This is a genomic window from Duganella sp. 1411, assembly GCF_017833525.1.
Classification (GTDB): domain Bacteria; phylum Pseudomonadota; class Gammaproteobacteria; order Burkholderiales; family Burkholderiaceae_D; genus Rugamonas.
The window spans coordinates 574,926-1,036,298 of sequence record NZ_JAFICD010000001.1; the positions used below are offsets into that span (position 1 = coordinate 574,926).

Annotated in this window: 353 protein-coding genes, 3 pseudogenes and 3 riboswitches (1 of these 359 cut by a window edge); of the genes and pseudogenes, 172 read left to right on the forward strand and 184 right to left on the reverse strand. The window is 66.8% G+C overall.

The window, feature by feature from the left end:
- Nucleotides 1-189 precede the first annotated feature (189 nt).
- A complete protein-coding gene (locus JOD97_RS02270) occupies nucleotides 190-2,430 on the forward strand; it encodes a hypothetical protein (RefSeq protein WP_209712998.1) in 2,241 nt (746 codons plus the stop codon).
- Between the two features lie 31 nt (nucleotides 2,431-2,461).
- Here the strand turns inward: JOD97_RS02270 and JOD97_RS02275 are convergent, their stop codons facing one another.
- From JOD97_RS02275 to JOD97_RS02320, 10 genes are all read right to left on the reverse strand, one after another.
- Nucleotides 2,462-3,820: an ATP-binding protein gene (locus tag JOD97_RS02275; RefSeq protein WP_209712999.1), complete on the reverse strand. Its 1,359-nt coding sequence runs from the start codon at nucleotides 3,818-3,820 to the stop codon at nucleotides 2,462-2,464.
- 1 nt (nucleotide 3,821) lies between these two features.
- Nucleotides 3,822-4,490 (reverse strand): winged helix-turn-helix domain-containing protein, encoded by a 669-nt coding sequence (locus tag JOD97_RS02280; protein WP_209713000.1) that lies wholly within the window; start codon nucleotides 4,488-4,490, stop codon nucleotides 3,822-3,824.
- A gap of 26 nt (nucleotides 4,491-4,516) precedes the next feature.
- Complete coding sequence (locus JOD97_RS02285) at nucleotides 4,517-5,245, reverse strand: cytochrome b/b6 domain-containing protein (protein ID WP_373999771.1); 729 nt, start codon at nucleotides 5,243-5,245, stop codon at nucleotides 4,517-4,519.
- Nucleotides 5,246-5,343: 98 nt separating this feature from the next.
- Complete coding sequence (locus tag JOD97_RS02290; protein WP_209713001.1) at nucleotides 5,344-6,234, reverse strand: DNA-binding protein; 891 nt, start codon at nucleotides 6,232-6,234, stop codon at nucleotides 5,344-5,346.
- A gap of 85 nt (nucleotides 6,235-6,319) precedes the next feature.
- Complete coding sequence (locus JOD97_RS02295; RefSeq protein ID WP_209713002.1) at nucleotides 6,320-7,363, reverse strand: methyltransferase; 1,044 nt, start codon at nucleotides 7,361-7,363, stop codon at nucleotides 6,320-6,322.
- Nucleotides 7,356-11,438: a non-ribosomal peptide synthetase gene (locus JOD97_RS02300; protein ID WP_209713003.1), complete on the reverse strand. Its 4,083-nt coding sequence runs from the start codon at nucleotides 11,436-11,438 to the stop codon at nucleotides 7,356-7,358. Before JOD97_RS02300 ends, JOD97_RS02295 begins: the two co-directional genes overlap by 8 nt.
- A gap of 15 nt (nucleotides 11,439-11,453) precedes the next feature.
- A complete protein-coding gene (locus JOD97_RS02305) occupies nucleotides 11,454-12,581 on the reverse strand; it encodes a zinc-binding dehydrogenase (protein ID WP_209713004.1) in 1,128 nt (375 codons plus the stop codon).
- A 2-nt stretch (nucleotides 12,582-12,583) separates the two neighbouring features.
- Complete coding sequence (locus JOD97_RS02310; RefSeq protein WP_209713005.1) at nucleotides 12,584-18,103, reverse strand: type I polyketide synthase; 5,520 nt, start codon at nucleotides 18,101-18,103, stop codon at nucleotides 12,584-12,586.
- Between the two features lie 15 nt (nucleotides 18,104-18,118).
- Nucleotides 18,119-23,251 (reverse strand): non-ribosomal peptide synthetase, encoded by a 5,133-nt coding sequence (locus JOD97_RS02315; protein WP_209713006.1) that lies wholly within the window; start codon nucleotides 23,249-23,251, stop codon nucleotides 18,119-18,121.
- A 54-nt stretch (nucleotides 23,252-23,305) separates the two neighbouring features.
- Entirely contained in the window at nucleotides 23,306-23,617 is a 312-nt protein-coding gene (locus tag JOD97_RS02320; RefSeq protein ID WP_209713007.1) for a hypothetical protein, read from the reverse strand.
- Nucleotides 23,618-23,898: 281 nt separating this feature from the next.
- Here JOD97_RS02320 and JOD97_RS02325 point away from each other — a divergent pair, with 281 nt between their 5' ends.
- Nucleotides 23,899-24,822: a cyclopropane-fatty-acyl-phospholipid synthase family protein gene (locus tag JOD97_RS02325; RefSeq protein WP_209713008.1), complete on the forward strand. Its 924-nt coding sequence runs from the start codon at nucleotides 23,899-23,901 to the stop codon at nucleotides 24,820-24,822.
- Between the two features lie 26 nt (nucleotides 24,823-24,848).
- Here the strand turns inward: JOD97_RS02325 and JOD97_RS32520 are convergent, their stop codons facing one another.
- Nucleotides 24,849-25,475 (reverse strand): PEP-CTERM sorting domain-containing protein, encoded by a 627-nt coding sequence (locus JOD97_RS32520; protein ID WP_229264153.1) that lies wholly within the window; start codon nucleotides 25,473-25,475, stop codon nucleotides 24,849-24,851.
- A gap of 87 nt (nucleotides 25,476-25,562) precedes the next feature.
- Here JOD97_RS32520 and kefC point away from each other — a divergent pair, with 87 nt between their 5' ends.
- Entirely contained in the window at nucleotides 25,563-27,410 is a 1,848-nt protein-coding gene (gene kefC / locus JOD97_RS02335) for a glutathione-regulated potassium-efflux system protein KefC (protein ID WP_209713009.1), read from the forward strand.
- 155 nt (nucleotides 27,411-27,565) lie between these two features.
- Here the strand turns inward: kefC and JOD97_RS02340 are convergent, their stop codons facing one another.
- From JOD97_RS02340 to JOD97_RS02355, 4 genes are all read right to left on the reverse strand, one after another.
- Complete coding sequence (locus JOD97_RS02340; protein ID WP_209713010.1) at nucleotides 27,566-29,851, reverse strand: bifunctional diguanylate cyclase/phosphodiesterase; 2,286 nt, start codon at nucleotides 29,849-29,851, stop codon at nucleotides 27,566-27,568.
- Nucleotides 29,852-29,960: 109 nt separating this feature from the next.
- A complete protein-coding gene (locus tag JOD97_RS02345) occupies nucleotides 29,961-30,311 on the reverse strand; it encodes a hypothetical protein (RefSeq protein ID WP_209713011.1) in 351 nt (116 codons plus the stop codon).
- On the reverse strand, nucleotides 30,312-30,587 hold the full coding sequence (locus tag JOD97_RS02350; RefSeq protein WP_209713012.1) for a hypothetical protein: 276 nt from the start codon (nucleotides 30,585-30,587) through the stop codon (nucleotides 30,312-30,314).
- 13 nt (nucleotides 30,588-30,600) lie between these two features.
- Complete coding sequence (locus JOD97_RS02355; protein ID WP_209713013.1) at nucleotides 30,601-31,803, reverse strand: matrixin family metalloprotease; 1,203 nt, start codon at nucleotides 31,801-31,803, stop codon at nucleotides 30,601-30,603.
- A gap of 259 nt (nucleotides 31,804-32,062) precedes the next feature.
- Between JOD97_RS02355 and JOD97_RS02360 the strand changes: the two genes are divergently transcribed.
- The 5 genes from JOD97_RS02360 to JOD97_RS02380 all read left to right on the forward strand — a co-directional run bounded on the left by JOD97_RS02360 (nucleotide 32,063) and on the right by JOD97_RS02380 (nucleotide 38,829).
- On the forward strand, nucleotides 32,063-33,577 hold the full coding sequence (locus tag JOD97_RS02360; protein ID WP_209713014.1) for a CitMHS family transporter: 1,515 nt from the start codon (nucleotides 32,063-32,065) through the stop codon (nucleotides 33,575-33,577).
- A 73-nt stretch (nucleotides 33,578-33,650) separates the two neighbouring features.
- Nucleotides 33,651-34,331, forward strand: coding sequence for a hypothetical protein (locus JOD97_RS02365; protein WP_209713015.1), 681 nt, complete (start codon nucleotides 33,651-33,653; stop codon nucleotides 34,329-34,331).
- A 142-nt stretch (nucleotides 34,332-34,473) separates the two neighbouring features.
- Nucleotides 34,474-34,974: a hypothetical protein gene (locus JOD97_RS02370; RefSeq protein ID WP_209713016.1), complete on the forward strand. Its 501-nt coding sequence runs from the start codon at nucleotides 34,474-34,476 to the stop codon at nucleotides 34,972-34,974.
- A 146-nt stretch (nucleotides 34,975-35,120) separates the two neighbouring features.
- Entirely contained in the window at nucleotides 35,121-35,555 is a 435-nt protein-coding gene (locus tag JOD97_RS02375) for a hypothetical protein (RefSeq protein ID WP_209713017.1), read from the forward strand.
- Nucleotides 35,556-35,571: 16 nt separating this feature from the next.
- Entirely contained in the window at nucleotides 35,572-38,829 is a 3,258-nt protein-coding gene (locus JOD97_RS02380; RefSeq protein ID WP_209713018.1) for a trypsin-like peptidase domain-containing protein, read from the forward strand.
- A 157-nt stretch (nucleotides 38,830-38,986) separates the two neighbouring features.
- Here the strand turns inward: JOD97_RS02380 and JOD97_RS02385 are convergent, their stop codons facing one another.
- From JOD97_RS02385 to JOD97_RS02405, 5 genes are all read right to left on the reverse strand, one after another.
- On the reverse strand, nucleotides 38,987-39,283 hold the full coding sequence (locus JOD97_RS02385) for a YciI family protein (RefSeq protein ID WP_209713019.1): 297 nt from the start codon (nucleotides 39,281-39,283) through the stop codon (nucleotides 38,987-38,989).
- Between the two features lie 32 nt (nucleotides 39,284-39,315).
- A complete protein-coding gene (locus tag JOD97_RS02390; protein ID WP_229264154.1) occupies nucleotides 39,316-39,933 on the reverse strand; it encodes a TetR/AcrR family transcriptional regulator in 618 nt (205 codons plus the stop codon).
- Nucleotides 39,934-40,215: 282 nt separating this feature from the next.
- A complete protein-coding gene (locus tag JOD97_RS02395; protein ID WP_209713020.1) occupies nucleotides 40,216-41,664 on the reverse strand; it encodes an efflux transporter outer membrane subunit in 1,449 nt (482 codons plus the stop codon).
- The gene (locus tag JOD97_RS02400) at nucleotides 41,661-44,780 is read right to left on the reverse strand and encodes an efflux RND transporter permease subunit (RefSeq protein ID WP_209713021.1); all 3,120 of its coding nucleotides are present in this window, start codon (nucleotides 44,778-44,780) and stop codon (nucleotides 41,661-41,663) included. The genes JOD97_RS02395 and JOD97_RS02400 overlap by 4 nt, the downstream gene beginning before the upstream one ends.
- Nucleotides 44,773-45,924 carry an efflux RND transporter periplasmic adaptor subunit gene (locus JOD97_RS02405; protein WP_209713022.1) on the reverse strand — a complete coding sequence of 384 codons (1,152 nt, stop codon included), beginning with the start codon at nucleotides 45,922-45,924 and terminating at the stop codon, nucleotides 44,773-44,775. The genes JOD97_RS02400 and JOD97_RS02405 overlap by 8 nt, the downstream gene beginning before the upstream one ends.
- A gap of 138 nt (nucleotides 45,925-46,062) precedes the next feature.
- Between JOD97_RS02405 and JOD97_RS02410 the strand changes: the two genes are divergently transcribed.
- Entirely contained in the window at nucleotides 46,063-46,746 is a 684-nt protein-coding gene (locus JOD97_RS02410) for a response regulator transcription factor (RefSeq protein ID WP_209713023.1), read from the forward strand.
- Complete coding sequence (locus JOD97_RS02415; protein ID WP_209713024.1) at nucleotides 46,739-48,190, forward strand: cell wall metabolism sensor histidine kinase WalK; 1,452 nt, start codon at nucleotides 46,739-46,741, stop codon at nucleotides 48,188-48,190. Before JOD97_RS02410 ends, JOD97_RS02415 begins: the two co-directional genes overlap by 8 nt.
- On the opposite strand, the gene JOD97_RS02420 is transcribed toward JOD97_RS02415, so the two are convergent.
- The 6 genes from JOD97_RS02420 to JOD97_RS02445 all read right to left on the reverse strand — a co-directional run bounded on the left by JOD97_RS02420 (nucleotide 48,142) and on the right by JOD97_RS02445 (nucleotide 55,654).
- A complete protein-coding gene (locus JOD97_RS02420; protein WP_209713025.1) occupies nucleotides 48,142-48,447 on the reverse strand; it encodes a hypothetical protein in 306 nt (101 codons plus the stop codon). The two genes, JOD97_RS02415 and JOD97_RS02420, sit on opposite strands and share 49 nt — an antisense overlap.
- Nucleotides 48,448-48,593: 146 nt before the next feature.
- Nucleotides 48,594-51,128 carry an EAL domain-containing protein gene (locus JOD97_RS02425; protein ID WP_209713026.1) on the reverse strand — a complete coding sequence of 845 codons (2,535 nt, stop codon included), beginning with the start codon at nucleotides 51,126-51,128 and terminating at the stop codon, nucleotides 48,594-48,596.
- A complete protein-coding gene (locus JOD97_RS02430) occupies nucleotides 51,125-51,502 on the reverse strand; it encodes a response regulator (RefSeq protein WP_209713027.1) in 378 nt (125 codons plus the stop codon). Before JOD97_RS02430 ends, JOD97_RS02425 begins: the two co-directional genes overlap by 4 nt.
- Nucleotides 51,503-51,514: 12 nt before the next feature.
- Nucleotides 51,515-52,843, reverse strand: coding sequence for a HAMP domain-containing sensor histidine kinase (locus tag JOD97_RS02435; protein ID WP_229264155.1), 1,329 nt, complete (start codon nucleotides 52,841-52,843; stop codon nucleotides 51,515-51,517).
- Nucleotides 52,844-53,078: 235 nt separating this feature from the next.
- On the reverse strand, nucleotides 53,079-54,404 hold the full coding sequence (locus JOD97_RS02440) for a carbohydrate porin (protein ID WP_209713028.1): 1,326 nt from the start codon (nucleotides 54,402-54,404) through the stop codon (nucleotides 53,079-53,081).
- A gap of 281 nt (nucleotides 54,405-54,685) precedes the next feature.
- The gene (locus tag JOD97_RS02445) at nucleotides 54,686-55,654 is read right to left on the reverse strand and encodes a PfkB family carbohydrate kinase (protein ID WP_209713029.1); all 969 of its coding nucleotides are present in this window, start codon (nucleotides 55,652-55,654) and stop codon (nucleotides 54,686-54,688) included.
- 211 nt (nucleotides 55,655-55,865) lie between these two features.
- On the opposite strand from JOD97_RS02445, the gene JOD97_RS02450 reads away from it, so the two are divergent.
- The 5 genes from JOD97_RS02450 to JOD97_RS02470 all read left to right on the forward strand — a co-directional run bounded on the left by JOD97_RS02450 (nucleotide 55,866) and on the right by JOD97_RS02470 (nucleotide 60,429).
- Nucleotides 55,866-56,846: a sugar ABC transporter substrate-binding protein gene (locus JOD97_RS02450; RefSeq protein WP_209713030.1), complete on the forward strand. Its 981-nt coding sequence runs from the start codon at nucleotides 55,866-55,868 to the stop codon at nucleotides 56,844-56,846.
- A gap of 108 nt (nucleotides 56,847-56,954) precedes the next feature.
- Nucleotides 56,955-57,914, forward strand: coding sequence for an ABC transporter permease (locus JOD97_RS02455; RefSeq protein WP_209717082.1), 960 nt, complete (start codon nucleotides 56,955-56,957; stop codon nucleotides 57,912-57,914).
- A 5-nt stretch (nucleotides 57,915-57,919) separates the two neighbouring features.
- Nucleotides 57,920-58,726 (forward strand): ATP-binding cassette domain-containing protein, encoded by an 807-nt coding sequence (locus tag JOD97_RS02460; protein WP_209713031.1) that lies wholly within the window; start codon nucleotides 57,920-57,922, stop codon nucleotides 58,724-58,726.
- The gene (locus tag JOD97_RS02465; protein ID WP_209713032.1) at nucleotides 58,719-59,171 is read left to right on the forward strand and encodes an RbsD/FucU family protein; all 453 of its coding nucleotides are present in this window, start codon (nucleotides 58,719-58,721) and stop codon (nucleotides 59,169-59,171) included. The genes JOD97_RS02460 and JOD97_RS02465 overlap by 8 nt, the downstream gene beginning before the upstream one ends.
- A 46-nt stretch (nucleotides 59,172-59,217) precedes the next feature.
- Nucleotides 59,218-60,429 carry an ROK family transcriptional regulator gene (locus JOD97_RS02470; protein WP_229264156.1) on the forward strand — a complete coding sequence of 404 codons (1,212 nt, stop codon included), beginning with the start codon at nucleotides 59,218-59,220 and terminating at the stop codon, nucleotides 60,427-60,429.
- Nucleotides 60,430-60,480: 51 nt separating this feature from the next.
- Here the strand turns inward: JOD97_RS02470 and JOD97_RS02475 are convergent, their stop codons facing one another.
- The 5 genes from JOD97_RS02475 to JOD97_RS02495 all read right to left on the reverse strand — a co-directional run bounded on the left by JOD97_RS02475 (nucleotide 60,481) and on the right by JOD97_RS02495 (nucleotide 64,128).
- Entirely contained in the window at nucleotides 60,481-61,620 is a 1,140-nt protein-coding gene (locus JOD97_RS02475) for a cellulase family glycosylhydrolase (protein WP_209713034.1), read from the reverse strand.
- Between the two features lie 306 nt (nucleotides 61,621-61,926).
- Nucleotides 61,927-62,328: a VOC family protein gene (locus tag JOD97_RS02480; protein WP_209713035.1), complete on the reverse strand. Its 402-nt coding sequence runs from the start codon at nucleotides 62,326-62,328 to the stop codon at nucleotides 61,927-61,929.
- Nucleotides 62,329-62,420: 92 nt separating this feature from the next.
- A complete protein-coding gene (locus JOD97_RS02485; protein WP_209713036.1) occupies nucleotides 62,421-62,798 on the reverse strand; it encodes a type II toxin-antitoxin system VapC family toxin in 378 nt (125 codons plus the stop codon).
- Nucleotides 62,798-63,034, reverse strand: coding sequence for a type II toxin-antitoxin system Phd/YefM family antitoxin (locus JOD97_RS02490; RefSeq protein WP_209713037.1), 237 nt, complete (start codon nucleotides 63,032-63,034; stop codon nucleotides 62,798-62,800). The genes JOD97_RS02485 and JOD97_RS02490 overlap by 1 nt, the downstream gene beginning before the upstream one ends.
- Nucleotides 63,035-63,120: 86 nt before the next feature.
- Nucleotides 63,121-64,128, reverse strand: coding sequence for a dienelactone hydrolase family protein (locus tag JOD97_RS02495; protein ID WP_209713038.1), 1,008 nt, complete (start codon nucleotides 64,126-64,128; stop codon nucleotides 63,121-63,123).
- Between the two features lie 111 nt (nucleotides 64,129-64,239).
- Here JOD97_RS02495 and JOD97_RS02500 point away from each other — a divergent pair, with 111 nt between their 5' ends.
- Nucleotides 64,240-64,974 (forward strand): choice-of-anchor J domain-containing protein, encoded by a 735-nt coding sequence (locus JOD97_RS02500; RefSeq protein ID WP_209713039.1) that lies wholly within the window; start codon nucleotides 64,240-64,242, stop codon nucleotides 64,972-64,974.
- On the opposite strand, the gene JOD97_RS02505 is transcribed toward JOD97_RS02500, so the two are convergent.
- The 6 genes from JOD97_RS02505 to JOD97_RS02530 form a co-directional block, all read right to left on the reverse strand.
- Nucleotides 64,869-65,534, reverse strand: a complete 666-nt coding sequence (locus tag JOD97_RS02505) for a PEP-CTERM sorting domain-containing protein (RefSeq protein WP_209713040.1) — start codon at nucleotides 65,532-65,534, stop codon at nucleotides 64,869-64,871. The genes JOD97_RS02500 and JOD97_RS02505 overlap by 106 nt on opposite strands.
- A gap of 145 nt (nucleotides 65,535-65,679) precedes the next feature.
- Nucleotides 65,680-66,075, reverse strand: a complete 396-nt coding sequence (locus JOD97_RS02510; protein WP_209713041.1) for a hypothetical protein — start codon at nucleotides 66,073-66,075, stop codon at nucleotides 65,680-65,682.
- A gap of 120 nt (nucleotides 66,076-66,195) precedes the next feature.
- The gene (locus JOD97_RS02515) at nucleotides 66,196-69,171 is read right to left on the reverse strand and encodes a diguanylate cyclase (RefSeq protein WP_209713042.1); all 2,976 of its coding nucleotides are present in this window, start codon (nucleotides 69,169-69,171) and stop codon (nucleotides 66,196-66,198) included.
- Nucleotides 69,168-74,468: a two-component regulator propeller domain-containing protein gene (locus JOD97_RS02520; RefSeq protein ID WP_209713043.1), complete on the reverse strand. Its 5,301-nt coding sequence runs from the start codon at nucleotides 74,466-74,468 to the stop codon at nucleotides 69,168-69,170. The genes JOD97_RS02515 and JOD97_RS02520 overlap by 4 nt, the downstream gene beginning before the upstream one ends.
- Nucleotides 74,465-75,631, reverse strand: a complete 1,167-nt coding sequence (locus tag JOD97_RS02525; RefSeq protein ID WP_209713044.1) for a response regulator — start codon at nucleotides 75,629-75,631, stop codon at nucleotides 74,465-74,467. Before JOD97_RS02525 ends, JOD97_RS02520 begins: the two co-directional genes overlap by 4 nt.
- Nucleotides 75,632-75,821: 190 nt before the next feature.
- Complete coding sequence (locus tag JOD97_RS02530; RefSeq protein ID WP_209713045.1) at nucleotides 75,822-76,454, reverse strand: response regulator transcription factor; 633 nt, start codon at nucleotides 76,452-76,454, stop codon at nucleotides 75,822-75,824.
- Nucleotides 76,455-76,773: 319 nt separating this feature from the next.
- On the opposite strand from JOD97_RS02530, the pseudogene JOD97_RS33220 reads away from it, so the two are divergent.
- From JOD97_RS33220 to JOD97_RS02575, 10 genes and pseudogenes are all read left to right on the forward strand, one after another.
- Nucleotides 76,774-77,217 (forward strand): annotated as a pseudogene (locus tag JOD97_RS33220) (trypsin-like serine protease); the annotation flags it as partial.
- A gap of 486 nt (nucleotides 77,218-77,703) precedes the next feature.
- Nucleotides 77,704-77,802 (forward strand): annotated as a pseudogene (locus JOD97_RS33225) (PEP-CTERM sorting domain-containing protein); the annotation flags it as partial.
- A gap of 436 nt (nucleotides 77,803-78,238) precedes the next feature.
- Nucleotides 78,239-78,982: a GntR family transcriptional regulator gene (locus JOD97_RS02540; RefSeq protein ID WP_209713046.1), complete on the forward strand. Its 744-nt coding sequence runs from the start codon at nucleotides 78,239-78,241 to the stop codon at nucleotides 78,980-78,982.
- Nucleotides 78,983-79,013: 31 nt separating this feature from the next.
- Complete coding sequence (locus JOD97_RS02545) at nucleotides 79,014-80,762, forward strand: fumarate reductase/succinate dehydrogenase flavoprotein subunit (protein WP_209713047.1); 1,749 nt, start codon at nucleotides 79,014-79,016, stop codon at nucleotides 80,760-80,762.
- A 10-nt stretch (nucleotides 80,763-80,772) separates the two neighbouring features.
- Nucleotides 80,773-81,006, forward strand: a complete 234-nt coding sequence (locus JOD97_RS02550) for a ferredoxin family protein (protein ID WP_090318490.1) — start codon at nucleotides 80,773-80,775, stop codon at nucleotides 81,004-81,006.
- 17 nt (nucleotides 81,007-81,023) lie between these two features.
- Complete coding sequence (locus JOD97_RS02555) at nucleotides 81,024-82,442, forward strand: ABC transporter substrate-binding protein (protein ID WP_209713048.1); 1,419 nt, start codon at nucleotides 81,024-81,026, stop codon at nucleotides 82,440-82,442.
- A gap of 11 nt (nucleotides 82,443-82,453) precedes the next feature.
- Entirely contained in the window at nucleotides 82,454-83,308 is an 855-nt protein-coding gene (locus tag JOD97_RS02560) for an ABC transporter permease (RefSeq protein ID WP_209713049.1), read from the forward strand.
- Nucleotides 83,305-84,123, forward strand: a complete 819-nt coding sequence (locus JOD97_RS02565; protein WP_209713050.1) for an ABC transporter ATP-binding protein — start codon at nucleotides 83,305-83,307, stop codon at nucleotides 84,121-84,123. Before JOD97_RS02560 ends, JOD97_RS02565 begins: the two co-directional genes overlap by 4 nt.
- 154 nt (nucleotides 84,124-84,277) lie before the next feature.
- Entirely contained in the window at nucleotides 84,278-85,258 is a 981-nt protein-coding gene (locus tag JOD97_RS02570; RefSeq protein WP_209713051.1) for a HEAT repeat domain-containing protein, read from the forward strand.
- Nucleotides 85,258-85,563, forward strand: a complete 306-nt coding sequence (locus JOD97_RS02575; RefSeq protein ID WP_209713052.1) for a DUF971 domain-containing protein — start codon at nucleotides 85,258-85,260, stop codon at nucleotides 85,561-85,563. The genes JOD97_RS02570 and JOD97_RS02575 overlap by 1 nt, the downstream gene beginning before the upstream one ends.
- Nucleotides 85,564-85,641: 78 nt before the next feature.
- On the opposite strand, the gene JOD97_RS02580 is transcribed toward JOD97_RS02575, so the two are convergent.
- On the reverse strand, nucleotides 85,642-87,753 hold the full coding sequence (locus tag JOD97_RS02580) for a TonB-dependent siderophore receptor (RefSeq protein ID WP_209713053.1): 2,112 nt from the start codon (nucleotides 87,751-87,753) through the stop codon (nucleotides 85,642-85,644).
- Between the two features lie 111 nt (nucleotides 87,754-87,864).
- Nucleotides 87,865-88,083, reverse strand: a riboswitch (cobalamin riboswitch).
- A 649-nt stretch (nucleotides 88,084-88,732) separates the two neighbouring features.
- Here JOD97_RS02580 and JOD97_RS02585 point away from each other — a divergent pair.
- Genes JOD97_RS02585 through JOD97_RS02595 form a run of 3 tightly spaced genes read left to right on the forward strand, consistent with a single transcriptional unit; the run spans nucleotide 88,733 to nucleotide 93,941 of the window.
- A complete protein-coding gene (locus JOD97_RS02585; RefSeq protein ID WP_209713054.1) occupies nucleotides 88,733-91,843 on the forward strand; it encodes a glycoside hydrolase family 48 protein in 3,111 nt (1,036 codons plus the stop codon).
- Nucleotides 91,844-91,901: 58 nt separating this feature from the next.
- Entirely contained in the window at nucleotides 91,902-92,462 is a 561-nt protein-coding gene (locus tag JOD97_RS02590; protein WP_209713055.1) for a LemA family protein, read from the forward strand.
- Between the two features lie 48 nt (nucleotides 92,463-92,510).
- On the forward strand, nucleotides 92,511-93,941 hold the full coding sequence (locus JOD97_RS02595; protein WP_209713056.1) for a glycoside hydrolase family 5 protein: 1,431 nt from the start codon (nucleotides 92,511-92,513) through the stop codon (nucleotides 93,939-93,941).
- A 29-nt stretch (nucleotides 93,942-93,970) separates the two neighbouring features.
- Here the strand turns inward: JOD97_RS02595 and JOD97_RS02600 are convergent, their stop codons facing one another.
- Nucleotides 93,971-95,122 carry a hypothetical protein gene (locus tag JOD97_RS02600; RefSeq protein ID WP_209713057.1) on the reverse strand — a complete coding sequence of 384 codons (1,152 nt, stop codon included), beginning with the start codon at nucleotides 95,120-95,122 and terminating at the stop codon, nucleotides 93,971-93,973.
- Nucleotides 95,123-95,209: 87 nt separating this feature from the next.
- Nucleotides 95,210-96,127, reverse strand: coding sequence for an AraC family transcriptional regulator (locus JOD97_RS02605; RefSeq protein WP_209713058.1), 918 nt, complete (start codon nucleotides 96,125-96,127; stop codon nucleotides 95,210-95,212).
- A gap of 98 nt (nucleotides 96,128-96,225) precedes the next feature.
- Between JOD97_RS02605 and JOD97_RS02610 the strand changes: the two genes are divergently transcribed.
- Nucleotides 96,226-96,981 carry an SDR family oxidoreductase gene (locus JOD97_RS02610; protein WP_209713059.1) on the forward strand — a complete coding sequence of 252 codons (756 nt, stop codon included), beginning with the start codon at nucleotides 96,226-96,228 and terminating at the stop codon, nucleotides 96,979-96,981.
- Here the strand turns inward: JOD97_RS02610 and JOD97_RS02615 are convergent, their stop codons facing one another.
- Both JOD97_RS02615 and JOD97_RS02620 read right to left on the reverse strand, forming a co-directional pair.
- Complete coding sequence (locus JOD97_RS02615) at nucleotides 96,982-99,279, reverse strand: TonB-dependent receptor (RefSeq protein ID WP_209713060.1); 2,298 nt, start codon at nucleotides 99,277-99,279, stop codon at nucleotides 96,982-96,984. It lies immediately after the preceding gene.
- Nucleotides 99,280-99,437: 158 nt separating this feature from the next.
- Nucleotides 99,438-99,824, reverse strand: coding sequence for a DUF2946 domain-containing protein (locus JOD97_RS02620; protein ID WP_209713061.1), 387 nt, complete (start codon nucleotides 99,822-99,824; stop codon nucleotides 99,438-99,440).
- Nucleotides 99,825-100,059: 235 nt separating this feature from the next.
- Between JOD97_RS02620 and JOD97_RS02625 the strand changes: the two genes are divergently transcribed.
- Complete coding sequence (locus JOD97_RS02625) at nucleotides 100,060-100,581, forward strand: hypothetical protein (protein ID WP_209713062.1); 522 nt, start codon at nucleotides 100,060-100,062, stop codon at nucleotides 100,579-100,581.
- 5 nt (nucleotides 100,582-100,586) lie between these two features.
- Here JOD97_RS02625 and JOD97_RS02630 read toward each other — a convergent pair whose 3' ends face one another.
- Nucleotides 100,587-102,887 carry a PAS domain S-box protein gene (locus tag JOD97_RS02630; protein WP_229264158.1) on the reverse strand — a complete coding sequence of 767 codons (2,301 nt, stop codon included), beginning with the start codon at nucleotides 102,885-102,887 and terminating at the stop codon, nucleotides 100,587-100,589.
- 218 nt (nucleotides 102,888-103,105) lie between these two features.
- Between JOD97_RS02630 and JOD97_RS02635 the strand changes: the two genes are divergently transcribed.
- From JOD97_RS02635 to JOD97_RS02710, 16 genes are all read left to right on the forward strand, one after another.
- Nucleotides 103,106-105,868, forward strand: a complete 2,763-nt coding sequence (locus tag JOD97_RS02635; protein ID WP_229264159.1) for an HAD-IC family P-type ATPase — start codon at nucleotides 103,106-103,108, stop codon at nucleotides 105,866-105,868.
- A gap of 66 nt (nucleotides 105,869-105,934) precedes the next feature.
- Nucleotides 105,935-109,795 carry a beta-galactosidase gene (locus JOD97_RS02640; protein WP_209713063.1) on the forward strand — a complete coding sequence of 1,287 codons (3,861 nt, stop codon included), beginning with the start codon at nucleotides 105,935-105,937 and terminating at the stop codon, nucleotides 109,793-109,795.
- The gene (locus tag JOD97_RS02645; protein WP_209713064.1) at nucleotides 109,792-112,278 is read left to right on the forward strand and encodes a glycosyl hydrolase 115 family protein; all 2,487 of its coding nucleotides are present in this window, start codon (nucleotides 109,792-109,794) and stop codon (nucleotides 112,276-112,278) included. Before JOD97_RS02640 ends, JOD97_RS02645 begins: the two co-directional genes overlap by 4 nt.
- A 239-nt stretch (nucleotides 112,279-112,517) precedes the next feature.
- Nucleotides 112,518-112,736: a thiocillin family RiPP gene (locus JOD97_RS02650; RefSeq protein ID WP_209713065.1), complete on the forward strand. Its 219-nt coding sequence runs from the start codon at nucleotides 112,518-112,520 to the stop codon at nucleotides 112,734-112,736.
- Between the two features lie 91 nt (nucleotides 112,737-112,827).
- On the forward strand, nucleotides 112,828-113,769 hold the full coding sequence (locus JOD97_RS02655; RefSeq protein WP_209713066.1) for an ABC transporter ATP-binding protein: 942 nt from the start codon (nucleotides 112,828-112,830) through the stop codon (nucleotides 113,767-113,769).
- Between the two features lie 13 nt (nucleotides 113,770-113,782).
- Complete coding sequence (locus JOD97_RS02660) at nucleotides 113,783-114,835, forward strand: ABC transporter permease (protein ID WP_209713067.1); 1,053 nt, start codon at nucleotides 113,783-113,785, stop codon at nucleotides 114,833-114,835.
- Nucleotides 114,836-114,838: 3 nt separating this feature from the next.
- Nucleotides 114,839-115,699: a hypothetical protein gene (locus tag JOD97_RS02665; protein WP_209713068.1), complete on the forward strand. Its 861-nt coding sequence runs from the start codon at nucleotides 114,839-114,841 to the stop codon at nucleotides 115,697-115,699.
- Nucleotides 115,689-117,008, forward strand: a complete 1,320-nt coding sequence (locus JOD97_RS02670) for a YcaO-like family protein (RefSeq protein ID WP_209713069.1) — start codon at nucleotides 115,689-115,691, stop codon at nucleotides 117,006-117,008. The genes JOD97_RS02665 and JOD97_RS02670 overlap by 11 nt, the downstream gene beginning before the upstream one ends.
- Nucleotide 117,009: 1 nt before the next feature.
- Complete coding sequence (locus JOD97_RS02675) at nucleotides 117,010-117,627, forward strand: hypothetical protein (protein WP_209713070.1); 618 nt, start codon at nucleotides 117,010-117,012, stop codon at nucleotides 117,625-117,627.
- Nucleotides 117,615-119,771: a hypothetical protein gene (locus JOD97_RS02680; RefSeq protein ID WP_209713071.1), complete on the forward strand. Its 2,157-nt coding sequence runs from the start codon at nucleotides 117,615-117,617 to the stop codon at nucleotides 119,769-119,771. Before JOD97_RS02675 ends, JOD97_RS02680 begins: the two co-directional genes overlap by 13 nt.
- Nucleotides 119,759-120,379, forward strand: coding sequence for a site-2 protease family protein (locus JOD97_RS02685; protein WP_209713072.1), 621 nt, complete (start codon nucleotides 119,759-119,761; stop codon nucleotides 120,377-120,379). The genes JOD97_RS02680 and JOD97_RS02685 overlap by 13 nt, the downstream gene beginning before the upstream one ends.
- Nucleotides 120,380-120,390: 11 nt before the next feature.
- Nucleotides 120,391-121,449 (forward strand): efflux RND transporter periplasmic adaptor subunit, encoded by a 1,059-nt coding sequence (locus JOD97_RS02690; RefSeq protein WP_209713073.1) that lies wholly within the window; start codon nucleotides 120,391-120,393, stop codon nucleotides 121,447-121,449.
- A gap of 4 nt (nucleotides 121,450-121,453) precedes the next feature.
- Nucleotides 121,454-122,179, forward strand: a complete 726-nt coding sequence (locus JOD97_RS02695; RefSeq protein ID WP_209713074.1) for an ABC transporter ATP-binding protein — start codon at nucleotides 121,454-121,456, stop codon at nucleotides 122,177-122,179.
- Nucleotides 122,176-123,303 carry a hypothetical protein gene (locus tag JOD97_RS02700; protein ID WP_209713075.1) on the forward strand — a complete coding sequence of 376 codons (1,128 nt, stop codon included), beginning with the start codon at nucleotides 122,176-122,178 and terminating at the stop codon, nucleotides 123,301-123,303. The genes JOD97_RS02695 and JOD97_RS02700 overlap by 4 nt, the downstream gene beginning before the upstream one ends.
- Before the next feature lie 26 nt (nucleotides 123,304-123,329).
- Entirely contained in the window at nucleotides 123,330-124,499 is a 1,170-nt protein-coding gene (locus tag JOD97_RS02705; protein ID WP_209713076.1) for an ABC transporter permease, read from the forward strand.
- Nucleotides 124,500-124,510: 11 nt separating this feature from the next.
- Entirely contained in the window at nucleotides 124,511-124,756 is a 246-nt protein-coding gene (locus tag JOD97_RS02710; protein ID WP_209713077.1) for a hypothetical protein, read from the forward strand.
- An 11-nt stretch (nucleotides 124,757-124,767) separates the two neighbouring features.
- Here the strand turns inward: JOD97_RS02710 and JOD97_RS02715 are convergent, their stop codons facing one another.
- From JOD97_RS02715 to paoA, 7 genes are all read right to left on the reverse strand, one after another.
- Complete coding sequence (locus JOD97_RS02715; RefSeq protein ID WP_209713078.1) at nucleotides 124,768-125,367, reverse strand: hypothetical protein; 600 nt, start codon at nucleotides 125,365-125,367, stop codon at nucleotides 124,768-124,770.
- Between the two features lie 89 nt (nucleotides 125,368-125,456).
- Nucleotides 125,457-127,823 (reverse strand): WD40/YVTN/BNR-like repeat-containing protein, encoded by a 2,367-nt coding sequence (locus JOD97_RS02720; protein WP_373999772.1) that lies wholly within the window; start codon nucleotides 127,821-127,823, stop codon nucleotides 125,457-125,459.
- Between the two features lie 139 nt (nucleotides 127,824-127,962).
- The gene (locus tag JOD97_RS02725; protein WP_209713080.1) at nucleotides 127,963-129,519 is read right to left on the reverse strand and encodes a TerC family protein; all 1,557 of its coding nucleotides are present in this window, start codon (nucleotides 129,517-129,519) and stop codon (nucleotides 127,963-127,965) included.
- A gap of 79 nt (nucleotides 129,520-129,598) precedes the next feature.
- Nucleotides 129,599-131,002 (reverse strand): glycoside hydrolase family 28 protein, encoded by a 1,404-nt coding sequence (locus JOD97_RS02730; RefSeq protein ID WP_209713081.1) that lies wholly within the window; start codon nucleotides 131,000-131,002, stop codon nucleotides 129,599-129,601.
- 245 nt (nucleotides 131,003-131,247) lie between these two features.
- The gene (gene paoC, locus JOD97_RS02735) at nucleotides 131,248-133,449 is read right to left on the reverse strand and encodes an aldehyde oxidoreductase molybdenum-binding subunit PaoC (RefSeq protein ID WP_209713082.1); all 2,202 of its coding nucleotides are present in this window, start codon (nucleotides 133,447-133,449) and stop codon (nucleotides 131,248-131,250) included.
- A 4-nt stretch (nucleotides 133,450-133,453) separates the two neighbouring features.
- Nucleotides 133,454-134,407: a xanthine dehydrogenase family protein subunit M gene (locus JOD97_RS02740; RefSeq protein WP_209713083.1), complete on the reverse strand. Its 954-nt coding sequence runs from the start codon at nucleotides 134,405-134,407 to the stop codon at nucleotides 133,454-133,456.
- Entirely contained in the window at nucleotides 134,404-135,063 is a 660-nt protein-coding gene (gene paoA / locus JOD97_RS02745; protein WP_209713084.1) for an aldehyde dehydrogenase iron-sulfur subunit PaoA, read from the reverse strand. The genes JOD97_RS02740 and paoA overlap by 4 nt, the downstream gene beginning before the upstream one ends.
- A gap of 365 nt (nucleotides 135,064-135,428) precedes the next feature.
- Here paoA and JOD97_RS02750 point away from each other — a divergent pair, with 365 nt between their 5' ends.
- Nucleotides 135,429-139,103: a hypothetical protein gene (locus JOD97_RS02750; RefSeq protein WP_209713085.1), complete on the forward strand. Its 3,675-nt coding sequence runs from the start codon at nucleotides 135,429-135,431 to the stop codon at nucleotides 139,101-139,103.
- On the opposite strand, the gene JOD97_RS02755 is transcribed toward JOD97_RS02750, so the two are convergent.
- The 4 genes from JOD97_RS02755 to JOD97_RS02770 form a co-directional block, all read right to left on the reverse strand.
- The gene (locus JOD97_RS02755; RefSeq protein ID WP_209713086.1) at nucleotides 139,072-139,890 is read right to left on the reverse strand and encodes a ferritin-like domain-containing protein; all 819 of its coding nucleotides are present in this window, start codon (nucleotides 139,888-139,890) and stop codon (nucleotides 139,072-139,074) included. The genes JOD97_RS02750 and JOD97_RS02755 overlap by 32 nt on opposite strands.
- A 228-nt stretch (nucleotides 139,891-140,118) precedes the next feature.
- A complete protein-coding gene (locus tag JOD97_RS02760) occupies nucleotides 140,119-141,171 on the reverse strand; it encodes an LD-carboxypeptidase (protein WP_209713087.1) in 1,053 nt (350 codons plus the stop codon).
- Nucleotides 141,171-143,936, reverse strand: coding sequence for a TonB-dependent receptor (locus tag JOD97_RS02765; RefSeq protein WP_373999773.1), 2,766 nt, complete (start codon nucleotides 143,934-143,936; stop codon nucleotides 141,171-141,173). The genes JOD97_RS02760 and JOD97_RS02765 overlap by 1 nt, the downstream gene beginning before the upstream one ends.
- 113 nt (nucleotides 143,937-144,049) lie before the next feature.
- Nucleotides 144,050-144,937 (reverse strand): N-acetylmuramic acid 6-phosphate etherase, encoded by an 888-nt coding sequence (locus tag JOD97_RS02770; protein ID WP_209713088.1) that lies wholly within the window; start codon nucleotides 144,935-144,937, stop codon nucleotides 144,050-144,052.
- A gap of 222 nt (nucleotides 144,938-145,159) precedes the next feature.
- Here JOD97_RS02770 and JOD97_RS02775 point away from each other — a divergent pair, with 222 nt between their 5' ends.
- The 11 genes from JOD97_RS02775 to JOD97_RS02825 all read left to right on the forward strand — a co-directional run bounded on the left by JOD97_RS02775 (nucleotide 145,160) and on the right by JOD97_RS02825 (nucleotide 157,505).
- Nucleotides 145,160-146,362, forward strand: a complete 1,203-nt coding sequence (locus JOD97_RS02775) for a D-amino acid dehydrogenase (RefSeq protein ID WP_209713089.1) — start codon at nucleotides 145,160-145,162, stop codon at nucleotides 146,360-146,362.
- 255 nt (nucleotides 146,363-146,617) lie between these two features.
- Nucleotides 146,618-147,145 carry a PRC-barrel domain-containing protein gene (locus JOD97_RS02780; RefSeq protein WP_209713090.1) on the forward strand — a complete coding sequence of 176 codons (528 nt, stop codon included), beginning with the start codon at nucleotides 146,618-146,620 and terminating at the stop codon, nucleotides 147,143-147,145.
- A 201-nt stretch (nucleotides 147,146-147,346) separates the two neighbouring features.
- Entirely contained in the window at nucleotides 147,347-148,777 is a 1,431-nt protein-coding gene (locus JOD97_RS02785; protein WP_209713091.1) for a circularly permuted type 2 ATP-grasp protein, read from the forward strand.
- 19 nt (nucleotides 148,778-148,796) lie between these two features.
- The gene (locus JOD97_RS02790; RefSeq protein ID WP_209713092.1) at nucleotides 148,797-149,750 is read left to right on the forward strand and encodes an alpha-E domain-containing protein; all 954 of its coding nucleotides are present in this window, start codon (nucleotides 148,797-148,799) and stop codon (nucleotides 149,748-149,750) included.
- 13 nt (nucleotides 149,751-149,763) lie between these two features.
- Nucleotides 149,764-150,567, forward strand: coding sequence for a transglutaminase family protein (locus tag JOD97_RS02795; protein WP_209713093.1), 804 nt, complete (start codon nucleotides 149,764-149,766; stop codon nucleotides 150,565-150,567).
- Between the two features lie 46 nt (nucleotides 150,568-150,613).
- On the forward strand, nucleotides 150,614-151,486 hold the full coding sequence (locus JOD97_RS02800) for a proteasome-type protease (protein WP_209713094.1): 873 nt from the start codon (nucleotides 150,614-150,616) through the stop codon (nucleotides 151,484-151,486).
- A gap of 107 nt (nucleotides 151,487-151,593) precedes the next feature.
- Complete coding sequence (locus tag JOD97_RS02805) at nucleotides 151,594-151,983, forward strand: Hpt domain-containing protein (protein WP_209713095.1); 390 nt, start codon at nucleotides 151,594-151,596, stop codon at nucleotides 151,981-151,983.
- A 432-nt stretch (nucleotides 151,984-152,415) separates the two neighbouring features.
- Nucleotides 152,416-152,841, forward strand: coding sequence for a hypothetical protein (locus tag JOD97_RS02810; protein WP_209713096.1), 426 nt, complete (start codon nucleotides 152,416-152,418; stop codon nucleotides 152,839-152,841).
- Nucleotides 152,842-153,031: 190 nt separating this feature from the next.
- Complete coding sequence (locus JOD97_RS02815) at nucleotides 153,032-154,981, forward strand: serine protein kinase (RefSeq protein ID WP_209713097.1); 1,950 nt, start codon at nucleotides 153,032-153,034, stop codon at nucleotides 154,979-154,981.
- Between the two features lie 2 nt (nucleotides 154,982-154,983).
- Nucleotides 154,984-156,117 carry a DUF444 family protein gene (locus tag JOD97_RS02820; protein ID WP_209713098.1) on the forward strand — a complete coding sequence of 378 codons (1,134 nt, stop codon included), beginning with the start codon at nucleotides 154,984-154,986 and terminating at the stop codon, nucleotides 156,115-156,117.
- Nucleotides 156,114-157,505 carry a SpoVR family protein gene (locus JOD97_RS02825; RefSeq protein WP_209713099.1) on the forward strand — a complete coding sequence of 464 codons (1,392 nt, stop codon included), beginning with the start codon at nucleotides 156,114-156,116 and terminating at the stop codon, nucleotides 157,503-157,505. Before JOD97_RS02820 ends, JOD97_RS02825 begins: the two co-directional genes overlap by 4 nt.
- A gap of 96 nt (nucleotides 157,506-157,601) precedes the next feature.
- Here JOD97_RS02825 and JOD97_RS02830 read toward each other — a convergent pair whose 3' ends face one another.
- Together JOD97_RS02830 and JOD97_RS02835 are read right to left on the reverse strand one after the other, a co-directional pair.
- Complete coding sequence (locus tag JOD97_RS02830; RefSeq protein WP_209713100.1) at nucleotides 157,602-158,687, reverse strand: SDR family oxidoreductase; 1,086 nt, start codon at nucleotides 158,685-158,687, stop codon at nucleotides 157,602-157,604.
- Nucleotides 158,687-159,967, reverse strand: a complete 1,281-nt coding sequence (locus JOD97_RS02835) for a nucleotide sugar dehydrogenase (RefSeq protein ID WP_209713101.1) — start codon at nucleotides 159,965-159,967, stop codon at nucleotides 158,687-158,689. The genes JOD97_RS02830 and JOD97_RS02835 overlap by 1 nt, the downstream gene beginning before the upstream one ends.
- 194 nt (nucleotides 159,968-160,161) lie before the next feature.
- Here JOD97_RS02835 and prsT point away from each other — a divergent pair, with 194 nt between their 5' ends.
- Nucleotides 160,162-162,852: an XrtA/PEP-CTERM system TPR-repeat protein PrsT gene (gene prsT, locus JOD97_RS02840; protein ID WP_209713102.1), complete on the forward strand. Its 2,691-nt coding sequence runs from the start codon at nucleotides 160,162-160,164 to the stop codon at nucleotides 162,850-162,852.
- Here prsT and JOD97_RS02845 read toward each other — a convergent pair.
- Nucleotides 162,836-163,588, reverse strand: a complete 753-nt coding sequence (locus tag JOD97_RS02845; RefSeq protein ID WP_209713103.1) for a long-chain N-acyl amino acid synthase — start codon at nucleotides 163,586-163,588, stop codon at nucleotides 162,836-162,838. The two genes, prsT and JOD97_RS02845, sit on opposite strands and share 17 nt — an antisense overlap.
- 204 nt (nucleotides 163,589-163,792) lie before the next feature.
- Here JOD97_RS02845 and JOD97_RS02850 point away from each other — a divergent pair, with 204 nt between their 5' ends.
- From JOD97_RS02850 to JOD97_RS02900, 11 genes are all read left to right on the forward strand, one after another.
- Nucleotides 163,793-165,316 carry an XrtA system polysaccharide chain length determinant gene (locus tag JOD97_RS02850; protein ID WP_209713104.1) on the forward strand — a complete coding sequence of 508 codons (1,524 nt, stop codon included), beginning with the start codon at nucleotides 163,793-163,795 and terminating at the stop codon, nucleotides 165,314-165,316.
- 16 nt (nucleotides 165,317-165,332) lie between these two features.
- Nucleotides 165,333-166,103 carry an XrtA-associated tyrosine autokinase gene (locus JOD97_RS02855; protein ID WP_229264312.1) on the forward strand — a complete coding sequence of 257 codons (771 nt, stop codon included), beginning with the start codon at nucleotides 165,333-165,335 and terminating at the stop codon, nucleotides 166,101-166,103.
- A gap of 92 nt (nucleotides 166,104-166,195) precedes the next feature.
- Nucleotides 166,196-167,356, forward strand: coding sequence for a non-hydrolyzing UDP-N-acetylglucosamine 2-epimerase (gene wecB / locus JOD97_RS02860; protein ID WP_209713106.1), 1,161 nt, complete (start codon nucleotides 166,196-166,198; stop codon nucleotides 167,354-167,356).
- The gene (locus tag JOD97_RS02865) at nucleotides 167,353-168,210 is read left to right on the forward strand and encodes an XrtA system polysaccharide deacetylase (RefSeq protein WP_209713107.1); all 858 of its coding nucleotides are present in this window, start codon (nucleotides 167,353-167,355) and stop codon (nucleotides 168,208-168,210) included. Before wecB ends, JOD97_RS02865 begins: the two co-directional genes overlap by 4 nt.
- Entirely contained in the window at nucleotides 168,207-169,262 is a 1,056-nt protein-coding gene (locus tag JOD97_RS02870; protein WP_229264160.1) for a FemAB family XrtA/PEP-CTERM system-associated protein, read from the forward strand. Before JOD97_RS02865 ends, JOD97_RS02870 begins: the two co-directional genes overlap by 4 nt.
- Nucleotides 169,263-169,266: 4 nt before the next feature.
- A complete protein-coding gene (locus tag JOD97_RS02875; protein WP_209713108.1) occupies nucleotides 169,267-170,598 on the forward strand; it encodes a TIGR03087 family PEP-CTERM/XrtA system glycosyltransferase in 1,332 nt (443 codons plus the stop codon).
- Nucleotides 170,595-172,199, forward strand: a complete 1,605-nt coding sequence (gene xrtA, locus JOD97_RS02880) for an exosortase A (RefSeq protein WP_209713109.1) — start codon at nucleotides 170,595-170,597, stop codon at nucleotides 172,197-172,199. Before JOD97_RS02875 ends, xrtA begins: the two co-directional genes overlap by 4 nt.
- Nucleotides 172,186-173,355 carry a TIGR03088 family PEP-CTERM/XrtA system glycosyltransferase gene (locus JOD97_RS02885; protein WP_209713110.1) on the forward strand — a complete coding sequence of 390 codons (1,170 nt, stop codon included), beginning with the start codon at nucleotides 172,186-172,188 and terminating at the stop codon, nucleotides 173,353-173,355. Before xrtA ends, JOD97_RS02885 begins: the two co-directional genes overlap by 14 nt.
- A gap of 2 nt (nucleotides 173,356-173,357) precedes the next feature.
- The gene (locus JOD97_RS02890; RefSeq protein ID WP_209713111.1) at nucleotides 173,358-175,283 is read left to right on the forward strand and encodes an XrtA/PEP-CTERM system amidotransferase; all 1,926 of its coding nucleotides are present in this window, start codon (nucleotides 173,358-173,360) and stop codon (nucleotides 175,281-175,283) included.
- A 2-nt stretch (nucleotides 175,284-175,285) separates the two neighbouring features.
- The gene (locus JOD97_RS02895) at nucleotides 175,286-176,506 is read left to right on the forward strand and encodes a TIGR04063 family PEP-CTERM/XrtA system glycosyltransferase (protein ID WP_209717100.1); all 1,221 of its coding nucleotides are present in this window, start codon (nucleotides 175,286-175,288) and stop codon (nucleotides 176,504-176,506) included.
- Complete coding sequence (locus JOD97_RS02900) at nucleotides 176,503-178,983, forward strand: glycosyltransferase (RefSeq protein ID WP_209713112.1); 2,481 nt, start codon at nucleotides 176,503-176,505, stop codon at nucleotides 178,981-178,983. Before JOD97_RS02895 ends, JOD97_RS02900 begins: the two co-directional genes overlap by 4 nt.
- Here the strand turns inward: JOD97_RS02900 and JOD97_RS02905 are convergent.
- From JOD97_RS02905 to JOD97_RS02920, 4 genes are all read right to left on the reverse strand, one after another.
- Nucleotides 178,980-180,173: a hypothetical protein gene (locus tag JOD97_RS02905; protein WP_209713113.1), complete on the reverse strand. Its 1,194-nt coding sequence runs from the start codon at nucleotides 180,171-180,173 to the stop codon at nucleotides 178,980-178,982. The two genes, JOD97_RS02900 and JOD97_RS02905, sit on opposite strands and share 4 nt — an antisense overlap.
- A gap of 2 nt (nucleotides 180,174-180,175) precedes the next feature.
- Nucleotides 180,176-181,675, reverse strand: coding sequence for an MBOAT family protein (locus JOD97_RS02910; protein WP_209713114.1), 1,500 nt, complete (start codon nucleotides 181,673-181,675; stop codon nucleotides 180,176-180,178).
- The gene (locus tag JOD97_RS02915; protein WP_229264161.1) at nucleotides 181,665-182,738 is read right to left on the reverse strand and encodes a glycosyltransferase family 4 protein; all 1,074 of its coding nucleotides are present in this window, start codon (nucleotides 182,736-182,738) and stop codon (nucleotides 181,665-181,667) included. Before JOD97_RS02915 ends, JOD97_RS02910 begins: the two co-directional genes overlap by 11 nt.
- 134 nt (nucleotides 182,739-182,872) lie before the next feature.
- The gene (locus JOD97_RS02920) at nucleotides 182,873-184,192 is read right to left on the reverse strand and encodes a glycosyltransferase family 4 protein (protein WP_209713115.1); all 1,320 of its coding nucleotides are present in this window, start codon (nucleotides 184,190-184,192) and stop codon (nucleotides 182,873-182,875) included.
- 113 nt (nucleotides 184,193-184,305) lie between these two features.
- Between JOD97_RS02920 and JOD97_RS02925 the strand changes: the two genes are divergently transcribed.
- Nucleotides 184,306-185,607 carry a putative O-glycosylation ligase, exosortase A system-associated gene (locus JOD97_RS02925; protein ID WP_209713116.1) on the forward strand — a complete coding sequence of 434 codons (1,302 nt, stop codon included), beginning with the start codon at nucleotides 184,306-184,308 and terminating at the stop codon, nucleotides 185,605-185,607.
- A complete protein-coding gene (locus JOD97_RS02930; RefSeq protein ID WP_209713117.1) occupies nucleotides 185,604-186,545 on the forward strand; it encodes a polysaccharide deacetylase family protein in 942 nt (313 codons plus the stop codon). Before JOD97_RS02925 ends, JOD97_RS02930 begins: the two co-directional genes overlap by 4 nt.
- Here JOD97_RS02930 and JOD97_RS02935 read toward each other — a convergent pair.
- Nucleotides 186,505-188,388, reverse strand: a complete 1,884-nt coding sequence (locus tag JOD97_RS02935) for an asparagine synthetase B (RefSeq protein ID WP_209713118.1) — start codon at nucleotides 188,386-188,388, stop codon at nucleotides 186,505-186,507. The genes JOD97_RS02930 and JOD97_RS02935 overlap by 41 nt on opposite strands.
- Nucleotides 188,385-189,629, reverse strand: a complete 1,245-nt coding sequence (locus JOD97_RS02940) for a pyridoxal-dependent decarboxylase, exosortase A system-associated (protein ID WP_209713119.1) — start codon at nucleotides 189,627-189,629, stop codon at nucleotides 188,385-188,387. Before JOD97_RS02940 ends, JOD97_RS02935 begins: the two co-directional genes overlap by 4 nt.
- Before the next feature lie 190 nt (nucleotides 189,630-189,819).
- On the opposite strand from JOD97_RS02940, the gene JOD97_RS02945 reads away from it, so the two are divergent.
- Genes JOD97_RS02945 through JOD97_RS02955 form a run of 3 tightly spaced genes read left to right on the forward strand, consistent with a single transcriptional unit; the run spans nucleotide 189,820 to nucleotide 191,425 of the window.
- Nucleotides 189,820-190,563 (forward strand): GNAT family N-acetyltransferase, encoded by a 744-nt coding sequence (locus JOD97_RS02945; RefSeq protein ID WP_209713120.1) that lies wholly within the window; start codon nucleotides 189,820-189,822, stop codon nucleotides 190,561-190,563.
- Nucleotides 190,530-190,793: an acyl carrier protein gene (locus JOD97_RS02950; protein ID WP_209713122.1), complete on the forward strand. Its 264-nt coding sequence runs from the start codon at nucleotides 190,530-190,532 to the stop codon at nucleotides 190,791-190,793. Before JOD97_RS02945 ends, JOD97_RS02950 begins: the two co-directional genes overlap by 34 nt.
- Nucleotides 190,790-191,425: a tetratricopeptide repeat protein gene (locus tag JOD97_RS02955; protein ID WP_209713124.1), complete on the forward strand. Its 636-nt coding sequence runs from the start codon at nucleotides 190,790-190,792 to the stop codon at nucleotides 191,423-191,425. Before JOD97_RS02950 ends, JOD97_RS02955 begins: the two co-directional genes overlap by 4 nt.
- Before the next feature lie 2 nt (nucleotides 191,426-191,427).
- Here the strand turns inward: JOD97_RS02955 and prsR are convergent, their stop codons facing one another.
- The 3 genes from prsR to JOD97_RS02970 are packed head-to-tail and all read right to left on the reverse strand — an operon-like array spanning nucleotide 191,428 to nucleotide 196,218.
- Entirely contained in the window at nucleotides 191,428-192,774 is a 1,347-nt protein-coding gene (gene prsR / locus JOD97_RS02960) for a PEP-CTERM-box response regulator transcription factor (RefSeq protein ID WP_209713126.1), read from the reverse strand.
- Nucleotides 192,761-194,836: an XrtA/PEP-CTERM system histidine kinase PrsK gene (prsK, locus tag JOD97_RS02965; RefSeq protein ID WP_209713128.1), complete on the reverse strand. Its 2,076-nt coding sequence runs from the start codon at nucleotides 194,834-194,836 to the stop codon at nucleotides 192,761-192,763. The genes prsR and prsK overlap by 14 nt, the downstream gene beginning before the upstream one ends.
- Nucleotides 194,836-196,218 carry a TIGR03013 family XrtA/PEP-CTERM system glycosyltransferase gene (locus JOD97_RS02970; protein ID WP_209713130.1) on the reverse strand — a complete coding sequence of 461 codons (1,383 nt, stop codon included), beginning with the start codon at nucleotides 196,216-196,218 and terminating at the stop codon, nucleotides 194,836-194,838. The genes prsK and JOD97_RS02970 overlap by 1 nt, the downstream gene beginning before the upstream one ends.
- Nucleotides 196,219-196,414: 196 nt before the next feature.
- Between JOD97_RS02970 and nadB the strand changes: the two genes are divergently transcribed.
- Both nadB and JOD97_RS02980 read left to right on the forward strand, forming a co-directional pair.
- Nucleotides 196,415-198,028: an L-aspartate oxidase gene (gene nadB / locus JOD97_RS02975; RefSeq protein WP_209713132.1), complete on the forward strand. Its 1,614-nt coding sequence runs from the start codon at nucleotides 196,415-196,417 to the stop codon at nucleotides 198,026-198,028.
- A gap of 11 nt (nucleotides 198,029-198,039) precedes the next feature.
- Nucleotides 198,040-198,582, forward strand: a complete 543-nt coding sequence (locus JOD97_RS02980; RefSeq protein WP_209713134.1) for a GNAT family N-acetyltransferase — start codon at nucleotides 198,040-198,042, stop codon at nucleotides 198,580-198,582.
- A gap of 75 nt (nucleotides 198,583-198,657) precedes the next feature.
- Here the strand turns inward: JOD97_RS02980 and JOD97_RS32525 are convergent, their stop codons facing one another.
- The 4 genes from JOD97_RS32525 to JOD97_RS03000 form a co-directional block, all read right to left on the reverse strand.
- Nucleotides 198,658-199,446 (reverse strand): PEP-CTERM sorting domain-containing protein, encoded by a 789-nt coding sequence (locus JOD97_RS32525; RefSeq protein WP_229264162.1) that lies wholly within the window; start codon nucleotides 199,444-199,446, stop codon nucleotides 198,658-198,660.
- 90 nt (nucleotides 199,447-199,536) lie between these two features.
- Nucleotides 199,537-200,403: a carboxylating nicotinate-nucleotide diphosphorylase gene (nadC, locus tag JOD97_RS02990; protein WP_209717109.1), complete on the reverse strand. Its 867-nt coding sequence runs from the start codon at nucleotides 200,401-200,403 to the stop codon at nucleotides 199,537-199,539.
- Complete coding sequence (gene nadA, locus JOD97_RS02995; protein WP_209713136.1) at nucleotides 200,403-201,548, reverse strand: quinolinate synthase NadA; 1,146 nt, start codon at nucleotides 201,546-201,548, stop codon at nucleotides 200,403-200,405. Before nadA ends, nadC begins: the two co-directional genes overlap by 1 nt.
- A 42-nt stretch (nucleotides 201,549-201,590) precedes the next feature.
- Entirely contained in the window at nucleotides 201,591-203,192 is a 1,602-nt protein-coding gene (locus JOD97_RS03000) for an ABC-F family ATPase (protein WP_209713138.1), read from the reverse strand.
- A gap of 150 nt (nucleotides 203,193-203,342) precedes the next feature.
- On the opposite strand from JOD97_RS03000, the gene JOD97_RS03005 reads away from it, so the two are divergent.
- The 3 genes from JOD97_RS03005 (at nucleotide 203,343) to JOD97_RS03015 (ending at nucleotide 208,338) form a co-directional block, all read left to right on the forward strand.
- Nucleotides 203,343-203,681 (forward strand): hypothetical protein, encoded by a 339-nt coding sequence (locus tag JOD97_RS03005; protein WP_209713140.1) that lies wholly within the window; start codon nucleotides 203,343-203,345, stop codon nucleotides 203,679-203,681.
- A gap of 319 nt (nucleotides 203,682-204,000) precedes the next feature.
- Nucleotides 204,001-207,696 carry a TonB-dependent receptor gene (locus tag JOD97_RS03010; RefSeq protein WP_209713142.1) on the forward strand — a complete coding sequence of 1,232 codons (3,696 nt, stop codon included), beginning with the start codon at nucleotides 204,001-204,003 and terminating at the stop codon, nucleotides 207,694-207,696.
- A 126-nt stretch (nucleotides 207,697-207,822) separates the two neighbouring features.
- Complete coding sequence (locus JOD97_RS03015) at nucleotides 207,823-208,338, forward strand: hypothetical protein (protein ID WP_209713143.1); 516 nt, start codon at nucleotides 207,823-207,825, stop codon at nucleotides 208,336-208,338.
- Here JOD97_RS03015 and JOD97_RS03020 read toward each other — a convergent pair whose 3' ends face one another.
- The 5 genes from JOD97_RS03020 to queE form a co-directional block, all read right to left on the reverse strand.
- A complete protein-coding gene (locus JOD97_RS03020; protein ID WP_209713145.1) occupies nucleotides 208,339-209,259 on the reverse strand; it encodes an LD-carboxypeptidase in 921 nt (306 codons plus the stop codon).
- 13 nt (nucleotides 209,260-209,272) lie between these two features.
- Nucleotides 209,273-210,226 carry an alpha/beta fold hydrolase gene (locus JOD97_RS03025; protein WP_209713147.1) on the reverse strand — a complete coding sequence of 318 codons (954 nt, stop codon included), beginning with the start codon at nucleotides 210,224-210,226 and terminating at the stop codon, nucleotides 209,273-209,275.
- 110 nt (nucleotides 210,227-210,336) lie between these two features.
- Nucleotides 210,337-210,828 carry a tRNA adenosine(34) deaminase TadA gene (tadA, locus tag JOD97_RS03030; protein ID WP_209713149.1) on the reverse strand — a complete coding sequence of 164 codons (492 nt, stop codon included), beginning with the start codon at nucleotides 210,826-210,828 and terminating at the stop codon, nucleotides 210,337-210,339.
- Entirely contained in the window at nucleotides 210,821-211,267 is a 447-nt protein-coding gene (gene queD / locus JOD97_RS03035; protein ID WP_209713151.1) for a 6-carboxytetrahydropterin synthase QueD, read from the reverse strand. Before queD ends, tadA begins: the two co-directional genes overlap by 8 nt.
- Before the next feature lie 11 nt (nucleotides 211,268-211,278).
- Nucleotides 211,279-211,914 carry a 7-carboxy-7-deazaguanine synthase gene (gene queE / locus JOD97_RS03040; RefSeq protein ID WP_209713152.1) on the reverse strand — a complete coding sequence of 212 codons (636 nt, stop codon included), beginning with the start codon at nucleotides 211,912-211,914 and terminating at the stop codon, nucleotides 211,279-211,281.
- A 185-nt stretch (nucleotides 211,915-212,099) separates the two neighbouring features.
- On the opposite strand from queE, the gene JOD97_RS03045 reads away from it, so the two are divergent.
- Together JOD97_RS03045 and JOD97_RS03050 are read left to right on the forward strand one after the other, a co-directional pair.
- A complete protein-coding gene (locus JOD97_RS03045; protein WP_209713154.1) occupies nucleotides 212,100-212,942 on the forward strand; it encodes a sensor histidine kinase in 843 nt (280 codons plus the stop codon).
- 58 nt (nucleotides 212,943-213,000) lie between these two features.
- Nucleotides 213,001-214,035, forward strand: coding sequence for a diguanylate cyclase (locus JOD97_RS03050; RefSeq protein ID WP_209713157.1), 1,035 nt, complete (start codon nucleotides 213,001-213,003; stop codon nucleotides 214,033-214,035).
- Between the two features lie 14 nt (nucleotides 214,036-214,049).
- Here JOD97_RS03050 and JOD97_RS03055 read toward each other — a convergent pair whose 3' ends face one another.
- The 4 genes from JOD97_RS03055 to JOD97_RS03070 form a co-directional block, all read right to left on the reverse strand.
- Nucleotides 214,050-214,298 (reverse strand): hypothetical protein, encoded by a 249-nt coding sequence (locus JOD97_RS03055; protein WP_209713159.1) that lies wholly within the window; start codon nucleotides 214,296-214,298, stop codon nucleotides 214,050-214,052.
- Nucleotides 214,295-215,101 carry a DNA/RNA non-specific endonuclease gene (locus JOD97_RS03060; RefSeq protein WP_209713161.1) on the reverse strand — a complete coding sequence of 269 codons (807 nt, stop codon included), beginning with the start codon at nucleotides 215,099-215,101 and terminating at the stop codon, nucleotides 214,295-214,297. The genes JOD97_RS03055 and JOD97_RS03060 overlap by 4 nt, the downstream gene beginning before the upstream one ends.
- 209 nt (nucleotides 215,102-215,310) lie before the next feature.
- Nucleotides 215,311-215,526 (reverse strand): hypothetical protein, encoded by a 216-nt coding sequence (locus JOD97_RS03065; RefSeq protein WP_209713163.1) that lies wholly within the window; start codon nucleotides 215,524-215,526, stop codon nucleotides 215,311-215,313.
- Nucleotides 215,527-215,623: 97 nt separating this feature from the next.
- On the reverse strand, nucleotides 215,624-216,289 hold the full coding sequence (locus JOD97_RS03070; RefSeq protein WP_209713165.1) for an HAD family phosphatase: 666 nt from the start codon (nucleotides 216,287-216,289) through the stop codon (nucleotides 215,624-215,626).
- Nucleotides 216,290-216,414: 125 nt separating this feature from the next.
- On the opposite strand from JOD97_RS03070, the gene JOD97_RS03075 reads away from it, so the two are divergent.
- On the forward strand, nucleotides 216,415-218,805 hold the full coding sequence (locus JOD97_RS03075) for a diguanylate cyclase domain-containing protein (protein WP_229264164.1): 2,391 nt from the start codon (nucleotides 216,415-216,417) through the stop codon (nucleotides 218,803-218,805).
- On the opposite strand, the gene JOD97_RS03080 is transcribed toward JOD97_RS03075, so the two are convergent.
- Complete coding sequence (locus JOD97_RS03080) at nucleotides 218,757-219,746, reverse strand: MBL fold metallo-hydrolase (protein WP_209713167.1); 990 nt, start codon at nucleotides 219,744-219,746, stop codon at nucleotides 218,757-218,759. The two genes, JOD97_RS03075 and JOD97_RS03080, sit on opposite strands and share 49 nt — an antisense overlap.
- Nucleotides 219,747-219,926: 180 nt before the next feature.
- Here JOD97_RS03080 and JOD97_RS03085 point away from each other — a divergent pair, with 180 nt between their 5' ends.
- The 3 genes from JOD97_RS03085 to JOD97_RS03095 all read left to right on the forward strand — a co-directional run bounded on the left by JOD97_RS03085 (nucleotide 219,927) and on the right by JOD97_RS03095 (nucleotide 223,244).
- Nucleotides 219,927-221,216: an NCS2 family permease gene (locus JOD97_RS03085; RefSeq protein ID WP_209713169.1), complete on the forward strand. Its 1,290-nt coding sequence runs from the start codon at nucleotides 219,927-219,929 to the stop codon at nucleotides 221,214-221,216.
- 378 nt (nucleotides 221,217-221,594) lie between these two features.
- Nucleotides 221,595-222,053, forward strand: a complete 459-nt coding sequence (locus JOD97_RS03090; RefSeq protein WP_209713171.1) for an Lrp/AsnC family transcriptional regulator — start codon at nucleotides 221,595-221,597, stop codon at nucleotides 222,051-222,053.
- A gap of 141 nt (nucleotides 222,054-222,194) precedes the next feature.
- Complete coding sequence (locus tag JOD97_RS03095) at nucleotides 222,195-223,244, forward strand: diguanylate cyclase (protein WP_209713173.1); 1,050 nt, start codon at nucleotides 222,195-222,197, stop codon at nucleotides 223,242-223,244.
- Here the strand turns inward: JOD97_RS03095 and JOD97_RS03100 are convergent.
- On the reverse strand, nucleotides 223,226-224,224 hold the full coding sequence (locus tag JOD97_RS03100) for an NAD(P)H-binding protein (RefSeq protein WP_209713175.1): 999 nt from the start codon (nucleotides 224,222-224,224) through the stop codon (nucleotides 223,226-223,228). The two genes, JOD97_RS03095 and JOD97_RS03100, sit on opposite strands and share 19 nt — an antisense overlap.
- A 94-nt stretch (nucleotides 224,225-224,318) precedes the next feature.
- On the opposite strand from JOD97_RS03100, the gene JOD97_RS03105 reads away from it, so the two are divergent.
- Nucleotides 224,319-225,239, forward strand: coding sequence for a LysR family transcriptional regulator (locus tag JOD97_RS03105; protein ID WP_209713177.1), 921 nt, complete (start codon nucleotides 224,319-224,321; stop codon nucleotides 225,237-225,239).
- 22 nt (nucleotides 225,240-225,261) lie between these two features.
- Here the strand turns inward: JOD97_RS03105 and JOD97_RS03110 are convergent, their stop codons facing one another.
- The gene (locus JOD97_RS03110; RefSeq protein WP_209713179.1) at nucleotides 225,262-225,672 is read right to left on the reverse strand and encodes a DUF4124 domain-containing protein; all 411 of its coding nucleotides are present in this window, start codon (nucleotides 225,670-225,672) and stop codon (nucleotides 225,262-225,264) included.
- A 158-nt stretch (nucleotides 225,673-225,830) separates the two neighbouring features.
- On the opposite strand from JOD97_RS03110, the gene JOD97_RS03115 reads away from it, so the two are divergent.
- Both JOD97_RS03115 and purT read left to right on the forward strand, forming a co-directional pair.
- Nucleotides 225,831-226,580 (forward strand): YdiY family protein, encoded by a 750-nt coding sequence (locus JOD97_RS03115; protein ID WP_209717115.1) that lies wholly within the window; start codon nucleotides 225,831-225,833, stop codon nucleotides 226,578-226,580.
- Between the two features lie 28 nt (nucleotides 226,581-226,608).
- Nucleotides 226,609-227,820: a formate-dependent phosphoribosylglycinamide formyltransferase gene (gene purT, locus JOD97_RS03120; RefSeq protein WP_209713181.1), complete on the forward strand. Its 1,212-nt coding sequence runs from the start codon at nucleotides 226,609-226,611 to the stop codon at nucleotides 227,818-227,820.
- Nucleotides 227,821-227,974: 154 nt separating this feature from the next.
- Here the strand turns inward: purT and JOD97_RS03125 are convergent, their stop codons facing one another.
- Genes JOD97_RS03125 through JOD97_RS03140 form a run of 4 tightly spaced genes read right to left on the reverse strand, consistent with a single transcriptional unit; the run spans nucleotide 227,975 to nucleotide 231,879 of the window.
- Nucleotides 227,975-228,829, reverse strand: a complete 855-nt coding sequence (locus JOD97_RS03125; RefSeq protein ID WP_209713183.1) for a LytTR family DNA-binding domain-containing protein — start codon at nucleotides 228,827-228,829, stop codon at nucleotides 227,975-227,977.
- Nucleotides 228,757-229,926, reverse strand: a complete 1,170-nt coding sequence (locus JOD97_RS03130) for a sensor histidine kinase (protein ID WP_209713185.1) — start codon at nucleotides 229,924-229,926, stop codon at nucleotides 228,757-228,759. The genes JOD97_RS03125 and JOD97_RS03130 overlap by 73 nt, the downstream gene beginning before the upstream one ends.
- Nucleotides 229,927-229,959: 33 nt before the next feature.
- On the reverse strand, nucleotides 229,960-231,450 hold the full coding sequence (locus JOD97_RS03135) for a carotenoid oxygenase family protein (RefSeq protein WP_209713187.1): 1,491 nt from the start codon (nucleotides 231,448-231,450) through the stop codon (nucleotides 229,960-229,962).
- 12 nt (nucleotides 231,451-231,462) lie between these two features.
- Nucleotides 231,463-231,879, reverse strand: a complete 417-nt coding sequence (locus JOD97_RS03140) for a DUF2141 domain-containing protein (RefSeq protein WP_209713189.1) — start codon at nucleotides 231,877-231,879, stop codon at nucleotides 231,463-231,465.
- Between the two features lie 278 nt (nucleotides 231,880-232,157).
- Between JOD97_RS03140 and JOD97_RS03145 the strand changes: the two genes are divergently transcribed.
- The 3 genes from JOD97_RS03145 (at nucleotide 232,158) to JOD97_RS03155 (ending at nucleotide 237,755) form a co-directional block, all read left to right on the forward strand.
- Nucleotides 232,158-235,829 carry a CHASE domain-containing protein gene (locus tag JOD97_RS03145; protein ID WP_209713191.1) on the forward strand — a complete coding sequence of 1,224 codons (3,672 nt, stop codon included), beginning with the start codon at nucleotides 232,158-232,160 and terminating at the stop codon, nucleotides 235,827-235,829.
- 263 nt (nucleotides 235,830-236,092) lie between these two features.
- Nucleotides 236,093-237,334 carry a porin gene (locus JOD97_RS03150; protein ID WP_229264165.1) on the forward strand — a complete coding sequence of 414 codons (1,242 nt, stop codon included), beginning with the start codon at nucleotides 236,093-236,095 and terminating at the stop codon, nucleotides 237,332-237,334.
- Between the two features lie 10 nt (nucleotides 237,335-237,344).
- Nucleotides 237,345-237,755, forward strand: coding sequence for a hypothetical protein (locus JOD97_RS03155; protein ID WP_209713193.1), 411 nt, complete (start codon nucleotides 237,345-237,347; stop codon nucleotides 237,753-237,755).
- A gap of 42 nt (nucleotides 237,756-237,797) precedes the next feature.
- Here the strand turns inward: JOD97_RS03155 and JOD97_RS03160 are convergent, their stop codons facing one another.
- The 3 genes from JOD97_RS03160 to JOD97_RS03170 all read right to left on the reverse strand — a co-directional run bounded on the left by JOD97_RS03160 (nucleotide 237,798) and on the right by JOD97_RS03170 (nucleotide 241,873).
- A complete protein-coding gene (locus JOD97_RS03160; RefSeq protein ID WP_209713195.1) occupies nucleotides 237,798-239,180 on the reverse strand; it encodes an MATE family efflux transporter in 1,383 nt (460 codons plus the stop codon).
- A gap of 40 nt (nucleotides 239,181-239,220) precedes the next feature.
- Nucleotides 239,221-240,819: a methyl-accepting chemotaxis protein gene (locus JOD97_RS03165; RefSeq protein WP_209713197.1), complete on the reverse strand. Its 1,599-nt coding sequence runs from the start codon at nucleotides 240,817-240,819 to the stop codon at nucleotides 239,221-239,223.
- A gap of 103 nt (nucleotides 240,820-240,922) precedes the next feature.
- Nucleotides 240,923-241,873, reverse strand: coding sequence for a 2-hydroxyacid dehydrogenase (locus JOD97_RS03170; RefSeq protein WP_209713199.1), 951 nt, complete (start codon nucleotides 241,871-241,873; stop codon nucleotides 240,923-240,925).
- Nucleotides 241,874-242,016: 143 nt separating this feature from the next.
- Between JOD97_RS03170 and JOD97_RS03175 the strand changes: the two genes are divergently transcribed.
- Both JOD97_RS03175 and JOD97_RS03180 read left to right on the forward strand, forming a co-directional pair.
- Nucleotides 242,017-247,098 (forward strand): two-component regulator propeller domain-containing protein, encoded by a 5,082-nt coding sequence (locus tag JOD97_RS03175; RefSeq protein ID WP_229264166.1) that lies wholly within the window; start codon nucleotides 242,017-242,019, stop codon nucleotides 247,096-247,098.
- Between the two features lie 104 nt (nucleotides 247,099-247,202).
- Entirely contained in the window at nucleotides 247,203-247,457 is a 255-nt protein-coding gene (locus tag JOD97_RS03180) for an NHLP-related RiPP peptide (protein ID WP_209713203.1), read from the forward strand.
- Nucleotides 247,458-247,560: 103 nt separating this feature from the next.
- Here JOD97_RS03180 and JOD97_RS03185 read toward each other — a convergent pair whose 3' ends face one another.
- From JOD97_RS03185 to JOD97_RS03195, 3 genes are all read right to left on the reverse strand, one after another.
- Nucleotides 247,561-248,709, reverse strand: coding sequence for a putative peptide maturation dehydrogenase (locus JOD97_RS03185; RefSeq protein WP_209713205.1), 1,149 nt, complete (start codon nucleotides 248,707-248,709; stop codon nucleotides 247,561-247,563).
- A gap of 125 nt (nucleotides 248,710-248,834) precedes the next feature.
- On the reverse strand, nucleotides 248,835-249,125 hold the full coding sequence (locus JOD97_RS03190) for a type II toxin-antitoxin system RelE/ParE family toxin (RefSeq protein ID WP_209713207.1): 291 nt from the start codon (nucleotides 249,123-249,125) through the stop codon (nucleotides 248,835-248,837).
- A gap of 1 nt (nucleotide 249,126) precedes the next feature.
- Nucleotides 249,127-249,348, reverse strand: a complete 222-nt coding sequence (locus JOD97_RS03195; RefSeq protein ID WP_209713209.1) for a hypothetical protein — start codon at nucleotides 249,346-249,348, stop codon at nucleotides 249,127-249,129.
- 76 nt (nucleotides 249,349-249,424) lie between these two features.
- Between JOD97_RS03195 and JOD97_RS03200 the strand changes: the two genes are divergently transcribed.
- Nucleotides 249,425-249,796, forward strand: coding sequence for a DNA-binding transcriptional regulator (locus tag JOD97_RS03200; RefSeq protein ID WP_229264167.1), 372 nt, complete (start codon nucleotides 249,425-249,427; stop codon nucleotides 249,794-249,796).
- On the opposite strand, the gene thpR is transcribed toward JOD97_RS03200, so the two are convergent.
- From thpR to cyoA, 8 genes are all read right to left on the reverse strand, one after another.
- Nucleotides 249,789-250,379: an RNA 2',3'-cyclic phosphodiesterase gene (thpR, locus tag JOD97_RS03205; RefSeq protein WP_209713211.1), complete on the reverse strand. Its 591-nt coding sequence runs from the start codon at nucleotides 250,377-250,379 to the stop codon at nucleotides 249,789-249,791. The two genes, JOD97_RS03200 and thpR, sit on opposite strands and share 8 nt — an antisense overlap.
- A gap of 17 nt (nucleotides 250,380-250,396) precedes the next feature.
- The gene (locus JOD97_RS03210; RefSeq protein ID WP_209713214.1) at nucleotides 250,397-250,933 is read right to left on the reverse strand and encodes a response regulator transcription factor; all 537 of its coding nucleotides are present in this window, start codon (nucleotides 250,931-250,933) and stop codon (nucleotides 250,397-250,399) included.
- Nucleotides 250,923-252,299: an ATP-binding protein gene (locus JOD97_RS03215; RefSeq protein WP_209713216.1), complete on the reverse strand. Its 1,377-nt coding sequence runs from the start codon at nucleotides 252,297-252,299 to the stop codon at nucleotides 250,923-250,925. The genes JOD97_RS03210 and JOD97_RS03215 overlap by 11 nt, the downstream gene beginning before the upstream one ends.
- A gap of 219 nt (nucleotides 252,300-252,518) precedes the next feature.
- Complete coding sequence (locus tag JOD97_RS03220) at nucleotides 252,519-253,304, reverse strand: SURF1 family protein (protein ID WP_209713218.1); 786 nt, start codon at nucleotides 253,302-253,304, stop codon at nucleotides 252,519-252,521.
- Nucleotides 253,301-253,708: a cytochrome o ubiquinol oxidase subunit IV gene (gene cyoD / locus JOD97_RS03225; RefSeq protein WP_209713220.1), complete on the reverse strand. Its 408-nt coding sequence runs from the start codon at nucleotides 253,706-253,708 to the stop codon at nucleotides 253,301-253,303. The genes JOD97_RS03220 and cyoD overlap by 4 nt, the downstream gene beginning before the upstream one ends.
- Nucleotides 253,705-254,334 (reverse strand): cytochrome o ubiquinol oxidase subunit III, encoded by a 630-nt coding sequence (gene cyoC / locus JOD97_RS03230; RefSeq protein ID WP_209713222.1) that lies wholly within the window; start codon nucleotides 254,332-254,334, stop codon nucleotides 253,705-253,707. Before cyoC ends, cyoD begins: the two co-directional genes overlap by 4 nt.
- On the reverse strand, nucleotides 254,327-256,339 hold the full coding sequence (gene cyoB, locus JOD97_RS03235; protein WP_373999774.1) for a cytochrome o ubiquinol oxidase subunit I: 2,013 nt from the start codon (nucleotides 256,337-256,339) through the stop codon (nucleotides 254,327-254,329). Before cyoB ends, cyoC begins: the two co-directional genes overlap by 8 nt.
- A complete protein-coding gene (gene cyoA / locus JOD97_RS03240; protein ID WP_209713226.1) occupies nucleotides 256,336-257,328 on the reverse strand; it encodes a ubiquinol oxidase subunit II in 993 nt (330 codons plus the stop codon). The genes cyoB and cyoA overlap by 4 nt, the downstream gene beginning before the upstream one ends.
- Before the next feature lie 135 nt (nucleotides 257,329-257,463).
- Between cyoA and JOD97_RS03245 the strand changes: the two genes are divergently transcribed.
- Nucleotides 257,464-258,813, forward strand: a complete 1,350-nt coding sequence (locus tag JOD97_RS03245; RefSeq protein ID WP_209713228.1) for an MFS transporter — start codon at nucleotides 257,464-257,466, stop codon at nucleotides 258,811-258,813.
- An 88-nt stretch (nucleotides 258,814-258,901) separates the two neighbouring features.
- A complete protein-coding gene (locus tag JOD97_RS03250) occupies nucleotides 258,902-259,882 on the forward strand; it encodes a 2-dehydropantoate 2-reductase (RefSeq protein WP_209713230.1) in 981 nt (326 codons plus the stop codon).
- A 62-nt stretch (nucleotides 259,883-259,944) separates the two neighbouring features.
- On the opposite strand, the gene JOD97_RS03255 is transcribed toward JOD97_RS03250, so the two are convergent.
- A complete protein-coding gene (locus JOD97_RS03255; RefSeq protein WP_209713232.1) occupies nucleotides 259,945-260,364 on the reverse strand; it encodes a hypothetical protein in 420 nt (139 codons plus the stop codon).
- A 296-nt stretch (nucleotides 260,365-260,660) separates the two neighbouring features.
- Between JOD97_RS03255 and ppk2 the strand changes: the two genes are divergently transcribed.
- Both ppk2 and JOD97_RS03265 read left to right on the forward strand, forming a co-directional pair.
- Nucleotides 260,661-261,506, forward strand: coding sequence for a polyphosphate kinase 2 (ppk2, locus tag JOD97_RS03260; protein ID WP_373999827.1), 846 nt, complete (start codon nucleotides 260,661-260,663; stop codon nucleotides 261,504-261,506).
- Between the two features lie 30 nt (nucleotides 261,507-261,536).
- Nucleotides 261,537-261,917, forward strand: a complete 381-nt coding sequence (locus tag JOD97_RS03265) for a glyoxalase superfamily protein (protein ID WP_209713234.1) — start codon at nucleotides 261,537-261,539, stop codon at nucleotides 261,915-261,917.
- Nucleotides 261,918-261,932: 15 nt separating this feature from the next.
- Here the strand turns inward: JOD97_RS03265 and JOD97_RS03270 are convergent, their stop codons facing one another.
- The 5 genes from JOD97_RS03270 to JOD97_RS03290 form a co-directional block, all read right to left on the reverse strand.
- Complete coding sequence (locus JOD97_RS03270) at nucleotides 261,933-262,406, reverse strand: hypothetical protein (RefSeq protein WP_209713236.1); 474 nt, start codon at nucleotides 262,404-262,406, stop codon at nucleotides 261,933-261,935.
- A 76-nt stretch (nucleotides 262,407-262,482) separates the two neighbouring features.
- Nucleotides 262,483-262,908, reverse strand: a complete 426-nt coding sequence (locus JOD97_RS03275) for a hypothetical protein (RefSeq protein ID WP_209713238.1) — start codon at nucleotides 262,906-262,908, stop codon at nucleotides 262,483-262,485.
- A gap of 251 nt (nucleotides 262,909-263,159) precedes the next feature.
- The gene (locus JOD97_RS03280; protein WP_209713240.1) at nucleotides 263,160-263,582 is read right to left on the reverse strand and encodes a hypothetical protein; all 423 of its coding nucleotides are present in this window, start codon (nucleotides 263,580-263,582) and stop codon (nucleotides 263,160-263,162) included.
- 145 nt (nucleotides 263,583-263,727) lie between these two features.
- Nucleotides 263,728-266,061, reverse strand: coding sequence for a GH92 family glycosyl hydrolase (locus tag JOD97_RS03285; RefSeq protein ID WP_209713241.1), 2,334 nt, complete (start codon nucleotides 266,059-266,061; stop codon nucleotides 263,728-263,730).
- 10 nt (nucleotides 266,062-266,071) lie between these two features.
- Nucleotides 266,072-267,352: a cyanophycinase gene (locus tag JOD97_RS03290; protein WP_229264168.1), complete on the reverse strand. Its 1,281-nt coding sequence runs from the start codon at nucleotides 267,350-267,352 to the stop codon at nucleotides 266,072-266,074.
- 107 nt (nucleotides 267,353-267,459) lie between these two features.
- On the opposite strand from JOD97_RS03290, the gene JOD97_RS03295 reads away from it, so the two are divergent.
- The 3 genes from JOD97_RS03295 to JOD97_RS03305 all read left to right on the forward strand — a co-directional run bounded on the left by JOD97_RS03295 (nucleotide 267,460) and on the right by JOD97_RS03305 (nucleotide 270,461).
- Nucleotides 267,460-268,815: an amino acid permease gene (locus JOD97_RS03295; RefSeq protein ID WP_373999775.1), complete on the forward strand. Its 1,356-nt coding sequence runs from the start codon at nucleotides 267,460-267,462 to the stop codon at nucleotides 268,813-268,815.
- 217 nt (nucleotides 268,816-269,032) lie between these two features.
- Nucleotides 269,033-269,947: a manganese catalase family protein gene (locus JOD97_RS03300; protein ID WP_209713245.1), complete on the forward strand. Its 915-nt coding sequence runs from the start codon at nucleotides 269,033-269,035 to the stop codon at nucleotides 269,945-269,947.
- A gap of 298 nt (nucleotides 269,948-270,245) precedes the next feature.
- Nucleotides 270,246-270,461 carry a hypothetical protein gene (locus JOD97_RS03305; protein WP_209713247.1) on the forward strand — a complete coding sequence of 72 codons (216 nt, stop codon included), beginning with the start codon at nucleotides 270,246-270,248 and terminating at the stop codon, nucleotides 270,459-270,461.
- Between the two features lie 17 nt (nucleotides 270,462-270,478).
- Here the strand turns inward: JOD97_RS03305 and JOD97_RS03310 are convergent, their stop codons facing one another.
- The 5 genes from JOD97_RS03310 to JOD97_RS03330 form a co-directional block, all read right to left on the reverse strand.
- Entirely contained in the window at nucleotides 270,479-272,707 is a 2,229-nt protein-coding gene (locus JOD97_RS03310; RefSeq protein ID WP_373999776.1) for a putative bifunctional diguanylate cyclase/phosphodiesterase, read from the reverse strand.
- A gap of 54 nt (nucleotides 272,708-272,761) precedes the next feature.
- Nucleotides 272,762-273,127: a hypothetical protein gene (locus tag JOD97_RS03315; protein WP_209713249.1), complete on the reverse strand. Its 366-nt coding sequence runs from the start codon at nucleotides 273,125-273,127 to the stop codon at nucleotides 272,762-272,764.
- 233 nt (nucleotides 273,128-273,360) lie between these two features.
- Nucleotides 273,361-273,630, reverse strand: coding sequence for a GlsB/YeaQ/YmgE family stress response membrane protein (locus tag JOD97_RS03320; protein ID WP_209713251.1), 270 nt, complete (start codon nucleotides 273,628-273,630; stop codon nucleotides 273,361-273,363).
- 109 nt (nucleotides 273,631-273,739) lie between these two features.
- Nucleotides 273,740-274,945 carry a sensor histidine kinase KdpD gene (locus JOD97_RS03325; protein WP_209713253.1) on the reverse strand — a complete coding sequence of 402 codons (1,206 nt, stop codon included), beginning with the start codon at nucleotides 274,943-274,945 and terminating at the stop codon, nucleotides 273,740-273,742.
- A gap of 84 nt (nucleotides 274,946-275,029) precedes the next feature.
- Complete coding sequence (locus JOD97_RS03330; RefSeq protein WP_209713255.1) at nucleotides 275,030-276,823, reverse strand: glycoside hydrolase family 2 protein; 1,794 nt, start codon at nucleotides 276,821-276,823, stop codon at nucleotides 275,030-275,032.
- Between the two features lie 200 nt (nucleotides 276,824-277,023).
- Between JOD97_RS03330 and JOD97_RS03335 the strand changes: the two genes are divergently transcribed.
- The 5 genes from JOD97_RS03335 (at nucleotide 277,024) to JOD97_RS03355 (ending at nucleotide 282,337) form a co-directional block, all read left to right on the forward strand.
- Nucleotides 277,024-279,642 carry an NAD(P)-binding protein gene (locus JOD97_RS03335; protein WP_209713257.1) on the forward strand — a complete coding sequence of 873 codons (2,619 nt, stop codon included), beginning with the start codon at nucleotides 277,024-277,026 and terminating at the stop codon, nucleotides 279,640-279,642.
- 83 nt (nucleotides 279,643-279,725) lie between these two features.
- Nucleotides 279,726-280,175 (forward strand): hypothetical protein, encoded by a 450-nt coding sequence (locus JOD97_RS03340; RefSeq protein WP_209713259.1) that lies wholly within the window; start codon nucleotides 279,726-279,728, stop codon nucleotides 280,173-280,175.
- A gap of 47 nt (nucleotides 280,176-280,222) precedes the next feature.
- Complete coding sequence (locus tag JOD97_RS03345) at nucleotides 280,223-280,732, forward strand: TspO/MBR family protein (protein WP_209713261.1); 510 nt, start codon at nucleotides 280,223-280,225, stop codon at nucleotides 280,730-280,732.
- A gap of 188 nt (nucleotides 280,733-280,920) precedes the next feature.
- Nucleotides 280,921-281,415, forward strand: coding sequence for a transposase (locus JOD97_RS03350; RefSeq protein WP_209713263.1), 495 nt, complete (start codon nucleotides 280,921-280,923; stop codon nucleotides 281,413-281,415).
- Nucleotides 281,416-281,527: 112 nt separating this feature from the next.
- Entirely contained in the window at nucleotides 281,528-282,337 is an 810-nt protein-coding gene (locus tag JOD97_RS03355) for a hypothetical protein (RefSeq protein ID WP_209713265.1), read from the forward strand.
- 4 nt (nucleotides 282,338-282,341) lie between these two features.
- On the opposite strand, the gene JOD97_RS03360 is transcribed toward JOD97_RS03355, so the two are convergent.
- The 5 genes from JOD97_RS03360 to JOD97_RS03380 form a co-directional block, all read right to left on the reverse strand.
- Complete coding sequence (locus JOD97_RS03360; protein ID WP_209713267.1) at nucleotides 282,342-285,704, reverse strand: DUF6250 domain-containing protein; 3,363 nt, start codon at nucleotides 285,702-285,704, stop codon at nucleotides 282,342-282,344.
- Nucleotides 285,705-285,720: 16 nt separating this feature from the next.
- Complete coding sequence (locus JOD97_RS03365) at nucleotides 285,721-288,063, reverse strand: TonB-dependent receptor (protein ID WP_209713269.1); 2,343 nt, start codon at nucleotides 288,061-288,063, stop codon at nucleotides 285,721-285,723.
- A gap of 127 nt (nucleotides 288,064-288,190) precedes the next feature.
- The gene (locus JOD97_RS03370) at nucleotides 288,191-290,788 is read right to left on the reverse strand and encodes a hybrid sensor histidine kinase/response regulator (RefSeq protein WP_229264169.1); all 2,598 of its coding nucleotides are present in this window, start codon (nucleotides 290,786-290,788) and stop codon (nucleotides 288,191-288,193) included.
- A 134-nt stretch (nucleotides 290,789-290,922) separates the two neighbouring features.
- A complete protein-coding gene (locus JOD97_RS03375; RefSeq protein ID WP_209713273.1) occupies nucleotides 290,923-292,068 on the reverse strand; it encodes a glycerate kinase in 1,146 nt (381 codons plus the stop codon).
- Nucleotides 292,069-292,080: 12 nt separating this feature from the next.
- On the reverse strand, nucleotides 292,081-293,403 hold the full coding sequence (locus JOD97_RS03380; RefSeq protein ID WP_209713275.1) for an MFS transporter: 1,323 nt from the start codon (nucleotides 293,401-293,403) through the stop codon (nucleotides 292,081-292,083).
- A gap of 182 nt (nucleotides 293,404-293,585) precedes the next feature.
- On the opposite strand from JOD97_RS03380, the gene JOD97_RS03385 reads away from it, so the two are divergent.
- Both JOD97_RS03385 and JOD97_RS03390 read left to right on the forward strand, forming a co-directional pair.
- A complete protein-coding gene (locus JOD97_RS03385; RefSeq protein WP_209713277.1) occupies nucleotides 293,586-294,749 on the forward strand; it encodes a sugar diacid recognition domain-containing protein in 1,164 nt (387 codons plus the stop codon).
- 145 nt (nucleotides 294,750-294,894) lie between these two features.
- Nucleotides 294,895-296,286 (forward strand): amino acid permease, encoded by a 1,392-nt coding sequence (locus tag JOD97_RS03390; RefSeq protein WP_304511206.1) that lies wholly within the window; start codon nucleotides 294,895-294,897, stop codon nucleotides 296,284-296,286.
- Nucleotides 296,287-296,426: 140 nt separating this feature from the next.
- Here JOD97_RS03390 and JOD97_RS03395 read toward each other — a convergent pair whose 3' ends face one another.
- From JOD97_RS03395 to JOD97_RS03405, 3 genes are all read right to left on the reverse strand, one after another.
- Nucleotides 296,427-297,896 carry a polysaccharide lyase family 1 protein gene (locus JOD97_RS03395; RefSeq protein ID WP_209713281.1) on the reverse strand — a complete coding sequence of 490 codons (1,470 nt, stop codon included), beginning with the start codon at nucleotides 297,894-297,896 and terminating at the stop codon, nucleotides 296,427-296,429.
- Nucleotides 297,897-298,063: 167 nt separating this feature from the next.
- Nucleotides 298,064-299,227, reverse strand: a complete 1,164-nt coding sequence (locus JOD97_RS03400) for a polysaccharide lyase family 1 protein (protein ID WP_209713283.1) — start codon at nucleotides 299,225-299,227, stop codon at nucleotides 298,064-298,066.
- A 454-nt stretch (nucleotides 299,228-299,681) separates the two neighbouring features.
- The gene (locus JOD97_RS03405; RefSeq protein WP_209713285.1) at nucleotides 299,682-300,365 is read right to left on the reverse strand and encodes a pentapeptide repeat-containing protein; all 684 of its coding nucleotides are present in this window, start codon (nucleotides 300,363-300,365) and stop codon (nucleotides 299,682-299,684) included.
- A gap of 190 nt (nucleotides 300,366-300,555) precedes the next feature.
- On the opposite strand from JOD97_RS03405, the gene JOD97_RS03410 reads away from it, so the two are divergent.
- From JOD97_RS03410 to JOD97_RS03455, 10 genes are all read left to right on the forward strand, one after another.
- Nucleotides 300,556-301,836 carry a DUF445 domain-containing protein gene (locus JOD97_RS03410; RefSeq protein ID WP_209713287.1) on the forward strand — a complete coding sequence of 427 codons (1,281 nt, stop codon included), beginning with the start codon at nucleotides 300,556-300,558 and terminating at the stop codon, nucleotides 301,834-301,836.
- 171 nt (nucleotides 301,837-302,007) lie between these two features.
- Nucleotides 302,008-302,931 carry an ROK family protein gene (locus JOD97_RS03415; protein ID WP_209713289.1) on the forward strand — a complete coding sequence of 308 codons (924 nt, stop codon included), beginning with the start codon at nucleotides 302,008-302,010 and terminating at the stop codon, nucleotides 302,929-302,931.
- Entirely contained in the window at nucleotides 302,928-303,680 is a 753-nt protein-coding gene (locus JOD97_RS03420; protein ID WP_209713291.1) for a copper homeostasis protein CutC, read from the forward strand. The genes JOD97_RS03415 and JOD97_RS03420 overlap by 4 nt, the downstream gene beginning before the upstream one ends.
- A gap of 75 nt (nucleotides 303,681-303,755) precedes the next feature.
- Nucleotides 303,756-304,427, forward strand: a complete 672-nt coding sequence (locus tag JOD97_RS03425; RefSeq protein WP_209713293.1) for an amino acid ABC transporter permease — start codon at nucleotides 303,756-303,758, stop codon at nucleotides 304,425-304,427.
- Entirely contained in the window at nucleotides 304,427-305,098 is a 672-nt protein-coding gene (locus JOD97_RS03430; protein WP_209713295.1) for an amino acid ABC transporter permease, read from the forward strand. The genes JOD97_RS03425 and JOD97_RS03430 overlap by 1 nt, the downstream gene beginning before the upstream one ends.
- Nucleotide 305,099: 1 nt before the next feature.
- Nucleotides 305,100-305,840, forward strand: a complete 741-nt coding sequence (locus JOD97_RS03435; protein WP_209713297.1) for an amino acid ABC transporter ATP-binding protein — start codon at nucleotides 305,100-305,102, stop codon at nucleotides 305,838-305,840.
- On the forward strand, nucleotides 305,837-306,757 hold the full coding sequence (locus tag JOD97_RS03440) for an isoaspartyl peptidase/L-asparaginase (protein WP_209713299.1): 921 nt from the start codon (nucleotides 305,837-305,839) through the stop codon (nucleotides 306,755-306,757). Before JOD97_RS03435 ends, JOD97_RS03440 begins: the two co-directional genes overlap by 4 nt.
- A gap of 19 nt (nucleotides 306,758-306,776) precedes the next feature.
- The gene (locus JOD97_RS03445; protein WP_209713301.1) at nucleotides 306,777-307,562 is read left to right on the forward strand and encodes a transporter substrate-binding domain-containing protein; all 786 of its coding nucleotides are present in this window, start codon (nucleotides 306,777-306,779) and stop codon (nucleotides 307,560-307,562) included.
- 195 nt (nucleotides 307,563-307,757) lie between these two features.
- On the forward strand, nucleotides 307,758-308,315 hold the full coding sequence (locus JOD97_RS03450; protein ID WP_209713303.1) for a flavin reductase family protein: 558 nt from the start codon (nucleotides 307,758-307,760) through the stop codon (nucleotides 308,313-308,315).
- A 37-nt stretch (nucleotides 308,316-308,352) separates the two neighbouring features.
- Nucleotides 308,353-309,654, forward strand: a complete 1,302-nt coding sequence (locus JOD97_RS03455) for a sodium:proton antiporter (protein ID WP_209713305.1) — start codon at nucleotides 308,353-308,355, stop codon at nucleotides 309,652-309,654.
- A gap of 10 nt (nucleotides 309,655-309,664) precedes the next feature.
- Here JOD97_RS03455 and JOD97_RS03460 read toward each other — a convergent pair whose 3' ends face one another.
- On the reverse strand, nucleotides 309,665-310,120 hold the full coding sequence (locus tag JOD97_RS03460) for a MarR family winged helix-turn-helix transcriptional regulator (protein ID WP_209713307.1): 456 nt from the start codon (nucleotides 310,118-310,120) through the stop codon (nucleotides 309,665-309,667).
- Nucleotides 310,121-310,226: 106 nt separating this feature from the next.
- Between JOD97_RS03460 and JOD97_RS03465 the strand changes: the two genes are divergently transcribed.
- From JOD97_RS03465 to JOD97_RS03510, 10 genes are all read left to right on the forward strand, one after another.
- Entirely contained in the window at nucleotides 310,227-311,060 is an 834-nt protein-coding gene (locus JOD97_RS03465; protein WP_090318045.1) for a p-hydroxycinnamoyl CoA hydratase/lyase, read from the forward strand.
- Between the two features lie 30 nt (nucleotides 311,061-311,090).
- A complete protein-coding gene (locus tag JOD97_RS03470; protein ID WP_209713309.1) occupies nucleotides 311,091-312,536 on the forward strand; it encodes an aldehyde dehydrogenase in 1,446 nt (481 codons plus the stop codon).
- A gap of 12 nt (nucleotides 312,537-312,548) precedes the next feature.
- On the forward strand, nucleotides 312,549-314,417 hold the full coding sequence (locus JOD97_RS03475) for a feruloyl-CoA synthase (RefSeq protein WP_209713311.1): 1,869 nt from the start codon (nucleotides 312,549-312,551) through the stop codon (nucleotides 314,415-314,417).
- Nucleotides 314,418-314,440: 23 nt separating this feature from the next.
- Complete coding sequence (locus JOD97_RS03480; RefSeq protein ID WP_209713313.1) at nucleotides 314,441-315,613, forward strand: ABC transporter substrate-binding protein; 1,173 nt, start codon at nucleotides 314,441-314,443, stop codon at nucleotides 315,611-315,613.
- Nucleotides 315,614-315,814: 201 nt separating this feature from the next.
- Complete coding sequence (locus tag JOD97_RS03485; protein WP_209713315.1) at nucleotides 315,815-317,536, forward strand: tannase/feruloyl esterase family alpha/beta hydrolase; 1,722 nt, start codon at nucleotides 315,815-315,817, stop codon at nucleotides 317,534-317,536.
- A gap of 69 nt (nucleotides 317,537-317,605) precedes the next feature.
- Nucleotides 317,606-318,214 (forward strand): LemA family protein, encoded by a 609-nt coding sequence (locus JOD97_RS03490; RefSeq protein ID WP_209713317.1) that lies wholly within the window; start codon nucleotides 317,606-317,608, stop codon nucleotides 318,212-318,214.
- Nucleotide 318,215: 1 nt separating this feature from the next.
- Nucleotides 318,216-319,151, forward strand: coding sequence for a TPM domain-containing protein (locus tag JOD97_RS03495; protein ID WP_209713319.1), 936 nt, complete (start codon nucleotides 318,216-318,218; stop codon nucleotides 319,149-319,151).
- A gap of 2 nt (nucleotides 319,152-319,153) precedes the next feature.
- Nucleotides 319,154-319,651, forward strand: a complete 498-nt coding sequence (locus JOD97_RS03500) for a TPM domain-containing protein (protein ID WP_209713321.1) — start codon at nucleotides 319,154-319,156, stop codon at nucleotides 319,649-319,651.
- A gap of 135 nt (nucleotides 319,652-319,786) precedes the next feature.
- Nucleotides 319,787-320,905, forward strand: coding sequence for an HAF repeat-containing protein (locus JOD97_RS03505; protein WP_209713323.1), 1,119 nt, complete (start codon nucleotides 319,787-319,789; stop codon nucleotides 320,903-320,905).
- Between the two features lie 29 nt (nucleotides 320,906-320,934).
- The gene (locus JOD97_RS03510) at nucleotides 320,935-321,954 is read left to right on the forward strand and encodes an HAF repeat-containing protein (RefSeq protein ID WP_209713325.1); all 1,020 of its coding nucleotides are present in this window, start codon (nucleotides 320,935-320,937) and stop codon (nucleotides 321,952-321,954) included.
- A gap of 5 nt (nucleotides 321,955-321,959) precedes the next feature.
- Here the strand turns inward: JOD97_RS03510 and JOD97_RS03515 are convergent, their stop codons facing one another.
- Nucleotides 321,960-324,578 carry an excinuclease ABC subunit UvrA gene (locus JOD97_RS03515; RefSeq protein ID WP_209713326.1) on the reverse strand — a complete coding sequence of 873 codons (2,619 nt, stop codon included), beginning with the start codon at nucleotides 324,576-324,578 and terminating at the stop codon, nucleotides 321,960-321,962.
- Nucleotides 324,579-324,836: 258 nt separating this feature from the next.
- On the opposite strand from JOD97_RS03515, the gene JOD97_RS03520 reads away from it, so the two are divergent.
- Nucleotides 324,837-326,552 carry a thiamine pyrophosphate-dependent enzyme gene (locus JOD97_RS03520; RefSeq protein ID WP_209713328.1) on the forward strand — a complete coding sequence of 572 codons (1,716 nt, stop codon included), beginning with the start codon at nucleotides 324,837-324,839 and terminating at the stop codon, nucleotides 326,550-326,552.
- Between the two features lie 235 nt (nucleotides 326,553-326,787).
- Complete coding sequence (locus tag JOD97_RS03525; RefSeq protein WP_209713330.1) at nucleotides 326,788-328,437, forward strand: DUF5597 domain-containing protein; 1,650 nt, start codon at nucleotides 326,788-326,790, stop codon at nucleotides 328,435-328,437.
- Between the two features lie 143 nt (nucleotides 328,438-328,580).
- On the opposite strand, the gene JOD97_RS03530 is transcribed toward JOD97_RS03525, so the two are convergent.
- From JOD97_RS03530 to JOD97_RS03550, 5 genes are all read right to left on the reverse strand, one after another.
- Nucleotides 328,581-330,965: a glycoside hydrolase family 3 N-terminal domain-containing protein gene (locus tag JOD97_RS03530; RefSeq protein ID WP_209713332.1), complete on the reverse strand. Its 2,385-nt coding sequence runs from the start codon at nucleotides 330,963-330,965 to the stop codon at nucleotides 328,581-328,583.
- A 53-nt stretch (nucleotides 330,966-331,018) separates the two neighbouring features.
- Nucleotides 331,019-331,891, reverse strand: coding sequence for an SMP-30/gluconolactonase/LRE family protein (locus JOD97_RS03535; RefSeq protein ID WP_209713334.1), 873 nt, complete (start codon nucleotides 331,889-331,891; stop codon nucleotides 331,019-331,021).
- Nucleotides 331,888-332,655: an SDR family NAD(P)-dependent oxidoreductase gene (locus JOD97_RS03540; protein ID WP_209717133.1), complete on the reverse strand. Its 768-nt coding sequence runs from the start codon at nucleotides 332,653-332,655 to the stop codon at nucleotides 331,888-331,890. The genes JOD97_RS03535 and JOD97_RS03540 overlap by 4 nt, the downstream gene beginning before the upstream one ends.
- 78 nt (nucleotides 332,656-332,733) lie before the next feature.
- Nucleotides 332,734-333,936, reverse strand: coding sequence for a fumarylacetoacetate hydrolase family protein (locus tag JOD97_RS03545; protein ID WP_209713336.1), 1,203 nt, complete (start codon nucleotides 333,934-333,936; stop codon nucleotides 332,734-332,736).
- A complete protein-coding gene (locus JOD97_RS03550) occupies nucleotides 333,933-335,330 on the reverse strand; it encodes an enolase C-terminal domain-like protein (RefSeq protein ID WP_209713338.1) in 1,398 nt (465 codons plus the stop codon). The genes JOD97_RS03545 and JOD97_RS03550 overlap by 4 nt, the downstream gene beginning before the upstream one ends.
- 51 nt (nucleotides 335,331-335,381) lie before the next feature.
- Between JOD97_RS03550 and JOD97_RS03555 the strand changes: the two genes are divergently transcribed.
- The 4 genes from JOD97_RS03555 (at nucleotide 335,382) to JOD97_RS03570 (ending at nucleotide 343,041) form a co-directional block, all read left to right on the forward strand.
- On the forward strand, nucleotides 335,382-336,695 hold the full coding sequence (locus JOD97_RS03555; RefSeq protein WP_209713340.1) for an SGNH/GDSL hydrolase family protein: 1,314 nt from the start codon (nucleotides 335,382-335,384) through the stop codon (nucleotides 336,693-336,695).
- Between the two features lie 91 nt (nucleotides 336,696-336,786).
- Nucleotides 336,787-339,657: a glycosyl hydrolase 115 family protein gene (locus tag JOD97_RS03560; protein WP_209713342.1), complete on the forward strand. Its 2,871-nt coding sequence runs from the start codon at nucleotides 336,787-336,789 to the stop codon at nucleotides 339,655-339,657.
- Between the two features lie 28 nt (nucleotides 339,658-339,685).
- Nucleotides 339,686-341,875 carry an alpha-glucuronidase family glycosyl hydrolase gene (locus JOD97_RS03565; protein WP_209713344.1) on the forward strand — a complete coding sequence of 730 codons (2,190 nt, stop codon included), beginning with the start codon at nucleotides 339,686-339,688 and terminating at the stop codon, nucleotides 341,873-341,875.
- 68 nt (nucleotides 341,876-341,943) lie between these two features.
- Complete coding sequence (locus JOD97_RS03570; protein WP_308937222.1) at nucleotides 341,944-343,041, forward strand: LacI family DNA-binding transcriptional regulator; 1,098 nt, start codon at nucleotides 341,944-341,946, stop codon at nucleotides 343,039-343,041.
- A 72-nt stretch (nucleotides 343,042-343,113) separates the two neighbouring features.
- On the opposite strand, the gene JOD97_RS03575 is transcribed toward JOD97_RS03570, so the two are convergent.
- Complete coding sequence (locus JOD97_RS03575) at nucleotides 343,114-346,914, reverse strand: ATP-binding protein (protein ID WP_209713346.1); 3,801 nt, start codon at nucleotides 346,912-346,914, stop codon at nucleotides 343,114-343,116.
- Between the two features lie 191 nt (nucleotides 346,915-347,105).
- Between JOD97_RS03575 and JOD97_RS03580 the strand changes: the two genes are divergently transcribed.
- A complete protein-coding gene (locus JOD97_RS03580; protein ID WP_209713348.1) occupies nucleotides 347,106-347,363 on the forward strand; it encodes a hypothetical protein in 258 nt (85 codons plus the stop codon).
- Between the two features lie 168 nt (nucleotides 347,364-347,531).
- Nucleotides 347,532-348,227, forward strand: coding sequence for a hypothetical protein (locus JOD97_RS03585; protein ID WP_209713350.1), 696 nt, complete (start codon nucleotides 347,532-347,534; stop codon nucleotides 348,225-348,227).
- A 2-nt stretch (nucleotides 348,228-348,229) separates the two neighbouring features.
- On the opposite strand, the gene JOD97_RS03590 is transcribed toward JOD97_RS03585, so the two are convergent.
- The 16 genes from JOD97_RS03590 to JOD97_RS03665 all read right to left on the reverse strand — a co-directional run bounded on the left by JOD97_RS03590 (nucleotide 348,230) and on the right by JOD97_RS03665 (nucleotide 367,184).
- Nucleotides 348,230-349,858 (reverse strand): DUF4394 domain-containing protein, encoded by a 1,629-nt coding sequence (locus tag JOD97_RS03590; RefSeq protein WP_209713352.1) that lies wholly within the window; start codon nucleotides 349,856-349,858, stop codon nucleotides 348,230-348,232.
- A 97-nt stretch (nucleotides 349,859-349,955) separates the two neighbouring features.
- Entirely contained in the window at nucleotides 349,956-350,522 is a 567-nt protein-coding gene (locus JOD97_RS03595) for a HupE/UreJ family protein (RefSeq protein ID WP_209713354.1), read from the reverse strand.
- Nucleotides 350,523-350,552: 30 nt separating this feature from the next.
- Complete coding sequence (locus JOD97_RS03600; protein WP_209713356.1) at nucleotides 350,553-351,674, reverse strand: GTP-binding protein; 1,122 nt, start codon at nucleotides 351,672-351,674, stop codon at nucleotides 350,553-350,555.
- The gene (cobJ, locus tag JOD97_RS03605) at nucleotides 351,671-353,215 is read right to left on the reverse strand and encodes a precorrin-3B C(17)-methyltransferase (RefSeq protein WP_209713358.1); all 1,545 of its coding nucleotides are present in this window, start codon (nucleotides 353,213-353,215) and stop codon (nucleotides 351,671-351,673) included. Before cobJ ends, JOD97_RS03600 begins: the two co-directional genes overlap by 4 nt.
- Nucleotides 353,215-353,979 carry a cobalamin biosynthesis protein gene (locus JOD97_RS03610; protein WP_209713360.1) on the reverse strand — a complete coding sequence of 255 codons (765 nt, stop codon included), beginning with the start codon at nucleotides 353,977-353,979 and terminating at the stop codon, nucleotides 353,215-353,217. The genes cobJ and JOD97_RS03610 overlap by 1 nt, the downstream gene beginning before the upstream one ends.
- The gene (cobM, locus tag JOD97_RS03615) at nucleotides 353,976-354,749 is read right to left on the reverse strand and encodes a precorrin-4 C(11)-methyltransferase (protein WP_209713362.1); all 774 of its coding nucleotides are present in this window, start codon (nucleotides 354,747-354,749) and stop codon (nucleotides 353,976-353,978) included. The genes JOD97_RS03610 and cobM overlap by 4 nt, the downstream gene beginning before the upstream one ends.
- 1 nt (nucleotide 354,750) lies before the next feature.
- Nucleotides 354,751-355,485, reverse strand: coding sequence for a precorrin-2 C(20)-methyltransferase (gene cobI, locus JOD97_RS03620; protein ID WP_209713364.1), 735 nt, complete (start codon nucleotides 355,483-355,485; stop codon nucleotides 354,751-354,753).
- Nucleotides 355,482-356,666: a cobalt-precorrin-5B (C(1))-methyltransferase CbiD gene (cbiD, locus tag JOD97_RS03625; protein ID WP_229264170.1), complete on the reverse strand. Its 1,185-nt coding sequence runs from the start codon at nucleotides 356,664-356,666 to the stop codon at nucleotides 355,482-355,484. The genes cobI and cbiD overlap by 4 nt, the downstream gene beginning before the upstream one ends.
- Entirely contained in the window at nucleotides 356,617-358,200 is a 1,584-nt protein-coding gene (locus tag JOD97_RS03630) for a precorrin-8X methylmutase (RefSeq protein ID WP_209713366.1), read from the reverse strand. The genes cbiD and JOD97_RS03630 overlap by 50 nt, the downstream gene beginning before the upstream one ends.
- Nucleotides 358,197-358,901 carry a cobalt-precorrin-7 (C(5))-methyltransferase gene (locus tag JOD97_RS03635; RefSeq protein ID WP_209713368.1) on the reverse strand — a complete coding sequence of 235 codons (705 nt, stop codon included), beginning with the start codon at nucleotides 358,899-358,901 and terminating at the stop codon, nucleotides 358,197-358,199. Before JOD97_RS03635 ends, JOD97_RS03630 begins: the two co-directional genes overlap by 4 nt.
- A 24-nt stretch (nucleotides 358,902-358,925) precedes the next feature.
- Nucleotides 358,926-360,830, reverse strand: coding sequence for a putative cobaltochelatase (locus JOD97_RS03640; protein WP_373999777.1), 1,905 nt, complete (start codon nucleotides 360,828-360,830; stop codon nucleotides 358,926-358,928).
- A 10-nt stretch (nucleotides 360,831-360,840) separates the two neighbouring features.
- Nucleotides 360,841-364,911: a cobaltochelatase subunit CobN gene (locus JOD97_RS03645; RefSeq protein ID WP_209713372.1), complete on the reverse strand. Its 4,071-nt coding sequence runs from the start codon at nucleotides 364,909-364,911 to the stop codon at nucleotides 360,841-360,843.
- Nucleotides 364,904-365,242, reverse strand: a complete 339-nt coding sequence (locus JOD97_RS03650) for a ferredoxin (RefSeq protein WP_209713374.1) — start codon at nucleotides 365,240-365,242, stop codon at nucleotides 364,904-364,906. The genes JOD97_RS03645 and JOD97_RS03650 overlap by 8 nt, the downstream gene beginning before the upstream one ends.
- The gene (locus JOD97_RS03655) at nucleotides 365,239-365,967 is read right to left on the reverse strand and encodes a CbtA family protein (RefSeq protein WP_209713376.1); all 729 of its coding nucleotides are present in this window, start codon (nucleotides 365,965-365,967) and stop codon (nucleotides 365,239-365,241) included. Before JOD97_RS03655 ends, JOD97_RS03650 begins: the two co-directional genes overlap by 4 nt.
- A 41-nt stretch (nucleotides 365,968-366,008) precedes the next feature.
- Nucleotides 366,009-366,206 carry a CbtB domain-containing protein gene (locus JOD97_RS03660; RefSeq protein ID WP_209713378.1) on the reverse strand — a complete coding sequence of 66 codons (198 nt, stop codon included), beginning with the start codon at nucleotides 366,204-366,206 and terminating at the stop codon, nucleotides 366,009-366,011.
- A gap of 159 nt (nucleotides 366,207-366,365) precedes the next feature.
- A riboswitch (cobalamin riboswitch) is annotated at nucleotides 366,366-366,596 on the reverse strand.
- Nucleotides 366,597-366,662: 66 nt separating this feature from the next.
- Nucleotides 366,663-367,184 carry a GNAT family N-acetyltransferase gene (locus tag JOD97_RS03665; protein ID WP_209713380.1) on the reverse strand — a complete coding sequence of 174 codons (522 nt, stop codon included), beginning with the start codon at nucleotides 367,182-367,184 and terminating at the stop codon, nucleotides 366,663-366,665.
- Between the two features lie 216 nt (nucleotides 367,185-367,400).
- Here JOD97_RS03665 and JOD97_RS03670 point away from each other — a divergent pair, with 216 nt between their 5' ends.
- Nucleotides 367,401-368,951 carry a sensor domain-containing diguanylate cyclase gene (locus JOD97_RS03670; protein ID WP_209713382.1) on the forward strand — a complete coding sequence of 517 codons (1,551 nt, stop codon included), beginning with the start codon at nucleotides 367,401-367,403 and terminating at the stop codon, nucleotides 368,949-368,951.
- A 55-nt stretch (nucleotides 368,952-369,006) separates the two neighbouring features.
- Here the strand turns inward: JOD97_RS03670 and JOD97_RS03675 are convergent, their stop codons facing one another.
- On the reverse strand, nucleotides 369,007-369,999 hold the full coding sequence (locus tag JOD97_RS03675; protein ID WP_209713385.1) for a ribonuclease I: 993 nt from the start codon (nucleotides 369,997-369,999) through the stop codon (nucleotides 369,007-369,009).
- A gap of 233 nt (nucleotides 370,000-370,232) precedes the next feature.
- Between JOD97_RS03675 and JOD97_RS03680 the strand changes: the two genes are divergently transcribed.
- The 20 genes from JOD97_RS03680 (at nucleotide 370,233) to JOD97_RS03775 (ending at nucleotide 400,223) form a co-directional block, all read left to right on the forward strand.
- Nucleotides 370,233-370,805: a DUF4255 domain-containing protein gene (locus tag JOD97_RS03680; protein WP_209713387.1), complete on the forward strand. Its 573-nt coding sequence runs from the start codon at nucleotides 370,233-370,235 to the stop codon at nucleotides 370,803-370,805.
- Between the two features lie 3 nt (nucleotides 370,806-370,808).
- Nucleotides 370,809-371,717, forward strand: coding sequence for a hypothetical protein (locus tag JOD97_RS03685; protein WP_209713389.1), 909 nt, complete (start codon nucleotides 370,809-370,811; stop codon nucleotides 371,715-371,717).
- 40 nt (nucleotides 371,718-371,757) lie between these two features.
- Nucleotides 371,758-373,743: a phage tail sheath C-terminal domain-containing protein gene (locus JOD97_RS03690; RefSeq protein WP_209713391.1), complete on the forward strand. Its 1,986-nt coding sequence runs from the start codon at nucleotides 371,758-371,760 to the stop codon at nucleotides 373,741-373,743.
- A 51-nt stretch (nucleotides 373,744-373,794) separates the two neighbouring features.
- Entirely contained in the window at nucleotides 373,795-374,256 is a 462-nt protein-coding gene (locus JOD97_RS03695) for a phage tail protein (RefSeq protein WP_229210421.1), read from the forward strand.
- Between the two features lie 12 nt (nucleotides 374,257-374,268).
- Nucleotides 374,269-374,745, forward strand: a complete 477-nt coding sequence (locus JOD97_RS03700; protein WP_229264171.1) for a phage tail protein — start codon at nucleotides 374,269-374,271, stop codon at nucleotides 374,743-374,745.
- Between the two features lie 21 nt (nucleotides 374,746-374,766).
- Nucleotides 374,767-374,955: a DUF5908 family protein gene (locus JOD97_RS03705; protein WP_209713393.1), complete on the forward strand. Its 189-nt coding sequence runs from the start codon at nucleotides 374,767-374,769 to the stop codon at nucleotides 374,953-374,955.
- The gene (locus tag JOD97_RS03710) at nucleotides 374,956-375,639 is read left to right on the forward strand and encodes a peptidoglycan-binding protein (RefSeq protein ID WP_209713395.1); all 684 of its coding nucleotides are present in this window, start codon (nucleotides 374,956-374,958) and stop codon (nucleotides 375,637-375,639) included.
- Nucleotides 375,640-375,647: 8 nt separating this feature from the next.
- Complete coding sequence (gene vgrG / locus JOD97_RS03715) at nucleotides 375,648-377,444, forward strand: type VI secretion system tip protein VgrG (protein ID WP_209713397.1); 1,797 nt, start codon at nucleotides 375,648-375,650, stop codon at nucleotides 377,442-377,444.
- A gap of 46 nt (nucleotides 377,445-377,490) precedes the next feature.
- Nucleotides 377,491-377,790 (forward strand): PAAR domain-containing protein, encoded by a 300-nt coding sequence (locus tag JOD97_RS03720; protein WP_209713399.1) that lies wholly within the window; start codon nucleotides 377,491-377,493, stop codon nucleotides 377,788-377,790.
- Between the two features lie 4 nt (nucleotides 377,791-377,794).
- A complete protein-coding gene (locus tag JOD97_RS03725; RefSeq protein WP_209713401.1) occupies nucleotides 377,795-378,217 on the forward strand; it encodes a GPW/gp25 family protein in 423 nt (140 codons plus the stop codon).
- Nucleotides 378,204-381,980 carry a baseplate J/gp47 family protein gene (locus JOD97_RS03730; protein ID WP_209713403.1) on the forward strand — a complete coding sequence of 1,259 codons (3,777 nt, stop codon included), beginning with the start codon at nucleotides 378,204-378,206 and terminating at the stop codon, nucleotides 381,978-381,980. The genes JOD97_RS03725 and JOD97_RS03730 overlap by 14 nt, the downstream gene beginning before the upstream one ends.
- On the forward strand, nucleotides 381,961-382,800 hold the full coding sequence (locus JOD97_RS03735; protein ID WP_209713405.1) for a hypothetical protein: 840 nt from the start codon (nucleotides 381,961-381,963) through the stop codon (nucleotides 382,798-382,800). Before JOD97_RS03730 ends, JOD97_RS03735 begins: the two co-directional genes overlap by 20 nt.
- Complete coding sequence (locus tag JOD97_RS03740; RefSeq protein WP_209713407.1) at nucleotides 382,797-383,072, forward strand: hypothetical protein; 276 nt, start codon at nucleotides 382,797-382,799, stop codon at nucleotides 383,070-383,072. Before JOD97_RS03735 ends, JOD97_RS03740 begins: the two co-directional genes overlap by 4 nt.
- Nucleotides 383,069-385,441 (forward strand): hypothetical protein, encoded by a 2,373-nt coding sequence (locus JOD97_RS03745; RefSeq protein WP_209713409.1) that lies wholly within the window; start codon nucleotides 383,069-383,071, stop codon nucleotides 385,439-385,441. Before JOD97_RS03740 ends, JOD97_RS03745 begins: the two co-directional genes overlap by 4 nt.
- A gap of 3 nt (nucleotides 385,442-385,444) precedes the next feature.
- The gene (locus JOD97_RS03750; protein ID WP_209713411.1) at nucleotides 385,445-390,460 is read left to right on the forward strand and encodes a contractile injection system tape measure protein; all 5,016 of its coding nucleotides are present in this window, start codon (nucleotides 385,445-385,447) and stop codon (nucleotides 390,458-390,460) included.
- Entirely contained in the window at nucleotides 390,444-391,829 is a 1,386-nt protein-coding gene (locus JOD97_RS03755; RefSeq protein WP_209713413.1) for an ATP-binding protein, read from the forward strand. The genes JOD97_RS03750 and JOD97_RS03755 overlap by 17 nt, the downstream gene beginning before the upstream one ends.
- 8 nt (nucleotides 391,830-391,837) lie before the next feature.
- Complete coding sequence (locus tag JOD97_RS03760) at nucleotides 391,838-394,501, forward strand: hypothetical protein (protein ID WP_209713415.1); 2,664 nt, start codon at nucleotides 391,838-391,840, stop codon at nucleotides 394,499-394,501.
- A gap of 36 nt (nucleotides 394,502-394,537) precedes the next feature.
- On the forward strand, nucleotides 394,538-396,109 hold the full coding sequence (locus tag JOD97_RS03765) for a DUF4157 domain-containing protein (protein ID WP_209713417.1): 1,572 nt from the start codon (nucleotides 394,538-394,540) through the stop codon (nucleotides 396,107-396,109).
- Between the two features lie 188 nt (nucleotides 396,110-396,297).
- Nucleotides 396,298-397,728, forward strand: coding sequence for a DUF4157 domain-containing protein (locus tag JOD97_RS03770; RefSeq protein WP_229264172.1), 1,431 nt, complete (start codon nucleotides 396,298-396,300; stop codon nucleotides 397,726-397,728).
- A gap of 38 nt (nucleotides 397,729-397,766) precedes the next feature.
- A complete protein-coding gene (locus tag JOD97_RS03775; RefSeq protein ID WP_209713419.1) occupies nucleotides 397,767-400,223 on the forward strand; it encodes a hypothetical protein in 2,457 nt (818 codons plus the stop codon).
- Between the two features lie 127 nt (nucleotides 400,224-400,350).
- Here JOD97_RS03775 and JOD97_RS32530 read toward each other — a convergent pair whose 3' ends face one another.
- The 7 genes and pseudogenes from JOD97_RS32530 to JOD97_RS03805 form a co-directional block, all read right to left on the reverse strand.
- The gene (locus tag JOD97_RS32530; protein ID WP_308937231.1) at nucleotides 400,351-401,307 is read right to left on the reverse strand and encodes a purine nucleoside permease; all 957 of its coding nucleotides are present in this window, start codon (nucleotides 401,305-401,307) and stop codon (nucleotides 400,351-400,353) included.
- Nucleotides 401,296-402,327: pseudogene (locus JOD97_RS32535) on the reverse strand (purine nucleoside permease); the annotation flags it as partial. The pseudogene JOD97_RS32535 and the gene JOD97_RS32530, both read right to left, overlap by 12 nt.
- A 143-nt stretch (nucleotides 402,328-402,470) precedes the next feature.
- Complete coding sequence (locus JOD97_RS03785; protein ID WP_209713423.1) at nucleotides 402,471-403,826, reverse strand: MFS transporter; 1,356 nt, start codon at nucleotides 403,824-403,826, stop codon at nucleotides 402,471-402,473.
- Nucleotides 403,827-403,862: 36 nt separating this feature from the next.
- The gene (locus JOD97_RS03790; protein ID WP_209713425.1) at nucleotides 403,863-404,990 is read right to left on the reverse strand and encodes a porin; all 1,128 of its coding nucleotides are present in this window, start codon (nucleotides 404,988-404,990) and stop codon (nucleotides 403,863-403,865) included.
- 63 nt (nucleotides 404,991-405,053) lie between these two features.
- Nucleotides 405,054-405,941 carry a sugar phosphate isomerase/epimerase gene (locus tag JOD97_RS03795; RefSeq protein ID WP_209713427.1) on the reverse strand — a complete coding sequence of 296 codons (888 nt, stop codon included), beginning with the start codon at nucleotides 405,939-405,941 and terminating at the stop codon, nucleotides 405,054-405,056.
- Entirely contained in the window at nucleotides 405,938-406,783 is an 846-nt protein-coding gene (locus tag JOD97_RS03800; protein WP_209713429.1) for a shikimate dehydrogenase, read from the reverse strand. Before JOD97_RS03800 ends, JOD97_RS03795 begins: the two co-directional genes overlap by 4 nt.
- Complete coding sequence (locus JOD97_RS03805; protein ID WP_209713431.1) at nucleotides 406,776-407,660, reverse strand: 4-hydroxyphenylpyruvate dioxygenase; 885 nt, start codon at nucleotides 407,658-407,660, stop codon at nucleotides 406,776-406,778. The genes JOD97_RS03800 and JOD97_RS03805 overlap by 8 nt, the downstream gene beginning before the upstream one ends.
- 126 nt (nucleotides 407,661-407,786) lie before the next feature.
- Between JOD97_RS03805 and JOD97_RS03810 the strand changes: the two genes are divergently transcribed.
- Nucleotides 407,787-408,569 (forward strand): IclR family transcriptional regulator C-terminal domain-containing protein, encoded by a 783-nt coding sequence (locus tag JOD97_RS03810; protein WP_209713434.1) that lies wholly within the window; start codon nucleotides 407,787-407,789, stop codon nucleotides 408,567-408,569.
- 54 nt (nucleotides 408,570-408,623) lie between these two features.
- A complete protein-coding gene (locus tag JOD97_RS03815; RefSeq protein WP_373999778.1) occupies nucleotides 408,624-409,052 on the forward strand; it encodes a DUF1801 domain-containing protein in 429 nt (142 codons plus the stop codon).
- Nucleotides 409,053-409,059: 7 nt separating this feature from the next.
- Here the strand turns inward: JOD97_RS03815 and JOD97_RS03820 are convergent, their stop codons facing one another.
- A complete protein-coding gene (locus JOD97_RS03820) occupies nucleotides 409,060-410,331 on the reverse strand; it encodes a D-amino acid dehydrogenase (protein ID WP_209713436.1) in 1,272 nt (423 codons plus the stop codon).
- A gap of 160 nt (nucleotides 410,332-410,491) precedes the next feature.
- A riboswitch (glycine riboswitch) is annotated at nucleotides 410,492-410,591 on the reverse strand.
- A 191-nt stretch (nucleotides 410,592-410,782) separates the two neighbouring features.
- On the opposite strand from JOD97_RS03820, the gene JOD97_RS03825 reads away from it, so the two are divergent.
- A complete protein-coding gene (locus tag JOD97_RS03825; protein ID WP_209713438.1) occupies nucleotides 410,783-411,310 on the forward strand; it encodes a flavodoxin in 528 nt (175 codons plus the stop codon).
- 27 nt (nucleotides 411,311-411,337) lie between these two features.
- Nucleotides 411,338-412,177 (forward strand): universal stress protein, encoded by an 840-nt coding sequence (locus JOD97_RS03830; RefSeq protein ID WP_209713440.1) that lies wholly within the window; start codon nucleotides 411,338-411,340, stop codon nucleotides 412,175-412,177.
- 217 nt (nucleotides 412,178-412,394) lie between these two features.
- Here the strand turns inward: JOD97_RS03830 and JOD97_RS03835 are convergent, their stop codons facing one another.
- Together JOD97_RS03835 and JOD97_RS03840 are read right to left on the reverse strand one after the other, a co-directional pair.
- Nucleotides 412,395-412,832, reverse strand: a complete 438-nt coding sequence (locus tag JOD97_RS03835) for a universal stress protein (RefSeq protein WP_209713442.1) — start codon at nucleotides 412,830-412,832, stop codon at nucleotides 412,395-412,397.
- Nucleotides 412,833-412,849: 17 nt separating this feature from the next.
- Nucleotides 412,850-413,608, reverse strand: coding sequence for a lipid-binding SYLF domain-containing protein (locus JOD97_RS03840; protein WP_209713445.1), 759 nt, complete (start codon nucleotides 413,606-413,608; stop codon nucleotides 412,850-412,852).
- A 240-nt stretch (nucleotides 413,609-413,848) separates the two neighbouring features.
- Between JOD97_RS03840 and JOD97_RS03845 the strand changes: the two genes are divergently transcribed.
- Genes JOD97_RS03845 through JOD97_RS03855 form a run of 3 tightly spaced genes read left to right on the forward strand, consistent with a single transcriptional unit; the run spans nucleotide 413,849 to nucleotide 415,483 of the window.
- Entirely contained in the window at nucleotides 413,849-414,187 is a 339-nt protein-coding gene (locus JOD97_RS03845) for a DUF5335 domain-containing protein (RefSeq protein WP_209713448.1), read from the forward strand.
- A gap of 22 nt (nucleotides 414,188-414,209) precedes the next feature.
- On the forward strand, nucleotides 414,210-414,947 hold the full coding sequence (locus JOD97_RS03850) for a phosphoribosyltransferase (protein ID WP_229264173.1): 738 nt from the start codon (nucleotides 414,210-414,212) through the stop codon (nucleotides 414,945-414,947).
- Nucleotides 414,948-414,955: 8 nt separating this feature from the next.
- Nucleotides 414,956-415,483, forward strand: a complete 528-nt coding sequence (locus tag JOD97_RS03855; protein WP_209713450.1) for an ankyrin repeat domain-containing protein — start codon at nucleotides 414,956-414,958, stop codon at nucleotides 415,481-415,483.
- 9 nt (nucleotides 415,484-415,492) lie between these two features.
- Here the strand turns inward: JOD97_RS03855 and JOD97_RS03860 are convergent, their stop codons facing one another.
- Nucleotides 415,493-416,851: a 3-oxoacyl-ACP reductase gene (locus JOD97_RS03860; RefSeq protein ID WP_209713452.1), complete on the reverse strand. Its 1,359-nt coding sequence runs from the start codon at nucleotides 416,849-416,851 to the stop codon at nucleotides 415,493-415,495.
- A gap of 87 nt (nucleotides 416,852-416,938) precedes the next feature.
- A complete protein-coding gene (locus tag JOD97_RS03865; protein WP_209713455.1) occupies nucleotides 416,939-418,147 on the reverse strand; it encodes an NnrS family protein in 1,209 nt (402 codons plus the stop codon).
- A gap of 196 nt (nucleotides 418,148-418,343) precedes the next feature.
- Here JOD97_RS03865 and JOD97_RS03870 point away from each other — a divergent pair, with 196 nt between their 5' ends.
- Nucleotides 418,344-418,619, forward strand: a complete 276-nt coding sequence (locus JOD97_RS03870) for a heavy-metal-associated domain-containing protein (RefSeq protein WP_209713457.1) — start codon at nucleotides 418,344-418,346, stop codon at nucleotides 418,617-418,619.
- A 22-nt stretch (nucleotides 418,620-418,641) separates the two neighbouring features.
- Here JOD97_RS03870 and JOD97_RS03875 read toward each other — a convergent pair whose 3' ends face one another.
- The 5 genes from JOD97_RS03875 to JOD97_RS03895 form a co-directional block, all read right to left on the reverse strand.
- Nucleotides 418,642-419,313: a response regulator gene (locus tag JOD97_RS03875; RefSeq protein WP_209713460.1), complete on the reverse strand. Its 672-nt coding sequence runs from the start codon at nucleotides 419,311-419,313 to the stop codon at nucleotides 418,642-418,644.
- A 35-nt stretch (nucleotides 419,314-419,348) separates the two neighbouring features.
- Nucleotides 419,349-421,313 (reverse strand): type IV pili methyl-accepting chemotaxis transducer N-terminal domain-containing protein, encoded by a 1,965-nt coding sequence (locus JOD97_RS03880; protein WP_229264174.1) that lies wholly within the window; start codon nucleotides 421,311-421,313, stop codon nucleotides 419,349-419,351.
- Nucleotides 421,314-421,395: 82 nt separating this feature from the next.
- On the reverse strand, nucleotides 421,396-422,370 hold the full coding sequence (gene moaA, locus JOD97_RS03885; protein WP_209713462.1) for a GTP 3',8-cyclase MoaA: 975 nt from the start codon (nucleotides 422,368-422,370) through the stop codon (nucleotides 421,396-421,398).
- Between the two features lie 93 nt (nucleotides 422,371-422,463).
- On the reverse strand, nucleotides 422,464-423,171 hold the full coding sequence (locus JOD97_RS03890; protein ID WP_209713465.1) for a response regulator transcription factor: 708 nt from the start codon (nucleotides 423,169-423,171) through the stop codon (nucleotides 422,464-422,466).
- 11 nt (nucleotides 423,172-423,182) lie between these two features.
- A complete protein-coding gene (locus tag JOD97_RS03895; RefSeq protein WP_209713467.1) occupies nucleotides 423,183-425,075 on the reverse strand; it encodes an ATP-binding protein in 1,893 nt (630 codons plus the stop codon).
- 241 nt (nucleotides 425,076-425,316) lie between these two features.
- On the opposite strand from JOD97_RS03895, the gene JOD97_RS03900 reads away from it, so the two are divergent.
- The 3 genes from JOD97_RS03900 to JOD97_RS03910 are packed head-to-tail and all read left to right on the forward strand — an operon-like array spanning nucleotide 425,317 to nucleotide 428,507.
- Entirely contained in the window at nucleotides 425,317-426,195 is an 879-nt protein-coding gene (locus JOD97_RS03900; protein ID WP_209713470.1) for a DUF3365 domain-containing protein, read from the forward strand.
- A gap of 15 nt (nucleotides 426,196-426,210) precedes the next feature.
- Nucleotides 426,211-427,689 carry a serine/threonine-protein kinase gene (locus tag JOD97_RS03905; RefSeq protein ID WP_209713472.1) on the forward strand — a complete coding sequence of 493 codons (1,479 nt, stop codon included), beginning with the start codon at nucleotides 426,211-426,213 and terminating at the stop codon, nucleotides 427,687-427,689.
- On the forward strand, nucleotides 427,686-428,507 hold the full coding sequence (locus tag JOD97_RS03910; RefSeq protein WP_209713474.1) for a PP2C family serine/threonine-protein phosphatase: 822 nt from the start codon (nucleotides 427,686-427,688) through the stop codon (nucleotides 428,505-428,507). Before JOD97_RS03905 ends, JOD97_RS03910 begins: the two co-directional genes overlap by 4 nt.
- A gap of 29 nt (nucleotides 428,508-428,536) precedes the next feature.
- Here JOD97_RS03910 and tagF read toward each other — a convergent pair whose 3' ends face one another.
- Nucleotides 428,537-429,277: a type VI secretion system-associated protein TagF gene (gene tagF, locus JOD97_RS03915; RefSeq protein ID WP_209713476.1), complete on the reverse strand. Its 741-nt coding sequence runs from the start codon at nucleotides 429,275-429,277 to the stop codon at nucleotides 428,537-428,539.
- Between the two features lie 88 nt (nucleotides 429,278-429,365).
- On the opposite strand from tagF, the gene JOD97_RS03920 reads away from it, so the two are divergent.
- Entirely contained in the window at nucleotides 429,366-430,418 is a 1,053-nt protein-coding gene (locus JOD97_RS03920) for a serine/threonine-protein kinase (RefSeq protein WP_209713478.1), read from the forward strand.
- Nucleotides 430,415-431,596: a GAF domain-containing protein gene (locus JOD97_RS03925; RefSeq protein ID WP_209713480.1), complete on the forward strand. Its 1,182-nt coding sequence runs from the start codon at nucleotides 430,415-430,417 to the stop codon at nucleotides 431,594-431,596. Before JOD97_RS03920 ends, JOD97_RS03925 begins: the two co-directional genes overlap by 4 nt.
- Nucleotides 431,597-431,699: 103 nt before the next feature.
- Here the strand turns inward: JOD97_RS03925 and tssM are convergent, their stop codons facing one another.
- The 22 genes from tssM to JOD97_RS04035 form a co-directional block, all read right to left on the reverse strand.
- The gene (gene tssM, locus JOD97_RS03930) at nucleotides 431,700-435,260 is read right to left on the reverse strand and encodes a type VI secretion system membrane subunit TssM (RefSeq protein ID WP_209713482.1); all 3,561 of its coding nucleotides are present in this window, start codon (nucleotides 435,258-435,260) and stop codon (nucleotides 431,700-431,702) included.
- Nucleotides 435,261-435,306: 46 nt separating this feature from the next.
- Nucleotides 435,307-436,638 (reverse strand): type IVB secretion system protein IcmH/DotU, encoded by a 1,332-nt coding sequence (gene icmH, locus JOD97_RS03935; protein WP_373999779.1) that lies wholly within the window; start codon nucleotides 436,636-436,638, stop codon nucleotides 435,307-435,309.
- A 6-nt stretch (nucleotides 436,639-436,644) separates the two neighbouring features.
- Complete coding sequence (tssK, locus tag JOD97_RS03940; RefSeq protein WP_209713484.1) at nucleotides 436,645-437,976, reverse strand: type VI secretion system baseplate subunit TssK; 1,332 nt, start codon at nucleotides 437,974-437,976, stop codon at nucleotides 436,645-436,647.
- A 39-nt stretch (nucleotides 437,977-438,015) separates the two neighbouring features.
- On the reverse strand, nucleotides 438,016-439,509 hold the full coding sequence (tagH, locus tag JOD97_RS03945; RefSeq protein ID WP_209713486.1) for a type VI secretion system-associated FHA domain protein TagH: 1,494 nt from the start codon (nucleotides 439,507-439,509) through the stop codon (nucleotides 438,016-438,018).
- Nucleotides 439,510-439,532: 23 nt separating this feature from the next.
- Nucleotides 439,533-441,518, reverse strand: coding sequence for a type VI secretion system tip protein VgrG (locus JOD97_RS03950; RefSeq protein WP_209713488.1), 1,986 nt, complete (start codon nucleotides 441,516-441,518; stop codon nucleotides 439,533-439,535).
- 54 nt (nucleotides 441,519-441,572) lie between these two features.
- A complete protein-coding gene (locus tag JOD97_RS03955) occupies nucleotides 441,573-441,962 on the reverse strand; it encodes a DUF4280 domain-containing protein (RefSeq protein ID WP_209713490.1) in 390 nt (129 codons plus the stop codon).
- Nucleotides 441,963-442,196: 234 nt separating this feature from the next.
- The gene (locus tag JOD97_RS03960; protein ID WP_209713492.1) at nucleotides 442,197-443,024 is read right to left on the reverse strand and encodes a hypothetical protein; all 828 of its coding nucleotides are present in this window, start codon (nucleotides 443,022-443,024) and stop codon (nucleotides 442,197-442,199) included.
- A gap of 97 nt (nucleotides 443,025-443,121) precedes the next feature.
- A complete protein-coding gene (locus tag JOD97_RS03965) occupies nucleotides 443,122-444,024 on the reverse strand; it encodes a hypothetical protein (protein ID WP_209713493.1) in 903 nt (300 codons plus the stop codon).
- 34 nt (nucleotides 444,025-444,058) lie between these two features.
- Entirely contained in the window at nucleotides 444,059-446,788 is a 2,730-nt protein-coding gene (gene tssH, locus JOD97_RS03970) for a type VI secretion system ATPase TssH (RefSeq protein WP_209713495.1), read from the reverse strand.
- Between the two features lie 9 nt (nucleotides 446,789-446,797).
- Nucleotides 446,798-447,808 (reverse strand): type VI secretion system baseplate subunit TssG, encoded by a 1,011-nt coding sequence (gene tssG / locus JOD97_RS03975; RefSeq protein ID WP_209713497.1) that lies wholly within the window; start codon nucleotides 447,806-447,808, stop codon nucleotides 446,798-446,800.
- On the reverse strand, nucleotides 447,793-449,670 hold the full coding sequence (gene tssF / locus JOD97_RS03980) for a type VI secretion system baseplate subunit TssF (RefSeq protein ID WP_209713499.1): 1,878 nt from the start codon (nucleotides 449,668-449,670) through the stop codon (nucleotides 447,793-447,795). Before tssF ends, tssG begins: the two co-directional genes overlap by 16 nt.
- A complete protein-coding gene (gene tssE, locus JOD97_RS03985) occupies nucleotides 449,667-450,179 on the reverse strand; it encodes a type VI secretion system baseplate subunit TssE (protein ID WP_209713501.1) in 513 nt (170 codons plus the stop codon). Before tssE ends, tssF begins: the two co-directional genes overlap by 4 nt.
- Nucleotides 450,172-451,011, reverse strand: coding sequence for a type VI secretion system accessory protein TagJ (locus tag JOD97_RS03990; protein ID WP_209713503.1), 840 nt, complete (start codon nucleotides 451,009-451,011; stop codon nucleotides 450,172-450,174). Before JOD97_RS03990 ends, tssE begins: the two co-directional genes overlap by 8 nt.
- 138 nt (nucleotides 451,012-451,149) lie before the next feature.
- Nucleotides 451,150-451,656 carry a type VI secretion system tube protein Hcp gene (locus JOD97_RS03995; protein ID WP_209713505.1) on the reverse strand — a complete coding sequence of 169 codons (507 nt, stop codon included), beginning with the start codon at nucleotides 451,654-451,656 and terminating at the stop codon, nucleotides 451,150-451,152.
- A gap of 55 nt (nucleotides 451,657-451,711) precedes the next feature.
- Nucleotides 451,712-453,202, reverse strand: a complete 1,491-nt coding sequence (gene tssC / locus JOD97_RS04000) for a type VI secretion system contractile sheath large subunit (protein ID WP_209713507.1) — start codon at nucleotides 453,200-453,202, stop codon at nucleotides 451,712-451,714.
- Between the two features lie 25 nt (nucleotides 453,203-453,227).
- Entirely contained in the window at nucleotides 453,228-453,731 is a 504-nt protein-coding gene (tssB, locus tag JOD97_RS04005) for a type VI secretion system contractile sheath small subunit (RefSeq protein ID WP_209717157.1), read from the reverse strand.
- Nucleotides 453,732-453,802: 71 nt separating this feature from the next.
- Entirely contained in the window at nucleotides 453,803-454,840 is a 1,038-nt protein-coding gene (gene tssA, locus JOD97_RS04010; protein ID WP_209713509.1) for a type VI secretion system protein TssA, read from the reverse strand.
- Nucleotides 454,841-455,122: 282 nt separating this feature from the next.
- Nucleotides 455,123-455,869, reverse strand: coding sequence for a peptidylprolyl isomerase (locus JOD97_RS04015; RefSeq protein ID WP_209713511.1), 747 nt, complete (start codon nucleotides 455,867-455,869; stop codon nucleotides 455,123-455,125).
- Nucleotides 455,870-455,882: 13 nt separating this feature from the next.
- Nucleotides 455,883-456,566: a respiratory nitrate reductase subunit gamma gene (narI, locus tag JOD97_RS04020; protein ID WP_209713513.1), complete on the reverse strand. Its 684-nt coding sequence runs from the start codon at nucleotides 456,564-456,566 to the stop codon at nucleotides 455,883-455,885.
- 11 nt (nucleotides 456,567-456,577) lie between these two features.
- Nucleotides 456,578-457,261: a nitrate reductase molybdenum cofactor assembly chaperone gene (gene narJ / locus JOD97_RS04025; RefSeq protein ID WP_209713515.1), complete on the reverse strand. Its 684-nt coding sequence runs from the start codon at nucleotides 457,259-457,261 to the stop codon at nucleotides 456,578-456,580.
- On the reverse strand, nucleotides 457,254-458,810 hold the full coding sequence (gene narH, locus JOD97_RS04030; RefSeq protein WP_209713517.1) for a nitrate reductase subunit beta: 1,557 nt from the start codon (nucleotides 458,808-458,810) through the stop codon (nucleotides 457,254-457,256). The genes narJ and narH overlap by 8 nt, the downstream gene beginning before the upstream one ends.
- Nucleotides 458,807-461,373 carry the 3' portion of a nitrate reductase subunit alpha gene (locus JOD97_RS04035; protein WP_209713519.1) on the reverse strand. Its footprint extends 1,141 nt past the window's final position, so 2,567 of the gene's 3,708 nt are visible here — the last part of the coding sequence; its start codon lies off the right edge, out of view; its stop codon occupies nucleotides 458,807-458,809. The genes narH and JOD97_RS04035 overlap by 4 nt, the downstream gene beginning before the upstream one ends.

Consider the following 461,373-nt stretch of genomic DNA (forward strand, 5'->3'; position numbering starts at 1 on the left):
CCTATCCGCCGCACCGGCATCCCCGCCCCGCCCCGCGCCCTCCCCAATTTTCACTCACTAAGCCGTCAACAGATTGCCCGGCGTCGCCGCCGGGCCCCGTATTCCGCCACCAATGGCCGGAATGACCATGCGCGCCCGTCGCCGTCCGGACAGGCGCGCCTATCACCAACAATAATGGAGGAGCGCTACATGACAAATAAAATTGCTTGCTCGATCGCGAAGGGGACCGCGAGGATACCGCTGCGCCGCTTCGTCGCCGCGTCCGCGCTGGCGCTGGCAGGGCTGGCGGCCACGTCGGCCGGGGCCGCCAGCTACAGCTGGAACAATGTGAAGATCGTCGCCGGCGGCTACGTCGACGGCATCGTCGCCCACCCGGCGCAACAGGGCTTGTTCTACGCCCGCACCGACATCGGCGGCGCCTACCGTTACAACAGCGGCACCAGCACCTGGGTGCCGCTCAACGACTGGACCACCTCGGCCAACTGGCACCAGATGGGCATCGAGACGATCGCCGTCGATCCCCGCAACACCAACATGCTGTATATGGTTGCCGGCATGTACACCCAGAACTGGAACGGCAACGCGGCGGTGCTGGTGTCGTCCAACCAGGGTGCCAGCTTCAACTCGTATCCGCTCAGCTTCCGCACCGGCGGCAACGTCGACGGCCGCAACACCGGCGAGAAACTGCAGGTCGACCCCAACCTCGGCTCCGTGCTGGTGTACGGCACCTTCAACGATTCCGCCCAGGGCGCCACCAACGGCCTGTGGAAAAGCGTCAACAGCGGCCAGACCTGGACCCGGCTGAGCGGCTTCACGGCGCTGAGCAACGACGGCAGCGGCGCCGGCGTGGCCTTCGTCACCTTCCACCAGCCGTCGGCCAACGCCGGCAGCGCGACGCCGACGATCTTCGCCGGCGTCTCGACCGCCAGCGCCGCCTCGTCCGGCACCACGCTCTACAAGAGCACCGACGGCGGCGCCCACTGGTCGGCCGTCGCGGGCGGGCCCAGCGGCCAATACCCGAACCACGGACAAATCGGCAAGGACGGCAACCTCTACATCACCTACGGCAACGCCATCGGCCCCAACGGCATGACCTCGGGCCAGGTGTGGAAGTACAGCGTCGGCCAAAACACGTGGCAGAACATCACGCCGCCCAACCCGAACAACTACTCGTTCGGCTACGGCGGCCTGGCGGTCGACACCAAGCAGTCGGGCGCGCTGGTGGTCATGACGATGGACCGCTGGTGGCCGACCGACACCATGTTCCGCAGCACCAACGGCGGTAGCACCTGGACCGACGTCGGCGCCACGGCCACGCGCGACGCCAGCTTGTCGCCATGGGTGAAGTTCGGCGCGGCGGCGGCGGGCTTCGGCAACTGGGGACAGGTGGCGATCGATCCGTTCAACTCCGCCCACGCCTTCTACGCCACCGGCCAGACCATCTGGGCCACCAACAACCTGACGGCAGCCGACGCCGGCCAGGCCACCAACTGGGCCATCGGCGCCAACGGCGTCGAGGAAACCGCGACCCTGGCGCTGCTCTCGCCGAGCTCCGGCGCGCCATTGATCAGCGGCCTGGGCGACATCTGCGGCTTCACCCACACCAGCCTGACGGCCTCGCCGCCGGCCGGCATGGTAAGCAACCCGATCTGCGGCAACGGCACCGGTCTCGACTACGCCAAGGCGCTGCCGTCGAAGATCGTGCGGGTCGGCACCGGTTCGTCGGTGTACGGCGCCGTCTCCACCAACGGCGGCACCAGCTGGACGCCGTTCGCCAACCAGGCCGGCTCGACCAAGGGTGAAGGCACCGTGGCGATCTCGGCCGATGGCGGCACCATCGTCTGGGGACCGAAGGACGTGGCGCCGGCATACTCGACCAACAACGGCGCCAGCTGGACCTCGACCGGGCTGCCGGTCAGCCAGTCGTGGCAGATCGTCTCGGACGGCCTTAACGGCAACCTGTTCTATGCGTTTGACGCCGCCACCGGCATCTTCTACGCCAGCGCCAACAAAGGCGTGAACTGGTACACGGCCTCCTCCGGCCTGGCCCAGTGGGGCAAGGCGACGGCGGTGACCGGCAACCAGGGCGACGTGTGGATGGCCGGTTCGTCCGGCCTGTACCGCAGCACCAGCTCCGGCTCGGGCTGGAGCCAGATTTCGTCGGGCGTGGTGACGGCGGCCACCTCGGTCGGCTTCGGCAAGGCGGCCAGCGGCGCTTCCTATCCGACCATCTACCTGGCCGGAACGGTGAGCGGTGTGACGGGCTTGTTCCGCTCGACCAATAGCGGCGGCAGCTGGGTGCGTATCAACGACGACGCCCACCAATGGGGCGGCTTCAGCCTGGTGGTGGGCGATCCGAAGACGTTCGGCACCGTGTACGTGGCGCCTAACAGCGGCCGCGGCATCATCTACGGCACGTCGTCGAACTAAGCCCGTTTCATCGTCCACGGCGAGCGGCTCTTCAAATGGAGGTTTTTTCCAGGGGGCCGCTTATCCTGACTTCCAGGCCGCCGAGGCGCGTGGACGGTTCGGCGTGCAGCTCGAACCCGTGGGGCGCGGCGATGCGCCGCGTAATGGACCAACCCAGGCCACTGCCGCACGCGCCGTTTCCGGGCACCCGGAAAAATCGTTCGCCCAACCTGGGCAGGTCCGCGCTGCCCATCCCCGGACCGCTGTCGTCAATGCTCACTACGAAATGGTCACGTTCACGCCTGAGCCTCACGGCAATTCGCGCCGACTGCGGGCTGTACCGAATCGCATTGTCGATCAGATTGCGGAACATCACCGTCAGCAGCATCTCGTTGCCTCTGACCGGACATTCCGTGTCGGCGTCCAAGCCCAGCTCTTGATGTTTTAGCGCGGATTGGAGCGCCAGCTCGGTCACCACCTGCCGTAACAGTTCCCGCAAGTCCAGGCGGCGTTGATCCGCGACGCCGTTCACTTCCAGCCGCGACAGCGTGAGCAACTGCTCAACCAGGCGTGTCGCGCGATCGCAGCCGTTGATGGTGGCGTCGAGCGCGTGCCGTCGGGAAGCGGCGTCCACGGCGGCAGCGGCCACCTGCGCCTGCATGCGGATGGCGGCGATCGGCGTCCTCAGCTCATGGGCGGCATCGGCCGTGAACCGCCGCTCCGAATCGAGCAGGAGAGCGATCCGCTGGAACAGGCCGTTCATCGACAGCAGCAGCGGCTGGAGTTCCCGCGTGATCTCCGGCACGACGATGGCTTCGAGCGCGTGCGGCTGGCGCGACACCACAGCCCGGCCCAGTGCGCGGATCGGTGCCGTCCCCCGCCGCACCACCCACCAGGTCGCCGCCGCCAGCAGCGGCAACGCCACGGCCAGCGGCCACAGGCTGCTGCGCAATACCGCCCACAAGATATCCTGGCGCGACGCCAACCGCTCGGCGACGATGACTTCCATCGCCCGTGTCCGGTCCGGCGCCTTGTAGGCGCGCCAGCGCACCCCGTCCAGCATCACCGTGGTGTACGCCGCGGCGGGCGCCGCACCGGCCACCATGGGCCGCGACGGCGCGTCGGCCGATTTCAACATCAGCGCGCCAGATTGGTAGACCTGGAACATTACCCTCGAAGCATATTGCTCCCCGCTAGCGGGCGGCGGCACGATATCGTCGCCGTCGAAATCGCCGAATCTCTGGATCAACAGCAGCGACGCCGCTTGCGCGAGATGGGCGTCGAGTAGCTCATCGAGCTCGTGCCGGGCGTCGAACCAGATGGCGCCGGCGGCAACCGACCATATCAAGCCGACGACGGCCAGCACCGACCGGATCAGCTGTCCCTGCAGCGAGGGCGGATGGGGCCGCATGCTAGGGCGCCGCCCGCAACAGCATGTAGCCGACGCCGCGCACCGTCTGGATCAGCGCCGCGCCCAGTTTGCGCCGCAGATTGTGGATGTGGACCTCGATCGCGTTGCTGTCGACCTCCCTGCCCCAGCTGTACAAATATTGTTCCAGCTGCTCTCGCGAAAGCACTTTGTCGGCGTTGAGCATCAGCGCCTGCAGCAAGTCGAATTCGCGGGTTGAGAGCGGCACCGGCGCCCCGTTCTTGCGCACCAGGCGGGCGGCGACTTCGAGCTCGACATCCTGCGCCCGCAGGCATGGCTGGACCTGGCCGTGTGCGCGTCGAACCAGCGCACGCAGGCGCGCGGCCAGTTCATACAGGTCGACCGGTTTGACGACGTAGTCATCGGCGCCCAGATCGAGTCCCCGGATACGATCGGGGATGGCGTCGCGCGCGGTGAGCACCAGCACCGGCACCGTCACGCCGGCCCGCCGAATCTCATCCAGGACGCTCATGCCGTCCTTCAAGGGCAGACCAAGGTCGAGTACCGCCGCCGCGTAGGGCGGCGATACCCGCAGTTCGCGCGCGGCGGCGGCGCCGTCCAATACCCAGTCGACCTGAAAGCCAAGCTGGCGCAAGCCGGCCTGAAGGCCATCGCCCAGCAGCGTATCGTCTTCGGCAAGGAGAATGTGCATGCTTCGATTATCCCACGAATGCAAGCTTAGTCGTCATCGCCGCCGTGGCCGTCGTGCGGCGCGGCAGCGGGCGTGGCGCCAAGTGCCGGCGTCTGCGCGCTCGACCCTTGCCACCACCAGAACGCCAGGACCGCCAGCAACAGCACCAGCGCGGTGCCGGCGCGCAGGCCCTGTTGCGGGGCACCGGACGCCGCCTGTTTGCGGCCCGTGATCATCGCCTTGGCCAGATTCTCGCGGTGCATCAGGCTGGCGGCAAGCACGCCGCCAATGTGGATCAGCACCACGACCAGCATCAGGTTGGCGATCAGTTCATGGACGTCCTCCATCCATTGGCCGGTCCGCTCGGTGTATAACAACCAGCCGGAACCGGCCAAGGCGATGGCGATCGCCAACATCAGCACGATCGCGACGGCACCGGCCGGATTATGTCCGGTGAAATGTTGGGGACGTCCACTGAACATCGACCGCAGATAGCTTAGCGTCGCCCGCGGTCCCCGTACGAAGCTGGAAAACCTGGCGTAATCGGTGCCGGCAAACCCCCATACGATGCGGAAGCAGACCAGCGCCGCCATCGTGTAGCCGAGCGTGACGTGGACCTGGCGCCACGCGTCCATCTCCGCCGTCAGGTAGGCGCCGGCAAAGCAGAAGGCCATAAGCCAATGAAAAAGTCGGACGGGCAGATCCCAGACCCGAATCCGGGATGGCGCGCAACCGGGGGGCTTGCCCTCCGCTGGGCGGGCGTGCATGTGGTTCATTTGGAGCTCCTGTGTGTGGATTGGCATGGGTGCATAGTCGCCGCCCCACATTAAGGAATTCTGAGCACGGCAGTCGGGCCGGCAGAAATGCTCGATGGCTATCGTGTTCGTTTGGCCGACGAACCGGCCGTCATCTTGTCGAGATAAGCCTGCAACTGTTCGCCGATCTGCTCTTGCGCCTGGATCTTCGCGTTGGCTTGCGCCAGCAACAGCTCGAATTCACGCGACCTCGCCTTGGCCGGTTCGAGTTGCGCCTCGGCGGCCTTCAACTGTTCACCTAGCAGCTCGGCTTGCGCGATTCTGGCGACAAGCTGGCGCTCGAGATCGCCGGTATGGCGCTGCGCGGACTGAAGCTGCTCGACCTTGTGCTCCAGCTCGCGCACCTTGGTCAGTTGCTCGTAAAGCGACTGCTTGGTGTGCGACTGTTCCAGCCCCAACCGCGCTGCCTCCTGGTTGAGTTTGGCGACTTCGTTTTGCTTCTCCCTCAACGCCAGTTGCCGCTGACGCAACTCGGCCTTCATCTGCTCATTCTGCTGTGTGGCCGCGCGGCGCGCCCCGGTTTCGGTCTGGAGGGCCTCACGGGTCTTGGCGTGGTCGGCGATTTCGGCCCGCAAGCGCTGCTCCAGCGTCTCGGCCGATTCCCGCGCGGCGCGCAAGTGAGCTTCGATTTGCTGATGCGCTTGCAGATGGGCCTGCTCCTTGCGGCTGAACTCCAGCGCGGCCTGCTCGACGCGGGCGTCGGCTTCTTCCACCAGTCGTGCCGCCAGACGTTCCACCAAATCCTGCAGCGCCGCGCTGATGGATGACTTGTCGCTGGCGCCGCTACCCTCCTCTTCCTCCAGCTCCCGGAGATACTTATGGATGGTGGTCTTGGACCCTGTATTGCCCAGCGCCACGCGCACAGCGTCCACGGAAGGGTAAAGTGACTGCGCAACAAGGCTGTCGCGCGCCTTTTTTACGTCCGATTTAAACAATCCGGTTCTCGCCATGCTTCCTCCGATGGATTTCATACTATTACATACCACGTAATTATGTACTATTTCCTGCCGAAGTAAAACATGTTGCGGCGGGTTTTTACCTTGGACGGGTCCCCGGCTTGAATTCGAGTACGGAAAACGCGGTGGAAGTCGGGATCACGCGCAACATCGTCAACCCGGCCTCTCCGCCGAGCCCGCGCAACTCCTCCACCGTCCGCAACCGTCCACCGTGGCTGCAGGCCAGCAGCAGCAAGTCGCGGAACGCGTCCTCCGCCGCATAATCGGCATCGGCGATGACGCCCTCGATGACGATCAGCCGGGCATCCTCTTCCATCGCCACCCGGATGTTGCGCAGGATGCGTACGCAATGTTCGTCGTCCCAATTGTTCAGCACCTTGCTGAGGATGTACAACCCGGCCCCCGCAGGCACCGTTTTCAACATGTCGCCGGCCGCCACGGCGTAGCGGCCTTGCAAGCCGTGCTCGGCCAGGTAGCGCACCGCGCGCTCCGTCGTCGCCTGCATGTCGTACAGCGTGCCGCTGGCGTTCGGGTAGCGCGCCAATATGCCCGCTAGCACGTGGCCGATGCCGCCGCCGACATCGATCAACGTGGCATAGGACGAAAAATCATACGCCTCCAGCAGCGCCGGCAGACCCAGTCCGGAGTACACGGCCATCGCGCCGTCCATCAAGCGCGCGCGTTCCGGATACTGGTTGTACCAGCCCGTGCGTGGGTTCTGGGGCAGCGTCGGTTGGCCCGATTGGACACAGGTGCTGAGCTTTGCCAGCGGCAACAGCACGCTGTCGTCGAGCAGGTAGCGCGCCAACGGCAGCATCGACCGAGGCCCCGGCAACAGCGTGGCGCCGAACGGCGTGACGCGGTAGCGCTCGCCTTCCCGGCGCAGCACGCCCAGCGCCGCCAGCGACGTAAGCAGCCGCCCCAGCGCGCCCGCGTCGACGCCGAGGCGGGTGGCCAACGCCGGCGTGCCGGCGTGCTTGCCCTCCTCCAGTATCGGTAGCATCTCCAGCGCCAGGGCGGCCTTGACGGCCAGCGGGAAGATCATCGACCCCAGCGCCTTCATCATGGCCGCCTCGGGCGACGGAATGGCGGCGCGCTCGTCGTCGGGGTTATGCTTATCCATGCGTGCGGTCTCCATTCTGTGGCAGGTAGGCGGCCAGGCTTGCGGCCAGTACGTTCACATGCGGCGGCCGCATCATGGTGACGTGGTCGCCCGGCACGGCGACCACCTCCACCGGCTGTGCCGCGTATTGCTGCCAACCGAGATCGGCGGCGCGCGATTTCTTCGCGCCGACCGGCATCGCGTACTGCGCTCGCAGCAGCAACACCTTGCCCGCGTAGACCTGTGGCCGGTAATCCAGCGCGATGCGGTTATGTAGCAGCATGGTGTCGAGGTAGCCGCGAAACTGCCGCACATCCGTCCCCTCGGGGATCAGTTGATGGGCTTTGAACAGCGAGAAAAACTGTGTGGTGCGCTGCTGGTCGTCGGCGTCGCGCAGCGTGGCTTCCGACAGCTCGAAATCCCGCCCCGCGAACATCGCCGCCTTTTGCGCGAACAGCAGCAGGCGCTGGATGTCGTCCATCGCTTGTTCGCTGTGCTGTCCCGGTGCCGGCTGATCGAGGATGATGACGGTGGGCGCGATGCCGCGCTCGCGCCGGTAAATCTGCGCCATCTCAAACGCCACCAACGCGCCCATCGACCAGCCTCCAAGCACCGGCGCGCCGGAGCCGAATGCCGTGAACGCGGCGTCGGCGTAGACGCGCGCCAGCCCGGCGATCGAGGCCTCACCCCGCGCCGTCGTCGCTTGCGCGGCGATGAGGGGGAAGTCCGACCCCAGCGCGCGTGACAGCGGCATGTAGCACAACACGTCGCCGCCGGCCGGGTGGCACAGCAGCAGCGGCGTGCGGGTCCCCAGCGGCTGGATCGTCACCAGCGGCGTTTGCGCAATCGGTGCGCCGCTCGCGCGCAGCAGCGCCGCCATCTGCTCCACGCTGCCATGCGTGAACAGGTTGGCCAGCGGCAGCCGCACGCCCCAGGCGTCATAGACCCTGGCCATCAACTGCACCGCAAGCAGCGAGTGGCCGCCCACGTCGAAGAAGTTGTCCTGCACGCCGATGGCCTCGACGCCGGTCAGCTCGCGCCAGATCCGCAACAGCGCCGCTTCGCAGTCGTCGCGTGGCGGGCGCGCCGCCACCGTCCGCGATGAAGGCGACGGCGCCATTAAGCGCGCGTAGTCGATTTTGCCGTTTGCCGTCAGCGGTATCTGGTCCAGCACCACGATGGTGGCGGGTACCATCTGCGGCGGCAGGCGTTGGGCGACAAAGGTTTTGATGTCGGCCGGCGTCGCCTCGGTTCCGGCACGGAGGTGGACAAAAGCCGCCAGTTGGCCGCTCGCGTCGTCCGCCACCGGCGCCCGCGCCACCGCCTGGGCCACGGCCGGATGTGCGGTCAGCGCCGCCTCGATCTCGCCCGGCTCGATGCGGAAGCCGCGCAGCTTGATCTGGCCGTCGCGCCGGCCGATGAATTCGAGCGTGCCATCGGCGCGGTACTTGCCGATATCGCCGCTGCGGTACAACCGGTCGCCGGGCACGAAGGGATTGGGGATGAAGCGCTGCGCCGTCAGCTCCGGCCGATTCCAATAGCCGCGCGCGACGTTGTTGCCGCCGATGTAGATCTCGCCTTCGACCCCGGTCGCCACCGGCTCCAGCGCCGCGTCCAGCAAATAAATACGCGTGCCGGCCAGCGGAAAGCCCAGCGGCAGCTGGCGTCCGGCCAGGGCGGACATGGGCGGCACCGGGTAGGTCATCACGCCGATCGTCGTTTCGGTGGGGCCGTAGTGGCCCAGCAGCGCGCAATCCGGCGCCAGCGCGCGCACCTGCTCCACCAGCTCGACGGGGCACGCCTCTCCGCCCAGCACCAGGCAGCGTTGCGGCAGCACGTGCGCGGCGTCCCTGGCCGACAGCAGCGCAAGCAGATGCGATGGCACGATCTTCAACGCCTGCACCGGCGTGGCGGCGAAAAAGGCCGCCAGTCCAACCGCGTCGGTGGCCAGCGCGGCGTCCACCACGACCACGCTGGCGCCGTTGAGCAAGGCCGGGAAGATCATCGTGTTGCCCAGATCGGCCGCGAACGACGACACCGTCGCGCAGCGGTCGCCCGCCGCCAGTCCCATTTGGGGCCAGACGGCGTCGCAGTAGCTGAGCAGATGGCGGTGCTCGACAGCCACGCCCTTCGGCGCGCCGCTGGTGCCGGAGGTATACATCAGATAGGCCAGGCTGTCGGCCGGGACCTGTACGTCGAGATTGTCGGCGGCGTGGCGGGACAGTTCCGCGTCCGCCTGGTCGAGGTACACGGCCCGCGGCGTTAGCTCCAGGGCGTCCACCAGGTCGCGCTGCCGTGATTCGGTGACCAGGATGGTGGCGCCGGCGTCCGCCAGCACGGCGGCCAGCTTCCTGGCTGGATAATCATGATCGAGCGCCAGATAGCCGGCGCCGGCCTTCATGACGGCCAGCATGGACACCACCGCGTTCGGGCCGCGTTCCAGCAACAGCGCCACCGGCCGATCCGGCGCCGCGCCCAGCGCGCGCAGATGGCGCGCCAGACGATTGGCCCTGGCGTTCAACTCCGCATAGGTCAGGCGCTCGTCGCCGCCTTCGACGGCTACGCGGCCGGCGTCGAGCAGCGTCCGCGCCTCGAAGCGTCGGTGCACGCTGTCGCGCGGCGGCGCGCACTGCGGCGCGTGGCGGACCTCGTCGTCAAAATAGCGCAGCCGGCCGATGGCCGCATCCGGCGCGGCAACCATGTTCTCCAGCGTGGTGCGGTAGTGCCCCAGCATGCGCGCGATGGTGGCGGCGTCGAACAGCGCGCTGGCGTAATACAGCGTGAACACCAGTTGGCCGTTGACCTCCTCACTCCACAGATTGAGGTCGAATTTGGTGGTCTGGTAATCGATCTTCAGCAATTCGAGCGTCATGCCCGGCACCTCGTACAGCGACGGCACGTTCTGGTGCACATACATGACCTGGAACAGCGGGTGTGCCTGCAGGTTGCGCTGCGGCCGCAGCTCGCCGATCAGCTTCTCGAACGGCAGCTCCTGGTGCCGCAACGCCGCCAGCGTGGTGGCCTGGACCTGGCCCAGGAACGCCCGGACGCTGTCGTCGCCGTCGGCCCGCACGCGGATCGCCAGTGTGTTGATAAACAATCCCATGACGCCCTGCGTCTCGGCGCGGTCGCGGTTGGCCGTAGAGGTGCCGATGACCAGATCGTCCTGGCCCGTGTAGCGGTACAACAGCAGCAGCCAGGCACCCATCAGCACATGGAACAGGCCAAGCCGCTGCTGCCGGGCGAAGCGCCGCAACGCCTCGCTCAAGCCATCCGGCAGCGTGACCGAGTGCAGCGCGCCTTCGTGCCTTGGCGCCGTTCCGCGCGGACGGTCGGTCGGCAGCGCTAGCGGCGGCGCTTCCGGCAGCAGCCGCTCCCGCCAGTAGGCCAGTTGCCCAGCGTAGGACGGGCCGCGCAGCCAGTCCTGCTCCCACTGCACGTGGTCGATGTACTGGAATGGCGGCAACGCCGGCATGGCGCCGCCCTGCTCGAGCGCGTCGTAGATGGCCGACAGCTCGCGCGCGAACAAGGCGTTCGACCAGCCGTCGGAGACGATATGGTGCGTCGTCACCAGCAGCATGTATTCAAGATCGTCCAGTTGCAGGATGCGCAAGGCAAGCAACGGTCCGTTTTGCAGATCGAAGGCCTGGCGGCCCTCCTCGGCGGCGATGCGCAGCGCTGCGGCCTCGCGCTCCGCCGGCGCCAGCGCGCGCAGGTCCTGCCACGCGCGGCGCGGTGTCAGCTCGGCGTGGACGCGTTGAAAAGGCCGCCCGCCGATGTCGTGGAACGTCGTGCGCAGGATGTCGTGGCGGCGCGCGACCTCCTCGACGCCGCCAAACATCCGGTCGCGGTCCAGCGGGCGCCGGCAGCGCACCCGCATCGCGCCGGGGTTGTTGGCGGCGCGCGATTCCGGATTGAGCTGGCACAGAAACCACATCCGTTCCTGCGCGCTCGATAGCGGATACTCGCCGTTGACGTTGCGTGGCATCGTCGCCGGCGCCTTGGGCTTGGTGCCGGGCCGCTCCAGCCGCCGCACCAGCGTTTTGATCTGATCGCTCGACAGGCGCGCCAGCCGTTGTTCGAGTTCTGTGCTCATCGTTTGGCTTCCCGGTTAGTCATAACGCAGCACCAGCTTGCCCATGTGGGTGCCGCGCGACATCGCCGTCAGCGCCTGTCCCAGCTCGGCCACCGGCCAGGCCCGCCACTCGACCGGCGAAAAGTCACCCCGGTCCAGGTGTCCGGCGATCTCCCGCAGCAGTTGGTTCAGGCGGCGCGGCCGCGCCACGAACAACGCCAGGTCGATGGCGGCAAAGGTCAGGCCCTTCTTGAACGGTGCCAGCGGCATCGGCGCGTCGTTGAACACGGCCTGCTTCTCGATCTGCAGGAAGCGGCCGAACCAGCCCAGGCAATCGAGTCCCGCCGCCAGCGCGGCGCCGGGCAGCGTGTTGAGGACCACGTCCACGCCCTCGCCGCCGGTACGCTCGGCGATCTGGCCGGCGAACGCCAGCGAGCGCGAATCCATCGGCGCCTCGATCCCCATCGCCTCCAGCCGGCGGCGTTTTTCCTCGCTGCCGGCGGTGGCGAGGATGCGCGCGCCCAGCCAGCGCGCGACCTGGATCGCCGCCATGCCGACGCCGCCGGTGGCCGAGTGGATCAGCACCCGCTCGCCCGCCTGCAGCCGCGCCACCTCGTGCAGCGCGTGGTAGCTGGTCAGGAACACCGTCGGTACGCCGGCCGCCGCCTCGAAGCTAAGATTGGAGGGAATGGGCGCCGCCTGCAGCGCCGAGACGTTTTGCAGCGACGCCAGGTGCATGCCGTCGACGATGCGGCCGTCGCGGTCGAAGTGGCCGGCCGACAGCGCCATGACGCGGTCGCCGGGCGCGAACCCGGTGACGCCCTCGCCGACGGCGGCCACCTCGCCGGCGTAGTCCGAGCCCATCACCGACGGTACGCCCGGCGTCGGCGGATAGCTGCCCATGGCGATCATCAGGTCGCGAAAATTAAGGCTCAATGCCCGCACCCGGATCTGGATCTGGCCCGGTCCCGGCGCCGTGCCGGCCCAGGGCACGAAGCGGATGCCGGCAAAATTGCCAGGCGCCGCCAGCGCGCAGTGGAAGTTGGCGCCCGGCGGCGGCCCGCCCGCTTCGGCGACCGGCGCGCGGGCGCGCGCCAGCCGGTTGGCGAGCAGCGCGCGCTGTTCCGGCGACAAGCTGGCGAGCGGTCCCGGTGGCGACCCCACGCTCACGCCTCCAGCCCCGCGAGCAGGCCTTCCAGCGTACCCTCGTCGGTCAGCGACAGCAGCGCCGCGACGATGGCGTCGGCCAAGCCGCGCACCGTCGGATTTTGATAGAAGACGGCGATCGGCAGGTCGATCTGGAAGGACTGCGCGGTGTGGGCCACCGTCTGCACGGCCAGCAGCGAATTGCCGCCCAATTCGTTGAAGTTGTCGTTCACGCCTATCGGTCCTATGCCCAGCACTCCGCTCCATATCTCGCAGACCGCCTGCTCGATGTCATTGGTCGCGGCCACGTAGGGCGTCGACAACGGCGGCCGCGCGTGGGTGGCGGGGGCGTCCTGCCGCTCCGCCTCGGCCTTGGCGCCGCCGGCGACCGGCTTGCCCTCCTCGATCAGCGCCTCCAGGTTGCTGCTGCAAACGATCACCTGCGGCAGATGGCGCGCGGCCAGTATGCGCTCGAGCGCGTCGCGCCCTTCCTGCGGCAGGATGTCCTTGCTGTCGGCCGCCGGCGCGGGCGCCGGTGTAAGCGCCGCCGGGCGTGACGCGCCGGCCGGCGCCGCAGCCGATGCGTTCTTCAGCGTGTAGCGCTCCAGCTGCGCCAGTAATTGACCGTCGCCGTCGTACAGCGCCACGTCCAGCGTCAGCGTGGCGTCGCCCGGCTGGTAGGCGTCGTGCAGGCGGATGTGGCTCCACACCTTCGCTGGCAGCGGGCGATACAGGCTGACGCGCTTGTAGGCCATCGGCAGGTATAGCTGGTCGGTCAGCCGGTGCACCGCCCCCGCCAGCGCGACGTCGGCCAGCGCCGGGTGGAACGGATGCGCGTCCACCTCGTCGGCGTAGCGCGCCGGCACGCTCAACGACGCCAGCCATTCGTCGGGGCCGACATGGGTCTCGCGCAGCGCGTCCCAGCGCTCGCCCAAGGTCAGCGCCGGCGTGCCGTCGGCGCGCTCGATGGATCGCGCCCAGCCGCGCTGGTCGACCTCGTCGGCGCAGCGCTGCCGCAGCTGCGATAGTTGGACCGCCTCCGCGCCGTTGCCGACGGCGCCGCCCAGCCGGATCTCGCCCATGAAGTGGTCCTGCCACGGGCCGTCCTCGGCGCCGGCCTGGCTTTTGAAGACGAAGGCCAGGGCGTCATTGCGCGGCGCCAGCAGCAGGCGCACCCGGCGCGGCGCGCCCGGCTCGAAGGCCAACGGCGCCATGAAGTACAGGTTCTCCAGCACCGGCCCGTCGGCGTCGCCCTGTTCCCGTGCATAGCGGTAGAGCAGCTCCAGGAAGCCGGTTCCCACCAGCGTCGGCATGCCGAACACCTTGTGCTGGTTAATCACCCAGTCCTGCTCGGGGTCGAGCAGCACGTCGTACACCTGCTGGCCGTCCTGCTGCGCGGCCAATTGCAGCCAGGAGCCGCCCGGTTGGCGCGCCGCCACGCGCTTGGGCGACCGCGCCGCCTTGCCGTCGCTCCAGCGCGCAGCCATGCCGAAGCCGGTCCAGGCGCCCCAGTTGACGGCGGTGATCCTGCCGGGCTGGCGCTGGTTGCGGTAGTGCGCCAGCGCGTCCATGAAGTTGTTGGCGGCGCAGTAGTCTACCCGTCCGGCCTCGCCCAGCACCGAGGTGATCGACGAGAACAGCAGCATGAAGTCGAGCGGACGCCGGGCGAACAGGCGGTCCAGCACCAGCGTGCCCTCGACCTTGGCGCGCAGCACCGGCGCGGCCATCTCCCCGGTCTTGAGCGAGATGACGCCGCCGCCGGCGATGCCGGCCGAGTGGATCACGCCGTGGATGGCGCCATAGCGGTCTTCGACCTTATCCACCAGCGCCGCCATGGCGTCGGCGTCGGCGCAGTCGCAGCCGGCCAATACCAGATTCGCGCCCTGGCGCTCCAGCGCCGCCAGCCCGCGCAGCTTGACCGAGGTCGGGTCGTCATCGGCATGGCGCTCAAGCCAGTCGTCCCAGTCGGCCCGCTCCGGCAACGCGCCGCGTCCCGTCAGCACCAGCGTGACGCGTTCGGCCCCGCGGAAGATCTCGCCGGCGAAAAACAGCCCCAGGCCGCTGACGCCACCGGTGATGAGATACACGCCGCCCTCGCGCAGCCGCGTGCGCAAGCCATCGGCGGCGGGCGGCAGCGGCAGCGGGTCGAAGGCCTCCGTCCAGCGATGCGCGCCCCGGAAGGCGACCAGCGTATCGTCGTTGGCCAGCCGCGCCTCGGCGATCAGCTGCGCCGCCAGCGCCGGCACCTCGCCGGCCGACGTGGGCAGACGCAGGTCGACGAAGCGCGCGCGCACCGCCGGCAGCTCCTTGCCGACCACGCGGCACGGGCCGATCGCCAGCGCCTTGAGCGGGTGGCTGACCGCCTCGCCGGCGATGTCGAACACGCCGTTGGCGGCCACGATCAGGTGCAGGCCGCCCAGGATCGCATGGCTGGCGCAGGCCTGCTGCAAGTACAGCGGGCTGTAAAACGCCAGCGCGGTGGCGTCGGCCGGCTCGGACCAGGCGTCGGCCCGGCTGTCGGCACCCACGTTCCACAAATGCAGGATGCGCCCGGGCGTCATGGCGTCGGCCTTGAGCGCGCCGATCAGCCGCGTGTAATCGTCGGGCGACTGCGCCCGCACGGTGAAGTGGCGGGCGTCGGCGCGCTGGAACTCGGCGCCCTGGCGCACCATGACCACCGTCTCGCCGGCCTGCTCGAGCGTGGCGGCGATGGCCTCGGCCAGCCCGGCCTGGTCGTCGAACAGCAGCCAGTTGCCGGGCGCCTCCGATGCGGACGACGCCAGCAAAGCCGGCGCCAGCGTGCGCCGCCACGACGGCACCGAGAACCAGCGGCCGACGTCGGCCTGCTTGCCGTCGTCGATCGCCGCCGCCGGCTCGCGGTTCCTGGACAGGTCGAGGGCGTAGCGCTGGCGCTCGAACGGATAGCCGGGCAGTGGCACCCGCGCCGGCTCGGCGTCGCCGTACCAGGTCGCCCAGGAGACGGCGCGGCCCAGGGTCCACAGCGTGCCGACGGCGTTGTTCAGATACGCGCGGTCGGAGCCGTTCTCGTTGGCGGCGCGCATCGAGCGCAGCGCCGCGTGGCCGTCGTTGGGCGTCAGGCACGGCTTGATCGCCGACAGCAGCGATTGTCCGGGGCCGCATTCGAGGAAGATGGTCGGCACGCCGCCGTCGATGCGGGTGCGCAGCGCGTCGGCGAAGCGCACCGTGCGCCGCACGTGGCGCACCCAGTAATCCGGGTCGGTGGCCTCTTCCGCCGTCAGCGCCACGCCGGTCACCGTCGAGATAATCGGCAGCGTGGGCGCGCGCAGCGTCAGCCCGGCGACGGTTTCGGCGAAGGCCGGCAAGGCCGCGTCCATCATCGACGAGTGGAAGGCGTGCGAGGTGTCGAGCCGTTTGGCGTAGACCTTGTCCGCCGCCAGCCGCGCCTCCAGTTGCGCCAGCGCCGCCGCCGGCCCGGCCACCACCGTCAGCTGCGGACCGTTGACGGCGGCCACCGACAACTCCGGCGTCAGCAACGCCAATACATCCGGCTCGGGCGCCAGCACGGCCAGCATCGCGCCGCCGGGCAGCGCCTGGATCAACTGGCCACGGCGGGCCACGGCGCGCAGCGCGTCCTCCAGCGAGAACACGCCGGCCAGGCAGGCGGCCACGTACTCGCCCACGCTATGGCCGATCAGCACATCGGGCGCGATGCCCTGCTCCATCCACCATTGGGCCATGGCGTAGCTGGTCACGAAGATGGCCGGCTGGGTGAACTCGGTGCGGTTCAGCGTCGCGGCGGCGGCGCGCGCGTAGTCGCCGCGCGCATACATGATGTCGCGCAGGTCCACCTTCAGCAATGGCGCCAGCAGGTCGCAGCAGCGGTCGACCTCCGCGCGGAACACCGGCTCGCTCTGGTACAGCTCCAGCCCCATGCCGGGGAACTGGTTGCCCTGGCCGGGGAACACGAACGCCAGCGGCCGCGCGGCGCCGTCGCACGCGGTCTGCGGGCCCGGTTGCGCCAGCGCCGCCAGCAGGTCGTCGCGGCCGCTGAACGCGAGCGCGCGGCGCTGGCCGAAGTGGCGCCGGCCCACCTGGCAGGTGTAGGCCGCGTCATGGACGTTGATCTCCGGATGGCGCTCCAGGTGCGACCGCAGGCGCCCGGTGGCCGCGTCCAGCGCGGCCGGCGTGCGCGCCGACAGCAACAGCACGTTGTCCGGCCGGCGCCCGGCCGAGGCCCGCCGAACCGGCGGCTCCTGCAGGATGGCGCAGGCGTTGGTGCCGCCCACGCCGAAGGAGTTGATCAGCGCGCGCAGCGGGCCGGCGTCGCGCGCCAGCGCCAGGCGCGCCGTGTTGACGAAGAACGGACTGGCGCCGAAATCGATCTTCGGGTTCGGCGTGGCGTAGTTGAGCGAGGCCGGCAAGGTGCGGTGCTTGAGCGCAAGCGCCACCTTGATCAGGCTCGCGGCGCCGGAGGCGACGTCGGTGTGGCCGATGTTGCCCTTGACGGAACCGAGCGCGCAATACTGCCGCTCGCCCGTGTAGCCGCGGAAGGCCTGCGACAACGAGGCCACCTCGATCGGGTCGCCCATCGCCGTGGCGGTGCCGTGCGCCTCGACAAAGCTCAGCGTGCGCGCCGACACGCCGGCCCGCTCCATCGCCTCGATCGCCACCTCGACCTGGCCGTTGACGCTGGGCGCGGTGAAGCCGACCTTGTCGTTGCCGTCGTTGTTGACGGCGCCGTCGAGGATCACCGCGTACACGTGGTCGCGGTCGCGCTGGGCGTCGTCCAGGCGCTTGAGCAGCAGCACGCCGGCGCCGCGGCTGAACACCGTGCCGTGGGCGGCGGCGTCGAACGGCCGGCAATGGCCGTCGGGCGACTCCATGCCGCCGTCCTGGTACAGATAGCCCTTGTGCTCGGGCGTTTCGACCGTCACGCCGCCCACCAGCGCCATGTCGCACTGGTGCGCCAGCAGGCTGTTCATGCCCAGCATGGTCGCCACCAGCGAGGTCGAACAGGCGCTCTGCACGTTCACACTGGGGCCGGTGAGATTGAGCTTGTACGACACGCGCGTGGTCAGGTAATCCTTGTCGTTGCTGGTGACCACCGCCGCCGGACTGGAGTATTTTTTGACGTCGGGATGGCGGTCGGTCTCGCCCAGGTGCCAGTTGGTGCCGTTGCCGCCGAAGACGGCGATGCGCTCCTTGGCCTGCTGCGGATCGTAGCCGGCGTCCTCCAGCGCGTGCCACGCGCACTCGAGGAACACGCGGTGCTGGGGATCGAGCAGCTCGGCCTCGCGCGGGGTGAAGCCGAAGAAGGCGGCGTCGAACTGGTCGGCGCCGTCGATGATGCCGCGCGACCTGACGTAATGCGGCGAGCGCACCAGCTCGGGCGCCACGCCGGCCGCCAGCAGCTGCTCGTCGGTGAAGGTGGTCAGCGACTCGACGCCGTCGAGCAGATTGCGCCAGTATTGCTCGGTGTCGGCCGCGCCCGGGAGACGGCAAGCCATGCCGATGATGGCGATATGGTTGGCTGGATTGGTGCGTTCGGTCGTGGTCATGTTGGTCACCTTCGCTCAGTGGTCGGAGTCTGCGGAGTCTGATACGGAAACGGCGGCGCCGGCGGGCGGCCTGCGGCTGGCATGCTGGTCGCGCCGCGCCGCCCTTTGCGCCATCCGCGCCAGCATGGCGTCGCCGGGCGCGCCGCCGTCGGCCAGATGGCGCGCCAGGCCGCGTATGGTGGGGTACTGGAACAGCGTGATCGTGCCCACCTCCACCTGCAAACGCTGCACGATCAGGTCGCGCATGGACGTCATCAACAGCGAGTGGCCGCCGACGTCGAAGAAGCTGTCGTCGGGACCGAAACGCTCGTCGCCCAGCAAGGACTGCCAGATCTGCGCCAGCGCCAGCTCGGTGGCGCTGTTGAAGTGCCGCGGGGCGTCGGCGGCGGCGGGCGCCTGGCGGTACTCGGGCCGGGGCAGCGCCGCCAGATCGGTCTTATTGTTGGGCAGCAGCGGCATCGCATCGAGTTCGACGAAGGCGGCCGGGATCATGTACGCCGGCAGCGTGCGTTTGAGGTGCTGCCGCAGCGCGGCCGCGTCGGCGCCGCCCGGAGCGGCCGCCTGCAGGTAGGCGACCAGCCGCACGTCGCCGGGCCGGTCCTCGCGCGCCAGCACGACCGCGTGGCGCACGCCGGGATGGCGCAGCAGGTGGTGCTCGATCTCGGCCAGCTCGATGCGGTGGCCGCGCACCTTGACCTGGCGGTCGGCGCGGCCGAGGAATTCGATCGTGCCATCGTGCCAGTAGCGTCCCAGGTCGCCGGTCTTGAACAGCGTGGCGCGCGGCGTGCGCGGGTCGGGCCACGGGTCCGGCAGGAACACGCGCGCGGTCAGCTCCGGGCGCCGGTGGTAGCCGTGCGCGACCTGGATGCCGCCGATGTACAGCTCACCCACCGTGCCGATCGGCACCGGCCGCAGCGTGGCGTCGAGGATGTGGACCACGACGTTGGCCACCGGCCTGCCGATCGGCACCGAGCGCAGACGCTCGCCGCGCCGGCAGGCCCAGTGGCAGGCGTAGATCGAGGTCTCGGTCGGCCCGTACAGGTTGTGCAGTTCGCCGTCGAAGCGTGCCAGCACGTCGTCGTGCAGCGTCAGCGACAGCGCCTCGCCGCCGCAGAAGATGCGCCGCAGCGACGGGCACAGTTCCAGTTGCCCGGCGTCGGCGAAGGCGCGCAGCGCCGACGGCACGAACTGGATCTGGGTGATGCCGGCCGCGCGCACCAGCGCGCCGAGCGTGTCCGGCGCCAGCATCTGCTCGCGCCGTCCCAGGTGCAGCTGGGCGCCGCTGATCAGCGGCAGGAAGATCTCCCACACCGAGATGTCGAAATTGATCGAGGTGCGGCCCAACACCTTGTCGGCCGGCGCCAGCGGAAAGCGTGTGCGCATCCACCGCACCTGGTTGCACACGCCCGCGTGCGGAACCTTGACCCCTTTCGGCCGGCCGGTCGATCCCGACGTGTACATCACGTACATCAGGCTGTGCGGGGTGGCGGCGTTGGCGGGCGGATAGCCGGGCCGGCCGGCGATCTGTTCGCGTTCGCCGTCGACCACCACGGCCGGCACCGGGCAGGCCGGCAACCGCGCCAGGTGCGAGCGCTGCGTGGCGATCAGCGCCAGGCCGGCGTCGGCGATGATGTCGGCCAGCCGCTCGGAGGGGAAATTCGGGTCCAGCGGCACGTAGGCCGATCCGGCCTTGAGTATCGCCAGCAGCGTGACGACCAGGTCTGCGGACGGCTCGAGGTGCACGCCCACCCACTGCCCGGCGCCGGCACCGGCGGCGACCAGATGGTGGGCCAGCTGGTTGGCCTGCCGTTCCAGTTCCGCGTAGGTCAGCCCGCGATCCCAGCTCGCCAGCGCCGGCGCGTGCGGCGTGGCGGCCGCCTGGCGCTCGAATAGCGCCATCACGGTGTCCGGCGCGGCGCCGTCCGAGGTGGCGTTCCAGTGCGTCAGCAAGGCCAGGTCGGCGGCGCCGACCAGATCGTAGGCGCCCAGCGCGCGGCCGGCGTCGTCGAGCACCTGCTCCAATAGCAGCAGGTACTGGCGCAGCAGGCGCTCGGCGCTGCCCTGCGCGTACAGGTCGGTGTTATAGGACAGCCGCAGTTCCGGCCTCTCCTCGCGGTCCTGCACCTCCAGCGTCAGCTCGTACTTGGCGTCGTCGTTGCCGTCCTCGTACACCGCGCAATGCAGGCGATCGTCGATCGCGCCACGGTACAGCTTTTCCTGGAACACGAACATCGCCTGCACTAGCGGCGCGCGGCCGGCGCCGCGTTCCGGCTGCAGCGCCTCCACCAGCTTTTCGAACGGGAAGGACTGGTGTTCCAGGCAGGCCAGCGACGACGCCCGCACCTGCGCCAGCAGCGCCGCGAAGGTATCGGCGCCGTCGAGCCGCGTGCGCATCACCATCGTGTTGGCGAACAGGCCGATGGTCCCGGCGGCCGCCGGATGCTCGCGGTTGGCGGCCGGGCAAGCCAACAACAGGTCGCGCTGGCCGGAGTGGCGGTACAGCAGCAGATTAAATACCGCGAACAGCGTCATGAACGAGGTGGCGCCGTAGCGGCGGTTGAACGCCGCCAGGGCGTCGCTCAGGCGAGCCGGAACCGCCAGGCGGCTGACCGCGCCGCGGAAGCTGCGCACGGCCGGACGCTGGTAATCGGTCGGCATTTCCAGCATGGTCTGGCAGCCGTCGAGATGCCGGCGCCAGAATGCCAGGCCCGGGCCGTCGTCGCGCGTGGCGCGCCAGCGCAGCCAGTCGCCATAGCCGACGCCCGCGCCGGCACCGATGGCGCGGCGCGGCGCCGGCCCGCCGGTGCGCGAACGGTACTGGTCGATCAATTCGCGGCAGAACAGGCCGATGGAGCGGCCGTCGAACACGATGTGGTGCACCGCCACCTGCAGCCGGTGTTCATCGTCCGGTAAATCGAAGCGCGTGAAGCGCAACAGCGGGCCGTGTTCCAGGTCGAAGGGCCGGGCGCCGTCTTCGGCGGCCAGCGGCCCGCACTGGCGGGCGGCGCCGGCGGCGTCCAGATGGCGCAGGTCGACCCGGCCCACCGGCACCGCCAGCGTGGCCCGCACCGACGCCACCGGCCGCCCGCCAACCTGGGTGAACACCGTGCGCAGCGCGTCGTGCGCGGCCACCATGGCCGCCAGGCTGGCGTTGAGCGCGTCGTCGTCAAGCTCGCCGTGCAGGCGCAGCGTGAAACGCATGTTGTAGGCGCCCAGCGCGGGGTAGGTTTGCGCCAGCAGCCACAGACCCTCCTGGCCGGGCGAGCACTGGCCGCGCGCGGCCGCCAGGTCCACGACCCGGGCCACGGGGGCGCGCAGGACGGCGCTGACGGCGCGCGCCGGCAGTCCCTCCGCCAGCGCGGCCGGCGTTGGATGATCGAAGAAGCGGCGGTAGTCGAGCGCGACGCCCAGCTCGGCCTTGATGCGGCCGATGGCGGCGGCCACCCGCAGCGAGTCGCCGCCCAGTTCGAAGAAATGGTCGTCGATCCCCAGGCCGTCGAGCCCCAGCACCTGCTCCCATACGCGCAGCAGTTTGCGCTCGGTGGCCGTGCGCGGCGCCACGCACGGATAGCTCAGCGCCGGGCGCGCGCGGCCGGGCGGCGGCAGGCTGACGCGGTCGATCTTGCCGTTGGAAAGCGTCGGCAGCGCCTCCAGCACCACCCAGGCCGACGGCAGCATCGCTTCCGGCAGGCGCGTCGCCAGCGCCGCGCGCACCCGGTCCACCGGCACGTCGGCGCCCGGATGGAACACCAGATAGGCGGCCAGGGTCTTGTCGAGCCCCTCCTCGCGGCACACCACCACCGCCATGCGGATGGCGGGATGGTCCGCCAGCGCCGCCTCGATCTCGCCGCACTCGATGCGCACGCCGCGGATCTTGACCTGGAAATCGCGCCGGCCGATGTAGATCATCTCGCCCCGGGCGTTGTACCGGCCCAGGTCTCCGGTGCGGAACAGCGGCCGGCCTTGCAGCAGCGACAAGGGATTGGAGACGAAGCGCTGGCGCGTCAGCTCCGGCAGGTTGGCGTAGCCCAGCGCCACGCCGTCGCCGCAGATGCAGATCTCGCCCGCTTGGCCCGGTCCCACCTCGCGCAGGTGCTCGTCGAGCAGAAAAACCTCCGAGCCGGAGATCGCCCTGCCGATGCTGATCGGCGCGCCGGCGCGCAGTTCGGCGTAGCTGGCGTTGGCGGTGGCCTCGGTCGGCCCGTACAGGTTCCAGATGCGCAGCGACGGCCAGATGCGCGCGGCGCGCTCGATCAGCACGTCGTGCACCGCCTCGCCCGACAGTACCACGCAGGCCGGCCCGGCGGGCCGCTCGGCCGGCGCCAGCGCCTCGGCGCACTTGAGCACCTCGTTCCACACCGATGGCACGCAATACAGGCCGAAGCCGGGATGGGCGCGGTACCAGTCCAGCAGCAGCGCCGGCTGGCGCAGCAGGTCGCGCTCGAGCACGTGCTGGGTCCGGCCCAGCATCAGCGGCGCGTAGAACTGCGTGACGCCGGCGGCAAAGCACATCGACGACGTCAGCGGCAGGTCGACGTCGCCCATTTCCGGGCGCAGATGATGGCAGTGCCAATCGAGGTAATAGGCAAGGTTGCGGCGCGTGATCATCACGCCCTTGGGCTTGCCGGTCGAGCCGGAGGTGTACATCAGGTAGGCCAGGCTGTCGGGATCGGCGGCGCGTGGCGCCGGCGCGGCGGCCGGCGGCGCGGCGGCCTCGGCCAGGTCGAGCACGATGAGGTCGGGGGCGACGGCGGCCATGTCGGCCCGCAATTCGGCCTGCGTGATCGCCAGCGCGACGGCGGCGTCGGCGATGATGTAGGCTTGCCGTTCGGCCGGGTCCGCCGGCGACAGCGGCACGTAGGCCATGCCGGCCTTGAGGATGCCGAGAACGGCGACGGCGGTCAGCGGTCCCGGCTCGAAGCAGACGGCGATCCGCGCCCGCGCCGGCAGACCGCGCGCCAGCAGCGCGGCGCACATATGGTCGGCGCGCCGGTTCAACTCGGCATAAGAGAGGATTTGCCGCCCGCTCTGGATGGCGATCTGGTCGCCACAGCGCGCGGCTTGCCGCTCGAAGGCGGCGACCACGTCATCGATGAAACGCGTTGCCGCACCGCGGCCTGCGGGAGAAAGGGAGCCGAGGATGTCCATGTGTCCTTTCGTATCGGTCGCGGGGCCTGCGCGGTGGGCAACGGTTAGCACGGGTCAGGACGCCAGGATGGACTTGACCGCCACCACGTGATGGCTCATGGTGTCGGCGGCGCTGCTGGCTTCCTCCGGATTGCTGATGTGGTAATTGGCGACGTGGAACACCGGCGTGCCGGCGATCACCTTGAGGATGCTTTGCTCGTACTTGTCGCGGGTGGCCTCGTCGAGCCCGAACAAGCCGACGATGGCCTTGACGGTCGCTTCGGTGCCCTGCTTGCGGCTCAGTTCCGCCTGGATCAGGGTTTTGAGGGTCTGGTCGCTGGTGAAGCGATCGATGATTTGTGAAGCTTTATCTTGAATCGTAGCCATAGGTACTCCAATAGAGAGACAACGCAATGATCGACGCCAGCACCCACGCGGAGTCCCGGCTTCCGCCTGCGAGCATAGAGCTCGACTTTCGTCAAAGTAGTCGCGGCGTTTTTATGGCCGAGTACGCTTCAACCGATTCAGATTAACAATATGTTCACGGTGGGCTTTGAGGTTGCTCAATTCAACAACCCTTGCTTTACGGCTGAGAATGGCAGATGGCGTGCGTGACGGGTTCTTGACTATCTGCTACATTACGCGCACTCCAACATTGCGATTTCCCCATGCCCACCAATGACCAACGTTTGATTTCCCACGAAGCACAACAGCAAGATCACGAGCAACTGCTAGGCGCGGCGCGCGAGCGCCTGCGGCTGGCCGGCGATATGCCGGGCGCCACCGTCGCGCAGCAGTTGGAACTGCTCGAACGCTTGGACGAGTTCGAATTGGGACGCTTCCTGCTGGCGAACCGTGGACTCAACGCCGAGTGGACCCACCGGATGGTCACCTATGCGCCGGACGACGGCACGGCCGGCGCCATGACGGCGCTGGAACGGCGCGTGGTCGAGCAACTGCCGGCCGTGCTGGCCACGCGCGAGCGTTTCGGCGTGTTTCGCCAGCAGCTGCAAGGCTTGCTCAAGCCCGGCATGCGCCTGGCGTCGGTGCCCTCGGGCTGGATGGGGGAGTTGCTGTTGCTCGACTACGCGGCCGCGCCGGACGTCGCGCTGGTCGGCGTCGACCTGGACCAGACGGCGCTCGACGGCGCGCTGGCCCTGGCCGAACAGCAAGGCCTGGCCGGGCGCCTGACGTTGCTTCGGCAGGATGCCTGGTCCGCCGGGTGGACCGACAAGGTGGATGTGTTGGCCAGTAACGGCCTGAATATCTACGAGCCGGACGACGCCCGCGTCACGGCCTTGTACCGCCGCTTCCACGACGCGCTGCGCCCGGGCGGCACGCTGGTGACCAGCTTCCTGACGCCGCCGCCGACCTTGTCGCCGGAATCGCCGTGGAAGATGGCTGAACTCGATCCGGCGGCGCTGGCGCTGCAGTTCCTGCTGTTCGTCCGCATCATCGAGGTGAAATGGAGCGCGTTCCGCACCCACGCCCAGACCCGCGCGCAGCTGGAGCAGGCCGGCTTCGTCGACATCCGCTTCATCGATGACCGCGCCGGCATGTTCCCGACCGTGGTCGCGCGCACGCCGGGCTGACCGGCGCGCGCCGGTTTTAGTTCCTGTTATTTCCCCGCGCCGCTGCCAGCGCGGCGGCGCGCCACCATGCCCAGCAAGCCCAATCCGCCCAGCAGCATGCCGTAGGTCGCCGGTTCCGGCACCGCCGTCACCTTGATGTTGGCGTCCGGCGCGAAATCGGCCAGCCGGCCGAGGCCGGACACATTGGTGTCGATCGACCACACGGTCCACGTGTAATCCTTGAAATCCCGGCCGTTCGACGGCAGCAGCGAGGCCGACACGGTGGCGAAGATCTGGTCGCCGACGATGTGCTCGGTGATCGGCGTCGCGCCGGCGCCGGCCGTGCCGTTGGCGCGCAGGGTCACGGTGCGGTTGAATACCGCGCCCGGCAGGCCGACCGACGTGAACGGCGCGACGGTCGCCCCGCCGGCGTCGAGGCCGAACACGTAGGCCGCGCCATTGACGCCGGCGATGGCGCCGGCCGCCGTGGTGCGGAACACGAATTCGTTGGTGCCGGCGTTGTAGCTGACATCGGCCGACAGCACGTCGAAGGCGGCGTCGCGGCTGCCGGTGTAGCCGGACAGGAAATCGCCGGAGATGTCGGTCACGGCGTGGGCGTTGGCGCTGACGGCAAAAGCGGCCAGGGCCAGGGTTTTCAGGAGCAGGTTCTTCATTTATGTCATCCTTGTCGTTATGATGGGCGCCGGTGTGATCGCGCCACCGTATATTCCAGACAACTAAAAAAGGTTCAAACATTTTCTATGGCCCACGGTTTTCTTTTGCACATGGTGTTTTATCTGGTGGCGGCCGTGGTGCTGGTGCCGCTGGCCAAGCGCGCCGGCATGGGCGCGGTGCTCGGCTACCTGGCCGCCGGCGCCCTCATCGGGCCGTGGGGCATGGCGCTGATCGGCAATGTCGAGGACGTGCTGACGGTCTCCGAGTTCGGCGTCGTGCTGATGCTGTTCCTGATCGGCCTCGAACTCGAGCCCAAGAAGCTGTGGTCGCTGCGCCGGCCCATCTTCGGCTGGGGCGGCGCCCAGGTGCTGCTGGTCGGCGCGGTGTTGACGGCGGCGGCCATGGCCTGTGGCGTCGACTGGAAAATCGCCCTGATCGCCGGGCTCGGCATGTCGCTGTCGTCGACCGCGATCGTGCTGGCCACCTTGGGCGAGCGCAAGCTGATGCCCAGCCCGGCCGGCTCGGCCAGCTTTTCGATCCTGCTGTTCCAGGACATCGCCGCGATCCCGATGATCGCGCTGGTGCCGCTGCTGGCCGGTGTTGCCGCAGAGCACAGTGGCGGCGGCTGGATGCGGGTGGTCAAGCTGGTGGCGGTGCTGCTGACCTTGATCGCCTTCGGCCGCTGCCTGGTCAACCCGATCATGCGCTTTCTGGCCCGCACCGGGCTGCGCGAGCTGTTCACCGCGTTCGCGCTGCTGCTAGTGATCGGCATCTGCCTGCTGATGGAATCGGTGGGGCTGTCGCTGGCGCTCGGCACCTTCACGGCCGGCGTGCTGCTGGCCGACTCCGAATACCGGCACCAGCTGATCAGCGACCTGGAGCCGTTCAAGGGACTGCTGCTCGGGCTGTTCTTCATGGCGGTCGGCATGTCGGCCGACTTCGGCGTGCTGCTGGCCCATCCGCTGCTGGTGCTGGGGCTGACCTGCGGCCTGCTGCTGCTCAAGGGCGCCCTGCTGTACGGCATGGCGTTCTGGTTCGACATCCCGCGCGGGCAACGGCTGTTTTTCGCGCTGCTGATGTCGCAGGGCGGCGAATTCGCCTTCGTCGTGTTCGGCAGCGCGGTCGAAGCGCGGGTGCTGGCGCCGGACACCTCGGCCATGCTGGTGATGGTGGTGACCTTGTCGATGGTGGCCACGCCGCTGCTGTTGCTGCTGTACGACCGGCTGGCGGCGCCGCGGCTGCGCGGCGCCAGGAAAAAGCGCGAGGCGGACAAGATCACCGTCGAGCACCCGGTCATCATCGCCGGCTTCGGCCGCTTCGGCCAGATCATCGGCCGGCTGTTGTCGGCCAACCGCATCGGCGTGACGGTGCTCGATCACGATCCCGACCAGATCGAGCTGCTGCGCAAATTCGGCTACGAAGTGTTCTACGGCGACGCCACCCGCATCGACCTGCTGGAGGCGGCCGGCATCGGCAAGGCCGTGGCGCTGGTGATCGCCATCGACAACGTCGACGACAGCCTGGCGCTGGTCGACGCCGTGCGCGAGCGCTACCCGTCGCTGACGATCCTGGCGCGGGCGCGCAACGTCACGCATTACTACGAACTGCTGAACCGCGGCGTGACGCTGATCGAGCGCGAGACCTTCGAAGCGTCGCTGCAGCTGGGCGCGAAAGTGCTGCAACGGCTCGGCTTTGGCGCCGAGCGCGCCGAGCAGGCGGCCCGCATCTTCCGCACCCACAACCTGAAGATGCTGATGGAAGCGTATCCGCACCAGCAGGACCCGGACAAGATCCTCTCGCTGGCGCGCAAGGGGCGGCTCGAGCTGGAAGAGATGATCGCCGGCGACGCCGCCGCCTTCGCCAACGCCGAAACCCCAGCGGGGTCAGTGCCGACATTCGGACACGATCCCGGCGCCGACATCGGAACCACGTAGGGCGGATTAGCGCAGCGTAATCGGCCATGCATGCGTTATCGGCGGCTCATCGATGGCCGATTACGGCGTTCCGCCTCTCAAGGCCTACCGGCAGGTAGGCCGTGCCATCGATGTGCCCCCGGGGCGCATTGGCGGGCATTGCCCGCTAATCCGCCCTACGACGGATACGACGGCATCACGGCCTGCCCCCGGCGTGTGCCAGCGAACGCCAACAGCGCCTGCGCATCGACCGGGCGCGAGATGTGGTAGCCCTGCAGGTGGTGGCAGCCCATCGCCTCCAGCGCGCGCGCCTGGTCGGCCGTTTCCACGCCCTCGGCCACCAGCTCGAGCCCCAGGCTGTGCCCCATGGCGACAATGGTGGCCACCAGCGCGTGGCTGCGCGCACTGTCGACCATGCCGGTGACGAAGGAGCGGTCGATCTTGAGCGTGTTGATCTGGAACTGGGTCAGGTAGCTGAGCGACGAATAGCCGGTGCCGAAATCGTCCAGCGAGATGCTGACGCCGAGCTCGCGCAGCCGCCCCAGCGCCACGCGCACCTGCGCGCCGTCGCCGATCAGCACGCGCTCGGTGAGCTCGAGCTCGAGCCGGCGCGGCGCCAGCGCGTTGGCCGACAGCGCCCGTTCGACCAGCCCGATGAAGGCCGGATCGAGCAGTTGCCGCGCCGAGACGTTGATGCTGACCACCAGCTCGGGCAGGCTGTCGCGCCAGCGCGCCAGCTGGCTGCACGCCTCGGCCAGCACCCACGCGCCCAACTCGATGATCAGGCCGCTATCCTCGGCGACCGGGATGAAACGGTCGGGGCCGACCACCCCCAGCGTGCCGCTGCGCCAGCGCAGCAAGGCCTCGACCTTGCCCATGCGGCCGCTGGCGGCGTGGGTGATCGGCTGGTACACCAGGTGCAGCTCGCCGGCCTGGATGGCGCCGCGCAGCGCGCCGTCGATCACCAGCGCCTCGCGCGCGTAGGCGCTCATGGCCGGATCGAAGAAGCGCAGCTCTCCCCTGCCCGTCTTTTTGACGTCGTGCATGGCGATGTCGGCGTGGCGCACCAGCGTGTCGCCGTCGTCGCCATCGGCGGGAAAGCACGCCACGCCGATGCTGGCCGAGACGGTGATCAGCTGCGGCGAGAGCTGGAAGCCGTCCCCCAGCGCGCGCAGGATTTGCTGGCCGCGGGCGGCGGCCATGTCGGCGGCGGCGTTCCGCGGCAGCGCCGGCAGCACGACGATGAACTCGTCGCCGCCGAAGCGCGCCAGCAGGTCGGCCTCGCCCAACCCGCCGCGCAGCAATTGCGCCATCTGGCCGAGCAGTTGGTCGCCCGCCGCGTGGCCGAAACAGTCGTTGACGCGCTTGAACTTGTCGATGTCGATGAACAGCACGGCGCAGGCGTGGCCGCTGGCGCGCGCGGCCGACAGCGCGCCGGCCAGCCGCAGCGACAACCCGTGCCGGTTGAGCAAGCCGGTGACGTTGTCGTAGTGGGCGGCGCGGTACAGCCGGTCGTCATTCGCCTTGCGCTCGGTGATATCCATCACCAGCAGCATGCAATGCAGCCGGCCGCGCTCGTAGTGGCGCGAGGCGATCAGCTCGACCGGCAGCTGGCGCCCGTCGGCGCCGGTGATCACCATGGTTTCGACGTGCGGATAGTGCGCGGCCGCCGCGAAGCGCTGGAAGTGCGCTGCCACCTGCCCGCGGCTGATGCCCGTGACCCAGTCGGCCATGTGGGTGCCGATCAATTGCTTGGCTTTGGCACAGCCCAGCAGCGCGGCGCTGCGCTCGTTGGCGGAGCGGATGATGCCGTCGCCGTCGTAGACGATGAATCCCTTGCTCAGGCTGTCGATGGCGCGGGTGTAGCGCTTCTGGACCTTCTCCTGCACCGCGTGGATCAAACACAACAACGAGCCGGCCTTGACCAGGAACGACCAGATGAACCAGGCCTCGATCACCAGTGGCACCAGGTCCAGCGCGTTGGCCAGGTTGAACATGCCGCGCGCCACCAGGATCAGGCCCAGCAGGCGGTAGTGGTTGCGGTTGCTCGCCAGCCGGTAGCCGATCCACAGGAACGTCAGGCCGTAGACGCTGGCGGTGATTTCCAGGAGCCAGCTCGAGCGGCCGGCGCAGGCGGCGTAGACGATGCAGCCGAACAACAGAAAAACCAGCGCGCCGAGCCGCACGTGGCGCCGCTTGAGGGTGCCAAGGAAGAATTCGGTGCCGGCCCAGTAGCCGGCCACGCTGACCGTGAGCGTGGCCGACGCCAGCGCGTAGCGCGGCCAGTCCTGCGGTCCCAGGTACCAAACGGCGGTGCCGGCGGTCATCGCCAGCTGGCCCGCCGCCCACGCGATCGCGTGCTTTTCATCGCTGTGCCGCCACCATAAAAACACCAGCACCGCGCAAAGAATCAGGTCGGCGCCGAGCGAAAACAGGATAAAGGTCTGGGGCGATACGTTCATAAACAAGCAATATGCCTCAGCATCGAGTATTAATCAATGCCGAAGGGACATACACCGGCGGCTTCGGGCATTTAAGCCGCCCACATCGCACGCTGCGCCCGCCACCGGCTCAATCGAGCGTGATCACGCACCCCACGCCGTAGCTCTCCAGATCCTCCACGTGCATCGTGCGCAGCCTGAAGGTGACGCTGCGGCCGAAGCCGACCCGGCCGCCGGGACGCAGGTTCAGGTCCGAGCCGGGCGGGCCGAGGTGGTCGCCGCCCGTGCCCACCGCGCCGGTATCGAGCCCGTCGATGCGATACACCTCGATCGCCTGGGCGTTGTCGCGGTCGTAGTCGCTGCGGGAATCGGTGAACGTGACGCTGCCCCAGGCGAGGAAGGCGCGGGCGCGGTCGAAATTGACGGTCGCCGTCGTGGTGCCGGTGCCGAAATTCCACAAGTTGACTCGAAAGGCGTCCATTTAGATGCCCCCCTTGACCGACTGGCGCGGCGCCCGCGCGGCCAGCCGCAGGTGTTTGAGCGCGGCGTCGAACACCAGTGTCCTCTGCCGGTCGGCGGGGTCGAACTCCGCCGGCGCGGCATGGATCTCGAAGCGCGCCGGGTCGCCCAGCTCGGCCAGCGCCGCGCGCAGCTCCTGGTCCGTGCACGCCACCGGCTGCTCGTTGCCAAACACGTAGTGGGCGTGCAGCCGCACGATCTTTCCGGTTGCCGACTCAACGATTGCATAGTGTGTCATGGTAAAGGTCTCCTTAGTCGAGCGCGAGCACGCAGCCCGAGCCATATGCTGAAAGATCGGATGAATGGAAGGTGCTCAACCGAAACTGCACCGTGCGCCCGACGCCGATGTAGGCCCCGGGGAACAGGTTGCTGGGGGCGCCGTTGGTGCCCAGGTGGTCGCCGCCGTAGCCGACGTTGCCGACCAGTTCGCCGTCGACGCGGAACACGTCGAGCGCGCAGGCGTTGTCGCGGTCGTAATCGCCGAGCGCATCGACGAAGGTGGTCTGGCCGAACGCGAGGAAGCGGCGGCGCCGGCCGAAATCGACCAGCGCCGACCCGGTGCCGCCGGCGAAGGCCCACAGGTTGACGACGGTGGCGCGGGCGCTGGCGCCGGCGCGGAACGGGTACAGGCTGAGGATGCCGCGGATATCCTCTTCGGCCAGCGCGTGGCGGCCGTTGTGGGCGAACGGATACATGATGGTGCTGTCGAGCCGCGAATGGCCCAGCCCCAGCGCGTGGCCGATCTCGTGGATGGCGACGTGGAACAGGTCCTCGCCGCCGGCGTCGCCGAAGCGCCAGTCGCGCCAGGTTTCCGCCTCGTCGAAGTGGACCCGCCCGTTCCTCGGATAAAAGCCGTGCGCCAGGATATGGCCGGGGCCGTCGAACGGCGAGCCGTCGCCGTGGTCGCCGGACTCGAAGCCGAGCCGGATGTCGGCCCCGTCGGCGGTGTTGACGCGCGTGAAGTGCAACGGGCTGGCGGCGGCCCACACCTGGAAGGCGGCGTCGATGCACTCGACCTCCGTCGTCAGGTCGGGCGAACCGTTATAGACCTGGTAGCGCAGGTCGTAGCTTTCCCACGGGCCGCTGTTGAAGCGGAAGGTGAACGGATCGTCCGTCTCCGAGCCGGCGTTGCCCAGCGACTCGTCCAGCGCCTTCAGGTCGACGCCCTCGGGGATGTCGCGCACGCCGCAGCGCGGCTGGCGCAGCAGCTTGAGCGTCTGGACGTCGAGGTTGCCGGTCACCGGCAGGTGGAAGTAGGCCTGGAACAGGCGCACCGCGCGCGTCATGTCGGCGTCGTACAGGTCGGCGCTGTACAAGTCGGTCTTGCCGCCGGCCGGATGGTAGCCCAGCCGGGTCAGCAGCTGTTTGACCAGTGCCACCCCTGCACCGCGCGCGCCTTCGCGATGGACGATCTTGGCGAGCTGCTGCGCTCGCTCGGCGGGATATTTGCTCATATTTATCACCCTCTGTGTGGTCGACAACCCATCGCTAGGTCAAATTCTGTTCCCTCCCCACCCCGCGACGTTGAGAAAGATCAAACCCGGCCATGCTGCGCCCGGGAGCGCTTTTAGCGCGCGGCCGGCGGCACGATAGGCCACTGAAAGTGAATTGAAAGCTTCGGCCATTTATAGTATTCGCATAACTTATGCAGCTTATGCAAAAAAACTATAACGACGGCGTGATTGCCGGCGGTGTGATACTGAGGAGAATGAAATGTTGACCGTGCTCGCTTACTCGATGGTCGTGGTATTTATGTTTTTGATCATGACCAAGCGCCTGCCGGCGCTGGTCGCCTTGATCCTGGTGCCCGTCATCTTCGGGCTGATCGGCGGATTCGGCGGCGAACTCGGTCCGATGATGCTCGCCGGCATCAAGCAACTGGCGCCCACCGGCGTCATGCTGATGTTCGCCATCCTGTATTTCGGCGTCATGATCGACGCCGGCCTGTTCGATCCGGTGGTGCGGCTGATCCTCAAGCTGGTCAAGGGCGACCCGATGAAGATCGTGGTCGGCACCGCCGCGCTGACGATGATCGTCTCGCTCGACGGCGACGGCGCCACCACCTATATGATCACCGTCTCGGCCATGCTGCCGCTGTACCAGCGCCTCGGCATCAGCCGCCTGGTCATGGCGTGCGTGATCATGCTGGCCGGCGGCGTCTTTAATATCCTGCCGTGGGGCGGCCCGACCGCCCGCGCCGCCAGCGCGCTGGGCGTGGACGTCAGCGAGATCTTCGTGCCGATGATCCCGGCCATGGTCGCCGGCGTGTGCTGGGTGCTGTTCGTCGCCTACGTCCTCGGCCGCAAGGAACGCAAGCGCCTGGGCCTGATCGAATTCCAGCCGGCGCAGGCCGCCAAGGCCGCGGCCGACATCGACGCCGTCGCCATGCAACCGGCCTACACCGGCGTCGCCCAGCTGCAGCAGGTCAACGCCGCCATGGGCATGCACGGCGCCATGGGCGGCGCCGGCCAGGTCGGCAGCGCCGGCCGTCCGCGCCACCACCACGTCGAGCACGGCGGCGCCGGCGCCAAGGTGGTCCACCTGCACGGCGCCCCGGACACCGGCGCCGGCGACGACCTCCAGCTGACCGACCCGGCCACCGCCCGTCCCAAACTGATCTGGATTAACCTGCTGCTGACGCTCGCGCTGATGGGCATGCTGATCAAAGGCGCGCTGCCGCTGCCGGTGCTGTTCATGATCGCCTTCGCCATCGCCATCATGATCAACTACCCCAAGCTGGAGGATCAAAAGGAGCGCCTGACCGCCCACGCCGCCAATGTGCTGCCGGTGGTGTCGCTGATTTTCGCCGCCGGCATCTTCGTCGGCATCCTGCAGGGCACCAAGATGGTCGATGCCATCGCCGCCAGCGTCATCACCGCCATTCCAACATGGATGGGGCCGCATCTGGCGATCGTCACCGGTTTCCTCAGCATCCCGTTCACCTTCTTCATCTCCAACGACGCGTTCTACTTCGGCGTCGTGCCCATCCTGGCCAAGGCGGCGGCGGTGTACGGCATCACCGGCGCCGAGATCGGCCGCGCCTCGATCATCGGCCAGCCGGTCCACCTGCTCAGCCCGCTGGTGGCGTCGACCTACCTGCTGGTCGGGATGGCCAAGATCGAGTTCGGCGACCACCAGCGCTACACGCTGATGTGGGCGATCTCGGCGTCGTTGGTCATGCTGGCCGCCGCGCTGGTCTGTGGCGTGATCCCGTTCATGGGCCATTGAGCGTGCGTTAAACCACCTCCGGGGCGCGATGTCGTGGCAGAATGCCAGTACGATGTCGCGCCCAGGAGTGGCCATGCAGAATGTGCTGTATCACTTTCGCTTCCCCGACGGGGTCAGCGCCAGCTGCGCCGTCCCGCCCGAGGGCGAGGCGCAGACCGCCGATCTGCCCGACTGGACGGCGCTCGCGTTCGAACAGTGCCCCAACTGCCCGTTATCGCCCGCGACCACGCCTCGCTGCCCGATGGCGGTGCGCTTCATCCCCCTGATCGCCATGATCGGCAAGCTGCGTTCCTATGAGCAGGTCGAGGTGCGGGTGCAGACGGCCGAACGCAAGGTTGGCAAGGTGACCACGGTGCAGCGCGGCGTGGGCGCCTTGATGGGGCTGCTGGCGGCCGGCAGCGCCTGCCCGCACGCGGCCTTCCTGCGGCCCATGGCCCATTTCCACCTGCCGTTCGCCTCCGAGGAGGAAACCATCTACCGGGCGGCCTCCACTTATTTGCTCAGCCAATATTTCCTGGCGCGCCAGGGCGGCACGCCGGACTGGGAGCTCGACGGCCTGAAGGCCCGCTACATGTCGCTGCAGATCGTCAACGGCGCGATGGCCCGGCGGTTGCGCCACGCGGTCGACGACGACGGCGCGATCAACGCGCTGATCGTGCTGGACCTGCTGGCCAAGGCGCTGCCCTACTCCATCGACGAGCAGCTGGACGACATCAAGGCCATCTTCCTGGCCGCCAGCGTGCCCCCGGCATAGCCCTACGGCGGCGTAGGGATTTCCTCACTTCGTTGCGTGGCGCAGACTAAACACGCGCTGAAACTGCCCGCATGGCTTGAAATATTGATTTCCCAACGGTACATTTTGAGGACAAAAATGCTACCTATAAAGGAGACTATCCATGCACCCCCGTCGCGCTTTCCTCACCACCATGGCGGCGCTGGCCGCGTCGTTGCCGGCCAGGCCGCTGTTCGCGCAAGCACTGGGCAAGCCGTTCATCGCGTACGACGACGGCCTGCAAAACGGCTGGCAGAGCTGGAGCTGGGCCAAGGTTCAATTGGCGCTGCCCATCGGCGGCGCCAAGCCGATCAAGGTCGAGGGCGATCCGTGGAGCGCGCTGGCGCTGCACCACGACGCCTTCCCGACCGAGGGCTACAGCAAGCTGACGTTCAGCATCAATGGCGGCGGCAAGGGCGGCCAGGATTTGTCGATCAAGGCCTCGGTGGACGGCAAGGCGGTCGAGTCGGGCGTCGTGATCCAGCCGAAGGCCAAGACCTGGACCCAGGTCGAGGTCACGCTCAAGGAACTCGGCGTCGAGGGCAAGACGATAGACGGTATCGTTTGGCAGGGGCAGGCAAGTCCGTATAGCGCCTATTACATCACCAGGATACAGTTCGAATAACACGCCGCACCATCCGTCCCATGTGATTCCGCTACCCGTCGCGTCCTTGATGTGACGCAGGCCGCCATGCGTGGGCCCACCTATGATGAATATTCGCGTCCGGCTTCCTGGTCAGCGGCCGCCATCATTTGTGTGGGAAAACCAACATGAACGCCAACGCATCGAAGACGCTGCGCTACTCCGTCAAATTCGTCTGCGGCACCCAGCATGAAAGCTGCGATTGCCCTCCCGTGCGGCCCGGCCGCTACGCGACCCAGATCAGCATCCACAATTACTCCAACGAGCCGCTCGGCGTGCGCAAGCGCGTCATTCCGCTGGTACTGGCGGGCGCGGCGCTGGGACGCGAGCCGAAAATCGGCACCGCGCGCGCCGAGGACGCCATCCAGCTGCCGCCGCACACCGCGACGATGGACGATTGCTGCCGCATCACCGAGCTGCTGTTCGGCGCGCCGGTGGATGGCGAGCCCGCGCTGACCATCGGCATCCTCGAAATCATCGCGCCGCGCGACGTCAGCGTGACCGCCATCTACACCACCGACCAGGCCATCGACGTGGTGGTCGTCGACGGCCAGCCGGTCTAACCAGGAGGGAAGCAAAATGTCCCATATCACAGGCATCGTTCAAGTACTTGGCGCCCCCGTCACGATCGGCCCGGACAGCGGCGCGCCGCCCTCCTCGCCCGGCGTCTGGGCGCTCGACTTCGCGCACGCGCCGGCGCCCGGCGGCACCAAGCTGGTCATGCTGCACTTTCAAAACGTCAACCTGCCCGGCGCCAACCGGCTCGAGGTCGACCTCGGCTACGACACCGACGTCTTCACCGCCGCCGACGGCGGTACCTTCTGGACCCGCCCAGTCAACGTGTTCGCCTTCGCCGGCGGTACCATTCCGGTGCGCTACATCACCGACGGCGCGCCGGCCGGCGGCGCCCAGATCGACCGCTACGGCCGCGGCGAGCGCCACGCCGGCGGGCCCGGCCATCCATCGTTCTCCAACAGCGATCCCTTCCTGCCCGATCCGGTCTACACCGAGCCGACCTACGATCCGTTCTGGTTCTGCGCGCCGCCACCGAACTGGGAGAACGTCCACTGCATCCCAGACGGCGATTTGCGCGCCCAGGTCGCCAAAAGCGTCGGCATGATCGTCTCGATCCATCAGCCCGACGTCTATTCGCCGGTCGAATACGTGTCCACCTGCACGGTCACGCTGGTCGACGCCGACAAGGTGATCTCGGCCGGCCACTGCCACTCGCCCGACGAGGCGCTGACCAGTTCCGTGATCTTCAACTACGAAACCGACTGCGCCGGCAACCGCCTGCCCGGCTACAGTCCGCGCTTCCACAAGGTGCGCGTGGCGCTGAAGTACCGCTACGATTCCGGCTACGACTACAGCTTGCTGCAACTGCGCACCGCGCCGGCCGGCATCGCGCCGCTGCAACTGCGCGCCGACCTGCCCGGCGTCGGCGAACAGGTGTTCGGCATCCACCATCCCAACGGCGCGGTCAAGAAGATCTCGCTGCCGCACGCGTCGTTCGCCACCGTCACCGCGCGCGACGCCTTTGGCATCCGCGTCGGCACCGCCTTCCACGTGTCGGGCGGCAGCTCCGGCTCGGGGCTGTTCGACGCCGCCGGCCGTATCGTCGGCGTGCTGTCGAACGGCGCGCCGTGTTCCGGCTCGCAGTTGCTGTACTTCCCCACCGCCACCATCCTGACGCAGATCGCCCCGGCGCCGCCGCCACCCATCACGCGCGACGTCATGCTGGTGATCGACCGTTCCGGCAGCATGAGCGAGGGCGACGGCACCGGCCGGCGCAAGATCGACGCCGCCAAGGACGCCGTCTCGCTGTTCGTGCAGCTGGTGCGCGCCGACACCGGCAACCGCGCCGGCATGGTCTCGTTCAGCACCACGGCCGGCCCGCCAACCTTCGCCATCGCGCCGGTCACCGATGCCAACAAGAATGCGCTGATCGGGCCGCCGCCTTACGCGGGCGGACTGGTGGGCACGCTGACGCCGGGCGGCGCCACCAGCATCGGCGAGGGCCTGGACGCGGCGCGCGCGCAGTTCCCGATGCCGGGCGCCAACCCGCGCGCGATCCTGCTGCTGACCGACGGCCTGCAAAACCGGCCGCGCTCCATCGAGGAGGTCGAACCGGCGCTGGCCGGCATCGACATCCACGCCATCGGCCTGGGCTCGGACTCCAATCTCGACGGCACGCTGCTCAGCGCGCTGGCCGCCGCCCATGGCGGCTTGTACACGCGCGCCAGCAGCGGGCTGGCGCTGCTGAAGTTCTTCTCCCAGGCGTTCGGCAATATCTTCGAGGCGGGCGTGCTGCTCGATCCGGAGTCCGACCTGCCGGCCGGCCAATCGGCGCAACCGCTGACGTTCCGCGTCTGCGGCGAGGAGCGGCTGACGGCCGTGGTGGGCTGGGACCGCACCGACACCAACCTGATCGTGCGCCTGCGCACGCCGGGCGGCACCATCGTCGATGCCGCCACCAGCGGCGTCGAAAGTCAGCTGGGCCGCAACTGGACCTACCTGCGCGTGCCGCTGCCGCAGGGCGGCGAGCGCGATGGCGCCTGGCAGGTGGAGGTGCTGCGGCCGAGGGGCGGCGGCGAATTCCCGCCGCCGACGCCGGCGCTGCGCTACTTCGTCAGCGTGATTCCCGCCGGCGGGCCACGGCTGCTGCGCGAGCCGGAGGAACATGCACGCGGCTACACCGGCGACACCATCTCGCCGCTGCTGCGGCTGCGCCAGGCCGACGGCAGCTGGCCGCACGAGCTGGCGATCGAGCTGACGGTGCTGCGGCCGGACGCCGGCATCGGCAACATCCTCAGCGACTCCGGCCTGGGACCGGGCGAAATCATCGACGGCGACGAACTGCCGCCGCGCCAGGCGACGTTGAAGGCGATCGAAAAGACCAACGGCAAGCCGGCGATCCATTACGTCGAGGAACATTTCACGCTCAAGGAGGACGCCGCCAACACGCGCGGCGCCTTCGAGGCGGCCGGCTCGCTCGGCATCGCGCTGCCGGACTTCCTGCGCATGGAGGGCAACTACACCTTCCACGCGGTGGCGCGCTACGGCGACTGCGACGGCTCGCGCGAGCTGGTTTGGACCATGCACGTCGATATCGGCATCGACGGCGGGCGCACCGACGTCACGGTCACGCCGATCGAGCCGGGGCCGAACGGCGAGCAGTGCCTGCGACTGACCTTCACGCCGCGCGACAAGTACGGCAACCGCTTCGGCCCGGGCCGCGCCGGCGACATGAACGTGGCCCCGCGTCCGGGATCGGCGCTGACCGGCGCGGTGAAGGACCTGGGCAACGGCAGCTACCAGGTCGACTTGTGCTGGGACATCGGCTCGGCCGAGCCGCCCGGCATGGTCATCGGCCAGCCGGGACGGCCGCCGGTGTCGGTTGGGCCGGCGGAATTCCGGCTGTATGTGTACAGCGTGGCGTTTGTGTGCGGCAGCCAGGGCGAACATTGTTGCGGCTGCGCACCCGTGCGGCCGGGGCAATATGCGACCGAGATCAACATCCACAATCTTGGCGACCGGGCGGCGCCGGTGCTCAAGCGGGTGATCCCGCTGGTGCTGGCCGGGGCCGTGCGCGGACGCGAGCCGAAGGTGGCGACGGTGGCCGCAGCCGAGGTCATCGTGCTGCCGCCGCACAGCGCGACGATGGAAGATTGTTGCCGGCTGCAGGAGCTGCTGCTGGGTTCGACGGTGGATGGCGACGTGGCCCTGACCACCGGCGTGCTGGAGATATTCAGCACGGTGGATCTGGCGGTGACGGCGGTGTACACGACCGGGCATGGTGGCATCGATGTGCGGGAGATCAAGGCGCGGACGCTGTGAAATATTCCACCTTATTCTAAACAGCGGCTGTCACTAGGTTGAGACGGCTGGCCCGGTAGCGCTGCTGCTCAAAGCTGCGGTCCCGGGTTTCGCCTGGCCTGTTGAAGAACACGGCACGGCCAGCGCGAAAGCCCGTCTGCACCCAAAAAAATTTGACTTATCCCGTGCTGTCCAGCAGGAACGCCAAACGAGGATCGACCTTGGACGGCGTGATCCCAATAACTTGCACGGTCACAATGCCATGAATAACGAACGGGTCTTGGCTTAGACGCTGATGTACCTCTGCTTCGCTAAGACCATATACGACAATTCCCCCTCCTGGCTGACCGGCCAGGTTGCCGGAGGCGAGAAAGACGCCTTCGTCAAAGCCTTGTTGAAGCCACGCCTTGTGCGCTGCCATACACTCGGCAGCGCGCTCTTTGCTACCCGATATCTTGAGCAGTACGATAAACACGGTGATCTCCTTGATGTTGGATATTCCGTCTGTCACGGTGCAGACGAAGATGGTTGGTAAACAGTGCGTAGCCACAGATGCAACTGCAGAACTTCCTGCCGGATGAATGCCTCGTCATTGAACGCATTGGCCAGGGTGGCGATGCCCTGGCTCCTGGCCAGCAGGTGCATGGCCATGCTGTCGGCATCGCGGTTGAACCCGATTTGCTCGAATTGCGTGGCAAGCCAGCGCCGGAACAATGTGAAGAGGGCACTCGCGTGAGGTAACGCCGGATGATCGAGCTTGGCGAGTTCCGTACACAAGGTGCCAACCGGACACCCGTGACGCCGGATTTGTGGGCCATTCATGGCCATCATCTCGATGAATCGGTCGATACGTTCGGTCGGCGTATGCGCTTGCGCAGCCCAGGTATCCAGCATCGCCTGCGTCTTTTTTGCACGCAGTCCAATCACCGCTTCAAGGATTTCGTCCTTGGTCTTGAAGTGGTGGTAGAAATTTCCGCGAGATAGTCCGACGACCTCAGCAATATCGGCGAATGACGTATGGTCGTACCCACGTTCATAGAACAACTGGTCCGCCGTCTCAACGATTCGCTCCCGCGTACCCTGATTTGATTTAGCCATGGGTAAGAAGGTCAGTTTTAGTGCCAAGTGTGGTCGGGGCGAAGAGATCAGGTTGCATCGAAGTTCCTTATTTACCAAGCTGGGACAATCGTCCTAACTCGATAAACAATAGGACACTCGTCCTGGAATGTCAACACCCGAGTATGAAATTGAACCTGGCTGGCGACGGCTCGCTCTATTTTCAGTTATCTGAGACACCCCTAAATCACGTAGGGCGGATTAGCGTAGCGTAATCCGCCAAGCGCCGTCGGCGGCTCATCGATGGCGGATTACGGCGTTCCGCCTAATCCGCCCTACGTGTCGATTCGATCAGTTCACGTCCCCTCCCAACGCCTGGAACAAGGCGACGGTGTCGGTATAACGCGCCGCGCGAGCCTGGATCAGCGCGATAACGCTCTGCTGATACCCCTGCCGCGCCACCAGCACATCCCGATAACCCACCGCCCCCAACTCCCGCTGCCGCTGCGCGATCGCCAGGCTTTTCCGCGCCGCCTTCTCGGCCGACGCCGTCGCCTGCAAGCCACGCGCATCCGCCTCGATCGCGTGCAGCGCGTCCGCCACATTCTGAAACGCCACCAGCACCACGCCCCGATACTGCGCCGCCGCCTGCTCGTACGCCGCCTCCGCCGCGCGCTGCTGATGCATCAACGTCCCGCCCCTGAACACCGGCTGCACCAAATCCGCGCCCACGCTCCAAAACCCGGTGCCCGCCTTGAACAGCGTCCCCGCCGTCAGCGCCGAGCTGCCCAGCGCCGCCGTCAGCGAGATATTCGGCAATCGCGCCGCTTGCGCAACCCCGATCTGCGCGCTGGCCGCGTGCAACTGGGCCTCGGCCGCGCGGATATCCGGCCGCCGCTCCACCAGACGCGCTGGCACGCTAAGCGGTAAAGCCTCCGCCAACGCCAGGCTGTCAAAGTCCACGCGCTCGCCCACGCCGTCACTGGGCAAACGCCCCGCCAGCACGGCCAGCAGATCGCGCTGCTGCGCCACCTGTTTTTCCAGCGGCGGCAAGCCCGCCTCCAGCTGGGCCAGCGCCGCCTCCTGTGCCGCGACGTCGGCCGCGCCCAACTGGCCGGCGCGTTGCTGCTTGCCGACCGCGTCGAGCTGCTTGCGGGCCGCGTCCACCAGTTCGCGCATGGCGTCGAGCTGCGCGCGCAGCGACGCCTCGCCGATGACCGCCGCCACCAGGTTCGACGTCAGCGTCAGTCGTGTCGCCTCGCGCTGAAAGCGCGCCACGTCGGCCTGCGCGCCGGCCGCTTCAACCTGCCGCCGCGCGCCGCCGAATACGTCCGGCACATAGCCCACGCTCAGTTGCGCCGTATGCAGCGTGTACAGATTTGTGCCGGAAGCCGTCGGACTCGATAGCGTGCGCGCCACCTGCTGGCGTGTCGGCACCAGATGCAGATCGACTTCCGGGAAGTATGCCCCGCGCTGGGCGGCCGCGTTTTCCTGCGCCACGCGCAACGCCGCCTGCGCCGCTTGCAGGTCGGGATTGGCCGCCAGCGCGGCGTCCACCAATTGGTTCAAAGGCTCCGAGCCGAACGCCGTCCACCACCGGGCCGGCACCTCCTGTCCCTCGACGAAGCGTTGAACAGCGCCGCCGCCGACCGAAGCGGACGCGGTTTCCGTAGCCAGCGCTTCGGCCGTGTAGCGCACCGCCGCCGGCGCGGCCGGACCCACATAATCGGGACCGGCCGCGCAGCCTGCCATCAGCACCGCCGACAATAGCGCAGTCACTTGCGGTTGTAATTTTTTCATGCGCCCTCTCCCGTGACCGCGCCCAGCGTCACCTTGCCGTCCGGGCGTCCGCGCCGCCCGACGTGTTCTTCTATCAGGTAGTACAGCGCCGGCAGCAGCACCAGCGTCAGTACCGTGGCCGTCACCAGCCCGCCCACCACCACCGTCGCCAGCGGCCGCTGAACGTCGCTGCCCAGTCCATGCGCCAGCGCCGCCGGCACCAGGCCGAGCGCCGCCACCGTCGCCGTGGTGAGTACCGGACGTACGCGCTCGCGGGCGCCATTGATCACGGCGGCGCGCAGATCGTCCGGCATCAGCACGCGCCAGCGGTTCAAATTGGCCAGCATGACCACCGCGTTGAGCACCGACACGCCGAACAAGGCGATGAAGCCGACCGCCGACGATACGTTCAAGGTCATGCCGCGCAGTTGCAGCGCCACCAAGCCGCCCAACAGCGACAACGGCACGGCCAGCAGGATCAGGCCGGGCTGACGCAGGTTGCCGAACTCCGCGAACAGCAGCACGAACATCAACGCCAGCACCGCCGGCACGATGACGGCCAGACGCGCCTGGGCGCGCTGCTGGTTCTCGAACTGGCCGCCCCAGGTGATCTGGTAGCGCGCGTGATCGTAAGGTATCTCGCGCTCGATGCGTCCCTGGGCCTCGGCCAGGAACGACGACAGGTCGCGCCCGCGCAGGTTGGTGCGCACGGTCAGGTGGCGGCGGTTCATCTCGCGCGTGATGGTGGTCTCGCCCTCGGCCAGGCCGATGCGCGCCACCTGCGCCAGCGCCACGTGCGCGCCGTTGGCGGCGTTCAGTACCAGGTCGCCGATGGCCTGCGGATCGTTGCGGGTATTGCCGCTGAACCGGGCCGCGACGTCGTAGTTGCGGTCGTCCACGTACACCTGCGTCACCGGGCTGCCGCCGATGCCGGTCTGGATCAGCGCCATGACGTCGGCCACGTTGATGCCCAATCGCGCGGCGGCCGCGCGGTCGACGTCGATGCGCACCTGCGGCAGCGGCGGTTCCTGGTCGATGATGACGTCCTCGGCGCCCGGCACGCCGCGCAGCAGCCGCTCGACGGCGCTGGCCAGCTTGCGCGTCTCGTGGAAGTCCTCGCCGTAGACCTTGACCACCAGATCGCTGTGGGCGCCGGCCAGTTTATCGAGCACGCCGTCGATCATCGGCTGCGAAAAGCCGACCTCGGTGCGCGGCAGTTCCCGGAAGCGGGCCGACAGCTTGTCGATCAAATCCTGCTTGCTCATGCCGGACGGCCACTCGCTATACGGGTGCAAGGTCACCGCGCATTCGATGTGCGATGGCGTGAACGGATCGGTGCCCTCGTCGTTGCGGCCCAGTTGCGTGACCACGTGCGCCACCTGGGGCTCCTTGAGCGTGGCCTCGCGCAGCGCGTCCGCCATCTGCGTGGCCTTGGACAGCGAGATCCCCGGCGGCAGCGTCACCTGCAGCCAGATCGAGCCCTCGTCCAGCGTCGGCAGGAAATCGCGGCCGACGGCGCCGCCCACCACGACCACCGCCACCAGCGTGGCGGCGGCCACCGCCAGCACCAGGCGCGATTTGCCCACCAGGCGCCGCAGCAGCCCCTCGTAGCGCGGCATCAGCCATTCCAGCGCCGGATTGTGGAAGATCTTGCGCGGCTTGCGGAAGGCCTGGTAGGCCATGCCCGGGATCAGCGTCATCGTCATCAGCAAGGCGCCCAGCAGCGCGAAACCGACCGCGAACGCCATCGGCGAGAACAACTTGTATTCGATGCGCTGGAAGGCGAACAGCGGCAGATAGGCGATCATGATGACCAGCATGCCGAAGCAGGTCGGCCGCATGACCTGCAGCGTGGCCTTCATCGCGTCCTCGGCGCTCATCAAACCGTCGGCCTGCTCCTCGCGGCGGCGCAGTATGGCCTCCAGCACGAAGATGGCGCCGTCGACGATGATGCCGAAGTCGATCGCCCCCAGCGACAGCAGGTTGGCCGGGATCTTAAAGTGGTGCATCAGGATAAAGGCGATCATCAGCGACACCGGAATCGCCGCCGCCGCGATCAGCGCCGCGCGCACGCTGCCCAGGAACAGCACCAGCACCAGCGTCACCAGCACCACGCCCTCGACCAGCGTCTTGCCGACCGTGTGGACGGTGGCGTCGACCAGCGTGCTGCGGTCCATGTACGGCACCAGCTTGACGTCCTTGGGCAGCAGATGCTCGTTCAGGTCCTGCACCGCCTCGTGCACACCGGCGATCACGCGCGACGGGTTCTCGTTCTTCAGCAGCAGCACGATGCCGGACACCGTATCCGACACATGATCCTTGCCCAGCACCCCGTGCCGCTCCTGGTTGCCCAGCGTGACATTGCCCAGGTCCTTGACTAGCACCGGCACGCCGTTCTTTTGCGCGACGACGATGTTACCCAGGTCGTCCAGGCTGTGGATCAGGCCCACGCCGCGCACCACCAGGCCTTGTTCGCCGCGCGTCAGCACGCTGCCGCCCGCGTTGGCGTTGTTGGCGGAGATGGCCTGCGTGATCTGCGACAGCGACAGGTTGTACTTGGACAGCCTGGCCGGGTCGAACTCCAGCAGGAACTGCGTGCTCAAGCCGCCGAAGTTGGTGACGTCGACCACGCCGGCCGCCTGCTTCAGGCGCGGCACGACCTTCCAGCGCTGCAGCTCCGACAGCTCGCGCAGGCTGCGCGTTTTTGATTCCAGCGTGTAGCGGTAGATTTCGCCGATCGGCGACGTCAGCGCGTCGAGCGACGGCTGCGCGCCGTACGGCAGGTTGACGCCGGCGATACGCTCCTGCAGGCGCTGGCGCGACCAGTAATCCTCGGCGCCGTCCTGGAACACCACCGTGATCAGCGACAGGCCGAAGGTCGACTTCGAGCGCATCACGTGCATGCCGGGCGTGCCCATGATCTCGCGCTCGAGCGGGATGGTGATCTGCTGCTCGACCTCCTCGGCGGCCAGGCCGTTGACCTGGGTGACCACCTGCGAGGTGGTGTCGGCGATGTCCGGATAGGCTTCCAGCGGCAGCTGGGTCCAGCAATAGCCGCCGTACAGCGTCACCAGCAGGAAGATCAGCGCGACGATGCCGCGCCGGTTGAAGCACAGGGTGACGAGACGCTCAATCATTCAGCAGCACTCCATCCTTGACGACGATGCGTTCGCCCGCCTGCAGGCCGCCCAGCACCTCGACCTGCTGGCCGATCTGCGCGCCCAGCTTCAACTCGCGCGGCACGAAATTCCACGGCTTGACCTCGACGAAGGCGCGGCTGGAAAAGCCGCTCTGCACGACCGCGGCCATCGGCACCAGCATGCCCTGGTGCGCGCGCGACAGCAGCGTGGCCTCGGCGAACATGCCGGGCTTGAGGCGGCCGTCGCGGTTATCGAACGGCAGACGCACCTTGACCGTGCGCGTGTCCGGGTCCAGCATCTCGCCGACGTAGCGCACCTGGCCGCTCACCGGCTCGGCGTAGGCGTCCACCTTGACGCTGGCCTGCTGGCCCACGTACACCCGCGCCAGATCCTTTTCCTGCGCGTTGGCGCTGACGAACACCCGCGACAGGTCGGCCACCGTCATCAGCGGTGCGGTGGCGTCGTTCCAGTAGGCCCCCTCGGCGGCGGCCAGTTCCACCACGCGGCCGGAGATCGGCGATCTCACTGCCAGCTTACCATCCGCCAGCTTGCCGCCGGCCGCCGCGCCGGCGCGGGCGCCGGTCTGGCTCAGGCGCGCATCGGCGCGGGCCGACTCGCTGGCCGCTTGCGCGTACTCGCTCTGCGCCTGTTCCAGGTCGCGGCGGACGGCCAGCTCGGACTTGTCAAGCTCGCGCTGGCGTTCCAGGTTGTGCGCGGCCAGGGTCAACGCCGCCCGCGCCTTGGCGGCATCGGCGCTGGCCAGCGCGAAATCGGGCGCGTCGAGGACGAACAGCACCTCCCCGGCCTTGACCGGGTCCCCAAGCTGTTTGTTGAGGCGGACGATGCGTCCGGCCAGCGGCGGCGCGATCTTGACCAGGCGCGCCGGATCGGCCTCCACCACGGCCGGCAGCGTGAACGGCTGCGCCACGCTTTGCTGCGCCACGGGAGCGACCGCCAGCGAGCGCCGCAACGGCGACCGCTCCGGGATCAGCAGCACGTCGCCCTGGTGGACGATGGCGGCGGAGGGCTCCGGCGGAGCCTCCTTGGCGTGCAGGCCCAGCAGGCCCCAGCCCGTCAGGCCGAATGCGGCCAGGCCCAGCAGGCCCGGCAAGAGTGCTTTACGCAGCGATGTTGGTGTCATGATTTTCTCCCTGGACGCGCCGTCAGCATCGGACGGCGCCGCCATGGTACGAAAATTTGCTGCACTGCATCCTGAATTCTTCTTCAGGAAAGGCCCCGGGCAACGCTGCTATACTTTCGCTCTTGCTGAGGGCGTTCCATGCACATTCTGTTGGTAGAAGACGATCACAAAGCGGCCCGGCTGCTGGCGCGCGGCCTGGAAGAGGAAGGTTTCCTGGTCGTGGTCGCCCACTCGGCCGAGGAAGCCGCCGCCCACGCGGTGGACCGGTTCGACATGGCCATCCTCGACTGGATGATGCCGGGTAAAACCGGCGTCGCCCTGTGCGCCGAATGGCGGCAGGCGGGCCATCGCCTGCCGGTGCTGATGCTGACCGCGCGCGACGCCGTGGCCGACCGCATCACGGGCCTCAATACCGGCGCCGACGACTACCTGACCAAGCCGTTTGTGTTCGACGAACTGCTGGCGCGCGTGCGGGCGCTGCTGCGGCGCACCGAACGGGTCCGCCCGGCGCTGCTGCGGGTGGCCGACCTGTGGCTCGATCCGGCCACGCGCGCGGCCGGGCGCGCCGGCGCCGGGTTCGACCTCACGCCCAAGGAATACGCCATCCTGGAGTTGCTGATGCGGCGCACCGGCGACATCGTCAGCCGGCTGCAGCTGGCCGAACATGTCTGGCAGGCCGACCTGATCGCCATCGACAATCTGATCGACGTCCACATGAAGAACCTGCGCCGCAAGGTCGACGCGCCGGGCCTGCCCGCGCTGATCGAAACGGTGCGCGGGCGCGGCTTCCGCCTGGCGCCGCCGGAGGCCGGCGATGCTTAGCTTGCGCCGCCGCCTGGTACTGGTCCACCTGCTGGCGATCCTGGTGGCCGTCGGCGCCACCGCGACGGCCGGCTGGTGGTTGTTGACGCAGTCCGTCAACCGGCAGCTGGACGGGGCGCTGCTTGCGCTGGCGGAGGCCGAAGTCGCCATGCTGGCCGACGGCGACGCCAGCGCGATCCGCGTCCACGAGGCGCCCACGGGCAGCGCGCCGCCATCGCTGACGCGCATCGACCGGCTGGTGCAGATCATCGACGGCGACGGCCGGATATTGGCCCGCAGCGCCAACCTGGGCTCCGAGCGGCTGCCCGTCCCGCCCGCGCTGCTGGCGCGGCTGGCGGCCGGGCAAACCGCGTTCGACACGCTGCCCGACGCCAGCGAGGAGCCGCTGCGCATGGTGTCGCTGCCGACGCGCGTGCGCGGCCAGCGCTACGCGGTGCAGGTGGCCGGCTCGCTCGACGACGTCAACCAGATCCTGCGTTCGGCGGCCATCCTGTTCACGGTGATGGCGCTCGCCCTGCTGGCGGCGCTGGGCTGGGCCGGCGCGCGGCTGTCCAGCAAATTGTTCGTCGCCATCGAGAACATCGTCGACCAGGCGCACGAGATCGAGGAGGACAATCTGCACCGGCGCCTGCCGCATCCGGGCGGCGACGACGAGATCGGCCATCTGGTCACCACCTTGAACGCCATGCTGGAGCGGATCGAGCATGCGTTCGACACCCAGCGCCGTTTCACGGCCGACGCCTCGCACGAACTGCGCTCGCCGTTGTCGCGGCTGCGCGCCGAGATCGAGATCACCCTGCGGCGTCCGCGCGACGGCGGCGACTACGTCAACGCGCTGCGCTCCTGCCTGGACGAGGTCGAGCGCCTGACCGCGCTGGTCGAGGAATTGCTGCTGCTGGCCCGGATCGACGCCGGCCAGCAGCGCGGCGCGGCCGAGATGGTGCCGCTGGCCACGCTGGCGCGCGAGACCATCGAACGCATGGCGCCGCAGGCGAAAGAGCGCGGCGTGGAGATCGTGCTCGACGACGAGTTCAATGGAATCGTCGAGGTCGACCAGGCGCCGCTCGCGCTGGTGCTGCGCAATCTGCTGGACAACGCCATCAAGTTCTCGCCGGCGGGCGGGCGCATCGTCGTCGGCGTCGCCAAGGGCGGACACGGCGCGCTGCTGACGGTGGCCGACCAGGGGCCGGGCGTCGCCGAGGCCGAACTGCCGTTCCTGTTCGACCGGTTTTTCCGCGGCAGCGACGCGCGCGCCGGCGGCATCGCCGGCGTGGGCCTGGGCCTGGCCCTGTCGCAGGCCCTGATGCGCGCCCACGGCGGAAAAATCGAGGTGTCGAACAAAGCCGGCGGCGGCGCGTGCTTCACGGTGTGGCTGCCGTCGCTGGCCCTGTCGCGCTACTCGTCGATGGTGACCAGGAGCCGCCTGGACGCCGGCGCCTCCTGACGCGCCGGCGCCGCCAGCGTGAACTGGCTGACGATGTGCGACAAGTCCCCGGCCTGGCGCTGCAAGTTTTCCGCCGACGCCGCCGCCTCTTCCACCAGGGCGGCATTATGCTGGGTGCCTTCGTCCAATTGTGCCAGCGCCTGGTGGATCTGGGCGATGCCCGCGGTTTGTTGCTGGCTGGCGGTGGCGATCTCGCCGATGATCTCGCGCACCTTGCCGACGCTGCCCACCACCTCCTTGCGGTTGGGGCCATTCAACAGCGGTCCGAGGTGCCGGCGCGGGCGTGGGCGCGTCCACCGGGGACCATACCGTTAATCCGGTTTCATATGGGAAAGGCAATAATCACCGATTCCATAAGGATTTTTCCCATGGGCAATGTAAATTTTCGCGGCCGGCGCCTCCCTCAGCCGGGGATCCGCTCCGCCGCCGCCGGCGCCACCCGCGGGTGCAGGAACGCCTGCCGCACGGCGGCGAGCATGTCTTCCGGGGCCCAGGGCTTGGTGTAGAAACGGTCGACCGCCGCGCGGTTGACCGCCGCCATCATCTCCTCCAGATTGGCTTGGCCCGACAGCACGATCCTGAACGTGTCCGGATAGATGGCCCGCACGCTGTCGAGGAACACGGTGCCCTTCATTTCGGGCATGCTCTGGTCGCACAGGACCACCTGCACCTCGTGTTGCGCCAGCAGCTCGAACGCCTCGGCCCCCGATTGCGCCTGCAGCACGCGGTATTGCTGCCCGCTCAGCTGGGTGGCCAGCAGCTCCAGCATGAACGGATCGTCGTCGACGATCAGCAAGGTCTGGCGCGGGGCGTCCGGCGCGGCCGGCTGCGCCATGGTTTTGCGCTGCACTATCAGCTTGGTCATCAACGCCGCCGACAACGGCCTGCTGACCAGATAGCCCTGCATCTGGTCGCACTGGTGGCGCCGCAGGTAACTCCGCTGGGCCTCGGTCTCGACGCCCTCGGCAACCACCTCCAAGTTCAGGCTGTGGGCCATGGTGATGACCGCTTGCACGATGGCGGCGTCGTCCGGGTTGCTGGTGACGTCGCGGATGAAGGCGATGTCGATCTTGAGCTTGTCGATCGGAAAACGGCGCAGATACGCCAAGCTCGAGTAGCCGGTGCCGAAGTCGTCGATCGACACCTTGACGCCGCGCTGGCGCAGGTTGCCCAGGCATTCCATGGTGCGCTCGGTGTTGGCCACCAGCGACGTCTCCGTCAGCTCGAGCTCCAGCAAGCCGGCCGGAATCGCGTGGTCGGCCAGCGCGCGCACCACATCGCCCTCCAGGTCGCCCTCGATGAACTGGCGGCCGGCGACGTTGACCGACACCTGGATCGAGCCGACCTCGCCCAGTTGCCACTCCCCGATCTGGCGGCAGGCCGCGTCGATGACCCAGCCGCCGACCCGCACGATGAGCCCGCTCTCCTCGAGCACCGGGATGAACACCCCCGGCGCCACCAGCCCGTGGCCGGGCCGCGCCCAGCGCAGCAGCGCCTCCAGCCCCACCACCGCGCCGGTGGCCAGCGACACCTTGGGCTGGTAATGCAGCACGAACTCGTCGCGCTCGATGGCCTTGCGCAGCGCGTTCTCCAGGTCCTGGCGCTGCAGCACGTCGACGTTCATCTGCGCCGTGAAGAAGCGGTAGGTGTTGCGCCCGGCGTGCTTGGCCTGGTACATGGCGGTGTCGGCGTACTTGATCAGCACGTCGGGATCGGCGCCGTCGTCCGGGTAGATCGTCACGCCGATGCTGGCCGTCATGATCACCTCGTAGCCCTGCAGGTCGAACGGCTGGTGCAGCGCGTCGCGGATCTTCGCGGCGACCTGGGCCGCGCCCTTGTGGCCCTGCTCCATCACCAGTATCACGCCGAACTCGTCGCCGCCGAGCCGGCCGACGGTGTCGCGCATGCGCACGCAGGTCATCAGGCGGTGGCTGAAATTGATCAGCAGTTCGTCGCCGATGCCGTGGCCCAAGGTGTCGTTGACGTTCTTGAAGTGGTCCATGTCGATGAACATCACCCCCACCTTCCAACCCTGGATGCCGGCCAGCGCTATGGTCTTGCGCAACGTCTCATAGAAATAATTGCGGTTCGGCAGGCCGGTCAAGGCGTCGTGGTTGGCCTGGTGCTGCAGCTTTTGCTGGGCCTGCTTGCGCTCGGTGATGTCGCGCACCACGCTGACGATGATCCAGTCGTTACCGGACAACATGGCCTGGCGGCTGACCTCCACCTGCAGCGACGAGCCGTCCTTGCAATGCAGGGTCGCCTCGTTGAGTTTTTTGCTCGCGTCGCCGGCGATGACGGTGTCGTACACCTGCTCGAGCGCCTCGCGCGTGACCGCGCCCAGCGCCACCGGCCCGAGCGCCAGCATCTCGGCGCGGCTGTAGCCGAGCATCTCGCAACTGGTGGCGTTGACCTCGACGAAACGCATGCTGTCGCGGCTGACCAGCATGATGGCGTCGGCGGTGGCGTCCATCGCCGTGCGGAAGCGCTGCAGGTCGGCGGTGCGCGCGGCCACCTGCTGCTCCAGCACGAAGCTGTGCTCCTGCAGGTCGCCGAAGGCCTTCAGGCGCAGCAGGTTGCGCACGCGCAGCCACAACTCGGTACGGTCGACCGGCTTGGTGAGGAATTCCTCGGCGCCGGCCGACAGCCCCGCCAGCCGGGCGCCGCGCTCGTCGTGCGCGGTGACCATGATGATGGGGATGTTGGCGGTGGCCGGATTGCTCTTCAGGATGGCGGCGACCTGGTAGCCGTCGATGCCGGGCATCATGATGTCCAGCAGGATCAGGTCGGGGGCCGACTGGGCGATCGCGGTCAGCGCCTCGGCGCCGCTGGCGGCGCTTTCGGTGTGGTAGCCCTCGGGACGCAGCAGCACCGCCAGCAGGCGGCGGTTCTGCGCCTCGTCGTCGACGATCAGGATGGTGGGGGCGGAAACGCTCACGGGGCGCGCCCGGCGCACAACAGCGAGTCGATCATCGCGTACAGCTGGCGGTAGCCCAGCGGCTTGGCGATGTAGGCGTCGCACCCGGCCTGGCGGCTCTTTTCCTGGTCCTCCTTCATCGCCATGGCGGTCAAGGCGATGACCGGGATGGCGGCCGTGATGCGGTCGTGCTTCAGGATGGCCGTGGCGGCCAGGCCGTCCATGCCGGGCAACTGGATATCCATCAGGATCAGGTCGGGCAGTTCCTTGCGGGCCACCATCAACCCGGCCTCGGCGTCCACCGCGCACAGCACGCTGTGGTGGGCGTTGCGCAGCAGCAGCGACGCCAGCTTCATGTTTGCCGCGTTGTCTTCTATTACCAATACCTTGGCCATGTCGGTCCCCCCTTAAACCGTCGCGCCGGCGTGCGGCGCCGCGCGCAACGGCAGCCAGACCGCGAAGCGCGACCCCTGGCGCTCGGCGCTGGCGACCGCCACGGCGCCGCCCTGCAGTTCGGTCAACTGCTTGACCATCGCCAGGCCCAGGCCGGTGCCCTCGAACTTGCGCGCCAAGCTGCTGTCGATCTGGCTGAAGGCCTGGAACAGCCGCCCCATGTTGTCCTGCGAAATGCCGATGCCGTGGTCGCTGACGCAGATTTCAACGAAGTCGTTGTATTCGTTGTCGGCCTGGGGAAAGCGGTGCGTCGGCCATTTCCCCTCCAGCACGCCGACCCTGTCGCGCCCGACGCGGCGCGCGCGCAACTGCACCGGCCCGCCGCTGGCGCTGAACTTGACGGCGTTGCTCAGCAGGTTGTAGACGATCTGCTTGGTCTTGCGCATATCGAGCTGCACCACGTCGAGGCCCTCGCCGATGTCGAGCTCGAGTCCGATGCGCTGGGCCGCCGCTTTTTCGCGCACGATGGTCAGGCTGTTCTGCAGCAGGCTGTGCAAGTCGACCGGCTCCAGCTCCAGCGCCATCATGCCGGCCTCGACTTTGGAGAGGTCGAGGATATCGTTGATCAGCGACAGCAGGTGCTGGCCGCTGGTGAAGATGTCGTCGATCGATTCGTGCTGGATGGCCGTGGTCTCGCCCATCAGGCCGTCCCTGAGCGCCTCGGAAAAGCCGATGATGGCGTTGAGCGGCGTGCGCAGCTCGTGCGACATCGTGGCCAGGAATTCGGATTTCATGCGGCTGGCGTGCTCGAGCTCGATATTCTTGTCCTCCAGCGCCCGTTCGAAGCGTTTGCGGGTGGTGTTGTCGGTGCCGATCAGCAGGTAGCCGATGATGTCGTCGCGCGCGTTGCGCAGCGCCGTCACCGACACGATCGCCGGAAAGCGGCTGCCGTCCTGGCGGATGTAGGTCAACTCATAGATGTCCTCGATGCCGCGCGAGGCCTTGAACACCAGCGCGTCGAAGCCGGGCGCGATCGGCGTGTCGAGTTCCTCGCTCAGCGAGGCGGCGCGCGCGATCAGTTCGAGCGGGTCGGAGATATCGGCCGGCGTGATCCGGTTCAGCACGTCCTGCGCCATGTATCCCAGCATGCGTTCGGCGCCGACGTTGAAGATCTGGATCACGCCGCGCTCGTCGGTGGCAATGCTGGAGAAATAGGCGCTGTTAAAGATAGCGTCTTGCAAGGCGCCCGTCTTGAGCAGACTGGCCTGGCGCGTGTGTTCGGTATGGCCGGCCAGCAGCCACAGGCGTTCGTTGTCGCCCCTGTCGAATCCGGTCGTATGCATGTGCGCCTTCCAAACAACTACAGCTCAGCGTGACGGGTATGGTGTATGACTGCCGAGCGGGCTCGCAGATTGGCGCCGAACAGCGCTGGATGACGAACAGGCCGGTGGCAAGGAGGAGGAACGGATTCAATATAACACGTAGCAACCGTGCGCACGACTCGGCCCGAAGTTTGTCCCCGCATGTGCACATAGGGTGTCGGCGGGACCGGCACCCTGCAGCGTTATCGGCTCGGGCCTAGAAACAAACGTCGGCCTGCACGCCGATCATCGAACCCGATTTGGCCGCGCCGAACGCGCCCGTCGACGACAAGGCGCTGCCCGGCGCGGCGCTGTCGGCGGCCAGGCGCGCCGCGTCGTTCCACTTGGCGTAGGTGTAGAACAGGCGCAGGTCCGGGCGCGCGTTCAGGCCCATGCCGGACGAAATGGTCGGCGCGATGGTGAACTTGGTCATCCTGCGGGTCGGGCCGTCGTCGGGCCGGACGGCGTCCACGCCCAGGTCCATGCCGATCTTGAAGCGCCGGCTGATGCCGTAGACCAGATGTCCGCCCAGGCTGGTCCACACCTTGTTTTCGGCCACGCCCAGCACCGTGCGCTCCGGCGTGAAACCCTTGTCCTTCTGGTAGATCGCCACAAGCTCGGCGCCCAGGCGCGGCGTGAACTGCGTGTACAGGCCCTCGAGCACGCGCATGCGGCTGATGTTTTTGTCGTCGGATAGGTTGCCGATCGCGCCGACCGACTGGTCGGCGCCGCCGGTGCCCGGCCCGGTGCCGTACTGGATCGCGAACTTGTTCACGCCGTCGCCGTTGATGCCGGTCTGGCGGTGCTGGATCGTCGCGCCATAGCCGGAATGCAGGGTGTCGGCCGACTGCTTGTCGTTGCCCTTGGCGTCCTTGACGATGAAGCTCAGGCCCAATTCCAGCGAGCCGCCGGGATTGGTCGGGATGCCGCGCAGCTGGAAGTCGTGGCGGGTGGCCGAGTTGCTGCCGTTGTCGGCCAGCGCGCCGGTGGCCGGCAGCAGGCCGCTGGTGGTGGCGACCAGGTTATCCTTGCGCAGCAACGCGTAGCTGAACTTCAGGTCGCGTCCCAGCATGACGTCCTCGACGCCGCCGCCGAAGCCGCGGCCGCTCCAGTACATGAAGTCGTTGGCGCCGAGGCCTTCGCGCTTGTAGTACTTGCGTCCGAGCCACACGCTGCCGTTGTTGAGTTCGGGGATTTTGTCGCCCTGCACGTAGATTTGCGGCAGGTCGGCCTCGGATTTCGACGACGCGTTGGCGCTGTAGTAGGACAGCATGATGTTGGCGTTGAAGACGGCGCCGTCGTCGGCCTTGGTCACTTCTTGTCCCAGCCAGAATTCGCCGTAGACCTCGCACTCGTTGCCAAGGCGGTATTTGGCCAGCGCGCCGGCCAGCTGGAAGCAGCTGGCGCCGCCGTGCGACGAGTTGGAGCCGGCCAGGGCGCGGAAGTAGCCTTGGTAGTCGAGCGCGGACGCCGGCGCGCAGCATGCCATGGCGCCGGCCGTCAGCGCGGTGTGGAATAGGGTTTTTTGAATGATATTTTTCATTGTAGGGTCTCCAAGTGTTTGTCGTTGTCTGCTGCTCGTGTTGTGGTGTTTTTTAGTTGTCGTCGGCGCGTGCGCGCCTGATAAAGCTGTGCTGTGAAAATTTCGGCGTAGCGCTCCCCCTGGCGCACCGAAGGCCATTTTTCAAGGTTCTTCTAAACCACGTTCTTCTAAACCACGTAGGGCGGATTAGCGCAGCGTAATCCGCCATTTGCGTGCGCTGCCGACGGCTCACAGATGGCGGATTACGGCGTTCCGCCTAATCCGCCCTACGTAATGCCGTTTCAGGCGTCGACCGCCGCGCGTTGCCACTCGGCGCCGAAGCGCAGCGTTTCATCCCACGTCGCCGGATCGCATCCAGCACGCGTAACGTTGATGCTGGCGGCGCAGATCGCGTGCCTGAGCGCGCCCCGCAACGTTTCGCGATCCAGATCTCCCAGCGCCGCCGCTCCGGTCAGCACACCGTTCCGGAACAAATAGCCGATCAATCCAGCCTGGAAGCTGTCACCCGCCCCCACCGTGTCGACCAGCGCCAAGCCGTCCGGCGTCGGCAGCTCGACAACGAAGTGGCGCGACACCAGCGCGGCGGCCCGGCCACCGCGCGTGACGGCGATCAATTGCACCGACGATTCATGGAACAGCGCCTCGGCCACCTGCTCCAGGCTGGCCGCGCCCAAACCCAACACCTCCAGATCCTCATCGCTGACCTTGACGATATGGGCCTGCCGCAGCGCTTGCCGCACCGCGTCCACATAACGCGGCAGGTCGTCGGCCACCAGCGGCCGCAGATTGGCGTCGATCGAGATCAGCGCGCCGCGTTCGGCCGCCGCCCGCAGCGCCGGCCCCAGCGTGGCGCCGTCCTCCGGCACCAGCGCCAGCCCGCCGGTATGCAGCAACGCCATTTGCGGCGGGAAGCTGTCGATCAGCGACGCGGCGCTGACGTCGCGGTCGGCCACGCGCTCGCGGTGGAACGCGTAGGTCGGCGCGCCGCCGGCGTCGATGCTGACGATGGCGAGCGACGTCGGCCGGGCGCTGGGCGCGGGCGCGGCCGGCAGCACGTCGCTGGCGCGCAGCAGCGCGGCGAAGCGCGCGCCGAATGTGTCGCTCGACAGCGGGTTCAGGTAGGCCGTCGGAACGCCCTGCCGCGCCAGCCCGATGGCGAAGTTAAACACCGAGCCGCCCAGGCATGCCTGAAAGCGCCCGTCGGGTTGTTCGATCATGTCCACCAAGGCCTCGCCTAAGGTTGCGATCATCATGTCCTCATAAGTTGCAGTGGGAAAACTACTCTAGCCGGCACGCCAGAAAGCCCTCATTCGGCCGGCGCTCGAATTAATAAAACAACTTGATTTATTAATTTGTTGCGAATATATTCCTAATCGGTTCGGTAGTAAAGAGTTATCACCGCCTACCGAATCGGGCCCCGCCGACAGGCGCGGCCGCCCAGAAAATCAGAGGAGACATCGCATGAAATTGACCCATTTCCTGGCGCTGAGCGCGCTCGGCACCGTCGCGGCCACGGCCGTGGCGGCCACCCCCGCAGACCAGCCGGTCATCGGCCTGATCACCAAAACCGAGATCAACCCCTTCTTCGTCAAGATGAAGGAAGGCGCGCAACAGGCGGCCCAGGCCGGCGGCGCCAAGCTGCTGACCGGCGCCGGCAAGTCCGACGGCGACAACGCCGGCCAGGTCACCGCGCTGGAGAACATGATCGCCGCCGGCGCCAAGACCATCCTGATCACGCCCAGCGACGCCAAGGCCATCGTGCCGTCGATCAAAAAAGCGCGCGACAAGGGTGTGATGGTGATCGCCATGGACAGCCCGACCGAGCCGATGGACGCGGCCGACGCCCTGTTCAGCACCGACAACCACAAGGCGGGCGTGCTGATCGGCCGCTACGCCAAGGCCGCGTTCGCCGGCAAGGCGGTCAAGATCGCCGCGCTCGACCTGTTCCCCGGCCACCCGGTCGGCATCCAGCGCCTGGCCGGCTTCCTCGAGGGCTACGGCATCAAGAAAGGCGACGCCAGCATTGTCTGCATGCAGGACAGCTACGGCGACCAGGCCAAGGGCCAGACCGCGATGGAGAACTGCCTGCAGAAGAACCCCGGCATCAACCTGGTGTACGCCATCAACGAACCGGCCGCCGCCGGCGCCTACAAGGCGCTCAAGGCGGCCGGCAAGGACCAGGGCGTGATGATCGTCTCGGTCGACGGCGGCTGCACCGGCGTGCGCGACGTCAAGGCCGGCAAGATCGCCGCCACCGCCCAGCAATATCCGCTGAAGATGGCCGCGCTCGGCGTCGAGGCCGGCCTGGCCTACGCCAAGACCGGCAAGAAGGCCAGCGGCTACGTCGACACCGGCGTCACGCTGATCACCGACAAGCCGCTCGCCGGCGTCGACAGCAAGGACACCCGGGCCGGCCTCGACGCCTGCTGGGGCAAGAAATAAGTCCATGCGCGCCCACCGCCTCCGCCGCCCTCCTTCGCCACCCATCACGGAATAGTGACCATGAATACTCGCCTACAGGGCTCGCTGCCCCTCACCAAGGACGCCGCCATGCACACCCGCCTGCTCGACCGCCTGCCGCCCGTCTCCACGCTCGGCCCGTTCATCGCGCTGATCGTCGCCTCGCTGTTTTTCGCGTCGCAATCGGACCGCTTCCTTAGCGGACAGAACTTTTCGCTGATCCTGCAACAGGTCATGATCGTTGGCGTCATCGCGCTGGGCCAGACCCTGATCGTGCTGACCGCCGGCATCGACCTGTCGTGCGGCATGGTGATGGCGCTCGGCTCGGTCGTGATGAGCAAGTTCGCCGTCGACCTCGGCATCAATCCGTATGTCGCCGTCGGCTGCGGCATCGCCGTCTGCGCGGCCATCGGCGCGCTCAACGGCGCCCTGGTGACCCGCATCAAGCTGCCCGCCTTCATCGTCACGCTGGGCACGATGAACATCGCCTTCGCGCTGACGCAGATCTACTCGGGCGCGCAAACCGTCACCGACGTGCCGGACTCAATGATGTTCTTCGGGAACACCTTCCAGCTCGGCCAGACCGCCATCACCTACGGTACCGTGCTGATGATCGGCCTGTACATCCTGACCTGGCTGTTCCTGCGCGACACCGCGCCCGGCCGCCACGTCTACGCCGTCGGCAACAATCCGGAGTCGGCGCGCCTGACCGGCATCGCCACCGGCAAGGTCATGCTGGGCGTGTACATGGCGGCGGGCCTGTTGTACGGCGTCGCCTCGATGTTGTCGGTGGCCCGCATGGGCGTCGGCGACCCGCAGGCCGGCGCCACGGACAACCTCGACAGCATCACCGCCGTCGTCATCGGCGGCACCAGCCTGTTCGGCGGACGCGGCTCGATCGTCGGCACCTTGATCGGCGTGCTGATCGTCGGCGTGTTCCGCAATGGTTTGACGCTGATGGGCGTGCCCTCGGTGTATCAGGTACTGGTCACGGGCGTGCTCGTGATCCTGGCTGTGGCCACCGACCAACTCACCCACAAGAAGGGGTAATCATCATGACGATTTCCACTGCTGTTCCCAATGCAACCCCGGTATTCCAGGCCCGCGGCCTGACCAAGCGCTACGGCAACGTCACCGCCCTCGACGGCACCGACTTCGAACTGCGCGCCGGCGAGATCCTGGCCGTGATCGGCGACAACGGCGCCGGCAAATCCAGCCTGATCAAGGCGCTGTCGGGCGCGATCGTGCCCGACACGGGCGAACTGCTGCTCGACGGCAGGGCCGTGCACTTCGGCTCGCCGATCGACGCGCGCCGCCACGGCATCGAGACGGTGTACCAGGACCTCGCCGTGGCGCCGGCCATGACGATCGCCGAGAACCTGTTCCTCGGCCGCGAGATCCTCAAGCCCGGCATCATGGGCAAGTGCTTCCGCGTCATCGACAAGAAGAAGATGCTGTCCGAGGCGATCCGCCACATGCAGGACCTCAAGATCGGCATCCGCTCGATGCAGCAGGCGGTCGAAACCCTGTCCGGCGGCCAGCGCCAGGGCGTGGCGGTGGCGCGCAGCACGGCCTTCGCGCGCCACGTGGTGATCCTCGACGAGCCGACCGCCGCGCTGGGCGTCAAGGAAGGCAATATGGTGCTGGAACTGATACGCCGGGTGCGCGACCGCGGCCTGGCCGTGGTGCTGATCAGCCACAACATGCCGCACGTGTTCGAGATCGCCGACCGCATCCACATCCAGCGGCTGGGCCGGCGCGCCGCCGTGGTCAACCCCAAGACCATCAGCATGTCCGACACCGTCGCCGTGATGACCGGCGCCAAGGACCCCGCCCACCTGCCGGAAGATGCCCATGCTTAAAGGAATCGATGCCGCGCTCACGCCCGAGTTGTTGAAGGTGTTGTGCGAGATGGGGCACGGCGACGAGGTCGTGGTGGTGGACGCCAACTTCACGGCCGCCTCACTGGGCCGTGGCAAGCCGGTGATCCGCATGCCCGGCATCGACCTGCAACGCGCCTGCCGGGCGGTGCTGTCGGTGTTTCCGCTGGACCAGTCGGTGGCGCAGCCGGTGGCCTACATGAAGGTCGAGCACACGCCCGACGGCTACGCCTCGGCGGTGCAGCGCGCGGTCATCGCGCTGGCCGGCGAGCTGGCCTCGGCCGCTCCCGGACAGTGCGCGGCGGTCGAGCGCTTCGCCTTCTACGACCGGGTCGGCGGCGCCTACGCCATCGTGCAAACCGGCGAGGCCCAGCCGTACGCCAACTTCATTTTTAAAAAGGGCGTCATAGGTGACGCTCTGGCATAATTAAATAATGCCTAATTACAAAAAAATACAAAGAGACGAGCCGAGCATGGATGACATCAGGAGACTGCGCCCGCGCGGCTCCAACCAGATCGGCATGAGCCAATTCAACGAGCGCGTGGTGCTGCAGACGATACGTCTGCACGGCGCCATGCCCAAGGCGGACCTGGCCAGGCTGACCAACCTGAGCACGCAGACCATCTCGCTGATCATCAACCGCCTGCTCGACGAGGGGCTGGTGCTCAAGCTGGAGGCGCTGCGCGGCAAGGTCGGGCAACCGTCGGTGCCGATCGCGCTGGACCCGGACGGCGCGTATTCGATCGGCATCAAGATCGGACGGCGCAACCTCGACGTGCTGCTGATCGACTTCGTCGGCCGCACGCGCGAGCGCTCGACGCTGTCGTACACCTTCCCCGATCCGGACACCTTGTTCGTCGAGATCGAAAAGCAGCTGGCGCTGATCCACGAGCGGCTCGGGCCGGCGCGCGCCAAGCGCCTGAGCGGCATCGGCATCGCCGCGCCGCTGGCGCTCGGCGGCTGGCAAAAGCTGCTCGGCATCGCGCCCGAACAAGCCGAACGCTGGAACCGCATCGACATCCGCGAACGGGTGCAGGCGATGACCGGTTTGCCGGTGCAGTTCGTCAAGGACACCGCCGCCGCCTGCGTGGCCGAACTGGTCGCCGGGCGCGGCCGCAGCATCAAAAGCTTCCTGTACGTGTTTGTCGACACCTTCATCGGCGGCGGCCTGGTCATCGACAGCAATCTGCGCGGCGGTCCGCACGGCAACGCCGGCGCCATCGGCTCGATCCCGCTCGGGCTGGCGCGGCGCGGCGACAGCGCGCAACCGGCGCAACTGCTGAGCGACGCCTCGCTGTTCAACCTGGAGCAATCGTTCATCGCCGCCGGCCTGGACGAGGCGGCCTGTTTCGACGGCCGCGCGCTGCGCGAGCCATGGCGCCCGCACACGCTGGCCTGGCTGGACCACGCCGCGCGCGCCATCGCGCTGACCATCAACAGCGCCAGCTGCCTGCTCGATCTCGACAGCGTGATCATCGACGGCTCGTGCGAACGCGGCCTGCTCGACGCGCTGCTGCCGCAGGTGGAGGCGGCGCTGGCGTATTACAGTTGGGAGGGGGTGTCGCGGCCGTCGGTACTGGGCGGCACCATCGGTTCGGACGCGCGCGCCATCGGCGGCGCCCTGCTGCCGCTGTACGCCAACTTCGCGCCCGACAACGACCTGTTCCTCAAGTCCGACAAGTAGCGGGCGGCGCGATACGGCGTGAAGCCGGACCGGCCGCCGCACGCCCCCGGCCTAGTAGATCGACGCTTTCTGGGCGGTATTGCTGATGCCGTACTGGCCGTACCAGACGGTGTTGCCCCAGCTCGTCGTGCCCGACCAATTGGTCAGCAGATCGAGCCAGGCGTTGCCGGCGTCGTTGCCCGCCGTCGACCACGCCACGTAGCCGACACCGAACTGCTGCGCATATTGCATCAGCAGCGGCGCGTCGACCTTGGAGCCGAGATTGTTGTTGCCGTTGTTGTAGTTGTAGCCGAACTCGCCGATCAACAACGGCAGGTTGTTGCTCTTGTAGTTGTTCATCATGTTGTAGATGTCGTTCGAGTTATTGAAGCTGCCGTAAGCGTGGACCGAGAACAGCAGGTTGTGCCGCGGATCGTGGTTGAGCAGGTCCCAGCCGTACAACAGGCCGCCGCTGGCGTCCTGGCCCCACTTGGGACTGTCGATCACAATGGTGGTGGTCAAGCCGGCGTTACGCAGGGTCGTGATCGGTTGCATGTAGGCGTCGCGCCACTGCAGCGCGCCCATATTGTTGTCGCCCCACTCGTTGGCGATGTTGACCATGATGGTGCGCTCGTGTTTTTTCAGGATCGCGACGACGTCGGCGCGCGCCCAATAGTTGGCCATGTTCTGCAGCACGGTCGTGTCGTTGCTGCCGGTGCCATCGTGCAGCTCGACGATGGAGACCATTTTCTGCGCTTCGATGGCCGTCAGGATCTGGTCCAGGCGCGACGGCGAGCCGCCCATGGTCCAGACCACGCGGATCAGATTGGTCTTGCGCGCGGCCAGATTGGGCAGCACGTCGTAGGCCTGGGTGTCGTACCACGCGTGCGGGTTGTTCACGCCGCGCGCGATGAAGGCATTGCCGTTGGCGTCCTTGAGCACGCTGCCGGAGACGCTAAATCCTTTGGCCGCGACCTGCGCGACCACCTTGCAGGATTGGTTGTTTTCCCAGCCCCAGCCGTCGCCGTCGGGGTCGGAGGCGGCGCTGGCGCAATTGGGCACCACCTTGCAGGACTGGTTGTTTTCCCAGCCCCAGCCGTCACCATCGGGATCGGACGCCGCGCTCGCGCAATTGGGCACGGCCAACGCCTGCCCCGCCGCCGACAACACGATCACGCCGGCGATCACCAATCGTTTCAGATATTGTTTCATCATGGTCTCCAGTATTATTTTTTCAGGGAAGTCCCCTGTTCAAATTATATGGAGGTCAATGTTGTGAAATTTCGCTGGGATGGTTTTTGCAATCAGTTTAGCGCCGGCCATGCTAAACGCCCGCCAGGATGGGCCGTACACTAAACTCGGACGATCACGGGCAGGTGTGGACGAACAAAAAAGTTCGATACAAACGCCAGTGAAGCTTCGCAAGCCCTCGGTTTGCAACAATAAAGTTTGACACAACCTGCAGTTTTTTTGTACCTAAGCGACCGGCAGCTTTCGACCCTCCCATTGCGGACCTTGTCATGTCCCGCGATTGAGTTTCCAAGGCACGCCGAAGCGGTCGATCACAATTGCATAGCGACTTGACCAGAACGTTCGCTGTGGCGCCAAGATGACATGTCCATGTGGCTGCAGCGCACTGAAGTAAGCATCAACCTTCTCATCAGAGTCCACACCGAGTAAAACGTAGAAGCCTGCCGGCCGCTTGTAGTGATGATCTTCGACATCGGCACCGGCCAACTCGACCCCATCAATGCGAATATTTGCGTGAACAATGTGGCGCCCCGGACGTGTCGTCGATGCTGGGATCGGTGAATCTGCGACCCTGAGCATCGTACCGATACTTCCTCCGAGACACGCCGCATAAAAGTTGAATGCTTCCTCGCACTCTCCGTTGTAGTCAATGTGAAATGACAAGCTCATCGTCTATTGTGCTTTCGTTGTGGGTCTGTTGTAAAGGTGCCATTGTGCGGATGGGCGCCAGGCTGATTCTCGCCATATTTGAATTCAGGACACTAGATGAGCTCGACCAATTCTGAATACCCGGTCAGGATGCCATCGGCGGTGAGCAGTCGTAGTGGTTCGCACAGCGCTTGTGCAACCAGCATGCGGTCGAAAGGGTCGCGGTGGATATCCGGCAGCAGCGCCACGGTGGCGGCATGGCTTGCCGAAATTGAGAGCTCTTGAAAGCCACTGTTCGCGATCTCTGTCACAAGCCGCTTTACGTCAACTTCCAGCTTACCGATGCCAGCCTTGATTGTTGCTTCCCATATTGACGCGCTGCTGACATACACTTCTGATGCTGCAACGATCCTGTCCCTACCTGCTTTTGAAAGTTTGGGATGATCTTGCAGCCACCACAGATATACGTGGGTGTCCAAAAGAATTCTCATTACCGACCTTCAAATGCGGCTTGAAGATCATCGGGCAAAGGAGAGTCGAAATCGGTAGCGATCTTGATCTTGCCTTTCATCGCGCCAGGCTTGCGGACAGGTTTTTGTGTCTGCATAGGCACCAGCATGGCTGCTGGTTTCCCAGCCTTCGCAATCACGATTTCCTCGCCTTGCGTGACGGCTTCGATCAGTTTCGAGAAATGAGTCTTGGCATCATGAATATTAACGATTTGCATATGACCCCCTTTTAACTTAGTCTAGTCTAGTCCATGTTGAAGCCACATGCAAACCTTGGGCGGGTCCCACCCCCAGGCCGGCCGCCCTACTTAGCGCCGAAGAACACCTGCCGGACGAAGTTGAGCACCTCGGTGCGCGCCTGCGTGGTGGCCGCCGCGTTGCGCCCGGCGTGCGCGCCCAGTCGCGTGCAGGGCTTGTAGAAATCGGTCAGCTTGGCCGGATCGAGCGTGGCGCCGGTCAGCTCCGAATGGATGGTCCACGGTTCGATGTCCCAGCGCACCACGCCGCACGCCAGCGCGGTGGTCGCCTTGGGCAGGAACGTGACCGCGTACGTGGCGTCGAAGGAATGCGAGGCGCCCGCGTACTTGACGGTGCGGATCGGCGCGCCGGCCTCGGCGTACCTGGCCGCCAGCGCTTCGCACGGCGCCGCGCCGACGTAGTCGTCGGCCGCGCCCACCAGGCTGAGGATGGGCGCGCCGGTGATTTGCCGCGACCAATAGACGTCGTTACAACCGGCGTACAGCGGAATGTGCAGCGCAAATTGCAGATCGGTCTTGATGACCGCGTGCCGCAGCGGTTCGATGGCGGAGCGGAAGGCCACCGAGCCGCCGCGCGAGAAGCCCATCACGCCGATGCGCGCCGGGTCGATGCGCGGATCCTCGGCCAGCACCTGCAGCGCCTGCAAGCCATCCATCAGGTTGGCGGCCGGCGGCACCAGCGTCTGGTCCTCGACCGTGCGGACCACGCCGCGCGGCTCGTAGCTGCTGACCACGAAGGTGGCCACGCCGATCGAGTTCAGCGCGCTGACCCACATCTTGGTGTTGGCCTCGATGCCGGCGCTGCCGTGCATGATGACCATCGCCGGCACCGGGCTCGTCTTCACCGGCGGGAACGTCAGGTCGCCCCACACCCGCTGCGGCGCCCAGTTCTGGCGCCGCTCGCGCGCCAGGTCGTACATCGTGGCCGGCGTGTAGCTGTCGAATTCGATGCGCACGCTGTTGCGGTCGCCCGTCGGGCTCTGCGCCCGCGCCGCCGGCATCACGGCGGCGGCGAACGCCAACAGCAAAGTGGCCAAGGTTGTCACGTGTTTCATCAAGCTGCTCCATGTGGTTTGAGTGTTGCTAATTCTATAAAAGTTACTGTTAAGTTCGTGTTAAATTGGTAAAATTAATTTACTGACACCCACCTCAAGGAGACCGTTGTGATGAAATTGCCCTGGTTGAATGCGGCCGTGCTCGCCGGCGCGGCACTTTGTAGCCACGCCGGCGCGGCCACGCTGTCGGAGGATTTCGATGGCGGCTTGCCGGCCGGCTGGACCGTCGTCAACAACAGCGCGCCCGCCGGGCTGACATCGTGGTTCCAGGGCGATCAATCGGTATTCGCCGCCGAGCAGGGGGGCGCCGACAGCTACGTCGCCGCCAACTTCAATTCCGGCGCCGGCGCGGCCAACCTGAGCACCTGGCTGATCCTGCCCACGCAGACCTTCCACAACGGCGACGTGCTGTCGTTTTCGACGCGCACGTCGGACTTTTCCTTCTTCCCGGACCGGCTGGAGGTGCGCTTCAGCGCGCTTGGCGGCACCAACGTCGGCAGCGGCGCCGCCAGCGTGGGCGACTACTCGACCCTGCTGCTGAGCATCAACCCGGCCCAGCAGCTCTTCGGCTACCCGGACGTGTGGACCCGCTACAGCGTCACGCTGGGCGGGCTGGCCGGCGCCACCGATGGCGCGCTGGCGTTCCGCTACGTGGTCGACAATGGCGGGCCGGGCGGGCAGAATTCGAACTACATCGGCATCGACAGCGTGCGCGTGAGCCCCGTGCCCGAGCCGGACGGCTACCTGATGCTGGGCGCGGGACTGGCGCTGGTGGCGCTGGTGGGAGTGGCGCGCCGGCGCACCGCCGCGCCGAGCACGGCCAGGCCGGCCAGCAGCATGGCGTAGGTTTCCGGCTCCGGTATCGGCGCCGGGCCGATGCTCCAGCGGCCCGTGCCGGTGCTGGCGCCGGCGAAGTAGCTGTAGGTTTCGTAGCCGCCCGAGGCGCTGTCGCCGCTGTTGGAGACGAACAGGTTGTTGAGGTCTTCCCTGCCCTCCGGCGTGCGCAGCTGGCGCTGCAGGCTGATGTCCCACAGCGTCGGCAGGCCGTTGGCGTCGACCGCGCCGATGTTCATCGTCACCGTCCAGTTCGGATTCCACGCCGAGCCGGGCGGAAAGGCGGGATCGGCGTACGGGTCCGGGTACACCAGCGACTGCTGCATTTCGTTGTTCGAGAAGCGGTACATCTGGATCACGGTGCCCGGCGCCCACGTCGCGCCGGCGGTGAGCAGCGTCGGCGTGAAGATGTGGGCGGTGACGATGCTGTACTGGGTGACCGTGAAGTCGCCGCGGATGGAGGTGAACTCGACCGGGAACACCTCGCTGACATAATTGTACTGGTACGCGTGGGCCGCTCCGCCGAATAGACTGGCTAGCGAAATGCACATAACAATCAACAAGTTACGCATATTACCTCCTGTATTTTAAGCGCGCCGGACAGCGCAACGCGAGCTTAATACAGTTGGCAATTATGCATGATAGTTTTTATATTTTGTGCGGCAGTGGCTTGCAAGATTCCGGCAATCGAGCTCGTCCGTACCCGGCCCGCGGGCGTCAGGCGCCGCGGCTCAGCAGGCGCTGGCAGGCGCCGTGGAACAGGCGCTCGGCCGGCCGCACCAGGCGCCGCCTGCGCTGGTCGCGCTCGCCCGCCGAGGCCGGCGCGGCGACCTGCGCCTCGCCCAGCGAGGTCAGTTTGTCGCAACATTCGTACACCAGCGCCGCCAGCACGACGTCGACCTCCATCCGGCCGGCGGCCACCTGCGCCTGCATGCGTTCGGTGACGTGGACGAAGGCCGTGACCGCGTCCTCGCCCAACAACTGGCGGCGCGCCCGCACCGCCTCGGCCGGGTCCAGCGCCTGCGGCGCCAGCAATTGATCGACCAGGCTCAAGACCGACCGGTATTCCCTGACGTATTGCTCGTAATGCTCATAAAGTGCCGCTGTATGCATGTGCCCTCCTCCTGTGGTACCTGAACAATGCATCAATCCGCGCCGCCGCACCATCAGCCACGCCGGATAGTGGGGTAGGGATTTCCTCAGGAGCGTGTAGGGCGGACCGCCGCCCCCCGCTCAGGCGGCGTCGGCCGGCGCGTATTCGAGGCGGTTGCGGCCCAGCGCCTTGGCGCGGTACAGCGCCTGGTCGGCCAGCGCGATCCACTGCTCGGCCGTCAAGCCCCGCTCGGCCCGCCCCAGCACCACGCCGCCGCTGCAGGTGACCGGCAGCGGCCCGCAGCCGTCGATGTCGACCGGCGCGGCGCACACCGCGCGGTGCAGGCGCGCCAGGCGCGGCGCGCCGCCGGCCAGGTCCAGCCCGGGCAGCAGCAGCATGAATTCCTCGCCGCCGTAGCGGCCCACGGTGTCGCTGGCGCGCAGCCCCGCCTGGATGCGCCGCACCATCTCGCGCAGCACGGCGTCGCCGGCCAGGTGGCCGTGGGTGTCGTTGACGCGCTTGAAGTGGTCCAGGTCCAGCAGCACCAGCAGGAACGGCGCCGCGCCCGGCGCCAGCAGCGGCGCCAGCCGCTCCATCAGCGCGACGCGGTTCCAGGCCCCCGTCAGGCCGTCCTTGAGCGAACGCAGCCGGTGTTCCTCGCGCGACGCCTCCAGCTCGGCGGTGCGCTCGGCCACGCGCCGCTCGAGCAGCGCGCGCTGGCGCAGCACGCGCGCGACCCGATAGCGGTGCAGCAGGCCGACCAGGCCCAACGCCAGCAGCGCGCCGCCGGCGTAGGCCCAGCGCGTGCGCCACCACGGCGGCGTGATCGTCAGCGGCAGCTCCAGCATGGCCGACGCGCGCTGCGTCATCGCGTGCTCGGCCACCACTTGCAGCCGGTACTGGCCCGGCGCCAGCGCCGCGTAGCGCAGCGCGCCGTTGTCGCTGCGCGACCACGCCTGCTCCTGGCCCAGCAGGCGGTAGCGGTAGCTGAGCGCCTCGTGGTTCTGGAACACCGGCGCGGCCAGTTGCACGTCCAGCGCGCCGCCGTTCCACGGCGTGTCGGCGCCGGCCGGCGCGGCGCCGCCGTAGCGCGCCGCCTCCAGATACAGCGGCACCGCGCGCGGCGCGAACAGCGACCCGGGCCGCAGCAGGTGCGACAGGCCGTTGCTGGTGCCGATCCAGATCGAGCCGTCGGCGTCCTCGTACAGCGCGTGCTGGTTGCTGTCGTTCCAGGCCAGGCCGCTTTGCTCGTTGAACAGCCGCCAGCGCGCGCCGTTCCACACCAGCACGCCATTGTCGGTGCCCAGCCACAGCCAGTGGCGCCGGTCGACCAGCAGCGACACCGGCGCCCGCCCCTCGAGCAGCGGGTGCTCGACCGGACGCGGCGCCGGCGCGGCGGCGCCGGCGTCGGCCCGCCACAGGCGCGCGCCGGTGGCGCCGAGCAGCCACAAGGCGTCGCCGTCGCAGGCCACCGACGCATAGCCGCCGCCGTCGCCCGGCGGCAGCGCGCGCGACCAGCGCCCGTGCTCGAGCCGCAGCAGGCCGCCGGTGCCGGCGAACCACAGGCGGCCGGCGGCGTCGCCGCAGGCGGACAGGAAGCCGGCGTCGGGCCCGGCCAGCGCCGTGGCCGGCTCGACCCGCACCGGCGTCGGCGCCCGATGCGGGTCGGCGATCACGTACACGCCACGCTCGGTGCACAGCCACAGCCGGCCGGCGCCGTCGAACAGCATGTGATAGACCCCCAGCTCCGGCAGGCGCGCCACCCGGACCACGCGCCCGCGCCGGTCGCGCCGCAACAGCTGGCCGGAAAAGCTGGCGCCCCACAGATCGCCGCGGGCGTCCACCGCCAGCGCGCCCCACGCCTCGCCGCGGCCGATGGCCAGCGTGGCCGCGCCGGCGGCGCCCAGCGCCGCCACGCCGTGGCCGGTGCCGACGTACAGCACGCCGTCGCCGGCGCGCCGCACCGCCCAGACGTTCTCGTCCGGCAGCCCCTGGGCCGTCGTCCAGTTTTCCCAGTGCCGGTAGCCCTGCCATTGGGCGATGCCGCGCCCGGGCAGCCCGAGCCACAGGTCGCCGTCGCGGTCGCGCAGCAGCGCGTGCTGGCCCTCGGTGACGCGCACTCCCTGGCGCGCGCCGTAGCGGCGCCAGCCGTCGGCGCCGCCGCGGAACAAGCCGTGATCCGACAGCAGCAGCACGCGGCCGTCGTCATCCTCCAGTAGCGCCGTCTCCGGGCCGCCGGCGCGGGCGGCGTGGCCGGCCGGGGTCAGGTCGCGGAAGCGCGCCGCGCCCGGCGCCCGCATCATCAGGCGGTCGCCGGCGCTGAGCCAGAGGGCGCCGGCGCGGTCGCGCAACAGGCCGGTCCAGCGGCGCGCCGGCAAGCCCTCGGCCGCGCCCAACACGGCCAGCGCGCCGTCGCGGTAGCGGCACAGGCTGAGCTTGCAGCCCAGCCACAGCGTGCCGTCCGGGTCGCGCAGCACGCCGTTGAGGTCGCCCAGCGGCGGGCGCGCGGCCTGGGCGGCGGCGAGCGCGGCGGCGGTGGCCGGCCGGCGCGCCTGGAAGGCGTCGATTTCGGCGATATGCGCGGCGGCCAGCGGCTGCACCGCGTGCCAGCCGCCGCGGCCGTCGGGCTGCACCCGGTGCAGCCGGCCGATGCTCTGCACCAGCAAATGGTCGGCGTCGATCGACGCCAGGTGCTGGCCCGGGCGCACCGGCAGCGGCTTGCCGTCGACCCGGCGCACCGGCAACAGGCGGCGCCCGCGCAGCACGAACAGGCCGCGCTCGCTGCCCACCCACAGCCGCCCGGCCGGATCGACGTGCAGCGTGGCGATGGCGCTGTCGGCGCCGTCCCGGCCCAGCGGATGGCGCCGCACGCGGGCGCCGTCGAAGCGGTACAGGCCGTTGTCGGTGCCCACCCACAGATAGCCGGCGCGGTCCTGGGCCAGCGCCGACACCGACAGGTTGGCTAGGCCGTCGAGCTGGCCGTAGCCGCGCAACGGCAGTTGCTGGCCGCCGGCGGTCCCGGCGGCCAGCAGCGCGGCGGCGGCCAACCGTGCGCCGGCGGCCAACCGTGCGCCGGCGGCCGTCAGGCGGCGCCATCGGCTCGGCGCCGCCGTCATAGGCTCAACGCGTGCTGGTGGGCGACCCAGCGCAGCGCCGTGTGGGCGCCGTCGAAGTCGCCCGCGTCGAGGCCGCGCTCGATGGCCTCGGCGTCCCAGTGGCCGAAGCTGGCCGCGAAGTCGGCCGCGCAGGCGGCGAACGCGGCGCCGGCGGCGCCGTCGCGCGCGCGCATCAGGGCCGCCAGCCGGCCCAGCTCGGCCTGCCAGGACGCGGGCGGGCGCGCCGCGCCGGGCGCGGCCGGCGCCGGCGGCAGGCGGCGGTCGAGCTCGGCGCACACGCGCGCCAGCGCGCCGTCGAGCGCCGCCAGCGCCGGAGCGATGGCCGGCGCCGGCGCGCGCGCGCGGGCGGCGCGCTCGAGCTCGCCGGCCAGGCGCGCCAGCGGCGCCGCGCCGATGGCCGCCGCCAGCCCCCGCAGCGAGTGCGCGTGGCGCTCGGCGGCGCCGTGCTCGCCCCGGCCGAGCGCGGCGCGGATGCGCGCCACCCGGTCGTGCTCGTCGTCGCGGAACATCCTCAGCACCTTCCACAGCAAGGCCTCGTTGCCGTCGACGCCGTGGCGGGCGACGGCCAGGTCCAGGTCCGGGTCCGGGTCCGCCACGCCCTCGGGCGGGGCCGGCGCGCGCCGGCGCGATGGCACGGCGGCGGCCGGCAGATAGCGGCCCAGCAAGGCGTACAGCTCGGCCGGGATCAGCGGCTTGCCCAGGTGGTCGTCGAAGCCGTCGTCGCGGCAACGCTGGCGCTCGGCCGGCATGACGCTGGCGGTCATGGCGATGATCGGCAGCGCGTCGAGCCGGGCGTCGCCGCGCAGGCGCACCGTGGCCGCGTAGCCGTCGAGCTCGGGCATGTGCAGGTCCATCAAGACCAGCTGGTAGCGGCCGGCCGCGCCGGCTTGCGCCAGCCGCTCGACGGCCTCGCGGCCGTTGGCGGCCAGGTCGACCTCGACGCCACAGGCGCGCAGCAGGCCGAGCGCGATCTCCTGGTTGATGGCGTTGTCCTCGACCAGCAGCACGCGCGCGCCGTCGAAGCGCGGCGCGCGCGGCGGCTGGCCCGGGTCGCCCCGGCGGCGCCCCGGCGCGAACAGGCGCAGCAGCGTGTCGGCCAGCGCCGCGCGCGTGACCGGCTTGACCAGGCAGGCGTCGACCGGGCCGGCGCGCGCCTCGTCCTCGGCGGCGCTGGCCAGCAGCGCGCGCCGCGGCCGGCCGGCGTCGGCGGCCGGCGCCGGCAGCGCGGTGCCGCCCAGCATCAGGTCGGTGCCGCCCAGCAGCAGGTCGGTGTCGGCCAGCACCAGGTCGTAGGGCGGCGCGGCCGCCAGCAGCGGCGCGGCGGCGGCCGCGCCATCGACGGCGCGGGCGTCGACGCCCAGCGCGGCCAGCGCGCCGAGCAGCCCGGCGCGCGCGGTGGCGCAGTCGTCGACCACCAGCACCCGCAGCCCGGCCAGCTCGGGCGGCGGCCCCGCCGCCGGCGCCCCCGCGGCGCGCTCGAACCACAGCTCGGCGACGAAGCGGCTGCCCGCGCCGGGCGCGCTGTCGGCAACGATGGTGCCGCCCATCAGGTCGACCAGGTTCTTGCAGATGCTCAGGCCCAGGCCGGTGCCGCCGAAGCGCCGCGTGGCCGAGCTGTCGGCCTGCGTGAAGGCCTGGAACAGCCGCGCCAGCTGCGTGGCCGACATGCCGATGCCGGTGTCGCGCACGCTGAAGGCCAGCCGCACCCGCCCGCCCTCGTCCTCGAGCAGGCGCACCGCCAGCGCCACCTCGCCGGCGGCGGTGAACTTGAGGGCGTTGCCGAGCAGGTTGACCAGCACCTGGCCGAGGCGCTGGGCGTCGCCGCGCAGGCGCCGCGGCAGCGCCGCCGGCACGTCGAAATTGCATTCGATGCCGGGGCCGACCACGGCGCCGGCCACCGCCGCCACGTGGGCCAGCACGTCGTCGAGGTCGAAATCGGCGCTGACGATGTCGAGCTTGCCGGCCTCGATCTTGGAGAAGTCGAGGATGTCGCTGATGATGCCCACCAGCGAGTTGCCGGCGTTGTGGATCTTGTGCAGGTAGTCGCGCTGGCGCGCCGCCGAATCGGTGCCCAGCGCCAGGTACGACAGGCCGATCACCGCGTTCATCGGGGTGCGGATCTCGTGGCTCATATTGGCCAGGAACATCGATTTGGACTGGGTGGCCTCCTCGGCCCGCGCGCGGGCGGCCTCGGCCTGCCGGAACAGCCGCGCGCTTTGCAGCGCCGCGCCCAGGTGGGCGGCGATGGTGTCGAGCAGGCGCTGGTCGCTGGCCTGGTACGGGGCGGCGCCGGCGCGCCGCACCGCCACCGCGCCGCGCACCACGCCGTTGGCGATGATGGGCACGCACAGGCGCGACCCCGCCCCGTCCGCCGCGCCGTGCCCGTCCAGCTCGCCCCGGCCGCCGGCCGCCACCCGGCCCAGCGCGGCCTCGTCGGCGGCCACGGCGGCGGCGTCGGCGGCGCCGTCGGCGTGGGTGTAGGCCGGCAGCGGCGCGCCGCCGTCGTCGTCGTCGCCCAGCAGCGCGATGCGGGTGCGGCCGGCGTGGAACAGGCGCCGCACCTGGTCGCCCACCAGCGCGATCAGCTGCTCCAGTTCGAGCTTGCCGGCGAGCATGCGCGCGACCGCGTTGACGGCCGCCAGCTCGGCGTTGCGCTCGCTCGCCTCGCGGTGCTGGCGCTCGGCTTCGCCGCGCTGCTGGTCGGCCAGCGCCTTTTGCCGCAGCACCTCGGCGGTGCGGGCGGCCACCTCGCGCTCGAGCGCGCTGTGCCGGGCCGCCAGTTGCAGCGAGCGCAGCCGGTAGGCGCCGCACAGCGCCGCCACCGCCAGCAGCGCGGCGGCGGCGCGGCACCACCAGGTCTGCCACCACCACGGCAGCACCTCGACCGGCAGGTCCAGCTCGCTGCCGCTCCAGACGCCGTCGCGGTTGCTGCCCCGCACGCGCAGGCGGTAGCGGCCCGGCGGCAGGTTGGTGTACGAGGCCACGCGGTGGGCGGCGTCGGCGCCGGTCCAGTCGCGGTCGAAGCCGTCGAGCCGGTAGGCGTAGCGGTTGCGCTCGGGCGAGGTGAAGTCGAGCGCGGCGAAGCCGACCGCGAAGCTGTTGGCGCCCGGCCGCACCACCAGCGGCGCGGGGGCGGCGCCGTTGTGCGGTCCCGACGGCACCGGCTTGCCGCCCAACAGCACCTCGGTGACCGCCAGCGGCGGCGCCAGGCGCCACTGCCGGTAGCGCTCCGGGCGCACGATGGTGACGCCGCCCGAGCCGCCGAACAGCAGCTCGCCGGCGCCGCCGACCGCGCCCGAACGCGTCCAGTACGGCGCGTACAGCGCGCCGTCGGCGCGCCCCAGCACGCCGACGGCGTAGCTGTCCGCATCGATGACGGCCAGGCCGTCGTCGGTGCTGGCCCAGATCCGCCCCTGCGCGTCCTCGAGCAGCATGCCGACGTTGGTGTTGGGCAGGCCTTGGGCGATGCCGAGGCGGTGGAAGCGGCGCTGGCCGCCGGCGCCGGACGCCAGCACGTCGATGCCGCCCTCGCCGCCCACCCACAGCCGGCCGCGGCGGTCCACCAGAAGCGTGTTGACGGCCGGGTGGGACAGCGACGCCGGGTCGGCGCGGTCGGCGCCGATGTGTTCGAGCACGGCGCCGGCGGCCGTGTCTATCCGGCTCAGGCCGGCGTTGGTGGCGACCCACAGCGCGCCGTCCGGCGCCGCCGCCAGGTCGTTGACCTCGAGGTCGCCCAGGCCCTCGACGCGGCCGACCCGGCGCAGCGCGGCGCCGTCCAGGCGCGCCCGCAACAGCCCGGCGGTGGAGGTGCCGATCCACACGCTGCCGCCGGCGCGGGCCAGCGCGCGCACCTGCAGCCGGTTGTCGAGCCAGGGCGCGGACACCGGCGTGGTGCCGCTGCCGTCGGGCCCGGCGCGGAACAGCCCCGACGGCGTGGCCAGCCACATCTTGCCGTCGGGGTCGGCCATCAGCGCGGTGACGTTGGCCGACGGCACCAGCCGGTTCAGGCGCGCGCGCATCGGTTGCCAGCGCGCCACGCGCGCGCGCCGCGGATCGACCACGTCGGCGCCCTGGCGTACCATGCCGACCCACACCCGGCCGTCGGCCGCCGCCGCCAGGGTCTGGGCCTCGTCGGCGCTCAGGCCGGGGTCGGCGCCCTGGCGCGGCGCCAGCGACAGCGCCGCGCGCCCGGGCGGCAGCTGGTTCAGGCCGTTGTCGGTGCCCAGCCACAGCGCGCCGGCGCGGTCGCTGAACAAGCTGCGCACGACCGTGCTCGACTGTCCGCCCGGCGCCCGCGCCTGGTAGGCCAGGTGGCGCGCGCGGCCGCTGGCGCGGTCGATCACGGCCACGCCGTCGTTGTAGGAACTGACCCAGAGCTCGCCCGGCGCCGGCTCGGCCAGGCCGCTGACGTTGACGTTCTTCATCAGCGCGGCGGCGGCCGCGCCGTCGGCATGGCGCCCGACCCGGCCGCTGCGCGGATCGTGCACGAACACGCCGTCGCCGCCGGTGCCGATCCACAGCAGGCCGGCGTGGTCGAGCAGCAGCGCCCCCACGGCCGGGCCGTCGGCGGCGCGCACCGGCAGCGCGACCTTGACGAAGCCGGCGCCGCCCGGGTCGCGCCGCGCCAGGCCGTTGCGGGTGCCGACCCACAAGGTGCCGTCGGCGGCGGCGGCCAGCGAATCGACCAGGTCGGCCGGCAGGCTGGCCGCGTCGGCCGGATCGTGGCGGTAGCGGCTGGCGCGCGCGCGCGCCGGGTCGTCGGCGTCGGACAAATGGACCAGGCCGGTCGTGGTGGCCACCCACAGGCCGCCGGCGCGGTCGTCGGCCAGGGCGGTGACCGCGTTGCCGGCCAGCGCGGCGCCGCCGTAGCGCACGAAGCTGTCGTCCTCGGGCACGTAGCGCGCCAGGCCGGCGCTGGCGGTACCCACCCACAGCCGGCCGCGGCTGTCGGCGAGCAGCGCCTGCACCGAGTTGTCGGGCAGCGCGCCGCGCTCGCCGGGGTTGTGGGTGTAGTTGCGGAAGCGGTAGCCGTCCCAGCGCGACAGGCCGCCGGCGGTGGCCACCCACAGGAAGCCGTGGCGGTCCTGGGCCATGGCGGTGACGATGACGTTGCCCAGCCCCTGCGCCGCGCCGACCGCCTGGAACATCGGCCGCGTCAGCGCCGACCAGCGCTCGGCGCTGGCGGCCGGCGCGGCTGGCGTGGCCGGCAGCGCCGGCGCGGGCGCCGCCACGGTCCCTGCCGCCGCCGCCCAGCCGGCCAACACAACGGCGGCCAGCAGGCGGCGCGCCAGGCTCACGCGGGGTCCAGCGGCAGCCGCACGACGATGCGGGTGGGCCCGCCGGGGCGGCTGGCGATCGACACCTGGCCGCCCAGGCTGAGCGCGCGCTCGCGGATGCCGAGCAGGCCGAACGAGTGCGGCCGCGCGGACGCCGGATCGAAGCCGCGGCCGTCGTCGTCGACCTGCAGTTCGCACGCGCCCGCCGTGCAGCGCAGCGCGACGGCCGTCTCGCTGGCGTCGGCGTGGCGGGCGACGTTGGTCAGCGACTCCTGGGCGATGCGGAACACGGCCACCGCCTGGCGCTCGCCGAGCTGGACCTCGCCCAGGTCCAGCGTCAGGCTGCAATCGAGCCCGCTGTGGCGGCGGAATTCGTCGACCAGCCACTCCAGCGCCGAGCCGATGCCCATGTCGAGCACGGTCGGGCGCAGGCTGGTGGCGACGTTGCGCACCACGCCGATGGTGCGGTCGACCAGCTCGGTCATGGCGCGCACCTGGTCGTTAATGTCCGGAATATCGGCGCCGAAGCGCACCCGCAGCAGCGCCGCCTGCATGCGCAGCGCCGTCAGCGACTGCCCCAGCTCGTCGTGCAGCTCGCGGGCGATGTGCTTGCGCTCGTCCTCGCGGACGCGCTCGCGGTGGGCGCTCAGTTCGCGCAGCTCGGCGGTGCGCTCGGCCACCTGCAGCTCCAGGCTGTCGCGGTACTGCTGCAGCACGCGCTCGGCCACGCGGCGCTCGCGGTTCTCGGTCTCGAGCAGGGCGTTCTGCCTGACCAGCTCGGCCTGCATGGCGGCCAGCCGCAGATGGGTGCTCACGCGCGCCACCACCTCCTCGGCCTGCAGCGGCTTGGTCACGTAGTCGACCGCGCCGGCGGCGAAGCCGGCCAGCTTGTCGGCCGTGCCGCTGAGCGCGGTCATGAAGATCACCGGCACGTCCGCGCCCGGCCCGCCGCCGGCCTTGAGCGCGCGGCACACGTCGAAGCCGTCGATGCCGGGCAGCATCACGTCCAGCAGGATCAGGTCGGGCGGCGCGAACGCCACCCGGCGCAGCGCCTCGGCGCCGCTGTGCGCCACCGCCAGGCGCACGCCGTGCCGCTGCAGCATCGCCACGGCCAGGGTCAGGTTGGCCGGCGTATCGTCGACGATGAGGATGGTGCGGTCGCGCAAGGGGGGCGACATGCTCATGGTTTACTCCGGCGGGCGGACGCGCGCCCTCGCGGGCCGCGCCGCGGGACGTGCGGTTGATCACAGGCGGCCGGCCAGGCACGGCCGCACGCTACCCGACCAGTATGCCGCAGCGCCCGCGTGTTTCCAATCAGAAATTCTTGATAGCGGCGTAGGGCGGCGCGCGGGCGCCGGTAGGGAAATCCCTACCTCACTGGCCCAGCGCGTGGTCGATGCCGTAGCGCAGCATGTCGGCGTTGCTCTGGAACCCCATCTTCTGCATCAGGCGCGCCTTGTGCGTGCTCACGGTCTTGTTGCTGATGGCCAGCTCCTCGGCGATCTGGTTGACGCTCTTGCCGCAGACGAACAGGCGGAAGATGCTCAGCTCGCGGTTCGACAGCTGCTCGTGGGGCCGCTCGGCCTGCCCGCCCTCGCCGTCGAACACCATCTGCTCGGCCAGGCCGGGGTCGATGTAGCGGCCGCCGCCGGCCACCTTGCGCACCGCCAGCAACAGCGTCTCGGGGTCGCCGTCCTTGGTCATGTAGCCGTTGGCGCCGGCCTTGAGCGCGCGCCGCACCACCAGCGCCTCGTTGTGCATGCTCAGCACCAGGATCGGCAGCGCCGGCGTGTGCGCGCGGATCCGCCCGATCAGCTCGATGCCGCTGATGCCCGGCATCGACATGTCCAGCAGCACCAGGTCGCACGGGACGGCGCGCAGGCTCTCGATCACCTGGCCGCCGTTGGTGGCCTGGGCCACCACGGTGACGTCGCCCGCCAGGCCGAACAATTGCAGCAGGCCGCCACGCACGATCGCGTGGTCGTCGGCGATCAGAATTCGTATCATGATAAAAAACAATTCCCCAGAACAAAAATGTGTCGTAACGGCATGCTACCAGACAACCGCGCGCTGCCGTTTTCTTGTTCCATTGCTACAACAAATCTCGGCCGAGTCCGGCTGCGCGCACGCCACGCGCGCCCCTGCACGTTTGTTGAAAGTGTTCCATAATGCAATGTTTCCATTAATCTAGGTTAACGGCCATGGGCGGGACCTGTGTCGCCGGGATGAAGCGGAAACACCACTTTGACAACCATTGCAGCATGAGGAACAGTTTCTAATGAATCAATCGATAGCGGTAAAGCGCGCGGCCATCGCGGCGGCGTTGATGGCGGCCTCGGCCGCGCAGGCGGTCTCCAACACCACCGCGCCGGCCGACTGGCGGCTGGTGCCCGGGCAGACGTTCAACGGCGTGGCCGGCGCGCTCGACGGCGTGGTGCGGCTGGCCTACACCACCTCGGCCGGCGACGCCCTCTCCTGCTCGGGTTCGCTGCTGGCCGGCGGCCGGTTCGTCGTCACGGCGGCCCATTGCGCCGACGATTTCAAATCGATGAAGGTGTATGTCGGCTGGGCCGGCGGCTCCGCCAGCGAGGTGCGCGACGTGACGGCCGCCAACGCCTACGTCAACCCGCAATGGAGCGGCAACGTCGACAGCGGCGCCGACATCGCCATCATCAAACTGGACCGCGCGGTCACCTCGGTCCAGGGCTACCACCTGAGCACCACCGACGACGTCGGCAAGAACTACCTGATCGCCGGCTACGGCCGCACCGGGCGCGGCGACAGCGCCAGCGAGCCCAACGGCAAAGACGTGCTGTGGGGCCACTACGGCTACAACACCTGGGACGTCGACAGCGACACCTTCAACCGCAAGAGCGGCGAGGCCATCCCCGACTGGGGCTACGATCCGAACTACTACGCGCCCGGCGCCACCTACATGAGCGACTACGACGACGGCAGCGCCGCCCACAACACGCTCGGGCGCATCGCCGGCGCCACCGGCGACGGCTGGGCCAGCGGCACCGGCGTCGGCGCGGGCGAAGCGCTGGCCGCCGCCGGCGATTCCGGCGCCGGCGAGTTCGTCTGGAACGGCAAGGAATGGCTGCTGTCGGGCATCCATTCGTGGGACATGCAGGGCGGCTTCGCCTGCCCGGCGTACGGACTGGCCGGCTGCGACGCCAGCGACACCAACTCGGCCAGCTTCGGCGACGTGTCCGGCGCCACGGCGACGTTCTCGCACCTCGCCTGGATCCGCTCGGTGACGGCGGTGCCGGAACCGGCCAGCTACGGCATGTTGCTGGCGGGCCTGGCGCTGATGGGCGGCGTCGCGCGCCGCCGCAACAAGAACGGCAAGTAAGCCGGTCGGGTAAGCCGGTCCGCCCCACCGTCGGGCCACCGTCGGGCCACCGCCGGGCCCGGCGGCGGACTCGGCGCCGCCGCTCCGGGGTGGGCATCCCCGCGCAGGCCCTTGCGGGAACGCGTCTCTTTTGGCTGTCTCTTTCGGTCTCCTTTTGTCTCTTTCGGTCTCCTTCTTCCGTCAGAGCGGGCTGGAGTAAAAAAAAGACAAAAGGAGACCGAAAGAGACAGGCGAAAAAGACAGCTTCCCGCAAGGGGCGGATTTCGGGCACCCTCCCCCCGTCCCGCCGCCCCCCTCGCATGCAGGATTTTCTGCATAAGCAAACACACAATCATTCGTTCACACGCTGAAACGGCCTCGATAGACTGCAAGCTCTTTCGACCGTCATGACCTGTTATGACAGGTTATGTGCCACGTTATGTAGCCAGGTGAAGCGATGTCCAATTTCCGTACCGTAGAACTGTCCCCCGTCCCGCTGTACACGCAGGTGAAGGAAAACCTGCGCGAGCGCATCCTCGACGGCAGCTATCCCGCCCACGCCAAGCTGCCCGCCGAAAGCGAGCTGAGCACCATCTTCGGCGTCAGCCGCATCACCGTGCGCCAGGCCCTCAACGACCTGCAAAAGGAAGGCGTCATCTTCAAGATCCCCGGCAAGGGCACCTTCGTCTCCAAGCCCAAGGCCTTCCAACAACTGACCCAGCTCGAAGGTTTCGGCGAGGCCATGGGCCGCATGGGCTACGAGATCTACAACCAGGTCACCAGCCACAAGATCGTGGCCGCGCCGGCCCACGTGGCGCAGCGCCTGGGCCTGGCCGCCGGCGCCGACGTCACAGAGATCAAGCGCGTGCGCCACCTCAACCGCGAGCCGGTGTCGCTGGAGGTGACCTACCTGCCGCCCGACATCGGCGAGCGCCTGCGCCGCGAGGACCTGGCCGGGCGCGACATCTTCCTGATCCTGGAAAACGACTACGGCATCGCGCTGGGCCGGGCCGACCTGCAAATCGACGCCATGCTGGCCGACGACACCTTGGCCCGGGCGCTGCGCATCGAGGCCGGCACCGCGCTGTTGCGCATCGAACGCCTGACCCACGCGGCCGACGGCGCGCCGCTCGACTTCGAATACCTGTACTTCCGCGGCGACGCCTTCCAGTACCGCCTGCAAATCGCCCGCCGCGGCTGAGCACCCACCCGTTCACCTGGAGCACACCACTATGCAAACCATCATCGAAACCGTCGACGTGCTGGTGATCGGCGGCGGCACCGCCGGCCCGATGGCCGCCGTCAAGGCCAAGGAGGCCAATCCGCAGCTGCGCGTGCTGCTGCTGGAGAAGGCCCACGTCAAGCGCAGCGGCGCCATCTCCATGGGCATGGATGGCCTCAACAACGCCGTCGTTCCCGGCTTCGCCACCCCCGAGCAATATGTGAAGGAGATCACCACCGCCAACGACGGCATCGTCAACCAGCGCACGGTGATGGCCTACGCCGAGAACAGCTACCCGATGATCGAAGAGCTGGACCGCTGGGGCGTCAAGTTCGAAAAAGACGAAACCGGCGACTACGCGATGCGCAAGGTGCACCACATGGGCACCTATGTGCTGCCGATGCCCGAGGGCCACGACATCAAGAAGGTGCTGTACCGCCGCCTCAAGCGCCAGCGCGTCGAGATCAGCAACCGGCTGGTGGCCACGCGCCTGCTGACGGCGGCCGACGGCGGCATCGCCGGCGCCATGGCCTTCGATTGCCGCAGCGGCGACTTCCACGTGATCCGCGCCAAGGCGGTGGTGCTGGCCACCGGCGCCGCCGGCCGGCTCGGGCTGCCGGCGTCGGGCTACCTGTTCGGCACCTACGAGAACCCCACCAACGCCGGCGACGGCTACAGCATGGCCTACCACGCGGGCGCCGAGCTGTCGGGCATCGAATGCTTCCAGATCAATCCGCTGATCAAGGATTACAACGGCCCCGCGTGCGCCTACGTGACCGGTCCGTTCGGCGGCTTCACCACCAACAACAAGGGCGAGCGCTTCATCGAATGCGACTACTGGAGCGGCCAGATGATGCAGGAGTTCTACAACGAACTGCAGGGCGGCAACGGCCCGGTGTTCCTTAAGCTGGACCACTTGGCCGAGGAAACCATCAGCACCATCGAAACCATCCTGCACACCAACGAACGGCCGAGCCGTGGCCGCTTCCACGCCGGGCGCGGCACCGACTACCGCCAGCAGATGGTGGAGATGCACATCTCCGAGATCGGCCTGTGCAGCGGCCACTCGGCCTCGGGCGTGTGGGTGAATGAACACGCCGAGACCACCGTGGCCGGCCTGTACGCGGCCGGCGACCTGGCCTGCGTGCCGCACAACTACATGCTGGGCGCCTTCGTCTACGGCAAGCTGGCCGGAGAAAGCGCGGCGCGGCGCTGCGCCGACATCGAACTGGCGCCGCTCGACGACGCCCAGGTGGAGTCCGAGCGGGCGCGCGTGTGGGCGCCGCTGAACCGGGTCGACGGCCTGCCACCGGCCCAGGTCGAATACAAGCTGCGCCGCATGGTCAACGACTATCTGCAGCCGCCCAAGGTCACGCGCAAGATGGAGATCGGCCTGACCCGCTTCGAAGCCATCCGCGCCGATCTGGACCGGCTGTCGGCCGCCGGCCCGCACGAGCTGATGCGCGCGCTGGAGGTGCACGCGATCCGCGATTGCGCCGAGATGGCCGCGCGCGCCTCGCTGTTCCGCACCGAGAGCCGCTGGGGCCTGTACCACAACCGCGTCGACCATCCCGAGCGCAACGACGCCGACTGGCTGTGCCACGTGCAGCTGAAGAAGGTCGACGGCCAGATGACCTGTTTCAAGCGTCCGCTGGAGCCCTACATCGTCAGCCTCGACGAGCGGGAAAAGCAGGCCTACCAGCGGCTGCGCATCGATAAGGAAAACGCCATCCCGCAAGCCGAAGCGCTTGCCGTTTAAGGAGAACACCATGCCCATCGCCCTCAACCCGAGCAGCGTGCCGGTCCGCGTCAACGAGGAGTTGTGCATCGCCGACAAGGGCTGCACCGTCTGCGTCGACGTCTGCCCGCTCGACGTGCTGGCCATCGATTTCACCAAAGGCAAGGCCTTCATGAAATTCGACGAATGCTGGTACTGCATGCCCTGCGAAAAAGATTGCCCGACCGGCGCCGTGACGGTCGATATCCCCTACTTGTTGCGCTGACTTTTGTGGAGATTACTATGTTCTTGCATCGCACTTTGACTACCTTGCTACTGGCGACACTGGGCGCCGGCGCCGCCCAAGCCGAAACCATCCGCATCGCCATCGGCACCCAGGACACCACCATCAACTGCGCCACCGGCGGCCTGCTGATCCGCGAACTGAAGCTGCTGGAAAAATACCTGCCGCACGACGGCAAATACAAGGACGCGCAGTACGAGATTGTCTGGAAAAACTTCACCTCCGGCGCGCCGCTGACCAACGAGATGGTCGCCGGCAAGCTCGACCTGGGCTCGATGGCCGACTTCCCCGGCTCCTTCAACGGCGCCGCGTTCGAGAAGGCCGGCAAGAAGAGCCTGTTCATCAGTGTGTTGTCGGGCAGCGTGCAAGGCAGCGGCAACGGCATCGTCGTGCCCAAGGCGTCGGCGGTGCAGTCGCTCGCCGAGCTCAAGGGCAAGACCATCTCGGTGCCGTTCGCCTCCACCGCGCACGGCATGCTGCTGCGCGCCATCAAGGCGCAAGGCTGGGAGCTCGACAAGGACATCACGGTCGTCACGCAGGCGCCCGAGGTGGCCGGCTCGGCCCTGCAAAGCAACAAGATCGACGCCCACGCCGACTTCGTGCCGTTCGCCGAACTGTTCCCGCATCGCGGCTACGCCCGCAAGATCTTCGACGGTTCGCAGGCCAAATCGCCGACGCTGCACGGCAGCCTGGTCGACGCCGCCTACGCCGCCAAATATCCGGAAATCGTCACCGCCTACCTGCGCGCCGCCATCGAGGCCGACCGCCTGATCACCGCCGAGCCGGAAAAATACAGCGAGCTGATCGCCAAAGTGACCGGCATCGAGGCCGAGGTCGACTACCTGTTCCACGGCCCGCTGGGGCTGCAGACGCGCGACTTCAGCTGGAAGCCGGAATACCGCCAGGCCGTCAAGACCTCGATCGAGACGCTGCGGCTGATGAAGCGCACCGACAGCGACCTCGACATCAACACCTTCATCGACGACCGCTACATCCGCGCCGCCTACAAGCAGGCCGGGCTCGACTACGATGCGCGCCTGAAGAACTACCAGCGCCTGCCGCTGGTGGCCAAGGACGCCGCCACCGGCAAGCCGATCACCGACTTTTCGCGCCTGACGCAGATCTGGGTCGACGGCGAACCGCTGGTGCGCCACTACGCCAGCGTCGACGGCGCCTTCGCCGCGCTGCGCCAGCTCGACAAGGACGGCAAGAAGGTGCGCGTGGTCTACGCCCACGACCGCGACAGCGGCCTGAAGTTGTTTGCCGGCGACGCCTGGTTCGTCAGCGCCAAGGGCGACACCAGCGCCTTCCTGACGCGCGCGGCGGCCGAGGCCTGGGCCGCCAGCCATGGCGGCGCGGTGCGTGACTTCGCCGCCGCGCGCGCGGCCGGCAACGCGCCGGCGCTGGCCGCCAAATAGGAGCGCGCCGAATGGAGAGCACACAGCAAGCGCCCTTCGCCGCCGGCGGCGCGACGCGCACCGCAACGAACTCTGGTCGGGCCCTGGGCGCCAACGCCGCCCGCTGGGGCGCCGGCGCCGCCTCGCTGGCGGCCTGCCTGCTGGCCTGGCAATGGGCCGCCGCCAGCCATCTGGACCTGGGCCTGGTGACGTTCCAGAACGTGCCGCCGCCGACCGAGGTCGCGCACGCCGGCTGGGCCCTGCTGCAATCGCCGCAATTGCTGGGCCACCTGAAGGCCAGCCTGGCGCGGGTGTTCAGCGGCTTCGTGGCCGCGGCGCTGGTGGGCATCTTGCTCGGGCTGGCCATCGGCCGCTCGCGCCGGCTGGAAAACTGGCTGATGCCGCCGCTGGAAATGCTGCGGCCGATTCCGGCGGTCGCCTGGATACCGCTGGCGATCCTGATGTTCCCGTCGTCGGAGCTGTCGATGGTGTTCATCACCTTCACCGGCGCGCTGTTCCCCATCCTGCTCAACACCATCCACGGCGTCGAGCATATCGACCCGCGCCTGGTCGCCTCGGCGCGCAGCCTGGGCGGCGGACGCCGCGCCGTATTCACCGAGGTGGTGCTGCCGGGCGCCGCGCCCAGCATCGTCACCGGCCTGTCGATCGGCATGGGCACGGCCTGGTTCTGCCTGGTGACGGCGGAGATGATCTCCGGCCAGTTCGGCATCGGCTACTACACCTGGTCCTCGTACACCATCCAGAACTACGCCGACATCGTCGTTGGCATGCTGGTCATCGGCCTGCTCGGCATGGGCAGCAGCGCGCTGGTCAAAACTATCGGCCAGGCCCTGATGCCCTGGCACCAAGCGGAGGGCAAGACATGAGCACGGGACGGATCGACATCGACCAACTGCACCTGCGGGTGGGCCACGGCGCGCAAGCGTTCGAAGCGGTGCAGAATGTCAGCCTGACGGTGGCGCCGGGCGAATTCGTTTGCCTGCTCGGGCCTTCCGGCTGCGGCAAATCGACCCTGCTCGGCGCGCTGGCCGGCCACCTGCGGCCCAGCCGTGGCCGCATCGCCGTCGACGGCCGAGCCATCGACGGCCCGCACGCCGAACGCGGGCTGGTGTTCCAGCACCACACGCTGTTCCCGTGGCGCAAAGTGGTCGACAACGTCGCCTTCGGCCTGAAGATGCAGGGCGTGGCGCGCGCCGAGCGGCGCCGGCGGGCGCGGGAGTTGCTCGGCTTGGTCGGACTGGAAGCGTTCGCCGACCACTACCCCGCGCAGCTATCGGGCGGCATGAAGCAGCGGGTCGAAATCGCGCGCGTGCTGATCAACCACCCGCGCGTGATGCTGATGGACGAACCGTTCGGCGCGCTCGACGCCCAGACCCGGCTGATGATGCAGCAACTGCTGCTGGACCTGTGGGCGCGCATCCGCACCACGATCGTCTTCATCACGCACGACATCGACGAAGCGCTGTTCCTGGCCGACCGCGTGCTGGTGATGAGTCCGAGGCCGGGGCGCATCATCGAGCAGATCGCCGTGCCGTTCCCGCGCCCGCGCGACGCGTCGCTGGTGACGTCGCCGGCGTTCACGGACCTGAAGCGGCGTTGCCTGCAGCTGCTGCACCCGACGGGCGCCGGCCTGCCGCTGGAGCGACTCAGCCCGCTGGGCCAAGTGCGATTCGCCATATAAATCTAAAACACCTTAAAACACGTAGGGCGGATTAGGCGGAACGCCGTAATCCGCCAATGCACGCGCCGTCGAAACGCACGCATGGCGGATTACGCTACGCTAATCCGCCCTACGTGATTCCCAGTCACGCATCAGCCATCGAATAAAGGACGACATGAACACCACGGATAACGACATCGAACTCCACCAACGCCTGTCGGCCCCCGACGCCACGATACGCCGCATCGCGCTGCTCGAATTGTCCGACTGGGCCGGCGACGAACACGCGCCCCTCTTCATCGACGCGCTGCGCGACACCGACGCCAGCGTGCGCGCCGAAGCCGCGCGCGCGCTCGAAGGCTACGAAAGCCCGGCCGGCGTCGCCGGCCTGGCCCTGCTACTGAGCGATCCCGACCAGGGCGTACGCCAGGCCGCCGCCCAAAGCCTGAGCGAAATCAAGCACCCCGACAGCGCCCAAGTGCTGCTGCCGCACCTGACGCACGGCGATGCCGGCGTCAAAACCGCCATCCTGCGCGCCGTGCGCGAACTCCGCTCGCCGCACAGCTACACGCCGGCGCTCGCCGCGCTGGCCGACGGCGACGCCGCCGTGCGGCGCGAGGCCGTCGCCGTACTAGGCTACCTGAAACACCCCGACGCGCTACCAGCACTGACCACGCTGGTCGGTGCCGACCCGGACGCCGAAGTGCGCCGCGCGGCCGTGGGCGCCGTCGGCTACGGCGTCGGCGACGACGCGGCGGCGGCCCTGTTGAACGCCTTGCGCGACCCGGTCTGGCAGGTCCGCGAAGAAGCGGCGACCACAATAGGAAAATTACCGCTGGCGCGCGACGGCGCCAACCTGGCGGCGGTGGCAAGCGCGCTGATGGCGGCGCTGGACGACAGCTACTGGCAAATCCGCCTGCGCGCCGCGCGCAGCCTGGGGCGCCTGCGTTACGCGGGCGCGCTGCCGGCGCTGCTGCCGGTGCTGGCGCACCCGATCAGCAATCTGCGCAAGGAAGCCGCGCTGGCGTTGGGCGAGATCGGCGACGCCACCGCGCTGCCGGCGCTCGAACCGGTGGCCGCCGATCCCGACCCCGAAGTGCGCAAGGCCGCGCGCCTGGCGCTGGAACAGATCCACGCGGCGGCACGGAGCCAATAATGGACTATCCGGCCGACATCAGCAACGACCGCGCCGGGCGCGTGTTGACCATCGTCTGGCAGGACGGCGCGCGCCAGCAATGGCCGCACGCGTTGTTGCGCGCGCACTGCAAATGCACGCATTGCCAGTCACAGCGCCTGCTCGGACGCACGCCCGGGGAGCCGCCGGCACCGCCCCGCGTGGAGCACCTGCGCATGACCGGCAACTACGGCCTGCAACTGGTCTTTAACGATGGCCACGAACGGGGCATCTATCCGTGGCCTTATCTGCGCTCGCTGCCGGCGGACGTGCCCGCCGACGCCTGAAACGAACCCAATATACCGGCGGCTGGAGCGCGCAACCAACTGTGGACATCCCTTACGACAATCGATGGCGACGGCCGGTCAGTAGCGCCACTGCGCGGTCAGCTCGGCGTGGCGCCGATCGCCCAGCAGGTACTGGCTGTCGCTGTAGGACGCGCTCGCGTACAGCTTGTCGCCCAGGTTGCGCAGATTCAGTTGCACCAGCAGGTTGCGGTTGACGTTCCAGCCCACGGTGGCGTCGAGCGTGGTGTAGGCCGGCACCGCCTGCGTGTTGCCGTTGTCGACGAAGCGCTTGCCGACGTGACGCAAGCCGGCACCGGCGCGCCAGTCGTCGGCGCGGTAGCCCAGCCACAGATTGGCGGAGATCTTCGGCACGTCGGTCGGGCGCTTGCCGGCGCGCGAGACGTTGCCGCTTTCGATCAATGAATCATAACGGGCGTCGGTGTAGGCCGCGTTGGCGTCGAGCCGCCACGCGCGGGCCAGCGCGGCGCTGGCGCTCAACTCGGCGCCGCGCGACGATTGCGCGCCGCCCTGCACCGACAGCGCCGGGTTGGACGGATCGCGGGTGACGATGTCGTCCTTGCGTATCCGATACAACGCTGCGGTCCATTCGAGCTTGCCGCCGGCCAGCGCCTGCTTGACGCCGCCCTCGACCTGGCGCGAGCGCGTCAGCTTGTAGCGGCTGTTGGCCAGGTTCATCGACAACAGGCTGGTCAACGGATCGCTGCCGGTGCTCAGTTGTCCGTACAGCGACGTGTTCTGCGCCAGCTGCCACGTCAGGCCGGCGCGCGCGGCGGTCGACTGCAAGGTCGTGTCGAAGCCGTCGCCGCCGCGCAGGCTCGCGCGCTCGACCCGGTAGCGGTCGTGGCGCACGCCGCCCAACAGCAACAGGCGCGCGCCGATGCGGTACGCGTCCTCGACGTACAGCGCGTTGGTGGTGGTGTCGGTGGCGAAGTCGGGGCGCAGCGGATCGGGGCTGTCGAAGCGGCCCGGATCGAAGCCGGTCGGCGCCACGCTGGAGGCGCCGCCGTACGGTGCGTTATTGGTGTGCTTGAAATTGATGGTGGCCGCTTCCCAGCCGGCCACGATCTGATTGGCGCCGCCGTTCCAGCGCGCCTCCAGACGGTTGCCGGTCTGTTCCTGATTGTGCTTGATGGCGATGTAGTCGGAGCGGTTGACCGCGTTGGCCAGCGCATCGTAGACGTAGTATTCGGCGTCGCGCCAGTTGCGCCGCGCCTTCATGTAGGCCAGCTCGTTGCTGACGGTGAGCGCCGGCGACACCCCCCACGTCAGCCGCGCGACGGCCTTGTCGTCGACGTAGGCGATGGCGGCGTCGCCGACGTTGTAGTTCTGGTCGCGCAGCGTGCCCGAGATGGCGCCGTTCACCAGCGGCGTGCCGAAATACCGCTGCGGCTTCTGCTCGAGGTGGTCGAGCTGCACATCGAGGTCGACGTCCGCCGTCAGCGCGTACGTGATCGCGGTCAGCAGCTTGGCGTGGCGCGACTGCCCGCGGTCGATGAAGCCATCGGCGTGGTCGGCGTAGGCGTCGACCCGGAACGCGCCGCCCTCCCCCAGCGCGCCGCTGCCGCCAACGCCCGCCCGCAGCGCGCGGCCGCCGCCGACGCCGGCCATCGCCTCCATCGACGTGACACGGCTTGGCGCCTTGCGCACGGCATTGATGGTGGCGCCGGTGGTGCCGCTGCCGTAGACCACCGAGCCGGGGCCGCGCAGCACCTCGATCGACTCGTAGCCCCACGGGTCCGACGGATAGGTCGCCGTGCCCGAACCGACCAGCAGCCGCTGTCCGCCCTCGAGCACGGCGACCGCGTTGTTGCCGCTGAAGCCGCGCGCCGCGTAGCTAATGCCGTTGCCCGGCGAGCTGATGTCGGTCAGGCCGGTGGTGCGGGTGACGGCGTCCTTCAGCTGCACGTCGCCGCGCGCCTGCATGGTGGCCGCGCCCAGCGACTCGACGCTGGCCGGCAGCTCGTCGGCGCGCAGATTGAGGCGGCTGGCCGTGCCGTTTTGCCGGGCCAGCCCCAGCCCTTCCGGCGCCAGCGCGCCTTGCACGGTCACGGTCGGCATCACTTCGGTTTGCTGCGCCCAGGCGCACGAGGCGCACGAGGCGCACAGCAGCGCGACGGCAGCCGCGACGGGACGCGCGGATGGGGAACGGGTATGGCGGAAACGGATCATGGGAACTCTGCGTGGTCAATGCCGGAACGGCCGGCGGTCAGTTGCGACGGCACACGCGCGCCAACACCAGCGCGGCGCGCGACTGCCAAACAAAGCCACACCCCGGGCTTTGCGCAATACATCGTGACTGGCCGGTCTTCTGGCTCGCCGTCGTCCTTCCCTGTTCCTGCCTTCCCGTGCGCTGCACAGTGGCGTTCGATCAAGGTCGTCAGGCTTACAGCAGCGGGGGCTGCGCCGGACTGGCGCGCGATGAAAATCGCGCGCGTCACCGGCTTCCCGTTTCACCCTCCCGCCGACAAGCGGGAGGACACCATTCACGTATCGACGCGCATTCTACATGCGACCACGCGCCGCTGTACAGGCTTTCAAATCCGACCCGCGATGGTCGAATCGGCCGACACCCACGATGCAAGTTGTCGCGTTTACGCCCATCGAATAAATATCTTTCGCAAGCTTGACTTTAAACTACCATCGCGATTACTCTTGACCTTGAGTTGCACGGCACCAACCGGCCCACGAGTACGGGGGCAAATCTTCCGCCGCGTCGCTGTTCGCGTCCCGCACGCTTGCTGCCGGCCGCCTTTCCTGATCTGGCGATCACCGATCGCTTTTTTTCGAGGCGAATATGAAAACGATTTCAATCTCTCGTTTTGCGTACCCTTCTGAAAACGATTTCACCTTCCGACAGCGTTAGCGCTCCGGTCCCCCACCCATAACAACAAGCGTTCCGCAGCACCGGCGATGCCGGCGCTGTATTTCTCGACGGGCTCTCGCGACCCGTCGGTGTCCCGCTGTCGCCGCGCCATCGGCGACGGCCGGACAACGTGCCACGCCGTGCGTCCAGCACGCGCCGACGCACGCGTTCCATCGTCGGCGTCGGGGCTCCGGAAAGCCCCGACACCGACGGCGCAACAAGCGCGCGTGTCGCCACGCGCGCCATGAATGTTCACACTTTAATTTCACAATAAAGGGAGACAACATGCATACCCAACCACTCGCACCAACCCGCGCACCCGCCGCACCAGCCTTGCCCACATCCTCCACCCCACCCGACCGCAGGACCCGGCGCCAGGCCAGGCGCTGGGCGCGCGGCATCGCGCGCGGCCTGCTGGCGCTGTCGCTGACGACCGGCGCCGCCGCCATGCTCGGCGTGCCGCTGGCGAACGAGGCGCACGCCGCCGACACCGAGTACACCAAGCGCTTCCTGGCCCAGTACCAAAAAATCAAAAACCCGGCCAACGGCTACTTCAGCCCCGAGGGCGTGCCCTACCACTCGGTCGAGACGCTGATGGTGGAGGCGCCCGACTACGGCCACGAGACCACTTCCGAGGCCTACAGCTTCTGGCTGTGGCTCGAGGCGCAGTACGGCCGCGTCACCGGCGACTGGGCGCCGCTCAACGCCGCCTGGGCCAACATGGAGAAGTACATCATCCCGGCGCCGGCCGACCAGCCCACCAACAGCTTCTACAACCCGGCCAAGCCGGCCACCTACGCCGGCGAGTTCCCGCTGCCGAAGGACTATCCGGCGCCGATCACGAGCAGCGTGCCGGCCGGCCAGGATCCGATCAGCGCCGAGCTGCAAAGCACCTACGGCAACCGCGACATCTACGGCATGCACTGGCTGCTCGACGTCGACAACTGGTACGGCTACGGCCGCTGCGGCGATGGCACCACGCGGCCGTCGTACATCAACACCTTCCAGCGCGGCGCCCAGGAATCGGTGTGGGAGACCATTCCGCATCCGTCGTGCGAAACGTTCAAATGGGGTCGCACCGGCGGCACGCAGGGCTTCCTGAGCCTGTTCATCGGCGACTCCAGCTACGCCAAGCAGTGGCGCTACACCAACGCGCCGGACGCCGACGCCCGCGCCGTGCAGGCGATCTACTGGGCCTCGGTGTGGGCCAAGGCCCAGGGCAAGAGCGCCGACGTGGCCAGCCTGGTGACCAAGGCGGCCAAGATGGGCGACTACCTGCGCTACGCCATGTTCGACAAATACTTCAAGAAGATCGGCAATTGCGTCGGCACCCAGACCTGCCCCGGCGGCAGCGGCGCGGCCGACGCCCAGGGCCTGCGCGACAACCAGCACTACCTGATGAGCTGGTACTACGCGTGGGGCGGCGCCACCGATCCCAGCGCCGGCTGGGCATGGCGCATCGGCTCCAGCCACAACCACTTCGGCTATCAGAATCCGCTGGCCGCGTGGGCGCTGTCGACCCAGCCCGAGTTCAAGCCGCTGTCGCCGTCGGCGGCCGGCGACTGGGGCAAGAGCCTGACGCGCCAGGTTGAATTCTACCGCTGGCTGCAATCGGCCGACGGCGCCATCGCCGGCGGCGCCACCAACAGCTGGGGCGGCAGCTACGGCACGCCGCCGGCCGGCACGGCCACCTTCTACGGCATGTTCTACGATGAAAAACCGGTCTACCACGATCCGGCGTCGAACACCTGGTTCGGCTTCCAGGCCTGGTCGATGCAGCGCGTGGCCGAGTACTACTACGCCAGCGGCGACGCCCGCGCCAAGGCGGTGCTCGACAAATGGGTGGCGTGGGCCTCGGCCAACACCGCGCTCAACGCCGACGGCACCTACAGCATTCCGAACACGCTGGCGTGGAGCGGCCAGCCCGACACCTGGAACGCCGCCGCGCCGGGCGCCAACGCCAGCCTGCGCGTGACGATCGTCGACAGCACCGGCGACGTCGGCGTGGCCGCCGCCTACGCCCGCACGCTGATCTACTACGGCGCCAAGGCCAACAACGCCGCCGCCAAGACCTTGGCCAAGGAGCTGCTGGACCGCATGTGGGCCAAGAACCAGGACGCGCTGGGCGTGGCGGTCGACGAGAAGCGCACCGACTACCTGCGCTTCACCGCCAAGTACGACCCGGCCACCGGCTCGGGCGTGTACGTGCCGTCCGGCTGGACCGGCACCAACGCCCAGGGCGCGACCATCGACGCCAACACGACCTTCCTGAGCATGCGGCCGAAGTACCAGCAGGATCCGCAATGGCCCAAGCTCAAGGCCCACCTCGATGGCGGCGCCGCCCCGACCTGGCGCTACCACCGCTTCTGGGCCCAGGCCGACGTCGCCATGGCCTTGAACGATTACGCCAACCTGGTCGAACAAGCCGACTCGCCGGCCGTGCTGGCCAGCTCGACGGGCGTGTCGGTGCCCGAGGGCGGCAGCGCCAGCGTCGCCATCTCGCTGTCGAAGGCCCCGAGCGCCAACCTGACGGTGACCGTCGCCAAGGCCGCCGGCGGCGACGCCGACCTGACCGCCGGGACCACCACGCTGACGTTCACGCCGGCCAACTACAACGTGGCGCAAAACGTCACGCTGAGCGCCGCCGTCGACGCCGACCAGCTCAGCGGCAGCGCCACCTTCGGCTTCAGCGCCACCGGCTACCTGTCGACCAGCGTCACCGCCACCGAGATCGACAAGGACGTCGTGGTGCCGGTGGTGCTGGCCGTCAGCGGCACGCCGGTCACGGTGCCCGAGGGCGGCACCCAGACCTTCCAGGTGCGGCTGGCCAGCGCGCCGGCCGCGCCGGTGGCGGTGACGGTGGCGCGCGCCAGTGGCGACACCGACCTGTCCGTGGCCGGCGGCGCCACGCTGTCGTTCACCACGGCCAACTGGAACGCCGCGCAAACGGTGACCCTGGCGGCCGCCAACGACGCCGACAGTGTCAACGGCACCGCCGGCTTCCGGGTGTCGGCGGCCGGCGCCACCGACGTGCTGGTGGCGGCCACCGAGGCCGACAAGGACGCCCTGCCCGGCGGCTGCGCGGTCGACTTCGACACCAGCAGCGACTGGGGCAGCGGCCAGGTGCCACGGGTGGTGCTGCGCAACACCGGCGCCGCGCCGATCAACGGCTGGTCGCTGAGCTGGACCGAGTCGAACGACGTCACCTTGGTCAACTCGTGGAACGCGACCCTGGCCATGTCGGGCCGCGGCTTCGTCGCCACGCCGCTGGGTAACGCCACGGTGCCGGCCAACGGCAGCGTCGAGTTCGGCATGCAACTGGGCTACAGCGGCGCCAAACCGCTGCCGACCAGCCTGACCTGGGGCGGCCGCAGCTGCACCATCGCCGTGAAATAAGGGACCGGGCGGCCGCGCGCACCACGCCCGGCCGCCCTTTCCGCAGACAGGAGACATCATGCCTATATCTATGAAAACCGTCGCCACAGCCACGCTGCTGGGCGTGCTCGTTCTGGGAGCCGTCGGCGCCGGCCGCCACCACCTGGCCCGCGCCGAAGCCAGGGAAGCCAGCGCCGCCGCCTGGCTCGAGCTGGCGCAGATCCACGCGGCGCGCGCGCAGGCGGCCAGCGCCGCGCTGGCGAGCGTCGGCGCCGCCGACGGCCTCGATCCAGCCATCGCCGCCCGCGCGCGCGACGCCCTGACGCGCGCCTCCAAGATGCCGGCGCACGAGCAGCTGCTGGGCGACGTGCGCGCGATCGAACGCTACAAGCAGTACCAGGGCGAGCTGACCGGCGCGCTGTTCGTGCTGGTGGCCGGCGCCCAGCAAGTCCCGGCGCTGGCGGCCAGCAACACGGTGCAAGGCTTGCGCAGCGAACTGCTGCGCGACGAGTCGGCGCTGGCGGCCGCGCGCGAGCGCTACCGCCGGGCCGCCGCCAGCTACAACGCCATGAGCGACGCCTTCCCCGGCGCGACGGTGCTGGCGGCGCTGGCCTACCCGGACTTGCCGGCCGGCCTGTGACACGGCGGCCGAGCGCCGCCACCCACCCTCTAATTTAGAAAGAACACGATGAACATACTGACTTCAAACTCCAGCGCCAAGACGCTGGTGGCGGCGCTGGCCCTGGGCTTTGGCTTGTCGGCCGCCGCGCCGGCGCAGGCCTACACCGTCTCCGGCACCAAGATCCTCGACGACGCCGGCGTCGTCGTGCCCTTGCGCGGCGTGAACTGGTTCGGCTTCGAAACCAGCGACGGCACGGTGCACGGCCTGTGGGCCCGCAACTGGAAAGACATGATCGACCAGATCCAGGCCAGCGGCTTCAACGCCGTGCGCGTGCCGGTGTGTCCGGCTACGTTCCGCGGCGACGGCTCGCCGCCCGGCGGCGTCATCAACGCCAACCTGAATCCCGAGCTGGTCGGCCTGAAATCGCGCCAGTGGCTGGACGTCTTCCTGACCGAGCTGGACCGGCGCGGCATCTACATCCTGCTCGACCACCACCGGCCCGACTGCCAGGCCATCTCCGAGCTGTGGTACACGCCGGCCTACAGCGAGGCGCAGTGGCTCGACGATCTGGACTACCTGGCCCAGCATTATTCCGGCCTGCGCAACCTGGTCGGGCTGGACCTGAAGAACGAGCCGCACGGCGCCGCCACTTGGGGCACCGGCAACACCCAGACCGACTGGAACCTGGCCGCCGAACGCGCCGCCAAGCGCATCCTCGCGGTCAATCCCAAGCTGCTGATCTTCGTCGAAGGCATCGCCACCAACCCGGTCTGCTCGGGCAACCAGGGCATCTTCTGGGGCGGCAACCTGGAACCGTTGAAATGCAAGGCGCTCGACATCCCGCGCAACAAGCTGGTGCTGTCGCCGCACGTCTACGGTCCCGACGTGTTCAACCAATCGTATTTCGACGACCCCAGCTTCCCTGCCAACATGCCGGCGATCTGGGACACGCATTTCGGCCAGTTCGCCAAGGATTATCCGGTGGTGATCGGCGAAGCGGGCGGCAAATACGGCCACGGCGGCAGTCCCAAGGACAAGGTCTGGCAGGACGCGCTGGTCACCTACCTGAAGCCGCGCGGCATGACGGGCCTGTTCTACTGGTCGTGGAATCCGAACAGCGGCGACACCGGCGGCATCCTGCAGGATGACTGGAAAACCGTCTGGCCCGACAAGCTGGCGCTGTTGCAGCGGCTGTGGGACGGCAGCACCACCACGCCGCCGACCAACCCGCCGACCACGCCGCCAACCAACGTCACCGCGACGCAGAAGATCAACTCCGATTGGGGCGCTGGTTACTGCTCGGAAGTCACGGTCGGCAATCCCGGCACCCAGCCGGTGCAGTGGAACATTCAGCTAACGGTCGACGGCAAGATCAACAACCTGTGGAGCGCCGTCTGGAGCCAGAGCGGCACCACGTTGACGGCGTCGGGGCAAAGCCATAACGCCACCGTGCAGCCGGGCGGCACGCAGGCTTTCGGCTTCTGCGCCACGCGCTGACGGCTGGGCGCGCGCGGGCGGTGGCAAGGTCACGCCGTCCGCGCGCGCATTTTTCGCCGCAGCCGCCGCGCCAGGCGCGACGCCACGGCGGAAAACACGTACGCATACAGATAGATGGCCAACACGATCGCGCCGAACATGAGGAACGCGAAGGTGTCCGGCTGCCCGCCGATCGGCATGTTGAACACGGTGGACGCGACGGCGACGATGAACATCATGAACGGAAAGTGCGTTGTGAACAGCACGAAGCTGGCGCCGCTGAACCAGCGGTTGAGGCGCCACGCGCTCCAGCGCAGCCACGAGATCGGTCTCTGAACAGCCGGCGCGGCCAGCCAGGACACGGTCAGCAGCGCGAAACTGGCGCCGAACAGCAAATCGAGCGCCATCCGCGCCGCCGTGATCAGCGCCTCGGGCACCTGCTCGACATGCGCCCCGCCCCAGCGCGACACCAGCAGGCCGATCACGAACGCGGGCGTGCCATAGCGGCGCGGGCAGCGCACCTTGGTGTTGTAACCGAGCCAGCCGACGCCCGCCCCCATCATCCACAACAGCAGATAACCGAGAAACTCCGGCGCCAGCACGCTGCCGGCGATGGCGACGGCGACGGCGGCGCACCAGCCCAAGGGGCGGCTGCGCTTTCCCAGAACAAACAACGCCGCCAGCGCGAAGTAGGCCCAGCATTCGTAAGCCAGCAAATACAGCATCGTATTGCTGCCCAACCCGGGAACGACGAAGCGCTGCAGCATCAACATATTGCCGGCGAACGCCTCGAGGTTGAGGCTGGGCGAGAACATGGTGAAGTAGGCGTACACATCCGGCCGCGCCAGCGCATGGGTGCCGATGAAGTCCAGCGCGCCGCCCAGCAACAAGGCCGGCGTCAACAGGCAATAAAACCAAGTGGAACGGCGCAGCAGGTCGGCTTGCGGGTCGACGCCGTGGCGCCAGCGGTGCACCGACAGCCCGCCCAGCGCCAGGCCGCTGATCACCATGTAAACGACGAAGGCCTCATGGCCCAGGCTGGTGACAAAATAAAAGAATTTCAGGACCAGGCCTTTGTCGGGCACCTCGGGATAGGCCGCGAACAACATGAAGCGGACGTGGTAGATCACCGCCATCCCCGCCGCGAGCAAGCGCATCAGATTGATGCGGGCCTGGAAACCACTGTTGACACGCGCGTCCATAGCCTGGCTCCCCGATGATGGTCGTATGGCTTAGACGGTAGCGCAAAAAGCGGCCGCGTCTTTGATCCACATCGTGCCGGCCGCCGCTCAGGCGCGGGCGTCCTGGCCGGCCTGTCCGCGCGCGTAGCGCATCGGCGGCTGCCCGACGTGGCGCGCGAAGGCAACACTGAACGCGCTGGCCGAGCCGTAGCCGACTTGCCGCGCCACTTCGGCGACGCCGCCCTCCGTGCTTCGCAGCAGGTTCTTGGCGCGGGCCATGCGCCAGGCCAGCAGATATTCCATCGGCGCCACCCCGACCGCGTTGCTGAAGCGTTCGAAGAAGACCGTGCGCGACAACGCCGCCTCCCTGGCCAGCTGCGCCACCGTCCACGGCCGCGTCATGCCTTCGTGCATATGCCGGATGGCGACCGCCAGGCGCTCGTCGGCCAGCCCGCGCAGCAGACCGGGCGAGGCCGCCGTCCCCGCCGCCGAGCGCAGCGCCTCGATCAGCAGCACCTCCAGCAAGTGCGCCAGGATGACATCGCGCGCCGGCCGCCGCGCGCGCGACTCCTCGCCCACCAGCTCCACCAGGGTGGCCAAGCGCCGCTCGCCGCGCACGTGCACCAGTTCCGGCAACAACGAGACCAGCAACGCCGCGTCCGGCGAGCCGAACGCGCAGTGGCCGATCAACAGCCGCGCTTGCGCCGGGCCGCTTTGCCGGCCCAGCCTGAACTGGCCGTCCGCCAGCACCACCGGCTCGCTGTCGGCGGCATCCAGCGCCGGCGGTTCCGGGCTCGACATCGTGAAGCCGAAGGCCGACGGAATCAGCACGAAATCGCCTTGGCGCAGGGCGATCGGCTCGCGATCCGCCACCGTCAGCAAACTGGCGCCGTCGAGCACCACGCAATAGAAGGGCTGGCCGGATTCGGAGCGGCGCACGCGCCACGCGCCGGCGCCCTCGACCAGCTTCGAATACCGCGCTTGCGGTTGAAGAAGTGACACCACCTCGGCCAGCGGATCGATCATGTGCGGACTCTCTCTAATAAAAACAGGATGATCGATTATAGCCAGTCCTGCGATGGCCGCCTATAGTTCATGCACGCCAACCCATCACAGGAGTTCTCATGAAAACCATCCTCATCACCGGCTGCTCGTCCGGTTTCGGCCTTGAAACGGCACGCTATTTCCTGGAACGCGACTGGAACGTCGTCGCCACGATGCGCACGCCGCGCGCGGATATCCTGCCGCGCTCGGAACGCTTGCGTGTGATCGCGCTCGACGTCACCGACGCCGACAGCATCGCCCGCGCGGTGGAGGCCGCCGGGCCGATCGACGTGCTGGTCAACAACGCCGGCATCGGCGCCCTCGGCGCGCTGGAAGGCACCTCGACGGCCACCGCCGCCGACATCTTCGCCACCAACACGCTCGGCACGATCGCGATGACGCGGGCGGTGCTGCCGCAATTCCGCCAGCGCAAGGCCGGCGTCGTCGTCAACGTCACCTCCAGCGTGACATTGACGCCGCTGCCGCTGCTGTCCGTGTACACCGCCAGCAAGGCCGCCGTCAACGCCTTTACCGAATCGCTGGCGCTCGAACTGGCGCAATTCAACGTGCGGGTGGCCCTGGTGCTGCCCGGCCGCGCGCCGGAGACCAGCTTCGGCGACAACGCCAGGGCGCGCATCGACGGCGCCATTCCCGAGGCCTACGCCGACATGGCGCAAGGTGTGTTCTCGGCATGGGGCGCGCAGACGGCCGTCACCCGCGCGGCGGACGTGGCGGAGGCGGTGTGGCGCGCCGCCACCGATCCGTCGTCGCCGCCGCGCATCCCGGCCGGCGCCGACGCGGTGGCGCTGGCGCTGGCCCTGGCCGAACAGCGCTGACTACAAATCGAACTTCAACTCCGCCACAAAAGTGCGCTGGCTGTACGGGTGGGTCGCCCAGTAGCGGTAGTTGTTCAGGTTGTCGACGCCCAGCGCGGCGCTCCATTGCTTGTCGAGCTTGAAGCGCACGCGGGCGTCGGCCACCAGGAACTTCGAAAAGCCCTGGTAGCTGAAGCCGTTGGTGTCGCTGTTGTCGAGCTGCCCGTACTGCACGCCGCTGTAGCGCGCCGCCAGCGTGTAGGTGACGCTGTCATTCCAGCGGTAGCTGGCCACGCCGGTGGCGCGCCATTTCGGCACCCTCGGCTGGCGTTTGCCGACGCTGGCCGCATTGCCCCGGTTGGCCGTGATGATGGAATCGGTATAGGTGCCGCTGGCATTCAAATCCAGGCCGCGGATGCCGACGTCGTCCGCCTGCCACGATAGTTCCAGGCCCCTGGTGCGGATCGCGTCGACGTTCTGCACCGTGGTGACGGTGGCCGTCAGCGCCTGCGAATACAAGGCGTCGCGGGTGCGCTCGAAGAACAGTGTCGCGCGCAGGCTGCCGTCATCGGTGGCGCGCTCGGCGCTCAGTTCGCCGGTCCACGATTTTTCCGGCTTCAAGTCGGGATTGGTATTGATGATGGTGTCGCCGTCGATCTGCCCCTGGTACAACTCGCTGACGGTCGGCATGCGCACCGCGCGGCCGGCCGACGCCTTCAGCACCCAATCGGCGGCCAGCTGGTACGCCAGCGCCGCTTTCGGCGAGAAGTGGGCTTCGCTGCGGTCGCCGCCGAACGGCACGATGGCCACCGAGTTGCCCAGTTCGCCGCCGTCGGCGTTCCAGCGCTCGTAGCGGCCGCCGATGGTGGTTTTCCATTCCGGCGTGATGGTCCAGGTGTCTTGCGCGAACAGGCTCTTCAAGCCGGTGTCGCCGTTGAACGCGGAAAAACGCGCGCCGGCCGCGCCGTGCAGCCAGTCGCCGGTGGTGCTGACGAGCGTGCGCAGGCGGTAGCCGTCCTGCTGGTAGCCGAACTCGATCACCTGCGCGCCGGCGCCGCGCTCGGCGCCGGCCGGGCGCCAGGTGCCGCGCAGGTTGACGTTGTGCCAGCCGGTGCCGTCCATGTCGGTGATGCGCCCCGCCCCGCCCGCCGACGAAGCCGGCAGCGTGGCGGTCGGCGCGCGCAGGATGTCCTTGCGGTAGTCGTAGCGGCTGGCCGCCAGTTCCCAGTCGAACACGCCCATGGTGTTGGACTTGACGGACAGCCCGTGCATCACATGCTCGAGCTGGTTCAGGTTGGGCGCGAACGCCAGGCTGGGTGTGTTGAGATTGTATTGACGGCCGCCGATGACGACGTTGCCGGCGTAGACCGGGTTGCCGGCGGCGTCGCGCAGGTAGCTGTCGGCCTTGCCGTCGGTGTCGTTCTTCCACCAGCCCAGCGTATAGCTGGCGCGCAGCGTCGGCGAGAAGTCGTAGGCCAGCTTCAGCTTGGCGTGGTCCTGCACCGTGTGATAGCCGGTGGTCGTGCCCAGCAGCCACCAGTCCCGGCCCTTGTTGTTCTTGCCGGCGACGGCGCCGCTGACGACCGGCGTGCCGGCCGCCGGCGCCACGCCGTCGCTGAGCGCGCGCGTGGGGAACACCAGCGGCTGGCTGTTGCTGTCGAGGCGGTTGAGGTTGATCCACCAGGCAAAGCCGCCGCTGCGGTTGCCGATCGAGGCGCTGGCTTGCTTGCCGTTGTCGCGCTCGCCGGTGGCGTACATGTCGAACTTCTGCGTCGCGTAAGAAATTTTGGCGTGCGCCTCGAAAGTGGTCGGCATGCGGGTGACGTAGTCGACCACGGCGCCGACGGAATTGCCGGCGTAGGCCGCCGAGAACGGGCCGTACAGCACGTCGACGCGGGCGATTTCCTCCGGCGTGACCATGCCCCAGCGCGGCGCGAAGCCGGCGCCGTTGCCCAGGTAGTTCGACAGCAGGATGCCGTCGGCGTAGACCATCGAGCGCGCGCTGTTGCCGGTGCCCGAGGCGCGCGTCGACAGCACCGCGTGGTTGTAGTCGCCGATGTAGCGCTTGCGCACCAGCAGGCTGGGCAGGTATTTCAGCGCGTCCTCGCTGTCGCTGGCGTTGATGGTTTGTTCGATTTGGGCGCCGGTGACGCCTTCGATGGTGGTGGGAATCTGCGTTGGCAGCGAGCTCGGCCGCCCGCCCAGGATGGTGACGACGCCCAGCATTTTGGCCTGGCTATCGTCGTCAATCTGGGCGCGGGCGCCGGACGACAGGGCGAGCAGCAGCGCCGCCGCGATCGGTGTGGGTTGAAGCTTCATGGTTGGTCTTCGCTTGCATCATAGGTGGTTGTGCGGGCCATGTCCGGGGCCGGTGCGCGCGTGCGCGCGGCGTCCGCGTCGCCCGCTGGGAACGCGGCGGGTCGACGGCGTACGGCATGGCATGGAAGCGTGGCGCGGATGGCGCCAGCGTCGGCGAATCAGGCGTGGGCGGGCGGCGCGCGCGCTTGCGCGCTGGTCCAGACCGGCAGCGGCCGCGGCGAGCGCAGGAAGAGATACGGGACCACGTCCGCTGTTTCCAGCAGCGGGATCACCACGGCGGCGCCGGGCGGCAGGGCAGTGGAATCGGCGTGCACGGCGCACAATGGACAATGCTTGAGGTGCGAGGAATGCTGCTCGGCGGGGTCGGCGGTGACGGCGACGCCGTCGATCACTTTGATCAGTTTGGTGCCACCGGGGCTGCAAATCTGGGTCCAGGTTTCGCCGCGCGAGGCCGACAAGGCATGGGAAATCGACGGCGCGAGCGCGGCGAACAGCATCGCGATACAGGCGATCCAGGCGGCGACTCCACGCGTGACGTTGTTCATTCCCATGCCGAAATTATATCAGGCGCCGGCGTCGTCGTAGCGGTCCTTGCGCGCTTTGGATCAAATCGCCGGGATTCCTGCGCCCCCAGCAAAGGAAACCAAAAAGCAACGACCGTGGTTGACCGCGGCTAGTTCCCCGTGGCAAGATCACCGGACTTATTTAATCCTTAACCTGACCGTTTTACCACTGTCGTCCGCTGTTCGAACCTTCACCGCCGCAACCGGAGCCGCCACCATGACCAGCATCAATTCCAGTAAATCCTTGCCGGTCTTCGGCACGGTGATTTCCATCGCCGAACTGGCGAAGACCAAGCCCGGAATGATCAGGGCCGCCACCGCCGAGCAGATCGCGGAAATGTCGCTGTACGAGAAACAGGTGCAGGAGCGCGCGGCCGCCGTCGACCGCTACGCGCGCGACCATCCCGATCACATCTACGCACAGGTGGTGGACAATGGCGAGGTGGTGGCCACGGTCTACGACTCGGGCATCGCCGGTACGGTGCACAATATTCCCGGTCTTAAACTCACCGAGAATGGACAGGGCCTGGACCTGGCCAAGACCCGTCTGGCAGAGATCATGCGGGCCATCCCCGGCAAGGTCATTTACGACCATTTCGTCGTGCCCGACGGGCCGGCGCCGTCGTCCAACATCCCCGAGTCGGCGATACCGAAAGTGACCGCCCGCAGCCTCAGCCAGATTTTGCAGGACACCAGCTGGAATCTGCAGCGCGCGCTCATCGACAGCAAGGCCGAGTAACCAAGCTAAGCCGCCGGACCGGCGCGCGCGCGTGCTTCGGCGAGCGCGTCGTCGACGGCCGAATTGAGTTCATTGACATCGACCGGTTTGGTCAGGTAGCGGAAGAAACCGGCCGCGATGCCGTGCTTGATGTCGCCCTTCATGGCGTTGGCGGTGAGCGCGATGACGGGGATGTGCGCGGTGCGCGGATCGCGTTTTAGCATTCTCTGCGCCTGGTTGCCGCTCAAACCGGGAAGGTTGATGTCCATCAGTATCACCTGGGGCTGGCGTTCCAGGGCCAGCGCAACGCCGTCGCGGCCGTTGGTCGCCGATATCATGCACAGGTCGGAGCGGAAGCCGATGATTTCCTCGACCAGGCGCAGGCTGGCGGGATTGTCCTCCACGTACAGCAACAGCGCCGGCCCCGTGGGCGCCGCCTCGCGCGCCTGGACGGGCGCGGCGACCGGCGGCGCGACCGGCGGCGGCACCGGCGCCATGGTTTGCAGCTCGACCCAGAAAACGCTGCCGACGCCGACCTCGCTGCTGACGCCCATGGTGCCGTCCATCAGTTCGATGAGGCGCTTGGTGACCACCAGCCCGATGCCCGTGCCCTCCTCGCTGCCCGCCTCCTGGCCCAGCCGATTGAACGGCTGGAACAAGCCGTTCAATTGCCCGGCGTCGAGGCCCTTGCCCGTGTCCCGCACCGCGATGCGGACGCGCCCGTTCTGTTCCTGCGCGGTGAGCGCGACGATGCCGTCGGCGCGGTTGTATTTGATCGCGTTCGACAACAGATTCAACACCACCTGTTTGAGCCGGGTGTGGTCGCCCCGCACCACCAGGCGCTCGCATTTGGCGAACACCAGGCCGACCCGCCGCTGCTGGGCCTGCTCCTCGACCATGGTGCGCACCTCCGCCACCAGCGCCTCCAGCGCGATCGGCTCGATCGACAGGCTCAGGCTGCCGGACTCGATCTTGGCCAGGTCCAGGATCTCGTTGATCAACGACAGCAGATGCTTGCCGGCGCTGACGATATTCTGCACGAACGCGCGTTTTTGCGTGGCCGTCGACGGCAACGCCTCGTTGGCCAGCAATTGGGCGAAGCCGAGGATCGCGTTGAGCGGCGTGCGCAACTCGTGCGACATGCTGGTCAGGAATTTATCCTTGGCCTGGTTGGCGCGCTCGAGCTCCACCTTTTGCTCGTTCAACATGCGCTCGGTCCGCTTGCGCTCGCTGATGTCGCGGATCGCCGACGACACCAGGATGCCGTCCTCGGTCTCCAGCGGCGACAGGCTGATCTCGACCGGGAATTCGGAGCCGTCCTTGCGCAGGCCGTACAGTTCCAGGCCGGCGCCCATCGAGCGCGGCCGCGGCGCCGACGAGAAGTTGCCGCGATGGTGGGGATGGGCGGCCGTGAAGCGCGCCGGGATCAGGATCTCGACTTTCTTGCCGATCAGTTCGGCACGCTGGTGGCCGAACAGGCGCTCCGTCTGCGAGTTCACCAGCACGATCTCGCCCTGTTCGTTGACGATGACGATGGCGTCCGGCGCGGACTCCAGCAGGCCGCGGAATTTCTGCTCGGCGCGGCGCCTGTCGGTGACGTCGCGGATCGCGCTGATGACGAAGGCGCCGACCTCGGTCTGGATCGGCGACAGGCTGATCTCGACGGGGAATTCCACCCCGTCCTTGCGCAAGCCGTGCAGCGCCAGGTCGGCGCCCATCGTGCGCGCCCGTGGCTGGTCGAAGAAGCGCGCGCGGTGGCCCACGTGGACATGCTGGAAGCGGCGCGGCAGCAGCGCATCGACCTTCATGCCGTGCAACTCCCCGGCGGTGTAGCCGAACAGCCGTTCGGCCTGCGAGTTGGCCAACACGATCGCGCCGGTGGCGTTAACCATGATGACGCTGTCGGGCGTCGATTCGAGCAGCACGCGGAACTTCGCCTCGACGAACTGGACGTCGCGCAGCGCCTTGCGCACCGTGGTGTCCTTCATGCTGGAGATGACGTAGCGCGCGCCGTCGGCGGCGTTGGCGACGATCTCGCAGGAGGCGTCGACATAGATGAATTCGCCGTCGCGCCGGCGCCGCAGCGACTCGTGCTCGCAACGCCCCAGCGCGGCCAGCGTCGCGGCGATGCGCGCGTCGGCGGCGGCCTGGTCCGGCAACGAGATCAGCTCCCACAGATTGCCGCCGAGCGCCTCGTCGTCGCGGTAGCCAAAGATGCGCTCGGCCCCTTTGCTCCAGCGCACGATGGCGCGGTCGATCGTCGTGACCACCACGCCGCCGGGAGCGCTGTCGAGTATCAGTTGATCAAAATCGCTCACTTCCATCATGCTCCCGTGATCCGCAAAATTGTGCGCCCGCCGCACAGACCACCCTATCGATAACATGCAATAAAGTCAACGGCCTTGACCCGATATGCAACACCCAACGGGGACCGCTTTGTGCCGGTTTCTTGACACAGGTCAAAGCTTGCTTGGCGCAACGTGCTCTACGATAGCTTGCCCTCGGACCATGCGTCGTCCGCCGGGCGCTACTTGCGGAGTGAAAGATGGAAATGCGGTCGATGTCGCCGGACGATCCCCATCACGGTCCCGGCGCCCCGCCGCGCGCCGGCATCGACGATGGCGGCTGGCATGCGTTGACGGCGGAACAGACCATCGAGCGCCTCCACACCAGCCACGAGGGCCTGCCGGAGCACGAGGCCGCGCGCCGCTTCCTCGCGTTCGGCGCCAACACCTTGCCGGCGGCGCCGCCACCGAGCGCCGTCAAGCGCTTCCTGCTGCAGTTTCATAATCTACTCATCTATGTCCTGCTCGCCTCCGCGACGCTGTCCATCGTCTTGCGCCACGTGGCCGACGCGGTGGTGATCCTGGTGGTGGTCGTGCTCAACGCGACCATCGGATATGTACAGGAAGGCCGGGCGGCGGCGGCGTTGGAGGCGATCCGGGGCATGGGCGCGACCCGCGCGGCGGTCAAGCGCGCGGGCCGCCGCGCGAGCGTCGGCGCCGAGCGTCTGGTGCCGGGCGACGTGGTGTTGCTGGAAGCGGGCGACCGCGTTCCGGCCGACCTGCGGCTGATCCGCGCCAACAACCTCAGGATCGACGAGGCGATACTGACCGGCGAATCCACCGCCGTCGAAAAAGGCACGCAGGCCGTACCAGCCGGCGCCGCGCTCGCCGAGCGCGCCTCGATGGCGCTGTCGGGAACCTTCGTCGTCAACGGCCAGGGCAGCGGCGTGGTCACGGCCACCGGCACGCGCACGGCGCTGGGCGCCATCAGCGTCATGGTCGGCCAGGTCGGCGCGCTGGAAACCCCGCTGACGCGCCAAATGGCCGGCTTCGCCAGACAACTGACGGTGGTGATCCTCGCCATCTCGGCGTCGACCTTCCTGTTCGCGCGCCTGGCGCGCGGCTACGCGGCGGCCGACGCGCTGATGGCCGTGGTCGGGCTGGCCGTGTCGGCCATCCCCGAGGGCTTGCCGGCCATCATGAGCATTTCGCTGGCGATCGGGGTGCGGCGCATGGCCGCGCGCAACGCCGTCGTCCGCCGCCTGCCGGCGGTCGAAACGCTGGGCGCGGTGTCGGTCATCTGCACCGACAAGACCGGCACGTTGACGCGCAACGAAATGACCGTGCGCGCCGTGGTGACGGGCGTCGACAGCTACGAGACGACCGGCGCCGGGTATGACCCGGCCGGCGCGTGGTGCGTCGCCGGCCGCGAGATCGACCCCGCCCTCCGGCCCGACGTCGCCGAGCTGGCGCGCGCCGCCCTGCTGTGCAACGACGCCTCTTTGCACCTCGGCGCCCAGGGATGGCGGGTGGACGGCGACCCGATGGAGGGCGCGCTGCTGACGCTGGCGATGAAGGCCGGCCTCGATCCGGAGCTGGTGCGCAAACAACTTCCGCGCACCGACGAAATCCCGTTCGATGCCCGCCACCGTTTCATGGCCAGCTTGCATCACTGCCACGACAATGGCGGCACGATCCTGGTCAAGGGCGCGCCGGAGCACATCCTCGCCATGTGCGCGCGCGAGCGCGGCGCACACGGCGACCACGCGTTGCGCGCGGCGCATTGGCACGCCGAGGTCGACCGCCTGGCGGCGCGCGGCCAGCGGGTGCTCGCCTTCGCCGCCAAGCCGGCGCGGCATGACCAGCGCGACCTGGTGTTCCGCGACGTGGAAAGCCAGCTGACCTTGATCGGACTGGCCGGCTTCATCGATCCGCCCCGCGAGGAGGCGACCGCCGCCGTGGCAAGCTGCCGCGCCGCCGGCATCCGCATCGTCATGATCACCGGCGACCACGCGGTGACCGCCTGCGAGATCGCCCGCCAGCTGGGCATCGCCGACGCCCCGAGGACCTTGACCGGCGCGCGCCTCGACGCCCTCGACGACGGCCAGCTGGCGGCCGCCGTGCGCGACACCGACGTGTTCGCGCGCACGACGCCGTTGCACAAGCTGCGGCTGGTCGAAGCGTTGCAGGCGGACGGCATGGTGGTGGCCATGACCGGCGACGGCGCCAACGACGCGCCGGCGCTCAAACGCGCCGATATCGGCGTGGCGATGGGCGACAAGGGCACCGCGGCGGCGAAGGAAGCGGCCGAAATAGTGCTGTTGGACGACAACTTCACCTCGATCGTCGCGGCCGTGCGCGAAGGCCGCACCGTCTACGACAACCTCATGAAGGTGATCGCCTGGAGCCTGCCGACCAACAGCGGCGAGGCGCTCACCATCATCGCCGCCATCGCCTTCGGCCTGGCGCTGCCCATCACGCCGGTGCAGATTCTCTGGATCAACATGGTGACGGCCGTCGCGCTCGGCCTGGCGCTGGCCTTCGAGCCCACCGAGCCGGGCACCATGCGGCGCCCGCCGCGCGCCGCGCGTCAACCGATACTCACGCTCGACCTGCTCTGGCGCGTGCTGTTCGTGTCGGCGCTGTTTGTCGCCGCCGCCTTTGGCATGTACTTCTGGGCCGAAAGCCGGGGACTCGGCACGGCGATGGCGCGCACGATGGTGGTCAACACCCTGGTCGTCATGCAAGTGTTCTATCTGTTCAGCGTGCGCTATGTCCACGGCACGTCGCTGACCTGGCAGGGCGTGCTCGGCACGCCGGCGGTCCTTGGCGGCGTCGCCCTCACCATCGCCGCGCAGGCCGTGTTCACCTACGTGCCGTTCATGCAGGCCGTTTTCGATACCCGTCCGATGGCGTTGCTCGACGGCGCGGCCGTCGTCGGCGTCGGCGTGGCCTTGCTGCTCGTGGTCGAGGCCGAGAAAGCGGCGCGCCGGCGCCTCCGAATCACTCAAGTTGTTGATTGAGTGCCATGTTGTTCCGGCGGCATAAGGACTTATGATGTGGGGTTCTTACCTCACTGAAACAGGTCCATGCCGAATCTGACACGCATCGCTCGAAAAACCATCGCCGGCATCGGCGGCGCGGCCCTGGCGCTGGGCTGCGCGGCCCAGGAGCTCGGCATTCCGCAGGCGTCGGACGCGCAGCGCCAGGCCAGCCAGGCGCACGCCGCCGCGACCGACGCCTCGGCCTTCCTGATGGCCAGCTTCAACCGCGCGTCGGACAACGCGATGAGTGTGTTCTCGTCCACCGACGGCGTCACCTTCACGACGCTGGCCTCCGACGCCTACCGGCCCGCCGCCGGACCGGTGCGCGATCCGGCGCTCATCCGCCACGACGATGGCTATTATTATGTGCTCTACGCCACCGGCACGGCGTTGGGGCTGACACGTTCCCAGGATCTGAAGCACTGGCAGTTCGTCCGCGACGTGCCGCTTACCCTGCCCGGCGATGCGCGGGCCGCCGCGCCCGAGTGGCTGCGCGACAAGGATGGATCGCTCAAGGCGATCGTTTCGCGCGCCAGCGGCGGCAGCTACGTGCTGACGCCGAACGCCGATTTCAGCGTCTGGTCGGCGCCCCAGGCCATGCAAGGCTTGCCGGAGAATTATGTCGACACGGTGGCCGCCGTCACGGACGGCGGCTATACCGCCCTCGCCCGCAACGGCGCCACCGGCCTGATCGAGATGGCCAGCGCCAAAACGCTGCACGGCCCGTGGACCATCGAGCGGCAAGGCGATTGGGCCAACTGGGGCGCCACCACCGGCGCGCATTCGCTGATCAAGCTGTCGAACGGCAAATGGCGCCTCTACTTCGGCGACGCCGCCAGCGGCCGCCGCTGGTATTCCGACAGCGGCGACGGTTTGCGCACGTGGAGCGCGGCCAAGCAACTGGATGGCGTGTCCGGCAGCATCGGCCAAGCCTCCGTGCTGGTCGACGACGCCAAGGCGCTGGCGCGCGCCACCAAACCCAAGGGCCAACCGAAAAAGGTCGGCTGGGACGAGCACTCGATGCTGATCGACGGCAAGCGCGTGGTGGTCTGGTCCGGCGAGATCCATCCGTTCCGCCTGCCCAACCCTTCGCTGTGGCGCGACGTCATCCAGAAGATGAAGGCGTTGGGCTTTAACGGCGTGGCGTTCTATTTCGACTGGGGCTACCATTCCGCCGCGCCCGGCGTCTACGATTTCTCGCATGTGCGCAATGTCGAACGCGCGCTCGAAATCGCCGAGGAGGAAGGCCTGTACGTCATCGCCCGCACCGGCCCGTACGTGAACGCCGAGCTGACCGGCGGCGGCTATCCCGGCTGGATGTTCCGCAACCGCGCCGAGGCCCGCACCGACGATCCGGTCTACCTGGCCGCCGTCGACGAGTGGATGACGCAGATTAACGCCATCATCGCGCGCCACCAGATCACCACCGGCGGCGGCAACGTCATCGCCTACCAGCTGGAGAACGAACTGGGCAAGGTCGAGCCCAAGCACGTGCGCCACATGGAGCATCTGGCCAAGAAGGCGCGCGCGGACGGCATCAGCGTGCCGTTCTTCCACAACGCGGCCGGACGGCTGCCGGACTGGACGCCGAAAAACTCGACCGCGCCGTGGGCCAATTCCGGGCCGACCGACATGTACGCGTTCGACGGCTATCCCGGCGGCACCTGCGATGTGCACGCCGATCCCGCCGGGCCGAACAAGGCGCCCGACTGGGGCATCTACGGCAAGAATTCACCGAAGATCGGCGCGCTGTCGTCGCCGAAGACTCCGGGCTTCGCCGCCGAACTCGGTGGCGGCTGGTTCGATTACTGGGGCTCGAACGGCACCTACAACTGCACCGCCCAGCGCCAGGGCACCGGCTACCAGCGGGTCTTCTACGGCACCAACCTGATCAACCGCATCACCATCCACAACATCTACATGACGTTCGGCGGCACCTCGTGGGGCTGGCTGGCCGGGCCGGTGGTGTACACGTCCTACGATTACGGCGCGCCGATCTCCGAGGACCGCGGCCTGCGCCCCAAAGCCTTTGGCTTGAAGCAGCAAGGCATGTTCGTGCAGGCGGCCGAGCAGGCGCTGGCCAAGATGGACAAGGGCCCGGAGATCAAGACCTCGTCCGACAAGGTCAAGGTCTATCACAACGTCAATCCGGACCTCGGCACGCAGATCCTGTTCGCGGTCCACAGCCCGTCGGACTTGCTGACCAACGATAGCTTCACCTTCGACCTGACGACCAGGGACGGCACGTACCAGGTGCCGCTGCGCCTGAACGGCCAGGACGCCAAGATGCTGCTGGCCGACTACAAGCTGGAGCGCCAGGATCTGGTCTACTCGACGTCGGAAATCCAGACCCATTTCGCCAACGGCGAGCGCGATATCGCGCTGCTGCACGGCCGCGACGGCGAATCCGGCCAGACGCTGCTGCGCTACGCCAGCGCGCCCAAGGTCGACGTCATCGACGGCAAGGTAGCGTCGCGCTACGAGAATGGCGTGCTCAAGCTGGACTATGTGCACGACGGCCTGGCCCGCGTGCGCATCTCCGGCGGCGGCCGCGCGCCGTTGCTGCTGTTGCTGGCCGATGAAAAGAACAGCCTCGCCTTCTGGACGCAGAAAACCCCGGCCGGTCAAATCCTGCAACTGAGCCCGGCGATGGTGCGTTCCGCTACCCTCTCCGGCGGCACGCTGGCGTTGACCGGCGACACCACCACCGCCAGCGAGCTGCAGATCTGGGGGCCGCCCGCAACCGCCGTCACCTTCAACGGCGACAGCCTGTCCGTGACCGCCCAGCCGGACGGCAGCCTGCGCACGGCCAGCGTCAAGGGGCCGGACGCGGTGAAGCTGCCCGACCTGGCCGCGCTGCGCTGGATGCGGCGCATGGACAGCCCGGAGGCGCAACCGAAGTTCGACGACTCGGCATGGATCAAGGCCGACAACCGCGCTTCGGCGGCGCAGACGTGGACCATGCCGGAACGCGGCCAGCCAACCTTGTCGATGAGCGACTACGGCTTCCACCACGGCGACGTCTGGTATCGCGGCCGCTTCGAGCTGGCCGAGGCGAAGAGCAATCAGCTGGAACTGTTCTACGGCGCCGGCGGCGCCGGCATGATACAGGTGTGGGTGGACGGCAGATTCGTCGGCCAGCATGAACTGGACGTGGGCCGCTCCTTCCCGGAGACCACGGACAGCGTCAAATTCGCGCTCGGCGACAAGCTGGCGAAGGGCCCGCACGTCATCGCCGTCATGGTGCGCAACAATTCGCACAACTGGAACTTGATGGCCGACGATTACCACCGCGAGGCGCGCGGCTTGATCTCGGCCTCGCTGACGTCGCGCGGCGGGCAGCGCTACGCCGTGCCGATCGACTGGCGCATCCAGGGCAACCAGGGCGGCGAGAACATCGCCGACGTGGTGCGCGGTCCGATGAACAACGGCGGCCTGTACGGCGAGCGCCAGGGCTGGTATTTGCCGCCGGCCGACCTCAAGACCGCCGATCCCGGCTGGAGCAAGGCCAAGACCGGCGACGCGCCGCCGGCGCCGGGCACCTACTGGCTGCGGACCTCGTTCGATCTTGATCTGCCCAAGGGGCATGACATCCAGCTGGGCCTCGCATTCGGCGACGTCACCCGGCCTCGCTCGGAGCGCGAGAACCGCGCGCTGATCTTCGTCAACGGCTGGAACATGGGCCAGTTCATTGCCCACATCGGACCGCAGCGCACGTTTGTCATCCCGCCGGGCATCCTGAATCCGAGCGGCGCCAACACCATCGCGCTGGCAGTCACGACCGACGGCAAGGCCGGCAACGCGCTGGAGCCGGTCAAGCTGGTCAACCTGCGCACGGCGCGCGGCGGCGTGCCGCTGGAAATCATGCCGGGGTCAATGCCCGCCCCGGCCAGCCTGCCGCGATGAGGATCTCCGGCCCGCTCGCCTGCCTGGCGCTGCTCGCCGGCGTCGCGCAGGCCCGCGCCGGCGAATTGACGCTGTACCAACAAGGCGGCCCGGTCGCCGCCATCGTCCACGAAGATCAGAAGACCTATGCGCTGGCGGCCCGATTGCTGGGCCGGGATCTGCGGGCGCTGAGCGGCCAGGCGCCGCGCATCTCGTCGCGCTTGCAGGATTGCGGCAAGACTTGCGTGATCATTGGCGCCTACGATACGCCTTTGCTGCGGCAGCTGGCCCGGCGCGACGGCCTCGATCTGGCGGCGTTGCGCGGCAAGTGGGAACGACACAAGCGATTGGTCGTACGCACCAAAAGACAGAGCTATCTGTTGATCGCCGGCTCCGACGCGCGCGGCGCCGTCTACGGCGTGGTCGACCTGACGCGCGAGCTTGGCGTCTCGGCGTGGGAATGGTGGGCCGACGTGGCGCCGCGCCGCCGCTCCCGCGTGGCCATCGCCGACGCGCCGCTGTTTCCGCCCGCGCCGTCGGTACAATATCGCGGCATTTTTCTCAACGACGAGGACTGGGGCTTGCAGCCGTGGGCGGCGAAGACCTACGATCCGAAGACCGGCGACATCGGCCCGCCCACCTACGCGCGCATCTACGAGTTGCTGTGGCGCCTGAAGGCCAACACGCTGTGGCCGGCGATGCACGACTCGACCAAGCCTTTTTATCAAATCCCCGGCAACCCGGAAATGGCGCGCGACTATGCGATCGTGGTCGGCACCTCGCACGCCGAGCCGATGATGCGCAACAACGTGCGCGAATGGGATGTGAAAAAGGACGGGCCGTTCAACTTCTTCACCAACCGCGACCGCATGGTCTCGTACTGGGACCAGCGCGTCCAGCAAGTCAAAGGCTTTGAAACGCTGATGTCCGTGGGCCTGCGCGGCGTGCACGACAGCGCGATGGAAGGCGCCAAAACCATCGCGGAGGCGCGCGATGGCGTCGAACAGGTCATCGATATCCAGCGCGGTTTGCTGTCCAGGGCGCAGGGTCGCCCGCCGGAGCAAATTCCGCAAGTGCTCACCTTGTACAAGGAAGTGCTCGATATCTACAAGGCCGGGCTGAAGGTGCCGGACGACATCAGCCTGATCTGGCCGGACGATAACTATGGCTACATCAGCCAACTGAGCACCGCCGCCGAGGCGAAGCGTGGCGGCGGCGCCGGCCTGTACTACCATCTGTCGTATTGGGGCCGGCCGCACGACTATCTGTGGCTGGGGACCACGCATCCGTCGCTGGTGCGCGAGCAGCTGGAGCGCGCCCGGCACACCGGCGCCCGCAAGCTGTGGGTGGCCAATGTCGGCGATATCAAGCCGCTTGAATACCTGAGCCAGTACTTCCTCGACCTGGCCTTCGACAACAGCTTGCTGGACCAGGCCCCCAGCACGCATCTGCGCGCATGGCTGGCGCGCCAGTTCGACGCGGAGCGGGCCGGGGAAATCGCCGACATCCTGATGGAATACTACGCGCTGGCATGGGAGCGGCGGCCCGAGTTCATGGGCTTCGGCCAGACCGAGCCCACCACGACCAACCGGCCGACCGCGTATCTGCGATCGGGTGGCGACGAGGCGCGGCGGCGGCTCGACCGGTACGCGGCGATCACCGCGCGCGCGGAGGCGCTGGCGCGGGCGATGCCGACCGACCGCAGGGATGCATTTTTCGAACTGGTGCTGTATCCGGTGCGCGCCAGCGCCAATTTGAACGCGCGCATTCTGAAGCTGGAGCTGGCCGGTCTGGGCGACAACACAAGCACCAGCGCCAGCGCCGAGCGTTATGTGGCGGAGGCAAAGTCGGCCCACCAGGCCATCGTCGCCGACACCGCCGAATACAATGGGCTGGCGGATGGAAAATGGCGCCGCATGATGGATATGGCGCCGCGCCGGCTGCCGGTGTTCGCCGAGCCGGTCTGGCCGGCTGCGTCGGGCGGCGGCGCGCGGACGAGCGTGCCGCCAGCGCCGGCGCCGCGCCCGGTATCGATCGCGGTGGCGAACGCGGCGCCGCATCCGCAATGGCAAAGAATCGATGAACTCGGCAGCATGGGCGCCGTGTTGCGTTCGCCGCTGGCAGCGCCCTCCCTCGACGCCGGCCAAGCGGCAACAGCGGCACCGCTGGTGATCGAGTTCGACACGGATGCCAACGTGCCGGTCGGCATCGATATCGTCGCCCTGCCCACCCATCCACTAACGTCTGACAATCAGCTGCGGCTGGGGTACCGGATCGATGACGGGCCCCTGGCGGTCCTGGACTACCGCACCCAAGGGCGCAGTGAAGAGTGGAAACGCAACGTATTGAGCAACACGGCAGTGAGATCGCTGCCGCCCCAACGCCACGCGCCCGGCAAGCACCGGCTACAACTGTATGCAATGGACCCGGGCTTCATGCTGGACCGGATCGACATCATCCCGGAAGGCGCGCCGCATTACTACGGCCCAGTTCCGCCAATCTAATACTCCAAAACCCTCCCATCTCACCACACCTTATTTCCTCAGGCTTATAGAAAATTTGAGGCAAATCATAGCGTCTTGCGAAAATGATATCGGATCGCCGCGTTCTGTCATATTAGGGACACGGCGCTTCAGATAACAACCGCCCGCACTTTATTTGAATCGTCGACGGGGACCGTAGACTACGGCAATTAAATTAATCCAAGTCCACGGAATAACGTGAAATTGATATGGAGACGATCATGGAAATATATACTCTGGCCGCCAGGCACGATTATGACATGCCGGTGCAAACGGCAGAAGGTCCGGGCGCCGTGGACGCATCACCTTATAGCGAAGACCATCAAGGCATAACAGCCGCATTCAACTGTGCCGGCACGGCCGGGACTTTCGGCACCGCCGGCGGCTGCATCGGAACATTCGGGTCGTTTGGTTCCGCCAATTGCGTAAAACTGAAATAAACGAGTCGTCATCACGCACAAGGTGGATTCCTCCACCTTGTGGTTGGCGCTATTGCGTGAGATTACTCCAACCTCATTCAGGACGGGTGACATGGACGGAAACGTGCAACAGGATGCCGAGCTGTTCGGTGCCGCCTCGATCGTCGATGTCAGCAAGCTGTATGGCGACAAGCTGGCGCTCGACCGCGTGAGCATGCGGGTCCGCCACGGCGAGGTCATTGGCCTGCTGGGCCCCAACGGCGCCGGCAAGACCACGCTGCTTGAAATTCTGGAAGGCTTGCAGACACCCAGTTCAGGCCTGGTGTCCGTCTTTGGAAAGCCACCAACCGAGCTCACTCCGCAAGAGCGCGGTCAAATCGGTATCGTATTCCAGCGCTACGCGTTGCCAGCCTATTTAACGGTGGCGCAATTATGCGACCTCTACCACAGGATGTATCCGGCGGAGGCCGACAGAAATGGCTTGATCAAGCAGCTGGGACTCGGCCATGTCATGCAACAGCTGGTGGGCGATCTATCGGCGGGACAAACCCAGCGATTAAGTATTTTCGCGGCGCTGTATGGCAATAAATCCCTGGTGCTATTGGACGAGCCGACCTCGGCACTCGATGTCCGTTCGCGGCGGGCGGTTTGGGACGCCCTGCTATTGAGAAAACGGCAGGGAAATATTTCCGGGATTATCGCCACCCACCATATGGAAGAAGCAATGGAACTGTGCGATAGAATTTATTTTATCGACGGCGGCAAGATAAAGATGCACGGCGCCGCGCAGGAATTGCTGGAACAACAGGCGAGCAAGATTTCAATAAAATTCACCGCCTCCGAGGTGTTTCTCGAGCAGCTCAAGGCGACATTGCCGGTCGATGCGCAGATCACGCTGCGCGGTCACCAGCACATGATTTCCTGCGCCTCGACCGACGCCGCCTCCTTAATCGGCGACATTCTGCTGCTCGAAAAGAAGAATACCCTGCGCATTAATCTGACGGTGACCCAGCCATCGCTGGAAGACGTGTATTTGAGTGTGATCGCCGACTAAAGAGAGGCATGCCATGAACGCCTTGCATTTCGCGCCAGCGAACTTTTCCATCTTTCTGAAATTTTCGCAGCTGTCATTGGCCTTCTACCACAAGAGCCTGACCTCGTTGGCGATGACGCTGGTGATTCCGCTCGGATTTTTATTGGTATCGTCGTTCACCTACTATGCCGGCGGCGCGGCGACGCCGATCACGATGGGTAGCACAAAGTCGGTCGCGCCCGCCGTGCTGGCGCAGGTCGAGAGCGCGCGGCTGCAGGGACTGCAAATCGTGCCCATCGTTGGCGGCGCGGCCGAGAATATCCGCGATGGCAACGCCCAGCTGGTTCTGGACCAGGACGAGGGCGATGCCGCCCCGAGCCTCTACACCCTGGAGCGAAACAAGGCGCTCGCCGACGTGGTCGCGGTGGCCTTGTCCGGCGGCCATAACGCGCCGGCGTACGCGGTCAAAGTCACCACCAACGGCGCCATGTCGTTTGCCTTCCTGCCCGGACTGCTGATCATGTCCCTGATGAACCTGGCGCTCTTCACTACCGGCGCCAAACTGCTGGAGGATCGCGCCAAGGGCACCTTGCGCCTGTTCCGGCTGTTTCCCGTCCCCCTGTACATCATCTTTTCCGCGGAAGCGGCCACCAAATTGTTGCTGGCGTTGGCGCAGGCGGCCCTGTTCGTGCTGCTTGGCGACTATTTGCTCGAGCTCCACTTAAACTGGGCCACGATCGTGTCCAGCATCGGCGTTGCCGTCCTGTGCGCCTTCAGTCTGCTTAGCCTGGGGATGGCGTTGGGCAGCAATCTGCGCAGCTATTCGAGCGGCATTCACGTGTTCACCATCCTGAATCTGCTGATGATCTTCATGGGCGATTTGATGTTTCCCAATACGAACTATCCCGCCACCCGGGTCGTGGCGTTTTTTCTTCCCGCTACCCATTGTGTCAACCTGCTGCGCCAAACCATGCTGGACTACCCGGCAAGTTTCAGCGTCGCCACGTCCGTCGCCTACCTGTCCCTATTCACGGCATTGATGGCCCTGTGGACGCTGAAGGGCTTTCGTTACACGGCCGAGGAATGAGCCATGGTCCCCTCTTCCGCCGGTCATGGCTACGCGCTGCGCTTGCGTGTCGGTCGCCAAACGAGTTTGTTGTCGCCACTGCTGGCCCGCCTGCATGCGCGCCTGCGCCAGATACCGGACGCCGCCGTGGTGGCGGTGACCCGCAGCGAGGCACCGGCGCCCAGCGAAGCGCGGGCATTGATCCGTCTGCCGGGATACCCGTGCAGCAAGGCGCGCAATTTGATGGTCGCCTGGGCCGAGACCACGATCGACGCCTTAAACGATGAACAGCCCTACGCCACGCAGGCCTTGCCCGATCGCGAACCAGGCCGCGCCCCCGGCTACTACCGCACCCTGGTGTGCTGCGAGCAGGCCGATGCGCGCCTTTGGCTGCGCGCGCACGCCGCCCCGCGCACGGCGGCCGCGCTGCTGGCGCTGACCGAGCATCTTCCGGCCCTGCTGGCGGTCGACCTGGCGCTGCTGAAGACGGCCATGCCGGTGGCAATCTCGATGGTGCTGGAAGCGCGGCATTCGGGCTTGCCCGCCGCCGCGCTGTCCGCGCTGGTGTTCGCCAATACGCCTGCCGGCCGCCAGCCAGCCGAGCTGCTGAGGAAGCGGCTAGCGCTCGAGCGCGAAGGCCGCTTGCTCGGTCATGCCGACTTGCCGGCCGACGCGCTTGCGGTATGCGCGCAACTGGCCGAGGCGCTGCGGCGCGGCTTGGCGGCTACCGGCGCGCGCGGCGGCGGCGGATTTACCGTCATCAGGATTTTATTGAATCAACTGGGCTTCGCGGGACAGGAGTCCGACTATTTGATCCTGCTGGCGCTGCCACCGGAGACGTGGTCGGCACTGCGGCGGCAACAGGAGCACGGCCATGCGATATGAGACGCTGTGCGCCACCTTCGGCGGTGTGTTGAGCACGCCCAGACCGGTCGTGCTGTCGAACTTCTCCGATCGCGTTTTCCATTGCTATGGCTGCCATGCCGGCAACCTGAGCGCGCTGCTGCCGTCGGCGCGCAGCCACAGCGGCGGCGCCCTCTGGCACACCTATCTCAGCGGTTGCGGCGCGGACCTGGACCCCAACCTGGCCCGACTCAAGGCGGTGTGCGAGGCGGCCGAGCGCTACAGCGCTTGCATCCTGTTGGACCATGAGTACATCGTCGCCAGCGCCAACGAACTGGGCCCGGCCGCGCTGGACTGGCGTCGCCTGCCACGTTTTTCGGCGGAGGAACTGGCGGCGCCGAACCAACAGTTCCGGGAATTCGATCCGGACGATCCGATCCGCTGGGTGCAAGCGGTCAACCTCAACACGGGCGGGCGGCAATATGTGCCGGCCGCGATGAGCCACCTCTATCCGCGCACATGGAGCGGCGAGCAGTTCTGGAGCCCGATTTCGACCGGCACCGCGGTCCATCATGATCCGGCCACCGCGCTGGTGACGGCGATCGCCGAAGTCGTCGAGCGCGATTCGATCGCGCTGACGTGGCTGTTGCGCCGGCGCTTGCGCCGGATACGCTTCGACGGCGCCGCGCTGGCGCTTTTTCCCGCCGCCGTGCGCCCCCTGCTGGAACATCGGCAGGAATACCTGCTGTTCGACGGGACCACCGACTTCGGCCTGCCCACCGTCTACCTGCGGCGCCACCGCCCCTCGCATCCGCACGCGGCCAACCTGGTCACCTGCGCCAGCAGTTTCAGTTTCGCCGACGCGTGTTGCAAGGCGCTGAGGGAGGTGGCGACGCTCAGTTCCATCCTCGACACCGGCCACATCCAGCCGGTCGCGCATGCCGGCGATTGCTTCAGCATCGAGGATGGCGCCGTGTACATGGCGCGGCCCGAGCGCGCGCATGCTTTCGAATTCCTCGACGGCCGCGACGAGGTGCCGTTCGCCGATTTGCGCGCCGCCCAGCCGTTGCCGGACAACAGCGTCCCCGCCGCCCAGTTGGGCTGGTTGAAACAGCGGGCCAAGCTGCTCGGCCACGAGGTGTTGCTGCTGGAATTAACCTGCGATGAGCTGCGACAGGTGGGCCTGCGGAGTTTTCGCGCGCTGATCCCCAGCCTCATGCCGATGAGCACGATCACCAGCGCGCGCTATCTGGGCGCGCCGCGCCTGGCGCAGTTTCGGCGATATCTCCAGCGGCGCGGCGAGCTCCCCGCGGCGCCGGCCATCAACCCATTTCCACAAGCGTTTGCCTGATATGTCGACCTACCTCCATTGTGGCGCGTTTGGACGGGACCTGGCGGCCGCCATCGCCGCGCACCGGCCCGAGCCGGCCGCGACCATGCTCGACGCGGCACAATTTTCCTCCGGGGGCGGTACGCTGGACGGGCCGGTGTTTGCGCTGTTCTCCTCGCTGCGGCTGGATTTGATGCGCGACATCGCGCAGGCGCTGACGCCGTCGGCCAGCCTGTTCAGCGGGTTCGCGTTCGAGCGGCACGTGATACTGGCGCCGCCTTGCTCGCCGGCGGGCGTGTGCGCGCGCTGCTTCGGCAAGCGCCTGCTGAGCCAGCCGCCCGCGCCATACAGCGCCGAAACCTTGTTCTTCCTGGCCAAACTGGCGGCCGTCCCCGCGCTGGAGTTTCGCGGCTACCATCCCGGCCTGGTGGAACTGGCCGCGCAACTGTGCTTGCTCCAGGCCGGGGGCCAATTGGCGGCCGATGCCAGCCTGTTGATCGACACCGGCACCGCGCAGGTCCACACCAGCAAGATCATGCCGTTCCATGGCTGTATCTGCCGCAGCCCGACGCGCGCGACGTGCGCGGGTCCGCAACGCTTTGCCGCATTCGACAAGGAGCTGGGCACATGGATCGCATAACCCAAAGCTTCGCGCTAACGGGCGACGCCGAGATCGACGAGGTCTGTCCCAGCCATCCACGCGTGCTCGACGAGGTGGCGGTCGTCGTCGTCGACAGCACGCGCCTGATGCTGGTGGGCGGCCTGGGCGCGCCGATGCTGGCACGCCGGCTGGGCGCGCTCGACGTGCTGGCGTTCTTGTCCGAGCTCGACGGAACTCGAGCGCTCGAACAGCTGTGCGCGGCCCATCTGCCGGCCGCGCCCGAACGCAAACGCCTGTTGTACCTGTTGCTGCGCCACGGCTTGCTGGAGCAGCCGGCCGCGCCCGCGCCGGTCGCGGTGCGGGCGGAAACCGTGCGCTATCTCGCCAAGCGGATGGACCAGACCCGCATCCACAATCGCCGCCCGGATGTGGTGGCGGCGTTCTTGCGGCCGGTCGGGATGCTCGGGGCCGCTCACTTCCGCCACCAGCTGACGCTCACGCTGCGGCAGGCCGGCCTGACCGTATGCGACCACGCGCCCGGCATGCCGGCTCACGCGCTGACGATCGCGATACTGGACGAGGCGACGCCACCGGACGCGTGGATCGATCGCTTGCAAGGCGATAACGCCGCCGTGCTGCTGGTGTGCCCGCGCGGACCGGCGTTGGACGTCGGGCCGCTGCTGACCAGCCGGGGCAGCTGTACGACGGCCTGCTATCGGGCTAGTTGCGACGGCCTCGGTTACGAAGACGATCCGGCGACGCGGCCCGCCTGGCTGGCGATCGTCAGCAACGTCGTCGTGCTGCTCAACAGCAGCACGTCGCCCTTGTCCCTGGTGAATAATTTGATCCGCTACCAGTTGCACGACGGCCAGATGCGCACCACCGCCTTTCCCGTGCCACGCCGCAATGCCATTGGCGCAACGCCCATCGCCCTTGCCGTCCCGGACAGCCCCGGGCTTTTGCCACGCCTCGAACGGCACAGCCGGATCGCGGTGCCGCCGCGCCGCCTGGTCGGCGTCAAACATCATGACGTGCACTACGCAGGCCACCACGTAGCGGCGGCCAAACAATTACCGCTGCCGCACGGCGACGCCGGCAAGGTCATCTCGATGGCGAACGCCACGCCGTCGCAACGCTTGCTGCTGCAGTTGCTTATCCGTAGCTTTGGCTATTGGACCGACGCGCACGGCGATCAACGGCGCATTTGTCCAAGCGGCGGCAACCTGGGGGCGGCCGAGGGGATGGTGGTGTGGCACGACCCCGCGCGCCGTCGCACCATCTTGCTGCGCTATGTGCCGGTGGTCGACTGGCTGGAACCAGTCGCCGATGCGCCGATGACGGAAGCGGCCGGCGTCGACGAATACGACATCGTTTGCCTGGTCAACGTCGAAAAAGCCCGGCAAAAATATTTTGATTTTGGTTGCAACCTGGCCTATCTGGATGGCGGTGTCGGCGCGGCCTTCCTGCAGGCCTCCGCGCAGGCTGCCGGCCTGCCGCTGGCTTTCCGCTATGGCGACGTGGCGCCGGACTGGATTGGCGACCTGCTCGATCATCGGCGCCACTATTACGGCTACGCGTGGCGGGCCGGGTTGCCGTCCATCGCCACGGCGCCTGTGCAGTGGGATCAGTTCGACAGCCTGCTGCGCCGGCGCCGCGCGGCGCGACACTGCACCCGCCTGGACCTGGCCGCGCCCCGGATCGCCACGTTGCTGGGCCAGGCGCGCCCGCGACCGGACGACGGCGCCGAGTCCGCCTTGCTATCGTGCCTGCGGCCCATCCTGGTGCTCGAGCAGGCGGGCCGGTGCGCGACCTACGAATGGCTCGCTGACGGCGCCTTGCGCCTTTGCCCCGGTAGCACCATCGCCGCCGACGCGCCGGGCCAGGAGCTGCTGTCGCAGCGCAATCTCAGCCGTGCGGCGGGCCGCCTGTTCATGCTGGCCGACGTGCCGCTGGTGCTGACCACGCAGGGCACCGGCGGCCACGACCGCTTGCTGACCTTGACCGGCCAGTGGATAGGCGCGTTCTGGCTGGCCATCGAGCGCGAGGGCTTGCACGGCTGCCCCGCCGGCGCCGCCATCGAAAGCGATTTGCTGAGTCATTTGCCCACGGCCTACGCGCACTTGTTCAGCGTGTTCGCCTTCACGTTCGGCAACACCGGGGAGGCCCCGCCATGCAGCGACTGAACACGCCCCTATCCGTCGCCCTGCTGGCCTTGTTGTGCGTGTGGCAGGCGGCGCTGCCGCTGGCCTTTTTCCTGCGCCTGGCCGAACTGCCCCGGCCCGCGCTGGGGGGACTGGCGCGCGGCGCGGTTCCGCTGTACACCGCCGCCGGCGCGCTGCTGTGGATCGCGGCACATGAGATGGCGCACGCCACCGCCGCGCGCTGCTGTGGCGTGCGCGGCGGCGGCGTCGAGTGGTCGCCGCCGCTGCCGGCATTTTACGCACCGCCCCAACCCGCGCTCGATCGCAGCGATACACGCTTCCTGATCTGCATCGCCGGGCCGATGCTGGACTTGCTGTTGTCGTTGGCCTTGGCCGCCGCCGCGGTGTTGGCGCCGGCCGGCAGCGCTACGGTGCTGCGCTCGCTGTTCGTCATCAGCCTGTTGGCGGGAATGCCGAACTGCTGTGCCCTGGCGGGCAGCGACATGGATCAGGGCATGCACGCGTTTGGCCAGATGTGCGGCAGCCGCTGGCCTTCGAGGCTGTACGGCGTGCTGTCGGCCTGCTACGCCGCCACCGTGATACTGATGGTGGTCCAACTCGTATTGCATTCCCGTCCGGGCATCGTGTGAAACGGCCAGCCATGCATCCACCTTCCCAACATCGCGGCGAACAGTCCGGGCAAGGCGAACAGGCGTTGCAGCGCTTGGTGCTGCGCGGCGAGCAAGGCGACGCCGCCGCCCCCGCGCCCTGGCGGCGCCGGCGCTGGCTGGCGGCCGCCCTGGGCGCGCTGGCGTTGGCCGGCGCGGCGGCGTGGCTGCGCCAGCCATCGCCCGCCGCGCCCGCCCCGGCCGCCGCACCCGCCGAATCTGCCAACAGCGGGCCGGCCCCCGGCAGCTTGAGAATGACCGGCTTCTTCACCGCGCACGAGTTGGTGCAGATCTCGGCAACGGTGTTGGCGCGCGTCAAGGCGATACGGGTCGCCGAGGGCGCCTCGGTCAAGCGCGGCGAACTACTGGTGGAACTGAGCAACATTCGGGGCGATAACGATGTTCGTTCGGCGGAGCAACGTCTGGCCGCCGAGAAGCTGGCGGCCGAGAAGGCGGCGCTGGACGCGCGCAACGCCCTGCAGGAACAGCAACGCCAGGCGGCCTTGATGGCGCAAGGTTTCAGCACGCGCAAGGCCATGGCCGATGCCGATCTGCGGCTCGACCAGGCCCGGCTCGAACTGGCCCGTTCGCACAGCAACACCGCCGACGCCGCCGCCAACCTGCACGCGTTTCAAAGCAGCCAGCTGGAATACGCGATCCGCGCCCCGTTCGCCGGGGTGGTGGTGGCGCAGAACGCGCGCGTCGGCGAGGTGGTATCGCCCACCAATGGCGGCAGCTACATCCGCAGCGGCCTGCTGACGTTGCTCAACCCGGCGACCTTGGAGGTGGAGGTGTCGGTGCAGGAACGCTTGCTGCCGCAATTGCAGCGCGGCGGCTGCGCGCTGGTGTCGTCGCTGGCGCAGCCCGAGCAGATCCGCGCGGTGCCGTTCCGGCTGGCCAGGGTCGGCAATACCGCCGACCGCCAGCGCGGCGCCGTCAATGTCGTGCTGGCGCCGATGCGGGCGATGCGCGTGCTGCCCATCCTCGACTCCAGCGCGGAGGTCGAGTTCGTCGGCGCCGGCGATGGCCGTTGTTCCACCATGACGGAGTGAGGCGATGAACCCGTTGACCATGGACCCTGTCAGCCCGGCCCCGGCCGCCCAGCCCTTCATCGAGGCGCGCGGCTTGCGCAAATCGTTCCAGTCGGCCGCCGGTGGCGAGACCGTCCTGCGCGATGTGAACGTCAGCGTGCGCACCGGCGAAGTGCTGGCCATTACCGCGCCCTCGGGCGCCGGCAAGAGCACGCTGCTCAAAATACTCGGCACGCTGCAGGCACCGGACGCCGGCACCCTGACCTACGGCGGCGTGGCGGTGGATTTCCGCGATCAGCGCCAACTGGCGCGGCTGCGCGCGTCGCGCATCGGCTTCGTGTTCCAGCGCTTCAATCTGATCCCATTTTTGGATGCACGGGAAAATGTCGAGCTGGCACTGAAGTTGCGCGCCATGCCGCAACGCCAGCGGCATATCCAGGCCCTGGACGCGCTGGACATCGTGGGCCTGGCGCACAAGTGCCGGGCGCTGCCGGCCACGCTATCGGGCGGCGAACAGCAACGGGTGGCGCTGGCGCGGGCCATCGCCGGCGCGCCGTCGCTGCTGCTGTGCGACGAACCCACCGGCAGCCTGGGCCAGGACGCGGGGCAGCGGATTTTCGAGCTGTTGCAAAGCTTCGCCCAGCTTCATGACCGGGCCGTGGTACTGGTCACGCACAACGAGTCGCTGGCACGGCAAGCCACGCGCCGTCTGTATCTGCACGACGGCTGCCTGCAAGGCGGTGCGCCGTGATGCGCCTGCTGCGCCGGCATCGCGCGCTGGCGGCCGCCCTGGCGCTACTGGGGCTGCTGCTGGCGGCGTGCGCCGCCCTGCTCGCCGGTAACTCCTACTGGCACGGGCGCGCGGATGGCGGCGACGATGAGCTGCTGACGGTCAGCAACGCACTGTCGCCGTCGAACCTGCTGCCGCGCACCTATTTCGAACGGATCAAGGCGGCGCCGATGGTCGCCGCCGTCACCGAATACAGTTCGGTCGCCCTGTTTCTTGCCAATGAGCGGCAAGTGTACACCGGCGTCATCGTCGACAAGGATCAGGTCGCCGCCACGCTGCCGCGTCTGGGGGCGGACGCTGCCATGCTAAGCCGCTGGCGCCAGCGCAAGGACGCGGTCCTGGTCAGCGCGGCGCTGCTGGCGGCCCAGAAACTGGCGATCGGCGACATGGTCGCGGCACGGCTGTTCCTTGGCGACGACGAGCGCAACCAGGCCTTTTATGTGGCTGGTATCTTCGGCGCGGACAATGAACTGAAGTGCACGGCCTGCGTCCTGCTCGGACGCGATTTCGCCGACCTGGCCTTGCCCACCTACGAAGGCGTGGTCGGCAGCTTTCACGTGCGGCTGCATCCGCGCACGGACAAGGCCGGGGCGCGGCGCGCGCTCGACGCCCTGTTCGCCCACGAAACGCCGGCCACGCGCAGCACCGACTTCCTGCCCGCCGCCTCCGGCTTTTTGAACGACCTGATCGACCTGCGCTATCTGGTGTTGCTGGCGTTGTGGATGACGCTGGCGGCGGCGCTGTTGCTGCCTGCCTTGTGTGCCAACCTGCTGGCCGTCACCTACAGAACCAGCCTGGCCATGTTGCTGGTGCTCGGCCGTCGAAAGCTTCCCTTGACGCTGCATGGCCTGGCGCTGGCGCTGACGGCCGGCGCGCTCGTCGGCGCCGGCGGCTTCCTCGTAGCCTGGCTGGCCGGCGGCGCTTTGCTCGACAACGTGCTGTGGCTGCGCATGGAGGCGCCGCGCGCCGCGCTGCAAGGGGCGTCGGCGGTGGGCGTGCTCGTCGCGCTGTCGACCTGGGCGGCGGTGGCGGGCGTCATCGCCAGGCTCCGCATCGACGACCTGTTCCGCGATACCGCCGATTGAAGCGTCCCCACCGAGCCGAGATCGCCATGCCGACATCGCCGCCACGTCAAATCCCCATCGCGCTCATGGTCTGGTTGCGCAGCTACCGGCGCGCGCCCTGGCGCCTGATCCTGGTCGCGCTCGCCATCGCCGCCAGCGCGCTGACCTTCGTCACGGGCTGGAATCTGGCCCTTGCCCTCGACCACGCCAGGCCGGCCGCGCCCGCGCAGGCGTATTTGATGCTGGCCGCCGGCGCGGGAACCGAAGCGCGCAGCTTCATCCCGCAGTCGACCTACGAACTGCTGCGGACCGGCTTTTCCGCCGCCCCCGCGTTGCGCGGCCAGGTACCGCGCGGCGCCCTGGTGCTGCCCGCCGATATCGTGGTCGGCGAACCCGACCGGGAGGAGCGCCTGCCGACCCTGTTGCGCGGGCTGCAAACGGACGCCGACGGCAAGCCGGCCGGGCTCACGTTGACGAGCGGGCGCCATCCCTTGCCGGGCCGGCGCGAGTTGTTGCTCAGCCCTGCGCTGAGCGCCTGGCTAGGCGCGCGCCAACCCGGCGACACGCTGAAACTGGCTCGGTTTGACTGGCGTATCGTCGGCGTGGCGCGGCGCGCCGGGGCCGGCGACGAAGTGGAGATGTACAGCACCTTGCCGGCCTTGCGGCAGCATTTCCAGGTAAGTGACATCGTCAGTTCGGTCAGCATGACGCTCGATCCGGCGCAACTGGCCCAGGTTCGCCAATTATGCGGGCGCATCAAGGGAAGCCGCCTGGAGCTGCTGCAACTGAACAGTTATGGCGGGCGCTACATCGACCAGTTGCAGGCCCAGATCAAGCGCTTCTGGATCACCTTCCTGCTGCTGACCATGACGCTCACCGGCTTCGGCATCCATACCGTCGCGCTCGCGCTGGAAGCCGAGCGCGACAAGGTGCGGCAGTTGGCGTTGATGCTCGGGTTTATGCCGCAAGCCCTTCGGTTCGGCGAAATCATCGAAGGAAGCGTCATCGGCGCCTTCGCGGCGGCCTTGGCGGTCTTGCTGTACGCCGCCCTCTGCCGAAATCTGCAGTTGCAAAGTTTGCTGCCATCGGGCGCGGTCAGCCTGAGCTTGCACGCCTCGCTGTCGGGCACCGTGCTCACGCTGGTCATGGGCGCCGGCGTCGGCGCCTGCATGTTCGCTTGGTCCCCGGCACGCGGCGCCCCATCCCCTCATCAATAAGGAGAATTGCCATGGCATCGACTTCGCGCGCCGGCCTGCTGGGGATCATCCTCGGCAGCGTGTTTGGACTGGGCGGCCTGTTTAGCGGCATATATTTCGGCATCATCGCGCCGTTGCGGGAGAGCGGCCGCGCCGACCAACTGCCCACGCCGCTCATCGTCGGCAGCGCTGTGCTGTGCCTGGCGTTGGTGGCATACCTGATTTACGTGTTCACCACCCGCAGGAACAAGCGGAAGCACCGTCCCTCCGAGTGGTAGCGGGGGGGAAATCAGCGCTGGCGTCGAAGCATCAGGCCGCCAAGGGCCAAGCCGGCCAGCATCAGCGGCACGGACCCCGGCATGGGCACCGCCGAAGTCATGTTTTCCACGCGGATGTTGTCCAGTTCGTTGTAGGCGCCCGAGCTCAAACGCAGCTCGCTGATGCCGGTCAGCGCCGTGTTCCACGAACCGGCGTCGGCCACGGTTCCAACCAGCATGCCGTCGGCCGACACCTTGCTCGCATCGGTGTAGTAATCGAAGCCGAGCAGGTTGAACAGGCCGCCGCCGATCCGCGTCACGGTGACGAAGGAGCCGGCGCCGTTTTCCATGCCGTCATGCCAGTTGAAGGTCTGCGGCGCGAAGGTGCCGTCGCTGATATGGGCGGCGCCGGCTTGCGCGTCGGGCGCGTGCAGCGTCACCCTGAACCCGGCCTCCTCGTAGGTCAGGTTCAGGCCGTCGTAGCCCATGCCGGCGGCCAACGGGGCGCCGTCGCCATAGGTCATCGCGGTCAGGCCGTCGAACGTCAGTATCCCGGCACCGGCGTGGCCGGCGGCCGCGCCCAGCGCAAGGGCCATAGTCAGGACGATGTGCTTTATCTTTTTGGTTTTCATAATGGTGTGCGTATCAGGTGAAATGAAGGTGCGCCAGGCCGCCCGTGCGCAAACCCCGTGGGGCTTGCGCAGGGGGCGGGTCCGGCGCGTCAGTAGGTGAACAGGACGCCGCGGCCGGCGCCGGACAGGAACACCCGCCCGGGTACGGTCTGGTCGGCCGCCAGCGTGCCCATGCCGCCGAACTGGTGCTTGTCATCGTTGACGCGGCGCCAGCTGGCGCCACCGTCGTCGGAGCGGTGCAGTCCCCACACGCCGCCGATCGTGCCCACCACATACACCGAGGCGGAATACGACGCGCCGGCCGGCGCCTTGCCCAACGCGATGGAGGTGGCGCCGTACACCCGCGGCGAGTAACTGGACTCGGTGCCCCAGATCGGCGCGGCCGCCGTCAGCTTGGTCCAGGTCGCGCCCGAATCGACCGAATGCAGGATGCTTTGTCCGTCGGCGACCCAGATGTCGCCCTCGGCGTTCGGATTGACCGCCACCGACGACGCATAGAAGTTCGAGGTCCAGGATTTGGCCGCGAACGTGGCGCTCTCGGTAAAGGTCTTGCCGCCGTCCGTGGAGGTGTAGAAGTGCGCCGTCTCGGACCATTGGGTCCACCACGCGCCACCCGAGTTGTAGGCATACACCTTGTTGGGATTCTTGCGGTCGGCAACCACCCGGTAGCTGCGGTCGATCCCCATCGAGGCCAGCGCCGGCAGGTTGGTGTAGGTCCAGCTGGCGCCGCCGTCGGTCGTGTACGCCGGGGCGGCATGCGACGGCGCCCAGACGATCTGGCCGGGCTTGACGACGGCCAGGTTCGACGCGCCGCTCTGGCGGGCCTGCTGGTCCGGATGGTTGGCGGCGAACTGGGTCCAGGTCAGGCCGGCATCGGTGGAGTACATCCCGACCCTGCTGGGGTGGTCCCAGCTGGCGGTGCCGATCGCCGCGATATAGGACGGATTGGACCAGGCCATGTCGGCGCTGATGCCGTTGCCGAACACGCCGGGATTGCGCGTCGGCCGCTTGAGCAGTTCGGTCTGCACGCGCATGCCGATGTCGCCCGCGCTGATGAGCAGGCTGTACGGGGCGCCGGGAGGCGGCGCCATCAGCGCGTTGGTGGCGGTTTCCTCGAGCCCGGTGACGGCCAGGTTCCAGCTCGGCTTGGCCGCCGACGCGTTTCTGGTTTCCCACACCCCGCCGCCGAACACGTGCAGGATGCGTTCCGGGTTGTTCGGGTCGATCTCGACGTCGTCGACCCAGCCGGAGAAGTCCACGTCGGACGGATTGTGCGGGGTGGTGGAGGCGATTTCGCGCCAGGTCGTGCCGGCGTCGTCGGACAGCTGCACCACCGGCTGGCCTTCCCAGTTGCCCCAGGTATTGCTCACGCCGAGGGCGATGCGGGTGCTGGCGCCGCTGCCGGACACCGACAGGCCGCCCATGCCAAAGCTGGTCCATTGGGTCGGCGCATAGCTTTTGAGCAGCGTCCAGTTGCTGCCGTCGAACTTGTACAGCGCGGCGGCGCCGTTGGCGCCCGGTCCGCCGCCCTGCGTGAACGCCACGTACATCATGCCGTCCTTGGCGCGCACCATGTGCGGGATGTTGTAGCCGGCGACCTCGCCGGGGACCGCGATGCCGGTCCAGCTGGCGCCGCCGTTGGTGGACTTGTAGAGGGTCTGCGCCAGTCCCGCCAGCGAGCCGTAGTCGGAGCTCACCGCCGTGTAAATGGTCTGGGTGGCGCTGCCGCTACCCTTGGTCGAGGTGTCGAAGATCACCTGCTCGATACCGATCACGCCGCGCTGGGGAACGGCATCGATCTGTGCCTGGTTCATTTTGGCCGTGGACAGCGACTGCACCTGCTGCCAGGTCTGGCCGCGGTCGGCGCTCTTCCACAGGCCGGCCGTGCGCGTCGCGTAGAACAGGATCGCGGGATTGTTGGGGTCGACCATCATCCGTTCGCCGACGGCGCGGGCCTGGTTGTTGGCGCCGACCGGGAACGGCAGCTCGACGTGGGTCCAGTTGTCGCCACGGTCGCTGGAGATGTACAGGCGCGCCTTGGATCCCTCGCCGATGTACAGGCCGGTGCTCATGTAGACCAGCTTGTCGTTGTTCGGATCGAGGGCCATGCTCTCGGAGCCTTCGAAGAAGCTCTCCTCGATGCCGAAGCCGTCGGTGATCGGCACCCAGGTCGAGCCGGCGGCGTCCCAACGATAGGCGCCACCGATGTCGGTGCGCGCGTACAGGACGTCCGGGCTGGTGGGATGGAAGATCAGGCCGGGGACGTAGCCGCCGCCGCCGAATTTCACGTTCGCCCATCGGGCCGGTGCCGTCGCCCTGGCGGTCGTGCCGCCCAGCGTGACACTGGCCGCGGTCATCGCCGATGGACCGCCGTCGGCGCCACCACCACCGCCACCGCAGCCCGCCGCCAAAATCGACAGCAAGCTCGTGAGCACAATGCTTTTTTTATTTTTCACACTTAGTCTCCAGGATAGATAATCGTCGCAATGACTGGAACGATTCTGCATCAGAGACCATTGCAGTGCCATTCCAAAAAACGTCAATGCGAGGTATTAAATTGATCACCAAATCCTGGATAGGCGCGTGTTTCCGGGGTTATTCAGCGGCGGTGATTGCCGGCTCGATGCGCGTGACCAGCACCGCCGCGATGCGCCGCTCGACCACCTCGATCACCTCGAACCGCAAGCCATCGACCTCGACCGCCTCGCCCGCCGACGGCAGGCTGCCGAAGCGCTCCAGCATGAAGCCGGCCAGCGACGTGTAATCGTCGTTCTCGCTGATCAAGGCGTCGGTCTCCAGCACCTGCTCGAGATAATGCAAATCGGCCGTGCCGGCCACGCGCCAGCAATCCGGCCCCTGCGGCTGCACGTCCGGCAGCTCGTCCTCGTCGGGGAACTCGCCGGCGATCGCCTCCAGGATATCGATCGGCGTCACCAACCCCTGGATGGTGCCGTATTCATCGGCGATCAGCACCAGCTGGCCGCGCGAACGCTTCAACGTCTCCATGATCTTCAGCACGCCGCTGGCCTCCGGCATGATGATGGGCGCGCGGATATCCTCGTCCGGGATCTCGACGCCACGCGCCAGATTGGCCATCAAGTCCTTGGCGCGCACGACGCCGATGATGTTGTCCAGCTGGCCCCGGCTGACGGGGAAGAAACTGTGCGGCGTCTCCAGGATCTGGCCCTGGATGGTGGCCGTATCGGCGTCCAGGTCGATCCACGAGATGTTCGAGCGCACCGTCATGATCGAGCGGATCGAGCGCTGCGACAGGCTGAGCACGCCGCTGACCATGTTGCGCTCCTCCTGCTCGAACGCTTCCGGCGCCACGGTGTCGCCGGCGTCGGCCTCCTCGCCACCGGCGGCGACGCGTTTTTTGCTGCCAAGCAGACGCAGCACCGCGTCGGCGGTGCGGTCGCGCAAGGGAATGCGCGACTCCCGGCTGACGAAGTTGCGGCGCGCCAGCTGGTTCAGCGCCTCAATCACCACCGAGAAGCCGATGGCCGCGTACAGATAACCCTTCGGAATGTGGAAGCCGAAACCTTCGGCGATCAGGCTCAGGCCGATCATCAGCAGGAAGCTCAGGCACAGCACCACCACCGTCGGATGGGCGTTGACGAAGCGCGTGAGCGGCTTGGAGGCGAGCAGCATGACGCCCATCGAGATGACCACGGCGGCCATCATCACCCCAAGCTCGTCGACCATGCCGACGGCGGTGATGACGGCGTCGAGCGAAAACACGGCGTCGAGCACGATGATCTGCGCGACCACCGCGCCGAAACCGGCATAGGCCTTCGATCCGCCGTGCGCGTGCACCTTGCCCTCGACGCGCTCGTGCAGCTCCATCGTGGCCTTGAACAGCAGGAAGAAGCCACCCAGCAGCAGGATCAAATCGCGGCCGGAGAAGGTCAGCGAGGCGACCGAGAACAGCGGTTCGGTCAGGGTGACCAGCCAGGACATCACGCTTAACAAGCCCAGCCGCATCAACATCGCCAGGCTCAGGCCGACCAGCCTCGCCCTGTCGCGCTGCTCGGGCGCCAGCTTATCGGCCAGAATCGCGATGAAGATCAGATTGTCGACGCCGAGGACGATTTCGAGAACGATTAACGCAAACAGACCGACCCAAATGTTTGGGTCGAATAGCCATTCCATGCCTTGCCTTCCAGTGTGGACCAAGCAGGCATTGTAAACCACGGCGGCCCGCCGTCTGATTGGCGGCAATCAGGCCCGGTCAGCTTTCATTAATGAAATTGACAACATTCTCGGTCAACACGGGCGCGTCAAGCACCTTCTGCACCTTGATCCGCCCGAGGCTCACGTCCCTGACCGGCATTTCCCGCTCGGCGGTAATGCGGCACACGAACTTCGCCTCGCCCACGGTGATATTACTCACATGCAATCCCTGGATGGGCGTCAGCCGGCGTTCGTAGGTCGGCACCAGGTTCTTCCACTGATAAAGCACGTCGGTTTCCACGCACAGCACGCCGCCGGCGACCTTGGTCGCGCTGACGTTGGACATGTGGATGTTGCGCACATAACCGCCGCGCCGCTCGTTGGTCTTCACATACAGCAAATTGTTGATGGTGCTGGGCGTGGCCGAGTCGGCGGCGTCGAAGTGGCAGTTATCGACCAGCACGTTCTCGATGCCGGCCGACAGCTCGCTGCCGATGGCGATCAACTGGTGGCCGTTCTTGATGCGGCAATTGCGCATGACGATGTTCTTGGACGGCACGCCGAGCCGCCAGGCGTCGCGGTCGCGGCCGGATTTGACGGAGATGGCGTCGTCGCCCTGGTCGAACACGCAGTCTTCGATCAGCACGTTCTGCGTCATTTCCGGGTCGACGCCGTCGTTGTTGTGTCCGTGGGCCTTGATCTTGACGCGGCGGATGACGACGTCGCGGCACAGCAAGGGGTGCAGCACCCAGAACGGGCTATCCTCGATGCTGACGTCCTCGACCAGCACGTGGCGGCAGCGGTTAAACTGGATGAACTGCGGCCGCAGGTTCGCTGCGCCGGCGGTCATCTGGCGCTCGCCGACGGGCGCGTCCTTGGCGGCGAGGTGGTACAGCGCGACGAGCGCGTCCATGTGCGGCTTGGGGCGCTGGTACCATACACGCCAGACGTCGAGCTTGGCTTTGAGTTTGCCTTGGCCCGTGATGGCGACGTTGTCGCACTCGAGCGCATAGACCAGCGGTGAGTAGTTATAGCATTCCAGGCCTTCCCAGCTGCTGGGGACGGCCGGCAGGTAGTCGGCCGGGTTCTCGGAAAACAGCAAGGTGGCACCCGGTTCGAGGTGCAGGTTGACGTTGCTCTTGAGATGAATCTTGGCGGTCGGCCAGACGCCTGGCGGTATCACGACGATGCCGGAGCCGGCCGCGTTGGCGGCGCCGATCGCGGCGGCGATGGCGACCGAGGTTTTGCGCTGATCGGCCGGATCGGCGCCGAAGTCGGTGATCGGGAAGCGCGGGCCGGCGGAGAAATCGGGGATGGAGATCGTCGGCATGTCGAACGGCGCGCTGACACGGACTTGCCGCTGGCGGTGGGCGGCGCTGACCGGCAAGCCGGCGCAGGCGGTCAGCAGCGGGACGGCGAAGCCGGCGAACAGCACCGTCCGCCGCGACATCGGATGGATCATGACATTCTCCTTGATTGAGTCGGCGCAACGGATGGTAGTGCAAGTCCGATGTCGTCGCGCCTTCCAGCGAGAAATACTCATGCCCGTGACCGATAAACTCCGGGGTCAGGTCCACCATTTCTACACGGGCCGGGCCGTTGGCGCTGTTCTTGGCGCTGGCGGCGGCTCGGCGATGGCGGATTACGCTTCGCTAATCCGCCCTACGTGGAACAACGCATGGCATGCTGTGCGGGCATTTGCTTGCATTAGGCCGTTTGCGGCAGTTTTTCGATTAGCTTGTCCAGCGTGATCGGGTAGTCGCGCACCCGCACGCCCGTGGCGTTGTACACGGCGTTGGCGATGGCCGCGCCCACTCCACAAATCCCCAGCTCGCCCACGCCCTTGGCCTTCATCGGCGAGGAGATCGGGTCGGTCTCCTCCAAAAAAATCACTTCCTGATGCGGAATGTCGGCGTGCACCGGCACCTCGTAGCCCGCCAGGTCGTGATTGACGAAGAATCCGCTGCGCTTGTCGACCACCAGCTGCTCCATCAGCGCGGCGCCAGCCCCCATCGTCATCGCGCCGATCACCTGGCTGCGCGCCGACTTGGGATTGAGGATGCGCCCCGCCGCGCACACCGCCAGCATGCGGCGGATGCGCGTTTCGCCGGTATAGGCGTCGACGGCGACCTCGACAAAGTGCGCGCCAAACGTCGATTGCTGGAACTTCTTGTCGAGGTCGCCGTATTCCATGGTGTCCTCGGCAACGATCTCGCCGTCCTGCGCGGCTTGCTGTAGCGGTACGGCGCGGCCGCCGGCGCGCACCGAGCCGCCGCTGAATTCCGCCTCGCCCGCCGACAGGCCCAGCTTTTGCGCGATCGCCTCGCGCAGCTTGACGCAGGCGGCGTACACGCCGGCCGTCGAACTGTTGCCGCCCCACTGCCCGCCCGAGCCGGCCGAGACCGGAAAATCGGAATCGCCCAGCTTGACCACCACCTTGTCGATCGGCAGTCCCATCATCTCGGCGGCGGTCTGGGCGATGATGGTGTAGCTGCCGGTGCCGATGTCGGTCATGTCGGTCTCGACGGTGACGATGCCTTTGCCGTCGAGGCGCACGCGCGCCGCCGACTTCATCACCAGGTTGTTGCGGAACGCGGCGGCCACGCCCATGCCGACCAGCCAGCGGCCGTCGCGCACCTGGCCGGGCTGCACGCTGCGCGCGCTCCAGCCGAAGCGCTCGGCGCCGTTGCGCAGGCATTCGACAAAGCGCCGCTGCGAGAACTTGCGCTCGCGCTGGGCCGGGTCGTGCGTGACGTCGTTAATAATGCGGAACGTCACCGGGTCCATCTTGAGTTTTTCGGCCAGTTCGTCGATGGCGATTTCCAGCGCCATCAAACCCGGCGCCTCGCCCGGCGCGCGCATCGCGTTGCCCTCCGGCAGATCGAGCACCGCCAGGCGCATCTTGGTCATGCGGTTGGCGCCGGCGTATAGCAGCTTGGTCTGCATGACCGCCGTTTCCGGCTTGCCGTCGGGCAGATCGCCGGACCAGCTTTCGTGGCCGATGGCGGTGATCTTGCCCTCCCTGCTGGCGCCGATGCGGATGCGCTGGATCGTCGCCGGCCGGTGCGTGGTGTTGTTCATCATCAGCGGCCGCTGCAGCGCGACCTTGACCGGCCGGTTGGCCGCCTTGGCGCCCAGCGCCGCCAGCACGGTTTCGCAGCGCACGAACAGCTTGCCGCCGAAGCCGCCGCCGATGTAGGGCGACACCAGCCGCACTTTTTCCTTCGGGATGCCGAGCGTTTTGGCGACGTCGCCCTGGCCCCAGGCGATCATCTGGTTCGACGTCCACACGGTGACCTTGTCGCCATCCCATTTGGCGATGGCGGCGTGCGGCTCCATCATCGCGTGCGACTGGTCGGGCGTGGTGTAGGTGGCGTCGAGGCGCACCGGCGCCGCGGCGAAGGCGCTGGCGAAATCGCCCACCTTGGTGTCGGCCTCCTCCTTGTCCTTGGACGGCGCGGCCTTGTCTTTTTCCTTGGCCAGGTCGTAGGCGCCCTTGGCGGCGGCGTACTTGACGCGCACCAGTTGCGCGGCCGCGCGCGCCTGCTCGAACGTCTCGGCCACCACCAGCGCGACCGCCTGGTGGTAATGCTGGATCTCCGGCCCGCCCAACAGCTTGGCGGTGTTCATCTTGCCCTTGCCCAGCTTGCCGGCGTTGTCGGCGGTGACGATGGCGAGCACGCCGGGCGCGCGCTTGGCGGCGGCCAAGTCCATGGAGACGATGCGCCCCTTGGCGATGGCGGCGCCGACCACGTAGCCATAGGCGGCGTTGGGCGCGGCCTCGTGCTGTTCATAGGCGTACGGCGCGGTGCCGGTGGTCTTGAACGGGCCGTCGATGCGGTCCAGGGGCTTGCCGACGAGCTTGAGCTGGTCGATCGGATTGGTGGTGGCTGGAGTGGTGAATTTCATCGCGTCAGGCTTTCTTCGCTTCCGCCAGCACAGAGGCTATCGTGCGCTGAACCAGGGTGATCTTGAAGGCGTTCTCGTGGGTGGTCTTGGCGCCGGCCAGCAGTTGGGCCGCGACGGCCTTGGCGCCGCGCGCCATGCTGTCGTCGGCGCCCGGCATGCGCCACGGCTTGTGGGCGACGCCGCCCAGCGCCACCCTGCCGCTGCCGTCGGGCTGGACCACGGCGGCCACCGAGATCAGCGCGAACGCGTAGGACGAGCGGTCGCGCACCTTGCGGTAATAGTGCTTGCCGCCCAGCGGCTTGGGCAGGGTGACGGCGGTGATCATTTCGCCCGCCGCCAGCGTGGTTTCGATATGCGGCGTCTTGCCCGGCAGCCGGTGGAAATCGGCCATCGGAATGCTGCGGGTCGAGCCGTCGGGACGCACCGTCTCGACCACCGCGTCCAGCAACTGCATGGCCACCGCCATGTCGCTCGGATGGGTGGCGATGCAGTCGTCGCTGACGCCGACGATGGCGTGGTTGCGGCTGTCACCGCCAATGGCCGAGCAGCCGCTGCCGGGCGTGCGCTTGTTGCACGGCTGATTGGTGTCGTAGAAGTACGGGCAGCGCGTGCGCTGCAGCAGATTGCCGGCGGTGGTGGCCTTGTTGCGCAGCTGCGCCGAGGCGCCGGCCAGCAACGCGCGCGACAACACGCCGTAGTCGCGCCGGATGCGCTCGTCGGCGGCCAGGTCGGTGTTGCGCACCATGGCGCCGATGCGCAGGCCGCCCTGCGGCGTGCCCTCGATCTTGTCGAGGCCGGTGCCGTTGACGTCGATCAGGTGCGCCGGGGTTTCGATCTCCAGCTTCATCAGGTCCAGCAGATTGGTGCCGCCGGCGATGAACTTGGCGTTGGGCGTGTGGGCGGCGGCCGCCGCCGCCTCGGCCGGCGTCTGCGCGCGCTGGTAGGTAAAGGCTCTCATGTGGCGCTCCCGGCGACTTCGCTGATGGCGTCGATGATGTTGGAATAGGCGCCGCAGCGGCAGATGTTGCCGCTCATGCGTTCGCGCAACTCGGTGGCGTTGAGCAGCGGCCGCGCCGTCAGGTCGGGGCTGACATGGCTCGGGATGCCCTGCTTGATCTCGTCGAGCGCGGACACGGCCGAACAGATTTGCCCCGGCGTGCAGTAGCCGCACTGGTAGCCGTCGTGCTTGACGAAGGCCGCCTGCATCGGATGCAGCTTGCCGGGCGCGCCCAGGCCTTCGATGGTGGTGACCTTGGCGCCTTCGTGCATCACGGCAAGGGTCAGGCAGGAATTGATGCGGCGGCCGTCGACGATCACCGTGCAGGCGCCGCACTGGCCGTGGTCGCACCCCTTTTTGGTGCCTGTCAGGTGCAGGTTTTCACGCAACAGGTCGAGCAGCGTGGTGCGGGTATCGACGTCGAGCTTGCGGGTTTCGCCATTGACCTGCAGCGTGACCTTGGACATCACCGGCGGCGCGGCCGAAGCCGCGTTGGCGCCCGCGCCCGTGGCGCTTTGATTGGCTGCAACTGAAGGCGCGGCCGCCGCCGTGGCGGACAAGGCGCCGGCGATGAGCAGCTCGCGCCGCGAGAGTTTTACGTCGCTAAGGTCGTTCATTATGTTCGCGTCCTGTTGGCTAGATTTGAATTGCGGCCCGGATGAGGCGGTTCCAATATTAAACCGATTGTCAGCAAGGCATTCGCCGTCGATAGCCTACCGTGCGCGCCCGGCGCGCCCGCGAAATCCCACGCGCAGCGCGGCTTTTCCCCGCCGGACGGGCGTGGCGATGCTCAGGGGAAAATCGCCTATATGTGAGCTGGCACACGCACCACGCCATCGGGGCGACACCAGAGCTGCGCCCGACCTTCGTTTAGCGCTCCGCATCTTCGCGAACGGCAATCGCCGTGTCCAACGGCGGAACGTACAGTAGCCGCTTCCGCCTCCGCCCCGCGCGGCGGCGATGGCAATTCAAGGACGGCGTCATGAAAGTACTTAAACATTCCCAATCGCAACCATCGCTCCTGAGGGACGACGCCGCGATGCAGGTCACGCCCAAGCCGGCGTCGTCGTCGCCACGGGCTCCAACGGGACCATTGGCGATGTTGCCGCCGCGCGCACCGCGTCCGGCCACGGCGGCGACGTCCTCGCGGCCTCGCGGCACCGGGTTGCGGGCGGTGCCGCCGCCACGGGGAAAACTCGCCGAAAGCATGGATCGGTACACCGCCACGCGCTGGACCCACGAGCGCTCGGCGGCGCTCAACCAGATCGGCACCGAAAGCTATACGCAATTACGGCGAAAGCAACTGTCGGCGATCCCGGGCGCCGGTTACCTGGCGCGCCAATACGGCCTGGGAACGATCAAGCCCCAGGTGCCGTTCGGCTTTGGCTACTTGGCTCCCAAGCCGGGCCTGAAGACCGGGCATGCGGACACGCCGAGCTACCACCGTTTTTTCGCCGAGGAGGAATTCAACGCCCAATGCATGAACATTTACCGGCATCAGGGCCACCAACAGCCGGAGACACATGTACTATTCGTCAATTCCGAAAGCAGCGCCAAACGCATCCTGTCCAAGCTAAAGCATGACGAAAAGAAGGCCGGGACTAGCGCAGGATCCCGGATCGGCCGCTGGAAGGCCGCGACTGGCTTGGGCGGCAAGTCCCGGCCCAACGTGCGGCCCTTGCATCCGGGCCTGGTCGCCATCGAGTTCAAGGACACGCCCTCGCTGAAAGCGGCGGCGGCATTGACGTTGATGGGTGGCCGGCCGTCGATCTACGAGGTGGGCAAGCTCGACCATCAAATCCGCCATCCGGCGCCGGCCGCTCCGGCCGCCGGGGCGAGCAAGACCCTGCTGCAATTGTTTAAGGAAGACAAGGTCGATAACCGGCAAAACCTGATCGACTGTTTCCACGCGGACGGCCGGCCGCTGGCAGCGGCGTTGCGCGGCCTGCCCGAGGGCCATGCGCTGCGCGGCGCCGCCGACTGTGCCGCCAGCGTGCTCGACGGCCTGGAGCAGGCCTTGGCCACCAAGCTGGGCACGCCGCAATTCAAGCACGACGAACTGGTGGCCAACGCGCTTGGCGCGCTGCGTTCGGTCGCCGGCGCGATGCCGGCGCTGGCCGAGGACTCGGCCCGTTTCCTGCCCGCCTATGCCGCCATGATGGATGAAGTGCATTTACTGCTGGCGGCGGTGCGGCCATACGGCGGGTTCGATTTCAAGCAAGCCGCCGCCACCATGCTGAAAGCGCGCGCGGGTGCCGCGCTCGACCAGCTCAAGATCGCCCAGCCCGACACTTATCTGTTATCCAGCGGTATGGAGGCGCTGTCCGCCGGGATCGAGGTCGCCCGAAAACTGACGGGAACTAAACGCACCCAGCCGCTGGCGCGGCAAGCCACGCTGCCCGACTATTATGAAACGCTGGGCTTGAAGTCCGAAGGCAAGACATGGCTGGACAAGGATCGCGTGCGCATGGCACCGCTCAATCCCAGCCGCGTCTTCAAGGAAGGCGACGGCGACCATGTCAACAACTGGGACGCGGACAAACTGGCCGGCGATACGATCGCCTGGCTCACCGAGGGCAAGATCAACGCCCGCAGCCCGGCCGTGCTGGTGCTGGACGCCACGCTGGAAACGCAACGGCCGGACGGCAAGTCCGATCTGGAAAACGTGCTCGGCAAGCTGGCGCCGCATATCAACGACGGCAGCCTGAAGATCGTGCTGTGCAAGAGCCTGCAAAAATACACGGCGCTGGGCAGCGCCAAGGTCATGGCCGGCGCCGTCACGGTCATCGGCGCCGACGACGCCAGGACGCGCGCCGCCAGCGCCCGGCTGAAAACCGCCGAACAAGACCTGGCGTGGATCGGCAACGACGACAGCCAGATGCTGACCCACTTCATGACCCACGCGCATGCGCACGAACTGGCGCTGATCGGCGAATCGGCCCGCAACGCCGCCTTTGTCGATAAGTTTTGCTTCGACGCGGTGCGGGATATCGGCGCGCTCAAGGTGCAGCGGGAGGACCACCTGCCCTTCATCATGGTCGAACAGGGCAAGGACCATCCCGGCAAACGGCTGATGGCGCGCCTGGTCGATCATCGCGCCAGCTTCGGCCTGATGGGGAGCACCATGGCGGAAGTCGACGACCACGAGAAGCCCCTCCGGATCACGGTCGGACGGGAAACACGCGCCGAACTGGTCGAAAAAATGTACGGCTTCGGCTGGCTGAACCGCACCGGCCTGCGGGAATTCACGCCGGCCGAGGCGGCGGCGGAAATCGGCCTGATCGCCGCCGAAGCCATCCCGGCCGCGTTGCGCGAGACCGATGTGATGGCGTGGGCGCCGGCCGCGCTGCGGGTGCTGCGCGGCCGGGCCGAGTCCGGCACCGCCGACGACGGCGACGCGCTCGCCGCTGCCACGGGTGAATGCGCGGCGTTGCTCGATCGACTGGCCGGCATGCCGGCGTCGACGGCGGCGGGCGCCGACGCCGATCGGCTCAAGGCATCGCTGCGCAGCGGACTGGTCGAAGCGCTGTATCGTTCCGAGCCGGTGGCGCCCACGCTGTTGACCGACCAGCTCAAACTGCTGGGCGCGGCCTTCGCCCCCCGGCTGGCGCCCGAAACGGCGCGCGAAAACGACGTCGGCGCCTTGCGCGCGGCGATCCGCCGCGAGCCGGACGTCGACCCGCATTCGCCGCCGGCTGACGACCTGCTGCGCGCCCGCTACGCCTCCAACGCCATCGCCTCGGTGCTGGAGATGACCGGCATGGCCTTCGCCCACGCCGAGTTGGCGCCGGGGGAACTGGCGGACCTCGAGGCCTTGTACAGTGCCGTGCTGGCCGGCGGCTTGCCCGGCGTATCGCCGGCCGCCCGCGCCAATTTGGTGTCCGACTGGGCGGCGATTCAAGCCGACAAACTGACGCTGCAGGGGGGCGGCGTGGCGGACCGGCCGACACAGAGCGCGGTGGTCGATGAATTGACGCGCCATGCCCATCTGGTCTCCTATCCGGAAGCCAGGGCCAAGATGCTTGCCATGCCCTCGGACAGGGCCTTCGGCCGATTGGAGACGCTGGAGCGCAAGCGGCTGGTCGACACGCTGTTCGCCCCGCTCGACGCGGCCTCGCGCCTGGCGTTGATCGCCAAACTCGGCCCCGACGATTACGTGCTTCAACCCGAGTCCGAGAAAGCGCGCGCGTGCATCGCCCGATTCGCCGAGGACCTCAACCGCTCCGGGCAGGGATCGCCAGCGTTGTTCTCGCCCGACACCCTGACCGGCGCGGCGGGCCCGGCCTTGCGGGCGCCGCGCCCGCTAACGGCCGAGGATAGCGACCAGATTCGGGGGCAACTGCTGGCGGCGGCGCTAGGGTTAAGGAACCAAGGCTCAAACGCCCCCTTGGCCGAGCTGGCACCGTTGATCTGTGACCATCCGCGCACGGCGGAGGTGGTGGTGGCCATCGCCGAGGCGTGCGCGGGCGCGGCTTACGACAGTGGCAGCGATAGTGACAGCTACAGCGACAGCGGCAGTGACGGCGGCACTGATGGCGGCATCATGTCGGACGCCCAGTACGGCGCCCTGTCGGCCCAGGCGGCGTCGCTGGCAGAACCGTACGGAGCCGTGATGCAGCGCCACATCAACGCAGCGCGTTCACCTCGTCCGTGGTGAAGCCCGCCTGCAGGCGCGCCTCGATATTGAACGGACCGCGCAGCGGCGGCGCCCGGTAACGCAACGCCAGATCGGCGTAGGCGGCGCCGGGCTCGAGGCCGGCCAGCGCGCACAGATGGCGGTACCAGCGGTTGCCGATCTCAACGTGGCCGATCTCGTCGCGCAGGATGATGTCGAGGATCTGCGCGGCGGCCAGGTCGCCGGCTTGCACCAGCTTGGCGCGCAGCGGCGGATTGGCGTCCAGGCCGCGCGCCTCCAAGGTGCGCGGCACCAGCGCCATGCGGGCCAGCACGTCGCCGGTGGTCTTCTCGACCATCTCCCACAGGCTGTCGTGGGCGGTGAAATCGCCGTAAGCGTGACCCAAGCCAGCCAAGTGGGCCACCAGCAGCGAGAAATGCAACGCTTCCTCTTTCGCGACCAGCAACCAGTCGGTGTAGTAACCCGTCGGCAAGTCCGGGAAGCGCCAGAGCGCGTCGAGCGCCAGGTTGATGGCGTTGAACTCGATGTGGGCCAGCGCGTGGATCAGCATGGCGCGGCCTTCGAGCGTGTTCATCGAGCGGCGCCCCACCTCGCGCGGCGGCACCAGGTCGGGCTTTTGCGGGCGGCCTGGGATGTCCGCCGATGCGCGCAGAACGGCTGCCGGGTCGGGATGGCAGGCGCCGGCGGCGCAGGCGGCGGCCATGGCGGCGACGGCGGCTACTTTTTTGCCGGGGTCCGATTCCAGCAGACATTGCAGGGCGTAGGCGCGCAATTCGGTCGGGGCGGCGTTGCTTGGGGATGGGTGCATCTGGGTTTTGTGGTCTTGCGGGAAAGGCGGCAGTGTACCATTACGTGCTGGGGCCGCGCCTGGCGGATTACGGCGTGCCGCCTAATCCGCCCTACGTGTCTCCCGAGCAATGGAAACTGTAAGGTCAACGCGCGCGACGGACACCGTCTCCGACAAACTCGGAACCACGTAGGGCGGATTAGCGCAGCGTAATCCGCCATCGATGAGCCGTCGACGGCACATTTTCCCCTAACTAACGCCGGGCTCCAGCAACGTCAGCGTCTGTTGCTCAGTATCCAGCCGGGCGCGGATGCCGACCGGCAGCGTGAACTGGTGGCGGATGTGGCCGAAGGAATAGCCGGCTACCGCCGGACGAGTCAACGGCAACAAATGCTGGTCGACCGTGTCGTCCAGGCTCAGCGCGCCCTCGCCGTCGACGCCCTCGCAATTTTCAAAGATGCCCAGCATGACGGCGGCGGCCTTCCGGAAGCCCTGGCTCAGCTGCAATTGCGTCATCATGCGGTCGACCCGGTACGGCTCCTCGTTGACCTCCTCCAGGTATAGGATGGCGTCGGTGAAGTCCACCGCGTACGGCGTGCCGGCCAGCGCGCTGAACAGTGACAGATTGCCGCCGATCAGGCGTCCGGTGGCGATGCCAGGGTGGATCGTGCGGGCCCTGTAATTGGCGTGCTCCTGGCCCGCAAGCACGTTCTCTGCCGACATCGCGATCGTGTAATGGTCTTGCGGCGTCATCAGCACATTGCGCAGGTGGGTGACGGCGTAGTCCGAGAGCGCCGACGAGGCCACCGGCCCATGGAAACTCACCAGCCCCGCATGCTTTAGCAGGGCCAGATGCAGGCAGGTGATGTCCGAATAGCCGATCAGCGCTTTTGGATGGGCACGTATCAGCCGGTAGTCGATATGCTCAAGCAGCGAGATGCAGCCGGAGCCGCCCCGGATCGCCCACACCGCCTTGATGTCCGGATCCCGAAACATGCCGTGCAAATCGTCGAGTCGCTGCCCCACCGTGCCCGCATAGTTCCCATACACATAATGGATGTTGTCGCCGACGCGCGCGCGCAAGCCCAGCAATTCGATGTTGGCCACAGCCTTCTCGATCGCCTCCTCATTGGTATGGCCGCCGGGCGCGACGATGCCGACCAGGTCGCCGGGCCGCAGTCTGGCCGGTTTAATCAGGTGCATCGCCCTCCTCCGTGTCGACGCCGCCGCCGTCGCGCTGGTTCCCAGCGCGGCGGCGGCCAGCAGGTTGCCGAATTGCCGCCGGCTATAGCCCCCTGCCATTACAGGAACTTATATTTCAGCAAAAGGCTGAGCGAGCGGCCGCGCGGGTCGGCCACGCGCGGGTCCCAGCCGGCGCCCACCACTTCGTCGACATTGTGCGCGGTGAACGGCGGATCGGTATCGAGGATGTTCTGGATGCCGACCGTGATCGTGGTGTTCCTGATGCCGCTGTAGGTGGCCGACAGGTCGTACTTGGTGTACGCCTTGACGTTGGGATTGAAGCCCGGCGGCGGCGCCGACTTGCCCGCGTTGGGCAACTGGTCCTTGTAGCCGGTGCTGTAGTTCTGGATCAGCATCGCGCTCCAGTCGCCCCTGGCCAGACTGATGCTGGCGTTGTGCTTCCAGCGCAGATACAGGTCGCGGGTGTAGAAGTTGCCCACGTATTCCTGATACTCCTGGCCTACGAACTCGGCGAACTTGAAGCTGTTGGTGTAGGTGCCGTCGAGATTAAAATTCCAGTTGTAGCCACTCACCTTCCCTTCCCCGCGCAGGCTGACGTCGGCGCCGCGCGTCTTGGCGCCGGCGGCGTTGATCCAGCCGGCCTGCACGAACGCGATGGTGCCATCCGGATTGCGCACGATGTTGCCCGACAGCGCGGCCGCGTTGGCCAGCACCACTTGCGGCGTGCGGTTCAAAATGCGGTTGAGCGTGTTGATGGCCCAGTAGTCGACCGACGCCGAGTAGCCCTTGACCGGCTCGAAAACAACGCCGACGCTGCCCTGCTTGGAGGTTTCCGGCTTCAGCCCGGGGTTGCCGCCGGTGAAGTATTCCAGCCGGGGAATGGCGCAGAAGGCCGGGTTGCCCGGGTTGGCCGGGCAACCGATCGGATCGATGATGCCGTTCGGCAGTTCCTGCAGCAGCCTGCCGGAATACAACTGCGTGAAGCTGGGCGCCAGGAAACCCTTGTTGGCCGAGCCGCGGAACAGCACCGAACTGTTGGGCTGATAGCGGAACGAGACCTTGGGATTGGTGGTGTCGCCGAACACGCTGTAGTGGTCGCGCCGCACGGCCAGTTGCAGCTCCAGCTCCTTGGTGACCGGCACCAGCAGTTCGGTGTAGATCGCCTTGATGTCGCGGCTCGCCTCGCTCAGCGCGGCGTTGCCGGGCGCCAGCAGGATTTGCGTGGCGTCGACGTCCTGCGCGAAGTCGTAGCCTTCGCGGCGCAGATCGAAGCCGAGCGCCATCGACAGCGGCCCCGCCGGCAGCTGCATGATTTCGCCCGACAGGTTGCCGTCGATCTGGGTCAGCGTGGTCTTGCCGTGCTGCAGCGGGCCGCGATATCTGGTCGAGTCGATCAGGGTTTGTGCCGCCGGCGTCTGGCTCTCGCCGGCGCCCAGCCACGGGTTGATGACGCCGGTCCCCAGCGCGGCGTAGATCTTGCTGGTGTAGCCGTAGCCGTCCAGGAGCCGGGTCTTGGTCTTGCTTTCGCCATGCGACAGGCCGGCGCGGTAATCCCATTTGCCCAGCAGGATGCCCTCGGCGCCGAGCAGCAGGCGGGCGTTGTCGGTGACGTTTTCCTGCACGCGGTTGCCCCAGTCGTTGGCGCGCCACTTGTACGAGATCGGCTTGCTCTTGTCGAAGGTGGATATATACGGCGACAGGTCCTGGTAATAAGCGCCGCCGACCGGATAGACGGCGCCGTTGCCCAAGGTGGCGGATATCTGCACCGGCGTCAGTTCCGACGTCGCCTTGGTGTGGCCGTACAGGGCCTCGACGAAGACCTTGTGGTCCGGGCCGAGCTGCAAGGTGCCGCGCGAGACCGCGTTCAGGCGCTCGACCGGGAAGCTGATGATGTAGTCGGCGCCGTAATCGTAGGCGCACGAGTACGTGCTGCGGGTGGCGGCGGTGACGTCCTTCCACAGCGCCGTCTGGTACTGCGACATGCCGGGGATGGTGTCGCACTTGCCCTGGAAGCTGAGCGGATTGGCCTGCAAATAGGTCGTGTTGTCACCCCGCCGCTTGAAGCCGGTGCCGAGCGCGGTGCCGGCGCCGCTCAGCTGGTTGGCGTACGGCGTGCCCGTGGTGTCCGGCGACAGCCCGCGCGCCGGCTGGAAGCCGTTGGCGAACGAGCGCTCGCGCGAGCTGAGCTTTTCGTTGTTGTCGTAGGTGACGCTGCCCATCAGGTTGTAGCCGTCGGTCTGCAAGGCGCCGGTGCCGCCGAGCAGCGACAGGCGGCGGGTGGCGCCGCCGCCCGCCTCGGTGAAGTTGCCGGTGTAGGACGCCTCCAGGCCGCGATAGTCGGTGCGCAGGATGAAGTTGATGACGCCGCCGATGGCGTCGGTGCCGTAGATGGCCGAGGCGCCGTCCTTGAGGATTTCCACGCGCTGGATGGCGCCCAGCGGAATCGCGTTCAGGTCGACCGACTTGCCGCTGGCGCCATAGGTGGCGATGCGGCGGCCGTTGAGCAACACCAGCGTGCTGTTGGGACCGAGCCCGCGCAGCGACGCGTACGAGGCGCCGCCGCTGACGCGGTCGGCGTCGGCGCCGAACACGTTGTTGCCGGATGTCATGTTGTCGGCGCCGGTGCCGTTGGCCGACAAGGTGCGGATCAGCTGTTCGGTACTGGTGATGCCTTGTTTTTCGATGGTGTCGTAGTTGATCACCTGCACCGGCAGCGCGCCCTCCTTGGTCACCCGCTTGATGCTGCTGCCGGTGATCTCGACGCGCTGCATGGCGGCGTCGCCGCCCTGCGCCAGCGCCGGGCCCGCCACCGGGGCGACCACGCCCATCAGCGCAATCATGTGCGCCATCTTCTTCAGCTTCACGGCCTCTCCCTTGATGAGTCTGCGTTATATCGTTATCAGGGGAGCATGCCAGCCGGGCGAAATTTGCGTAATGGTGTTTGTGGCATTTTTGCCACGAAGTAAATAATAAAGTTTTACTGCTGCAGCAACAGCGCGGCGCGCACACTGCCGGCGCTGCGGTCGAGCAAGGCTTGCGCCTGCGGCACCGGCAATTGCCGCAGCAAGGCCACAATCGCGACCTTGACGTGGAAGCCGCACTGTTCCAGCGCCGCGCGGGCGCGCGCCTCGTCGGCGCCGGTGGCGTGCATCGTCAGCGCGACGGCACGCCGGACCAGCTTGGAATTGCTGGGTTTCATGTCCACCATCAGGTTGCCGTAGACCTTGTGCAGGCGGACCATGATGGCGCTCGATATCGTGTTGAGCACGATTTTCTGCGACGTGCCCGCCTTCAGGCGCGTGCTGCCGGAGATGACCTCGGCGCCGGTGTCGAGCGTGATGCCCAGTCCGGCCCGCGTCACCAGCGGCGCGCCGGGATTATTGGCGATGCCGACGGTCAGCGCGCCGCTGTCGCGCGCCGCCTCCAGCGCCCCCAGCACGTACGGCGTGGCGCCCGACGCCGCCAGCAGCAGGACCACGTCGTTGCGGCCGGGCCCCAAGGCGGCCAGGTCGGCCGCGCCCTGGCCGGCGTCGTCCTCGGCGCCCTCGACGGCCAGGAACATGGCGCCCTTGCCGCCGGCCAACAGCGACAGCGCCCGCTCGTGCGGCCAGGAAAAGGTCGGATGCAGCTCGACCCCGTCGAGCACGCCGAGCCGGCCCGAGGTGCCCGCGCCCACGTAGATCAACCGGCCGCCGGCGGCGATGCGCGGCACCGCCGCCTCGACGACCGCCACGATCGCCGCGCCCGCCTGCCGCGCCGCCACGACCGCGTTGAACTGGTCGCCGATCAGCGTGGCGACCAGGTCGGCCACCGGATATTGGTCCAGGCCGGCATGTTCCTGGCTGGGGATTTCAGTTGTAAGCATCGTCATGCCTCGATGGGTTCGATGTCGCCAGTGTAATCGGCAAACGCGTGCTTGCGGCATCAACCGTTGCCGGACGTGCACTTCCTAACATAGCGATACGGCACCGGCTCGGGTTGGCACCGGGGCGCCGCGCGCGGTATGCTGTGTCGCACCGACCATCGCAGGGACAGGAATGGAATCCGCCATCAGCGCCAAATTGTTGCCACCGCGAGACACCGGCCGATGAGCGAGGTGATCGTCATCGGCGGCGGCGTGATCGGCCTGACGTCGGCCTGGTGGCTGGCCGAGGCCGGTTTTCAGGTGCGCCTGGTCGAGCGCCAGGCGCGAGTCGGCGGCATGGCCAGCAGCCGCAACGGGGGCCAGCTCAGCTATCGATACGTGGCGCCGCTGGCCGACGCCGGCGTGCCGTTGAAGGCATTGCACTGGCTGTTGCAGCGCGACGGGCCGTTGCGCTTCCGTCCGGAGGCGGACCTGCGGCAATGGCGCTGGCTGCTGCAATTCCTGCGCCACTGCAACGCCGACACCAACCGCCGCACCACCGCGACCTTGCTGCGCCTCGGTGAACTGAGCCGCAACGGAATGGCCGAGTTGTCGGCGCTGGTGCCGCCGTCCGAGTTCGCCTGGCGCGAGGCCGGCAAGCTGGTGGTCTACCGCGACCGCGCGCTGTTCAAGCGCGCCGCCGGGCTGGCCGGCGCCGACGCCGAGGTGCTGTCGCCCGCCGAGGCGGTGGGGCGCGAGCCGGCGCTGGCGGCGCTGCGGGACGCGCTCGCCGGCGGCATCCACACCCCGGGCGAGGCGGTGGCCGACTGCCAGGCCTTCTGCCTGGCGCTGGAATTGCGCCTGCGCGCGCACGCGAACTTTCTGGGCGTCGTCCATGCCGACGTGCACGCCATGCGGGTCGAGGGCGGCCGCCTGGGCCGTCTCGACACGTCGGCCGGGCCGATGGCGGCCGATCACTATGTGCTCGCGGCCGGCATCGACAGCCGCGACCTGGCGGCCGGCGCCGGTATCCACCTGCCGCTGTATCCGCTCAAAGGCTACAGCCTGACGGCGCCGATACGCGCCGGCGACCGGCCGCCGGACATCAGCGTGACCGATTTCGAACGCAAGGTGTTGTATGCGCGCATAGGTGGGCGCCTGCGGGTGGCGGCCATGGTCGACCTGGTGGGCGCCGATCTGGCCATCGACCGTGGCCGGGTGCGTGGCCTGATGCGGCTGGCGCGGCAAGCGATGCCGCACGCGGCCGACTACGACAACGTCGAAAGCTGGGCCGGGCTGCGGCCGGCGACGCCGGGCGGCGCGCCCATTGTCGGCGCCACGCGCTACGGCAACTTGTGGCTGAATGTCGGGCATGGCGCGCTGGGGTTCACGTTTGCTTGCGGGACGGCCAAGCTGTTGGCGGGCGCGCTGCGCGGGGACGGCTGATACACCGTCGTTCCACGTAGGGCGGATTAGCGCAGCGTAATCCGCCATCGCGTGCGTCTCGACGGCTCATGCAATGGCGGATTACGGCGTGCCGCCTAATCCGCCCTACGTGGATGCTATGTTCCCCAAGAACTCATCCCTGTCCTACACCGATACCGCACGCGCACCTATACCTCTACCGTCGTCGTGGCCGCATGATGTTCCCTGTTCCCGCGGCACGTATGACGGGACTTGTTCAACCACTTGGAGACCATCATGAGCTACCTAGACCGCGATACCTACGGCATTTACAATGACCTCGACAACGACCTCGACGTCAACAGCGGCCCCGGCCCCCGTCTGATGGGCGCCGACACGCTTATCGGTGAGGACGTCTACAACCGCCAGGAAGAAGACCTCGGCGACATCAAGGAAATCATGCTCGACATGCGCCAAGGCAAAGTCGCCTACGCCGTGCTGTCGTTCGGCGGCTGGCTGGGCATGGGCGACAAGCTGTTCGCCGTCCCTTGGGAAGCGCTGCAACTGGACACCGTCAACAAGCGCTTCATGCTGGACGTATCCAAAGACCACCTGAAAAACGCGCCCGGCTTCGACAAGGATAACTGGCCCGACATGGCCAGCGCCGAGTTCAGCACGCAGCTGCACAACTTCTATGGCACCCAGCAGGCCGCACCCGGCACCCGCACCGCCAGCGGCAGCGTGATGGGCACCGGCAGCGGCAGCCTGCAAAGCGATCCGGGCTACACCAGCAGCCGGACTGGCTCGGGCAGCGGCAACCTGTAATTGCCAGGCTGGTCGGCACGATTGCGTTCTGTCCAGCACAATTCCCTACGCCAAGGTATGCTTCGCAGCGTGCCTTGGCGTTTTGCTTCTTTATCATCCACAGTGTATCTATCCCAATAGTGTAAACGCACCAATATCGGGCATTCTCTCTGGCACGCTTCTTGATAGAAGACAAGAGTACTCCACAGAGGAACGTTCGATATGGCAAAATTTTTCAACGAAATGACCGCTGACGGCCTGGCCCACCACGCCAGCGCCGAGGTACGTGAGCACTACCGCGAGTTTTGCGGCTGGTTGCAGCGCCAGTCCGCCGAAACCATCGAGCGCAAGCGGGCCGAGGCCGACCTCACCTTCCGCCGGGTCGGCATCACCTTCGCCGTGTATGGCGACGACGCCGGCACCGAGCGCCTGATCCCGTTCGACACCATTCCCCGCATCATCCCCGCCGCCGAGTGGAAAAAGATGGAAGCCGGCCTGATCCAACGGGTCAAGGCCTTGAACATGTTCATCCATGACATCTACCACGACCAGAACATCGTCAAGGCCGGCCTGATTCCCGCCGAGCAGATCTACAAGAACGCCCAGTACCGGCCCGAGATGCAAGGCATCAACGTGGCGTCGGACATCTACGCCCACATCGCCGGGGTCGACATCGTGCGCGCCGGCGCCGGCGAGTTTTATGTGCTTGAGGATAATCTGCGGGTGCCGTCCGGCGTTTCCTACATGCTGGAGGACCGCAAGATGATGATGCGGCTGTTCCCGGAACTATTCGCCCGCAACAAGATCGCGCCGGTCGACCACTATCCCGACCTGCTGCTCGACAACCTGCGCTCGGTCGCGCCGATGGGCATCAACGACCCGACCGTGGTGGTGATGACCCCCGGCATGTACAACTCGGCCTATTTCGAGCACGCCTTCCTGGCCCAGCAAATGGGCGTGGAGCTGGTCGAGGGCAAGGATTTGTTTGTCAGCGACAACACCGTGTTCATGCGCACCACGCGCGGCCCCAAGCGCGTCGACGTCATTTACCGGCGCCTGGACGACGATTTCCTCGACCCGCTGGCGTTCCGTCCGGATTCCTCGCTCGGCGTGCCGGGCCTGCTGTCGGTGTACCGCGCCGGCCGCGTCACCCTGGCCAACGCCATCGGCACCGGCGTGGCCGACGACAAGTCGATCTACCCGTTCGTGCCGGACATGATCAAGTTCTACCTGTCCGAGGAGCCGGTGCTCAACAACGTGCCGACCTACCAGTGCCGCAAGAAGGAAGACCTGGCCTACACGCTGGCCCATCTGGAGGAGCTGGTGGTCAAGGAGGTGCACGGCGCCGGCGGCTACGGCATGCTGGTCGGGCCGGCGTCGACCAAGGCGCAGGTCGAGGACTTCCGCCAGCGCCTGCTGGCCAAGCCGGACGGCTACATCGCCCAGCCGACCCTGGCGCTGTCGGCCTGCCCCACCTATGTCGAGGACGGCATCGCGCCGCGCCACATCGATCTGCGGCCGTTCGTGCTGTCGGGCAAGACCATTTCGATGGTGCCGGGCGGGCTGACCCGGGTGGCGCTGCAGGAGGGCTCGCTGGTGGTGAACTCGTCGCAAGGCGGCGGCACCAAGGATACCTGGATACTGGAACGCTGAGTATAAATAAGGAGACACTATGTTAAGCCGTACCGCCGATCACCTGTTCTGGATGGCGCGCTACACCGAGCGCGCCGAAAACACCGCCCGCATGCTCGATGTGAACGTGCAGACGTCGATGCTGCCGCAATCGGACGAGGACAACGCCCACGGCTGGCGGGCCATGCTCGGCATTTCCGAGCTGCAGGCCGCCTACGACGCCAAGCACCAGACGCTCGAGGCGCGCGAGGTCATCGACTTCATGGTGCGCGATCCGGACAATTCGTCGTCGATCGTGGCCTGCCTGACCGAGGCGCGCGAGAACGCCCGCGCCGTGCGCGGTACCTTGACCACCGAAGTGTGGGAAATCCAGAACCAGACCTGGCTCGACATGCAGAAGCGCCTGGCCAGCGACCTGCTGGAGGACGATCCGAGCAAGTTCTTCGAATGGGTCAAGTTCCGCTCGCACCTGTCGCGCGGCGTCACCGTCGGCACCATGCTGCGCGACGAGGCCGTCCATTTCATCCGCCTGGGCACCTTCCTCGAGCGCGCCGACAACACCGCGCGCATCCTCGACGTCAAGTTCCACGGCGGCGGCGCCGAGGCCACCCGCAGCGAGGCGATGAGCCAGCACGATTTCTATTACTGGGGCGCGCTGCTGCGTTCGGTGTCGGGTTTCGAGATCTACCGCAAGGTGTACCGCGACGTCATCACGCCGGCGCGCATCGCCGAGTTGCTGATGCTGCGCGGCGACATGCCGCGCTCGCTGCTGGCGTGCATGGACGAGGTGGTGCAGAACCTGGCGGAGGTGCGCAACGACGTCTCGGCCGACACCGAGCGCCTGGCCGGCCGGCTGCGCGCGGCTCTGCAATTCAGCAACATCGACGACATCCTCGAGGCCGGGCTGCACGAAACGCTGACCCGCTTCCTGGCCGACATCAACCAACTGGGCAACCGCGTCAGCCGCGATTTCCTGGTGCCGCTGGCGGCTTGAGAAAGGCTGGCCCATGCGTCTGACGATCCGCCATGAAACCCGCTACGGCTACACCACGCCGCTGGCCTACACCATCCAGCAGCTGCACCTGACCCCGCGCAAGGAGCCGCAGCAACACGTGGCGTCCTGGGGCATCGCCATGCCGGGCCACGTGCACGCCTATACCGACGCCTACGGCAACCTGTCGCACATGATGACGATGGCCACGCCGCACCAGGGCTTGTCGATCGTCGCCGCCGGCGTCGTCGAGACCGAGGCGCCGCCCAAGGGCCGGGTGCCGAACGGCGACACGCTGCCGCCGCTGATTTTCACGGTGCCGACCGGGCTGACCGAGGCCACGCCAGGCATCCTGGAGCTGGCCGCCTCCTGCCTGCCGGACGGGCGCGCGCGCAGCAAGGACCTGCTCTCGCTTGCCGAGCACATCTTTGGTGCGGTCCGGTATCAAAGCGGTGCGACCGCCGTCACCACCACCGCCAGCGACGCGCTGGCGCTGGGCCAGGGCGTGTGCCAGGACCATGCGCACCTGTTTTTGGCCTGCTGCCACGCGCACGGCATCCCGGCGCGCTACGTGTCGGGCTACATCGATCCCGGCGACAGCGACCACGCGGCCAGCCACGCCTGGGTCGACGCCTGGGCCGAGGACAAGGATTACGTCGGCTGGATCAGCATCGACGTCACCCACGCGCGCCTGATGACGGACGCCTATTGCCGCCTGGCGATCGGGCGCGACTACGACGCCGCCGCCCCGGTGCGCGGCGTGCGGCGCGGCGGCGGCCAGGAATCGATGGCGATCGACGTCAAAATTACGTCCAAGTAATTCCCGGGTGTAAAATAGTCGTTCTTTTCTTCAATACTTTACGACGATGACTTATTGTGTGGGCATGCGCCTCGATGCCGGGCTGGTGTTTTTATCGGACTCGCGCACCAACGCCGGCGTGGACCAGGTCGGCACCTTCCGCAAAATGAGCGTGTTCGAGATGCCCGGCGAGCGCATGATGGTGATGATGACCTCCGGCAACCTGTCGATCTCGCAATCGATACGCCAGCTGGTGTCCGAACACGTCGACGCGGACGGCCACAGCCTGTGGAACGCGCCCAATATGTACGAGGCGGCCCGCATCCTCGGCGACGCCGTGCGCCAGGTGCATGCGCGCGACGCCGAGTCGCTGGCCGCGTTCGGCATCGAATTCAACGTCAGCATCATTTTCGGCGGCCAGATCAAGGGCGAGCGCTGCCGCCTGTTCCAGATCTACTCGGCCGGCAACTTCATCGAATCGCACGACGAGAACACTTATTTCCAGATCGGCGAGGCCAAGTACGGCAAGCCGATCATCGACCGCGTGGTCACGCCGGCCACCCGGCTCGACGACGCCGCCAAGTGCGCGCTCATCTCGATGGATTCGACGCTGCGCTCCAACGTCTCGGTCGGCCTGCCGCTCGATTTGCTGGTGTATGAGACGGACCGGCTGGCGGTGACGCATTTCGTCACCATCGACGAGCGCAACCAGTATTTCCAGATGATCCGCAACACTTGGGGCGACCAGCTCAAGCGCGTGTTCGAGGGACTCGACAATCCGGTCTGGAACGCCGCGCCGGAAACCACCGGCAATGTGCTGCACTCGGCCAGCGGCGGCGGCAAGCCGGTCCGCGTGGCCGCCCCGGCCGGCATCGCGCCGGCACCGTCCACCGCCCCATTGCAGACGCTGGCGCAGCAATTTAGCAACAGTCAACAATAAATCTTTTGATGTTGCCTAAATTAGATTTAAGAAAAATGTAACAATCTGTACGGCAACATGGCTTGGACAGGGTATGATGAAGCGAATTGTTTGCCGTGGAGCGACGTATGTCTGAAGCCAGTCCGACCAAAACCGAAGAGAGTGTATTCTCGGTCGCCACGCTGCTCAAATACATGGGCAACGACGACAAGGCGCTGGCCATCGTCTCCAAAATCGTGCGCGACGCCTGCGCGCCGGGCATGGAACCGTTCACGCTGGCCCGGGCCGCGCTGGACGAACAACGCCTGGACGACGCCGGCAAGATCTTCCACAGCCTGCGCGGTTCGATCGGCACGCTGGGCGCCAAGCGCCTGGTGGCGGCCTCGCTGAAGCTGGAACAAGCGATCGCCGAGCGCCAGGACGGGCAGGTCCCGGAGTTGTTCACGGCGCTGGAATCGGAATACCGGCTGGTACTGCAGCAAGCCGACGCCTGGCTGACGAGCAACGGCACCACGTAGGGCGGATTAGCGAAGCGTAATCCGCCATGTGAAAGCCGCCAATGGCGCCCGCCCCGGCACGCGCCCCCCCCTCGCAAGCTCACCAATCCCCGCCAAAACGCCCCTGTTCACGCAACAATTGCAACCCGGCCCCATGTTGCAGCGCACACCAGCCCGCCCCATTCCGGCGTCTCCAGCCTTGCTAACGATTGGTTACAACTGTTACCCTCCCCCGGCACTTGCAATCCTAAGCACCAAAGCGTTCATGCTAATATCGCCACCATTCGCGCGGTACACCGTGACAACGGGGCGTGCGCCACAAATTTGGACAACATCGTAAAATCTCGCACGCAATTTATCAACTGCGTGTTATTGCGTAATAGACAATTTGCCACAGTGCAAGTATAATGCTGCAATGCGTCTTGAATGGCGATTACCAAGGGTAACTAAAATATGGATTTATTCAACAAGTCGGGCGTGTTGGTATCATCGGTTCTGGTTCTGGTCGGAGCGTTGATCGCCTGCCAGGCGCAGGAAGGTACTGTACCCGCCTCGACGGTGATTGAAGCCGCCGCGATGCAGATCGGTCCGCAGGGTCAGCCCGCCGCCGAGCGCCGCTTGCAGGAATGGGCCGACCAGGGTTCCGCCGTGGCCCAGCGCGAATTGGCGCTGCGCTACCTGTCGAACCCGGCCAAGCGCGGCGAGGCGCTCGCCTTGTTCGAGCGCGCGGCCAGCGCCGGCGATGCCCAAGCTGCCGTCGGCCTGGTCGGCATGGCGCACGATGCCGGCGACGGCATGGCCGGCCCCGCCACCAGCGCCGCGCGCACCGCCGGCCGCGTCATCAAGGAAGCGGCCAGCGGCAACTACGCGCCGCACTGATCCGCGCGCGCCTCCGGCCACCAGCCGCGACACCTTTCGGTGCCGCGGCTTTTTTTTGCCTGGTCCGGGAAAGCGACCGCTTTACAGCCATAAAAATCCGTTTTTCCATTTGAGGCAGATCAGGCGACCTGCCAGACGTCGGACCATACTCCGAAGTGCCGGGCGTCCGGGCGCGGGAGGAAAGGCGACGATGGATCCACTGTCAGATCAAGCAACAGGCGAGGCACAGTTTCAGGACCGGCTGCTGGCCTTCACGCGTCAGCACCGGGCCGGCCACTGGACCGGCAGTTTCTCGCAATTCATGCGGCAGGTGCTGCCGGCCTCCCCGTGCCGGTTCGCGCGCAGTTCCCACCAGTACATCTGGGACATGCTGCGCTGGAGCGGCAACGAGGACCAGGACGGCAAGCTGCGCTGCAGCCTGTTCGCGGACGAGCTGTTCGGCATCGACGACGCGCTGGCGCGCGTGGCGGACTATTTCAAGGCCGCCGCCGCCGGTTCCGAGGTCGGCCGCCGCCTGTTGCTGCTGCTGGGGCCGCCCTCGGGCGGCAAGTCGACCCTGGTGATCCGGCTCAAGCGCGGCCTCGAGGAATACAGCCACACCGACGAGGGCGCGCTGTACGGCATCGCCGGCTGTCCGGTGCGCGAGTCGCCGCTGCATCTGGTGCCGCACACGATGCGCTCCGGCTTCCGCGAGACCTACGACGTCGACGTGGCCGGCGAGCTGTGTCCCCACTGCCGGGCGCGGCTGGAGGACGAGCTGGCCGGCGACTTCCTGCGCATGCCGGTCGAACGCATCTTCGTGTCCGAGGCGGGCCGCAGCGCCATCGGCACCTACGCCCCGCACGATCCGAACACCGCCGACATCGCCGACCTGGTCGGCTCGGTCGACCTGTCCAAGGTGGCCGAGTACGGCGACGAGGGCGATCCGCGCGCGTGGTCGTGGTCGGGCGCCGTGTACGCGGCCAGCCGCGGCATGCTGGAGATGATCGAGATCCTCAAGGTCAAGCGCGAATTCCTCTACCTGTTGCTGACGTTGACGCAGGAGAAAAACGTCAAGGTCGCGCGCTTTCCGCTGATCTACCTGGATGAGACGATCCTCGCCCACACCAACCTGGCCGAGTTCCGCAAGTTCCTGCAGGAGAGCGAAAACGAGGGCCTGCTCGACCGCATGGTCATCGTGCAAGTGCCGTACACGCTCAACTACCGCGAGGAGGCGCGCATCTACCACAAGCTGATCCTGGCGGCGGCGCCGGCCTTCCGCAGCGTCCACCTGGACCCGCACGTGCTGCACGCGGCGGCCGTGTTCGCCGTGCTGAGCCGCCTGCACGAGGGCGAGGACCGCGACAACGAACTGGCGCGCCGGGTGCGCATCCACGCCGGCGAGGACGTCGACGGCGTGCACCACTCGGAGGCGCTGCGGGTGCGCAACAAGGAAAAGGCGCCGGACGAGGGGCTGTCGGGGGTGTCGCCGCGCTTCGTCATCAACGCGCTGTCGAACGCCATCATCCAGTCGCAGCGCAGCAGCCTCAGCACCATGGACCTGCTGCTGGCCCTCAAGGACGGCATCGAGAGCGACGCCCGCATCGAGCCGGCCCGCAAGCGCAAATGGGTCGATTATCTGGTGCTGACGCGCAAGGAATTTTATAACCGCTGGGTCAAGGAGGACGTGCACAAGGCCTTGTTCGTCTCGTTCGAACAGGAGGTCGAGGAACTGCTCGGCAAATATCTGGACGAGGTCGAAGCGATGCTCGACAACCGCCAGGTCAAGGACCCGATCACCAGCGAGGAGCGGCGCCCGGACGAGCGCTTCCTGCGCGCGGTCGAGGAAAAGATTCATATTTCCGACTCCGGCAAGCAATCGTTCCGGCAGGAGGTGGTGCGCAAGGCCATGAGCGCCTACAAACGCGGCGAACGCTTCGGCCTGGGCAGCCACGCCCAGTTGCGCGACGCACTGCAGCAGTACCTGTTCGAGCAGCGGCGCGACGTGCTGCGGCTGGTCAGCTCGGCCAAGCGCCCCGACGACGAGGTGCGCGCCAAGATCTCCGCCGTCGAGCGCCGGCTGGTCGACGAGTACGGCTACGACAGCCATTGCGCGCGCGAAGCGCTCAACTATGTCACCACCTTGCTGGCGCAGGAGTGACGATGCAAACCGGCCAAAGCGACTGGTACGACCTGTTTTCACGCGGGGCGCGCGACTGGCTGCGGCACAACGACAAGGTGCGCGAGGCGGTGCGCCAGCATTTGCCCGACGTCATCTCGGCGCCGGACCTGATGACGGGGCCGGACCAGCGTAGCGTGCAGGTACCATTGAAGCTGCTGGAACACGCCCGCTTCAAGCTCGCCAGCGGCCGCGCCACCACCGGCGCCGGCCAGGGACCGGCCCAGCCCGGCGACGTGCTGCGTCCGCCCAACTACGACGCCGATGACGACGGCGAAGGCGGCAACGAGGATGGCGAGGTCAAGCTGTTGATGGAGTTTGCCATCGACGACATCCTCGAATGGCTGTGGGACGAATTCAAGCTACCCGAATTGCAACCGCGCGGCACCGCCACGCTCGACGAGCCGGACTACGTGCGCGAAGGCTGGGACAAGCGCGGCGCGCGCTCGCGGCTCGACCGGCGGCGCACCGTCAAGGAGGCGATCAAGCGGCGCGCCGTGCAGACGCGGCCGGCGCCGTTCACCAACGACGATCTGCGCTTCAGGCAGTTGGTCCGGCACCCGCGTCCCAGCAGCAACGCGGTGGTGTTCTTCGTGCTCGACGTGTCCAGCAGCATGACCCAGGCCGAGCGGCGCCTGGCCAAGACCTTCTTCTTCCTGGCACTGCGGGGATTGCGCAAGACCTACAGGCGGGTGGAACTGCGTTTTCTGGCGCACGCCGCGCGCGCGTGGGAGTTCAGCGAGGCGGACTTCTTCCAGGTCAGCGGCATGGGCGGCACGCTGGCGTCCAGCGGCTTCCGCCTGGCGCTGTCGCTGCTGGAGGAACAGTACGACGAAGCCAGTTTCAACAGCTATCTGTTCTACGCCTCGGACGGCGACAATTTCTCCGAGGACCGCTCGGCCGCCAGCAACGCGCTGGGCCGGCTGGCCAAGCGCCTGAACCACATGGCCTACGTCGAAACCCTGCCCGGCATGCCGCGCGTGCTGGAAACCGAAATGGGACGCTTGTGGAAGGAGCGCGAGCGCCAGGGGCTGCCCGTGTCCAGCGCCGTTCTCAGCAGCGGCGACGACGTTTTTACCGCCATCCGGCAATTTCTCACCAAGCAGGCCGCGCAATGAGCACGCTGAAGGACTACGCCGCCCGCATCGAACAGCTCGCGCACGAGCTGGGGCTGGAATATTATCCGGTCGAGTTCGAACTGGTGCCGCAGAATTTCATGCTGGAGATCGCCGTCTATGGCGTGCCGGTGCGCATGCGCCACTGGTCGTTCGGCGTGCGCTACATCCATCAGCTGCTGCATCAGCACATGGGGCATTCGCGGCTGTTCGAGGTGATGTTTCCCGGCGACCCGTGCCGCGCCTATATGATGGACAGCAACAGCCTGGCGGAAAACACGCTGGTCAGCGCCCACGTGATCGGGCACGCCGATTTCGTGCGCCGCAACGCGCTGTTCGTCCGCTTCATGTCGATGGCGGGTGGCCGCATCCTCGAGCAAAGCGCGGCGCGCGCCCACCGGCTGGAGGACGCGCTGGCGCGGCACGGGCAAAAGCGCGTCGAAGCCGTGCTGGACGCGGCGCTGGCGCTGGAGCCGCACATCGACATCAACCAGGAGTTGTACCGGCCGCCCTACCCCGCGCCGGCCGAAGCCGGATCGGCGGAGGCAGCCGGGAACGGCGCGCCGCCCGCCGCGGACGGCTTCCTGCAACGCTACCAGGGCTTGCCAGGCGAGGCCCCGCCGCGCCCGCGCGAGCCGCCGTCGCGCCTGATGCCGCCGTATCCCGAGCAGGATCTGCTGTGGTTTATCGCCCGCTACGCGCCCGAGCTGCAGGACTGGGAGCGCGACATCTTCCTGGCGGTGCGGGAGGAATCGTTCTATTTCTACCCGGTGCACGCCTGCCAAATCATGAACGAGGGCTGGGCCTCCTACTGGCACGCGCGGCTGTTGCGTGAGGCCGACTTCCTGCCGCACGAGCTGTATCTGCAAGCGTTGAAGGCCCATTCCGACGTCGTGCGGCCGTACGCGGGAGAGCAGCAACTGGCGCTGGCGGTCAATCCTTATCACCTGGGTTACAGCATGTGGGAACGCATCATCGGCCGGCACGGCGTGGACGCGGCCCGGCGCATATGCGCGGACGAGGACGACTTCGGTTTCATCCGCAACCATCTGGACCACGAATTGGCCGAGGAGCTGGACTTGTTCAGCTACCAGGCGCGCAAGGATGGCGAAACGCGGGTGGTAAGCCGGGACATCGACGACGTGCGCGAAGCGATCCTGGCGCCGAAATACAACTACGGCTCGCCCTGCATCGCGGTCGAGCGCATGCACGACGACGGCGGCCTGGTGCTGCGCCACGACCACGCCCGCGACGGCCGCGGCCTGGATCTGGACCAGGCGGAACAGGTAATGAACTACGTCTGCCGCGTGTGGCGCAAGCCGGTCACGCTGCACACCGTCGACTTCCGCGGCGTCGCCCGAACCATAACGATCACACAACCGGCAAGCTAAAAGGAAACGGGACCAAAATGAACAGGTGTTCCACGTAGGGCGGATTAGCGCAGCGTAATCCGCCATCTCTGCGCCGCCGCCAACGCCGGAAAATACCTACCCCCCGGACTCCACCCGCGCCCCCACATCCAGCTGCCCGACATACCACCGCAACGCCTGCTGCAGCCCCCGCTGCAAATCATGCGTCGGCACATAACCCAGCAAATCGGCCGCCTTCGAAATATCGGCCTGCGAATGCCGCACATCGCCGGCGCGAAACTCCCCATAGCGGGGCTGATCATCGCGCAAATGCGGATACCGCTCGACCAGCAAGCCGTGCAGGATCAGATACAGCTCGTTCAAACTCGTGCGCGCGTTAAGCGCCACGTTATAGACCTGATTAACGGCGGCTGGATTGTCCACCAGCGCCGCCAGCAGGTTGGCCTGCACCGCATTAGCCACATAACAAAAATCACGACTACTCTCGCCGTCGCCATTGATAACCACCGGCCGCTGCTCGATCATCGCCGAGATCCAGCGCGGTATCACCGCCGCGTACGCGCCGCAAGGGTCCTGGCGCGGCCCGAACACATTAAAATACCGCAAGCCTATGGTCTGCATCCCGAAGCAGCGCGCATACACCCCGGCGTAAAGCTCGTTGACATGCTTGGTCACCGCGTACGGCGACAAGGCGTTGCCGATGTGCTCCTCCTGCTTGGGCAGCGCCGGATGATCGCCGTAGGTCGCGCTCGACGCCGCGTACACCATGCGCCGGACGCCGGCCAGGCGCGCCGCTTCCAGCACGTTGAGGAAGCCGCCGATGTTGACGTCGTTGGTCAGCAGCGGATCGTCGATCGAGCGCGCGACCGAACCGAGCGCCGCCTGGTGCAGCACGAAATCGGCGCGCTCGCAGGCGCGCCGGCAGACGGCCGGATCGCGGATGTCGCCTTCGATCAGCTCGAAGCAGCGCCACGCGGCCGGTCCGACCTGCTCGCGCACCTGTTCCAGGTTGTGGCGGCAGCCGGTCAGGAAATTGTCCACTCCGACCACGCGCTGGCCGAGTTCCAGCAGCGCCTGCAACAGGTTGGAACCTATGAACCCGGCCACTCCGGTGACGACCCAGCGGTATTGTTCCTGCTCCAGATGCTCGCGCGCGCTCTGGTAGACCGACGTCGCCGGCGTGCCGTTTTCATAATCGCCCATCACAGCCTCCAGACGCTCAGGCCGGTCTGACGCAGCGCCGCTTCGTCGAACTGCGACTTCAAATCGATGAAGCAACCGGCCGCGACAATCTTCTCGCGCACTTGCTCCAGCGGACGGGCCGACAGCTCGCGGTGGGCCACGGCGGCGATCAGCGCCTCCGCGCACGGCAACTCGTCCCAGCTTTCGAGCTTGACGCCGTATTCGTGCATCGCCTCGCCGGCGTCGGCCACCGGATCGTGCACATGCACTTGCAAGCCGTACGATTCGAGCTCGCGGATCATGTCGGCGACCTTGGAGTTGCGCAGGTCCGGGCAGTTCTCCTTGAAGGTCAGGCCCAGCACGTTGACCCTGCAGCCCTTGAGCTTGAAACCGGCGCGCACCATTTCCTTGACCGTTTTCTCGGCAACGAACTTGGCCATGCCGTCGTTGATGCGGCGCCCGGCCAGGATCACGTGCGGGTGGTAACCGAGCATTTCCGCCTTGTGCGTCAGGTAGTAAGGATCGACGCCGATGCAGTGGCCGCCGACCAGCCCGGGCCGGAACGGCAGGAAGTTCCATTTGGTGCCGGCCGCCTGCAGCACTTCCAGCGTATCGATCTCCAGCCGGTCGAAGATGATGGCCAGTTCGTTCATCAGCGCGATGTTCAGGTCGCGCTGGGTGTTCTCGATGACCTTGGCGGCCTCGGCCACCTTGATGCTGGAGGCCCGGTGCACGCCGGCCTCGACCACCTCCTCGTACAGCGCGGCCACGCGCGCCAGCGTCTGCGCGTCATCGCCGGCGACGACTTTGCGGATCGACGTCAGCGTGTGTTCCTTGTCGCCCGGATTGATGCGCTCGGGCGAGAAGCCGACGTGGAAATCGCGCTGCCACGTCAGGCCCGAGCATTGTTCCAGTATCGGGATGCAGATTTCCTCGGTGGCACCGGGATAGACGGTGGACTCGTAGACCACCACCGCGCCCGGCTTCATGTGCCGCCCGACCGACTGGCTGGCGCCCACCAGCGCCGAGAAGTCCGGGTTGTGGGCGCTGTCGACCGGCGTCGGCACGGCGACGATGATGTAGTCGGCCTCGGCCAACGCGGCCGGGTCGCATCCCATCTCCAGCCAGCGCGATGCGGCGAACTGCTGCGTGGAGACCTCGCCGCTGGGATCGATCCCGGCGCGGTAGCTGGCGACCTTGCGCGCCGATAAATCCAGTCCGATGGTGCGCCGGCGCGTGCCGAACGACACCGCCAGCGACAAGCCGACATACCCGAGCCCGACAACGGCGACCACTTCCATTTGAGCACCTCGTTTGAGAGCGTTAAAAGACGTCTCGCCGATTCTACGGACGGCCTCATGGTCGCGCTTGAGGTGGCACAAACGACCGCCGTTTGCGCTGTGTGCTGTCTTGACGGGGTCGCCCTTTGCGGCCGATCAACCGCCGCCGCCGCTAACGTTCCTACTCTTACGATACCCATATCCAGGAGATTCCCATGCCCCGCTTGCCGCGCGCCCTGTTGACTTTGTTGATCCCGTTGCTGCTGGCCGGCTGCGGCCGCACGCAAAGCGACGAACAGTTGTTGTCCGCGGCGCGCCAGCACGTGGCCAGGGGCGAAACCAAGTCGGCGGTCATCCAGCTCAAGAACCTGTTGCAGCAGACGCCGGCCAACGGCCAGGCGCGGCTGATGCTGGGGCAGCTCTACCTGGACGCCGGCGACGTCCTGTCGGCCGAGAAGGAATTGCGGCGCGCGCTGGAACTGGGCACGGATCGGGGCGACGTGATGCCGTCGCTGGGCAAGTCGCTGCTGCTGCAAGGCCAGTACAACAAGATCCTCGACGAGATCGGCGGCGACACGCCGCAGCCGGAACTGCTGGCACTGCGCGGCCACGCGCTGGTGGGACTGAACCGCGACGACGAAGGCGCCAAGCTGTTCGAACAGATATTGGCGGGACATCCCGACAACCCGGCCGCGCTGCTCGGACTGGTTCGGCTGGAACTGCGCGACGACAAGCCCGACGCGGCGCTGGCGTTGGTCGAGCGCGCGCTGGCGCGTTCCCCGGACGACGTCGACGCCTTGCGCCAGAAAGGCGACATCCTGCGCTTGCTGGGCAAGAATCCGGAGGCACTGGCCGCCTATCGACAGGTGCTGAAGCTGCATCCGGCGCAGGTTCAGGCGCACGTGGACATCGCCAGCCTGCATATCCAAGCGGGCAAGTTCGACCAGGCGCGCGCCGAACTGGGCATCGCCAGCCGCACCGCTTCGAACAATTTGATGCTGATCTACACGCAGGCGCTGCTGGACTTCCGCGAAGGCAAGCTGGCGCCCGCGCAGGAGCATTTGCAGCGGGTGTTGCGCACCGCCCCCGAGCATTTGCCCAGCAACCTGCTGATGGGTGCGGTGCTGCGCGGCCTGGGCCTGTTTTCGCAAGCGGAGCCCTTCCTGCGCAAATTCCTCGACGCCAATCCGGGTCAGCCCTACGCCACCAAGCTGCTGGCCGTGGTGCTGGTCAACACCGGCGCGGCGGACAAGGCGCTGGCGCTGGTCGAGCCGCTGCTGCCGACGCATCAGCAAGATGTGGAGCTGCTGTCGCTGGCCGGCGAGATCCATATGCGGCTGCGCCAGTTCGCCAAGGCGGCGGGCTACCTCGAGCGGGCCGCCGCGCTGGCGCCGCAGGCGACCATGTTGCACGCGGCGTTGGCGATGAGCCATATGGGGATGGGCGACAACACGCGCGCCATCGCCGAGCTCGAGCGCGCGACCCTGCTGGACGGCAAGTCGTCGCGGGCCGGCGTGCTGCTGGTGCTGAGCCAGCTGCGCAACAAGGAATATGCCAAGGCGCTGGAAGCCGTCAAGCGGCTGGAGGCGCGGCAGGACAAAAATCCGATGGTGCAAAATCTCAAGGGCGGCGTGCTGTTGCTGAACCGCGACAATGCGGGCGCCCGCGCCAGCTTCGAGAAGGCGTTGAAATTCGAACCGCTGTACCTGCCGGCGCTGAACAACCTGACCCGCATGGATCTGCACGACAACAAGCCCGACCAGGCACGCGAGCGTCTGCAGGCGGCGCTGGACAAGGACCAGGGCAACGCCGACGTCATTGCCGCGCTGGCCGATCTGGCGCTGGCGCGGTCCAACAAGGCCGAGGCGCGGCGCTGGCTGGAGCAGGCGGTGCGCGACCATCCGGACCACGTCGAGGCCTCGTTGCGGCTGGCGGCCTTTTATGCCAGCGCCGACGAGTTGCCGAAGGCGCAGGCGGTGGCCGAGAAAATCCTGGTGACCAGTCCGTCGAACGCCAACGCGCTGGCCTTGCTGGCCGAGCTGCAAAGCCGCGGCGGCGACAAGGATGCGGCGCTGGAGAACTGGACCAAGCTGGCCGTGCTGCAGCCGACCTCGGCCGAGATCCAGCTGCGCATCGCCGACGCCCACCTCGCCGTCCAGGACGACGATGGCGCGGCCGAGGCGTTGAACAAGGCGCTGTCGCTGCAGCCGGACTTTCCGCAAGCCCGGGCCGCGCTCATCAGGGTGCTGATCGGTCAACGCGATTGGACGGGGGCGCTGCAAACGGTCAGGGGTTTCCAGAAGGCGCGCGCCGACGCGCCGCTGGGCTACAAGCTGGAAGGCGATGTGCTGATGGCGCAAAAGCAAGTGCGGCCGGCGCTGGCGGCGTATCAAAAGGCCTACGATCTGCAACCCTCCGGCCCGACGCTGATCCCTTTGTACAGCGCGCTGGTGCAGTCCGACAAATCGTCCGAGGCGCGCGCGCACATGCAAAAGTGGCTGGACAAGCATGCCGACGACCGCACCACGCGCCTGTTTTTCGCCACCAGCCTGCTGGCCGAAAAGGATTTTCCGGCCAGCATCGCACAGTTCGAGCAGTTGCTGAAGCTGGCGCCCGGCCACGCGGTGGTGCTGAACAACCTGGCCTGGCTTTACCAACAACAAAAAGATCCGCGCGCGCTGGGCCTGGCCGAGCGCGCGGTCAAGGCCGCCCCGTCCAATCCGATCATGCTGGACACGCTGGGCTGGATACTGGTAGAGCAAGGCAACATTGAACGGGCGCTGCCGCTGCTGAAACAGGCCGCCGCGCTGGCGCCGGCCAACGCCGACATCCGGCGCCATCTGCACAGCGCGCAGGCCGGGCCCCGCAACAAGGCTGCGCCGGCCGCGCTCATGTCTGGCCGGTGATCAGACGCCCGGTGATGCCGGGTTCGTCCCACGTGGGGAAGAAATACGGATAGAAGGAACGTTCGCTGTCGTGCGCCTCCATCAGGCCGCCGAACCGGCGGATTTGCTCGCCCATGTAGTCGAGCTCGAGCCGCAGCAGCACGGCCGGCGCCCCCACCCGCGTGCACTGACGCTGCACGCCGAAGTCGCGGAAACCGAGCATGCGCTTGTAGAACATCACGTGGCGCGGATTGACCTCGATGATGTAGTCGGTGTACCGGTGGATATTGCGCGCGTAGATATAAGAGATGTGGATCAGCGCGGCGAACACGCGCTTGGACACGCCCTTGTCGATCGCCAGCCTGGACGGCTCGCACAGGCGCCGCTGCCCGCCGCGCAATTCGTCCAGCAGGTCGCGGAAATTTTCATCGGCCGGCAAGCCGATCTCCGGCGTGTCCAGGCACAGCGACATGGTGCCGACGGTGACCCCGCCGGTCTCGGCGAACAGCGTGATTTTATTCGGGGTATGGGCGGCGTTCGGGTCCACCGCGTAGCCGCGCCAGCCGTACATCTTTTTGAGCAGCAGGCTGGCCGCCTCGCGCCGGCCTTGCGAATTGGCCATGCGTATGTGAAATGTTTGCTGGTCCAGCGGATGATCCAGCAGCGCTTCGCCTGTGCCCTCGCCGACCACGAGGTCGCGCAGGCCTGGACTGGCATCAAAGGAAACTATCGGATCGTCGTGTGGCACGGTGGGCATCCTGTCAGGTCTGTCGGCCAGCGCCGGCAAACGGGCGACTGGGCATATAGGTCAGACCTCGACATTTGACAAAAGTTCCATAGCTGAAAAGCACTGCTGACTCCGCTTGATCTGTCTCAAGCACTGTGGAGTTAAGAGAAATTTGTGTTATCCCAGCCATATAATTTAAGTTCCCGAGTGCGCCGTCAGTGGAGATGTTTGAATATGGAGGAGTTAATCAACCAGCTGATTTCGAGCCTGAAAGGGATTTGGAAATACCGCTGGTACGCCATTTCCGTCATGTGGCTGGTGGCAACGTTGGGATGGATCAAGGTGGCCATGCTGCCGGACGACTACCAGACCACCGCGCGCGTGTTCGTCGACACCCAAAGCATCCTCAAGCCGCTGCTGGCGGGCATGACCAGCGTCCCCAATGTCGAGCAGCAAGTATCGATCATGAGCCGCACCTTGCTCAGCCGTCCCAACGTCGAGCGCGTCATGCGCATGGTCGATCTCGACATCAACGCCAAGACCCCGCGCGATCAACAGCAGCAGCTCGACGATTTAATGGGCAAGATCAAGATCGGCGGCACCGCCAATTTCGACATCTATACGATCACCTATAACAACCGCAATCCGCGCCTGGTGCGCGACGTGGTCCAGTCGCTGCTGACGATCTTCCTCGAGGGCAGCTTCAAGGGCAAGAACAGCGAATCGCGCAAGGCCGTGCAATTCATCGACGACCAGATCAAGGCCTATGAAATGAAGCTGGTCGCGGCCGAGAATTCGCTCAAGGAGTTCAAGCGCAAGAACGCCGGCCTGCTGCCGCACCAGGGCAGCGACTACAGCGCCCAGCTGGAGCAGTCGGCCGACGCGCTCAACGCGGCCAAGCTGGAGCTGGTCGAGGCGCAACAGGCGCGCAACGCCATCACCAGCCAGATCAGCGGCGACGAGCCCATCCTCGACACCCAGACGGCGCCGGCCGACATCGACAATCCCGAGCTCGACGGGCGCATCGCGGCGATCAACAAGAACCTCGACGCGCTGCGCCTGCAGTACACCGAGCTGCACCCGGACATCGTGGCCGCCAAGCGCCTGCTGGAACAGCTCGAGGCGCGCAAGCTCGAGGAAGCCAAGCGCAAAACGGCCGGCGACCCCGGCCGGAACTTCAGCCCGATGCTGCAACAGTTGAAGGTGGCGCAGGCGGCGGCCGACGCCAAGGTGGCCGCGATCGCCGCCCGGGTGCAGGAATACGGCGCGCGCCACGCGCGTCTGCTGGCCCTGGCCGACGCGGTGCCCGAGGTCGAGTCGGCGCTGTCCCAGCTCAACCGCGACTACATGATCAACAAGGACAACTACGAGAAGCTGGTGGGCCGGCGCGAGGCGGCCAAGCTGTCGGGCGACCTCAGCTCCACGACCGACATGATGACCTTCAAGATCATCGATCCCCCCACCGTGCCGCTGACGCCGATCGGTCCGAACCGCCTGCTGATGTTCAGCCTGGTGCTGGGGGGCGCGCTGTTGAGCGGCATCGCCACCGCCCTGCTGATCAGCCAGGTGCGGCCGACTTTCCTGCGTCCCGGCGAGTTGCGCGAGCGCACCGGCCTGCCGGTGCTGGGCACGGTGTCGATGAACTGGACCGAGACCGAGAAGACCAAGCGCCAGCGCGGCCAGTATGCGTTCGGCGCCGCCTTGTCGTGTTTGTTCGTGGCGTACGGCGGCGTGCTGGCGGCAACCATCTTGCGATAGGAACACAACGATGACCATGGACAAATCCGAAGACCTGGCGGCGCTGCCGGCCGCGCCGCCGCCGTCGCGCTGCGTCGACCTCAACCTGGCCAGGCTGACCCAGCTCGGCATGGTCACGCACGACGGCGGCCGCACTCCGGTGGCCGAGGATTTCCGCATCATCAAGCGGCCCCTGCTGCGCAACGCGCGCGGCGACCGCGACCTCGCGCCCCTGCGCCACGGCAACCTGATCATCGTCACCAGCGCCCTGCCCGGCGAGGGCAAGACCTATTGCGCGGTCAACCTGGCGATGAGCATCGCCATGGAAATGGATATCACCGTGCTGCTGGTCGACGCCGACGTCGCCCGGCCGTCGGTGCTCAAGGTGCTGGGCCTGCCGCCCGAGCCGGGCCTGATGGACATCCTGTTGCGCGACAAGACCGAGCTGGCCGACGTCATCCTGCGCACCAACGTCAGCACCCTGAGCCTGCTGCCGGCCGGGCGCGCCAACAAGCACGCCACCGAGCTGCTGGCCAGCCGCAGCATGAGCCGCCTGCTGACCGAGATCGCCGAGCGCTACGCCGACCGCATCGTGATCTTCGACTCGCCGCCGCTGCTGATGACCACCGAGGCCAGCGTGCTGGCGTCGCAGATGGGGCAGATCGTCATGGTGGTCGAGTCCGAGCGCACCACGCAGCACGACGTCAAGGAGGCGCTGCGGCGCATCGAGCAATGTCCCAACGTCAGCCTCATCTATAACAAGAGCAAGAGTTTTTCCGGTGGCGAATACCATGGTTATTATGATTAGGCCCGCGCCTTGCGCTGTCCCGATCGCCGTTTGCAACCACCGCGAAAATGCGTCAGTGCCGCCCTGCCGGTGGCGTTCTCAGCGGAGCGGCCATGCCAACTTCCCCCACCACCCGTAATAACCGTATCGCCTGCGTCGTCGCCGCGCGCCCCAACCTGATGAAGATGGCGCCGGTGTTGCGCGCCATCAAGCAGGCCGACTACCAGGCCGAGACCCTGCTGGTCCACACCGGCCAGCATTACGACCAGGACATGGACGGCCAGTTCTTCAAGACGCTGGAGCTGGCCGAGCCGGATTTCCGCCTGGAAGTCGGTTCCGGCAGCCACGCCGTCCAGACCGCCGAGGTGATGCGGCGCTTCGAGCCGGTGCTCGATCAAACCGCGCCCGCCGCCGTGCTGGTGGTGGGCGACGTCAACTCCACGCTGGCCTGCGCGCTGACGGCGGCCAAGAAGAACATTCCCGTCTTCCACGTCGAGGCCGGCTTGCGCAGCTACGACCGCTCGATGCCGGAGGAAATCAACCGCATCGTCACCGACCAGCTGTCCGAGCTGCTGTTCACCAGCGAGTCGAGCGGCATGACCAATCTGCTGCGCGAGGGCGTGCCGGCCAACCGCATCTATTTCGTCGGCAACGTCATGATCGATACGCTGCTGCGCCAGTTGCCGCACGCGCCGCCGGTGTCGCAGGTGTTGAACGACGCCAACCTGTCCGGCTTCGTACCGGAAGGCCAACCGTACGCGCTGCTGACCATGCACCGGCCGTCGAACGTCGACGATCCGCAGCGCCTGCGCGCGCTGATGGAAACCATCGTCAAGCTCAGCGGGGAGTTGCCGGTGCTGTTCCCGCTGCATCCGCGCACCCGCGCCATGCTCAGGCAGCACCAGCTGACCGCGCTGCTGGACGCGCCGCAGCTGGCGTGCCTGCCGCCGCTGCCCTATCTGGACATGCTCAGCCTGATGAAGAACGCCAAGGTGGTGCTGACCGACTCGGGCGGCGTGCAGGAGGAAACCACGGCGCTCGGCGTGCCCTGCCTGACCTTGCGCGAAAACACCGAGCGCCCGGTCACGGTCACCGAGGGCAGCAACGCCATCGCCGGACGCGACCCGGCCGTGATCCTGGCGCTGTGCCGCGACATCCTGCGCTACGGCGGCAAGGCCGGGCGCGTGCCCCAGCACTGGGATGGCCGCGCGGCCGAGCGCATCGCCGCCGCCATCGGCCTGTGGCTGTCCAGCCGGCGCGACGCACGCCCATGAACGCCGCCGTCGCCGTGCCGGCGCGCAACGCGCTGACGATCGATGTCGAAGACTATTTCCAGGTGTCGGCCTTCGACCGCCACATCCCGCGCGCGCAGTGGGCGGCGCAGCCGTGCCGGATCGAGCGCAACGTCGACCTGGTCCTCGAATTGCTCGAGCGCCACCAGGCGCGCGCCACCTTCTTCACCTTGGGCTGGATCGCCGAGCGCTACCCGGCGCTGGTGCGGCGCATCGTCGGCGGCGGGCACGAGCTGGCCAGCCACGGCTACGCCCACCTGCGCGCCAGCGACCAGAGCCGGGACGACTTCCATCGCGACGTCACGCTCAGCAAGAATCTGCTGGAGCAACTGGGCGGCCAGGCCGTCAACGGCTACCGCGCGCCCAGTTTTTCGATCGCCGCCGGCAACCTGTGGGCGCTCGACAGCCTGCAGGCGGCCGGCTACCGCTACAGTTCGAGCATCTATCCGATCCGCCACGACCACTATGGCATGCCCGACGCGCCGCGCTTCGCCTCGCGCCCCACGGGCGAGCGCGGCCTGCTGGAATTGCCGATCAGCACGGTGCGTGTACTGGGGCGCAACTTGCCGGCCGGCGGCGGCGGTTATTTCCGCCTGCTGCCCTATGCCACCTCGCGCTGGGCCTTGCGACGCATCAACTCGCATGACGGACAAGCTGGCATATTCTACTTTCACCCCTGGGAATTGGATCCGGGACAGCCCAGGCCCGCCGGCATCGGACTCAAAACCCGTTTCCGCCACTACCTGAATTTGCACCGCATGGAACACCGCGTCATCAGGCTGCTGGGCGACTTCCGCTGGGGCCGTATCGACGATATTTTTCTGGGAACCGCATGATGCAGCACAGTCAGCAGAGCGCGCCGTCCTACACCGTCGGTGTGATGGCGCCGCAAGACCGCGCCCGCTGGGACGATTTCGTGCAGCGTTGCCCCGACGCGACCTTCTTCCACCGCGCCGGCTGGCAACGGGTCATCGAAACGGTCTTCGGCCATCCGACCTGGTTCCTGTACGCCGAGTCGGCCGGCAAGATCCGCGCCATCCTGCCGTTGGCGCAGATCAAGAGCCTGCTGTTCGGAAACACCCTGTGCTCGCTGCCGTTCTGCGTCTACGGCGGCATCGCCGCCACCGACGAGCAGGCCGCCGCCGCCGTCGACAACGAGGCGCAGGCGCTGGCCGCGCGTCTCGGGGTCGACCATCTGGAATACCGCCAGCTGCGCGGGCGCCACGCGGACTGGGTCGCGCGGGACGTCTACGCCACCTTCCGCAAGCCGCTGCTGTCCGACCCCGAGCACAACCTGCTGGCCATCCCGCGCAAGCACCGCGCGATGGTGCGCAAAGGCATGGCCAGCGGCCTGGCCAGCGGCATCGACGCCGATACCGAACGTTTCTTTACTTGCTACGCCGACAGCGTCCACCGGCTCGGCACGCCCGTGTTCAGCCGGCGCTATTTCCGCGAGTTGCAACGGGAATTCGGCGACGACTGCGAGGTGCTGAGCGTCGAACACGCGGGCGAAGTGGTCAGCTCGGTGCTCAGCTTCCATTTTCGCGGTGAAATCCTGCCCTACTACGGCGGCGGCGGCGAGGCCGCGCGCAAGCTGGCCGCCAACGACTTCATGTATTGGGAGGTCATGCGCCGCGCCTGCGAAGACGGCTGCCGGCTGTTCGATTTCGGCCGCAGCAAGCTCGGCACCGGCTCGTTCGCGTACAAAAAGAACTGGGGCTTCGAGCCGCAGCCGCTGCACTACGAATGCCAATTGCACCGCGCCGGGCGGGTCGGCGACGTGCAGCCGCTCAACCCGCGCTTCCGGCTGCTGATCAAGGCGTGGCGCCTGCTGCCGCTGCCGCTGGCCAACGCGCTCGGACCGCACATCGTCCGCCAGCTGGGATAGCATCATGCGGGACCTGCTGTTTCTGCCCCACCGGATGCCGTATCCACCCAACAAGGGCGACAAGATACGCGCCTACCACGTGCTGCGCTACCTGCAGCGCCACTTCCGCGTGCACCTCGGCACCTTCATCGACAACGCCGAGGACCTGCGCTACGCCGAGCACCTGGCCGCCGGTTGCGCCAGCTCCTGCTTCATCCGCACCCATCCGCGCTGGACCCGGCTGGCCAGCCTGCGCGGGCTGGTCACCGATGAGCCGCTCAGCCTGCCGTATTTCCGCCACGCGCGGCTGCAGCGCTGGGTCAACCGCACGCTCGACGCCCACGCCATCGGCACCGCGCTGGCCTTCTCCGGCCCGATGGCCCAATACCTGCCGTCGCACACCGAACACGGCAAGCTGATGCGCGTCATGGACCTGGTCGACGTCGATTCGGAGAAGTGGCGGGAGTACGCCGGCGGCGCGCCGTGGCCGCTGTCGATGCTGTACCGCCGCGAGGGCACCCAGCTGCTCGACTACGAGCGCCTGGTGGCCCGCCAGTTCGACCAGGTCATGCTGGTGTCGCGCGCGGAGGCGGCGCTGTTCCGCCTGCGCGCGCCCGAGGCGGCCCACACGATCGACTACTTCAACAACGGCGTCGACAGCGAGTATTTTTCGCCCCGGCACAAATTGCCCAACCCCTATCCGGCCGTGCGGGTGGTGGCCATGACCGGGGCGATGGATTACGCGCCCAACATCGAGGCGGCGGTCTGGTTCGCCGAGCGGGTGTTGCCGTCGCTGCGGCTGCAATTTCCGGACTTGCAATTCCACATCGTCGGCTCGCGGCCGGCGCACGGCGTGCTGGCGCTGCAGCGGCTGCCGGGCGTGGCCGTCAGCGGTACCGTCGCCGACATCCGGCCCTATCTGCGCCACGCCAGCGTGATCGTCGCGCCGTTGCACATCGGCCGAGGCGTGCAAAACAAGGTGCTCGAGGCGATGGCGATGGAGAAAACCGTGGTCGCCACGCCGCAGGCGCTGGAAGGCATCAGCACCACCGTCGGCGCCGAAGCGCTGCGGGCCGCCGACGCCGGCGAATTCATCTATTACGTCGGACGGGAACTGGTCGCGCCGGGCGGGTTGGGCGCGGCCGCGCGCCGCCGCATCCTGCGCGACTACCGCTGGGACGACAACCTGCGCCGGCTCGGCGCCGCGCTCGGCGTGGCGGACGACGACGCCGGCGAGGTCGAACCGCCGCCCGCCGACGCCAACACCGGTGACCGCACCGGCGGCGACGCCGCGCCGCAACGGCAACCGGAACCGACGCGGGAGCGCGGCGGCGGCGTCCCGGAGCAGGCGCTATGAGCGCCGATCCGGTCCTGCTGCCGTCGCCGGTGCGCCGGCCCCGGGCCAAGCCGGGCGCGCTGTCGGCCCGCACGGTCGCCTACGCCTGCCTGGCGGCGGCGCTGTGCGCCGTGCTGCTGATCCATTACGCCACCGCCGCCGCCATCGTCGGCGTGTGGCTGCGCTCGGACACCTTCGCGCACGGCTTCGTCATTCCACCCATCGTCGGCTGGATGATCTGGCGCCGGCGCCGGCGCCTGGCCACCCTGCCGGTGCGGCCTACGCCGTCGGCGCTGCTGGCGCTGGCCGCGCTGGGCGCGCTGTGGCTGCCGGCGGAGGTCGCCAACGTCCAGGTGCTGCAACAATACCTGTTCGTGTTGATGCTGGTGGCCACCGTGCCCGCCGTGCTGGGCGCTGCCCATGCCCGCGCCCTGTCGTATCCGCTGTGCTACCTGTTGCTGGCGGTGCCGTTCGGCGAGATCCTGATCCCGCCGCTGATCGAATTCACCGCCCGCTGCACCGTCTTCCTGCTGCAACTGACCGGCATTCCCGTGTTCCGCGAAAACAATTATTTGTCCCTACCCAGCGGCAACTGGTCGGTGGTCGACGCCTGCAGCGGGCTGCGCTACCTGATCGCCTCGCTGGCCCTGGGCGCCATGTATGCCGACATGACGTATCGCGGCGCCGGCCGGCGCCTGCTGTTCATCGCGGTCAGCGCGGTGGTCCCCGTGTTCGCCAACGCCCTGCGCGCGTTCACGATCGTGTTGATCGGCCACTGGAGCAATATGACGCTGGCCATCGGCATCGACCACCTGGTCTATGGCTGGGTGTTTTTCGGGCTGGTGTCGGCGCTGCTGTTCTGGATCGGCGCGCGCTGGCGCGATATCGACGACGCCGCGGCCGGCACCGCGCCGCCCGCCGAGCCGGTGCCGGTGCCGGGCGTCTCGGCCCGATTGGCGCCGTCCAGCCCCGCCGGCTTCGTGCGGATGGCGCTGGCCGTGGCCGCCGTCACCGCCGTCTGGCCGCTGCTGGCGCAGCTGGCCCTGCGGCCCGACCCGCCGGACGCCGATCCGCCCGCGCCGCTGGTGGTGGCGCCGCCGCCGGCGCCGTGGCACGCCGCGCCGATGGGCGCCAACGACTGGCAGGCGCGGCACATGGGCCAAGCGCGCCGCTGGTCGGCCAACTACGACGACGGCCGCCGCACCGTGTCGCTGCAACTGACATGGTACCGCCACCAGACCCGGCGCTCGGAGTTGCTGGCGCCGGTGCGCCGCGACGTCGCGCCCGGCCTGCCGCGCTGGTCCGAGATCGACGCCATCCAGCGCGACATCGCCGTCGGCGGCCGCGCCTTGGCCGTGCGCCAGAGCGTCGAACAGGCCGCCGGCATCAAGCTGCTGGTGTGGCGTTGGTACCGCCAGGACGGCGTCGACACCGCCAGCCCGCAATTGCTGAAGTTAATGCTGGCCAAGAGCAAGCTGCTGGGCGACGACGACGGCGGCGCCGAAATCGTGCTGGCGTCGGCCTACGACGACGACAGCGCCGCCGCCGGGCGCGCCATGCACGAGCTGTTGCTGGCGATGCTGCCCGCGATCGACCAAGGACTGCGCGATGCGGCCCGCTGAGGACGCCTGCGCGCCGCTGATCGTCCACCTGATTCACCAGCTGGACGTGGGCGGGCTGGAGAACGGCCTGGTCAACCTGATCAATAACTTGCCGCCCGACCGCTACCGCCACGCCATCGTCTGCATGAAGGACCACAGCGATTTCGCGCGCCGCATCCGCCGGCCCGGCGTCGAGATCATCAGCCTCAACAAACGCGACGGCAAGGATTGGGCGCATTACTTTCGGCTGTTCCGCACGCTCAGGCAATTGCATCCGCTGCTGATCCACACCCGCAACCTGTCCAGCCTGGAAGGCCAGTTGCTGGCGGCGGCGGCCGGCGTGCGGCTGCGCGTGCACGGCGAACACGGCCGCGACATGCAGGATTTGTACGGACGCAACCTGCGCCACCGGCTGCTGCGCAAGCTGCTGCGGCCGTTGATCGGCCATTTCATCGCCGTCAGCAAGGACCTCGAGGCGTGGCTGGTGGGCACCATCGGCGCCCGCCCCCAGCGCGTCACCCACATCCGCAACGGCGTCGACAGCGTGCTGTTCCATCCCCGGCTGGGGCCGCCGGCGGCGGTCGGCCCCACCGGTTTCCTCGGCGAGGATTCGTTCGTCATCGGCAGCGTCGGGCGCATGGTCGAGGTCAAGGATTACATGGCGCTGGTGCATGCCTTCCTGTTGTTACTGGCCGAGGACGAAATGGCGCAGGCGCATATGCGCCTGATGATCATCGGCGACGGCCCGTGCCGCCAACCCTGCCTCGACCTGCTGTACCAGGCCGGCGTGTCGCACCTGGCCTGGCTGCCCGGCACCCGCGACGACATCTCGCAACTGATGCGCTCGATGGACGTGTTCGCGCTGCCGTCGCTGGCCGAGGGCACCTCCAACACCATCCTCGAGGCGATGGCCACCGGGCTGCCGGTGGTGGCCACGGCCGTCGGCGGCAACGCCGACCTGGTGCAAAGCGGCTGGACCGGCACCTTGGTCCCGGCGCGCAACCCGGAAATGCTGGCCGACGCCATCGGCGCCTACTACCGCATTCCCGGCCTGGCCGCCCACCACGGCGCGCACGGTCGGCGCCGCGTGCTGGCCGAATTCAGCCTCACGGCGATGGCCGACGCCTACCTCGCCGTCTACGACAAGCTCACCCAATTGCCCCCGATGAAAGGATAGCCATGTGCGCGATCGCCGGCATATTTGATTTGTATCGACAGCCCGACATCGACGCCGGGCTCCTGCAGCGCATGACCGACGTCCAGGCCCACCGCGGCCCGGACGACAGCGGCATGCACCGCGAACCCGGCGTCGGCCTCGGCCACCGCCGGCTCGCCATCATCGACCTCAAGAGCGGCCAGCAACCGCTGTTCAACGAGGATCACACGGTGGTGGTGGTCTACAACGGCGAAATCTACAACTTCCCCGCGCTCAAGCGCGAGCTGGAGCAGTTCGGCCACGTGTTCCGCACCCACTGCGACACCGAGGTCATCGTGCACGCGTGGGAACAATGGGGCGAACGCTGCGTGCAGCACTTCCGCGGCATGTTCGCCTTCGGCCTGTGGGACCGCAAGCAGCAAGCCCTGTTCCTGGCGCGCGACCGGCTCGGCGTCAAGCCGCTGCACTACGCGCTGCTCGACGACGGCCAGCTGGTGTTCGCCTCCGAAATGAAGGCGCTGCTGGCGCACAGCCGCGTGCGCCGCGAGCTCGACCCGCTGGCCGTCGAGGACTATTTCGCCTACGGCTACATCCCCGAGCCGCGCACCATCTTCCGGCAAATCCGCAAGCTCGAACCGGGCCACACGCTGCTGGTGCGCAAGGGCAGCTCGCCCGGCCTGCCCAAGCGCTACTGGGACGTGCCGTTCAAGCCGCACCGCCTGGTGAGCACCGAGCAGGCCGCCGACGAGCTGATCGCGCGCCTACGCGAGGCGGTCGCCATCCGCCTGGTGGCCGAGGTGCCGCTGGGCGCCTTCCTGTCCGGCGGCGTCGATTCGAGCGCCGTGGTCGCCATGATGGCGCAACAGTCGGCCCAGCCGGTCAACACCTGCTCGATCGCCTTCGCCGACGCCCAGTTCGACGAGTCGCCGTACGCGCAAGTGGTGGCCGAACGCTACGCCACCAACCACCACAGCGAGCGCGTCGAGCAGCACGACGCCGACCTGATCGACCAGTTGGCCGTGCTGTACGACGAACCGTTCGCCGACAGTTCGGCCCTGCCCACCTACCGCGTATGCGAGCTGGCGCGCCGGCGCGTGACGGTGGCGCTGTCGGGCGACGGCGGCGACGAGAACCTGGCCGGCTACCGCCGCTACCGCTGGCACCTGCACGAGGAGCGCTTCCGCGCGATGCTGCCGCTGTCGCTGCGCAAGCCGGTGTTCGGCGCGCTGGGCCGGCTGTATCCGAAGGCCGACTGGGCGCCCCGTCCGCTGCGAGCCAAGACCACCTTCGAAGGCCTGGCGCGCGATTCGGTGGCCGCGTATTTCCACGGCGTGTCCATTATGAGCGACCCGATGCGGGCCAAGCTGTTCAGCCCTTCGCTGCGGCGCAATATCGGCCAGTACCGCGCGGTCGAGGTGCTGCGCCGCCACGCCGCCGCCTGCCCGGCCGACGACGCGCTGTCGCTGGTGCAATACCTGGATCTGAAAACCTATCTGCCGGGCGACATCCTGACCAAGGTCGACCGCGCCAGCATGGCGCACGGCCTCGAGGTGCGCGTGCCGCTGCTCGACCACCAGCTGGTCGAATGGATCTCCGGCCTGCCGCCGTCGCTCAAGCTGCAGCGCGGCGTCGGCAAGTTCCTGTTCAAGAAGGGCCTGGAGCCTTATCTGCCCGAGGAAATCCTGTACCGCGACAAGATGGGCTTTTCGGTGCCGCTGGCCGACTGGTTCCGCGGTCCGCTGGGGCCGCGCCTGCAACGCTGCCTGAACAGCCCGGTGCTGGCCGACTGCGGCCTGTTCAACCTGGCCTACGCGCGCGAGCTGGTGGCGCAACACCAGTCCGGGCGGCGCGACCACAGCGCCCCGTTGTGGTCGCTGATGATGTTCGAATCCTTCCTGCGCCAGACGCTGGAGGCGCCCACGCTCTCGACCGAAAGGCAGGCGGCATGAGCATGCGGATCCTGCACATACTCGACCACTCGGCGCCGCTGCACAGCGGCTACACCTTCCGCACGCTCGCCATCCTCGGCCAGCAGCGCGCGCTGGGCTGGCAAACCTTCCACCTGACCAGCGCCAAGCAAGGCGCCGATCCGGCCGCCCAAGGGGACGAACAGGAGGTCGACGGCTGGCACTTCTTCCGCACCGCGCCGCTGCCGGACTGGTGGGCACGGCTGCCGGTGCTGCGGCAGTTCGGCGTCGTCGCCGGCCTGCGCCGCCGCCTGCGCCAGGTTGCAGAAAAGGCCAAGCCGCATATCCTGCACGCCCACTCGCCGGCGCTCAACGCCGTCGCCGCGCTCGGCGTCGGCCGCGCGCTCGGCATCCCGGTGGTCTACGAGATCCGCGCGTTCTGGGAGGACGCCGCCGCCGACCACGGCACCAGCCGCGCCGGCGGCCTGCGCTACCGCCTGACGCGGGCGCTGGAAAACCACGTGCTGCGGCGCGCCGACGCCGTCACCACGATCTGCGAAGGCTTGCGCGCCGACATCGTCGCGCGCGGCATCCCGGCCGCCAAGGTGACGGTGATCCCGAACGCGGTCGACAGCGACCGCTTCGGCGACACGGCGCCGCCGGACGGCCTGCTGGCCCACCGCCTGGGCCTGACCGGCCACCTGGTGCTGGGCTTCATCGGCTCGTTCTACGCCTACGAGGGCCTGGCGCTGTTGATCCGCGCGCTGCCGCGCATGCTGGCGGCGGTGCCGTCGCTGCGATTGCTGCTGGTCGGCGGCGGGCCGCAGGAGCGCGAACTGCAGGCGCTGGCCATCGAGCTGCGCGTCGAATCGCGCGTCACCTTCGCCGGCCGGGTGCCGCACGACAAGGTCGACGATTACTACCGGCTGGTCGACATCCTCGTCTATCCGCGCCTGCCGATGCGCCTGACCGAACTGGTCACGCCGCTCAAGCCGTTGGAGGCGATGGCGCAGGGACGGCTGATCGTGGCGTCCGACGTCGGCGGCCACCGCGAAATGATCGAACACGGCAAGACCGGCATGCTGTTCAAAGCCGGCGACGCCGGCGCGCTGGCCGACCAGGTCGTCGCGCTGGTGCGGCAGGTGCGGACCTGGCCGCAACTGCGCGCCCAGGCCCGCACCTACGTCGAAAACGAGCGCAACTGGCGCGGCAGCGTCGACCGCTACCGCGACATCTACCAGCGCCTGGCCGCCGCGTCCGCATGACCGACCACGCCGACCACCCCGCCTGCGATGCGCCGGCCGGCGCGCACGGCCTGCGCATCGCGCTGGTCGGGCCGCTGCCGCCGCCGGCCGGCGGCATCGCCAACCAAACGGTCCAGCTGGCGGCGTTGCTGCGCGCCGCCGGCGCCGAGGTCGAGCTGGTGCGGGTCAATCCGCCGTGGCCGAGCTGGATCGCGCGCGTGCGCGGCGCGCGCGCCGTGGCGCGCCTGGCGCCGTATCTGTGGCGGCTATGGCGGGCGGCCGGGCGCGCCGAGCTGCTGCACGTGATGGCCAACTCCGGCTGGTCGTGGCACTTGTTCGCGGCGCCGGCGATCTGGATCGGCCGCCTGCGCGGCAAGGGCGTCGTCGTCAATTACCGCGGCGGCGAGGCGCGCGCCTTCCTGGCCCGCGGCGCCGGCCTGGTGCGCTTCAGCCTGCGCCGCGCCGACGCCGTCATCGTGCCGTCCGGCTTCCTGGCCGAGGTCTTCGAACGCCACGGCATCCGCGCGCAAATCGTCCCCAACGTCGTCGATCCGGCGCGCTTCCAGCCCTGTCCGGAGCGCCCGCGCGGACCGGCCGGCGGCGCCGCGATCCTGGTGGCGCGCCACCTCGAACCGATTTACGACAACGCCAGCGCCCTGCGCGCGCTGGCGATGGTGCGCATCGCGCTGCCGCACGCCCGGCTGACCGTCTGCGGCGAAGGGCCGGAATTGGCGCGCCTGCGGGCGCTGGCCGAAGAACTGGGGTTGGGCAACGCCGTCGTCTTCGCCGGCAGGACCGAGCACGCCGCCATGGCCGAACTGTATCGCCAGGCCGATGTGGTCCTCAATCCCAGCCTGGCCGACAACACGCCGAACTCGGTGCTGGAGGCCTGGGCCAGCGGCGTGCCGGTCGTCAGCACCGACGTCGGCGGCGTGCCGTATCTGGTCACGCACGACGTCAACGGACTGCTGGTGCCGGCCGGCGACAGTTGCGCGATGGCGCAGGCGATGCTGTCGCTGCTGCTGGACGAACACAAGGCGCGGCGCCTGGCCATCGAAGGCCTGTTGCAGGCGCGATGCTACAGCTGGGAGCGCGTGGCGCCGCTGCTGATGGCGCAATACCGGCGCGCGCTCAGGCGCCCGCCCGCGTCCGGCTACACGGCGTGGGTGTCGAAGCTGTTGTTCCCGCTGCACGAGCGCCTCAAGCGGCACAACAGCCACGCCGTGCGGCGCCAAATGGAGCACAGCCAGTGGTTGCCGCCGCGCGAAATCGAGGCCTTGCAACTGCGGCGGCTGAAGGGGCTGCTGCTGCACGCCGCGCAACACGTGCCCTATTACCGCCAACAATACGCCAACCTCGGCTTCGATCCCGCGCGGCTGCAGGACCTGCGCGACCTGCAAGCGCTGCCGGTGTTGCGCAAGTGCGATATCAACGATCACCGGGACGAATTCGTCGCCGCGACCGCCGGGACGCTGCAACGCTTCAACACGGGCGGCTCCAGCGGCGAGCCGCTGATTTTCTTTCTGGGAAAGCAACGCGTCAGCCACGACGTCGCCGCCAAATGGCGCGCCACGCGCTGGTGGGGCGTCGACATCGGCGACCGCGAGGCCGTGCTGTGGGGCTCGCCGATCGAGCTCAAGGCGCAGGATTACTGGCGCGCGCTGCGCGACCGCCTGCTGCGCACCACGCTGCTGCCGGCCTTCGAGCTGTCCCCCGCCCGCCTGGACGACTACCTGGCGCGGCTGAAACGGCACCGGCCGGCGATGCTGTTCGGCTATCCGTCCGTGATGAGCCTGTTGGCGCGGCATGCGCACGCGCGCGGCATCGCGCTCGACGACCTCGGCGTCAAGGTGGTGTTCACCACGGCCGAACGGCTGTACGAGGAACAACGCGCGCTGCTCGCGGCCGCGTTCGGCGCGCCGGTCGCCAACGGCTACGGCGGGCGCGACTCGGGCTTCATCGCCCACGAGTGCCCGGAAGGCGGCATGCATATCACCGCCGAGGACATCATCGTCGAAATCCTCGATCCGCGCGGCCGGCCGGTCAAGCCCGGCGACAGCGGCGCCATCGTCGTCACCCACCTGGCCAGCGGCGAGTTTCCGTTCATCCGCTACGACACGGGCGACATCGGCGCACTCGACCCGCAACCTTGCCGCTGCGGACGCGGCTTGCCGATGCTCAAGCGGATCGAAGGCCGGACCACCGATTTCGTCGTCGCCCGCGATGGCACCCTCATGCACGGCCTGGCGCTGATCTACATCCTGCGCGACCTGCCGCAGGTGCGCGCCTTCAAGATCATCCAGGAAAGCCTGGAGCGCACCCGGGTGCTGGTGGTCAGCGTGGACGGCCTGCCGCCCCCGCTGCACCTGAGCATCGTCAGCCAGTTCCGTGCGCGCCTGGGATCGTCGGTCGAGATTGTGATCGAAGAAGTCGCGACGATCCCGGCCGAAGCCTCCGGCAAGCACCGTTACGTCATCAGCAAGGCGCGCGCCAACTAAGGCAGGCCTTCGGCCGCCACCTGCCGCGCCATCGCGCTTTCCAGCGGATGCTCGAGATGATAGCGGTCGCGCCCGGCGCGCTGCCCGGCCTGGTGCGCGGCGACCGTCTCCGGCGTCAGCTCGATGCCGAAATCCGCCGGCACGTCGTCCCTGCCGCCGACCATGCGGCTCAAAATCATCGCGCCCACATTGACGCGGTGGTGCGACGCTTCCCAGAAATACACCATGTCGCGCTTGCCGCTGGCCTGCGGGATCGGCTCGGTGGTGATGCTGTTGAAGCCGGAGAAATCGAAAACGCGCGCGTCGCAACCGGCCGCCCGCTGGCGCCGGCCCAGGGCGGCCAGTTGTCCCTGCCATGTCTCCATCGCCTGCCATTTGCCGGCGTGATACAGCACATCGGCGGTGGTCGCGTGGGTCGGATTGATGTAGAGCCGCACTTTAGTGCCGGATCGACACAGCTCGCCGACGCTGGCGTCGAACGCCGCCATCGCCTCGGCCGTGGGCCCGCCGCCACGAACGTACTCGCGCAGACGCGGCACGATACCCTTGGCGGTCCCGCCCATTTCGTCGATGAGGTCGCGCACGCAAACGTCGTCGCGCTGGCCGCGGAACGCCAGGCTGGAACGACAAGTCCGCGCCGAGCTGCCGCGCAGCTGGCGGATCGACGCCATCGTCATGTCGGTCGTCAAGGCGCGCTTGATGTCGAGCAAGGCGCGCCGTGCAAGGTAGAAACGGTCGCTGGCGACCAGCGCGCGGTCGAAATCGGTGTTGCCCGCTTCCAGCGAGAACGATGCCACGTCGACGCCCCAGATGACGGTGTCCAGCAGGCTGACCGCGTTCGCGTGATGGACCATGGCGATGGCGTCGCCCAGCGAGGCGCCCGACAAGCCGCCGTTGAAGACCTTCTTGCCCGGAAACAGCGCGGTGCGCGTCGGCAGACCGAGCTCGGTGCGCGAATTTCCGGCGTAGACGATGGCGGGACGGAACTTGGCCAGCGCGTACGTCTTGCCCCAGGCGCCGAGTTTTTCCCGGCTGGGCCGCAACTGCCCGACCTTGGGCGTGCCCCATTGATGCGTCACGTACGGATCGACCTGGTAATTAAGGACGGCAACGGCGCCGGCCACCAGCGTGCTGACCGCGCCGAAGACGGTCACGTAGCCGCGCCACGCGGCCGGGGGATGGATGGCCATGATCAGAATTGGAAATAGAGAAATTCGCTGACGCGGTTCATGCTGAACAGGCAACCGAGCAACACCAGCGAGAACGCCAGCCCCCAGACCCGGTTCGGCATCCAGCTCCACTGCAGCCGCCCGGCGCGGCCGATGATTTGTTCGACGGCCGGTTCGTAATGGCGGAAAATTTGCTGCGTGTTCGGCGCCAGAAACGCCAGCGCCATGGCCAGCGGCAGCGTCGCCGTGCTGGCGCTGCCGAAGTCGATCCAGCGGATGCCCGAAAAATCGGGCCGCAGTCCCAGTGCCAGCAAGGGTTGCGCGTGCACCGCCAGTCCGCGCGGCAACGAAACACCGTTGCCACCCACCAGCGCCAGCAGGATGTCGCCGGCCGTCGCCAGGTCGGGCGCGCGGAAGATCACCCACGCGGCCATAACGGCCACGAACGTCAGGCCGCGCCCCCACCAAGCCGCCGGCCGTGGTCCGCGCAGCGCCAGCCAGGCGTGATGCAGCACCAGGTACAGGCCGTGCAGGCCGCCCCAGGCGACGAAAGTCCAGCCGGCGCCATGCCACAGGCCGCCCAATAGCATGGTCAGCATCAGGTTGCGGTAGCGCGCCGCTGGTCCCGAACGGTTGCCGCCCAGCGGCACATATAAATAGTCGCGCAGGAAGCGCGACAAGGTCATATGCCAGCGGCGCCAGAACTCGCCGATGTTGGCGGCCTGGTAAGGCGAATTGAAATTGAGCGGCAACCTGACGCCGAACAGCCGCGACAAGCCAATCGCCATATCGGAATAACCGGAGAAATCGAAATACAGCTGCATCGTGTAGGCCAGCGCGCCAGTCCACGCCTCGATCAGCTGCGGCTCGGCGCCGGCGCCGAACACCGGCGCCACCAGCGCCGACAAGGGATCGGCCAGGAAGATCTTCTTGGCCAGCCCCATGACGAAGATCGAGCTGCCGACGGCGAAGTCGGCCGCGTTCGGCGCCGGACGGGCATCGAACTGCGGCATCATTTCCTTGTGATGCAGCACCGGACCGGCGATCAGATGCGGGAAGTAGCTGACGAACAGGGTGTAATGCATGAAACGGTACTCTCCGGCCAGGCCGCGATGGCAATCGACCAGAAACGCGATCTGCGTGAACGTGAAAAACGAAATGCCGATCGGCAAAACGACCGCCAGGCCCGGGAATTGCGCGCCCGTCACGTGGTTGAGGCTGTCGATGAAGAAGTTCGCGTATTTATAATAGGCCAGCAGCGACAGGTTGGCCGCCAGCGCGAACACCAGCCAGCGCTTGCGCCGGCCCGCGCCGGCGGCGATGCGCAAGCCGCACCAGTAGTTGAACAGTATCGAGGCCAACAGCAACGGCAGGTAGCGCGCGTCCCAGTAACCGTAGAAAAACAGCGACGCCAGCGCCAGCCAGCCCACGGTCCAGCGCGGCCGCCAGCGCGCCAGCCAACCATATCCCGCGTACACCACCGGCAAGTACAAAAACAAAAAACCCAGCGAATTAAACAACACGGCGCTCTTCCTGCTTGGCGCAGCCGCGCCGGTATAGTTCCTGATAGCAATCGGCGATCTGCAGCGCGACCCGCTGCCACGTGAATTTCTCGACCAGCGCGCGCACCTCGGCGCGCCGTGGCGGCCGCGCGACGAAATCGACGATGGCCGTGCACAGGGCGTCGGTATCGTTCCAGCGCAACTGCCGCAGCGCGAAACCGCTGTTAGGCAGACTCAGCGCGCTTTCATTGGTCATCACCACCGGGGTGCCGGCGGCCAGCGCCTCCAGCACCACCAGCGGATAGACCTCGCCCTGGCTGGGCAGCGCCAGCACCGAGGCGGCCGCGTAGGCGCTGGCCAGCAGCATGTCGTTGTGGTCGAGCTGGCCGAGCCAGTGCACCCGCGGCGAGGACAGCAGCTCCTGCAGGTAATCCTCGTGTTGCCGCTGCGCGCTGCCGATCAGCACGATGGGCAGGTCGCGCTTCTCCAGCGCCTTCACCAGCGCCAGCTGGTTCTTGTACGGCGAAATGGCCCCCACCATCAGCACGAACGGGCCGTTCAAGCCCGTGTGCCGCACAAAGGCCTGCCGGTCGGAACTGAAAAAGCGCGGGCTGATGCCGTTGGGCAGCATGCGTATCTTGCCGCCGTCGGTGCGGAAACCATTGACGATGGCGGCGCGCTCGGCCGGCCCCAGCGCGATGACCATCTGCGCCAGCTGCAGCGCGCGCTTGGTTTGCGCGTAGCTGGTCTGCACGTTCCACCGGGTCAGGTGGCCGGTCAGGCCGTCGGCCAGCCGCGCCCGCAGCCCGGCCGACCTGGTCCAGCTGGGCGACAGCAAGGCCGACAGCGCCACCGGCACGCCCATCTCGGTGGCCAGTTCCACCAGCCGGTAATTGCCGTTGATGGCGGAAAATACGTGGATGACGTCGAAGCTATCGAGGCGCTGATGGTTGGGGTCGACCAGCTCCACCTGCAGCGACGGCACTTTGAGCTGGCGCAGCGCGTCCATGGTCGACCGCACTTGCACCTGCAAGCCGCCCTCGCGCTGGAACAGCATGGGATATGACAGGATTCCGACTCGCATACGTTATCCTTCGTGGTGTGTGGGGTTGACGGCGCCGCGCTTGGCAAATAGCGCGCCATGCTGACCATGCTATACAAGCCGGATCGGGCACCGATGATGCGTATCAAGAGAATTGCCGCACCCGGCGCTCGCCATCACACCAAGCCGTCATAGAAGGCGCGCACCAGCTCGCCGACGACTTCCTCGCTGTAGCGTTGCTCGACCTCGGCCCTGCCCTTGCGCCCCATGACGGCGCGCCGCTCCGGATCGATCAGCAGCGCGGCGACCATCGGCGCGGCGTTTTTCAGGTCGCCTTGCGGGATCAGGATGCCGCCTTCGCTGCCGCGCAGGATGTCGGCGCTGCCCGGCACGTTGGTCGCCACGGCCGGCACGCCGCACGCCATGGCCTCGATCGTCGAGATGCCGAAGCCCTCGTTGCGGCTCAACAGCAAGTGCACGTCCAGCGCCGGCAGCAACTCTTCGACGGCCTCCACGAAACCGGTGAAGATCACATACGCCGCCAGCCCCATGCGGTCGGCCTGCCTTTTGACGTCCGCCTCCAGCGGACCGGTGCCGACCAGCACCAGATACAAATTGGGAAAGGCCTTGCGCAACATGCCCAGCATCGCCAGCGCCGTGCCCGGTTGTTTCTGCTCGGACAGGCGGCCGATCGAACCGATCACCAGCGCGTCGTCCGGCACCCCCAAGCTGCGCCGCGCCGCCAGCCGCAACGCCGCCGACGGCCGGAAGCGCCGCGTGTCGACCGGGTTGGGGATCACCGCCAGCCGGGTTCCGGGCGCGATGTAGGGGCGGTACAGCGCCATGAAGTGGGTCATTGCCGAGTCCGACACGGCGTAGATGCCGCGCACGCCGCTAAACGCTTGCTTGAGCAGCGGCTGATGCCAGTCGCTGAAGCTGGTGTGCGGGAAGGCGTTGTGCACGCTGATCACGGCCGGCAGGCGGCAGTGCCGGGCCAGCCACAGCACCGAGGCGCCGTAATTGGTCCAGCACAGCGCGACGTGGACCAGGTCGGCCCGGAACGCGCGCAGCCTGCGCCCCGCCAACAGCCGCGCGCGCCATAGATTGAGGCGGCGCCACTCCCATTGCTCGAAGAACAGCGGCGGCTCGTACTCCGCCAGGCTGATCCGCTCGCCGGCCAGCCGCCGCGCCCATTCGGCCACGCCGGCGAAACGCCGCATCGCCAGGCCGCTGTCGTAGCCGGCCGCGCGCAGATAGCGCACTTCCTGCGCCATGCGCAGCTCCATGCCGCCCAGTTCGCCGGAATAACTGGTCACGAGGATGTTCTTGCGGCCGTTTTTGCCGTTGCGCTTGCCGTGCCTTGCCTCGCCCAGATAGCTTTTGAGGAAAGCCAGTTCCCAGCGCCGCCGGAAAATGCCGTCGCGGTCGCGCCGCACCGCCGCGCACACCAGCCGCGCCCACCCGAGCAGGTAGCGCCGCCCATCGTCAGTCGCCATGAGAACAGTCAACAAGCCGGCCCCTCCTTTGTCCTAAGATTGCAAAGGTTAAAAAACCAGTGTACTGACAGACTCCCGCGTAACCTTGAGCGGGATCAACGACTGCCAACCGCATGCGCGACATCCTCGTCACCCTGATCGTCTTCGCCAGCTTGCCGCTGATCGTCAAGAACCCCGTCAACGGCGTGTTGATGTGGATCTGGATCAGCGTCATGAATCCGCACACCCAGGGCTGGGGCTTCGCGACGACGTTCCCGTTCGCCTTCATCATCGCCGTCACCACCATCTTCAGCCTGGCCATCTCGCGGCAACCGAAGACGCTGCCGCCATCGGGCATCACCGTCACGCTGATCGCCTTCATCCTGTGGATGAACGTGACAACCTTGTTTGCGATCTTTCCCGAGTCGGCCGCCGAGCAATGGAACAAGGTGATGAAGATCATGCTGATGAGCCTGGTGACCATGGCGGTGATCCGCAAGCGCGAGGATATCCAGCGGATGATCTGGATGCTGACCCTGTCGCTGGGCTATTACGGCGTCAAGGGCGGCGTGTTCACCGTGCGCAGCGGCGGCACCGAGCGCGTCTGGGGGCCCGACAACACTTTTATCGGCGACAACAACGCGATCGCGCTGGCGCTGATCATGACCATCCCGCTGATGCGCTATCTGCAGCAAAGCAGCAACAAAAGGTGGCTCTGGCACGCGATGAACGCCATGATGGTGCTGTCGGCGCTGGCCGCGCTGGGCTCGTACTCGCGCGGCGGCCTGCTGGCGATCGCCGCGATGCTGGGTTTCATGTGGCTCAAGAGCAACAGCAAGATGACCGGCGCCATCGTGCTGTTGCTGCTGGCGCCGCCGCTGCTGCTGTTCATGCCGGACCGCTGGGGCCAGCGCATGGACACCATCGGCGAATACCAGAGCGACGATTCGGCCATGGGCCGCATCAACGCCTGGCACATGGCCTACAACCTGGCCAAGGACCGCTTCTTCGGCGGCGGCTTCGAGTTGGCCGAACCGTCGACCTTCCTGCTGTACGCGCCCAATCCGGACGACGTCCACGCCGCGCACAGCATCTACTTCCAGGCGCTGGGCGAGCACGGCTTCGTCGGCCTAGGCATCTATCTATTGCTAGGCTTGCTCACCTGGCGCTCGGCCGACTGGATCGTGCGCAACAGCCGCGGCATCCCCGATCTGGCCTGGGCCGGCGGCCTGGCCAAGACGATACAGGCCAGCATGATCGGCTTCGCCGTCGGCGGCGCCTTCCTCAGCCTGTTGTATTTCGACGTACCTTATTACCTGATGGCGGCGGTGGCGGCGATCCGCATCCTGGTCGAGCGGCGCCGGGCCGAGCTGGCCGTGCCGGCCGCCGTCAAGCCGCTGCGGCCGGCGCCGGCCACGGCCGGGGCGGCGCGATGAGCGGCGCCGGCCCGCTGTCGATCCTGATCTACCACCGCGTGCTGGCCGCGCCGGACCCGTTGCTGCCCGGCGTGCCCGACGCCGCCACTTTCGAGCGCCACATGCGCCTGCTCAAGCGCTGCTTCCGCGTGCTGCCGCTGTCGGTGGCGCTGCGCCAGCTGCGCCACGGAACGCTGCCCGCGCGCGCGCTGTGCATCACCTTCGACGACGGCTACGCCGACAACGCCGAGCTGGCGCTGCCGATCCTCCGGCGCCACGGCTTGACGGCGACCTTTTTCATCGCCACCGCCTTCCTCGACGGCGGCCGCATGTGGAACGACGACGTCATCGACTACGTGCGGCAAGCCCCGCCCGGCCGCCTCGACTTTTCGATGGTGGGCTGCGGTTCGCTGCCCGGCCTGACCGTGGCGCAGAAAAGACAGGCGATCGACCAGGTGCTGACGCAACTGAAATACCTGCCGCTGGCGACCCGGCAAGAGATGGCCGACCGGCTGGCGCCGCCGCGCCGCCAGGCGTTGATGATGACCTCGGGCCAGGTGCGCGCGCTGCAGGCGGCAGGCATGGAGCTGGGCGCCCACACCCATCGCCACCCGATCCTGACGGCCATGGCCGACGCCGACGCCTATGCCGACATGGCCGAGGGCAAGGCCGTGCTGGAAGCCATCACCGGCCGGCGCGCGACCTTGTTCGCCTATCCCAACGGCAAGCCGGACACCGATTACAACCGGCGCCACGCCGAGATGGCGCGCGCGCTGGGCTTCGAAGCGGCGCTGAGCACGGTCGCCGGCGCCGCCGGCCCGTCCAGCGATCCGTGGCAGCTGCCCCGCTACACGCCATGGCAGCGCGACGGCGCCCGCTTCGTGCTGCGGCTGGCGCTGAGCCGCTACCGCGAGAAGGTCAACCGTCGCGCAGCGCTGCCGCCGCTCCTTGGCGGCTGAGCTCGGCCTCGCGGCGGACGGCCCGCTGGCGCAGCCATTGCTCCAGCATCATCAGCACCCACACCATCGTGCCGTGATAGGCCGGATGCTCCCGCACCAGCTTGCCGGTGAGCGTGTCGATGAAATCGGCGCGCACGATGCGGCGCGCCTTCAGGTCGCCCAGGCTGTCGAAGGCCAGCGCGCGCAGCCCCGCGTGCGTCTGCAGCCAGTGGCCGAACGGCAGGCCGAAACCATGTTTCTTCTTGCGCAGGATGGCCGGCGGCAAATGGCCGCGCAGCGCCCGCTTGAAGAAATACCGCAGCCGCGTGCCTTTCAGCTTGTCTTCGGGGCTCAGCCGGGCCGAGAACGCCAGCATCTCGTCGCTCAGGAACGGAAACGCCGCCTCCAGGCCGGCCAGCTCACACGCCTTGCGCACCTTCGGCAAATCGTTGTCGGCCAGCGTGTAGCGCAGGTCGAGCGCCTGCATGCGGTTGATCTGGCTCAGTCCCTGCGTGTCCCAGTAGCAGGCGCTCAGCTGCGCGGCCGGCGCGCCCGGATCGACGGCGGCCAGGAATTCCGGATGCAACACCTCGGCCGCGCCATAACGGCGCAGCAGATTATAGGTGTCCAGCCGCGCCGGCATCGGCACCATGGCCTGCTCGACATAGCTGCGCGCCTTGCGCAGCGGCCGCAAGTCCAGATTGCCGGCGACGCCGAACAGCAAGGGCTCCAGCACCACCTGGCGCAACGACGACGGCACCTGCTCGTAGCGTTCGAACAGCGCCTGGCGCGCGTAGCGCTCATTGCCGCCGAACAATTCGTCACCGCCGTCGCCGCCCAACAGGCGCGAGATGCCGTCCGCGCGCGCCATCGTCGCGCAACAGTAGGCCGGCACCGCCGAGGCGTTGCCGAACGGCTGGTCGCTGACGGCGGCGATGCGCGGGATCGCCGCCACCACGTCGTCGGCCGTCACGTACAGCTCGTGGTGGTCGGTGCCGAAGTGCCGGGCGGCGATACGGGCGTAACCCATCTCGTCGTAGCCGGGCACGTCGAAGCCGATCGAATACGTGCTGGGCCGGCTGCCCTGCACCTTGGCCAGCATCCCGGCCAGGGTCGAACTGTCGGTGCCGCCGCTGAGGAAGGCGCCGACGCGGGCGCCGCCGGCCGCGCGCAGCACCGATTGCTCCAGGGTCGACAGGAACTGCTCCCGGAGTTGCTCGAACGAATGCGTCTGGTCCTCGTCGAAGCGCAGCTTCCAGTAGCTGCCGCGCTCGATGCGACCGGGCCGGTAGTGCAGATATTCCCCCGGCAGCAGGCGGTACTGCTGCCGGTAGACGGCGCGCGGCGCCGGGATCATGTGGAAATACAGGTAGTTATACAGCGATTGCGCGTCCAGTTCGTCCTTCGCGGACGGATGCAGCCGCAAGGCGGCGCCCGAGGTGCCGAACAGCAGCCCGTGCGGCGTGCTCTGGTAATGCATCGGATACGTGGCGGCGCGGTCGACCGCCAGCAGCACCTGGCCCGTCAAACAATCGACCAGGCACACGGCGAACGCGCCCGACAGCGCGGCGCACGCCTGCGGACCGCGCGCGCCCCACAGGCCGGCCAGCCGCAAGGCCACCTGTTCGGCGCTGCCGTCCAGCAGCGGCCGGCCCCAGACGGCCGCCAGCACGCCATCCTTCTTGTGCAGGCTGATACTGTCCGTCGGCGCCGCGACCGCCAGCCCGCACGAGCCGGATTGCAAGGTGCGCACCGGGCTGGCGTCGAACTCGGCCATGCGCTCGCCCATGCGCCGCAGCAGCGCGGCGCTGTCGCCGCCGATCTCGTCCTGGAGCCGGCCCAGGTAGCCGCAGATGCCGCTCATACCAGCACCTCGAGCGGCGCGGGATGGCCGAGGAAGGCGGTCGGGCTGGCGGTGAGCCCGTACGCGCCGGACTGGAACACCACCACCAGGTCGCCAACGTCGGCGCGGGCCAGCTCCACCCGGTCGGCCAGCAGGTCCAGCGGCGTGCACAAGGGGCCGACCACGCTGACCGTCTCGCGCGCGCCGCCGTGCACGCGGTTGCCGATGGCGACCGGATAATTCTTGCGGATGACCTGGCCGAAGTTGCCGGACGCCGCCAAGTGCTGGTGCATGCCGCCGTCGGTGATCAGGAACAGCTGGCCGTGCGAGTGCTTGCGTTCAATCACACGGCACACGTAAATACCGGCCTCGGCCACCAGATAGCGGCCCATTTCCAGTATCAACCGGGTGTCCGGCCGCTCGCGCCGCAGCGCGCGCATGGTCGCGTCGAGGCCGTCGGCCACCGCCGCCAGGTCGAGCGCGCGCTCGCCGGGGAAGTACGGCACGCCGAGGCCGCCGCCGATATTGAGCGCGCGCAGCGGCGACGGCGCGAACTCGGCCAGTTCCAGCGCCAGCGCCACACTCAGCCGCTGGGCCTCGCAGATGGCCGCCGCCGACAGGTTCTGGGCGCCGCAAAACAGGTGAAAACCGTGGAAATCGAGCCCCAGCCGCCCCAGCCTGCGCAGCATGGCCGGCACCCGCGCCGCGTCGACGCCGAACTGGCGCGCACCGCCGGCCATCTTCATGCCGGCGTGTTTCAGCTCGAAATCGGGATTGACGCGCACCGCCACCCGCGGCGTGATGCCGAGCAGCTCGCCGACGGCGGCCACGCGCTGCATCTCTTCCTCCGACTCCAGATGCAGCAGCACGCCGGCCGCCACCGCCGCGCGCAGCTCGGCGTTGCTTTTGCCGGGACCGGCGAAACCGATGCACGACGGCCGCATGCCGGCGTCCAGCGCCGTCTTCATCTCGCCGGCCGAGGCGATGTCGAAACCGTCGACCAGTCCGGCCATCAGCTGCACCACCGCCGGCATCGGATTGGCTTTCATCGCGTAATGCAGCAGCACGCCCTCGGGCAACACCCGGCGCAGCAATTCCACGCGCGAGCGGATATGATCGCGCTCGTAGGCATAGAACGGCGTGCGGCCGACCCGCTCGGCCAGCCGCGTCAGCAGCACGCCGCCCAATTGCAGGCAATCATCCTGCACCGGAAACTGTTTCTGCGCCGCGTGTCGCGGCAGATCGTCGGTCGTGGGCCCCATGGCAGCGCTTTCAGGAAGTCGGGTTCAGGTTGTTATGTCCAGGCAAGGCGAAAAATCCATCCTCTATCATTGAGACAATCGGCCCCGGGGTTATTGACGCTCGTCAAGCCCACGGCATGCTTGTGCTGGCGCAAACCTGTTTGCCGCACGCCATTGTCTAATCTATGCTCCACCTCGCTCGATCACTCCCATGAACACTGGCCTGCGTCACACACTCACGCAACTGGGCTGGCTCAACGCCGCCCTGTACTGGCTCGGACGCTCGCTCGACAAGGCCAGCGCCGGACGCTGGTCCCTGCACCGCTACCGCTTCGTCGCGCAATACGTGGGCGACCAGCCGCTGTGCGCCGGCCGCGGCGCCGATATCGACATCGCCGCCCACACCTGGGACCAGGCGGTGCCGGCGGCCTATCCGCGTCCGGCCGCCGTGGTCCGCGAGCGCTTCGCCCAAGGGGCTTACAGCCTGGCCGCGTGGCGCCACGGCCGTTTGGCCGGCTACCTGTGGCTGGTGCTCGACGCCTATCAGGAGGACGAGGTGCGCGTGCGCTACCGCCTGCCGCGCGCCGACGCCAGCTGGGACTTCGACGTCTGGATCGCGCCGGACGAGCGGCTCGGCTGGGCCTTCCCGCGCCTGTGGGACGCGGCGCGCCAACAGCTGCGCGAGCGCGGCGTGCGCTGGACCTGCAGCCGCATCTCCGCCTTCAACCCCGCCTCGCTGCGCGCGCACGCCCGCATCGGCACCGTGCGCCTGGGCGACGCGCTGTTCGTGCGCTGCGGCGAATGGCAGTGGATGTTCGCCACGGTGGCGCCCTACATCCACCTGTCGCGTCACGACGCGTCCTTTCCACAACTGACCTTCGACACCGGCGCGCTGGCCGATGTCGCCCCACCGGAGCCGCCATGTCCACCATCGAAAAAGTCTGCGACGTCTTGAGAACCACGCTGGGCCTGGGGCGCACGCCGCTGGACGCCGGCACCGCGCTGCTGGGCAGCCTGCCGGAACTCGATTCGATGGCGGTGGTGAACCTGCTGCTGGCACTCGAGGACCACTTCGGCATCACGGTGCACGACGACGAGATCGGCGCGCGCCACTTCGCCACCGTGGCAACGTTGGCCGATTTTGTACAAGCCAAGCTGGCGGCGCCCCGGAAGGAGCAACCATGAAACCGTCCGCGCTCATATTGCTGTCCATCGCGCTCGCCGGCCAGGCGATGGCCGCCGCCACGACGGCGGGCTCCGACTGTCCGGCCTACGTCCAGCACAAACCGGGCGGCGACTACACCGACGCCGACGACCGCGAAGGCCTGGGCGTGGTCGAACAATTCCACTTCACGCCCGACGTCGAAGGACTGGTAAAAGGCGCCTCGGGACCGCTGGGCGGCGACATCGGCTACACGCTGGAGCATTTTCCCAACCACCACCGCGCGCTGGGCGCGATGACAAGGCTGGCGCTGCGCGACAAAAACCGCAAACCGAACGGCGCGAACTATACGATCGACTGCTATTTCGAGCGCGCCATCCAGTTCCGGCCGAAGGACGCCAAGGTGCGTTCGCTGTTTGGCAGCTATCTGCTGGCGCTGGGCCAGGCCGACGCCGCGCTCGATCAGCTGGAACGGGCGGCCGCTCTGGAACCGGGCAATCCCACGGCCCACTACAATCTCGGCCTGATTTATCTGAAGAGGAAGGACTACGACAAGGCCCGCGCCAGCGCCGAGAAGGCCTACGGCATGGGCTTCCCGCTACCCGGCCTGAAAAACAAACTGATCGCCGCCGGCCAGTGGCGCGGCGAGCAGTGACGTTATTTCAGGCCGTGATGGTTCATCAAATCGTACAGGGTCGGGCGGCTAATGCCCAATAACTCGGCCGCCTTGACGATATTGCCATCCACCCGCGCCAGCGCCTTGACCATCACCTTGTATTCGGCCGCGTCGCGCGCCTGGCGCAGGTTGACGCTTTCCTCTTCGGCCGCGCCGTCGGGCAGCCCCAGATCGGCGGCCGTGATCTGCGGGCCGTCGGCCATGATCACCGCGCGCCGGATGCAGTTCTCCATCTCGCGCACGTTGCCCGGCCAGGCGTAGGATTCGATCGCCGCCAGCGCCTCCGGACTGAAATTGAGCACCGAGCGCGATTCGCTGGCGCAGAACTTGTTCTTGAAATGGTGCGCCAGCAGCGCGCTGTCGCCGACCCGGTCGCGCAGCGGCGGTATCGTCAGCACGATCTCGCTGAGGCGGTAGTACAAGTCCTCGCGGAAGCGCCCCGCCTCGGCCAGCGCCTTCAGGTTTTGATGGGTCGCGCAGACGATGCGCACGTCGATGCTGATTTCGCTCCTGCCGCCGACCCGCTCGATCACGCGCTCCTGCAGGAAGCGCAGCAGCTTGGCCTGCAGCGCCAGCGCCATGTCGCCGATTTCGTCGAGGAAGAAGGTGCCGCCGTGCGCCAGTTCCAGCTTGCCCAGGGTTTGCCGCTGGGCGCCGGTGAACGCGCCCTTCTCGTAGCCGAACAACTCACTCTCGAGCAACTGCTCGGGGATGGCGGCGCAATTGATGGCGACGAAGCGCTTGTCGGCCCGCGCGCTCAAATGATGCAGCCCGCGCGCGATCAACTCCTTGCCGCTGCCGGAGTCGCCCAACAGCATCACGGTCGCCGACGACGGCGCCACCTTCTCGACGTTGCGGCACACCTTCAGCATGCCCGGATCGCGGCTGATGATGCCGGCCAGCGGCGAATCGGACTGGATCTGCAGCATGCGGCGGTTCTCCTGCTGGATCGCGTGCAGATAGAAGGCGCGCGCGATCACCAGCGCCAGGGCGTCGCCGTCAAGCGGCTTTTGGTGGAAATCGTAGGCGCCCATGGCGATCGCCTTGAGCGCGTGCGCGCGCTCCTGGCTGCCGGACAGGATGATGACCTTGGTGTCGGGCGACGCCGCCAGTATCTGCTGCAGCAGCGCCAGGCCCTCGCTGGCGCCGTCCGGGTCGGGCGGCAGGCCCAGGTCCATCGTCGCCACCGCCGGCTGGTGGCGGCGCAGCTGCGCCATCGCCGACTCGCGGTCGCCGGCCACCACCACCTCGTACGCGTCCAGGCTCCAGCGCAGCTGCTTTTGCAGCCCCGCGTCGTCCTCGACCACCAGCAGCTTATGTTTCCCCATGCTTTACTCCCATTAGGTTAGTCATCCGCAGCGGCAGCGTGACGCGGAACGTGGTGCCCTGGCCCGGCGCGCTGGTCACCTCGAGCTGTCCGCCGACCTCGCGCAGGTACTCGCGGCTCTCGAACACGCCGATGCCCATGCCGGCCGTCTTGGTCGACTCGAAGGGCTTGAACAACCGCTCCCGGATGAACTCCTCCGTCATGCCGTGGCCCGTGTCGCTCAACTCGATGACGGCGGTCTCGCCGGCCCGCAGCAGCCTGACGGCGACCGCGCCATCGCGCGGCGTCGCCTCCACCGCGTTTTGAATCAGATGTCCAATCACGCGCTCGAGCCGCTGCCGGTCGGCCAGCACCGTCAGGCCGGCGGCGCGCAGGTCCAGCGTCGGCTTGGGCAGCAGCGCCGCGCAGCCCTTGACCGCCTGCGCCAGCAATTGGTCCAGCGCCAGCGGCGCGGCGACGTCCGGCGTCTGGTCGCGCCGCAGTTTGAGCAGCAGCTGCTTCATCTTGTCGAGCGAATGCGACACCGTTTCCAGCATATCTTCCTGAAATTCAGGCTTGGCCTTGTGACGCTCGGCGTTAATCAGCAACAAAGACAGCTGCGACACCAGGTTCTTCAAGTCGTGCACGATGAAGGTCGACATGCGGTTGAACGACTCGAACTGGCGCGCCACCGCCAGGTTGTCGGCCGACTCGCGGTGCGCCAGATAGCTGGCGGCCTGGCTGCCGGCGATCTTGAGCACGTCGCGCACCTCCCAGTTCAGTTGCAGCGCGGTGCGCGGGCGCGCCAGGCAGATAAAGCCGTACAGCCGCCGCTCCAGCATCAGCGGCACCACCAGCCACAGGCTCGGGATATCGGTCAGCCAGGCCGGCAGCGCCAGATCGCCGTAGCGGCGCGGATGGCGGCGCCACTCCGGCATCTCGATCACCCAGCGCCGCCGCTCCAGGAACCGGCACATGTCGCCGTCGGCGCGCGCTTCCTGCTTCGGCGCCGCCATGTTCCAGCTGGCGGCGGGTTGAAAGCGCTCGCCGTCGCGGCGCAGCCACAACACGCCGGCCGGGCTCTCGACCAGGCCGGCCACCGCCTGGATGGCCCGCTCCGACAGCGGCCCGCCCTCCTCGGCCAGTTGGTGCGTGCAGCGCTGCCATTCGTGCCGGTAGTCGTAGCGCCCCTGATAGAAATGCTTGCTGATGAAGATCTTGAGCCTGGCCCGCATCGTCCCGGAAAACAGCACCACCGCCAGCAGCAGCGCCGCGCCGGCCAGGCACACCAGTTGCATGAACGCGCCCCAAGCGCCGCCGATGTAGCGCAGATACCACGCGCTGCCCGCCATCGCCAGCAGATACAGCGCGGAGCCCAGCAGCGCGGCCGAGCGGAACATGATCTGGCGCGACAGCAGCAAGCCCGGCGTCCACACCGGATTGCGCGTGGCGGCCACCGCCAGCAGCGGCGCGCTCAGGGCGTTGACGACGCCGCGCGCGGCCCAGATGTCCTCGTGTATCCGGCGGAACAGCAAGGCGTCGCTGTACAGGTAGAAGTCGTAGGCGAACAAGGCGCCGATGCCCAGGCAGGCGAACTTGATGCCCCAGCGCGCATTCTGCTGCGCGCCGCGATACACATGCTCGACCAGCAGCATGCCCAGCACGGCCAGCGCCAGCCGCAGCACCGTCAGCGCCACGTTCGGCATCGCCGCCGGCGGCATCAGCGTGGCCGCCAGCTGCGCCACCACCAGCGCGGCGACGCCGCCCAGCCAGACCCGCAAGCGACGGCCGCTGGTGCCCAGCGCCAGCAACACCACCAGCCAGGCCGCCGTGCGCAGCACCTCCGGCCCGTCGATCAAGCACGGCCACGCGCGGTCGATCGCGCCGGCGGCCGCCGCCACGCCGGCCCACAGCGCCGTCAGCAGGCCGGCCGCGCCAAACGCGCGGGCGTGCGGCCGCGCGCGCCAACGCGTCAGCATCAACAGCGCCAACAACAGGAAAGCCGCCGCCGCCACGCCGTAGCTGGCCGCCGGCGCCGCCTGGGCCGGCCACTGGCTTACCCACTGCGGCCAGTCCCGGCGCATCAGCGCCCCTTGCCGAACAACACCACCTGCACCGTATCGATCAGGATCAGCAAATCGAGGAACAGGCTGTTGTTCTTGACGTAATACAGATCGTATTGCAGCTTGCGCACGGCGTCGTCGACCGAGGCGCCGTAGCGGTAGCGCACCTGGGCCAGGCCGGTGATGCCCGGCTTGATGCCGTGCCGCACGTTGTAATAGGCGATCTCGCGGCACAGATGTTCGACGAAGTAGGCGCGCTCCGGACGCGGGCCGACAAAACTCATCTCGCCCTTGAACACGTTGAGCATTTGCGGCAATTCGTCGATGCGCAACTTGCGTATCCAGTGGCCCACCGCCGTCACGCGCGGATCGTCCTCCGACGCCCATCGCGGCTTGCCGTCGACCTCGGCGTCGACCCGCATACTGCGGAACTTCAGCACCTTGAACGGCCGGTTGTCGCGCCCGACCCGCTCCTGCTGGTAGAACACCGGGCCGCCATCCTCGAGCCTGATCGCCAGCGCCGTCAGCGCCATCACCGGCAGCGCCGCCACGCAAATGGCGGCGCTGGCCAGCAGGTCGAAGGCGCGCTTGACGGCCGCCCGCAGCAGGCTCTGATCGAAACCGCCGCCGAAGATCAGGTAGCTCGGCTGCAGCGAATCGACCCGGATCTGGCACGCCTCGCGCTCGAAGAAGCTGGCGGCATCGGTCACGCGCACGCCGCCGAGCGCGCATTCGAGCAATTGCCGCACCGGGAAGGCGCCGTTGCGGCGGTCGCCCACCGAGACGATGATCTCGTCGGCCGCGTGGCGCCTCGCCATCGCCAGCAGCGACAATTCCGGCGGCAGCAGCATGGTCGGCGGCACACAGCAGGTTTCGCCCTCGACCGGCACGCAGCCCACCACGCGGAACTGATGGAAGCCGACGCCGGTGGTGGCCAGCTCCATGCATTCGCGCGCGATGGCGCCGTCGCCGATGATGAGCAGGCGTTTCTCGAGCATGCTCGACTGCGCCGACGTGAACACCAGCAGGCGCGCCAGCAGCACCGCCGCGCCGCCGACCACGAACACCATGCTGCCGAGGCGCACGAACTGGGTGCCCGGCATCAGGCTCGCCAACAGGCTGAACAGCACGAAACCCAGCACGAACGACGGCAGGATGCGTAAAAAGGTGTTTTTGATATCCTCGCGCGGCTGGTTGTGCTGGTACATGCCCAGCGCGCCCATGCTGAACACCAGCACCAGCGCGAACGCCAGTGCCGGCGGGTACAAGCTGTCCGGCGCCGCCTGCGCGCCCTTCAGCCACAGCGGCGCGCAGGCGACGGCGGCCGTCAACAAGACCATCAGCTCCAGCATCAGCAGCATGAAGGCCATCTTCGACACGTAATGATGAAATATCCTGATCACAATGAGCTCCCTGCCGCTCTCAACGGCGGAGCTTTCATGATGGAGAAACCTTGCCGGCGCCGCCTTGAGCGTCCACAACAGCAAAACAGCGCTGGCGCAAGGCGGGCTCAAAAAAGAGGCAAAATCGGGCGAATATGACGGAGTTGTGACAAATAGACTATAGTCATGGTTCCTTACCGCACTTTCACATGTGATCATGAAATTTGATGTTGCAATCGTCGGCAGCGGATTGGCCGGCCTCTCGGTCGCCCTGCACCTGGCCGAAACGCGCACAGTCGCGATTATTTCCAAACGCGCGCTCAAAGACGGCGCCAGCAACTGGGCCCAGGGCGGCATCGCCGCCGTCCTCGATTCCGGCGACAGCCACACCCAGCACATCGACGACACGCTGGTCGCCGGCGGCGGCCTGTGCGACGAGAGCGCCACGCGCTACATCGTCGAGCACGGCCGCGAGGCGATCGAGTGGCTGATCGCCCAGGGCGTGCCGTTCACGCGCGACGCCTCGGCCGAACTGGGCTTCCACCTGACCCGCGAGGGCGGCCACAGCCAGCGCCGCATCATCCACGCGGCCGACGCCACCGGCCACGCGGTGCAGGTCACCCTGGAGGAAAAGGTGCGCGCCCACCCGAACATCACCCTGTTCGAGCACCACTGCGCGATCGACCTGATCACCTCCGACAAGCTGCATCCGGTCAAGAAGGGCCACTCGCAGCCGAAATGCTACGGTTTATATGTGCAGGACGAGAAATCCGGCCAGGTGCTGACCTTCGCCGCCGAGCACACCGTCATGGCCACCGGCGGCGCCGGCAAGGTCTACCTGTACACCACCAATCCCGACACGGCCAGCGGCGACGGCATCGCCATGGCCTGGCGCGCCGGCTGCCGCATCTCGAACATGGAGTTCATCCAGTTTCACCCGACCTGCCTGTACCACCCGTACGCCAAGTCCTTCCTGATCACCGAGGCGATCCGTGGCGAAGGCGGCCTGCTCAAGCTGCCACCGGAAGCTGGCGCCGCCGCCGGCACGCGCTTCATGCTGGCCCACGACGAGCGCGCCGAGCTGGCCCCGCGCGACGTGGTGGCCCGCGCGATCGACTTCGAGATCAAAAAACGCGGCCTCGACTACGTGCACCTGGACATCAGCCACAAGCCGGCCGCGTTCCTGATCGAACACTTCCCCACCATTTACGCGCGCTGCCTGGAACTGGGCATCGACATCACCAAGCAGCCGATCCCGATCGTGCCGGCCGCGCACTACACCTGCGGCGGCGTGGTCACCGACCTGTTCGGCCGCACCGACCTGCCCGGCCTGTACGCGGTGGGCGAGACCGCCTGCACCGGCCTGCACGGCGCCAACCGGCTGGCCAGCAATTCGCTGCTCGAGTGCGTGGTCATCGGCAGCGCCTGCGCGCGCGACATCGCCGCCAAGGAAAAAGGCGAAGTGCCCTACCTGCCGGACTGGGACGAAAGCCGCGTCACCGACGCCGACGAGGAGGTTGTCATCTCCCACAACTGGGACGAGCTGCGCCGCTTCATGTGGAACTACGTCGGCATCGTGCGCACCACCAAGCGCCTGGAGCGCGCCCAGCACCGCATCGCGCTGCTCAAGGAGGAGATCGACGAGTACTACCGCAACTTCCGCATCACGCACGACCTGCTGGAGCTGCGCAACCTGGTCGACGTGGCCAGCCTGATCGTCAACAGCGCGCTGCAGCGGCGCGAAAGCCGCGGCCTGCACTTCAGCCGCGACTACCCGGAGACGCTGCCGAAGGCCTTGCCGAGCATCCTGATGCCGCCGCGCCGTAGTTAGGGAGGCGGACGATGACCGTCACCGTCCGCGCCGCCGCGCCGGCCGACATCCCGGCGATGGAGGCGCTGATCAAGCGCTCCGGCATCGAACTGAGCGCCGGTTTCTACACCGAGGAACAGGCGCAAGCCGTCACCCGCCACGTGTTCGGCGTCGACACGCAACTGGTGGCCGACCAGACGTATTTCGCGGTCGAGCGGCAAGGCCGGCTGGTGGCGTGCGGCGGCTGGAGCAAGCGCAGCACGCTGTTCGGCGCCGACCACACCAAGCAAGGCGTCGACGCGCTGCTCGACCCGGCCACCGAGGCGGCCCGCATCCGCGCGTTTTTCGTCGATCCGTCGGCCGCCCGCCAGGGGCTGGGCCGGCTGCTGCTCGAGCACTGCGCCGATGCCGCCGCCGACGCCGGGTTCAGTACGCTGGAGCTGGCCGCCACCATGCCGGGCGTGCCGCTGTATCGGGCGTGCGGCTTCAGCGAGATCGACACCTTCGAGCTCGAGCTGCCCGGCCCGGTGCGGGTGCCGCTGACACGCATGCGCAAGGCCATCACGGCACGCTAACCGGCCGTCCAAAGAAAAATGCGGCAACGCGCCGAGCGCGATGCCGCATGTGCCGACCAGCGATTTTTAAGCCACTCAGGCCTTCGAGGATTTCTTACGACGCGCCAGCCATCCCATCATGCCCAGGCCGGCCAGCATCATGGCGTAGGTCTCGGGCTCCGGCACCGGCGGCACGTAGGAGCCGAAGCCGTCCAGGTAGGCGTAGCCGGTGTGGCCGGTCGGCTCGCAATCGGCGGCCAGCAGCGACAGCGTGAAGTCGTGGCCCTTCAGCGCCTGGTCGATGCTCAGGTGCTCGAGCTGCCATGCGGAGGTGTAGAAGAAATCGCCCGAGGTCTGGAAGCGCGAATCGACGCCGCCGCCGCCGTTGCCGGCGTTGTAGGTGTGGGTCAGGACCAGCTGGCCGGTGGTGTTGTCGGTCAGGGTCAGGATCATCACCGCCGATTCGTCCTCGGCGTGGCCGCCGTTTTCCAGCACGGCCTTCCAGCCGAAGTAGATGTCGCTGTCGGTGTAGTTCTTCACCTGCTGGCTGATGACCGTGCCGAAGCCGCCGCTGGTGGTGTCTTCCGCGCGGTAGGCGTAGTTACCCGAAAGCACGGTCGAACCGAGCAAGGAACCCAGGTTGGCATCGACGTAGTTTTTATCGATGACCAACCCACGCTCGCCGTTGTCCTGGTTCAGCCTGCCACCGGCGAGGAAGTCCGCCGGGGCGATCGTCGAATTGAGGTCGTTGCCGCGGTAGCCGCCGCCGGTGCTCCAGCCAGCCGTGTTACCCGACTCGAAGCCGCCGTTGTTGAAGGTGTCCGCCTGCGCCAGACCGCTCAAACCCACCAACGCCATCATGCCAACAATCTGTTTCAAATTCATTTAGCTAACTCCCTGGTTAATAGTGTCATAAAAACAAGGGAGATTATATTAGCTTTAAGTCATCTTTAACAATCTTATTTTTTAAATATTTTAGTTGACAATTCGCAAAGAGTAGTCGGTGGCGCGTATGTCTTTTGTCAAGCTTCCGATCGAAATGCGGTGGACGCCGGTTTCGGCGATGGCGCGCACGGTGTCGGCGTTGATGCCGCCGGACGCCTCCAGCAAGGCCCGCCCGGCGTTGAGCGTCACCGCCGCGCGCATCATGTCGGTGCTGAAGTTGTCGAGCAGGATGGACACCGCGCCCGCCCCCAGTGCCTCGTTGAGCTCGTCAAGGCTCTCGACCTCGACCTGGATCGACACGCCCTTGTCGAGACGCTTGGCCGCCAGCACCGCGTTGGTGATGCCGCCGGCCGCGGCGATGTGGTTCTCCTTGATCAGGATGCCGTCGTACAGCGCCAGGCGCTGGTTTTGCCCGCCGCCCACGCGCACCGCGTACTTCTGCGCCAGGCGCAGGCCCGGCAAGGTCTTGCGGGTGTCGAGGATGGCCGCCTGGGTGCCGGCGACGATGTCGACGTACTGGCGGGTGGCCGTCGCCACGCCCGACAGCAGTTGCAGGAAATTGAGCGCCGCCCGCTCCGCCGTCAGCAGCGCGCGCGCCGGACCGTGGATCATGCAGACCACGCTGTCGGCCGTCATCTGGTCGCCCTCGGCGTACTTCCAGTCGACTTCGATGCCGGCCTGCATGCAATTCATCACGCCCTCGAACCAGGGCGCGCCGCACAGCACCGCGTTCTCGCGCACGATGACGCGCGCAGTGGCGCGCCCGCCGTCCGGCACCAGCAGGCCGGTCAGGTCGCCGCTGCCGACGTCCTCCAGCAGCGCGGCCAGCAGATTGGCCTCGAAAGCGGATTTGAGCGCGTCGTCGAACGGCGCGTGGGGATTTACCAGGGTACTCATCATGCGGGACCAATTCCTGAAAACAGTTGGGCTTCTTGCGCCAGGTCGGCGCCGGGCTGCACCCGGGCCTTCCTGGCGGCGGCGAAATCGAGCATGCGGTTGATCGACACCACCGCCTGGCGGCCGATCTCCGGGTCTACGTGGATCTCGTTGGCGCTGCCGGCGTCCATGTTCTCCAGCACGTCGGCCAGGTTCTGCAGGCCGTTCATCGCCATCCACGGGCAATGCGCGCAGCTCTTGCAGGTGGCGCTGTTGCCGGCGGTGGGCGCCTCGATGAAGCGCTTGCCGGGCGCGGCCGCGCGCATCTTGTGCAGGATGCCGTTGTCGGTGGCGACGATGAAGGTGTCGGCGTCCGATTCGACGGCGGCGTTGATGATCTGCGTGGTCGAGCCGACCACGTCGGCCAGCGCCACCACATTGGCCGGCGATTCCGGGTGCACCAACACCTTGGCGTTCGGATATTGCGCCTTCAGCAGCTCCAGCTCGACGCCCTTGAACTCGTCGTGCACCAGGCACGAGCCCTGCCACAGCAGCATGTCGGCGCCGGTTTGCTTCTGGATATACGACCCCAGGTGCCGGTCCGGCGCCCACAGGATCTTTTTACCCTGCGCGTGCAGATGGGCCACGATGTCGAGGCCGATCGACGAGGTCACCATCCAGTCGGCGCGCGCCTTGACGGCCGCGCTGGTGTTGGCGTAGACCACCACCGTGCGGTCCGGATGGGCGTCGCAGAACGCGGCGAACTCGTCGGCCGGGCAGCCCAGGTCGAGCGAACAGGTCGCGTCCAGGTCCGGCATCAGGATGCGCTTTTCCGGGCTCAGGATCTTGGCGGTCTCGCCCATGAAGCGCACGCCGGCCACGACCAGCGTCTTGGCCGGGTGGTCGCGCCCGAAGCGCGCCATCTCCAGCGAATCGGAGACGCAGCCGCCGGTCTCCTCGGCCAGGTCCTGCAGGTCGGCGTCGACGTAGTAATGCGAGACGAGCACCGCCTCCTTCTCCTTGAGCAGTTGCTTGATGCGGGCCTTGAGCGCGATGCGCTGGTCGGCCGTCGGTGTCGCTGGCGTGCGCGCCCACGCGTGGGCGGTGCAGCTGGCTCCGTCTTGTGGATGATCGTACTCGACGGACTTGATCTCTATGGTTTGCATGGTGTGATGAAACGTAGATTAAAACGGGTAAGCACCGGGCGCTTAGTCGATACCCTGGCTGGTCAGGTAGTCCTCGTAGTTGCCGCGGAAATCAACCACCTCGTTTTCCTTGATCTCGATGATGCGGTTGGCCAGCGACGACACGAACTCGCGGTCGTGCGACACGAAGATCAGGGTGCCGGCGTATTTTTCCAGCGCGATGTTGAGCGACTCGATCGATTCCATGTCCATGTGGTTGGTCGGTTCATCGAGCAGCAGCACGTTGTGGCGGCCCAGCATCAGCTTGCCGTACATCATGCGGCCCTTCTCGCCGCCGGACAGCACCTTGACCGACTTCTTGACCTCGTCGCCGCCGAACAGCAGGCGGCCCAGGATCGAACGCACGGCCTGGTCGTCGTCGCCTTCCTTGGTCCAGTCGCCCATCCAGTCGGTCAGCGTGACGTCCTTGGCGAATTCCTCGGTCGGGTCCTGCGGCATGTAGCCGACGTTGGCGTTCTCGGCCCACTTGACCATGCCGTGGTCGGCGTGCAGGCCGGCGATGTCGTCGCCGCCGATGCAGCGCAGCATGGTGGTCTTGCCGGCGCCGTTGGCGCCGATGATGGCGATGCGCTCGCCCGCCTCGACCATGATGCTGAAGTTATTGAACAGCTGGCGGTCGTATTTCTTGGAGATGCTGTCGACCTCGACGGCCAGGCGGTGCAGCTTCTTCTCGCCGTCGAAGCGCACGAACGGATAGGCGCGCGACGACGGCTTGATGTCGTCAACCTTGATCTTCTCGATCTGCTTGGCGCGCGAGGTGGCCTGGCGGGCCTTGGACTTGTTGGCGGCGAAGCGGCGCACGAAGTCCTGCAGCTCGGCGACCTTCTCTTTGGCCTTGGCGTTGTTGGCCAGCTGCTGGTTGCGCGCCTGGGTCGAGGCGAACATGTACTCGTCGTAGTTGCCCGGGTAGATCTTCAACGTGCCGTAATCCATGTCGGCCACGTGGGTGCAAACCTGGTTGAGGAAGTGGCGATCGTGGGAAATGATGATCATGGTGGAGTTGCGCTCGTTGAGCACGTCCTCCAGCCAGCGGATGGTGTTGATGTCCAGGTTGTTGGTCGGCTCGTCGAGCAGCAGGATGTCCGGATTCGAGAACAGCGCCTGGGCCAGCAGCACGCGCAGCTTCCAGCCGGGCGACACGTTGCTCATCGGACCCTGGTGCAGGTCGATCGCCACACCGGCGCCCAGCAGCAGCTCGCCGGCGCGCGACTCGGCCGTGTAGCCGTCGTATTCGGACACCTTGCCTTCGAGCTCGGCGGCCTTCATGTAGTCGTCGTCGGTCGCTTCGGGATTGGCGTAGATGGCGTCGCGCTCCTGCATCGCCGCCCACATCTCGGTGTGGCCCATCATGACCACGTCGAGCACGCGCATGTCCTCAAAGGCGAACTGGTCCTGGCGCAGCTTGCCGAGGCGCTCGTTCGTATCCAGCATCACGTTGCCGCTCGACGGTTCCAGATCGCCGCCCAGGATTTTCATGAACGTGGACTTGCCGCAACCGTTGGCGCCGATCAGGCCGTAGCGGTTGCCATCGCCGAATTTGACGGAGATGTTTTCGAACAGCGGCTTAGCGCCGAATTGCATGGTGATGTTAGCGGTGGATAGCATTCTGAATTGGGCTTTTCTTAATCAAATCATGCCGTTAGGCGGAAATGCAAGATTATACAGCACCCACCGCGTGGCGCCGGGCGACAGGCCGTAAAACACGGCGTACAATTTCGATAAGCCGAGGTTTTACCGCGCCACGAGGGGAAATCGATGGAAACGCGCATCGCCAGACTTGAAGAGTTCGCAATTGACGCCAAGGAGCGGCTGGCACGCATCGAGGCGCGCCAGACGGAGTTGGCCGCGCATCAATCGGAACTGGCCGCGCACCAGTCAGAACTCGCCAACAAAGTGGGCGCGCTGCAGGTGGAGATGCACAAGGGCTTCGCCGACATGATCAAATGGGTGGTCGGCACCGCGATCGTGCTGGGCGGCACCGCGCTGACGGTGATCACGTTCGTCCTCAACAACGCCACGCCCAAGCCTTCTCCGATGACCCCGCCCTCCGTTGTGGTCTACACCCAACCGGTGCCGGTCCAGCCGGCAAAATGACCAGCACTTTGCGCCGCTCTGAATCACGTAGGGCGGATTAGCGCGCAGCGCGTAATCGGCCATGTGTGCGCCGCCGACAACGCACGCATGGCCGATTACGGCGTTCCGCCTAATCCGCCCTACGTACAGGCCGATTCCCAAATCCGCCCGCCAATCCCCTTTTTCCGCCCAAACCGGTATCCCGCTCAACCCGGTGATTCTTTTCTATTTAGCAATCCGCGCGCCTGATTTCGCCACTAGACTAGCCACTAATATATTAGCCCGGCGAGCACGACCGGCTTAAAAAATATGGCCGCGAAGGCCAGTCAGGGAGACAGACATGCACAGCACCACCGACGGCGCGCGCGCCAAACCACTGAGCCTCAAACCGATCGCCTACGCGGTCTCGATCGCGCTGGCCTCGCTGGTCGCCGGCAACGGCGCCAGCGCCCAAGAGGCCAAGCCCGACGCCCAGGCGCCAGCCGCCGCCACCGACATCAAAACCGTCATCGTCCAGGGCCAGCGCGCCGCCCAGCAATCGGGCATCGAGCGCAAGAAGAACGCCGCCACCGCGATGGACTCGATCGTCGCCGACGACGTCGGCGCCTTCCCCGACCGTAACATCGGCGAGGCCATCTCGCGCATCGCCGGCGTCGCGCTCGACCGCGGCGACTTCGGCGAGGGCGTCAGCGTCGCCATCCGCGGCAACAGCGCCGACCTGACCCGCGTCGAAATCGACGGCCAGGGCGTGCAATCGGCCGGCGGCACCGACATGAACGGCGGCGGCAGCGGCCGCGGCGTCGAGTTCCGCTCGCTCTCGGCCGACCTGATCAAAAGCGTCGACGTCGTCAAGGGCGCCACCGCCGACATGACCGAGGGCTCGCTCGGCGGCGGCATCATCATCAAGACCCGCACCAGCCTGGACTTCAAGGAACCGTTCTACTCGCTGCGCCTGGCCGGCTCGCAAGGCTCGCTGAACAAGGACTGGTCGCCCGACACCAACCTGATCCTGACGCGCAAATTCTTCGACAACCGCTTCGGCGTCATGCTCAACGCGTCGACCTCGCGCGCGGTCAACGAGGCGCACTCGTCCGAGATCGCCACCACCCGCAACGCCGGCTACGCGCGCAACGTCGATTTCGACAACTCGCCCAACAAGACCTTCACCTACCAGCCAAGCACCTTGTCGGCCAACGACCCGGCCAGCACCGCGCCGACCCTGCGCTCGCCGCTGACGGCCGGCGGCTTCTTCGACCACGCCTCGCCGGCCGACATCCTGACCAAGTCGGCGGCGGCGCAGACCAAGGCGGCCTGCTACGCGGCCTTCCCGGCGCTGACCACGGCCCAGACCAACGCCATCAACGGCAATACCGCGCGCAACGCCGCCATCAACGCCCGCGGCAACGAGCTGCTCAGCTGCCTGAACCAGTGGAACGACTACACGCCGTCGCTGGTGCGCTTCCTCGAGAAGCGCCAGGAGGACAAGCGCGGCACCATCGACCTGCGCTTCGACTTCAAGGTGAATAACAAACTGACCGTTTACGGCAAGGTCAACTACGCGCGCCGGGAAGTCGACGACAGCAACCAAACCTACGGCCTGGGCGGCCTGAACACCAACCCGGCGACGGCCTACAGCCCGACCTACCAGGGCCCGACCTTCACCGACACCTCGGCCGGCGTGCGCAGCGCCGTGCCCGGCTCCGGCTACTACCTGTATGATGGCGCCAGCTACCGCGCCAACGCCACGCCGGCCGTCGGCATCGTCGCCAACGTCGACCCGCGCTCGGTGGTGGTCGACGCCAACCACCACGTGACGCAATACACGATCAGCGACGCCAACGTCAACACCGACCAGATCCACAACGTCATGAAGACCACCGACCGCTACTTCCAGACCGGCGGCACGTACAAGGACGGCGGCTTCGTGGCCGAATTCTTCGTCGGCGACGCCCGCTCGACGTGGCAGCGCGGCGACAAGCGCACCAACTGGAGCTACAACTACGGCCCGACGACGATGAAAGTGCTGCCGAACGGCCTGTGGACCTACGAACAGCCGGCCGGCAGCAGCTTCAACCAGGCCGATCCGACCATTTATGCGCAGGCGCGCCCCGCCGGCACCGACACCAAGGCGGTCGAGGCCGGTCCGAAAGGCCCGTACGTGCCGGCCTACACCATCAACCAGCAGCCGCTGATGACGCAGGCGCCGCAAATCTCGTTCACGCCGCGGATGGCCGAGACCAAGGAGCGCACCGCCAAGGCCGACTTCAGCTACGCGCTGGGCGAGCAGGTGCCGTTCTTCCGCCGCGTCAAGAGCGGCTTCAACTTCCGCCAGACCTCCGGCAGCAGCTGGGGCGCCGGCGGCTCGACCGTGCAATCGGCCGTCGGCGAGTTCGGCAAGCCGGGCTACGTCCCGGCCGTCATACTGCCGAGTGCCAACGTGCGCAGCTTCTTCTCCGGCTGCACCGACACCCCCGGTTCGCTGGGACCGGGCGGCAAGCCGTGCGCGACCGGCTACGTGCCCAACACCGACCCGGCCTCGGCGCGCTCGGGCAACACCTATATGACGCAGCAGCAATTCCTCGACATCATCGCCCAATCGATGACGCGGCCGAACACGCCGTTCTTCAACGGCATGCCGGACCGTCCGGCCGGCCTCATCAACGGCTGGAACCAGATCGACGTCGAAAAAGTCTTCTCGCTGGTGGGCACGCCCAACGTCAACTTCGACTGCGTCAAGGAATGCACGGCCAACGACGGCAAGGTCTACCAGCAGCCGGTCAGCACGTTCAAGGAGCGCACCACGGCGGCCTACCTGATGACCGACTTCGGCATGGACGAAATCCCGTTCACCAACAAGCGCCTGCCGTTCGGCATGGAACTGGACGGCAACTTCGGCTACCGCGTGGTGCGCACCAAGGTGCACGCCACCGGCGTGATGAGCTTCACCTCCATCATCAAGTCGCCGTCCTACGACCCGCTGAATCCGACCGCCGCCGGCGGCACCATCAGCGCCACCGCCAGCAAGCTGACCGCGCTCGACGCCAACACCACCGACTACCTGCCGATCCTGAACCTGTCGCTGTGGATGGTGCCGAACGAAGTGGTGCTGCGCTACAACCGCGCCAAGCAGGTCGCCCGTCCGCCGGTCAGCGCGCTGATCCCGGCCGGCACCTGCACCTACGACGAGCGCCGCACGGACGACGAGGAACAAACCTGCTCGGGCACCATCGGCAATCCCGCGCTCAAGGCCCAGACCAACCAGAACCAGAACCTGGCGCTGGAGTGGTATCCGAACGACGATTCGTCGTTCTCGATCGGCGCGTTCAGGCAAGTGGGCAAGGTCGGCGGCAGCACCGTGGTCGGCAAGAGCGCCGTCAACCTGTTCAGCGGCACCGGCCTGGTCGATCCGCAGACCGGCCGCCCGCTCGACAACCTGGGCTTCGACTACCGCACCTACGAGAACGGCGCCAACATCACCCGCACCGGCATCGAATACGGCAGCAAGACCGCGTTCACCTTCCTGCCGTGGCTGCTGCGTTACACCGGGGTCGACCTCAACTACACCAAGCTGCGCTCGAAGAACACCGACCAGCGCATGGTCGACCTGCTGACCGGCGAGGCGCTGCCGCCGGTGGGCGAATCGAAGTACACCTACAACGCCTCGCTGTGGTACGACGACGGCGCGTTGTCGATGCGGGTGTCGCTGCAAGCGGTCGGCCAGAAATTCAGCTGCATCGCCGCCTGCGGCGCCACCGGGGTCAACAACTACCCGAACGCGGCCGGCGGACGCACCACGATCACGCCGTACAACCCGGGCTCGCCGAACTTCAAGAACGCCACCCGTTACGTCGATGCCAAGATCGCCTACCGCATCAACAAAAACATGGAGGTGTTCGCCGAGGGACGCAACCTGAACCTGAGCTCGACCACCAACAGCCAGGCCCAGTACGCCCCGTTCGCCGACGGCACGCCCAACCTGCTCGACACCTCCTACGCCGGCCGCCGCATCATGATCGGCATGAACTTCAGGAACTAGCAACCGTTCACCAAGAGGAAGCGGTCTCCTTCCTCTCTTTGACAGCCCGGCCGCTCACGTGGCCGGGCTATTTTTTTTCCGGCCATTATCGATATAATCAGGACATCTCACCCTGGAAGGTATTCGATGAAAGCTTTGCTTGTTTTGCTGGCAATATCCGGTTCCGCGCTGGCCGATGATCGCGCCCTGCTCCACTGCCGCACCATCGCCGATGCCGCCGCCCGTGTCGCGTGCTACGACGCGATACCGGTGGCGCCCGCCGCCAGGGTGGAAGGAGGCGCAGCCGTTCCAGGCGCGACCGCCGCGCCGGCTCCACGCGCGGTCGCCGGGGCGCCGGCAGCGGCACCGGCGGCACCGGCGGCCAACACCGAGGCTGGCTTCGGACTCGACACGATGGCCAAGGACAGAACCGCCGACCTGAAATCGATCGAGAGCACCGTGGTCGGCAAGATCGAGGGCTGGGGCCCGACCACCCAGTTCAAGCTGGCCAACGGCCAGGTCTGGCGGGTGGTGGACGGCAGCTCCGAATGGTTCATGGAGCGCACCAATCCCAAGGTGGTCCTGAGCCGCAACGCGCTGGGCACCATCTTCTTCGAGGTCGATGGCGCCAAGCAGCCGCCGCGCGTGCGCCGCATCCAGTGATTACAAGGTCGGATAGTCGCCGATGCTCAGATCGAAGCCGCGCGCGTCCGACACCAGCCGCGCCATGCCGCCGTACGGCAAGGTGGCGCGGCGCTTGATGTGGCCGAACGGCAGCCCGGTCAGCACCGGCATCGGCAACCGTTGGCGCAGATAGGCCAGCATCGTCTCGAAGTCGTAGCCGTTTTCCAGCGCGCCTAATTGATAGCCGGAGAAGTCCCCCAGCACCAGCGCCCGCTGGCCGTCCAGCGCGCCGGCATACAACAACTGCAGCACCATGCGCTCGATCCGGTACGGATGCTCTGCGATGTCCTCGATATACACGATACCGTCGGCCAGCGCGTGGAAAAACGGCGTGCCCAGCAGGCTGACCATCATTGCCAGATTACCGCCCCACAACCTGCCGCCGACATCGACCAGCGGATTGTCGGCGCGGCCGTCGGCCACCTGGCCGCGCACGCTGTGGGTCGGGCCGCGCAGGCAATCCCAGAACTGGCCGATGGTGTAGGCGTCGGGCTCCTCGCGGACGAAGTCGTCGCACATCATCGGCCCGGCAAAGCTGATGCGGCCGGTCTGCTTCATCAGCGGCATCTGGAACGCGGTGAAGTCGCTGTAGCCGACGAACAGCTTGCCGCTGGCGGCCATGGCGCCGAAGTCGATCTCCGGCAACAGCCGGCTCATGCCGTACGAGCCGCGCAGCGCGATCACGACCCGCACGTCCGGATCGGCGGCGGCGGCGTTGAGCTGGGCCAGCCGGCCGGCGTCGGTGCCGCCGAAGCGCAGGTGGCGCCGCTCGTCGTCGTAATAATTATGGACCAGATAACCTTGTTGCTCGAGCCGGGCGATGCCGGCGGTCAGCGCGCGGGCGTCGGGCGCGGCGCCGCCCGGGGCAACGATCGCGATGCCGATGTTATTTGTCTTCAAAGGATGGGCTATTCTATTGTTGGTGGGTGCCGCTGCCGGCGCGGCGCGCGATCAGCGGGGCGATATCGGGCGTCATATTACCGCGCAGATGGTTGTCGAGCAAGGCGAGCAAGCGCTCGATCAACTGCGGCGGCAAGTCGTGGCCCATGCCCTCGATCACCTCCAGCCTGGCGCCGGGAATGGCCTCGGCCGTGTCGATGCCGCAGGCCAGCGGCACCAGCGGATCGGCGGCGCCGTGGATGACCATGGCCGGACAGGCGATCTTGCGCAACAGCGGCGTGCGGTCGCCGGAGGCGACGACGGCCACCATTTGCCGGGCGATGCCGGCTGCGGCCGGGTCGACGCTGCGGTTGAGCGCCCGTTCGATATTTCCGCGCAGTACGCGCTCCGGCGTCGGAAACGACGGGCTGCCGATGGTGCGGAACACGGCGACGGCCTGGTCGATGACGGCCTTGCGGTCGCCGCCGTTGGCCGGCCCGCGCATCAGCGCCGCACGCGCGGCCGCGGTCGGCCCCGGCAGCCCACGGCGGCCGCTGCTGGACATGATCGAGGTCAGGCTCAGCGTGCGCCCGGCGAAGCGCGACGCGAAGATCTGCGCGATCATGCCGCCCATCGACGCCCCCACCACGTGCGCGCGGGCGATGCCGAGCGCGTCGAGCAGGCCGCGCGCATCATCGGCCATGTCGTGCAAGGTGTAGGCGGGCGACTGGCGCCAGCCGACCAGCGACTTGAGATAGGCCAGCATCAGGTTGGGTTTGCGGAACTGGTCGAACTTGCTGGACAGGCCGATATCGCGGTTGTCGTAGCGGATCACGTAATAGCCCTGCTCCACCAGGCCGTCGACCAGGTCTTGCGGCCAGGAGATCAACTGCATGCCCAGTCCCATGATCAGCAACACGGGGGTGTCGCGCGGATTGCCGCTGGCTTCGTAGCTGATGGTGATGCCGTTTGCTTTTACGGTGGCCAAAGCGGTCTCCCAGGGGGGCTGATGGTGGTGCCATCGACGCGGCGCGCGTCGTGGCTTGAGCATACCATTTTTGCCGTGGTCTGGAAACGCGTGCGCGCCCCCGGGGACGCCTATTCCACGGCGGGGCGCCGGGCGGCGGCCGCGGCGGCGCGGCGGGCCGCGAAAAAACGCTTCAGCATGGCGCCGCAGGCGTCGGCCATGACGCCACCGCTGACCTCGGTATGATGGTTGAGCCGCTCCTGGCCGAACAGGTCGACCACCGAGCCGCAGGCCCCGGTTTTGGGATCGGTGGCGCCGTACACCACCTTGGCCAGGCGCGCGTGCATCATCGCGCCGGAGCACATCACGCACGGCTCGAGCGTCACGTACAGCTCGCAGCCCGGCAGGCGGTAGTTGCCCAGCGCCTCGGCGGCCGCGCGCAGGGCGACGATTTCCGCGTGCGCGGTCGGATCGTGCTTGCCGATCGGCTGGTTGTAGCCGCGCGCGATCACCACGCCGTCCTTGACGACGACGGCGCCGACCGGCACCTCGCCCAGATCCCACGCGTGCTGCGCCTGTTCCAGCGCCAGCCGCATGAAATCATCGGACATGGCCTCAGGCATCGGTGATCTCGGCCCAGCAATTGGGCGTCTCGTGCAACACCAGCTTGTGCAGGTGCAGGCCGGTGCCGTAGCGGTCGGTGTAGGCCGCCTTCAGGATGGCGAACGCCACATGGGCCAGGTTTTCCACCGTGGGAATGCGGTCGATGACGACCGTCTTATGGCCCGGCAGGGTCGCCAGGAAATCGCGCACGGCGGCGTCCTTTTCGTAGACGATGAAGGCGTGGTCCCAGACATCGACCAGATGCTCCTTGGCCAGCGCCTTGATGTCGGAAAAGTCCATGATCATGCCGTTGTCGGAATTGCCCTCGGCGGTGATGATGTTGCCGGTCAGGGTGATTTCCAAGGTGTAGCGGTGGCCGTGCAGGTTGCGGCACTGGCTCTTGTGGTCGGGAATGCGGTGGCCGGCGTCGAATTCCAGCTTGCGGGTAATAGTCAGCATGACATCTTTTCTTAGGGTATTTGTAAAAGTTTATGGGTTTGCAGGCTCAGCTTCCATTTCGGATTGCGCTTGCAGGTCTCGATCGCCAGTTTGGTGTTGAACGCGGCCAGCGGGCCGTCCATCGCCTGCACATAGAAGTGCTCGAAGTCAAGCTGTTCGTAGGCGGCCAGGTCCTGTCCCGTCTGCGGAATGACGACCTTGATCTCGCTGCCCCGGGTCACCACCAGGGTCGAGCCCATCTTGGGGCTGACGCAGATCCAGTCGACGCCGTCCGGCACCGGCAAGGTGCCGTTGGTTTCGATCGCGATCGTAAAACCGGCCGCGTGCATGGCAGCGATCAGCGCCGGGTCCAGCTGCAGCAGCGGCTCGCCGCCGGTGAACACCACGTACTTGCTGGCCGGATGGCTGGCCGGCCACAGCGCGTCGATGGTGGCCGCCAGCGCCTCGGGCGTCTTGAACTTGCCGCCGCCCTCGCCGTCGGTGCCGACGAAATCGGTGTCGCAGAACTGGCAGACGGCGCTGGCGCGGTCGGCCTCGCGGCCGGTCCACAGGTTACAGCCGGAAAAACGGCAAAAAACCGCCGGACGGCCGGCGTGCGCGCCCTCGCCCTGCAGGGTGTAAAAAATCTCTTTGATGCTGTAAGTCACGATAGTTCCTGATTGGACAACCCTCAATTATATCCCACGCGACACTTTTCGCCGGTTTCCGGTAGAAGTTGACTTTGCACAATGCTGCTCTGAGGCAACCAAGGTATTTTCACTGGGTGGCGACGTCTTTCATGCAACCGACAGGTGCAGCCGGACCGGCGCCCGCCTACAGGGGACGATACACCATGAGCCACGTACCGCAAGTCATCCAGATCGATATCGTCGTCGCCGGCGCCTGCGTGCTGGCCTGGCTCGCCGTGCTGCTGCTGTGGCGGCAACGGCGCGAGCGCAGCGCCTTCGGCCGGATCGAGGCGCGCCTGCGCACCCACCTGGCGCAGGAGCGCGGCAGCCGCGCGCTGACCGAGCAGGCGCTGGCCGACACCCGCCGCCAGGTCTGCCACCTGAGCAAGAGCCAGCAATCGCTGCGCGACGCCGACCGCCGCCGCATCGCCCGCGACCTGCACGACGACCTCGGCCAGCACTTGCTGGCGATGAGCTTCGAGCTGGGCGCGCTGGCCGAGCAGCATCCGGCGCTGAAGGAGGCGCTGCAAAAAGTCGACGAGCGCGTCGCGCAAACACTGCGCTCGATGCGCGCCATCGTACGCGATTTGCAGCCGGAGGGTCTGAGCGAAGGCCTGCGCGGCGCGGTCGAGCAGCAGGTGGCGCAGTTTTCGCGCCTCAGCGGCATCGCCTGCCAGCTCGACGCCGACGCCATCGCCACCGACGGCAAGGTCGTCGGCGGCGGCATGGACAAGGTGGTCTACCGCATCCTGCAGGAGTCGCTCAGCAACATCGCCCGCCACGCCCAGGCGTCGCAGGTCTCGGTCGGCATCCGCCGCGCCGAGGACCGCCTCAGCCTGACGGTGCGCGACAACGGCATCGGCATCGGCGCGGCGCAGGCGCCGGCGCGCGGCGGCAACGGCCTGCGCGGCATGGCCGAACGGGTCTCGGAAGCCGGCGGCCAGTTCGACGTCGCCACCGCCCCGGGCATGGGCACGGCGCTGACGATGTCGCTGCCGCTGCAGTAGCAGGCGCACGCCCCCCCTTATCCAGGCTCAGCAGTATCGATCTCCAGCAAAGGCAGTCATGAACAACACGCCCAAGATTCAGCATGTGATGGAATACCCGCCGGCGGACCAGCCGCACGGGTTCGCGCTCAAAATGATGGAGTTGCTGGTCATTCCGACGTTCGTGCTCGATTGCCACGGCAAAGTCGTCATCTGGAACCGCGCCTGCGAGCGCCTGACCGGTGTCGAGGCTTGGGAGGTGCTGGGCACCGCCGACCACTGGAAAGGCTTTTACCACGATCAGCGCACCACCTTGGCCGACCTGGTCATCCAGGGCCGCGGCGCCGAACCGTCCCGCCCGGGCCAGACGGCGCGCCGGGTCGGCCCCGACGCCAACCTGCGCGCCGAGAACTGGTGCGACATGCCGCGCATCGGCCGCCGCCGCTACCTGGCCGCCGACGCCAGCCCCGTGGTCGACAACGACGGCAAGCTGATGGCGGTGATCGAGACGCTGCGCGACGTCACGGACGAAAAATGCGCGCAGGTGGCGCTGGAACAGCTGGCCACGCGCGACGGCCTGACCGGCCTGGCCAACCGCCGCTGTTTCGACAACACCTTGCACGCCGAGTGGCAGCGCGCGCTGCGCCAGCAACAGCCGCTGTCGCTGCTGATGGTCGACGTCGACAACTTCAAGCAATACAACGACGCCTACGGCCACCTGGGCGGCGACGAATGCCTGCAGCGCATCGCCAAGGCCGTCGCCAGCGAGATGCGCACCAACGACCTGGTGGCGCGCTACGGCGGCGAGGAATTCGCCGTGATCCTGCCCAACCAGGCGCTCAAGGGGGCGGCCATCGTCGCCGAGCGCATCCGCTGCCGGGTCGAGCAGCTGCACTTGCCCAACCTGGGCAGCGAGCGCCATGTGGTGACGGTGAGCATCGGCGCGGCCACCGCGCTGGCGGCGCCCGACAACGACCCCAGCCAGCTGGTGGCGGCGGCCGACTCGGCGCTCTACCGCGCCAAGCACATGGGCCGCAACCGCATCAGCCTGCCGTCGGCCGACGGCGACTTGGCGGCGGCCATCATCGAGGCGGTCAAAAAACCCGCCGGCTGACGGCGGCCCCGGGCTTACTCGAACGGATTGGCCACCGTCTGGTTGGCCGGCGCCGGCAGCCGCTCGGGCAACTCCCGCGCCTCCAGCGCCGCCACCACGTCGCCCAGCAGCCGGTGCAGCGCCCGGGCGTCGGCCAGGCCGGCGCGGTCGGCGGTCAGGTCGACGTCGCCGCTGAGGGTGACCCGGTCGACCCGGTTCTCGATCGTCAGGCGGCCGATGTTGAGCACGTCGGACGCGTTGGCATACGGGACAAAACTGTTCATTGCCGATTCCTTTCCTTGCGTTGCCGGATATTGGGCAGCGGCAGCAGCGCCGCCTTCTCGCCCGTCGACAACGACGGTAACAGATCGATGCCCACCTTGCTTTCCAATTGCGCCACGCTCATCGTCTGGTACGCCGCGCCGGCCCGGTTTTCGACGAAAAAGGCGGCGCCGGCGCGCTGGCGCGGGCTGTACACCAATTTGTACAGATGGGTCGGCACCAGCACGTTGCCGATTTTTTGCAGGTCGCGGCCGATGAACGCCGGGCCGGTGATGACGTACAGGTCGCCCTCCTTCTGCGCCAGCTTGCGCACCACGGCCTCGATGCCGGCCCACAGGTGGCGGTTGTTCTCGGCGTCCTGCGGCACCATGTTGGCCAACGTGAAACTCTCGTGCTGGGTGCGGCGGTCCGGCATGTCGCCGTTGGGCGCCATGTGGCCGCGGTCGTAACCGCTGCGCTCATAATCGTCGAGTTCGGCGCGCGCGCCGGGCGGCAGGCGCGGCTCGGCGTGGAAGCTGTTTTCGCGCGACAAGGTCTTGGCGGCGGCGAGGTTGCCGGCGGTCAGGTGCTCGGCCGACCACAGCGGCGTGCGCGTGACGCCCGAGTGCATGACGCCGAACACGCCGTAGCACAGCTCGGTCGTCGACACCGCCATCTTGCGGTTGTCGATCTCCGGCAGCCGGCCATCGTAGTAGTGGGAGGGGCAGCCGGCCTGCATGGCCAGCGCGACGGAAGAAAAAGCGGACAGGCCGAGCAGGCCGCAAGCGATGGCCGTCGCGGCCATGCTTCGTTGCAACAAATTCATATTTCCCTAGGGCAGATTTTGGAGGCGGCATTCTAGCGGACCGCGCGCCAAACCAAAAGAGCCCAAACAAAAAGGGCCGAACCCGTCAGGATTCGACCCTTTCAAAACATCCGCCCTACCAGAGGCCTTGTTTTATATTTCCATTGCTTTAACACTGCTTGTCATTTTACATTGTTTTCCACCCCTTGGGTGAAAATTTTGACAACGCCTTACGACGCCTTGTTGCGGCGCGTGGTGTTGCGCCGGCGGTGGCCGGTGCCGGTGCGGCCGGCCGGCTGCTTGGTCTCGCCGGCCTCGGCCCGCTGCTTGTTGACGATCCGCGCCGCCACCTCCTCCTCGCGGCCGGGATAGCGTCCTTCCTGTTCGAACTTGTGTTCCAGCTCCTTGTACTCGTGCTCGCGCTTGGGGCTTGCTCCTCGGGGCATGATGGACTCCTTTCGTCAGAACATGATCGGCATCTTGAAAGGCCATGCTACTGAAAGCCCGCCGCGGATGTCGCACGGCTGCCACGCCGCATCGCTGTTACGCTTGTCGGTCTTGCGCCGACAACAGCGCTTCTATCTCGGCCAGCAACGCCGGCATCGAGTCGACCACCCGGTAGGCGCCGGCGAAATCGTGGCCGCGCGTGAGCGCGCCGCGCACCACGATGCAGCGGATGCCGGCCGCCATCGCCGCCTGCAGCCCGCGCGGCGTATCCTCGACCACCAGCGCGTCGGCCGCCGCCACGCCCAGCCGCTCCAGCCCCAGCAAATACGGTTCCGGCGACGGCTTGCTGTTGGCGTAGGATTCCTGCGTGAGCACGAATTCGAAGTGCCGGCGCAACGGCAAGCGGCTGTGGATGATGTCGAAGTGTTCACGCAGCGAACTGGTGACCACGCCCATGCGCACGCGCGGCGCCAGGCTGGCGAGCACCTCGGCCACGCCGTCGATGGCCGGGATATGCTCGGACGCCAGGCGCCGCGCGTGGTCGCGGTCGCGCTGCGCGCGCCGCTCGACGATGCGCTGCGCGCCCAGGGCCGGCTGCAGCAAATGCCAGGCGCCGCAGTTGTCGGCCAGGTACAGGTCGAAGAAGTGCTGCTCGGTCAACTCCAGGCCAAGCGGTCTGAACAATTCCCGGTTGGCCTCGTAAAACAGCCGTTCGGTGTCCACCAACACGCCGTCGTTGTCCCACAAAATCGCTTGCAGCATACTCCGCATCCCTTGTAAAGGCCGGCGGGCGGCTGGTGTCGCCCCCCCGGCGGCATCGATTGTACCCGCTGGTCTTGGCTGTCAGGGTATGCAATACTAGTTTCATCGCATACACAAAGAGCGACATGGCCGTTTTCACCCGACTTCCGCGCAGTCTCAAGTTCCGCATGACCGGCGTCGTCGTCATGCTCGTGCTGGCCGCGACGATGACCGTGGCCTGGGTGGCGCTGGTGCTGGCCGAGCGCGACATGAAAAGCGTCATCGGCGACCAGCAGTACGCGCTGCTGTCGTCGGCCGCGGCCCAGGTCGACGCCCAGTTCACCGCCAGGCAGGCGCTGCTGGCCAGCCTGGCCGACACCGTGGCCGAAAGCGACGGCGCCAGCGCCGAGGGGATGCGGGCCTTCGTCGCCCGCCACCCGGTGGCGCGCGCCCGCTTCCTCAACCTGCACATCTATAACCGCGACCGCATGCTGTTCAATACCACCGGCGACGGCGTCGCCGCGCTGGACCCGGGCGCGGCCGCCCACGCTTATTTCGAGCGTGCGCTGGCGGCCGGCAAGCCGGCCATCTCGCCGCCGTTCAAAAGCATCCTGACGGGACGGCCGGCGATCATGCTGCTGCACCCGGTGCTGGACGCCGGCGGCCGCGCCATCATGCTGCTGTGCGGCAGCATCGACCTGACCAGCCCCTCGTTCACCGAACAGGTGGCGGCGCAGAAACCGGGCAAGACCGGCTACACCTATATGATGACGGCCGACGGCGTGGTGCTGCACCACCCCGACCCGGCGCTGCTGCTCAAGCGCCTCAGCGAGCGCCCCGGCCACAGCGACGCCACCGCACTGGCGCTGGCGGGCTTCCAGGGCTGGACCGAAACGCGCGGGCGCGACGGCGTGCCGGCCATCTATTCGTTCAGGCGGCTGCGCGCGACGGACTGGATCATCGGCGCCCGCTTCCCGCTGGAGGAGGCGTTCGCGCCGATGATCGCCATGCGCCACAAGGCCATGCTGGCCGCCGGCGCCTTCGCCGCCGTGGCCGGGCTGCTGGCGTGGGTGGCGGTGCAGTGGATGCTGCGCCCGCTGGGCCGGCTGCGCCGCGACATCGGCGACATCCGCGGCGGGCGCGCCGACATCGGCGTGCTGCAGCGCGGCCGCGCCGACGAGATCGGCGCCCTGAGCGTGGCCTTCCACGAGCTGATGGCCGAGCGCGAGGCGGCGCAGGCGTCGATCCGCGACAGCGAAGCGCTCATCAGCAGCATCCTCGAGCGCGCGCCCGACGCCTTCGTCAGCTGCGAGGCGAGCGGCATCATCACCAAATGGAACGCCGCCGCCGAGCGCAGCTTCGGCTGGCGCCGCGACGAGGCGATCGGCCGCGACATCGCCGAGCTGATCGTGCCGCCGGCGGCGCGCGCCCAGCACGGCGCCGGCATGCGCGCCTTCGCCGGCGGCCAGGCCGGACGCCTGATCAACTCGCGCGTGCGGGTCTCGGCGCTGCACAAGGACGGCAGCGAGGTGCCGGTCGAACTGTCGCTCGGCGCGCTGCGCCACGACGGCGCCTACCACGCCACCGCCTTCCTGCACGACATCACCGAGCGCGTGGCGTACGAACGCAAGATCGCCGCCAGCGAACAGCGCCTGCGCACGCTGGCCGACAACCTGCCGGTGCTGATCGCCTATCTGGACCACGCGATCACCTTCCGCTTCGTCAACGCCACCTTCCAGCACTGGTTCGGCATGGACCCGGCCAAGATGCTCGGCCGCCATCTGGTCGAGGGCATCGGCAACGGCCAGTACGCGCTGGCGCAACCGCACCTCGAGCGCGCGCTCGGTGGCCACAACGCCACCTACGAGCACACGGCCAGGATCGACGGCGGCGTCCACACGCTCGAAACGACTTTCGTGCCGGAGCTGGGCGCCGACGGCGGCGTGGTCGGCATCTATTCGCTGACCCACGACACCACGCGCCTGAAGGAGATCGAACAGCGCCTGACGCAGCTGGCGCGCAGCGACACGCTGACCGGCATCGCCAACCGCCTGATGTTCGAGGAGAGCTTGCAGCAGGCGATCGTGCGCGCCAAGCGCCAGCGCCAGCCGCTGGCGCTGGCCTACCTCGACATCGACCATTTCAAGGCCATCAACGACACCCACGGCCACGGCGGCGGCGACGACGTGCTGAGGGAATTCGCCGCGCGCCTGGGCGCCAACGTGCGCGCCTCGGACACGGTGGCGCGCGTGGCCGGCGACGAATTCATCATCATCTTCGAACAGGTGGCGCACGTCGAGGAGGCGGCGCGCCTGGCGCTCAAGATCGTCGAGGCGATCCGGCGGCCGTTCACGGTGGCCGACACGCTGATGGGCGTGACCACCAGCATCGGCCTGGCGCTGCACGCGGGCGAAGGCGAATCGGCCGCCGAACTGGTGGCGCGCGCCGACAGCGCGCTGTACGCGGCCAAGCACAACGGCCGCGACGGCTACGCCATCGCCGGCCAGGCCGCCAGTTCGATCTCCATGCCGTCGTAGGCGGACACCACCTCCAGCGGCGTCTCGCCGGTGGCGTCGGCGTAGCGCCGCGTCTCGGCCAGCACGCCCGAGATGCGGGCGTCGTCGTAGATCGGCTCGTGGTGGAACAGGCACAGCGTGCGCACCCCGGCCAGCCGGCACAGCTCCACGCCCACCGCGCCGCTCGAATGGCCCCAATCGGCCTTGGCCGACACGCACTCGGCCAGCGAATACATGGCGTCGAAGATCACCAGGTCGGCGTCGCGGAAGAACTCGACGAACGCGCCGCGCCCGGCGGCGTCGTCTAGCTTGTGCTCGGAATCGGTGCTGTAGACCATGGCCTGGCCGCCCTGCTCCAGCCGGTAGCCGTATGAATCGCCGTGGTGCAGCTGGCGCTTGGCCGTCACCGTCACGTCCTTGATTGTCACCGGCACGCCCGGCTCCATGGTCACGAATTCGATGGTCGCCGCCAGTTGCTCGAAACCGACGGGGAAGCCGATCGGTTCCTGCTGGCGCCGGAACGCCGTCTCCAGCTCCGCGTGGCAGCCGTAGATGACGATGCGGTTGCCGGGAATATACGCCGGCGTAAAGAACGGAAAGCCCATGATGTGGTCCCAGTGCAGATGGGACATGAACACGTGGTAGGTCTGCGGATGGGCCGGGCCGTAGCGCGCCAGCTTGGCGCCCGCCAGCGGCCGCGCGCCGGAACCCAGGTCGAGGATGATGTGGTCGCTGGTGGCCGCCGGGTCCCAGGCTTCGACCTCGACGCAGCTGGAATTGCCGCCGTAGGTACCGCGCACGTCGAAGCCCAGGTCGTTGTCGACGTAGGACGCGACCTTCTCGGCCGTATCGAGGTCGCGGCCGATCGCGCCCTCCAGCGCGGCGACCAGCTTGGCGCGGATATGGCGGTGGTTCAGCGACACCGGCAGCGAGCCGCGCGCGCCCCAGATACGGGCTTTCATGAGGCGATTTCCATGGTGGTGCGATGGTCCCGTACAGGTAAAAGGCGCCGGATTGAAGGGTTTGCCGTGACGATGAAGCAACTAGTAGTATCAAACAGGCAGCGGATTTTGCATTTTGACACCTTTGTGTCCAATATGCAATCCCGAAGACAAGGACGCGTACGTGTTATTCTTCGCCCCATGTCACTGAACCAATTCTTCAAGCTTGCCGAGCACGGCACGAATGTCCGGACCGAGGTGGTCGCGGGCGTCACCACCTTCCTGACGATGGCCTACATCATCTTCGTCAACCCCGCCATCCTGGGCGACGCCGGGTTGCCGAAGGACGCCGTGTTCGTCGCCACCTGCGTGGCCGCGGCGCTGGGCACGCTGATCATGGGCCTGTACGCCAACTATCCGATCGGCATGGCGCCGGGCATGGGCTTGAACGCCTACTTCGCCTACGCCGTGGTGCTCGGCATGGGCGTGCCGTGGCAGACGGCGCTCGGCGCGGTGTTCATCTCCGGCTGCCTGTTCATCGTCGTCAGCGTGTTCAAGGTGCGCGAGCATATCGTCAACGGCATTCCGCACTCGCTGCGGGTCGCCATCACCGTCGGCCTGGGCCTGTTCCTGGCGCTGATCGCGATGAAAAGCGCCGGCCTGGTGGTGGCCAATCCGGAAACCCTGGTCACCGTCGGCAATATGCACAATCCGCACACGCTGATGGCCATCTTCGGCTTCCTGCTGATCGTCACGCTGGACCGGCTGCGCGTGCCGGGCGCGCTGTTGATCGGCATCGTCGCCGTCACCGTGCTGAGCTTTTTCTTCGGCGGCAACACCTTCAAGGGCTTCATGTCGCTGCCGCCATCGATCGCGCCGACCTTGTTCCACTTCGACCTGGCCGGCGCCATCTCGATGGGCTTGTTCAACGTGGTGCTGGTGTTCTTCCTGGTGGAGCTGTTCGACGCCACCGGCACCTTGATGGGCGTGGCCAGCCGCGCCGGCCTGCTGGTCAACGGCAGGATGGAGCGCCTGAACAAGGCGCTGCTGGCCGACAGCTGCGCCATCGTGGCCGGCTCCATGCTGGGCACTTCCAGCACCACCGCCTACCTGGAAAGCGCGGCCGGGGTGCAGGCCGGCGGCCGCACCGGGCTGACCGCGCTGGTGATCGCGCTGCTATTCCTGGCCGCGCTGTTCTTCGCGCCGATCGCCGGCGTGGTGCCGGCCTACGCGACCGCGCCGGCGCTGCTGTTCGTCGCCTGCCTGATGCTACGCGACCTGGTCGACGTCGACTGGAGCGACACCACGGAAAGCGTGCCGGCGGCGATCACCGCGCTGGTGATCCCGTTCACCTACTCGATCGCGCACGGCATCGCCTTCGGCTTCATCACCTACGCCGGCCTCAAGCTGCTGACCGGCCAGGCGCGCCAGGTCAAGCCGGTGGTGTGGGTCATCGCCATCGTCTTCCTGATCAAATACACCCTCACGTAGGCGCCGCGAAGGCGTCTCGCGGATCGCCAGGACGCCGATGAGGTTGTGCAGGCGCATGCGGCACAGCACCAGCGGGTCTCCCTCCGGCGCGGCCAGCCGCAGCGACACCTCCAGCCCGTGCGCGCCGGCGGTGGCGCGCAGGTCGCGCAATTCAATGCCAAGGCGGCGCACGACGGTCAGCGCCGCCTCCAGGGTGGCGATGGCGGCATCCGGTTCGATGCGAAATCGGTAGTTTTTGTATGCGGTATTCATGCCAACAGAATATCCCGGAGCGCTCGAAATAGGCTTCCTGAATTGTCGCCGGTTCGCCCCAACTCCAGAAGATCGTCCCGCCGCATGTAAAATCCATGGAATATTCATCTCAACAAGGACGAAGCCATGGAAATCGACGAAATCGACCGCCGCATTTTGCGCGAACTGCGCCAGGACGGCCGCCTGAGCAATACAAAACTGGCGGAAAAGGTTGGGCTGTCCACCACGCCGTGCTGGAACCGCGTGCGGGCGCTGGAGGAAGGCGGCATGATCGAGGGCTACACCGCGCTGCTGAGCCAAACCGCGCTCGGCTATCCGGACACGGTCATCATCGAGGTCACGCTGGACCGCCACGACGACGACATCTTCGAAAAGTTCGGCCAGGCGCTGGCCGAGCTACCGGAGGTGATGGAAGCGTATTTATTGACGGGCGAATACGACTACCTGATCAAGGTGGCGGTGGCCGGCACGGCCGGTTACGAAGAGTTCCTGCGACGCAAACTGTACAAGCTGCCCGGACTGCGGCACAGCCGCTCGACCTTCGTGCTGCGCTGCCTGAAACGCACGTATTCCGTCACCCCTTGAAGCGGTCGCCGCCGAAATTGCCGTTTAGTAATTATGCGTAAATTAATGCAACTTCTGCGATTTTGCCCATATTTACACCAGTATCACTGTTTTTTCCGCACCACAAGATTTATACTCGTGGGAAATTCTATGTGATAGTGCATGCGTAAACTCTTTGCTTATTCCTATTTTATTGGTGATCCAGAACAGCAACGGCAATTTTTTGCCGAAGGCCATCCGGTCGTCATCCTGACCCAGGCCTTCGGACTGATCGCCTGGCTGTGCGCCGTCGGCTTGCTGTTGGCGCTGGGCGGCAACGGCCACGCGCAAGCGCTGCTGGGCGCGCCGGGCATGTTGATCAGTCTGCTCATGACGGTGCGCGCCCGCTCGCTGACCCAGCTGATCGTCACCGGCGTGCTGGGCGCCCTCACCACCGCCGTCGCCTTCCGGCTGTTCGTGGACCAGTGCGCGCAGCCGGTGTTCTGGGTGCTGCCGATCGGCGTGGCGATGGCGCTGGCGGCGGCGCCGGTGTTTAGCGGCCTGGTCAACTACATCGGCACCGCGGTCGCCATCTGGCTCATCCTGGCCTGGGGCAACTTCCCCTCCGCGCCGGGCCAGTTGGATTTCTATCTGGCGCTGGTGGCCGTCGGCGGCAGCCTGTTCATCGGCATCTACCTGAACATCTATTTCCTGACCCTGCGTGTGCGCAATTTCCGGGCGCGCAAGGAATTGACAACCTTGGCCTTCAAGGACAGCGTCACCGGCTTGAACAACCGCCGCAAGTTCACGCTCGACGCCCGCGCCGCCCAGCAGCTGCACCCCGAGCTGCATTTCCTGATGATCGACATCGACGATTTTAAAAAGATCAACGACACGCTCGGCCACGACGCCGGCGACGAGGTGCTCAAGAAAACCGCCGCCGTCATCGGCCGCCTGTCGGCCGGGCACCTGTGCGGACGCCTCGGCGGCGAGGAATTCGGCGTCGTCTTCCGCGGCGACCTGGCGGCCGCCTGCGCCTTCGCCGAGCGCCTGCTGCATGAGGTGCGCGCGGCCCACCTGCCGGTGCGCACCGTCAGCATCGGCATCGCCGAATTCGACAAACAGGCCGACCTGTCGGTTAGCTACCGCCACGCCGACCAGGCGCTGTATTCGGCCAAGCACGCGGGCAAGAACTGCTACATCGTCGGCTCGCCTCAGCGCGCGCTGACCTGACGCGGCGCGGGCGCCACCTCCCCGCCCAGGCACCCCATGCCTTCGAGCGTGGCGCGCATCGCCGTATCGAGCGGCGTGTGCGGCTCGCCGCCCAGCGCCGCGCGCAGCCGCGCGTTCGACATCCGCACCGGCTGGCGCCACAGGTAGCGCATCTCGCGCAGCTCGCGCATCACCGGCACGAAGGGCGACGCCAAGTTCACCAGCCACCACGGAAAGGCCTTGGCCTTGAGCTCCGGCCGGCCGGCGGCGCGCGCGATGGCGGCCACCATCCGGGTGCCGTCGGCATCCCAATGACCCTCCATGTGATATGTCGCGAAAGCCGGCAACGCGTCGCCCTGTTCGATCAGGCGCAGCATGGTTTCGGCCACGTCGGGCAAATAGGCCCACTGGTGGCCGACGCCGGGGGCGCACGGGTTGCTGATCGACGTTACCGGCCTGCCCGGCTTGACCAGGCCTTGCGCCAGCCAGCTGTTGCCGGCCCCCGCGCCGAAGAAATCGCCGGCCCGCACGATCAGCGTGCGCACGCCGTCGTCGGCGGCGGCACGCAGGCGTTTTTCCAGCTCGACCCGAATCGCGCCCTTGCGGGTGAGCGGACGCTGGGGCGAGTCCTCGCGCACGTCGGGAAAAGCGTCCGGCCCGTAGTTGTAGACCGTCCCCGGCAAGAGTACCCGGGCGCCGCCGGCGCGCGCGGCGGCGATGGTATTGTCTATCATCGGCAGCACCAGCGCGCCCCAGTTGCGATAGCCGGGCGGGTTGACCGCGTGGACGATCAGCCCCACGCCGCGCGCCGCGCCGACGACGGCGTCGCGCTCCATCGCGTCCCCACGCAGCCACTCGAAGCCGTCGCCGGCGACGGCCAACCGTTCCGGCGCCCGGTGCAGCGCCTTCACACGCCAGCCGCGCGCCACCAATCGGCGGGCGACCTCGCCGCCGATGCCGCCCGTCGCGCCCAACACCAGTGCGGTTTTGTCCTGTTCCATGCTGTTCTCCATTTGGTTGTCGATGGAGCCAGTGTGGGAGACCGGCAGCTAAAAGAAAATTACCGAAAGGCGCATAGCCGCTATACAATTTCGTATGACCACCGCCGAACCTAATTGGGATCTTTATCGCTCCTTCCTGTCCGTGCTGCGCGAAGGCTCGCTTTCCGGCGCCGCGCGAGCACTGGGACTGACCCAGCCCACCGTCGGCCGGCACATCGACGCGCTCGAGCAGGCGCTGGGCATGTCGCTGTTCACGCGCTCGCAGGCGGGCTTCATCGCCACCGACGACGCCTGGGCGCTGCAGCCTTACGCGGAAACGCTGGCCGCCACCTCCGCCGCGCTGCTGCGCGCGGCCTCGGCCCGGGGGCGCGGCGTCGACGACACCATCACCGGCAGCGTGCGCGTGACGGCCAGCGAGGCGATGGGAGTGGAGGTGCTGACGCCGATGCTGGCGCGCCTGCGGGACAGCCATCCGGGCATCACGGTCGAACTGTCGCTCTCCAACCGCATCGAGAATCTATTGAGGCGCGACGCCGATATCGCCGTGCGCATGCAGCGCCCCGAGCAGGATGTGCTGGTGGCGCGCCGCATCGGCAATATCGATCTGGGATTGCACGCGCACCGCGATTATCTGGAGCGGCACGGCACGCCGCGCACCTGGGAAGACATGGCAGGCCATGCGCTGATCCGCGTCGACACGGAGAACGCCTTCACCCGCAAGCTCGCGCCGCTGCTTGCCGGCTTGGCGTCCAGCCGCGCCGCGCTGCGCAGCGACAGCGATCTGGTACATCTGTCGGCGATCCGCGCAGGCATGGGCATCGGCATCTGCCAGGTGCGCCTGGCGCAGCGCGATCCGGCGCTGGTGCGGCTGCTGCCCGACCTGCTGACGATCCCGCTCGACACCTGGCTGGCGATGCACGAGAATCTGCGCACCAACCCCGCGTGCGCCGCCACCTTCGCCGCGTTGGCCGAGGCGCTGACCGCCTACGCGGCCGGCACGGCGTTCGCCGGCTAACGGTTAGCCCGAAACCACGCGGTTAGCGCGAAGCCACGCGGCCGTTGCGGCGCAACTCGTCCTGCATCTGCAGCGTGCTGCGCGCGGCCTGCAGGGTCAGCGCGTCCGGCCCGACGGTCTTGCGCAACAGCGGCCGGGGAAGATCGGCCCAGCGGCTGCGCGGCAGCTCGGCGGCGCTGTGCGCACCGGGAACGATGCGCTCGGCGCCGCTGTTGAGGATGATCCCGGCGGCGCCGCTGTCGCTCACTTGAGCGCTGACCTCGTCGTTCGCCACCCGGCTGCCCTGCGGACAATCGGTATCGGTCAGCAGCACGCCGCCCTGGGCGTCCACGCAGCGGTTGATGCCCGCGCTGGCGGGCGTGGTGGCGGCGCAGGCGGCGGCGAACAGCCCCGCGCTCAGCAGCAATCTGGTCAATTTCAGCGATGTGTTCATGATCGGTACCCCCGTTCGTCTAATGGGGCGATGATCCTCCGTTGACCCGGCCGCCTCTGTACGGAACCACACGCAATCGGTGTCGGGGTACAATAGCGGCTTCTTCCGTAACAAGATGACGCACCGCCGGCCACGCCCGGCAACGCCCTTCCATGCCTATGAAACCATTGCTGTTCGTCCCCGCGCTAGCGCTATCACTCAGCTGCGGTCATGCCGCCGCCGTCGATCTCGATCCCCCGTATGGCTGGAGCACCTCCGCCGAACTGGGCGCCATCTCCACCTCCGGCAACACCGTCGGTACCTCCGTTACCGGCAAGATAGATTCCAAACAGGAACTTCCAGACTGGAGCAACGAGTACATCCTGGCCGGATACTTCAAGGACGAGCAGGTCACCAACGCCGACGGCGAAAAAGTGCGCGAACGTTCGGCGCAGCGTTACTCGCTGTCGGCCAAGGCCGCGTATAAGCTGATGCAGGACCGCGACCGCCTGTTCGCGCTGGCCACGCACGTCGACGACCGTTTCGGCGCCTACCTGCGCTACTCGACCATCGGCGTCGGTTACGGCACCCAGATCTACCAGTCGGAGACCAAGACGCTGGACGTGGAAATCGGTCCGGGCTACTTCCGCGGCGCGCGCTCGACCGGCGAAACCGAAAACGGCATGACGGTGCGCGGCGCGGCCGACTTCAAATGGCGCCTGAGCGAGAGCGCCCTGTTCTCGCAAATGCTCACCGTCGAACGGGGCACCTCGAACATCCACTCGCAGGCCGAGACGGCGCTGCGCACCAAAATCAACAACACCATGCAGTTGAAGGCCGCGTTCAGCGTCCGCAACGACACCAGCGTGCCGGCGGATAAAAAGAACACCGACACGCAAACCTCGGTGACCCTGGTCTATTCCTTCTGACGCTTTTTTTACATCTTCTGAACCAACCATGAACACTCCACGCATCCTCGGCACGCCCCTGTCCCCCACCGCCACCAAAGTCATGCTGCTCGGCTCGGGCGAACTGGGCAAGGAAGTCATCATCGCGCTGCAGCGCCTGGGCGTGGAAGTGATCGCCGTCGACCGCTATCCGAACGCGCCGGGCCACCAGGTCGCGCACCGCGCCCACGTCATCAACATGACCGACGGCGCCGCGCTGGCCGCGCTGATCGAGCAGGAACAGCCGGACCTGATCGTGCCGGAGATCGAAGCCATCGCCACCGACACCCTGGCCGCGCTGGAACAAGCCGGCAAGATCACCTGCATCCCGACCGCCCGCGCCGCCCAGCTGACGATGAACCGCGAGGGCATCCGCTGCCTGGCCGCCGAGACGCTCGGCCTGGCCACGTCGCCGTACCGCTTCGCCAGCAGCCTGGCGGAGCTGGAGGCGGCCACCGCCGCCATCGGCTTCCCGTGCGTGATCAAGCCTGTCATGTCGTCGTCGGGCAAGGGCCAGTCGAAGATCGACAGCGCCGCCGAAGTCAAGGCCGCGTGGGACTACGCCGCCGCCGGCAGCCGGGTCGACTCGGGCCGCGTCATCGTCGAAGGCTTCATCGACTTCGACTACGAAATCACGCTGTTGACGGTGCGCTCGATCGGCGCCGACGGCCAGGTCGTCACGCAGTTCTGCGACCCGATCGGCCACGTGCAGGTGCAGGGCGACTACGTCGAATCGTGGCAGCCGTGCCGCATGAATGCGCTGGCCCTCGAACGCGCGCGCGACATCGCCGCCAAGGTCACCGGCGACCTGGGAGGCCTGGGCCTGTTCGGCGTGGAGCTGTTCGTCAAGGACGACATGGTGTGGTTCTCGGAAGTGAGCCCGCGCCCGCACGACACCGGCATGGTGACGATGGCGACGCAGGTGCAAAGCGAGTTCGAACTGCACGCCAAGGCCATCCTGGGGCTGCCGGTCAATGTCGCGCTCAAGGCGCCGGGCGCGTCGGCCGTCATCTACGGCCAGCACGAGGCGGCCGGCATCGCGTTCGAGGGCGTGGCCGAGGCGTTGCGCGTTCCGGGCAGCGACATCCGCCTGTTCGGCAAACCGGAATCGTTCGCGCGCCGCCGCATGGGCGTGGCGCTGGCGACGGCGGACGACGTGGAGACGGCACGCGCGCGGGCCAAGGAAGCGGCGGCGAAGGTCAAGCCGGTGCTCGCCAAATAAATGCGCATGGCACGTGACCACGTAAAAACGAACACGGACACGCACGCAAAAAAAACCCGGAAACACGTAGGGCGGATTAGGCGGAACGCCGTAATCCGCCATGCATGAGCCGCCGACGGCGCCCGCATGGCGGATTACGCTGCGCTAATCCGCCCTACATTTGCCTGAACAAATCCACGTAATTCCGGCTAACCACCAGCTGCTCCGCGCGGCCCTTGAGCTGCACCATCAAGCGCCCGCGGAAATCCTGGCGCGTGCCCGCCACGTGGCGCGCCGCGACGATCACGCTGCGGTGGATCTGCCAGAAGTGCCGCTCGTCGAGCTGCTCGCGCAGCTTGCTGATCGGCGTGCGTATCAGGCTCTCGCCGTCGGCCAGGAACACGCTGGTGTACTTGTCGTTGCTCTGGAAGTAAATCACCTCGTCGACCGCGATCAGGCGCGTTTGATCGCCATGCGCCGCGCGTATCCACTGCAGCGGCGCGGCCGCGGCCACCGGGACCGACGGCGCCGCCCCGCCCAACTGCGCCAACAAGGCCTGCAGGGCCGCCGCCGTCACGCCGCCCGCCGGCGCCACCTCTTCGCGCCGCGCCTGCAACGCCGCCTTCAGCTTGCCGACCGTCTTCGTCAAGCGCTCCAGGCTCGCCGGTTTCAACAGATAATCCACCGCCGAATGCTCGAACGCCGCCACCGCGTACTGGTCGAACGCTGTGACGAAAACGATGTGCGGCGGCTTGGGCGCCTCCAGCAGCCGCGCCGCCACGTCGAGCCCCGTCATGCCCGGCATGCGGATGTCGAGGAACACCACGTCGGGCGCCTGCTCGTCGATCAGGCGCAGCGCTTCGAGCCCGTTGGCCGCCTTGGCGACCACGCGCAGCTCCGGCCACACTGTTTCAAGCTGGCCTTCCAGGTAATCGCGCAGATGCGCTTCGTCGTCGGCTATGAGGGCGTGGAAAGTATCGATGTCGGGCTCGCGTTCAAAGGCAGCATCAGGCGCACCGTCATGCCGCATGGTTGGTTTTCCAATAATTCTACCCGAGCCGCGCCGCCATATAAACTGCGCAGGCGCTCACGCAGGTTGCTCAGGCCCACGCCGCCGCCGGGTTTGTGGGAAGCCGTCCCCGTGCCGCCCAAGCCGGCGCCGGTGTCGCTGACCTGCACGCACACGCCATCGCCCAGCAGGCGCGCGCTGATGACGATCTCGCCGCCCTCGACCTTGGGCTCCAGCCCGTGGGAGATCGCGTTCTCCACCACCGGCTGCAGCAGCATCGGCGCCATCGCGTAGCCGCGCAGCTCCTCCGGCACGTCGATACGGTAGCGCAGCCGGTCGCCCATGCGCACGGCCAGCACGTCCAGGTACGCCGCCAGCAGAGCGGCCTCGCTGGCCAGCGTGGTCTGGTCGCCACGGCTGGCCGCCAGGCTGGCGCGCAGATAATCGATGAACCGTTCCAGCATATGGCGCGCCTGCGCCGGCTGCGTCCCGATCAGGCTGACCACATTGGCCAGCGTGTTGTACAGGAAGTGCGGCTCGATCTGCGCCTGCAGCGCGCGCAGCCGCGCCTCCGCCAGCAACCGCTGGCTCGACGCGATCAGCTCCTTCTGGCGCGCCTCGTCCAGCGCGGCCTGCATCCTGCGCTCGGCCGCCAGGCGCACGGCGTACATCAAGATCGCCACCAGCGTGGCGATCACCAGCGACTGCGCCAGCACGTCCCGCTGCCGCAGCACCCGCAGCGGATTGGCACCGCTCAGCAGCAAATTGCCCAGGCCTATCCCCAGCGGCACGCAGACCGCCAGCAACGCGACGTGGAACAGCATGCGCTTGACGCCGCGCACACGGCGCGGCCAGCCGTTCGACAGCCAGCCCAGCGCGGCCAAGGCGCCATACACCATCGCGCCGATCAGATTGGAGATCACCAGCATCGCCGACAGGTAGCCGCGCAGCGCGTCGTCGTCCCCCACCACCTTCTGGATGGCGGTCAGCGCCAGCGCCACGGCGCTGCTGAAGATCACGGTGTAGAGCACATTGCGCGGAACCGACGACGGCCAGCGACGGAACACCGGGATGATTTCCAGCGGGTGCGCGATCGGTAGCGGTTTGAGGTCCGTCATAGGGGTGTTATTCAAAGCGAGGCATCCAAAATATCATGACGCCAGAAAGTTACCATGAAAGCAAACCGGCGCGCGATAAGCCAGTCGCGCCAAGGCCCTCGGCCCGGCTTTGATGTTGTGCGCATCAAACACCGTCATCACCGTCTGCCCGCGCCGCACGTCCTGCGCCACGCCGACCAGATAGGCGTCGGTCTCCGAGCGCGCGCCGCGCCGTGGCACCAGCACGTGCTCCTCGACCTGCCAGCCGGCGCCAAACGCATAGCTATCGGCCTTGCCGCCGTCGGTGTCGATCAGATTGACCGTGTTCAGTGTCAAAGCCTTGTCGGCGCCGTCGGCGCCCAGCACCGCCAGCTTGCGATGGCGCGCCGACACCACCTGCGGCGCCACGCGCGGAAACTCGCTGACGCCAAACAGGCGGGCCTCGCGCGCCTGGCCGCTGGCATAGTCAAGCGTGATTTGCACCGTGCTGCTGCGCCCTTCGCGGTAGTCGCGCATCTGGCCGCGCATCGGCAAGCCGGGGTCGGGCAGGATGTCGCCTTCGTGCAGCACCGCGTCCAGCCGGGTGCAGGCGCCGTCCTCGAACGCGTTCCCGAGGTGGAATACGGAGCGCGCCGGCAGCTCGAATACCTGGCGCAGCGCCAGCGTGTCCTTGTCGACGACAACCGCCCGTAGCGGCCGCGCGCCGCCTTCCCAGCGCAGGCTCTCGGCCAGACTGAGATCGGCGTCGCGGGCCATGGCGTAAGGCGGCACCAGGAAAATCAGATGGCGTCCGCTGACGGCGAAATCGTGCACCATGTTCAGCTGCGGCACCGGCACCATGGCGGTCCGCGTCACCTCGCCCGCCGCGTTGAGGCGGTAGATAATGAGCCGGTCGCCACCTTGCACGCAGCCGAAGTTCCACAGGCCGCCATCGGGATCGATTTTCGGATGCGCGGAGAACGGCATCGACTTCAAATCGGCGCGCCAGGTCTTGACGCCGCGCGTGGCCAGCGTCAGCGGATCGAGTTCGATCGCCGATCCGCCCTCCCACAGCGCGTACAGCCGGCCATTGAACGGCAGCAGATTGGTGTTGGCGACGTTGACGGTGTCGTTGTTTTTCACCGCCCGGCGGTCGATGTAGGTGCCGAAGGCGGGATACAGGAAGCGGCCGGCGCTGCTCTCGTCATCGAATTTCTTCGTCAGCACGAAGCGGCCACGATGCGCGACCCGGCCGCCGCCGATCCGCCAGCTTTGCGCGAAGCCGTCGCCGTCGAACCAGTGGTGATACCGCTCGCCGCCCAGTTCAAAGCGTCCCGGCCCGTTGCGATAGAAAACGCCATTCAGGTCGGCCGGCAGGCGGCCATGGACGACAGCGTCGCCGGCCAGCTCGCCGGCGGTATCGGCGTACACCGACAGGCGCGGATCGCGCTCCAGCGCCTGGTGGAACAGGCCCGAGGTCGCGCTGTCGGCCAGCGCCGGACCGGCGCCCAGGCCCAAGGCCGCAAGGCCGATGCCACGGGAGAGGAATTGACGGCGTGGATTCATCGCGTCCCCCGATCAGCGCAGGTTGACGCCGACGGCGGCGCCGGCGGCGGGCAGCGGGAAGCGCGCGTCCGCATAGCTCGGCGCCCCGCGCTTGCCCATGGCGTTATTGCTGAAGGCGTAGTCCTCGACCGGCATGCCGGCCGCGTTCAGATCCAGTTTGCTATTGCCGTTGGCATCGTGGTACAGCGCGAAGGCGTAGTCGCCGGGCGGCAGGTCCTTGACCTCCAGCTTGACGGTACCGGCCGACGCGGGCGCGGTCAGCGCGCGGTATGGCTTGCCGCGGAAGGTGTCGGCGGAATTGTACAGGGCGACCATCAACTGGCCATCCGCGCTGGCCACGCCATCGACGGTGATGGTCAGATCGGCGGCGACGGCGGATGTCATCGTTAAGAGAAAGGCGAACAAGGCGCTGGCGGTGTGGCGTGTCATGTCGGGCTCCATTGGGTGGGTGGCGGTGAATAACCGAGGACTCCACTCTAGCCATGCGTCGCCGGCGTTGGCGGGCGATGCGACCAACGGCGCGCCAACGGCGCGAAATGCTTCCAGACGACGCGAAACGCGCAAAACCGAGGGCAAATACGCTATAGTGATTGCCACACAGACAATTCAAACAAGCTGCCATGCGCGTAGGTCACGATACGGACTCCCCGGCCGCATCCGGACGCTCCCTGGTCTCCGGCCGGGACGGCGGCGCGCAGGCGCCGGACATGCCAAAACGGCTGGTCCACCTTGCGCTGCTGGCGCTTTGCTACGCGTTGGTGGCCCGCGCCAGCCTGCTGCTGGCCTTCGCCCATACCAACGCCACGCCGGTCTGGCCGCCGTCCGGCATCGCCTTCGCCGCCATCCTGTTGATGGGATATCGCGCCTGGCCGGCTATCATGGCGGGAGCCTTCGCCGCCAACCTGGCCACCTTCCACGCCAACGGCCTGCCGTTTGGCGCCACGGTGCTGCTGGCGTCGACCGCCATCGCCGCCGGCAATACCCTCGAAGCGCTGGCCGGCGCCTGGCTGGTACGCCGCCACGCCGACCTCGCGCAGCCGATCGGGCAACTGCAGAACGTCTACAAATTCGCGCTGATCGCCATGGCCATGTGCCTGGTCAGCGCCGGCGTCGGCGCCGGCACTCTGGTGCTGTGCGGACTGGCGCCGGCGGGCGCCTACGCCACCGTCATGCTGACCTGGTGGGTCGGCGACACCGCCGGCGTGCTGCTGGTGACGCCGGCGATCGTCATCTGGTGGCTCGAGCGCCTGCCGCCATGGCGCTGGCGCGCCGCGCTCGAAGCGGCGCTGTCGGTGGCGCTGCTGCTGGTGCTGATCGCGCTGATATTCCTGCGCGACTACTCCGCCGACGACCACCTGGGATGGCTGCCGTATCTGTTCGTGCCGTGCGTGGCCTGGGCCTCCCACCGCCACGGACTGCGCGGCGCCAGCACCGTGTATCTGTGCGCCGCCGCCGGCGCCGTGTATGGCACCGTCACCGGGCTTGGCCCGTTCGCCGTCGGCACCCTCAACGACGCGCTGATCTCGCTCGACAGCTTTGTCGTCCTGTGTAGCCTGATTGGCATGGTCTTGTGCGCCGACGCCAGCGAGCGCAAACGGCTGCAGGCCAGCGTGCGGGAACACAGCGCGGCGCAGTGGGCGACGCTGCTGATCGGCGTCGGCCTGACGGTGATGGTCTGGCATCTGGTGGCGCTGGAGACCGAACGGCGCGCGCGCGAACGCTTCGACACCGACGGCGCGGACATCGCGCAGCGCATCGAGCAACGTATGGGTCTTTACGAATCCGGCCTGCGCGGGGCCCAGGCGCTGTTCAGGGCCGAACAGGAACCGTCGCGCGCGCAATGGCGCGACTTCGCCGCCGGCATGGAGCTGACCCGCAATTTCCCCGGCGTGATGGGGCTCGGCTACGCGGCGTTTCTGCAGCGCGATCAACGCCAGGCGCTGGAGCGGCGCGTGCGCGCCGAGGGCTATCCGGATTTCCGTATCTGGTCGCTCGATCCGGCCGAAGCGGTGAACCCGCCGCCGGTGTCGGTAACGGTGCTCTATCTGGAACCGTTCGACCAGCGCAACCAACGCGCCTTCGGTTACGACATGTTCTCGGAGGCGATCCGCAAGGTCGCGCTGCGCAACGCCGCGCGTACCGGCATGCCGGCCCTGAGCGCCAAGGTGCAACTGGTGCAAAACGCCCGCAACGAAGGCAGGCCGGGGTTTCTGCTGTATTTCCCGGTCTACCGCAAGCAGGCCGGATTGCCCGCGCACGCCACGCCGGAGCAGCGCATGGCGGCGCTGCAGGGCTTCGTCTACAGCCCTATCCTGGCAGGGGAATTGATGGGGGATTTGCTGGGCACCGGCGGCGACGCGCCCGGCGGACGCGCCATCCGGCTGGAGATTTTCGATGGCGACGAGACCTCCGCCTCCGCGCGGCTGTACGCCAGCGCCGCCGACCGCACCGATGACGACCGCCTGCACTATCCCAATCCCTTCGTGCGCGAGATGCCGCTGGAACTGCTGCAGCATCGCTGGACGCTACGGTTCACCTCCCTGCCGGCGTTCGAGCGCTCCATCGACCGGCAGAAATCGCACATCGTGCTGCTGGCGGGCGTGATTATCAGCCTGTTGTTCTTCGGCGTGGTGCGGGCGCTGACGGCGCGCCACGTCTATGCCACCGGGCTGGCGCGGCAGATGACCGGCGCGCTGCGCGAATCGGAAAGCTCCCTCATCGCCGCGCGCGACCAGGCGGAGGCGGCCAGCCGCGCCAAGACCGAGTTCGTGGCCAACATGAGCCACGAAATCCGCACGCCGCTCAACGCCGTGCTGGGCATGACGCATCTGCTGAACAACACGCCGCTGTCGCCCGACCAGCAAAAGTACCTCGAGATGATACGCTCGTCCGGCAATTCGCTGCTGGGCATACTGAACGACGTGCTCGATTTCTCGAAGATCGAAGCGGGCCGCATGGAGCTGTCGCCGGCGCCGTTCCAACTGGGCGCGGTGCTCGAAACGCTGGCCAACATCATGACCGTCAACGGCGGCGAGAAGGATCTCGAACTGGCCATCGGCATCGAGCCCGGGGTGCCGCAGGCGCTGGTCGGCGACGGCCACCGGCTGCAGCAGGTGCTCGTCAACCTGGTCGGCAACGCCATCAAGTTCACCGAAAAAGGCTCGGTGGCGGTGCTGGTCGAAACGGTGGACGGCGGCGGAGAATCGGCGGCCACGCTGCGCTTTACCGTCAGCGACAGCGGCATCGGCATTCCGGCCGACAGCCTGGCGCAATTGTTCGCCCCCTTCTCCCAGGCCGACGCCTCCATGACCCGCCGCTTCGGCGGCACCGGGCTGGGACTGACCATCTCGCGCCGCATCGCCGAATTGATGGGAGGCGGAATCGAGGTGCGCAGCACGCCCGGCGTCGGCAGCGAATTCATACTCACGGTGCCGATGACGCGCGCCGCCGCGCCGGCCGGCGACGATGCCGCCGCCGCGCCCGCGCCCGCGTCGCACCTGCTGGTGGTCGACGACCATCCCGTCAGCGCCGACTATCTGTCCAAGACCGTGCGCTCGCAGGGATGGCGCTGCGACCGCGCCGGATCGGGCGCGCAGGCGTTGACGTTGCTGCGCGGGTCCGGCGGCCGCTATGGCGCCGTGCTGGTGGACTGGAACATGCCCGGCATGAGCGGGCTGCAAACCATGGAGGCGATCCGCGCCAGCGGCGAGGGTCCGCTGCCGATCATCCTGATGGTGAGCGCCTTCGGCCAGGGCAAGCTGCTGCACACGGACGGCGCCCAAAGCGCCGACGCGGTGCTGCTCAAACCCGCGACCGGCCAGCGCCTGCAAGATACCGTGCGGCTGGCGCGCGCCGCCCTCGAAACGCGGGCCGCCGAAGAAAAAAACAGCAACGCGCCGGACCCGGCGGCGGCGCCGATCGACGACGCGCCGGTATCGACTTCGCCGTCGGCACCGGCAGCGGGGCCTGCCCCGGCGCTGCGCATCGACGGCGCGCGCGTCCTGCTGGTGGAGGACAATCCGATCAACCAGCTGGTCGCCAAGAGCATGCTCGATTACGCCGGGGCCAGCGTCGACACGGTCGACAACGGCCGCGCCGCGCTCGACCTGTTGCGCACCGAAGCGCACCGCTACGACCTGGTGTTGATGGACGTGCAGATGCCGGAAATGGACGGCTTCGAGGCCACCGCCCGCATCCGCTCGGAACTGAAGCTGACGCTTCCCGTGCTGGCCATGACGGCCGGCGTGATGGCCTCCGAGCGCGAAAAATGCATCGCTTCGGGCATGGACGACTTCATCGCCAAGCCGATCGACGTCGAGCAAATGCTGCGCGCGATCCTGCGCCACCTGCCGGCCGCGCCCCCGGCCAGCGGCATCTGACACCACGCACCCCGCCCAAAAAAGTGTGTCATGAAGCGCCGCCGCGCGGATGAGCGCGACGTGGCGAAAATCCAACCCAGCCCTTACGCAAGCTTGCCGTTTCCGCCACCCGGGCCCGATCCCATATTGATAGTCGTTGCCCTACAACAACGAAAATGTGACATTTCTGTAAAAATTTGACCCGAATCAATACCTTCCGCGTCACACTAAAAAAAGACGACCAGACAAACAAAAGCGTCGCTAGACAACCATGGAGGGTACCGATGAAACAAACGAAGCTTGCAATCCGCGCCTCGGCGCACACCGATTCAACCAGCCGCGCCGGGATCAAATCGCTGATGGCGCTGGCGGTGCTGGGCGCCTTCGCCGCCACGGCCAGCGCGCAGGACGGCCTGCCGATCACCATCAGCGGCTTCGGCACGGCGGCGGTCACCAGGACCAACACCGACCAGGCGGAGTTCAGCCGCGTCAGCCAGGCCGCCGGCGTCGGCAAGGACTTCCGCACCGGCGTGGATTCCGACTTCGGCGTGCAGGCCACGCTCAAATACAGCGACAACCTGTCCTTCACGGCGCAAGGGCTGGTGCTCAAACGCGGAGAGCACGACGCCTACACCGGCAACCTGGCGTGGGCCTTCGCCAAGTACAAGATCAGCGACGATTTCAGCGCGCGCCTCGGCCGCATCGCCGCGCCGATCTACATGATTTCGGACGTGCGCAACGTCGGCTACGCCAACACGATGCTGCGCCCGCCGACGGAGGTGTACGCGCAAGTGCCGATGGACTCCATCGACGGCGGCGACATCCTCTACCAGCACAGCTTCGGCGACAGCACGTTGAGCGCGCAACTGGCGGCCGGCACGACGAAAAACAAATCGCCCGGCACCACCGCCAACATCGGCACGGTCGCGGCGCAGGTGACGCTCGAGAACGGGCCGTTCACCTACCGGCTGGCGCGCTCCCAGGCCAACGTCAGCATCCACAACGGCCAGCTCGACCAACTGGTCGGCGCCGTCAAGGCGGCAGGCCTTGGCGTTTCGGACCAACTGGACCTGATCGACTTCAAAGGCACGTTCACCGCCGCCGGCCTGATCATGGACTACAAGAACATCCTCGCGCAGACCGAATACGCGGTGCGCAAAACCGATACCCGCCTGGTGCCGGATACCACCTCGTGGTACGTGATGCTGGGCTACCGGGTCGGCAAATTCGTGCCGTACTACCTGCACGGAGACGTCAAGCAGGACAGCATCCGCAGCTTCTCCTCGCTGCCCACCAGCGGTCCGCTGGCCGGCTTGAGCGCTGGCCTCAACGGCGCGATCAAGACCGGCGAGCAGTCCAGCAACGCCATCGGCGTGCGCTGGGACTTCTACAAGTCGGCCGCGCTGAAGGTGCAGATCGACCGCCTCAGCCCACGCAACGGCGCCGGCACGCTGATCAACGTCAAGCCCGGCTACGACGGCAAGGATGTCACCGTCTATGCGGCCGCCATCGATTTCGTCTTCTAAGGAGAGCCACATGAAAACGACTATCGGCAAGCTGCTGCTGGCGGCGGGACTGTGCTCCTGCGCCGCGCCTTCGTTCGCGGCGGAGATCGTGGTGATCGTCAATCCGAAGAATCCGGCCACGCGCATGTTCAGCGAACAGGCGGGCCAGTTCTTCCTCGGGAAGTCGACCCTGTTCACGCCCGTCGAACACACCGACGGACCGTTGCGCAACGAGTTCTATAAAAAAGTGCTGGACAAGGACTCCACGCAGGTCAAGGCGATCTGGTCGAAGCTGGTCTTCACCGGCAAGGCCAGCGCGCCCAAGGAGTACGCCTCCAGCGCCGAGGTGAAGAAGGCGGTCGCGGCCGACCCCAGCGCCATCGGCTACATCGAGAAGTCGCAGGTCGACGACACGGTCAAGGTCATCCTCACCGTGCAGTGACGACGCGCCCCCGAACCGCCCGGCCGAAACCGGGCGGTTTTTTCATCCCTCGACCACGATCACCGGCCGCAGACGTTTGCGCGACGCGCGCGCGTGCGGCACCCAGGCGTGGGTCTGCCAGCGGCGCCACATGATCAAGCCGCGTATCCATTCGTCGGCGACGTAGGCGATCCACACGCCGATCAAGCCCCAGCCCAGCCCCACCCCGAGCAGCCAGCTGCCCCCGGCCAGCACCAGCAGCATCGAGGCGGCGCCCGCCATCACCGGAAAGCGCGCGTCGCCGGCCGCCCGCAGCGCGTTGATCACCACCAGGTTGAAGGTGCGGCCCGGCTCCAGCAGCACCGTGATCCACAACAGCGTGACGCCGGCGTCGATGATGCGCCGGTCCTGCGTGAACCAGCCGAGCAGCCAGTGGCCCGCCAGCGCGGCGGCGGCGGCGATCAGCACGCAGGCCACCAGCCCGATCTTGAGCGCGCGCCGCACCACCGCGTGCGCCTCGCGCAGGTCGCCGGCGCCGATCAGATAACCGACGACGATCTCCACCGCCAGGCCGGTGGCGATACTGAACATCATCACGCCGCCCATCAACTGCAGCACGTAGGCCTGGGTCGCCAGCGAGGTGGCGCCCAGCTGCGCCGCCGTCGCCACGCTGAACATGAACGCCAGGCGGTAGGCGATATTCTCGGCGGCGCCGGGCAGGCCGATATGCAGCACCGCCGCCAGCTCGCGCCGGGGCAGCCGCCACCAGTCGGCGCGCACCAGCGTGATGCCCAGGTGTAGGCGCCACAACCACAGATGCAGGGCCAGGCCGATGGCGCGGCTGACCGCCAACGCTAGCGCGTAGCCCGGCAGGCCCAGGGCCGGCAGCGGCCCCCAGCCGTACATCAGCGGCATCGCCAGCGCCAGATGGCTGACGTGCATGGCGATCAGCACCAGCAGCGTGTCGCGGGTGCGCAAGTGGGCGCGCATCACGCTGGCCATCGACGCGTTCCAGGCGTCGAACAGCAGCGACGGCGCCAGCGCCATCAACAACGGCGCGGCCAGCGGGAACACCTCGGGCGGGGCGTTGAGCAGGTGCAGCAGGCCGCCCGCGCCGACCAGCGCCGCCAGCGCCGCGACCGCGCCGAGCCAGGTGCTGGCGCCCACCACCGCGCAGGCGACCTTGTTGGCGGCCTCGCGCTGGCCGCCGCCGAGGTTTTGCGTGACCACCACGCTGACGCCGGCGCCGATGATGCGGAACAAAATGAACAAGGTGGCCGACACCTGGCTGGCGATCGCGAACGCGCCGCCGGCGGCGTCGGAGATGCGCGACGCCAGCGCCGTGCCGACCACGCCGGCGCCGATCGCCAATCCCAGTTCGACCAGCAGCGGCCACGCCAGGTTGAACATCGGGGGCGTGCCGGACGGGGATTTGGATGCGGACATGGGGAGTCGGGAAGGGTTATTGTTGCTGAGCTCCCCTAGTTTACAGCAATATCAACCTCCCCGCGCGGTGACGGCGATCGTTGGACGGCATCGTATCGCGCGTCTTGAAGGACCCGACCAGCTGCGTCAACTCCCGCGCCTGCGCCTGCATCGCGCCGGCGGCCGCCGCCGCCTCCTCGACCAGCGCCGCGTTCTGCTGCGTGACGCCGTCCATCTCGCCGATGGCGGCGGCGACCTGGCCGATGCCGTGTTCCTGCTCGGCGCTGGCGGCGCTGATCGAGGCCATGATGGCGGTGACCTTGCGCACGCTCAGCATGATTTCATCCATCGTCGCGCCGGCGTTTTCGGCCAGCGCGCTGCCGCTGGCGATTTGTCCGGCCGAATCGTTGATCAGCGCCTTGATCTCCCTGGCCGCCGCCGCCGAGCGCTGCGCCAGGCCGCGCACCTCCGACGCCACCACCGCGAAGCCCCGTCCCTGCTCGCCGGCGCGCGCCGCCTCGACGGCGGCGTTCAGCGCCAGGATATTGGTCTGGAAGGCGATGCTGTCGATCACGCCGGTGATGTCGACGATCTTGTGGGCGTAGTCGTTGATCCCGGCCATGGTGCGCACCACCTCCGACACCACCTGGCCGCCCTTGCCCGCCACGTCCGACGCCGACAGCGCCAGCGCGTTGGCCTCGCGCGCGTTGCCGCTGTTCTCGCGCACCGCCGACGCCAGTTGCACCATCGCCGACGCGGTCTCCTGCAGCGCGCCGGCCTGGTGCTCGGTGCGGCGCGACAGATCCAGATTGCCGTTGGCGATTTCGCGCGAGGCCGAGTCGATCGCCACGGCGCCGTCGCGCACCCGGCCGACGGTGTGCGCCAGCCGGTCCGTCATGTGGCTCAACGCGTCGAACAGCTGGCCGATTTCGTCGGCGCGGCCATGCTCGATGACGACATGCAGCTCGCCGTCCGCCACCCGCCCGGCCAGCGCGACGGCCCGCGTCAGCGGCCGCACGATGCTGCGCGTCAGCAGCACGGCCAGCCCGGCGCCCAGCGCCAGTGTCGCCGCCCCGAGGCCGGCCAGCAGCGCGCGGCTGCTGTGGAACTGGCTGGCCGACAGCGCGGCCAGCGCCCGGGCCTCCCGCGTTTGATGGTCCAGCAGTTTTTGCAGCGCGCCGGTGTAGGCGGCGAAGGCGCCGGCGAGCCGGGTGTCGAGCATCGCGCCCACCTCCTGTATCCGCCCGCCGTCCTTCAACTTGAACAGATCGGCGCGCAAGGCCAGATACGCGGCCTGCCGCGCGCCGACCGCGCGCAACAGGGCGCGCTCGGCGTCGTCGGCCGGCATGGCGGCCAACTGGCGCTCCATCGCGGCCGCCACCTTGTCGCCGGCGACCAGCTGCGCCTGGAAGATATCGGCCACCTCCAGACTGTCGCTGCGGGCGATCGAGATCGCCCGCAGGCCATTGAGCTCGGCCACGCCCAGCAATTCGGAGGTGAGCTGCTGCTTGGCCAGCTTTTCATCGACCAGGTTGGAGGCGGTGTCGTTGGCCGACTGCAGGCGCCACAACGACACGCCGGACATGCAGGCCATCGCCAGCAGCAGCGCGGCGAACGACGCCATCACCCGCGTGCCGGTGTTGAATTGAGGGAGTTTCATCGCGAAAGTTCTTCCGAGTAATTAATGTTATGACATCGACATCAATCACTATACGCGGCGAATATGACGCCCTAATTACCACACGGCAATTAACACGGAATGATCAAGCCACGGGCGTCGGCGGCGGGCGGCCGCCGAAGTAAGCCAGCAGGTTGTCCACCACCAGTTGCCCCATGGCGTGGCGGGTTTCCACGGTCAGGCTGCCCACGTGCGGTGTCAGCACCACGTTATCGAGCTCGCGCAGCGCGGCCGGCACGCGCGGCTCGTCGTCGAACACGTCGAGCGCCGCCATGCCCAGCGCGCCGCCGCGCAGCGCCGCGATCAGCGCCTGCTGGTCCACCAGCGAGCCGCGCGCGATGTTGACCAGCGTACCCTCCGGCCCCAGCGCCGCCAGCACCTCGGCGTTCACGGCGTGCCGCGTGGCCGCGCCGCCGGGCGCGCACACCACCAGATAGTCGCTGGCCCGCGCCAATTCCAGCAACGAGGCGCTGCGCTCCTGCGCGACGCCGTCGATGGCGCGTGGCTGGAAGTACATCGCCCGCATGCCGAAGGCCTCGGCCCGCGCGGCCACCGCCTGGCCGATGCGGCCGAAGCCGAACACGCCGCACACCTTGCCGCGCAGCGCGCGCGTGGGCGCCAGCGGCTGGCCGGCCTCCCAGGCGCCGCCGCGCACGTAGCGGTCCAGCGCCGGCAGGCGGCGCGCCGCCGCCAGCAACAACGTCAGCGCCAGATCGGCCACGTCGTCGGTCAGCACGCCGGGCGTGTTGGTGACGACGATGCCGCGCGCGCGGGTCGCCTCCAGCGCCACGGCGTCGGTGCCGATGCCGTTGACGGCGACGATTTCGAGCGCCGGCAGCTGCTCCAGCAGCGCCGGGCCGACGCCGATCGCGCCGGTGGTCAGCAGGCCGCGCACGCCGGCGGCCACGCCGCCGATATACGCCGCCTGCTCCCCGCGCGGCTGGCGCCAGGCGTGGTGGCATTCAAAATGGCGGTCCAGCTGTTCCATGACCGCGGCGGAGGGGCTGGCGGCCAGCACCAGTAGTTGAGGTTTCATAACGCAGGCTTCATGTGGGGGGGGGCCTTGTGTGGCAATGCTCATGCCGATTGTACAAGCGGCGGCGAATTCGCGCCGCAAGCATGGACTTTCAGCCGGCTATTCCGTATGCTGATAATTACTTGCCGGGAGTGTGCCCTGATTTGAACAACCATGCCCCATCGCCGCATGCCTGTATCGCCGCCCTGCGCCGGCTATATCGTGCCGTCCTGCGTTCCCGCGCCGCCCTCGCGCCGGCGGCCCGCCTGTGCCTCCTGGCCGGCGCCGTGTGGTTCGGCCCCGCCATGGCCGGCGTCGAGCGCTGGGACAAACTGGCCACCCCGTTGTTCGAACACCTGGGCCTCGAACAAGGCTTGCCGCATCCGGTCAGCATGGCGCTGGCGCAGGATGGCGACGGCTACATCTGGATCGGCACGCAGAGCGGCCTGGCACGCTGGGACGGTTATCACGTGCGCAGCTTCCACCACAACGCCGGCGACGCCAGCAGCCTGCCCGGCGACTTCATTCAAACGCTGCATGTCGACCCGCGCGGCCGCCTGTGGGTCGGCACCGCCGCCGCCGGCGTGGCGATGTACGACAACCGCAAGGAACACTTCGTCCGCCTCAACGAGGAATTGAGCCGGGGCCTGGTCAGCGCCATCGCCAGCGACGCCAAGGGCAATCTGTGGATCGGCACGCCCACCGGGCTCAAATTCTACGACGCCATCCGCGGCACCGTCAAAAGCCACACCCGCGAGACCGCGCCCGGCCTGCCGGACAACCAGATCCGCGCGCTGCTGGTGGACCGCGCCGGCAACCTGTGGATCGGCACCGGCACCGGCCTGGCGCGGATGAAGCCCGGCGGCGCCATCGCCACCATCCCGGTCGCCGCCGGCCAGGGCGGCTGGAGCGACACCGTCATGGCGCTGGGGGAGAACAGCCGCGGGCAGATCGCCTTCGGCACGCTTAAAAGCGGCATCGGCACCGTCGATCCGCTGGCCGACAGCGGCCACCTGCTGGCGCCCAAGGGCGTCAAGGACATGGAATCGAACATGGTGCTGTCGGTCGTCGAGAGCACGCCGGGCACCTGGTGGGCCGGTACCTACGGCGGCGGCATCGTCGAATACAACACGGCCAAGGACCGCGGCACCCGCATCCTGCACCAGCCGGCCGTCTCGTTCAGCCTCAGTAATGACCGCACCGCCGCGCTGCTGCGCGACCGCAGCGGCATGATCTGGGTCAGCACCGAGCGCGGCGTCGACATCTACGACCCGCACAGCGAGAGCATCGATTCGGTGTTCGGCGCCGAGGGCGAGCAGGAGGCGGCGGTCACCGCGCTAATGACCGACAGCGGCGGCGAGGTGTGGATCGCGCTGGCCGACCAGGGGATCGACATCGTCGCCACCGACGGCACCCGGCGCGCGGCGCTGCGTCCCGACCCGCACCGGCCGGAGACGGCGCTGCCCAACCGCGTGGTGCTGGCGCTGGCCGAGGCGGCGCCGGGCGAGGCCTGGATCGGCACCCAGCTCGGCTTGTACCGCAGCAAAGGCGGCGGGCGCGCCGTCACCCGCGTGGCCCTGCCGCAGGACACCCCCTATCCCCGCATCGGCACCATCTTCCAGCGCGACGGCCGGCTGTGGCTCGGCACCTTCGAGGGGCTGCTGCGCTACGACGTCGCCGCCGGCACCATCGCGCGCTACGTCCAGGGTCCGCCCGAGAGCGGAGGCCTGACCGACAACCGCATCCACGCGGTGGTCCCCGACGCCGACGGCTCGCTGTGGATCGCCACCCGCAACGGCCTCAATCGGCTCGATCCGGCCACCGGCAAGGTCGAACAGATCCGCGCCGCGCCGGCCGTCGCCGGCGCGCTCTCGGAAGCGGTCATCAGTTCGCTGGTGATCGACAGCCGCGGCAGGCTCTGGGTGGGCACCTACGGCGGCGGCATCTGCGTGATGACCGGCCGCGACGCCAAGGGTGCGCCCGTGTTCGAGCGCGTCGGCGTGGCCGAGGGGCTGTCGACCGGCACCATCATGGCGCTGCGCTCGGACCCGGCCGGCCGCATCTGGGCCGCCACGTCGGACAGCATCGCCGTGGTCGACGCCACCACGCTCAAGGCGCGCGCGCTCACCCGCGCCGACGGCCTGGCGTTCCGCACCTTCTTCATCGGCGCCAGCACCGTCACCAAGGAGCGCGACCTGCTGTTTGGCGCCACCTCCGGCATGGCGGTGGTCTACACCGGGCGCCTGAACGACTGGGGCTACCGTCCGCCGCTGGTGATCAGCGCCGTGCGGGTCGACCAGCGCGCGCTCACCCCGGACCAGTTGAGCAGCCCGGAAGGTCCGACCCTGACGCTGACGCCGGACACCCAGAACTTCGAGGTGGAGCTGGCGGCGCTGGACTTCTCGGCGCCGCAGCGCAACCGCTACGCCTACCTGCTGGAGGGCTTCGACCGCCGCTGGACCGAGGCCGACGCCAGCCGCCGGGTGGCCAGCTACAACCGCCTGCCGCCGGGCACCTACCGCCTGCGCCTGCGCGGCAGCAACCGCGACGGCCTGTGGAACGTCGATGAACTGTCGCTGCGGGTGGTGGTGCCGCCGGCCTGGCATCAAACCTGGTGGGCCAGGACCGGCTATTTTCTGATCGCCTGCTTGCTGGCGTGGGCGCTGGTGCGCTGGCGCGTGCGCCAGCTGCACAACAAGGGGGAGATGCTGCAGGCGCTGGTCTACTCGCGCACGCGGCACCTGGAAAAGCTCAACGCCATCGTCAAATCCATCAACGAGCAGCTCGACTTCGACGCGCTGCTGCAGACGATATTGCAGGAATCGACCGTCATCAAGGGCATCGATTCGGCCCTGGCGCTGGTGCGCGAAGCCGGCACCGAAACCATGACCTTGCGCGCGGCCTGGGGCCGCATCGACGCCGCCACCGACGCCTACAGCGTCGACCTGCGCCAGGCCGAGCTGCGCTACGCGCCGCCCGAGTGCATGATCGCGCCCGATATTTTCGAGATCCACCACGAGCAATCGCTGCCGGGCGACGTCTGCGCGATGCTGTCGGTGCGGGTGGTCATCGACGGCCAGGTCGAGGGCTATCTGATCTTCGAGAACTACCAGTACCAGACCAAGTTCGAAGCGAGCGACCTCGATCTGCTCAAGGCGCTGAAGGAACCGTTCGTGTCGGCCTACCAGAAGGCGCGGGCGCTGCGCATGATCGAACAGGCGCGCGCCAACGCCGAAGCGGCCACCCGCGCCAAGAGCGAGTTCCTGGCCAATATCAGCCACGAGATCCGCACGCCGATGAACGCCATCCTCGGCTTCGCCGGCCTGGGCACCCACCTCGACCTGCCGCCGCAGCCGCTGGACTACTTCCGCAAGATCGGCCGCGCCGGCCAAAGCCTGCTCGAGATCATCAACGACGTGCTGGACTTCTCCAAGATCGAATCGGGCAAGCTGGAACTGGAGGCCCTGCCCTTCGACCTGCCCGACACGCTCAACCAGCTGGCCGACCTGTTCTCGTGGCGCGCCGCCGAACGCGGGCTGGAACTGGTGATCTGGGCGGCGCCGGACGTGCCGTCGAATTTGCTGGGCGATCCACTGCGCCTGAGCCAGATCCTGGTCAACCTGGTCGGCAACGCCCTCAAGTTCACCGCGCGCGGGCACATCGAACTGCGGGTCGAGCGCGATCCGCACATCGACGCCGCCGCCATCGCCGTCGGCGCGTGCGCGCTGCGCTTCACCGTCGAGGACAGCGGCCTGGGCATCAGCCACGAGCAGCAGGCGCGCCTGTTCCAGGCCTTCGCCCAGGCCGACGCCAGCACCACGCGGCTGTATGGCGGCACCGGACTGGGACTGGCGATCTCGCAGCAGCTGGTGCGCAAGATGGGCGGCGTGATCGCCGTCGACAGCGAACCGGGCGTCGGCAGCAGCTTCAGTTTCACGGTGCAGCTGCAGCCGGCCGCCGACCAGACGCCGCGCCTGCCGCCGGTGCCGGCGCAGGTGCTGGGCAAGCGGGTGCTGGTGGCCGACGATTGCGAAGCGACGCGCCACATGCTGACGATCCAGCTGCGCGCGCTGGGGCTGCAGGCGCGCGCGGTGGCCTCCGGCGCCGGCGCCGTGGCCGCGCTGCAGATGGAACCATACGACATCCTGCTGATCGACGCCGACATGCCGGACATGGACGGCGTCGAAACGCTGCGCCGCATCGCCGCCGATCCGGAGCTGGCGGCGGTGCCGGCCATCCTGATGGTCACCGCCTACGCGCGCGAGCACGATAGCGAGGCCGCCCAGCAAAGCCGCCGCACGCCCTTCATCGACAAGCCGGCCAACCCCTACCTGCTGCGCGGCGCCGTCCTGGCCGCGCTGGGACTGGACGCCGGCCAGGCGGCCGTCAAGCTGTCGGCGCCGCCGTCGTTCGCGGTCCAGCGCATCCGCGGCGCGCATGTGCTGGTGGTCGACGACAACGGCATCAACCAGCAGGTGGCGAGCGAAATCCTGCAGCGCGCCGGCGTGCGGGTCGACTTGGCCGGCAGCGGCGAGGAGGCGGCGCGCATCATCCACGTGCGCCAATACGACGCGGTGCTGATGGACATCCAGATGCCCGACATGGACGGCTACCAGGCCACGGCGCTGATCCGCGCCGACGAGCGCCACGCCGCGCTGCCGATCATCGCCATGACCGCGCACGCGGTGGCCGGCTACCGCGAGCGCTGCCTGGGCATGGGCATGAACGACTACGTCACCAAGCCGATCGATCCGGACACGCTGTACGCGGTGCTGGCCACGTGGGTCGAACCGGATCCCGGCCGCGCGCCGGCCGACGAGGCGGACGCGCCGCGCGCCGGCGCGGCGGCGCCGGCGGCGCAGCCGAACCCCCGTCCCGGCATCGACATGGAGGCCGCGCTGGAGCGCCTGGGCGGCCACGGCGCGCTGCTGACGCGGCTCCTGGGCCTGTTCGCCCACGATTTCGGCGCGAGTTTGCAACACATTCATGATGCAATCGACGACGGCGATCTGGCGCGCGCGGCCGAGCTGGTGCACAAGATTCGTGGTGCGGCTGGAAACATTTCCGCGCCAGACCTGTTCGCGGCGGCGACCGCGCTCGAGGACCGGCTCAGAGAGCAGGAAACCGCCCTGCCCGAGCTGTTGCGCGCTTTCGCCCAGGCGTTCGAGCTGGTCATGTGCAGCGCGCACGCCGAGCTGGCCAGGCATACACCGGCGCCGCCGGCGGACACCGCGCGCACTCACTAGCATCTTGCCATGCAAAAATACCTTGAGGTCGGTCAATCTTTGTCCTAGGATGGACTTGCGTATTGATACGCATCAACTATCCCCCTGACATGAAAGGTGACGAAATGGCCTCGCACTCTCCGCAAGATCTCGACCTGCTGCTGTCCAAACTCTCCGGCGACGACGGCTTCCGCCAGAGCTTCCTGAGCGATCCGCAAACGGCGCTTGGTGGCCTGGGCATCCGCATCGACGCCGGCCAGATTCCGGCGTTGCGCAGCCTGCCATCGAAGGAAGTGCTCGCCGCCAACCGCCACGCCATCAAAGGCAAGCTGGAAAACGCCGCCGGCGCAATCCCGTTCTTCCTCTCGGGCCAGCGCTAAGCGCATCCGCTAAAACATCTAGAACATCTAAAACATCTAAGAGATCTAAAACACGTAGGGCGGATTAGCGCAGCGTAATCCGCCATGCGTGCTCCGTCGGCGGCTAAGGCTCATACCTCATCTCGACGGTATCCTGCGCCCCCGACGCCGCGCCGCAACCGCAGACCGCCACCACCATATCCTTCAGCGGATCGAGCCCGAAGGCGCGCTCGATATCGACCTCGTTGACGGCCGCCGTCACAAAGGCGGGCATGCCCGCTTCCGTGGCCAGCAGATAAAACGTCTGCGACAAATGCCCGGCGTCGAGCAGCAAGGCGCGATACGCCTTGGCGTGATTACGGTACTTCCAAAAGTTACGCTCAACGCGCGCCACCAGCACCACCATCATCGGCGCATCGACAAACCAATCCTGATCGGCCACCATGCGCATCGCCAGTTCGGCCGTCTGCGCGGTGTCCATCGCCACCAGCGGCTCGAGCGCGTGCCGCACCGGATGGTAGTGATACAAACCGGGCGCCACGCCCTCCACGCGCTGCGCCAGCACGTAAGCCTCGGTCGGATGCAGCCCACCGGCGGAAGGACTTAGCTTTTTCAGCACGAAGGCATCCGGCGCCATCTCACGCTCGCCCTGCGACCCGAAGGCGCGCTGCAGCAGGCGCGAGGCGGTGGCCAGCGGCAAAATGGCGGCGGGATCGAAATTACGTCCGGTGTAGCGCTGGAACAGCGTCTCGTCCAGGCCCGCGCGCTCGGCGGAAGGCAGCAACAGCGCGGTACCGGCGTCGGCGCGTTCGATGGCCGGTGCCGGCGGCGTGCCATAGGACTCGACCAGCTCCTCGAAGCTCGGGAACTGCATGCCCTTGTCGACCCGCATATCGCCCCAGCGGCTGAACATGTGCGCGGCGGCCGACAACGGCCGCCAATGCTGCGCGCGCAGCACCTCGTCGCGTTCGCGCAGCGCCGCGCCTTCGGGCGCATCGCTGACCAGCAGTCCCAGTGCGAGCAGGCGCGCGATCACGTCCACCGACGATTGCTGCTCGCAGGCGGCGCGCTCGCGCCACAGCGTCAGGCTGATGCCGCCAAGGGCCAGCATCTCGTCGTTGCCGATCTCGATCTCCACGCCCAGATGGGGCGCCAGCGCGACCCAGCGCACCGTCGCGCCCAACGCGCCCTCGCCCGCGAACAACGACGACCAATCGAGATCGAGATTCTCGCGGGGCTCGACGAACAGCACTGCGCAACGTCTGATTAGCATGATGGTTCACCTCATAACGAGCCGCCAACGCATCAAGGTGGGCGCGGAGATCCTTGCATTGGCACCAACACATTGTACGCCCGCGATCCAGAACCTCCACGTCCGCGGCGCGGATCCGCCGGTACCTACTTCCGTCGTTTCAATTCGCTGTAAAAATTCTCGTGCGATCCAATGTTCAACAACAGCACAGACTCAGGCGTGATCTTGTTGGGATGAGGCTGGTATGCAAGCAAAACCTCTTGCTTGTTGAGCTTGAATTTATGCACAAAAATTCCCGCAAGATCGCCTTTTTTTTCTTCACCAATTGACGGATCGTTAGCAACGGCCTTTACCGCCTTGTCCACCGCGAGCTTTTCCTTGTGATGCAGCCTTTTGACTGCCTTTGCGAAGGTTGGCGTGACGAGAATTTCGAGCACCTCAGTCCCCGAACTTGTATGGAGTTAGCATCCCCGCTTTGGCCTCCTGCGCGGCAAGCAAGGTGTCCTTGATGAACTGTAGCGGCAAGGTGGGGTTATCCTCGACCGCCTTACCCAGCCGTGCCCAATATTCAATCTGCTTGGGTACAGAGCGGTGCTCCGCAGCGGCATGAGGCTTCGCCATTTCAACCAGGTCATCCGACAACTTCAAAGCAATAGCCATATGATCACCTCCCAAAAGTTGGTTTCAGTCTGCCACCAAACGCAACCTTTTACAACAAAAATGGGCGATTGAGAGGATGTCCAAGTACGAAGGCGACGGCGCACCGGAATATACTTTCATCACCATGAGACATTCAAAAGGAAAAATCATGAGTAAGGTTGCCGACAGTATCCGGCGTGGTCTCCAGGAGGCGATCGTCTTTGCCGAGGGCGCTGCGGACACTAACACCTACAAAGTGCATGTGCCCAAGAAGATAGACGTGAAGGCGATCAGGTGCAAACTCGACATGACACAGGAAGAGTTTGCCGGTCGCTTCGGCTTCAGTGTCAACACGCTGCGCCACTGGGAACAAGGCTCGCGCCAGCCCGAGGGCCCGACGCGAGCGTATCTACTGGTCATCGAGCGTGCCCCGACGGCTGTACAAGAAGCGTTACTGTCGTCTAGTTAGCCAGCGGCCAGCGCGCCAGAGTCGTATAGGACGGCTGGTTCTGGCCGATGCGGCTGTGCAGCAGCACCAGCTCTCTCACGCGCCACCGTATCGCCGGCACCGGTTCCGGCGCGGCGGTGACATCGTCATACAGCAGCGTGACGTGCGGCGTGTAGCTGGCCGGATTGCCGGCGATGCCGGCTTTGAGCAACGCTTGCGCCAAACTTTTGTAAAGCGCCGCCAGACCCACCACGCCGTCGCCGCCGGTCAGCACGAACGGCCGGTTGCGGGCGCGGTTGACGAAGGTCTGCGCGACGTCGAAGGCGACGTCGAACGCCGGCGTGACGGCAGCCACCGACGCCGCCGCCTGCTGCGCGCGCGCCACCACGCTGGCCGGCATGCCGGGGAAGTCGCCCAGGTTGCACAAGGTCGCGTGCAATTTCGCGTCGACGATCGGCCGGCCACGCATGCCGTGGCGCGCCTTCAAGTCGGCCGTCAACGCATGGATGTCGGCGATCGCCGCGCCATCCGGCATCACGGCGAAAAATATGCGGTCCGTCAGTTCCGGCTCGGGTTCGAAACCGGGAAATGAAGCTTGTGTCATGCGCTAAATCCAAAAAATTATTTGACCCGCTGCTTTTCCAGCTTGCGCGCCAAGGTGCGGCGGTGCATGCCCAGCCGCCGCGCCGCCTCCGAGATATTGAAGTCGGTCTCCGCCAACACCGTGTGGATATGCTCCCATTCCAGCGTCTTGATCGACGTCGAGCGGTTGGTCAGCTCCAGCTCGGCCGCGCCGGCGACGTGTTCGAACGCCGCCTCGATGTCGTCGGTGTTCGACGGCTTGGCCAGATACTGGCAGGCGCCCAGCTTGATCGCCTCGACCGCCGTGTTGATGCTGGCGAAGCCGGTCAGCACCACGATCAGCATCTCCGGATCGTGCTGGTGCAGCATCTGCACGCAGGCCAGGCCGGACGAGTTACCCTTCAGTTTCAAGTCCACCACGGCATAGCCGGGCGAGTTGTCCACCAATATGGCACTGGTCTCGTCGACGTTCTCGGCCAGCAGCACCTTGTAGCCGCGCCGTTCGAACGAACGGCCCAGGGTGCGGGCGAAGGCCGCGTCGTCTTCGACCAGCAACAGCAAACGTTCAGTAGTCATGATGTGTTGGTTCCGGTTTGATTTCGATGGCCGACAACGGCAGCGTCAAACGCACCATCGCCCCACCCTGTTCCAGATTGCTGGCGGTGACGGCGCCGCCCAGGGTGCGCGCCACGTTCACCACCAGGAACAGGCCGAGCCCTCCGCCCGGCCGTCCTTTACTGGAATTATACGGTTTGCCGAATTGCGCCAGCGTCGCCTCGGCGAATCCGGGACCGGCGTCGGTCACCCGCAGCACCAGCGCGTCGTCCTCGCGGCTGGCCTCCATGCGCAGCCACTGCGGCGAGGCCTCCAGCGCGTTATCGAGCACATTGCAGATCATCTGCTTGAGCGTCGAATCGGACACCACCGGCAAATCGGGATCGATGCGGTTCTCGAACTCGAACGCCACCACCGGGCGGCCGACGCGCCACTCGGCCACCACCTCGTCGAGGAAGGTGTTGATGGTGGTGGCGGCCGACGATTCGCCGCGCGTCTCGCCGGCCGACAGCAGGATGCCGCTGACGATGGACTTGCAGCGCTTGAGCTGCGTTTGCATCTCGGCGATCTCTTCCAGCAGCACCGGGTTGCCCTTGAACTCGGGCATGTGCTTCCAGTCGCCGAGGATCACGGCCAAGGTGGCCAGCGGCGTGCCCAGCTCGTGCGCCGCGCCGGACGCCAGCAGGCCCATGCGGATGATGTGCTCCTCCTCGGCCGCGCGCTGGTGCAGCGCGGCCAGCCGCGCGGCGGTGGTGCGCATGTTGCGCGTGATGCGGCTGATGAACACCACCAGCAGCGCCGCGTCGAGGATGAAGCACACCAGCATGCCCTGCACGTACAGGCTGAGGATGCCGCGCTCGTGGTCCTGCGGCAGCCGCAGCGGTTCCGAGAACAGCGCCAACCAGGCGATGCAGGCGCCGGTGACGGCGACGATGGTCCAGGTCGACCAGGCCTCCAGCAGCACCGCGCCCAGGATCACGTGCAGCAGGTAGAGGAAGACGAAAGGATTGGTGGCGCCGCCGCTGAGGTACAGTTGCGCGGTCAGGCTGGCCACGTCCACCGTCAGCGCCAGCAGCAGTTCGTTGTTGGAGACGAACTGGTTTTCCTGCCAGCGCAGCGTGCTGGCGATGTTGAAGGCGATCAGGCAAGCCAGCACATTGAGCATGGCCGGCATCGGCAGTTGGACGTCGAGCAGTTGCGAGGCGGCAGCGATGGTGGTGATCTGGCCGATGACGGCGATCCAGCGCAACTGGATCAGCTGTTGCATGTTCTTGTGGCCGGCCGCGTGGGTGATGGTGTTGGCCGAGGCTTTCACCGCCGCCAGCGGCTCGACCACCGGCGCGTTCGGGCGGCCGCGATCGTAGGGATTCTGGTTTTTTGTCGCCATTGTTGTTTTTCCAGGTATGACGGTTGTCGTGGGGCGTGTCGGGCGGCGGTCCACCGGGCGCGCCGTCGGCGGCTCAACGATGGCGGATTACGGCGTTCCGCCTAATCCGCCCTACGTGGAACACGGGCCTGCACGCGTAGCCGCAGCGGAAACACGTAGGGCGGATTAGCGTAGCGTAATCCGCCATCGTTGAGCCGCCAACGGCGCATGCATGGCCGATTACGCGCCCCTACTTGTATCCCGCGCGACCCACCAGGCCGCGCCCGCCACCATCAGCGCCAGCGCGAACCAGGTGACAGCATAAACCAAATGGTTGTTGACGAAGGAGATTACCGTCAGCCCGCCCACCGGCCGCACACTGTCGCCGGGCAGCTCAACCTGCGCCGAGGCCACATCGGCGTCGACATAATACGGCGCCACCGCCGGCAACCCGCGCGCCTGCGCGATCGCCCGCAGATCGCGCGTGTACCAGTAATTGCGCGCCGGCTCGTTGGCGCGCAGCGAACTGGCCTTCTCGCTCATCCGCAGCAAACCGGTGACCGTCACCGCCGCCCCGCCCCGAGCCGCCGCGCAGGCTTCGGCCGGCGCCGCCGGCGGCGCCGCCTGCGGACTCCAGCCGCCATCCCCGGCCGGCACGAAGCCCCGGTTGACCATGACGATCCCGCCATCCGGCGTGCACAGCGGCGTCAACACCCAATAACCGATGCCGCGTTCGAGCGAGGCCAAGGTCCACGTGCTCGACGCCGGCAGATACACGCCGCTGACGCGCACGCGCCGGTACTCGTCGTCCCCGGCGTTCAGCCGTGGCCAGTCGGCGACGCCGGGCGCCGCCACCGGCGCCGCGTGCACGCGCTGCTCCACCCGCTCGATCAGCGCCAGCTTCCACTGCAACCTGAATATTTGCCACGTTCCCAAAGCAAAAAACCCTGCGAACATCACCCCGGCCACAAGGGCCAGGATGACGCGCAGGGCGCGGGAACGTTGGCGCGATGCGCCAGCCGTCATTTCATGTCGTGCATGTCGTGCACATCCGTACCCATCGAAGGCATCATGTTCAGGTTCATATGGTACATGACCCAGATCGAACCGGCCAACACGATCACCAGCAGCACCAGGGTGAACAGGGTGGCCAGCAGCGACCAGCCGCCTTCGCTCTTGCCGTTCATGTGCAGGAAGTAGACCATGTGCACCACCACCTGGACGGCGGCGAAGGCCAGGATCACCGCGGCGGTGGTGCTGGACTTGTCGAACACCTTGGCCATGACCAGCCAGAACGGAATCGCGGTCAGGATCACCGACAACACGAAGCCGATCGCGTAGTCCTTCAGGCTGCCGTGGGCGCCCTCTTCGCCGTGGCCGTGATCGTCGTGGCCATGGCCATGGCCGGCGTGGTTGTGTGGCGCGCTCATGGCAGAACTCCCATCAGATAAACAAAGGTAAAGACACCGATCCAGATCACGTCCAGGAAGTGCCAGAACATCGACAGGCACATCAGGCGGCGCTTGTTCTCGCCGGTCAGGCCGTGCTTACCGAGCTGGAACATCAGCGTGATCAGCCAGATCGAACCGAAGGTCACGTGCAGGCCGTGGGTGCCGACCAGCGCGAAGAACGAGGTCAGGAACGCGCTGCGCTGCGGACCGGCACCGATGTGTATCAGGTGCATGAACTCTTCGATCTCCAGGTACAGGAAGGCCATGCCGAACAGGCCGGTGACGCCCAGCCAGATGATGGTGGCCTTCAGGTTCTTGCGCTGCGAGGCGATCATGGCGAAGCCGTAGGTGATCGACGACATCAGCAGGAAGCCGGTGTTGACGGCGATCGTCGACAACTCGAACAGCTCGGCGCCCGACGGCCCGCCCGCGTAATTGCGGCCGAGCACGGCGTAAGCGGCGAACAGGCCGGCGAACAGCAGGCAGTCGCTCATCAGGTAGAGCCAGAAGCCCAGCAAGGTGCCGTTCTCCGGGTGGTGGTCGGCTACATAGTAGCGCGCGCTTGGGTCGTCGCTCAGGGCGGCGTTAGCGGTAATATCAGACATGGCTTTCCAGCAAACGAGTGTGCGCTTCTTCGGTACGGACAACTTCTTCCGCCTTGATGTAGAAATCGCGCTTGTAGTTAAAGGTGTGGGTGATGATGGCGGCCATCATGGCGACGAAGCCGATGATGGCGAGCGGCCACATCTGCCAGACCAGGGCGAAGCCCATCACGAACGACAGCGCCGAGATGATGAAGCCGGCCGCCGTGTTCTTCGGCATGTGGATGTCCACAAAGCCCTTGGTCGGACGCTGGTAGCCGTGCGCCTTCATGTCGGCCCAGCTGTCGCTGTCGTGCACCACCGGGGTGAACGCGAAGTTGTAGTCCGGCGGTGGCGACGAGGTCGCCCACTCCAGGGTACGGCCGCCCCATGGGTCGCCGGTGACGTCGCGCAGCTTGGCGCGGTCGCGCCAGCTGACATAGATCTGCATCAGGAACGCGCCGATACCGCCGGCGATGATCAGCGCGCCGATGGCGGCGATGACGAACCATTTCTGCAGCGACGGGTCCTCGAAGTGGTTCATGCGGCGGGTGACGCCCATGAAGCCCATCACGTACAGCGGCGTGAACGCGACCCAGAAGCCGACCAGCCAGCACCAGAAGCAAACCTTGCCCCAGAATTCGTCGAGCTTGAAGCCGAACGCTTTCGGGAACCAGTAGTTCATGCCGGCGAACAGGCCGAACACCACGCCGCCGATGATGACGTTGTGGAAGTGGGCGATCAGGAACAGCGAGTTGTGCAGCACGAAGTCGGCCGGTGGCACCGCCAGCATCACGCCGGTCATGCCGCCGATGACGAAGGTCAGCATGAAGCCCACGGTCCACAGCATCGGCACGTCGAAGCGGATACGGCCCTTGTACATGGTGAATAGCCAGTTGAAGATCTTGGCGCCGGTCGGGATCGAGATGATCATCGTCGTAATGCCGAAGAACGAGTTGACGCTGGCGCCCGAACCCATGGTGAAGAAGTGGTGCAGCCACACCAGGTACGACAGGATGGTGATCACGACGGTGGCGTACACCATCGAGGTGTAGCCGAACAGGCGCTTGGCGCTGAAGGTCGAGACGATTTCCGAGAACACGCCGAACACCGGCAGGATCAGGATGTAGACTTCCGGGTGGCCCCAGATCCAGATCAGGTTGACGTACAACATCGGGTTGCCGCCGAGGTCGTTGGTGAAGAAGTTGGTGCCGACCATGCGGTCCAGCGACAGCATCGCCAGCGTGACGGTCAGGATCGGGAAGGTGGCCACGATCAGGGCGTTGGTGCACAGCGCGGTCCAGGTGAAGACAGGCATCTTCATCAGGTCCATGCCCGGCGCGCGCATCTTGACGATGGTGGCGATCAGGTTGACGCCGGACAGGGTCGTGCCCACCCCGGCGATCTGCAATGACCAGATGTAGTAGTCAACCCCCACGTCGGGACTGGCCATGATGCCCGACAGCGGCGGGAACGCCAGCCAGCCGGTCTTGGCGAATTCGCCGACGAACAGCGACACCATCGTCAGCATGCCGCCGAAGGTGGTCATCCAGAACGAGAAGTTGTTCAGGAACGGGAACGAGACGTCGCGCGCGCCGATCTGCAGCGGCACCACGTAGTTCATCAGGCCGGTCACCAGCGGCATCGCCACGAAGAAAATCATGATCGTGCCGTGGGCCGTGAAGACCTGGTCGTAGTGGTGCGGCGGCAGGAAGCCGGCGTTGTCGCCGAAGGCCATGGCTTGCTGGGCGCGCATCATCAGCGCGTCGGCGAAGCCGCGCAGCAGCATGATGATGCCCAGGACCATGTACATGATGCCGATGCGCTTGTGGTCGATACTGGTGATCCAGTTCTTCCACAGCGGGCCCCACAGGCGGAATTTGAACATGACGGCGAGGAAGGCCAGGCCGCCCAGCGCCACCATGGCGAAGGTGCCGATCAGGATGGGCTCGTTCAGCGGGATCGATTCCCACGACAGGCGACCCAGGATCGGGTGGTGAGGTGTCAAGGTGTGTTCAGACATGGTCATTCTTTACGGATAGGTTGGGCGGTGGCGGCAACGTCGGTCTCACAGACGTCCTTGTCCAGCGCTTTGACTGCGGCCGCCGCCTTGATGCGTGTGGCGTCCTGGTGCATCAGGGTGTTCATGCAGACCGAACCTTCGACGACGCAACGGTTCAGCACGAGGTCGTACAGCCCCTTGTCAACGGTACCGAAGTGCATGATCGGGTGCTTGATGGTCGGCTTGTCCAACGCCACGTACTCGGCGCGGGTCAGCGCGCCGCCGGCACGGGTCTTGGCGACCCAGGCGTCGAAGTCGCCCTGGTTCACGCCGTGGTACTTGAAGCGCATCTGCGAGAAGCCGGCGCCGCTGTAGTTCGACGAGAAGCCGTCGTACACGCCCACCTTGTTCATCACCGCGTTCAGCTGCGTCTCCATGCCCGGCATGGTGTAGACCATCCCGGCCAGCGCGGGGATGTAGAACGCGTTCATCACCGTCGACGAGGTCATCTTGAAGCGCACCGGCACGTCGATCGGGGTCACCAGCTCGTTGACGGTGGCGATGCCCTGCTCCGGATAGATGAACATCCACTTCCAGTCCATCGCCACGACCTGGATTTCCAGCGGCTTGACGCCGGCGGCGATCGGCCGGTGCTCGTCGAGGCGGCTCAGCGGACGGTACGGGTCCAGCAAGTGGGTGTAGATCCACGTGATGGCGCCCAGCACGATGATGATCAAGAGCGGCGCGCCCCAGATCAACAACTCGAGCTTGGTCGAGTGATCCCAGTTCGGTTCGTACTTGGCGGAGGTATTTGACCTCCTATAGCGCCAAGCGAACAGACAGATCAAAATCATAACGGGTACGATAATCAACAGCATCAACAATGTGGAAACAATGACAAGGTTTCCCTGCTGAGCGGCGATATCTCCGGACGGGTTCAGCACGACCGTGTTGCAGCCTGCAAGCCACAACAGCGGTACGAGGAATAGTCCACGACGAGCGATAGGAGGAATCATGCGGTAATTTACGTTACAGGATATGGATAACATGCTACTGTACCTATTACGGAATGTTCTTGCCATTGGACACTTTGTCCTAGTGGTCCGGGGACATGATCGTAATAAAAATTTATTTACATACGAGACGAGACCATGGCCAACACGACTACATTAACGGGCGTCCAAGCTGGCGTCCAAGAGCATCACCAAACCAGCCAAGGCGCCCGCAACATCAATGCCCGCGACGGCGACATTTCACCAGGCGAAATCGCCATCGGCGTGGTCATCGGCCGCGCCTCCGAATACTTCGACTTCTTCGTCTACGCGATCGCCTCGGCGCTGGTGTTCCCGTCGGTGTTCTTCCCGTACGAGAGCCGCCTGGACGGAACACTATACGCCTTCGCGATTTTCTCGCTCGCCTTTATCGCCCGCCCGCTCGGCACTGTGGCATTTATGGCGGTGCAACACCGGTTCACCCGTGAAACCAAGCTGATGCTCGCGCTGATGGTGATGGGCGTGTCGACCGCCGGCATCGCCTTCCTGCCGGACTACGCCACCCTGGGCACGACCTCGATCGTGATCCTGTCGCTGCTGCGGGTCGGCCAGGGCATCGCCCAGGGCGGCTCGTGGGACGGCCTGCCGTCGCTGCTGGCGCTGAACGCGCCCGAGCACAAGCGCGGCTGGTACGCCATGCTGGGCCAGCTGGGCGCGCCGATCGGCTTCATTATCGCCGCCGGCCTGTTCGCCTACATGATGGCCACCCTGAGCTCGCTGGACTTCCTCGACTGGGGCTGGCGCTATCCGTTCTACGTGGCCTTCGCCATCAACGTGGTGGCGCTGTTCGCCCGCCTGCGCCTGGTGACCACGCATGAATACTCGCACCTGCTCGACGAGCGCCAGCTGGAGCCAGTCAGCGTTGTCGAATTGATCAGCAAACAGGGCCGCAACGTCGTCATCGGCGCGCTGGCCGCGCTGGGCAGCTACGCGCTGTTCCACCTGGTGACGGTGTTCCCGCTGTCGTGGATCAGCCTGTATTCGCCACGGGCCGTGTCCGGCTTCCTGCAGGTGCAGATGGTCGGCGTCGTGCTGATGACCATCGGTATCGTCATTTCCGGCCTGGTGGCCGACCGCTACGGCCGCCGCCGCACCTTGGGCACGCTGGCCATGCTGATCGCCGTCTTCAGCGCCGCCGTGCCGTCGCTCATCGATGGCGGCGAAACGGGCCAGGACATCTTCATCCTGCTCGGCTTCTCGCTGCTGGGGCTGTCATACGGCCAGGCCGCCGGCGCCGTCACCGCCAACTTTGAACAGCGCTTCCGCTACACCGGCGCGGCGTTGACGTCGGATCTGGCGTGGCTGGTGGGCGCCGGCTTCGCGCCGCTGGTGGCGCTGGGCGTGTCGGCGCACTTCGGCCTGGCGTATGTGGGCCTGTACCTGCTGTCGGGCGCCGTGGCCTCGCTGGCCGCGCTGAGCCTGAACCGCCGGCTCGATATCCGTAACTAGCAGCAACAAATATAATAAGATGGAATAAATCCATGCTTCAGTAAGGCGGGGCCGCGATCGCGGCCCCTTTTCTTTCAGAGGAGACAACATGAAAGTATGCATCGTCGGTGCCGGCGCCATTGGCGGTTTCATCGGCACCCGTCTCGCGGCCGCGGCCGCATGCGATCTGAGCGTGCTGGCGCGCCGCGCGGCCCTCGTTTCACTCAAGGAACATGGCTGGCGGCTGCGCCAGGGCGACGTGCTGACCACGGCGCCGGCGCGCGCCAGCGACAAGGCGGCCGAACTGGGCCGCCAGGACGTGGTCATCGTCGCCGTCAAGGGCCAGGGGTTGGCGGCCGTGGCGCGCGAGATCGGCCCGCTGCTCGGCCCCGACACCGTGATCCTGCCGGCCATGAACGGCGTGCCGTGGTGGTTCGGCCAGGGCGTGCCGGCCATCGGCGACCAGCCGCTGGCCAGCGTCGACCCGGAGGGCACGATCACCGCCGCCCTGCCCTACGCCCAGGTGCTCGGCTGCGTGGTGCACGCCAACACCTCGTCGCCGGAGCCCGGGCTGGTCGCCCACAAGGCCGGCAACGGCCTGATCATCGGCGAGCCGGCTGGCGGCGAGTCGGCGCGCGCGCGCCAGTTGGGCGCGCTGCTGGGCGGCGCCGGCTTCGACGTCACCGTGTCGGACAACATCCGCTACGCCATCTGGTACAAACTGTGGGGCAACATGACGATCAACCCGGTGTCGGCGCTCACCGGCGCCACCGCCGACCGCATCCTCGACGATCCGCTGGTGGCCGAATTTTGCCGCGCGGCCATGCGCGAGGCGGCGCTGATCGGCGAGCGTATCGGCTGCCACATCGACGAGACGCCGGAACAGCGCCACCTGGTCACACGCAAGCTGGGCGCGGTCAAGACCTCGATGCTGCAGGACGCCGACGCCGGCCGCATGCTGGAGCTGGACGGGCTGGTGGGCGCGGTGCGCGAAATCGGCCAGCGGCTGGGGCTGCAGACGCCCAACATCGACGCCCTGCTCGGCCTGACGCGCCTGTTCGGCCGCGTGCACGGCCTGTATCCGCACTGAGGAGGAAAAAAGGACGCAAAAAAGGGACGCCAGCGCGGCGTCCCCGTGCGGCGCGGGCCGGCTCACATGCCCAGCGATAAACGCGTGCCCAGGATGCTGAACGGCGTTTGGCGCAGCGTGCCCGGACGCCACAGCATGCCGCCGCCGATGTGGTTGTTATCGATGAAGTTGAACTGCATGTCGAGGCGGCGCGCCGCATCGGTGCTGCTGAGCAGATTGGTCAGCGTCGGTCCCAGCAGGCTGACCAACGAAAAACCTTCGACCGGCACCGGCGAGTAGCCGGTCAGCAGCGGTACCGACAAGGTGCCCTGCAGCTTGAACAGCGAAAACTCGACGGTACTCACTTGCTGCGCCTGCTCCATGATGGCCGATACGTCGCCGGTCTGCAGCGCCTCCAGATCGGTGTAGCGATAGCGCAAGGTGCCCAGCAGCGTCAAGCCCTGCGGACTGGTCAATAACAAGTTATAGACAATCTCATCCATCATAACCTCCTTAGGTTAAGCCACCCACGCGGGCGCGCGTCGGTGGCCACAGCAACAATGACAACGGCAAACATCCGGCCGCAAGCGCGGGCCAGACATTCAGCTTACCGAGCCGGGCGTGCCGCGCCATGATCAGATCGACATTTGCGCGATATTGATCCGTCATCGGCTGGTCACAATCGGCGCGTAAGCTGTGCCCGGACCACACCGAGGAGCATTGCGTGAAATTGAACGAACAGGAATTGCTGGAGCGCGTGCACCGCGAGCTCACCGACAGCTACGACGAGGAGCTGGAGATGGAACTGGAGGACCGGGAAATCGACCCGGTCACCAAGCTGGTCATCGAGACCGAGCGCACCGAGGCGGCCAAGGCCGCGCGCCGACATTACTTCCGCGAACTGTTCCGCCTGCAGGCGGAGCTCGTCAAGCTGCAGGACTGGGTGGTCCACACCGGCCACAAGGTGGTGATCCTGTTCGAGGGCCGCGACGCCGCCGGCAAGGGCGGCGTCATCAAGCGCATCGTGCAGCGCCTCAATCCGCGCGTGTGCCGCGTCGCCGCGCTGCCCGCGCCCAACAACCGCGAGCGCACGCAATGGTATTTCCAGCGCTACGCCTCGCACCTGCCGGCCGCCGGCGAGATCGTGCTGTTCGACCGCAGCTGGTACAACCGTGCCGGCGTCGAGCGCGTCATGGGTTTCTGCAGCGACGAGCAATACGAGGAATTCTTCCAGACCGTGCCGGAGTTCGAGCGCATGCTGGCGCGTTCGGGCATCCAGCTGATCAAGTACTGGTTCTCGATCTCGGACGAGGAACAGAACGCGCGCTTCCTGGGCCGCATCCACGACCCGCTCAAGCAATGGAAGCTGAGCCCGATGGACCTGGAGTCGCGCCGGCGCTGGGAGGAATACACGAAGGCCAAGGAAATCATGCTCGAGCGCACCCACATTCCGGAGGCGCCGTGGTGGGTGGTGCAAGGCGTGGACAAGAAAAAGGCCAGGCTCAATTGCATCCACCACCTGTTGCAGCAGATGCCCTACGTCGAAGTCGAGCATCCGGCGATCCAGCTGCCCGAGCGCGAGTACCACGACGACTATGTGCGCCGCCCGGTGCCGTCCGAAATCATCGTTCCCGAGATATACTAGCGGCTCGACCAACCTCCAACGGGAGCGAACATGACCCTCGGAACCATCACGCCCATCCTGCGCATATTCGACGAAGCGAAGGCGCGCGAGTTCTACGTCGATTTCCTGGGCTTGGAGGTCGACTGGGAGCACCGTTTCGAGCCGGGCATGCCGCTGTACCTGCAGGTGTCGAAGGATGGCTGCGCGCTGCACCTGAGCGAACACCACGGCGACTGCAGCCCCGGCGCCGCCGTGCGCATCGTCACCACCGACATCGACGCGCTGCACGCCGCGCTGGCGGACAAGCGATATAAATACGCCCGCCCGGGCATCGAAACGGTGCCATGGGGCGGGCGTGAAATGTCGATCAAAGATCCGTTCGGCAACCGGCTCACGTTCGTGGCCGCCGACGACGCGGAAGTGAGTCCCTGAGCGGATCCCCGGACATCACGCGGTCTCGTCCTGCGGAGCCGCCTGGTCCTGTTCCAGCATCTCGTCTTGCAGACCCAAGGGAAGCTGGGTGCCCAGCAAGCTCAACACCAGCTCGCCGAACTGCCCGCGCCGCCACACCAGGCCGCCGGCGATGGTCTGCAGGTCGAGCAGGTTGAAGCGCACGTCGGCCGGGCGCGCCGGGTCCGTACTGAGCAGCACTACACCGATGGGCCCGGCGGCGGTGCCCAGCGCGACGCCTTGCAGCGGCACGGGGTGCAAGCCGGTCAGCAAGGGCACCGACAGCGTGCCCTCCAGCTGGAACACCGCCACTTCGACGGTGACCGGCTGCGGCGCCGCCGCCAGCATGGCGGCGACGTCGACCGGGCGCGTGAGCGCATCCAGGTCGGTGAAGTGGAAACGCAAGGTGCCCGGCAGGCTTAAGCCGAACCTGCCCGTCAACAACAGACTGTAGATAATCTCGTCCATCATAACCTCCATCCAGATTGAGTGGTCACCACGCGCGCGGCGATAGTGACGAAGAGTTTGCTTGCCCGACGCGGTGCCGCTACATGCCGAATCCGCGCTGCGTGCCCAGCAGGCTGAACTTCAGTTCGCGCGCCGTGCCGACCTGCCAGATCATGCCGCCGCCGATGTGCGTGGCGTCGAGGAAGCTGAACTGGATGGTGAGCGGGCGCGCCGGATCGGCGCTGTTGAACAAGGCGTTCAATGGCAACGGCACCATGCCGAAGCTGAAGGCCAGGCCCTCGATCGGCACCGGACGCAGACCGCTCAGGAACTGCACGGCGATCGAGCCTTCCAGCCGCTGCACGTCCATATTGATGAAGGGCCGCTCGAGCGACTCGGCGAGCAAAGCGGAAACGTCGGCGGTACCTTTGGCGGCTTCGAATTCCGTGACGCGGAAGCGGAGCGTGCCCAGCAGCATAAAACCCTGCGGGCTCTTCAACAGTAGATCGTAGATAATCTCATCCATCATAACCTCCATGCGGGTTGAGCGGCCACCACGCGCGAGCAATGGTGACAGGGGGAACTTCCCTGCCTGACGCAGGCAGTAGTCCAGCTTAGCCGCCCCATCCGCACGCATGATGATCAGATCGATGTTTGCTGCGCCCCGCGCGCGTTGTCCGCCGCCGCCGCGCGCCGCGCGCCGCCCATGCCCAAGAAAAAAGGGCGCCACTCACGCGACGCCCTTCTCCCGATTGCCGGCGGCGGCCCGTCGCCGCCTCACATGCCGAACGGCTGCTGCGTCCCGAGCACGCTGAACACCAGCGCGCCCGGTTGGCCCGGGTGCCAGGACATGCCCCCGCCGATATGCGTGGAGTCGATCGGATTGATTTGCAGGCCGAGGCTGCGCGTCTGGTCGGTGCTGTTGAGCAGCACGGTCAGCAGGCCGGCCACGCTGCCGAAGCCGGCACCACTGATGGGCACCGGCGTGGCGCCGGTCAGCAGCGGCACCGAGATCGTCCCCTCCGCCCCGAAGGCGAACAGCCCGATGTTGGGATGCTGCAGCGCCTCGTCCATCAGCGCGTGGATGTCGCGCGTGCCGGCGGCGGCGGTGTCAAAATTCAGGCGATAGCGCAAGGTGCCGAGCAGGGTCAAGCCCTGCGTGCCCTTCAACAGCAGACTGTAGATAAACTCGTCCATCATGACCTCCGTCTAGGTTGAGTCGTCACCAAGCGCGAGCAATAGTGACGAAGAGAACTTCCCGCCCGATATGGCAGAAAGTTCAGCTTACCCAGCCCAGCGGAACGCAGTATGATCAGATCGACATTGACGGCGGTTCGTCGGCGGATCAATACGCCGTTTGCGTGTAGGGTCGCGCGGCGGCGCCCTTGCCCCAGTCCTTGTTCGGCTGCGCCGACATCGTGAACACCAGCTCGCCGCCCGCCATGATCTGCTCGTGGCGCAGGAAGGTTTGCGCCAGCGGCTTGCCGTTCAAGCTGACGCCGGCGACGTAGTGGTTGCCGGTGCCCATGCCCTGCGCGCGTATCGTGAAGGTCTTGCCGTTGGGCAGATTCATCACGGCCTTGTCGAGGAAGGGCCGGCCGATGACGTATTCGTTGCTGCCCGGCGCCACCGGATAGAAACCCAGCGCCGTGAAGGCCAGCCAGGCCGACATCTGCCCCAGGTCGTCGTTGCCCGACAGGCCCTGCGGCGTGATGTTGTACTGCGAGGCCACCACCTGCGTCAGGCGCTGCTGCGTTTTCCATGGCGCGCCGGCGAAGTTGTACAGGTAGGCCACATGATGCGACGGCTCGTTGCCGTGCGCGTAGTGCCCGATCAGGCCGGAGATGTCCTCCATATGCGCGTAGACGTTGTCGTCGACCTTGGCGTCGAACATCATGTCGATCTTGTTTTGCAGGCCGGCATCGCCGCCCAGCATCTTGATCAAGCCGGCGTTGTCGTGCGGCGCGTACCACGAATACTGCCACGCGCTGCCCTCGGTGTAGTCGCTGCCGAAGTTGGAACGCACCGGATCGAACGGCTCGCGGAACTGGCCGTCCGACTTTTTCGCGCGCAGGAAGCCGGTCTTGGTGTCGAACGAGTTGCGGTAGTTCTGCGCGCGCTGGTAATAGCGGGCAGCGACATCGCGCTTGCCCATTTTCTCCGCCATGCGCGCGATGGTCCAGTCGTCGAACGCGTATTCGACCGTCTTCGACGCCGCCTCCGGCTCCAGGTCGATCGGCACGTAGCCCAGCTTCATATAGTGTCGCAGGCCGCCGTAAGGCCCGTACTCGGCGCTGCTGGTCATCGCCTTGAGCGCCGCCTCGGCGTCGAAGCCCTTCATCCCCTTCATGTAGGCGTCGGCGATCACCGGCACCGCGTGGTAGCCGATCATGCACCACGTCTCCAGGCCGTGGTACTGCCACACCGGCAGGATGCCGTACGGGCTGGCCTGCTGCGAGGCGATCAGCGAACGCACGAAATCGACGTTGCGCCGCTCCGGCTGGATCAACGTCAGCAACGGATGCAGCGCGCGGTAGGTGTCCCACAGCGAGAAGGTCGAATGGAAGCGGAAGCCGTCGGCCAGATGGACCTCGTTGTCCGGCCCACGATAGCGGCCGTCGCGGTCCATGAACAGCCCGGGCGCCAGCATGCTGTGGTACAGCGCCGTGTAGACCATGGTTTTCATCGGCGCGGCCGCCTCGATCGCCACCGCGCCCAGCGCCTCGTTCCAAGCGGCGCCGGCCTGCGCGCGCTCGGCGTCGAAATCCCAGCCCGGCATCTCGGCCAGGTTGGCGATCGCGCCCTCCTCGCTGACGGCGGAAACGGCGACCTTCACCAGCAGCTTGCCGTCGGCCGGCACGCCGAATTCGAGCGCGCCCACCAGCGCCTTGCCCTCGACGAAAGGCTTGTCCTCCGGGCCGCTGCCCGGGCCGGCGAAGCCCTTGTACTCGATATCGGTCTCCATATTGCGCAGCGAGCGCGCCGTCAGCGGCCGCGAGAACGCGATGGCGAAATACAGCTGGCGTCCGGCGGCCCAGCCGCGCGTCTCGCGCATGCCGGTGATCAGGCGGTCGTCGCGCACGCGCAGCCGCGACCACAGGTTCTTGGCCTTGTAATCGTAGATGCTGGCGCGCAGATCCAGGATCACCTTGGCCGGCGCGCCCGCCGCGTAGCGGTAGCGGTGCATGCCCACCCGCTCGCTGGCGGTCAGTTCGACGTCGACCTCGTTGTCGAGCAGCTTGACGGCGTAGTAGCCCGGCTCCGCGCGCTCGTCCTTGTGGCTGAAGCGCGAGCGGTAGCCGCTGAACGGCCGCTCGGGATAGCCCGGCTCCAGTTTGGTCTCGCCGCTATAGGGCATCAGCAGCACGTCGCCCAGGTCCGAATGGCCGCTGCCGGAAAAGTGCGTGTGCGAGAAGCCGAGGATGCTGTCGTCCTCGTAGCGGTAGCCGGCCGCCCACGGGTAGCTCTGGCGGAACGGCCGCACCTGCGTGTCGGGACTCAGCTGGATCATGCCGAAGGGGCGCGCCGCGCCCGGGAAGGTGTGGCCGTCGCCGCCGGTGCCGATGAACACGTCCACCGCGGCGGCGGGCGTGCCGGGCGCCGCTTGCGCGGACGATATCGATGGCCACAACATGGACAGCGCCAGCGCGCCGGCCGGCAGGTATTTCAGCGTATTCATTGAGCTCCCGTCATTTGTACCAAGGCCGCGTGATCCGCAAAGGCCGCACATCGAGCCGCATGTCGAGCACCGTGTAGGCGTCCATCGTGGCCGAACTGTAGCCGGTGGTGTCGTCGTCGCGCGTCAGTTTGAACTCGAATCCGAGGTCCTGGCGCGGGTCCAGCGGCCCGGCCATGGCGATGCCGATCGCCTGCGTTTCGCTGTTGTCGACCAGCTTGGACATCAGGATCAGGATCGTATTGTGGCCCAGGACATCGGTGGAATACACCGGCTCCTTTAAATACGGCTTTTGCGGATCGACCTTGCCTTCGACCTTGTCGGCGGACGGCGTGTACTTGCGCGTCGCCAGATCGTAGACATCGTCGCGATCGAGGTAGCTCAAGCGCGCGTTGGACAGGTTGAAATCCTTGACCTGCTTGTCGACCGTGGCCCGCGACAGGTCGACCAGCAGCGCGCCCTGGTAGCCGACCACCTCCACCTTGCGCCGCCCGCTGATGATGACGGCGGAGTTCTCGTCGATGCCGATGCCCAGCTTATAGCCCTTTTTGAGCATCGCCGGCAGCATGCGCGCGAAGCGCCCGCGCGCCAGCAAATGCTGGTCGACGAAGATGTCGTCACCGATGAAACCCAGTCCGGCGGTCAGTTCGCGGCCGTTGACGCCCTCGCTCAAGGTGCCGAAGACGGTCTTGGCGTCGTAGAACATGGTGCTGCTCATGATGGCCGCGCCGGCGCTGGTGCCGGCGATGACGCCGCCGCGCCGGTAGACATCCCAGATCGCCTCCAGCACCGCCGTGCGGCTGCCGTCCGGGCGCACCAGCGCCTGCGTGATCAGGGCCTGGTCGCCGCCGGAGAAGTAGACGCCGCCGGCCTCGCGGATCGAGCGCGCGATGGCCTCGTCCTCGGCGTCGTGCTTGTAATCGCGGTCGGGCATGCGCACCGACAGCGGCACCACGAAGGCGTCCGCGCCGTATTTATTGAGGCCCGCCGCCAGGTAGGCGCCGGCCCGCGCCGGATTGGCCGAGGCGCTGGGCAGCACGGCGATGCGCGCGCCCGGCCCGCCGGCCAGCTGCACCATGCGCTGCCAGATCACCGCGTTATCGCCCCGCACCGCGCCGCCGGCGATCAGCAACGAGCCCCGGGGCGCCTGCTCCTGCGACTTGGCCGGCGCCGGCGCCGCTTCGGCCGCCCGCGACACCGGCGCCGCCGCCAGCAGCACCGGCACGATCAACGCCATCGGCACCTTCCACAGCCCCGGGGCCAGCCCCCGCACCACGTCCACTATCCGCACCATATTGTGTTTATCCAAAGTGATATTAATAGAAGGGTACCAAATTTATTGCCGGGGGTGAGTGTGAATTTGGTAATATGCATGGTTGCTTTTCTCAACTCGCGAGCATCGTGGATACTAAAAACAAACAAGGCAATGAACTGAAGCGCGGTTTGAAAAGCCGCCATATCCAGCTGATCGCGCTGGGCGGCGCCATCGGCACCGGACTTTTCCTCGGCATCGCGCAGACCATCCAGATGGCCGGGCCGTCGGTGCTGCTCGGCTACGGCGTGGCCGGCGTCATCGCCTTCTTCATCATGCGCCAGCTGGGCGAGATGGTGGTCGACGAACCGGTGGCCGGCTCGTTCAGCTACTTCGCCGACAAATACTGCGGCCACATGGCCGGCTTCCAGTCGGGCTGGAACTACTGGGTGCTGTATGTGCTGGTCAGCATGGCCGAGCTGACGGCGGTCGGCATCTACGTCCAGTTCTGGTGGCCGGGGATACCGACGTGGGTCTCGGCGCTGGCCTTCTTCGTCATCATCAACGGCATCAGCCTGGCCAACGTCAAGGCCTTCGGCGAGATGGAATTCTGGTTCTCCCTCATCAAGGTGACCGCCATCGTCGGCATGATCGGCTTCGGCGGCTATCTGCTGCTGTCCGGCGGCGCCGGGCCGGAGGCGGGCATCGCCAACCTGTGGCGCCACGGCGGCTTCTTCCCCAACGGCTTCGGCGGGCTGGCGATGGCCATGGCCGTCATCATGTTCTCGTTCGGCGGGCTGGAACTGATCGGCATCACCGCCGCCGAGGCGGACGACCCGGCGCGCACCATCCCCAAGGCGACCAACCAGGCGATCTACCGCATTTTGATCTTCTACATCGGCGCGCTGGGCATCCTGCTGTCGCTGTATCCGTGGCAGAAGGTGGTCACCGGCGGCAGCCCGTTCGTGCTGATCTTCCAGGCCCTCAACAGCAATGTGGTGGCCCACGTGCTCAACGCGGTGGTGCTGACGGCCGCGCTGTCGGTCTACAACAGCTGCGTCTACGCCAACACCCGCATGCTGTACGGCCTGGCCAAACAGGGCAACGCGCCGCGCGTGCTGCTGACGGTGAACCGGCGCGGCGTGCCGCTGGCGGCGCTGGGCGTGTCGGCGCTGGCGACCGGCGTCTGCGTGGCCGTCAACTACTTCATGCCCGGTAAGGCCTTCGGCTTCCTGATGGGGCTTGTGGTGTCGGCGCTGATCATCAACTGGGCCATGATCAGCTGGATCCACCTGCGCTTCCGCGCGCGCAAAAAGGCCGAGGGCCAGACCACGCTGTTCCGCAGCCTGGGCTACCCGCTGACCAACTACCTGTGCCTGGCCTTCCTGGCCGCCATCCTGGTGGTGATGTACCTGACGCCCGACCTGCGGCTGTCGGTCTACCTGATCCCCGTGTGGCTGCTCGCGCTCAGCGCCGGCTACTGGTTCCGCCAGCGCCGGCGATAACCCGCTCCCCCCGGGCGGGGTCGTACCCACCGGGTACGACCCCAAGCGGTAACGCCTGCATCCCGTTCAACGCGTTCGGGTTGACGGCAGGCGCTCCTACACGCCGCTACGCGGTATTCCTATCCCACCATGTTTGCCAAACGCGCACCATCTCCCGACGGGCGTCGCGGGAGGCCGCGCGCCTCGTGCTCAACCACACCAATGAGGAGTGACCCATATGTTTGCCCACAACAAAAGGCTGCAATATACGGTGCGCGTCGGCGAGTGCAATCCGGGCCTGGCCAACCTGATGCTGGAACAGTTCGGCGGCCCGCAAGGCGAGCTGGCCGCCGCCATGCGCTACTTCACGCAGGCGGTGGCCGAGGACGATCCCGGCCGGCGCGACATGCTGTACGACATCGCCACCGAGGAGCTCAGCCACCTCGAAGTGATCGGCAATATCGTCGTCATGCTCAACAAGGGTTCCAAGGCGGCGCTGGCCGAGGGCGTCGACCAGGCCGGTGAGCTGTACCGCAAGATCAACGGCGCCGGCAACGACAGCCACGTCACGCAGCTGCTGTACGGCGCCGGCGCGCCGCTGACCAACTCGGGCGGCGTGCCGTGGACGGCGGCCTATATCGACACCATCGGCGAGCCGACGGCCGACCTGCGCTCGAACATCGCCGCCGAGGCGCGCGCCAAGATCGTCTACGAGCGCCTGATCAATCTGACCGAGGACGCCGGCGTCAAGGAGGCGCTGGGCTTCCTGATGACGCGCGAGATCGCCCACCAGAAGTCGTTCGAGAAGGCGCTGTACGCGATCCAGCCCAACTTCCCGCCCGGGAAACTGCCCGGCCAGCCGGCCTTCACCAGCGTCTACTTCAACATGTCGCAGGGCGGGCCGGAGGTGCAGGGGCCGTGGAACGAAGGCGGCGACTGGAAAGTCGTCAACGACCGCGACCAGCAGATGGCGGTCGACGGCGGCGACGGCCTGGCCACGGTCCAGGTCACGGACGAGGAACGCACGCTGCTCGACCAGATGGCCGCGCGCACCATGTCCGACCCGGAGGCCGAGCCGCTGACCGGCGCCGAGCTGGGCATGGGCATCGGCCAGAACATCGTCGGCAAGAACGGCTCGTCGACGCATCCATGATCGTATGCACGCAAGAAGCGCAGTCCACGGCCCACAAGAAATGGGCCGTGCCGGATCGATGAGGTACTGATTATTAAGGCAGAAGTTTGATCAACAGGGGCCGGGCCGTGTCAGCGCAGCTCTTTAAGCCTGCGCCAGGTCGCCTTGTCGATCTCCACTACCGACCCATGGGACATTTTCAAACTCCCTGGCCTTCTGGTCGTAGAAAATCTCTGGAGCCCAACAGTGCCCGACATTGGGGACATTCGCCATTACCCCAAGCTTTCGCTGGGGTGCCCAGTGGACCAAGTCGGTTGACATGGAAAAGCCGATCTCCTTGCCCGTCCAACCAGTGGTCCACACCATCCGATACACGCCATCCGGTCCCCTCGTGGACCGAGGGATCACGCAGTATGTCACCACTGGCAGGTTTGATGATGCGCTGACCAACCACCTGTGCCTGGCCTTCCTGGCCGGCATCCTGGTGGTCATGTACCTGACGCCTGACCCGCGGCAGCGGAGAGATCCGCACTGATCCAGTCGACAAGCCCACTAAATCGCGAAAACAGCGAGCATCCTCCTAAATTCCGTGGCTCCAACCGGGCGGCCAAACAGGTACCCCTGGTAGTGCAGGCAGCCCAGCCGCGTCAGCATAAGACGCTGCTCCTCCGTCTCAACGCCCTCCGCGATGACGTCCAGTCCCAAGCTGCGCGCCATTGATATGATCGTCAGAACAATTGCCTGATCATTGGCGTCCTCGACCAGTTCGCGCACGAAGGACTGGTCGATCTTTAATTGACTCAACGGCAGTCGCTTCAGGTATTGCAATGATGAGAAACCGGTTCCGAAGTCATCCAGTGAAAAACTCACTCCGGACTGCCTGAGTGCTTGCATGTTGGCGATGGCGTGCTCTACATGATCGAGCAACACACTTTCGGTCAGTTCCAGCTTCAGTCGCGTTGGAGTGATGCCGTGCTCAGCTAACGTGTTACATACTTGCTCGCCGAAGTCGGCCTGGTGGAACTGCCGTGCGCTGACGTTGATCGCCAGCACCAACTCACGCGTAAGCGGGTCTTGCTCCCAATCGCGCAATTGAATGCACGCCTGCTTTAGCACCCATTGCCCCAGCGGCAAGATAAAGCCAGTTTCCTCGGCGAGTGGAATAAACTCGGCTGGAGAGAGGAAACTGCCATCCTCTTGGCGCCATCGCAATAACGCTTCGGCGCCGCACGGGCGGCCATCTTGACCAACCTGTACCTGATAGAAAAGCTCGAACTGTTCCAAGTCGAGCGCTTGGCGCAGGCGATATTTCAATCGTGCCCGCACCATAGCCGTGTCATGCATGCCTTGGTCGAAAAATCGCGAGCTATTTCCCCCGCCGTGTTTGGCTTGATACATGGCAATGTCCGCTTGCTTGAGCAGCTCCTCGAGCTGGCGTGGCGAGCGATCGTGAAACAGGGTCGCGCCGATACTTGCCGCGCTGTGAAAACAGTGCTCGCCCAACATGAAAGGCAGATTAATTGTTTCGAGTATCTTCGCGCACAATGTCTCGCTCTGCCGGACTGCGTCCGTTTCATCCGTACTCAATTCGTTCACCAGGACGACAAACTCATCGCCGCCAAGGCGGGCCACGGTATCCGACTGACGCAAGCATTTTTCGAGACGCCGTGCAACTTGCTGCAGTAATAGGTCGCCCATGTTATGGCCCAGCGTGTCGTTCAAGGTCTTGAAGTTGTCCAGGTCGATGAACATCAGCAGACTGTACCGGCCGCCGCGGGTCCGCGCCGCCAGCACCATGCTTAATCGATCCATCAGCAAACGCCGGTTAGGCAGTTGGGTGAGAGGATCATAAAATGCCAGGTACTTGATCTCGTCATTGGCGGCAGTGCTGATGGTAATGTCAGCGAACGAGGCGACGTAATGGCTGATCTCACCATCAGGACCCTTCACCGACGTGACGCTGAGACGCTGCGGATATATCTCGCCATTCTTGCGTCGGTTCCAGATCTCCCCGGCCCAGTACCCATGAACGTCGATATTTTCCCACATGGCCTTGTAGAACGCCGCATCATGATGTCCCGAGCTAAGTAGGCTTGGTAGCTGGCCAATGGCCTCCTCCGGGCCATATCCGGTAATGGAAGTGAAGGCTTGATTAACTCGTAGAATCTTGCGCTCTCCGTCTGTGACCATCATCCCGTCCGAGGATTCGAATGCGATGGCTGCGATGTGCAGATCCGCATCAGCAAGCCGGCGTGCCGTTATATCGGTATGAACAATGACCGCCCCGTTCCGTCCATGCTGAAGGGGCGTAACCATCATGCTGAACCAGCGCTGCTGCGAGGACGAATGGCAGGCGTACTCTTGGCTAAAACAAGGCGCCTCGCCGGCCAGCACAGCAGCGATATGGGTGGCCGCCATATGGGCTTGTTCGGCGCCGGCGCCACCCGAAGAACGGCACACATCAAGATAATTCCTACCAACGTCCGTCCCGCGTGCGACTGTTGGGTCGGCTTGATCTTGTTGGATCTCGCGCCAGGACGCGTTAACGGCGAGGATGATGCCGTCGGGCGCAACTACAGCGATCTGCTGGGGCAATGCATCCAGAACAGCGCAGTCAAAACTGTCGCCGACAGTACAATTGCCCGGCTTCTGCTCAAAACCACAAGCAGCCGTGAGCGAATCCGGAGCAGATTGTTCCGCGCGATAGATACACGAGAGATCTGTGCTTGATCGCTTTAAATCTGTGTCCACCCGCACATTATTACTAAGCTTTGGACCCACAGCAATTCCTCCTGGTTTAGCTCCGGCGCACTGGTTGATTTTGCTTTGCGGCCGCTAGTTACTGAAGAGTTCAGCATCATTTGATATGTTAGCCAGGCGCTCACGCGCGCGCGCACGACGGTATTTACTTACAGCCGCTACAAAATCCTGCAGCGTGAGCAGCACCTTGCCCCCTCTGGGCGAACGGTTCAGTCCCACCGGGCCCGCTCCCCCTACCCATATCTCTACGTGTTTCGGAACGATATTCCGCAACTCTTTCAGGTAGGGCAGAATGCGTCGCTTTGGATACGCTGCGCTGAAACAGAGGCAAACGATACCGGCGCGATAGTCGCTGACTGCATGCGGAATCTTTTCCAAAGGCGTCTGGGGCCCAAGTGAAATGCAGTGAGCGCCGTGCAAAGACGCGAGCGCGTCCGCCATCAATATTCCCAGCGTGTGCACACCGTCCCTTTTTTGAAGAAATGTCTAAGACAAAGTATGTTTTAATGATTTACAACATGCAAATAATATTTTCCTCAAACCTAGAAAAAAGCTCGAACCAGCAACAGTTAGCCGCCGCAATGATTTCGGCCATCACGTGACCTGAACGACAAAAAGGGCTCGCAGAGCCCTTTTTGTCGTTCAGGCCGCGCGGCGCGCGCCGCGGCCGTGTCTCAGCGCACCCGGCCGCGCCGCACCAGGTTGACGATCGCCAGCAGGATCAGCGCGCCGATGAACGACACCCCCAGCGACGCCAGGCTGAAGTCGTCCGAATTGATGGTGCCGGTGCCCAGCGCCGGCGCCAGCAGCCAACCGCCCAGCAGCGCCCCGACGATGCCGACGACGACATTTAATATCAGACCTTGCTGCGCGTCCGTCTTCATGACCAGGCTGGCGAGCCAGCCCAGAATGCCGCCTATGACTATCCACAGTATCAGATTCATCGCATCCCCCTTGTTGGAAATTGCCGGCCGGGCGGCCGGTCGAGTGATTATCCGAAGCCTGCGACAGCGCTGCTATCGGCTCGCGCGCCGCCCCCGCGTGGGACTGATCCTAGCCCGGATGTCGGGCCGGGTCCGGGTTTGGTTCCCCGCCCTCGCCCTGCCGCTGCCCCGTTCGCTTGTCGCCGCCCGGTTGCTGGCACACGAACGGGCGGGCGTCGGCCGGCAGGTCGACCGTCACCGTCGTGCCGCGTTCGGCGCTACTGTCGATCAGCACGCTGCCGCCGTGCGACTCGGCCACGTGCCGGACAAAAGGCAAGCCCAGCCCCCAGCCCTGCACGCCGTTTTGCGCATTGCGGTGAAACATCAGGAACACGTCGGCGATGCGGTCCTCGGGGATCGGCGTGCCCTCGTTGCAGACGGCGACGCTGACGCGCCCGGGCCGCTCGTGGCCGATGACGATGCGCAGCGGCCGCTCCGGGTCGCCGTACTTCCATGCGTTGCGCACCATGTTCTCCAGCGCCCGCTTCAACATGCGCCGGCACCAGTGGCCCGGCGGCGCGTCGCCTTGCAGCTCATAGGGGCCAGGGCGCGGCGGCGCGTCGCGCAGCACCTCCTCGGCCAATTCGCGCAAGCCGAAGCCGCTGATGTCGAGCGGCAGCGCGCGCGCGCTGTGCAGCGCCGCCGTGTCGAGCAGTTCGCGCACCATTTCATCGATGTAGTCGACGTTGGCGCGGATGCGGCCGGCCAGGCTGGCGGCCTGATCCGGATCGGGCCGGCGCGCCAGCAACGTGGCCGCCATGCCGATGGTGCTCAGCGGCGTGCGCAGGTCGTGCGCCAGCGTGGCCACGTAGCCCTGCCGCAGCCGCTCCTGCGTGGCGGTGTAGGCGGCGATCGCCTCGCGCACGGCGACGTCGACCGACTCGTGCACGCGCGCCAGCTGCGCCGGCGTCAACGCCACGTTTTCGCGCTCGACCATCCGCAGGAACACGCGCTTGAATATCTGGTACTCGGCGATCAGTTCGTGGGGCTGGTAGTTGGTCATGCGCGCGCGCTCGTCGCCGTGGGCGGAGGCGATGGTGGAGCCCTCGACGGCGTTGCGGCGCGGGTAGCCGGGCGTGAGCGCCTGCACCAGGTTGTCGTAGAACGTGGGCAGGGTGTTGATCAGTATCGGCGGCAGCAACTGGTTGGCGCGCTCGACGTCGGCCAGGATGGCCGCCGTCCATTCGCTCATCAGAGTGTCGCGCAGTGACAACAGCTGCCGCGCGAGCGGCGGCATGTCCTCTGCCCCGTCGTCGCGGTCGGAACCAATGGTCATCGCACCCTCTTCCCTGGCGGTTAAGTCGACGCCTCCATGCTAGCGCAAGTCGGCGCGCGGCGCCGCGCCGTTGGTGCCGGCGGCTCACACCCCGGGCAGCGGAAACAGGTCGGCGCCGTGGCGGGTGGCCTTGCGGATCTCGTCGAGCGCCACCTTGGGGCTGCGGTCGGCGTTGAGCAGGCCGTTGGTCTCCTGGAAAGTGTCGGTGAACTGCGTGTAGCAAAAGCCGCTGAACATGGTCGCCTCCGCCACCGCCTCGAGCAGCGCCCGGTACTGCGCCAGGAACGACTCGGCGTCGCACGCCCGCGAGTAGCCCCAGGTGCGCTGGCCGCTGGCCCGGGTGTCGTAGGCGATGCCGCCGAACTCGGTGAGCACGATCGGCTGGCCGCGGTGCGGAAAGCCGTCCAAGGTCAGGATGCGCCCGCCCGGGCGGCGCTGGTCGAACAAGGTGCGCACCGGGTCGGCCACCTCGTAGCGCTGGCGCAGCCGCACCGGATCGGCGTCGTAGTCGTGGATGCCGAGGATGTCGGTGGCCGAGGCCTCCCAGCCATCGTTGCCGATCACCGGCCGGGTCGAGTCGAGCATGCGCGTCAGGTGGTATAGCGCCTCGACGGCGTTGCGGTGCGCCTGCATCGAGGTCAGGTTCGGCACGCCCCACGACTCGTTGAACGGCACCCACACGATCACGCACGGATGGCTGTAGTCGCGCTCGATGGCCTCGGTCCATTCCTTGAGCAGGCGGGTGATCGCGCGCGCGCTGAAGGCGTAGGCCGACGGCATCTCGCCCCACACCAGCAGCCCGAGCCGGTCGGCCCAGTACAGGTAGCGCGGGTCCTCGATCTTCTGGTGCTTGCGCACGCCGTTGAAGCCCATTTCCTTGGCCAGCTCGACGTCGCGGCGCAACGCCTGGTCCGACGGCGCCGTCATCAGGGTGTCGGGCCAGTAGCCCTGGTCGAGCACCAGCCGCAGCGGATACGGCCGGCCGTTGAGCATGAAGCGGTCGCGGTTGATCGCCACCGAGCGCATCGCCGTGTACGAGCGCACCCGCTCGATCACCTGGTCGCCGTGGTACAAGGTCAGCTCGGCGTCGAGCAGCGTCGGGCTCTCCGGGCTCCACAGCAGGTCGTTGCGCGAATCGTCGATGCCGGGGTCCGACAGCACGATCTTGCGGGTGGCCTCCATGCCGACCATCAGGTAGCGGTCCGCCGCCAGCAGCGTGCCGTCGTGCGTCACGCGCACCTCGACCGACATGTCGGCGCGCGCGTCGCCGCCGGCCAGCACCTCGCAGCCGATCTCGAAGCCGTCGAACACCGGCGTCCAGCGCAGCGAGCGGATATAGGTGGCCGGCAGCGGTTCGAGCCAGACCCCGCGCCAGATGCCGGTGGTGCGCGGATACCAGATCGAGTGCGGCTCGAGCTGCCAGTCCTGCTTGCCGCGCGGCTTGGCCAGGTCGGCCGGATCGTCCTCGGCGCGCACCACCACCGTCTGCAGCGGGCCGGCGACCAGCACGTCGGTGATGTCGGCGCAGAACGGCGTGTGCCCGCCCTCGTGCTCGGCCACCAGCATGCCGTTGACCCAGACCCGCGCGTGGTAGTCGACCGCGCCGAAGTGCAGCAGCGTGCGCGGCGCGCGCCACGGCAGCGCGAAGCGGCGCCGGTACCAGCAGACGCTGTGGAAGGATGGGTCGCCGATGCCGCTGGCGGCGGACTCGGGGGCGAACGGCACGTTGATGCGGCGGGTCCATTCGACGTCGTCGCCGCCACTGCCGTAGCGGCGCTCGGCGTCGAAGGCGAACTCCCATTCGCCGTCCAGCGATTGCCACTCGTCGCGCACCAGTTGCGGGCGCGGATATTCAAACAGACGCTCAGTCAGACTCATGCAACTCCCCGCGTGTCAAGGACGACGGCGCCGTCGTCAAATACCCTTCATGCTACCCATTTCGCCACCGCTGCGGCGTTCAATTCCGAGCGGAATTGAACTGAAAAATGCGCAAATCGTTGATAGGATTGCTTTACATTTTTTCAAACGCCGCCTTTTGCCGCAAGGCCCGCTTCAATTCATCGATCAGGGGAACCGCCATGCCGAGCACCGCGCCCACCATCATCGTCTTCAGCCACCTGCGCTGGGATTTCGTCTTTCAGCGGCCTCAGCAGATCATGTCCCGGCTGGCCCAGCACTACCGCATCCTGTTCGTCGAAGAGCCGGCGCGGCGCGACGGGGCCGGCGCGCTGCTGTGCTCGAGCCCGGCACCCAACGTGACGGTGTGCCGGCCGCACACGCCGCTGGCCTCAGTCGGCTTCCACGACGACCAGATCGCGCTATTAAGGCCGCTGCTCGCCGACCTCGCGCCCCCCGGCGACGATCCCATCGTCTGGTTCTACACGCCGATGGCGCTGCCGCTGCTGCAACCGCTGCACCCGCGCCTGGTGGTGTACGACTGCATGGACGAGCTGTCGGGGTTCCGCAACCCGCCGCGCCAGCTGCTGCAGCGCGAGACGGCGCTGCTCAAGATCGCCGACCTGGTCTTCACCGGCGGCCCCAGCCTGTACGAGGCCAAGCGCGGCCGCCACGGCAACGTCCATTGCCTGCCCAGCAGCGTCGACGCCGCCCACTTCCGGCGCGCGCTCGACCGCGCCGACGGCCACGCGGCCCAGGCCGAGATCGCGCACCCGAGGCTGGGCTACTACGGCGTCATCGACGAGCGTTTCGACGCCGCCCTGCTGGCCGCGCTGGCCGACGCCCATCCGGAGTGGCAATTGGTGATGGTGGGGCCGGTCGTCAAGATCGACCCGGCCTCGCTGCCGCACCGGCCGAACATCCACTACCTCGGCCAGCAATCCTACGAGGCGCTGCCGCGCTTCCTGGCCGGCTGGGACGTGTGCCTGCTGCCGTTCGCGCTCAACGCGGCCACCCGCTACACCAGCCCGACCAAGGTGCTGGAATACATGGCGGCCGAACTGCCGATCGTCAGCACGCCGATCGCCGACGTCGCCGGCCCCTACGGCGGCGTGGTCGCCGTCGCCGGCGGCCACGCGGACTTCATCGCCGCCTGCGCCGCGGCGCTGGCGCGCACGCCCGGTCAAGCCGCCGCCACGGCGCGGCGCATGCGCGAGATCGTCGCCGGCACCTCGTGGAACGCCACCGCCGAGCGCATGCACGCGCTGATCGGCGGCGCGGCGCACGCGCCCCCGGCCGCGGCGGAACTCGGCCCGGCCGGCGGCGGGGCCGAGCCGGCCACGCGGGGCGGCGCCAGCGTCAACCCGATGCGCGGCGCCGCGCCGGCCGACTGCGTCATCATCGGCGCCGGACCCACCGGGCTGTCGGCCGCCTACCACCTGGGCCGGCTGGGCGGCGGCGCGGTGCTGGTCGAGCGCAACGCGGCGGTCGGCGGCTGGTGCCGCTCGATCACGGACCGTGGCTTCACATTCGACTACGCCGGCCACATCATGTTCTCCAACGATCCCTATGTGCTCAAGCTGTACGACACCCTGCTCGGCGACAACCAGCACTGGCAAATGCGCGAGGCCTGGATCTACAGCAAGCGGGTGTACACGCGCTATCCATTCCAGGGGGCGCTGTACGGGCTGCCGCCGGAAGTGGTCAAGGAATGCATCCTCGGCGCCGTCGAAGCGCGGCGCGGCGAGCGGCGCGTCGACGGGGCGGGCGCGGACGTGGCCGACTGCTGCGCCGACGGCACGGCCGACGTCGCCCAGGCTGCCGGTTGCGCGGCGGGCGCGGAACCACGCAACTTCGAGGAGTTCATCCACCAGGTCTGGGGCGCCGGCATCGCGCGCCATTTCGCCATCCCCTACAACCGCAAGCTGTGGACGGTGCCGCTGAGCGAGATGGACACGTCCTGGCTGGGCGGCCGCGTGCCGCTGCCGGACCTGGGCGAGATCATCGAAGGCGCGCTGCGGCCGGTCGCCAAGCCGATGGGCCCGAACGCCCGCTTCGGCTACCCGCGGCGCGGCGGCTTCCAGGCCCTGATGAACGGCTTCCTGCCGCATATCCGCGGCAAGATCGAATTGAACGCGTCGGCCGTCTCGCTGCTGCCGCAGGAACACGCGGTGGTGCTGGCCGACGGCCGCCGGCTGCGCTACGGACAGTTAATCAGCACCATGCCGCTGCCGGAGCTGGTGCGGCTGATCGGCAGCGCCGCGCCGCCCGACGTGCGGCAGGCGGCGGCCGGGCTGCGCCACGTCTCGATCCGCTGCGTCAACTTCGGCGTGGCCCGCGCGCACGTCACGGACAAGCACTGGATCTACTACCCGGAGGACACCATCTTCCACCGCATCTTCGTCCAGGGCAACGCCAGCCCCGAATGCAACGCGCCCGGCGGCTTCGGCTTCACGTGCGAGATTTCATACTCGCCGCACAAGCCGTTGCCGCTCGATGGCGACGCGCTGGTCGCCCGCTGCGTCGACGATTGCGTGCGCACCGGTTTCCTGTCGGCGGACGACCGCGTCATCGCGGCCAACCTGGTCGACATGCCGTATGCCTACGTCGTCTACGACCACGCCCGCGCGCACAATGTCGCCCTGATACGCGACTGGATGGCGCGCCACGACATCGTGCTGGCGGGCCGTTACAGCGAATGGGAATACTACAACTCGGACCACGCCTTCCTCGCCGGCAAAAAAGCCGCCGAAACGGTGCTGGCGAAATGCGCCCAACTGGCTAAAAAAGCAAGATCCTGACTGCCTCGGAGGCCGTTCCGTATCGGCCCGGCATCGAAAACATGGCATCATGGGCCGACCTCGACTCTTGATGGATGTTAAGCATGCCAAACGGCAACTACCGTAGAGTGGTGATGCGCGAGGCCGGCCGACACCCGGCGACGATCGCGCGTCCCCCAACACGGAGCGCCACATGCCGCAATTTCGGCGCGCGCAGCGCGATCGAATCGCAGATGGCGGAAGACCTGGAAGCGCTGGTTTTCGTGCGCATTCCGCAGTTCCCCTCCTCGCGCGCCTACGGCTACGACCCGGTGCTGTCGCTGAGCGAATACCAGAAGCGCGCGCCGGCCAACCGCGCCGATTGGAAGATCGTGCCGGTGGGGCCGCGCGACTTTCCCGCGTCGATGAAAAACCCGCTGGCGCCGAAGGAGAAGAGTCCTCAATCGGTGACCGCCACGTACGTTTGGGCGGCGGGCGCGCTTTGCCTGACGGGTAGCGTCTTCATGGCGTGGAAAAGACGGCGGCAAAAGGTTCGATCGCGAACAGACGTATGATCGGCGGCGTGCCATACTCGCGACACGTTAACTATATAGTCCGAGCCATGACCCCCACCGCCCCCACGCATGCCAAACCGCTGCAGCTGCCCGCGCTAGCCGGATGGCTGCTATTGACGTTCGCCTTCGCCGCGATCGGCGCGTATGCGTCGGCGTCGGCGGGCGAGTTCTACATGCGGCTGGACCGGCCATCATGGGCGCCGCCGGCATGGCTGTTCGGCCCCGCGTGGAGCGTGCTGTATCTCCTGATGGGCATCGCCGCCTGGCGGGTGCAGCGCACGTCGGCCGAAGGCAGCGTGCGCCCGGAGCTGACGCTATACGTGGTTCAACTAGCGCTGAACGCCTTATGGACATGGATGTTTTTCGCCTGGCGCCAAGGGGCATGGGCGTTCGTCGAAATCCTCGTGCTATGGCTGGCAATCGCCGCCACGATCCGCGCCTTCGGACGCCGCGACAGGATCGCCGGGGCGCTGCTCATACCCTATATTGTGTGGGTCAGCTACGCCACGGCGCTGTGCTACAGCATCTGGCAGCGCAACCCATCGGTATTAGCGTAAGTTAAAAAAAGCACACCGAGGAAACACGTAGGGCGGATTAGCCGAAGGCGTAATCCGCCAAGAGCCGCCAAGACGCAAAAAAATTCCCGAACAAAACACCGACTGCGACATTCTTTAATCGTTTGCGCTCACGCAATCGCGTTATGCGGCACGAAGCTAGGCTAAGTGATTCTCCGAGGAGGACACACATGCCCGACTACAAGCGCATTTACATCGAAGGCGGCACGTACTTCTTCACGTTAGCGACGGCGCAACGCGCACCGCGCTTCGCCGAGCCAGAGACAAGGTTGATACTGCGTACCGCCATAAAAAAGGTCCGATCCCGGCACCCCTTCGAGATTGTCGGGATGGTGATCCTGCCCGACCATTTGCACGCCCTATGGCGCCTACCGGCCGGCGACAGCGACTTCTCGCTCCGTTGGCGCCTGATCAAAACGCACATGACCCGCTATGCCGGGCGAGGCCGCAGGCTTTGGCAGAATAGATTTTGGGAGCACGCCGTTCGCGATGAACGCGATCTCTCCCACCATTTAGACTACTTGCACTGGAATCCGATGAAACACGGCCTCGTAACACGTGTTCAGGACTGGCCGTGGTCAAGTTTTCATCGTTACGTTGCCGCCGGGGTTTATCCTATTGATTGGTGTGGGTCGCGTGAGTTGGCGGATTACGCCTTCGGCTAATCCGCCCTACGTGTTTCCGTGGTTGTGAGTCTCCGTGGTCCTCGGTGCGGTCGGCATTTCCACGCGCCCTCCCGTCGTGATACGATCTCCCAAAAAGCCACGAAGGAGACGCATGAAGCACCAATTCCTGGCCATCGACGAGGGCCACCAGAAGCTGTCGCTGATCGATACCGCCAACCCGCGCTACGGCTGGACGCGCAGCCTGGCCGACTTCCCCGCCGCCCGCGATATGCAGCGCATCGGCCCTAACCTCGCCCTGATCGGTTTCGAACGCGGCTTCTTCGAACTCTCGATCTCCTCCGGCGAGGTCCTCACCACCTGCGACCGCTGGAACAACGTGACGGCCGCCCGCCGCCTGGTCAACGGCGCCACCCTGGTCACCGGCGCGAACCTCGATGGCTCCGGCGGCATCAACGTGCTGACGCTCGACCGCGAATACCGCCAGGTCTCCACCGTCCGCCGAGACGGCGACTACGTGCGCCTGATGCGCATCACCGATCTTGGCACCTATCTGTTCTGCATGAACGACCACATTCTGGAAACCGATACCTCGCTGATTTCGCTGAACGCGATGCGCGCGCCCGGCTTCGAACACGCGTGGAAAGCCGAACGCATGGACGACGGCACCACGCTGGTGTCGGCCGGCTACGGCGCCTTCATGGCGCGCTTCGACCGGCGCGGCAACCTGGCGTCGACCTTCGGCGCCGCCGGCACCGTGCCCGACGAAGTCGCGCCATTTGTCTACGCGACGTTCCAGGTGCTCGACGATGGCCGCGTCATGGTCGCCAACTGGCAGGGCCACGGCCCCGAAAACGGCCACAAGGGCCGCCAGCTGCTGGAGTTCAGCCCGGCCGGCAAGCTGCTGGACAGCTGGTCCGACCGGCAGCGGATCTCGTCGCTGCAGGGCATCCTGATACTGTGAGCGGTCACCCCACGCGCCGCACCTCGAAGCGCTCGATCTTCTGGCGCGATTGCGTGGTGCGGAAGCCGAAGTAACCGCCGCCCGCCAGCGGCCCCGGCGCCGAGAAGAACTCGCGGTCATCGACATACAGGCGCGTGCCCCGGCCATCGACCACGATGCGGATGCGGTACGGATGATTGGACTTGAGCAGATACTCCGGCGCCAGATATTCCTGCAGCAGCTTGCGCTCCCCGCTGCCGTCGTAATAGCGGAAGCGCGACGTGGTGTTCGTATTGCCACCGATGCCGGCGTAGAACATCGGCACCTTGTCGTATTCCTCCAGCTTGCCCGAGCGGCGGAACGGGTCGGGAGCCTCGCCGTCCGCCAGTTGCGCCTCCCAGAAGAAGTTCAGGTCCGAAAGCCGCTCGTGCGGTTTGCCCTCGGCCAGCACCGTGCGCGTGAAACTGATCTCGTAGTGGCCGATCAACTGCCTGCGCAGCCAGACCGTCAGGCCACGGCTGGCGTCCAGCACCAGCGCGCGCGCCACCGCCTGCGCGGCCTTGCCGGCGTCGCCGGCCTCCGCCTCCACCGCCCACGCCCGCGGATCGAAACGCTGGAAATCATCCTTGTAGACGGTCGCGCTGGCGGCGTCGAGCGCCATCATACCCAGCGCCCCAAGCCCCCATTGCGCCATCGAGTTGGTCGAGATCGCAGGCGCCTCCTCCACCTCCGTCAGCACGGCGGGCGGCTTCACGCGGCGCGACACCAGGTCCTTGTCGACCAGCCCCGCACGTCCCTCGCGGAACTGCGCCCACGCGCGCTTCAGCATGGCGCGGTCCTGCCACTGGAACGCCGCGTAGGCCAGCAAACGCGCATGGCCTTGCCCCAAATTGAGCTTGCCCAGATCCTGGCCCAATTCCGCCTTCTGCTCCTTGCCGCTGGCGTTGTACAAACGGCAGTAGCGCAGCCAGGCGTCGCGGAAGGCCGGCTGCGGCACGGTGCGTATCAATTCGCTGCAGATCTCCGGCAGTCCGAACACCGCGCTGAGATGCGACACGCTGACCTTCTTCTGGCGATCGACGACGTACGCGCCGGTGCGCAAGTCCATCACGCCGCCGCCGGCCAGGAAGCCCAGAGGCTGCGCGGCGATGCTCGCCATGCTGGCCAGCAGCTTGTCGCGGTAGCGCGGCTGGCCGGTGCGCTCCCATTCGGTGAACCAGGCCGCCGCCACCGCACCCCAGTCGGTGCCGAAAGCGACGCTGGCATAATTTATCGGATCATCCGCCGGCGCGGCCTGGCCAATCTTGCGGCCCGGGACCACGGTGCGCAGCCGCTCGACCGCGTCCACCTGCTCGCGCAGCAGATCGCCGATCCGCTCGTCGGCCGTCAGGTAGTACATGAAACGACGGTTGACGGCGGTCGAGATGCGCAGCTGCTTGGCGCTGTCGCCCCAATGCTGGACGCTGTGGCGCGAGCCGAGCGGCGCGAACGGGCCGATATGGTGGACATCGACCTCGCCGGTGTGGCGCGTCATCGCCTCGGCCATGCGAAACACGTCGGCGCGGCCGCTATGCAGGAAGTAATGCCACAGCCAGATATCCGTGCTCAGTTCCGAGTTGTCCCACGCGTAGCCGCCGACGTCGTAGCGCCAGACGTGGCGCTGATCGTCGTAGGTGTGCATCACATCGCCGTAGTTCCAGAAGCCGTACCATTTTCGGTACTCGACCTGGTTGCGGTAAAAGTCGAAACTCCACGCCAGTTGTTTTTGCAGCTTGGCCGCCTCCGGCGAAGTCCGTTGGGGCGCGGGACTCCAGTATTCGCTGAACACGTTGGCCCGATACAGGCGCGCGGGCGTGGCCAGCAACTGGGGCGGCGACTGGATGCGGCGGCTGATCGCCACCAGCGCCTCGGCCGCCGGCGTGGCCTGCAGCAGCTGCCATTCCAGCTCGCTGGTGCGGGCCACGCCGTATGGGGTGCCGAATTCGGGTTGGTAGTCTTCGTAGGTGATGTCGAGCGCCGCGCGCTGCTTCTCGAACGTGTCCTCGCCCATGCCGTCATGATAGAAGCGCAGGTCCATCGCCGGCGCCTGGGGCGCCCACAGCCACATCGTGACGGTGGCGAGCGACGTTTCAGCGTCGCTGATGTCGATCTGGCCCGGATAGCTTTGCCAGAAATTGCGCACGCCGAACGCGACGCCGCCGTCCGGCGTGCCGACATAGCCGGTACCCGTGGCGCGCGCGCCGCTGGCCGCGTGTATCCAGCCCTGCCCGGCCTTGGTGCGCTTGCTGATCGAGAAGCCGTCCGGGTGCGACTGCAGCAACGTGTAGTGGCCAAAGGCCGGAATGTATGGCAATCCCTTGGTCACCGCCACGGGTAGGTCGTCGGGCGGCACCGCGCGGCCGGACAGTTGGGCGTCGTGGACGGCCTGGCCAGCGTCGCGACGCAAGCCGGTCAGGCCGCGCACCGCCTCGCCGAACACACCGCCATTGTCGCCGACGAAGCGGATATGCCGGTCGTGCAGCGGGCCGGCCAAGGGGACGCCGAAGCGCAGGCCGACGCCGCGAATATATACCTTGGCCGGTTCGGCGTCATACACCAGCGTGTGGACCAGGCGGACCGTGTCGGAATTTTTGTAGAAGTACAAACGAACCACGAACGGCAGCAGCCTGGCGCCGTCCGCGTGCCGGTGGCTGCCGTCGACACGGACCACCGCGCGCAGCGGGCCATTCTGCTCCAGCGTCACCTTGTCGACGACGCCGTCGAACGAGCGGCGCGCGGTGCCCGCCGACTCGTCATCGATGCCGTCGTCCACCAGCAGCACCAACCGGCCGTCGCGCAGCAGCGGCTTGCCCGATCGCTTCATCGCCGTCACCAGCACCGCACCGCCGCGCGGCAGCGCGCATTGCAGCACGCCGGTATCGATGTCGATGCCGGCGGAATTGTCCTTTGCCAGCGGAGGACCCGGCACATCGACGCTGGATGCGTCGGCGCCGGCCAACGGCTGCAGCGTGTAGCCGGCTTCCGGCTTGCCGCCGCCAGCGTCCGGCGGCAGCGCGTGTGCCGACCATTTGAGGGTGCCGTCCGGCCAATACGCCAGCGGCCAGGATTGCACTGGCTTGACTCCACCGGCCGCCGCGCGCAACTCGAACGCCGCATTGCGGGGCACGCGCCCCTGCGGCCATGGCACGCCCCAGGTGGCGCCGCTGAAACTGGCCGGCGCGCCTTCGAGCCAGTGCAACGCCGTCTCGCCGTCCGTCGCGCCGCCGCCGGAAACCGCGCGCTCCGCCGCCAACGCCTGGCGCAGCGGCGCGTCGGCCAACGCGGCGACGCCGCCCGTCAGCAAAGACGCCAGTTTAAGAAATTGACGCCGTTCCAGTGATCCGCTCATTGCACCCGCTCCGTACTCAATATTTGTAAGCCAGCGTCGCGCCTATCGTGCGCGACTCACCCAGCCACCCCCAGACCGTTCCGTAATCGCCGCTGGAGAGTCGGCGGTAGTAGGTTTTGTTGAAGGCGTTGTTGACCCAGAGCGAGGCGCTCCAGTCGCCGCGTTGGAGCTTACCACCGGTGCCGGCCGAAAACGACGCCAGGCCATAACTACTCACACGGGTGAGCGAAGAGTTATCCACCGTGCCGTACATCCAGCCGCGATAGGCATAGCGCGCGCCCACGAAGTTATTCAAACCACTTTCGCTGCGCCAGGCGTAGCGCGCGCTGGCGTTCCACGTCACCTTCGGCGCGTTGAACACGCGTTGGCCGGTCAGGTTGCACGACGGCGGCGGCTTCGGCGACAGCGTCACCTCCGGCGCGCAGCGCGCGTTGTCGTAGTCGGTGTAGTAGGCGTCGTTGTAGACGGCGGCGAAATCCACCTGCAGATTGCGCGTGAGCGCGGCGCGGATGCTGGTCTCGGCGCCGCGCGAGCGGAAGCTGCCGGCGTTCATCAGGTAGGTTTGCTGATCGTCCGGATTGTAGCCCTGGGTCTGGAAATCGCTGATCTCGGTCAGGAACAAGTCGGCCTTCAGCGTCACCTTGTCGTCCCACAGCGAGCCTTTGACGCCCAGCTCCGCGGTCTTGGTTTTCTCCGGCTTGATGTACAGCGAATCGGTGCCCGCCTGCCGCGCCGCGCCCGCCGAGACGTTGAGGCCACCGGACTTCTCGCCATACGAGCCGGCCAGATAGCTGTTCCACTCCGGCGCCAGTTGATACTTCAGCACCAGCGTCGCCGATGGCAGCTGGTGGTATTCCTTCAGCGTACCCGAATTGAAGGGGACGCGGTTGAGGCGCACGAAACTGCCAGTCCTTTCCTCGTAATTGAAGCGCAATCCGCCGTTCAGATCCCAGCCCGGCGCGATATGCCACGTGCCCTGCGCGTACGGCGACAGCATGTGGTCGCGCAGCCTGCCGAACCGGATCACGTCCAGATTGTTATAGGACGCCGACCCGTAATACACGCCGGCCAGGGTGCCGGCCGCGTAGCGCGTATGGGCCACCGTGTCGAGGTTCTGGCCCAGGTAGTTGACGCCGACCGCATAGTCGTAAGTCTCGCCGATCGGCGACTCCAGGCGCAGCTCCTGCGACCACGTGTGGTCATGCACCTGCGTCCCCGTGTTGTTGTAGACGTTGACGCTAAAGCCGTCCGCCGTCGTCGGGTCGGTCCGGAAGTAGCGCACCGAGGTCACGGAGCGCAGCCTGTAGCCGCTGTCGAGCTGCCAATCGGCGACCGCCGACGCCCCGCCCTGCACCACGTGTATCCGGTTTTCGTCGTCCAGATCGACGCGCGGACCAAACACGATGTTATTCCCGATCGCCTTGGACTTCGCCACGTAACCGTCGCTGCCGCTAAAGACATTCGTGGCCAGCAGCACCGGCGTCGGTTTGCTGTTGGTGTTGCTGTAATCAACGCTCAAACGCAGTCGGAAATCGTCACCCTGTTTGTACAGCAGCTGCCCGCGCGCGCCGGTGCTGGAGGTGCCGTTCAGGTGATGACCATTGCGAATATTCGTGACGGCGCCGTCGTTGTCGCTGTAGACCAGATTCAAACGCCCCGCCCACGAATCGGACAACGGGCCGGAGACCATCGCCCGTCCGCGCGCGTAGCCGTTCTCGCCGATCGACACGCTGGCCGACGCCTCCGGCGTGAACGACGGCTCGCGCGTATGAATATTGAGTACCCCGCCGGTGGCGTTGGCGCCGAACGCCGCGCCCTGGGCCCCGCTCAGCACCTCGGCGTAGGCGATGTCGCCCAAGCCGTTGCCCAACATGCCGGCGCGCGCCAGGTAGACATTGTCGACGTAGATCGCCACGCTGCTCGGCATGCCGATATTGGCGTCGCCGCTGGCCTGGCCGCCGCCGTCGCCAACGCCACGGATGGTGATCTGGGTATCGGATGGATCGGTGCTCTGTATCACCAGGCCCGGAATCAGCTGCTGCAGATCCTCGAGCGTCGTCAGGTTCTGCTGTTCGGCTTCGTCGCCGGTCACGCGGTACGACGAGGTCGGCGCGCGCTGGATATTGTCGCTCTCCTGGTCGGCGCTGTGGCGGCGCGCGCCTTTCACCGTCACGCGCGCCAGCACCTCGGTGGCGACCGGCGCGGCGGCCAGCTGCTCCGTATGCTGGATGGCGTCCTGCGCCAGCGCCGACGACCGCGCCAGCAAATGACTAGCGGCCAGAATGGCCAGCGCAGAACGGGATTTTTTCAAACAAGGATGGGTGTCGCGCTTGGCGAAGATGGGGGATAAGGTTTTCATGGCCGCCAATATAAACGGGCGGCTTGCGTATTAAAACGAACAATTCCGAGCTAGGTTATTTGAAAATTATCGGGAGAATGAACACAAAAACCGCGATCGCAAAAACTGATCGCGGCAGCGATTTTGGTTATCGCAGCACGCCGCTGTCGGTCACGGCCAGATGGCGCTGGATCGTCGCGAACATCTGCTCGACATCGATCGGCTTGGCGATGAAATCGTCCATGCCGGCGGCGATGCACTGCTCGCGCTCGGACTCCATCACGCCCGCCGTCATGGCGATCACCGGCAGCTGCAGGCGCAGCTCCTCGCGGATCAGGCGCGTGGCGGTAAAGCCGTCCATCACCGGCATCTGCACGTCCATCAGCACCAGGTCATAGCGCTCGCCGCGCAGCAACCGCACCGCCACTTCGCCGTTTTCCGCCACCGCCACCACCGCCCCGGCCTGTTCAAGTATGCCTTTGGCGACGTTCTGATTGATCGCATTGTCCTCGACCAGCAGCAGGCGAACGCCCGACAGCTCCGACACCGCCGGCGCTTCGACGACACCGGCGGCGCCCGCGTGCCGCTGCGCCAGCGCCGTCTGCACCGCGTCGAACAGGCTCGAAGAGGTCACCGGCTTGGTCAAATAAGCCGAGGTGGGAACCGAGGTCACATCCTGCATCAGTTTTCCCCGGCCGTAGGCGTTGACCATGCAAACCACCGGCGCGCCGTCGGCGCCCGTCTGCGCCTGGATCGACTTGATCGTCTCCATGCCGTCCATGCCGGGCATGTGCCAATCGACCAGCGCCACGTCGTAGACTTCGCCCCCGCGTAGGCGCTCCAGCGCCGCCGGTCCGGAGGCGACGCTGTCGCACGCCCAGTTCCAGGCCTCGATGGTCTTGCGGATGAACGCGCGGCTGGTCTGGTTGTCGTCCACCACCAGCAGACGCAGGGCGCCGGCCGGCGGGCGCGCCGCTGGCGGCTCGTCGACTTCCATCATCGGCAGCGTGAAGCGGAATTCGCTGCCGGCGCCCGGCTTGCTGCGCACTTCGATGTCGCCGCCCAGCACTTCGATCAATCCTTTGGAGATGGTCAGCCCCAGGCCGGTGCCGCCGAATCGCCGCGTGGTCGACAGGTCGCCCTGCGTGAAAGGCGAGAACAGGCGCCCCAGTTGGTCGGCGCTCATGCCGATGCCGGTGTCGCGCACGGTGAAGCCCAGCGTCAGCGGCTGGCGCGCCACCACTTCGACCCGCACCGCCACCTCGCCGCTTTCGGTGAATTTGATGGCGTTGCCCGCCAGGTTGACCAATATCTGCTGCAGGCGCAACGCGTCGCCCACCAGCGCGCGCGGCACGTCCGGCTCCACGCCGATGCACAATTCCAGATCCTTGTCGCCGGCGCTCACGCTCATGATGGTCGCGAGCGCGTGCAGCACCTCGTTCAGGTCGAAGCGCACCGCGTGCATTTCCACCTTCCCCGCCTGCATCTTGGAGAAATCGAGGATGTCGTTCAGGATGCCCAGCAGCGACTGGCCGGAAGCCCGTATCATCTCCAGGTAGCGGCTCTGCTCCGGCGTCATGCCGGTGGTGCCCAGCAGATGGGCCATGCCCAGCACCGCGTTCATCGGCGTGCGCAGCTCATGGCTCATGTTGGCGACGAAAACGTCCTTGGCCGCGTTGGCCGTCTGCGCCTGCTTGACCGCCGATTGCAGTTGCAGCGTGCGTTGTTCGATCAGATTTTCCAGGTGATGGCGATAGCGCATCAATTCCGCTTCGACGGTGCGCAGCGTCAAAAAGGCGTCGTCGGCCTCGCGGAAAGCCAGGCGCTCGGCCGGCGGCAGGCTACCCTTCCCGCCCAGCCGCACCACGGCCGCCGACAAGGCACTGACGGAGCGGGCGATATTGCGCGCGAAGTGCCAGGCCACGCCAAAGCCGGCGGCCACCAGAACCAGCAGGAACCCGATGATCCACTGGATCGACGCCAGCATCTCCGACAGCACCACGCTCCTCGGCACGCCGATGACGACCGCCCAATTGCTGGTCTCCGAACGGCTGAACATCGAGTACACCGGTATGCCTTCGAGCGTGACCGCTTCGATCGCATCCTCCAGCTTCAACGGCAGCTTCGCCAGCAGCATCGGCGCGCCCTTGTGGCCGACGAACCTGGCCGCTTCGTGCGTGCGCGCGACGATCACGCCCTGCGAATCGAGAATGGCGATCACCCGGTTCGGCGGCAGCCGCTGCTCGCGCAGCACCTTGCCCAGCCTTTCGGGTACGAAACCCGTCGAGATGACGTAGATCACGCGCCCCTCGCGCAGCACCGGCACGTGGACCGCCACCAGCGGACGTTTCAGCGCGCCGCCGATGAACAGATCGGAGATCACCAGTTTGCCGGTCTCGAACACCTTGCGGATGCGCGCCGCGCTGCCGGGATCGGGCAGCAGCTGACCATACGGCCGCACGGTGTTCATCAGCTGCACCGAATCGCGGTCGCTCAGGACAAAATTAAAACCGGGGAATTCCGGCCGCAGCACGCTGGACGCCTGCTTGTAGAAGGTGGCGATGTCACCGCTGTCCAGGCTGGGCGAGTTGGCCAGCGCCAGCGCCACGGTGATGCCGGTGTTGAGGTCGCGGTCCACCGCCTGGATCAGCGCGCGCGCCGTGATCAGCGTGTCCTGCTGGATCTGGGTGCGCTCGCGTTCGTAGAAATTATCGGTCAGCAGCGCGAAGCCGATAATGGCCGGCAAGGCGCAGGCCCAAACGAGACTATAAATCTGCGATCGAATGGTGGGCAACGTGGCCACGTAACTCGGGTTCCCACGGTCCTGCGCCATAAAAGTCCTTCCTGACGGGTGTGGAGCTTACTCAGGAAACAACTTTATCACAACCCCAGCCCGGCTCCCAAGCGCAATACCGCGGCGATGTTGCGCGCCGACACTCTCACATTGAGCGCCGCGTCGGCCAGCGCCTGCTCGACCGTGCACGGGCGGCTGACGGCGCCGAAGACGGCCGCGATGCCGTGTTCGTGCACCGCCGCCGCGCCCTGTCCCAGGCAGCCGGCGATGGCGATCACCGGCTTGCCGTGCCGCTGCGCCACGCGCGCCACGCCGACCGGTGTTTTACCGTGGACGCTCTGGCTGTCGACGCGGCCTTCGCCGGTGACTACCAGATCGGCGTCGGCCACGGCGGCGTCCAGGCCGACGGCATCGGTCACGATCTCGCTGCCGGGACGCAGCCGGCCGCCGAGGAACACCAGCATGGCCGCGCCGATGCCGCCGCCGGCGCCGGCGCCCGGCACGTCGGCCACCTGCCGCCCCAGATCGCGGGCGATGACGTCGGCGTAGTGGCGCAATCCGGCGTCGAGCTGTTCGACCATGGCGGCGCTGGCGCCCTTTTGCGGCCCGAAGATGTGCGAGGCGCCCTGCGGCCCGACCAGCGGGTTGCTGACGTCGCAGGCGACTTCGAACACGCAATCCTTGACGCGGGCGTCGAGCCGCGACAGATCGATGCGCTCCAGCGCCGCCAGCGCGCCGCCGCCCGGCGCCAGGTCAATGCCGGCGCGGTCGAGCAGGCGCCCGCCGAGCGCCTGCAGCATGCCGGCGCCGCCGTCGTTGGTGGCGCTGCCGCCGATGCCCAGCACGAAGCGGCGGGCGCCGGCGTCGAGCGCGTCGCGTATCAGTTCCCCGGTGCCGTAGCTGGTGGTGCGCATCGGATCGCGCAGCGCCGGCGGCACCAGTTCCAGGCCGCTGGCGGCGGCCATCTCGATCACCGCCGTGCGCTCGTCGCCCATCATGCCGTAGAACGCCGCCACCGGCTCGCCCAGCGGCCCGCGCACGCGCAGTTCCACCAGGCGCCCGCCGCTGGCGTCGATCATCGCCTGCACGGTGCCCTCGCCGCCGTCGGCCACCGGCACCTTGCGGTACTCGGCGTCGGGAAAAATCTCGCGGAAGCCGGCCTCGATCTCGTTGGCGACGGCCATCGCCGACAGGCTCTCCTTGTACGAATCAGGCGCTATGACGATCTTCATCGGTGTTCCCAATTATCGGTTGACCAGCTTGGCCGGCACACGCAGCACCAGTATCGCACCAAGCAGCATCACGCTGGACAAAATGTACAGCGCCACGTCGGTGCTCTGGGTCGCATCCTTGATCCAGCCGACCAGGAACGGGCTGACGAAACCGGCGATCTGGCCCAGCGAATTGATCAGCGCCAGGCCGCCGGCCGCCGCCGCGCTGCCCAGGAAGGCCGCCGGCAGCGCCCAGAACATCGACAGCGCCGCCAGCGCGCCCATGGTCGCCATGCTCAGGCCGGCGATGACGACCACCGGGTTGCTGGAGAAATTGGCCGCCAGGGTCAGTCCGATCAAGCCCATCAGCATGGGCGCGGTGACGTGCCAGCGGCGTTCGCCGTGGCGGTCGGCCGAGCGCCCGGCCCACACCATGAACACGGCGGCGAACAGATACGGCACGGCGCTCAGCCAGCCGACCGTGACCGCGCTGGCGTAGCCGAGCGACTTGATGATCGACGGCAGCCAGAAGTTGATCGCATACACGCCCATCTGGATACAGAAGTAAATCACGCCCAGCATCCACACGCTGCCGTTGCGCAGCACGGCGCCGAACGACTGGCCGACCGTGCTGGTGGCCTGGCGCTGCCGTTCATCGTCGTCCAGCGCGCCCTGCATCGCGCGTTTTTCGTCGTCGTCGAGCCATTTGGCCTGGGCGATGCCGTCGTTCAGGTACAGATACACGGCCACGCCCAGCACCACCGTCGGGATGCCTTGCAGCAGGAACAGCCACTGCCAGCCCATCATGCCGCCCTGGCCGGCCGAGAAATGCGCCAGCATCCAGCCCGACAGCGGGCCGCCGATCAGGCCGGAAATCGGGATGGCCGACATGAACAGCGCCATCACCTGGCCGCGCTTCTGCGACGGGAACCAGTGCGTAAAATACAACACCATGCCGGGGAAGAAGCCGGCCTCGGCCACGCCGGTGAAGAAGCGCAGCACATAAAAAGACAGCGGCGTCGTCACGAACAGCATGCAGGCGGACAAGCTACCCCACAGCACCATCATCACGGCGATCCAGCGCCGCGCGCCGATCTTGTGCAGGATCAGGTTGCTGGGCACGCCGCTTAGCACGTAGCCGATGAAGAAGATGCCGGCGCCCAGGCCATAGACGGTGTTGCTCAGCTTGAGCGCGTCGAGCATCTCCAGCTTGGCGAAGCCGACGTTGACGCGGTCCAGGTAGTTAAAGAAGTAGCAGATGAAGATAAACGGTATCAGGTGCCACGCCGCTTTTTTGTACGCGCCCTCGAGGACGGACGCCGCCGGCTGGCGCGCGGCGATGGAGGAAGTGCTCATGCCAGGTCTCCTAAGTTTTTTATAGTGAGGCTGATTATCTGGAATCCGCCGCCGAAAATCATCAGCCAAACGCACGAGAATCGGGGCCGCACCGGCGAGATTATTGGGCATCCGCACAAATCTTGCCCGGATAAAAGGTTAAAATGGGGCGGATACTTGGATAAACGCAGCGAGGCATCCGCATGACCATACTCAGCACCGGGCTGGCGCAGGACATCGTCACGCGCACGATGAAAATCATTCCCTATAACGTCAACGTGATGGATGCCAGCGGCAGCATCATCGCCAGCGGCAACCCGGCGCGCATCGGCGAACTGCACACCGGCGCCATGCTGGCGCTGGCCAAGAAACTCGCCGTGGAGATCGACAGCGCCAGCGCCCGCAACATGCACGGCGCCCAGCCCGGCATCAACCTGCCGCTGACGGTCAACGGCCAGCTGTGCGGCGCGGTCGGCCTGAGCGGCGCGCCCGACGAGGTGCGGCAATTTGGCGAGCTGGTGCGGCTGACGGCGGAGATGATCCTCGAACAGGCCCAATTGACGGGCGAACTGCAGCGCGACACGCGCTACCGCGAAGCCTTCGTCCTCAAGCTGATCAATGACGGAACCGCCGAGCAGGCGGCGCTTGAGGCGTGGGCGCGCCGGCTGGGCGTCGACTTCGCCCGCCCGCACGTGGTCTTCGTGCTCGAGATCGACGACAAGGCGGCCGGCACGGCCGAGGCGCTGACCGAAATCCAGCGCCTGCAGATGCGCATGCTGACGCGGCAACCGTCGGCGCTGACGGCGGCGGCCGGCTCGCACGAAATGGTGATCCTCGACTTCCTCGACGCGCAAGGCCCCGGCCAGGATGTGCAGGTGCGCGCGCAAAAGCGGCTGCGCTCGCTGTCGGCGATGCTGGCGGAGGAAGGCGCCAGCGCCGCCGCCCACATCCTGACGATGGGCATCGCGCTGACCGGCATCGACGGCGCCGCCATTTCGTGCCAAAGCGCGCGCACCGCCGCCCGCATCGGCCGCGCACGCCAGCCGCGCCACACCCGCTTCAGCTACTACGACCAGGCGCTGCCGGTGCTGCTGTCGGGCCTGGGTTCGGGCTGGCAGGCGGCGCAACTGAAGTTGCCGCTGGCCCGGCTGCAAGCCCAGGACAAGGGCAAGCAACCACTGCGGCGCACGCTCGACGCCTGGTTCGCGCACGACGGCCATCCGGCGGCCACGGCCGAGGCGCTGCACATCCACCGCAACACGCTCGACTACCGGCTGCGCCGCGTCGGCGAGATCACCGGGCTCGACCTGGGCCGGCTGGAGGACCGCTTCCTGCTGTACGTCTCGGCGTTGTTGACGGACGGTTGAAGGCCAAGCGGCCGCAATCTTGCAAAAGAGCAAATCATTAATTGGTATCAAGTTCCTGTATCATTTGGCGGCGCCGCGATCCGGCGCGAGGGGTAGCCCCCCAACCACCGACACAGACAAACACAAAAATAAACGGAGCCCAATTTTGAGCCTTTTTAGAACGAAGAATCTGGATGACATGATCGCCAACGCCCGCAAACCCGGCGGCCTGGCCAAGGTACTTGGTCCCTTCGACCTGATCCTGATGGGCATAGGCGCCATCGTCGGCACCGGCATTTTCGTGCTGACGGGCACCGGCGCCGTCACCGCCGGCCCGGCGCTGACGCTGTCGTTCATCGTCGCCGCCGTCGCCTGCGGCTTCGCCGCGCTGTGTTATGCCGAATTCGCGTCCACCGTGCCGGTCGCCGGCTCGATCTATACCTACACTTATGCAACCCTGGGCGAACTGGCCGCCTGGATGATAGGCTGGGACTTGCTGCTCGAATACGGCCTGGCCACATCGGCCGTCTCGGTCGGCTGGTCCGGCTACTTCCAGTCGCTGATCGCCGGTTTCGGCATCAAGCTGCCCACGGTGCTCACCGCCGCGCCCGGCGCCGTGCCCGGCGTGACCACCTGGATCAACCTGCCGGCGCTGTGCATCATGCTGGTGCTGACGGCCATGCTGAGCTGGGGCGTGCGCGAATCGGCGCGGTTGAACAACATCATGGTCGCCATCAAGGTCGGCGTGGTGCTGCTGTTCATCGCAGTCGGCTCGCGCCACGTGCAGCCGGCCAACTGGCAGCCGTTCATGCCCTACGGCTACAACGGCATGCTGAGCGCGGCCGCGCTGGTGTTCTTCGCCTTCATCGGTTTCGACGCGGTAACGTCGGCCGCCGAGGAAGTCAAGCGTCCCGAGCGCGACCTGCCGATCGGCATCATCGGCTCGCTGGCGGCGTGCACTATCCTGTACGTCATCGTCTCGGCCATCATGACCGGCATCGTGCCGTACCAGCAATTCCTCGGTGTCGACCACCCGGTCACGCTGGCGCTGCAGCATGCCGGTGAGAACTGGGTCGCCGCCTTCGTCGACCTCGGCGCCATCCTCGGCATGACCACCGTGATCCTGGTGATGGCCTATGGCCAGACGCGCGTGATCTACGCCATGTCGCGCGACGGCTTGTTGCCCAAGCGCCTGTCGACGGTGCATCCGCGCTTCCACACGCCGTTCTTCGCCACGTGGCTGGTCGGTATCGTGTTCGGCCTGATCGCCGCGGTCGTGCCGCTCAACATCCTGACCGAGCTGATCAACATCGGCACCCTGGCCGCGTTCAGTCTCGTGTCGATCGCCGTGATCATCCTGCGCAAGAAGCGTCCCGACCTCAAGCGCGCGTTCCGCTGCCCGGGCGTGCCGGTGATACCGGCGCTGGCGGTGATCTTCTGCGTCATGCTGATGACTTACCTGAGCTGGCACACCTGGGTGGCCTTCGTCATCTGGATGGTGATTGGTTTGGCCATCTACTTCGGCTATGCCCGCAAGAATTCGGCGATGCACAAATAGAAGCCAGCTCAAAACATTCTAAAACACTCTGAAACACGTAGGGCGGATTAGCGCAGCGTAATCGGCCATTGCTTGCGTGGCCGGCGGCTCATCAATGGCCGATTACGGCGTTCCGCCTAATCCGCCCTACGGTTATATGGTCAATTAACGGTCAATTTGCCCGTCCCGGCGTTGCTCAGCACCGAAGCCTTCACAGCCGTCGTGGCCAGCGGCGTGTAGCTGTACGGCACAGTCCAGCCCACCGCGTTGCTGAAGCTGCACGCCCCGGCCACATTCAACGCGCTGCCGTTCAACAACGAGCCGGTATCGACGATCGCCCCGGTCTTGCTCGACGAACCCGGATTCTTGACGATGTCCGGGCAGCTGCTGGCGCCGGCGATCTCGAAGGCGTTGTTGGTCGAAATCATCTTCGCCAGATAGGCCACGCCGAGGCTGTACTCGTGCTTGTAGATAGGATGGCTGCGCGAGCCCTCGAAGTAGTTGTTATAGACGTGGACCTTGCCGAAGCGCACACGCGGCGCGCGGTCGCTGACGTTCAGGTAGTGGTTGTTATTGAAGGTCACCGTCAAATGGCCATCGTCGGTGGTCCGGCTGTCGGAAGAACCGACCAGGTTGTTCTTCTCGTGCAGCTCGAAGCGGTTGTTCGAGATCGTCACATAGTCCGAGGCGTTCTTGACGTCGAGCGCGCCGTCGTGGCACTGCTTGAGCATGCCGTTCTCGATCGGCAACTGGTCGTCGGTCTTGGGCGCGTCGGTGAAGACGTTGTGGTCGACCCAGACGTTGGTCGAGGCCAGGATGGTGACGCCGTCGTATTCCGAATTCCAGTTGCCGTTGGCGCCATCCTCCGGGTCCCACAACGGATACTTGTCGCACGGCAGGCTGATGTTCAGATTACGCACGATGACATTCTTTTTACCGTTGATCACCAGGTTGGCGTTGACCAGCCTGGCGTCGCTGCCGACGCCGATCAAGGTGGTATTGCTGCCCAGCTTGATCTGCAAGCGCGCGGCCTGGTCTTCCTTGCTGGTGTACGGGCCGCCGTTGTCCGACGAGGTCGGATCGATGGTGCCGTACAGTTTGATGATTTTCGGATTATCGCCCTGGGCCTTGATCGCCGCCATCAGCTGCGAGGCCGAGCTGACCTTGTAGATCGCCGTCGATGGCGCGGCGGCGCCGCCGGTGGTGCCGCCATTGGTGCCGGCCCAGCCAGATGCCGGAGCCGACTGATAGGTGGCGTCGCCCGGGGTTGGCGTTGGCGTTGGCGTTGGCGTTGGCGTTGGCGTAGGTGTTGGGGTTGGGGTTGGGGTGGGGGTTGGGGTGGGCGTTGGAGTAGGCGTCGGCGACAACGGCCCGACCGCGCACTTGTCGGTGACGCCCGGGTTGGGATCGGAACCGAAGGTCGCGGTGGTGCAGGCGACATCACCGGACAGGGTTTTGATCACCCACTTGTCCTTCAGGCCGAAGGACACCTGGCGGCTGGTGGCGCCGGCCTTGCAAGTGCCGCCCTCGTCGGCGCATTTCGAAAAACCGCTCGGCCAATCGACCGCGTGGGCGCTGGTTGAAAACAACGCGGCGAGCGCCGCACACATTACGGAATATCTGGGTGCCATGATTTTGTCTCCTAATGGTTGGTTACGGGCCTACAAACGGGCCACTTGAGTGAACCGCTGCAACAGAACCGCGCCCGGGAGAGGATCTTGGCGCCACCGTGAGTGCCTGGAACAGGCTGAAAAGAACGCCCCGCTGTCGCGCGGCGTTCGGATGCTTCACAACATCGTTAGTCGACGGTCAGTTTGCCGGTGCCGGCGTTGCTGAGCACCGACGCCTTCACCGCCGACGCCGCCATTGGCGAGGCGGTATAGGGCACGGTCCAGCCGACCGAACTGCTCTCGCTGCACGAACCGGCCAGGTTCAGCGGATTGCCGTTCACCAGCGAGCCGGTGTCGGTGATCGCGCCCGGTTTGCTGGACGATCCCGGATTCTTGACGATGTCCGGACAGTTGCTGGCGCCGGAGATGTCGAACGAGTTGTTGCTCGAGATGATCTTGGCCTTGTACGCGACGCCGATGCTGTACTGGTGCTTGTAGACCGAGGCGGTCTTGGAGCCCTGGAAGTAGTTGTTGTAGATGTGCACCTTGCCGAAGCGCACGCGCGGCGCGCGCTCGCCCACGTTCAGGTAATGGTTGTTGTTGAAGGTAACGGTCAGGTGGCCGTCGTCGCTGGTCTTGTCGTCGCTCGAGCCGATCAGGTTATTCTTTTCGTGCAACTCGAAACGGTTGTTCGACACGGTGACGAAGTCCGAGGCATTCTTGACGTCGAGCGCGCCGTCATGGCACTGCTTGATCTTGCCGTTTTCGATGGGCAGCTTGTCATCGGTCTTGGGCGCGTCGGTGAAGACGTTGTGATCGACCCAGACGTTGGTCGACGCCAAGATGGTGACGCCGTCGTACTCCGAATTCCAGTTGCCGGAGCTGCCATCGTTCGGGTCCCACACGGGGAACAGATCGCACGGCAAATTGATGTTCAGGTTGCGAATGATGACGTTTTTCTTGCCGCTGACAACCAGGTTGGCGTTGACCAGTTTGGCATCGCTGCCCACGCCGATCAAGGTGGTGTTGCTGCCCAGTTTGATTTGCAGGCGTGCGGCCTGGTCGTCCTTGCTGGTGTACGGGCCGCCGTTGTCCGACGCGGTCGGATCGATGGTGCCGTACAGCTTGATGATTTTCGGATTGTCGCCCTGCGCCTTGAGCGCATCCACCAGTTGCCGGGCGGAGCTGACTTTGTAGATCGCGGTGGCCGGGGCCGCCGCGCCGCCGGTGGTGCCGCCGTTGGTGCCGGCAAAGCCGGTGGTCGGCGCCTTGTCGAGGGTGGCGTCGGCGAAGGCGCTGGTTGAGAACAACGCCGCGAGCGCGGCGCAAAGTACGGTGTATTTCGGTGCCATGGGTGTCTCCTAAGGTCGAGTTTCGGGCCTTTGAAAAGGCCGCTTATATCATCCGCAACAATGTCAGAATGAATATGCAGACTAGCAGCCTGGGCTAACGGATTTCCGACGGCGCCAAATAATCAAGCGCTTGATTATTTAAAAAGTCATCAGATATCGTATAACCACAAACGGCGGTCCAGCAGCAAAGTTGCGAGTCGTGATTGAAACAGAACTGCGCCCGGGAGAGACACGGCGCCACCGCAATAAGCCTTTGATTACAAAGGGCTTAGAGGCGCGCCCCGGGGATGTTGGGGCGCTGGGAAGAGAAGTTTCGAGGCTGGGTCAGACCCAAATATTTCCCTGAAAAAAGCATATCTCAAAAGCAAGGCATATGACAAGTCAAGTTTTTTGACAGTTGTTTTTTTGTGAAGTTAGACTTGCATGGCGGAATTTACTTATACTGGTTTCAGAGCTAGCTGACCAGAAATCCCAATTCGCGAAGAAAATTTGCCGCCTGCGCGTGCGAGATCACGGCGCCCTTGAACATGCCGGCATCGGCCAGTTTCACGCCCTCGATATCGGTGCCGCGCAGGTCCGCGCCCTGGAACTTGGCCAGCTTGAGCACCGCGTTGCGCAGGCTGCCGCCCTCGAAGATGGCGTCGCGGAAGTCGCAGCCGGCCAGGTAGGCATCGGAAAAATCCAGCGCCTTCAACGTCGCCTTGCGGAACGAAAAGCCGCGCAGGTCGGCGCCGACCAGCAGACTTTCCTCGAAATGGATGCCCAGGTTGGACGCCTCCTCGAACGAAGCGCCGGTCAGCTTGCAGCCGCGATACGATGCGGAGGCGAGCTTGGCGCGCCGCCACTTGGTGTTGTTCAGGTCGCAGCCCTCGAAGCGGGCGTCGACCGCGTCGGCCGATTCGAAATCGGCGCCCCCTGCCCGGCAGCGCAGCCAGGCGGTACGCGCCAGCTTGCTGGCGAACAAAGTGGTGCCAAGAAAGGTGCAGCGCTCGAAAGTGCATCCCTGCAGATCGAGCCGCGACAGATCGGCGTCGTCGAAGGTGCAGCCGTCGAAGGCGCGCACGGACTGCGCCAGGTGCTGTTCGAGCTCCGCCCTGTCGAGCGTGACGCCGGAAACCGTGGAGTTGATATGTACCATCAGCGAGAAACCTTCCGAAAATGGAAGGGGGACGGATGGATAACCATAACGCATCCCCCAACCGTTGAAAACAGTTAAGATCAGCGCCGTGGGTCCGCATAGGGCGGGAGCATGCCTGACGCGGCACTTACCAGTGTACCAACCGGTTAGCTCATTTTCGACTGGCAGCATTTTATCAGAAGCGATCCGCATGAAACGTGATATCGACATCATCCGCCAGTTGGACGACACCGAGGATGCCATCAAGCGCGCCCGGCTGCGCACCATGCAGGCCGTCGCGCTGGGTTTGCTGGTGCTGGCCGCCCTGCTGTTCGCGCTGGCGCGCTGGCAACACGGCGGCCATCCGGCCTGGGGCTATCTGGAGGCGTTCTCCGAGGCGGCCATGGTCGGCGCCATCGCCGACTGGTTCGCCGTCACGGCCCTGTTCCGCCACCCGCTGGGCATACCGCTGTGGCACACGGCCATCATTCCCAACAGCAAGGACAGCATCGGCAAAAGCCTGGGCAATTTTGTCGAGAACCACTTCATCACCGAGGAAGGCATCGCGCTGCGCATCCGCCAGATCGACATCGCCGGCCGCGCCGGACTATATATGCAGAATCACGCCGCGCAGCTCAGCGGCTGGGTCGGGCCGGCGCTGGAAAAACTGATGCAGATGGCCGACCACGACAAGATCCGCCGCATGTTGCGCGAGCTCGCCACACGGGAACTAGCGCGCGTCGACCTGTCCGCGCTGGCCGGCGATTGCGTCGAAGCGCTGGTCGCCGAAGACCTGCCGCAAGAATGGCTGGAGGCCGCCCTCGACCAGCTCGTCGTCTACCTGGTGGAGCCGGCCAACCACCCGGCCATCGAGACGATGGTGCAAAGCGCCGTCAACACGGAAAGCTCGGTGCTGAAATACGCGCTGCACAAGGCCATGCCCAGGATAATCCGCTCTACGGCCGAGAAAGTGGCGCAGATGCGGCTGGACCGCTCGCACGAGCTGCGCCAGCGGCTGGGCACGTGGATCGCCAACAGCGCGCTGCGGCTCAAGGGCGACCCGGCGTGGCAGGACGCGATCGGCCGCTATCAGCAACAGGCGCTGGCCAGCGACACCGTGCGTGACATGCTCGACGGCATCTGGGACACCTTGCGCGCGCGGCTGCTGGCCGACCTGCGCAGCGAGACGCCGAGCGTCCCGGCCGGCGCCCGGCGGCTGGTGGAGAACGCCGGCAAGCTGCTGACCGACAATCCGGCCGTGCGCGACAGCCTGAACCGGTCGATCGAGGCCGGCAGCGCGCAGCTGGTCAAGAAGTATCGCGGCGAGGTCGGCCTGTTCATCGAGGCGCAGCTCGCCACCTGGACCAAGGAGCAGATGAGCGAGCGCATCGAGCTATCGATCGGGCGCGACCTGCAATTCATTCGCATCAACGGCACGCTGGTCGGCGGACTGGTGGGCGTGGTGATCCATTTCATCGTGGGCCTCTTTTGAGCGGCTCTTGTCAAACCCCGATGAAAAGTGCATCCTGACGCAATATAAAATTCTTCGCAGGAAACACGTAGGGCGGATTAGCGCAGCGTAATCCGCCATGGCCGCTCCGTCGGCGGCTCATCGATGGCCGATTACGGCGTTCCGCCTAATCCGCCCTACGTGGCACAACTCATGATCACATGCTTTGACATCGGTGGCAGCGCCATCAAATCCGCCGGCGCCGACGCCGACGGCCACATCGGCGCGGCCCGCCGCGTGCCCACGCCCGCCGCCGACTTCGGCGCCTTTACCGCCGCCATGCGGGAGCTGATCGCCGCCGGCGGCCCGTCGCGCGGCGTGGCGATCTCGATCGCCGGCGTCATCGACCCCGCCGACGGCCGCATCAAATGCGCCAACATTCCCTGCATCGACGGCCGCGCGCTGGCCGCCGACCTCGCCGCCGAACTGAAGCTGCCGGTCTGGATCGCCAACGACGCCGACTGCTTCGCGCTGGCCGAGGCCCATGCCGGGGCCGGGCGCGGCCACGCCAACGTGTTCGGGCTGATACTGGGCACCGGCGTCGGTGGCGGGCTGGTCATCGACGGCCGCCTGATCGGCGGCCCCGGCGGCTTCGCCGGCGAATGGGGCCACGGCCCGGTCGCCGCCCACTTCGCCGGCACGCCGCCGCAAGCGATACCGCGCTTCGCCTGCGGCTGCGGCCAGACCGGCTGCCTGGACGCGGTCGGCGGCGCGCGCGGGCTCGAACGCCTGCACGCCGCGCTCCATCCCGGCGCCGCGCCGCTCGACAGCCGCCAAATCATCGACGCCTGGCAGGACGGCGACATCGACGCCGCGCGCACCATCGACTGCTATATCGACATCCTGGCCGGCCCGCTGGCGATGCTGGTCAACACCATCGGTGCGTCCGTGCTGCCGGTGGGCGGCGGCCTGTCCAACAGCGCGCCGCTGATCGCCATGCTCGATGACGCGGTGCGCGCGCGCATCCTGCGCAAGACCGCGGCCGCCATCATCGTGCCCGGCCAGTCCGGCGCCGAGGCGGGACTGATCGGCGCCGCCTGGCTGGGATTGGCCGAACTGGCAAAGATCGCGCCATGAATGGCGCCAACGACCTCACGCTGGAAGTCTGCGTCGACAATGTCGAAGGCCTGTCGGCGGCCATCGCCGGCGGCGCCGACCGCATCGAGCTATGCGGCGCGCTGGAGGTCGGCGGCCTGACGCCGACTTCGGGCCTGCTGCGCGTGGCGGCGGCCAGCCCGCTGCCGGTGGTGGCGATGATCCGTCCGCGCGGCGGCGACTTCTGTTACGACGCCGTCGAAATCCAGCTGATGCTCAACGAAATCGACACCGTCGCCGCGACCGGGCTGCAAGGCGTGGTGCTGGGCGCCTCGCTGCCCAACGGCGAGCTGGATCACAAGACGCTGGAGCGGCTGCTGCGGCGCGCGCGCGACCACGGCCTGGAAAGCACGCTGCACCGGGCCATCGACTTGTGCCCCGACCTGGGCCAGGCGACCAGGCTCGCCGTCGATTTGGGTTTCGCGCGCATCCTCACCTCCGGCGGCGCGCGCGCGGCGCTGGAGGGCCTGGGCGGCTTGCAGCGCTGTTTCGACGCCGCCGGCGACCGCATCACCATCATGCCCGGCGCCGGCATCCACGCCGGCAATGTCGGGCGGCTGCTGGAAAAGCTGCCGGTGCGGGAAGTGCACGCCTCCTGCTCGGAGCCGGTGGCGGCCAGCACACCGCCGGTGCTGGCGTTCGGCTTCGACGCCGGCGGACGGCGGCAAACCAGCACCGCCAGGGTCGCAGCGCTAAAAGCCGCGCTCCGCCCGACATCATCAACCCCTTGAAAGCGTATTCACTTTGTGTGACACTCACCGCTATCGATTTGAAAACCATTTCGCTATCAGGTTGGAGCTCGCCGCTTGACGTTCGACCCCACGCTCCTCGCGCCCTATCTCCCCGACCTCGCGGCCGGCGCTCGTCTGACGGCGCTCGCCTGCGCGCTCTCGCTGGCCGGCGGACTGGCGCTGGGCGTGATCGTCGCCCTGCTGCGCGCTTCGGCCGCGCCGCTGGCGCGCCGGCTGGCCGGCATATACGTCGACATCTTCCGCAACGTCCCCTTCATCGTCCAGCTGTTCTTCCTGTTCTACGGCCTGCCGGAAATCGGCATTGAGCTCGACGCCTTCAGCACCGGCGTGCTGGCGCTGTCGCTGGCCGGCGGCGCCTTCACGTCGGACGCGGTCCGCGCCGGCATCCTGGCGATCGATCCGGGCGTGATCGAGGCGGCCCAGGTCAGCGGCCTGTCTCGCCGCGTCATCTACCAAAAGATCGTGCTGCCGATCGCCCTGCGCACCTCGGTGCGCCCGCTCGGCTCCGTGTTCGTCAACCTGATTCTGACCTCCTCCATCCTGTCCGCCATCACCCTCAACGAGGTCACCGGGGCCGCCAAGATCGTTGCCGCCGACACCTTCGCGCCGTTCGAGGTCTACGCCCTGCTGCTGCTTGCCTACGTCAGCCTGACCTACCTGGTCTCGCTGACGGCCGGCGCCCTGCACCGCCATCTGAACCGCGACCGCGCGCTGGGCGCCCGCTGATGCGCTACACCGATTTCACCGCCCACGACCTGCTGCTGTTGCTGCAGGGCGCGGGCGTCTCGGTGGCGCTGTTCGCCGCCACCACCGCCATCGGATTGCTGATCGGCCTCGCCTGGGCGGTGCTGCGCTACTACCGCGCGCCGCTGCTGGCGCCATTTTTCGCCGCCGTCGCCGAACTGCTGAAAAATTCACCGGTGCTGGTGCAGCTGTTCCTGGTGTTTTTCGGCCTGCCGGTGCTGCTGGAGACGGATGTCACGCCGGTGCAGGCGGCCGTCATCACTTTGTCCGGCAACACCGCCGCCTTTATCTACGTGATCGCCGTCTCCGCGATCGAGTCGATCGGCCGCGAACAGCTCGAAACCGCGCGCGTTTTCGGCTTGAGCCGCTGGCAAATCCTGCGCAGGATCGTCGCCCCGCAGGCGGCCGTCTTCGCACTCGGACCGCTGACCGGACTGCTGATCAACCAACTGCAGGTGACGTCGCTGATCTCGGTGATCGGCGTGCTCGATCTGACCAAGGTCGGCGCCATCCTGAACCTGCGCACGCTCAAGCCGTTCATCGTCTGGACGGTGGTCGGCCTGCTGTACTACCTGATGGCCAAGCTGATCGCCACCACCTGCGCGCGGCTGGAAACGCGTCTGCGCGCCCACAGTCAATGGAAAGGCCTGTAGCATGATTCAGATCGATGGCGTCGGCAAAAGCTTCGGCCAGACCAGGGTGCTCGACGGGATAGACTTGCGCGTCGCGCCGGGTGAAGTGGTCTCCATCCTGGGCGCCAGCGGTTCGGGCAAATCCACGCTGATCCGCTGTATCAACGGACTGGAAAAGCTGGACAAGGGAAGCATCTCCATCGACGGCTTCCGCGTCGACGATCCCAAACAACTGAGGCAAGCGCGGCTCCGCTCCGGCACCGTGTTCCAGCTGTTCCACCTGTACCCCCACATGACGGCGCTGCAAAACATCACGCTGGCGCCGATCGAGGTGCTCAAGGTGCCGCGCCGCGAGGCGGAAGACGCCGGCCGCGAGCTGCTTGCCTCCGTCGGCCTGTCCGAACGCGCCGGCGCCTATCCGGCGCAACTGTCCGGCGGCCAGCGCCAGCGCGTCGGCATCTGCCGCGCGCTGGCCATGAAGCCGCGCTACCTGCTGCTCGACGAAGTCACCAGCGCGCTCGATCCCGAGATGACGGCCGAGGTGCTGGACATCCTCGCCAAACTGGCCGCCGCCGGCACCACGATGCTGTTCGTCACCCACGAAATCGACTTCGCGCGCCAGATCTCCAGCCGCGTCGTCTTCCTCGAACAAGGCAGGCTGCTGGCCGACCTCCCGACCGCGGAATTCTTCGCCGCCGACGGTGGCCTGGCGCATTCGCGCATCGCCCAATTCCTCTCCAAAATGAAGAAAGACCATCCATGAAAATGCTGCTTGCGAACGCCGAAGCCTGGCCCGGGTTCGACACCACCGTCGATCTGCTCAAACAGGGCGGCGCCGGTATCGACGCCATGGTCGAGGGTATCGGCAAGGTCGAACGCGAGGCCAAGGTGCGCAGCGTCGGCTACGGCGGCTGGCCCAATATGCTGGGCGAGATGGAATTCGACGCCGGCGTCATGGACGGCACCACGCGCGACGTCGGCGCGGTCGGCGCCGTGCCGGCCACGTTGCCGGTGTCCGCGCTGGCGCGCGAAGTGATGCGGCACCTGCCGCACGTGATGCTGACCGGGGCCGGTGCGCGCCGCTTCGCCACCGAGCGCGGATTCGCAGTCGACGACACGCTGCACCCGGACAGCCAGCGCGTATGGTGGGAACGGCTGCAAAAGGAGATGACGCCGGCGCAGCTGGCCGCCTTCCCGGACATCCCGCTCGCCCCGCTCAGCAACACCATCACCGACCCGGAACGGGTGCGCGACACCACCGTCTTCCTCGCGCGCGACGCCTCGCAGGGGCTGGGCGTGGTCACGTCGACGTCGGGCTGGGCGTGGAAGTATCCGGGCCGGCTGGGCGACTCGCCGATCGTCGGCGCCGGCTTTTACGCCGACAGCCGCTACGGCGCCGCCGCCTGCACCCACACCGGCGAGATGACGATGCGCTGCGGGACCTCGCGCGCCATCGTGCTGGCGCTGCGGCTCGGGCACTCGCTCGACGATGCCGTCAAGCTGGCGGTGGAGGAGCTGGGGGAATTGAAGACCGGCTTCCTGGCGGGGGTGGTCATTCACGCGATGGACGCGGCGGGCAACCACAAGGTGGTCAACTTCCGCTGCGACGAGGAGATTCGTTACTGGTATTGGGACGAGCGCATGGCCGCGCCGGAATTACGCATCGCCAGCACTGTTTAAACTTTAAAAAGGGATCACCATGCCGCAATTGAAACGCATCGCCGCAGCCACCCTGGCCCTGTCATTGGTCATGATCGCAGGTTCCGCCAGCGCCGGCCGCATCGAAGAAATCAAGGCGCGCGGCTACGTGCGGATCGGCGTCTCGCTGGGCGGGGAGCCGGTCGGCTTCCGCAACGGTAAAAACGAGCCGGTCGGGTATGACGTCGATGTCGCCACCCAGCTCGCCGCCAAACTGGGCGTGCCGGCGCGCTTCTCCGACGTATCGGCCGACGCGCGCATCTCGATGCTGATGTCGAAGCAGCTCGATGTCGTGGTGGCCAATGTGTCGATCACGCCGCAGCGCTCGCGCGTGGTCGATTTCTCGAAGCCCTACAACGTCGCCGGGCTGCGCGTGATCGTGCAAAAAAGCGCCGGCATCAAGACGCTGGCCGATCTGAAAGGCAAACGCGTGGTGGTCGGGCGCGGCACCACGGCGGACGCGTTCCTGAAGCAGGCGTCGCCGCAGGCGGTGTTTGTCTACACCGACAATTTCGCGCCGGACGGGGTGTTGATGCTAAAGCAAAAGCGCGCCGATGCGGGCATTGAGGATGCGTCGCTGCTCGACTACCTGGCTAGCAAGAACGAGCATCTGCAGGTGCTGCCCGGGATGTATGGCAACACGCCGATCGGCATCGCCGTCGCCAAGGGCGACCCGGAGCTGCTCAAGTTTGTGAACGGGTTCGTGGCCGATTACGTCAAAACCGGCGCCTACGCCGACAATTACCACAAGTGGTGGGGTGACAACAGCGTGCCGCCGGCCTTGTAACCGCCCACAAACAGAAATGTATATCTAAACCACGTAGGGCGGATTAGCGCAGCGTAATCCGCCATGCATGCGTCGCGGCGGCTCACGCAATGGCGGATTACCGTGGAACAATGGAGAACATCGCGCACATGTGCCCTATCCCACAGACAATCCCCGGGACTATTCCTAACATTGCCGGCAGGAGTGTCGCCATCGATGAAAAAGTATCACAAGGAACATTTCGATCCAGCCAATGTCCGGCGTCTGCTCGAGCCCGGCCCGGTCGTGCTCGTCAGCTCCGCGTTGAACGACCAAACCAACATCATGACCATGGGCTGGCACATGATGATCGGTTTCTCGCCCGCGCTGTTCGGCTGCTACATCGACGAAAGCAACCATAGTTACGACATGGTCACCGGCAGCAAGGAATGCGTGATCAACCTGCCCACCGCCGACCTGCTGGAACAGGTGATCGGCATCGGCAACTGCAGCGGCGCCGACACCGACAAGTTCAAACTGTTCAACCTGACCAAGGAATCCGCCACCGAAGTCCAGGCGCCGATGATCGCCGAATGCTACGCCAGTTTCGAATGCCGCCTGGCCAACGCCCACCCGAATCCCAACCACCCGCTGTTCGTCTGGCAGGTGGTGCGCGCGCACGTGGCCAAGTCCCCCAAGCTGCCCAAAACCCTGCACTACCGGGGCGACGGCGAATTCATGATCTCCGGTCGCGAGGTGAACACCCTGCGCCAGTTCCCCAACCAGACCCGGTGAAGACGCGCCACGGTTCGACCGCCACCAAGGAGACCGCATGAACACCAACCATTGGTTCCTGCTGGTCGGCTGCCTGATGCTGGCGCGCGGACTGGCCGCGACCACCATTTCCCGCTCGCCGTTCACGTCGGCGATGGTTTATCTCGGCTTTGGCCTCCTGCTCGGCCCCACGGTGCTCAACATCCTCGACTTCGATCCGATGCTGCAATCGGACCTGCTGGAGGTGCTGACAGAGATCGCCATCCTGATCTCGCTGTTCTCGGCCGGGATCAAGATGCCGGTGCCGTTCAAGCTGCGGCACTGGGACCCGCCGCTGCGTCTGGCATGGCTGTCGATGACGCTGACGGTGGCGCTGGTGGCCGCCTTCGCCTTCTTCGTCCTGGGCCTGCCGCTGGGCGCGGGCATCCTGTTGGGCGGTATCCTGGCGCCGACCGATCCGGTGCTGGCGACCGACGTCCAGGTCCGCCACGCCGGCGACAAGGATCAACTGCGCTTCACCCTGACCTGCGAGGCCGGCATGAACGACGGCAGCGCCTTCCCCTTCGTCTTCCTTGGCCTGGCCATGCTGGGCGTGGGCGACGACACCGGCGCCTATCACTGGCGCTGGTTCCTGGTCGATGTGGTGTGGGCCTCGGGCGCGGCGATCGTCGTTGGCTATGTCGGTGGCGCGCTGACGGCGCGGCTGGGCTGGCGCCTGCGCATCATCGAGCCAAAGCACGATATCATGGACGACCTGGTGGGACTGGGGCTGATCGCCGTCGTCTACGGCGTCTCCAGCCTGATACACGCGTGGGGCTTCCTGGCGGTGTTCTTCGCCGCGGTCGCGCTGCGCCAGACCGAGTTGGTGCTGGCCGGCGCGCCCAAGGACCGCCAAGGCTTGCTGGAACAGGACGTGACGAAATCGGCCGTCGCCAGAACCAGCCAGACGCACGAGGCGCCGCTGACCGTCAGCACCGAATCGCTGGTGTTCAAGGAGCACCTCGAACGGCTGTCGGAGTTGACTCTGGTGCTCCTACTGGGCGGCATGATCTCGCTGCACGACATGGACCTGGACGCCTTGTGGATGGCCATGTTCCTGTTCTTTATCGCGCGGCCGGCCAGCGTGTTCCTCGGCCTCGCCGGCGGCGCCACCAGCTTCCGCCTGCGCGCGATGACGGGGTGGTTCGGCGTGCGCGGCATCGGCTCCATCTATTACTTGATGTACGCGATCGAACAAGGCCTGGACCCCATACTGGCCGAGCGGCTGACGCACGTTTCGCTATTCGTCATCATGCTCTCGATCATAGTGCACGGCTTTAGCGTCAAGCCGTTGATGGACCGCGTCTGGCCCCGGGGCTAGCCTGCCCTCCTCAAATCCCCTCGAGACTGAGCGCCCGCACCGCGCTGCGCAGCAGTCCATGCAAACGCACGCGCTCCTCGTGATCCATGTCGGGGAACATCTGCATCTCGACCTCGCGCACCTTGCCGTCGCACTGCGCCAGGATCGCGTGCCCGGCCTCCGTCAGCTGGATCTGGATGATGCGCCCGTGCGACGGATCGGGCGTGCGCTCGATCCAGCCCTTCGCTTCGATCGACTTGACCATCTCGTTGGCCGACTGCGGCGACACCATCGTCCGCACCGCCAGCTGCGCGTTCGACAGCGCGCCCTGCGCCCGGAACACCGACAGCGCCGTGTACTGCGGCACCGTCACGCCGGCCGGCGCGCAGCAATCGCGCAGCCGCTTGCCCAGCACGTGGTCGAGACGCCCCACCAGGTAGGCCAGCCCCAATGGTTTGGTGCTATCGGAAAAATCTGCTTTGACCATAAAAATTTTCTTGTAAAACAAAAGAGGTGGGTATAGTATAAGTCACATATCAGGCAGCCTGATACTTAAATTCAAACATTTAGCTCACTAAAAGGAGACACATTGTATGTCCAAATATGAAGCCCGCTGGGAAACCGTCAAGGTCGATGTTGAAAAAGGTATCGGCTGGATCACCCTGAACCGTCCCGACAAGCGCAACGCCATGAGCCCGACCCTGAACCGCGAGATGATCGACGTGCTCGAGACGCTGGAGCTGGACGAGGACGCGCAAGTGATCGTGCTGACCGGCGCCGGCGACGCCTGGACCGCCGGCATGGATTTGAAAGAATACTTCCGCGAGAACGACGGCAAGCCGGAGATCTTCCAGGAGCGCCTGCGCCGCGACTGCTCGCAGTGGCAGTGGAAGCTGCTGCGCATGTACAGCAAGCCGACCATCGCCATGGTCAACGGCTGGTGCTTCGGCGGCGCGTTCTCGCCGTTGGTCGCCTGCGACCTGGCCATCGCCGCCGACGAAGCGGTGTTCGGCCTGTCCGAGATCAACTGGGGCATCCCGCCCGGTAACCTGGTCAGCAAGGCCGTCGCCGACACCATGGGCCACCGCCAGGCGCTGCACTACATCATGACCGGCGACACCTTCACCGGCCAGGAAGCGGCGGCCATGGGCCTGATCAACAAGAGCGTACCGCGCGCCCAGCTGCGCGACGAAGTGGTCGCGCTGGCGGAAAAACTGCTGGCCAAGGCGCCGACCGTGCTGCGCATCGCCAAGAACGGCTTCAAGCGCTGCCGCGAACTGAATTGGGACCAGAACGAGGACTACCTGTACGCCAAGGTCGACCAGTCCAACTACCGCGATCCGGAAAAAGGACGCGCCCAGGGCCTCAAGCAGTTCCTGGACGATAAGACGATCAAGCCAGGTCTGCAGACTTTCAAACGCGGCTAAACTCTACTATAAAAATAAAAGGAGACAACCATGTTTGACACCGATCTGCTGATCGGCGGCCAAGGCGCCGCCGCCCAAGACAAGGCCAGCTTCGAGCGCCGCAATCCCGGCAGCGGCGAAGTGGTCACCCGCGCCGCCGCCGCGCAACTGGCCGACGTCGACCGCGCCGTCAAGGCCGCCCACGATGCCTTCCCGGCGTGGTCGGCGATGGCGCCCGGCGCCCGCCGCGCGCTGCTGCTCAAGGCCGCCGACACCATGGAGAAGTACCGCGCCGAATTCGTCGCCCGCGGTGTCGCCGAAGCCGGCGGCAGCCCGATGTGGTACCAGTTCAATGTGACGCTGGCCTCCAACATGCTGCGCGAGGCGGCGTCGATGACGACCCAAATCGGCGGCGAGGTCATTCCGTCCGACGTCCCCGGCTCGATGGCCATGGGCCTGCGCCAGGCCTGCGGCGTGGTGCTCGGCATGGCGCCGTGGAACGCCCCGATCATCCTCGGCACCCGCGCCATCGCCATGCCTCTGGCCTGCGGCAACACCGTGATCCTGAAAGCGTCGGAACTGTGCCCCGCCCTGCACCGCCTGATCGGCACCGTGTTCGAGGAAGCCGGCTTCGCGCCGGGCGTCGTCAACGTCATCACCAACGCGCCGCAGGACGCACCGCAGATCGTCGAGCGCCTGATCGCCGCGCCGGCGGTCCGCCGCGTCAATTTCACCGGCTCGACCAACGTCGGCCGCATCATCGCCCAGCATTGCGCCCGCCATCTGAAACCGGTGCTGCTGGAATTGGGCGGCAAGAACCCGCTGCTGATCCTCGACGACGCCGACCTGGACGAAGCCGTCGAAGCGGCGGCCTTCAGCGCCTTCTTCAACCAGGGCCAGATCTGCATGTCGGCCGACCGCATTTTGGTCGACAACAAGGTGGCCCCGGCCTTCCTCGAAAAACTGGCCGCCAAAACCGCCACCCTGAAGGCTGCGCAAAGCGACGCGCCGCTGTCCGGCATGATCGATCCGTCGGCCACCAGCCGCGTGGCCGCCATGCTGCAGGATGCCCGCGACCGCGGCGCCAAGGTCACCCAAAGCTCGGCCGAAGTGGTCGGCAACATCATGCAGCCGGCCATCGTCGACGGCGTGACGCCGGAAATGAAGGTCTACCAGGAGGAGTCGTTCGGTCCCATCGTCTCGATCCTGCGCTTCGACACCGACGAGGAAGCCATTGCACTGGCCAACGACAGCGAATACGGCCTGTCGTCGGCGGTCTTCAGCCGCGACATCGGCCGCGCAATGGCGGTCGCGCGCCGCATCGAATCGGGCATCTGCCACATCAACGGGCCGACCGTGCATGACGAGGCGCAGATGCCGTTCGGCGGCGTCAAAGGCAGTGGTTACGGACGCTTCGGCGGCAAGGCGGCCATCGCCGAGTTCACGGAGCTGCGCTGGATCACGATCCAGACCACGTCGCGCCACTACCCGATCTGACAGGAGCTCCGCATGAATCAATCGTTGATCGCGGAGCAGTCCAGCGGCACGACAAAGCGGCGCCCGGTCCGGCTGGGCAATCCGGAGATCTCGGCGTATCAGGTCGACGGCTTGTGGCACGTGGACGCCATCACGCCGCTCGATCCTTTTCCGTCGCGCTTCACCGACCGCCTGGAATCGGGCGCCGCCGCCCATCCCGAACGCACGCTGGTGGCGCGCCGCCCGGCCGATGGCGGCGACTGGATACGGCTGTCGTACGCCGACGTGTTGCGGCGCGCGCGCAGCATCGGCCAGGCGCTGCTCGATCGCGGCCTGTCCGCCGAACGCCCGCTGGTGATCTTGTCCGGCAACGACCTGGAACACTTCCAGCTAGCGCTGGGCGCCATGTATGCCGGCATTCCGTATGCGCCGGTCTCGCCGTCCTATTGTCTGGTCGCTACCGATTTCACCAAGCTGGAAGAGATGCTGGCCAAGCTGACGCCGGGCGCGCTGTACGCGTCGGACGGCGCCGCCTTCAGCCGCGCCATCGCCGCCGTCATGCCGGCGGACGCCGAGCTGATACTAGGCGCCGGCGAGGTGGCCGGCCACCAGTCCACCAGCTTCCAGTCGCTGCTGGAAGTCACGCCGTCGAGCGTCGAGGCGGCGCATGCCGGCGTCGGTGTCGACACGGTGGCCAAATTCCTGTTCACCTCCGGTTCGATCAAGAAGCCGAAGGCCGTCACCACCACCCACGGCATGTTGTGCAGCAACCAGCAGATGCTGCTGCAAACCTTCCCGTTCATGGGCGACGAGCCGCCGGTGCTGCTGGACTGGCTGCCCTGGAACCATACCTTCGGCGGCAGCCACAATGTCGGCATCGTGCTGTATAACGGCGGCACGCTGTATCTGGACGACGGCAAGCCAACCCCGCGCGACTTTGCGACGACGCTGCGGAACCTGCGCGAGATCGCGCCGACGATGTATTTCAATATCCCGAAAGGGTTCGAGATGCTGACCGACGCGATGAAGACCGACGCCAAATTGAGCGCCAACTTCTTCTCGCGCGTGAAGCTGTTCCTGTGCGCCGGCGCCGGCCTGTCGCAGGCGGCGTGGGATCGGCTGGACAACGCCGCCATCGCCGAAACCGGCGAATCGGTGCGCATCATCACGGGGCTGGGCATGACGGAGACCTCGCCATCGTGCACCTTCGGCACCGGCTCCATTATCAAGGCCGGCTACGTCGGCGTGCCGGCGCCGGGCTGCAAGGTCAAGCTGGTGCCGTTCGGCGACAAGCTGGAAGCGCGCTTCCACGGCCCGCACGTGATGCCGGGCTACTGGCGCGCGCCGGACCTGAACGCCGCGGTGTTCGACGAGGACGGCTACTACTGCACCGGCGACGCGCTGCGCTTCGTCGACCCGGAACGGCCGGAACTGGGCTTCATGTTCGACGGCCGCATCGCCGAGGACTTCAAACTGAGCACCGGCACCTTCGTCAGCGTCGGCCCGCTGCGGGCGAAGGTGATCAGCGCCGCCGCGCCGTACGTGCTCGACGCCGTGGTCACCGGCATCGACCGCAGCGCCATCGGGCTGCTGCTGTTCCCGCGCATGGAGCATTGCACGGCGTTGTCCGAACTGGGCGCCGACGCCAGCGCGGCCGAGGTGCTGGCCAGCGCGCCGGTGAGGGCCTGGTTTGAGCGGCTGCTCAAGGTGCTCAACCAGGACGCCAGCGGCTCCTCGATGCGCATCGACCGCCTGATGCTGTTGCCCGAACCGCCGTCCGTCGATCATCGCGAGATGACCGACAAGGGTTCGATCAACCAATCGGCGGTGCTGACACGGCGCGCGGCCGTTGTCGAAGCGCTGTACGAAGGCACCGATCCACAAGTAATCATCGCTGCATAAACTAAAAAAGACGGAGACAAGCAATGAAACTTAAAAAACTGGCCAATATCGGCATCATCGTCGGCCTGGCCGTCGTCGGCATGGGCACGGCCCAGGCGCAGGACACCATCAAGGTCGGCGTCATCGCCGCGCTGACCGGGCCCTTCGCCAACACCGGCAAGCCGTTCGAGGATGGCATCAAGACCTATATGCAGCAGCACGGCGCCACGGTGGCCGGCAAAAAGATCGAGATCATCTACCGCGACGACGGCGGCACCAACGCCGACATGTCCAAGCGCGCGGCGCAAGAGTTGATCTCGCGCGACAAGGTCAGCTTCCTGATCGGCTTCTCGCTCACGCCAAGCGCGCTGGCGGTGGCGCCGATCGCCACCCAGGCCAAGATCCCGATGATCGTCATGAACGCCGTCACTACCGGCATCACCGCCAAATCGCCGTACATGCTGCGCACCAGTATGACGATGCAGCAGATGACCGAACCTTTCGGCACCTGGACCGCGCAGAACAAGATCGGCAAGGTGTACACGCTGGTGAGCGACTACAGCACCGGCATCGACGCGGAAGCGCGCTTCGGCAAAGGCTTCACCGCCGGCGGCGGCAAGCTGGTTGGCTCGTCGCGCGTGCCGCTGGCCAATCCGGACTACTCGCCGTTCATCCAGCGCATCAAGGACGAGAAGCCGGACGCGCTGTTCTTCTTCGCCCCCGGCGCCGAAGACGGCACCGCCCTGCTCAAGGCCTTCAGCGACAAGGGCCTGGACAAGGCCGGCATCAAGTTCCTGGGCGTGGGCGACATGACCAGCGACTCGCCGACGCTGGAAGCGCTGGGCGAGCGCGCGCTGGGCGCCATCACGGTGCTGAACTACTCGACGGCGCTCGACAACGCGGCCAACAAGTCCTTCCTGGCCGCCTACGCCGCCGCCCTGCCGAACGCCCGGCCGCCGACCTTCGTCACCGTGGCCGCGTACGACACCATGGCCATGCTGTACGAAACCATCCGCAAATTGAACGGCACCGTCACCGGCGACACCGCCATGAAGGTATTGTCGAGCATGAAGCTGGACAGCCCGCGCGGCCCGATCAGCATCGACCCGGCCTCGCGCGACATCGTACAGAACATGTACATCCGCGAGGTCAAGAAGGTCAACGGCAAGCTGGTGAACCAGCCGATCGGCACGTTAAAGGACGTAATGCCCAACTAGATCCGGATATCCAGATCAGATCTAAATCACGTAGGGCGGATTAGCGCAGCGTAATCCGCCAAGCTCCGCCGACGGCCCGCGCGCGGAATCCGCCCCACGCGATCATTCAGCTTCACCCAAACGCGGTCCCGACGCAGCCACCAGAACGCCGCGCGGGTCCCGCACGTCCATCGCTTTGCAACAACAGAGGAGACAACTCGCATGAAAAGCCGCGACACCATACTATCCATATCCCAACTGACCGCCGCCACCACCGCCGCGCTGCTGCTGAGCGCCTGCGCCGGCGGCGGCGGGGACGGCGTCGACGCCTCCGGCCTGCCCCGGCTGAGCGTGCCCACCGGCGGCTCGCTCGCCTCGTGCACCGACCTGGCGACGAAAATCCAACTGGCCAACACCACCATCACCGGCGCCAACAGCATCGCCGCCGGCACCCTGAAGATCGCCGGCAAGCCCGTCCCCGCGCACTGCCAGGTAACCGGCCGCATGTTCGACCGTGTCAGCCCGGTCGACGGCGCGCGCTACGCGATCGGCTTTGAAATGCGCCTGCCGCTGAACTGGAACGGCCGCTTCTTCTACCAGGCCAACGGCGGCCTGGACGGCTCGGTCGTCCCGGCCACCGGCTCGGTCGGCGGCGGCGGCCCGCTCGACAGCGCGCTCAACATGGGCTTCGCGGTCATCAGCTCCGACGCCGGCCACGGCGCGCCCAATCCCGCCTTCGGCATCGATCCGCAAGCACGCCTCGACTACGGCTACCAGGCGGCCGGCAAGCTCACGCCGATGGCCAAGGGCCTGATCCAGATCGCCTACGGCAAGGCGCCGGAGCGCTCCTACTTCGGCGGCTGCTCCAACGGCGGGCGCCACACGATGGTGGCGGCGGCCCGCATCGCCGATCAATACGACGGCTTCCTGGTCGGCGACCCCGGATTCCGCCTGCCGCTGGCGGCGATCGCCAATATCGCCGGCGGGCAAGCCTACAATGCGCTGGCCAGCACCCCGGGTGACCTGTCGACCGGATTCACCAAGGCCGAACGCACCACCGTCGAAAACGCCATCTTGGCGAAATGCGACGCGCTGGACGGCGCCACCGACGGCCTGATTCAAAACACCCAGGCCTGCCAGGCGGCCTTCAACCTGAATCGCGACGTACCGACATGCACCGGCGCGCGCGACGGCAGCTGCCTCAGCGCCGCGCAAAAAACCACCATCGCCGGCCTGTTCTCGGGTGCGACCACCGGTGCCGGCGCGAAGTTCTATTCCAGCTGGCCATACGACGCCGGCATCGCGTCGGGCGGCTGGGCCGACTGGAAGTTCAACAGCCCGCTGACGCGCGATTCCGGCGCCGTCGGCCTGATCTGGCAAGCACCGCCGGAAAACCTGGCGACCTTCAACGGTGCGCAATTCGCGCTGACCGGCAATATCGACAGCATGCTGGCGCGGGTCGGCGCCACCACCCCGGTCTACACGGAAAGCGCGCTGTCGTTCATGCTGCCGCCCAACCCGACCAACCTGGCCACGCTGAAGAACCGCGGCGCCAAGATGATGGTGTACCACGGCACCGCCGATCCGATCTTCTCCAGCGACGACACCACCGCATGGTACGAGGGCCTGCGCGCGGCCAACGGCGGCGACGCCGCCAACTTCGCGCGCTTCTACCGCGTGCCCGGCATGAACCACTGCGCGGGCGGCCCGGCGACCGACCAGTTCGACATGCTGACGCCGCTGGTCAACTGGGTCGAGCGCGGCCAGGCGCCCGACAGCGTGATGGCCAGCGCGCGCGGCGCCGGCAACGCGGGTGGCGCCAATGCCGACGTGCCGGCCAACTGGTCGGCCAGCCGCACCCGTCCGCTGTGCCCGTATCCGAAGGCGGCCAAGTACAAGGGCAGCGGCAGCATCGAGGACGCGGCCAGCTTCAGTTGCGAGTGACGTTTGATATGCCTCAAACGTCAGCGGCGGGCTGGACAACTATAGTGTTTGCATGGTTATGGAGGTTCCATGCGCAATGTAGTGATCCTGTTGCTGCTGACGTTTACGCTGGCCGGCTGCGGTTACAACACGCTGCAGTCCAGGGATGAGCAAGTCAAGGCCAGTTGGTCCGAGGTCGTCAACCAGTATCAGCGGCGGGCCGACCTCGTCCCCAATTTGGTCAACACCGTCAAAGGCTACGCCGCGCACGAGCGCGAGGTCCTGAACCAGGTAACGACGGCGCGCGCGCAGGCGACCTCCGTCCAGGTCACGCCGGAAGTGCTCAACGATCCGGCCGCGTTCGCGCGCTTCCAATCGGCCCAGGGCGCGCTCACCGGCGCGCTATCCAGGTTGCTGGCGGTCAGCGAAAACTACCCGCAACTCAAGGCGGACGCCAACTTCCGCGACCTGCAAGCGCAGCTCGAAGGCACCGAAAACCGCATCACCGTCGCCCGCAACCGCTATATCCAGGCCGTGCGCGACTACAACGTGAGCGTACGGTCGTTCCCCAACAACCTCACGGCCATGGCTTTCGGCTACCAGGTCAAGCCCAACTTCACCGTCGGCGACGAAAAGGCCGTGGCCGAGGCGCCCGCCGTCAACTTCGAATCCGCGCCAAAAGCGCCACGGGAACAATGACATGCGGCCGCATATCGAAGCGGGCGCGCAACGGAAAATCACGGCCGGGATTGTTCCATGGTCGCTGTCGATATTGCTTGCTTTGCTGATGCTCGCCCAGGCCCTCGCGCAAGACTCGCCGGCGCCAATTCCACCGCTGAACCGGCCCGTCACCGACCTGACCGCCACGCTGGGGGCGCAACAGTCGGCGCGACTGGAAGACAAACTGCGCGCCTTCGAAAGACGCAAGGGCAGCCAGATCGCGGTGCTGATCGTGCCGACCACGCGGCCGGAGACGATCGAGCAGTACGCCATCCGCGTGGCGGAGCAATGGAAAATCGGGCGCGCCAGGGTCGACGACGGCGCCATCCTGGTGATCGCCAAGGACGACCGCACCCTGCGCATCGAGGTCGGCTACGGATTGGAAGGCGCGCTCAACGACGCGACCGGCAAGCGCATCATCGACGAGATCATCGTGCCACGCTTTCGGCAGGGTGATTTTGCCGGCGGCATCGACGCCGGCGTCGACAGCATGATGAAGGTTATCGACGGCGAGCCGCTGCCCCCCGCGCGCGCCGGACCGGCGACCGGGCCGTCCTCGCCTTCGTCGTGGCTGGCCATCTGGCCGGCGCTGCTGGTGGCGGCGTTGGCGCTGGGCGCCGCCGCGCGCGCCATGCTGGGTCGGATACCCGGGGCCGTGCTGACCGGCGGGCTGATCGGCGGCGCGGCGTGGCTGCTGGCCGGCACCGCCCTGGTCGCCATCATCGCCGGCGCGGCCGGTTTTCTGTTTACGCTGATCGCCGGGAGCCGCTCCGCGTTGCCCGGAATGTATCTTGGAGGCGGCCTCGGCCGCGCCGGCTGGGGTGGAGGCGGCTGGGGTGGAGGCGGATTCGGCGGCGGTGGCTGGGGTGGCGGTGGCGGCAGCTTCGGCGGCGGCGGCGCGTCCGGGCGGTGGTAGCGATGAACCTGGCGCGCATGGTGCGTCACCTGTTCACGGGCCACGCCCGGGTCAGGCGCTGTTTTCCGCCTACGTGCATCGCCGCCATCACGCGCGCCATCGCCGACTCCGAAACCACCCACCACGGCGAAATCCGTTTCGCCATCGAGGCCGCGCTGTCGCCGCTGCAGCTCCTGCGCGGCGTGGACGCGCGCGCGCGGGCGTTGGAACTCTTCTCCGCGTTACGCATCTGGGATACCGAGCACAACAGCGGCGTGCTGATCTACGTGCTGCAGGCCGACCACGCCATCGAGATCGTCGCCGACCGTGGCATCAACCTGCGCGTGGCCGACGGCGCCTGGGCCGCCATCGCACAGGCGATGCGGGACCAGTTCAGCCGGGGACGATATCAGGCCGGCGCGCTGGACGGCATCGCCGCCGTGTCGCGCGAACTGAAGCGCCACCTGCCCGCCGCCGATGGCGCTCCCAACGAGCTCGGCGACGATGTCACGCTGCTGTAAGTATCCCCCACGAAAAAATGACCGCGCGCCAGCAACGGCGGGCTTCGTCGCCCGTTTGATTTTTCGCAGATCCGTTCCGGCGCCAGCCATTTAGGCTGGTACAGCTAATTTGCTTAACCGGACGGAGACTGTGTCATGAAGCGCATGAGAAAGATTTGCTGGTCGCCACTGCTGGTGGCGCTGTCGCTGGCGGCGGGCGCGGCGCAGGCCGCCGTCCGCTACCACGTTGTCACGATCGGCGGCGTCAACACCGACGGACACTCGATCAACAACGCCGGCCAGATCGCCGGCACGGTCAACGACGACTTCGGCGTGCCGGAGGCGTTTCTTTACTCGAACGGCAGCTTCTCGCGGCTCGGCACGCTGGGGGGCAGCGAGAGCAGCGGCGTCGGCATCAACGACCGCGGCCAGGTGGTGGGCATGTCGACCACGGCCGACAACCGCCGCCGCGCCTACCTCTACGCCAACGGCCGCATGAGCGACCTCGGCACCCTGGGCGGCGACGAGGCGATGGCCTCCGGCATCAACAACGCCGGGCAGATCGTGGGCAGCGCCAACAATGGCAATGACAATTGGCACGCGTTCCGCTACACGGCCGGGGTCATGCAAGACCTCGGCACACTCGGGGGCAGCGTCAGCGGCGCCAGCGACATCAACCGCCACGGCCAGGTCGTCGGCGGCGCCGGCGTCAACGACGAATTCCGCTGGTCGCACGCCTTCCTGTACGACGGCGCTGGCATGCGCGACCTCGGCACCTTCGGCGGCAATTACAGCGGCGCGGCGGGCCTGAACGACGCCGGTTATGCGGTCGGCTACGCGGCCATCGCCAACAACGCCGCCGACCACGCCTTCCTCTACGCCAACGGCGTCATGCAGGATCTGGGCACCCTCGGCGGCACCTACAGCTTCGCCAACAGCATCAACAACCGCAATCTGGTGGTGGGCTCCTCCAACATCCTGGGCGACGCCGGCTCCCACGCCTTCCTCTACGGCGACGGCCGCATGACGGACCTCAATTCGCTGATCGATCCGGCCTCCGGCTGGACCATCCACTACGCGTACGACATCAACGACCACGGCCAGATCGCCGCCACCGGTTGCCGCGCCGGCCAGTGCATGGCGCTGCGGCTGGACGTCACGCCGATGTCCACGCCCGAACCGTCGACCTGGGTCACGCTGCTGTGCGGCCTGGCGCTGCTGATCGTATCGCTGTGGCTGCGGCGCGCGCCGCCGAACTTCCGCAATCCCGCCTGAACCCCACACCCCCCTAAGGAGTACACATCGTGAATGACTTATCCGCCAAATCGCGGTGGCTGTGGCTGCCCATGCTGATGCTGCTGACCGGCGCCGCGCTGGCCCAAAGCCGCTACGACATCACGGTGGTGCGCGCCCCTGCGGGCAACATCTTCGCGATCGCGCTCAACAACCGCGCCCAAATCGCCGGAACCATGACCCCCGCCGGGATGGCACAGGCCGTGCTGTACGATCGGGGCAATATCACCCAACTGGGCACCCTGGGCGGTCCGTACAGCGCGGCCAACGACTTGAACGAGCGCGGCGAGGTGGTGGGGCAATCGATCAACGGCGCCGGGCAGTTACGCGCATTCCTGTACGCAAACGGCACCATGCGCGATATCGGTACGCTGGGCGGCACCTACGCCAGTGCGCAGGGTATCAACAACGCCGGACAAATCACCGGAGAATCGACCACCGGCAACAACGTGGTACATGCCTTTCGCTACATCGGCGGCGTGATGACGGACCTGGGCACGCTCGGCGGAGACTTCAGTTCAGGGCGCGATATCAACGCGCGCGGCGCGGTGGCCGGCTTTTCCAGCATCGCCTCCGCCGGGAGCGTGCACGCTTTCCTCCAGGACGGCGGCGCCATGAGGGATCTGGGCACGCTGGGCGGCCCCGACAGTATTGCGATGGCACTCAACGACGCCGGCCACGTGGCAGGTTTCTCCGCCACGACCGTGGACAACGGCCACGCTTTTTTCTACGCCAACGGCGTGATGCGCGATCTGGGCACGCTGGGCGGCGTTTTCAGCGTCGCGCAGGGCATCAACAATCAAGACCAGGTGGTCGGCGGGTCGACGCTGCCGGACCCGAGCGACCCGGGCCATGGCTTCCTGTATAGCGACGGCGTCATGCGCGACCTCAACTCCCTGATCGACCCGGCATCGGGCTGGACCATACAGAACGCCTGGGACATCAATGAACGCCGCCAGATCCTCGCCTTCGGCTGCAATGCCAGCGAGTGCACGGCACTGCTGCTCAGCCCGGTAATGTCCGCGCCGTAACCGCCCTACGTCAGCGTGGAAACCGTGGTCGATTCCAGGGCGCGGGCCAAATACGGCGCGGTGCGGCTGCCCTTGTCCCTGGCGATATCGGCCGGCGGCCCCGCCGCGACGATGGCGCCGCCCTCCTCGCCGGCGCCCGGCCCGACATCGATGACCCAGTCGCTGTCGGCCAGCACCTGCATATTGTGTTCGACCACGACCACGGTGTTGCCGGCGTCGACCAGCCCGTGCAGCTGCGTCATCAGCAACTCGATGTCGGCCGGATGCAGGCCGGTGGTCGGCTCGTCGAGCACGTACAAGGTGTCGCCACGGCTGGCGCGCTGCAGCTCGGTGGCCAGCTTGATGCGCTGCGCCTCGCCGCCGGACAATTCCGTGGCCGGCTGGCCCAGCCGCAGATAACCCAGCCCCACCGCCCGCAACACGTCCAACGCGTGCCGCAGCGGCGCCTCCTCGGCGAAGAATTCCCACGCCGCGTCCACCGTCATTCGCAGCACCTCGGCGATATTGCGGTCGCGGTAGCGCACCGCCAGCGTATCAGGGTTGTAGCGCGCGCCCTCGCATTCCGGACAAGGCGCGTAGACGCTCGGCAGGAACAGCAATTCGACCATGACAAACCCCTCGCCGGCGCAGTTCGGACAGCGGCCCTTGGCCACGTTGAACGAAAACCGGCCGGCGTCGTAGTGGCGCGCGCGCGCCGACCGGGTGGCGGCGAACAGCTTGCGCACATGATCGAACAAACCGGTGTAGGTCGCCAGATTGGAACGCGGCGTGCGGCCGATCGGCCGCTGGTCGACCTGCACCAGCCGGCGCACGCCATGCATGCCGGCGACGATGCGGCCGCGCACATCGCCGCCCTCCGCATCGTCGAGCGCCGCCTCGACCAAATCGGTGTCCGCGCCCGCGTCATCGGCGGTCGGGCTCTGGCCCAGCTGCGCCAGCACCAGCTGCACCAGCGCCTGGCTCACCAGGCTCGATTTGCCGGAACCGGAGACGCCGCTCACGCTGGTCAGCACGCCCAGTGGAAAATCGGCGTCGACGCCGCTCAGGTTGTTGCGTTCGATGCCGCGCAGCCGCAGCCAGTCGGCCGGCACCCGCGCCGTCCGCCCCGGCCGTTCGACGCGCTCGAACAGATATCGCGCGGTGCGCGACTCCTCCACATCGGCCAGGCCGTCCGGCGCGCCGCTATAAAGTACGCGGCCGCCCTGTTGACCGGCCTTCGGGCCGACGTCGACGATCCAGTCGGCATGGCGGATCACGTCCAGCGCATGCTCGACGACGAACAGCGAATTGCCCGCCGCCTTGAGCCGGTCCAACGCCCGCAGCAGCGCCTCGGTATCGACCGGATGCAGCCCCGCCGACGGTTCGTCCAGCACATAGACCACGCCGAACAAGCTGGAACGCACCTGCGTCGCCAGCCGCAGGCGCTGTAGTTCGCCCGGCGACAAAGTGGGCGTGCCACGCTCGAGGCTCAGATATCCGAGTCCCAGGTCGAGCAGCACCGCTAGCCGCGCCACCAGATCCTGGGCGATGCGCTGCGTGACGATGGCCTTCTCCGGATGGCGCTCGGCATCCCTGGCCCTGGCCTTGGTTTTGGCGGCCGGCGGTTTGCCCTCCGCGTAAGGCGCCAGCAACTGCGCCAGGCGCTGCAAAGGCAGGCGGCCGATCTCGGTGATATCGTGGCCGCCGAAGGTCACCGACAGCGATTCCGCCCGCAGCCGCTTGCCCCCGCACGTCGGACAATCCATGCCGACCAGGTAGCGCGCCACGCGCTTCTTCATGATCGCGCTCTCGGTGCCGGCGAAGGTTTGCAGCACGTACCTGCGCGCGCCGGTGAAGGTGCCCTGATAGCTCGGCGTCTCCTTGCGCTTGTGCGCGCGCCGCGCCTCGGCCGGCGTCAGGCCGGCATACACCGGCACGGTGGGCTGCTCGTCGGTGAACAATATCCAGTCGCGCTGCTTTTTCGGCAAATCGCGCCAGGGCGTGTCGACGTCGTAACCGAGCGTCACCAGGATATCGCGCAGATTCTGTCCGTGCCAGGCGGTGGGCCAGGCGGCCACCGCCCGTTCGCGTATCGTCAGGCTGTCGTCCGGCACCATCGAGCGCTCGGTGGCCTCGTACACCCGGCCCAGGCCATGGCACTGCGGGCAGGCGCCCTGCGGCGTATTGGGCGAGAACGATTCCGCATACAGTAGTTCCTGCCCCGGCGGATAGTCGCCGGCGCGCGAGTACAGCATGCGCAGTGAATTGGACAAGGTGCTGACGCTGCCGACCGACGAGCGGGTGGTCGGCGCGCCGCGCTGCTGCTGCAAGGCCACCGCCGGCGGCAGGCCGTCGATGGCGTCGACCTCCGGCACCGCCATCTGATGGAACAGCCGGCGCGCGTACGGCGACACCGACTCCAGATAGCGCCGCTGCGCCTCGGCGTACAGGGTGCCGAAAGCGAGCGACGACTTTCCGGAGCCGGAGACGCCGGTGAACACCACCAGCGCGTTGCGCGGGATGTCGACATCGACGTTCTGCAGATTGTGCTCGCGCGCGCCGCGCACGCGCACGTAGCCGGTCTCGGCGGTCTCGGCGACGGCGGGCGCCGACTCGCCTGGGGTTGTGGGACGGTGCTTGGCCATATCAATGTTCCGGTATCAATTTAGCTCCAGCATTATCGATTCGGCCGCAACAGTATGTACGACAACGTACGCGTCCGCCACTCGGGAGCGCGAACCGACGCCCGCACTTCCCCTCTACGTGCGCAAGCGAACATACGCACTGTCGCGCTCGTCACATCATAGTGCCATTCCCCACGTTTTCCATGACGTACGCGCGCGCTGCGCGCCCGTCGCTATCGATAAACTACGCTGATCCGATCACACGAACAGGAACCCATCATGGCCAAAACCGTCGCCGAAGTCGTCATCGAAACCCTGCAAGAAGCCGGGGCCAAGCATTGCTGGGGCATCCCCGGCGATACGCTGAACTACATCACGGACGCGATCCGCCGCAGCGAGATCGAATGGGTGCATGTGCGCCACGAGGAAGCCGGCGGTTTCGCCGCCGGCGCCGAGGCCATCGTCGCCAACCGCCTGACCCTGTGCGCCGGCTCCTGCGGCCCGGGCAGCCTGCACTTCATCAACGGCCTGTACGAGGCGCACCGCAACCGCTCGCCGGTGGTGCTGATCGCCAGCCAGATCACGCGCGACGAACTGGGCACCGACTTCCCGCAGGAGGTCGACTACAAGCCGCTGTACGACCATTGCAGCGTGTTTTGCCAGGAGATCCGCACCCCGGCGCACGCCAAGCGCATCACCGCCATGGCCGCGCAGGCCGCGCTGACCAAGGGCGGCGTGGCCGTGATCATCCTGCCGGTCGACCTGTCGAAGGAAGCGGCGGCCGACGAGCCGCACTTCTCGGTCCACCTGCCGCAGCCGCAAAGCCGCCCCTCGGACACCGAAATGAACCGCATCGCCGAAATCATCAACGACGGCAAAAAGATCGCGATCTACGCCGGTTCCGGTTGCGAGGGCGCGCACGGCCCGCTGATGGCGCTGGCCGAACGCATCAAGGCGCCGATCGCGCACACCTCGCGCGCCAAGGACTTCGTCGAGTATAACAACCCGTACAACGTCGGCATGACCGGCATCTTCGGCATCGACTCCGGCTACCACGCGGTGACCGAGTGCGACACCCTGCTCCTGCTGGGCTGCGACTTCGCCTGGCGCCAGTACTACCCGTCGCATGCCCGCATCATCCAGATCGATATCGATCCGACCCACCTGGGGCGGCGCCACCCGGTCGAAGTGGGCGCCGTCGGCGACATCGCCACCACGCTGGCGGCGCTGCTGCCGCGCGTGCAGGTGCGCGGCGAACGCGAATTCCTCGACCAGTGCGTCGATCGCCACCGCAAGGCCGTCGAGCACCTGAACGAGCGCGCCACGTTGGGCGACGGCGGCACGATCCGTCCGCAGTACCTGACCGCCCTGATCGACAAACATGCCGACGACGACGCCATCTTCACCGCCGACGGCGGCTCGCCGATGGTCTGGGTGCTGCGCCACACCCGCGCCACGGGCAAGCGCCGCACCTTGGTCAGCCTCACGCACGGCACCATGGCCAACGCCATGCCGCAGGCGCTCGGCGCCAAGAAGGCCTTCCCGCAGCGCCAGGTCATCTCGCTGTCGGGAGACGGCGGCCTGACGATGATGATGGGCGATCTGATCACGGCGGTGCAGGAAAACATCGCGATCAAGATCGCCGTCTACAACAACGGCTCGCTGGGCTTCGTCGAGCTGGAACAAAAAGTCGAGGGCCTGCTCGACGCCTACACCGAGTTGAAGAATCCGGATTTCGCCAAGGTCGCCGAGGCGGTCGGCATCTACGGCCGCCGCGTCGAATCGGCGGCGGAACTGGAAGCGGAAGTGCAGGCGTGGCTGGCGCATCCCGGCCCCGCCCTGCTGGACGTCACCACCGACCGCTTCGAGCTGGTGATGCCGCCGAACATACAGGCGTCCCAGGTGCTGGGCACGGCGCTGTACTCGGTCAAGGCGGTGCTCAGCGGGCGTGGCGGCGACGTCGTTGATATGATCAAGGACAATTTCGTCAAATAGTTGACGTCGAAACGACAAATGTTTGCGCATAACATTTAGCGATAAGTTTATGTTGACAGCGACCGCAAGTCGCTCCTACACTTAAATGGTCGCGCAATCATCGGCAGTCGTGAATTGTTGGCTGATGCGTTTTTTCTGTACCGGGTTCTAGCTCTCCTGCCCCACCCCCGGGGCAGCTTCTACACCGTCGCGTCACCGCGGCGGTGTTTTTTTTTAACTGGATTCAAGGAGCACCATGCAAGCACCGACACGACGCGCCGCGCTATCCGCCTGCGCCCTCGCGCTGTTTCTGCTCGAAGGGTCGGCTGCGCTGGCGGCGAATTCCGTCCCGCATCTGCGCAAGCAAGGCACCGCCACGCAACTAATCGTCAACGACCAGCCCTTCCTCGTCCTCGGCGGCGAGTTGCATAATTCATCGGCCTCGCACCTGCCGTACCTGAACAAACTCTGGCCGGCGCTCAAGGGCGCCGAGGTCAACACCATCCTGGCGCCGGTGCAATGGGACCAGATCGAGCCGGTCGAGGGCCGCTTCGATTTCACCGTCCTCGATGGGATGCTGAAGCAGGCGCGCGCCAACGACACGAAGCTGATCCTGCTGTGGTTCGGCGCCTGGAAGAATTCGATGTCGACCTACGTGCCGCCCTGGGTCAAGCGCGACGCCCAGCGCTTCCCGCGCTCGTTGGCCCGCAACGGCGTGGCGCAGGAGGTGCTGACGCCTTTCAGCGCCAAGAGCCTGGCCGCCGATACCGCCGCCTACCGCGCGCTGCTGGCGCACCTGAAGCAGGTGGATAGCGAGCGCACCGTCGTCATGATCCAGGTGGAAAACGAGATCGGCATGCTGCCGGACGTGCGTGACTACGGTCCGCTGGCCAATGCGGCCATCGCCGGCCAGGTGCCCAAGGCCTTGACGGACTACCTGAACGCCAACCGCGCCAGGCTGCACCCGTCGCTGCAGGCCTTATGGGCCGCCAACGGCCACCGCGCCAGCGGCACCTGGGCGGAGGTATTCGGCACGTCCGTCGCCGCCGAGGAGGTATTCCAGGCCTGGGGCTACGCCACCTTTGTGGAAACCCTGGCGGCGGCCGGCAAGGCGGCGTATCCGCTGCCGATGTACGTCAACGCGGCGCTCAACCGGCCCGGCAAGAAGCCGGGCGAGTATCCGAGCGCGGGCCCGCTGCCGCACCTGTTCGACGTATGGAAGGCCGGCGCGCCGTCGCTCGATGTGCTGGCGATCGACACCTACTTCCCCAACTTTACCGACTGGGCGCCGCAATTCAAGCGGCCGGACAATCCGTTGTTCGTGCCGGAGGCCGACAACGCCGGCCGGCATGACGCGGCGGCCAAGGCTTTTTACGCGATCGGCGAGTTCGACGCATTCGGCTTCTCGCCGTTCGGCGTCGAGGACAGCAAGGCCAGCGACCCGCTGCCGCAGGCGTATCGGCTGCTGCGCCAGTTGACGCCTTTGATCAATCAAGTCCAGGGCAGCGGCAATATGCGCGGCTTCAAGGCCAAGGTGTCGTACGACGGCGTGGTCGACGCCTCGCCGCAGCAGGTGACGATGGGCGGCTATACGCTGCAGGTCGGCTTCAGCAACCCGTGGGCCAAGACGGACGCCAAGGATCTGGAAGGGTGCGGCGGCTTGGTCATCCGGCTGTCGGACGACGAGTTTCTGCTGGCGGGTAAGGGGCTGACGGTAACGTTCAAGGACGCCACCGGCGCGGGTGATCTGGTGGGTCTGGAGAAGGTGACCGAGGGGACGTACGAGAACGGCAAATGGAAGGACGGCCGCTGGCTCAATGGCGACGAAATCCACCAAGGCCGCCAGGTGATGCTGGTGACCGGCGATTTCACGATGCAGCGGGTGAAATTGTACCGATATCGGTGAGCTGAAATGGCGGATTACGCGCTGCGCGCTAATCCGCCCTACGTGATCAAAACCCGGCAACCACAATCCGGTCCAACGTGGAGACACGTAGGGCGGATTAGCCGGAACGGCGTAATCCGCCAAGCGCCGCCACCACCGCCCGCCTACCCCACCATCAACTTCACGGACTTCAGCTTCACGCTATCCGGTCCGGCGTGGATGGTAAAACTCCCCGGCTCCACCACCCGCTTCATCTGCGCGTTGAAGAACCAAAGATCCGACGGCTTGATATCGAACGTCAACGTGCGCTTCTCGCCCGGCTGCAAGGTCACCCGCTTAAACGCCTTCAACTCCAGCACCGGCCGCGTCGCCGAGCTGACATCGTCGCGTATATAAATCTGCACCACCTCATCGCCGGCCAGCTTGCCGGTATTGGTCACATCGACCTGCACCGACGTCGATCCCCCGACCGCGATGGTATCCTTGGTCAAACGTGGCGCCGAGATATCGAAGGTCGTGTAACTAAGCCCGAAACCGAACGGATACAAAGGCTTGGTACTGCCATCGATATACCCGCGGCGTGCCGACGGCTTATGGTTGTAAAACACCGGCAGTTGGCCGACATTGCGCGCGATCGACACCGGCAGCTTGCCGCCCGGGTTGGCGCGGCCGAACAGCAGATCGGCGGCCGCGTTGCCGGTCTCCTGTCCCATGTACCAGCCTTCGATCAGCGCATCGGCCTTTTCCGCCAGCAGATTCACCGACAACGGACGGCCATTGAGCAGGAACACCACCGTCGGTTTGCCCAGCGCGAAAATCGCCGCCGCCAGGTCGTTCTGCTGGCCCATCAAATCCAGCCCGGCGCGGTCGCCCAGGTGCTCGTCGGCCCACGCCTCGCGGCTGGTCTGTTCATTGTCGCCCAGGACCATGATGATGGTATCGGCCGATTTCGCCGCCTTCACCGCCTCGGCGATCAGTTTCGCGTTGACCTCGGGCGCGACGAACTTGATCTCGTCCTTGCCCCAGATACGCTCCTCGGTGATGCGCACGCCTTCCGAATACGCCAGCTCGAATCCCTGCGCCTTGCTCTCCGCCAGCAGCCCGTCGTAGATCGACACCACATGGCGCGGCACATCCGAGTAACCGCCGATCGGCGTATCCTTGGCGTGGGTACCCAGCAGCAGCACCTTGCCAACCTTTTTGCCGTTCAACGGCAGCAGGCCCTTGTCGTTCTTCAGCAGCACCGACGTGCGCGTCGCGGCCAGCCGCGCCAACGCCACCGCGTCCGGCGTGGCGGTCAGGCTGTCGGCCGCCTTGGCATCGACGTAAGGCTGCTCGAACAGGCCCGCCTGGAACTTCAGCGTCAGCACCCTGCGCACCACCACATCGATCTCCTTCTCGGCGATGCGCCTTTCCTTCACCAGCTCGGCCAGCGTCAGGTAGCCCTCGCCGTCCGGCGTCTCGATATCGACGCCGGCCTTGAACGCGTACAGCGCGGCTTCCTTCACGTTGGCGGCCAGCTTGTGGCGGGTGACCAGCTCCCGGATACCGAAATAGTCGGATACCGTCACGCCTTTGAAACCCCACTCCTCGCGCAGCACCTTGTGCAGCAGCCAGTGGTTGGCGTGCGAAGGAATGCCGCCGATCTCGTTATACGACGGCATGACTGCGCCGACGTTGGTTTCCTTGATCAGCTTTTCGAACGGCGGGAAGAAGTCCTCGCGCAAGGTGCGCTCGCTGATCTCGGCCGGACCGATATTGGTGCCGCTTTCCGGCTGGCCGTGGCCCGTCATGTGCTTGAGCGTGACGAAGACCTTGTCCTTGGCCAGCACTTTGTCCTTGCCGGCGAAGCCCAACACCGCCGCCTTGCCCATCTCGCCGCACAGGTACGGATCTTCACCGTAGGTTTCCTCGATCCGTCCCCAGCGCGGCTCGCGCGCCACGTCCACCACCGGCGCCAGCGCCAGGTTGGCGCCGCGCGCGCGCATCTCGCGCGCGGCCACGCTGAAGATCTTCTCGGTCAGCTCCGGATCGAACGACGACGCCAGGCCGATCGCCTGCGGGAAGCTGGTGGCGTCGCGCGCCACGTAACCGTGCAGCGCTTCCTCGTGGGTCAGCAGCGGAATGCCAAGGCGGGTTTGCTCGACCGCCCATTTCTGCGCGGCGTTGACGTAGTTCGCCGTTTCCAGCGCATTGCGGTTGGCCTTTTCGCCGGTATCGCCGGCGCCCGCCGCCTGGCCCAGTTGACGGTCCGACGGCCGGCCCAGCATGCCAAGGCCGTTGGGGAAGGCTTTCTTCGCCTTTTCGGCGGAGAACTCGCCGGAGGCATCCTGCATCTCGGTTTTCTTTTGCCAGATGCACTGCAGCTGGACGATCTTCTCGTCCAACGTCATGCGGCCCAGCAGATCGTCCACCCGCTTTTCCAGCGGCAGCGACGGATTCTTGTAAGGCGCCTGAGCGGCCGCCGCCAGCGCCATCGGCGCCGACATCACGGACAGGCCGGCCACGCCGGACATCGAGGACAGGAACTGCCTGCGGTTACTTTTCATCTGCTGCGTCTCCAATCGGTTTTAGTTGGTGTTATTAATACTACCTTATTACTTTAGTATTGATGCTGGATCTGGCCGGGCGTGGGCACGCGGAAGCGGAACAACCCGCCGGCCAGCGGCTCGGCGGCCAGCGCCTCCTCCGACAAGCCCTTGCGCGCGGTGGTGACAAACACGGTGCGCAGATCGCGGCCGCCGAAGGCGATCTTGGTGATGTTCGAACAGGGCATCGGCACCGTGTCGATCAACTCACCCTGCGGCGAGTAGCGCTCGATGCGCGCGCCGCCGAACAACGCGATCCACACGGCGCCGTCGGAATCGACAGTCGTGCCGTCCGGGTAGCCCGAGCCGGCGATGCGCACGAACACCCGCTTGTTCGATAAGTGGCCCGTGTCGTCGATGTCGAAGGCGTAGACCACCTTCTCCAGCGTATCGGTGTGATAGAAGGTGCGGCCGTCCGGGCTGCACGCCGGCCCGTTGGTGATGACGTAGCCCTTGTCCTTGCGGCGCGGCTGTCCTTTGCGCTGCACGCGGTACAGCGAACCGCTCGGCTGCACCTCGGCGTTGTCCATGGAGCCGAACCACAGCGCGCCGTGGCGGTCGATATAGCCGTCGTTCAGCCGGTTGCCCGGCAAATCCGTCTCCACTTCATGCATCAGGTCCAGCGCGCCGCTGTCGAAGGAAAACCGCATCAGCTGTCCCGGCAGGCCGCAAACGAAATCGCCACCGCGCATCGGCAGCGCGAAGCCAACTTCGTCCGGCAGGCTCCAGCTCTGACGCAGGCCACCGTCTTCGCCGCAGCGATGCACCTTGCGCTCCTTGATGTCGACAAAATACAGCGCGTGGTTCTCGGCGTGCCATACCGGGCCTTCGCCCAGGGTCGCGCCCACCGCCCAGATGCACTCGGGTTCAATTTGGAATGTCGTCATGCGCCGTACCATCCCGCGTCGACGAAATAATCGCGGCCGGAGCAGCGGCCGGCGTTGTCGGACGCCAGGAACAGCGTCATCGCCGCGATATCCTCCGGCTCCACGCGTTCGCGCAGGCACTGCGCGTCGAGGATTTCCTGCTCGCCCTCCGGCGTATGCCACAACGCCATTTGACGGGGCGTGCGCACCGATCCCGGAATGATGCAGTTGACGCGGATGCCGAAAGGACCGAGTTCGCGGGCGAGTCCGCGCGTCATGCCTTCGATGGCGGCTTTGGCCGTCTCGTACAGAGCCAGCTTGGGCAAAGCCAGATGCCAGGAGATCGAACCGAAATTCAGGATCACACCGCGACCGGCGGCCTTCATGCCAGGCGCCACCGCCTGCGCGCAAAAGAACTGGTGCCGCAGATTCACCGCCATGCTGTCATCCCAATACTTTGGCGTGACCTCATGGATTTCATGCCGGTGATCGTTGGCGGCGTTGTTGACCATGATTTCAATGGCGCCGCACTCGCTTTCGATCGTGGCCATCACCTGCGCCAGCGCATCGAGATCGGTCAGATCGCAATGAAAAAACCGCGGCGCATGCCGGGCGGCGGCCAGGCTCGATGCCAGTTCGCGGGAAGCCTCCTCCACGATATCGATAAAACACACTTGCGCGCCCTGCGCCACAAATGCCTCCACCAGCGCCGCGCCGATCCCGGTGCCGCCACCGGTGATCAGTACCCGCTTGTCCGCCAGATTGGGATACGTGGCATACACCATCTTCTTCTCTGCGGAAGTTGTTTGGACCATCTTGTTCATCTCCATTTGATTATTATTAGTTTGATTCCGGTCCCCCCATCAAGACATATCGTCTCCCAGCAAACCGCGTCGCGCCAGATTGCGGTACAGCGCGCGCACGCCGAAGGTCCAGGGCGCGATGGCGTCGCTGAGCTGCACGTGATTGACCAGCGTGCCGAGCGACGGGCTGGCGATGCTGACCCGGTCGCCCAGCTTGTGGGTGAAGCCGGCGCCCGGCGCGCCACGGTCTTTGATCGGCGAGAACATGGTGCCCAGGAAGAGCATGAAACCGTCCGGATACTGGTGATGCGCACCGGCGGTTTGCGCCACGAGATTGAGCGGATCGCGGCTGATTTCACGCATGCGGCTTTCGCCGTCGAGCCGGAAGCCGTCATCGGCGCCCTCGATCAGCAGACGCAGTTCGGCGTTGCGCACCGTGTCGATGGTGAAGGCGTTGTCGAACAAGCGGATGAACGGGCCCATGCCGCACGAACCGTTGTTGTCCTTGGCCTTGCCCAGCAAAAGGGCGCTGCGTCCCTCGATGTCGCGCAGGTTGACGTCGTTGCCGAGCGTGGCGCCCACCGCCTGCGCGCGGCTGTTCACGGCCAGCACGATCTCCGGCTCGGGATTGTTCCACTTCGAATCCGGATGCAGGCCCACGTCGGCGCCGAAGCCGACGGCGGACATCGGCTGCGCCTTGGAGAACACCTCGGCGTACGGCCCGATGCCCACTTCCATGTACTGCGACCAGGCGCCGCGCTCGATGAACTGCTGCTTGAGCTTTTCCGCCTCCGGCGAACCTGGCTTGATGGCCGACAGGTCGGCGCCGATATCCTTGAGCAGCGTGCCGCGCAGCGCATCGGCGCGCGCCGCGTCGCCGCCGGCCTGCTCCTCGATCACGCGTTCGAGCAGGCTGACCGCGAACGTCACGCCGCACGCCTTGATCGCCTGAACATCGCATGGCGCCAGCAGGCGCGGACTGCTCGTCGCGGCATCGTCGCCCAGCGCGGCCTCGATCAACGCCTCCACCCGTCCCAGCGGCTCTCCCCGCGCGGCGCGCGCGAAGCCGGCGGGATCGTCCCGGTCCAGCAAATCGGCCACGGTAGCGCTGTGGGCGGTGATGTCGAACACCTCGCCATCGCGCACCACCACCACGCACGGCCCTTTGACATCGTCGCGCCAGACGCGCCCCACCAGCAGTGCTTGCGGCAGATCGGCCGGCAGGTGCACCGCCGTCGGTGCGTGCTTCAGTTGATTTTTCATGTTCTTCCCAGACTAGGCTTGTTAGGATGATACGTCCATTCGGGCACCAGATAGCGCATCGCCATCGCGTCGTCGCGCGCGGTGGATGCCACTTTTTTGTACAGTTCATGCGCCGCCTCGATGCGGTCCATGTCCGGCTTCACGCCCAGGCCCGGGGCCAATGGCACCTTGACTTCGCCGCCGACGATTTGCAGCGGTTCGCGCGTCAGCCGTTCCTGTCCTTCCTGCCAGATCCAGTGCGTGTCGATCGCGGTGATTTTACCCGGCGCCGCAGCAGCGGCGTGGGTGAACATCGCCAGCGAGACGTCGAAATGGTTGTTCGAGTGCGAACCCCAGGTCAGCCCCCATTCGTGGCAAAGCTGCGCCAGCCGCACGGAACCCTGCATGGTCCAAAAGTGCGGATCGGCCAGCGGAATATCGACCGCCCCGAGCAGATGGGAATGGGCCATCTGGCGCCAATCCGTCGCTATCATGTTGGTAGCCGTCGGGATGCCGGTCGCGCGGCGGAATTCGGCCATGATCTCGCGTCCCGAATAACCGTTTTCGGGACCGCAGGGATCTTCGGCGTACGCCAGCAGGTGGCCCTGGCCGCGACACAGATCAATCGCCTCGCGCAGCGACCAGGCGCCGTTCGGATCCAGCGTCACGCGCGCGTCGGGGAAGCTCGCCTTGATCGCCGCCACCGCCTCCATCTCCTCGGCGCCGCGCATCACGCCGCCTTTGAGCTTGAAGTCGCGGAAGCCGTATTTTTCCACCGTCGCCTCGGCCAGCCTGGCGATGGCGGCGGGCGTCATCGCTTCCTGGTGACGCATGTGGTACCAGTCGCCGGGCGCGCCCTGCCCGGCCAGGTAATCGAGGTCGGTGCGTGACCGGTCGCCGATGTAGAACAGATAGGCCAGCATCGGCACGCTGTCGCGCTGCTGGCCAGCGCCAAGCAGCTCGCACACCGGCACCCCGAGGTGCTGGCCCAGCAGGTCGAGCAGCGCCGCCTCGACGGCGGTGACCACGTTCTCCAGCCGCAGGTTGATCTCGTGCGGCTGCTTTAACACCTGCGCTTCCGCTTCCGAGGTCACCTGATACTGCTGTCCGCTGACGTTCTTGTTGGCGATCGCCTCGCGGATGCCATTGAGGGTACGGTTATAGCGGCCGATCTGCGTGCCGACCACCAGCGGCACGGCGTTTTCGAGCGCGCGCAGAATACCGGCGCCGCCGGGAACCTCGCCCATGCCGGTATGCCCGGCGCTATCCTTGAGCAGCACCAGGTTGCGGGTGAAGTACGGCGCATGCGCACCGCACAAATTGAGCAGCATGCTGTCGTGGCCCGCCACGGGAATGACGCGCATTTCGACGATGACCGGTGCCGCCGACTTGTCTAAATTTGTTGCCTGTACCATGCCTTTACCCTAAAATGATAAGCGCTAACATTTAACCAGTGTGAAGGATTTATGCGACCAAGTCAACACGCGTCATACCGCCGCTTCGGCGGATTGTTAGTCACCGCCCTGGCGGCGGTCCTGCCCCCTCTCTTGCTGACCGCGTGCGCGTCGGCCGGCGACCCGCGCGGCCAAGTCCAAAGCCCGGAAAACCGCTGGGTCGCCTCGTGGGGCAGCGCGCAGCAGATCCCCGACGCCGCCAACGAGCTGCCGGCGGCGAACTGGCGCGACGGCAGCCTGCGCCAGACGGTCCATCTGTCCCTGGGCGGCAGCCGTCTGCGGGTCCGCCTCAGTAATGTACACGGCACCGCGCCCTTGACGGTGGACGGCGCCAGCGTCGCCCTCGCGCTGGCGCCGGGCAAAGCGCGGATCGACGGCGCCACGGTGCGCCCGCTGACCTTCGACGGCAGCCCTTCGGTGATGATCCCGGCCGGCGCCGAATACTACAGCGACCCCGTGGCGCTGGAGGCCAAGCCGGCCAGCGACCTCGCCGTATCGCTGTACTTCAAGGAGGCGCCACCCCGCCAGACCAGCCATTCCGGCGCCCGCGCCACCAGCTTTTTCGCCAAGGGCAACCGCATCGCGGACCCGGATTGGAACGGCGCCGGCACCATCGCGCGCTGGTTCCTGGTCAGCGATGTGGACGTGCAGGCGCCGCACGGCGCCGGCGCCTTCGTCGCCGTCGGCGATTCGATCACCGACGGCTACGGCGTCACCACCGACGGCAACAACCGCTGGACGGACCTGCTGGCGGAGCGTCTGCGCCAGGACGGGCAGCAAGTTGGCGTGGTCAACGTCGGCATCGGCGGCGGCCGCATGCTGCGCGACGGCCTGGGGCCGAATCTGGCGTCGCGCTTCGACCGCGACGTGCTCTCGCGCGCCGGCGTCACGCACGCATTGGTGTTCATCGGCGTGAACGATTTGGGCGGCCAGCACCGCAACACGCCGGACCTGCCGGCCGACCGCAAGAAGCTGCTGGCCGATCTGCGCCTGGCGCACCGCCAACTGGCCGAGCGCGCGCGCGAACGCGGGATCTGCATGATCGGCGCAACCATCACGCCATACTTGGGCAGCGACTACTACCATCCCGAGCCGGAAAACGAGGCCGACCGCCAGGAGCTCAACGAATGGATACGCCACTCCGGCGTATTCGACGCGGTGGTGGACTTCGACGCCGCGCTGCGCGATCCGGAAGCGCCGCAAAAGATCAGCAAGCCGCTGGATTCGGGCGACCACCTGCACCCGTCGCTGGCGGGCTACCGCGCGCTGGCGGAAGCGGTCCCCCTAAACCTGCTGCGCCAAAACTGCACCAATAAAACCCGATAAACCACGGATCCACGTAGGGCGGATTAGCGCAGCGTAATCCGCCAAGCTCCGTCGGCGGCACCACACAAAAAAAACGGACGACAACAAAAAAATGAGACACCCCCACCTCGCGGCAGCGGCCCTGCTGCTCCTGCTAACCTGCGCAGCCCCCGCCCAAGCCCTAGGCCAAAAGCGCCTGACAAGCTTTGACAACCCCGCCCCCGGCTCGGTCACGCTGGCCCAAAACGGCCACGCCGCCACCATCTACATCGACCCGAACGACCACCCCGGCGTCCTGCGCGCCGCCCGCGACCTGCGCGAAGACATCGGCCGCGTCAGCACCGCCCGTCCCGCGATCGAACAAACCGCCAAGCCAACCGGCGCCGACGTGATCATCATCGGCACCATCGGCAAGAGCGCCCTGATCGACCAACTGGTCAACGCCGGCAAACTGAACGTCTCCGCCATCAAAGGCAAATGGGAAGGCTGGCAAGTACAAACACTGAGTAATCCGCTGCCGGGCGTCGACCGCGCCCTGGTCATCGCCGGCAGCGACAAGCGCGGCGCCATCTACGGCATTTACGAGATCTCCGAGCAGATCGGCGTATCGCCGTGGCAGTGGTGGGCCGACGTGCCCGCGCCCAGCCACGCCAGCATCCACGCCTCCGCGCCCGCCGCCGTCAGCGACGCCCCGGTGGTGCAATACCGCGGCATCTTCCTCAACGATGAACAACCGGCGCTGACCGGCTGGGTGCAGCAGCGCTACGGCGGCTACAACCACCAATTCTACGAAAAAGTATTCGAGCTGCTGCTGCGCCTGCGGGCCAACTACCTGTGGCCGGCCATGTGGAACTCGGCCTTCTACGATGATGATAAATTAAACGGCAAGCTGGCCGACGAATACGGCATCGTCATGGGCACCTCCCACCACGAGCCGATGATGCGCGCGCAGCAGGAATGGAAGCGCCAGGGCAAAGGTCCGTGGGACTACAACAAGAACGCCGGTGTGCTGGATGACTTCTGGAGCAAAGGCCTGCGCAACACGCGCGACTACGAGAAAATGATCACCATCGGCATGCGCGGCGACGGCGACGAGCCGATGTCGGAGGAATCCAACGTCGCCCTGCTGGAACGGATCGTCAGCCGCCAGCGCGAGGCCATCGCAAAGGAGATCAACCCGGACGTCACCAAGGTGCCGCAAACCTGGGCGCTGTACAAGGAAGTCCAGGACTACTACGAAAAAGGCATGCGCGTTCCCGACGACGTCATGCTGCTGTGGTGCGACGACAACTGGGGCAATATCCGCCGCCTGCCCACGCCGGAGGAACGCAAGCGCACCGGCGGCGCCGGCGTCTACTACCACTTCGATTACGTCGGCGGTCCGCGCTCCTACAAGTGGATCAATGTGACGCCGATACCGAAGATTTGGGAGCAAATGCATCTGGCGTGGCGCTATCAGGCCAACCGCATGTGGATCGTCAACGTCGGAGACCTCAAGCCGATGGAAGTGCCGATCGAGTTCTTCCTGACCTATGCGTGGAATCCCGCCGCCTGGCCGGCGCAGCGCCTGCCCGACTACCTGAAATTATGGGCGACACGTGAATTCGGCGCCGAGCATGCGGACGATATCGCCGACATCGTCGCCAAATACACCAAGTACAACGGCCGCCGCAAGCCGGAACAGCTGGAGCCGACCACCTACAGCCTGGTCAACTACAACGAGGCGGCGCGCGTCGTCGACGAGTACCGCGACATCGCCGCCCGCGCCGAACGCATCTCCGCCGCGCTGCCCGCCGCCAAGCGCGACGCCTTCTTCCAATTGGTGCTGTACCCGGTGCAGGCTAGCGCGGTGGTCAACGAGTTGTACGTCACCGCCGGCATGAACCGTCTTTACGGTCTGCAGGGACGCGCCTCCACCAACGATCTGGCGGCGCGGGCGCGCCAGTTGTTCCAGCAGGACGCGGAACTGGTGCGGCGCTACCATGAAGACATCAGCGGCGGCAAATGGAACCACATGATGTCGCAGACCCACCTTGGCTACACCTATTGGAACCAGCCGCCGCGCAACGTCATGCCACCGGTGACCGAGATGCAGGTCCCCAAGCCGGCCGACATGGGCGTGGCCGTCGAAGGCAGTGCCGACGTATGGCCAGGCCCCGCCGGCGACAAACTCGCCCTGCCCGCGCTCGACGTGTTCGAGGCGCGCGCACGCCATATCGAAATCTTCAATCGCGGGCAGCAGCCGTTCGATTACAAGGTGACCGCCAGCGTCCCCTGGCTTGTGCTCGACAAGCCGGCCGGCCGGGTGGAGCGCGAGCAGCGCGTCGGCGTCGATGTGCGCTGGGCGGAGGTACCGCCCGGCGTGGGTGGCGCGACATTGACCGTAACGGGCCCGAACGGCGCCAAAACCACGGTCGCCGTGCCGTTGCGCCGCCCGGGAGATGGGCCGCGAGCCGCCAAAGGCGACTTTATCGAAACCTCGGGCGTCGTGTCGATGGAAGCGGAACACTACACCCGCGCGGTGGCGCCCGAAAACCGCCAGTGGCTGCGCATCCCCGACCATGGCCGCACGCTGTCGGGGATGACCACGCTGCCTGTGGATGCCGCGCCCGACGACGTCCCGCGGATGCGGCTCGAGTACCAGATGCAGCTCACCACCAAGGGTAAAGTCACTGTTCGGGCCACGCTGGCGCCCACTCAAAAGATCCAGCCGGGAGCTGGCCTGCGCTACGCGATCTCATTTGACGACGAGGCGCCGCAAATCGTCAGCCTTCACGCGGACCGCTCCGAAAAGGCGTGGGAACGCACCGTCTCGGACGGCGCCACGGTACTGACCTCCCAGCATGTTATAGAAAACGCGGGCAAGCATACGCTCAAATTCTGGGTGATCGATCCCGCCATTGTGCTGCAAAAGCTGGTGGTCGACACCGGCGGGCAACGCGACAGCTATCTCGGCCCGCCCGAAAGCCCGCGCGTGCCTTAAACTTATTAGAAAAACAGACGGAGACAAGATGCACAAGATATTCATCAAGCTGCTGGCGACGCTGCTGTTGTCGCTCGCGGCGGCCACGCCGGCATGCGCGGTGGACGAAGACGGCTACGATCTGTGGCTGCGCTATCGTCCTCTGGAACGCGCGGCGCAGGCCAGGCTCCAGCCCCAGGCCAGGACGCTGGTCCTGGCGGGCAAGCCCTCGCCCACCACGCAAGCCGCGCTGAAGGAACTGCAAAGGGGGCTGCAAGGCATGTTGGGCAGCGCGCCGGCGGTATCGGCCACGATACAGGATGGCTCGCTGGTGCTGGCCACGCCGGCCATGCTGCCGGAACTGGCGACCGCCTCGTCCCCGCTGCGTGCCGAACTAACGGCACTGGGGAGCGAAGGTTATCTGCTGCGTAAGACCCGCCTGCAGGGCCACCACGTCACGCTGATCGCCGCCAACAGCGACATCGGCCTGCTGTACGGCGCCTTCGCCTGGTTGCGCGCGGCCGTCATCGGCGCGCAGCCGGAAGCGGCTTCCGCGCCCAAGCTGCAACTGCGACTGCTGAACCATTGGGATAATCTGGACCGCACCGTGGAACGCGGTTATGCCGGCGCCTCCATCTGGGACTGGTGGGCGCTGCCCGACATCACCGACCGCCGCTACGTGGACTACGCGCGCGCCAACGCCTCGCTAGGGATCAACGGCACGGTGCTCAACAACGTCAACTCCAAGCCGGAAGTGCTGACCGCCGCCTTCATCGCCAAGGCCGCCGCCGTGGCGGACGTTTTGCGGCCCTATGGTATCAAGGTGTATCTGTCGGCACGCTTTTCCACCCCGCTCGAACTGAAGGAAACCGACACCGCCGATCCCCTCTCGCCGGCGGTACAGGCGTGGTGGCGCAACAAGGCCGACGAAATCTATCGGGCGATCCCGGACTTCGGCGGCTTTCTGGTCAAGGCCAACTCGGAAGGCCAGCCAGGTCCGCAGGACTACCACCGCACCCACGCCGACGGCGCCAACATGCTGGCCGCCGCCGTGGTGCCGCACAAGGGCATCGTCATGTGGCGCGCGTTCGTCTACGCGCACGGCGACGACAAGGGCACCGACCGCGCCAAGCAGGCCTACGATGAATTCACTCCGCTCGACGGCAAGTTCGCGGCCAACGTCATGGTGCAGGTGAAGAACGGCGCGATCGACTTCCAGCCGCGCGAGCCGTTCCATCCGCTGTTCGGCGGCATGCCGAAAACGCCGCTGCTGATGGAATTCCAGATCACCAAGGAATATCTCGGGTTCTCCACCGACCTGGCCTACCTCGGCACCATGTTCGAGGAGACGCTGCACTCCGACACCAAGCGCGCGCCGCAAGGCCTGACCGTGGCGCAGGTCATCGAAGGCAAGGCCCTGCCCGAGGCGGCGCGGCAAGCCGGCCTTACCGGCATGGCGGGCGTGGCCAATATCGGCAGCGACCGTAACTGGACCGGCCACCACTTCGACCAGGCCAACTGGTACGCGTTCGGCCGCCTGGCGTGGGACCCGCAGGCATCGGCGCGCGCCATCGCCGTCGAATGGGCCGCGCAGACCTTCAGCGCCGACGCCCGCGTGACCGCACCGGTGGTCGACATCATGATGATGTCGCGTGAAACCGTAGTCGATTACATGACGCCATTGGGACTGCATCACATGATGGGCACCGGCCACCATCACGGCCCGGCGCCGTGGGTCGACAACCTCGAACGGCCGGACTGGAACCCGGTCTACTACCACCGCGCCGCGCGCGACGGCATCGGCTTCGACCGCACCGCCAGCGGCACCAACGCGCTGGCTCAATACGCTCCGGAGATCGCCCGCCAATATGCCGATCCGCGCACCACGCCGACGCAATTGCTGCTGTGGTTCCACCATCTGCCCTGGGATTACGCGATGCCGTCGGGCCGCACGCTGTGGGCCGAGCTGCTGCACCGCTACGACACCGGCGTGCGCGGCGCGCGCGAGCTGCAATCGCGCTGGATGGCGCTACGGCCGATGATCGACGAGCGCCGACACGACGAAGTCGCGCAGCGCCTGCGGCGGCAGGTCGCCAACGCCGAGTTGTGGCGCAACGCCTGCATCGCCTACTTCCAGTCGATCAACGGACTGCCGCTGCCGCCGGGCGTGACGCCGCCGCCCAAGCCGCTGGACTACTACAAGGCCATCCAAGTCCCCTACGCGCCGGGGCGGGGATAGTTTAGAAAGCATCAAAAGCCCAGCTCGTGTAGCATTGGTGGACCTGACCCTGGAGTGATGCTGGAGAAATGATGACGCGTAAAGAGCAAGGCCCCCAAGAGCAGCCGGCGCAGGCGCCGACGATGTCCGATGTCGCCAAATTGGCCGGCGTGTCGCCGATGACCGTGTCGCGCGTGATGAACGGCGACGCCAAAGTGAGCGAGAAGACCCGAAGCCGCGTGGCCGACGCTGTCGCCGCCCTGAGCTACGTGCCCAATCAGGCCGCCCGCCGCCTTGCCGGGTCGCGCTCGATCCGCGTCGGTTTTTTGTACAGTAATCCGAGCGCCGGCTACCTGAGCGAATTCCTCGTCGGCCTGCTCAATCAGGCCGGCCCGAACAACGTGCAGCTGGTGGTGGAAAAATGCGAGGCCGATGAACATGGCGTCGAACAAGCGCGCCGGCTGATCGCCAATGGCGTCGACGGCATCATCCTGCCGCCGCCACTGTGCGATTCCAGGCAGTTGATCGATTTGATCACCGACGCGGGCACGCCGGCGGTGACGGTCGCCTGCGGCCAGCCGGACCTGCGCGTGAGCGGCGTAAGCATCGACGACTACGCGGCCGCCCATGCGATGGCTTGCCATCTGATCGCGCTGGGACACCAGCGCATCGGCTTCGTCGCCGGCCATCCGAACCAGAGCGCCAGCGCGCGCAGGTTGGCCGGTTTCAAGGCGGCCATCGCCGAACACCACGCGCAAAGCGCGCCGGAGCTGATCGTTCCGGGCATGTACACCTATCGTTCGGGATTGGACGCGGCGGAGATCCTGCTCACCCAGGACCCGCGCCCGACCGCCATCTTCGCCAGCAACGACGACATGGCCGCCGCCGTGGTGGCGATCGCCCACCGGCTCGGACTGGACGTGCCGGGCGACCTGACGGTGGCCGGCTTCGACGACACCGCCCTGGCCACGACCATCTGGCCCGAGTTGACCACCGTGCGCCAGCCCATCACCGGCATGGCCGAAGCGGCGCTGCGGTCGCTGGTGCAGCAGATCCGCGCCCGCCACAACGGCGCGCCGCAGGCGCCCGAGCACGCGCTGATGGACTACACGCTGGTACGGCGCCAGTCGGACGCCGCCCCGCGCATGCGTCCGCCGGCCAGAATCGTCAAGCGCAACGCCAGGTAGGGCGGCCTCACGGCTCTACGGCATGCGCCGCCGGCAAAGCGGGCATGGCCGATTACGCTGCGCTACTCCGCCCTACAGTTCACTCATCAAATTGATGATCGTCGACGGCGCCACCGGTTTCACCAGATAATGGTCGAAGCCCGCCGCCAGTCCCTTGTCGCGGTCCGACGCCTGCCCGTATCCGGTCAGCGCCACCAGCACCATGCGGGCGCTGCGGCTGTCGGCGCGCAGCCTTCGGGCCAGTTCATAGCCATCCAGATCCGGCAGGCCGATATCGAGGATCGCGACGTCCAGCTCCTCGCCATCCTGGGCACGGCGGATGGCGTTGGCCGCATTGTGCTCGGCGATGACCTGGTGGCCGACCGAGTCGAGCATGATCTCCAACATCTCGGCCGCATCGATATTGTCATCGACCACCATGATTTTGAGGCCGCCCGCTTTGGCCTCCGCATGCCGCGACGGTAACAATGGCGCCACCTGGCCACGGGCGCTGGTGCGCGGCAGAGTTACCGTGAACCGGCTTCCCAGGCCGATACCGTCGCTGTGGCAGGCCACCGTCCCGCCGTGCAGCTCCACCAGGTTCTTCACCAGCGCCAGGCCCAGTCCCAGCCCGCCCTGCGTGCGGTCGGGCGTGCGCTCGGCTTGCGAGAACAGCTCGAAGACGGCCGATTGCAGTCCCGGCGCGATGCCGGTGCCGTTGTCCTCCACCACCAGTTCCACGTCGTCGCCGCGCAGCTCGGTGCGCACGGTGATGCGGCCGCCGTCGGGCGTGTACTTGGCCGAGTTGTTGAGCAGATTGCTGACGATTTGCACCAGCCGCTTCTGGTCGCCCATCACCGCGCCGACGTCGGGCGCCAGATCGGTGACCAGCCGGTGACGTTTGCTTTCGATTAGCGGCCGCACCTGTTCGATCGCGTGGAACACGACGTTGTGCACATCCTGCGGCGTGCGCTCGATGTCGACCAGCCCGCGCGTGACGCGCGACACGTCGAGCAGATCGTCGATCAGCGCCGTCATATGGCTGACCTGGCGCGCGATCACGCCGCTGGTGTGGCGCAGCCGTTCCTCCGACAGCTTGGCCGTGCCGATCATCTGGGCGGCGGCGCTGATCGGCGCCAGCGGGTTGCGCAGTTCGTGCGCCAGCATCGCCAGGAATTCGTCTTTGCGCCGGCTCGCCTCGCGCAGTTCCTCCTCCGCCTGTTTGTGCGCGGTGATGTCGAGGATGACGCCGACGGCGCGCGTGGCCACCTTGTCGACATGGTACAAGCTGCCGTGCACCGCCACCCAGTGGACGCTGCCATCCGGCCAGACCACGCGGCACTCGATGTCCCACCCGGTGTGGGCCTCGATCGCGGCGTCGATCACCGCCCTGACGCGCTCGCGGTCGTCGGGGTGCATATGTTCGAAGAAATCGGACATCCCCCAATGCGCCAGCGGTTCCGTATAACCGAAACACTGGTCGTGGCGCAGCGAGCGCTGGGAGGTGTCGTCCAGCAGGTTCAAATCCCAGTCGCCGATCTGCGCCGCGTTCAGCGTGAACTGCAGGCGTTCGGCCAGCTCGCGCACGCGCTCCTCGGCCTTCATCTCGGCCTGCAACGCCGCCTCGCGCGCCGCCGAGGTCCGCCGTTGATGCGACAGGTTGATGGCGCCGTCGATGCGCGCCACCAGCTCGCGCGCGTCGAAAGGCTTGACCATATAGTCGTCGGCGCCAGCGGCCAGGCCTTCCACCCGGGCCTCCGGGCCGGCCCGCGCCGACAGCAGGATCACCACCAGGTCGCGCGTGGCTTCGCCCGCGCGCAGCGTCTTGAGCAAGGTGAAGCCGTCGGTGTCGGGCATCATCACGTCGGTCAGCACCAGATCGGGCGGCGGCCCGGCGGCGATGGCGTCGAGCGCTTCGCGGCCGTTTTTTACCGGCGTGACCTGGTGGCCGTTTTTCTCCAGGATGCGCTGGATGTAGGCCCGCATGTCGGCGTTGTCGTCGGCCAGCAGGATGCGGGCGCTGATGGCGCCGGCCACCGCCTCCTCCCGCGCCGGCCCTGGCGGCGCGCCGTTCCGATCGAGCCAGCCGACCGCCTCCTCCAGATAGCTGGCGGTGCCGGCCCAGCGCCCCGCCGGCTCGGGCTGCTCGACGATCTGGTCCGCCGGCAGGTGATCGGTACCGAACTTGAGGCGGACGCTGAAGACCGAGCCTTTGCCGTCGGCGCTGCGCACGCGCACCGCGCCGCCGTGCAGCGCGACCATCTCCTTGACCAGCGACAGGCCGATGCCGCTGCCCTCCATCGAGCGGCCACGCTGTCCCTCGACCCGGTGGAAGCGGTCGAACACCAGCGCCGCATCGGCCTGCGGGATGCCGACGCCGCTGTCGGCCACCTTCAGCTCCACATCGTTTCCGCGCACCTTGAGCGAGACCCTGATGCCACCCTCCAGCGTGAACTTGAAGGCGTTCGACAACAGGTTGAGGACGATTTTTTCCCACATCGCCCGGTCCACATACACCGGCGCGGGCAGCGGACCGCAGTCGACCTCCAGCTCCAGGCCGGCCTGCGCGCACGCCGATTGGAAGTGGCTCGCCAGTTCGGCGGTCAACGCCGCCAGGTCGGTGGCGCTGAAGGTGGCTTGCGTGCGTCCCGCCTCGATGCGCGAAAAATCCAGCAGCGAGTTGACCAGCCGTAGCAGGCGGTGGGCGTTGCGCTCGGCGATCCGCAAGCGTTCGCGCTGGCCCTCGGGCATGGGATCGGCCAGCGCGTCGCTCAACGGCCCTAGCATCAGCGTCAGCGGCGTGCGGAATTCGTGGCTGACGTTGGAGAAGAACAGCGTCTTGGCGCGGTCGGCGGCGGCCAGCGCCTCGCTCCTGGCTTGCTCCTGCTCGTGCGTCGCGATGCGGTCCATCGCCGCGTCCATGGCCGCGAACAGCAACTGCTGGAATTCCCTATACGTCTCGTTCCACGGCAGCCGGGGGCTCGCGCCCAGCACCATCAGCATGCGCGGACGGCCGTCCCGCTGTTGGCGCGTCGAACACCCGAGCGCGTGATCGGGCGACTCCTCGTACGGGCCGCAAGGCTGGCCGGCCAGCACGGCGCGCAAGCCCGCGACCTCCACCACCGCCTGGCTTTGCGACAGCGCCTCGACCTGCCAGCACGCCTCGGCGCCGGCCGACAGCAACGGCGGGCTGATGGCGCTCGCCGGCGCCACGCCGTGGTGGCCCGCCAGCGCGTAAGCGCCGAACGCCTTGTCGAACACATACAGCAGCACGAACGGCAGATCGAACTCGAACGGCGCCAGGGCGGCGACGGCGCGGCGGGCCACGTCGTTGACCGATTCGGCGCCCGCCAGGGCCGCCGTCAGATCGCGCAGCGCCCGCGTGCGCCGCTCGCCGAGCATATTGCGCGTGGTCTCGGTCACCGGATGGAACAAGCCGCAAACCTCGCCGTCCGCCGCGCGGATAGGGCTCAGTGAAAAGGTAAAGAAGGTCTCTTCCAGATAGCCATTCCGCTGCAAAAACATGCGTTGATTTTCAAGGAACGAGGTCTGCCCGGCGACGGCCCGCTCGAACGGCTCACCGATGGCCGGCCAGGCCGACTTCCAGCATTCCCGGTAGTCCATGCCCAACGCCAGCGGATGCTTGTCACCGCAGACGATGCGGTAGCCGTCGTTGTAGATCTGCGTATGCTGCGGCCCCCAGATGATATTGATTGGGAAGTTAGACGCGAGGCACAAGCTCACCGTGGTGCGCAGGCCGTGCGGCCACTCGCCGATGGGGCCGAGCGGCGTCTGCGACCAATCCAGGGAACCGATCAGTCGCGCCATTTCGCTGCCGCTCTCCGCGGCCAGAAACGTGTCGGCGATGCCTTGTTGATGGATGGGAATAATCATGATCGGCAAAAAAAATGATTTCCTTTAGCCTAGCATGAGATCGAACCGGACACATCAGCCCATCTGTGAATTCCCTTGAATTCCCAGACAACATTTAAGACTAGTCCTACAAACAGGCCGCGAGTATGCCTATACCGCGCGAACTCAGGTGTAGCTAAGATACGTTTCAACACTACACCAAGGAGGTCACCATGAAACAACTGAATGCACCCGCGAAATTCGCCTTTGCCTTGATTCTGACTGCCGCAGCCGTTACCGGTTGCAAGAAGCAAGATCCAGTGACACCGGAAGCCACCGCCCCGGCAGTGACGCCGGCCCCAGCCCCTGCGCCAGCGACCTCGCCGACGCCTGACGCGACCACGCCACCGGCAGCGGGCGCCAACACCCCGGCGGACACCACCACGCCGCCGGCAAGCACTACGCCTGATACGACGCCTCCGGCTCGTTAACGGGTCTCAGCGCCGCCCACGGCGGCGTAGTATGATGCGGCTTCGGCCTGATGGCGGCACTCCCGCCCTCGGGCTGTTTCCGCGTGCCCGGTGCGCGCGTCGTGGAAGCACAACGATTAATATCCGATGGCGCACTCTCTCCGCACTACCCTTCCCCCACCACATCCCGTGACCGCGTTCGACTGCCCGCAGCTGCTGGCCGGCCGGCAAACACCCGTGCGTTACGCGACCGCCTCGGTCGACGTGCAAGCGCGCGCCATCGAGATTCAAGTGGCGATCGACTACCGCATGCCATCACTGGTCGCGCGGGCGATCGGCCGTTCAAGGCGGGTCGACCACGATCGATTCATCCGTTACGTACGATTGGCGGACGCCGGGTTGCGCAGATACTGGAGCAGGACTATCACCTTGAATGGCGCCGACTACACGGTGAGCGTGTCGGCGCGCCAAACGGCCAAGGGCTTGCCGCTGGTGCTGGCACATACCGGCAGCCGCCTGCTGGGACCATTGAGCAGCCGCTCCAGCAATCCCTATCCGCTTTTATCCGGTAATCTATACTACGAACCGCACCACGACAGCGACTCCGACGCCATGTTCGCGATGACGGCCGCGCACGAAATCGGCCACGCCTTCCTCACCAGCGCCTTCGGCATACGCTGGTCCTGGGGCCATGGCGGAACCTCGTCGATCTTGGGACGGATGGCCGCCACCGCGCCACCTTATCCGATATCGGGCGAAATCGGGCTGATGACCTATTACCGCAACAACGCGACCCAGACGATTTACCGCGACGACGTCCTGCGCAGAACCATCGCCAGCGAAAACGACGTCAAAACCTTGCTATTCATCGCGGGCCGCATTTAGCTTCACTTCAACGCGATGGCCAGATCGATCAGGCTGACCTGGCCATTGCCTATCGCGGAATTCGCCGGACTGCCCGCGCCGTTGACCGGCACCGCCGCACCGGTGGCCAGGTCCACCCGATACAGCGCGCTGCCACCGTTGAACGAGCCGCGCAACGCAGCCAGCGCCAGTCCATTGGCGCCGCCGGCGATATCCATCGCCACGTCGCCCACCGCGCTGGCGCCCAGCGATCCGACATTGACCAGGATGCCTTCATTGGGCGGCGTTTGCATCACCAGATTGCCGCCGCTGGTGCTGATATCGTAAAGCACGGTGGTGGTGGCGCCGGCATAGCTGTTGCTGTAGGCGGCGGCCGTGACGCCGGCGTTGTTGACAGGGTTGTCGGTGATGGTGGCGCCGGTATCGACGTTGATACGCAGGTTCTGCCCCGCGTCGCTGATCACGCGCAGGCGGTCGGCGGCCGGATTGAAATCCACCGCGAAGCCGGTGCCGACCAGATTAGAATACGGCGACGAGCCGTCCGCCGGGTCGGCGGTGAGCGTCGCCTTGGCGGTGACGGCGCCGTTGACGGGATTGATGGTGACGATACGGCCGGTGGAGGACAAGCCATACAACACGCCATCCTTAGGACGCACATCGAAACCCAGCAGACGTTCGCCGTTGGTCAGGCCGCTGACCGCCACGTTGGTGTCCAGCGTGTTCGGCGTGGCGGTCTTGAAGGTGACGATACGGCCGTCGGAAGTCAGGCCGTAAGCGATCGGCGCGGCCGGCGTGCGCACGGCCACGCCGCGGACGTCCTCGTTCACGCCGACGGCGGCGACCAGCGTCGCGGCATTGGCGGTCGCGCCCAGGTTGATCGTGTAAAGATTGCGCGCGCCGCCGACGGTCATGACGGCGTAGCCGGTGTTGGTGCGGGCGTCGATGTCGAAACCGCCGACGCCGGCAGCGGAGACGCCCAGCGCCACCGGAGCGGTCAGCGCGCCGTTGTTGGGCGGGTTTTGCGTGTACAGCGTGCCGTTGGCGGCGTCGATGACGAACAGCGTGGTGCTGGCGGTGCCGGCGAAGCTGTTGGTGTAGGCTGCGGCGGCGACGGCGGTATTGGCCGCGCCGCCGTTGATGGCGCCGTCGGTGGTGGTAGCGCCCGTGTCCACGTTCACGCGCAGGCTCTGGCCGGTGTTGCCGACGATACGCAAGCGATCGGCCACCGGATTGAAATCGACGCCGAACTCCGTGCCCGCCAGCGCGGTGAACGGCTCGCTGGTGTCGGCCGCGTCGGCCGCCAGCGTGGACTTGAACGTGGCGACGCCGCTAACGCCGTTCAAGGTATAGATGCGGCCCGTGCTGCCGACGCCATACAACAAGCCATCGGCCGGACGATAATCGATACCAATCAGGTTTTCACCGGACTGCAATCCGGTGACGGTCGCGCTGGTGCGGATGGTGGCTGGCGTGGCGCGGTCGAAGGACAGCAGCTTGTTGCTGGCGGTGAGAACAAACACATCGCCCGTATCGGAGGTCGACGGCTGGTCCTTGTCCTTGTCCTTATCTTTTTTGAGTTCCTCGAACCCGCAGGCGGCCAGCGATGCGGCGATAGCGGAAACGAGTAACAGCTTGCGAAGTGACAGGGACATGGTTCGGCTCATCTTTTTAAAAGTGAACGGCCGCGCCGCCCGGATAAGAAATAATTAATAGCTAATATTTTACGCCACTTCGGCGATATTCAACCACTCATGCGGCCATGCCCAGCCACATGCCCGCCAACGAGATGACGCCGCCACCGGCGCGCAGCCAGCCGCTGTCGGCGCGCAGCGCGCGGCCAAGCCCCAGGCCCACGCCGTGCAGCGCGGCGCTGGCGGCGACGAAGCCCACGCCATAGAGCCAGGCGCTGCCCACGGCCGGCATCTCGACGCCATGCGCGTAACCGTGGAAAACCGCGAAGCCGCCGACGATCAGCGCCGCCGGCAAAGTCTTCAGCTTGACGGCGAACCCGATCAGCAAACCAAGCAGCAGCACCGAGGTGGCGATGCCCGCCTCCACCATCGGCAGCGCCGCGCCGCTCATGCCGAGCGCGCCGCCGGCGGCCAGGAAGCCCACGAAGCTGGCCGGCAGCAGCCACTGCGCGCGGCCGCCCAGCTGCGCGCCCCACAGGCCCACTGCCAGCATCGCCAGGATATGGTCGATGCCCGTCAGCGGATGCAGCAGGCCGGCCATCGCGCCGTGGTCGTGGCCGGGGTGGGCCAGCGCCGCGCCGCTATAGGTCAGCGCCAGCAGCATCAAGGTCAGTTTGGATTTCATAGGTACTCCTTCAGTAGATAAATAGGATGGTTAGCGCCAGGCGGTGCCGGTGTGCTCCGTTAGCAGCGCGGCAACCTTGACGCGGTTGATGTGATAACCGATGAACACCAGCTGCGAACGTCCGCTCGCGGGCCTGGCGGCATCGGCCTGCAGCGTCAGTCGCGCGCGTACGCCCTGCACCAGCACCGCGTTGTCCGTGTCGCGCAGGCGGATGTAGCCTTTGCTGCGCAGGATAGGCTCGGCCCGCGCCGCCTCGAGCAAAGCAGACTTGAGCTGCTGCGCATCCTGCGGCGCGTCGCTGCGCAGCACAAAGGAGAGCCAGCCCGGGTCCTGCTCGTGAAAATGCTTGTGGGTGGCCAGCCCGTGGCTATGCGCTCCCAGGCCGGAGTGCGCGTGGCCGTTCAGGCGGCTCTGCACCGCCAATAGCGTCGCTCCCGGTCCGGGCACCGTTGCCAGCGGCGTGAAGACATGCGTATGCTCGGTGCGGGTCGGCTGATGCAGCCGCAGGCCAAGCGCCAGACGGATGTCGAGCTGCGCGCGGTATGCCAGTTCCAGAAAGCGCACCTTGGGCGCGCGCTGGCGCACGCGGGTTTCGGCCCGCAGCAGCGCCGCCTCGTCAAACTCGTCGATCTTGTTCAGCACCACCACGTCGGCGTATTCGAGCTGCTGGTCGAACATGGTGGCGGCGGCGCTATCGGCGTCCCGTGGCCCGTGCTCGAACTGGCCGGACAGCAGCAGCGGCGTATCCACCACCGCCAGCGTCGCATCGAGGATGAAATCATCGGCCAGCTCTGGGCTTTGCAGCAGCTCCATCACCGCCGTCGGCAGCGCCAGGCCGGATGTCTCGATCAGCACGTGGTCGATCTGCGCCCGCCGCTGCGCGATCGCCCGCATGGCCGGCACGAACAGCACGTCGTCGCCGTACGCGATCAGCCCATGCGGAAAATCCTGGATGCAGACTTGAGGGTCGTCACCGGCGCCATCGCGCACCAGCGCGCCGTCCACCGAAATCTCGCCGAACTCGTTGATCAGCAGCGCCAGACGGCGCGTCTGGCGCCGCTCGACCAGGTCGCGCAGCAAAGTCGTCTTGCCGGCGCCGAGAAAGCCGGTGACGATGGTCACCGGTATCAACTGCTTTCCCGCTTGATTCATAACGCCTCGCACTCCCGCAGCACGCCGGCGATGTCGTCCACCACCGCCGGATATTCGACGCGCGGCCGCGCCACCACCAGCAGCGGAATGCCCAGCGCCTTTGCCGCCGCCACCTTGGCCTGGTAGCCGCCGGCGCCGCCGGAGTCCTTGGTCACCACGCAATCGATGCGCCAGTCGCGCCACAGCGCGGTATTGAATTCGGCGGAGAACGGCCCCTGCATCGCGCAGATGCGTTCGCGCGGAATGCCCAGCGCCAGCGCGCGTTCGATCAGCTCCGGCTCGGCGGTCTGGCGCACGAACCACTGCTTGTCGGCGGCGCCGGGCGTGGCCATGAACGTCGCCAGGTCCTTCGATCCGGTCGCCAGGAAAATACGCCCTCCCAGCTCGGCCGCGCGCGCGGCCGCCTGTTCCATCGACGCGCACAACTCACCGTCCTGCGGCTGGTATTCGCTCGGGCGCTCATAGCGCAGATAAGGGATGCCCAGCTCCTTCGACAATCCGATCAGCTGTTCCGACATGCCGCTGGCATAAGGATGGGTGGCGTCCAGCAGCAGGCGCGCGTGCTTATGCGTCAGTACGCGGCGGCGCGCCTCCACGCCTTGGCGGCCCGCCCACACGCTCACACCAGGACAATCCTGGCGCGCCATGTCGCCGCCATGGTCGCTGGCCGCCGACACCACCACATTTTTATCTTGTCCCCGCGCCAGCTGCGCGGCCAGCGCGTTGCCGTCGCTGGTGCCGGAGAATACCCACAGCGCATTGTCCGGAAGTTCGCCTTCCCGCGACGCCTCCGCCGCTTCCGGCTGCGCCCAGTCGTTGTAGCCGCGCGGGGTAAAGATCCGGCCCCGTTTGCGCATCGTGAAGCGGTTGCCGACCACGATCGTGGTCAGCATGTCGAACTGCAGCGACGGCAGCTCGTCGAGCCGGTGGATGGCGACCTCCTGGCCCGGACGGTAGGCGTTCTTGACCACGCCGCACAGCGTATGCGGCGCCTTCGACTCCAGCATCAGCTGCAACACGCGGTAGACGCCCTGCTGCCGGCTGGCGCTTTGCACGTTGTACATCACGCACGCCAGATCGGCCTGGGCGATATGACGGGCACGGTGTTCGATCCACTCCCATGGACAAAGCAGGTCGGAGAGGCTGAGCGTGGCGAAATCGTGCGACAGCGGAGAACCCAGCAACGATGCGCAGGCGTTCGCCGACGTAATCCCGGGCACCACGTTCACTTCATAGGTATCATCCTCGCGCATTTCCTCGAACGCCAGCGCCGCCATCGCGTAAATGCCGATGTCGCCGCTGGAGATCAGCGCCACTTTGGCGCCCGCGCGCGCGTGCTCGATCGCCAGCAGGGCGCGCTCGCGCTCCTGCGTCAGCGGCGGCGTGTGGATCTCCTTGCCCTCGATATGCGGCGCGATCCAGCGCAGATACAATTCATAAGCCACGATCACGTCGCTGTCGCGCAGCGCCGCAATGGCGCGCGGCACGATCAAGTCGTCGAAGCCCGGGCCCACCGACACCAAATTCAAAACACCACTCATCAGATTTCCATCCATTTATCCAGTACCACCGCGACGGCGACGCCGTCCAGACTCGTTTTCGGCACCAGCAGCGCTCCGCGCGCGCTGGCCACCAGCGCGCACGGTTCGCACACGCCATCCAATCCCACGTTTTGTCGCACCCAGTCGGACGGCTTGCCGACCCAGGGTCGCGCCGCCAGATCCGCCCGCGCGAACACCCGCAGCGGCAGATCGTAGCGGGCGCAGAATTCAAGCAGGCCGGGTTCCTCCGCCTTCAAATCGACGGTCGCCATTTCGCGCACGTCGGCGATGCCGTAGTCTCCGGCCGCCTTCAACGCCTGCGCCACCGCGGCCTCTATCCTGTCCGCCGCAACGCCCTTGCGGCAACCTATGCCCACCGTCAGCGGCTTGAGCGCCTCGGTGGCCGTGGTCACCACCGGCACCGCGCCGACCGCCCGCGCGGCGCGATAGGCCAGCGCGTTGGCGCCGCCCTCGTGCCCCGCCAGCAGCGCGACGGCAAAGCGCGCCGCCTCGTCCAGCACCACGACCGCCGGGTCGGTATGCTTGTCGGTGGGCAGGCCGTCGAGAAAACGCACCGCGATGCCACTTGCCGCCACCATGATCCATTGCGGATGCCGGCGATAGGCGGCCGCAAATTGCGCCTTCTGGCTAACGTCAGGCCGCAGCCATGGCTGGTATATCTCGCCACCCAAGCTTTTTTGCAGCGCCTTGGCCAGCGCCTCGCCCTCGGCGCGCACCAGCCAGATGCCCAATGCCGCCGTCACGCCGCGTCCTTCTTCTTCACCACCCGGAACAAGTGGGTGAAGTCCTTTGAATACAGGCTGGATTCGGCCGCGATGTTTTTATCCAGCGCCGCGCCGATCAGCATCATCGTGGTCAGGTTCCACGCCCCGCGCTTGGTATCCTGCAGCACCGTGCCCAGCGTGCCCTGATAGATCTTCTGATCCGGCCAGCTGGCGCGATAGACCAGGCTGACCGGCGTATCGAGCGGATAGTGCAGCGACAAATCGGCCACGATCTTCTTCAGGTGCGGGCCGGAGAGGAAAATACACATGGTGGCACGGTGCTCCGCCAGCCGCGCGATCGATTCCAGTTCCGGCACCGCCGATGCGCGGCCGGAGACGCGCGTCAAAATCACGCTCTGCGACACCTCCGGCTTGGTCAGCTCCGACTGGATCGCCGCCGCCGCCGCCGTGAACGACGACACACCGGGCACGATCTCATACTCGATACCCAGCGCCTCCAGGCGCCGCATCTGCTCCGCCGTGGCGCCATAGATCGCCGGATCGCCCGAGTGCAGCCGCACCACGTCGGTGTCGGCCGCCTGCGCGCGCACGTAGCAGGCCTGCTGCTGTTCCAGATCCAGTTCGGCGGTGTCGATCAATTCGGTGCCCGGCGCGCAGTGGTCCAGCATCCCGGTCGGCACAAGCGACCCCGCATACAGCACCATCTTGACGCTGCCCAGCAGGCGCGCGCCGCGCAGGGTGATCAAATCGGCCGCGCCGGGGCCGGCTCCCACAAAATAGACTTTCATGTCAACGTTCCTTTCGTGGCGAGCGGCGCACCAGCAAGGTGGCCAGATATCCCATCGCCTCGTCGGCCACCAGGTCGCCGACGCCCGAGGCCAGCAGCTCCCCCGGCAATCCGATGCGGCGCGCGAACGCGCAATGCTGGGCGATGTCCATCTCGCGCAGCAGATCGAGCACCCAGCCCAGGCGCGCGCCCACCTTCATCAGCACGACGATGTCGTGGCTTTCGATGTCGCGCCGCAGCTCCTCCGGCGTCTCGGGACACGGCAGTATCAGCACGCGCTCCTTGCCCTCGCCCAGCGGCCAGGCCAGCGCCGATGCCGCCGCCGCGTAGCTGGTCACGCCGGGAAAGGTGCGATGCGGCAGATCCGGAATGCGCTCGCGCAGCGCCGCCAGCACGTAGCCATAGGTCGAATAGGTCAGCGTGTCGCCGATAGTCAAATAGGCGACGTTGCGGCCGGCCCGCAATTCGGCGGCGATCATGTCCGCCAGCTGCGCATAATGCTCGCTCAGCACCGAACGGTCCGGGTCCATATTGAATTCGATCTCGCGCAGCTTGCCAGAGTCGGGCTCGAACCCGGTGCCGGCCAGGCATTGCAGCGCCACCGAATCGGCGGTTCCGCGCGCACGCGGGGCGTACACCAGATCCGCTTGACGCAACGCCTCCAGCGCCGCCAGCGGCAGGTAGCCCGCCGGACCGGGTCCTACGCCGATGCCCCATAAGGTGCCGACGCCGCTCATGCCCGTTCCCCAAGCAGATTGCCTGCCAGGTCGAACAGACGCACCTCCAGCCGCTTCACCGACGGCACGCGCGCGTGCGCCAGTTCGCCGATGCGGCGCTCAATCTCGCGCCAAAATGCCGGCGCACCGGGTTCCCGCTTTAATCTTTCCATTGCCGCTTCCACTGTGTTTGCTGTTTCAATATCGATCACTACTTGCGGGGCGTAGCCCCATTGCGCGGCCACCCGCGCCACGCCGCCCATGGCCATATTGCTCTTGCTCGAATGGGTATCCCAGGCGCCGTCCAGCACCTTGGCCAGCTTGCCGGGATGGCCGGCCAGCCACAACACATCCAGCGTGCGGCCGTCCTCGACCAGCACCGATTGCGTGAAATCGAGCGCGTCGCCGAGAAAATTCGCGATCTGCACGGTGCGCTGCTCCGGCAATCCCAGCGTGTCGCGCGCATACTCCCGGCCTATCTTGCCCGGCAGGTAGGCCACGCATTGCTGGCCACCCGCCAACGCCACCCTGACATACACCTCGATCGAGGCGATCCAGGTCGACAGCGACATCGGCTCCACGATCCCTGACGTACCCAGGATCGAGATGCCGCCGACGATGCCCAGCCGCGGATTGAAGGTCTTTTTGGCGATGATCTCGCCCTCCTCGCAGCCGACGGTCAGGTCGAAGCCGGCATCGGCCGGTTCGGCCATCGCATCGGCCAGCACTTCCGCCACCGCCTGCCGCATCATCGCGCGCGGCACCGGGTTGATGGCCGGCTCGCCGACCGCCACCCGTAAGCCGGGCGCGGTGGCGATGCCCACACCCCGTCCGGCGAAGAACCGCACCTCGCCGGCGGCGTTGCGGCGCACCTCGGCGAAAATGGTGGCGCCGTGGGTGTTGTCCGGATCGTCGCCACCGTCCTTGAGCACCTCGGCGCGCACCGCCCGCGCGTCGATCCACTCGACAAGCTGTATCGGCACCGTCAAGAAATGCACGCCGTCGGGCAGGCTGATATCGACCTGCGCATCACGCTCGCCGTGCAGCAGCAGCTTCAGCGCCGCCTTGACGGCCGCAGTGGCGCAGCTTCCCGTTGTGCGTCCGCGCCGCAGACCGTTCAAGGCCGGCACGCTCAGGTCGAACGGCTGGCGTTCAGCCAGCGTCGGATCCAGCGTCATATCCGGCGAGCTGGTTGAGCCCATCGATCATCAAGCCGTTGACGACGCTGGCGGCCCACGGCGAACCGCCGCGCGTGCCGCTGTTGGTAATGCGCGGCACCTGCAGGCAGCGCCGCAGCGCGTCCTTGCTCTCGCGCGTGCCGACAAAGCCGACCGGCAGCGCGATCACCAATTGGGGACGCCAGCCATGGTCGCGGATCAGCCGCACCGCCTCGAAGATCGCCGTCGGCGCGTCGCCGATGGCCACCACCACGTCGTTACCGAACTTCTGCCAGCCGCGCCGTATGCCGGCGGCCGAGCGCGTGATGCCGTATTGTTCGGCCATCAGATGCGTCTCGCGGTCATGCACGCCGCACCAGGTGTCGATACCCAACTCCTCGAGCAGCGCGCGTTTCAGGCCGGTCTGCACCATCGTCACGTCGGTCAGCACGCGCTTGCAGCGCAACAGCGCGCGGATGCCGCTGTCGACCGCGCCCGGCGAAAAATAGATATCGTCGACGGCGTCGAAGTCGCCGCTGGTGTGCACCAGCCGTTGCAGCACCGTCAGCTGATCCGGCGGAAACGCCGACCAGTCACGCCCGGCGGCGATGATGCGGAAGCTCTCCGCCTCGATAGGATGCGGTTCGTAAGGCTTGTAGACCGGTGCCGCGCCGATGACAGGGTCGCCATCCGTGCGTGCCTGCAGTCCGCGCACGGCGAGATGGTGCGCGCGCTGCGGTTCGCCCACCTGCTGCTCGAAACCGACGATCTGCACGCGGTATTTGCACAGCGAGCAGTTCATCGCCGCCCTGCCGGCAACCGCCTCGCGCGCGCGGGCTATCATCACATCGGCAACCAGGGGATGGACGCCGAAGTAGCCGGCCTTCAGCACCTCCAGCCCCGGTTCGCGCTCACGCAGATCGTCCGCCGCCGCGTAGATACGCTTTACCAGCACGCCGTCGAACAGGAAGAACGGCAGCACCACGATGCGCGCATAGCCTAGCCGCGCCGCGCTGCGCAGTCCATCGGCGACCAGTGGCTGCGCCGTACCCGAGTAACACACGAAGGCGCCGCCGAAGCCCATGCCTTCCTCCAGCATGCGCGCCAGCTTTGCCACTTCGCCGTTGGCGTCCGGGTCGGTCGTGCCGCGCCCCACCACCACCAGGCAGGTATCGGAACGCCTGACCGTCTGCGGCGACGTCGCCTCGGCGGCGACGATACGCTCCTGCGCCAACTGCAGCAGCTTGGGATCAAGGCTCATCGGCGCGCCGAAATGAAAATCGATCTCCGGATAGTCGCGCGCCACCGCTTGCATCTCTGCCGGCATGTCGTTCTTGGCATGTCGCGCGGCCAGCAGTACGCCCGGCACCACCGCCACTTGGCGCGCGCCGGCGGCCAGGTTGTCCGCCACCGCCTCGGCGATGGTCGGGCTGGCGAATTCCAGGTAGCCATGGCTGACCGCGTCCTCCGGCGCGCGCTCGCGCACCAGCTCCACCAGCGCCTCGAACTCGCGCACCGCGTCCGGGTCGCGGCTGCCGTGGCCGGCGATCACGATGCCGAATTTTTCGCTTGCCGTCATTTCAGCGGCGCCGCTTCGATCTGGCTGTCCATCGGCGCCAGCGTGCGGATCAGCATGATGCTCATGTCGGAGCATTGATGGCTCGCGCATTCGGCCAGCGTTCCATGCCATTCGGCCTCGCCCCGGGTCAGGTTTTCCCACACCTCGGTCGGATGCGACGGCGGGATGCCCTGCTCGATCAGGTAGGCGGCGATATGCCACGGCATGAACGAGCGCGCCGCGTCCCACGGGCACGGTATGACGATGGCGTTGCGCTGGTCCTGCAGCACGTGCACCAGATGGCGCTTGAACGGTTCCAGGTCGCCACGGCGGTGGAAGGTGATAAATGTGGTCTCGTCGAAGCAGACTTTCGCGCGCGAGGCCAGAATCTGCGCCGACGATATGCCGGGCAGCGATTCGACAGGATGACCGCAAGCGCGCTCCACCCGCTCCAGATACTGGAAGCCGCTGAAATGGATGTCGCCCATGAAGACCACCACGCAACGCTTGCCGGCATGGTGGTCCAGCGCCACCTTGTCCAGCTGTTCGACCTGGTCGCGGTAACCCATGCTGACCACTTTCGCGGTTTCCGGTATCAGCGCGCGCACCACATTGAGCACGGCCTCGAAACCGGCGACGACGTCCGCCTCGCGTATCAACTGCGCGCCGCGTTGCGTCAAATAGCCGATGTCTCCCGGCCCCGCACCTATACAAATGATCATGCCAACTACTCCTAAGTTATTTCTTTATGCGCCGGCCAGCCGGGCGCGCACGGTCAGCACCAGGTTATCGGCCGACAGGTCCTCCAGCGTCAGGCATTCGGCTTCCAGCTCGCGCGCCAGCGTGGCGGCGCGGCCAAGCCGGGTGTAGCCGCTCTCGGTGTCGATCACCAGTGTGGGCACGCGCAATTCCGCCACCAATTGCGCCAGTTCCAGCGATTCGCGCCAGGGGTCGCCGACGTCGACCACCGATACGTTGGCTTTCCCGTCCGTCATCAGTACCAACAGAGGCGGTTTGCCGTTGCCGGCGGCTTTGGCGTCTTCCAATACCCCCATCGCCATCACCAGGGCGTGCGGCAAAGGCGTACGGCCGCCGGTCGGCAGCTCCCGCAGGCTTTTCTCGGCCAGTTCCACGCTGCGGGTGGGCGCCAGCAGCAACTGCGCTTCCTGTCCACGGAAAGCCACCACCGCCACTTCGTCGCGCTGCTGGTAGGCGTCCGTCAGCAAACTCAGGACCGCGCCCTTGAGTGCTTCCATGCGCCGCTGCGCCGCCATCGAACCGGAGGCGTCGACCACGAACACAATCAGGTTGCCGCTGGTGCCGGCCTTGACTTGCTGATGCAGGTCCGCACGCACCACCTTCATATTCGCGGGGTCGCGCAGCGCGGCGCTGCGCAGCGTGGCGCCGATGGCGATGCTGGTCGGCTGTTCGTTCGGCACCGCGCGCAGCATGCGCCCGCGCGGCGTGTTCTTCGCCGCGTTGCGGCTGCCGCCGTCCTGCGCCGCCGCGACGGCGGCCTGCACTTCGATGCGCGGCGCGGCGCCATTCCCGGCGGCGGCGAATACCTGTTCATCCCCCGTCTGGCCGGGTTGATTATCGTCCCGCGCTTCGGCATCCTGCTCGCCGGGCGCCTGCTCCGACGGCTGCTGCCCGGGGGCTGGCTGCGGCAGCAGGTCGTCCAGACGCTGCTGATCGAGCCCCGGCTGCTCGAACGGCTTGCGCCGGCGCCGATGCGGCAATACCAGTTCAGCCGCGCCGCGTATATCCCGCAAGTCCACCCGCGTCCGGCCTTCCAGCGCGGCGAGCGCGCGCGCGGTCTTATGCATGACGATGTCCGCGCGCAGGCTGGCCACCTCGAACTCGCAGCACAGGTGGCTGATCAAATCCAGCATGGCGTCGTCCAGTTCCACCGCCGGCAGCAGGCGCTGGGCGGTCGCCAGCTGGCTTTGCAGCGCATCCTGTTCCCCGCGCCATTGCATGACGTAGGCGGCCGGATCAGCTTCGAAGGCGATACGACGGCGCACCACCTCCGACCGTTCGGTCTTCTCGCGTGGCGCCGTCACCTCGACCATCAAGCCGAAACGGTCCAGCAATTGCGGCCGCAGGTCGCCCTCTTCCAGGTTCATGGTCCCCACCAGCGTGAAGCGCGCGGGATGGCGGATCGACAGCCCGTCGCGCTGTACACTGTTGACGCCCATGGCCGCCACGTCCAACAGCACATCGACCAGATGGTCGGCCAGCAGATTGACTTCGTCGATATACAGCAGGCCGCGATGCGCCGACGCCAGCAAGCCGGGTTGAAACGCCCGTTGGCCGCCCTGCAGCGCGCGCGATATATCGAGGCTGCCGAGCACCCGGTCCTCCGTCGCGCCCAACGGCAGCGTGACGAAAGGGACGGCGGATAATTCAGCCGCCCGCTCGCCGCAAACGTCGCAATGCTCGCACTTCGCCCCGGGAGCGCAATTGAACGCGCAGCCGGGCACGCGCTCGATCGCCGGCAAAACATCGGCCAGCGCGCGCGCCGCCGTGCTCTTGGCCGTGCCTTTATCGCCCCGTATCAAAACACCACCGATGCTCGGATCGACCGCGCACAGCATCAAAGCCTTGCGCAACGTCGATTGGCCGACGATAGCAGTAAAAGGGAAATTCATATTACTCATCTTAGCCATGGCGCGGGGTCTCGCCGCGCTCCTCAAGTAGTTCTTCGCTGCGCAGATACAGTTCGCGCAATTGTTCCAGCGTTTCCGGGCGAGGCTCTGCCCACATGCCCCGGGTAGCCGCCTCCAGCAACCGTTCCGCGATGGCGTTCTGCGCCCACGGATTGGCATCCTGCAGAAATTGCCGCATCGCCGGATCGAACGCATAGGATTGCGCCACATCCTCGTACATCCAATCGTCCATGACCTGCGCGGTGGCGTCGTAGCCGAACAGGTAATCGACGGTGGCGGTCAGCTCCAGGCCACCCTTGTAGCCGTGCCGCTGTATGCTGGCCAACCACTTGGGATTGACCACGCGCGAACGGAACACGCGCAAGGTCTCCTCCTTCAGGTCGCGCACCTGGGCGCGCGACGGATCGTGGCTGTCGCCGAAGTAGTGGCGCGGCTGCTGGCCGCTCAGCGCGCGGATGGTGGCGATCATCCCACCGTGGAACTGCAGGTAGTCGTCGCTGTCGAAGATATCGTGTTCGCGGTTGTCCTGGTTGTGCAACGCGATCTGCACGCCGCTCAAGCGCATGCGGAAGGCGTCGCGCTGGTCCGCGCCCTGCATGCCGCGCGCGTAGGCGTAGCCGCCCCAGTTGACGTAAGCCTCGGCGAAATCGGCGTCGGCCTCCCAGTTGCGGTGCTGGATCAGCGGCAGCACGCCGGCGCCGTAGGCACCCGGCTTGGCGCCGAAGATGCGATAGCCGGCGCGACGCGCCGCCTCATCCTGCTCAATTCCCTGCCCCAGCCAGTCCGCCAGCTCGGCGAGGTAGTGCTTGCGCACGAAGTTGTGCGTCAGCGGCTCGTCAAGACCAATGACCTGGTTGACGGCGTCGTCGATCAGATCGATCAGCTGCGGGAAGGCGTCGCGGAAAAAGCCGCTGATGCGGGTGGTGACGTCGATACGCGGGCGTTTCAGTTCGTCCAGCGGGATGATCTCGACACCGCAGACCTGCCGGCTTTCCGCCCGCCAGACCGGCCGCACGCCCAGCAGCGCCAGGATCTGCGCCACGTCGTCGCCGTGGGTGCGCATCGCGCTGGTGCCCCAGATGCTGATGGCGACACTCTCGGGGTAATCGCCGCTCTCGCGCTGATAACGCTCCATTACCTCGCGCGCCAGCTGCTGGCCGACGCGCCAGGCCGACTGCGACGGCACGCTGCGCGGGTCAACCGAATAGAAATTGCGGCCGGTCGGCAGGATCTGCGCCATACCGCGCGTCGGCGATCCACTCGGGCCGGCCGGCACGTAGCGGCCCGACAGGCCGTTGAGGAGATTGTCGATTTCGTCGGTCGCCCGCGTCAGGTTCGGCACCAGTTCGCGGCAGGCGAAACCGAGGATGCGACGGATGGCGTCAAACCGCGCGGGACCTGTCGCGGCGGCGCTGGGCGCCGGCTGCGGTCGCGGCTCGGCCGCTTTGGCGCGCGGCTTGCCCATCTGCGACAGCACATTGGCTTTCACACGCAACGCCGGTTGCAGCAGCGGCGTGGCGGCGGCCGCCGCATCGAGCGCGCCGAATACGCGATCGATAACCGCATCGATACCCTCAGGATCGTAGCCCTCGGCGCCCAACCCGGCATACAAACGCCGGCACAGGATATCCACGGCGTCGAGCGCGTTCGCGCGCGAGACGACCGGACGCTCCGCCAGCCGGGCCAGCGCCGGCACGACATTGAGCCTGCGGGTCTGCTGGTCCAGCAACATGTCCATGGTCAGGCCGAACAGCCGCGCCACCTCCGACTGCAGACCCGGGACGTCCAGGTTTGGCAGCCGCGTGAGCGACACCAGCATATCCGGCATCTGTTCGTCGTCCGGACAGCGGCCCAGTATGTGCAAGCCATCGCGAATCTGGGCCGAACCCAGTTCGCAGAGATAACCATCCAGGTCTTCGATCAGGTGGGCGACATCCGAGCCGCCCATGGCTGCCAGCGCCGCCGGCAAGCCGTCGCCATGGTCATGATCGTGATCGTGATCATGATCGTGATGATGATGCGCATGACCGTGGCCGTGGTCATGATCGTGGTCGTGATCATGGTGCAGTAAGCGCATCTGCAAATCGGCGTTCAGGTTGGTCTGCTTGACCAATTCCCATATCTGCTGTTGCAGCAACGGCAGCTTGGCCGGGTCCAGCACTTCGACCTGATAATATTCATCGACCAGTTGCGTCAATTGGGCCAGCGCGCCGTAGGTATCGGCGGTGGTCATCGGCGGCGTCAGGTGGTCGACAACGACCGCATGGCCGCGCCGCTTCGCCTGCGAGCCTTCGCCCGGATCGTTGATGATGAACGGATAAAACAGCGGCACGTCGCCCAGCAGCGCGTCCGGGAAGCACTCCTCGGACAAGCCGACGCCCTTCCCCGGCAGCCACTCCATCGTGCCATGCTTACCGACGTGGACGATGGCGTCGGCGCGCCACTCGTCGCGCAGCCAGCGATACAGCGCGTAGTAGTGATGCGTCGGCGGCAGGTCCGGCTGGTGATAGATCGCATCCGGGTCCATGCCGTAGCCGCGCGGCGGCTGCAGCGCGACGAACACATTACCCATCTCGATCCCCGCCAGCGACAGGTGGCCGTCGTGCACATAGGCCTCGCCCGGCGCCGCGCCCCATTGCGTGGTCATCTTCTCCTGCAGCGACGCCGGCAGCTGCGCGAACCATTGCGCGTACTGCGCGGCCGGCACCCGGCCCGCCGCGTTGCGCAGCTGCTCGGCGGTCACGTAGATGTTGTCGTACGAGCAGCGCCCGATCAAATCGTGGATCAACGCCGTGCCGTCGCCGGCCGGCTGGCCCGCGTCGTAGCCGTCCGCGCGCATCGCCTCCAGAATCCGGATCAGCGACGCCGGCGCGTCCAGCCCGACCGCATTGCCGATCTGCGAAGCCTTGCTGCTCGAATTGGTGAACATGAAGGCGACCCGCTTTTGCGCGTTCGGCAGGCGCTTCAAACGCGCGAAACGTGCGGCGATGCCGGCGATGCGCGCCACGCGGTCCGGCAGCGGGTCGTACTCGACGGCCTCGCTGGGCAGGCCGGCGGCACGCGCCTTGAACGATAGCGGCACCGTGATGATGCGGCCATCGAATTCCGGCAACACCACGTTCATCGCCGTATCGAGCGGATTGAGGCCGCGCGCCGACTGGCTCCATTGTTCCAGCGTCATGCCGCTGGTGATCGCCTGCAGCACCGGCACGTCCAGCGCCTCCAGCACGCCGACCGACCAGCCGGCCGGTGTCGGACCGCCCGGCGTGATCTCGCCCATCGCGAAGGAAGTGGTATTAATCAGCACATCGACCCGCGCCCCCGAAGCGTCGGCGACGTGGCGCAGCGCGCTGGGCAGGCCACCCTCGTCGCCCGCGCCCGCGCGCAACGACGACGTGAACACCGGCAGCACGTTCATGCCACGCGCCTCCAGCGCGGTCAGCAAGGCGTCGATGAAGCGCGTGTTCCCGCTCATCCAGTGCGCGCGGTAAAACACGATGCCCACGCTCGGGCGCCCCGGATCGCACAGCGCCAGCCAGTCGGCCAGTCCGGCGCCGGGCGCCAGGTCGGGATGATAAATGCCGTGCTCCGGCAACGCGTGCGCGGGCTCGAAGCCGAAGCCGGTCAGCAGCAGGTGGTCGGACAGGTAGCGCAGCAGCTGCGCGAGATTGGTGCTGCCCCCGGCCTGGAAATACTTCAGCGTCATCTGCAGCACGTCGGCCGATACCGCCGACACGGCGGCCAGCTCGGGATCCGGCTCGCCGGTGCCGCTGACGACGATCAGATGCCTGCCCTGGCGGCGCGCGTGCTCCACCAAGTCCGTAAATCCCGGGACGCCGCCAAGACGGCCCAGCACCCGCACGATGATCACCCGCGCCGAGCGCAGCTCGCGCTCCAGCAGCGCCATCATCGACGTCTCGGCGTCCAGCGATTGCAGATTGACGCCCGCCACCGCGCCGAAGCCGGCCGGCAGTTGCGACCGCGCCTGGTGCAGCACCGTCAGGTCGTTGGACGCATGCGTCAGCAGTGCGATATGCGCCGGTCCGGCTGTCGTTTCAGTCATCTTTGGGTTCCGGTGCGCAGGTATCGCCTTCTCCAAGGCGATGGAATATCAGGTCGCCGACTTCGCGACCGCCGATCAAATGCTCGTTGACGATGCGTTCCGCATTGGCCTCGTCCACCCGCTGGTACCACACGCCTTCCGGATAGACCACCATGACCGGCCCTTCGTAACGGCACGCCACCATGCAGTGCGTGCGGGTGCGCTTGACGGCAAGCTCCGGCCGGGCGTCGATCATTTCGCCCATGCGCTCGAACACGGCCTGCGCGCGCCCCTCCTCCGGGGCGCAGCGCGGGCCGACGCACATGAATACGTGACGCTGGTGGGTTCTCATCGATCGGCGTACCGCTGATGGAAAAATCCGCTCAAGCAGCCCAGCGCCAGCCAGAACACGCCATTGGCGAGCGCGGTAGCGTAGACAAAGGAGCGTTGCAGCTGTTCCGGCGCGAGACTGGCATGGACCAGCGGCTGCGGCGCGCCGACCAGATGCGGCACCACCAGCAGCGCGACGGCCGCCAGCTTCAGCGCCCAGTGGCGGCCGAACGCCAGCATCGCCAGCGCCGTGGCGGTCGACATCGCGGTCGCGATCCACCAGCCCTGGCGGGCGGCCAGCGGCGCGGCGGCGGTGCCGGGCAGCTCCGGCGGCAAACCGATCGACGGCGCCAGGAAGAAGACGACGTAACCGGCGGCGCCCCACAGCAGGCCCGATCGCCAGTCGACGGGGCGGCCGCGCAAACCGATGGCGGCGGCCAGCAGCAGGCCGTAGCCCACCGCCATGCTGACGTCCGCCAGCGCGGTGTAGAAGGTGCGCTCGGCGCCGTCCTCCGGCTGCCAGCCGCCATGTTCATGGGGCGTTTCATGATCCGAATCGTGTGTCGACGCGTGCTCGGCTTCGTGCGTATGCCTTTCGCCGTCGGCATGCGTATGCACCACCGGCGCGGCCTGCGCCGACGATTCCAGCACCTCGGCCTGGGCGATGATGCCGGTGACCTGCAAGTGCTGCACGCCGGTCAGCAGCAAACCTGCCAGCAGGCCCGCCGCCGCCGCGGTGCGCACCATGCGATTGAACGTGCCGGCGCCCGCGCCAGCCCCGGTGCGGCTTAATGACACGGGAAACCGGCCGAGTGGCGGCTGTCGTGGGCGGCGTTGTGCAGCGCTTCCATCGAGGCGAAGCCGGCGCCGAACAGCAGCACCGCGCCCAGGCCGGCCGCCATCAGCGCCGGAATCAGCTTGTCTTTGAGTGCGACGGGACGGGCATGGGCATCGGCCTGGCCGGCGTAATGAGGGGTGGCGGACATATTGGTTTCTCCGGAAAACAGCGGCGACCAGGGGGTCGGAAAGCTTGTATCGGGAGATGAACCAGGTGGGAGACAAATGCGGCGCCAGGGAAGAACCGGAACGAAGATGCGCGGATCAAGCCTTGGCAGTTCTCCACCCGCATCGCCCTCCGCGACACAAACGTGTTTACCGCTACTGGCTGGTTTCCGGGCTGGCGAGTGGGCATCCACGCGGGACACTCCTGGATTTGCGCCTTCCCATGCGTACGCACAGTGGCATCGTGCAAATCCTTTACCTCGCTTACCGTTGCGGGGGCAGCGCCGGCATGGCCATCCCTGTGGACGACGCACCGGCTTCCCATTTAAATCTGCAAACGATCATTTGCAGATACCAGAAGCTGACTACCGGCGCAGTATAGGTCTGTGACTGCGGAATTGCAAGACGATCATACTATCGCGCGCCGGCCCTCGCCCGCGTCAGCCATCCACCGGATGCGCGGGCGTGTCCAGCATCAGCTGATAAAACGCCAGGTCCAGCCAGCGGCCGAACTTGAAGGCGGCGTGACGAATAGTGCCGGCGTGCACGAACCCTAGTTGCTCGTGCAACGCGATGCTGGCGGCGTTGGCGGCGTCGATGCCGCCGACCAGGATATGCAGATCGGCCTGCCGCGCGGCGTCGATCGCGGCGTTCAACAAGGCACGCCCCAGCCCCTTGCCGCGCTGGTCGCCGCGCACGTAGATCGAATGCTCGACCGAGTACTTATTGGCCGGAAAGCCGCGAAACGCCCCGTAGCTGGCAAAACCCAGCAATTCGCCGGCCTCGTCCTCCAGTCCGATGACCGGATAGCCGCCCGCACGCTTGGTGGCGAACCAGCCCTTCATCGTTTCCATGGTGCGCGGATGGTACTCGTAGAGCGCGGTCGAGTTGGCGATCGCGTCGTTGAAGATGGCGAGGATGGCTGGCGCGTGGCGCTCTTCCGTACAGTTGACGAGTTGCATCGGGTCTCCAAAATATAGGCTTTGATTGAGGCTGCTCAACATGATAGACGATAAATCTCAAACCGTTCAACGGCCACCCCCGCCGCCGAAACATTTTCGTACAGAAAATAAAAACAAAGGGATAAACTGGCTGACGAATGCATTTTCCTTGTTGTAACATTACGAAAGGGGTAGGCGCCTCCATCAAGAATAAAACATAGCGAGGTAGCATTGAACATGAATTTAGCTAATGCGCCGTCCATCCGCTCCAGGCTGATCTGGCTGGTGGTGGCGTGCATCGTTCCCGCGTCGCTGATGGTGGTGAAAATGATCGCCGCCGACTACGAGCTCGCGCGCGCCGCCTTCATCCGCAGCGCGATGACGACCGCCCACGCCAACGCCATGGCGATCGACAAGGAATTTGCCGTCATCGAATCGACGCTCAAGGTGCTGGCCACCTCCCCCAGCCTGCTCGGCGAAGACCTCAAGCCGTTCCACGAGCAGGCCCGCGCCATCTGCGCCAACCAGGACATCTTCAACATCGTCCTCGAGGATGGCACCGGGCAGCAGCTGATCAACACCTTCAAGCCCTACGGCGCGCCGCTGCCGAGCAGCAGCATCGACCGCCTGTTGACGTACATGCAGAACAACGACAGCACCGCAATTTCACAGGTGTCGTTGGGGCAGCTGTCCAAGCGCTACATCGTCGCGGTGGCCGTGCCGGTCACCCGCATGGCCAGCGGCTTCCACGCCTTGAGCGCGGTGGTGACGGTGGAGCGCTTCGGCACCATCCTGCAACAGCAGCAGTATCCCGAGCACTGGATCGCCACCATCCTGGACAACAAGGGCACGGTGGTCGCGCGCACCAGCGACATGCAGCGCTACGTTGGCCAGCAAGCGATCCCCGAGGTGCTGGAGCGGCTGCAGGAGCAGTCCGAAGGCGTGTTCGAGACCAAGACGCTGGACGGCAAGCCTATCCTGGCCGTGCTAGCCAGGGCCGCCAATTCGCAGTGGACGGTGGCGATCGGCATTCCGCTGGAGGTGCTCAACACCCAGCTGCTGACCAAGCTGTGGACGCTGGTGCTGTCGACCATCATCCTGTTCGGCGCCGGCCTGCTGTTCGCCTGGTTGATCGGCAACCGCATCAGCCGCTCGATCCGCGACCTGGTGGCGCCGGCGCTGGCGCTCGGCGCGGGCGACAGCATCGAGCCGGCCACCTACGGCCTGCGCGAAGCGAACGAAGTGGGCCAGGCGCTGGTCAAGGCGTCGCGGATGCACGCGCTGGCCAAGCACCAGGCCACGCACGATCCGCTGACCGGCCTGGCCAACCGCGCCATGTTCACCGAGTTCCTGGGGCACCAGCTCAATCTCAGCCAGCGCAACCGCGAGTCGATGGCGGTGCTGTATCTGGATCTGGACAACTTCAAATTCATCAACGACACCTACGGCCATGGCGCCGGCGACGATCTGCTCAAGGAAGCGGCCGCCCGCCTGCGCTCGGAACTGCGCAAGTCGGACATGGCGGCAAGGCTGGGCGGCGACGAATTCGCCGTGGTGCTGGTCGCCAGCGGCGAGGACGATGCCGCCGGCGTGGTCGAAAAACTGGCGCTGCGCCTGGCCGTGCCCTATCAGATCGACGGCCACGAGCTGTACTCCGCCGCCAGCATTGGCGTCGCCGTGTACCCGCAATCGGCCACCACCGCCGACGACCTGATCGCGTTCGCCGACGACGCCATGTACAAGTGCAAGGCGGAGCGCCGCAAAACGCGCGCCGCCACGATCGACTAAACGACGATCGACTACGCCACGATCGACTACACCACGATCGACTACGCCGCCCGGCTTAATTGCGGCCGGCGTCCTCCACATACACCTCGTCGCCGCAGCCGGACGCGCGCGTCGGCGCCGGCGCGGCCTTGCCCACCAGTTGCGCCAGGTCGCCGTCGGTGTTCAATTCGAGCGGCAGCGACAAGCGGATCTCCTGCAGATATTTACGCTGGGCGCACACCAGCGTGATGCTGCCGGCCACCTGGGCGCCGTAGCGGGTCTTGACACGGTCGAAGAAGTCGTTGACGCGGAACGACTTGCCCACGCTGCCCAGCACGATCTTGCCCACTTCCGAATCGTTCACCACCCGCACCGCCGACACGGCCTTGAGGAAATACTCGTCCGGCGGCAGCGACTGGCATTTGCCATGCTTGTTCCACTCGTAGGCGCCGAAGGTGCGCTCGTAGTAGAAGTTCGGCATCCACGGCGCCAGCTTGTCGATGGTGTCCTGCTTCAGCGAGAACTGCTCTCCCTTGCAGCTACCGTAATTGGTGCCGCATTCCTTCTTGTTCGGCCACAGGCCGTGCAGGTTCAGGTTCTTGGCCTGCAGCGTGCCGCCGTTCATGGCGTCGCATTCGGGCTTCTTGCCGTTGTATTTGGCGTGCTCGCAGAAGCCGGGCTGCCAGGTGACCGCCAGCAGATAGCTATCCTCCGTGTTGGCGACGTTGCAGGTGCCGCCGCCGGCATTATCGCGGCCCCGCTGCGCCTTGCTGAGCCGCTCGCCCAGCTCCGGCGTGCCGCAGTCCTTGCGCACCCAGCGCAGCGATGGCTGCGCGCCCGGCACCTCCACCCTGATCCAGTCGTAGTCGACCTTGTTGATCTCGCGGACCGTGTATTCGGTGCCGGGCACGATCTTTTGCGCGCCCGGGTTGTTCTGTTTGGCGAACGACGTAAACGCTTCGCAGCTCTTGGTGGCGGTGAAGCTGCCGCTGGCCGATTCGCTGGCGCTGCAACCGAACGCGGTAAAAACCAGCAATAAAGCGGCTGCGGTGACGGGGTAACGCGGCATGAGGGGCTCCTGAGTGATGAAATGCCAATATATTAACGGACTTTGTTGATAAAAGGCATGTGTAAACGGCGGTGTCAACGAAACGGCCGACATGTAAATTTACACACCCCGTGCGGCCGCCCGGCTCGCCGTCCCGCATGTTTGCTCGCCCCCGGCACTGGCACATGAATTGCTCAAGAGGCTATACACATCGTCAACGGATTGAACCGGGCCCAACCAGGAAAGCACGCATCGTGATCAGCGCCGCCATCAACCATATCGCCCTGCACTTGAACCAGTACCTGCGCCAGGCGCACCAACTGGGCGACGACATCGTCGTGGTGTCCAACCTGCTGTCGCAGGACGGCGCGCTGGCGCGCGACACGGCCAACAAGGTGATCGTCTGCCTGGTCAACATCGAGAAGGACACGCTGCCGCAGCAGGCCCCGCCGGCGGCCTCGGGCAACGGCCGGGTCGGCGTCTACGGCCGCCCGTTGTTCCTCAATCTGGAGATCGTCGTCGCAGCCAATTTCGGCGACAAGAACTATTCCGAGGCGCTGGCCTTCATCTCCAGCGCCATCGGTTTTTTCCATCACACGCCGGTGTTCGACCACCAGCTCACGCCCGACCTCGACGACCGCATTGAAAAACTGCTGCTCGACATGGAGAACCTCACCCACCACGAGCTGAGCAACCTGTGGACCATGTTGAGCGGGCGCTATCTGCCGTCGGTGCTCTACAAGATGCGCATGATCAGCTACGGCGACGGCGCGCTGATCGGCCAGGCGCCGGTCGTCAGCCGTCCGCACACCAGCGTCGGAGCGTGAGCCGTGAGCGCCTACGCCACGCTGCTGCACATTTGCGCCCGCCATGCCTTCTTCGGCGAGCAGGCCGTCAGCCGCTTCCGCTTCGAACCGTCGCCCGCCAGCGCCGCCATGCTGGCGCGGCTCGACATCCTCACCCTGGCCAGCGCCGAGGGCTTGACGCTGGTCTGCACCGAGCCCACCCGGGCCGCGCTGCAAGCCGGCGCCGAGCCGGCGCTGGAGCTGGAATTCCTGGCCTGGAGCACCGGCACCAGTTTTTCGCAGGTGACCGCGCCCGAGGCGCCGGCGCCCGACGCGCGCCTGTTCTTCCACAGCGCCGGCGCGGTGCGCGAGGAGACCGGCAACTGGCGCCTGCACGCCGCCGCCCAGGCGGACGCCTCGGCCTGGAGCCGGACCGTGATTCCCAACCGCGCCGCCGCGCTGGCGCACGCCGGCCTGGGCACGCTCGCGCCGGCCTTTCATCTGGTGCTGGCGGCGCCGGCGATCGCCGCCGCGCTGGCCGGCCGGGCCACGCCGCGCTTCCTGGTGCGCTTCGGCGCCCGCCGCACCCGCTGGAAATACTACCTGCTGACGGACGTCCCGCGCAGCGGCGCGGCCCCCGCCGATCCGGACGGGCCGCACCCCGCCATCGTCGACCTCGACGGCGAGCTCAGTTTCGCGCCGCGCGGCTACACCGAGCTGCCGGGGCGGCAGGTGGCGCTGACCTTCATCAGCGACCAGGCGATCGAAATGCGCCAGCACCCGGCGCAGCGCCTGCAGCTGCGCGAGCGCGCGGGGCCGGCCGCGCAGGACCAACGAATTCTCATCAAGCGACTGCCGAACGCAAGTGTGGCCGCCGTCGGGAGGGAAGTGGCAGCAGGCAGTAACGCAGCGGGCGGAGAAACCGTGCTTGTTTCGGAAATCTATATCCGCTGATGAATCAACCCACGCATCGATCACCTTAAAAGGACACAAGATGGCGCAATACAAAACCCCCGGGGTCTATATCGTTGAAAAAAACGCTTTCCCCAACTCGGTCGTCGAAGTGGCCACCGCCGTGCCCGCTTTCATCGGCCATACCGAAACCGCCAGCTACAAGGGCGCTTCGCTGGACCACAAGCCATGGCGCATCACCTCGATGGCCGAATACGAGGCCTGCTTCGGCGGCGCCCCCCGCCCCGTCTTCACCATCTCGGCGGCGCAGCCCAACGACCAGACCGACTTCCGGGCGGTCGCCCTGCCCGCCGCCGACGCCCCCGAGCCGTCGGCCGAGGCCAAGGCCGCCGCCGAAGCCAGGACCGCCCTGGCGAGCGCCCGCGCGGCGCTGATCGACGCCACCGCCGAGCAGTCCGAGGCGGCCGAGGCGGCCTACACGGAGGCGCTGACGGCCGCCACCACGGCGGCCACCGCCGCCGGTGCGCCCTTGAGCGCCGACGAGGCGCTCGACGCCAAGGCCGTCATCGCCCTGCCCGCCGCCGACGCCAAGCGCAAACGCGCCGCCGCCGACGCCGCCAAGGCGGCGATGGACAGCGAGCAGGACCCGGACGCCAAAAAGACCAAGACGGCGGCCCACGACGCCGCCGAGACGGCGGCGGTCGCGGCCGAGAAAAAGGCCGCCACGGCCGCCGCCGAAGCGGCCCGGGCCACCAGCGCGGCGCGCATCAAGGAGGAACGCCAGCGCGCGCGCGCCGACTACCACGTCGAACTGCGCCCGGGCACGCACATGCTGTACAACAGCATGAAGCTGTTCTTCCAGAACGGCGGCGGCGCCTGCTACATCGTGTCGGTGGGCAACTACACCACCCCCGCCGACAAGGACGTGCTGGCCGCCGGCATCGAGACTTTGCTCAAGGAGCAGGAACCGACGATGCTGGTGATCCCGGAGGCGGTGCTGCTGCCGGCGGCCGACTGCTACAGCCTGCAGCAACAGATGCTGCTGCACTGCGGCATCAAAATGAAGAGCCGTTTCGCGCTGCTCGACATCCACGAAGGCTTCCGCGAGCTGCAGGACCAGCCGGTCAACCACTTCCGCGACGCCGTCACCAGCACCGTGCTGGCCTTCGGCGCCGCCTACTACCCGTGGGTCCACACCACCATCGTCGGCCTCAACGAGCTCAACTTCAGCCACCTCGATCCCGACCCGGCCCAGCGCAAACTGCTGATCGATCTGCTGGCCAACGAACTGGCGCCGGTGCTCAATCCCGACGGCGCCAACGCCAGCGCCGAGCTGAAGAAAAAGAACGTGCGCGACTTGCTCGACCGCCTGGGCGCCGTCTGGGCCGACGACGACGCCGTCAAACAGAAGATCGCCGAGGACCACAACGCCATCGCCGCCCTGAGCAAGCTGTACGGCGAAGTAATGTTGTCGATGCAGCGCAAGGTCAACCTGCTGCCGCCGAGCGCCGCCATGGCCGGCCTGTACACGATGATCGACAACACCCGTGGCGTGTGGAAGGCCCCGGCCAACGTCGGCCTGATGTCGGTCAGCGCGCCGGCCGTCAACATCACCCACGACGACCAGGAAGACCTCAACGTCAGCACCACCGGCAAGTCGATCAACGCCATCCGCAGCTTCATCGGCGAGGGCACCTTGGTGTGGGGCGCGCGCACGCTCGACGGCAACAGCCTGGACTGGCGCTACGTCAACGTGCGCCGCACCATGATCATGCTCGAGGAATCGCTGCGCCTAGCCTGCAAGGCCTATGTGTTCGAGCCCAACGTGGCCAACACCTGGGTCACGATCAAGAGCATGGCGCGCAACTTCCTGACCGGCATCTGGAAGCGCGGCGGCCTGGCCGGCGCCTCGCCGGACGACGCCTTCAGCGTCGCCGTCGGCCTCGACGAGACCATGACGGCCGACGACATCCTCGAAGGCATCCTGCGGGTGACCATCCTGGTGGCCATCAGCCGCCCGGCCGAGTTCATCGAGATCACCTTCCAGCAGCAAATGCAGAAATCTTGACAACCACCACCGCGGCAACGCGGTCCCTTTTGAATATTGATAGCGAGGTGAATGATGGCTGATGACGGCTCAAAACAATCGACGGCGGTGTGGCCGCTGCCCAAGTTCTATTTCCAGGTGAAATGGGATTCCCAGGTCATGTCGTTTCAGGAGGTCAGCGGGCTCGACGTCCAGTCCGAGGAGATCAAGTACCGCCACGGCGACAGCCCGGAATTCGCGGTCATCAAGATGCCGGGCATGAAGAAGGTCGGCAACGTGACGATGAAAAAAGGCGTGTTCAAGTCCGACAACAAGTTCTGGGACTGGTTCAACCAGATCAAGATGAACACCGTCAAGCGCGTGCCGGTGACCATCAGCCTGCTCGACGAGACCGGCGCCCCGACCATGGTCTGGACCCTGGCCAACGCCTGGCCGACCAAGATCACCGGCACCGACCTCAAGGCCGAGGGCAACGAGGCGGCGATCGAGACCATCGAGATCGTCCACGAAGGCCTGACCATCGCCAACGGCTAAGGAGGACGGCACATGTCCCTGCTGGATTCCCTGTCCCTCGGGGACGACTACCCGCCGTCCGCCTTCTACTTCAAGGTGGTGCTCGGCGCCACCCTGGGCATGACCGACGCCTCGTTCCAGGAGGTGTCGGGCATGAACGCCGAGCTCAAGACCGAGGAGGTGGTCGAGGGCGGCGAGAACCGCTACGTCCACACGCTGCCCACCGGCATGCGGGCGCGCACCCTGGTGCTCAAGCGCGGCATTGCGCCGTTCTACTCGCCGCTGGTGATCTGGTGCCGCTCGGTGTTCGAAATGGATTTCATGGTGCCGATCGTGGCCCAGCCGGTCGGCGTCTACCTGATGAACGTCGACCGCATCCCGATCCGCGCCTGGAGCTTCGCCAACGCCTACCCGATCAAATGGGAGGTGGAGAAGTTCGGCTCGACCAAGAACGAGGTGGCGATCGAGAACATCACCCTGAGCTACAACTACTCCAACCGCCTGATCTGAACATTGTCATTGTTAGCCATCATGCCCATCGACATCCAAAACCTGCACATCAAGTCCAGCGTGGTCCAGCGCGCCTGCGATGACGGCGCCGCCCCGGCCGACGGCCTGGCACCGGCCGACGACGAACGCGCCGCCGAGCTGCGCCAGCAGATCCTGGCCGAATGCAAGCGCCTGATCCGCGACGCCCTCTACCAACGGCAGGAGCGCTAAATGGCCGGCCTGAGCACAGGATTGAAGCAGAAGTTGACGATCTGCCCGGCCAGCGGCGACAAGGTCCACACCGCCGACACCGACAACGGCATCGAGGTGCTGATCAACCCGTCGGGCTACCAGCGCACGATGGGCGTGTGCTACAGCACCCGCGCCACCCAGGGCCAGCCGGCGGCCACGCCCAAGTTCGCGCATGTCAAGCCCGAGACGCTGACGCTGCCGCAACTGGTGTTCGACGGCACCGGCGTGGTGGCCCTGGTCGGCATGGAAAGCGTCAACGCCATGATCGACAAGCTGCTCAAGCTGCTCTACAAGGTCGACGGCGACAAGCACCAGCCCAACCTGGTCTGCTTCATGTGGGGCGACCTCAAGTTCTTCGGCTACGTCACCGACGTCGCCATCGACTACACGCTGTTCAAGCCCAGCGGCGAGCCGCTGCGGGCCAAGGTCAAGCTGACGGTGCTGTCGTCGATGAACGTCGAGGAAAGCCTGCGGCGCGCCAACCTCAGCTCGCCCGACCTGACCCACCTGATCGACGTCCGCGCCGGCGACACCCTGCCGCTGCTGTGCCAGCGCGTGTACCGCGATCCGGCCTACTACCTGGCGGTCGCCCGCGTCAACGGCCTGGTCGACTTCCGCGACCTGCGGGCCGGCATGCAGCTGCGCTTCCCGCCACTGAGCTGAGCCCCGCCATGCCCGCCCCCAGCCCCCTCGCCGATGCCGACGGCATCGTCAAAATCATCATCCGCAGCAACGGCGCCGCGCTGCCGGACGACCACCGCCTGATCTCGCTGACGGTCAACAAGGCCGTCAACAAGCTGTCGCAGGCGCGCCTGATGTTCGACGACGGCGACATGCCGGAACAGGCGTTCCCGCTCAGCGACGGCGCCGCCCTGGTGCCGGGCGCGAAAATCGAGATCGAGGCCGGCTACGGCGACAGCGCCGCGCTCATCTTCGCCGGCGTGGTGGTGCGCCACGGCATCCAGATCAGCGGCGTCAACGACAGCCGGCTGGTGGTCGAGTGCCGCCACGCCGCCTTCCCGCTGACCCTGTCGCGCGACAACGCCAACCACGTCAGCGCCACCGACAGCGACGCCATCGGCGCCATCCTCTCGGCGGCCGGCGTCGCCGCCACCGTCGACGCCACCGAGGCGCAATACGACGGCCTGGTGCAGTTCCACAGCAGCGACTGGGACTTCGTGCTGGCGCGCGCCGGGGCCAACGGCCTGCTGGTGATCACCGGCGACGACGGCGTCACGGTACAGGCGCCGGCCACCGGCGCCGAGCCGGTGCTGGGCCTGACCTACGGCATCGACCTGATCAGCCTGGAGGCCGACATCGACGCCCGCACCCAGTACGCCCAGGTGACCGGCGTCAGCTGGGACCCGTCCACCCAGCAGGTGGCCGAGCAGCAGGCCAAGCCGCCCAAGCTGGGCCTGCAGGGCGACCTGGACGCGGACACCCTGGCCGCCGTCGGCGGCATCGCCGCGCTGCGGCTGCAAACGCCGGTGCCGCTGGCCACCAGCGCGCTCAAGGCCTGGGCCGGCGCGCGCCAGATGAAGGCGGCGCTGGCCCGGGTGCGCGGCAACGTGCGCTTCCAGGGCAGCGCGCTGGCCGTGCCGGGCGTGACGATGAGCCTGGCCGGGGTCGGCAAGCGCTTCAACGGCAAGGTCTACGTCAGCGCGGTCGAGCACACCATCGCCGACGGCAACTGGACCACCGAGGCCGAGTTCGGCCTGGCGCCGGACTGGACGGCGGCGCCGGGCGGCCCGGGCGGCGCCGCCGAGGCGGCCTCCGGCCTGCTGCCCGGCGTCGGCGGCCTGCACATCGGCGTGGTGAGCAAGCTCGACGAGGACCCCGCCGCCCAGCACCGGGTGCAGGTCGTCATGCCGGTGTCGCAGAACAAGACCAAGGGCGTGTGGGCGCGCCTGGCCAGCGCCTACGGCTCGGAGGCGGTGGGCGCCTTCTTCATCCCCGAGATCGGCGACGAGGTGATCGTCGGCTACTTCAACAACGACCCCGGCAATCCGGTCGTGCTCGCCAGCCTGTACAGCAGCAAGCGCACCCCGCCGTATCCGCTGACGGCCGACAACTTCATCAAGGCCATCGTCACCAAGGGCTTGCTCAAGGTCGAGTTCGACGACGACAAGAAGGTGATGACCTTGCTGACGCCGGCCGGCAACACCGTCGTCATGAGCGACGACGCCAAGTCCATCGTCATGACCGACCAGAACGGCAACAAGGTCGCGCTCGACGGCAAGGGCATCCTGCTCGACAGTCCGTTCGACGTCGTTATCAAGGCCGCCGGCAAGATCACCCACGACGCCGGCGCCAACATCGAATCGACCGCCGGGGCCGACCTCAAGCAGTCGGCGCTGAACATCAACAGCAACGCCTCGATGTCGCTGGTGGCCAAGGGCGCCTCCAGCGCCGAGCTGTCGGCGGCCGGCCAGGTCACCGTCAAGGGCGCGATGGTGGCGATCAATTGACGCCCGCCACCGCCATTCCGACCCACTCTTCATTCCAAGGACCGCCATGCCCCCCGCCGCCCGCCTGACCGACATGCATGTGTGCCCGATGGTCACCCCCGGCCTGCCGCCCATCCCCCACGTGGGCGGGCCCGTGCTCGGCCCCGGCGTGCCGACCGTGATGATCGGCAAGCTGCCGGCCGCCGTGGTCGGCGACCAGTGCCTGTGCGTGGGGCCACCGGACTCGATCGTCATGGGCTCGATGACGGTGACCATCGGCGGCAAGCCGGCCGCGCGCGTGGGCGACCCGTGCGCCCACGGCGGCTCGGTCACGCTGGGCTGCCCCACCGTCATGATCGGAGGCTAGCGCCATGAGCACGGAGCACTCCTTCCTCGGGCGCGGCTGGGCCTTCCCGCCGACCTTCAGCAAGGGCGGCGCCGGCGGCCGGGCGGCGATGACGGCCGGCGCCGACGACATCCGCCAAAGCCTGCACATCCTGCTGTCGACCGCGCCGGGCGAGCGCGTCATGCGCCCCGAGTTCGGCTGCGGCCTGAAAAACCACGTGTTCGCCAACGTCAGCCACGGCGCCATCGTGCAGATGAAGGACTTGATCGAACGCGCCATCCTGTTCTTCGAGCCGCGCATCACGCTCACCGACATCCAGGTCAGCGACCAGGACATCGCCAACGGCCGCCTCGACATCAGCCTGCACTACACGGTGCGCATGACCAACACCCGCAGCAACATGGTCTACCCGTTCTATTTCATCGAGGGCACCAATGTCAATCCGTGACGCCGCGGCGGACCAGCTGATCGTGCGCGACGGCACCAGCCAGGACGACCGCCAACTGCAACCGCTGCAGGACGGCTACTTCGACCTGGCAGAGATGCCGTTCGCCGACCTGCTGGCGATGGCGCGCGGCCACGCCGCCCTGGTCACCTTCCACCGGGCCGACAACCAGCCCGACGGCGACTGGCAGGCGTATTTCTCGGCCGACGAAACCATCGTGCTGGCGCGCATGCTGGCGGCGCGCCTGCCGATTTACCACGCCCGCTTCGAGCGCTGGTGGGATGCCTGCCGCGACCGCCGCGACGACCTGCCGCGCCCCTGGTACGCCGACGCGCGGGACTTGCCGATGCGGCCGCTGGCCGAGCTGCTCGACGGCTGGTTCACGGCGCTGGCCGACGCCCCCGGCGCCGTCGGGCGCGCGCTGCACGCGCTGCTGGCCGGCGTGATCGCCAGCCTGTGCGACGAGCGCGCCGGCTTCGCCGCGCTGCTGCCGGCGCCGGGCGTGACGCTGGGCCCGGCCTGGCGCGCGCCGCCCGGCGCCCACGCCGCGCTCAGGCCGTCGGAGCTGCGCTCGAGCTACCATTCGTATGTCAAGGCCATCGAAATGGTGCAGCAGGAGGCGCGCCGCCAGCTGCCGGCGTCGCTGGTCAGCGGCAACCACGAACCGGGCGCGGCCCTCTTGATCGCCTTCATCCGCATGGCCCAGCGCCTCGATACCCGGCTCAACCGCTACACCGGGCGCCACATCGATTTCTACTACGACCGCGTGCTGCGCGCCGGCCGCCTGGCGGCCGTGCCCGACCACGCCTACCTGGTGGTGGCGCCGTCGGCGCTCGGCGCCAGCGTCGAGATCCCCGCCGGCGCCGCCTTCATCGCCAAGCGCGACGGCCAGGAGCTGGCCTATTTCGCCGACGACGCCCTGGTCGTCAGCGACGCCCGGGTCCAGGCGCTGCACACGCTGTATTTCCACCGCGATCCGCATGTGTCGCCGGAGACCGACATGGACCGCGGCGGCCGGCTGCCGGCCGCGCTGTCGTGGCCCAGCAGCGCCTGGACGCGCGACATCGCGCCGCCACCCCGGCAGCTGCCGCCGGTGCCGCCGCCACAACGGCCGCTGCCGCTGCTGGGCGCGCCCAAGAACGGCGCCCCGGAGGCGCCGGCGCGCGACGCCCGGCTCGGGTTTGCCGTGGCCAGCAATGTGCTGCTGATGCGCGAGGGCCGGCGCCGCATCACGCTGGAGCTGCATTTCACGTCCGCCAAGCTCAAAACCCGGCTGGCCCGGCTCGAGAAGGTCATGCGCGCCCAGAAAAGCCGCGCCGGCTACGACGCCGCGGACGCGGACCAACCGCTCAGCGGGCCGCAACGGCCGCGCGCGGCCATCAACGGCACCGTCGACCAGATCGAACAGGAGGCGACCATGATGCGCATCCTCGGCGGGCTGTTCAAGATCGAGCTGACCGGCCCGGCCGGCTGGATCGCGCTGTCCTGGTACCAGCCGTCGACGCCGGACACGCGCCAGCGCTACGGCGACGGCGGCTACACGCTGGCGCTGCAGTGCGAGCTGCCGCTGGAGGCGCCGCCGGTGGTGGCCTACAACCGCGCGCTGCACGGCGAGGACCTCGACACCGCCGTGCCGGTGATGCGCCTGCTGCTCAACCCGGACAGCTACGTCTACCCCTACGGCCTGCTGCGCGACCTGACCGTGGGCGCGGCCACGGTCACGGTCGACGTCGCCGGCTATCGCCAGTTGAGCCTGAACAACCAGCTCGGCCAGCTCGACCCGGCCAGCCCGTTCCAGCCGTTCGGGCCGATGCCGGTGGTCGGTTCCTACCTGATCGTCGGCAGCGGCGAGGCGGCCGGCAAGGACCTGACCCACTTCCACCTCGACCTCGAGTGGGGCGAGCTGCCCGAGCTGGCCGGCGGCTTCGCCGAGTATTACCATGACTATTCGGCGCCGCCGTCGACCGACGAGTACCTGGCCCGGGTCGAGGCGCTGACCGACGGCGTGTGGGGCCCGGACGACAGCCGCGCGCCGCAGGTGCGCCTGTTCGCCGACGACTACCGCCGCAGCGCCAGCCGGCGCGTGCTCAAGCGCAGCCGGCTCGACTGCGACAGCGTGCTCGGCCGCCTGCACCCGCTGGCCCCCGGCCAGGCCGGCGGCGCGCCGTACAGCACCGCCGCGCGCGACGGCTATTTCAAGTTCACGCTGGCCGCGCCGCGCTTCGCCTTCGGCCACCGCGAATATCCGCAGGCGCTGGCGCACGCCATGAAACGCAGCCTGCGCAACAAGGACGGCCGCTTCCTGGCCGGCGTGCCGGAGGCGCCCTACACGCCGCTGGTGTCGGGCATCACCGCCACCTACACGGCGCGCGCCGGCATCGCCCTGCACCGCCGCGGCGACGCCCCGGCCGGCACGCTCGACGACGCGCTGCTGCACCTGCACCCGCACGGCTGGGAGGCGGTCGACGTCGCCAACGCCCGGGGGCCGACGCTGATTCCCAGCTATTCCGAGCTCGGCTATCTGCACATCGGCCTGTCGGCCAGCGACTTCGACGCCCCGCTGACCCTGTTCTTCCACCTGCAAAACGATTCGCTGCCGGATGCCCCGGCGGCGGCCGCCTGGAGCTATCTGTCCGGCAATCAGTGGCAGCCATTGCCACAGCACAACCTGCTATCGGACAGCACCGGCGGCTTCATGACGTCCGGCGTGGTGACGCTGCGGGTGCCGTCCGACATCAGCCTCGCGCACACCGTCATGCCGGGCGGCCTGTACTGGCTGCGCATCGGCGCGGCCGGCAAGCTGGGCGGCTTTTGCAGCCTGTACAACGTCCACACCCAGGGCTTGTGCGTGCGCCGCGCGGTGGCCGACATGCAGGCCACGGCGCTGCTGACCCTGCCGGCCGGCAGCATCACCGCCAGCCGCGCGCCGATTCCCGGCCTGGGCAAGGTCAGCCAGATCATCGCCAGCCGTGGCGGGCGCCTGGTCGAGGACCGCGCCCAGCGCCACACCCGCATCGCCGAACGGCTGCGCCACAAGGGCCGCGCCGTCACGCCGGCCGACTACGAGGCGCTGATCCTCGAGCGCTTCCCGGAGATCCACAAGGTCAAGTGCTTCCCCAACCTGTGCATGGACGGCGACGACCCGCGGCGCTGGGTGCGTCCGGGACGGGTGCTGATCGTCGTGCTGCCGCCGCTGCTGCCGGGCGCCCCGCTGCACGCCATGCCCCAGCTCAACGGGCTGCTGGTGGCGCGCGTCAAGGCCTACGCCCGGACGCTGGCGCCGCCGGCGGCCACCATCGACGTGCGCCACCCGGTCTACGAACAGATCCAGGTGCGCTGCACGGTGCAGCTCAAGCCCGGCCTGGCCGGCGGCCGCTACATCGCCCGCCTCAACGACGACCTGGCGCGCTTCCTGTCGCCGTGGGACCGCGGCAACGGCCGGGTCCACTTCGGCTGGAGCCTGCGCGAGCACGATGTCGAATCCTTCATCATCGGCCTCGACTATATCGCCGACGTCAGCGCCTGCTCGCTGCTGCGGGTGGCGCCGGCCGCCGACGGCGGCTACACGCTGACCGACACGGCGCTGCACGGCGTCAAGCAAGTGTCGTGGAAGTATCCGTGGAGCGTGGCGGTGGCGATCGACAAACACTTGATCGAGGTCAGCGACAAGAAGGGGCACGCGCAAACGGCCAATCTGCACACGCTCGACATCGGTTCGACATTCATCATTTCACCGGAGGCCAACGATGGCACAGCAAAGTCGTGAGTCGCTCAAGCGCTCGTTCAAACAAGGCCAGATGCCGGCGCAAAACGCGTTTAGCGACCTGATCGAGTCGATGCTCAACATCGTCGACCAGCAGTTCGACAAGACCGAGGCCGACGGCCTGAAGGTCGGGCAGATCAAACAGGGGCGCCTGATCAGTTTTTACCGCGACATCACCCACAAGAGCGCGATCTGGTCGGTCAGCATGAACCCGGGCGGCAACGGCCTGGTGTTCGGCACCGGCGGCGTCGACGACGACACCGCCGTGGACAAGGGCGACAACGCCTACAGCAAGGCGATGGAACTGCGGCCGGCGCCCGAGGTGGCGTTCGCCCCGACCACCGGCGACGCGGCGCCGCCGTCGAGCCAGTTCCAGCTGGAACTGCACGGGCGCACGGTGGCCGACGGCCGCATCGGGCGCGCGGTGGCCGGCGTGCTGGCCGACGGCGAGTGGCACGACCTCACCGGTCCGCTGACCGGCTGCCACGCGTTCGAGGTGATGGCCGGCACCGGCAAAAAAGGCTCGGGCCGCTACGCGCTGATGCACGCGTTCGCGGTCAACACCTTCCATGGCGGCAAATACGACATCACCTACCACCAGGCCCATTTCGGCAGCAAGTGCACCCGCATGCTGCTGCGCTGGACCAAGGAAAAAGGACCGGCCGGCCACACCTACCAGTTGCAGATCCGCACCGGCTGTCCGCTGGAGGAAGCCGGCACGCCCGACCGCCAGCGCACCCGCATCCAGGTCTATCTGACCCAGCTGTGGTTCGATCCGGCGATGGATGGCTGCGCGCCCGACGGCGCCGGGGGCGGCAAATGATGGCCACCGTGACCTTGCGCGACGACGAGGGCCGGCTGGTGATCGAGGCGCTGGCCGAGCTGCCGTTCAAGACCGTGTTCGAGCTGATCGGAGACCTCAACCGGCAGGCGGTGGACGGCGCCGGCGGCCCCGGCGGCCGGCCCTACCACGTCGGCAGGGACGACCTCGAGCTGATGCTGCGCGCGCTGGCGCAACTGCCGTATGAGCGGGTGCACCGGCTGCTGGAGGCGCTGCGGGCGCAGCTGACGCAGTCGCGGGGAGAGCCGGCGTGAGCGTCCCGCTGACCATCGGCCGCCTGGCGCCGGACCCCGACGGGCTGGACTTCGCCGCGCTGCAGAAGGCCGGCCTGGCCTTCGTCCAGGAGCTCAGCGGCAACCACTGGACCGACTACAACGCCCACGATCCGGGCGTGACGATACTCGACCAGCTGTGCTACGCGCTGACCGACCTGGCCTACCGCTCGGCGCTGCCGCACGAGGACTACCTGGCCGCCGCCGACGGCGCCATCGACCTGCGGCGCCACGCGCTGCACCGGCCGCAGGACGTCTTTCCCAGCGAGCCGGTCACCGACGACGACTGGCGCCGCCTGCTGTACGACCGCGTGCCCGAGATCGACGACGTCTGGTTCGACGACCGCGGCGCCGGCCTGGTCGACGTCAAGCTCAAGGCGTGCGACGACCCGGGCGCCAACGTGGCCACCGCCGCCGTGCGCAAGATCTTCGCCGCCGACCGCGCGCTGTGCCAGGACATCGCCAGCGTGGTGGTGCTGCGCACCCGCGACTTCTACCTCAGCGGCGACATCGAGGTGCGCAGCATGCGCGACGCCGCCGAGGTCTACGCCGACATCGTCTTCCAGTGCGCGCAGCAGGTCGGCTCCGGGCTGCGCCTGCACGATTACGCGCAGGCGGCCGGCGACGCCCCGGCGCTCGACAAATTGTTCTGCGGCCCGTTCACCGAGCACGGCCTGATCCGTGCCGAGGGCCGCCGCCACGCCCACGCGGCGATATCGACGCTGCGCCTGATCGGCGTCATCCGCGGCATCGAGGGCGTGCGCAAGGTGCACCGGCTGGAGGTGCTCGACGAGCACGGCCACCCGCTCGACAGCGACCCGGCCGATTTGCCGGACGGCGAAGTGCCGCGCATCCCGCTCGACCAGCAGGACCGGGGCCGCCTGAACCTACACTTCATGAGCAAGTCCGAGGCCGAACTGGGGGCCGACGACGAAGGACGGCAGGACGGCGCGCCGGCCCGCTCCAACGCCGCGCTGCGCGACGCCGCCCGGCCCCACCTGAACAAATTGCGCTTCGAGCGCCGCACCGTGCGCGAGCGCCAGGCCTCGCTCGAACACCTGGTGGTCGAGCCGCGCGGCGCGGGCAAAGCGCTGGACCATTACTATTCGATCCAACACCAGTTCCCGGCCATCTACGGCATCAACGCCTACGGGGTGCCGGCCAGCGCCGCGCCGGAAACGCGCGCCGCCGCCCGCCAACTCAAGGCCTACCTGTACATCTTCGAGCAGGCCATGGCCAACTACGTGCACGGCCTGGCCAACATCGGCCAGCTGTTCTCGATCCAGCGCAACGCCCGCCGCTCGTACTACACGCGGCCCATCACCGACGACATGTTGCCCGACATCGAAGCGCTCTACACGATGGCGCCGCACGAGATCGCGCGCCAGCTCGACGAGATCCGCCAGTGCTTCGATCCACACGAGGACCGGCGCGACCGCGTGCTCGACGTCATGCTGGCCATGTACGGCGAGCGCTACACGCAGCAATCGCTGCGCAAGTTCAATTTCTACTTCACCGCGCGGCAGGACATGCGCGCCTGGCTGCTGGAGAACAAGCGCGCCTTTCTGGTGCGCATCGCCGCCATCGGCAAACACCGCGCCGCCGGCTTCCGCTACGACCTGCCGGCCTGGAACACGGACAACGTCAGCGGCGCGCACCGCAAGATCGCCATCCTGCTGGGCCTGCACAGCCTGCGCTGCTGCCGGCCGCTGTGCGACGTGTTGCGCCGCCACGGCCTGCGCATCGTCGACGGCGACGAGGCCGGCGCCACCTTCGACCAACTGCTGGAGCGCCTGGAATCGCGCGCCGCCACGCCGGAGCTGCGCGTGCCGCGCGGCGTGTTGCACCAGCCCTTCCCGCACGACGGCGACAGCGCGCCGGCCGACGTCACCGCGCTGACGCCGGCGCAAAAACGGCGCTTGCGCCTGCTGAACATGAAAAGCGAAGGCTTTCATCTGATCGAGCACACGCTGCTGCGCCCGCGCCAGGCCGCCGACGACGCCGAGGCGAAGGACGACTTCTACAGCTTTCAGGTCAGCGTGGTCTTCCCCGGCTGGACGGTGCGCTTCGCCTCCGCCGAATTCCGCAAGCTGGCGCAGGAAACGGTGACCCTGAACCTGCCGGCGCACGTGATGCCCAACTTTTATTGGCTCGGCCACGACGACATGGAGCACTTCGAATCGCTTTACCCGGACTGGCTCGACAAGCTGCGCGCGGTGGTCAACGCGTCGCAGCAGGCCGTCGAGCCGGCCGGCGGGATGCTGGCGGCGCTGGACCAGGCGTCGGCCGGCCTGCGCCACTTCCTGCAATCGTTGCCGGCCGACGCAGGCCCGCGCTCGCGCTGGGTGTGACGTATGAAACCGGCCCAGCGCATCGCCGACCTGCACCTCGATTTAAGCTTCGAGAGCGACGACCCGCGTCCGCAGCCGATGGCGGAGGATGATTTGCTGGCCCTGGCCCGCGAACACATCCTGTCGACGCTGGCCGAGACGCTGGAGCGGGAGGACGACGGCCGGCACCGGCACATCGCGCGGCTGGATATCGACCTGGGCGAGTGCGCCGCCTACGACTACGCGGCGGAGATTCCGCCGTTGCTGGCCAGATTGCTGAGCGAGGCGCTGGCGCGGCACGACAGCGAAGCGGCGGCTGCCACTTCGAGCCGCGCGACGGCCGACAAGCGCGAGCCGCTGGAGCATTTTCTGCTGACCGGCCATATGCCGCCGTCGCCGGCCGGCGCCGCTGGCGACGCGTCCCGGGCGCCGCACGAGCGGCTGCTCGCGCCATGGCTGGCGGCGCCGGCGGGCGACGATCTGAAAACCTTGCTGCGGCGTTGCGCCACCTCGCCCGGCGCGGTGCGGCGCCTGGCGCAGCAGTTTGAATCCGGAACGCTGCGCCAGGTGGTGCAACGTGTGGAAACCCCGGCGCGGGCGGCCGATTGGCTGTCGCTGGTCGACGCGATCGACGCCGCCCTGCCGCCCACCGACGCCTCGCGGCGCCAGGATCTCCGGCAGTTTTGGGAAGTTTTACTGAACCAGATTCTGGGTGGCGCCAGCGGCTCGGCTTTGAGCGCGGCATCGGCCACGTTGCGGCAAGCCGCCACGGTGGTCGCCAACGGCAATACCGCCATCCCCCCGCACGCGGCCGCGCTGTTGCGAACGCTGGCGATGGTAACAAAGCCGGCGCCAACCGACGGACGTCGCGTCATCGACGACCATGAGGCGATGGCCGGACCGCCGCTGACGGCGCGGCCCCACGCCAATGAGCCATACCAAGGAGCGCAAATGCGACATTCCATTCCCTCCCGGGTTGATGCACAGTTGGCGGACAGGGACGCCAACGATTACTCTTCCTCGACAGGCATTCCAGCCGCCGAAACGCTGTGGTCCGATATCGAGCGGCACATCGGCGCCTTGCCCGGCGGCGGCGCCACGCTGATGCTGGACGCCATCCGCGCCCGCGCCGCCGACAGCGCCAATCGGCCGGCGTTCCTGCGGCGGGTTTCCGAAGCGCTGCGTCACGACCAAGCCATCGATCTGGAAGCAATCGAGGCAGCAATCGCGGCAACATCGAGCGCGGAGGAGCGGACGACCGATGTCACGCCAGCCGACATGACGCCTGATCCGCGCGGGATCGAAGCGACGGCCTACCCGAAGCTGGACGTGTCGTCCGAACAGCCTGGCCAGACGGTGCCGTCCGAAGCGATTCCATCGATCTCAGTCTCCAGCGCTGGACAAGCAAGCGCCCTGCGGCATGCTCAGCTGGCACAGGACGCGATCCGCTTCAGACGGACGTTATCCCCCCCATCAAACCGCACATTGTTCAACGTATTGCGGAAAATCGGCATCTGCCCGGTGCGCAGGTCGCCAACCAAGCGTGGCCTGATGCGTGCGGCAGTCCGGCCGCGCGGGCACCTTCTGCACAAACGACAACATCGGTACGAGCCGTCGTATGAACTGTCCAGGTTTGAGGAACCGATCGCCGATGAGCGGACGATCATCGAGTTGGACGCCAGCGAGAATGTCTCGCCAGACGGCCGCCTCAGACAGGCGCTGCTGGACGGCGACGTGGCGCGCGTCAGCTCGGCACTGGTCGGGGCGTCCAGCCAAACGGTCCTGGCGGCGATGCGGCAAGTTGGCAATCGGCCCGACGTCTGGCTGCGCATCGCCCATTTCCCGCCTACTTTGTTGCTTCAATTAACCTGGGCAGCCGCACCGCAGGCAACAAACATCTTGCTCGCGCTGCAATCGACAGAAGGCGGCGCGATCGCTGCCGCCGCCGGCACCGTGAAGGTGGATCTAAACGATCCGTTGCTCTGGCAGCGCTGCCTGACGTGGATGGCAAGCATGCCCTTTGAAGCAGACGCTTTCCGCGCGGCGTTGCGGACGACGACACTTACCGGTGTCACCGCGCCAGGCTTACCAGGCGTGGCGAGTGTGCCTCAGCGGCTGACCACGCCGGTCGCAGTCCGCGCGACGACGGCGCCAATCAAAGACGATCAACCGGCCCCGCGCGCTCCACTCGACAGGTCATCTGGCCATTCCAGTTCCGCAGAACAAACCGGCACCATCTCTCAGTCGATACCGGCCGGGCATACTGAACCATCCGGCATCCTTTGGCAGGCACTGCTGGATGCCGACGAAGCGCGCGTGGCCAAGGCGTTGGCGTCGGCATCCAACGAAACGGTCTTCGATGCGTTGCGGAAAATCGACGACAGCCACGACATCTGGCAACGCATCGCCCATTTTTCGCCGGCACTGCTGACACGCCTGGGCGTTACGCAGCGCGAGCCGCAAGCACTGTCCAATCCCCCAGGCCAGCCTTCCGGGATCGTGCCCGCCTCGCCCCACGAACCGCTTGCCGCGTCGGCAACAACTCCATCGGCACCAGCGGACCGCCGCCATCCCCCTGGCGAGCCATCCCCCGCCGATGCGCGCACTACCGAGAATCCAAAAGCTACCCCGGTGGAAGCGCTCTGGCTGGAAGTCAACGCAATAATTGCCGCGCAAAGTCCCGTGGCGCCCGATGCCGGCCAACCCAGCCTGCTGGCACGCGCGGTGCAGTCGCGCGCGTCCGAGAGCTCTAACCCGGGAGCATTCCTGCAAGCAGTCCTCGTCACGCTGCGGGATCAACGCATGCTCGATCTCGATGACATTGAGGAACAAGTCGAACGTCCCGACGCCGTAGTCAATCAAGAGACGGAAGCGCCAGACGCCTTCGGCCCGCTACGCCGCATCGAACAGCAAGTGGGAGCCGGCGCCGGCGGCCAACGCATGATGGAAGCCATCGCCCAACATGCCGACGCCAGCCAAGCCCCCGCCGCCTACTTGCGACACGTACTAGAAGACGTCATCGCGAGCCGCCCCGTCGATTTGGACGAGTTGGATATGCTCTATGGCCAGCTTCCCGACGTGCCGATGGCCGCTCCTGAAACGGCAGCGTTGCCACATTCAGCACCGGCGACAGAGGCCGCGACGTCGACGTATGCGACTGTGGCAGCGGCAGCCACGCGCGGTGCGACTGAAACGATGGAATCTACAGCGGCTGCGCCCGCTACGGTTCCTAACGCGACGGCCGTGGCTGCTACTCCAACGACGGAGGCGGCGGCTGCCGCTGGAGCTATTGTGGCTGTAGCAGATACAGCCGTTGCTGCCGAGGCGGACGTTGCTATTTCGGCTCCGGTGGACTTGGCTATTGGGGCTCCGACAAATGCGGCGATCGTGGCTGCGACGGACGTAGCTATTTCAGCCTCGGCAGACGCGGCTATTTCGGCACCGGTGAACCTGGCTATTGCGGCTCCGACAAATGCGGCTATTGTGGCTGCGACGGACGTAGCTATTCAGGTCTCGGGAGACGCGGTTATTTCGGCACCGGTGACCTTGGCTATTGCAGCTCCGGCAGCCGCAGCTATCGCGCCTGCGGCGAACTTGGCTATTGCGGATCCAGCAGACTTGGCTATTGTGGCTGCTGCGGTCGCGGCTGCCGCTGCCGCAGATGCGGCTACCGCCGCTGCGATGGATGTGGCCAATGCAGCGGCGGCGGACGTGGCCTCCACCTCTGCGACGGTTGCGGCTGCTGCTGCACCCGATGCGACCACCGCCGCTGCGCTGGATGCGGCCCATGCAACGGCGGCGGGCATGGCCTCCACGGCCAACATGGCGGCAAACGCACAAACAAGGGAGCATGCGACGTCCAAGGCCGCATCGCCCGCACCGGCGACGGTTCCGGTACCGGACATATCGCCACTGCAACCACCGTCCGCATCGATATCGACGACAGCGGCACCAACCGTGCTGTCGACGTCCACCAAACGATCCGGCAAAACCGAAATCGTCGTACTCCACCCGGCCTTCCCGCGCCGCGCCCCAGGCGGCGAACTGGCCCGCGTACTGGCCCGCCACGTCCCCGCCCGGCGCGCCGCGCTGACCGCCATGCTGCGCGAAGCCAGCGACGACATCGGCGACCTGACGCCGGCCACGATCCACAACATCGTCAAACTGCTGGCGGGAACGGAATTCCAGACAATGACGCGCCTCGCCAGCGACGTCCGCGCCCTCGCCGCGCGTCATCTGCCGCATCCGCCGTCGGAAGGCCTCGAATTCGAGACCGCGCTATTCGACCTCGACTGGTTCTTCATCCAAGGCAGGAATTTCGCTGCGGCCGACTACGCGCACGCGCTCGCCGCCTGGCTGGGCCGCCACATCGCGGGCGCGGCCGAACCGCTGCACGAGGCGCTGCATGCTCACCTTGGCATGGCACGGCCAGCCACGCCCGTGCCGCGCGCCACCGCCATTTCGCCCACGCACGCCAACCACAACGGCGCGCGGACATCCACGCCATACCTTGGCGAAGACGCTCCCGACCTCGAAATCGACGCGCTGCTGGTCGACAACGCCGGCCAGGTCCTCATCGGCCCCTACATGCCGCGCCTGTTCTCCATGCTGGGTTTGACCGAAGCCGGCCAGTTCAAGAATGCCGAGGCCGCCGAGCGCGCCGTCCACCTGCTGCAATGCGTCGTCGGCGGCCCGTCCGACACGCCCGAGGCGATGCTGGGCCTGAACAAAATCCTGTGCGGCGTGCCGGCCGCGACCGCCATCGCGCGCGAAATCACCATCACCGAACAGGAACGCGACACCGTCGAGATGATGCTGCGCGCGATCATCGAGCACTGGAAAAAGATCGGCAACACCACGCCCGACGGCCTGCGCCAGTCTTTCCTGCGCCGCACCGGCCGCATGCACCTGAAAGACGACGCCTGGTATCTGAATGTGGAGCCGGGCACCTTCGACATGCTGCTCGACAGCCTGCCATGGTCGTTCTCGATCATCAAACACCCGTGGATGGAAAGGGCCGTACATGTCAACTGGCGCTGAACAAATCGACCAGGCCGCGCTGCACGCCAACGCCGCCAGCCTCGAGCGCGAGATCGCCTGGTTCACGCGCGTGCTGAACCAGCGCGTCGACAACTATTTCGCCAGTGAGGATGCGGCCGTCGAGCAGCCCGCGCCGACGCCGCCCGACGTGCGCGACGACCCGTCGCTCTACGCGCAAACGGTGCGCGAGTGCGGCATGAAACCGGAGGAACGCGTCGTCCTGTTGCTGTCGCTGCTGCCCAGTGTGCGCCCGCAAACACTTGACCTGCTGCTCACCCGCAACAAGCTGATCGACGCCATCTTCACCGAGTTCGGCGGTTTGCGCGGCCAGACCCACAACGGCTTCCTGCCCACCTGCGAGACGGCGCTGTTCATCCTGGCCGGCGACGACCAGCGGCGGCGCTTCGAGCTGATGCGCATGTTCGAGCCCGACCATTTCTTCGCGCAAAAAAACATGCTGCGCGTGCTGCCGCCGGAGCACGGCGAGCCGATGCCGCGCGCCGCCCTCGCGGCGGAGCCCACCTACCTGCAACGCTTCACCAGCGGCCTGCAACAAAAACCGGACTTCGGCGCCGGCTTCCCGGCCAAGCTGATGGTCACGGCGATGGAATGGGACGACCTGGTGGTGGCGCAGGAAGTCAAGGACGAGCTCGACCAAATCCGCAGCTGGATGCGCGGCGGCCCGGGCATGCTGCGCCGGCTCGGGCTCGACAGGATGGTCAAGCCCGGGTACCGCACGCTGTTCTACGGCCCGCCCGGCACCGGCAAAACGCTGGCCGCGACCTTGCTGGGCAAGGACGCCGGCGTCGACGTCTACCGCATCGACCTGTCGATGCTGGTGTCCAAGTACATCGGCGAGACGGAAAAAAACCTCGCCAACGTCTTCGACCAGGCGCAAAACAAAAACTGGATCCTGTTCTTCGACGAGGCCGACGCGTTGTTCGGCAAGCGCACCGAGGGCAGCACCTCCAACGACCGCCACGCCAACCAGGAAATCGCCTACCTGTTGCAGCGGGTCGAGGATTTTCCCGGCGTGGTCATCCTGGCCACCAACCTGCGCTCCAACATGGACGAGGCGTTCGCACGGCGTTTCCAATCGGCCATCCACTTCCCGCTGCCGGACGGGCCGCAACGCGAGCTGCTGTGGCAAAAGCTGTTCGCCGACCGCACCATGCTGGCGCCCGACGTGCGCCTGGCCGCGCTGGCCGACGCGCACGTGCTGGCCGGCGGCGCGCTGCTCAACGTGGCCGTGTCGGCCGCCATCCGCGCCGGGCGCCGCGCCAAGCCGGGGCAGGACATCCTCATCACCAACGATGACCTGCTGCGCGCCATCAAGAAAGAATTCATCAAAGAAGGACGCACGCTTTAGGCACCCCTATGAAACCACATACCTGCTGGCATACCCTCTCCCGCGCCGCGCTCGGATTCGCGCTCGCGCTGGCCACACCGGCCGCCGTGACGGCCGATCCGGCGCCACCCGCCGCGCCACCGGCGGCCGCCGCCCAGCCGGCCAAGGCGGCGCCGGCCCGCACGTCGCGCCTGCTCTCGGTCGAAGTGCTTCAACAATACGAACTCGCGCGGCGCAAGAACATCCAGAGCGCGCTGAGGTTCATCTTCGCCGACGACCCGGCCTATCTGGCGGCCTACCAACAGGCCGGCGCACCGCTGTCGGACCAGGTGGTCGGGCCGATCACGCTGTCCTTCATCGCCCGCTTCTGGACCTACTACAACCTCGATCCGGCGGGCAGCCTGACCGACGCCTCGGTCGACGTCATGCTCAAGTTCGCCGAGCGCCTGCGGGCCCGTCCGGAATGGCGCGCCGATCTGGTGAGCGCAGGGTTCGGCCGCTGGATCGATCTCCAGCCGGACCGCGCCGAGCTGTACGCGATCCGCTTGGCGGTCGATCCGGTGCTGTTGCCGCCGGTGCTCAAGCGCTACCACGCGATCAACTTTTCGCTGAACCGTGGCGTCGACACCGAAGAGGAGCCGCTGTCGGTGTATTGGTATGGCTTGACCAAGGACGATTTGACGGCCATCAGAAACCAGCCGGTGTTCCCGGCCCAGCTGATCAAACCGCTGGCGCCGCTGACGGCGTTCACCTACGAAAGCGCCGACGACCTGGCCGCCGACGTGCGCAAGGCGCTGCGCCATTCGGACCAGGACGTCACCGCGCTGCTGGCGCGGCTGGAACAGCTGGCCAAGACCGACGACGGCTACGAGCTGAGCGACGACATCCTGGCGGCGCTGGGCAAGCCGACGCTGTTGCCGCCCCAGCTCGCCAAGATGTTCGACGATATGATCGGCATGCAATATGTGCGCCGCTCGCTGTTCGACCAGGCCATGATCCAGCGCCTGCGCATCGGCCTGGGCGCGTGCCGCAGCCACCTGCCCCGGGAGGAACAGATACGCCGCACCACCAGGCGCCTGAGCAACGAGGACATGGACGCGCTGGCCGGGATCCTCGACGCCGGCGGCGCCGACAGCGCCAAGCCGCCCGCCACCCGGCTCAGCGGCCAGCTGCGCCGGCTGTGGCAAGGCAACGGCTGCGACAAACCCGGCCAGGAAAACGCCCCGCTGGCCGAACTCTATGGCCGCTACAGCAAACTGATCTACCCGTACGTACGCAAGGCGCCTGACTACAAACAGGCCAAACCCTTCCTGTTGACGTCGGACATGTGCGGCTGCAACACCGACAAGTCCAAGGACGAGGTCTACCACTTCCTGCCGTTCTGGCTGGGCGGCCCGCCGCAAAAAACGGACTTCAGCCTGATGACCCGGCTGAACTACTACGGCCTGACCTTCGACGGCGGCGGCGAGCTGCGCATGGGCATGACCGGGCAACGGATCGAAGACCTGTTCACCGGCAAAAACACCGACCAGTTGGCGTTCATCAACGAAGCGCGGCGGCACCGGGTCAAGGTCGACTGGATCATCCACCGCACGGACTGGCGGGTATGGGGGGTGACGCCGTACAAGGTGAGGCAAATGGTGTTGTCCAGGCTGGCCTCCAACATCGTGCGCATGCTCGCCACGCCGATGACGGACCTGGCCTCGAAGTCGGTGCCGTGGCTGAGCTTTGGCACCAGCGACATCCCCACCCGCGGCGACGGCGTCACGCTGTACTTCGACGGCTATCCCGACGACGCCGAATCGGTGGCGTTGTACACGGAGTTCCTGACCGAGTTGCGGCACCGGCTGACCGCCGGCGGCTTCGACCTGAACATCATGCTGCGGCACACGGAAATGGGCCAGGGCATCTACGGCTACGAACGGCTCGCTTCCATCGTGCAGCTGGAGCAGGACCAGGCCCAGCCGGCGCTGTACGACTGGGCGCAGCACAATTTCAAGCACGCATTCGGCATTGCCGAGGGCGGCGCGCCTGTCCAGCCGCACTATCTGGTGCTGCTGGAGGAGCCGACCACCGACACCAAGAAACTGCTGCGCAGCGAGGTCGAGGATGCCACCCTGGGCCAGGCGCGCGCCGCGCTGCTGCGCCGCATGGTTCCCGTCATCAATTTCAACGGCCTGGCGTGGCCGCAGCTCGAGGACGACCTGATCTACTTCGACGACAACTTCGGCGGCGTCGGCTTCTGGCCCAGCACCAAGCCGCCGGCGCCGGACGCGGCCCAGGTGGCCGCGCAGGGCGTGGCGCGCTGCGGCGAATTGAAGCTGCTCGAGGACTGCATCCAGGACCACTTCCGCGACCCGCCGGGCGGGAGCGACGCCCTCGCCTGCAAGTTCGTCTGCAGCTACCGCCTGCCGCTGCGCTTCACGCTCGACATCCTGCTGCTCGCGCTGGCGGCCACCGTGATCGCCTACGCGCGCTGGTGCGACGCGCGGCCGGTGATCATGAAGTACTACGTGGCGCCGGTGGTGGCGATCGGCGTGGCGGTGGCCATCTTCGCCGGGCTGATGACGTGCGACCCCTACCTCAACGACCTGGGGGATGGCTTGCTGGTGCCGGGCGTGCTGGTGATGGCGCTGATCGGCATGTATTTCTATTTCCGTAGCATTTTGAAGGAGCGGGATGCCAGGCCGTAGCCACGTTCGAACAGCAAACTTTAATTGGAGATTTCCATGTCCTACAGTTCAGACCGTCGTCAATCGAAAGCCGGGGCAATCCAGCCCGCCGCACTGCGCAACAGCACCGCATCGATTGTGGACCGGCGCGCCTCAGCCTCGGCGCATCTGCAGCTGAAACAAAAAATCGATGAAAGCCCGATCGCCGCTACTTCCCGGTCAATCAAACAACTGATGAGCGATGAAGAACTGGAGGAAACGGCGCCGGCGCAGTTGGTCGAGGATGAGGACGAGACGTTGCAAGGAAAATTCGCGACGGTTCAACGGGCGCAATTCGACGAGGAAGAAGATCCATTGCAAGGAAAATTCTCAGGTTACGCACCCGCGCAACTGGCGGACAGCCAGGAGGCCCGGCCGAACAATACCGGATTGCCGGACAATCTCAAGGCCGGCATTGAAAATCTCTCGGGCATGAGCATGGACCACGTCAAAGTCCACTATAACTCCTCTCAGCCGGCGCAGCTCAATGCGCATGCGTATGCGCAAGGAAGCGACATTCATGTCGCACCCGGGCAGGAGCGACATGTGCCGCACGAGGCTTGGCATGTGGTGCAGCAGGCGCAAGGAAGAGTGAAGCCGACTCTACAGATGAAAGGAGGAGTGCCACTAAATGACAATACCGGACTTGAGATTGAGGCTGATTTGATGGGAGAAAAAGCCTTGGCAGCGGTGACGGGAAACGCCGGAACCCCTGATGGCGACCGTGGCACTCAGGCAGGAACGGGCTTCGCTTCTGCAATGAAGGATGCGATAGTGCAGCGTTCGATTGGATGTCACCTGGCACCAGGAGGCGCGGGGTATCAGTTCCAGATCGATGACGTGCGTCCCGGATGGGAGCCACACGCTGCGGCGATTGCCATTGCGGCAAACCAAGATCGCGCTCACCTGATTGCGTTCGAGGTGATACAAAATGATCTTGCAAACATTCTCAATACCATGCTGGCCAACGTAGGTACCGTTGCGTTTACCGCCGCACCTTTAAATGCCCTCTGTGCTGCGCTGTTTGTCACTGCGGGAGCAGAGATGAACACCATGAACAACAACCGCGCGGGTTTGATAGCCGTGCTGGCCGGGGTTCCCGCTGGCGGCGTATTGACTGCCATCCAACAAGCCGCGCTGACCGCATATTCCGGCGCTTTGCTTTCGAATTTAAATAGCTGCCTCGACAATTTACGCGCAGGTGATCGGGCGGCAAACATCTCTATCGGCTACAGCGTTGATGCCGAGTTCAATCCTGGAACAGTTTGGTACCACGGCCCGATCCTGGCTAGCGGGGCGGCTCCCGCAGCGGCAGTGCCGCCCGGGGGCGTGGCAGTAATGGGACCGGGGGGTGGCCCGGGAAGCGCAGGACCTTTCGAAGCCGTTCGTCTGACTGCCGCACACGAGGCCAAAGTGTACGCTTACCAGAATGCGTCAACGCTACCGCTCTCGTTCGTAGTCAGCGGAGGTGGCGGCGCTGTCTTGGCCGGCACTGTTGCAGGACAGCAGCTGTCATCAACGCAGCTTCCCACAGCTGCGGGATATCCGGTAATTGTGTTTGGAGGCGGAAGTCCTCTCGTCTTCGCTTAGCAAAGACCGCTAATTTTTCTTTGCAAACGTAGTTAAAGCAGCGCACATAGGGGCACCAGGGTCAGTGCCGACATTCGGACATTCACTGAACTTTGGCGAATTAAAAAGTTCCGTTTTAGTTCGATTTATGCGGATGTCGGCATTGCCCTGGCAAAGATCGAACAAAAAAATTTCAATTGGAGGTTTCCATGTCCTACAGTTCCGACCATCTTCGATCGAAAGCCGGTACAGTCCAGTCCGCCGACCAGCCCAACGGGACCGCATCGATTGTGGACCGGCGGGCATGCGCCGCGGCGCATCTGCAACTGAAACAAAAAATCGCTGAAAGCCCGATCGCAGGTGCTTCCCGATCAATAAAACAACTGATGACCGATGATGAGCTAGACGGAGCGGCGCCGGCGCAGTTGACGGAGGATGAGGACGAGACCTTGCAGGGAAAATTCGAGCCGGTTCAACGGGCGGAATTTGACGATGAGGAAGAACCGCTCCAGGGAAAATTCGCTGGCGCCCCCACGACGCAGTTGGCTGAGAACCTGGAGGCTCGGCCGAACAATACCGGCCTGCCCGACAACCTCAAGTCGGGCATCGAGAATCTATCGGGCATGAGCATGGATCACGTCAAAGTCCACTATAACTCCTCACAGCCTGCCCAGCTGAACGCGCACGCCTATGCGCAGGGAAGCGATATTCATGTGGCTCCCGGACAGGAGCGCCATCTGCCGCACGAGGCCTGGCATGTGGTGCAGCAGGCGCAGGGACGGGTTAGACCGACCATGCAGATGAAGGCCGGAGTAGCGGTCAATGACGATGCCGGACTTGAGGGAGAGGCGGATTTGATGGGCGCGCGGGCTTTGCAGTTGAAGCGGCCAGCCGAGGCCGGCGCCCTCAAGTCGGCCGGGGCGACGCTACAAGGAATGTTTGATGTGGTCCAGCGTCAATTGAGCATGACCGAGGTTCTCAAGATTAAAAATAAGAATTTATGGAAATGCATGGTATCCGACGTATATTTCACAAAAATCATTGCGCACTTCACTACCGCAGCACAGGTCGAGGAATTTCTTCACTCTTTGAAGGACAAATATCCTGCCGCTTATCAGCAAGCAGTATCTTTAAATAGCGGGATCAAGCTCAAAAAAACGCCCAAAGACCTGAACACACAATTGGCGGCCATGTACCAGGAAATAGACACGTTTACGCAAGTCCAAGCGGGTATGGCTGCCGTTGATGATTCGTCTTCGAGCCCATCAATGCCTCTTCCGTCCAGCGCGTCGGTTTCCTCACCCTTTGTGATAGGAGCCTCGTCCGTCAGCGCCTCCTCGACCCATCAAAAGCAAAGACCGGTGATAAAAAGCGTAAAGAACGGTTATAAAAATCATGGAGATTTTTCGCACGCAAACACCCCACTTTTGAAAAGCAATCTGAGTTCATACGTGATTTCAAATCACAACGAAAGTAATGAAGGCATCAGCCCCAGTGGGAAAACTCAATATTCTTTCGACTTGGGCATCAAAGCTGGGACAGACCAAAATTGGTTTATCACCTATCTGGTGGGCGATGATGGCGAGGCTTACATTAATCATTTCGGCCCGTTTGGGGATAAGACCTCCGAGAAATTGTGAATTTTCGCGTTTCACGAAACCGCGACCAAGGCCATAACATGCGAGAACCACTGCAACCAAGAAAGGACGCTGAAACCGCTCAGCTGGACACGAGCCGGAAAGCCAGGCCGGCGCCTACGTTCGCCGGCAACGCGCCAACGACGGCGCAAGGCAAATGGGCCGAGAAGATGAATAATAGCCCGCATGTCTTGAGGCAACGCGGGCTAAGTGATGCCATTCGTAACAGTCCGCGGACGGTGTCGCAGCGTCGTAAAATGGACGGACTCGTAGGGCATGGGCAAGACGGGCATCTGCCGCATGAGGTCTGGCATGCGCTACGACAGGCGCAAGGGCCAGCGACGCCCACGCGTCTCCCCCCAGCCGGCGCTGTCGGGGGCACGGCGGTACAGCGCAAGCCGCTCGTGCTGCCTCACCCCCAGCCGGGCAACAATGAAGTCTGGCATGTGGATACCGAACACAACAGCGGCAAGGAGTACTTGAAGAATTGGATTGACTCTGCGTCTCAAAGCAACCTTCCCGCCCTGAACAGCTTGATTCGGCAGCTTGGCCCCATTCCGGTGGACGAATTCGAGCTTTGGTTGCTGCTCTATGCACGGTTGGCTTATGGGAGGGCGCGCGAGCTGATACAGGTCAACGACGCGACCTATATACCCGGCGACGCGGAATTCTCAAGCCGCGATGACGTGCCGCCCGCCACGACGCTAATCATGCGCGCCATTAACACGGGCGATATGTATCAAGTCAGGGGCAGCATGGTGCTGCATCCTGACTTCAAATTGCTGATTTGGAACGTCACTCCGCAGGCGCGCGCGCAGGCCAACATGGCGGCAGCGGTGATCGGTGCCCCGAATCGGGTTTTTTATACCGACTGCCCGGTACCGCCTCCTGGCTATGCCAAGAGCGAGACCTGGACCACTAGTGACATCGAGGCAAACGTCTCGGGGGATTTGTTGTTTACCGTTGCGCCGACCAGGGACAAGCCGAAGGGTGAGGGGCCAAAGCGTGACAAGACGAAGAAGGACAAGCCCAAGAATGAGGAGCTGAAGAACGCCAACTTCGCAAAGCTGGCCGGCGACGACGGCGCCCTCGCCGAACTGCTGAACTTGCTTCCGGGCGGCGCCGAGGCCTATCAAGCGCAGCAGGAGGGCGACCGGCTGCCTTGGCTCCAAAAGACACTGGGGAAAATCAAAAACCAGGAGCCCGCGCTGTACACCCGGGCGCAGGAAGTGTACAGGCGTTTTTGCATCACGGATTTGGCGAACAAGTACGCGCCCTATTCTCAAGCACAAGCCCACGCGTTTGAACACGACCTGCAAGCGCGAGGCCATTTTGACCAGGCGTCGGGGCCTTGCGTGATAGTCAACTTCCGGGATACCGGGCACAGCGCCAGACCGGGCGCCAACGCGCCGGCGCTGGATACCGGCTTGACCGGTGTACAGCAGATCATTGACGCCATTCAAACAAAGCTCGGCGCGGTGCAGGTGGTTGCCATGGGCGAGAAGCCAGAGAGCCTAGGCGGTCAACCTAACTTGCTGAAATACTGGGAATGGCCGTCCGTCCAACAGTCCAGGCTGGACCAAACGCTGCTGTTGAAGTATTTGAAGGACAATTATCCCATCATCGGCGCGGTGGGAATGCGAAGCGGTGTCATGGATCAACTGGCGCTGCTGGGAATACCCATTGTGTCGATAGACATCAGCCCTCACAGCGGTTTGGCAGACGGTGAATTGCCGGATTTGGCGACCAGCAAGGGCTGGGATAGGGGCTTGAAGCTGGAGGACTCATACAAGCAAAACTATGGCCACGCATTCATCAAGCACGCGCGAAAGGACGAGAAAAAAAGAAAGCTGCCGAACTGGGAAGGCGCATTCCACCCCGAAGATATCGCCACCATCGCAGGAGCGGTGGACTTTTACCTGGGCAGCAAGGCCGACAAGGCCAAGAGCGACAACTACCGGCACCAATCGCATCCCTTGCAGCCTGCGCAAGTGCGTGAGGGACTTGATCACCTGATCAAAGTGGTTCGACGACCAGAAGGCATCACCGCCTATGCGCTGATTGATCATTTACGCCCCTATGTCAAACAGTTGAAGACCTTGGTGACCAGTTCACGGGCGCAACAGTCCGAGTCTTTGGGTGGTTTGCTGAGCGCTTTTGACGAGGTAATCGAAACCATGGTCAATCAGAAGGAGGCTGGTCAAGCCAGGGGGATCAAGTGGATGCGGGACAACCAAAAGCAGGCGCTGCTTACCGATGATCGCCACGGCCGTTGGTATCGCGAGCAAAGCGCATGGGCCGCCACGGCCTTCGGGATGGCGCCGGAACAGGCCGCAATCGCGGTACAACAGTATAGGGCTTTGAACGAACACTACCTTGTGCCCCCCGAAACCGAACGCCTGCTTCTGTTGCACGCGCTGGTTGAGGGGATCGAACGAGTTCAGGCGGTGATGGCGTACCTGGGGATGACCCCTCAGACTTCATCGACAAGCCACTAGCCGTTGCAGGGACGAGGAGGATCACTTGGCGCTGAAGGCGCACTAGCCGTAATCCGCCATTTATGAGCCGCCGACGGCGCATGCATGGCGGATTACGCTACGCTAATCCGCCCTACGTGGCTTATCGTTATCGCTTCTGCCAGTGGCCAATGATATCCTCGATCACCGGCCGCGCGGTGATCATCAGGTTCTCGGCCGCCGGGCCGAATCCCCCTTGCAGCTTATAGTTGACCAGTACATCGCTGTCGCTCTGGCCGGGATGCGGACGGTCGGTGTCGGAGCCGGCGCGCAGGATCAGTACACGCCTGAAGTTCACCTTCCCCGCCGCTTCGCCGCGTCGCAGCGCCTCCAGCGTCGAATTGTCCTCCTGCTGCACGGTGCAGTACTCGGCCTTCCCGTCGGTGAGCAGCGCCGACCAGTCCTGCGCCCTCTGCGCCAGCGTGGCGCCGCCAAACCACGTGTCGGTCGACGCGGTATCGCAGCGCAGCACCGCCGGCGGCCGGTTGGCCGGCGCCGACGGGAATCCGGCCCGGTAGGCCACGGCGGCCGGCGAATCGCTCAGCGCCACGTCCTTCGACAGCGCGTAGGCGCGCGTCACCAGCGCCGGATCGAGTTGAAACACCTCGGTCCGGTAGCTCAACTTGGGCTTCTTGTCCGGAGCGTCCGTGAAGATGCCGAAGTAGCCCGACGGCCAGCCGGCCGGCATCTCGCGCGCGTCGATTTCGTGCGCCAGCGAATAATCGACGGCATAATCGGCCCACGCCGTGGAGCCGACGGTGCCGCGCAGAGGATTGATACCGGCGATGCCGGCGACGATGAAGTAAGTCTCGCGCAAATCGAAACCGCCGGCGTACAGCAGCGCCGTCATGCTGGCGGCGGCGTTACTGTAGCCCATATCGGTGGTCACCTGGCAGACGTCCTGCCCATTGCACCGGACCTCGGGATACCGCGCCGACAGGCCGCGCACCTTGTAAGTCGTGGTCAGCTTGAGATCGCGGATGAAGGGCGCCGCCTCGCCGCCGAACATATTGACGATCATGACCTTCGGCGCCACGCGCCTTGCGCTATCGTCCCGCTGCGGCATGCCATCCTTCCACAGCGGCCAGCGTTTGACGATGTCGCCCACCAGCGGCGCGCCGGCCAGATACAGATTTTTCACCGCCGGCTCGAAACCGCCCGAATCGGCCGTCACCGACGTCAACGCCTTCTGCCCCGGGTACGGACGGTCGAAGTTGGAGGCCGTGCGCAGCACCGCCACCCGCCGCAAGTCGAGCAGCCCCGCCTCCGCGCCGCGCTTGAGCGCCGTGTAGGTCGCGTTGTCCTCCTGTGAACTCATGCAATAGGTGCCGCGATCGTCGGTCAGCAGTTTGAACCACTCGCGCGCGCGTTGGCCCAGCAGCTCGCCGTGAAACCAGTTATTGCCGGTCATGGAATCGCATTGCGCCACCCTCGGCGGCTGGTTCGCGGGCGCGGCCCGATAGTTCGCGCGGTAGGCCTTGGCACCGTCGGAGTCGTCCAGCTTGACGTCGCGCGACAGCGACAGCGCCACCTCCATCAGTCGGTCGTCGAGTTGATAGACCTCGGTGCCGTAGCCCAGGTCGGGCTTGACGCCGGGAGCGCCGGTGTTGATGCCCAGGTAACCGGTCGACCAACCGGCCGGACGTTCGCGCGCGTCCACCTCCCACGCCAGGTCCGAATCGACCAGGTAGCGCGACCACGCGGCGGTGCCGATGGTCCCCTGCCCCGGATCGACGCCGGCGATTCCGGCGACAAGAAAGTAGGTGTGTTTAAGGTCGAACAGGCCGCTGAGCACCAGCGCCGAGATGGACGCTGCGGCGTTGGCCTTGCCCATGTCGGTGGTCAGGTGGCAAACGTCGTCCGCATTGCAGCGCACCGCCGGATAAGACGGCGACAGGCCAGGGACGGCGATGCTGCGATTCAGTTTGAGCTTGTCGGTCCATACCGCCTCCTCCAGCGCGAACATGCTGATGACCATGACCTTTACGGGCCGTGGCGGCGGCGCCGTTTGAGCGGTGAGCGCGCCGCATGCGAGGACTGTGGCCAGCACGATATCGCGCGGGAGACGGGGCAAGGGAAATGGCATCGGATCGGACCTGTGGAGTGGGGATCAAGTCATTCATGCAAGCCACGTGCCACCGGCCGTCCCCCTTTGCGGCGCCAAATCCGCACCCTAACGGTGCAACGCCGGCGTGGCGGCCGGCGTCGACTTCAATCTGGTGCGTCCGCCTACAATTCGCTCATCGGCGTGCGGTAGGTTTCCTTCGCCGATGCCGCCGCGATCGCGGAGATGGCGCTGGTGATGCTGACGAAGACGGCCACCGGCACCCAGCCCCATTGCCCCGGTTGCAGGATCGCGGCGCTGATGGTGGGCGCGAAGCCGCCCAGCGCGAAACCGATCTGGGTTCCAATGGCCATGCCCGACAGCCGCACGCGGGTGCCGAACATCTCGCCGTACATCGCAGGCCACACGCCGTTGGCGGCGCTATAGACCACGCCCGACAGCAGCAGCCCGAAGACGAAAATCAGCGGCACGTTCATCGTGGCGATGGCCCACAGGTAGGGCCATGCCAGCGCCGCCGCCCCCAGCGCGCCGAAGATGAAGACCGGCTTGCGGCCGACGCGGTCGGACAAGGCGGCGAACATCGGGATGGCGACCAGCGCGACCACGTTGGCCAGCACCAGCACCGTCAGCATCGTGGAGCGCGGCAGGTGCATGGTGTTGACCGCGTACGACAAGGTGAACACGCTGAAAATGGTGCTGACCACCGACACCAGCGCGGCGAAGATCACGCGCACCAGGTTGGACTTATGGTTGGTGAACAGGTCGACCAGCGGCATGCGATCGTCGTCGCCGGTCGCCTCGCCCTCCTTGAAGGCCGGGGTTTCCGGCAGCGTGCGGCGCACCCAGAAGCCCACCGCCACCACCACGGCGCTAAGCAGGAACGGAATGCGCCAGCCCCACGACAGCATGTCCTCCTCCGGCAGCGCGGAAATCGGCAGGAACACCAGCGTCGCCAGGATCAGGCCCGCCTGCGTGCCACTCAGCGTGAAACTGGTGAAGAAGGCGCGGCGATGCGCCGGCGCGTGTTCCAGGGTCATGGAATTGGCGCCGGCCTGCTCCCCGGCCGCCGAGACGCCCTGCAGCATGCGCAGGATAACCAGCATCACCGGCGCGACGATGCCGATTTGGCCGTAGGTCGGCAACAGGCCGACGGCGAAGGTCGTCACGCCCATCAGCAGCAAGGTGAAGGTCAGCACCTTCTTGCGGCCGTATTTGTCGCCGATGTGACCAAGCATGATGGCCCCCAGCGGACGCGTGATATAGGCCACGCCGAAGGTGGCGAAGGCCGCCACGGCGCCGACGGCGGGATCGAACGAGGGGAAGAAGATTTTGCCGAACACCAGCGCCGCGGCCGTGCCATAGATGAAGAAGTCGTAGTATTCGACGGCGCTGCCGATCCAGCTGGCGAAAGCCGCCTTGCGCGGCGAGCGTTTGGGCTCGGGATGGACCTCCTGCGCGACCGATGCCGCCTGCTTGCGCGTCTCTGCGGACGCTTGCCTTGAAATCGTTGTGATAGCCATGTCTTCCTCCAGATTATAAGTGTAGTCCGTGTGACGTCAAAACCGGTGCAGGATGCCCAACTGAAGACCGGTCAAGCGCCGGCCGTTGATGTCGTCCCCGGCCAGGTTGGCCGACGGCGCGGCCGAGCTGCTGAAGCGGAAGCCCGCCGCGTCGTCGTTTTTCATCACGCTGGCGAAGCCGTACAACTGCGTGCGCTTGGACAGATCGTAGTAAGCGCCGACGTTGGCCGAGCGCACACTGGCCCCGCCGCCGCTGGTGTCATGCGCGCCGCCCACCATCGCGCCGACGCGAAACGCCGGGCCGACCCGGTAGTCGGCCGACAGCTCCCACAGGTTGTAGTAGCGCCGCGCGTTGGCGTCGGTGCCGGCGAAGAAGTTGTTCGGGCTGCCGACCAGGCTCAATATCGCGCCGGCGTTGGCTCCGTTGGCGTTGGCCGTGGAGTTGTTGCTGCGCCCCGCCGCCAGATAGATCTTGCCGCCCCCGTACTGGTAGTTGAGATAGACGTTGTGGTATTCGATCCGCTCCCGGACCGTGGCCGTGGCGCGGTTGGGCGTCGCCAGCACGCCGGCGTAGCCCGTCCGCCACGGTCCGTTCTGGTAGTCCAGCGCCAGCTGCCAGACACCCTTGTTGTTGGCGGCGGCGGTGTTCTCGGGCAGCGCGTAGTGCAGGTCGAGCTGCAAACCCGCCAGGCGCGGCGATTTGTAAGACAGGTCGTTGTCGTAGCGCGAGGGCACGCCGAAGGTGTTGAACATGGAGCCGAACGTGGTGCGCTCGGTGTAATCGATGGCGCCGCCGATGTAGAACACCTGCGTGTTCTGCCGGCCGGCGCGGAACTCGCCCACCGGCGTGACGACGCCCAGCCAGGCCTGGCGATCGAACAGGCGGGTGGCGTCGGCGGCGCTGCCGCTGTCGGCGCCGATGCCCTGCTCCAGCGTGAAGGTGATGCGGTAGCCGCCGCCGATATCCTCGCCGCCCTTGAATCCCAGGCGGCTGCGCAGGATGGCGCCGTCGTTCAGGCCCGTGACCTGGGCGCCGCTGCTGCTGCGGATGATACCCAGGTATTCGTCGAAGTCGCCGTAGATGGTGGTGCCGGTTTGGCCATAGGCGTTGGCGCAGGCGGCCGCCATCGCCAGCAGGCCGGCCGCTGTCAAATGTTGTCTCATGTTTGTCTCGTCGTTGTTATGGGCGCGGTTATAGGTGCCGCGCCTCGGTTTTACTCAAATCATTCAGGCCATCGCCGCGTGGCCGGCGGTTGCCTGCAGCACGGTCAGGCTGCGCCGCAGCACCTGGTCGGTCACCCACTTGGCGGAGCGGTAGGCGCGCCGCGCCACCACCTCCGGCGAAAACTGCAGGTAGTCGTCGTTGAACACCTCGAAGCTGAAATCACCCCGGTAGCCGTTGCGGTTCAGCTGGCGTAGCATCACCGACAGCTCTTTCGCGTGGCTGCCTTCGCCGGGGAACACGCGCAGATGGCGCGCCGTCTCCAGCCGCTCCTCGGCGCTGCGCAGATCGCGCCACATGTAGTCGGACAGCTGCACCAGCGCGATCTTGTGGGCCGGGATGTCGTCGAGCTCCGTCAGGTCGGCGTCGTTGGCCAGCATGTGGAACGAGTCCAGCACCACGCCCAGATTGGCGTGCCCCGCCCGCTCCACCGCCTCCCACGACTGCTGGTACTGATTCACGTGGCGGCCCCACGACAGCGCCTCGTAGCCGACCTTGACGCCCAGCGGCACCGCCAGCGTCGCCAGCTTGGCCAGGTCGCGGACGATCTTGTCCATGTCGCCGACGGCGTGGCTGGAGGTGCTGGAGCACACCATCAGCAAGGGCGCGCCGACCGCCTTGCAGACCAACAGCATCTGCCTGGCGATATCGAGCTTGTAGTCGTGCAGCGCGCCGTCCAGCCCTTCGTAATCGCGCATGACCTGGATGCCGGTCACGCGCACGCCGCTGGCGCGAACCACCCCCACCGCTTCGTCGATGCCGCCGGGATGCCCGGCCAGGTCCTTCGCCCACAGCATCAGCTGCGAGAAGCCGGCCGCCTTCGAGGCGCGCAGTTTCGATTCGAGCGGGCCCGCCAGCGTGATACTGTCCATGCCGAAGTTAGCCAGATTCATAACGCCCCCAAATCACGGAATTCATCGGACGACACGCCGGGCCAGCCAAACAGCTCAAGGTACAAGGGCGCCTGTTCGATCAGCATCTCCTTGCCCTTCTGGATGCGACAGCCGTGCCGTTGCGCTTCCAACAGCAATTTGGTCATCTCGATCTTCATGCCGCAATCGGCCACGATGCAGTCGCGCGACACACCGCGCAGATCGATGGGCACCGCGTCATCGGCGTGCATGCCGAGCGGCGTGCAATTGACCACCAGGTCGTAGCCCTCGGCCACCGGCAATCCCTCGGCCACGTGGCAGTCCGGGAACGCGTTCTGTAGACGGGCGCGCAAGGCCGCGGCCTGTTCGAGCCGGGTGTCGCAGATCGCCACTTCGGCGATGCCGCGCACGGCCAATGCCTCCGCCACGGCGCAACCGACGCCGCCGCTGCCGACCACCAGCGCCCGCGCGCCGCTCCAATTGAAGGCGGCGCCGGCCAGCGTGCGGTCGAAGGCGCGCACGAATCCCTCGCCGTCGATCAGATCGCCCTTGATGCGGCCATTGGCGTCCTTGTAGATGGCGTTGCAGGACCCAGCCAGCAGCGCGCGGCTGCTCGGCGCATCGACCGCTTCGACGCTCATCGGCTTGTGCGGAATCGAGACGAAAATGCCGCCGACGTTCTCTATCCCCATCAGCAGGCGCACGGCGGCGACGTAGCCCTGCGGCGCCACCTTGAGCGGAATCACGCGCGCATCGATGCCGTGGCGCTGGAAGTAGGCGTTGAACAGCGTCGGCGCCTTGACCTGTTCGACCGGCCAGCCGATCACCGGGAAGATACGCGTGGTGCCAGAGATTTCAAGCATGGCCGCCTCCCATGCCGCTGGCGACCAGCTCGAAACTGACGCCGCCCCGGTAAAGCTGCGTCAAGGCGCCGCGTTCGGTCGGCGCCTGAGGCGCGCGGTCGACGAACACGATCCCCCGGCGCTGCAGCTCGCGCACCGCGCCCATCACGTCCGGCACGCCGAGGCCGACGCGGATCAACTGCTCCTCCCACTGCAGGCCGCCGGCGCCCTCCGGCGGCTCCACCAGTTGCAGATAGAAGCCGCGGCATGGGCTTTCGAGCAGCACGCCCTTCGGCACCACGCCGAAATAGCGGCCTTCCGGCAGCGCGCGGAAGTCCATCAGCTGCTGGTAGAAATCCACCCACTCCGCGCTCCGGTCCTGGCCGATGGCCTGCACCACGCCGAAGAAGTGCATGCCCGCCACCGCCTCCGGCCGCGCCGGCACATTCGGGATGGCCTTGAAATCGACGTCGTAGATCGAGAAGTCCGTGTAGCGGTCGACAAAATAGAGGATGGAATCGCCGGCGCCGTGCACCCCGGGGATATTCAACTCCATCGCGCCGGCGCGGGTCTGGATGGCCCAGGCGCCCATGTCGATGGCATGGCGGTACGCGGCGTCGGCGTCGCGCACGCGCAGCGCGATGGCGCTGATCACGGTCGCTTGCGGCCCCTCCTCGCCCTGCGGCAGCGCGCGCGGATCGGCGTTGACGATCACGTTCATGCCGCCCTGGCGGTACAGCGTCACCTCGCGCGAGCGGTGGCGCGCCGTCGCGCCAAAGCCCATCTGCTCCAGCAGCGCGCCCAGCGCCAGCGGCTGCGACGTGGCGTATTCGATGAATTCGATGCCGGCGATACCGAGCGGATTGCTCGGTTCCGGCAGTTGTTCCTTGATGATCATATGCAGGTCTCCCGCGTCTGTGCGCTTAAAGTCAGGCCAGTATAGGAAGCCCCAACCCGCAAAAAAACCCGTGAAAACCGGCTATACTGCGCTAATCGCTCCACTTGCGCGATTAGCGCACAAAATATGAAAAAGCCGCAGCTGCTGGACGTGCAGGTCGCCGAGCGCGACCTGATCGATGGCCTGATCACGGGCCTGCACGTCATCACCGCCTTCAACGACGACACCGCGCGCCTGACCGCCACCGAACTGGCCGCGAAGGTGGCGATCAGCCGCAGCGCCGCCCGGCGTTATCTGCTAACGCTGGTCCACACCGGTATGGCCGCCACCGACGGCAAGACGTTCTGGCTCACGCCCAAGGTGCTGACGCTGGGCCGCTCCTACCTCGATTCGGCGCGGCTGCCGCGCGCCATCGTGCCGTATCTGCAAAAGCTCACGTCGGAGCTGCAGGAATCGACCAACTATTCGGTGCTGGAGGGGGACGACGTGGTGTATGTGAGCCGCGTGAACGCGCCGCGCCAGCTCACCACCGGCTTCGAGCCGGGCACGCGGCTGCCCGCCTACGCGTCGACGGCCGGCCGCGTGCTGCTGTCGGCGATGCCGGACGACGCGCTGCACGCGTATCTGGCGCGGGTGGAGCTGATCGCCTACACGCATCTGACGGTGACGGACAAGCGCCAGCTGTTCGACGAGCTGGTGGCGATCCGCGAGAGCGGCTTCGCCGTCACCGAGAACCAGTACGAGATCGGTTTTCGCGGCATCTCGGTGCCGGTCAAGAGCCGGCGCGGAAACCTGATCGGGGCGCTGAGCGTATCGATGATGACGGCCAGTTCGTCCAGGGCGGAGGCGAGCGCGCGCTGCGTGCCGGCGCTACAGGCGACCGCCAACACGCTGATGCTGTGGGTATGACACTGAAAATCGGGTAACCTTGGCGCCTCACCCTATATTTTAGGAGCGAACACCGTGGCCACCAAATCAAGCGACGCCGCCGCGCCGGCCCTGCTCTCGGGCGGCAACCCGAAGATACCCAAGGCCTACGGCGACGCGCCGGTGCAGGCCTACATCGCCGCCATGCCGGGCTGGAAAAGCGACCTGGGACGCCGGCTCGACGAGATCATCGTCGCCACCGTCCCGGGCGTGAACAAGGCGGTCAAGTGGAACACGCCACTGTACGGGATCGCCGATCAGGGCTGGTTCCTGGGCTTCCACTGCTACACCAAATACGTCAAGGTCACCTTCTTCAATGGCGGCTTTCTCGACCCGATGCCGCCGGGCGCCTCCAAAACGGCCGGCGTGCGCCATCTGGACCTGCGCGAGGACGACCCGCTCGACGAGGAGCAATTCGCCGATTGGGTGCGGCAAGCCAGCCTGCTGCCCGGCGAGCGGATGTGATCCGCCGTCAGGCCGCCCGCGCCACGCGCGCGGGTGCGGCCCGGCCGCCGCCACCCTCGCGCCCGGAGGCGGCGAAGATGGTGTCGGCGATGATGTCGGCGGTCGCCGCCGACAGCGTCCAGCCCAGATGCCCGTGGCCGGTGTTGTAGAACACCGTCGGCGCCTTGCCGCGTCCCACGCGCGGCATCAGGTTCGGCATCATCGGCCGCAATCCCGCCCACGGCGTGACGCTGCGCGTGCTCACGTCCGGGAAGCAGCGCCCCACCCACTCCACCAGTGGCGCGATGCGGTCGGCGCGGATGTCGCGGTTAAAGCCGTTGAATTCGGCCGTGCCGGCCACGCGGAAACGGTCCTCGCCCAGGCGGCTGGTCACCAGTTTGGTCTCGTCGTCGAGCAGGCTGACGGTGGGCGCGGCGGCCTGGCTGGCGGCGTCGTTCAAATGGACCGTGATCGAATAGCCCTTGACCGGATAAACGTTGACGCGGTCGCCCAGCATGGCCGCCATCTCGCGGCTGGCGGTGCCGGCGCAGACCACCACCGCGTCGTAGCGGCTCACTTGTGCGACACCATCTTGCTCGACCGTGATGTCGACGCCGCCGGCGCCGGCGCGCATGGCCGTCACCTGCTGGCCGAAACGCGTTTCGACGCCCAGCCGCCGCGCCGCCAGCGCCAGCCCGGTGGTGAATTTGTGGATGTCGCCGGTGCAGTCGCTGACGGTGTAGTGGCCGCCGTAATAGTCGCCGCGCAGTGTCGGTTCGATGGCGCGCATCTCCTCCGGCGTGACCGCGCGGCGCGACAGGCCGCCCTCCAGCAACAACCTGGACACCGTGGCCGCGTGCTCGAAGCCGGCGCGGTCGCGGTAGATGTGCAGGATGCCTTCTCGTTTGAGATCGAAGTCGATGCCCTCGTCCTTGGCCCACTGGAACAGGTGCTCGCGCGCGGCCAGCGCCAGCTGGGTGGTGGCGACGGTGTTGTCGCGGTAGTGCGGCATGGCGGCGACGAACTCAGCGAACCACGACAGCTTGTGCCAGCTCGGCTTGGGATTGACCAGCAGCGGCGCGTCGTTCTTCAGCATCCACTTCAAGCCTTTGGCGATGGTCGAGCGGTGGTTCCACACCTCGGCGTTGGAGGCGGACAACTGGCCGCCGTTGGCGAACGAGGTTTCCATCGCCGCGTAGCGATGGCGCTCCAGCAAGGTGACGGCGAAGCCGCGTTTGGCGAGGGCGTAGGCGGTGGTGACGCCGGTGATGCCGCCGCCGATGATTGCTATGGTTTTCATGGGACTCCAGACCGTCAAAGGGGATGGTCTCGGCGCACATGCGCAAAGACACCCCCTCTGTTCTGGACCTGAGAGATTCACGCCGGGCCGCGATGGCGGCAGCGCTTGCTCCTTCGGTGCGGCGGACGACGTCCGAGCCCTGCCGCTCTTCAGAGTTTGAAATGCTGTATCGGTCCTTTTGCCTGAGAGTTTCCGGGGCGGTTGCTCCTTCGGCGCTGTTCGGCGGAAAATCCCGCGACAGTCTCTCCCGATACGGCGATGGCTTTTGGCCACTGCGCTCCAGGCCGCACATCGCAGGCATGGAGAACGGCGCAAGCTTACCCGAAAAATCGGCCGGACGCCATCCGCCTATGTTATTTATCTTTTACGGTCACTGGGAACCAAGGCCGCCGGTCCCGGTCCAATAATAGACGCGCGGGCGGCCCGCCATCGCGCTGAACAAGGAGTTGCCATGAGCCCCTGCCTTATCGTGTACTACTCCCGCACCGGGGTAACGGCCAAGGCGGCCACCACTTTGGCGCGGGCCTGCGGCGCCGATCTGGAACAGATCCAGGACGTGCAGCCGCGCGGCGGCGCCGGCGGCTTCCTGCGCTCGGCCTGGCAAGCCTTGCGCAAGTCCCCGGCGGAAATAGTGCCTCCGCTGCACCATCCGGCCCACTACCCGTTCGTCGTGCTGGGCACGCCCGTCTGGGCCGGGCGCATGAGCGCGCCGATGCGCAGCTACATCTTGCAGCAGCGCGAACATTTCCGCCGCGTCGCCGTGTTCTGCACCATGGGCGGCCGCAACGGCCAGGACGTGCTGACGTCGATGGCGGAACTGTGCAACCAACTGCCGGTCGCCAGCATGTGTCTGCGGCAACGCGACGTGCTGGAGGACCGCTGCGCACAGGCGCTGGCCGACTTCGCCGGCGAACTGGCGATCGTCCAGCACGAGGCGCACGCCGACGCGGCGCCGGATCCGGCGGGCCACCCGGTGTGAGCGGCCCGCCGCCGTCCAGGAGCCGTCATGGCCTATAAAACCATCCTGGTCAACGCCGAGGCGGCGCGGCGCGCGCCGTACATCGTCGCCTGCGCCGCCCGCGTCGCACTGGCCGAACAGGCGCATCTGGTCGGGCTGGCCAGTACCGGCATCAACCCGCTGATGTATCAATGCAACGCGGTGGCGCCGGGCGTCGTCCTCCGCCAGGAGGAGCTGGACTCACTCACCGCCAGCGCGCGCCAGGCGCTGGCGGCGTTCACCGCCACGGCCAGCGGGCTCGGCGTGCTGTCGTCCGAGGAGCGCCTGACCAACGACGCCCTGCCCGACAGCCTGATACGGCAATCGCGCTACAGCGACCTGGTCGTTCTCGGTCAAACCGATCCCGGTGAAGCGGCGCCGCTCCCCGGCGAAACGCTGCCCCAACAAGTGATCCTGCATTGCCCGCGCCCGGTGCTGGTGGTGCCGCACGCCGGCGACATCGAGCGGATCGGCGAACGACCGCTGCTGGCGTGGGACGGCGGCATGGCGGCCAGCCGCGCGCTGCTGGCAGCGCTACCGTTGTTGCGACGCGCGACATTGTCGACGCTGGCCATATTCAATCCGGTCCAGGTTTACGATGCTCACGGACAACTTGCTGGCGCGGACATGGCCACGTGTTTGGCGCGCCACGGCGTCAAGCTCGACGTGGTGGCGCGCGACACCGACGGCGACGTCGGCGAGGCGTTGTTGACGCTGGCGGCCAACCTCGGCGCCGACCTGCTGGTCATGGGATGCTACGGCCACACGCGCCTGCGCGAAATGCTGCTGGGCGGCGCCACGCGCAGCGTGCTGCGCAGCATGACCTTACCGGTGCTGATGACAGCCTGACCTGGCCGCGTGCCATGCGAGAGATCGGAATCACCGGAATCACCGGAATCACCGGAACCACGTAGGGCGGATTAGCGGAGCGTAATCGGCCATGCATGCGCAGAGGCGGCTCATCGATGGCCGATTACGGCGTTCCGCCTAATCCGCCCTACGCGCCCTACGGAAATCGTGCATATGATTCCCGCCGCACGCGGACCGAAGACCCACGCCTGCCACCTCAACGGAACACCAGCACCGGCAAATGGCAATGGGTCAATACCTTCTGCGTCTCGCTGCCCAACAGCAAAGCCTGCAGCCCCCGCCGGCCGTGCGAAGCCATCGCCACCAGGTCGCATTGCCGTTGGCGCGCCGTGTCGATGATCGCCTCGTAAGGCTGCTCATGCTCGACCGTCAAGGTCTCGCACGGCACGCCCTGGGCGGCGGCCGCCGCCGCGACCGGCTCCAGCCGCGCGCGCGCCCGCTCGGCAGCGCTGGCGGCGTAATCGTCGGGCGTGCCCGCCAGCACCTCCGGGCGCGTGCTGAGTACGCGGAACGGCGCGGTCACGTGCAGCGCCGTGACCCTGGCGCCGTGGAACTTGGCCAGCGCCAGGCACGGCGCCAGCGCGGCGACGGACGGCGCCTCGCCATCCGTCGGAAACAAGATGTGCTTAAACATGACGGCTCCCGGGGAAGTCAGCGGGCCGTCGTCGACGCCTGGCCCAGCGCCTGCTGCAACGGCGCCGACTGCGGATTGCTGACGGTGCCGGCGGCGATCTCCCGGGGAGACAAGGTCCGGCCGTAATACGCGTTGGTCAGGCTTTGATTGAAACGGATATCGTTGACCCCGACCGCCACGACGTCGCCGAACAAGCCCTTGGTGCCGCTCCAGGCGACGACATCGCCGGTGCCGGCCGTCCCCTGCGCCAGCTTGCTCCAATTGAGCACGGTGAGCCCCGCGTCGGCGCTCAGCGCGACATTGTTTTTCTTCATCAGCTCGTTGACCGCCTTGTCATTATTGAGAACCAGTGCCACCGGGCCGCCTTCCGCCCCGGCCTGCAACCCGACCGTCAAGCCGCCGATGTCATAGAACGCCGGTCCGCTCCAGCCACCGTCCGCCTGCTTCAACAGCAGCAAGCCGGCACCGCCATGGGCGCCGACGCCTAGCGCCGCCCGCCCGTACGAGGGCACGATCAGCACGCCTTTAGCCTGCCGCAGCAATTGCTTCATGCGCGGTTCGGCCTCGAGCTGGCGCACCACGGCCAGCGCGTCGCTGACGCGTTGCGCCGCCCGCTGCGCGGGCTTGACACCGAGGTCGTCGCTTTGACCCGATTGCTCACGTTGACCGGATTGACCGCTCTTGCCACCTTCGCTCTGGCCGAACGCGGCCCCGCACACCGACGTCGCGATCAGCCATGCAAGCGCCGTCGCCTGCGTTTTCCGTTGGATAAACATATGTTTCCCCTTTATGCGCGTAACTCGTTGTCGTACGCGGGTGCGTACCAAATCATGCTAGTCCGGGCGCGCGGTGAACGCCTTTGATCTCAGACAAAGTGTGCGAATAAACCGCCATCGATTTGATCCACGGCATCCGCTGCCAGCTCGAGCCTGCTATAGAAAGCCGCCAAATAAGGGAATCATCGGCGCGAAACCCGGTCAAATCGTCATGCGATCGGAATCCATCGGAGGCAGGCCATGACGACGACCACCAGGCTCGATAGAAGTGTATGGCAACCATACTTTGACCACGTATCAAAACTGTTGCTTGGGAAGCGCGTCGAGATCGAGGTCGACTCGCTGCAACTTGGCAGCCAGCTCGCCGCCGAATGGTTGCCGCTGTTCGGCGTCACCTATGACAAAAAGGACGATCTCATCGCCATCATGGCGGAGGGCCTCGACCACATGATCCGCCAGCCGCGCGACGTGTTCATCGACGCCGTGGGGAGCGAGCTGCTCAGCATGGAAGTCATCGACGGCGACGGCGCCAGCCAGATCATCAAATTCAAGACACCGCTCCTGCTGCCGGCGGCCTAACCGGCGCGGCCGGCCGCACCACATGGTCTTCGAGCACCGAACACACGCCGGGGAATTGCTGGCACAACAGCTCGGCGCCCACGCCCGCCGCGACGACGCCGTCGTGCTGGCGTTGCCCCGTGGCGGCGTGCCGGTCGGCTTTGCCGTCGCCGAGGCGCTGGAGGTGCCGCTCGACATCCTGCCGGTCCGCAAACTCGGCGTCCCCGGCCACGAGGAGTACGCGATGGGCGCGCTCGCCAGCGGCGGACAGCCGGAGCTGCAAGCGGAAGTGCCGCGAACGCTGCGCATCCCCAAGCACACCGTCGACGCGGTGGCGCGGCGCGCGCTGGGCGAGCTCCGGCGCCGCGAAAAACGCTACCGCGCGGGCCGGCCCCGGCGCGAACTGCGCGACCGCATCGTCATCCTGGTCGACGACGGCATGGCCACCGGTTGCACCATGCGGGCGGCGCTCCACGCCGTACGCCGCGAACATCCGCGGCGCGTCATCGTCGCCCTGCCGGTCGCCGCGCCGGAGGCATGCGAGGCGTTGCGCTCGGAAGCCGACGAAATCGTCTGCCTGCTCACGCCCGAGTCGTCTATTCAGTGGGGTGCTGGTACGACGATTTCGAGCAAACCAGCGACGCCGAGGTCGTCGCGCTGCTGGACGCCGCCGCCCGCAGCCGGGCGCCGCAGGCGCGATGATCGGCCGCCGGTGCGACAACGCACATCGCATAAAGTTGAAATTTGGCATAATTGTGCGCATCCCAGCACAACTCGATAAGGCTAGACATGTCAGAGAATGAAAAAGCGGCGGCTCCGGCGATGGACGCCGAGACCCTGGACTTTATACGCGGCGTGTTCACGATCGTGCGCGCCGGCGAGGCCGAACGCCTGGCGGCGCTGGTGGCCAGGGGCTTGCCGGTGAACTTCCGCAACGAAAAGGGCGACAGCCTGATCATGCTGGCCAGTTACCACGGCCACCTGGACACGGCGCGCGTGCTGCTCGAAGCCGGCGCCGACCCGAACGTGCCCAACGACCAGGGACAGACGCCGCTGGCCGGCGTCGCGTACAAGGGTTACCTGGAGATCGCCGAGCTGCTGCTGGCGCACGGCGCCAATATCGAGGGCGCCAGCCCGGACGGCAAAACGCCGTTGATGATGGCGGCCATGTTCAACCGCACGGACATCCTGAATCTGCTGATCGAGCGCGGCGCCATCGTCGACGCGGTCGACAGCCGGGGCATGACGGCGATCTCGCTGGCGCAAACGATGGGCGCCAAGGACACCGCCGCGCTGCTGACGGCCAGGAACCCCTGACGCCCCGCCTCACGCCCCGATCAGCCCCTGCCCGCAGACGCGGATGGTCGCGCCGCTGATGCCGAACGCGCCAGGGGTGCCCAGGAAGGCGATCAATTCGGCGACGTCGCGCGGCTGCCCGCTTTGTTTGACGGAGTTCAGACGCCGCCCGATCTCGCGTATCATCCACGGCATGGCATCGGTCATCGGCGTGTCGATAAAACCCGGCGCGACGGCGTTGATGCAGATGCCGCGCGGCGCCAGCAGCGGTGCCTGGGCCGCCACATAGCCGATCAACGCGGCCTTGGACGCGGCGTAGTTGGTCTGCCCAAAATTACCGGCCACGCCGCTGACCGACGACAGGCAAACGATGCGGCCTTCGTCGCGCAGCACGTGGCGTTGCAGGAACTGTTGATCGATCGCGATCACGGCGGCCAGGTTGACCTGCACCACCAGATCCCACAAGTGCTCCGGCATATTGGCCAGCGTGCGATCGCGCGTGATGCCAGCGTTGTGGACGACGATGTCGACACCGCCGAAGCGTTCGAGTAAAAAGTCCGCGAGACGTTCGGCGCTGTCCGGCGCCGCGATATCGGCGAGGAAGGGAACGGCGGCATAGGGTTCGCAGACCTTGCGCAACTCGTCGGCCGCGCCCGGCACATCAAGCGCGACGACCGTGGCGCCCTCCTGCGCCAGCCGCTCCACCACGGCCAGGCCGATACCCCGGGCGGCGCCGGTCACCAGCGCGACCTTGCCGGACAACGCCCGCGTGAACGGCATGGCCGTCGGCGCGGCGACATCGGCCGCCACATGAAACGCCTGCCCGGTGACGTAGGTGGTGCGCGCGCCGCAGAAAAACCGCAGCGGGCCGTCGAGCCGGTCCAGCGCGTCGCGGGCGACGTAGCCGAGATTGACGGTGACGCCCCTGGCGCCGGTTTCCTTCGCCAGTGAACGCACGAAGCCTTCCACGCCACGGGCCACCGCTGCGGCGGCAGGCGTCAAAGCCGCGCCCGGATCGGCCGCCAGGATCAGAACCCGGCCATTCCGGGCCAACTGCCGCACGACCGGATGCAGACCGTCGTACAACGCGCGGTAGTCCTGCGGCGCCACGCAACCGGTGGCGTCCATCGCCACGATATCGAGCGGCCCCACCGCGTCGCCGCGCGGCGCTTCCTTCGGCGCCGCGCCGGCTCGCGTCAAAGCCGCCGCCATGGCATCGGCCGCATAGCCGCCGACGGTGCGGCGCAACAGGACGTTCTTGCCTTCAAACGGCCGTTCCACATACGGGCCCGCCTCGCGCCACAACGGTACCGGATTGGGCAGGCCGATGGCCTTGACAATGGCGCCGCTGAGCGGGTTGCGGTTCAAGCGCATTAACAAATCAGACATGTGTTTCTCTTCGAGACCGATAACACGTCATTATGCCCCGCATTCGAACAAGTCCGCCGGCGGCGCTCGGTGGACAGCGCCGGCCGCTTAACCCGGCTTGCCGTCCGTCCGCGCGCTGGACAGATACGGGCGGTAGACGGCCGCGTACAGCCCGAACGCGACCGCCCAACAGGCCGCGCTCACCAGCAGCACCACGCCCGCGCCGCTATCCCAGCCCAGCGCCGACAGCACCCGGCACAAGGCGCTCACCTGGATCAACACGAACATGACGCGCTCGGCCCGGCCGGCCTTGAGCGCACGCCCGGTGTGCCCCAGCGTCGTGCGGGTCATCATGCCCATGATCAGGCCGGCCATCGAGCCGACCGCCAACGCGTGGAAGCCGGCGCTGGCGCTTACCAGTTGCCAGGCCGCCAGCGCGAGCAGCACGAAGCCGGCCGCGATCCACGCGTACGACAGATGCATGACCCACAGCAGCGGCAGCGACAAGGTCCGCAGCGCCTGCCAGCGCCACAACCGCAACAACACCAGCGCGGCGGCCGCCAGCGCCAGCGGCGCGAACAGCCACGCCGGCGCCGACGCCACCCAGGCCAGCGACGACGCCGCCAGCAAACCGAGCGACACCCGGTCCAGCTTGGGCTGCACCAGCGGCGTGGTGCCCGGCGCGCCGTTACGCGTGAACATGGGGATGATGCGGGTGCCGATGGCCGATTCCATGATGACGATGACCAGGATCGCCGCCTGGATCGGTGCCGTCGGCGCCAGCGCCAGCCAGCCCAGCGTAATGGCGTGGAACACGCCGTTGGCCGCCGCCATCAAGCCCAGCAGGCCAACCAGGAAGTAGTTGCGCTTGTTGCCCGACTGTTGCATCACGCGCCACAACGGCCACGCGGCCAGCGGCAGGAACAGCCAGTCGATGACGGCGGCGGCCACGGGCGGCGCCAACAGCATCGCCACGCGTCCGAGCAGCCACAGCATCACGAGCGCCGCCAGCTTGCCGCGCACCGGCGTCCACAGGCCGGTCCAGTTGTAGCCGGCCGTGTAGAGGAAACCGACCACCACGGCCGCCGCCATGCCGAACACCATCTCATGCATGTGCCAGGCGAAGCCGACGTGCAGCAGGCCGGCCAAGCCACCCCGTATCCAACCGTAATACTGTGCCATCCACAACGGAACGGCGAGCGCGGCGAACAGCGCGGCGCACAGGTAGAAGGGACGGAAGCCCAGCCGCCACAAGGGGTGGCCGGTGTGCCAGGCACCCGCGCGGCCGGCGGGTTCTTCGATGTGGAGCAAGGTCATGATCGTCGTTCCTTAAGGGTTCCAATACATTGTCTGCGCCGTGTCAGCACCTGTGAAGACCGCCGCCCGATCGGCTTAACCTGGATCAAGAAAATCAAAAATGGCGCCGCCGTTGGGCCCGTAGCCATCGACCGCCGCGCCGCTTTCGCTTAGCCTGTCGGTGTTGTTTCAATTAATGACCAAAAGAGGAAATGCGATGCAAACCACAGTACTGAAAATAGACGCCATGGATGGCGAAGCCTGCGCCGACAAGGTCGCCCAGATTCTCAACGACATGCACGGCGTGAGCGAAGTGAGCGTGTCGCTGCGCGACGGCATGGCGATCATGCGCATCGACCAATCGCTGACCTCGCCGCACCTGCTGACGCGGCGCCTGGCGCTGGCCGGCTTCCCCTCCTACAGCGACGCGCCGGAAGAAGCCGCGCAGCCCCAGACCGCCGGCGGCTGCTGCGGCGGTTGCTGCGGTGGCTAGGCCATGTGCGGCCGGCGGCGCCTCACGCGCCGCCCTGCATCCGGTGCTCGACCGCGTACACCGCGGCCTGCACCCGGCTGCTGAGCTTGAGTTTTTTCAACACGTTCTGGACATGGATCTTGACCGTGCTTTCGGCCAGTTCCAGGTTGCGGGCGATGCTCTTGTTGCTCTCGCCGCGCGCCAGGCAATCGAGGATTTCGCGCTCGCGCGGGGTCAGCTTGTCGAGCTCGGACGCGACCGGCGCCGCCGCCCCGCTCTGCAACTGCGCCACCAGCTTGGCCGTCATCGCCTCGGCCACCACGGTCTCGCCGGCGGCGGCGCGGCGGATCGCCCGGGTCAGATATTCGGTGTCGATGTTCTTGAGCAGATAGCCGCTGGCGCCGGCCTTGAGCGCCACGCCCAGGTCCTCGGCGTCCTCGGACACGGTCAGCATGACGACCGCGCTGTCGGGGCAATCATGCCGCAGCAGCTGCAGCGTCTCCACGCCGGACATGCCCGGCATGTTCAGGTCCAGCAGCACCACCCGCGGGCGCAGCTGCAGCGCCAGCTTGATGCCTTCGAAGCCGTCGGCGGCCTCGCCCACCACGCAAAACTCGGGGTGGCGCTGCAGCAGCGAGCGGATGCCGCTGCGGAACAAGGTATGGTCGTCGACCAGCAGCACGCTGATGGCGTTGGGGTCCGGATTGGTTTGCATGGGCGATGTCTCTATAAAATGTGGTTTATGCCGCGTTATGCCGCGCGCCGCTGGGCGCGCCCCAGGTGCACGCGCACGTCGGTGCCGGCGCCGGGCGCCGACGTCACGTCCAGCCGCGCGCCGATGCGCTGCGCGCGCTCGCGCATGATGGTCAGGCCGACATGGGCCCCGTCCTTGGTGTCGAGCCGCAGCGGATCGAAGCCGTGGCCGTCGTCGCGGATGCTCAGGTCGAAATCCTCGCCGTCGGTCAGCCGCAGCCACACCTGGCGCGCCGACGCGTGCTTGCGCACGTTCGACAGCGCTTCCTGCACGATGAACAGCAATTGCAGCTGGTGCTCGCGCGGGAACGGCGCGCCGTCGCTGTCGGCCTCGATATCGACCGCGATGCCGCTCTGGCGGCGGAACTTGTCGACCACCGTCTCCAGCGACGACACCAGGTTGCCCTCCTGCAGGCGGGTGCGGAAGTTGTGCAGCAGCTCGCGCACGTCCTGGTAGCTCTCCTCGACGCCGGCGCGCAAGGCCGGCACGATGCTCTCGACCTCGTCCACGCGGCCGCTCTTGAGCGACTGCTCCAGCATCTGCACCTGCAGGTTCAGGAAGTTCAAGCCCTGGGCGATGCTGTCGTGCAGGCCCTGCGCCACCAGGTTGCGCTCCTCGGAAATGGCCAGTTCGCGGTCGCGCCCCTGCAGGCGCTGGTTTTCGATGGCCGTGCCCAGCAACTGGCCCAAGGTCTCGAGCAGCGCCGTCTGCGCCGCGCTGAACTCGGTGGTGGTGCGGAAATGCAGGTTGAAAAAGCCCAGGTGCTGGCGCTGCGCGAAGATATGGAAGATCGAAATGGTGGCGAAGCCCTCGCGGTGGCATTGCAGCGTGTGGCCGCGGTCCATGCGGCGCAGGTCGTGGATCACCGCCAGCTTGCTGACCACCGCCTCGCCGCACAGGCACTCGCCGACCTTGAGGCAGCGCTCGGTCTCGACCAGTTTTTCGGAGATGCCGTGGTGCACTAGCATGTGCAGGTTGCCGCGGTTGGGATCGAGGATGCGCACCGAGCCGCCGTCGGCGCTGAAATAATCGCTGATGCGGTTCAGGAAGCCGTCGCACATCGCCTCCGCCGATTGCGGCTGCTGCAGGAAGGCGGCGCTGTCGTACAACAGCGCCAGCTCGCGGTTCTGCTGCTCCAGCTCGGCCGTTTTGGTGTGGACCCGCTGCTCGAGGTTGGCGTAGGAATCCTGCAGCTTGTCGGCCATCTGGTTGAAACCGCGCGCCAGCGCGCCGAATTCGTCGCTGCTGTCGACCGGCAGCCGCACGCTCAAATCCTGTTCGCGCATGCGCTCGATGCCGGCCTGCAGCCGCGTCACCGGCGACACGATCATGTTGAACAGCAGATAGATGATGCTCACCGTGCCGAACAGCGCCAGCGCCAGCAGCAACAGCTGCGAGGCGCGCAGCCAGAAGGTGCGGCCTTCGCTGTCGTGTTCGATGTGCTGGACCAGCTGGTCGACGCGCAGCACGAAGCGCTCGCCGAGCTGCTGGACGGCGCGCACCTCGGCCGCCGGCGGCGGGTCGCGCGCCAGCAAGGCGCCGGCGCGCGGCGCCAGTTCGCCGCGCCACTGCTGCCGCACCTCGCCGAACACGCCACGGATGACGCTGGTCGGCGGCAGGAACAGCGGCCGCTGCGGGTCGCCGCGCTGCAACAGCTCGAGCGTGGCGTCGATGCGCTTGAGCTGCGCCCCCAGCTCGCCGGCGGCGGCGGGATCGGCGCGCCCGGCCGGGGTGTCGAGCCGGCCGGCCAGCATCGCCAGCCGATAGCTGTCCATGCGCAGGCTGCCGGCCACGTTGATGGCGGCGGCGCTGCCTTCCAATTGCCATGAAAGCAACAATGTCGAGCCGATCACCAGCAGCGCCACCGCCAGGAAGCCCAGCAGCAGCCCGACGATGCGGGTCGACAGTTTTTGCCAGCCGGCGAACAGCGCCGGCTTCAGCACGGCGCGCGACGCCGGCAAGGGCGGCCAGGTTGGGCGGGATGGGACATCGGCGGCTCCGTTAATCAGTAACAAGGGGAAAGTATAACTTGCGGCGCGGCCATCAACCGCCGGTTTGCGACATGAAGCGCACGATCTTTTCCGGCTGGCGGCCGAAGTCATGCTCGCGGGGCTTGAGTTCGATCGCCGCGCGGATCGCCTGCTCCAGTTCGGCGTCGGTGGCGCCGCCGCGCAGCAGCGGGCGCAGCGGGAATTGCTGCTCTTGCCCCAGGCACAGGTACAAGGTGCCGTCGACCGCCAGCCGCACCCGGTTGCAGGTGGCGCAGAAATGTTGCGACAGCGGCGTGATGTAGCCGATGCTGGCGCTGCCGTCGGCGGTGCTCCAGTAGCGGGCCGGGCCGCCGCCCAGCTCCAGCGCCTGCGGCCGCAGGCCGAACTTCTCGGCCAGCCGCGCCTGCACCGGCGCCAGGTTCAGGTAGGCGGCGTTCTGGCCGGTCTCGCCCATCGGCATCACTTCGATCAGGCGCAGCATGAAGCGTTGCTCGATGCAGAAGGCGGCCATGGCGTCGATCTCGGCGTCGTTGACGCCGCGCATGGCCACCATGTTGATCTTGACGGGCGCCAGGCCGGCCGCCTTGGCCGCCTGCAAGCCCTCCAGCACGGCCGGCAGGCAGTCGCGGCCGGTGATGCCGGCCATGCAGTCGCGGTCGAGCGTGTCGAGGCTGACGTTGACGCGGGTGACGCCGGCGGCCTTGAGGGCGGCGGCGTGGCGCGCCAGGCGGGTGCCGTTGGTCGACAGCGACAGGTCGCGCACGCCGGGCAAGGCCGACAGGCGCGCGGCCAGCTGGGGGATTTGGCGCCGGGTCAGCGGCTCGCCGCCGGTCAGGCGCACGCGCGAGGTGCCCAGGCGGGCGAAGGCGGCCACCACCCGTTCGATCTCGTCAAAGCTGAGCCAGTCGGGCGGGTCTTCGTAGCCTTTGAAGTCCTTGGGCATGCAGTAGGTGCAGCGCAAGTCGCAGCGGTCGGTGACCGATACCCGCAGATAGTCGATCGATCGACCGAACCGGTCGCTTAACATCGTCGCTCTCCTGTTATGGTGTGGGGACATTGTAGCGGCCGCCGGGGCGCCTGGCACTGCGCACGACGGCGTAGCGCGCCTAGTTCTTTGTGACTAGTCCAGCAAGCCCAGCATTTTGGCCTCGTAGATCGCCTCGGCGCGCGAATTGACCTTGAGCTTGCGATAGGTGCGGCGGATGAAGGTCAGCACCGTGTGGCTCGACACCCGCATCAAGCCGGCGATCTCCTCGGTGGTGAAACCCTTGGTGATCAATTCCAGCACCTGCTGCTCGCGCGGCGACAACTGGGTGTGCAGCGGCTGGGCCTCGGCCGCCGTCGCGCTTTGGGCCAGCGCCTGCCGCACCGGCGGCAGGTGGCGGAAGCGGGTCAGCATCTGGCGCGCGATGATCGGGCTGATCGGACTGCCGCCCTGGAAGATGCTGCGGATCTCCTCGGCCAGGCCGCCCGGTTTGGTGTGCTTGAGCAGATAGCCGGCCGCGCCGGCCTCGATCGCGCGCATCACATGCAGCTCGTCGCCGAAGATGGTGCTGACCATGACCGCGCAATCGGGCCATTGGCAGGCCGCCGCGCCGATCACGTCGATGCCCGAGCCGTCGGGCAGGCCCAGGTCCACCACCAGCACGTCGCAGGCGCGGCCGGCGAGCATTTGCAGGCCCGCGTGGCGGGTGCTGGCCGCCGCCGCCAGCACCATGTCGTCGGCGGCGGCCACCGTGCCCTCGAGCGCGTGCAGGAAATCCATGTCGTCCTCGACGATGCCGACACGGATGGGTTGATGGAGAGCTGGATTGATGGTTGCCGTCATCGTGGGCTTTCTCAGTGAAAAGTGGCGACCGGCGCCAGCGCCGCGGCCGGCTGCGACAACGGCAGCCACAGCAGCACAAGCGTGCCGCCGCCGCCGGCCGGCTCCCACGCGATCGCGCCGCCGATGGCGGCGGCGCGGCGCTGCTGGTTGAGCAAGCCCTTGCCGCCGAGCTGGCGCGCCGCCGCCAGGTCGAAACCGGGGCCGTTGTCGGCGATCGACACGGTCACGCCGTCGCCATCGAACGAGGTGGCCACGCGGATCTCGGTGGCGTTGGTGTGCTTGACGATGTTGCTCAGCGCCTCCTGCAGGATGCGCAGGATGTGCAGCGCGGTGCGCGGGTCTATCCACTCGAGCGGGGGGACGTCCGCCACGGCCCAGTGCAGGCGCATGCCGGCCAGGCGCAGGCGTTCGCCCAGGCGGTAGCGCAGCGTCGCCAGCAACAGCAGCAGGTCGGCCTCGACCGGCTCGAGCGAATCGATCGTCAGGTGCAGGTCGTCGATGCAGGCGCGCAAAATATCGGGCACGGCGTTGTCGTCGAGCTGGCCGCGCTCGACCGCCCACAGCGCGCTTTGCAACGACGAGCCCAGGCCGTCGTGCATGTCCTGCATCAGCCGCAAGCGTTCGCCGGCGAGCGTCTGCTTGTGCTCGATCTCGATGAGGCGCTGGTAGCTGAACGCCAGCTCGGCCTCGCGCTCGCGCAGGCGCGAGACCAGGCGCAGGTTGCTCTGCTCGGCGAGCGCCAGCGCCGCGATGTAGCGCCGATACATCAGATAGCACAACATGGCGAAATTTTGCAGGTTGATGTAGGGCCCCAGATACCAGTGCTCCGGACCGAGGAAATTGCTTTGCAGCGCCCAGTCATTGATGCCGTACAGCACGCCGAAGCCGACCCCGACCGACATGAGCATCGCATCGGGCGAGCGCCGCCACGAGGCCCGCACGCCGGCGGCGGTGATGGCGACGCCGGCCGAGATGGCCAGCAGATAGAGCAACGGCGTGACCAGCGGCGTGTTCGGCCACGCCGCCAGCACCGGCGCCGAGAACCCGGCGACCAGCAGGTTGACCGCCAGCAGGCCGCGGCTGAGCCAGCGCTGGCGCTGGCCGTGGACCATCTCCAGGAACGCGTGCGCCAGCGTCAGCATCCAGAACAGCGAGTTGAGCATCATCCACGCGAGCCAATCGTTGTCGAGCCGCGCCTCGCAGAAAAAGTTCAGCGAGCGCACGAACTGGGCCGCCGCCAGCAGCGTGAACAGGCCGTAGCCGAGGCCGACGCCGCGCCAGATCCAGACAAAGGCCGAAAACACGCCGACGGCGACAAAGGCGCCGACGCACATGAGCGGCAGATAGACTTGCAGCCACTGGCGCCCCTGGTAGCGCCAGCCGATTTCGTCGGTCGTGCCCAGCCAGACCGAGGCGAGCGCCGTGCGGCTGCTGCGCGGGTGCTCGATGCGGAACAGGATCTCGCGCGGCGGCGCGCCGCCCCCGCCGCCGTCCAGCTCCAGCCACAGCGGCGACCAGTACCAGGTGGCGCCCTCGAGCTGGCGTTGGTGGCGCAACCGGCCGTCGACGTAGACCGCGATCGGTCCGTAGGCCTTGACCCGCGCCGCGTACAGCATTTGCGCCGCGCCCGGGCGCCACGCCGGCAGCGTCAGGCGGTACCAGGTGGTGACGATCTGGGCGCCGCCGGCCGGCGCCGCGCGCGCCTGGCCCAGCACGTCCGACGCGTGGGCGTGGGGCAGGCGCACGGCGCGCCACGCGCGCGGCAGCGTGGCGCTGTCGACGCTGGCCGCCGCCGCCGTGTAGCGGCCGGCGGCGACGTCCTGCGTGTCGGCCGCCGTCAGGTGCAGCGCCTCGGCCCGGACGCCCGCCACCTGCAACAGCGCGCTGACGATGCACGCCGCCAACCGCCGCGGCGGCGGCGCACGGAGTCGGCGAGACGGGCGCGGTAATGCTGTGCATGGATACAATCGGGCCCCCGGGACCGGGCGGCTAGGCGCCATCAGTGACTATTAAGAAAATATCAATATTAGTCTTAATGGTAACAGCAATGTTAGTGATTTTGGACGTCCCGGATGTCCCCAATTTTGGGGACAACGCCCATGCCGCTTCGGAGGTAGAGTGGACGGTATCAACGAGGCCCCCATCATGAAACTGTCGCTCGCGGCGAAATTCAACATCGTGTTTCTGTCGGTTTTCGCGCTCGGATTCGCCGCCGCCAGCGCCGTCACCGACTATCTGCTGCAGCAAAACGCGCGCGAGGAAACCTTGCAGAGCGCGCGCGTGCTGATGCAGGCGGCCATCGCCGCGCGCAGCTACACCTCCGGCCAGGTCGCCCCGCTGCTCGACATGCAACTCAAATACGAGTTCCTGCCGCAATCGATCCCCTCCTACGCCGCCACCGAGCACCTGAACCACCTGCTCAAGTCGTATCCGGATTTCAGCTACAAGGAGGCGACGCTGAACCCGACCAACCTGCGCGACCGCGCCGCCGACTGGGAGGCCGACATCGTCAACACGCTGCGCGCCAAACCGGATCTGAAGGAGATGGTCGGCGAGCGCGGCACCGCGATCGGCCCGGCGCTGTATGTCGCCCGCCCGCTACAGATCACCAACGCGGCCTGCCTGCGCTGCCACAGCGTGCCCGACAACGCGCCCAAGACCATGCTCGACATCTACGGCCGCAACAACGGCTTCGGCTGGAAGCACATGGAAATCATCGGCGCGCAGGTGGTGTCGGTGCCGATGGAGGTGCCGCTGCGGCGCGCCGGCGTCATGCTGCGCAGCTATATGGTGTCGATGCTGGGCATCTTCGTGTTCCTGTTCATCGCCCTCAACCTGATGGTCCACCTGTTCGTCACGCGCCGCATCACGCAGATGTCGCGCCTGGCCGACCAGGTCAGCATGGGCGAGTTCAGCGCCGAGGAGCTCGACGTCCGGGGCGGCGACGAATTGTCGGTGCTGGCGCGCTCCTTCGGCCGCATGCGCACCAGCCTGGCGAGCGCGATGAAGATGCTCGAAGAGTAAGGGAAGCGGCCCGACATGCCCGCGCAACTGGGGAAATACCGGATCGACGCCATCCTCGGCAAAGGCGCCATGGGTGTCGTCTACAAGGCCTTCGATCCGCACATCGAACGGGTGGTCGCGCTCAAGACCGTCCGCAAGGAGTTGTTCAGCGACGCCCGCCAGGCCGAGTTGATCAGCCGCTTCAAGAACGAGGCGCAGGCCGCCGGCCGGCTGCAGCACCCCAACATCGTCAGCGTGTACGAATACGGCGAGGACGCCGACTCGGCCTACATCGCCATGGAATTCGTCGACGGCACGCCGCTCAACGCGCTGATGGTGGCCGGCCAGCCGACCGCGCCGGCGCGCGTGGCCGCCTGGATGGGCGACCTGCTGCTGGCGCTCGACTATGCCCACGCGCGCGGCGTGGTCCACCGCGACATCAAACCGGCCAACCTGCTGGTCACCGCCGCCGCCCAGCTCAAGGTCGGCGACTTTGGCGTGGCCCGCATCGAATCGTCGACGCTCACGCAGACCGGGTCGATGATCGGCACGCCCAGCTACATGTCGCCCGAGCAGTTCCGCGGCGAGACCGTCGACGGCCGCTCCGACGTGTTCTCGGCCGGCGTGCTGCTGTACCAGTTGCTGACCGGGGTGCGGCCGTTCACCGGCTCGCCGACCATCGTCATGCAGCAAATCCTCAATCAGGTCCCGCCGCCGCCGTCGCAGCTGCTGCCGTCGCTGGGCACGGGCTACGACCGCCTGGTGGAACTGGCCATGGCCAAGGCACCGGCCGACCGCTTCGCGTCGGCGCGCGCCTTCCTCGACGCCCTCGTCCGGGTCGGCCAGAGCGGCGGCGCCGATGCCGACGCGCTGGCCGACACCGACCGTACGGTGCTGGCCGCCGCCCTGCGCGCGCAGCCGCCGCGCGGCCAGCCCGACATCGAAACCGGCACCGGCTCCGGCGTGCACACGATGACGCCATGGAAGCTGGAAGCCTTCCCCGAACTGGAAACCATCCTGTCGCGCCAGATCGGCCCGATGGCCAGGTTCCTGCTCAAGAAGGTGGCGGCCAAAGCGGACGGCATCGACGAACTGTGCGAGGCGCTGCTGGCGCACATCCCCTCCGAACTGGGCAAGGTCGAATTCCAACAGGGCGTGGCGCTGGTCAAGCGCAAACTCGCCGCCAGCGGCACCGGCACCGGCACCGCCTCGCGCGCCGCCATGGGCGGCCGCAGGGCGACCGGCATGGGGACGGGCCTGGGCGGCGCCACCGGCGTCGCGGCCGGCGCGGCGGGCCGCCCGGCGATCCGCGCGCCAGTCGCTTTCGACGACGCCTTGGTCGAGGCCACGGCGCAAACGCTGACGATGCTCATCGGCCCGATCGCCAGGGTGGTGGTCAAACGGGCGGCGCGCCAGACCAACGACCGCGACGATTTCCTGCGCCTGGTGGCCGCGCATATCGAGATGCCGTCCGAGCGCGCCCGCTTCCTGGCCGAAAACGGTGTGGCGGGATGAGCGCCGCCACGCCGCTGTCCGACAGCCGGCCGCAGCGGCTTGCGATCGGCATGGCGCTGGGCGCCACCGACACCGGCCCGGTACGCGGCAGCAACGAGGACAACTTCCTGATCGACGCCGAACTGGGACTGGCGATGGTGGCCGACGGCATGGGCGGCCACCAGGCCGGCGAAGTGGCCAGCGCCGGCGCCCTGACGACGCTGCGCGACTACCTGCGGCGCCACGGCGGCCGGGGGACGGCATTCGAAAGCGCCGACGCCGACGCCACCTGGTCCGACCTGTCGATGCACGCCGTGGCCCTGCTGCACGACGCCATCGACGCCGCCAACCAGGCGCTGTACATGCGCAACCTGGCGCACAACTGCATCGATGGCGGCGGCATGGGCACCACGTTGTGCGGCTACTGGCATCCGCCCGGCGCCACCGCCGTGGTGCTGTTCAACGTCGGCGACAGCCGCCTGTACCTGCAGCGCGGCGGCCGGCTGGCACAGCTCACGCGCGACCAGACCTTGTATCAGCAAGCGCTCGAATCGGGCATGTTCGACAACCTGCCGGCCAGGAATTTGCTGCTGCAGGCGGTCGGTCCGTCGCCCCGGGTGACGCCGGAAGTGCGCTCGCAAGTGGTGCTGCCGGGCGACTTGCTGATGCTGTGCAGCGATGGTTTGCACGGCGCCGTGCCGCACGGCGAAATCGAGCAGGTGTTGGCCGGCGCAAGCGCCGCCACGCTCGATGCCGACTGCGCGCGCCTGATCGCGCTGGCCACGCGCTACGGTGGACGTGACAACGTCACCGTGCTGCTGACGTGTTGCGCATCATGAGCGGCAGCGCGCGCCAGATGATCTACGCGTCAGGCGCCGGGCCAGGCGTGGCCGCGCCAGTCGCCATCGAGCAGCGCGCTGAACGCGTCCGCCGACGGCAAGCCGCGGCTCAGGACCAGGCACGGCGCCACCTTGGGCGAGCCGTCGGTCCACCACAGGCATTGCCCCTGCAGCGCGGCGGCGGCGATGGCCGGCACCAGGCCGGCGCCCTCCGCCGCCGATGCCAATGGCGGTGCCGGCGGATGTATCCCTGCCAGCGCGATGACCGGGGACTGCCGGAGCGGCGCCGGCGACGCCGCGACAGGGGGCGCCAGCGCCTCGACGGCGGCATCGAACGCCTCGAGCGAAAAGCCCTCCTCCAGCGACGACAGCGCCAGCAGTTCCAGCTGCGCATACCAGTCGTGATGCGCCGTCACGCAATCGAGCAGCGGCGCCGCGCCATCGAGCGCACGCGCCAGCGTCAACGGAAAATGGCGGCCCACGCGGTCCACGCTGGGCATCAGCAGGCCGGCCCGCGCCTGCGGTCCGCACACGCCCGGCGCCAGCGCGAAGCGCCAGATCGGACTACTCAGATAGGTGTCCAGCCAACGCGCGCCCAGCGCCGCCCTGCTGCGCTGCAAACCGTCCTGCAGCCAGGCGTCCCATTGCCGCTGGAACTCCGGCGCCAGCCGGCGCGTAACGAAATCGCCATGGCTGGTGACCTTGCCGAAAAAGCCGGTGCGCGGCTCCTCCATCGTCGCCGTTGGCACTCCATTATTTTCCAAATCCATGATGCCTCGTCGATGGTTAACACGCCGCGGCCCATGTGGCGAACCGCTTGGTTTGGCGCCGACCACTATACCCGATAAGGCAACCTCCATGAGCGAATTAAAACAACTCGGCCGCTATCAACTGCAACGCGTGCTCGGACGCGGCGCGATGGGCGAGGTATATCTGGGTCTCGATCCAAAACTGAACCGGCGCGTCGCCGTCAAGGTCGTCGAGACGACCCACCTCGACGCCGACCAACGCGCCGACTACTCGGTGCGCTTCGTGCAGGAGGCGCGCGCGGTGGCCCGCTTGAACCATCCGAACATCGTCACCGTGTACGATTTCGGCGAACAGGACGACATCGCCTACCTGGTCATGGAACTGATCGCCGGCGAGGAGCTGGGCGACTATTTCGACGAGAACCAGTCATTCTCGCTCGACTTCACGCTGGCCGACGCGGTGCGCATGACGTGCGAGCTGCTCGACGCGGTGGCCTACGCGCACCAGAACGGCGTAATCCATCGCGACATCAAACCGGCCAACATCATGCTCAGCGCCCAGCTGCGCGTAAAACTGACCGACTTCGGCGTGGCCTGCCTGGAGAGCGCGGCGGTCGACGAAACCGGCACGCTGGTTGGCACCCCGAGCTACATGTCGCCCGAGCAGATCGCCGGCCAGCGCGCCGGGCCAAGCTCCGACATTTTCGCCGTCGGCATCATCCTGTACCAATTCCTGACGGCGCAAAAACCGTTTCACGGCCAGGGCCTGTTCGCGCTGCAGCAAAACATCCTGTACGAGCAGCCGGTGCTCCCAAGCATGCTCAGCCCGTCGCTCGATCCGGCCTTCGACCGCGTCGTGCTGCGCGCGCTGGCCAAACGGCCGATGGAGCGCTACCCCGACGCCCGCGCCTTCCGCGACGACCTGCTGCGCGCGTTGAACGGCGAGCACATCGCCCCCAACGCCACCATGCCACCGCGCCTGCACGGCGCCAATCCGTTCCTGGCCGCGCCGGAGGGAACCGGCGCCGCGGCGCCGGCGGCAGCGGAAGACGAAACGATCACGAGGCCGCCGCAGGGCGACCTCGAAGCCACACTGCTTGCGGCCGACGCCACCGACGCCGACGCCACCATCGTGGCGCCACGCCCGGGACGGCCGTCATGAGCGCCGCCCCAACCGACGACGAAGCGCGGCGCGCCGCGTTCATGCCGCAACTGCGCCATGTCGGCGCCACCATCGGCGCGACCGACGACATCGACGACATCATGCTCAACCTGTCGGCCGGCATCTGCGAGCTGTTTGGCGCGGACCGCCTCAGCATCTATGCGCTGGGCGAGGACAACGCCAGCCTGGTGTCGAAGGTCAAGACCGGGCTGGCGTCGTTCAAGCAGCTCAAGTTGCCCATCTCGGCCGACAGCATCGCCGGCTACGCGGCGCTGTCGGGACGCACGCTGAACCTGCGCGATGTCTACGACGAGGAGGAGCTGCGGCGGCACGCGCCGGCGCTGCGTTTTCAAATGCGGGTCGACCGGCGCACCGGCTACCGCACGCGCGAAATGCTGGTCGCGCCCATCGTCGACGCCGGCGGCGCCGTGCTGGGCGTGGTCCAGCTGATCAACAACCGCCACGGCGGCCCGTTCCCGCCGCTGATCGAGGACGGCGTGCGCGAACTGGCGCGGCTGCTGGCGACGGCCTTCGCCGGCGGCGGCAAGGCCGCGCGGCGCGAGCGCGGGCGCTTCGCCGCATTGATCCCCGAAACGCTGCTGTCGCGGGCCCAGCTCGACCAGGCCATGCGGCTGACGGTGGCCGGGCGGGACATCGAGGACGTGTTGATCGACGACTTCGGCATCAAGACGGTGCTGGTGGGGCGGGCGCTGGCCGACTTCTACTCGATGCCCTACTTCACCTTCGACCGCGCGCACCGGCGCCCGGTGCGGCTGCTGGAGCAGTTCCAGCGCGCCGACGTGCTGCGACAGGAATGGATGCCCATCGTCGACGGCGACAACGGCCTGTTCGTGCTGGCGGTCGACCCCGACCGCGCGCGGGCCGACGGCGCCGTGGCACGCGCCTTCCCCGGTGTGCGGCCGGTATGGTGCGTCACCACGCGCCGCGAATTCAGCTCGATGGTCGCCCAGTTTTTCGGCGACGAGCCGGCACCGGCGGCGGCCCCGTCACCCGCGCCGTCCGTGCCTGCGGAACTGGCGGAAGTCGTCGGCAACCTGGCGCGGCAAGCCCACCGCCACGGCATCCGCCAACTACAAATCGAAACGGCGCCCGGCGACCTCGAAGGCGAAGTAAGCTTCAAAGTAACGGGCATATTCAAAGCCACGCCACCAACGTAACGATGATCGGACCACCGCCCATCGAGCCACCAAGGATCCACGTAGGGCGGATTAGCGAAGCGTAATCCGCCATGCATGCGCCGCCGATGGCAAAGGCACCGGCCTACCACCCCACCGGACACCGAAACTGCTCCAACGCCTCCCGGCGAAACGGATTCACGACACTACTAGCGGTAAGCTGATAAACCACCTTGCGCCCATCCAGATCGAAGGTCAGCTTAAACCGCTCCCCCTGCGCGCTGGACTCCAACGACCCCATATCCAGCATCCGAAACCACGCCCAAGGCCCATCGCTGCGCAGATCGGCCTTCAACGGCGGCACCGCCTCCAGATGCATCTGTCCCCCGGCCTTCCCGCTAGGCAGCGAAATCGGCACCGGCCGCGCCGCCGCGCCGGCGATATAAACCACCGCCTGACCATCGATATCGAAGCTAATCTTGCTAAACGCCGCATCGGCGGATAGCGCCGCCAACTCGAACCGCAACGACGGCTGCCGCCCACCGCCCACGAAAAACATATCCCGCAGCCGCGCCGCCCGCTGGAACTGACCCAACACCTCCTGTGGCACGCCGGGCGCCACCCCGCTGTCGCGCCACTTCCACTGCGCGCCGCCCATATCCACCTGCGCCGCCAGATTCTTGGCAAAGAAATCATCCATCACCCCACCCGGGCCGAAAAAGCGGCCGAAGTCGTCCGGCGTGACCTCCTTGGCCGCGCTGCGCGCCAGCGGGTAACGGCCGGCGATGGCGGCCTGGCAGAACGGTCCGCCGTCCGCGTTCCACAGCGATTGCAAACGCGCCCGCTCGCCGCCCACGGTAAGCCCCGCGCCGGCGCTGTCGATATTTTTCAGCATGCCGCCCAGCGGCGCCGGCTTGCCGTCGGCCTCGCGCTTGAGACGCTGCATCACATCGGCGGGCGGCGGCGGCGTGCCGGCGCGGCGGGCGCCGTCGGCCGCGTCGAAGTACTGCGACGCGTCCTTCAGCATGGCCAGCATCGCATCGAGCGGCGCCGCACCGGGCGCCCCCGGCGCGCCGACCAGCTTGTGCAGCGCCTCGAAATGCTGGTCGACCGGGTTGGCCTCCTTGGCGTCGGGCGGCGGCGCCTCCTCGCCGCCGAGCGCCGATTCCAGTTTGCGGCGCGCGGCGGCCAGCTTGCCGCGCACCGCCTCGTCAAGCGCGGCCGTCGCCGGCTTGGCGCCGGCGCTATCGAGCTTGGTCTCGCGGGCGGCCGCCTGCAGCAGTGCGCGCAGCGGTGAATCGGCCGCCGCCAGCGCGTTGGTCACCCGCGCGCCCTGCTCCAAACTGGAAAACGGCACGATGCGCACGTCGGCCAGCAAGCCGTCCCACTGACGGATATAGTCGGCGTAATACAGCTGCAGCACGGCGGCGCGCATTTGCTCGCCGCCGGCCGCCGCCAGCGCGCCCTCGGCCTCGCGCCGGTCCAATACCCAGCTGTCCTTGGCGATGTCGAGCATGGCCTGGGGCAGTTGCTTGAGCAGCTCGCGATAGCCCGCCACGCTGTACACGCCGGCGATGCCGCGCGTGAGCGGCTCGCCGCTGCCGCGCGCCAGCAGCAGCGAGACGTCGCGACCGGCCGCGCGGTTGACGCTAAACTCGGGCAGCCTGGCCTGCGCCACCTGCCGCTTGAGACGATTGTAGACGCGCTGCGGCAACGGCATCATCGCCAGCGTCAGGCGCGTTTGCGCGATCAGCCCCGCGTCGAGCACGGGCGGCTCGGAGGAGTCGGCGCCGTCGGCATCGAGCAGCGCGGCGACATGGGAGGCCAGTTGGTCGCGCCGCTCGCCACTGGCCTCGGGCAGATTGCGTCCCCAGTCGATACCGAGCCACGCCTGCACCGATTCGGCGTCCAAATGACTCGGCTGGCCCAGCATCAAGTAGACGCGCAAGGTCTCGTACAGCAGTTCCTGGTTATTGGCATCGCCGCGCCGCAGCACTTCCTCGAGGCGGATGGTCACGCGCGGCAGCAGCGTGGCGCGCAGCAGGCGCCGGTAGACGGTGCGCGCGCCCGCGCCAAGCTTGTCCGCCTGGTTGAGGCCAAAGCGGTTCAGCAACGGCACGCCGTCGCCGCGCTGGGCGTAGCCGCCCGGCAGATCGCGCGCCGCGTTCAGCAGCGGCAGCAGCGCCACCACGCCACCCTGTGCCGGCGCCGCCAGCGCCGCCCTTTCCAGCGCGGCGGCGCGGGCCGCCATCTCATTCACGTAACGCTGGTTGCGCACGTAGCTGGTGGCCAGGCCGGCCGCCATCAGCACCAGCAACAGGCCGGCCAGGCCGCCGGCCAACCAGCGCAGGCGCCTTCGGTTCCGCTCGAAGTTGCGGTCCGCGCCGGCCAGCCCGGCCTCCTTGAACATCAACTCCCGCAGTAGATTGGTGATGAAATAACTGCGGCCGCTGGCCGCGTTGGGCGCCAGCACCTTGCGATCGAGCCCGAACGCCGACGCCAGCGACACCATCACGCGGTCGATCGGACTGCCCTCCTGCGTGCCGCTGGTGAAGTACACGCCGCGTAGCAGGGCAGCCCGTTCGAAGCGGGTGGCCTGAAACACCTCGTTAAGGAAGCCGCCCAGCACCTCGCCGATGGCGGCGAACTGCTGCGGGAAGCGGTAGACCAGCGCCCGCCGTTGCAGGTCGCGCTCGTGCTGCACCCGTTCCAGCACGCGCGCCTGCAACTGCCGCTCCAGCGCCAGGAAGCGCTGCGGGAAGCTGGCCAGGGCCCGTGCGGCCTGGTCATCGGAGTTTGCCGGAAACGTCATGCCCCAGACCTGCGCCCGCTCCTCGCGGCCAAGGCCATCGAAGAACTCGACGAAACCGGCCAGCAGATCGCATTTGGTGACCGTGACATAAATCGGGAAGCTGCTGCCCAGACGCTCGTGCAGTTCCTTGATGCGGGCGCGGATCGCCAGGGCCTGCGCCTGCCTGCCCGCGGGCCCCTGCTGCAAAAGATCGGCCACGCTGATCGCGACGATGACGCCGTTGACGGGCCGGCGCGGCCGATGCTTTTTCAAGAGGTCGAGAAAGCCGCTCCAGCCAGCCCGGTCCAACTCGCCGTCGCTATCCTGCGTGGTATAGCGGCCCGCCGTATCGAGCAGCACCGCCTCGTCGGTGAACCACCAATCGCAGTGGCGCGTGCCGCCAACGCCACCGATGGCGCCCGGCCCCAGCGTCTCGGCCAGCGGAAACGTCAGGCCCGAGTGCAGCAGCGTGGTGGTCTTGCCGCTGCCCGGCGCGCCGACGAACATATACCACGGGAGCTGGTACAGGTACTGGCCGCCCCATTTGCTCTTGCCCGGCGCCGCCTTGCGCAGCGCGTCGATCGCCTGGCGCATGCGCGCGGCCAGCAAGGCCTGCTCGCGCAACGCCTCCGGTGGCTGGGCGGAGGTGTCGGCCTTGCTCTCCTCGGGCGGTGCCAGGCTGGCCATCAGACGCCGGTTGGCCAGCCTGGCGGCGATCGTCTTCCACAAGAAGTAAGCGGCCCAAATCGACAACAGCAACAGGATCAGGAACCAGCGCGCGCCGCTGGGCGCCAGCGGCGCGTTGCCGTCGAACGCGAACAGCGGCCCCTCGAACCACACCAACAGCGACAATAGCAGCACGCCGAGCAGGGATAGCACCCAGGGTTTCATCAGCCAGGAGAATAGTTTTTTCATAGTCGTCCGCCCTGGCGGCCCCAAAAGAGGATAAGTGCGTTGACCATCACGGCGCCGATGTCAGCACGACGATGTCGACCCGGCGGTTGCGTGCGCGGTTGAGGGGGCTGTCGTTGGCCACCAGCGGCTCGGTATCGCCACGGCCCTCGGCGCGGTAGCGCGAGACCGGCCCGGCGCGCTGCGCCAGCGCCGCCATCACGCCGGCGGCGCGCGCCTTGGACAGGTCGTAGTTCGACGGCAGGCGCGCCGACAGGCCAGGCTTGGTGTCGTCGGTGTGGCCGATGACGACCACGTTGCCCGGCAGCGTGGCGAGCGCGTCGCCGATGCGCGCCAGCAGCGGCGCCACGTTGTCGCGCACCTCGGCGCTGCCGGAGCCGAACATGCCGTCGCCGCGCACAGTGATGACGCAACGCTCGGCCGTCTCGCGCACGCTTACCAGCCCCTGCGCGATTTCCGGCGCGAGGAAGCCGGCGATGCGGGCCGGCGCGGCCGGCAGCGGTACGTTCGGCGGCGCCGGCGTGGTGCGCAAGACGCGGATCGTCGACAGCTTGGCAAATACGGGGTCGGACGCACGGTTCAGCATAACGCCGCAAACCAGCTGCACCACCAGCAGCACCACGGCGGCAGCGGCGACCAGCACCCACAACGGCACGCGCCGCAGCGTCGATGGCGAGCGCACGGCCTCGCCGCGCCACGACGGCGACAGGTCGGCCTCGTAGCTGCCGCGATGCTGGCGGATCAGCTGCAACAGGCGTTCGCGCAAGGTCGCCAATTGCGCCTGTCCCTGGTCCAGCATGCGGTAGCGGCCTTCCAGTCCCAACGCAAGGCACAGATACATCAATTCCAGCAGATCGAGGTTGACCGCCGGATTCTGGCTTAACCGCTGCAGGATCAGAAACACCTTCTCACCCCCGAACGCTTCGTTATGAAAGGCCACCAGCAGGCTGCGGGTATTCCAGACGCCGCTACCCCAGGCGGTGCTGGCGATGGTTTCATCGAGCAGCGTGCACAGGGCATAGCGGGCGGCGGCGATCGCCTCGCTGTCGACACCACCGGCACGCGCCCCGGTTTCAAAGGTTTTAAGCGCCTGCGCCAGACGCTCGCGCAGCTGCTGCAAATCGTGTGGCTGCGCGGTTGTGCGCAACGGCACCACCAGATCGAGCAAGGGATTGGCCGCCCGCACCAGTGGATTGAGGCCGCCGCCGGGCAGCGTCGTCACCGGTGGGGCGGGCACCGGCGGCGGCAACGCATCTGCGGCGGACGGTGTGGCGGCCGGCGACACCGCCACCGGCACCGCCGGCCGGCGCCCGCCCGGACGCGGCACCATCATCGTGGCATCCGGGTCCGGCTCGGGATCGCGGGGATCTTGAGTGCTCACGCCGGCCTACCTTCTGATGGCCCAGAACTGCATCTGCAGTCCCGGGAAATCGCCGGCCACGTGCAGCGCGAAGCCGGCCGAGTTGTTAAGGTGCTGGAAGTACTCGCTGCTGCGATCCAGTTCAAAGTAGGTGTGGCCGGCGTAAAACGGCAACTGGCGCGGCGCCACCGGCAAGGCGCGCAGGCCAATGCCTGGCAACTGCAGGTTGACCAGGTCGCGGATCTTTTCCACCGATCCGATCTTGACCTGCGCCGGGAAACCGTTGCGCACCATCTCCGCCGGCATCTGCGCGTTCACCGCCAGCACGAACGACGCGGAACGCAGCAGCTCCTTGTCCGGCAACACCGCCACACGGATGCCGAACTGGCGTTCCTCGAGCGGGATCGGCACCGCCTGGGCATCCATCACCGTCGATAAGGCGCGCCGCAAATCGGCGATCACCGGTGCGAAGCTTTCGGCCAGATGGTCGTGGCGATACTGCGGATAGGCCGCCGCGCGCTTGCCGGCCTCGGTGAAGGTGGCCAGCTCGCCGGCCAGTTGCAGCATGGCGCCGTACAGTCGCTCCGGATGGACGCCGGTCGCCCCGGCCAGGTGCATGAACAGCGGCTCGGCGCGATTCAGCAGCTGCAGCAGCAGGAAGTCCGCGATCTCCGCGGCGCCGGCCACGCCCGGCTGCGACAGGCGCGCGGCCAGCGCCTCGCCACGCTGGTGCAGCAGGCCGACCAATTCGTCGGCAAAGCCGGCCAGGCGTGGCGCGGCGCGAAAGTCCAGACACGGCGCGCAGTATTCGGGATCGAGCACCACGCGGTTGTCGGCGCGGCGCTCGACGATGCGGGCGATGCCCAAGGTGGCGTAGGCGTTGACCACCTCGCTCTCCAGCGCCAGGCGTAGCCGCAGCTTACCGACCTGCATCAATGCGCTGTTATCGAGGCCATTGCTGTCCCACGCCTCGTAATCGTCAGCGCGGTGGCGGGCGAAATTATCCGGGCCGTCGTGGTTGCCCACTTCCGCCACACCGTGCCGGCGCAACGGCAACGCCAACACCACCAGCACGTTGCGGGCATCGGCCGGCACGTCGAGCGGCAGCGGCAGGTCGTCCTCCGCCGGCAGATCGAACGGCGTACCGTCAGGCAGCACGGCGCGGCAGGACAGCAACGACAGCTTGCCCAGCGCCAGTTGCTGCTCGTCGAGCCGCAGGTCGGCGAAACCGTAGCCGTAGGGGGTCAACGCCGCCACCCTCGCCTCGAGCTGGCTTTGCCAATAACGGTCGTGCTGCTGCAGATGCTGCGGTTGCAGCAGCATGCCTTCCGACCAGACCACTTTATTTTTCCAGGCCATGATGCCTCATCGATTGCTCATTGATAGTGAATGCCGCGTTTATTTGCGTGCCTGGCGCAGGCGTTGGACCTGCTCCTCGTACGCCTCCGAGAATTTTTCGCCGAACAGGCGTTGCAGATCGTCGTCGGCTTCGCGCGCGATATCGCCGTACAAGATCACAAGGCGGTCCCACAGCTTGGCCTTGCGGTTCGAGGCCATCATTTTGTCCATCACGCTCGGCTCGGCCAGCCGGCTCTCGATGTGCGCCGGATCGAAGCGATGCAGCACCGCCGCCAGCGCCGCGCGCATGCCGGCGATGACGGCCAGCTCGTGCGCCTTCAAGTCGTCGAAGGCGCCGCGCATCGCCTGCACCGGCGGCATGTAGCCGACCATGGTGTTGGTCAGCATCTGCGTCAGCGCGCTGTCCGGATTGGGGAAGAACTTGAGCGGATTGTTGGCGCTGACGGAGATCATCGTCATGTCGATGCGGCTTTCCTTCTTGGTCAGCGCGCGCGCCATCAGCACGTCCATGGTGCCGGTGGTGGCCTCGCGCAGCATCGCACCGACGGTTTCGGCCACCTGCACGCCGGAGCGGTTGAGCTGCAAGTCCGGCAAGCCCAGCCCGCGCAGCAGCGCCTGGAGGATTTCGCTGTCGCTGGCGACCGATACGGATGCTGGCCTTACCGGTGGAGCGATGGCTGCCGGTGGTGGCGGCGCCGCCGTCTGCGGCGGCTCTGCCACGGGTGACGGCGGCACCGCTTCGGGTTCCGGTGGCGAAGGCGCGGGCACCGGCACCGGCGGCAAAAAATCCGCCAACGGATCGTAATCGTGCGGGATCGCGAAGCCCCCGGCCGCAGGCGCCGGCGTATCGACCGCTGGTATGCGGAACGGCACCAGCTCGGGCGACACATGATCGCTTTCGGCGGCGCGGTATTGCGGCGCCAGATTCAGCCCGAAATCGCCGGGGGCGACGGCCGCCGGCGGGGGCGCCGCGAACAGGTTCAATCCGAGCGGATCATCGGCGGCCAGTGCCGCACCATCGGTGGGAGCAACATCGAGGATGCGCGCGCCGGCCAAGGCGTCGAATGGCGCGCCCTGGTACGCCGGCACGGCGGCGGCGACGGGCAGCGACTCCAGCGCCGGCAGCGGCACCGGCGCGGTCACCGGTGGGGGCTCGAACAGCGGCAGCGCGGAATCGTTCAATGCCGCCGGTGGCAGCCAGGAAGCGGCCGGCGCCTCGGCCACCACGCGCGCCTCGAGCTGATAGTCGCCAACAACGATGCGGTCGCCGTCGGCCAGCATGATCTCGCGCCCCTTGCCGAGCGGGCGGTCGTTGACCACACTAGGATTGCTGCCCACGTCCTCAAGAAAATACACGCCGTCGCGGCAGCTCACCCGTGCGTGGATGCGCGAGATATATTTGCCCGGGTCGTCCAGCACCAGCAGGTTGTCGGGTCCACGTCCCAAGGTGCCGCCGGGGTCGGAAAAGCGCCCCGCCGACGCGCCTGGCGTTGGCTGGTTGCGATAGGTTAGGACATTCAACGTCAGCATCATCGGTCAATCGTTCGGGTTGCACATCAATTTATCTTGACCATGGCGCCGCCACTGATCACCATCATCGCCCCGGCCTTGGCCTCCATGTTGGCGTCGGCGGCGATCTCGATCTGCGCCGACTTGATGGTGATCTTGGCCGCCTCGATCTTGATGCTGCTACCGCCCACCTTCAACTCGATCGACGTGCCGGCCTCGATCGCGATGGTGGTGCCGACCTTGATCTTCTGCGCGCCGTCGACATCGACCTTCTGCTCGCCGCCGATGGCGACAGTCTGGTTGTTCTTGACGGTCTCCGTATCATCGTTCCCGATCTCCACGGTCTGATCGTTCTTGACCGTCTTCTTCCGATCGTTGCCTATGTCAATGGTCTGGTCGTTCTTGACCGTCTCCCGCTGATCGTTCCCGATCGTCAGCGCTTGATCGTTCTTGATGTCGATGGTTTGATCGCCCTTGTCGGCCTTCTCAAAACCCACCTTCAGCGTGTCGTTGTTTTTGACGACGCGGTTATAGTCCTTCTCGGCTTGGACAAACACTTCTTCACTGCCCTTTTTGTCCTCGAAGCGCACCTCATTGAAACCCTTGCCCCCTTTCGACGAATTCGATTTGAGAGTGGACTTGGTCTGCTCGGCGGGCAGCGCGTACGGCGGCAACGCGTCCGAGTTGTAGACGCACCCGGTGATCAGCGGCCGGTCCGGATCGCCCTCGAGGAATTCGACCACCACCTCCATGCCGATGCGCGGAATGAACATCGTGCCCCAGCCCTTGCCGGCCCAGCTTTGCGACACGCGCACCCAGCACGAGCTTTTCTCATCGTCCTGGCCCAGGCGGTCCCAGTGGAACTGCAGCTTGACGCGGCCGTATTTGTCGGTCCAGATCTCCTCGCCGGCTTTGCCGACCACCATCGCCGTCTGCGGCCCCTGCACCACCGGCTTGCGCGCCACCGGCAGCGGGCGAAACGCAAAGGCCGTGCCGATCCCCGCCAGCGTCACCTGGAATTCGACGCCGCCTCCGCCTCCGCTGCGATAGTCCGAACCTTTGACCGCATAAACAGCCTCGGTTACCAGGTATGTGCGGTTCTGGTCATCGCGCGGATGCTCGGCCAGCGTGAACAGGCCACCCGTGTAAAGCGCGCGCGCGTTGCTTGTCGCCTCGATGCGTTCGCACTGGCCGTGCAAGCTTTCCATGCGCCCGCGCGCCAGCGACGTGCCCTCGGCGGCAAGCGTGTACCCGCCCGGATAATCGAACATCTCGAACGCGGACTGGTCGAACGCCGCGGCGATCGTCGACTTCACCAGCAAGCCGCCGCTGTTGCTGGCGGCAGCCTTCTCGAAATCGAAATCGTTGAGCGCAAAGGCGCTCGGCTGGATTTCGCCCGACGCCGACCAGGCGAACACCATCTCGTCGTCGGTGCTCAGGCGCCTGTCCTCGCTGGAAAACTTCAGCGCCTCGCCAGCGATGGACACATGCGCACCATAAGAATCGGCCAGCACCATCGTGTGCTTGTCCGCGTCGTGTGTGAAGAAGAAGTAGATGCCGGCGCCCTCCAGCAGGCGGCAGACGAAGTTGAAATCGGTCTCGCGGTACTGCACGCAATACGGCAATGCGGGGTAGCTGCCACTGAGCGCGCCGGCCGACAGATCGACCAAGCCGCCGTACCCAGGCGCGCCGCAGACCTGGGCGACGATGTCGGGCACCGACAGGTCCTGGAAGATGCGGCAGTTCGACGCGCGCGTCAACAGCCACAGCCAGGGGTGGACGACAGCCTCGTAGGCCAACGCGTCGCCATCCCAGCCGTTGCTGCGAAAGCGGGTGACAACACCGTTGAAATGGCGCACGCCGCCATCGGCCAGGTTGACATGGACGCCCATCGGTTTGCCGAGGACATCACCGATCTTGATATCCTTTTTGGCGCTGCTCAGCTGGACGCGATACTCCGACAGCCGCCCCAACTGTTCGGTGCCGCTCATCGAATGGAACAGCAGCGTGTCGTCCGCCAAGGCGGAGGTCACGGATATGTCGCGGTGGGCTTGCGTTGCAGGCATCGGGATCTCGGTTTTTTCGTGTTAGGGAATCATGGTCTTGACGGTGCCGGCCATGCTGAAGGCGATCACGCCGCCCCAGTTGCACATGCATTTCGAACCGTTGTCGAGCGCCGGCATGTTGGCGATCAACACCGTAGGCGCGCCCGGCACCCAGGGCGCGCTGGTGGCCGGGATGCACGGCATCGGCGTCGGCACCCCGAGCGCGGCGGCGGTGGCGGCGATGACCATCGGATTTGCCATCGAACTGCACATCCCGAACGGCATGATGTTGACCATCGGGATGTGGTCCATGATGTTGGCGGCGGGTGGGCCTTCGGCCAGCACCTTGTTTATTGGCAGCACCACCAGCGAGGAAGGCGCGACGCCGAAGGTGCAGGTCATCAACGCGCCCATAGATACCTGGTTTGGCATGTTGCTTCCAATCGTAGTCAATAAGGGCTAGTCATATCCAGTCAAGGATCGATCTCGAATTGTTTTTAATTTATGGTTCGCTTTCGTCCTCACTTAGAGAGTTAGCGTCTTCGTTTATCTTTAATTCCACCTTAGAGCTTCCTTGCTGCATATTCCAAGTAAGTAATTCGGCTTCATCAGCATCCCCTATGAATTTCATCGGCTCTTTACTTTATGCTAATGGCCCGTTGATGATTAACTCTCGCGCCACTCTGGGTGCGGGCCGATTGTACCAACCAGGTTATCGAATGCATCCGAAGATATTCCCCACAAACCCTGATCCCAAAGCATCCCTCCAAGCCCCGTTTCTTTTAATTCGGTAAGGACAGTTACCCTCTCAGCCGGCAGCCCTAGGAGAGCTGGATCCCAATCGAGGTTATAGAGGTTTAATACAACGGCACGCAAGTCTTGCCGATTATTAAGCATATCTCCAAATTGCTGAAGTTCTTGCATACACCATACGCTCGCCAAAAACTCGGCGGTCAAAACAAATAGCATTACTTTGGTCTCACGCATTGCAGATAGGAATCTCCAGTTCCAGAGCGGGTGCACTGCGCCAATCGGCACGGCGCCATCGGCAAAAGCCATGGCGGGCCTGCGATCTGGCCGTACTTCAGCGTACGTTGGATAAGCCGCTACAGGCCCTATTCCGTAGTAACAGTCTCCGGATCGCGCCGTTACGCAGTCGACATAGACGGAATCCGTAGAGAATAAGTTATAGTGCCTCATTAGCCGGTTTCGCAGCCATTGAACGAACTGCATGCCGCCTCCCGCCATCGCAAAACTCATCAAAATCTTCGTTTGCCGTCTGCTTGCTTCGTAAAGAACGAAATCATTCAAACATTTACGGCCTTGCGACAATCCGTAATTTCCTTGGGTTTCGCGAATAAAAATTGAGAATCGCAACTTCCTGAAAATATCGTATGCCGAAAAATCGCCGCCATTCGCGGCAATCCAGTCAAAAGCCTCCTCCGTGGACGGGCTGCTTTTTATCCTGAACAAATACTCTATGCTGATTGGCATATACTTTCCTTTTTAGTAATCATTCTCATATTGAGTGGAGTGCACCGGGGCCAAAGCCTGATGCTCCGTGTCAATGCTAGATTTGACGCAGCGCGTGCTAGCCATGCTTTCCGCCCGTCTTTTTCGCGCCCCGATCGAGCATTCGGGGAATGTTCACAGCGCAAGTGGAACAAGACTCGATAGGCAGACGGTCCTGCGTCGCCATATGCTTAGTGTCGTACCACTGTTCCCACATGTGACGCGGAGTTGCGTTGTGCTTGATCGCGAGTTGAAGCATTTTTTGCGCAGCGCAGGACCCAAGCGCATTCCCTACGCGATCAATAGGATCGTCGAGATCATCCCAGTTGCCCAGTTGCGTCAGATCGGCCGCCTGCAACCCCGCCGGCCTACCGACTCGAGGTCCGCTCTTCGGCCTCGCCTTGAAGACCTTTCCCGCCATATCACGAAAGTGTTCCGAGCCACCCTGGACTGACTGAGCCCCGATGCAACCGCTTGCAGTTGCGTCCTTGTCGAAATCAGCTACCGCCCAATTACCAGCGTAAGCGGCGTAGAACACCTTATCCCCATCTAAGGTCTCACACAGCAGTACTCCCAGCATGAAATGCGATGGACCGTTAAACAATCCTTTTTCAAAACGTTTATCTATACGGTTTGCAAGCTGGCGGCATTTATCACGCACCTCTTCGTTGCCTTCCAAAACAAGGCCATTTTTTCGCGCCGTCTGACCATATAAGGGAATCATTAACGACGCAGGCACCCATCCCTCCGGCGACACTGACGGTTTATCTCTACGTACGCGCGCGAATTTTTGGTCGCCAACCGCTCTCCATTCATACCAATTCAGAATGTCGCTTGTAAGGATCGGCGCGTCCGGTTGTAAGGGCACGCCGTTCTCGTCGGCGAGCGACATCCTGCTGCTAAGCCTGTAAGGCATGGTCCCCTCCATTTCATTAATTAACTTCTTGAAATCAAATACCGACTGCGATGTCCAGGGATTCACCTTCTAGAAACACCAGAAATTTGTAACCGGCAAATTAACCATTAAAGTCAAAGTTGTAGCAAAAGGTCCCCTCGGCGACTTTCACTTCAACGTGCTCTACCTTTTGCCCGGAAAGCGTTCGCGTCAAAAACGCTCGCGAGACATCTGGCAACATAGTATTAGTCAAAATGGCATCGATCATCCGCCCACCCGACTCGCCCTCGGTGCAGCGCGACACCACCAGCTTGACCACATCCTCGGTGTACTCGAACGGGATCTTGTAGCGCGCCTCAACGCGTTTCTTGATGCGGTTCAGCTGCAGCTTGACGATCGAGCCGAGCATCTCGTCCGACAGCGGGTAGTACGGAATCGTCACCAGGCGGCCCAGCAGCGCCGGCGGGAACACCTTCAACAACGGCGCGCGCAGCGCCTTGGCCATGTCGTCTGGTCCCGGCATCAGGTCCGGGTCCTTGCACAGGCCGGCGATCAGGTCGGTGCCGGCGTTGGTCGTCAGGATGATCAGGGTGTTCTTGAAGTCGATGAACCGCCCCTCCCCGTCCTCCATGAAGCCTTTATCAAAGACTTGGAAGAACATCTCGTGCACGTCCGGGTGCGCCTTTTCGACTTCATCGAGCAGCACGACCGAGTACGGTTTGCGGCGCACGGCCTCGGTCAGCACGCCGCCTTCACCGTAGCCGACGTAGCCCGGCGGCGCGCCCTTCAGCGTCGATACGGTGTGCGCTTCCTGGTATTCGCTCATGTTGATGGTGATCAGGTTTTGCTCACCACCGTACAACGCCTCGGCCAGCGCCAGCGCGGTCTCGGTCTTGCCCACGCCGGACGTACCGGCCAACATGAACACGCCGATCGGCTTGCTCGGGTTGTCCAGGCCGGCACGCGAGGTCTGGATGCGCTTGGCGATCATCTCCATCGCGTGGTCCTGGCCGATGACGCGCTTGGCCAGCGACGCGGCGATCGTCAGGATGGTTTCCATCTCGTTCTTGGCCATGCGCCCGACCGGAATGCCGGTCCAGTCACCGACCACTGCGGCCACGGCCTGGTAGTCGACCGTCGGCAGGATCAGCGGATTCTCGCCTTGCAGTGCCGACAGCCTGGCCTGCACGTCCTTCAGCTGCGCTTTGAGGTCGTCGCGCTGGCCGTCGGTCAGCGGCGCCGGCGACGCCTCGGTGCCGGCGGCCGCCTCGAGCTTGCTGCCCGTGCCTTCGACCGGCTGGGCGCCGTCGCGCAAGCGCGCGCGCAGCGACAGCAACTGGTCAACCAGCGCGCGTTCGTCGTTCCAGCGCGCTTCCAGGCCGGCCAAGCGTTCGCGTTCGGCGCCGAGCAATTCGTTGGCGTCGGCGGCGCGCTTGCCGGTGTCGATGCCGATCGCGCCTTCGCGGCCGATGATGCCCAGTTCGACCTCCAACGCCTCGATGCGCTTGCGGCTGTCGTCCACCTCGGCCGGCGTGGCGTGCAGGCTGACGGCTACGCGCGCGCAGGCGGTGTCGATCAGGCTGACCGATTTGTCCGGCAGCTGGCGCGCGGGGATGTAGCGGTGCGACAGCTTCACCGCCGCCTCCAGCGCCTCGTCAAGGATCTGCACCTTGTGGTGTTTCTCCATCGTCGAGGCGACGCCGCGCATCATCAGGATCGCGCGTTCCTCGCTCGGTTCGTCGACCTGGATAGCCTGGAAGCGGCGCGTCAGGGCCGGGTCCTTTTCGATGTGCTTTTTGTACTCGGCGAACGTCGTCGCGCCTATGGTGCGCAGCGTGCCGCGCGCCAGCGCCGGTTTCAGCAAATTGGCCGCGTCGCCGGTGCCGGCAGCGCCGCCGGCGCCAACCAGGGCATGCGTCTCGTCGATGAACAGGATGATCGGCTTCTGGCTGGCTTGCACTTCATCGATCACGGAGCGCAGGCGTTGTTCGAATTCGCCCTTCATGCTGGCGCCAGCCTGCAGCAGGCCGACATCCAACGTCAGCAGCTGCACGTCCTTGAGCGATGGCGGCACGTCGCCGCGCGCGATGCGCTGGGCGAAGCCTTCCACCACCGCCGTCTTGCCGACGCCGGCCTCGCCGATCATGATCGGATTGTTCTGCCGCCGGCGCATCAGGATGTCGACCATCTGGCGGATTTCGTCGTCGCGGCCGACGATAGGGTCCATCTTGCCGCTGCGCGCCTGCTCGGTCAGATCGACCGTGAATTTTTTCAGCGCCTCCTGCTTGCCCATCGCGGCCGGGGCGATCGCGCCGGAGGCTTCGCCGGGCACTGCGCCGCCGCCACTGAAACCGTCGGTGGCGACCATCTTCGCTTCCGGCGATTCGCCCAGCAGGCTGGCGAAGTTGTCGGTCAGGTGTTCCAGCTTGATTTTCTCGAATTGCCTGGACATGCCATATAAGGCGTTGCGCAGACCTGTGGTTTTCAACAAACCGATGATCAAGTGCCCGGAGCGGACTTGGGATTCGCCAAACATCAAGGTGCCGTACACCCACGCGCGTTCGACCGATTCCTCTAGTTGGGACGACAAGTCGGTGACGGACGTCGAACCGCGCGGCAGGCGGTCGAGCGCCGCCGTCAGGTCGCGCGCCAGCGCCGCCGGATCGACGTCGTACTGGCGGATGACCCGCACCAGGTCGGAATCCTGTAGCTGCAAAATCTGGTACAGCCAGTGCACCAACTCCACGTACGGATTGCCCCGCAACTTGCAGAACACGGTGCTGCTTTCGATCGCCCGGTAGCACAGGCTATTCAGTTTGCCAAACAATGCAACACGGCTGATGTCGGCCATGATTTTCCTTTAACGTGGGTGTATCAACAACTGGTCGTGATGCCCCTGCGGCGCGGCGCTGGCCAGCCAGCTGGTCCAGCCAAGCCGGGTGCCTCCCGTGCCGGCGGCGCCCAGGCGCAACGGCGGCCGCTCATGTTTTTCCAACACCAGACGCAGGTCCCAGTCCAGCGCCAGGCCGGCGTAGCTGCGCACCCACGCTTGCAGGCGTCGCAAGCTGTCGCCACCCGGCAGCAGGCGCTGGTAGTCGACATAAGGAATCGGCCCGATGACGATGCGGAATTTGTTCTGACAATCCCAGACGCTACGCCCCAGCACCATCGAACTACCCAACCGGTTGCCCTGCCCGTCCTGGCCAATGCGGCTATGCGCGTCCGCCGGTAGTCGCATCCAGTGACCGACGAATTGCTCGACGTGCAGCGGTAGCTTGAAATACGCGCGCAGGATGGTCACCAGCCCCGAGGCCGGGCGGTTGCGGCTGGCCATCAGCCCGGCGAAGTGCAGCTTGGCGAAGTCGCTCAAGTCGTCACGGTCGCGCAGCGCCGGCGCGCCGATGCCGAACAGGCTGCCGACGAACATCGAGTAACGATCGGCGTCCGCCCGATCCAGGCTGATGGTCGGTTCGGCGCTGGCGCGGGCGCGGTAGAACAGCGCGAGCATCCGGTGGTGGAATACGTCCAGGAAGGCCAGCATGGTGCCGTCGCCGCCATTCCGCAGGCGCCCGCGCACGTATTCAGTCAAATGCGTCGGCAGCGGGCCATTGGCGCCCAGCAGGCCGAAGAAATTGACTGCCAGCCGGGCGCGCGACTCGCCCGAGGCGCGCTTGAACTGGCCCAGCGCGGCGGCGTGGAAAATCAGCTCCGGGTCCTGGCCGAAGCGCACCGCGTCGTCGCGCGGGCGCAGCGAGGCGCCGATGCGCGGCAGCTCAGGGTGGGCGTTTTCGATCAGCCGCAACGTCTGGAAGAAGTCCATGCGCGCGGCCCGCCGTTCAAGCTGGAGCTGGAGTTCTACAGGATCGCGCATGCGCCCTCCCGTGCCGACCAGCGCATGATCTCGCCGCGCGCCAAGGTTTTCACCACGGTTTCGGTGAAGGTGTTGATGGACACGTATTGCCCGAAGAACCGGTTCAGCACGGCGCCCAGCAGGAAGGCGCCGCTGCCTTCGAAGGCGGCGTCGTCGAGCGTGACGCTGATCTCGACGCCGCGCCCGAAGGTGATCGGGCCCGGCGACGGCATGCGCCGCGTGACCGCGCGCGAGGCGACAGAGCGTACACCGTCGACCTGGCGCTGGGCGGTTACGTCGGTGGGTGGGCAGTACAGCGACAGCATCTCGCGCAGCGCGGCGGCGCCCTGGGCGGCGTCGCTGTCGACCAGCGACAGATAGTTGAGCGACAAATGGTTCAACAAGCGCCAGGCGACGCTGCCCTCGGCGATCGACGGGTGCGGCTGGCTGGGGCCGGCCAGGCAACGCGCCGCCAGCAGCGGCGCGCCCGAGTCGAGAATGAAGTCGGTCTTGCCGACGCCGATGGGCATCGCCAGCGGCAGATCGCGGTTGGTACACCAAACCGACAGGCCGAGCTGGCGCAGGTCGGCGCGGTACGGCGCCTCGGCAGCGTCGACGATGGAGATGAACGCTTCGCTGCCGATGTAGCTCGAACGCGGGCCGTCGCGGCGCTGACGCTGCGAGATCACACGCGGCTCGCGGCGGATCTGGAAGAACGCCTGCTCCTGCCGGGCGCTGGCGATGTCCTTGGCCGTGTAGAACGGCCGGAACGCCTGTTCGGCATGGTTGCCGCTGCCGTAGCCGGTCACCGAATCGATCTGGTACACCTCGTAGTCCATTGGCCGCGTGCGGTCCACCAGCACGTGGTATTCGAACTGCTCGCCGGTGACGTTGATGCGGTCGGCACGGCGCTGGAACAGGTTCACCACCGGCGTGCAGTGCAGCGCGAAATGGGAGGCGTCGAGCGTTTTTTCCAGCTGCGCGTCGGCCTGGTTGAGCAGGACGGTGAGTTCGACTTCGGTGTCGGCGCAGTGGCGCAGCGCGTCGCGCAGTCCACCCAGCTCGACGAAGTGATAGCGCTGCGGGAAGGCGAAGTATTCGCGCAGCAGGCGATAGCCCGGGAAGGTTTGGTCGCCGCTGGGCAGCAGCGCCTCGTCCTCGGTGAAGCCGAGCGGGCGCAAGGCACTCTTCGGCAGCAGCCGATGCCAGGCGGCCGGGCGCCCGACCGGCGCGACCAGCACGGCGACGGCATGTCCCAGCAGTTTTTCATAGATGCGCACCGGCAGGTCCTCGGCGCCGCGCAGGTGAAGGCTCAGGCGGTCGAGCGGCAAGTCCTTGAAGGCGACGCCGCCGCAGGTACGCAGGCGCAGACGGATGCCGGCCTTGACAGCGGGCGGCAACACCACGTTCAAGCCGGCCTGGTGTCCGCCATGGGTAAAGAATTTGGCTTCCGTCAGCTCGATCGGCCACAGCGTCACGGCGTGGCCGCTGCGGTATTCGCAAGCAGTGTTGTCGCCGGCCCCCAGCACGCTGCGCAGGGCGCTGCCGCGCGGGACCAAATAACCGTCCTTCAGGCCCGGGTTGCTCAGGTCCGGCTGCAGCTGCACCACCGCCATCGACGGCGTCGGCGCCAGGAACTGCGGGTACACCAGCTCCGACAGGTGCTGAGTGAAGCGCGGGAACTCGCCGTCGATCTTCATCTGCACCCGTGCGGCCAGGAAGCTGAAGCCTTCGAGCAGCCGTTCGACGTACGGGTCGGCGCATTCGAAGCCGTCCAGCCCGAGGCGGCCGGCAATCTTCGGGTAATCCCGGGCAAACTCGCCGCCCATTTCGCGCAGGTGTTGCAGCTCCTGGCTGTAGTACCTGAGGAAGCGCGGATTCATGACGCGCTCCGTGCGTCGGTTTCGGTGAGCACGACCGAGGCGCGGTCCAGGTCCAATTCGGTTTTCAGATACAGCCGTTCGGGATACGGCTGGGCCCACAGGTCGGCCTCGATCTCGAAGATCATCTTGTTGTAGCCGACATGGGCGGCGGCCAGCGCGCGCACGCTCACCGACGAGCGGATCAGGCGCGGCTCGAAGTCCCAGATGGCCTGGCGGATGCCGCGCTCCAACTGGCCCAGGTTCAAGCCGGCGACCGGAATGCCCGAGATGTCCGGCACGCCGTAGTTGACGACCGAATTGGCCACATGCGGCAGCTTGGCCGCGTCCAGCACGGACAGCAGGTTGGTGCTGTTGAGCAGCCAGGCGAGGTCGCGCAGCACGCCCTCGCGCAGCGTGCGCAACGACAGCACACGGCGCTCACGCGACTCGACCGCGCTGCCCGGCTCGTCGTCGCTGAGACGGTCGAGCAGCGATGGCTGCAAGCGTTCGCGTGGCGCTAGCTCAGCCATGGACGACTCCTTCGACGCTCGCGGCGTCGGCATCGGCATCCGGATGCGCGTCGAACTCGATCAGGCGCACGTCCATCAACGGGTGATCGCCAGCGTCCGAGACCAGCATGCGCTGGCCCAGGCCCTGGCCGGCCGAGCCGCCCTCCCCGATCCATTCGGTGCGGCGCGCCAGCAACAGCGCCTCGTCATCGCTGGCCGCAGTGCCATTGTATCTGGTGGGGATCAGGCCGACGGTCTGCGCGCCGTTGGTCCAGGTGAACGAGGCCGGCATCCAGACGGCGTCGCGCAGGTCCACCGGCGCATCGAGTTCGATGCGGCTGATGCGCTGCAAAGGTATCCAGAAATAGCGGCCGTTGACCAACGCCTCGAGCACCGGTCCGAGGCGCTGGTCGGCGTCGGCCAGCCACTCGAAACGCTGGCCGTCGATGCTGCCGCCGATGGCCGGCGCCAGCTCGAACGCCTGGGCGCGGGCAGAGGCGGCACGTTGCGCATCGCCGCCCGCGTCGGCCTTGAGCGCCTCCAGCAGCAACGCCAACCAGGGTTGCGGCTGGCCGAAGATGAGTGGCGCGCGCGCGCCGCCGAAAATGTCGCCGCGCAGCGCCTCGCACTGGATCGCCTCGCGGTAGGTCTGCACCATGGGCAGGTTGCCGGCATCGAGTTCGCCGGCAACGTTCAATTGGGTCAAGGCGCGGTTCCACTGGCCCAGCACGCATAGCAACTGAAACAGGAAAATCCGGTATTTGGCATTAGCCGCATCCTTGCGCACCTGCTCCTGCAGCGCGGCCAGGGCGGCGACCAGCTTACCTTCTTGTATCAGCTCGTGCGGAGTCATGGTGTTCCAATTCAAAAGTTCAATGAACGGCCGGGTGACGACCGCCCCGGCGGCATTGCGGCGCCGCCTCTGCACCCTGCCGCGGCCTGTGGCCGGTCGGGACCGGCTGCGGCAGTTCCGCAGGCCGGTACCTTGCATCTACGCGGTCGCGACCGTGCCCTCGGCGTTGCCGGCGATATCCCACGCGAAGTCCTTTTTCTTGTCCTCGGCGCCCACGCCGGTCTGCGGCGTGTAGGAGAACGTCACCTTGGCGAAGTTCAGGGTCACATTTTCGGTCAGACGGTCTTCGCCGCCGCTGCCGCCGGTCGACACCGACGTGACCATCACTTCTTCCATGATCATATTGATATAAGCGATCTGGCCCGAGCCGGCCTTGCGTGCCAGCAGCGACACCTTGGGAATGTGCGTGCCCTTGGACAAATGGATCATCAACGCATTGGTGGCCGAATCGATGTATTTGGTGAACGACAGATCCTGGAAATTGGCCTTGCCGGCGCCGCCGCCCCTGCCCGTGTGGGTGGTGCCCGACTGCGACAGGCCCCAGCTCCAGGCCAGCACGTCGATGTCGCCTTTGGCCCCCTGGACTTTGTCGGCGGACTCGCCCTTGATGCTGTCGCCCATGTTGATGAACATATCTAATGCCATGATTTTCTCCTGTGTGCCGGCGCCATGCCGGCGGTTTTATGTGAAAAAGCGAAGCTTAGCCGGCCTTCGCCGATGGCAGCTTGGAGACCAAACGCAGCGACACGGTCAATCCCTCGAGCTGGTAATGCGGACGCAGATAAAACTTGGAGGTGTAGTAACCGGGGTTGCCCTCGACCTCCTCCAGCACCACCTCGGCGGCCGACAACGGCTTGCGCGCCTTGGTGCCTTCGCTCGAGTTGACCGGATCGCCATCGACGTACTGGTTGATCCATTTGGTCAGCCAGCGCTGCATCTCCTCGCGCTCCTTGAACGAACCGATCTTGTCGCGCACGATGCACTTGAGGTAGTGCGCGAAGCGGCAGGTAGCGAACAAATACGGCAGGCGCGCGGCCAGGTTGGCATTGGCGGTGGCGTCCGGATCGTCATACTCGGCCGGCTTGTGCAGCGACTGAGCGCCGATGAAGGCGGCGAAGTCGGTGTTCTTCTTATGGATTAGCGGCATGAAGCCGTTGGCCGCCAGCTCCGCCTCGCGCCGGTCCGAGATCGCGATCTCGGTCGGACACTGCATGTCGACGCCGCCGTCGTCGGTCGGGAAGGTATGCACCGGCAAGCCCTCGACCGCACCGCCGGACTCGATGCCGCGGATGCGCGAGCACCAGCCATACTCCTTGAACGAGCGGTTGATATTGACCGCCATCGCGTACGCCGCGTTGGCCCAGGTGTAGTTCTTGCTGCCGGCGGCCGAGGTATCCTCCTCGAAGTCGAACGCCTCGACCGGATCGGTCTTGGCGCCGTAGGGCTGGCGCGCCAGGAAGCGCGGCATGGCCAGGCCGACGTAGCGCGAATCCTCGGACTCGCGGAACGAGCGCCAGGCGGCGTGCTCCGGGGTCTGGAAGATCTTGGTCAGGTCGCGCGGGTTGGACAGCTCCTGCCACGACTCCATCAGCATCACCGACGGCGCGGCCGCCGAGATGAACGGCGCGTGCGCGGCGGCGGCCACCTTGGCCATGCCGGTCAGCAGCTCGACGTCCGGCGCGCTGTTGTCGAAGTAGTAGTCGGCGACGATGGCGCCGTATGGCTCGCCGCCGAACTGGCCGAACTCCTGCTCGTACATCTTCTTGAAGATCGGGCTCTGGTCCCAGGCCGTGCCCTTGAATTTCTTGATCGTCTTGCCGAGCTCGTTTTTCGAGATGTTGAGCACGCGGATCTTCAGCATCTCGTCGGTCTCGGTGTTGTTGACCAGGTGGTGCAGGCCGCGCCAGGCGCCCTCCACCGCCTGGAACTCCGGCGTGTGCAGGATCAGGTTGATCTGCTCGGTGAGCTTCAGATCCAGCGCAGCGATCAACCCCTCGATGGTGGCCAGCACGTCGCCCGAGATGATGTTGCTGCCGACCAGCGCCTGCTCGGCCAGGGTGCGCACCGCGCTTTCGACGGCCTCCTTGGCCTTGTCCGACTGCGGTTTGAATTCCTTTTGCAGCAGGCTGCCGAAGTCGCTCATCTCGAGCGTGGCGCCAGCCTGTTCCGTTTGTTCTTGTAGTTCAGCCATAGTGGTTCTCCAGGACGGTCAAGGATTATTCTTGCGGCTTCGGCGCCGACGTCAGCGCCTGCATCAGCGCCGGTTCGCTCAGCAGCTTGGCGATCAGGTCCTCGGCGCCGGTCTTGCCGTCCATGTAGGTCATCAGGTTGGACAGCTGGCCGCGCGCCTCGAGCAGCTTGTTGAGCGGGCCGACCTTGCGGGCGATCGCCGCCGGCGTGAAGTCGTCCATGTTCTCGAACGTCATCTCGACGCTCAGGTTGCCCTCGCCGCTGAGGGTATTGGGCACCTGCACCGCCACGCGCGGCTTCATCGCCTTGAGGCGCTCGTCGAAGTTGTCGACGTCGATCTCGAGGAACTTGCGGTCGGCCACCGGGGCCAGCGGGTCGGCCGGCTGGCCCGACAGGTCGGCCAGCACGCCCATCACGAACGGCAGTTGCACCTTCTTCTCGGCGCCGTAGACCTCGACGTCGTACTCGATCTGCACGCGCGGGGCGCGGTTGCGCGCGATGAATTTCTGACTGCTCTCTTTGGCCACGATACTTCCTCCATGATTGAACAACACGATTGCCGCCGCCAGGCCCTGTTCGGCCCGCCGATGCCGGCCACTCTTTACTCCGGCGCGCCCTCGCGGCCCCGGATCAAACTGGCCTGCTGGATGCCGTCGGGCGCCAGGTCCTCCAGGATTTCCATGAAACTCATCGGGGCCAAGCGCTTGGCCCGCACCAGCAGCATGGGCAAGGGACTGGACGGCTCATGCTGTTCGTAATAGCCGATCAGCTTGTCGAGCATGCGCGCGACGTCGGCGCGGTTGGCGATCTCGCCGCTGATCGGCGCCGGGCGGCCGGGGCCATCGCCCTGCGCGGTGCCCGCTTCACCGGCGGCTTGGGCGCCATCCTCGGCGGCGACGGGGTCCGGCTCGCCACCGAGAAAATCGCGGCCCCGTTTGAGCAATCGGATCAGGCCGGTCAGATTGAGCGACTGGGCGGCGCCGACTTGGCGCTCGAGCGCCGCTTCGATCCCGGCCGCGCTGTCGCAGGCGCGCGCGAGCGCCTGGCGCGCCGCCGTCAAGGCCGCGCCGTCGGCGTCGCGCAAAGCCATCTCGATCGAGGCCAGCGTCACCTTGTCGCCGGCCTCGACGGGCGTGAGCTCGCCGGTGGCGATCTCGATCATGCGCAAGTTCAGGCGGCCTATGCCCGGCAGCGCGATCAGGCAGGCTTCCTTGATGTCTTTGAGCAGGGTGACGTGGTCGGTGAGGATCAGCAGCGAGTTGACGCGCAGCGTAGGGTCCATGTCGTCGTCGGCGTCGAGCCGGGGATGGACGCCGTCCCATTGCTCCTCGATCAGCCGCTCGATCAGGCGCAGGCCGTCGGCCAGGCCCGCCATGCCATGCAGCGCCAGATTGGCGCGCAGCAAAAATACCGCCAGCCGCAGGTCGTGGCTACGCCGCAGCAAGGCGCGCGCGCTGCGATCGATGGCCTTCCAGTCCGGCGGCACGGCGGCCGTGATGGTCGCGCCGTACTGCACCTCCGGCTTGCCGGCCACCTCCGACTCGAGCGCGACAAAGTCCGGATCGTACTCAAGATTGGAGCCGCACGGCTGCTCGGCGTTGACATCTTGCAGCAGAGAATCAAAGTCGATGACGGACATAGCAATTGGACCGGGTCGGACGTGCCGGACGGCCGCATCGCCGCCGACTGGCACATGGTTATATTTGTAATGTGTACATATTAGACAGGCCTACCCGGGCCGTCTGTCCCCATAAATGATGACGACGGGGCGCTATCGGTCGGAGCCGGGAAGTGGTAATGGGGACGGTGGAGGAGAAGGAAAACAGACGACCAGACTTTCAAACGCGACGCCCCGCACGGGGCGGGGCGTCTCAGGCGCGGGATCAGACGCTGCGGGTGCGCGCTGGGGAAGCGCGGCGGATTACTGCACCAGCGGCGAGCTCGCCCCCTCGAGGTCGACGCCCTCGATGCCGGCGCGGCCGACCAGAATATGCAAATACTGGTGCAGCGCCCGCTGCCACGACTGCCGGCCCAGCTCGTCGGCGATCTGCGCCCGCACGGTCTCGAACGGAATCACCTTGCCTTCGACGCGGCGTTGCGCCTGCACGATGTGCAAGCCAAACCGCGTCTCCAGCAACCTTCCCGCCAGCTCGCCCGGCCGCAGCCGGAACAGCAACTCGTCGAACTCCGGCACGCACTGCCCTCGCCCCAGTTGCCCCAGGCTGCCGCCAACCGCGCCCGACGGACAATTCGAATACTGCCGCGCCAGCTCGTCGAACCGCTCCGGCCGCGCCTGCAATTCGGCCAGGATCAGCTCGGCCGTCTGGCGCAGCAGTTCCAGCGGCGCCGCCGGCGTCACCTGGAACAGGATGTGGCGCGCCTCGACCAGGTCGCCGCTGCGATAACGCTCCGGCTGGCTCTGATAGAAGCGCAGGCAAGCCTCCTCGTCCGCCTGCGGCACCGTCACCTCGCGCACGAACAGCGCCTCGATGCGGTCGTCGTCGCTGTCGCCCTCGACGCCCAGCCGCCGCGCCTCCTGCAACAGCACCTGGCGCAGCACCACCTCGTGCACGGCCTCGCGCAGGGGGTTGTCCGCCTGCTGGTGATGCCCGATTTCCGCCTCGATGGCGCTGTCGTCGATGTCGACGCCGTTGACTGCGATACCCATATCGTTCTCCTTGTTAGCGCGAGCGCACCAGCTGATAGGCGCGGCCCAGGTAGCCAAGCGCGCCGAAGCCGCTCCACACGTGCACCAGGCGGGTGAACGGGAAGATCACGAACAGCGACATGCCCATGAACAGGTGCAGCTTGAACACCAGCGGCGCGTCGACGATGAAGCCGGCGGCGTCGCCACGGAAGGTGATCACGTGCTGCGCCCAGGTCATCAACAGCACCATCATGTGGCCGTCCATGTGGCCGGCCGAGGCGAAGATCGACGACAACCCCAGCAGCAAGGTCGCCAGCAGCCACAACAGAACCAGCTTGTCCTTGAACGTGGTGCGGGCGCGCACGCGGTCGTTGCTGAAACGGCGCGCCAGCAACATCAGGATGCCGACCAGGCACAGCGAGCCCATGACGCCGCCTGCCACCATCGCCACCAGCTGCTTGGCGCCGTGCGTGACGCCCAAGGTGTCCCACACCCAGACCGGCGTCAGCAGGCCGGCGGCGTGGCCGAAGAACAGGCCCAGCACGCCGATGTGGAACAACGGGCTGCCCAGGCGCAGCAGGCCGGTATTGAGGGTCTGGCTCGATTCCGACTTCCAGCTGTACTGCTCGCGGTCGAAGCGGATCAGGCTGCCCAGAAAGAAGATCGCCAGCGCGAGGTAGGGATAGATTCCAAACAAAAATTGATGCAGATAGTTCATGGCGCTCTCCTTCAGTGACGCTGCGGCGCTGCCGCCTTGGGATAGAAATTGACGGGCTGGACGCCGCCCGGTATCTGCATGTGCGGCTTGAGCAGCGGCTCGATGCCGTCGGCGCCGGGGCCGAAGGTTTCCAGCGCCTCGTCCATGTCGCGCACCGGCGGCTCGCTCAATTCCTCGGCCTGCACCGGCGTGAGCGTCTGCAACAGCTCGAACACGCAGGCGTACGGGCTGCCGTTGGCGCGCAGCTTGCGGCCGATATAGGCCAGCACGTGGATGGCGTCGCCCAGCAGGCGCTCGGCCTCGTCCTTGTCCTGCTGCGACAGGAATTCCAGGAACAGCGGCACGTAGTCCGGCAGGTCGTCGCCGACCATCTGCAGGCCGTGCTTGCTGTACTCGGCCAGCAGGTCGACCATGGCCTGGCCGCGGTCGCGCGACTCGCCGTGGATGTGCTCGAACAGGTGCAGCGAGTGCGACGGGTTGCGGTCGAACGTCATCACGTATTGCTGCTGCAGGTCGATCAGCGTGGTGCTGCCCAGGTGGGCGAACAACGGTTGCAGCTGCGCGTGCCACTGCGGCAGTGTTTCCAGCAACAACAGGTTCAGTTCGGCCTGCTCGGCCAGCAGCTCCGGCTCCGGATACTGCAGCAGCGCCGACAGCACCTGGTAGCCGTGCACGTGGAGTTGGGTATCAGACATCGACGTTCTCCTTCTTTTTCCGTGATTTCGGCATCGACATGAAGATCTCCGAACCATGCTTGCGTTTGCCGAACAGGCTGGCGTCGCTGACGCCGTCCGAACAGCCGTTGCCGAAGCTGAAGCCGCAACTGCCCTTCTCGTTGAAGCTGTCCTCGGCCATTTCCTTGTGGCTGCTAGGAATGACGAAGCGGTCCTCGTAGTTGGCGATGGCCATGATGTGGTACATGTCCTCGACCACTTCCGGCGTCAGGCCGACCTGTTTCAATACCTCGAGGTCCGGCACGCCCAGCACGCTCTTGCTGCGCATGTAGGCGCGCATCGCCAGCATGCGGTCGAGCGCCTTGATCACGGGCGGCTGGTCGCCCGCCGTCAGCAGGTTGGCCAGGTATTGCACCGGAATGCGCAGGCTGGCGGTGTCCGGCAGGATGCCGTTCTTGCCCATGCGGCCAGATTCGGCGGCGGCCTGGATCGGCGACAGCGGCGGGATGTACCATACCATCGGCAGGGTGCGGTATTCCGGATGCAGCGGGAACGCCACCTTCCACTCGACCGCCATCTTGTACACCGGCGAACGCTTGGCCGATTCCAGCCACGAATCGGGAATGCCCTGGCGCCGCGCCTCTTCGATGATGGCCGGATCGTGCGGATCGAGGAACAGGCCGAGCTGCGACGGATACAGGTCGCGCGGATCGGCCACCGAGGCCGCCGCTTCGATCTTGTCGGCGTCGTACAGCAGCACGCCGAGGTAGCGGATGCGGCCCACGCAGGTTTCCGAGCACACGGTCGGCTGGCCGGCTTCGATGCGCGGGTAGCAGAAGGTGCACTTCTCGGCCTTGCCCGACGACCAGTTGTAATAAATCTTCTTGTACGGGCAGCCGGAGATGCACATGCGCCAGCCGCGGCACTTGTCCTGGTCGATCAGCACGATGCCGTCGTCCTCGCGCTTGTACACCGAGCCGGACGGGCACGAGGCCACGCAGGTCGGGTTCAGGCAATGCTCGCACAGGCGCGGCAGGTACATCATGAAGGTGTTCTCGAAGGTGCCGTACATCTCCTTCTGCATGTTGTTGAACAGCGTGTCCTGGCTGCGCTGGGCGAATTCGCCGCCCAGGTCGTCCTCCCAATTCGGGCCCCACTCGATCTTGTCCATCTTCTTGCCGGTGATGACGGAGATCGGACGGGCGGTCGGCGGCGTCTCCGACAGCGGCGCGTTCTGCAGGCGCTCGTAGTCGTAGGTGAACGGCTCGTAGTACTCGTCGATCTGCGGCAGGTTCGGGTTGGCGAAGATCTGCGCCAGGATTTTCAAACGGCTGCCCTGGCGCGGCTCGATCTTGCCGGCGTCGGTGCGGCGCCAGCCGCCGTTCCACTTGTCCTGGTTTTCCCAATGCTTCGGATAGCCGATGCCGGGCTTGGTCTCGACGTTGTTGAACCACGCGTACTCGACGCCGTCGCGGCTGGTCCAGACGTTTTTACACGTGACCGAGCAGGTGTGGCAGCCGATGCACTTGTCCAGGTTCAGCACCATGCCGATTTGCGCTCTGATTTTCATACCATGCTCCCTTGTTCTTCTTTCAGCGGGCCTTCCAGCCAGTCAATCTTGTTCATCTTGCGCACCAACACGAATTCATCGCGGTTGGAGCCGACCGTGCCGTAGTAGTTGAAGCCCCACGACAGTTGCGCGTAGCCGCCGATCATGTGGGTCGGCTTGGTCACCGCCCGCGTCACCGAGTTGTGGATGCCGCCGCGCTTGCCCGACTGCTCCGAACCCGGCACGTTGATGATCTTTTCCTGTGCGTGGTACATCAGGGTCATCCCTTCCGGCACGCGCTGGCTGACGATGGCGCGGGCGGTCAGGGTGCCGTTGACGTTGAACACCTCGATCCAGTCGTTGTCGACGATGCCGGCCGCCTTGGCGTCGGTCTCCGACAGCCACACGTGCGGACCGCCACGCGACAGGGTCAGCATGCGCAGGTTGTCCGAGTAGGTCGAGTGGATGCCCCATTTCTGGTGCGGCGTAATAAAGTTCAGCGCGATTTCCTTGTTGCCGTTCGGCACCGCGCCCAGCATCGCCGTGGTGGTCTTGGTGTTGATGGCCGGCTTGTAGACGCACAACCCCTCGCCAAAATCGCGCATCCAGCGGTGATCCTGGTAGAACTGCTGGCGGCCGGTCAGGGTGCGCCATGGGATCAGTTCGTGCACATTGGTGTAGCAGGCGTTGTAGCTGACCTCTTCCGACTCCAGCCCCGACCAGGTCGGCGAGGAGATGATCTTGCGCGGCTGGGCCTGCACGTCGCGGAAGCGGATCGTGTCGTGCTCGCGCGGCAGCGCCAGGTGCGTGTGGTCGCGGCCGGTGATCTTCGACAGCGCGTCCCACGCCTTGACCGCCACGTGGCCGTTGGTTTCCGGCGCCAGCGACAGGATCATCTCGGCGGCGTCGATGGCCGTGTCCAGGCGCGGCTGGCCGTGCGCCACGCCCGGCGTCTGCACCGTGCGGTTGATGCCGCGCAGCACGTCGACCTCGTGGCCCGTCTTCCAGCCGATGCCCTTGCCGCCGTTGCCCAGCTTCTCCAGCAACGGGCCGATCGAGGTGAACTTCTGGTAAATCTGCGTATAGTCGCGCTCCACCACGGTGAAGTTCGGCATGGTCTTGCCGGGGATCGGCTCGCACTCGCCGGCGCGCCAGTCCTTCGGATCGAACGGCTGGCCCAGTTCGCCGGGGGTGTCGTGCATCAGCGGGGTCAGCACCAGATCCTGCTGCTTGCCCAGGTAGGCGCCGCCGATTTCCTCGAACTTCTTGGCGATGCCCTTGTAGATTTCCCAGTCCGACTTCGACTGCCACAGCGGCTGCACGGCTTCGGACAGTGGATGGATGAACGGGTGCATGTCGGACGTGTTCAGGTCGTCCTTCTCGTACCAGGTGGCGGTCGGCAGCACGATGTCGCCGTACAGGCAGGTGGTCGACATGCGGAAGTCCAGCACCACCAGCAGATCGAGCTTGCCCTCGGCGGCCGGACGCACCTTGACGTCGCGCGGCTTGATGCAATTGTTCTCGTCGCTCATCAGCGCGTTTTGCGTGCCCAGCAGGTACTTCAGGAAGTACTCGTGGCCCTTGCCCGAGCTGCCCAGGATGTTGGAGCGCCACACGAACATATTGCGCGGGAAGTTGGCCGGGTTGTCCGGGTCGTCGCAGGAGAACTCCAGTTTCTTGTTCCTGATCTGGTCGACCGCGTAATCGACCGCCGTCATGCCGGCGGCGGCGGCGGCGCGGGTGACCTCCAGCGGATTGGTTTGCAGCTGCGGCGCCGACGGCAACCAGCCCATGCGCTCGGCCTTGGCGTTGTAGTCCAACAAGGTCATCGGCGCGACGTCGGGGCCGGCCGTTGGCGACGAGATTTCCTCGGTGTGCAGCTTTTCATGGCGCCACTGGCTGGTATGGGCGTAGAAGAACGAGGTGCCGTTCATCTGGCGCATCGGGCGGTTCCAATCCTGGGCGAACGCCAGCGGGGTCCAGCCGGTTTGCGGACGCAGTTTTTCCTGGCCCACGTAATGCGCCCAGCCGCCGCCCGATTGGCCGACGCAGCCGCACATCATCAGCATGTTGATGATGCCGCGATAGGTCATGTCCATGTGGTACCAGTGGTTCAGCGCGGCGCCGACGATGACCATGCTCTTGCCACGGGTCTGGTCGGCGTTCTCGGCGAACTGGCGCGCCACGGTGATCACGTCCTCGGCCTTGACGCCGGTGTGCTTGACCTGCCAGGCCGGGGTGTAAGGGACGTCGTCGTCGTAGCTGGTGGCGACGTTGCCGCCGCCCAGGCCACGGTCGATGCCGTAGTTGGCCAGGGTCAGGTCGAACACGGTGGCGACCAGCACGCTGCTGCCGTCGGCCAGGGTCAGGCGCTTGGCCGGCACGTTACGCATCAGCATATCGCTGCTGTCCTTGCCGCCGAAGTAAGGGAAGCCGACCGCGACCACCTCGTCGCTATTGCCCAGCAGGGACAGTTGCGGATCGACGGGAGCGTTGTTGCCGCCCTCCTTCATCTCCAGGTTCCACTTGCCGGCCTCGCCCCAGCGGAAGCCGATCGAACCGGCCGGCGCCACGATGCGGCCGC

What these genes read in the sequence shown, in the direction of transcription:
- JOD97_RS02270 (WP_209712998.1), top strand. Translation starts at nt 190, where the DNA reads ATGACAAATAAAATTGCTTGCTCGATCGCGAAGGGGACCGCGAGGATA.
- JOD97_RS02275 (WP_209712999.1), bottom strand. Translation starts at nt 3,820, where the DNA reads ATGCGGCCCCATCCGCCCTCGCTGCAGGGACAGCTGATCCGGTCGGTG.
- JOD97_RS02280 (WP_209713000.1), bottom strand. Translation starts at nt 4,490, where the DNA reads ATGCACATTCTCCTTGCCGAAGACGATACGCTGCTGGGCGATGGCCTT.
- JOD97_RS02285 (WP_373999771.1), bottom strand. Translation starts at nt 5,245, where the DNA reads ATGAACCACATGCACGCCCGCCCAGCGGAGGGCAAGCCCCCCGGTTGC.
- JOD97_RS02290 (WP_209713001.1), bottom strand. Translation starts at nt 6,234, where the DNA reads ATGGCGAGAACCGGATTGTTTAAATCGGACGTAAAAAAGGCGCGCGAC.
- JOD97_RS02295 (WP_209713002.1), bottom strand. Translation starts at nt 7,363, where the DNA reads ATGGATAAGCATAACCCCGACGACGAGCGCGCCGCCATTCCGTCGCCC.
- JOD97_RS02300 (WP_209713003.1), bottom strand. Translation starts at nt 11,438, where the DNA reads ATGAGCACAGAACTCGAACAACGGCTGGCGCGCCTGTCGAGCGATCAG.
- JOD97_RS02310 (WP_209713005.1), bottom strand. Translation starts at nt 18,103, where the DNA reads ATGACCACGACCGAACGCACCAATCCAGCCAACCATATCGCCATCATC.
- JOD97_RS02315 (WP_209713006.1), bottom strand. Translation starts at nt 23,251, where the DNA reads ATGGACATCCTCGGCTCCCTTTCTCCCGCAGGCCGCGGTGCGGCAACG.
- JOD97_RS02320 (WP_209713007.1), bottom strand. Translation starts at nt 23,617, where the DNA reads ATGGCTACGATTCAAGATAAAGCTTCACAAATCATCGATCGCTTCACC.
- JOD97_RS02325 (WP_209713008.1), top strand. Translation starts at nt 23,899, where the DNA reads ATGCCCACCAATGACCAACGTTTGATTTCCCACGAAGCACAACAGCAA.
- JOD97_RS32520 (WP_229264153.1), bottom strand. Translation starts at nt 25,475, where the DNA reads ATGAAGAACCTGCTCCTGAAAACCCTGGCCCTGGCCGCTTTTGCCGTC.
- kefC (WP_209713009.1), top strand. Translation starts at nt 25,563, where the DNA reads ATGGCCCACGGTTTTCTTTTGCACATGGTGTTTTATCTGGTGGCGGCC.
- JOD97_RS02340 (WP_209713010.1), bottom strand. Translation starts at nt 29,851, where the DNA reads ATGAACGTATCGCCCCAGACCTTTATCCTGTTTTCGCTCGGCGCCGAC.
- JOD97_RS02345 (WP_209713011.1), bottom strand. Translation starts at nt 30,311, where the DNA reads ATGGACGCCTTTCGAGTCAACTTGTGGAATTTCGGCACCGGCACCACG.
- JOD97_RS02350 (WP_209713012.1), bottom strand. Translation starts at nt 30,587, where the DNA reads ATGACACACTATGCAATCGTTGAGTCGGCAACCGGAAAGATCGTGCGG.
- JOD97_RS02355 (WP_209713013.1), bottom strand. Translation starts at nt 31,803, where the DNA reads ATGAGCAAATATCCCGCCGAGCGAGCGCAGCAGCTCGCCAAGATCGTC.
- JOD97_RS02360 (WP_209713014.1), top strand. Translation starts at nt 32,063, where the DNA reads ATGTTGACCGTGCTCGCTTACTCGATGGTCGTGGTATTTATGTTTTTG.
- JOD97_RS02365 (WP_209713015.1), top strand. Translation starts at nt 33,651, where the DNA reads ATGCAGAATGTGCTGTATCACTTTCGCTTCCCCGACGGGGTCAGCGCC.
- JOD97_RS02370 (WP_209713016.1), top strand. Translation starts at nt 34,474, where the DNA reads ATGCACCCCCGTCGCGCTTTCCTCACCACCATGGCGGCGCTGGCCGCG.
- JOD97_RS02375 (WP_209713017.1), top strand. Translation starts at nt 35,121, where the DNA reads ATGAACGCCAACGCATCGAAGACGCTGCGCTACTCCGTCAAATTCGTC.
- JOD97_RS02380 (WP_209713018.1), top strand. Translation starts at nt 35,572, where the DNA reads ATGTCCCATATCACAGGCATCGTTCAAGTACTTGGCGCCCCCGTCACG.
- JOD97_RS02395 (WP_209713020.1), bottom strand. Translation starts at nt 41,664, where the DNA reads ATGAAAAAATTACAACCGCAAGTGACTGCGCTATTGTCGGCGGTGCTG.
- JOD97_RS02400 (WP_209713021.1), bottom strand. Translation starts at nt 44,780, where the DNA reads ATGATTGAGCGTCTCGTCACCCTGTGCTTCAACCGGCGCGGCATCGTC.
- JOD97_RS02405 (WP_209713022.1), bottom strand. Translation starts at nt 45,924, where the DNA reads ATGACACCAACATCGCTGCGTAAAGCACTCTTGCCGGGCCTGCTGGGC.
- JOD97_RS02410 (WP_209713023.1), top strand. Translation starts at nt 46,063, where the DNA reads ATGCACATTCTGTTGGTAGAAGACGATCACAAAGCGGCCCGGCTGCTG.
- JOD97_RS02415 (WP_209713024.1), top strand. Translation starts at nt 46,739, where the DNA reads ATGCTTAGCTTGCGCCGCCGCCTGGTACTGGTCCACCTGCTGGCGATC.
- JOD97_RS02430 (WP_209713027.1), bottom strand. Translation starts at nt 51,502, where the DNA reads ATGGCCAAGGTATTGGTAATAGAAGACAACGCGGCAAACATGAAGCTG.
- JOD97_RS02435 (WP_229264155.1), bottom strand. Translation starts at nt 52,843, where the DNA reads ATGCATACGACCGGATTCGACAGGGGCGACAACGAACGCCTGTGGCTG.
- JOD97_RS02440 (WP_209713028.1), bottom strand. Translation starts at nt 54,404, where the DNA reads ATGAAAAATATCATTCAAAAAACCCTATTCCACACCGCGCTGACGGCC.
- JOD97_RS02445 (WP_209713029.1), bottom strand. Translation starts at nt 55,654, where the DNA reads ATGATCGCAACCTTAGGCGAGGCCTTGGTGGACATGATCGAACAACCC.
- JOD97_RS02450 (WP_209713030.1), top strand. Translation starts at nt 55,866, where the DNA reads ATGAAATTGACCCATTTCCTGGCGCTGAGCGCGCTCGGCACCGTCGCG.
- JOD97_RS02455 (WP_209717082.1), top strand. Translation starts at nt 56,955, where the DNA reads ATGCACACCCGCCTGCTCGACCGCCTGCCGCCCGTCTCCACGCTCGGC.
- JOD97_RS02460 (WP_209713031.1), top strand. Translation starts at nt 57,920, where the DNA reads ATGACGATTTCCACTGCTGTTCCCAATGCAACCCCGGTATTCCAGGCC.
- JOD97_RS02465 (WP_209713032.1), top strand. Translation starts at nt 58,719, where the DNA reads ATGCTTAAAGGAATCGATGCCGCGCTCACGCCCGAGTTGTTGAAGGTG.
- JOD97_RS02470 (WP_229264156.1), top strand. Translation starts at nt 59,218, where the DNA reads ATGGATGACATCAGGAGACTGCGCCCGCGCGGCTCCAACCAGATCGGC.
- JOD97_RS02475 (WP_209713034.1), bottom strand. Translation starts at nt 61,620, where the DNA reads ATGAAACAATATCTGAAACGATTGGTGATCGCCGGCGTGATCGTGTTG.
- JOD97_RS02480 (WP_209713035.1), bottom strand. Translation starts at nt 62,328, where the DNA reads ATGAGCTTGTCATTTCACATTGACTACAACGGAGAGTGCGAGGAAGCA.
- JOD97_RS02485 (WP_209713036.1), bottom strand. Translation starts at nt 62,798, where the DNA reads ATGAGAATTCTTTTGGACACCCACGTATATCTGTGGTGGCTGCAAGAT.
- JOD97_RS02490 (WP_209713037.1), bottom strand. Translation starts at nt 63,034, where the DNA reads ATGCAAATCGTTAATATTCATGATGCCAAGACTCATTTCTCGAAACTG.
- JOD97_RS02495 (WP_209713038.1), bottom strand. Translation starts at nt 64,128, where the DNA reads ATGAAACACGTGACAACCTTGGCCACTTTGCTGTTGGCGTTCGCCGCC.
- JOD97_RS02500 (WP_209713039.1), top strand. Translation starts at nt 64,240, where the DNA reads ATGAAATTGCCCTGGTTGAATGCGGCCGTGCTCGCCGGCGCGGCACTT.
- JOD97_RS02505 (WP_209713040.1), bottom strand. Translation starts at nt 65,534, where the DNA reads ATGCGTAACTTGTTGATTGTTATGTGCATTTCGCTAGCCAGTCTATTC.
- JOD97_RS02510 (WP_209713041.1), bottom strand. Translation starts at nt 66,075, where the DNA reads ATGCATACAGCGGCACTTTATGAGCATTACGAGCAATACGTCAGGGAA.
- JOD97_RS02515 (WP_209713042.1), bottom strand. Translation starts at nt 69,171, where the DNA reads ATGACGGCGGCGCCGAGCCGATGGCGCCGCCTGACGGCCGCCGGCGCA.
- JOD97_RS02525 (WP_209713044.1), bottom strand. Translation starts at nt 75,631, where the DNA reads ATGAGCATGTCGCCCCCCTTGCGCGACCGCACCATCCTCATCGTCGAC.
- JOD97_RS02530 (WP_209713045.1), bottom strand. Translation starts at nt 76,454, where the DNA reads ATGATACGAATTCTGATCGCCGACGACCACGCGATCGTGCGTGGCGGC.
- JOD97_RS02540 (WP_209713046.1), top strand. Translation starts at nt 78,239, where the DNA reads ATGTCCAATTTCCGTACCGTAGAACTGTCCCCCGTCCCGCTGTACACG.
- JOD97_RS02545 (WP_209713047.1), top strand. Translation starts at nt 79,014, where the DNA reads ATGCAAACCATCATCGAAACCGTCGACGTGCTGGTGATCGGCGGCGGC.
- JOD97_RS02550 (WP_090318490.1), top strand. Translation starts at nt 80,773, where the DNA reads ATGCCCATCGCCCTCAACCCGAGCAGCGTGCCGGTCCGCGTCAACGAG.
- JOD97_RS02555 (WP_209713048.1), top strand. Translation starts at nt 81,024, where the DNA reads ATGTTCTTGCATCGCACTTTGACTACCTTGCTACTGGCGACACTGGGC.
- JOD97_RS02560 (WP_209713049.1), top strand. Translation starts at nt 82,454, where the DNA reads ATGGAGAGCACACAGCAAGCGCCCTTCGCCGCCGGCGGCGCGACGCGC.
- JOD97_RS02565 (WP_209713050.1), top strand. Translation starts at nt 83,305, where the DNA reads ATGAGCACGGGACGGATCGACATCGACCAACTGCACCTGCGGGTGGGC.
- JOD97_RS02570 (WP_209713051.1), top strand. Translation starts at nt 84,278, where the DNA reads ATGAACACCACGGATAACGACATCGAACTCCACCAACGCCTGTCGGCC.
- JOD97_RS02575 (WP_209713052.1), top strand. Translation starts at nt 85,258, where the DNA reads ATGGACTATCCGGCCGACATCAGCAACGACCGCGCCGGGCGCGTGTTG.
- JOD97_RS02580 (WP_209713053.1), bottom strand. Translation starts at nt 87,753, where the DNA reads ATGATCCGTTTCCGCCATACCCGTTCCCCATCCGCGCGTCCCGTCGCG.
- JOD97_RS02585 (WP_209713054.1), top strand. Translation starts at nt 88,733, where the DNA reads ATGCATACCCAACCACTCGCACCAACCCGCGCACCCGCCGCACCAGCC.
- JOD97_RS02590 (WP_209713055.1), top strand. Translation starts at nt 91,902, where the DNA reads ATGCCTATATCTATGAAAACCGTCGCCACAGCCACGCTGCTGGGCGTG.
- JOD97_RS02595 (WP_209713056.1), top strand. Translation starts at nt 92,511, where the DNA reads ATGAACATACTGACTTCAAACTCCAGCGCCAAGACGCTGGTGGCGGCG.
- JOD97_RS02600 (WP_209713057.1), bottom strand. Translation starts at nt 95,122, where the DNA reads ATGGACGCGCGTGTCAACAGTGGTTTCCAGGCCCGCATCAATCTGATG.
- JOD97_RS02605 (WP_209713058.1), bottom strand. Translation starts at nt 96,127, where the DNA reads ATGATCGATCCGCTGGCCGAGGTGGTGTCACTTCTTCAACCGCAAGCG.
- JOD97_RS02610 (WP_209713059.1), top strand. Translation starts at nt 96,226, where the DNA reads ATGAAAACCATCCTCATCACCGGCTGCTCGTCCGGTTTCGGCCTTGAA.
- JOD97_RS02615 (WP_209713060.1), bottom strand. Translation starts at nt 99,279, where the DNA reads ATGAAGCTTCAACCCACACCGATCGCGGCGGCGCTGCTGCTCGCCCTG.
- JOD97_RS02620 (WP_209713061.1), bottom strand. Translation starts at nt 99,824, where the DNA reads ATGAACAACGTCACGCGTGGAGTCGCCGCCTGGATCGCCTGTATCGCG.
- JOD97_RS02625 (WP_209713062.1), top strand. Translation starts at nt 100,060, where the DNA reads ATGACCAGCATCAATTCCAGTAAATCCTTGCCGGTCTTCGGCACGGTG.
- JOD97_RS02630 (WP_229264158.1), bottom strand. Translation starts at nt 102,887, where the DNA reads ATGATGGAAGTGAGCGATTTTGATCAACTGATACTCGACAGCGCTCCC.
- JOD97_RS02635 (WP_229264159.1), top strand. Translation starts at nt 103,106, where the DNA reads ATGGAAATGCGGTCGATGTCGCCGGACGATCCCCATCACGGTCCCGGC.
- JOD97_RS02640 (WP_209713063.1), top strand. Translation starts at nt 105,935, where the DNA reads ATGCCGAATCTGACACGCATCGCTCGAAAAACCATCGCCGGCATCGGC.
- JOD97_RS02645 (WP_209713064.1), top strand. Translation starts at nt 109,792, where the DNA reads ATGAGGATCTCCGGCCCGCTCGCCTGCCTGGCGCTGCTCGCCGGCGTC.
- JOD97_RS02650 (WP_209713065.1), top strand. Translation starts at nt 112,518, where the DNA reads ATGGAAATATATACTCTGGCCGCCAGGCACGATTATGACATGCCGGTG.
- JOD97_RS02655 (WP_209713066.1), top strand. Translation starts at nt 112,828, where the DNA reads ATGGACGGAAACGTGCAACAGGATGCCGAGCTGTTCGGTGCCGCCTCG.
- JOD97_RS02660 (WP_209713067.1), top strand. Translation starts at nt 113,783, where the DNA reads ATGAACGCCTTGCATTTCGCGCCAGCGAACTTTTCCATCTTTCTGAAA.
- JOD97_RS02665 (WP_209713068.1), top strand. Translation starts at nt 114,839, where the DNA reads ATGGTCCCCTCTTCCGCCGGTCATGGCTACGCGCTGCGCTTGCGTGTC.
- JOD97_RS02670 (WP_209713069.1), top strand. Translation starts at nt 115,689, where the DNA reads ATGCGATATGAGACGCTGTGCGCCACCTTCGGCGGTGTGTTGAGCACG.
- JOD97_RS02675 (WP_209713070.1), top strand. Translation starts at nt 117,010, where the DNA reads ATGTCGACCTACCTCCATTGTGGCGCGTTTGGACGGGACCTGGCGGCC.
- JOD97_RS02680 (WP_209713071.1), top strand. Translation starts at nt 117,615, where the DNA reads ATGGATCGCATAACCCAAAGCTTCGCGCTAACGGGCGACGCCGAGATC.
- JOD97_RS02685 (WP_209713072.1), top strand. Translation starts at nt 119,759, where the DNA reads ATGCAGCGACTGAACACGCCCCTATCCGTCGCCCTGCTGGCCTTGTTG.
- JOD97_RS02690 (WP_209713073.1), top strand. Translation starts at nt 120,391, where the DNA reads ATGCATCCACCTTCCCAACATCGCGGCGAACAGTCCGGGCAAGGCGAA.
- JOD97_RS02695 (WP_209713074.1), top strand. Translation starts at nt 121,454, where the DNA reads ATGAACCCGTTGACCATGGACCCTGTCAGCCCGGCCCCGGCCGCCCAG.
- JOD97_RS02705 (WP_209713076.1), top strand. Translation starts at nt 123,330, where the DNA reads ATGCCGACATCGCCGCCACGTCAAATCCCCATCGCGCTCATGGTCTGG.
- JOD97_RS02710 (WP_209713077.1), top strand. Translation starts at nt 124,511, where the DNA reads ATGGCATCGACTTCGCGCGCCGGCCTGCTGGGGATCATCCTCGGCAGC.
- JOD97_RS02715 (WP_209713078.1), bottom strand. Translation starts at nt 125,367, where the DNA reads ATGAAAACCAAAAAGATAAAGCACATCGTCCTGACTATGGCCCTTGCG.
- JOD97_RS02725 (WP_209713080.1), bottom strand. Translation starts at nt 129,519, where the DNA reads ATGGAATGGCTATTCGACCCAAACATTTGGGTCGGTCTGTTTGCGTTA.
- JOD97_RS02730 (WP_209713081.1), bottom strand. Translation starts at nt 131,002, where the DNA reads ATGATCCATCCGATGTCGCGGCGGACGGTGCTGTTCGCCGGCTTCGCC.
- paoC (WP_209713082.1), bottom strand. Translation starts at nt 133,449, where the DNA reads ATGAAATTCACCACTCCAGCCACCACCAATCCGATCGACCAGCTCAAG.
- JOD97_RS02740 (WP_209713083.1), bottom strand. Translation starts at nt 134,407, where the DNA reads ATGAGAGCCTTTACCTACCAGCGCGCGCAGACGCCGGCCGAGGCGGCG.
- paoA (WP_209713084.1), bottom strand. Translation starts at nt 135,063, where the DNA reads ATGAACGACCTTAGCGACGTAAAACTCTCGCGGCGCGAGCTGCTCATC.
- JOD97_RS02750 (WP_209713085.1), top strand. Translation starts at nt 135,429, where the DNA reads ATGAAAGTACTTAAACATTCCCAATCGCAACCATCGCTCCTGAGGGAC.
- JOD97_RS02755 (WP_209713086.1), bottom strand. Translation starts at nt 139,890, where the DNA reads ATGCACCCATCCCCAAGCAACGCCGCCCCGACCGAATTGCGCGCCTAC.
- JOD97_RS02760 (WP_209713087.1), bottom strand. Translation starts at nt 141,171, where the DNA reads ATGGCAGGGGGCTATAGCCGGCGGCAATTCGGCAACCTGCTGGCCGCC.
- JOD97_RS02770 (WP_209713088.1), bottom strand. Translation starts at nt 144,937, where the DNA reads ATGCTTACAACTGAAATCCCCAGCCAGGAACATGCCGGCCTGGACCAA.
- JOD97_RS02775 (WP_209713089.1), top strand. Translation starts at nt 145,160, where the DNA reads ATGAGCGAGGTGATCGTCATCGGCGGCGGCGTGATCGGCCTGACGTCG.
- JOD97_RS02780 (WP_209713090.1), top strand. Translation starts at nt 146,618, where the DNA reads ATGAGCTACCTAGACCGCGATACCTACGGCATTTACAATGACCTCGAC.
- JOD97_RS02785 (WP_209713091.1), top strand. Translation starts at nt 147,347, where the DNA reads ATGGCAAAATTTTTCAACGAAATGACCGCTGACGGCCTGGCCCACCAC.
- JOD97_RS02790 (WP_209713092.1), top strand. Translation starts at nt 148,797, where the DNA reads ATGTTAAGCCGTACCGCCGATCACCTGTTCTGGATGGCGCGCTACACC.
- JOD97_RS02795 (WP_209713093.1), top strand. Translation starts at nt 149,764, where the DNA reads ATGCGTCTGACGATCCGCCATGAAACCCGCTACGGCTACACCACGCCG.
- JOD97_RS02800 (WP_209713094.1), top strand. Translation starts at nt 150,614, where the DNA reads ATGACTTATTGTGTGGGCATGCGCCTCGATGCCGGGCTGGTGTTTTTA.
- JOD97_RS02805 (WP_209713095.1), top strand. Translation starts at nt 151,594, where the DNA reads ATGTCTGAAGCCAGTCCGACCAAAACCGAAGAGAGTGTATTCTCGGTC.
- JOD97_RS02810 (WP_209713096.1), top strand. Translation starts at nt 152,416, where the DNA reads ATGGATTTATTCAACAAGTCGGGCGTGTTGGTATCATCGGTTCTGGTT.
- JOD97_RS02815 (WP_209713097.1), top strand. Translation starts at nt 153,032, where the DNA reads ATGGATCCACTGTCAGATCAAGCAACAGGCGAGGCACAGTTTCAGGAC.
- JOD97_RS02820 (WP_209713098.1), top strand. Translation starts at nt 154,984, where the DNA reads ATGCAAACCGGCCAAAGCGACTGGTACGACCTGTTTTCACGCGGGGCG.
- JOD97_RS02825 (WP_209713099.1), top strand. Translation starts at nt 156,114, where the DNA reads ATGAGCACGCTGAAGGACTACGCCGCCCGCATCGAACAGCTCGCGCAC.
- JOD97_RS02830 (WP_209713100.1), bottom strand. Translation starts at nt 158,687, where the DNA reads ATGGGCGATTATGAAAACGGCACGCCGGCGACGTCGGTCTACCAGAGC.
- JOD97_RS02835 (WP_209713101.1), bottom strand. Translation starts at nt 159,967, where the DNA reads ATGGAAGTGGTCGCCGTTGTCGGGCTCGGGTATGTCGGCTTGTCGCTG.
- prsT (WP_209713102.1), top strand. Translation starts at nt 160,162, where the DNA reads ATGCCCCGCTTGCCGCGCGCCCTGTTGACTTTGTTGATCCCGTTGCTG.
- JOD97_RS02845 (WP_209713103.1), bottom strand. Translation starts at nt 163,588, where the DNA reads ATGCCCACCGTGCCACACGACGATCCGATAGTTTCCTTTGATGCCAGT.
- JOD97_RS02850 (WP_209713104.1), top strand. Translation starts at nt 163,793, where the DNA reads ATGGAGGAGTTAATCAACCAGCTGATTTCGAGCCTGAAAGGGATTTGG.
- JOD97_RS02855 (WP_229264312.1), top strand. Translation starts at nt 165,333, where the DNA reads ATGGACAAATCCGAAGACCTGGCGGCGCTGCCGGCCGCGCCGCCGCCG.
- wecB (WP_209713106.1), top strand. Translation starts at nt 166,196, where the DNA reads ATGCCAACTTCCCCCACCACCCGTAATAACCGTATCGCCTGCGTCGTC.
- JOD97_RS02865 (WP_209713107.1), top strand. Translation starts at nt 167,353, where the DNA reads ATGAACGCCGCCGTCGCCGTGCCGGCGCGCAACGCGCTGACGATCGAT.
- JOD97_RS02870 (WP_229264160.1), top strand. Translation starts at nt 168,207, where the DNA reads ATGATGCAGCACAGTCAGCAGAGCGCGCCGTCCTACACCGTCGGTGTG.
- JOD97_RS02875 (WP_209713108.1), top strand. Translation starts at nt 169,267, where the DNA reads ATGCGGGACCTGCTGTTTCTGCCCCACCGGATGCCGTATCCACCCAAC.
- xrtA (WP_209713109.1), top strand. Translation starts at nt 170,595, where the DNA reads ATGAGCGCCGATCCGGTCCTGCTGCCGTCGCCGGTGCGCCGGCCCCGG.
- JOD97_RS02885 (WP_209713110.1), top strand. Translation starts at nt 172,186, where the DNA reads ATGCGGCCCGCTGAGGACGCCTGCGCGCCGCTGATCGTCCACCTGATT.
- JOD97_RS02890 (WP_209713111.1), top strand. Translation starts at nt 173,358, where the DNA reads ATGTGCGCGATCGCCGGCATATTTGATTTGTATCGACAGCCCGACATC.
- JOD97_RS02895 (WP_209717100.1), top strand. Translation starts at nt 175,286, where the DNA reads ATGCGGATCCTGCACATACTCGACCACTCGGCGCCGCTGCACAGCGGC.
- JOD97_RS02900 (WP_209713112.1), top strand. Translation starts at nt 176,503, where the DNA reads ATGACCGACCACGCCGACCACCCCGCCTGCGATGCGCCGGCCGGCGCG.
- JOD97_RS02905 (WP_209713113.1), bottom strand. Translation starts at nt 180,173, where the DNA reads ATGGCCATCCATCCCCCGGCCGCGTGGCGCGGCTACGTGACCGTCTTC.
- JOD97_RS02915 (WP_229264161.1), bottom strand. Translation starts at nt 182,738, where the DNA reads ATGCGAGTCGGAATCCTGTCATATCCCATGCTGTTCCAGCGCGAGGGC.
- JOD97_RS02920 (WP_209713115.1), bottom strand. Translation starts at nt 184,192, where the DNA reads ATGGCGACTGACGATGGGCGGCGCTACCTGCTCGGGTGGGCGCGGCTG.
- JOD97_RS02925 (WP_209713116.1), top strand. Translation starts at nt 184,306, where the DNA reads ATGCGCGACATCCTCGTCACCCTGATCGTCTTCGCCAGCTTGCCGCTG.
- JOD97_RS02930 (WP_209713117.1), top strand. Translation starts at nt 185,604, where the DNA reads ATGAGCGGCGCCGGCCCGCTGTCGATCCTGATCTACCACCGCGTGCTG.
- JOD97_RS02935 (WP_209713118.1), bottom strand. Translation starts at nt 188,388, where the DNA reads ATGAGCGGCATCTGCGGCTACCTGGGCCGGCTCCAGGACGAGATCGGC.
- JOD97_RS02940 (WP_209713119.1), bottom strand. Translation starts at nt 189,629, where the DNA reads ATGGGGCCCACGACCGACGATCTGCCGCGACACGCGGCGCAGAAACAG.
- JOD97_RS02945 (WP_209713120.1), top strand. Translation starts at nt 189,820, where the DNA reads ATGAACACTGGCCTGCGTCACACACTCACGCAACTGGGCTGGCTCAAC.
- JOD97_RS02950 (WP_209713122.1), top strand. Translation starts at nt 190,530, where the DNA reads ATGTCCACCATCGAAAAAGTCTGCGACGTCTTGAGAACCACGCTGGGC.
- JOD97_RS02955 (WP_209713124.1), top strand. Translation starts at nt 190,790, where the DNA reads ATGAAACCGTCCGCGCTCATATTGCTGTCCATCGCGCTCGCCGGCCAG.
- prsR (WP_209713126.1), bottom strand. Translation starts at nt 192,774, where the DNA reads ATGGGGAAACATAAGCTGCTGGTGGTCGAGGACGACGCGGGGCTGCAA.
- prsK (WP_209713128.1), bottom strand. Translation starts at nt 194,836, where the DNA reads ATGCGCCGGGACTGGCCGCAGTGGGTAAGCCAGTGGCCGGCCCAGGCG.
- nadB (WP_209713132.1), top strand. Translation starts at nt 196,415, where the DNA reads ATGAAATTTGATGTTGCAATCGTCGGCAGCGGATTGGCCGGCCTCTCG.
- JOD97_RS02980 (WP_209713134.1), top strand. Translation starts at nt 198,040, where the DNA reads ATGACCGTCACCGTCCGCGCCGCCGCGCCGGCCGACATCCCGGCGATG.
- JOD97_RS32525 (WP_229264162.1), bottom strand. Translation starts at nt 199,446, where the DNA reads ATGAATTTGAAACAGATTGTTGGCATGATGGCGTTGGTGGGTTTGAGC.
- nadC (WP_209717109.1), bottom strand. Translation starts at nt 200,403, where the DNA reads ATGAGTACCCTGGTAAATCCCCACGCGCCGTTCGACGACGCGCTCAAA.
- nadA (WP_209713136.1), bottom strand. Translation starts at nt 201,548, where the DNA reads ATGCAAACCATAGAGATCAAGTCCGTCGAGTACGATCATCCACAAGAC.
- JOD97_RS03000 (WP_209713138.1), bottom strand. Translation starts at nt 203,192, where the DNA reads ATGCTATCCACCGCTAACATCACCATGCAATTCGGCGCTAAGCCGCTG.
- JOD97_RS03005 (WP_209713140.1), top strand. Translation starts at nt 203,343, where the DNA reads ATGGAAACGCGCATCGCCAGACTTGAAGAGTTCGCAATTGACGCCAAG.
- JOD97_RS03010 (WP_209713142.1), top strand. Translation starts at nt 204,001, where the DNA reads ATGCACAGCACCACCGACGGCGCGCGCGCCAAACCACTGAGCCTCAAA.
- JOD97_RS03015 (WP_209713143.1), top strand. Translation starts at nt 207,823, where the DNA reads ATGAAAGCTTTGCTTGTTTTGCTGGCAATATCCGGTTCCGCGCTGGCC.
- tadA (WP_209713149.1), bottom strand. Translation starts at nt 210,828, where the DNA reads ATGCCTGAGGCCATGTCCGATGATTTCATGCGGCTGGCGCTGGAACAG.
- queD (WP_209713151.1), bottom strand. Translation starts at nt 211,267, where the DNA reads ATGCTGACTATTACCCGCAAGCTGGAATTCGACGCCGGCCACCGCATT.
- JOD97_RS03045 (WP_209713154.1), top strand. Translation starts at nt 212,100, where the DNA reads ATGAGCCACGTACCGCAAGTCATCCAGATCGATATCGTCGTCGCCGGC.
- JOD97_RS03050 (WP_209713157.1), top strand. Translation starts at nt 213,001, where the DNA reads ATGAACAACACGCCCAAGATTCAGCATGTGATGGAATACCCGCCGGCG.
- JOD97_RS03055 (WP_209713159.1), bottom strand. Translation starts at nt 214,298, where the DNA reads ATGAACAGTTTTGTCCCGTATGCCAACGCGTCCGACGTGCTCAACATC.
- JOD97_RS03060 (WP_209713161.1), bottom strand. Translation starts at nt 215,101, where the DNA reads ATGAATTTGTTGCAACGAAGCATGGCCGCGACGGCCATCGCTTGCGGC.
- JOD97_RS03065 (WP_209713163.1), bottom strand. Translation starts at nt 215,526, where the DNA reads ATGCCCCGAGGAGCAAGCCCCAAGCGCGAGCACGAGTACAAGGAGCTG.
- JOD97_RS03070 (WP_209713165.1), bottom strand. Translation starts at nt 216,289, where the DNA reads ATGCTGCAAGCGATTTTGTGGGACAACGACGGCGTGTTGGTGGACACC.
- JOD97_RS03075 (WP_229264164.1), top strand. Translation starts at nt 216,415, where the DNA reads ATGGCCGTTTTCACCCGACTTCCGCGCAGTCTCAAGTTCCGCATGACC.
- JOD97_RS03080 (WP_209713167.1), bottom strand. Translation starts at nt 219,746, where the DNA reads ATGAAAGCCCGTATCTGGGGCGCGCGCGGCTCGCTGCCGGTGTCGCTG.
- JOD97_RS03085 (WP_209713169.1), top strand. Translation starts at nt 219,927, where the DNA reads ATGTCACTGAACCAATTCTTCAAGCTTGCCGAGCACGGCACGAATGTC.
- JOD97_RS03090 (WP_209713171.1), top strand. Translation starts at nt 221,595, where the DNA reads ATGGAAATCGACGAAATCGACCGCCGCATTTTGCGCGAACTGCGCCAG.
- JOD97_RS03095 (WP_209713173.1), top strand. Translation starts at nt 222,195, where the DNA reads ATGCGTAAACTCTTTGCTTATTCCTATTTTATTGGTGATCCAGAACAG.
- JOD97_RS03100 (WP_209713175.1), bottom strand. Translation starts at nt 224,224, where the DNA reads ATGGAACAGGACAAAACCGCACTGGTGTTGGGCGCGACGGGCGGCATC.
- JOD97_RS03105 (WP_209713177.1), top strand. Translation starts at nt 224,319, where the DNA reads ATGACCACCGCCGAACCTAATTGGGATCTTTATCGCTCCTTCCTGTCC.
- JOD97_RS03110 (WP_209713179.1), bottom strand. Translation starts at nt 225,672, where the DNA reads ATGAACACATCGCTGAAATTGACCAGATTGCTGCTGAGCGCGGGGCTG.
- JOD97_RS03115 (WP_209717115.1), top strand. Translation starts at nt 225,831, where the DNA reads ATGAAACCATTGCTGTTCGTCCCCGCGCTAGCGCTATCACTCAGCTGC.
- purT (WP_209713181.1), top strand. Translation starts at nt 226,609, where the DNA reads ATGAACACTCCACGCATCCTCGGCACGCCCCTGTCCCCCACCGCCACC.
- JOD97_RS03125 (WP_209713183.1), bottom strand. Translation starts at nt 228,829, where the DNA reads ATGCGGCATGACGGTGCGCCTGATGCTGCCTTTGAACGCGAGCCCGAC.
- JOD97_RS03130 (WP_209713185.1), bottom strand. Translation starts at nt 229,926, where the DNA reads ATGACGGACCTCAAACCGCTACCGATCGCGCACCCGCTGGAAATCATC.
- JOD97_RS03135 (WP_209713187.1), bottom strand. Translation starts at nt 231,450, where the DNA reads ATGAATCCACGCCGTCAATTCCTCTCCCGTGGCATCGGCCTTGCGGCC.
- JOD97_RS03140 (WP_209713189.1), bottom strand. Translation starts at nt 231,879, where the DNA reads ATGACACGCCACACCGCCAGCGCCTTGTTCGCCTTTCTCTTAACGATG.
- JOD97_RS03145 (WP_209713191.1), top strand. Translation starts at nt 232,158, where the DNA reads ATGCCAAAACGGCTGGTCCACCTTGCGCTGCTGGCGCTTTGCTACGCG.
- JOD97_RS03150 (WP_229264165.1), top strand. Translation starts at nt 236,093, where the DNA reads ATGAAACAAACGAAGCTTGCAATCCGCGCCTCGGCGCACACCGATTCA.
- JOD97_RS03155 (WP_209713193.1), top strand. Translation starts at nt 237,345, where the DNA reads ATGAAAACGACTATCGGCAAGCTGCTGCTGGCGGCGGGACTGTGCTCC.
- JOD97_RS03160 (WP_209713195.1), bottom strand. Translation starts at nt 239,180, where the DNA reads ATGTCCGCATCCAAATCCCCGTCCGGCACGCCCCCGATGTTCAACCTG.
- JOD97_RS03165 (WP_209713197.1), bottom strand. Translation starts at nt 240,819, where the DNA reads ATGAAACTCCCTCAATTCAACACCGGCACGCGGGTGATGGCGTCGTTC.
- JOD97_RS03170 (WP_209713199.1), bottom strand. Translation starts at nt 241,873, where the DNA reads ATGAAACCTCAACTACTGGTGCTGGCCGCCAGCCCCTCCGCCGCGGTC.
- JOD97_RS03180 (WP_209713203.1), top strand. Translation starts at nt 247,203, where the DNA reads ATGGCCTCGCACTCTCCGCAAGATCTCGACCTGCTGCTGTCCAAACTC.
- JOD97_RS03185 (WP_209713205.1), bottom strand. Translation starts at nt 248,709, where the DNA reads ATGCTAATCAGACGTTGCGCAGTGCTGTTCGTCGAGCCCCGCGAGAAT.
- JOD97_RS03195 (WP_209713209.1), bottom strand. Translation starts at nt 249,348, where the DNA reads ATGGCTATTGCTTTGAAGTTGTCGGATGACCTGGTTGAAATGGCGAAG.
- JOD97_RS03200 (WP_229264167.1), top strand. Translation starts at nt 249,425, where the DNA reads ATGTCCAAGTACGAAGGCGACGGCGCACCGGAATATACTTTCATCACC.
- thpR (WP_209713211.1), bottom strand. Translation starts at nt 250,379, where the DNA reads ATGACACAAGCTTCATTTCCCGGTTTCGAACCCGAGCCGGAACTGACG.
- JOD97_RS03210 (WP_209713214.1), bottom strand. Translation starts at nt 250,933, where the DNA reads ATGACTACTGAACGTTTGCTGTTGCTGGTCGAAGACGACGCGGCCTTC.
- JOD97_RS03215 (WP_209713216.1), bottom strand. Translation starts at nt 252,299, where the DNA reads ATGGCGACAAAAAACCAGAATCCCTACGATCGCGGCCGCCCGAACGCG.
- JOD97_RS03220 (WP_209713218.1), bottom strand. Translation starts at nt 253,304, where the DNA reads ATGACGGCTGGCGCATCGCGCCAACGTTCCCGCGCCCTGCGCGTCATC.
- cyoD (WP_209713220.1), bottom strand. Translation starts at nt 253,708, where the DNA reads ATGAGCGCGCCACACAACCACGCCGGCCATGGCCATGGCCACGACGAT.
- cyoC (WP_209713222.1), bottom strand. Translation starts at nt 254,334, where the DNA reads ATGTCTGATATTACCGCTAACGCCGCCCTGAGCGACGACCCAAGCGCG.
- cyoB (WP_373999774.1), bottom strand. Translation starts at nt 256,339, where the DNA reads ATGACCATGTCTGAACACACCTTGACACCTCACCACCCGATCCTGGGT.
- cyoA (WP_209713226.1), bottom strand. Translation starts at nt 257,328, where the DNA reads ATGATTCCTCCTATCGCTCGTCGTGGACTATTCCTCGTACCGCTGTTG.
- JOD97_RS03245 (WP_209713228.1), top strand. Translation starts at nt 257,464, where the DNA reads ATGGCCAACACGACTACATTAACGGGCGTCCAAGCTGGCGTCCAAGAG.
- JOD97_RS03250 (WP_209713230.1), top strand. Translation starts at nt 258,902, where the DNA reads ATGAAAGTATGCATCGTCGGTGCCGGCGCCATTGGCGGTTTCATCGGC.
- JOD97_RS03255 (WP_209713232.1), bottom strand. Translation starts at nt 260,364, where the DNA reads ATGGATGAGATTGTCTATAACTTGTTATTGACCAGTCCGCAGGGCTTG.
- ppk2 (WP_373999827.1), top strand. Translation starts at nt 260,661, where the DNA reads ATGGAACTGGAGGACCGGGAAATCGACCCGGTCACCAAGCTGGTCATC.
- JOD97_RS03265 (WP_209713234.1), top strand. Translation starts at nt 261,537, where the DNA reads ATGACCCTCGGAACCATCACGCCCATCCTGCGCATATTCGACGAAGCG.
- JOD97_RS03270 (WP_209713236.1), bottom strand. Translation starts at nt 262,406, where the DNA reads ATGATGGACGAGATTATCTACAGTCTGTTGTTGACGGGCAGGTTCGGC.
- JOD97_RS03275 (WP_209713238.1), bottom strand. Translation starts at nt 262,908, where the DNA reads ATGGATGAGATTATCTACGATCTACTGTTGAAGAGCCCGCAGGGTTTT.
- JOD97_RS03280 (WP_209713240.1), bottom strand. Translation starts at nt 263,582, where the DNA reads ATGATGGACGAGTTTATCTACAGTCTGCTGTTGAAGGGCACGCAGGGC.
- JOD97_RS03285 (WP_209713241.1), bottom strand. Translation starts at nt 266,061, where the DNA reads ATGAATACGCTGAAATACCTGCCGGCCGGCGCGCTGGCGCTGTCCATG.
- JOD97_RS03290 (WP_229264168.1), bottom strand. Translation starts at nt 267,352, where the DNA reads ATGGTGCGGATAGTGGACGTGGTGCGGGGGCTGGCCCCGGGGCTGTGG.
- JOD97_RS03300 (WP_209713245.1), top strand. Translation starts at nt 269,033, where the DNA reads ATGTTTGCCCACAACAAAAGGCTGCAATATACGGTGCGCGTCGGCGAG.
- JOD97_RS03305 (WP_209713247.1), top strand. Translation starts at nt 270,246, where the DNA reads ATGGAAAAGCCGATCTCCTTGCCCGTCCAACCAGTGGTCCACACCATC.
- JOD97_RS03315 (WP_209713249.1), bottom strand. Translation starts at nt 273,127, where the DNA reads ATGGCGGACGCGCTCGCGTCTTTGCACGGCGCTCACTGCATTTCACTT.
- JOD97_RS03320 (WP_209713251.1), bottom strand. Translation starts at nt 273,630, where the DNA reads ATGAATCTGATACTGTGGATAGTCATAGGCGGCATTCTGGGCTGGCTC.
- JOD97_RS03325 (WP_209713253.1), bottom strand. Translation starts at nt 274,945, where the DNA reads ATGACCATTGGTTCCGACCGCGACGACGGGGCAGAGGACATGCCGCCG.
- JOD97_RS03330 (WP_209713255.1), bottom strand. Translation starts at nt 276,823, where the DNA reads ATGAGTCTGACTGAGCGTCTGTTTGAATATCCGCGCCCGCAACTGGTG.
- JOD97_RS03335 (WP_209713257.1), top strand. Translation starts at nt 277,024, where the DNA reads ATGCCGAGCACCGCGCCCACCATCATCGTCTTCAGCCACCTGCGCTGG.
- JOD97_RS03340 (WP_209713259.1), top strand. Translation starts at nt 279,726, where the DNA reads ATGCCAAACGGCAACTACCGTAGAGTGGTGATGCGCGAGGCCGGCCGA.
- JOD97_RS03345 (WP_209713261.1), top strand. Translation starts at nt 280,223, where the DNA reads ATGACCCCCACCGCCCCCACGCATGCCAAACCGCTGCAGCTGCCCGCG.
- JOD97_RS03350 (WP_209713263.1), top strand. Translation starts at nt 280,921, where the DNA reads ATGCCCGACTACAAGCGCATTTACATCGAAGGCGGCACGTACTTCTTC.
- JOD97_RS03355 (WP_209713265.1), top strand. Translation starts at nt 281,528, where the DNA reads ATGAAGCACCAATTCCTGGCCATCGACGAGGGCCACCAGAAGCTGTCG.
- JOD97_RS03360 (WP_209713267.1), bottom strand. Translation starts at nt 285,704, where the DNA reads ATGAGCGGATCACTGGAACGGCGTCAATTTCTTAAACTGGCGTCTTTG.
- JOD97_RS03365 (WP_209713269.1), bottom strand. Translation starts at nt 288,063, where the DNA reads ATGAAAACCTTATCCCCCATCTTCGCCAAGCGCGACACCCATCCTTGT.
- JOD97_RS03375 (WP_209713273.1), bottom strand. Translation starts at nt 292,068, where the DNA reads ATGAAGATCGTCATAGCGCCTGATTCGTACAAGGAGAGCCTGTCGGCG.
- JOD97_RS03380 (WP_209713275.1), bottom strand. Translation starts at nt 293,403, where the DNA reads ATGAGCACTTCCTCCATCGCCGCGCGCCAGCCGGCGGCGTCCGTCCTC.
- JOD97_RS03385 (WP_209713277.1), top strand. Translation starts at nt 293,586, where the DNA reads ATGACCATACTCAGCACCGGGCTGGCGCAGGACATCGTCACGCGCACG.
- JOD97_RS03395 (WP_209713281.1), bottom strand. Translation starts at nt 297,896, where the DNA reads ATGGCACCCAGATATTCCGTAATGTGTGCGGCGCTCGCCGCGTTGTTT.
- JOD97_RS03400 (WP_209713283.1), bottom strand. Translation starts at nt 299,227, where the DNA reads ATGGCACCGAAATACACCGTACTTTGCGCCGCGCTCGCGGCGTTGTTC.
- JOD97_RS03405 (WP_209713285.1), bottom strand. Translation starts at nt 300,365, where the DNA reads ATGGTACATATCAACTCCACGGTTTCCGGCGTCACGCTCGACAGGGCG.
- JOD97_RS03410 (WP_209713287.1), top strand. Translation starts at nt 300,556, where the DNA reads ATGAAACGTGATATCGACATCATCCGCCAGTTGGACGACACCGAGGAT.
- JOD97_RS03415 (WP_209713289.1), top strand. Translation starts at nt 302,008, where the DNA reads ATGATCACATGCTTTGACATCGGTGGCAGCGCCATCAAATCCGCCGGC.
- JOD97_RS03420 (WP_209713291.1), top strand. Translation starts at nt 302,928, where the DNA reads ATGAATGGCGCCAACGACCTCACGCTGGAAGTCTGCGTCGACAATGTC.
- JOD97_RS03430 (WP_209713295.1), top strand. Translation starts at nt 304,427, where the DNA reads ATGCGCTACACCGATTTCACCGCCCACGACCTGCTGCTGTTGCTGCAG.
- JOD97_RS03435 (WP_209713297.1), top strand. Translation starts at nt 305,100, where the DNA reads ATGATTCAGATCGATGGCGTCGGCAAAAGCTTCGGCCAGACCAGGGTG.
- JOD97_RS03440 (WP_209713299.1), top strand. Translation starts at nt 305,837, where the DNA reads ATGAAAATGCTGCTTGCGAACGCCGAAGCCTGGCCCGGGTTCGACACC.
- JOD97_RS03445 (WP_209713301.1), top strand. Translation starts at nt 306,777, where the DNA reads ATGCCGCAATTGAAACGCATCGCCGCAGCCACCCTGGCCCTGTCATTG.
- JOD97_RS03450 (WP_209713303.1), top strand. Translation starts at nt 307,758, where the DNA reads ATGAAAAAGTATCACAAGGAACATTTCGATCCAGCCAATGTCCGGCGT.
- JOD97_RS03455 (WP_209713305.1), top strand. Translation starts at nt 308,353, where the DNA reads ATGAACACCAACCATTGGTTCCTGCTGGTCGGCTGCCTGATGCTGGCG.
- JOD97_RS03460 (WP_209713307.1), bottom strand. Translation starts at nt 310,120, where the DNA reads ATGGTCAAAGCAGATTTTTCCGATAGCACCAAACCATTGGGGCTGGCC.
- JOD97_RS03465 (WP_090318045.1), top strand. Translation starts at nt 310,227, where the DNA reads ATGTCCAAATATGAAGCCCGCTGGGAAACCGTCAAGGTCGATGTTGAA.
- JOD97_RS03470 (WP_209713309.1), top strand. Translation starts at nt 311,091, where the DNA reads ATGTTTGACACCGATCTGCTGATCGGCGGCCAAGGCGCCGCCGCCCAA.
- JOD97_RS03475 (WP_209713311.1), top strand. Translation starts at nt 312,549, where the DNA reads ATGAATCAATCGTTGATCGCGGAGCAGTCCAGCGGCACGACAAAGCGG.
- JOD97_RS03480 (WP_209713313.1), top strand. Translation starts at nt 314,441, where the DNA reads ATGAAACTTAAAAAACTGGCCAATATCGGCATCATCGTCGGCCTGGCC.
- JOD97_RS03485 (WP_209713315.1), top strand. Translation starts at nt 315,815, where the DNA reads ATGAAAAGCCGCGACACCATACTATCCATATCCCAACTGACCGCCGCC.
- JOD97_RS03490 (WP_209713317.1), top strand. Translation starts at nt 317,606, where the DNA reads ATGCGCAATGTAGTGATCCTGTTGCTGCTGACGTTTACGCTGGCCGGC.
- JOD97_RS03495 (WP_209713319.1), top strand. Translation starts at nt 318,216, where the DNA reads ATGCGGCCGCATATCGAAGCGGGCGCGCAACGGAAAATCACGGCCGGG.
- JOD97_RS03500 (WP_209713321.1), top strand. Translation starts at nt 319,154, where the DNA reads ATGAACCTGGCGCGCATGGTGCGTCACCTGTTCACGGGCCACGCCCGG.
- JOD97_RS03505 (WP_209713323.1), top strand. Translation starts at nt 319,787, where the DNA reads ATGAAGCGCATGAGAAAGATTTGCTGGTCGCCACTGCTGGTGGCGCTG.
- JOD97_RS03515 (WP_209713326.1), bottom strand. Translation starts at nt 324,578, where the DNA reads ATGGCCAAGCACCGTCCCACAACCCCAGGCGAGTCGGCGCCCGCCGTC.
- JOD97_RS03520 (WP_209713328.1), top strand. Translation starts at nt 324,837, where the DNA reads ATGGCCAAAACCGTCGCCGAAGTCGTCATCGAAACCCTGCAAGAAGCC.
- JOD97_RS03525 (WP_209713330.1), top strand. Translation starts at nt 326,788, where the DNA reads ATGCAAGCACCGACACGACGCGCCGCGCTATCCGCCTGCGCCCTCGCG.
- JOD97_RS03530 (WP_209713332.1), bottom strand. Translation starts at nt 330,965, where the DNA reads ATGAAAAGTAACCGCAGGCAGTTCCTGTCCTCGATGTCCGGCGTGGCC.
- JOD97_RS03535 (WP_209713334.1), bottom strand. Translation starts at nt 331,891, where the DNA reads ATGACGACATTCCAAATTGAACCCGAGTGCATCTGGGCGGTGGGCGCG.
- JOD97_RS03540 (WP_209717133.1), bottom strand. Translation starts at nt 332,655, where the DNA reads ATGGTGTATGCCACGTATCCCAATCTGGCGGACAAGCGGGTACTGATC.
- JOD97_RS03545 (WP_209713336.1), bottom strand. Translation starts at nt 333,936, where the DNA reads ATGAAAAATCAACTGAAGCACGCACCGACGGCGGTGCACCTGCCGGCC.
- JOD97_RS03550 (WP_209713338.1), bottom strand. Translation starts at nt 335,330, where the DNA reads ATGGTACAGGCAACAAATTTAGACAAGTCGGCGGCACCGGTCATCGTC.
- JOD97_RS03555 (WP_209713340.1), top strand. Translation starts at nt 335,382, where the DNA reads ATGCGACCAAGTCAACACGCGTCATACCGCCGCTTCGGCGGATTGTTA.
- JOD97_RS03560 (WP_209713342.1), top strand. Translation starts at nt 336,787, where the DNA reads ATGAGACACCCCCACCTCGCGGCAGCGGCCCTGCTGCTCCTGCTAACC.
- JOD97_RS03565 (WP_209713344.1), top strand. Translation starts at nt 339,686, where the DNA reads ATGCACAAGATATTCATCAAGCTGCTGGCGACGCTGCTGTTGTCGCTC.
- JOD97_RS03570 (WP_308937222.1), top strand. Translation starts at nt 341,944, where the DNA reads ATGATGACGCGTAAAGAGCAAGGCCCCCAAGAGCAGCCGGCGCAGGCG.
- JOD97_RS03575 (WP_209713346.1), bottom strand. Translation starts at nt 346,914, where the DNA reads ATGATTATTCCCATCCATCAACAAGGCATCGCCGACACGTTTCTGGCC.
- JOD97_RS03580 (WP_209713348.1), top strand. Translation starts at nt 347,106, where the DNA reads ATGAAACAACTGAATGCACCCGCGAAATTCGCCTTTGCCTTGATTCTG.
- JOD97_RS03590 (WP_209713352.1), bottom strand. Translation starts at nt 349,858, where the DNA reads ATGTCCCTGTCACTTCGCAAGCTGTTACTCGTTTCCGCTATCGCCGCA.
- JOD97_RS03595 (WP_209713354.1), bottom strand. Translation starts at nt 350,522, where the DNA reads ATGAAATCCAAACTGACCTTGATGCTGCTGGCGCTGACCTATAGCGGC.
- JOD97_RS03600 (WP_209713356.1), bottom strand. Translation starts at nt 351,674, where the DNA reads ATGAATCAAGCGGGAAAGCAGTTGATACCGGTGACCATCGTCACCGGC.
- cobJ (WP_209713358.1), bottom strand. Translation starts at nt 353,215, where the DNA reads ATGAGTGGTGTTTTGAATTTGGTGTCGGTGGGCCCGGGCTTCGACGAC.
- cobM (WP_209713362.1), bottom strand. Translation starts at nt 354,749, where the DNA reads ATGAAAGTCTATTTTGTGGGAGCCGGCCCCGGCGCGGCCGATTTGATC.
- cobI (WP_209713364.1), bottom strand. Translation starts at nt 355,485, where the DNA reads ATGAGCGGCGTCGGCACCTTATGGGGCATCGGCGTAGGACCCGGTCCG.
- cbiD (WP_229264170.1), bottom strand. Translation starts at nt 356,666, where the DNA reads ATGGGCTCAACCAGCTCGCCGGATATGACGCTGGATCCGACGCTGGCT.
- JOD97_RS03630 (WP_209713366.1), bottom strand. Translation starts at nt 358,200, where the DNA reads ATGACGGCAAGCGAAAAATTCGGCATCGTGATCGCCGGCCACGGCAGC.
- JOD97_RS03635 (WP_209713368.1), bottom strand. Translation starts at nt 358,901, where the DNA reads ATGATCATTTGTATAGGTGCGGGGCCGGGAGACATCGGCTATTTGACG.
- JOD97_RS03640 (WP_373999777.1), bottom strand. Translation starts at nt 360,830, where the DNA reads ATGAATTTCCCTTTTACTGCTATCGTCGGCCAATCGACGTTGCGCAAG.
- JOD97_RS03645 (WP_209713372.1), bottom strand. Translation starts at nt 364,911, where the DNA reads ATGACTGAAACGACAGCCGGACCGGCGCATATCGCACTGCTGACGCAT.
- JOD97_RS03650 (WP_209713374.1), bottom strand. Translation starts at nt 365,242, where the DNA reads ATGAGAACCCACCAGCGTCACGTATTCATGTGCGTCGGCCCGCGCTGC.
- JOD97_RS03655 (WP_209713376.1), bottom strand. Translation starts at nt 365,967, where the DNA reads ATGGTGCGCACCGCGGCGGCGGCGGGCCTGCTGGCAGGTTTGCTGCTG.
- JOD97_RS03660 (WP_209713378.1), bottom strand. Translation starts at nt 366,206, where the DNA reads ATGTCCGCCACCCCTCATTACGCCGGCCAGGCCGATGCCCATGCCCGT.
- JOD97_RS03665 (WP_209713380.1), bottom strand. Translation starts at nt 367,184, where the DNA reads ATGCAACTCGTCAACTGTACGGAAGAGCGCCACGCGCCAGCCATCCTC.
- JOD97_RS03670 (WP_209713382.1), top strand. Translation starts at nt 367,401, where the DNA reads ATGAATTTAGCTAATGCGCCGTCCATCCGCTCCAGGCTGATCTGGCTG.
- JOD97_RS03675 (WP_209713385.1), bottom strand. Translation starts at nt 369,999, where the DNA reads ATGCCGCGTTACCCCGTCACCGCAGCCGCTTTATTGCTGGTTTTTACC.
- JOD97_RS03690 (WP_209713391.1), top strand. Translation starts at nt 371,758, where the DNA reads ATGGCGCAATACAAAACCCCCGGGGTCTATATCGTTGAAAAAAACGCT.
- JOD97_RS03695 (WP_229210421.1), top strand. Translation starts at nt 373,795, where the DNA reads ATGATGGCTGATGACGGCTCAAAACAATCGACGGCGGTGTGGCCGCTG.
- JOD97_RS03700 (WP_229264171.1), top strand. Translation starts at nt 374,269, where the DNA reads ATGTCCCTGCTGGATTCCCTGTCCCTCGGGGACGACTACCCGCCGTCC.
- JOD97_RS03705 (WP_209713393.1), top strand. Translation starts at nt 374,767, where the DNA reads ATGCCCATCGACATCCAAAACCTGCACATCAAGTCCAGCGTGGTCCAG.
- JOD97_RS03710 (WP_209713395.1), top strand. Translation starts at nt 374,956, where the DNA reads ATGGCCGGCCTGAGCACAGGATTGAAGCAGAAGTTGACGATCTGCCCG.
- vgrG (WP_209713397.1), top strand. Translation starts at nt 375,648, where the DNA reads ATGCCCGCCCCCAGCCCCCTCGCCGATGCCGACGGCATCGTCAAAATC.
- JOD97_RS03720 (WP_209713399.1), top strand. Translation starts at nt 377,491, where the DNA reads ATGCCCCCCGCCGCCCGCCTGACCGACATGCATGTGTGCCCGATGGTC.
- JOD97_RS03725 (WP_209713401.1), top strand. Translation starts at nt 377,795, where the DNA reads ATGAGCACGGAGCACTCCTTCCTCGGGCGCGGCTGGGCCTTCCCGCCG.
- JOD97_RS03730 (WP_209713403.1), top strand. Translation starts at nt 378,204, where the DNA reads ATGTCAATCCGTGACGCCGCGGCGGACCAGCTGATCGTGCGCGACGGC.
- JOD97_RS03735 (WP_209713405.1), top strand. Translation starts at nt 381,961, where the DNA reads ATGGCACAGCAAAGTCGTGAGTCGCTCAAGCGCTCGTTCAAACAAGGC.
- JOD97_RS03740 (WP_209713407.1), top strand. Translation starts at nt 382,797, where the DNA reads ATGATGGCCACCGTGACCTTGCGCGACGACGAGGGCCGGCTGGTGATC.
- JOD97_RS03750 (WP_209713411.1), top strand. Translation starts at nt 385,445, where the DNA reads ATGAAACCGGCCCAGCGCATCGCCGACCTGCACCTCGATTTAAGCTTC.
- JOD97_RS03755 (WP_209713413.1), top strand. Translation starts at nt 390,444, where the DNA reads ATGTCAACTGGCGCTGAACAAATCGACCAGGCCGCGCTGCACGCCAAC.
- JOD97_RS03760 (WP_209713415.1), top strand. Translation starts at nt 391,838, where the DNA reads ATGAAACCACATACCTGCTGGCATACCCTCTCCCGCGCCGCGCTCGGA.
- JOD97_RS03765 (WP_209713417.1), top strand. Translation starts at nt 394,538, where the DNA reads ATGTCCTACAGTTCAGACCGTCGTCAATCGAAAGCCGGGGCAATCCAG.
- JOD97_RS03770 (WP_229264172.1), top strand. Translation starts at nt 396,298, where the DNA reads ATGTCCTACAGTTCCGACCATCTTCGATCGAAAGCCGGTACAGTCCAG.
- JOD97_RS03775 (WP_209713419.1), top strand. Translation starts at nt 397,767, where the DNA reads ATGCGAGAACCACTGCAACCAAGAAAGGACGCTGAAACCGCTCAGCTG.
- JOD97_RS32530 (WP_308937231.1), bottom strand. Translation starts at nt 401,307, where the DNA reads ATGCCGCAGCGGGACGATAGCGCAAGGCGCGTGGCGCCGAAGGTCATG.
- JOD97_RS03785 (WP_209713423.1), bottom strand. Translation starts at nt 403,826, where the DNA reads ATGGCTATCACAACGATTTCAAGGCAAGCGTCCGCAGAGACGCGCAAG.
- JOD97_RS03790 (WP_209713425.1), bottom strand. Translation starts at nt 404,990, where the DNA reads ATGAGACAACATTTGACAGCGGCCGGCCTGCTGGCGATGGCGGCCGCC.
- JOD97_RS03795 (WP_209713427.1), bottom strand. Translation starts at nt 405,941, where the DNA reads ATGAATCTGGCTAACTTCGGCATGGACAGTATCACGCTGGCGGGCCCG.
- JOD97_RS03800 (WP_209713429.1), bottom strand. Translation starts at nt 406,783, where the DNA reads ATGCTTGAAATCTCTGGCACCACGCGTATCTTCCCGGTGATCGGCTGG.
- JOD97_RS03805 (WP_209713431.1), bottom strand. Translation starts at nt 407,660, where the DNA reads ATGATCATCAAGGAACAACTGCCGGAACCGAGCAATCCGCTCGGTATC.
- JOD97_RS03810 (WP_209713434.1), top strand. Translation starts at nt 407,787, where the DNA reads ATGAAAAAGCCGCAGCTGCTGGACGTGCAGGTCGCCGAGCGCGACCTG.
- JOD97_RS03820 (WP_209713436.1), bottom strand. Translation starts at nt 410,331, where the DNA reads ATGAAAACCATAGCAATCATCGGCGGCGGCATCACCGGCGTCACCACC.
- JOD97_RS03825 (WP_209713438.1), top strand. Translation starts at nt 410,783, where the DNA reads ATGAGCCCCTGCCTTATCGTGTACTACTCCCGCACCGGGGTAACGGCC.
- JOD97_RS03830 (WP_209713440.1), top strand. Translation starts at nt 411,338, where the DNA reads ATGGCCTATAAAACCATCCTGGTCAACGCCGAGGCGGCGCGGCGCGCG.
- JOD97_RS03835 (WP_209713442.1), bottom strand. Translation starts at nt 412,832, where the DNA reads ATGTTTAAGCACATCTTGTTTCCGACGGATGGCGAGGCGCCGTCCGTC.
- JOD97_RS03840 (WP_209713445.1), bottom strand. Translation starts at nt 413,608, where the DNA reads ATGTTTATCCAACGGAAAACGCAGGCGACGGCGCTTGCATGGCTGATC.
- JOD97_RS03845 (WP_209713448.1), top strand. Translation starts at nt 413,849, where the DNA reads ATGACGACGACCACCAGGCTCGATAGAAGTGTATGGCAACCATACTTT.
- JOD97_RS03850 (WP_229264173.1), top strand. Translation starts at nt 414,210, where the DNA reads ATGGTCTTCGAGCACCGAACACACGCCGGGGAATTGCTGGCACAACAG.
- JOD97_RS03855 (WP_209713450.1), top strand. Translation starts at nt 414,956, where the DNA reads ATGTCAGAGAATGAAAAAGCGGCGGCTCCGGCGATGGACGCCGAGACC.
- JOD97_RS03860 (WP_209713452.1), bottom strand. Translation starts at nt 416,851, where the DNA reads ATGTCTGATTTGTTAATGCGCTTGAACCGCAACCCGCTCAGCGGCGCC.
- JOD97_RS03865 (WP_209713455.1), bottom strand. Translation starts at nt 418,147, where the DNA reads ATGACCTTGCTCCACATCGAAGAACCCGCCGGCCGCGCGGGTGCCTGG.
- JOD97_RS03870 (WP_209713457.1), top strand. Translation starts at nt 418,344, where the DNA reads ATGCAAACCACAGTACTGAAAATAGACGCCATGGATGGCGAAGCCTGC.
- JOD97_RS03875 (WP_209713460.1), bottom strand. Translation starts at nt 419,313, where the DNA reads ATGCAAACCAATCCGGACCCCAACGCCATCAGCGTGCTGCTGGTCGAC.
- moaA (WP_209713462.1), bottom strand. Translation starts at nt 422,370, where the DNA reads ATGTTAAGCGACCGGTTCGGTCGATCGATCGACTATCTGCGGGTATCG.
- JOD97_RS03890 (WP_209713465.1), bottom strand. Translation starts at nt 423,171, where the DNA reads ATGACGGCAACCATCAATCCAGCTCTCCATCAACCCATCCGTGTCGGC.
- JOD97_RS03900 (WP_209713470.1), top strand. Translation starts at nt 425,317, where the DNA reads ATGAAACTGTCGCTCGCGGCGAAATTCAACATCGTGTTTCTGTCGGTT.
- JOD97_RS03905 (WP_209713472.1), top strand. Translation starts at nt 426,211, where the DNA reads ATGCCCGCGCAACTGGGGAAATACCGGATCGACGCCATCCTCGGCAAA.
- JOD97_RS03910 (WP_209713474.1), top strand. Translation starts at nt 427,686, where the DNA reads ATGAGCGCCGCCACGCCGCTGTCCGACAGCCGGCCGCAGCGGCTTGCG.
- tagF (WP_209713476.1), bottom strand. Translation starts at nt 429,277, where the DNA reads ATGGATTTGGAAAATAATGGAGTGCCAACGGCGACGATGGAGGAGCCG.
- JOD97_RS03920 (WP_209713478.1), top strand. Translation starts at nt 429,366, where the DNA reads ATGAGCGAATTAAAACAACTCGGCCGCTATCAACTGCAACGCGTGCTC.
- JOD97_RS03925 (WP_209713480.1), top strand. Translation starts at nt 430,415, where the DNA reads ATGAGCGCCGCCCCAACCGACGACGAAGCGCGGCGCGCCGCGTTCATG.
- tssM (WP_209713482.1), bottom strand. Translation starts at nt 435,260, where the DNA reads ATGAAAAAACTATTCTCCTGGCTGATGAAACCCTGGGTGCTATCCCTG.
- tssK (WP_209713484.1), bottom strand. Translation starts at nt 437,976, where the DNA reads ATGGCCTGGAAAAATAAAGTGGTCTGGTCGGAAGGCATGCTGCTGCAA.
- tagH (WP_209713486.1), bottom strand. Translation starts at nt 439,509, where the DNA reads ATGATGCTGACGTTGAATGTCCTAACCTATCGCAACCAGCCAACGCCA.
- JOD97_RS03955 (WP_209713490.1), bottom strand. Translation starts at nt 441,962, where the DNA reads ATGCCAAACCAGGTATCTATGGGCGCGTTGATGACCTGCACCTTCGGC.
- JOD97_RS03960 (WP_209713492.1), bottom strand. Translation starts at nt 443,024, where the DNA reads ATGCCAATCAGCATAGAGTATTTGTTCAGGATAAAAAGCAGCCCGTCC.
- tssH (WP_209713495.1), bottom strand. Translation starts at nt 446,788, where the DNA reads ATGGCCGACATCAGCCGTGTTGCATTGTTTGGCAAACTGAATAGCCTG.
- tssG (WP_209713497.1), bottom strand. Translation starts at nt 447,808, where the DNA reads ATGCGCGATCCTGTAGAACTCCAGCTCCAGCTTGAACGGCGGGCCGCG.
- tssF (WP_209713499.1), bottom strand. Translation starts at nt 449,670, where the DNA reads ATGAATCCGCGCTTCCTCAGGTACTACAGCCAGGAGCTGCAACACCTG.
- tssE (WP_209713501.1), bottom strand. Translation starts at nt 450,179, where the DNA reads ATGGCTGAGCTAGCGCCACGCGAACGCTTGCAGCCATCGCTGCTCGAC.
- JOD97_RS03990 (WP_209713503.1), bottom strand. Translation starts at nt 451,011, where the DNA reads ATGACTCCGCACGAGCTGATACAAGAAGGTAAGCTGGTCGCCGCCCTG.
- JOD97_RS03995 (WP_209713505.1), bottom strand. Translation starts at nt 451,656, where the DNA reads ATGGCATTAGATATGTTCATCAACATGGGCGACAGCATCAAGGGCGAG.
- tssC (WP_209713507.1), bottom strand. Translation starts at nt 453,202, where the DNA reads ATGGCTGAACTACAAGAACAAACGGAACAGGCTGGCGCCACGCTCGAG.
- tssA (WP_209713509.1), bottom strand. Translation starts at nt 454,840, where the DNA reads ATGTCCGTCATCGACTTTGATTCTCTGCTGCAAGATGTCAACGCCGAG.
- JOD97_RS04015 (WP_209713511.1), bottom strand. Translation starts at nt 455,869, where the DNA reads ATGGGTATCGCAGTCAACGGCGTCGACATCGACGACAGCGCCATCGAG.
- narI (WP_209713513.1), bottom strand. Translation starts at nt 456,566, where the DNA reads ATGAACTATCTGCATCAATTTTTGTTTGGAATCTATCCCTACCTCGCG.
- narJ (WP_209713515.1), bottom strand. Translation starts at nt 457,261, where the DNA reads ATGTCTGATACCCAACTCCACGTGCACGGCTACCAGGTGCTGTCGGCG.
- narH (WP_209713517.1), bottom strand. Translation starts at nt 458,810, where the DNA reads ATGAAAATCAGAGCGCAAATCGGCATGGTGCTGAACCTGGACAAGTGC.